Source organism: Methylibium petroleiphilum PM1, assembly GCF_000015725.1.
Classification (GTDB): Bacteria; Pseudomonadota; Gammaproteobacteria; order Burkholderiales; family Burkholderiaceae_C; genus Methylibium; species Methylibium petroleiphilum.
Window position 1 is genome coordinate 3470494 of record NC_008825.1, and the last position, 442324, is coordinate 3912817.

The following is a 442324-nucleotide window of genomic DNA, read 5'->3' on the forward strand; positions in this document are numbered from 1 at the left end:
TTGATTCGGAGGTCCGTTGCGACTTTGGAAGCCGCTGCAGACCGTGAAGAAAGTCTAGGAGCGGGTCGTCGAAATGACTCATTAGTCTTTTTGGCCGACCGGCTCAGAAAGACCAATGACCGGCGGCGCGCACCGCGCCTAACATCGTTCGCAAGCCGTCCGGCGACGAGCCGGTCTGTTGAAATCGATCCACCGCAACCCCCGACCACCGGTCGCACAACGACATGCCTTCCCAGGGTCCAGACCTGCTACGCCGGATGTTCGATGCCGCAGTCGCGGCGGCCGCGCCCTCGCGCTGCCTGGGCGCGCATCTGCCCCCACTGCCGCGCGGGCGCACGCTGGTGATCGGCGCCGGCAAGGCTGCCGCATCGATGGCCCGGGCGCTGGAGTCGCAATGGCCCGGCGAGCTGTCGGGCATGGTGGTCACGCGCTACGGCCACCGAGTTCCGACCGAGCGCATCGAGGTCGTCGAGGCGGCCCATCCGGTCCCGGACGCCGCGGGCCGCGCGGCCGCCGGCCGCATGCTGGCGATGGTGCAGGGTCTGCGCGAGGACGACCTGGTGATCTGCCTGATCTCCGGCGGCGGCTCGTCGCTGCTGGCGCTGCCGGCCGAGGGCCTGACGCTGGAGGACAAGCAGGCGGTGAACCGCGCGTTGCTGAAGTCGGGCGCCAACATCACCGAGATGAACTGCGTGCGCAAGCACCTGTCGGCCATCAAGGGCGGCCGCCTGGCCGCCGCCTGTGCGCCGGCCCAGGTGCTGACGCTGACGATCTCGGACGTGCCGGGCGACGACCCGTCGGTGATCGCCTCGGGCCCGACCGTGGCCGATGCGACGACCTGCGCCGACGCGCTGGCGATCCTGACCAAATATGCGATCACCGAACCGAAAGCGGCGATCGACCACATCCGCCGCGGCCACGACGAGACGCCCAAGCCCGGCGATCCGCGCCTGGCGCGGGCCCGCCAGGTGATGGTGGCGACGCCGCAGATGTCGCTCGAGGCCGCGGCCGGCGTGGCGCGCGCAGCCGGCATCCAACCGGTGATCCTGGGCAATGCCCTCGAGGGCGAAGCCCGCGAGATGGCGCTGGTGCATGCCGGCATCGCTCGCCAGGTGGCCGAGCACGGCCAGCCGGGCAGGACACCCTGCGTGCTGCTGTCCGGCGGCGAGGGCACGGTGACCGTGCGCGGTCAGGGCCGTGGCGGGCGCAACGCCGAGTTCCTGCTGGCGCTGGCGGTCGCGCTCGACGGCCACCCGCGCATGCACGCGATCGCATGCGACACCGACGGCATCGACGGCACCGAGGACAACGCCGGGGCACTGCTCGGCCCCGACACGCTCGCGCGCGCCCGCGCGCTGGGCCTGCATGCGCCGGCCTTCCTGGCCAACAACGACGGCTACAGCTACTTCTCGGCGCTCGGCGACCTGGTGGTCACGGGCCCGACGATGACCAACGTGAACGACTTCCGCGCGATCCTGATCGAGTGACGCGACGACAGGCGCGCCTCCGCTTTCCTTCCATCCCACCCGCACAAGACGAGAGAGAGACAAGATGGCCTCCGACATCGAAATCGCCCAGAAAGCCACCCTCCGGCGCATCACCCAGGTGGCGAGCGACAAGCTCGGCATCGCCGACGAGCACCTGGAGCCCTACGGCCACTACAAGGCCAAGCTCTCGCTCGACTACGTGGATTCGCTGAAGGACCGCCCGAACGGCAAGCTGATCCTCGTCACCGCGATCAGCCCCACGCCGGCCGGCGAAGGCAAGACTACGACTACCGTGGGCCTGGGCGACGCGCTCAACCGCATCGGGAAGAAGACCCTGGTGTGCCTGCGCGAACCCTCGCTGGGCCCGGTGTTCGGCATGAAGGGCGGCGCGGCCGGCGGCGGCCATGCACAGGTGGTGCCGATGGAGGACATCAACCTGCACTTCACCGGCGACTTCAACGCGATCCAGCTGGCCAACAACCTGCTGGCCGCGATGATCGACAACCACATCCACCACGGCAACGAGCTCGACATCGACGTGCGGCGCATCACCTGGAAGCGCGTGCTCGACATGAACGACCGCGCGCTGCGCGACATCACCTGCTCGCTCGGCGGCCCCGGCAACGGCTACCCGCGCGAGGACGGCTTCGACATCGTGGTGGCCTCGGAGGTGATGGCGATCTTCTGCCTCGCCACGTCGATCCAGGACCTGAAGGAGCGCCTGGGCAACATCGTGGTCGGCTACACCCGCCAGCAGAAGCCGGTGACCGCGCGCGACCTCAAGGCCCATGGCGCGATGACCGTGCTGCTGAAGGACGCGCTCAAGCCCAACCTGGTGCAGACGCTGGAGAACAACCCGGCCATCCTGCACGGCGGGCCGTTCGCCAACATCGCGCACGGCTGCAACTCCGTGATCGCCACCCAGACCAGCCTGAAGCTGGCCGACTACGTGGTCACCGAGGCCGGCTTCGGCGCCGACCTGGGGGCCGAGAAGTTCATCGACATCAAGTGCCGCAAGTCCGGCCTGCGCCCCGACGCGGTGGTGCTGGTGGCCACCATCCGCGCGCTCAAGTTCCATGGCGGCGTCGACGTGAAGGAGCTCAACACCGAGAACCTCGACGCGCTGGAGAAGGGCATCGCCAACATCGAGCGCCACGTCGCCAACATCCGCGAGCACTACGGCCTGCCCTGCGTGGTGTCGATCAACAACTTCACCTTCGACACGCCGGCCGAGCTGAAGCTGCTGCAGGACCGCATGGCGAAGCACGAGGTGCCGGTGATCGTGGCGCGCCACTGGGCCGAGGGCGGCAAGGGCGCCGAGGACGTGGCGCGCGCGGTGGTCGAGATCGTCGAGAAGGGCCAGAGCGGCGCCGCGGGCTTCAAGTTCGTCTACGACGAGTCCCTGCCGCTGATGGACAAGATCACCGCGATCGCCACCAAGATCTACGGCGCGGCCAAGGTCAACGCCAGCGCCAAGGTGGCCGGCGAGATCAAGAAGCTGCAGGACGCCGGCTACGGCCACTACCCGGTGTGCGTGGCCAAGACCCAGTACTCGTTCTCGACCAACCCCAGTGCGCGCGGCGCACCGTCGGGCCACACGATCGACATCCGCGAGGTGCGCCTCGCCGCCGGCGCGGAGTTCATCGTGATGATCTGCGGCGACGTGATGACGATGCCCGGCCTGCCCAAGGTGCCGTCGGCCGAGAAGATCGACCTCGGCGACGACGGCAAGGTCGTCGGCCTGTTCTGAGCGGCCCCTCACCGTCCGGAGCCCTTGCCATGCTGGCCCCCCTGCGCGCCGACGCCGCGCCCGCACTGCGTGTGCGCCGCCCGCGCCAGGGCGCCGACCTCGCCGCCTGGCTGGCCCACGCCGATGCGCTGCACGCGCAGACCATCGACATGGGGCTGGAGCGCGTCGTCAAGGTGCGCGACGCTCTGGGCCTGAAGCCCGGCTTCCCGCTGATCACCGTGGCCGGCACCAACGGCAAGGGCTCGACCTGCGCGCTGCTCGCGTCGGTGCTGGGCGCCGCGGGCTACCGCGTCGGCGTCTACAGCTCGCCGCACCTGCTGCGCTACAACGAGCGCGTGCGCATCGATGGCGCACCGGTCGGCGACGCGGCGCTGTGCGCGGCCTATGCGCGGGTCGAGGGCGCGCGCGGCCACACGCCGCTCACGCCCTTCGAGTTCGGCACGCTGGCGGCGATGTGCGTGTTCGCCGAGGCCGACCTCGACGCCGCGGTGCTGGAGGTGGGGCTGGGCGGCCGGCTCGACGCGGTGAACGCCTTCGACGCCGACTGCGCCATCGTCACCAGCATCGGCATCGACCACGTCGAATACCTCGGCCCGACGCGCGAGAGCATCGCGGTCGAGAAGTCCGGCGTGTTCCGCGCCGGCCGGCCGGCGATCTGCGCCGACCCCGAGCCGCCGGCCACGATCGCGCAGGAGGCCCGGCGCCTCGGCGCTCGCCTGCTGCAGAGCGGGCGCGACTATCGGGTGCGCCGCGACCCCGGTGACACCTGGACCCTGAGCCGCCGCAGCGGCGAACTCGGCGGCCTGCCGCTGCCGGCGCTGGCCGGCGACGTGCAACTGCACAACGCCGGCGCCTGCCTGATGGCACTGGAGACACTGGCCCGCACCCTGCCGGTGGACGCCGCGCAGATCCACCGCGGCCTGCGGCAGGTGCAGCTGATCGGTCGCTTCCAGCGCTGGCGGCGCCACCCCGGTGCCCCCGAGGTGCTGCTCGACGTGGCGCACAACCCGCATGCCGCGCAGCGGCTGGCGCTGACGCTGACCCAGCACCCGGTGCCGGGCCGCACGCTCGCGGTGTTCGCGATGCTGCGCGACAAGGACATCGCCGGCACCGCGCAGGCGCTGCGCGACGGCGTCGACGCCTGGTTCGTCGCCGGCATCGCCGAACGGCGCGGCGCCTCGGCCGCCGACATGGCCGCGGCGCTGGACGCCGCTCAGGTGCAGCGCACGGTGCACCTGAGCGCGTCGCCGCTCGACGCCTACCGGGACGCGCTGGCCTCGGCCGGCCCGGACGACCGCGTGCTGGTGTGCGGCTCGTTCTCGACCGTGGCCGCGGTGCTGCGCGAGCTCGAGGCGGAGGCGACGGCGGGCAGTTGATGCGGCGTGGCGCGGCAGGCGTGCCCGCCGCGCAGCATCGAGGACAGGAGCCTCGCCGATCGATCTACAAGCCGTAGCGCTTTCGCCAGCCCGCGGGCACGAGGGCATCGACGACCAGCGCGACGAGCATCGACGCCCCGAGCAGCGGATAGATCAGTCCGAGCAGCAGCGCGACCGCGATCGCGCCGACGGCCGCCCGGTCGCCCGCCTTGCGCGGCGGCGCCGCCAGCCGGCCGTGCGGGCGGCGCTTCCACCACATCACCACGGCCGAGACCGCCAGCACCACGATGGCCAGGCAGGCGGCCAGCATCACGAGCTGGTTGATCCAGCCGAACTGGCGCCCGGTGTGGAGGCTGATGCCCCACTCGGTCGCGCGGCCGACGATGCCGTAGTCGGCGTAGCGGATGTCGGCGAGCACGGCGCCCGAGTAGCGGTCGAGATGGACCACGCGCACCTCCCGGATGTCACCCGGGAAGTGCATCGCGGTATAGGCACCGCGCGGACCGTCGGGCAGGCGCACCGGCGTGCCGGCCGGCACGCCCATCCGCGCCAGGATCTGCAGCGCGTGGTCCAGCCCCAGGCCGTCGGCCTGCAGGGCCTCCGTCGCCGGCGTCGCTGGCGCGACGTGAGCTCCGCCGCCGTGCTCGCCGTGATGCGGCTCGCCGGCAGGGCGAGGCGGCTCCGACGAACGCGGCGGCGGCACCTGACCCACGGCCCAGGGCACCGCCTGCAGGCCGGCCAGCGGGGGCACCGCGGACGGCGGTGCCGGCCCCCACACGTGCTTCGGCACGCCCAGGCCCCGTTCGGCGCTCAGGCGACCGAATTGCTGCCCCCAGAACGCCGACCACGGCATGCCCGTCACGGCCAGGAACACGATCGCCACGGCGGCGACGATCCCGGTCACCGCGTGCACGTCGCGCCACCAGAGGCGCTGCGCCGGGCGCTCGCGCACGGTGCAGACACCGCCCGAGCGCCCGCGCGGCCACCACAGGAACACGCCGGATACGACGAGCACCAGCGCCCAGCCGGCCACGATCTCGATCCAGTGGTTGGCCACCGGGCCGGCGATCGCCAGCGAGTGGAGGCGCTTGACGACCTCCATCAGCCGGTCGTCGTCGCGCAGCCTGCCCAGTTCCCGGCCGTCGGCCGGGTCGAGGTAGACCGCGACGATGCCCTCGGCCGTGCGGATGCCCACCTCGGCGCTGCGGCCTGGCCGGGCCGGCGCGACGAAGCGCACCGCCACGCCGGGTTCGGCCGCGAGGGCCCTGTCGACCAGTGCGGACGCTGCCAGCCCCGGCGCGGGCCCGGCTTCGACGACGCGCAGCCGTGCATAGAGCAGCGACTCGATCGGGTCCTTGAACAGGTACAGCGCGCCGGTCGTCGCCAGCAACGCCAGGAAGGGCAGGCAGACCAGCCCGGCGTAGAAGTGCCAGCGCCAGACGCGCCGGTACAGCGCGGACTCGGAGGTGGCGGCAGCAGCCTCCGCGGGGATCGCGTCGCTCATCGCGGCCTCAGAACTTGAAGCGCGCACCGACGTACACCGAGCGGGGCTCGCCGGGCGTGAGGATGGCCGCGTTGGATTCCGCCCTGTCCTGCACGCTGAACAGCGAGACGTAGTTCCGGTCGGCGAGGTTGCGAGCCTCGGCGTAGAGCTCCCAGTGATCGCGGGTCAGGCCGGCGCGCAGGCCCCACAGGGTGTAGCGGTCGACCGTGTAGGTGTTGGCGAAGTCCGCGTACCGGCGCCCCACGAGATCGAAGGTGGGCCCGGCGAAGAAGCCGCTCGCATGGCGGTAGAGCAGTTCGCCGCGCACCGCATAGGTCGGCGCGGCTGGCAGCCGGTTGTTGCCGTAGTCGGCATCGCCCTTGAAGCGGAAGTGGTTGACCGTCAGGTTGAGCAGCGGCTCGACGCGGTGGGCACCGGCGTCGTCGATCGCCAGGCTGGCGCCCAGCAGGGCCTCGACGCCGGCGTGGACCGTGCCGTCGACGTTGGTCGACAGACTGACGCCGGGCACCGGGGCGCGCGACAGGATCTCGTCGCGCAGCCGTGCGTAGTAGACGGCGACGTCCCAGTGCCATTGGCTGCGGCCCGCGTCGTGCGTGCCGCGCGTGCCGACCTCCAGCACGGTGCCCTTCATCGCCTCCAGCGTCGACTGGTCGCCGCGCACGTCGTCCTCCAGTTCGTAGAGCGTGGGCGCCTCGTACAGGCGGCTCAGGTTGGCGAACAACTGGACGGTGGGTGCCAGCTGGTGGATCAGGCCCACCCGCGGGTTGATGCTGTGGTAGCCGTCTTCCGGGTTGCGCAGGGCACCACTGGACACCGTGGTATTGCGGATCTCGCGGCGGGACGACACGGCCTGCGCGCCGTAGACCGCGGTCCAGTCCGCCGCGAACTGCCAGCGGTCCATCACGAACAGCTCCAGGCTGTCGGCCCGGTTGTCCACCTGCGTCGACAGCGTCGCGGCGCCGCCGGGCTCGTATCCGTAGTTCCCGCCCTTCACGGTGGTGAGGCCCGCGTTCAGGCCGACCAGCAGGTCGTGTTCGCCGATGCGACGCTGGTAGCGCAGCGTGCCGCCGAGGTTGCGCTGCTCGGTGTCGATCAACAGGCTGAAGAACGGCGGCGCGTAGACGATCGGGTGGTAGAGCTGCTGCTCCTCGTACGACAGGCCGGCCGTGAGGCTGCTGTTCGCGTCGATGTCCCACGTCGTCTTGTTGGCGAGGCGCCAGGTCTTCACGTTGTACTGGTAGTCGCCGGCCAGCGCGGCGGCCTGGGCCTGGCGCGGGTTCGCTCGCCATTCGTCGCGCGTCAGCGCGCCCGGCAACTGCTGGTCGTTGTCGATCGCGGTGGCGTAGAAGCGCGTCCGCACGGCATCGCCGAGCTGCCAGCCGGCATTGGCGTAGAGGCCGCTGCGCTCCTGGCGGTGGTGATCACGATAACCGTCGCTGCGCTTGCCCTCGGCGGTGACCAGAGCATCGAAGGCGCCGGCCACCGTGCCCAGCGTGATGCGGGCCTGCCGCTGGCCGTGGCTGCCGCCGTTGAGCAGCAGCTCGTTCGGTGCTCCGTCGCGCGCCGTGGGCGTGATGAAGTCGATCGCACCGCCGAGCGTGCTGGCGCCATAGGTGAGCGCGTTCGCGCCGCGCGCCACGATGGCGTAGCGCGCCGACAGCGGGTCGACGTCGCGGTTGTGGTTGTTGCCGTCGGCGGCGGTCACCGGCAGGCCGTCCTGCAGCAGCTTGATGCCGTTGCCGTCGTAGTTGGTGGCGTCGAGGTTGGAGCCGCGGCTGGACAGGAAGGACGAGTCGCCGGTGCTGCCGCTGGCAGCCCATAGGCCGGGCACGTAGCGCAGCATGTCGGCCAGGCTGGTGACGTTGCGCTGGCGCAGGGCTTCGCCGTCGACCAGCGTCACGGCGCCAGGTGTGACGGCCTGCTCTGCCGTCAGTGCCTTCCTGACCTGATCGGTCTCTCGCTCGGCAGTGATGACGATGGGCGGCAGTTGCGCCTCTTGCGGGCTCTGGGCCTGCGCGATCGCGCACGGGCCGAGGACGAGAGCAGACAGGACTGCGGGTGATCTTGAAAGCATGGTGCGAAGTTCCGGAAGCTGAGTCAGCGCTGCCGCCGGTCGGGCCGGCGTCGGGCGCGCGTCGTTCGGCACGCCGTCGCCGCGCCCTGGGCGGGCCGCAGCGCGAACCGATGCGCACGGAAGCACCGTGTCGATCGGGATGGCGTGGGAGCGTGCGAGGCGGCGTCGGGAACCGCCCGACGCGCCGGTGTCTCAGGCGTGCGCCGGAGGGCCGTGAGAAGGCGGCGTCGGCGCCTGAGCGCGCGTGCGCGGCGCAGGCCGCTCGCGCGCCGGTGCGGGCTCGAGACCGGCCGCGCGCAGCAGCACCGTGTTCGCGACGGGCACCGTCGGTGGCGTGGTCCCGGCCGCGCAAAGCTGCGCGCAAGCGAGGTGATCGGGATGCAGGCCGTCCAGCCCGAGTCCCTCGCGGATCTCGGCGGGCAGCTCGGCCGCGATCGCGAGCGCGCCAGAAGGATCGCCGCACCACCCGAGCAGCTGGGTGCTGGGCGAAGACATGACCGCCGCGTGCGCCACCGGCAGGCAGAGCTGCGCGAACCAGGCCAGCACGGCCAGGACGAGAGCAGAGCGCAGACGGACGATGGACGGACGCATAGGCCGCGGCATTGTAGTGTTCGCCTCCAGCGCTGCGATGTCGCCGCGACGCCGCGGACCCGAGCCCGCGAACGGGCGATGCAGCCCGGCACGTGCGCCATCTCGGTGCTGCGGCGGCGTCCTACGCGGTCGCGGCAACGCGTCCGATGGCTCGGGAGGCCACCCGAGGATGAAATCGTCGCCATGTCCTCCCCACCGTCCGCCATGCCGCTCTCCGCCCTCCTCAAACCGTTTCGGCTGTCCTCGCGGCGCGCCGCCGAGCGGGCCTTCCGGGTCGACTGCGAGCTGACCTACGAGGTCGATGCCCCGACCGACTTCGTGTTCCTGGTGCACGCGCTGAAGGACGCCGAGCAGCACATCGCCGGCGAATCGATCGACTTCCACAGCGACTCCGCCTTCCACGTCTTCGCCGACCCCACGCAGGGGCACCGCTTCACGCGCGTGCACGTCGAGGCCGGCCGCTTCACGCTGCTGTACCGGGCCCTGGTGAAGAAGCGGCCGTTCACGCGCGATCTGCGCGCCCCCGAGCAGCCGATCCACGAGTTGCCCGACCACGTGCTCCACAACCTGGCGCCCACGCGCTACTGCGAGTCGGACCTGCTGGGCCGCGCCGCCTACAAGCTGTTCGGTCACCTGCCACCCGGCCATGCGCGGGTCCAGGCGATCGCCGACTGGATCTTCGAGCACATCGAGTACGCGATCGGCTCGACCGGACCCACCACCACGGCGCGCGAGGTGTTCGTGCAGCGCGCCGGCGTGTGCCGCGATTTCGCCCACCTGGGCGTCACCTTCTGTCGCGCGCTCAACATCCCGGCGCGGCTGGCGGTCGGCTATGCGCGTTTCGACGAGCCGCCCCCCGACTTTCACGCGGTGTTCGAGGCCTGGCTGGGCGGCCGCTGGGTGCTGTTCGACCCGACGCGGATGTCGCCGGTGGACGATCTGGTCCGCATCGCCAGCGGCCGCGACGCCAAGGACGTGGCCTTCGCCACGCTGTTCGGCCCGGCCCGCATGCTGAGCATGAACCCGCAGATCGAGGCGGTGGGCCCGCAGCAGCTGGCGCTCGCCGACGCCGGCGGCTGACCGTTTCCTCTGGCAGCATCGGCGCATGCCGCCGAACACTGCCAGCCTGTCGCTCAAGGGTCTGTGGATCTACACCGCCGCCGTGCTGGCGCTGCTGCTCTGGTCGGGCATCGGGCCGTACGAGCGCGGCACCTGGCTGATGGAGGTGGCACCGGTGCTGATCGCCCTGCCGCTGTTGCTGGCCACGCACCGGCGCTTCCCACTCACGCCGCTGCTCTACGGCCTGATCGCGCTGCACATGGCGGTGCTGATCCTTGGCGGCCACTACACCTACGCACGCGTGCCGCTCGGCCACTGGATGCAGCAGTGGTTCGGCTTCGAGCGCAACCACTACGACCGCATCGGACACCTGATGCAGGGCTTCGTGCCGGCCATCGTGGCGCGCGAAGTGCTGCTGCGGCTCACGCCCCTGGCGCGGCCCGAGATGCGCGGCGGCTGGCTGTTCACGCTGGTCACCGCCGTCTGCCTGGCGATCAGCGCGCTCTACGAGCTGATCGAGTGGGGCGCGGCCGAGGCGCTGGGCGGCGGCGCCGATGAGTTTCTCGGCACCCAGGGCGACCCCTTCGACACCCAGAAGGACATGTTCTGCGCGTGGCTCGGCGCGATGGCCGCTCAGTGGCTGCTGGCGCGCCGGCACGACCGGCAATTGCGGGCGCTGACCGTCCCGAACGGTCCCTGAGCGCCCCGCCACCGGCCCGCCGCCCCCTCACTTCGGGAGGCTTTCCCGGCCCGCAGGCGGCGGCCAGCCACTAGGATGAATCCATTCCTCTGGACGCCAATCCACCAGGAATGATCATCGTCAATTGCCCGGTGTGGCGCGAGCCGCACCGGGCTTCTTTTTGAACCGATGAGCTCAGGGCGGCGTCGGGCGCGCACTGCCCTGCGTCGCCACGCGGCGGCGGCATTCGGCCACCGCGGCCTTGCCGGACAGGCGATCGCAACTCGCCATCGACTCACCACGCAGATCGGCGGCGGGCGGCGGCGGCGCCACCGGTGCGGAGGACGGGGCCCCCGGCGGCGGGGCCGGCTTGCCGAGCGGCACGCTGATCTGCGGATCGCCCGGGTGGGTCGGCGGCAGGGTCTGCAAGGGGCTCGCCGACGCAGCGGCAGGCGGCGATGCGGGCAAGGTCTTCGCCGGCGGCCGCTGCACCGATTGCGCGGCCGGCGGCCCGGGCGGCGCCGGCGTGTCCATCTGCGCGACGGCCAGCGTGCAGGCCAGCGTTCCCAGCCAGCCGGCCGCGAGCCGGCGCCACGATCTCGATGTGCTCATCACACTCTCCTCGATGAGGCTCGCCGCCGTTTCAACGGCGCAGCGTCGCCACGAGCGTGATGCTCGGCACGCTGGCCAGCGCCTTCGACAACGGGCAGTTCTCCTTCGCGCTCTGCGCCAGTTGCTGGAACATCGCCTCGTCGATCCCGGGCACGGCGGCGTCGAGCTGCAGCGCGATGCGGTCGATGACGAAGCCCTCGCCCTGCTTGGCCAGGCGCACGGCGGCACGCGTGTCGACCGCGGTCGTCGCGAAGCCGGCCTTGTCGCAGGCGAACGAGAACGCCATCGTGAAGCAGGCCGCGTGCGCCGCGCCGAGCAGTTCCTCCGGGTTGCTGCCGCGGCGGTCGTCCTCGAAACGGCTGCCGAAGCCGTAGGGGTAGGCCTGCAGCGCACCGGTCTCGGTGCTGACCTGGCCCTGGCCTTCCTTGCCCCGGCCTTCCCAATGGACGCTGGCGTTCTTCTCGATCATGGCAACGGCTCCTGCTGAGTGATGGGCAGCGATCGCAGGGACGGCCATGCGTCCGGGCCTCGCTGATGCCAGTATGGGCAGCGGCACACCGCCGCGCGATGGGACGGCGCCGCGACGCACTGCGGGCCGCGTCCTACAGCGGTGCGCTGCGGCGCGGTCGCCGGTCGGGCAGGAAGCGCCACGCCAGCAGCGCCAGCGCCAGCGCGGCCGGCAGCCACCGCAGGTCGGTCGGCACGGGCTCGGGCTGGGCGAAGGCGGGGTCGCGCATCGCCTGGCCCAGCACGTCGGGCGCGGCCAGGCGCCGGTAGCCGAAGCCCATCAGCTTGGCGAGCGACTGCAGGTGCGGCTCGCGCAGTTCCGACAGGTGCTCGTGGCTCTGCGCCGCCTGCGCGCCGCTGCGCTGCACCACGTCGGTCGCGGCCCAGTAGCCGGCCGGGTTGCCGTCGCGGTCGGTGCGCGGGATGCGCGCCGGCAGGTCGCCGCCCACGCCGATCAGCCAGCCGCCCACCTCGCCGGGCGTGATGTCCTGGATCGGCGGCAGCTCGGCGCCGTCGCGCAGCGGCGGCGACTCCTGGCCGTCGGTGAAGAACACCACGCGCGTGTTCGGATCGATCGCCCGCGCGGTGCGGATGGTCCAGCTCATGCCCTTGCCGATGTTGCTGGCATTGGCCCAGCGCATGCGGCCGTCGATGCGGTCCAGCGAGGCGAGCAGCTCCTCGTAGTGGCTGCACACCTCCACCGGCAGCAGCAGCGGCATCACGCGGTAGTCGGCGAACACGGCCCAGCCGATCTTCGAGCCGCAGGGCATCTCGCGCAGCGCGTCGCGCATCGCCGAGCGGGCATAGGCCAGGCGGCTCAGGGGGGCGCCGTCGCGCTCCACGTCCTCCACGTTCATGCTCTGAGTGATGTCGAAGGCAACCAGGTAGTGGAAGGTCGCCCGCTGCAGCATGAAGGGCGGCAACGCCACCGCGGCCACCAGCAGCAGCAACGCGAGCGTGAGCACGAGGTCCGCACGCCGGCCCTGGCGGACCAGCCAGCGGCCGACCCGCACGACGCGGTTCAAGGCAGGTCCCCCGGGTCCATGCCGCGGAGTTGCACCCGGCGGCGCTCGACCGGCACGTTCGGGTCCTCGGCGTAGGCCTCCTGCTCCTCCGGCGCGAGGCGCAGCGCGCGCTCGAGGTTGTAGCGCGCGTCCCAGTCGCCGGGGTCGGCGCGCAACAGGTCGCGGTAGCGCTGCTTGGCCAGTTCGATCAACGGCGCGGTCTCGGCCGACGGCGCGGCGGCGTCACCGCCCGGCGACGCCGCCAGCGCCTGGCGCAAATACATGTTGCCGAGGTTGAACTGCGCCTGGCGGCCGAGGGCATCGAGCGCACCGGGCTGGATCAGGCCGCTGTAGCTCTTGAAGGCCGCGTCGTGGGCGCCCGCCTGGGCCAGCGCGATCGCGCGCGCCAGCCTCACCTCGCGCGGAGCGTCGCGCGGCGCCGGTGCGTCCTTCTTCTCTGCGTCCTTCTCGGCGGGCGGCCGTGCGGCCGCGGCCACGGCCTCGTTGAGTGCCACCACCTGCCGCCAGTGCAGCCCCTGCCAGAGCAGCACGCCAGCGCAGACCGCCGCCGCCGCCGCGAACACGCCATGCACCGACAGCCTTCTCATGACGCACTCCGTCCGTCGCGCCACGCCGGCGCCCAACTCGGCAACTGCAGCGCCCGGCAGACCAGCAGGCCCAGGCAGCACAGCAGCGCCACGCCGTAGCAGGCCGAACTGAAGTCGCGCCGCGGCACCCGCTCCACCACCGACAGCGGAAAGTTCTGCAGGCGGTCGATCTCGGCCATCGCCGCCGCCATCGCGCTGGCGTCGTCGGTCTGGAACAGCCGATAGGGCGTGGGCAGCGTGCGGAAGAAGCTGTGCAACGCCAGCTCTTCCACCGAGTCGAGGCTGCCGACCGCGTCGGTCGTCAGGTCGGGCGAGTTGGGATTGCTGCGGATGTAGATCCAGTACAGACCGATCTTCTGCCGCACCAGCCCGGCCTCGATGCGCTGGCGCGTGGTCTCGTCGAGCTGCGCGCCACCGTCGGACACCACCAGGATCACGCGGCTGCCGGCATACGGCCGGCCTTCGAACTCGCCGATCGCCGCCAGCAGCGCGCTGCCCATGTGGGTGTCGGGCAGGCCGCGGCCCACGCCGGTGGCGGCCAGGCCGGCCTGGATCACGTCGCCCTGCTGCGTGAACGGCACGATGCGCATCGGGCTGGTGCTGAAGGCCATGAACGCGAAGCGGTCGTCGGGCCGCTTCGCGACGAACTCGCTCAACAGCTCGCGCACCACCTGGCTCTTGGTCGGCATGCTGGCGTTGAACTGCCCTCCGGCCTTCACATCCTTGGGCACCACGTTGGCGTCCATGCTGCTGCTGCGGTCCATCAGGATCAGGATCTCGGCGCCGCGCCCGGTGCGCAGCACCTGCGCACCCGACTGCCCCGGCCCGGCCAGGCCGATCACCACCGCGGCCATCGCCGCGACCGCGAAGGCGCGCCACAGGAAGCCGGCGATGCGCCCGATGCGGTCGACCGGCAGCCAGGCGATGGCCGAGTAGACCAGCGTGTCGCTGCGGCGGCGCAGCAGCGGCAGCGCCGCCAGCGGAAGCAGCAGCAGGAGTAGCGGCTGGACGAAGTCGAGGCCCATGGCTCAGCGGTGCTGCCGGCGCTCGGCGTCGCGCAGCGCGCGGCCCAGCGTGTGCAGCGGGTAGTCGGCTACCGCACCACCGGCGAAGAAGCGTTCGCTGGAATGGCGGTAGAAGCCTTCGAGCTGCGCCTGCAGCGGCCGCAGGTGCGGCCGTTCGTCGAGCCAGCGCGACAGCGAGGCGCCGTGCACCACGCGGCCGGCGCTGGCGTTGACGGCGCGGTGCAGGCTGAGCCAGGCCTCGGGGCTGGCCGCGTCCGCACGACGCAGTTCGCGCCAGGCGCGGGCGAACGGCAGGCGCCGCGACTCGCGCCAGTTGCGCCCGCCCCACCACGCCAGCCAGGCCAGCAGCACGCCCCCCAGCGCGAGCAGCGCCCCTTTGAAGCGACGCTCGATCGCCGCTGTCGGTGCAGCCTCGACGGGCCGGTCCGGGCGCAAGGTCTGCAGCGCACCCTGGCCCGCCACCTCGGGTGGCGTCAACGGCCCCACGCTGATCGGCCACGTGGGCAGCGTCAGCGATGCGCCGCCGCGCGTGGGGATCGACAGGGCCGGCAGACTCAGCGTGGTCAGCGCGCGGGGTGCGTTGACCACCTGGTAATCGAGCGCCAGCCAGCGGCGGCCCTGGTCGTCGGTCTCGGCGCGCGCCGCGCGGCGCTCCAGCCACAGACCCACGCGGTCGGCCGCCGGCGGCGTGGCCACGTCGACCGCGCGACCGGCGTGCTCCAGCAGCACGCGCTGCGTCAACACGTCGCCGATCGCATGGCCGAAGGCGCGTGGCTGCTCGACCGTGGCCGGGGTCACCGCAGCCGCCGGCGCCGGCGCGCTGGCCGCCTCACCGGGTTCGCTGGCTCCGGCTCCGCCGCCCGCAGCGGCTCGCCACGGCAAAGCCATGCTGCCCAGGGCCAGCACAAGCACCGCCACCTGCCGCCGCCACGGCCGAGCCGCACGCCCGACCCGAATGCTCGGGCCGCGCTTCATGCCACCGTCTCCAGGAAGTAGCGCGTCATCGCCTCGGCATCGAAGCCGCCATGCAGGTGGAAGGGCGCCATGCCGTGCGCGTCGAACAGCGCATGCAGCGCGTCGCGCCGCGCGGCCACCGCGTCGCGCCACTGCGCGCGCAGCGGCTCGCGCATCCACAGGCTGCGCCGCACGCCGGTCTCCGCGTCGCTGACAGCGACCAGCGCACGCGCCGGCGGCGGCTCGGTCTCGGCCGGGTCCCAGACGATCATCGGCACCACGCAGGCCGGCGCCAGCAGGTCGAGCACCGCGTCGAGCCCGCCGAGATCCCAGTGGAAGTCGGACACCAGGAACACCAGCCCCTGGCGGCCCGACAGGCGCGTCGCCACGCGCTGCAGCGCCGCCGCGCCGTTGTGGCGCACGGTGTCGTGCTGCCAGGCGTTCTCGGAGCGGCAGCGGCGCAGCGCCTCGGCCATCGCGATGCCGGCGCCTCGGCTGTGGCGCGGCGGCATGAACAGGTCTTCGCGCTCCTCGTGGTCGAACGCCAGCAGGCCCACCGCGTCGCCGACGCGGAAGGCGCTGGGGCCGAGCGCCTCGACGAAGTCGGCGGCCACCTGCAGCTTGCTGCGCAGCGCGCCGAAGTGCATCGACGCCGACACATCGACCACCACGTGCACCGGCACCGCCACGCGCTGGCGCTGGATGCGCACCAGCCACTCCTGGCCCACGTCACGCAGGCTGGCGCGCAGGTCGATGCGGCGCGGGTCGGGGTGGTCGAACAGCCGCCGGTGCGCGGCGAAACCCTGCCCCGAGCCGAGGCTGGAGCCTCGATGCGCACCGGGGCGCTGACCGCCGTAGCGCAGTGGCAGGCGGTAGTGGAATTCGTCGTGCGTCGGGCTCATCGGCGGCGGCGGTCGGCGCTCTCGGTTCAGGGGGCAGCCACGCGGTCCATGATCTTCTCGACCAGCGCCGGCGCCAGCTCGGCGCGCCGCAGCTCGTAGATCGGCGTGAAGAACACCCGGTGGCCCAGCACCGACGGCAGCACCGCGTGCACGTCGTCGGGCAGCAGGTGGTCGCGGCCCGCCAGCCACGCCACCACGCGCGCGGCGCGCATCAGCGCGCTCATGCCGCGCGGGCTGGCGCCGGCGAGGATCAGGCGCTTCATGTCCACGCCCTCGAGGTGCACGCCGAAGCGCAGCGGGTCCTCGCTGGCCTCCCACAGGTCGAGCACGTAGCGCTCGATGGTCTCGCTGCTGCGCACGCTGGACTGGATCAGCGCGCCGATCTCGTTGAGCCGGTCGGCCGGCAGCAGCGCCGCGGGGACCTGCTCGATCAGCCGGTCGGCGTCGTGGAACGCGGTGTCGAACACCAGCGCGCGGCGGATGCCGCGGTCGGTGGGCTTGCTCATGTTGAGCTCGAACATGAAGCGGTCGCGCGCCGCCGATGCGAGTTCGAAGGTCTCTTCCTTCTCCACCTTGTTGCGGTCGGCGAACACCGTCATGTGCGGAAAGCGGTACTCGCGGTTGAAGGCCGACACGGTGCGCTCGGCCATCGCGCGCAGCAGCAGCGACTGCACCTGCGGGCGGGCGCGGTTGATCTCGTTGAAGAAGAAGGTGGTGAGGCCCTCGCCGTGGCGCAGCAGCGGGCCCGGATCGATGCGCGGCTTGCCCTCGGCGTCGACATAGGTGTGATAGATCAGGTCGCCGGGCATCAGGTCGACGGTGCCCTCGACGCGCTCGAAGTCGCCACCGATGGCGCGCGAGAACGCCCGCAGCACCGTGGTCTTGCCGACGCCGACGTCACCCTCGAGCAGCACGTGGCCGCGTGCGAAGGTGGCCACGTTGATCAGCCGGATCGTCTGCGGCTGGCCGATCACCGCGCGGGCGACCTCGGCCTCGACCCGCTGCGCGATCGATCGCCAGTCCTGAAGCTGTTCTGCTGAACTCATTTGCCCGCGCCGGTTGCCAACACAATGCCGCAGGGTGTCTCGGCGGCGGCCGGCGGTCTTGCCTGAGAGTGCACCCTAGGGTTCCCACTGAAGGATCAGCCGCCGATGGGCCACGACCGTGCGTTCTCCACCCTCCACCTGCCGCCGGGCCAGCGCGTCGCGCGCTGGACGGAGGCCGCCTCGGACCGCTTCGTCGAATCCCGCTTCAAGGTGCAGGACCCGGACCGCTTCGTCGCCTCGATGCTGCACCGCGACCTCGCCGAACTGTCGGTGACCCGCATCACCTCGGTCGGCCACGGCTTCAAGCACATCACCCGCTCGCAGCGCCAGGTGGCCCGCGCGCACGAGGACTTCTTCCTGGTCAGCGTGCAGCTCGAGGGTTCGTGCTGGATCGCGCAGGGCGGCCGCGAGACGCGGCTGGCGCCAGGGCAGTTCGCGATCTACGACACCCGGCGCCCCTACGAACTGCTGCTCGAAGAGGACTACCAGCAGGCCGTGCTGCGCATCCCCTGCGCCACGCTGATGGCGCGTGCGCCCGATTGCGATGCGCAGACGGCACAGGCCATCTCGGCGGCCAGCAGCTCCGCACGACGGCTGATCCACCAGGTCCGCGAAGCCTGTCGTGGCACGCGCCTGTCGCGTCCGGCGCTGGCCGAGGCCTTGCTGGGCGCCGTCGGCGGCGGCCTGCGCGGCGACGCCGACAGCCGTGCAGCGACGCCGCATTCGCGCCGCACGCTGCTGGCGCGCATCAAGGCCCATGTGGTCGCCCACCTGGGTGATCCGCAGCTGTCGGTGCCGGGCATCGCCGCGACGCTGGGGCTGTCGACCAGCTACCTGCACCAGCTGTTCCGCTCCGAGGGCAGCACGCTGGAACGCTGGATCTGGGCTCAGCGCCTGGCCGCCTGCGAACGCGCCCTGATCGACCCGCGCGCGGCGCGGCACACGCTGACGCAGATCGCCTACAGCCATGGCTTCAGCGATGCGGCGCATTTCAGCCGCAGCTTCCAGCAGCGCTACGGCGCCTCGCCGCGCGAGTACCGCAAGTCGGCCGCCACGGTGCCCGCGGCCGGACCACGCGACTGACGCGCGCGCGCCGGCTCAGGCGATGCGCAGGCCGAGCGTGCGCTCGAGCCAGGCCTCGAGCACCGGTGACTCGATCCGGTCGTCAACGCAGGCGATGTACTGGTCGGGGCGCACCAGCACCATCGCGCGCCCGGTGACGCCGAGCGCGTCGAACAGCGCATCGGCACCCTGACCGGACGCGACGGCGTGCACATGGAACCAGCCGGGGCAGGCCCTTTCCAGCTGGGCGGCCCAGGTGGAAGCGGAAGCGCGCGCCTCCAGGCCCTCTCGCTCGCGCTGCAGCAGCAACACGTGAAAGCCCGGCGCCGCCAGCCAGGCGTAGACCGATGCCGACGGGTCCGCCAGTGGCGCGGCGATCTCGGCATACGGCAGGCGATCGCCGGCGCGCACCGTCATCGCCGCAGCCGCCGGCGTGACGCCCGGGCCTTGCGACAGGCGGCTGTCTCGGTAATGAAGCCGGTCTGCGAGATCACCCGGAACAGGCGCTTGCGCACCGCCGGCCGGGCCATCACGCGCGCCGCGATGCGCGGGAAGACGTGCAGCCTGAAGGCCCGCACCAGCGGGTTGGGACTGATGATGAACTGGAAGGCGCTGTCGGTCGTCTTCAGGAGCTGCTGCGCGACCGGCCAGCGCTCGGCGTGGTAGCTGTCGAGCAGGTCGTCGCGCGCACAGCCCTGCACCACCAATGCCAGCTTCCAGGCCAGGTTGCACACGTCCTGCAGGCCGGTGTTCATGCCCTGCGCGCCGACCGGGCTGTGCACGTGCGCGGCATCGCCGGCGACGAAGCAGTGCCCGGCCCGCAGGCGCTCCACGCAACGGTGGTGCACGCGGTAGGACGAGAACCAGGCGGTCTCGCCGAAGCGCACCTCGATGTCCATCTGCGCGCGCACCGCCGCCTCGATGTCCTCGAAGCGCAGCACGGGCGCGTCGCCGCCGGCGTCGCGCGGCAGCGTGCCGATGACGCGGTAGCGCTGCTCGCCGGGCATCGGGAAGAACACCACGAAGGTCTCGCTCGACAGGCAGACCGTGAGCTCGCCGTGCGGCAGCGCCCAGTCGACGCGGGTGTCGGCCACGTAGAAGGCGTTCTCGTAGGTGCCGCCGGAGAACGGCAGGCCGAGCTGCTCGCGCACCGGGCTGCGGGCGCCGTCGCAGCCGACCAGCCAGTCGCAGTGCAGCGTCTCGCTGCGGCCGTCGGCGTGGCGCAGCGTGGCGACGGCACCGGTCGCGTCTTCGTTGCGCAGGTCGGCGAGCGAGGTCTGCCACTCCACGTCGCGGCCGGCGGCGCGCAGGGTCTGGTAGAGCAGCGCCTCGTTGCGGCTCTGCTCGAGGATCAGCAGGTAGGGAAACGGCGTCACCGCCTGGCCGATGTCGCCGAGCGGGATGCGCTGCACGCGCCGGCGCCCGACATAGATATTGCCCGCGAAGGTGGCCCGGCCCTGCGTCACGGCCTCGGCGGCGATGCCCATCGCGTCGAACAGCTCCAGCGTGCGGGCCTGCACGCCGAGGGCGCGCGATTCGCGGGTCGGGCCGGCCTTGCCGTCGACGATGCGGAACTCGACCCCGTGACGGGCCAGCTGGCAGGCGAGCATCAGGCCCGTGGGGCCTGCCCCGACGATGAGCACCGGCGTGTGGGACATGGCGCAGCCCTCCGTGCGCGCATCTTGCAACGAGGCAGCCCGGGCCGTCCAGCCCGCGCGCGCCGCCGCCGCGGACGGCCGCTCAAGCGGCCTGCTGCAGCGCCAGGCCGGCGTGCTCGCGCAGCGGGTGGAACACCACCTTGGGATGGCGGTCCTGCGTGAGGCGCAGGTCGTAGGGCGAGGTCATCAGGTAGGCCAGCGTGTCGGCCGCGTCGAGTGCGAGCTTGCTGGCGGCCTCGTCGGTGAACTTGCGCATCGCCGCGTCGTCGTCGCAGGTCACCCAGCGCGCGCCGTGGAAGCGGCTGCCGGTGAGGCGCACATCCACGCTGTACTCGGCCTTCAGGCGGTGCTGCACCACCTCGAACTGCAGCTGGCCGACCGCGCCCAGCAGCATCGAGCCGCCGACCGTGGGCCGGAACACCTGGATCGCGCCCTCCTCGCCGAGCTGCAGCAGGCCCTGCTGCAGCTGCTTGCTCTTCATCGGGTTGGCCAGCTCGACGGTCTGGAACAGCTCGGGCGCGAAGAACGGCAGGCCGGTGTAGGTGCCGAAACTCGCCGGCGCCTCGCTGTCGGTGATGGTGTCGCCGAGCTGCACGCCACCGTGGGTGGTGAAGCCGATGATGTCGCCCGCGTAGGCCTCCTCGACCGCCTCGCGCCGCTGCGACAGGAACGTGACCACCGAGGTGGGCCTCAGCTCCTTGGCGGTGCGCTGCACGCGCAGCTTCATGCCCGAGGTGTAGCGCCCGGAGTTGACGCGCACGAAGGCGATGCGGTCGCGGTGCGACGGGTCCATGTTGGCCTGCACCTTGAATACCACGCCGGAGAACCCGGCCGACTGCGGCGGCACCTCGTGCTCGCTGCCGTCGGCCCGCGTCACGTGGCGCGAGGCCGGCGGCGGCGCCAGGTCGACCAGCGCGTCCAGCACCTCCTGCACGCCGAAGTTGTTGACGCCGGAACCGAAGAACACCGGCGTCTGCTTCGCTGCCACGAAGGCCGCCTCGTCGAAGGCCGGTGCGGCGGCGGTCAGCAGTTCGATGTTCTGCTCGGCCAGCGCGTAGTCGTGCCCGAAGCGGGCGCGCAGCGTGTCGGCCTGCGACAGCGGCACCACCTCGTCGCCCTCGTCGCTGCGCTTGTCGGCCCCGGCCTTGAAGAGACGCATCTGCTGCTTGCGCAGGTCGACGATGCCGCCGAAGGCCTTGCCCTGGCCGACCGGCCAGGTCATCGGCACGCAGGGCATGCCGAGCTCCTGCTCGATCTCGTCGAGCAGTTCCAGCGGCTCCTTGCCTTCGCGGTCCATCTTGTTGACGAAAGTGAGGATGGGCGTGTCGCGCTGGCGGCAGACCTCGATCAGCCGCCGCGTCTGCGGCTCCACGCCGTTGGCCGCGTCGATCACCATCAGCGCAGCGTCCACCGCGGTCAGCACGCGGTAGGTGTCTTCGGAGAAGTCCTTGTGGCCCGGGGTGTCGAGCAGGTTGATCACGCAGTCGCGGTAGAGCATCTGCATCACCGAGCTGGCGACCGAGATGCCGCGCTGCTTCTCGATCTCCATCCAGTCGGAGGTGGCATGGCGGCTGGCCTTGCGCGCCTTCACCGAGCCGGCGATGTGGATCGCGCCCGAGAAGAGCAGCAGCTTCTCGGTCAGCGTGGTCTTGCCGGCATCGGGGTGGGAGATGATCGCGAAGGTGCGCCTGCGCTGGACTTCATCGGCGATCTGAACGTTCGACATCACTTTCCCAATCTCGGCAGGTGCGCGGCCACGACCGCAGGGTCCCGGCGGCGCTGCGCGCGGCGGGCCGTGGCCTCTTCTCTTTCCAGCACCGGGGTCCGCCCGGCGCGAGGCGCGATTTTAGGTGGAGGGCCTTGTCGCGCCCTGGGAGGGCTTGCGCCGGGGTCGGCTCAGGACGGGTCGGGGATCGCCGCCGCGAGGCGCGGCGCGGCCCAGTCGATGAACTGGCGCACCCGCGGCGACAGCAGGCGCGCGTGCGGGTAGACGAGCTGGATCGGCAGGTCGGGCGGCTCGAAGGCCGGCAGCAGGCGCAGCAGCCGCCCGTCGGCCAGCTCGTCGGCGACCTGATAGTGCAGCAACCGGGCGATGCCGAGGCCCTGCGTGCAGGCCAGGCTGGCGGCCTGCACCTGGTTGGCCACCAGCCGGGCCGAGACGGTCTGCGTGAGCGGCGCGCCCCGGTCCTGGAAGTGCCAGTGGCGCCCGTGCGGCGCGAAGGCGATGCAGGCCAGCCCGCGCAGCGCCGACGGGTGCGCGACCGGCCCGGCCTCGCGCAGGTAGGCGGGGCTGGCGCAGACCACCAGTCGCGTGCGGCCCAACGGCACCGCGACCATCGAGGAGTCGGGCAGGCGGCCGATGCGCAGCGCGAGGTCCAGGCCCTCGTCCAGCAGGTCGGCCACGCGGTCGGCCAGCGTCAGCTCGATGCGCATCGCGGGATGGGCGGCGAGGAAGGCGTTCACCAGCGGGGCGACGTGGCGCCGCCCGAACTCGACCGGCGCGGTCAGCCGCAGCAGGCCGCCGGGGCTGTGGCGGCGCGCGTCGAAGCCGTGCTCGACCGCGTCGAACTCGGCCAGGATGCGGCGGCTCCAGGCCAGGAACTCCGCGCCCTCGTCGGTCAGCGCCAGGCGCCGCGTGTTGCGGTTCAGCAGGCGCACGCCGAGGTGCCGCTCCAGCGCCGCCAGCGCGCGCACGACCGCCGCGGGCGACTGGCCCGCGCCCTCGGCGGCGGCGCTCAGGCTGCCGGCCTCGACGATGCGCACGAAGGTCGCCATGGCTTTCAGCCGGTCCATCGCCCGCCTTTCGTCTGTGCGCCGGGCGCAATGGTGTTGTCAGCGCGACGGCATTGGCGCGGCACGGCCGGCTGCCGACACTGCCGCTCATCGCCCGCCCCTCGCCGTCCGCCCCGATGAGCCTCGCCGCCGCCGTCTCCCCGCCCCGCGCCGCACCGGCCGAAGCGTCGCACGCGCCGGTCCGCCTCGTCGCCTACGACCACGTCGGCATCCGCGTCAGCGACCGCCGACGCGCGCTGGCCTTCTACGAGGCGCTGGGCTTCGTCGAGCGCGCCCGCTTCCCGGGACACGAGGCCAACGAGATGGAGAGCGCCGACGGCGTGCGCATCAACCTGATCTTCAACGCGGCGCGCCGGCCGGGCGCACGCAACGCGCTGCTCGACGAGCCGGTCAAGCTGCCCGGCATCACCCACCCGGCCTTCGTGGTCGACGACCTGGCCGCGCTGCAGGACTGGCTGCAGCGGCAGGGCATCGCGATCACCGAAGGGCCGCGGCGGCTCGGCCCCCGCCGGATCGCGCTGTTCATCCGCGACCCGGACGGCAACGTCCTCGAATTCGACCAACTGATCCCCCAAGGAGACACGGCATGAAGCTCTACGACCTGGAACTGTCCGGCAACTGCTACAAGGTGCGGCTGTTCGCGGCGCTGGCGGGCATCGACCTGGAGATCGTGCCGGTCGACTTCCTCGGCGGCGCGCACAAGCGGCCGCCGCTGACCGACCTCAACCCCTGGGGCGAGCTGCCGATTCTGGTCGATGGCGAGCGGGTGCTGCGCGACTCGCAGGCGATCCTGGTGCACCTGGCGGGCAGCTACGGCGGCGCCGCCTGGTGGCCGGCCGAGGCGCCGCTGCAGGCCGAGATCGTGCAGTGGCTGTCGACCGCGGCCAACGAGATCCAGAACGGCCCCGCGTCGGCGCGGCTGGTCGACCGCTTCGGCTACACGCTCGACAAGGCCGACACGCTGGCCCGGGCGGCCCGCATCCTGCCGCTGCTCGACGCCCACCTGGCCGACCACGACTGGCTGGCGATCGGCCGACCGACCATCGCCGACTGCGCGATGTACCCGTACGTCGCGCTGGCGCCGGAGGGCGGGATCGACCTCGCGCCGTACCGGCACATCGCGCGCTGGATCGAGCGCGTCCGCGCCCTGCCGGGCTACCGGGCGATGCCGGGCACCTGAGCACGGCGGCCGGCCCGAGACCCTGCCGCGAACCGGGGATGGCGGGCAGACCGGCTAGAATCCGCTCACTTTCGAGGAGCGTTGCAACTCCCGCCCGGGAGCCAGGCTCGAAAGTCATCCCCCGATGCAACGGCGCTCACCCGCAGGCCCCCGCCGCCGGTGAGCACACCCTCCCCTGCGGCGTCCTGCGGTTTCCTGAATCACGGAGACCCGTCCATGAGCGCCGTCCTCAAGCCCACCCCCACCCACGATCACCACGTTGCCGACCTGTCGCTCGCCGACTGGGGTCGCAAGGAAATCAAGATCGCCGAGACCGAGATGCCCGGCCTGATGGCGATCCGCCAGGAATTCGCCGCAAGCCAGCCGCTGAAGGGTGCGCGCATCACCGGCTCGCTGCACATGACGATCCAGACCGCCGTGCTGGTGGAGACGCTGCAGGCGCTGGGCGCCCAGGTGCGCTGGGCCTCGTGCAACATCTTCTCCACGCAGGACCACGCCGCCGCCGCGCTGGTGGCGGCCGGCACGCCGGTGTTCGCCTACAAGGGCGAGACGCTCACGGACTACTGGGACTACACCCACCGCATCTTCGACTTCGGCGCCAAGGGAACGGACGGCGAAGGCCCGAACATGATCCTCGACGACGGCGGCGACGCGACGCTGCTGATGCACCTGGGCCAGAAGGCCGAGAAGGACCCGTCGGTGATTTCCAAGCCCACCAGCGAAGAGGAGACCTGCCTGTTCGCCGCGATCAAGGCCAAGCTGGCGCAGGACCCGACCTGGTACACGCGCAAGAGCGCCCAGATCATCGGCGTGACCGAGGAAACCACCACCGGCGTGCACCGCCTGAACGAGATGAGCGCGAAGGGCACGCTGCTGTTCCGCGCAATCAACGTCAACGACTCGGTGACCAAGAGCAAGTTCGACAACCTGTACGGCTGCCGCGAGTCGCTGGTCGACAGCATCAAGCGCGCGACCGACGTGATGATCGCCGGCAAGGTCGCCTGCGTGGCCGGCTACGGCGACGTGGGCAAGGGCTCGGCGCAGGCGCTGCGCGCGCTGAGCGCCCAGGTGTGGGTGACCGAGATCGACCCGATCAACGCGCTGCAGGCCGCGATGGAAGGCTACAAGGTCGTGACGATGGAGTACGCCGCCGACAAGGCCGACATCTTCGTCAGCGCCACCGGCAACAAGAACGTGATCCGCTACGAGCACATGGCGGCGATGAAGGACGAGGCCATCGTCTGCAACATCGGCCACTTCGACAACGAGATCGACGTCGCGTCGCTCGAGAAGCTGAAGTGGGACGAGATCAAGCCGCAGGTCGACCACGTCGTCTTCCCGGACGGCAAGAAGATCACGCTGCTGGCCAAGGGCCGTCTGGTCAACCTGGGCTGCGCCACCGGCCACCCGAGCTTCGTGATGAGCTCGTCGTTCGCCAACCAGACCATCGCGCAGATCGAGCTCTTCACGAAGAGCGCCGACTACCAGGTCGGCAAGGTCTATGTGCTGCCCAAGCACCTGGACGAGAAGGTGGCGCGCCTGCACCTGAAGAAGGTCGGCGCGATGCTGACCGAGCTCACCGACGAGCAGGCTGCGTACATCGGTGTCAGCAAGTCCGGTCCGTACAAGGCCGACACCTATCGGTATTGACACCCACCCCCGTTGCGGCTGCGCCGCTCCCCCTCGAAGGGGGCGACGCTGGCGGGCCGGCGGAGCCGGACCCGCGGCGTCCACTCGGTTCTATCTCATGCCAAGAGTTGATCAGTTGATTGTCCAGCGTGGGCTTGCGCCGACGCGTTCGGCGGCGCAGCGGTTGATCGACCGTGGCGCGGTCGAGCGGCGCGCGGCGGTCGACTGGGTGCGGCTGCGCAAATCCGGCGAGGACCTGCCGGAGGCCACCGAGCTGCGCATCACCGACGACGCCGAACTGCGCTGGGTGTCGCGCGCCGGGCTCAAGCTCGACGGCGCGCTGGCGCAGTGCGGCCTGGCGGTGACCGGCGTGACCGCGCTCGACGTCGGCCAGAGCACCGGCGGCTTCACCGAGGTGCTGCTGGCGCACGGCGCGGCGCACGTGGTGGGCGTCGATGTCGGTCGCGGCCAGCTGCATCCCTCGCTGCGCGGGCATGCGCAGGTCACCGTCCTCGAAGGCATCAACGCCCGCGGCCTGACGCGCGAGGCGCTGGGCGCGGCCATGCCGGCCGGCGGCTTCGGCCTGGTCGTCGCCGACCTGAGCTTCATCCCGCTGACCACCGTGCTGCCGGCACTGGTGCCGCTGCTCGCGGCCGACGGCCACCTGCTCGCGCTGGTCAAGCCGCAGTTCGAGCTGCAGCCCAAGGACATCGGCAAGGGCGGTCTGGTGAAGAGCGCCGCCTCCTACGCCGAGGTGCAGCGCAAGTTGCGGGCCACCTGCGGCGAACTGGGCCTGGACGTGACGGCGTGGCTGGACAGCGTGGTTGCCGGCGGCGACGGGAACCGCGAATTTTTCATCTGTGCCGTGCCCGCGGGCCGGCCGCTGGAGTCAGACACATGAGCGACACACCCTCCCTGAGGCTGCCGGTGCCGGTGAGCTTCGAGTTCTTCCCGCCCAACACCGAGGCCGGCAGCGAGAAGCTGAAGACCGTGGTGCGCGAGCTGGGCAGCGCGGCCCCCGAGTTCTTCAGCGTGACCTACGGTGCCGGCGGCTCGACGCGGGATCGCACGCTGTCGACGGTGCGCGACATTGCCGCGCTGGGCTTCGAGGCGGCGCCGCACCTGTCGTGCGTCGGCTCGACGCGCGTCGGCATCGCCGAGATCCTGGGCACCTACCGCGCGCAAAACATCCGCCGCCTGGTCGCGCTGCGCGGCGACCTGCCGAGCGGCACCGCGACGGCCGGCGAGTTCCGCTACGCGAACGAGCTGATCGCCTTCGTGCGCGAGACCCAGGGAACCGACCTGCGCATCGAGGTGGCCGCCTACCCCGAGTACCACCCTCAGCAGCGCTATGCGCGGCGCGACCTGCAGCACTTCGCCAACAAGATGAAGGCCGGCGCCGACGCGGCGATCACGCAGTTCTTCTACAACCCCGACGCCTACTTCCATTTCCTCGACGAGGTGCGCGCGCTGGGTGTCGACGCGCCGATCGTGCCGGGCATCATGCCGTTCCACAACTACGCGCGCATCGCGCAGTTCGCGATGCGCGACGGCATCGAGATCCCGCGCTGGGTGGCCCTGAAGATGGAGGGCTACATGGACGACGCCGCGTCGATCCGCGCCTTCGGCATCGAGGTGGTGTCGCGGCTGTGCGAGCGGCTGATCGCCGGCGGCGCACCGGCCATCCACTTCTACACGCTCAACCAGTCGGCGCTGACGCTGGAGGTCTGCCGCCGGCTCGCGTCGGCGCGCGCTTGATACGCGCGCGACGCGCTCAGACCACGCGCACCGCCGCCGGGTCGAAGTCGGGCTTCGGCGGCTTGAGCTTCATGCCGGCCAGCGCCTGCGCGACCAGCGTCGCGATCATCAGGTTGCGGTTGCTCTTGCTGTCGGCCGGCACCACGTGCCAGGGCGCGCAGGCGGTCGAGGTGGCCGCCAGCGCGGTCTCGTAGGCGGCCAGGTAGGCCTTCCACTTCTCGCGCGTCTCGAGGTCGCCGACCTGGAATTTCCAGCGCTTGGCGGGGTCGTCCAGACGCGCCTGCAGCCGTTCGCGCTGCTCGTCCTTCGAGATGTGCAGGAAGCACTTGACGATGGTCGTGCCGCTGTCGTGCAGCAGGCGCTCGAAGGCATTGATGTGGGCCAGCCGACGCTGGCGCTCGGCGGCGTCGATCCAGCCTTCGACGAAGGGCACCAGCACGTCTTCGTAATGGCTGCGATTGAACACCACCACCTCGCCGGCCCGCGGTGCCACCGCATGCACGCGCCACAGGAAGTCGTGCGCGCGCTCCACCTCGGTGGGCGCCTTGAAGGCCGCCACGCGCACGCCGAGCGGGCTGCACTGGCGGAACACAGAGCGCGCGGTGCCGTCCTTGCCCGAAGTGTCCATGCCCTGCAGCACCAGCAGCAGCTTGGGTGGCCGGCCGGCACTGCCGTTGGCGTAGAGCAGGTCCTGCAGGCGGTCGATCTCGATCGCCAGTTCGGCGAGCCGCGCATCGTCGGCCTCGCGGCTGCTGCTGGCGGCCGGCCGCGCGCCGGGGTCGATGTCCTTGAGCCGCAGCTTGCGGCCGACGCGGTAGGTCTTCAGGTAGGCGGTCGAGCGGGCCATCGCGACTCCTGGGAAGGCGGTGCGGCGACTGTAGCGCCGCGTGCACACCGCGACGCGCGAGGTTGATCTGCCTCAGAAAGCCGCGGCGGCTCCAACGCTGCGCGACCGCGCGCTTGAGCCAACGCAAGCCGCGGCGTCCCGCCACGCACTGCAATGCACGGGCGGGAAGCTCCCCGTGCATTCCGGAGTGAAGCTCATCATGAAGAAGAAGATCCTCGCCGCCCTCGCCCTCGCCGCCCTCGGTGGCGCCGCGACCGCCGCGCCGACCGGCGGCGACTGGCTGGTGCGCGTGCGCGCGCTGCACCTCGACCCGGCCAACAAGGACAGCACTGGCGTCGGCCTGGCCATCGACAGCAAGACCTTCCCCGAACTCGACATCAGCTACTTCTTCACGCCGAACTGGGCCGCCGAACTGGTGCTGACCTATCCGCAGAAGCAGGACGTGAGTGCCTCCGGCACGCGCATCGGCAGCCTCAAGCACCTGCCCCCGACGCTGTCACTGCAGTACCACTTCCTGCCCGGCGCGGCGGTCCAGCCCTACCTCGGCGCGGGCATCAACTACACGCGCTTCTCGTCGGTCGACCTACCGGCGCCGTTCAGCATCGAGAAGAACAGCGTGGGCCTGGCGGTGGGTGCCGGCGTGGACGTGCCGCTCGGCGACCGGCTGGTGCTGAACGTGGACGTGAAGAAGGTGCAGATCCGCACCGACGTGTCGGCCGCAGGGGTGAAGGCGGGGACCTTCAAGGTCGACCCGGTGCTGTTCGGCGTGGGGCTCGGCTGGCGGTTCTGAGCACCCCCAGGGCTGGTCTGCACCCAGCCCGCCCCCCCGCGGGGGCCAGGGAAACTTGGGGCGGCCCGGCGTTTCCTTGAGAGGCGGCGCGCGATCAGTCCTCGCGCGACCAGGCGACACCGTCCTCGGTGAGCATGGCGTCGAGCGGGATGTCGTGCGGCTCACCCTCGAGCCAGTCGATGTAGCCGTGCCGGTAGCCGATGCCGACGGTGAATGGCCGCGGCTCCAGTGCCGCCAGCGTGCGGTCGTAGAAGCCGCCGCCGTAGCCGAGCCGCAGGCCCTTCGGGCCGAAGCCGACGCAGGGCACCAGCAACAACGTCGGCATCACGAGGTCGGTGCCCTTGGGCTTCGGGATGTCGTAGGCATCCTCCTCCATCGGGCAGCCGGGGTACCACTGGTGGAAGCGCAGTTGCTTGGTCTGGCGGTTCATCACCGGCAGGCCGATCCGGCGCGGCGGACCCTCGCCGGTGCCGTGTCCGGCGCCCTCGGTCCAGCGGTGCAGCGACGGCAGGGGATCGAACTCGCCCTTGATGGCCCAGTAGGCGCCGATCGTGACGTCCTCCCGCTGCGTGAGCCACACCCGCAGCACGCCCTGCAACTGTTCGGCGCGCTCCAGGCGATCGGTCAGGCTCTGCCGCTCGGCCTGCAGCATGCGACGCAGTTGCGCCTTGTCCGGCCGGCTCATCGGGTCGTAGGGCAGGGTCATGGGCGGGTCCGTGGCGGGCTGGCGCGGCGTGTCATCGAGGCAGCCCGGATTTTGCCCCGCAGGATGGCCTGCGCCTCAAGGTCGCTGCCTACACTGTGGCAATGACCCCACCCCGCGACGAATTTGCGGCGCACTGCGTCGAGTTGCTGTCCTCCGTGGGACCGGCGCATGCGAAGCGCATGTTCGGCGGCCACGGCCTCTACCTCGACGGGCTGATGATCGGCCTGATCGCCGCCGATCAGCTCTACCTCAAGACCGACGCGCAGACGCTGCCGCAGTGGCGAGACGCCGGCGGGCGAGCCTTCGTCTACGAAAGTTCACGCGACGGCGTGGTGCGGACCGCCACCATGAGTTACTGGACGCCGCCCGACGAGGCGACCGAGTCACCCGATGCGCTGCGGCCCTGGGCCCGGCTGGCGCTGGAGGCGGCGTTGCGCGCCCAGGCGGCGAGGGTCCGCAAGCCCGCTGCCGCACCACGCCGCCGCAAGCCGGCCAGGTAGGCGGGCGCGTTCGCCAGAGGCCTCAGGCCGCCGGCTCTTCCAGCACCTCGAAACTGGCCACTGACCAACCCTCGGCCAGCACCTCGGTGCCGGCCGGCAGTCGCAGGCTCTGGCCGGCCGCGAGCCACCAGTCTTCCGGGATCTGCCCGCCGAGGCGGCCCTCGGCGGTCACCCAGAGCCGGCCTTCGCGCAGCCGCAGCCAGCGGGTGTTGCGGGCCGCCTGCAGGCGCAGCGTCTGGCCTCGGACCAGCCGCCAGACGGGGTCGACCCGGCCCATCGATTCTTGCGATTGCTGCATGCTCATGTCGCGCTCCATCGGACCCTGCATTGGTGGTTCCATGCGTCATATCATCGTGAAGAACCAGCCCACGATCCAATGAGATCGCGGCCCCTCATTGATAACATACACGCATGAATACCTCACGCCAGCGCCCGCTCGCCGTCGGTCCGATCCGCGCCTTCGAGGCGGTGGCGCGCCACCTCAGCTTCCGTGCCGCGGCCGAGGAGTTGCACCTCACGCAGCCGGCCATCAGCCGCCAGATCCAGTCGCTGGAGGACGAGGTCGGCAGCTCGCTGTTCACACGCGGCACGCGCAGCGTCGCCCTCACCGGCGACGGTGTCGCGCTGCTCGCCGCGGTGACGCCGGCGCTGGAGCGGCTCGATGCCGGCGTGCGCCAGATCCGCAGCGCGCGCGGCCGGCGCGGCGTGAACCTCAACACCTTTCCGTCGTTCGCCTCGCTGTGGCTGCTGCCGCGCATCGAGGCCTACCAGCGCGACCACCCCGACCTCGACATCCGCATCGACGCCAACGACCGGCTGGCCGACCTGGACGACCCCGAGGTCGAGATCGTGATCCGCTACTGCAGCGCGCAGCGTGCCCCGGCCGGCGCCGTGCGGCTGTTCGGCGAGACGCTGACGCCGGTAGCGAGCCCGCGCCTGCTGGAGCAGGCCGCGAGCAGCGCCGCGCCGCCGCTGCGCACACCGGCCGATTTGGCGCTGCACACGCTGCTGGAGGAAGACAGCCTGCAGGCGAGCACCCAGTTCGTCAGCTGGCGGCACTGGCTGGCGGTGCAGGCCCTGCCCGCGCTGGAGCCGCGACGCTGGATCTACCTGAACTTCACCTACCAGCAGGTGCAGGCTGCGCTGGCCGGCCAGGGCATCGCGCTGGCCCGGCTGGCGCTGGTCGACGAATCGCTGGCGCGCGGCGAGCTGGTGGAACCCTTCGGGCCGGCCTTCCGCACCCGCAGCCCCTACAGCTACTGGCTGATCATCGCCGGCAGCAAGCGCGACCGTGCGGAGGTCCAACGCTTCGCGAGCTGGGTGCAGGCGCAGGGCGCGTCGACGCGCCAGGCCATCGGCGAGACCGAGTTCGATTGACCCTGCGCTCGGCAGCATGTCAGATGCACGCGCCCGGTGACTGCGTAAAATTCGAGCGGAACCGAAGCCCATCGTGACGGCTCCCTCCGTGGCATGACCCTGCAGACCCCGACACCCCTCCGCTGCCACATCCTGCTCCGCGCGGTCGCACTTGCCGCGATCACCGGGGCCCTGGCCTTGCCCTCCGCGCCGGTCGCCGCGCAGACCACCAACGACACGGTTCTCGAAGCCCGCGAGGCGCTGCGCAAGCGCGACAAGCCGCGCCTGGCGGCCACGCGTGCGGCGGCACTGGCCGCGAACCACCCGCTCGCGATGTGGCCCGACTACTGGGAGCTCGGCAACCGCCTCGCCGATGCACAGCAGGACGAACTGAATGCCTTCTATGCGCGCTGGCCGGGCACCTATGTCGAGGACCGGCTGCGCAACGACTGGCTGCTCGAGCTGGGCCGCCGTCGCGACTGGGGCAACTTCCGCGCGGAATACCCGCGCTTCAAGCTCGACGACGATCGCGAGGTGCGCTGCTACGCGCTGCTGACGCGGCACCTCGATGGCCAGGACGTGACGGACGACGCCCGCGCCGCCTGGTTCGCGCAACGCGATGCCGACGACGGCTGCGCGCTGCTGGCCAGCACGCTGTTCGATGCCAAGCGGATCGGCCGCGACGACGTCTGGCGCAAGACGCGGCTGGCGGTCGAGGCCAACCGCCCCCGCATGGCCCGCCAGGCCGCCGCGCTGCTGGGCGACGACATGGCCAATGCGGTCAGCGAACTGAACGACAACCCGCAGCGCTACCTGACGCGCAAGGCCGCGACGCAGGGCCGCGGTGCCAGCGAGCTGACCGCGCTGGCGCTGATCCGCAGCGCCGCGAACGACCCCGACGTGGCGGCCACCGCGATGAACGATCGCTGGGCCGCGCGGCTGCCGGCCGACCTGTCCGCGTGGGTGTGGGCCAGCATCGGCAAGCAGGCGGCACTCAAGCTCAGCAACAGCGCCTCCGACCACTTCCAGCGTGCCGAGCTGACACGCACCGGCAACGTCGACGTGGCGCTGCCCGACGACACGCTGGCCTGGAAGCTGCGCGCCGCGCTGCGCGCCAACAACGGCGCGGGCCGCTGGCAGCAGGTGATGCAGGCGGTCACCGCGATGAGCAGCAGCGAGCAGCGCGAACCCGCGTGGATCTACTGGAAGGCACGCGCGCTGCAGGCGCTGGCCGGCAGCAGCCAGGACGGCGTCGCGCTGGGTGCGCAGGCGCGCGAGCTGCTCGCGTCGATCGCGAGTCCGCTGCACTTCTACGGCAAGCTGGCCATGGAAGACCTCGGGCAACCGCTGGTCCTGCCCGCCGCACCGGCACCGCTCACGCCCGAGGAGCGCAACGCCGCGGCCCAGCACCCCGGCCTGAAGCGCGCGCTGCTGCTGATCGAGCTCGACCTGCGCAGCGAAGGCGTGCGCGAATGGAACTTCTCGCTGTTCGGCATGGGCGAGCGCGAGCTGCTGGCCGCTGCCCAGCTGGCCTGCGAGCGCCAGGTGTGGGACCGCTGCATCAACACCAGCGAGCGCACCCGCGAGCAGGTCGACATGGCACAGCGCTTCCCCACGCCCTACCGCAGCGACGTGGTGGCGCGCGCGCGCGAGGCGGGGCTGGACCCGGCCTACGTCTACGGCCTGATCCGCCAGGAGTCGCGCTTCATCACCAGCGCGCGTTCGTCGGTCGGCGCCTCGGGGCTGATGCAGCTGATGCCGGCCACCGCCAGGTGGACCGCCCGCAAGCTGGGCATCGACTACACGCACGACCGCATCACCGAGCACGGCACCAACCTGCGGCTCGGCACCGGCTACCTGAAGATGGTGCTCGACAGCTTCGACGGCTCGCAGGCCATGGCCGCGGCCGGCTACAACGCCGGCCCGAACCGGCCGCGCAAGTGGCGCGAGGGGCCGTCGCTGGACGCGGCGGCCTGGGCCGAGAACATTCCCTTCACCGAGACGCGCGACTACGTGAAGAAGGTGCTCTCCAACGCCACCGACTACGCCGCGCTGCTGAGCGGCCAGCCGCAGTCGCTGCGCGCGCGGCTGGGCGGCGCGATCGGCCCGCACGCCGGCGCGGCCGATCCGGCCGAGCGCGAGCTGCCCTGACGAAGCCTGCCCCATGAAGAACCTGCTGATCCTCGGTGGCACCGGCTTTGTCGGCAGTGCCTTGTGCGAGAAGCTCGTCGCGCACTTCGGTGCAGCGGGCGCCCGCCTCACGGTACCGACCCGTCGCGCCGAGCGCGCCAAGCGGCTGGCGATGCTGCCGACCGTCGAGCTGGTCGAGACCGACCTCCACGACGACGGGCGGCTGACGCGGCTGCTGTTCGGCCGCGACGCGGTGATCAATCTGGTGGCGATCCTGCACGGCAGCGCCGAGGAGTTCGAGCGGGTGCACGTCGCGCTGCCACAGCGGCTGGCGCGGGCCTGCAAGGTGGCCGGCGTCCCGCGCGTGGTGCACGTGAGCGCTCTCGGCGCCGCGGCCGACGCGCCCTCGAACTACCTGCGCTCCAAGGCCGCCGGCGAGGCGGCGCTGCGCGCAGCCGGGCTCGACCTCACGGTGCTGCGGCCGTCGGTCATCTTCGGGTCGGGCGACCGCTTCCTGAACCTGTTCGCGCAGCTGCAGGCGGTGTTCCCGCTGATGCCGCTGGCGGGCGCCGACGCGAAGTTCCAGCCGGTGTGGGTCGAGGACGTGGCTGCAGCGATCGTGCGCAGCCTGGTGTCGCCGGCGCCCGAGGTCGTGGAATGCGTCGGCCCGCACGTCTACACACTGGCCGAGCTGGTGCGGCTCGCCGGCCGCTGGTCGGGCCATGCGCGGCCCGTGCTGCCGCTGCCCGACACGCTGGGCCGCGCCCAGGCCGCGCTGCTTGCGCTGCTGCCCGGCACGCCCTTGATGTCGGCCGACAACCTGGCGTCGATGCGCGTGCCCAACGTGGCCAGCGGCAGCCTGCCCGGACTGCAGGCGCTCGGCATCACGCCGGCGGCACTGGAAGCGGTCGGGCCGAGCTACCTGAGTCCCGGGCGCGGCCCGGCGCGGCTCGACGGGTTTCGCGCGCTGGCACGACGGCACTGAAGCGCCCGCCCGGCGAGGCCCGCCGGCGTGCATCAATCCGATGCAGCGAATGCAATCCGGGATGCGGGGCGTCCCGCTAGCATCGAGGCCACAGGAGGCCCCATGCAGCTCGTGATCGGCAACAAGAACTACTCGTCGTGGTCGCTGCGGCCCTGGGTGCTGATGCGCCAGGCCGGCATCCCCTTCGAGGAGGTGATGATCCGCTTCGACAGCCTGGCGGCCGATTCGAAGTTCCAGCAGGCGCTGGCCCGGCACACGCCGGCCGGCAAGGTGCCCGTGCTGATCGAAGACGACGGTTTCGTGGTCTGGGACACGCTGGCGATCGCCGAGTACCTGGCCGAGAAGTTCCCGCAGGCGAGCCTGTGGCCTGCCGATCCGAAGGCGCGTGCCCGCGCCCGCAGCGTCTGCGCCGAAATGCATGCCGGCTTCGGCGCGCTGCGCAGCCACTGCCCGCTCAACATCGAGGCCCGCTTGCCCGATGTGGGCGCCCGCCTGCTGCAGGAGCAGCCCGGGCTGCGGGCGGACCTCCGGCGCATTGTCGAGCTATGGTCGGAGTTGCTGGGCGCGCACGGCGGCCCGTTGCTGTTCGGCCGCTTCACCATCGCCGACGCCTACTTCGCGCCGGTGTGCAGCCGCTTGAGGACCTATGGGCTGCCGGTGCCGCCCATCGCCGCGGCCTATATCGACGCGGTGTTCGCGCTGCCCGGCATGCAGGCCTGGGTGGCCGAGGCCCTGGCCGAGCAGGAGTTCCTGGACTTCGAGGAGCCGTACCGCCAGTCCCGGACGGACGCCGCGGACGCTCCATGAGAAACGGGCCCGAAGGCCCGTTGTCGTTGCGCTGCCTGACGCGCGCTCAGCGGTGACGGCCGCGACGGTGCGCCACGAAACCGAGCACACCCACGGCGGCCAGCATCAACGCGAGATTGCTCGGCTCGGAAGCCGGGGCGGTGGCACTCAATGCGACTTCGCTTTCGGTCGGCTGGGCCGCGATCGCCGGTTTGGCTTTCTGGTCGGCGAAACTCGGTGCGAGAGCACCTGCGAGTACCACGGCAGCCAGTAGCGGTTTGATGAACATGACATTTCCCTGTTTAAGATGCTTTTGCGGCGGTGACGCTTTTGGCGTCGAAAGGACCGCATCTCGCTATCACCGTTTGTATGCGCGCCCCCCTTTGAGCGGTACCCCGTGACTCAAGGTTCACCCCCCGAACAAGGGGTTCATTTCGTCGCCACAGCGCCACAAGACGCGCAAGTTTTTGTTGTCGGCGGCGCCGTCCGCGACGAATTGCTGGGAATCGCCGGTCGAGATCGGGACTGGGTGGTCGTCGGCAGCACGCCGCAGCAGATGCTCGACGCCGGCTTCCTGCCGGTCGGACGCGACTTCCCGGTCTTCCTGCACCCGCAGACGCACGAGGAGTACGCACTCGCACGCTCCGAACGCAAGACGGGTCCGGGCTATCACGGCTTCAGCTTCCACGCTGCGCCGGACGTGACGCTGGAGCAGGACCTGGCACGGCGCGACCTGACCATCAACGCCATCGCCCGCGCGGCCGACGGCACGCTGATCGACCCCTACGGCGGCCAGCGCGATCTGGCAGCCCGCGTGCTGCGCCACGTGTCGCCGGCCTTCGCCGAGGACCCGGTGCGCATCCTGCGGGTCGCACGCTTCGCGGCGCGCTTCGATGGCTTTTCCGTCGCACCCGAGACGTTGGCCCTGATGCGCGACATGGTCGACGGCGGCGAGGTCGACCACCTCGTCCCCGAACGCGTGTGGCAGGAACTCGCGCGCGGCCTGATGGAGCCGCGCCCGTCGCGCATGTTCGAGCTGCTGCGCGAATGCGGCGCACTGCAGCGGCTGCTGCCCGAGGTCGCGCGGCTGTGGGGCGTGCCGCAGCGCGCCGAACACCACCCCGAGGTCGACACCGGCGTGCACCTGATGATGGTGCTGGACATGAGTGCGCGGCTCGACGCGCCGTTGACGGTGCGCTACGCCTGCCTCGGCCACGACCTCGGCAAGGGCAGCACCCCGGCCGAGCTGCTGCCGCGGCACATCGGCCACGAGCAGCGCAGCGTGGCGCTGCTGCGGGGGCTGAACGAGCGACTGCGCGTGCCGATCGACTGCCGCGAACTCGCCGACGTGGTGGCGCGCGAACACGGCAACGTGCACCGCAGCGGCGAGTTCGGCGCCGCCGCGCTGGTGCGCCTGCTCGAGCGCTGCGACGCCTTCCGCAAGCCGGCGCGCTTCCACGAGGTGCTGCAGGCCTGCGAGTGCGACGCGCGCGGGCGGCTCGGCTTCGAGGACACGGCCTATGCGCCGTCGCCGCGGCTGGCGGCCGCGCTCGTTGCGGCGCGCGCCGTCGACACGGCGCAGGTCGCGGCCGCCGCGGCAGCGCGCGGCGAAAGCGGGCCGGCCGTCGGCACGGCCATTCAGCAGCGACGCATCGAGGCCGTCGGCACTGCGTTGGGCATCACGACCGGGCCCGTCGATTGAAGGGACTTGTCGTTCCGCTGCGACTGCAGTCCCCTGCGCCGATCGCCGAGAATGCCGGCACCTCGCGCAGCCGCCTCATCGCTCTCGGATTTCCCACCTCATGATCACCGGCACCGTGCTCCTGTTCGGCCTGCTGTTCGGCATGCAGCATGCGCTGGAGGCCGACCACCTGGCCGCGGTGGCCACGCTGGTCACGCGCGAGCAGGACACCCGCCGCGCCGTCCGCCAGGGCGTGTTCTGGGGACTGGGCCACACCCTCACGCTGCTGCTGTTCGGCGGCGTGGTGATGGTGATCGGCGTGGTGTTGTCCGAGCGCTGGGTGCACGGCCTCGAGGGCGCTGTCGGCGTGATGCTGGTGTTGCTCGGCCTGGACCTGCTGCGCCGGCTGTGGCGCGAGCGGGTGCACTTCCATGCCCACGTCCATGCGCCGGCGGAAACGGTGGAGTCCGCCTCGCTCGACGGCGCCGCCGCCCCTGCCGGCGCCGTGCCGCACTTCCACGCGCACTCGCACCGCGGCGACACCGGGCCCCACGACCGCCACCAGCACCGCCATGAACATCGCCCGCTGCCGCTGCGTGCGCTGCTGGTCGGCATGGTGCACGGGCTGGCCGGCTCGGCCGCGCTGGTGCTGCTGACGCTGCAACAGGTGCGCGACCCCTGGATCGGCCTGCTCTACGTGCTGCTGTTCGGCCTGGGCTCGGTGGCCGGCATGGCCGCGCTGTCCTGCGCCGTGGCGCTGCCGATGCGCCTGACCGCCATGCACTTGGGCCGCTGCCACCGCGCGCTCAGCGCCGTGGTTGCACTGTTCAGCGTCGGGCTGGGCGTGCACGTGGTGGCCAGCCAATGGCTGGCCTGAGCCGGATCACGCCACCGAGCTGCGCATCGCCTCGCGCACCAGGCCGTCGAGCTTGCCGGTGATCTGCGTCAGTTCGGCCGACACCACCGCGAACTCCCGTCCCGAATCGCCGGCCCGCGCAGCGATCACCTGCGCGTTGAACGACACGATGCGCGCCTGCTTCGCGATCGTCTCGATCTCGCCCATCACGCCCATCAGCTGCTTCTTCACCGTCGAGGCCTGGCGCTTCGCGAGGTCCTCGTAGACCTGGGTCACGCGGTTCAGCACCGCCAGCAGCGGCGTGGCGCTCTCGACCAGTTGCTCCAGCAGGCCGGCCACCGCGCGGGTGCGCAGCGGGATGGCTTCCAGCACCCGCTCGGCCAGCGCGATGAAGGCGCGGATCACGCGGTCGGCGCCGATCGCGCCGAAGTAGGCGTCACGCAGTTCGTCGCAGTACAGGCCCGGCAGCGTGTCGTCGCCGTCCACCAGCGCGGCGTGGGCCGCTCGGAACACCGCCAGCGCTTCGGCAGACATCGCCAGCGCGCCATCGCGGCCCTGCGTCGCCAGCACCGCATACAGCACCACGCGCTGCGAGGTGAAGCGCCGGCGCCCGGACAGGTTGATCAGCGTGCCGTAGACCTCGCCTGACAGCCTCAGCGTCGCCGGGGCACCGGTCTGGGGCCGGGTGGGTGCACGCTCTGCGTGCGTCGTTGTCGAACTCTGTGGCATCTTGCTCGGCGCGTGGCAGCCGCGTGGAAGCGTTGCCCCGAAATAGCAGGGTCCGTACCAGCGAGCGCACGCCCCGGGCCCTGCAGGCCGAGGGCGTGCTGTCCCGCACGGTGGCTGCCTCAGGCCGGCTTGCGCGGCGACGTGACGCGGTAGCCGCGCCCCGCGTAGTCGAAGTCGCCCAGTTCGAGCCGGGCGATGCCCTCGGCCTGCGGCGATGCATAGAAGGCACGGATCTCGCGGATCAGCCCCGAGGCGCGGTCGAACTCCACGCACTCGGCACCGCGCAGCACCTTGTCCTGGTTCGTCTTGAAGTGCGTCCACTCGATCGCCGCCTCGGCCGTCTCGGCGTCGATCACCAGCGCGTCGATCGTCCAGTACGAACCCAGCGTCTCCACCGCCGTGCGCCAGCGGTGGGCGATCTGCGCGGCGCCCCGGAAGGCGCCGCCGTACATGCCGGCCGGGAAGTAGTGCACGGCCTCCGGCACGAAGCAGGCAATCATCTTCGCCTCGTCCGCCTCGTTGCAGCCGTCGTAGTAGGTGCGGATCACCTTCTCCATCGCCGCACGGCTGAGGGTCGGTGCGGTCATGTCAGTCTCCTCCGCGCAGGTTCTGCACCTGGAACAGGCTTGGGGGGTTGAGCTTGGGATCGACCTGGCCCTTGAACTGGCCGGTGGTGCAGTGCTTGGCCTGCACGTCGACCATCGAGAACGAGTCGTCGATCGCGATGCCGGTGCCCTTGTTGACCGGCAGGTGGTGGTCGGGGTGCGACTTGCCGATCGTGAAGGTCTTCCACAGCTCGCCCTTGCGGTCGTAGATCAGCGTGCGGTTGATGTTGTAGACCTGCGCATCGACGTGGAAGACGCGCTTGCTGATCGGGTGCGCCGGGTTCACCGGTGCGGCCTCCAGCACATAGACCTTGCGCAGCTGCCAGGTGATCTTCGGGAAGCAGCCACCCTGGCCGCCGAAGTCCACGAACTTGTAGCCGCTCGGGTCCTTGAACTCGTCGGTCAGCTGCAGCTCGTTATGGTTGTAGTAGGGCATCAGGATGTTCTTCGTGCCCTTGAACGTCCACTTCATGTCCGAGATGCGGCCGTTGTAGCCCTCGAAGTCCTCGATCATCAGGTCCGCGCCGAGGAAGGCGTCCGTCGTCTGCCCGGTGGCGAGCCGGCGCACGCGGCGCTGGAAGCCCAGGTAGAGGTAGGCGTCGTCGAACTTCAGGTCGTTCTCGTAGCGCTGGATCAGGAGCTGCGTGTTCTTCAGGTCCTGCGGCTCGAGCACCGTGAGGTAGATGCCGCGGAACAGATCGGAGGGGTTGGGCGTCACCTCGGGCACCGGCGCGTGCTGCACGCGGTGCTTGAAGTTCAGGAAGTGGAAGTTGAACTTCAGCGTGCGCTCGACCTGGCCGCTCGTCATGTTGCGGTACTTCCAGTAGAACGGGTAGATCGCCGCGTTGTCACCCCAGTTGACGCCGTACTTGTAGTTCCAGGCGATCTTCTCGCCCGCGCGCGGGTCATCGACCTTGGGCTCCTCCGGGAAGGGCCGCCCGGCCACGAAGCCGGTGATCTCGCCGCTCTGGGCGCCCAGCTTGGTCGTGTTCAGGTTCTTCTTCGTCGCCTCGACGTAGAACTTGTCCATCGTGAACTGCGTGGTCGGGCCGACCTTGATCTCGTCCCAGCCGTTCTTGACGATCTCGTAGAGGCCGGGGTCCAGCGCGTCCTTGAACTGCTCGACGTTGGCCTTGTTGATGACGAGGCCGGGCGCCATCCCGGAGAAGCTCGGGAAGCCGTTCTTGTAAGGGTTGAACGAGGCCTCGACGTCGGCCTCGGTGGCAGCGCCGGCGGGGACGCTGGCGAAGGCCAGGCCTGCGGTGAGCAAGGCCAGGCCGACTTGTTGAATCTTCGTTGTCATGATTGTTGTCTCCTGCTTCAGAACTGATACCTTGCGGTGAGGAAGATCTCGTTCTCCTTCCATGCCGAGCCGATGGGGCCGGCGCGGAAGCGCCCGAGGGGCTCGAGGCCGCCGAGGCCGCGCGAGTAGGCGCTCAGGGTGTTGACGATCGCCCAGAACTGACCCGCTGCGATCATTCAATACTGACCCACCCCTGTAGGCTACCCGAGGGTGCCTTGGTCTGTGGATATCTCTGCGGTTCTGGGGTCTTGGGTCGGTCCTTTCCTGCGTTGCGTCGTTGATCGGGTTCGTGCCGCAGCGGTGGTCGTGCTGCTGTGCCTGAAGCGCCAGGAGTCGTTGCCGCTCTCGACGATGTGGCAGTGGTGCGTGAGCCGGTCCAGCAGCGCAGTGGTCATCTTCGCGTCGCCGAAGACGCTGGCCCACTCGCCGAAGCTCAGGTTGGTCGTGATCACCACGCTGGTGTGCTCGTAGAGCTTGCTCAGCAGGTGGAACAGCAAGGCGCCGCCGGCCTGGCTGAACGGCAGGTAGCCCAGCTCGTCCAGGATGAGCAGGTCCACGTAGGTCAGCCGGTGCGCGATCTGCCCGGCCCGGCCTGCGGCCTTCTCCGCCTCCAGCGCGTTGACCAGTTCCACCGTCGAGTGGAAGCGCACCCGCTTGCCGTGCCGCTGGACCGCCTCGATGCCGAGCGCGGTGGCCAGGTGCGTCTTGCCCGTGCCCGGCCCGCCGATGAACACCACGTTGTGGGCGGCCTCAGTGAACGCCGTCGTGTGCAGCTTGCGCACCAGCGCTTCATCGACCGCACTGCTGGCGAAGTCGAAGCCCGCCAGGTCCCGGTGCGCCGGGAACCGGGCCGCCGTCATCTGGTACGCGATCGAGCGCACGTTGCGCTCGGCGCCCTCGGCATCGAGCAACTGCTCGACGAACTGCTCGGGCTCCAGCGCCGCATGCCGGCAGCGCGCCACCAGCTCCGGCCAGTTCGCCGCCATGCCGTGTAGCTTGAGCGCCTTCAGGCGCGTGACGATCTCGGCGCTCATGGCTGCTGGGCCTCCCGCAGGCTGTCGTAGCGCTGCACGTCGGCGCGGGGCTCTTCCTTGAGCGTCGGGGCGGGCTGCGTCAGCTCGCGCAGCGCCGGCGCCCCATCCTTCAGCCGCGCCAGCACGTTGAGCACATGCTCGGCACTCGGCCTGCCGGCTTCCAGCGCGATCTCCGCTGCGACGAGCACGGCCTCCAGCCCGTGCACCGGCACGGCCGCCAGCACCTGCGCCATGACCCGGTCGCCGCCGGCATGGCGCAGCAGGTGACGCTGCAGCGTCTGCAGCACCTCGGGCATGGCCTTGAAGGGCGCGCCGTTGCGCAGCGCCCCCGGCTTGGTCTGCACCAGCGCGATGTAGTGCTGCCAGTCGTAGAAGGTCAGCTCCCGCTCGAAGCTCCTCGTGTGCCGGGCCACCTCGACGCCCTCGGCCACCAGCACCACGGCCTCGGGGTAGGCGCGCAGGCTGAGCACTTCGTTGACCCAGCGGGTCGGCACGCTGTAGCGGTTGCGCTGGAAGTGCACCAGCGCCGTCGCCGACACCCGAACGGGCTGCTCGACGTAGCCGTCGAAGGGCTTCGGGCATGGCATGAGGCGGGTGCGCTCGTCCTGCAGCACGTCGGCCACGCTCAGCTCGGACCACTCGGGGTGTGCCGTCTCCTCCCAGCCCTGGCGGCAGCGCTCGGCCAGCCAGGCGTTCAGGCTGGCCAGGTCGCTCCAGCGCCGCTCGCCGGCCTCGCGCCACACCTGGCGCCGGCGGTCCTGCACGTTCTTCTCGACCACGCCCTTCTCCCAGCCCGAGGCCGGGTTGCAGAACTCGGGCTCGAACAGGTAGTGCGAGCACATGGCCTGGAAGCGGGCGTTGACGGAGCGCGCCTTGCCCACACCGACCTTGTCCACGGCGGTCTTCATGTTGTCGTAGATGCCCCGGCGCGGCACGCCACCCAGCGCCTCGAAGGCCCGGGCGTGCGCGTCGAACAGCATCTCGTGGCTCTGGGCAGGGTAGGCCGTCAACCAGAAGGCCCTCGAGGCCGCCAGCTTGGTGTGCGCCACCTCGAGCCGGCGGCGCAGTCCGCCCACGAAGACGTACTCGCAGCTCCAGTCGAACTGGAAGGCGTCGCCCAGCTCGAAGCTCATCGGCACGAAGGCCGCACGCCGCGGGGCGCTGGCCTGCCGCTCGCGCCAGCGGCGCACCCACACGACCACGCGCGGGTAGCTGCCCGCGTAGCCCAGCGCCCGGATCTGCTCGAACAGGGCCTTGGCCGTGCGCCGCTCGCGCACCGGGCGGTGCGCATCGGCACGCAGTGCCGCCTCCAAGTGCTCGGCCCAGGCGTCAAGCACGCTCGCCGTGCTGCGCTCGGGGTACTTCGGCTCGGTCACGCCTTCCTCGCGCAACCACTGCCGCACGGTGTTCCTCGACAAGCCCGTGCGCCTCGCCACCTCGCGGATGGACAGGCCATCTCGCAGGTGCATCCGTCTGATCTTGGCCAACATCGCCACGCTGATCACTCCTGGCTCTCCCCGCTCGTTCATCGAGCAGGGCAGTGTGTTTGCGTGGGTCAGTTTTGAACGATCGCAATGCCCTCAGGTGGGTCAGTTTTCAGTGATCGTCAACAGGCGGTAGCTCATGGCGCTCAGAAGCCCACGCCGTAGAGGCCCGCGAGCTCCGGCGTGCGGAAGCGGAGCACCGACTTGTGGGCCAGGCCGTTGTCGGCCAGGCTCGCGTCCGCGTCCGGCTCGAACGGCTGCCCGGCGCGCAACCATCGCACCCGCGCCCAGTCGATCTGCGCGAACTGCGGATGCTGGCCGAACAGCGCGGGCAGCACCTGCCCGACCAGCGCGCCGAACGGCATCTGCGGCGGCACCGGCACGCACAGCGGCGTGGCGTACATCAGGTGCTGGTCCCAGCCGATGGCCAGCAGCTGCTGGCCGTGGAACTTGTCCACGCTGTCTTTCATGTCCCCGTGGTAGTCGGGGCGGATGGCCTTGACGCTCATCGTCGTGTCTCCTCAGGCGGACCGGCGTTCGGCGGCCTGGCTGCGGGCCAGGGCGTCCGCGGTGGCGGTGGGCGCCGCCATGTTGGCGGGGCGCTGGGTCCAGCGCTCCCAGTTCACCGCGTCGATGTGGGTCGCGAAGTCACCGCCGTCCACCCCCGGCGCGATGCCCATGTACTTCAGGGCCTCGACCAGCGGGTTGAAGTCCGGCGCCGTCGGGTCGACGCCCGGGTTGAAGTAGTTGCCCTGGTAGATCTGGTGCACCGGCAGGTGCGCGTGGACGTACTTCTCGGGCTCGTTGCGGAAGATGTCCCGGCAGCCGTCGGAGCAGCACTGGAACTTCTCGCCGAGGTAGGTTTCCTCGCGGTAGGCGATCTGCGTCGGGTCGTCGGGCTCGGTGAACAGCAGCGGCCACTGGCACACCTGGCACAGCTGCGGCAGCGTGGCGTTGACGAAGGGCTTGCCCTGCGCCTCCATCTCGCGCCAGTGCTCGTAGCGCGGCCGGTAGTAGCGGTCGAAGGTGTCCGGGTACTTGGCCGACAGCCAGTCCATCTCCTCGTCGCTCGGCAGCCAGACCGGGAAGCCGGCGGCATGGCGGAACTGGTAGAAGGTGCACCAGAGCTGGTGACCCACGTGGCCCTTCTCCTGGACCGTGACCTCCCAGTGCTTGGGCATGCGGATACCGTAGCGCGCCAGGTCGGCGAACAGCGCGCCACCGTTCTGCTCGAAGTAGATCTCCCAGGCCTCGCTCCAGCTCATCACGCGCTTGGGCAGCATGTAGTCCATCATCGTGGCGAGCAGCGTGAGCAGCCGGTAGCCGCGCCAGAACCACTTGTCGATCCAGCCCTGCACGATGGGCACGTTGGCCGGGTCCTGCTCGAGCAGGAACTTGATGACCTCGATGCCCAGCGTCATGTGGCGCGCCTCGTCGCTCTGCGCCGAGAAGCCGAACGACACCGTGGACATGTCGCCGTTGTAGGCCGCGCCGGACGCCCAGGGCATGAACACCAGGTTGGTCAGCACGTACTCGAAGGCGAACGAGATCGCGGTGATGAACTCGAACGGGCCCGCGGTGATCGCGTCCTCGAAGAAGGACTTCGGGATCGACAGGTACCACGTCCGGTCGAACATCAACGGGAACTCGCTCAGCCCGGTGAAGTACTTGTTGTACTGGCTGATCGCGTGGATCTGCGTCTGCGCATGGCGCAGCTCGTCGATGGCCTGCATCTGCGCCGCGATGCGCGGCCCCACGCCCGGGAACTCGCGGCCGAGGATGCAGAAGCCACGGTGCGACGCGTACTCCAGCGGGCTCACCCCGGTCAGGAAGATCTTCAGCGCCTGCAGGTAGCGCGCGTCGCTGACGTTGAACTGGCCGCTGTTCTGCTGGAACGCGTCGATGATCGCGTAGAGCTTCTTCTCCTTCTCGCCCTGGTACTTCCAGTAGGCGTCCATCGTCAGGCGGAACGGGTCTTCCCACTTGTCCCAGTCGTGGATCTTGATGCCCTCGAAGGCGACGGTGCGGAAGATCTCGTCCTTGGGCTGGTAGCTCGGCGCCCAGTCGAGGCCGCGCGTGAGCAGCGCGTAGTTTTCCTTCAGGGACAGCTTCCGGGCTTGCGGGGTGTCGTTCATGGGGTTCTCCGTGGCGCCCTCAGGCGGCCTTCCATTGCAGGATGAATTCGTCGTCGGTCTCGTCGATGCCGCCGGACAGCGAGATCAGGTTGAGCTGCAGTTCGCGCAGGTCGAAGTCGCGCCCGATGCGCTCCTCGATCGACGCGCGCCGGATCACCAGCGAGCCGGGCGCGTCGATCTTCACCATCGCCGGGTAGTCCTGGACCACCGCGTGCGGGTTGTCGGCCTGGATGGCCTCGACGATCGGCAGGGTGTCGTTGTTGGCCTGCAGCGCGATGAACACGGGCTGCAGCGAAGCGGGGGCGTTCATGGCACGCGCCTCAGGCCGCCAGGCCCAGACGGGCCAGCCGCGCACCCAGGGCCGCATCGGCCGCCGCCAGCGCGCCCGCGCCCTGCTCGCCCAGCGTGGCCTCGGCCAGCGGCGAGAGCGCCGCCTTCAACGCACTGCGCCAGTGGTTCACCCAGCCCTGCATCAGCGCCCGGTTGGCCTCGCTCTCCGCCGCCGCGGTCTTGACGGTCGCGTCGACCCACTTCACCGTCTCGTCCTGCCAGCGGTTGATGTGGTCGAGCACGGTGGACAGCGCCGGGCCGTGGCGCTGCGCCATGTGCGCGTCGAAGTGCTGGAAGAACAGCGGGTACAGCAGGCCGTCGGCCACCAGTGTCTGCGCCACCAGCACCTCGAACCAGTCGCGCGTGACGAACAGGTTCTCCACCTCGCGGCGCAGGCCCTGCCAGGCCGGGTGCTCGACCCAGTGGCGGTGCGCCTGGTCGAGCGCGGCGCCGGTGTTGCCGTCCACCAGCAGGCCGATGCGCGAGAGGTGCTGGGCCAGGCCCAGGCGGTCCATCGCGCCCATCACCGCGGCCTGCGTCACCGCGGTGCCCCAGCCGTAGGCGGCCACGTGGCTCAGGTTGGTGTTGGCGCCCCACTCGTAGTGGCGCAGCGGCACGAGGGCGAAGACGATGGCCTCGCGCGCCTCGGCCGGCAGCTGCGCCAGCAGGGCACGCCGGTCGGCGAACTCCATCTGCCGGTCCAGCGCCTCCTGCTGCTTGGCGCGCGCCATCGTGTAGCTGCCGTAGTAGTACTGGCGCGGGTCCTTCAGCGCGTACCAGTCGGCCATCTCGACGGCGGTGCGGCGCTTGTCGTAGAGGTCGCGCTCGGGGTCCCACAGCGGCTTGTAGTGGTGGTTCACCTCGGACTGGATGTCGTAGGTGGCCTCCTGGTAGCGCGTGGCCGGCTTGTCGCCGAAGCGCCGCGCCAGGTGCCCGAAGGTCTGGCGCACCGGCTTGACGGTCTGGGTGCGGATTTCGACGGTCATGGTCTGTTTGTCTCCTGGTGTTCTGGTGTCTTGTCGTTCCGGTGTCGGGGCCGTGGGCTATTCGTCGGGTCCGTGTCGGCCGTAGCGCCACTTGGCCTGCTCGGCGTCGATGCGCGCGCCTTCGGCCGCGCCGAGCGAACGCGCCCGCTGCGCGGTGCAGAAGGCGTCGAAGGCCGGGCGCGGCAGGATCAGCTCCACCCACAGGTCGGGGTCGCCGAGCGAGAAATCGAACTCGACGAAGCCGTCGCGACGCTCGTTGCGCAGGCGCACCCAGCAGGCCGGAGCGGCCCCTGGCGGATGAAACGGCACGACGGACATGCGTGATGAAACGGGAGTCGAGATGGCCTGCTTTCGCACGGCCTGTGCCATCGCGCCAGGGTCTAGGGAACACCCTGATCTTTGGTCGCCGCGAGCGCCGGAATCGGCCTCGCGAACGCGTTTGCGGCCGTGTCGCGAGCCACTCGGCTCAAACGCGTGTATCAATTCATGCAGGTCGCCGCTAGCATCCGCGGCCTGCACTGTTTGAATTTCTACAAGCGCCGCCCATGGCCTCGCACAAGACCCCGCCCCCCAAGAGCGCCGCCACGCCGGCGATCGACGACCTCGTGTCGCGCATCCACTTCGACGCGCGCGAAGGCCGCATCTGGCTCGACGAGCAGCGCATGCTGCTGATGCACGTGTCGGGTCAGGGCGTGCTGCGGCAGGAGCTGATCGAGAGCCTGGGCATCGATCGCGCGCGCGGCCTGATCACGCGCGTGGGCTACAACTCCGGCTCGCACGACGCCGACCTCGCGCGCAAGCTGCGCGGCTCCACCCACCCCACCGAGGCCATGCTGGTCGGCCCGCAGCTGCACATGCTGGAGGGCGTGGCGCGCGTCGAGCCGGTGCGGCTCGACATGAACGAGGAGCACGGCCGCTTCTACGGCGAGTTCAACTGGCACGGCTCGGCCGAGGCCGAAGAGCACATCCGCCTCTACGGCATCGGCACCGACGTGGCGTGCTGGCAGCAGGTGGGCTATGCCTCGGGCTTCGTCAGCCGCTTCATGGGCCGGCCGGTGATGTTCCGCGAGGTGCAGTGCTGCGCGCAGGGCGCACCGCACTGCGTGATCGTCGGCCGCCCGGTCGAGGACTGGGAGGACGCCGACGACGACCTGCGCTCGCTGCAGGCCGACAGCCTGAGCAGCGGCCTGAGCGCCGCCAACCGCGGCGCCGCGGCGGCGCCGGAGGCGCGCTCGCTGCTCGGCGGCGAGGACGTGGTGGGCGTGTCGGCCGGCTTCAACGCGGTGTGCCACATGATCCGCCGCGCCGCCGACACCCAGGCCACCGTGCTGTTCCAGGGCGAGAGCGGCGTGGGCAAGGAGGTGCTGGCGCGCAGCCTGCACCGCATCGGCCCGCGCGCGGCCGGGCCCTTCGTCGCCATCAACTGCGCGGCCATCCCCGAAGAGCTGGTGGAGGCCGAGCTGTTCGGGGTGGAGAAGGGCGCCTACACCGGCGCCGTGAGCAACCGGCCCGGCCGCTTCGAGCGCGCCGACGGCGGCACGCTGTTCCTCGACGAGATCGGCATCCTGGCCTGGCCCGCGCAGGGCAAGCTGCTGCGCGCGCTGCAGGAGCGCGAGGTCGAGCGCGTGGGCGGCACGCAGGCGCGCAAGGTCGACGTGCGCGTGGTGGCGGCCAGCAACCTGAACCTGCGCGAGGAGGTCAAGGCCGGCCGCTTCCGCGAGGACCTGTTCTTCCGCCTCAACGTGCTGCCGGTGCGGGTGCCGCCGCTGCGCGAGCGGCGCGAGGACATCCCGGTGTTCATGAACCACTTCCTGCACAAGTTCAACCAGCGCGACGGCCGGCGCGTGAGCGGCTTCACCAGCCGCGCGATCGACGCGATGCTGGCCTACGACTGGCCGGGCAACATCCGCGAGCTCGAGAACCTGGTGGAGCGCGGCGTGGTGCTGGCGCCCGACCAGGGCGCCATCGACACCGTGCACCTGTTCTTCGGCGGCGAGCAGGTCGACGGCGGCCTGCTCGCGCTCAAGCGCGACGGCTCGCTGCACGCCGGGCCCTCGCCGCTCGACGCCGCGGCCGAGGGCGAACCCGGCCCCCACGGCCCGCAGGAGCTGGGCCAGCGCGTGATGGCGCTGCTGAGCGGCAGCGGCGACGTGTCCAGCGCGCCGCTCGACCAGATCGAGGCCGCGCTGATCCGCAGCGCCATGGCGCGCACCCACGACAACCAGTCCGCCGCGGCGCGGCTGCTGGGCATCACGCGCGCGCAGCTCATCTACCGGCTGCGCGCGCTGGCACCGCCGCCGCAGGGCTGAGCCGCGGCCTCGGGGCCCGGCGGATACCTACAAGGTATCGCGACAGCCCAGTATCGGTATTGGACCGCCGGGCGGAGCGCTTCCTACACTTCCCCGCAACCGCTCGACAACAACAACAAGCTGCCGCGACCGCCCGAGACGTCGCACGAGCCCACCGCACACCGCCACCTCGAGGAGACCCCCCATGGCAATGACCGGAGTGCTGCGTCCCGGCCACGCGCAATTGCGCGTGCTCGACCTGGAAGTCAGCCGCAAGTTCTATCGTGACGTGATCGGCCTCGTGGAGACCGGCACCGACAAGCAGGGCCGCGTGTACTTCAAGTGCTGGGACGAGCGCGACCACCACAGCGTGGTGCTGCGCGAGGCCGACACCGCCGGCATCGACTTCGTGGGCTACAAGGTGCTGGACCGCGCCACGCTCGACCAGCTGGAGCGCGACGTGCGCGCCTACGGCCTGGAGACCGAGCGCGTGCCGGCCGGCGACCTGCTGGAGACCGGCGAGCGCGTGCGCTTCCAGCTGCCCACCGGCCACCTGTTCGAGCTGTATGCCGACAAGAAGCACGTGGGCAACGGCCTCGGCCAGGTGAACCCCGCGCCCTGGGGCCCCGACTCGGAGCGCGGCATGGCGCCCACCCGCCTGGACCACTGCCTGCTGTACGGCACCAACATCGCCGCCAACAAGAAGCTGTTCACCGAGGTGCTGGGCTTCTACCTGGTGGAGCGCATCCTCGGCCCCAAGGAAGCGGGCGAACCCGAGGTGGCGATCTTCCTGGCGTGCTCGCACAAGACGCACGACATCGCCTTCGTCGAGTACCCCGAGCCGGGCAAGCTGCACCACCTGAGCTTCCGCATGCCGACCTGGGAGCGCGTGCTGCGCGCCGGCGACATCATGGGCATGAACAACGTGCCCATCGACATCGGCCCCACCCGCCACGGCACCACGCGCGGCGAGACCATCTACGCCTGGGACCCTTCGGGCAACCGCTTCGAGACCTTCTGTGGCGGCTACGACCCCTACCCGGACGTTGAACCGATCACCTGGACCCACGACGGCTTCGGCCACGGCCTGGACTACCCGAACGGCAAGCTGCACGAGAGCTTCCTCACCATCGTGACCTGAGGCCGGGCATGCGGGGCCTTGTGCGGCCCCGCGGTGGCGACCGTGCCTCGCTCAGGCCTTGGCCGCCTCCGGCGTGGTGGCGGCTGATGCAGCGGCGGCACTGCCGCGGTTGAGCGACTTCTGCATCGGCCCGATGGCGCGCACCACCACGTCGCTGATCGGGTAGATGCAGCAGGCCAGCACGCGGTGGCAGGCCTCGTCGTCGGCGTTCACGTGGTTGCGGCTCATCACGCGCTTGCGGTACTGGCCCGACACCACCTCCACCTTGCACACACCGCAGCCGCCGCCGCGGCAGCCCACCGGGATGCCGCGCTTGCCGAGCCGCGCCAGGCCGACCAGCACGGTCTCGGCGCTGTTGCAGGCGTAGGCCTCGCCGGTGTCGGCAATCGTGACGCGGTGCGATGACGGACAGGGGTCGACGGGCACCTCGGGGCTCCTCTCAGGGTTATCACCGTGCGGCGGTCGGCGTGCGCCGATCCGCGGCGACGCGAAGATACTTGAGACCCCGAGGCAAAGCCAATACCGTTCACGCCCGGCGGCCATACCCGTCGGGCCGCCCTCCCCACCTTTCCCCTGCACCTCATGGACCTGCGACACCTCAAGTACTTCGTGGCGGTGGCTGAGGAGCTGAACATCGGCCGCGCCGCGGCGCGGCTGCACATCTCCCAGCCGCCGCTCACGCGACAGATCCGCGCGCTGGAAGAAGAGCTGGGCGTCGACCTGTTCGTGCGCACGCCCAAGGGCGTGGAGCTCACGCAGGCCGGCGAGATGTTCCGCACCGAGGCCAACAACATCCGCATGCTGGTGGAAGGCGCCATCGACCGCGTGCAGCGCGCCGGCGAAGGCAAGCTCGGCCGGCTGGACGTGGGCATCTTCGGCTCCGGCATCTACGGCGTGATCCCGGAGCTGCTGGAGGCCTTCCGCACCCGGCTGCCGGGCGTGAGCATCGTGCTGCACACGATGACCAAGAACGAGCAGATCGAGGGGCTGCGGCAGCGCCGCATCACCGTGGGCTTCAACCGCATGATGCCGCCGCTGCCCGACATCGGCCGCGAGCTGGTGACCACCGAGCGCCTGCTGGTGGCGGTGCACGAGAGCCACCCGCTGGCCGGGCTGGCGGCGGTGCCGTTCCGCGCGCTGGCCGACCACCCGCTGGTGCTGTTTCCGAACGTGGGGCGGCCGAGCTTCATCGACAAGGTGATCGAGCTGTGCAAGCAGCAGGGCTTCGAGCCCCAGATCGCGCAGGAGGTGGGCGACGCGGTGACCGGCATCGCGCTGGTGGCCAGCGGCTACGGCCTCTCGCTGATCCCCGAATCCATCACCTCGCTGCAGATGCCGCGCGTGGTGTACCGCCCGCTCGCCGACGCGCCGCAGGCCACCATCGACCTCAGCTGCCTGTACCGCGCCACCGACCCCTCGCCGCTGCTGCGGTCGTTTCTGGGCATCGTGCGGGAGTACCGCGACAAGTGGGAGCGGCGGGAGTGAGTGCAGGACCGCGGGAAGGCCGCGATCGGCAAGGCCGCCGGTGGGCCGACAGGCTGGCGCCCTTTCCCGCTTGAACGGCCCGCCCGCCCGCGGCCGCGCGGCCTGCTCGCGCTGCCTGCGCCCCCAGGCCACCTGCCTGTGCACGCTGGCGCGCCCGACCGGCCACCACACCGAGGTGCTGGTGCTGCAGCACCCGCAGGAACAGCGCCAGGCGAAGAACAGCGTGGCGCTGCTGCGCCTGTCTCTGGCGCACTGCGAGGTGGCGGTCGGCGAGCGCTTCGCGCCTGAAGCGCTGCAGTCCCTGCTGCACCGCCCCGGACGGGAGACGCGGCTGCTCTATCCGGACGTGCCCGCCGCGCCCGCGCCGCCAGCGCCGGCAACACCAGCGGGCGCGCCGCTGCGGCTGGTGGTCATCGACGCGACGTGGCGCAAGAGCCTGCGGATGCTGCTGGAGCACCCGGCCCTGGCGGCGCTGCCGCGGCTGCCGCTGGAGGCACCGGCGCCCACGCGGTACCGCACCATCCGCGCTGCGCGGCGGGCCGACCAGGTCTCGACGCTGGAAGCCACCGTGCAGGCGCTGGCGATGTTGGAAGGCCCGAGCTTCGACGCTGCGCCGCTGCTGGATGCGTTTGGCTGCTTCGTCGCTGGTGTGGCGGCGCGGCAGGGCCTCGTGTGACCTTGGGCCGAGCGGCGCCCAATACTCCAGCGGAGCGCCAGTGAAGGGCGGCTTGAGACTGAACTGAGTCACTCGATGTTGACATCCTGAGCGGCGGCGGCGTTCGTCACCGGCCGTTCGACGGGCCAGGGCCGGTATGCCCGCAATACCGACGAAAGGGGACAGCGGACAGCCTCGATACTCGGCATCTTCGTCACACGCGGGCAGCAGGGTTCTACTATTCAAATAGGCGACTTGTTCCTGTCAAGCGAGGCGAACTGTTCCGTGAACGCAGAAAACGGAACCTTGGTGCAATCCCACTGCCCCATGCCCTGATCTTGTGGCATGTGATTGAGCATGGTCTCGCTACTGACGATGGCAAGCTTGGGTTTTAATGGGTCTCGCAGATTCCAAAAATAAAAGGCGTGGCGCTCTGATTCCATAGCCATTTCCCACTCGTTGCGGGTGAGCATGGCAAATCCAGAAGTGCCTTGCGTCGAGGTCTTTACCTCGATGGTCAACTGATGCCGACCCGGGCCGGAGAGCGATACGGCTGCAGCATCTCGTAAAGCAGCCGGTGAAGTTGGCGCTTTGCGTTCGTGCCAACGGCTGCCTGACGACGGACAGTGTGATTACGTCCGGCGGAAACCAGGGACAGCAAGCGCTGCAAAGCCGCAGCTCAGCGCATCACGGCCAACGGACGGCGAGTGCCCAGAGCGGTCAGTGCAAGTCTCCCCGCTGCATACCATCCCGGTGATCAGCCCGTCCTAATTCGAAGCAGGGCGCACAGGACGTGCTGTTCGAGTGGGAGGCGCACGCTGCCTCGTAGCCCGCGAACGGGTCGCGTCGCAGCCGGCGCGCGGCCCTTTCTTTCAGGACGCGAAACACTGACTTGGCTTCTGCGGCGATTCCGCCGTGAGGACGATTCGGCCACAGTGACGGTCATGCGCAGCCCTTGCAGCGCATCAGCCCGAGGAGCCCGTCATGTCCCACGCATTTGCCGACATCGCCTTCACACCGTCCGTCAAGGCCGCGCAGCAGCGCGACGGCAGCCGGGCCGGCTATGCGCGTAGCTTCGAAGGCGACGCCCCGGCGTCCCATGATCGCCTGGGCGAGGCGGAGCTCGAGTTCATTGCCGCGCAGCGCAGCTTCTACCTGGCCACCGTGTCCGAGACCGGCTGGCCCTATGTGCAGCACCGAGGTGGCCCGAAAGGCTTCCTGAAGGCACTGGACGACCGAACGCTGGCGTTCGCCGACTACGCCGGCAACCGGCAGCTCATCAGCGTGGGCAACCTGGCCGTGAACGACCGTGTCTCGCTGATCCTGATGGACTACGCGCGGCGCGTGCGCCTGAAGCTGCTCGGTCGCTTGGCGGTGAAGGACCTGGCGCCCGACGATGCGCTGGCCAAGGCCCTGATCGACCCGGCCTATCAGGCGCGGCCGCAACGCGCCATGGTCGTCACCGTCGAGGGCTACGACTGGAACTGCCCGCAGCACATCCCGGTCCGCTTCGATGCGGAAGACGTGCAGCGCGCACTCGACGAACGGGACCAGCGCATCGCCGCGCTGGAAGCCCGGCTCGCGGCCTTGGCCGGCCCCGGCGGCGACACCGCGGCCAGCCCGCCGCAGCCGTCGTGAGCCGCGTCAGTGCAACGCCGGATCGCCGCGCAGCCGATCGACGGCCAGGTCGACGAAGGCGCGCACCTTCTGCGTCGCGCGCCGCCCCTCGTGGTGGACGACGTGCACCGGCAGCGGGTTCGGCTCGAACGCCTCGAGCACGACCTGCAGCGCGCCGCTGCGCAGATGCGCTGCGACCTGGTAGCTCAACAGCCGCGTGATGCCCAGACCCGCCAGGGTGGCCGCGATGGCGGAGTCGTTCGTGACCGTGCGCATGCGAGGCTGCACGCGCTGCATGAGGACCTTGCCCGCGTTGTTGAATCGCCATTCCGACACCGGGTTCACCCCGGCCGCGGACACGAGGGTGTGGTCGGCCAGGTCTTCCGGGCGCCGGGGCGTGCCCTGCGCCTGCAGGTAGGCCGGGGCCGCCACCAGCACGCGGCTGACGCGTCCCACGCGAACCGCCTGCAGGGATGAATCGGGAAGCTCGCCGATGCGCACCGCGACGTCGATCCCCTCCTCGACGACGTTGACGACCCGGTCGAGGAACAGGCACTGGGCCTCCACTTCCGGAAAGCGCTGCAGGTAGCTGACGAGGATGGGCGTCACGTAGAGCTGCCCGAACAGCACCGGCGCCGTGAGCGTGAGCGTGCCCCGCGGCGTGGCGTGGGTGCCGGTGGCGGTGATCTCGGCCTCGTCGATGTCGGCCAGGATGCGGCGGCAGTCCTCCGCGAAGCGCGCTCCGGCATCGGTCACGCGGACGACGCGCGTGGTCCGCGTCAGCAGCCGCAGGCCCAGCCGCTCCTCGAGCTCGGCCACGGCGCGCGTCACGACCGGCGGCGACAGGTTGAGCTTGCGCGCCGCACTGGCGAAGCCGCCGCTGTCGACGACAGCGACGAAGGTGGTCATGGCCTGCAGGCGATCCATGTCGTTGCGCGTTCGGAAAGTCCGCCGGAGGTGGCTCGGCGATTCTCCACGCAAGCGTTGCGCCGGACCGTCGGGAGTGCATTCGGCCCGGACGGCGCAGCCGTCCCCTCAGACGTGGCTCGCCACCTTCGGGTGCAGCTTCGCGTCGAAGTCGTCCAGGCTGGGAAAGCGCAGCGGGGCCAGCGTGTCCAGGCGGGTCAGGTGACGCCGGTAGTCGACCAGGATCTGCGCGCGCTCGGCCTCGCTGATGTAGGGCACGTGCCAGCCCACGAAGGGCGGCAGCACCGTGAGGCCGGTGTAGGCCAGCGTGCCGCGCAGCAGCGGCCGCAGCATGTCGTCGAGCGGGCCGTGGATCGCGTCGGGGCCGAACATGTGCGGTCGCCCGCCCAGCGTCAGGCTGACCATCGCGCGCTTGCCGACGAGGCCGCCGCGGTCGTAGAAGCGCGTGCCGCCGTAGGTGAGGCCGGAGATCAGCACGCGGTCGATCCAGCCCTTGAGCATGGCCGGCGGCGCGAACCAGAAGACCGGGAAGTTCAGGATCAGCAGGTCGCACCACAGCAGCTTGGCCACTTCGCCGCGGATGTCCTCGGCCAGCGTGCCGGCCTCGTAGCCGTGGCGCTGCTCGAGCGCATAGACCAGGTAGTCGGGGTTCTTGCGTGCGCCGAAGTCGGCCGCGCTCGCCACCGGGTCGAAGCCGTCGGCGTACAGGTCGGACACCCGCACCTCGTGGCCCAGCGCGCGGAGCTGCTCGGTGGCCGTCCAGCACAGCGCGCTGCTGAACGAGCGCGGCTCCGGGTGGGCGTGGACGATGAAGACGTTCATCGCGCGCGGCGCGCTCAGGCGCCCGGCGCCGCGGCCGCGGCCGCCGCGGCACGCGCGGCCACCTCCTGCGCCCGCATCACGCTGGCCGGCGTGCCGGCGATGCCCCAGAGCTGCGGCGGGATCGGCCAGCAGCCGCCGCGCACCAGGCTGCGGTCCACGCCGAGGATGCTGACCACCAGGTCGGTGAAGCCGGCGATCAGCGCCTGGCACTCGTCGAGCGGCCGGCCTTCGAGCACCAGGAAATGGAAGAACGGTGCCGACGGGGCGCCGTCGCTGACCAGCCGGCCGGCCACCACCGCATGCTGCGGCTGGTGCAGCGTGGCGGTGACGCGCACGCGGTCCAGCGGGCTCTTCAGCACCTCGGCATAGAGCCGTGCGGAGGCGAGCAACAGTTCGCCGATCTGGTCGTCGCTGTGGCGGCCGGCGGTGAGGCGGTATTCGAGGATGGGCATGGCGGAGCGGCGTTCGGCGTCAGGCCATGCCCTTGCGGCGGCCGGCGTCCATGAAGAGGGTGCTGCCGGCCAGCGCATCGGCCTCGGGCGCGAGCAGCAGCGCGATGGCCCAGGCCACCTGCTCGGGCGTGGTGAGTGCGCCGAGGGCCGATTCGGCGCGGTACTCGTCCAGCGCCGCCTCGAGGGTGATGCCGCCGCGCGCCGCGCGGTCGGCGGCGATGCGGCGCAGCCGGTCGGTGTCGGCCGGGCCGGGCTGCACCACATGCGCCGTCACGCCGCGCGCGCCGTAGGCCCACGAATACTGGCGCATCAGGTTGGTCAGCGCCGCGTTGCCCACGCCGGCGGTCGCGGCCCAGGGGTTGGGCTCGGAACCGTAGTGCCCGCCGATGGCCACCAGCCGCGAGCCGCGCACCAGCTTGCCGTCGACCGCACGCACCAGCCGGATCATGCCGCCGACCTTGATGTTCACCGCGTCCACCACCGCCGCGGTCGGCGCGACCAGCACGCCGCCCGCGGTGGCCACGCCGGGGCCGTGCACCACCATGCGCACCGGTGCGTCGAGCGCGGCCTGGATGGCGTCGATGGACGAGTCATTGGAGATGTCGGCCACGCAGGGCCGCACGCCGGGCGTGGTGTCCACCAGCGAGGCCAGCGCGTCGGCCTTGCGGGCCACGGCGAGCACGCTCAGGCCTTCGGCGGCGAGGCGCCGGCTGATCACGGCGCCCATCGCGCCGGTGGCGCCCACGACGACGGCGATGTCCTTGGGTTTCTGGCTCACGTTCCTGTCCTCCTCAAGCGGCCTTGCGGCTCACGTCCTTCAGCAGGCCGCGTTCCTTGGCCATGCTCATCGCGGTGTCCTCGATCATGTCTTCCTGGCCGCCGATCATCTTGCGGCGGCCCAGCTCGACCAGGATCTCGCGCGCCGGCACGCCGAAGCGCGCCGCCGCGCGCTTGGCGTGCAGCAGGAAGGTGGAGTACACGCCGGCGAAGCCCAGCGTCAGCGACTCGCGGTCCACGCGCACCAGGTGGTCCATCATCGGCACGATCACGTCCTCGGCCACGTCCATCAGCTTGAAGAGATCGACACCGGTCTCGATGCCCATGCGGTCGCAGACCGCGAGGAACACCTCCAGCGGCGTGTTGCCGGCGCCGGCACCCAGCCCGGCCACCGAGCCGTCGATGCGGCTCGCGCCCTCCTCGATGGCGGCGATGGAGTTGGCGATGCCCATGCCCAGGTTGTGGTGGCCGTGGAAGCCGATCTCGGTCTCGGGCTTCAGCACCGCGCGCAGTGCGGCCACGCGGGCGCGCACGTCGGCCGGCAGCATGTAGCCGGCGGAGTCGGTCACGTAGACGGTCTGCGCGCCGTAGTCCTCCATCAGCTTGCCCTGCTTCGCGAGCCCTTCCGGGTCGTTCAGGTGCGCCATCATCAGGAAGCCCACCGTGTCCATGCCGAGCTTGCGCGCGTAGGCGATGTGCTGCGGCGCGGTGTCGGCCTCGGTGCAGTGGGTGGCCACGGTGACGCTGCGCGCGCCGCAGTTGTAGGCCGACTGCAGCTCGCGCATCGTGCCCAGGCCGGGGATCAGCAGCACCGAGACCTTGGCCTGCTTCATCTTCGGCGCCACGGCGCTGAGGTAGGCCTCGTTGCTGGCCAGCGCGAAGCCGTGCTGCAGCGAGTTGCCGCCCAGTCCGGCGCCGTGCGTCACCTGGATCAGCGGCACGCCGGCGGCGTCGAGTGCCATCGCCACCTTGACCATCTGCTCCACCGGGATCTGCTCGCGCTTGGCATGCATGCCGTCGCGCAGGCACATGTCGTGCAGCAGGACCTTGCGGCCACGCAGGTCGGGTTCCATCGAACGTGTGGCGCTCATCAGGCAGCCTCCTTCACGGGGGTGAGTTGCAGCGTGCCGGCGAGGATCTCCTCGGCGAACATCTCCGCGGTGCGGCAGGCCGCAGCGGTCATGATGTCCAGGTTGCCGGCATAGGTGGGCAGGTAGTCACCGAGGCCGGCCACCTGCATGAAGACGCTGACGCGCCTGCCGTCGAACACCGGGCCGTTGACCAGCTTGTAGCCGGGCACGTACTGCTGCACCTCCTCGATCATCGACAGCACCGAGTCGATGATGCGGGCCTGCTGCGGCTCGTCGTCGGTCAGGCAGTTGATGGTGTTGCGCATGATCATCGGCGGCTCGGCCGGGTTGATGACCGCCAGCGCCTTGCCGCGCCGCGCGCCGCCCACGCGCACCAGCGCGTCGGAGGTGGTGTAGGTGAACTCGTCGAGGTTGGCGCGGGTGCCCGGGCCGATGGACTTGGAGGCGAGGCTGGCCACGATCTCGGCGTAGTCGACCGGCTGCACGCGCGAAACGGCATACACGATGGGGATGGTGGCCTGGCCGGCGCAGGAGATCATGTTGACGTTCATCTCCAGCTTGGCGGCATGCTCGCGCAGGTTGACCGGCGGCACGCACAGCGGGCCCACCGCCGCGGGCGTGAGGTCGACCATCAGCACGCCCAGCGCATTGAGCTTGCGCGAGTTCTCGGGGTGCACGTAGGCGCTGGTGGCGTCGAAGGCGATCTGGATGCCGTCGGCCTTCACATGCGGCAGCAGGCCGTCCACGCCCTCGGCGGTGGTCTTCAGGCCCAGGTCGCGGGCGCGCTGCAGGCCTTCGGAGGCGGCGTCGATGCCGACCATCCACACCGGCTCCAGCACCGCGCTGCGCTTCAACTTGTAGATCAGGTCGGTGCCGATGTTGCCGGAGCCGATCAGGGCACAGCGGATCTTCTTCGTCGCCATCACAGGTCCTTCGCGTTCGCGGCGGCGGCCTGACGCATGGCCGCGGTCTGGCCGGCGACCGAGAAGTGCTCGACGCCGAGTTCGTTGATCAGGATGCGCACCTGGTCGGGCCGCACGTCCAGCGTGCGCACCACCGCCTCGGTGATGGCCGCGACCGCGTTGCGCTTCTGCTCGACCGTGCGGCCTTCGAGCAGGTTCATCTGGATGATGGGCATGATGGAACTCCTTCGCCGTAGTTTCTTCAGATGAAGCGGACCGACACGCTGCCGAGGTCCTGGTAGCGCGCGACGACGTGGTCCCCCGCCGTCACGGCCACCGCCTCGGTGATGCCGCCGCTCATCACGAAGCTGCCGGCCGGCAGCGGTTCGTCGAGCTCGGCCAGCACGCGCACCAGCATCGCCACCGCCTCGGCGGGATGGCCCAGCACGGCGGCCGTGGCGCCCATGCCGATCGAGACGCCGTTCTTCTCGAACACCACGCCGAGCGTGCGCAGGTCGAGGTCGGCCACGTCGCGCGCCCGGGCGCCGGTGACGAAGCGCGCCGACGAACCGTTGTCGGCCACCACGCTCGGCAGGTCGAACTTGAAGCCGGCGAAGCGCGAGTCGATCACCTCGATGGCCGGCAGCACGAAGTCGGTCGCGGCCAGCACCTCGTCGCGCGTGCAGTCGGGCCCGTGCAGGTCCTTCTTGGTCACGAAGGCCACCTCGCACTCGACGCGCGGGTGCACCAGGTCGTCGGTGCGCACCTGGGCGTTGTCGGTGCGGGCCATGTTCGACATCAGGAAGCCGATCGACGGCACGTCCACGCCCATCTGCAGCATCTTGGCCTTGGAGGTGAGGCCGGCCTTCCAGCCGACCAGCCGGTGGCCCTGCCGGATGCGGCGGCGGCGCAGCTCGGACTGCACCGCGTAGCCGTCGGCCAGGCCCATCCGCGGGAAGTCGTCGGTCAGCTTGGGGATCGCGCGGGCGTTGTCCTGCGCCGCCTCCACGCGATCGGCCAGGCGCTCGATGTCCGAGCGGCTCAGCGTGAGGGTCACAGGGCACTCCTTCCATGGAAACGCGCGCGGCAGGTGCCCAGGCCACCGATGGTGCACACCAGCTCGTCGCCGTCGGTCACCGGCACCAGCGCCGACTGCGAGCCGGACAGGATCACCTCGCCCGCGCGAAACGGCAACCCCAGCGCGCCCAGCGTGTTGGCCAGCCAGGCCACCGCATGCACCGGCGAGCCCTGCACCGCGGCACCGACGCCGGTGGAGTGCAGTTCGCCGTTCTTCTCGAGCACCATGCCGGCCAGCGCGACGTCGAGCTGGCGCGGGTGGGCCTTGGCCTCACCGATGAGGTAGACGCCGCAGGAGGCGTTGTCGGCCACCGTGTCCTGGATCTTGATCTTCCAGTCGCGGATGCGCGAATCAACGATCTCGAAGCAGGGACTGACATAGGCGGTGGCGCGGATCACGTCGGCGGCGGTCACGCCCGGCCCGACCAGGTCGCGCTCCAGCACGAAGGCCAGTTCGGCCTCGGCCTTGGGCTGGATCAGCGCGCCGAGGTCCACGCCCTCGGCCTCGCTGCGCGCCATGCCCGAGGTGAGCTGGCCGAAGTCGGGTTCGTAGACGCCCAGGAAGTCCTGCACCGGCTTGCTGGTCACGCCGATCTTCTTGCCGACCACGCGCTCGCCGGCCGCCACGCGGCGCGCCACCATGCGCTGCTGGATGCGGTAGGCGTCCTCGACGCGGATCTGCGGTTCGCGCTCCAGCAGCGGCGCGACGACGCGGCGCGCGAGCAGCGCCTCGTACAGCTCGTCACCGTAGCGTTCGATGGTTTCGTTGTTCATCATGGTGCTGTCGCGGCCGCCTCAGAGCTTGATGCAGACGTTGCGCAGGTCGGTGTAGAACTCCAGCGAGTGCACGCCCCCTTCGCGGCCGATGCCCGACTGCTTCGAGCCGCCGAACGCCGTGCGCAGGTCGCGCAGGAACCAGCTGTTGACCCAGGTGATGCCCACCTCGATGGCGGCCGCCACGCGGTGGGCGCGGGCCAGGTCGCGCGTCCACAGCGTGGTCGACAGGCCGTAGCGGTTGGCGTTGGCCAGCACCACCACCTCGTCCTCGCTGTCGAACGGCCGGACGTGGCAGCAGGGGCCGAAGATCTCCTCGCGCACCACGCTGGCGGTCTCGGGCAGGCCGGTCCAGAGGGTCGGCTGGACCCAGGCGCCGTCGGCCAGTTCGGCCGGCATCGGCGGCACGCCGCCGCCAGTCACGACGGTGGCGCCCTCGGCGACCGCGCGCTCGTAGTACGACAGCACCTTGCGGCGGTGCTCCTGGCTGATCAGCGGCCCGTAGTTGGCGCCCGGATCGCTGGGGCGGCCGAACTTCACCGCCTCGCAGCGCAGCTTGAGCGCCTGCACGAAACGATCGAAAAGCGGTCGCTCGACGTAGACCCGCTCGGTGCCCAGGCAGACCTGGCCGGTGTTCATGAAGGCCGAGCGGAAGATGCCGTCGACCGCGGCGTCGAAGTCGGCATCGGCGAACACGATGCCGGCGTTCTTGCCGCCGAGCTCGAAGGACACGTCGCGGATGCCGACGGCGGCGGCCTTCATGATGGCGGTGCCGGTGCGCGTCTCGCCGGTGAAGGTGATGGCGTCCACGCCGTCGTGGCGGGTCAGGAACTCGCCCGCGGCGCCGGGGCCGAAGCCGTGCACGACGTTGTAGACGCCCGGCGGCACGCCGACCGTGTTCATCACCTCGCCGAGCAGCGTGGCGGACAGCGGCGTCTCTTCCGAGGGCTTGACCACCACCGTGTTGCCGCAGGCCAGCGCCGGGCCGACCTTCCAGGTCATCAGCAGGAAGGGCGCGTTCCACGGGCAGACCACCGCGATCACGCCCTTGGGCTTGCGGATCGCGTAGTTCAGGGAAGCACTGATTTATCCGTGCAGGCCACGATGGCGTGCGGCGAATTCAGCGGCGATGATGCTGCCATGAAGCAGACGAGTTTTGCCACTGCCGAGTACGCCGGCAAGAAGCGCCAGACGCGCCGGGAGCGCTTCCTGGCCGAGATGAACGTGGTGGTTCCGTGGGCGCGGCTTGAGGCGCTGATCGAGCCGCACTACCCGAAGAGCGGCAAGGTGGGCCGACCGCCGATTGGCGTGCCGCGGATGCTGCGCATGTACTTCCTGCAGCAGTGGTACACGCTGGCCGACGAGGCACTGGAAGACGCGCTGTACGACAGCCAGGCCATGCGCGAGTTCATCGGCATCGACCTTGGGCGGGAGAACGTACCCGACGCCACAACGCTGCTGAAGTTCCGCCGCCTGCTCGAGCAGCACGACTTGACGTCGGCCATCCTGGCCGAGGTCAACGCGCACCTCACCGAGCGTGGGCTGCTGATGCGCCAGGGCACGGTGGTGGACGCCACCATCATTGCCGCGCCAAGTTCGACGAAGAACGAGGACGGCAAGCGCGACCCCGAGATGCACCAGACCAAGAAGGGGAACCAGTGGCACTTCGGGATGAAGATGCACTCGGGCGTGGATGCCGAGTCGGGTCTGATCCACAGCGTGGTCTGCACCGCGGCCAACGAGGCTGACGTGGCGCACGCGCACGAACTGCTGCATGGCCAGGAGAGCCAAGTTCACGGCGACAGCGGCTACACCGGCATCCAGAGGCGAGACGAGATCACGACGGCGCAGGAAGAGGGCAGGCTGCGCCAGGACATGGATTGGCGTATCGCCATGAAGCGCGGCCAACTCAAGGCCATGCCCGAAGGGCCGGCCAAGGCGATGCACGAGTGGTTCGAACGGCGCAAGGCTCAGGTGCGGGCCATCGTCGAACACCCGTTCCACGTCATCAAGAACCTGTTCGGCTACCGCAAGGTCAGCTACCGCGGGATCTCCAAGAACGAAGCTCGCGCGAAGGCGCACGCTGCGCTGGCCAACTTGTACATCGCCCGGCGCCGATTGCTGGCCCAAGGCCTCAGTGCGTCTGCTGCATGAACGGGGGCCTGAGAGCGGCCTCGAAGTGCCGCAGAAGGGGCTCATCGGTGCCACTTCTGAGTTCACGAGTCGCCATCAACGCCCGCTGTCGGCCGAGTCGCGGTCACGAAGCGGGTTGATCAGCGCTTCCTCAGCGCGCCGCGGCCGTCGGGCGTTTCCATCTGGAAGGATTCGGCCGGCGCGTTCTTCACCACGTCGGCGAAGATCTTGAAGTTGGCCGCGCCGCGCGGCACGAAAGCGTGCGCGATCACATGGTGCGGCTGCCCGGTGTCGGCCTCCTCGGCCTCGACGAAGTCGTCGAAGCGGCGCGTGATCTCGTCGGCCACCGCGTGCAGCATGGCCACCCGCTTGTCGGTGCCGAGCCGCGCCCAGTCGCCGTGCAGCGCGCGCCGCGCCGCCATCACCGCGGCGTCCACCTCCGCCTCGCCGGCCTCGGCTACGCGTGCGATCACGCGGTCGTCCACCGGCGAGCGCTTGTGGAAGGTCTTGCCCTGGGAAGACGAGGTGAACTCGCCGTTGATGAAATGCTGCAGCGTCCGCACGGCGTTCCTCGATGACGTTGCAGCCAGTTTAGAAATCGCCGCGTCGAGGCGTCCAATACCTTTGCGCCGCGTGACTCATACCGCACCGGTATTGGGTACTCCACGCCCGGGCAGGCCCGGTGGCGTTCAAGCCGGGCTACATTCGGCCGAAGTTGACGGCAAGACCGTTCCGGTCTCGGTTCCCTGTTACCTGTTCTTGCCACGCCCATGCCCCGCCGCCGCCATTTCCTAGACGCCGCCAACGCCCCGGCCGCGGACGGCCGCGACATGCGGGCGCCCGCCGAGGCGGCCGATGCGCCGGGCAACCTGCTGCCCACGGCGTCGATCGTCGGGCAGGCGATGGGCGAGGCCCGCCGCGCCCTGGGCCTGGTGCTGGTGGGTGCGGCGGTCCTGCTTGCCATGCTGGTCGGCGAGCGCTGGCTGTCCAGCACCGCCGAGCAGGCCGCCGCGCGCCGCCACGCCGAAGCCCTGCGGGTGGCCGGGGCGATGCGCCTGGTGGACCTGGAGCGGACCACGGCGGCCCAGATGGCCGTGATCACCGGCCAGCCGCGCTGGGTGGAGCGCTTCGACAGCCAGCGACTCGAGTTCGAGCGCCTGCAGGCCGAGGCCCGCAGCCTGGCGCCGGCGCACGCCATCGAGCGCTTCGACAGCGAGACGCTCAGCGCGACGGCCGAACTGGAAGACATGCGCGAATCGGCCTTCGAGGCGGTGACCGTGGGCGCGGCCGACGTCGCGCGCAAGATCTTCGAGGGCAACCGCTACCGCGAGCAATCCGCGCTGCTGCAGCAGGCGATTGCCGACTTCAGCGAGGCCACCGTGGCCGCCGCCGGCGCCGAGATCAACGCGCTGCGCCGCCGCAATGCATTGTTCGGGGCCGGGCTGCTGGTGTGCGGCGGGCTGCTCGGGGCCTTTCTCTGGCGCCGCCTGGCCGGCTCGCGCACGCGCTTCCTGCATGCCGAGCAGCGCGTGAAGCACCTGGCCGCCAGCGACCTGCTCACCGGCCTGCCCAACCGCGCGGCACTGCACGACGAGATGGCCGCCGCCATGGCGCGCGCCGAACGGGCCGGCACCCACCTCGCGGTGCTGATGATCGACCTGGACCGCTTCAAGCCGATCAACGACCGCCACGGCCACCTGGTGGGCGACCGGGTGCTGAAGGAAGTGGCACGGCGCCTGTGCCACATCCTGCGCGGCGGCGAGACCTGCGCGCGCTACGGCGGCGACGAGTTCGTGGTGCTGGTCGACGACGACGTTCAGCCCTCGGCGGCGCACCACTTGGCCGAACGCGTGGTGCGCGCGATGAGCGAGCCGATGCAGATCGGGCCGCTCAGCGTGACCATCGGCGCGACCGTGGGCATCGCCCGCTTTCCGGACGATGGGCGCGACGCCGACGAACTGCTGCGCAAGGCCGACTCGGCGCTCTACCGCGCCAAGGCCGAGAGCCGCGGCGGGCTGAGCTTCTACAACGTGGGCCTCGACGAGCTGGTGGCCGAGCGCGCCGCGCTGGAACAGGCCATGCGGGACGGCCTCACCCGCGGCGAGTTCGTGGCGTACTTCCAGCCCATCGTCGAACTGAACAGCCAGCGCGTGCAGTCGGTGGAACTGCTGGCACGCTGGCAGCACCCGCAGCGCGGGCTGCTGCCGCCGGCGCAGTTCATCGCGCTGGCCGAAGACGCGGGTCTGATCGGCGCGCTGATGCTGTCGGTGCTACGCAATGCCTTCGCCGAGCTGCCGGCCCTGCCGGCGCACTGGCGCGTGTCGGTGAACGTGGCGCCGCAGCAGATCCAGGACGAGACGCTGGTGCCGCAGCTGCTGGCCCTGCTGGCCGAGCACGGCGTGCCTCCGGCCCGGCTGGACGTGGAACTGACCGAGACCGCGCTGGTGCGCGACACCTCCGCGGCACGGCGCGTGATGCGCGACCTGAAGCTGGCGGGCTTCACCGTCACGCTCGACGACTTCGGCACCGGCCACTCCAGCCTCGCCTACCTGGCGGAGCTGGACTTCGACAAGATCAAGATCGACCGCTCGTTCGTGCACACGCTGCGCGAGCGTCCGCAAAGCGCCAAGGTGGTGGACGCCATCATCGGCCTGTCGCGCAGCCTCGGCGTGCCGGCCGTCGCCGAAGGCATCGAGACCGAAGCCGACGCCACGCGCCTGCTGCGCATGGGCTGCGCCCTCGGCCAGGGCTACCTGTTCGGGCGACCGGTCCCGGCTGGCGAGCTGCCGGGGCTGGGTGAGGGGCCGCGGGCGACGGCGGCGTGAGGGGCCTTCACGAGGCCTTCGCCGCTTCGAGCCGGCCCACGGCGGCCCGGATGCCGCCCAGGATCGAATCGGCGACGTAGGCCGGAAAGCCCGGCGGCAGCTTCGCGGCCACTGCGTCCAGGGCGACGGGGGTCCTGTCGATGATGTCCTGGATCAACCCGTCCACGCCCTGCCCCGACGCGGACACGATCCCGCTCCGCCGCCCGACCGCCTCCCAATGCCGGCGCAGGATGTCGCGCATGCGCCAGTGCGCGTTGGTGCACCGCAGCGCCATCGCCAGCTTGACGCGATGCGGAGAAATCCGGTTGAGGCCGTTGCCCAGCACGGGATAGGCGGACACCACGTCGTAGAGCGGCGTCATCGAGAAGGCACCGCCCGCGTGCAGCGCGATGCTGAAGTTCTTGGCATGCCCGTCCGGCGCGCACATCAGCCAGAACATCAGCTGGGCCCGGAAGAAGTTCTCACGGTCCTGAACGCGACGACGCGAGGCGTTCAGCACCTCCAGAATGCCGTCGATGCCCGGGCCGCCGTCGGCCTCGTATTTGGCGTGTGCCGGCGTGCCGGTGGCCTGGCACATGTCTTCCTGCGGCAGGCGAATGATCCAGGCGCCATCGTCTGCCCACATCCGGTCGAAACGCTCGACGCCGAGGACGCGCTGGCCCTCGAACGCCAGCGGGTGGCAGCGCGCGACGGGCAGGCCGTAGGCCTCCAGCACCTGGGCGCACAGCCATTCGTTCTCCACCGAGTCGCGCAGGTCGAGCTTCATGTTCCCCACCAGGCCCAGCGGCAACTTCAGGATGTGGGTGGTGGGTGTCGGTCCCATCGGACGCCACCACCGACCCTCGTGCCACAGCAGCGCCGTCTTCTCCTGTGCACCGGCGATCGAGATGCGGAACTCGTCCGCGTCCGCGGTTCGTTGGTCGAAGCCGCTGGGCGTGAGCGCGGCGTTCAGCGCCCGCGCCACACCCGCCTCGTCGAGCGGCCGGGCCTGGACGGTCTTCACATCGCCGGGGTCCTGCCCGTCGGGCAGGATCTGCAGCGCACCGACGCAATCGCGGCCGATCTCGGTCAGCAGGTCGAAGGCGTCTGTGGTCGCTGTCTTGAACCGGCGTGCCAGACGTTCACGGATCGGTCGGCTGTCCGGCAGCAGGTTCTCGAAGTAGTCGCGGACGGCGTTGCCCTTGTGCGGCGGATTGCCCGGCCTGAAGGGCAATGACAGGGACAGCGGCCTCACCTGCGGCGAGCGCAACCAGCCCGCGTCGTAGCGCAACTCGTCTCCGGCGGGCGAGGTGCTCCAGGCCCCCACCCGCTCGCCGTTCATCCACAAAGCGAGCGTGCGCGTGTGCGATCGCCTTCCCATCGGCAGCTACCACTGCGCCTTTTCGGACCCGCCGGGTACGCCGCCCGCCTTGGGTGAAGCAGCTCCCGAAGACCGCTGTTGCCTCAGCACGAGCTCGACATCGAGGATGCTGAGCAGCTTCATCAGCCGGGCCGCGCTGACGGTGCCTGCATTGCGCTCGAGCGCAGACAGCGTCTGCTGCGTGACCCCGAGCCGTGCGGCAAGGTCTGCCTGCGTCAGGCCGGCCGCCTTGCGAAAGCTCTGCAGCAGGCCGGGAAGCTGGTCTGCCGTGCGCACCGGGAACTCGTCCATACAGCCGCTCGTTGGTAGCGTCGTTAAACGCACTATAGGCTGTAATCTTGATTTACTCAAGTTACGCTGTATTTAGAGAATACAGCTCGAAGGCTGATCTCGGCCAACGATGACGCCGCCCGGGGACCGCGCGCAGATCGCTTGGTGTTTGCTGGTAGGCCGTGTTGGACTTGAACCAACGACCAAAGGATTATGAGTCCTCTGCTCTAACCAACTGAGCTAACGGCCCCTTGCTCGGGACCATGGCGTTCCGCGAAGCGCTTGCTTCCAGGAAGGCGATCGACCCGGCACCAGCGCGGATTGTAGGCATCGCTACCATGGCTCTGGCCCTGCGATCGGGAGGCACGCCATGACGACACCCACGACGATGACACCAGCGCGCATTGAACGCGACAGCTTCGGCGACATCGCCGTGCCCGGCGACCGGCTGTGGGGGGCGCAGACGCAGCGCTCGCTGCACCACTTCGACATCTCCACCGAGCGCATGCCGCCGGAGCTGCTGCTGGCGCTGGCGCTGGTGAAGCGCTGCGCCGCCCAGGTGAACCGCGACCTGGGCGTGCTCGACGCGCGCAAGGCCGAGGCCATCATCGCCGCCGCCGACGAGGTGATCGCCGGACAGCATGCCGACGAGTTTCCGCTGTCGCTGTGGCAGACCGGTTCGGGCACGCAGAGCAACATGAACATGAACGAGGTGCTGGCCAACCGCGCCTCGCAGCTGCTGGGCGGGCCGGTGGGCGAGCAGCGGCTGGTGCATCCGAACGACGAGGTGAACCGCGGGCAGTCGTCGAACGACGTGTTTCCCACCGCGATGAACGTGGCCGCGGTCCGCGCGATCGAGGACGCGCTGCTGCCGGCGCTGGCCACGCTGCACGATACGCTGGCCGGCAAGGCACGCGCCTACGCCGAGCTGGTGAAGATCGGCCGCACCCACCTGCAGGACGCCACGCCGCTGAGCCTGGGGCAGGAGATGTCGGGCTGGGTGGCGCAGCTGGCGCACGGCATCGGCCACCTGCGCGCCGCGCTGCCGCACCTGCGCGAGCTGGCGCTGGGCGGCACCGCGGTGGGCACCGGGCTCAATGCGCACCCGGAGTTCGGCACGCGGGTGGCGCAGGCGCTGTCGCAGGCCGCGGGGACCGACTTCGTGTCGGCGCCGAACAAGTTCGAGGCGCTGGCGGCGCACGACGCGCTGGTGCATGCGCACGGCGCGCTGAAGACGCTGGCGGCGTCGCTGATGAAGATCGCCAACGACGTGCGCTGGCTGGCCTCGGGCCCGCGCTCGGGGCTGGGCGAGCTGCGCATTCCGGAGAACGAGCCGGGCAGTTCCATCATGCCCGGCAAGGTGAACCCCACGCAGTGCGAGGCTTTGACGATGGCGTGCTGCCAGGTGCTGGGCAACGACGTGGCGGTGAACGTCGCCGGCGCGTCGGGCAACTTCGAGCTCAACGTCTACAAGCCGGTGATCATCCACAACGTGCTGCAGAGCCTCCGGCTGCTGGCCGACGGCGCGCGCAGCTTCGATGCGCATTGCGCGCGGGGCATCGAGCCGGACCGTGGCCGCATCGCCGAACTGCTGCAACGCTCATTGATGCTGGTGACGGCGTTGAACCCGCACATCGGCTACGACAAGGCCGCGCAGATCGCGAAGAAGGCGCACGCCGAGGGGCTGACGCTGCGCGAGGCGGCCGTGGCCTCGGGGCACCTGACGGGCGAGCAGTTCGATGCGTGGGTGCGGCCGGAGCGGATGATCGGGCCGGGTTGAGCGCTACTTCTGGCTCAGCGCCTGCGTCACCAGCCGCGAGGTGATGTCGACGATCTGGATCATGCGGTCGTACGCCATGCGCGTGGGGCCGATGACGCCCAGCGTGCCGACGATCTTGCCGTCCACCTCGTACGGCGCCGACACCACCGACAGCTCCTCGAACGGCACGATCTGGCTCTCGCCGCCGATGTAGATGCGCACGCCCTCGGCGCGGCTGCTCACGTCGAGCAGGCGCATCAGCTGGGTCTTCTGCTCGAACAGGTCGAACAGCTTGCGCAGCGAGCCCATGTCGCTGGAGAAGTCCTGCATCGTCAGCAGGTTGCGCTCGCCCGAGACCACCACCTGCTCGTTCTCGCCGTCGGCGGCTTCGCTGCCGAACTGCACCGCGGCCTGCATCAGCAGGGCGATCTCGCCGCGCAGCGCGTCGATCTCGGTCTTGAGCCGCTCGCGCACCGCCTCGATGCTGAGGCCGCTGTAGTGGGCGTTGATGAAGTTACTGGCCTCCACCAGCTCGGCCGGGCTGTGGTCGCGCGCGGTGAAGATCACGCGGTTCTGCACGTCGCCGTCGGGCGAGACCAGGATCACCAGCACGCGCCGCTCGCCCAGGCGCATGAACTCGATGTGGTGGAACACGCCGGCCTTGCGCGGCGCGGTGACCACGCCGACGAACTGCGACAGGTTGGACAGCACCTGGGCCGCATGGGTGATCACGCGCTGCGGCTGGTCAGGCTGCAGCTGTTCTTGCGCAGCGGCCAGGCCCGGCTCGCTGCGCGCCATGTCGAGCGGCCGCGCGGTGAGCATGGTGTCGACGAACAGCCGGTAGCCGCGCGCCGTGGGGATGCGCCCGGCGCTGGTGTGCGGGCTGGCGATCAGGCCCAGCTCCTCCAGGTCGGCCATCACGTTGCGGATGGTGGCCGGGCTCAGCTCCAGCCCGGACGCCCGCGACAGCGTGCGCGACCCGACCGGCTGACCATCGGCGATATAGCGCTCGACCAGCGTCTTCAACAGGGTCTTGGCACGTTCGTCGAGCATGGTGGAAATCATTGTAGGGCGCGGTTTTGCGGGCATGTGGCGAGGTGCGCGCCGCGTCGAATGGCTGTGGTGTAATTTCTCTCACCATGGCGAGCCGTTTCCGTCACGCTGCCCTCGTCGGCAAATACCAGGCGCCGGGCAGTCGCCAGGTGCTTGCCAGCGTGGCCGAGTTCCTCACGAACCAGGGGCTCGAGGTCTCGCTCGACACCACCACCGCCATGGCCGTCGGCCTGCCCGACTACGGCGCGCTCGACGCCGCCCAGATCGGCAAGCACTGCGACCTGGCGGTCGTGGTCGGCGGCGACGGCACCATGCTCGGCACCGCGCGGCAACTGGCGCGCTACGGCGTGCCGCTGATCGGCATCAACCAGGGCCGGCTCGGCTTCATGACCGACATCCCGATGGCAGAGTTCCGCGAGACCATCGCACCCATGATCGCCGGCGACTACGAGGAAGAGCACCGCACCATGCTGGAAGGCTGCGTCAAGCGGCCCTCGGGCGACGAGTTCGACGTGATCTACGAGACCTTCGCCGTCAACGACGTGGTGGTGAGCCGCGGCGCCAGCGCCGGCATGGTGGAGCTGCGGGTCGATGTGCAGGACCAGTTCGTGGCCAATTTCCGCGCCGACGGGCTGATCATCTCGTCGCCCACCGGCTCGACCGCCTACGCGCTGTCGGCCGGCGGGCCGATCCTGCACCCGGGCATCTCGGGCTGGCTGATGGTGCCGATCGCGCCGCATGCGCTGTCCAATCGCCCCATCGTGCTGCCCGACGACAGCGAGGTGCGCATCGAGATCGTCGCCGGCCGCGATGCCAGCGTGAACTTCGACCACCAGAGCCTCGCCAGCCTGCTGCACGGCGACCGCATCTGCGTGCGCCGCAGCGAGCACCGCGTGCGCGTGCTGCACCCGCGCGGCTGGAACTTCTATGCCACGCTGCGCCGCAAGCTGCACTGGAACGAAGGTGTGCTGCCCGACGGCGCGCACTCCTGAGCCGTGGGCGGCACGCTGAGGAAGACCCCATGCTGAAGCGCATCGCCCTGCGCGACTTCGTCATCGTGCCCGCGCTCGAGCTCGACCTGCAGGCCGGGTTCACCGCGCTCACCGGCGAGACCGGTGCCGGCAAGTCCATCCTGGTCGATGCGCTGCAGCTCGCGCTCGGCCACCGCGGCGACGCCGGCGTGGTGCGCGAGGGCGCGACGCGCGCCGAGATCAGCGCCGAGTTCGACACGCCGGCCTCGCTGCGGCCCTGGCTGGCCGATGCCGGCTTCGCCGATGAAGAGGACGGTGGCGACGACCCCCTGCTGCTGCGCCGCACGCTCGACGCCCAGGGCAAGAGCCGTGCGTGGATCAACGGCAGCCCGGCCACCATCGGCCAGCTGCGCGAGGCGGGCGAGCACCTGGTCGACATCCACGGGCAGCACGCCTGGCAGAGCCTGACGCGGCCCGACGCGGTGCGCGGCCTGCTCGACGGCTATGCCGGCCTCGACACCGCGCCGCTGGCCGCCGCCTGGAGCGCGTGGCGCAGCGCAAGCGAACAGCTCGCCGACGCGCGCAGCCGCCAGGCCGACCTGGAACGCGAGCGCGAGCGGCTGCAATGGCAGATCGCCGAGCTCGACAAGCTGGCCCCCGGCGCCGACGAATGGCCGGAGCTCAACGCCGAGCACCACCGCCTGAGCCACGCGCAGGCCATCATCGACGCGGTGCAGGCGGCGCTGGCCGCGATCAGCGAGGACGACGACTCGGCCGACGCGCGCAGCGCCCAGGCGATCGGTGCGCTCGAAGGTGTGCTCGACCACGACCCGGCGCTGCGCGATCCCTTCGAGGTGCTGAAGAGCGCGCAGGCCCAGCTGCAGGACGCCGCCCACACGCTGCACGCCACGCTGCGCCACGGCGAGCTGGACCCGGAGCGCCTGCAGGCGCTCGACGAGCGGCTGGCGGCGTGGATGGGCCTCGCGCGGCGCTTCCGCCGGCCGGCCGAGGAATTGCCGGCACTGCGGGCCGCCTGGCGCGACGAGCTCACCCGGCTCGACGCCGCGACCGACCTCGACGCGCTGGAGGCCCGGGTGCAGACCACGCGCCAGGCCTACGACACCGCGGCGCAGGCCGTCAGCTCGCAACGCAAGGCCGCGGCACCGCGGCTCGCCGCGTCGGTGACGGCGGCGATGCAGCAGCTCGGCATGGCCGGCGGGCGCTTCGAGGTGGCGCTGGAGCCGTTGGCCGAGCCGCAGCGGCACGGCCGCGAGGCGGCAGAGTTTCGCGTGGCGGGGCACGCCGGCAGCACGCCGCGCGCGCTGGCCAAGGTGGCCTCGGGCGGCGAGCTGTCGCGCATCGCGCTGGCGATCGCGGTCACCACCAGCGAGCTCGGCGAGACCGGCACGCTGATCTTCGACGAGATCGACGCCGGCGTCGGCGGCAGCGTGGCCGACGCCGTGGGGCAGTTGATGCGCCGCCTGGGCCGCGACCGGCAGGTGCTGTGCGTGACCCACCTGCCGCAGGTGGCCGCCTGCGCCGACCACCACTGCGTGGTCAGCAAGGCCGCGCAGGGCGGCAGCACGCGCAGCCAGGTCGACCCGGTCACCGGCGAGGCGCGGGTGCAGGAGATCGCCCGCATGCTGGGCGGCGGCGCGGCCGGCGGCACCAGCCTGGCCCATGCGCAGGCGCTGCTGGCGGCCGCGACATCGGCCCCGCCGGCGCCTCCGGCCGCGGCCAGTGGTGGTGGACGCAAGCGGCAGCGGGCATGAGCCAGGACACCGTGGCGCCGGCCCTGCCCGACGCACCGCGCGAGGTGGTGCTGGTCACCGGCATCTCCGGCTCGGGCAAGTCGGTGGCGCTGCATGCGCTGGAGGACGCCGGCTTCTACTGCGTCGACAACCTGCCGCCCGAGCTGCTGCCGCAGTTCCTGCGCCTGGAGCAGGCCCGCACCGACGGCGCGATGCGCCGCATCGCGGTGGCGGTCGACGTGCGCAGCGCCCGTTCGCTGCCGGCGCTGCTGCCGAGCCTGTCGCAGCTGGGCAGCGAGGGCGTGAAGGTGCGCGCGATCTTCCTCGACGCCAGCACGCATGCGCTGGTGCGGCGCTTCTCCGAGACGCGGCGCCGCCACCCGCTGAGCACCGGCGCCCCCGGCGAGGCGCTCGACCAGCACCGTGCACTGACCGACGCGATCGAGCTCGAACGCGAGCTGCTCGCCGACCTGCGCGAGGCCTCCACCGTCCTCGACACCAGCCAGCTGCGCGCCGCCCAGCTGCGCGCCTGGGTGCGGCAGCTGGTGCAGGCACCGGCCGGCGCACTGACGCTGGTGTTCGAGTCCTTCGCCTTCAAGCACGGTGTGCCGCTCGATGCCGACCTGGTGTACGACGTGCGCGTGCTGCCCAATCCGCACTACATCGACGAGCTGCGCCCGCTGACCGGTCGCGACGCGCCGGTCGCCGACTACCTGCAGCAGCAGCCCGAGGTGGGCGAGATGCTGGGGCAGATCGAAGCCTTCCTGGTGCGCTGGCTGCCGGCGTTCGAGCAGGACCAGCGCGCCTACCTCACCGTCGCGATCGGCTGCACCGGCGGCCAGCACCGCTCGGTCTACTTCGTCGAGCAGCTCGCCCGGCGCTTCCGCGACCGCGGTGCGACGCTGGTGCGCCACCGCGAGCTCGACGCGCTCTGAGAAGCCGGTCGCCGATGACGGATACGCCCTCCTTCGAACTGCCGCTGTTCCCGCTGCAGTCGGTGCTGTTCCCCGATGGCCTGCTGGGCCTGAAGGTGTTCGAGGCGCGCTACCTCGACCTGGTGGGCGAGTGCCTGCGCGAACGCAAGCCCTTCGGCGTGGTGGCGCTGAAGAAGGGCAGCGAGGTGCGCGGCAACGGCGCGCCCGGCGACGTGGCGCTGGAGTCGATCGGCTGCCTGGCCGAGCTGATCGACGTGGACAGCCCGCAGTCCGGCATCCTGCAGGTGCGCTGCCGCGGAACCCGGCGCTTCGAGACGGCCGGCACCTCGCAGCAGGCCAACCACCTGTGGGTCGCCCAGGCCCGGCTGCTGCCCGACGACGAGACCGTGCTGCCGACCGAGGAACTGGTCGGTTCGGCCCAGGGCCTCGCGAACGCGATCGCCACCCTCAAGCAGCAGGGCAACGCCCCCTTCCTCGAGCCTTACCGCTTCGAGGACGCCGGCTGGATCGCCAACCGCTGGTGCGAGATCCTGCCGATCTCGGTGGCCGCCAAGCAGAAACTGATGGAACTGCCCGACCCGCTGGTGCGGCTGAAGCTGGTCGACGAGTTCCTGCGCAGCAAGGGCGTGGTCGGCTAGGGCGCCATGCCGACCGAGCCCGAGTCGCCGGCACGCGAGGCGGCACTGGCCATGGCGCCGGCGCAGTTCCGCGCGCTCGGCCACGCGCTGGTCGATCGCATCGCCGACATGATGGCCGCGCTGCCGCAGCGCCCGGTGAGCCACGGCGAGACCCCGGCCGAGGTGCGCGCGCTGGTCGGCGACGGCCCGCTGCCCCGCGCGGGCACCGACCCGGCCGCGCTGCTCGACGGCGCGGCGACGCTGCTGTTCGAGCACTCGCTGCGCAGCGGCCACCCGCGCTTTCACGGCTACATCTCGGCGTCGCCGGCACCGATCGGCGTGCTGGCCGAGCTGCTGGCGGCGGCGCTGAACGCCAACGTCGCGCTCTGGCACGCCGCGCCGCTGGCGAGCGAGATCGAGGCCCAGACCGTGCGCTGGCTGGCCGAGCTGGTGGGCTACCCGGCCGGTTGCGGCGGCCTGCTGACGAGCGGCGGCACGCTGGCCAACCTGGTGGCGCTGCTGGCCGCGCGGCGCGCGGTGCGCCCGGCGGTGCGCGAACAGGGACTGCGGGCGGTGGCGCCGCTGGCGGTCTACGCGTCGACACAGACGCACGCCTGGCTGCACAAGGCGGTCGACATCGCCGGCCTCGGGCTGCAGGCGGTGCGCCGGATCCCGACCGATGCCGAGCAACGCCTCGACGTGGGCGCGCTGGCCGCGAGCATCGAGGCCGATCTCGCCGCCGGCGTGCAGCCGCTGATGGCGGTGGGCACGGCCGGCACGGTGAGCACCGGCGCGATCGATCCGCTGCCGGCCATGGCCGCGCTGTGCCGCCGGCACGGCCTGTGGTTCCACGTCGACGGGGCCTATGGCGCGCCGGCGGCCTGCCTGGGCGACGCCGCACCGGCCGACCTGCCGGGCCTGCGCGAGGCCGACTCGCTGGCGCTCGACCCGCACAAGTGGCTCTACGCGCCGATCGAGGCCGGCTGCGTGCTGGTGCGCGACCCGCGCCACCTGCTCGACGCCTTCAGCCAGCGCCCGCCCTACTACGGCGCACCGCGCGACGACGAGGGCGTGAACTTCCACGAGCTCGGACCGCAGAACACGCGCGGCTTCCGCGCGCTGAAGGTCTGGCTCGCGCTGCGGATGGCCGGCCGCGAAGGCTACCGGCAGATGATCGGCGACGACATCGCGCTGGCCCGGCGGCTGCGCGAGCGCGTGCAGGCCACGCCACGGCTCGAGGCGGGCCCGGGCGGCCTGAGCATCGCGACGCTGCGCTACCGGCCCGACCCCCGTGAAGCCCACGACGAGGCCGCGCTCGACGCGCTGAACCGCCGCCTGCTGGAGCGCCTGCAGCACGATGGCCGCGCCTGGCTCGGCCCGGCCGTGGTGGACGGCCGCTTCTGGTTGCGGGCCTGCATCGTCAACTTCGGCACCGGGGCGGCCGAGGTGGATGCGCTCCCCGCGCTGGTGCTGGAGCTCGGCGACGCGCTGAGCGCTGGCGCCTGAGCTCGCGCGGGCACGGCTGCCCGGCACGGAGCTTGCGCCACCTCGCGCCCATGGACATGACCGAACGCAACGACGACGAAGACGAAGACGGCATCACCCGCCACTCCGTCTTCGAGGACGCGATGGCGCTGCTGCTCGGCACGGCGGCCATGGCGCTGGGGATCGCGATGTTCCAGCAGGCCGGGCTGCTGGCCGGCGGCACCGCGGGCCTGGCCTTCCTGCTGCACTACGCGACCGGCGGGTCCTTCGGCGCGCTGTTCTTCGCGATCAACCTGCCGTTCTACTGGCTCGCCTGGCGCCATCTCGGCCATGCCTTCACGCTGAAGACCTTCGTCGCCGTGGCGCTGCTGTCGGTCCAGAGCGAGTGGCTGCCGCGCTGGATCGGCTTTGCGCCGCTGCAGCCGCTGTATGCCGCGCTGATGGGCGGCACGCTGATCGGCATGGGCATGCTCGCGCTGTTCCGCCACCAGGCGAGCGTGGGCGGCATCGGCATCGTCGCGGTGGTGCTGCAGCAGCAGCGGGGCTGGCGCGCCGGCCAGCTGCAGATGGCACTCGACTGCAGCATCGTCGCGCTGGCCTTCGCGGTCGTCGCGCCCCGGCAGGTGCTGCTGTCGGTGGCCGGTGCGGTGGCGCTGAATCTGGTGCTGGCCATCAACCACCGTCCGGGGCGCTACGTGGCCCGCTGAGCCGGGCCGCGCCCCTCAAGCGCTGCGGGTCCCGGCCGATAACCCGGCACGCTCACCGCAGCCTCAAGACCATGCCGTCAGAACTCCTCTCCGCTCCCGGACGCCGTGCGCTGGCACGGATCCGGCACTGCGTCCACCTGCACGAGCAGGAGCTGCTGGGACTGGACGACTTCTTCTCGCAGGCGCTGCCGGTGCTGGCCGAGGGCCTGGGCTGCGACCGCGTCAGCGTATGGACCTACTCGCAGCGCGGACCGCAGCAGGCACTGCACTGCGAGCGGCTGCACCACGCGGGCCACGACGCCACGCCGCTGCCGCCGCTGGTCGAGCAGCAGCACCCCGACTACTTCCGCGAGCTCGACCGCTGGGGCATCCTGAGCGCGAACGACGCCCAGAGCCATCCGGCACTGCGCTCGATGCGCGAGGCCTACCTGCTGCCGCACGACATCCACTCGCTGCTCGACGTGCCGTTTGCCGTCAACGGCCGGCGCACCGGCCTGCTGTGCGGCGAACAGACCGGCGCGCCGGTCGAGTGGTCGGCGACGCAGATCTCGCTGATGCGCCAGGCTGGCGTGATCGGCAGCCTGCTGATGCACCGCCTGCAAGGGCGCGCCCGGCGACCCGACGCGCTGCGGTTCGCGGGCTGAGCGGCGCGACGCGGCGCTACTCGAGCTTGGCGCGGTCCTCGCCCACCGCCATCGTCTGCGGCAGCTTCTTCCAGCTGCCGGCCCGGATCTCGTCGTGCGTCAGGCGGCGGACCTCGACCTCGCCGAGGCCGCGGATGCCGAGCTTGCGGGCCGCCGCGAAGCTGAGGTCGATCACGCGGCCGTCGATGAAGGGACCGCGGTCGTTCACGCGCACCACCACCTGCCGGCCGTTGACGCGGTTGCGCACCACCGCGTAGCTGGGCAGCGGCATCGTCTTGTGCGCCGCCGTCATGCCGTGCATGTCGTAGACCTCGCCGTTGGCGGTGCGGCGTCCGTGGAAGGGCTCGCCGTACCAGGAGGCCACGCCGATCTCGAACCACGGCACATCGGTGTCATCGGGCTCGTAGGACTCGCCGCGGATCACATATGGATGGTTCGGTGCCCCCTGGCGGATGCGCTCCACGCGCGGCACGGCATCGACGAGCGGCGCGGGGGCCCGCTTGGCGACGCGCGGCGTGCGGGTTTGCGGCGGCTCCGGCAGCGGCGCTGGGCTGGCTTCGGGTTCGACCGACGGCGCGGGCGGCGGTGTGCCGCCGGGCAGGCGGACCGTGCCGCAGCCGACGACCAGCATGGCCGCCGCGAGGATGAGGATCAGGCGCAGGCCATGCCCCAGGGGCGATGGCGGCGCAATGCGAATGCAGTTCACCATGTCCGCTGATGTCGGCGGGTGGCGATTGCACTTGCGTGTCAAAAGGCCGGCATCGCGCCAGCGAAGACCCGCCAGAGCCCTTTTGCGTCGAGTCCGTCACGATCCGACGAGGCCCGATCGGCGCCCGTCCGACCGGCCGCCTGACATCGTGTTTCAGCGCCGGGGCCGGAGGGTTGTAACCTTTGGGTTCTGCCACCCCGCTCAGACCACAACAACACGGATGTCCGGTTCATGAAACCTGTTGCATTTGATCCCTATGGAAGAAGGCGCTCGCGCTGGCGCCTGCCCCGCTGGCTGGTGCTGCTGCTGGTCGGCATCGCGATCGGCGCGGGAGGCGTCGTGCTGATCCAGGAGCGCTACCTGCCGCCCCGGCTGTCGGCCAGCGCGTCGACCGCGCTGCGCGCCTCGTACGAGAAGGCCGAGGCCGAGCGCCTGCGCCTGGAGGGCGCGCTCGCCGACACCACGAAGCAGCTCGAGGCGGCCCTCGCCGACAAGAAGGGGCTGGCCGACGAGCTGGGTGCCAGCCGCGACACCGCCGAGCGCCTGCGCAAGGACGTGGCCGCGGTGGTGGCCTCGCTGCCGCCCGACCCGCGCGGCGGCACGGTGGAGGTGCGTGCCGGGCGATTCACCGTCGACGGCTCGGCACTGGCCTACGACGTGATCCTGACCCGCGACCGCGCCACGGCCGGCAAGCCGCTCGCCGGCGTGATGCAGTTCATCGTCGCCGGCGAGACCGCGCGCGGCACCGAGACCACGGTCAGCCTGAAGCCGGTCGCGATCTCGGTGGGCAGCCACGAGAGCCTGCGCGGCAGCGTACCGATGCCCGAGGGCTTCAAGCCGCGCCAGACCACGATCCATGTGCTGGACCGGCCCGAGGGCAAGCTGCTCGGGATGCGCGTGATGTACGTGAAGTAGCCGCCGCCCGCGGCGGCGGCCCCCGGTTCAGCCGCGTGCGGCTTCGGGCAGCTCGAGCTTGACTTCGAGGACCTCGAGGTTGTCCTGCTTCTGCAGGTGGACCTTGATGTCCTCGGGCTTGATCGACACGTACTTCGAGATCACCGCCACCAGTTCGCGCTGCAGGGCCTCGAGGTAGTCGGGCCGGCTGCCGCCGCGCCCGCTGCGTTCGTGGGCCAGGATGATCTGCAGCCGCTCCTTGGCGACGCTGGCGGTCTTCTTCTTTTCTCCGAGCAGGAAGGAAAGCAGGGACATGGGTTCACCTCCCTCCGAACACGCGCTTGAAGAAACCCGGCCGATCGGCCTCGACGAAGCGCATCGGCGGGTTCTCGCCGCGGAAGCGGCGCACCACGTCCTTGTACGCTTCCGACACCGGTGTGCCGCGCATGTAGATCGCGGGCACGCCCTGGTTGGACGCGTCGAGCACCGTCTCGGACTCGGGGATCACGCCGATCAGGTCGATGCGCAGGATCTCCTGGATGTCCTCCAGCGAGAGCATCTGCCCGCCCACCACGCGGTTGGGGTTGTAGCGCGTGATCAGCAGGTGCTCCTTGATCGGCTCCTTGCCCTCGATCGCCCGCTTGGTCTTCGACGACAGCATGCCGAGGATGCGGTCGGAGTCGCGCACCGACGAGACCTCGGGGTTGGTGACGATCAGCGCCTCGTCGGCGAAGTGCATCGCCATCAGCGCACCGGTCTCGATGCCGGCCGGCGAGTCGCAGACGATGTACTCGAAACCCATGTCCGCCAGGTCCTTCAGCACGCGCTCCACGCCGTCCTTGGTCAGCGCTTCCTTGTCGCGGGTCTGCGACGCGGCGAGCACGAACAGGTTGTCGCTCTGCTTGTCCTTGATCAGCGCCTGGTTCAGGTTGGCTTCGTTGTGGATGACGTTGATGAGGTCGTACACCACGCGGCGCTCGCAGCCCATGATCAGGTCGAGGTTGCGCAGGCCGACGTCGAAGTCGATCACGGCCGTCTTGTGGCCCTGCAGCGCCAGGCCAGATGCGAAGCTGGCGCTGGTGGTCGTCTTGCCCACGCCTCCCTTGCCGGAGGTCACGACGATGATTCTGGCCATCGGTAGCAGATCCTTTCAGTAGATGGAACGCTCGTCAGGCCTTCAGGGCCTCGAGCAGGAGCTTGTCGCCTTGCAGCCTCACCTGGGCCGGCTTGCCCAGCACCTCGGCAGGCAAGGGGGTTTCGGTGGTGCGGTAGGTGCCCGCGATGGAGACCAGCTGCGGCTCCATGCAGGTGGCGAAGATGCGGGCGTCGGCGTTGCCGCGGGCGCCGGCGATCGCCCGGCCGCGCAGCGGCCCGTAGACATGGATGTGGCCATCGGCGATGACCTCGGCGCCGACGTTCACCGCCGCCAGCACCACCAGGTCGCAACCCTTGGCGTAGACCTGCTGGCCCGAACGCAGCGGCCGGTCGATGACCATCGTGCCGGGGCCGGCCACCGGCACCTCGCGGATGACCTCGGTCAGCATGACCGGCGGCGCGGCAGGCACCGGCGCCGGCGCGCGGGCCGGCGGCGACGGGTTCGCGCCGGCCGGCGCCTCCACCAGCCCCGCGGCCAGCGCATCGGCCATCTGAGCGTCGTTGCCGCCGCGCACGGCGAGCGGCAGCATCTGGCGCTGGCGCAGCAGCTCGATCAGCGCCGGGAAATCGATCGCGGCCTCGGCCTCACGCACCTGCGACAGGTCGATCACCACCGGATCGCGCTCGAACAGGCCCGGTGTGTCGGCGATCCGCTCGTCCAGCTCGCGAGCCAGTGCCGACAGATCGGTGGTCTTCAGGATCACCGCGACCAGCATCAGCGCGGCACTCTTCAACTCGAAGCTGGCAGAGCTGCCGGTTCTCTGGTCGACGGTCATGGGGCGGGCGAGAGGGAAGAAACGCGACAAAGATCACAGTGTATCGGGCGGCCGGCGCATTGCGGCACTGCAACGGAACGGCTTCAGCCCCCTCACCGCTTCAGCACCGGCGCCAGCGCCACGCCGGTGTGCGTGCCCGCGGCCACCACCTGCTCGGGCGTGCCCGCCGCCACCACACGGCCACCGCCGGCACCGCCCTCGGGACCGAGGTCGAGCACCCAGTCGGCTTCGGCGATGACGTCGAGATCGTGCTCGATCACCACCACGCTGTGGCCGCCGTCGACCAGCCGATGCAGCACGCGGATCAGCTTCTCGACGTCGGCCATGTGCAGGCCCACCGTCGGTTCGTCCAGCACGTAGAGCGTGTGGGGCGGCTTCTGGCCGCGCCGCGTCACGTCGTCACGCACCTTGCTGAGCTCGGTGACGAGCTTGATGCGCTGCGCCTCGCCGCCGCTCAGCGTGGGCGAGGGCTGACCCAGTGTCAGGTAGCCCAGGCCCACGTCCTTCAGCAATTGCAGCGGGTGGGCGATGGCGGGCATGGAGGCGAAGAAGTCGACCGCCTCGTCCACCTCCATCTGCAGCACGTCGCCGATGCTCTTGCCGCGCCAGGTGACGGCCAGCGTCTCGGGGTTGAAGCGCGCGCCGTGGCACAGGTCGCAGGGCACCTTCACGTCCGGCAGGAAGGCCATCTCGATGGTGCGCAGGCCCTGGCCCTCGCAGCCCGGACAGCGGCCCTCGCCGGTGTTGAACGAGAAGCGGCCGGCGGCATAGCCGCGCGCCTTGGCCTCCAGCGTCTCGGCGAACAGCTTGCGGATCGTGTCCCAGAAGCCGATGTAGGTGGCCGGGCAGGAACGCGGCGTCTTGCCGATCGGCGTCTGGTCGACCTCGAGCACGCGATCGATGGGCTCGAAGCCTTCGAGCTGGCTGCAACCCACCCAGGCCGGCCGCTTGCCGGCGGCCAACGCATCGCGACCGGCCTTCGTGGCCTTCATCGCCACCGCCGCGTGCACGTTGACCAGCAGCACGTCGCGCGCGACGGTGCTCTTGCCCGAGCCGGAAACGCCCGTCACCGCAACCAACCGCCCGACCGGCACGCCGACGTCGAGCCCGGCCAAGTTGTGCAGCGTGGCGCCGCGCAGCGTGAGCCAGGGCACGCCCGGCGGCACCGCGCGCCGCGCCTGCAGCGGGTGGCGCATCGGGTGCTCGAGCAGGCGGCCGGTCAGCGAGTCGGGGGCGCGCAGCAGGTCGGCGGCGGTGCCCTGCGCCACCAGACGGCCGCCGCGCTTGCCGGCGCCGGGGCCGATGTCGATGATGTGGTCGGCGCGGCGGATGGTGTCTTCGTCGTGCTCCACCACCACCAGCGTGTTGCCCTGCGAACCCAGCGTGTGCAGCGCATCGAGCAGCACGCGGTTGTCGCGCGGGTGCAGACCGATGGTCGGCTCATCGAGCACGTAGCACACGCCCTGCAGATTGCTGCCCAGCTGCGCCGCGAGGCGGATGCGCTGCGCCTCGCCGCCGCTCAGCGTGGGCGCGGCGCGATCGAGCGTCAGATAGCCCAGGCCCACCTGGTCGAGGAAGCCCAGCCGCGAGCGGATCTCGGCGATCACGTCGCGTGCGATCGTGGCCTCGCGGCCATCGAGCTTCTGGGTCTCGATCCAGCGGCGCGCGTCGTTCACCGCGCGCGCCGCCACCGCGGCGATCGACTGCTCGCCCTCCGCCCCGCGGCCGAAACGCACGGCCAGCGAGACCGGGTTCAAGCGCGCGCCATGGCAGGTGCCGCAGGGCGCGTCGGCCACGTCCTCGATCTCGGGTTCGGCGAAGGTCATCTCGCGCCCGCCGGTGTCGTCGTCGCGCACCGAATCGTCGAGGGCCTTGCGCTGCTCGCGCGTCAGCGTGAGGCCGGTGCCCACGCAATCGGGGCACCAACCGTGCTTGCTGTTGTACGAGAACATGCGCGGGTCCAGCTCGGGGTAGCTGGTGCCGCAGGCGGGGCAGGCGCGCTTGGTCGAGAACACCTTGACGCGGCCGATGCGGTGCGTCGGCGCGCCGGCGGCCATCGCCGCCTTCAGGCCGTCGAGCGGGCCCAGCAGGTGCACCACGCCCTTGCCGAGCTCCAGCGTCTTCGCGAGCAGCGCGCGCAGTTCGGCCTCGTTGTCGGGCGTGACGACGATGTCGCCGACCGGCAGCTCCAGCGTGTGCTCCTTGAAACGGTCGATGCGTGGCCACGGCGAGGTCTTCAGGAATTCGCCGTCGACCCGCAGGTGCGTGTGGCCGCGCTGCGCGGCCCACTTCGCGAGGTCGGTGTAGACGCCCTTGCGGTTCACCACCAGCGGCGCGAGCAGGCCGATGTGCTGGCCCTTGTAGTCGCGCAGCAGCTGCGCGGCGATCGACTCCGGCGTCTGCGGTCGCACCGCCACGCTGGCGTCGGCCGTGCATTTGGGACAGTACTGCGTGCCGAGCTTGACGTAGAGCAGGCGCAGGAAGTGATAGACCTCGGTGGTGGTGGCGACGGTGCTCTTGCGGCCACCGCGGCTCAGGCGCTGCTCGATCGCGACGGTGGGCGGGATGCCGTACACCGCGTCGACCTCGGGCCGGCCGGCCGGCTGCACGATGCTGCGCGCGTAGGCGTTGAGGCTCTCGAGATAGCGGCGCTGGCCCTCGTTGAACAGGATGTCGAAGGCCAGCGTGCTCTTGCCCGAACCGGAGACACCGGTGACCACGCTGAACTTCCCGCGCGGGATGTCGACCGACAGGCCCTGGAGGTTGTGCTCGCGGGCATTGACGATCTGGATCGCGTGGGCGGCAGCGCCGGCCTCGCGCTCGCGCCGGGCGCGCCGCGCCTCGGTCAGCAGCGACTGCAGCGGCAGCCCCTCCTCGACCGCGAGGCCGCCCTGCCCGAGGCTCTGCTCGTACTCGCGCAGCGCCGCGCCGGTGTGCGACGTGGGGTGCCGCTTCACGTCGTCGGGGGTGCCGGAGCAGACCAGCTCGCCGCCGGCCTCGCCGCCCTCGGGACCCAGGTCGACCAGCCAGTCGGCCGCGCGGATCACGTCGAGGTTGTGTTCGATCACCAGCAGCGAATGGCCGGCCTCCAGCAGCTTGCGGAAGGCACGCATCAGCTTGGCGATGTCGTCGAAGTGCAGGCCGGTGGTTGGCTCGTCGAACAGGAACAGCGTGCCCTTCTTCGCCACCGCCTGGCGCGAGCTGCTGCCGTTCTTTGCGGCCTCGGCCAGGAAGCCGGCGAGCTTCAGGCGCTGCGCCTCGCCGCCGCTCAGCGTGGGCACCGGCTGGCCGAGCTTCACGTAGTCCAGGCCCACGTCGGCCAGAGGCTGCAGCGCGCGCAACACCTCGCGATCGTCGGCGAAGTAGCGCACCGCGTCGGCGATGGTCAGCTCCAGCACCTCGCTCACGTCGAAGGACTTGCCGCCGCGCTGGACCTTCACCTCCAGCAGTTCGGCGCGGAAGCGCTTGCCGTCGCAGTCGGGGCAGCGCAGGTAGACGTCGCTGAGGAACTGCATCTCCACGTGCTCGAAGCCCGAACCGCCGCAGGTCGGGCAGCGGCCGTCGCCGGCATTGAAGCTGAACATGCCCGCGCCGTAGCCGCGCTGCAGCGCCATCGGTGCCTCGGCGAAGATGTTGCGCAGCGTGTCGAAGGCCCCGACGTAGCTAGCCGGGTTGGAGCGCGCGGTCTTGCCGATCGGGCTCTGGTCGACGAACACCGCGTCGCTCAGCCAGTCGGCGCCGAGCAGGCGGTCGTGCGCGCCCGGCGTCTCGGTGGCCTTGCCGAAGTGGCGCGCCAGCGCGGGGAACAGCAGGTCCTGGATCAGCGTGCTCTTGCCTGAGCCGGACACGCCGGTCACCACCACCAGGCGTTGCAGCGGGAACTCGACCGTGATGCCGCGCAGGTTGTGCTCGCGCGCGCCCTCCACGATGAGCCTCGGCGTGCCGTCGGTCACCAGCCGCTTGAGACCCAGGCCGATGCTGCGGCGCGCGCCGAGGTAGGCGCCGGTCATCGTGTCGGCGCGCTTGAGGTCGTCGGGCGTGCCGTCGAACACGACGCGCCCGCCCTGGGTGCCGGGGCCCGGGCCCATGTCGAGCACGCGGTCGGCGGCCAGCATCACGGCCGGGTCGTGCTCCACGACCACCAGCGTGTTGCCGGCATCGCGCAGGCGGTGCATGGCCTGCACGATGCGGTTCATGTCGCGCGGGTGCAGGCCGATCGACGGCTCGTCCAGCACGAACAGCGTGTTGACCAGCGACGTGCCGAGCGCGGTGGTGAGGTTGATGCGCTGCACCTCGCCGCCGCTCAGCGTGCGGCTCTGGCGGTCGAGCGTGAGGTAGCCGATGCCCACGTCGCACAGGTACTTGAGCCGGGTTCGCACCTCGTCGAGCAGCAGCTCCAGTGCGTCGTCGAGCATCGTGCTCGGCAAGGTGAGCTCGTCGAAAAAGCGCCGCAGCCGATCGATCGGCAGCAGCATCAGGTCGTGCAGGCTCAGGCCCGGCAGCGCTTCCAGCTGTTCGCGCGACCAGGCCGCGCCGACCGGCAGGAAGCGCTGGGCCGCCTTCAGGGCCGCATCGGCCCCCTCCTTCGTGCCGATGCGCCACTGCAGCGACTCCAGCTTCAGGCGCGCGCCGCCGCAGGCCGGGCACGGCGTGTAGCTGCGGTACTTGGACAGGAGCACACGGATGTGCATCTTGTAGGCCTTGCTCTCCAGGTACTCGAAGAAGCGCTTGATGCCGTACCACTGCTTGTTCCAGTTCCCCTTCCAGTTGGGCGTGCCGTCGAGCACCCAGTCGCGCTGCGCGTCGCTGAGCTGGCTCCAGGCGGTGTCGCGCGGGATGCCGGCCTCGCCGGCGTACTTCAGCAGGTCGGCCTGGATCTCCTTCCAGGCCGGCGTCTGGATGGTCTTGACGACACCGGTGCGCAGCGTCTTGCGGTGGTCCGGCATCACCAGCCCCCAGTCGACGCCGATCACGCGGCCGAAGCCGCGGCAGGTCTCGCAAGCGCCGAAGGCCGAGTTGAACGAGAACATCGACGGCTGCGGATGGCTGTAGCGCAGCTCGCTGTCGGGGCTGTGCAGGCCGGAGGAGAAGCGCCAGAGCTGTTCTTCGCCCTCTCCCGCCACGGCATAGACGTTGACGCGCCCGCCGCCGCGCTTGAGCGACACCTCGAGCGCCTCGACGACGCGCGATTTCTCGGTGCCGTCGAGCCGCAAGCGGTCGGCCACCACGTCGAGCAGCTTGCGCGGCCCGGTGGGCGTGGCGATCTCGCGCTCGGCCTGCACGCGCGTGTAGCCGCTGGCGGCGAGCCATTGCTCGACGTCGGCCGCGGTCGCGCTGGCCGGCAGCTCGACCGGGAAAGTCACCACGAGGCGCTGGCCGGGCGCGGCGCGCTGCTGCAGTTCGCGGTAGATCGACTCCGGATCGTCCTCGCGCACCGGCTTCGCGGTCTGCCGGTCGAACAGCTGCGCGGCGCGCGCGAACAGCAGCTTCAGGTGGTCGTTCAGCTCGGTCATGGTGCCGACCGTGGAGCGCGAGGTGCGCACCGGGTTGGTCTGGTCGATCGCGATGGCCGGTGGCACGCCCTCGACATGGTCGACCGCCGGGCGGTCCATGCGGTCGAGGAACTGGCGCGCATAGGCGCTGAAGGTCTCGACGTAGCGGCGCTGGCCCTCGGCGTACAGCGTGTCGAACACCAGGCTGGACTTGCCCGAGCCGCTGGGCCCGGTGACGACCGTCAGTTCTCCCGTGTGGAGGTCCAGGTCGAGGTTCTTCAGGTTGTGCTGGCGTGCACCGCGAATGCGGATCACGCCGGGAGGGCGCTGACCGTTGGGCATGGGGGTTCCGGGGGGTGAGCGGAAGATTCTAGGGATCGGGCCCGTCACGTCGGGGCGTGCTGCGGCTAGCCGCAGCGCGCCCTGGGGGCATCCCGCGCAGGCCGCCCGCGGCTCGCCGGCCGAAGCGGCCTCAATGGCGCAGCGGCAGGAAGCGGTGGCCGGCAGCCAGGTCGAGCACGGTGCTGAACCGGCCGTCGCAGCGCTGTCGCAGCGCCGGCCAGAGCTTCAGCAGCAGCTGGGCCGTGGCCAGCGCATCGGCGGAGGCCTGATGGCGAGCCAGACAGGTGATGCCGTGGTGCGCCAGCCAGTCGTCAAGGCTGCGCTGCCGTGGCTCGCGATGCAGCACGGCAGCCAGGTGCTCGAGATCGAGCCAGGGGTTGTCCGGGGCGCGCCCGAGCGCGTCGCGGCCGGCCCGCTCGATCAGCGTGCGGTCGAAGGCGCTGTGAAAACCCACCAGCGGCGACCTGCCGATGTAGGACTCCCACGCCTGCAGCGCCTCGGCCGGATCGAGGCCCGCACGCTGGGCGCCGATGCCGATGCCGTGCACGAGGATGTTGGCCTTGTCCGGACTCGCGGACGGCGCCCCGGACGGGCGCAACAGCAACTCGAAACGGTCACCCAGCACGATGCGCGGACGTCGCCCGCCGCGCTCGCCCTGCACCGGCGCGAAATGCACGCCGACCGCGGCGATCGCCAGCAGGGGGTCGCGCCGCGGATCGAGTCCGCCGGACTCGACGTCGGCCACGATCCAGCGCGCGTCGTCGAGCGCCCCCGCGGCGGGCGCCGTGCCGCGCCCCCACCGCGAGCGCCAGCGTTGCAGCAGCGTCGTCATCCGCCGCCCCGTTCAGCGCAGGTAATCGAGCTCGATGCGCTGCTGCAGGCGGCGCGCGACACGGAACGCCTCCTTCAGGATGCGATGGTCGAGTTCGTTGAGGGCGTCGAGCCGGATCGCGTTCGGATGCTGCCGCGCGTCGCCTGGCGCCAGGCCTTCGAGCTGCACGCGCAGCCGCAGCATCTGCAGGAACTCGAAGGCGCCGATCCAGGCCTCGCCGTGCTGCGGCGGCGCGCCGCGCGCCCGGGCGATCGCCTCGAGCCGACGGCGCGTGTTGACCTCGGGCACGCCGAGCGCCAGGCAGTGCAAGCGCGCGGCGTTGACGAAGATCGCCGTGCCGTGGAGCTTCAGGTCGATCGCCCGGACGCCCTCGATCGTCTGGCTGTCGATGCCGCCCAGCCAGTCGAGCGGTGCGCGCGTGCGCAGCAGGTCCTCGGCCAGCTGCCGGCAGAAGCGGGGCACCTCGCGAGCGCGTCGCGTGACGAAGTCGCGCAGCGGGCCGGCCAGCGCAACGGCCCCGGCCAGCGGGCGGAAGTCGAAGTAGATGCTGGCCGCCAGCAGGTCCCTGGGAGCGCCGTGCTCGATCCAGCGCGCAAAGCGCTCCTGCCACTCCGCCGGCGTCAGGCAGCATTCGGGATTGCTCGCCATGACCTGGCCCTTGCACAGCGGATAGCCGCAGGCATCGAGCGCCTCGTTGACATCCCGCGCGAAGGCCAGCCAGGCCGGACGGTCGGCCGCGGGCTCGCGGCTTTCGAAGATCAGGCCGTTGTCCTGGTCGGTGGCGATGGTCTGCTCCGACCGACCCTCGGAGCCGAAGGCGAGCCAGCAGGCGCGCGCGAGGTCCAGGCCGTGGCGTGTAGCGGTCAGCTCGATCAGCCGCCGCGTGAGCAGGTCGTTGAGGTGGCTGATCAGCTCGGTCAGTTGACGAGCCTGCACGCCCTGCGCCAGCAGCGCGGCGGCGAGCCGGCGCAGGTCGGCCGCCACGGCCGGCATCGCGTCGACAGTGTCCACGCTGCCGATCGAGCTGCTGAGCTGCCTCACCGAAAGACGCTGCATCACGAACAGGTCGCGTTCCGACACCACGCCGACGAGCCGGCCCGACGACGTGATCGGCACGTGGCGCAGCCCGTGGCGCGACATCAGCAACGCGGCGTCCTGCGCGGTGTGGTCGACCGTCAGCGCGTGCACCGGCTGCGTCATCACCGCGGCGATCGGTGTCGACAGCGGCAACTGCGGCAGCGTGATGCGGTCCAGGATGTCGTAGCGCGTCAGGATGCCGGCCGGCGCGCCCAGGTCGTCCGTGACCAGCATCGAGCCGATGCGGTGCTGCTGCATGGCCTGCAGCGCCAGCGCGAGCGGCGTGTCGGGACGGCAGGTCCGCGGGGCCGGCGTGGCCAGTTCGCCGAGCCGGCGCTCGAGCGACTGGGTCGCGAACGCCTGCGACGCGTAGGCCGACTGCAAGGCCTGGCGCGAGGCGTCGATGAAGTTGAGCATGCGCCGGTTCAGCAGGTCGGCGAACGGCGGGCTCGCCGCGACGAGCTCGTCGACGGCCTCCAGAGGCAGCAGCAGGCAGAAGGTGTCGCGCGTGGCGGTGTAGACGGCGCTCACCGCGCGTCGCGCCATCAGGGCGGCAACCGGAAACATGTCGCCGGTCTCGTACTGGAAGCCGCCCTCGTCGACCTGATCGGCCCCCCGCACGGCACTCACCGCACCGTCGCGGATGAAGTAGAGATGCCGGACCGGCCCGTCCTCGGGCCGCAGTACGCACTCGTCGGGCGCGAAGTAGGCTTCGCTCGCCGCGGCGACGAAGCGCTCGACATCCACCGTCGCCATGTGCGAGAAGGGCAGGTAACGTCGCAGCAGCTGGCACAGGTGGCCCAGCAGCGGCCCGCAGGGCCGGGGTGCGGCAGCAGGGAGCGCCTCATCGCTCATCGCGGTCTCCTCGTCGGGCATCGGCGACCGTGACACCACGGCGACCGGCGCCGTCATCTTGCCTGCCTGCCGGCTTGCGCGCGAAACAAAAAAAAGCGCGCTGCATAAGCAGCGCGCCGTCGCATCGGAATGCGGTGGGTGGGGAGAGGTCAGTAGCCGGTGGACGACGCCGCCGACGCAGCCGGCGGCACCTCGATCCCGTGCTTCTCTCCGCTCATGTCGATGTCGCCACCGCTCTTCGACAGCACGTACAGCACGACGGCGGCGAAGGCGATGAATCCGAGTGCGATCTTCCACATGGTCCTGGGCTCCTCAGTCCTTGGCGTAGATGTCGACGTCCTTGGTCTCGCGGACGAAGATCAGACCCACGACGAAGGTGATGCCGGCGATGATGATCGGGTACCAGAGGCCGTTGTACATGTTGCCGGTCTGGGCCACGATCGCGAAGGCGGTGGTGGGCAGCAGGCCGCCGAACCAGCCGTTGCCGATATGGTACGGCAGGCTCATCGAGGTGTAGCGGATGCGGGTCGGGAACATCTCGACCAGCATCGCGGCGATCGGCCCGTACACCATGGTGACGTAGATCACCAGGATCACCAGGATGCCGACGATCAGCGGCTTGTTCATCTTCGCCGGATCGGCCTTGGCGGGGTAGCCGGCGGCCTTCAGGGTCTCGGCGACCGACTTCTTGAACTCGGCGTCCTTCGCCTTCGCCTCGTCGGGCGGGAGGCCCTTGGAGCTGTAGCTCTGGATGACCGTCTCGCCGATGGTGATGGTGGCGGGCGTGCCGGCGGCATGCGCCACGTTGTCGTAGCTCACCGAGCCGGCGGCCAGGACCTGCTTGGCGATGTCGCACGAGCTGGTGAACTTGACGGTGCCGGTCGGGTTGAACTGGAACGAGCACTCGGCCGGGTCGGCGTGCACCAGCACCTTGTTCTTCGCCTGCGCGGCGGCGAGGTCGGGGTTGGCCGCCTCGGTGAGCGCCTTGAACAGCGGGAAGAAGGTCAGCGCGGCGATCAGGCAGCCGGCCAGGATGATGGGCTTGCGGCCGATCTTGTCCGACAGCGAGCCGAAGACGATGAAGAACGGCGTGCCGATCAGCAGCGAGATCGCGATCATGATGTTCGCGGTGGCACCGTCGACCTTCAGCGACTGCGTCAGGAAGAACAGCGCGTAGAACTGACCGGTGTACCAGACCACGGCCTGGCCGGCGGTCAGGCCGATCAGCGCCAGGATCACGATCTTCAGGTTCTTCCACTGGCCGAACGACTCGGTCAGCGGCGCCTTGGAGGTCTTGCCCTCCTCCTTCATCTTCTTGAAGGCGGGCGATTCGTTCATGCTCAGGCGGATCCACACGCTGATCGCGAGCAGGAAGATCGAGACCAGGAAAGGCACGCGCCAGCCCCAGTCGGCGAACGCCGCTTCGCCGACCAGCGTGCGGGTCCCCAGGATGACCATCAGCGACAGGAACAGGCCCAGCGTCGCGGTGGTCTGGATCCACGAGGTGTAGGCGCCGCGCTTGCCGTGCGGAGCGTGCTCGGCCACGTAGGTGGCGGCACCGCCGTACTCACCGCCGAGCGCCAGGCCCTGCAGCAGGCGCAGGCCGATCAGGATGACCGGCGCGGCCACGCCGATCGCGGCGTAGTTGGGCAGGATGCCGACGATGAAGGTCGACAGACCCATGATCAGGATCGTGACCAGGAAGGTGTACTTGCGGCCGATCATGTCGCCCAGACGGCCGAAGAAGATCGCGCCGAACGGTCGCACGATGAAGCCGGCGGCGAACGCCAGCAGCGCGAAGATGAAGGCCGAGCCGGCATCCAGCCCCGCGAAGAACTGCTTGGCGATGATGGCCGCCAGCGATCCGTACAGGTAGAAGTCGTACCACTCGAACACGGTCCCGAGCGAGGACGCGAAGATGACCTTCTTCTCCTCCGCGGTCATCGGGCGCGCCGCAGCGGCGCCGGAGGTGGGTAGAACAGCAGCCATGGCTTGTCTCCTGCTTCAATCTTGAAGTTCGCCGCGGGATGCGGCGTTGGGAGAAGGATCGCTGCCTGCTCTGACCTGTCTCTGACGCGAAACCAACTGCAACTGACAACCCCCGGGAGAACCCGCGGATCAGTTTTTGCGATGTGAGAACCAGACCGGAATCGGTCTGGGTAGTTTCACCGGGGTCGCTGAACCCCGGCCTCTACGGCGACCGCCGCACGCCAGCGTTGGTCGAAACCCTCGGCGCCGCGCAGGCAATCGGCCACCATGTCCAGGGCATCGAAACCCCAGAACAGGCGCGGCGCCGCCGCGTCGGCCCGGTGCACCTCGAGCGTCGGCACGCCGAAGATGCCGCGCGCGATGGCGGCGTCGGTGTTGGCGCGCAGTTCCTGCTTCACGGCGTCGGAGCGCGGGTCGCGCGCCGGCTGCAGCCGCGCCTCGAGGCCCGCGAGCCGCCGGGGCTCGTCGACCTCCGCGCCACCGGTCCACACATGGCGCAGCACCGTCTCACACTGATGGCGGTTCGCCAGCCCACCCCGACCGCAGGCGACCAGCAGGCGCAGCAAGGGCAACGGGTTGAACGGATGGACCGCCGGCAGCTGCAAGTCGATCCCGTGGCGGTGCGCCAGCCAAACGACCTGCCGGTAGGTCCAGTCGCGCTTCGAGCCGATCTCGGCCGGGCCGAGCTGGCCCCACTGTTTCAGCAGGCCGGCGAACAACACCGGTCGGTAGTCGACCACGTAGCTGCAGCCTTCGAGCGCCTGCGGCAGGCGCTCGAAGGCCAGATGGGCGTAGGGCGAGATCGGGTCGAACCAGAAGGTGATCGGCGTCATCCTGCGGACTCCTCCGGCTTGCGCCGCACGTCGAGCTGCAGCCAGACGGCGCGCTTGCCGGCATCGTCGAGGCGCGACCAGGCGGCGATCTCGTCGATCGTCCGGTAGCAGCCCTCGCACCAGCCACTGGCCGCGTCGATGCGGCAGATGTCGATGCACGGCGAGGCGACCGGCGTCACGTCGTCGTCCCTCGTCGTCGGGCGGCCGTGCGTCGGGCTCATGACTGCACCACGTCGGCCACCGGCGCGGCCGTCAGCTGTTCCAGCGCCTGCGGGCTCAGCGCGAACACGCCGTTCGGATGGCCGGCCGCCGCCCACACCTCGGCAAAGCGGAACAGCTCGCGGTCGATCAGCGTGACGCAGGGCGAGGCATGGCCGATCGGCGACACGCCGCCGATCGAGTAGCCGGTGCGCGCCTTCACGAAGTCGGCGTCGGCGCGGCCGACCGCACCGACCAGGGCAGCCACCTTCTTCTCGTCGACACGCCGGTCACCCGACGTGACGACCAGCACCGCCACGTCGTCGGCTCGACGCCGGAAGATCACGCTCTTGGCGATCTGGCCGAGCGCGATGCCCAGCGCGTCGGCCGCCTCCTGCGAGGTGCGGGCGGCCACGTCCAGCCAGCGCGGCGCGTGCGCATGGCCGCGCTCGGCCAGCAGTTGCGTGACGCGGCGGAAGCCCTCGGGCCGCTGGGCCAGCGATGCGTCGTCGCTCATGCCGGCACACCGCGCTTTGCCAGCACCGCGTTCGCCACGCACGAGACCGGCTTGCGACCCAGCACGCCGGAAACGAAGGCCGCCGTGTCCACCAGAGCGTCGAGATCGATGCCGGTCTCGATGCCCAGCCCGTGCAACAGGAACACCACGTCCTCGGTCGCGACATTGCCGGTCGCCCCCTTGGCGTAGGGGCAGCCGCCGAGACCGGCGACGCTGGCGTCGAAGCAGTGCACGCCGAGTTCGAGACAGGCGTAGATGTTCGCCAGCGCCTGGCCGTAGGTGTCGTGGAAATGGCCGCTCACCTCGGCGAGCGGGTAGTGCTTCAGCGCGCGTTCCATTGCGGCCTGCACCCGACGCGGCGTGCCGACGCCGATGGTGTCGGCCACACCGACGTGCTGCACGCCGATGCCCTGCATCAGACGCACCACCTGCTCGACGCGGTCGGGCGACACCTCGCCTTCGTAGGGGCAGGCCAGCGCGCAGGAGATCGCGCCTCGCACCTTGATGCCGGCCTCGCGCGCCGCGGCGACCACCGGCGCGAAGCGCTCGATCGATTCGGCGATGCTGCAGTTGATGTTCTTCTGGCTGAAGGCCTCGCTCGCGGCACCGAACACGACGACCTCGTCGGGCCATCCGTCGCGTGCCGGCTGCAGCGCTGCCTCGAGTCCCTTCAGGTTCGGCACCAGGACGCTGTAGCGCACGCCGGCCCGGCGGCGCAGACCCGCCATGACCTGCGCGTTGTCGGCCATCTGCGGCACCCATTTCGGGCTGACGAAACTCGTGACCTCGATCTCGCGCAATCCGGCGGACTGCAGCCGATGCACCAATTCGATCTTGTGCTCTGCAGCGACCGGCTGCTTCTCGTTCTGCAGACCGTCCCGTGGACCGACGTCGACCAGCGTCACCCGGCTCGGCAACATGTGTGGTTCCTCACAAACATTTGGCGGTGCATTTCGGTGCGCCGAAGCGCCCCCCGTGAACGGGCGGACGGCTCTCCCCATTGTGCGGGATGGGCGTGACGACACCGGTAACGCACCATGCGCTCAACTTCCGGGGCTCGCTGCGATGTCCACCACCTTCACCCGCCTTCAGCTCGCCACCCGCATCCATTTCACGCTGCTGCGCACGCTGGGCGAAGGCATCGACGTGGCCCGCATGCTGCGGCAGCGCCACTACGCCGAAGAGGTGGCGAGCGTGTGCCGCAGCCTCAGCGACTACGCGCTGCATGAACTGGCCGATCGCTTCGAGGACGCCACCGCCGCCGAGGACATCAAGATCCACATGGAAGTTGCCGCGCGAGAAGCGCGCGCCGCGCTGGCGCAGATCCCGCGCCGTGCACCGGTCGCGCAGCAGGAACTCGCGTGGTCGCAGGACACCAGCGGATTCGGTCTGAGCCGCCCCCTCCAAGCCCTGGACACCGCGTTGCCCGCGCCGGCGCGCATCAGCCGCTTCTCGCCGTCGAACTGGCTGGGCATCGGCCGCGATCGGCAGGACAGCGCCGCTCCCTGACGACGCGCCGACCGGCTCACGCGGCAGCGGCCGCCGCCGGCTCGAAGTCCAGCAGCGCCTCGCCTTCGGCGACCTGTTCGCCGGCGGCGAAGCGCAGGCCCTTGACGACGCCGTCGCAGGGTGCATTCAAGGTGTGCTCCATCTTCATCGCCTCCATCACGGCCAGGGCCTGGCCGCGCCGTACACGTTCGCCGGCACCCACCAGAAAGCCCACCACCTTGCCGGGCATCGGCGCCGTCAGGCGCCCGCCTTCGCCGGCACCGTCGCCGGCATGGGCGAGCACGTCCACCTCGCGAACCCAGGCCGAGCCGTCGGGCGTGAACACGGCCAGGTGCTCGCCGACCGCATAGGCCGACAGCATCAGCCGGCGTGCGCCGAGCCGGACATCGTGGCGTTCCGCGCCGAGCGCCTGCACCTCGAAGGCCTGTACCACCGTGTCGACCTGCAACTGCATCGCGCCGTCGCGCGTGCGTTGCAGCGACGCGCGCAGCGACATGCCGGCGTGTTCGATCTCGAAGCGCCGCAAGGCGCTGCCATGCAGGCGCCAGCCATCGCGGCGCGACCACGGGTCGGCGTCCTCACCGGCCCGCTCGTGCGCGAGCGCGTGCGCGACCACGCCCGCGGCGACCCATTCCGGCGCCAGCGGCGGTGCATCGAACAGGCCTGCGCGTTCCCGCTCGATCAGTCCGGTGTCGAGGTCGGCCGTGGCGAACGACGGGCTGTTGACCACGCGACGCAGGAAGGCCACGTTGTTCTGCGGCCCGACCAGATGGGTGTGCGCCAGCGCCCGGTCCATGCGCACGAGCGCCTGCTCGCGGTCCCGGCCCCAGACGATGAGCTTCGCGACCATCGAGTCGTAGTAGGGCGTGATCGCATCGCCTTCGCCCACGCCGGCGTCGATCCGCACCGCCGCCGACTCGGCGCCGTTGGCACGCTCGAAGGCCACATGCGCCGGCCAGCGAAGCACGTGCAGGCGGCCGGTGGACGGCAGGAAGTCGGCATCGGGGTTCTCGGCGCAGAGGCGCGCCTCGATCGCATGGCCATGGATCCGCAGTTCGTGCTGCTGCAGTGGCAGGGGCTCGCCGGCCGCGACGCGCAACTGCCACTCGACGAGGTCGAGCCCGGTGATCGCCTCGGTCACCGGATGCTCGACCTGCAGCCGCGTGTTCATCTCCATGAAGTAGAAGCGGCCGTCGGGCTCGGCGATGAACTCCACCGTGCCGGCACCGACGTAGCCGACCGCCTTCGCGGCCGCGACCGCCGCCTCCCCCATCGCGCGGCGACGATCCTCGCTCATGCCGGGCGCCGGCGCCTCCTCGAGCAGCTTCTGGTGGCGGCGCTGCACCGAGCAGTCACGCTCGAACAGGTAGACGCAGTGACCATGGGTATCGCCGAACACCTGGATCTCGATGTGCCGCGGCTTCTGCAGGTAGCGCTCGACCAGCACGGCGTCGTCGCCAAAGCTGCCGAGGGCCTCGCGCCGGCAGGACGCGAGAGCCGCATCGAACGCCGATTCTTCGCTCACCACGCGCATGCCCTTGCCGCCGCCGCCGGCACTGGCCTTGATCAGCACCGGGTAGCCGATGCGCGCGGCCTCGCTCCGCAGCAGCGCCGGGTCCTGGTCGGCGCCGTGGTAGCCGGGCACCAGCGGCACGCCGGCCGCTTCCATCAGGCGCTTGGACTCGGCCTTCAGGCCCATGGCCCGGATGGCCGACGGCGTGGGGCCGATGAACACGATGCCGGCTGCGGCGCAGGCCTCGGCGAAGCCGTCGTTCTCGCTGAGGAAGCCGTAGCCCGGATGCACCGCCTGCGCGCCGGTCGCGATCGCGGCCTCGAGGATGCGGTCGGTGCGCAGGTAGCTGTCGCGCGGCGCGGCGGCGCCGATGCGGACCGCCTCGTCGCAGGCCTTGACATGCCGCGCGTTCGCGTCGGCATCGGAGTACACCGCGACCGTCGCGATGCCCAGCCGCCGCGCGGTCGTGGCCACGCGGCAGGCGATCTCGCCGCGGTTGGCGATCAGGATCTTCTTGAACATCTTGCCCCCGCGGCTCCATCGCCCGCGCGCGCTTCGCGCGCCAGGCCATCTGACTTCGTCGCTGCGCCGCTTCGCGGCTGGTCGCCGCGGTTGACGACCAGGATCTTCTTGAACATCAACGGGACTCCGTTGCCGTGGCCGACGCCGCACCCAGCAGCATCTTCAACCGGGCCCACAAGCGCGCCAGGAACTTCGAGAGCAGCCACACGAGGATCAGCATGCCGACGAAGGCCGCGGCCACGCCGGCGATCGCCAGCACCGGGTGCTCGAACGCCAGCCACAACATCGACGGCACCGCCAGATCACCGAGCAGCGACATGCCGATGTTGGAGAACGGCTCGGGCGAGGTGTTGACCGCGGCGCGCGTGGTCGCCTTGGCAACGTGGCTGGTCGCGGCCAGCGTGCCACCCAGCAGGGCCGCCAGCGCCGCGGCGGTGGCGTGGTCGGCGCCGAACACCGAGGCGGCCAGCGCCGCGCCGGCCGGGATGCGGACCGCGGTGTGAACCAGGTCCCACAGCGAATCGAGACCGGGGATCTTGTCGGCGAAGAACTCGACGAACAGCATGAAGCCGCTGCCCGCCAGCATCGCCGGGTGCTGCAGCAGTTGCAGGCCGGGCGGCAGCTGCACCCAGCCGGCATAGCCCACCAGCCCGGTGATGGCGAGCACCGCGTAGAGCCGCAGGCCGCTGGCCCAGCCCAGCGCGGCGGCCAGCGCGATCAGATGGGTGGTGTCGAGCGCGTTCACCGCCGGCAGTTCCATCGTCGCTCCTTCACGCCTGCCAGCGCGGACGGCGCTTGCCGAGAAAGGCCTGCACGCCCTCGCGGCCGTCGTCCGAGGCGCGCGCATCGGCAATGAACTCCACGGTGCGCGCGATCAGGGCCGCATCGAGCGGCGCCCCGGTGATCTCGTGCAGCAGGCGCTTGCCGGTGGCCAGCGCCTGCGGGCTGGCGGCGAGCAGCGCGTCGACGAGAGCCTGCACCGCCGCGTCCAGCGCCTCGGCCGGCGCGACCTCGTGCAGCAGGCCCGTGCGCTGCGCGGTGGTGGCATCGAAGCGCTCCGCCGTGAGCATGTAGCGCTGCGCGGCACGCGGGCCCATCGCGCGGACCACGTAGGGGCCGATCGTCGCCGGCACCAGCCCGAGCTTCACCTCGCTGAGGCAGAACTGTGCGGTGTCCACTGCCACCGCGAGATCGCAGGCCGCCACCAGGCCCACGCCGCCGGCATAGGCATCGCCCTGCACGCGCGCGATCGTCGGCTTGCGGCAGCCGGCGATGCTGCGCAGCATCTGGGCCAGGCCGGCCGCGTCGTCGAGGTTCTGCGCGCGCGTGTAGTCCGCCATGCGGCGCATCCAGTGCAGGTCGGCGCCGGCGCAGAAGGCCGGGCCCTCGGCGGCCAGCACGACGACGCGCACGGTGTCGTCGGCATCGAGCGCGCGGAAGGCCTGCGTCAGCGCGGTGATGATCTCGTCGTTGAAGGCGTTGCGCACGTCGGGGCGGCACAGCGTCACCCGCGCCACCGCGGCCGACGGTCGGCTCAGGCGGACGGTCGTGTCGGCGCTCATGCGGCGGGACCCTGGCTGTGCGGCATCGCGGCGCCCTCCATCACATGCGGAACACGCCGAACTTCGCGTCGGGGATCGGCGCGTTCAGGCTGGCGCTCAAGCCCAGCGCGAGCACGCGGCGCGTGTCGGCGGGATCGATGACGCCATCGTCCCACAGCCGAGCGCTGGCGTAATAGGGATGCCCCTGGGTCTCGTACTGCGCGAGCAGCGGCGCCTTGAAGGCCGCCTCGTCCTCGGCCGACCAGTGCCCGCCCTTGGCCTCGATGCCGTCGCGCTTCACGGTGGCCAGCACGCTGGCGGCCTGCTCGCCGCCCATCACCGAGATGCGTGCGTTGGGCCACATCCACAGGAAGCGCGGCGAGTAGGCGCGGCCGCACATGCCGTAGTTGCCCGCGCCGAAGCTGCCGCCGATGATCACGGTGAACTTGGGCACGTTGGCGCAGGCCACTGCGGTGACCATCTTGGCACCCGCGCGCGCAATGCCTTCGTTCTCGACCTTGCGGCCGACCATGAAGCCGGTGATGTTCTGCAGGAACACCAGCGGGATCTTGCGCTGGCAGCACAGCTCGATGAAATGCGCGCCCTTGTTGGCGCTCTCCGAGAACAGGATGCCGTTGTTCGCCACGATGCCGACCGGCAGGCCCTCGATGTGCGCGAAGCCGGTCACCAGCGTGGCGCCATAGCGCGCCTTGAACTCGTCGAACTCGCTGCCGTCGACGATGCGGGCGATGACCTCGCGCACGTCGAAGGGCTTGCGCGTGTCGGTCGGGATCACGCCCAGCAGTTCGGCCGCGTCGTAGCCCGGCGCCACCGGTTCGCGCCGCAGCGGCGGCTGCGGCTTGCGGTGGTTGAGGTGGCCGACGATCTGGCGCGCCAGCGCCAGCGCATGGGTGTCGTTGCGCGCCAGGTGGTCGGCCACGCCCGACAGGCGCGTGTGCACGTCGCCGCCGCCCAGGTCTTCGGCCGTCACCACCTCGCCGGTCGCGGCCTTCACCAGCGGCGGGCCGCCGAGGAAGATGGTGCCCTGGTCCTGCACGATGATGGTCTCGTCGCTCATCGCCGGCACGTAGGCGCCGCCGGCGGTACAGGAGCCCATCACCACCGCGATCTGCGGAATGCCGTCGGCGCTCAGGTTCGCCTGGTTGTAGAAGATGCGGCCGAAGTGGTCGCGGTCGGGGAACACCTCATCCTGGTTCGGCAGGTTGGCGCCGCCGCTGTCGACCAGGTAGAGGCAGGGCAGGCGGTTCTGCTGCGCGATCTCCTGCGCGCGCAGGTGCTTCTTGACCGTCAGCGGGTAATAGGTGCCGCCCTTGACGGTGGCGTCGTTGCACACGATCACGCACTCGACGCCGGCCACCCGGCCGATGCCGGCAATCACGCCGGCGCACGGCGCCGCATCGCTGCCGTCCGCGTCGCGGTAGACGCCCATCGCAGCCAGTGGGGCGATCTCGAGGAAGGGCGTGTCAGGGTCCAGCAGCAGCTCGACCCGCTCGCGCGGCAACAGCTTGCCGCGTGCCACGTGCCGTGCGCGCGCGGTCTCGCCGCCGCCCAGCGCGATCTGCGCGAGCTTCGCGTGCAGGTCGTCGACGCCGCGGCGCATCGCCTCGGCATTGGCCTTGAACTCGTCGCTGCGCGGATCGAGGCGGGACACCAGGGTCGACATCGCGGGGCTCCTTCGGCCGGGGGACTCAGGCGGTTTCGGCGAACAGCTCGCGGCCGATCAGCATGCGCCGGATCTCCGAGGTGCCGGCACCGATCTCGTAGAGCTTGGCGTCGCGCCACAGCCGCCCGGCCGGGTACTCGTTGATGTAGCCGTTGCCGCCCAGCACCTGGATCGCCTCGCCGGCCATCCAGGTGGCCTTCTCGGCGGCGTAGAGGATGGCGCCGGCCGCGTCCTTGCGCAGCGAGCGGCTGTGGTCGGCGCGGTCGCAGGCCTGGCCGACGGCGTAGACGTACGCGCGGCAGGCCGAGAAGGTGGTGTACATGTCGGCCAGCTTGCCCTGCATCAGCTGGAACTCGCCGATGCTCTGGCCGAACTGCTTGCGGTCGTGCACATAGGGCAGCACCAGGTCCATGCAGGCGGCCATGATGCCCAGCGGCCCGGCCGACAGCACCGCGCGCTCGTAGTCCAGGCCGCTCATCAGCACCTTGACGCCGCCGCCCTCCTGGCCCAGCACGTTGTCGACCGGCACCTCGCAGTCCTCGAAGAACACGGGGTAGGTGTTGGACCCGCGCATGCCCAGCTTGTCGAGCTTGCTGCCGAAGCTCAGGCCCTTGAAACCCTTCTCGACGATGAGCGCCGTGACGCCCTTCGCGCCCGCCTCGGGCTCGGTCTTGGCGTAGACCACCATCGTGTCGGCGTCACCGCCGTTGGTGATCCACATCTTGGCGCCGTTCAGCACGTAACGATCGCCGCGGCGCTCGGCGCGCAGCTTCATGCTGACCACGTCGGAGCCGGCGTTGGGCTCGCTCATCGCCAGCGCGCCGACGTGCTCGCCGGACACCAGCTTCGGCAGGTAGCGGCCCTTCTGCGCTTCGCTGCCGTTGCGGTGCAGCTGGTTGATGCAGAGGTTGGAATGTGCGCCGTAGGACAGCCCCACGGCCGCCGAGGCGCGCGAGATCTCCTCCATCGCCACCATGTGCGCCAGGTAGCCGAGGCCGGTACCGCCGTAGGCCTCGCCCACCGTCATGCCGTGCACGCCCAGGTCGCCGAGCTTGCGCCAGAGATCGGGGGGGAACTGGTTGTCGCGGTCGATGTCGGCCGCGCGCGGCGCGATCTCCTGCTGGGCAAAGTCGCGCACGCTGTCGCGCAGCATGACCAGCGTGTCGCCGAGGTCGATATCGAGGCCGGTGAAGCTGGACATGTCGGTCTCCCGTGGGCTGCAGGTGGTCGGTGCGGCGGCTTGGCGCCGGTCATTCATGAGTTTCACTCAAAATTAGCGAACACCGAATGACTCGACCGCTTTTATGTCGGATCAGCGAGCAGTCTAGAGAGTCGTCTGAGGCGAATCAAGCATTAATTGAGCTTTACTCAAGATTGCCAATCCCCGACAATCCGGCGTGCCCTCGCTGCCGTCCCCGCTGCCGCCGCCACGATGAACCGTCCGTCCGCCCTTGCCGCCCCGCGCCGCCGCGCGCCGGCCAGCGCCAAGTCCGAGCAACGCGTGCGCGACATCCTGCGCGTGGGCCGCGAGGTGTTCTCGGAGCGCGGCTACGAGCACGCCACCACGACCGAGATCGCGCAGCGCCTGGGCATCTCCGAGGCCACCGTGTTCACCTACTTCCGCGGCAAGCGCGAGCTGTGCACCCGCGTGGTCGGCGACTGGTACGACGAGATCATCGCCGCCATCGAGGCCGGCCTGCCGCGCGAGCGCGACACGCGCGCGCAGCTCGAGTTCTTCGTGCAGACCCACCTGCGGCTGTTCCTGACGCAGGGCACCGGGCTGTGCGCGCTGGTGCTGTCGGAAGGCCGCTCGAAGGGACAGGAGGCGCTGGGCGATGCCTTCGCGCCGCTGCAGCGCCGCTACACCGCGCCGCTGATGGACCTGCTGGCGCGCGGCCAGGCCAGCGGAGAGATCCGCCGCGACGTGCCGCTGCGCCTGCTGCGCACCCTGGTGCTGGGGCCGATGGAGCACCTGCTGTGGGAGGCCGTGCTGCAGCAGCGGCCGGTCGACGTGGACGAGACCGCGCGTGGCCTGCTCGCGGTGCTCTACCCGGCCCTGCAGGCGCCGCAGGCCGAGCTGGCCGCGTTGCGCCGCCTGCGTGGCGATGTCGAGCACGCGCTGCGGGTGGCCGACGGCGCGCCGCGCTGAGGCCGCGACTCAGAACGGCCCGGTGGCGAGCCAGCGCTCCAGCTGCGCCCGCCGGTCGTTGCCCCAGAACAGCTCGCCGTCGACGAGGAAGGACGGCGCGCCGAACACGCCCGCCGCGATCGCGGCGTCGTTCTCGGCCTTCAGCCGCGCCTTCCAGGCCGGGTCGCCCCAGGCGGCCTCGGCCGCCTCGGCGTCGAGCCCGGCCTCGGCACACAGCGCCTTCAGCGGCGCCGGCGCATCGAGCGCCACGCCGCGCGTGAAGTAGGCGCGCAGCCCGGCATGGGCCCAGGCCGCCGCCCGCTCGGGCTCGCGGTCGGCGAGCCACCAGAACACGCGCGCGGCGTTCTGGGTCGGGATCGGGAAGCGTTCGGGCGCCCGGTAGGGCACGCCCTCGAAGCGCGCCGAGCGCTGGAAATCGGCCAGCGCGTACTCGCGCTTGACCGGGTAGGACACCGGGCTCTTCAGCTCGGCCGCCTGGAAGGTGGCCCCCAGCAGGATGGCGTGCCAGCGCACCGTGCGGCCGTGGCGCGCGGCCACCGCCTCGACCCACTCGCTGGCGATGTAGGAATAGGGCGAGGAGAAGTCGAAATAGAACTCGACCGGGTTCCTCGCGTTCATTGCCGCACCGCCGCGGTGTCGCCGACGCTCGCTCTCACGCTCACTTGTACAGCACCTCCGGCAACCACAGGCCGATGGCCGGGAACTGGTACAGCAGGATGATCGCGATGATCTGGATGCCCATGAAGGGCAGCATGCCGGCGAAGATCTGGTTCAAGGTCACGTGCTTCGGCGCCACGCCCTTCAGGTAGAACGCCGACATCGCCACCGGCGGGCTCAGGAAGGCGGTCTGCAGGTTCAGCGCCACCAGCAGGCCGAAGAACAGCGGGTCGACCCCGAAGTTGTCGAGCAGCGGAATGAAGATGGGCATGAAGATCACGATGATCTCGGTCCACTCCAGCGGCCAGCCGAGGATGAAGATGATGACCTGGCTCAGGATCAGGAACTGGGTCTTGGTGAGGTTCATGCCCAGCACCCAGTTCTCGACCAGCTCCTGGCCGCCCAGCAGCGCGAAGGCCGCCGAGAAGATGGCCGAACCGACGAACAGCCAGCACACCATCGCGCTGGTCTTGGCGGTGAGGAAGACGCTCTCCTTCACCACCGTGAGGTTGAGCTGGCGGTAGGCCCCGGCGAGCAGGAAACCGCCGAGCGCACCGACCGCCGCCGCCTCGGTGGGCGTCGCCAGGCCGAAGACGATCGAGCCCAGCACCGCGGTGATCAGCACCAGCAGCGGGAAGAAGCTCGACAGCAGCATCTTGAAGACTTCGAGCCGGTTGAAGCTCAGCAGTGCGTAGTAGGCCAGCATCGCGACGGCCCCCACCGCCAGGCCGATCCAGTAGCCCTGCGGCGCCGGCCGGGTGGTGGCGGCCGCTTCGCCCGCGGCCGCCGCGGAGGCGGGCGGCGTGGCCACGGCGGCGGCCGGCTCGGACAGCGCCGCTGCCGGCTCCGCGACGGCCGCACTGGCCGACTCGCCCGCGCTCGCGGGCGGCTCCGACAGGCCGCCGTTGTCGGCCGGCGGCTCCTGCAGCCCCCCCGACGTCGGCGGCTCCTGCAGGCCGCCTCCCTCGTCGCTCGGCGGGGCCTGCAGGCCTCCGGTGCCTTCCGATTCGGCGGCGCTGCCGAACCCCATGGGCTGCAGCTCGGAGAAATCGTCGACCGGCGCCACGCGGGTCACGGTCTGGTAGCTCCACAGCGACACGGCGGCGAACAGGATCAGCGGCAGCAGCGTGATGAACAGCTGCTTGAGCAGGAAGCCCGTGCTGACGGCCTGGTTGCGCTTGCCCTTCAGCGCGCCCAGCAGCCAGGGCAGCGCTCGGCCCTCGCCGCGTGCACCGGCGCTCTGCAGCGGCTGCGGCAGCGGCACGAAGCGCTGCGCGGCTGTCAGCGGCGGCATCAGCGCCGGCTTGAGCTTGGCGAGGATGATCACGTAGAGGATGTACAGGCCCGCGAGCATGATCCCGGGGAAGAAGGCGCCCGCATACAACTGCACCACCGACACGCCGGCGGTCGCGCCGTAGACGATCAGCAGTACCGACGGCGGGATCAGGATGCCCAGGCAGCCGCCGGCGGTGATGGCCCCGGCGGAGATCCGCACGTCGTAGCCGCCGCGCAGCATCTGCGGCAGCGCCAGCAGGCCCATCAGCGTGACCACCGCACCGACGATGCCGGTCGCGGTGGCGAACACCGCGCAGGTCACCAGCGTGGCGACCGCCAGCGAGCCCGGCACACGCGCCAGGGACAGGTGCAGGCTGCGGAACAGCTTCTCGATCAGGTTGGCGCGCTCGACCAGGTAGCCCATGAACACGAACAGCGGGATCGAGATGAGCACGTCGTTGCTCATCACCGAGAAGGCGCGCTGCACCATCAGGTCGAGCGTCTGCTTCATCGCGCCGCCGGCCGTCTGCCCGCCGGAGTGGTAGGCGAAGAAGGCGAACAGCATGCCCATGCCCATCAGCGTGAAGGCGGTCGGGAAGCCCAGCATGATGGCCACGACCACCAGCGACAGCATCAGCAGGCCATAGTGACCATTGGTCATGGTGTCGACGCTCAGCACCATCGCCACCGCGGCGGCGACGATGATCGCCATCAGCGTGAAGCCGAACCACAGTTCCTTGCGCAGCTTCATGCCTTGCCGCCTTCCTTGACGACGAACTTGTCGAGTGCCTCGATGTCGGCGTCCTTCACGTGCACCATCTCCTTGAGCTTGTCGACGTCGACTTCCTCGACGTCCTCCTCGCGCGACGGCCAGTCGCCTTCACGCAGGCAGATCACGCAGCGCACGATCTCCACCAGGCCCTGCAGCAGCAGCACGCCGCCGGCGAAGGGGATCACGAACTTGAACGGGTAGACCGGCAGCGGATCGGCGTTGAAGGTCTGCTCGCGGATGGAGAGCGAATCGTTGAAGTAGAACCAGCCGGCCCAGGTGAGCGCCACGATGCCCGGCAGGAAGAACACGATGTAGAGGATCAGGTCGATCGTGGCCTGCGTGCGCGGCCGGAAGAAGCCGTAGAGCACGTCGCCGCGCACGTGGCCCGCCTTGCTCAGCGTGTAGGCGCCGGCGCACATGAAGAGAGTGCCATACAGCATGATCTGGGCATCGAGCACCCAGGCATGCGGCTTGTTGAGCACATAGCGGGAGAACACCTCCCAGCTGATCAACAGGGTCAATCCGACCACTGACCAGGCGAACAGCTTGCCGATCCAGGTGGAGAAACGATCGATCGCCAGCAGCAGGTTCTGCATCAGGCTTCCTAGAAAAAACGTCCGGACAAACGAGCGGGGGCGCCGCTCTGCGGCGCCCCCGGATGTCGCTCAGATCACTGGGGCGCTCAGGCCTTCTTGGCGCCGAAATAATGGTTGTAGGCCATCTTGAAGTCAACCGTGTAATCGTTCCACCATTGACCGGCGCGCGCGGCGAAGGCTTTCTGCGAATCGATCACCTTCTGGAACAGCGGGTTCTCGCCGCCCTTCTTGGCGATGATCTTGTCCCAGGCAGCGAGCTGCGCGCGCAGGATCGCGTCGGGCGTCTTGTAGAACTTCACGCCGGCCTTCTTCAGCTCGCCGTAGTCGAGCGAATTGCGGTGCGCGGCCTTCCAGCTCATGTCGGCGCTGGCGGCCTGCACGCCGTAGTCGACGATCGCCTTCAGCTCGGCCGGCAGCGCGTCGAGCTTGCCCTTGTTGAACAGGATCTCGAACTGCTCGCCGCTCTGGTGGAAGCTCTGCAGCATGCAGTTCTTCACCACGTCGGGGAAGCCGAGCAGGCGGTCGGAGCTGGCGTTGTTGAACTCGGCACCGTCGATCAGGCCGCGGTCCAGCGCCGGCACGATCTCGCCACCCGGCAGCGGGTTCACCGCGGCGCCCATGTCGGTGTACATGTCCACCGCCAGGCCGACGGTGCGGAACTTGGTGCCCTTGATGTCCTCGAGCTTGCCGATCGGCTTCTTGAACCAGCCGAAGGGCTGCGTCGGCATCGGGCCATACAGGTAGGACACGACGTCCATGTTCAGGCTCTTGTAGATCTCGGCCAGCAGTTCCTTGCCGCCGCCGTAGTTGTGCCAGGCCAGCAGCATGTTGGGGTCCATGCCGAAGGACGGGCCCGAACCCCACAGCGCCAGCGCCGAGTTCTTGCCGTAGTGGTAGGCCACGACGCCGTGACCGCCGTCGAGCGTGCCCTTGTTGACAGCTTCCAGCAGCTGGAAGGCCGGCACCACCGAACCCGCCGGCAGCACCTCGATCTTCAGCCGGCCACCGGCCATGTTGTTGACCTTGGTGGCGAAGTCCTGCGCGTACTCGTGGAAGATGTCCTTCGAGGGCCAGGTGCTCTGGAAGCGCAGCGCGGTGGTCTGCGCGACCGACACCATCGGGGCGGCCATCGCGGTGGCGCCGACGGCACCGGCGGAAGCCTTCTTGAGGAAGCGACGACGTTGCGGGGCGGTCTTCTGGGTCATGGACATCTCCTGATTGGGGCACTAACGACGGGTTCGCGACAGCCAACCCGGGTCTGTTTGAAAGCTCACCGATGGTAAGGAGCGCCCTCGCGGGCCGCCGCTGTCGTTAACCCCATACGTAGTTCCCGCAACGCGACCGGACCCGGACGCGCACTGGAAACGGCCCGCCTTCAGCCCGCGCCGCGGGCGCTCGCGAGACGCGCCGCGAGCAGCAGGAAGAGCCCGCCGCCGAGCGCCTGCAGCGCCCGCCGCAGCGCCGGCGCCACCCGGCCCCGCACCCGGTCGGTCAGCAGGGCGACGAGCAGCAGCCAGCTCACGCCGCTCAGGTTGAACAACAGGCCGAGCAGCAGGAAGGCCGGCAGCGGCAGGCCGGCATGCACGTCGACGAACTGCGGCACGAAGGCCAGGAAGAACAGCCCGACCTTGGGGTTCAGCAGGTTGGTCAGCAACCCGGCGGTGAACGATTGGCGCAGCGTCGGGAGCGGCGCCACCGTCTGGTCCGACGCCTCGGCCGCGGCATCGGCCCCGCGCCACGCCGCGCGCAGCATCTGCAAGCCCAGCCAGGCCAGATAGAGGGCGCCGGCCCACTTGAGCGCGTCGAAGGCCCAGCGCGACGCGGCCAGCACCGCGGCCACGCCCAGCGCGGCCGCGACCGCGTGGCCCATGCAGCCCAGGCCGACGCCGAAGGCGCCCGCCACGCCATGGCGCCAGCCGCCGCGCGCGCTGCGGCTCATGACGTACAGCGTATCGGCACCGGGCGTGAGGTTGAGCACCAGGCTGGTCAGCATGAACAGCCCGAGGTCGTGGATGCCGAGGCTGCTCAAGGCAGCTCGACCGCCAGTGCCGTGGCCTCGCCGCCGCCGATGCACAGCGCCGCCACGCCACGCCGCAGCCCGCGCCGCTGCAGCGCGCCCAGCAGCGTCACGACGATGCGGGCCCCCGACGCGCCGATCGGGTGGCCCAGCGCGCAGGCCCCGCCGTGCACGTTGACACGCTCGTGCGGCAGCTCGAAATCGGTCATCGCCGCCATCGTCACCGCGGCGAAGGCCTCGTTGATCTCCCACAGGTCGACGTCGCGCACCGACCAGCCGGTCTTCTGCAGCACCTTGCGGATCGCGCCGGCCGGCGCGGTGGAGAACCAGGCCGGCGCCTGCGCATGCACCGCGTGCGCGCGCAGCACGGCGATCGGCGCGAGGCCGCGCGCGCGGGCGGTGGAGGCACGCATCAGCACCAGCGCCGCGGCGCCGTCGGAGATGCTCGACGAGGTGGCGGCGGTGATCGTGCCGTCCTTGCCGAAGGCCGGCTTCAGCGCCGTGATCTTGTCGAGCTTGGCCTTGAAGGGCTGCTCGTCGCGGTCGACGGTCACGTCGCCCGCCCTGCCGGCCAGCGTGACCGGCGCGATCTCCCAGTCGAAGCTGCCGTCGTTGTGGGCCGCGATCGCGCGCTGCGTCGACGCCACCGCGAACGCGTCCATCGCCTCGCGCCGGAAGCTGTAATAGCTGACGCACTGTTCGGCGAATACGCCCATCGACTTGCCGCGCTCGTAGGCGTCCTCCAGGCCGTCGAGCGCCATGTGGTCGTACAGCACCGCCGCGCCGTACTTCAGCCCCTTGCGCACGAAGCTCAGGTGCGGTGCGTTCGTCATGCTCTCCATGCCGCCGGCCACCACCACCTCGGCCGAGCCGGCCGCCAGCATGTCATGGCCGAACATCAGCGCGCGCATGCCGGAGCCGCACATCTTCGACAGCGTCACCGCGCCGGCCGAGTCCGGAAGGCCGGCCTTGCGCGCCGCCTGGCGGGCCGGCGCCTGGCCCTGGCCCGCCATCAGGCAATTGCCCATCAGCACCTCGTCGACGGCGTCGCCCGGCACGCCGGCGCGTTCGACCGCGGCGCGGATCGCGACGGCGCCCAGTTCCCAGGCCGCCAGCGCCGCCAGGTCGCCGAGCAACCCGCCGATCGGCGTTCGCGCAGCCGACACGATCACGACCGGATCATCGGTGGACATGGCAAGACTCCTTCACAGGATCAGATGGGGTTGTGGCCGAGCTGCGTGGTCGCCGACGCCGGATGCAGCGACACCGCCTCGGCGTCGAGGCTGCCGAAGCCCAGCCCCAGCGGCCGGCGGAAGCGCTTGTGCGGGTCGTAGGGGAAGACGTCGTGCACGTAGCCGCCGGCGATGCGGTCCTTGCGGCCCTGCCAGAACGCCGGATCCAGCAGCTCGGCATGGTGCTGCATGAACACCTCGCGCACCGTCGGGTTGCCGAGCAGGAAAGGGCCGAAGGTCTCGGGGAACACGTCCTTGGGACCGACCGAATACCAGATGTCGCCCGACATCTCCTCCTCTTCGGTACGCGGCTCGGGCACCTTGCGGAAGTTGCAGTCGGTCAGGTACTCGATCTCGTCGTAGTCGTAGAACACCACCTTGCCGTGGCGCGTGACGCCGAAGTTCTTCCACAGCATGTCGCCGGGGAAGATGTTGGCCGCCACCAGGTCCTTGATGGCGTTGCCGTACTCGATGACGGCATGCTTCATCTGCTCGGGCGTGGCCTCCTGCAGGTAGATGTTGAGCGGGATCATGCGCCGCTCGATGTACAGGTGCTTGAGCACCAGGCTGTCGCCCTCCTCCTCCAGCAGGCTGGGGCAGAAGTGACGGATCTCCTCGATCAGCTCGGGCTCGAAGCGCTGGCGCGGGAAGGCCACGTTGCTGTACTCCAGCGAGTCGGCCATGCGGCCCACCCGGTCGTGCGTCTTCACCAGCTGGTACTTGCTCTGGATCAGCTCGCGCGTGGTGTCCTTCTGCGGCGGGTAGAAATCCTTGATGACCTTGAACACGAACGGGAAGCTCGGCAGGTCGAACACCAGCATCACCATGCCCTTGATGCCGGGCGCGATGCGGAAGCTGTCCGAAGAGTGGCGCAGGTGATAGAGGAAGTCGCGGTAGAACTGGTTCTTGCCCTGTTTCTGCAGGCCCAGCGCGTTGTACAGCTCCCAGCGCGGCTTGCGCGGCATCAGCGAACGAAGGAACTGCACGTAGGCCGACGGGATCTCCATGTCGACCAGGAAGTAGGCGCGCGCGAAGCTGAACAGCAGCAGCAGCTCGTCCTCGCCGAACAGCGCGGTGTCGATGGTCAGCAGTTCGCGCGAGTTGTGCAACACGGGCAGCGCGAAGCCGGTCTCGCGAAAGCCGTTGATGACCTTGCCGACGATGTAGGCGCCCTTGTTGCGGAAGAACAGCGAGGCCAGCACCTGGATCTGGAAGTTGGCGCTGAGCTTGACGTCGCCGAACTGGTTGCGAAACGCCTGCAGCACGTAGTCGATGTCGCGCCCCAGGTCCTCGAACTCGCGCTGGAGCTGGTAGTTGTCGACGATGCGCAGCAGCGTCTCGCGCAACCCCTCGGCCGAGCCCGGCCGGCTCGGGTAGTAGGCGCGGTAGGTCGGCAGCGAGTCCGGCTCCTCGTTCTCGATGTACTCGGTGCTGACCGCCGGGCGCACGAAGATGAAGTCGTTGCGAAAGTAGCTGCGGTGCAGGATCTTGGTGGTGACCGAGTTGAAGAAGGTCTCGGCCAGCTCGGGCTGGTGGTGGTTGATCAGCAGGCCGATGTAATACAGCTTCACCTGCTGCCAGGTCTCCTCGGACAGCGAGCTGGCGCGGAATTCGTTCTCCAGCCGCTCCGCGGCCTCGTCGACGCGCAGGTCGTAGAACTCGATGCGCTCGCGCTGCGCGCGTTGCTGGCCGTGCCAGTCGGCCGCCTCGAAGCGCTGCTTGGCCTCGGCGCTGGTCTGGCGGAAAAGCTTGTAGTGGCGGTTGAAGCCGTCGAGCAGCGCCTGGGCGATGTCGAAGGCGCGCGGGTCGTTCAGGGTGGTGACGAAGCTGCCCGCCATCAGGCGACCCCCCGGGCGTCGTAGCGCGCCTTCACCGTGGCGAGCGCCCGCTGGTAGGCGGGGATCACCGCGTCGGCGCTGTCGACCGTCATCGTCAGGTCCTCGAGCAGACCGTTGTGCAGACCGTAGAACCAGCCGTGGATGACGACCTGCTGGCTGCGCTGCCAGGCGTCCTGCACGACGGTGGTGCTGCACAGGTTGAGCGCCTGCTCGACGACGTTGAGCTCGCACAGCGCGTTGACGCGGTCGATCTCGCGCACGCCGTCGAGCCAGGTCTGGTGCTTGTTGCGCACGTCCTGCACGTGGCGCAGCCAGTTGTCGGCCACGCCGACACGGCGGTCGGCCAGCGCCGCGGCCACGCCGCCGCAGCCGGAGTGGCCGACGACGATCAGGTGCTGCACCTTCAGCATGTCGATCGCGAACTGCACGACGGACAGGCAGTTGAGGTCGGAATGCACCACCACGTTGGCGACGTTGCGGTGCACGAACAGCTCGCCGGGCAGCAAGCCGACCAGGTCGTTGGCCGGCACGCGGCTGTCGGCGCAGCCAATCCACAGGTACTGCGGCGACTGCTGCTTGAGCAGCCGCGAGAAGAAGCCGGGTTCGCGCACCTCGGTCTGCTTGGCCCACTCGCGGTTGTTGTCGAACAGCTCTTTCAGGTCGGTGGTCATGCTTCGGCTCCTCTTTGCCACAATTTTACGCAGGCGCCCCCTGACGCGTCGGCGACCGACCGGTCCCGGCGTTTGCGTTAACGTGCCACCGGACTTCACGGCGGCGAGCCCGACCTGCGATGAACGCTCTCGAACACCAATTGGGCTACCCGTTCGGCGATGCCCTGCCCGCGCTGGGCGACGCCCTCGACGTCGCCCCGGGCGTGAAGTGGGTGCGGATGCGGCTGCCGTTCGCGCTGGACCACATCAACCTCTGGCTGCTGCGCGACCGGCTCGAGAGTCCGGACGGCCCGGTGGAAGGCTGGGCCATCGTCGACTGCGGCATCGGCGACGACACCACCCGCGCCGCATGGGAGCAGGTGTTCGCCGACCACCTGGACGGCCTGCCGGTGCTGCGCGTGATCGTGACCCACATGCACCCGGACCACATCGGTCTGGCCGACTGGCTGACCACGCGCTGGAGCGTGATCGGGCGCGACTGCCCGCTGTGGATCAGTGCGACCGACTGGAACGCGGCTCGGATCGCCTGCCGCAGCACCACCGGCGTCGGCGGCGACGAAGCGGCAGCCCACTTCGCGCGCCATGGCGTGACCGACGCCGACGCGCTGCAGAAGATCCGCCGGCGCTCGAACTACTACGCCTCGATGGTGCCGTCGGTGCCGCAGCGCTACCACCGCCTGCTCGACGGCGAGACGCTGCGCGTCGGGGACCATGGCTGGCGTTGCCACGTCGGCTACGGCCATGCGCCGGAGCACATCGCGCTGCATTGCGAGGCGCTCGGCGTGCTGATCTCGGGTGACATGGTGCTGCCGCGCATCAGCACCAACGTCAGCGTGCTCGACTTCGAACCCGAGGCCGACCCGCTGCGGCTCTACCTCGAGTCGATCGAGCGGATGCGCGCGCTGCCGCCCGACACGCTGGTGCTGCCGGCCCATGGCCGCCCCTTCACCGGCCTTCACACCCGCGTCGACCAGTTGCGCGACCACCATGCCGAACGCTTCGCCGACGTGCTGGCCGCCTGCGCCGCCGCCCCGAAGACGGCGACCGAGCTGCTGCCGGTGCTGTTCAAGCGCCCGCTCGACCTGCACCAGACCACCTTCGCGCTGGGCGAGGCGATCGCCCACCTGCACGCGCTGTGGTTCGACGGGCGGCTGGTGCGTCAGGTGGACCGTGCGAGTGGCGTCTACCGCTTCGCCGTCGCCGGCTGACGAGAACGGCCCGACCCGCACCACCCGTCAGGTGCCGCCGCCGCGGTAGGCGCGGAACACGTCGCGCAGCGCGGGCACCGCCGGGGAAGCCGGCTGCGACAGCGAGCGCTCGATCTCGTTGAGATGGCGGCGCATCTCCGTCGCCGCGGCGCCCGCCCCGTCTCGCTCCAGGCCCGCCAGCAGGCGCCGGTGGCTGTGCGCCACGCACATCGGCTCGCCCGGCGCCTTGTACAGCGCCATCAGCAGCGAGGTGGTCGGCAACAGCTCCTCCAGCAACCGCAGGAAGATCGGGTTGCCGCTCAGGCGCGCGAGCTCGAGGTGGAAGCGGCCTGACAGGCGGATCGCCTCCTGCTTGTTCTGCGAACGCGTCGCACGCTCCTCGGCCGCCACCAGCGCGCGCAGCTCGGCCAGTTGCGCCGCACTCAGCTTGCCGGCGAGGCGACGCACCACCTCGCACTCGACGACGCGGCGGGCGTCGAACACGTGCTCGCCGTCACGCCGCGTCGGCTCGGGCACACGGGCGCCACGGTTGGGCTGCAGCACGATGATGCTGTCCTGCGCCAGCCGGTGCAGCGCCTGGCGCACCACCGTGCGCGAGACCGCGAAGGCCTGCGCCAGCTCCTCCTCGCGCAGCCGCGTGCCGGGCGGCAGGCGCTGGTCGATCACGGCGGCATAGACCGCCTCGTAGACGCGATCGGTCGGCAGCGCCGGCGAGGCGTCCGGCGGGTCGGGGGGGACGCCGGCGACGCGGCGCTGGCTCATGCGCCGGTGCGCCGGCCGCCGCGGCGGCGCAGCGCGGCCGCACCGAGTAGCGCCAGGCCCACCACCAGCAGCGAGATGCCGGTGGTCACGGTGCCCAGGGCGTAGATCGACGGCGTGGTGACGGTGGTGGTCAGGCCCTGCAGCTCCAGCGGCAGGGTGTTGAGGTCGCCGATCGCCTGCGAGGAGCGCGCGATTTCGTCCCAGCTCAGCGTGAAGCCGAACATGCCGATGCCCACCACCGACGGCCCGATCAGCGGCAGCACCACGTGGCGGAAGGTCTGCCACGGCGTCGCGCCCTGGTCGCGCGCCGCCTCCTCGTAGGCCGGGTTGAAGCGGTTGAACACCGCGAACATGATCAGCAGGCCGAACGGCAGCGTCCAGGTCAGGTGGGCGCCGAGGCCGGAGGTGTAGAGACCCAGCGAGGTGGTGTAGCTCTCGAGCGTGGCGGTGGCGCCGACGGCCTCCAGCAGCCACTTGATGCCGCCGTCGAGCAGCCGGAACTGCAGGCCGATGCCGAGCGAGACGATGATCGACGGCATGATCAGGCTGGCCACGGTCACGTAGAACAGCGCGTCGGCACCGGCCAGGCGCTTGCGGAAGGCCAGCCCGGCGCTCAGCGCCAGCAGCACCGTCAGCACCATCACCACCGCGCCGAGCGCGAGCGAGCGGCGCAGCGCGGCGCCGATGTCGACCACGCCCAGGCCCTTCCACAGCTCGTTGTACCAGTGCAGCGACAACCCGCGCATCGGCAGCGTCAGCCCGCCCTCGGGGCCCTGGAAGCTCAGCACGAAGATCGTGATCACCGGGCCGTAGAGGAACAGCACGAACAGGCCGAACACGAGGGCCAGCGGCCAGAAGCCTCTCGAGCGGCGGTCACGGTTCATCTCAAAGTTCCTTGCGCAGATTCACCAGCCGCGTCAGCGCGACGATGATCATCAGCACCACCGCCAGCAGCACCACCGCGTTGGCGGCGGCCAGCGGAAACTGCAGGTAGGAGGTCTGGACCTGGATCACCTTGCCGACCGAGGCGATCTGCTGGCCGCCCATCACGCCGACGGTCACGAAGTCGCCCATCACGATGGTGATGACGAAGATCGAGCCGATCAGGATGCCGGTGCGCGACAGCGGCACGATCACGTTCCACAGCGTCTGCCAGCCGCTCGCGCCGCAGTCGTCGGCCGCCTCGAGCAGCGAGCGGTCGATGCGCATCATCGAGTTGAAGATCGGCACCAGCATGAACATCGTGTACAGGTGCACGAAGGCCAGCACCACCGAGAACTCCGAGAACAGCAGCCAGTCGACCGGCTTGTCGACCACCCCCAGCCCCATCAACCCCTGGTTGACCAGGCCGTTGCGGCCGAGCAGCGGCACCCACGAGATCATTCGGATGACGTTGCTGGTCCAGAACGGGATGGTGCAGATGACGAACAGCAGCGTCTGCATGCCCGGCGAACGCACGTGGAAGGCCAAGAAATAGGCGATCGTGAAGCCGATCAGCAGCGCGGCGGCCCAGGTCAGCAGCGAAAACCGCAGCGTCGACCAGTAGGTCTTCAGCGTCACGCAGGGCTCGGCCAGGTTGCTGCAGCCCTCGAAGATCGACACGTAGTTCTGGCCGGTGAAGCCGGGGATCAGCTCGTAGTCGCTGGTCGGCCAGAAGCTCACCGCCCCGATCAGCAGCAGCGGCGCGACGAAGAAGAACAGGAACACCGCGCCGAACGGCAGCGCCTGCAGCCAGGCGGGCGGGCCGGCCGTCAACGCCGTGCTCTTCACGCCCCGTCCCCTCGGCGAGCGCAGCGACGCCGGCCTTCGAGCGGCCGCCGCGGATCCGGCTCCGCCGGTCCGCCAGCGGCGCCCCAAAGGCACTGAAAGGGCCTCTTCGTGGCCCCTGGGGGAGCGGCGTCAGCCGCAACGGGGGGGAGCGTCATCACGCCGCGACAAACTCGTTCCACTTCTGGACCATGTAGGTGTTCTCGTCCATCAGCGCGTTCCAGCACGCGATGCCCCCCATGCGCTGCTCGTAGGAGCCGCCGTCGCGCTTGCTGCCGGCCTTGGCCAGCAGATCGCCGTTGGGCGACTTGATGTCCTTCTCGGCCGCCTTGCCTTCCATCCAGTAGGCCCACTCGTAGGCTTCCATCTTGGCCTTGGCGGTCTCCAGCACGGCGCTGTAGTAGCCCTGGCGGTTCAGGTAGGCGCCGGCCCAGCCATCGAGGAACCAGTTGATGAACTCGTAGGTGGCGTCGAGCTTCTTGCCGCTCGAAGTGGCCGGTACGCCGAAGCCGGCCGCCCAGGCGCGGTAGCCCTCCTTCAGCGGCTGGAACACGCAGTCGATGCCCTTGGTGCGCACCGCGGTGACGGCCGGCGACCACATCGACTGGATCACCACCTCGCCGGAGGCCATCAGGTTGACGCTCTCGTTGAAGTCCTTCCACAGCGAGCGGAACTGGCCGGCCTTCTTCGCCTCGATCAGGGTCTTGATCGTGAGGTCGATTTCCTTCCGGGTCATGTTGCCCTTGTCGGGGTACTTGTAGAGCCCCTTGGCCTCCACGACCATCGCCGCGTCCATGATGCCGATCGACGGGATGTTGAGGATCGCGGCCTTGCCCTTGAACTCCGGGTTCAGCAACTCGGCCCAGCTGTCGATCGGGCGCTTGATCAGGTCGGGCCGGATGCCCAGCGTGTCGGCGTTGTAGACCGTGGGGATCAGGCTCATGAACTGGGTCGGCGCCTTGGCGAACACCTTGCTCTTCTCACCCTCCAGGTAGATCACCTTCTTCGGCGCCGTTCCCTGGTCGCCGACCGCCTTGCCGCCCACCACGCCGGTGGTGAACAGCGTGGTGATCTTGTCGGCGTTCTTGATGCGCTTGGTGTCGATGCCCTTGAGGTTGCCGGTCGGCACGATCTTCTTCAGCGAGAAGTACTCGGTGTCGATCAGGTCGAAGCTGTTCGGCGACGTCACCGCGCGCTTGGTCACCTCGTCGGTGTTGACGGCGATGTACTGGATGGCGATGCCGGTGTCGGCCTTGAACTTCTCGGCGATGGCCTTGTCCTGGTTCACCGCGGTGCCCAGGTAGCGCAGCGTGATCTTCTCCTGCGCGTGGATGGCGGGGAAGATGCCGGTGGCGAGGATGCCGGCGGTGCCCTGGAGCAGTTGGCGGCGACGGATTTCGGACATGGTGGTGTTCTCCTGGGAGGGAAAGAGGGCCGGCTCAGGCGGCCAGCGGATGCATGTCGGCGGCGTCCCAGTGGGCGCAGGCGCTGTCACCGGGCTGCCAGGGCTGGGCCTCGAAGGCAGCCTCGGGCAGCACGACGTTGAACTCGTCGACCGCCGCGCTGTGCAGCGTCAGCAGTACGTAGGTGCCCTGGTACTCGGTGGCGCGCACGGTGGCCGGCAGCACGGTGTCGCCGGCCGGCAGCGGGTCGCGGCTCAGGCGCGTCTTGTCGGCGCGCACCGCCACCAGGCCGCGCGACGAGGGAATGACGTTGTGCCCGCCCATGAAGCGCGCCACGAACTCGCTGCGCGGCGCGTTGAACACGCTGTGCGGCGAGCCGTCCTGCTCGATGCGGCCCTGGCTCATCACCACCACCTGGTCGGCCAGCGCCATCGCCTCCTCCTGCGAGTGCGTGACGTGGATGAAGGTCATGCCCAGCGAGGTCTGCCAGCCCTTGAGCTCGGCGCGCATCTTGATGCGCAGGAAGGGATCGAGCGCCGACAGCGGCTCGTCGAGCAGCAGCACCTTGGGTTCGGTGATCAGCGCGCGCGCCAGCGCCACGCGCTGCTGCTGGCCGCCCGACAGCTCGGCCGGCTTGCGGTGCGCCAGGTGGCCGAGCGACACGCGCTCCAGCAGGTCAGCCGCCTTCTTCTGCCGCGCGGCCTTGTCGACGCCGCGCATCTTCAGGCTGAAGGCCACGTTGTCGAGCGCGCTCAGGTGCGGGAACAGCGCGTAGCTCTGGAACATCATCGCGGTGCCGCGCTCGGACGCCGGCAGGTTGGTGATGTTGCGGCCGCCGAGCACGATGTCGCCCTCGCTCGCCAGCTCGTGCCCGGCGATCATGCGCAGCGTGGAGGTCTTGCCGCAGCCCGAGGGCCCGAGCAGACAGCAGTAGCTGCCGGCGGCGATCTTGAGGTCGATCCCGGCGACGGCGACCGCGTCGCCGTAGCGCTTGACCAGGTGAACGAGTTCCAGGTCGGTGCGTGGGTTCATGGTGCAGCCGGTACGCAAAGCATGTGCCAGGCGACGCGGCCGGCCCGCCGCTGCGGCCCTGCCGGCCGCGACGCCCGGGTGCGGTCCTTGCACGCGCCTCGCAAGGTGCGGCGGGCGCCCTCTCGACCGACCTCAGGCGCGCACCATCGCTGGTCCCCCCGCGCGTTTTGTATGCAAAACGCACTGATCCTGTTCACGAGATGAATCCCATGAAGCTGCTGCTCATCAACCCCAACAGCTCCGCCGGCATGACCGCAGGCATCGCCGACGCGGCGCGCGCGGTCGCCGCCGCCGGCACCGAAGTGATCGCCACCCAGCCCGGCTTCGGGCCGGCGTCGATCGAGGGCCACTACGACGAGGTGTTCGCCGCCGCCGGCGTGGCCGAACAGGTGCGGCAGGCCGCGCCGCTGGCGCCCGACGCGGTGTTGATCGCCTGCTTCGGCGACCCCGGCCTCGACGCGGCCCGCGAGGCGACCGACGCACCGGTGCTGGGCACCGCCGAGGCGGCCTTCCACGTCGCCTCGATGCTGGCCACCGGCTTCTCGGTCGTCACGACGATGACGCGCACCTGCGTGATCGCCGAGCACCTGGTGCTGAAGTACGGCTTCGAGCGACGCTGCCGCGGCATCCACGGCACCGACATCCCGGTGCTCGCGCTCGAGGAAGCCGGTGACACGCTGCTGGCGCAGATCGAGGCGAGCGCGCGCACCGCGCTGGCGCAGGACCACAGCGGCGCCATCGTGCTGGGCTGCGCCGGCATGGCCGGTCTGTGCGGCACGCTGCAGCAGCGCCTGGGCGTGCCGGTGATCGACGGCGTGGCCGCGGCCGTCAAGCTGGCCGAGGCGCTGGTCGGCCTGGGGCTGCGCACCAGCAAGCACGGCGACTACGCGACGCCGCTGCCCAAGCTCTACCGGGGCTGGGCCGGCCCGCTGGGCTGGTAGCCCGACGCCCGCCCGCGCGTCAGTCGAACGCCGGCACCATCTCGTGGCGCAGCGCGCCGCGGGCCGTGTCGAGATCGGGGATGACCGAGCGCACCACGTCCCAGAAGCGCGGGCTGTGGTTCATCTCTCGCAGGTGGGCGAGTTCGTGCGCCACCACGTAGTCGATGGTGGGCAGCGCGAAATGGATGAGGCGCCAGTTCAGGCGCACCGAACCGTCGGCGCTGGCGCTGCCCCAGCGCGTCTGGGCGGAGCTCAGCGCCAGCCGGCGCACCTGCACGTTCAGGCGCGGCGCGAAGTGGGTGCAGCGTTCCTCGAACAGGCGTTTCGCCTGGCGCTGAAGCCAGGCCTGCACCACGTCGCGGATCTGCTCGGGCGCGGCGCTGTGCGGCAGGCCGATGTGCAGCGTGAGCCGCGGCACGCCGGGCAGCGCCGCCGCGTCGCTGTTGAGCACAGCGCCGGTGGCGCGCGGGTCGAGCACGAGGATCAGCGTCTCGCCGAGGAAGGGCAGGCTGGCGCCGTCGCGCCACTCGATGCGCGAGGCGGCGTGCTTCTGCGCGCGCTCGTGCTGCTCGACCAGCTTGGCCTGGATCCAGGCCGCCTTCTCGCGCAACGCGGCGTCGATCTCGCTGCGGCCGACCCAGCGCGGCGCGCGCACGCTCAGCCCCTCGGCCGAGACCACCATGCCGATCGAGCGGCGCCGCGCGCGCTGGAATTCATAGGCAATGACGGCGCGACCGAGGTCGATCTCGCGCGACGCGCGCGGGTGGCGGAACAAGGCTGGGCTCAGCGCGGCGCCCTGCGGCCGGGACGGCGCCGGCGGCGCGGCCGGCACGCTGAGGCGGGGCGCCGGCTCCGGCACCGCCAACGCGGCGGCCTGCGGTGCGGCGGCCGCGGATACCGCTGGCTCGTCCGGCGCGAACAGCGGCAGGTCGAGCTGGCGAAAGGGGGCGTTGGGGTCGGCCACGGCGGCCCGGCGCGTCATGGGGGGCGAGTATAGAAGCCGGTCATGACGCCGTGGCGCCGGTCGGGACTCAGTGCGCCGCGGCGACGGCCGGGTAGGCCTCGGGGTCGATGCGGCGCATCTCGGCCTCGATCCAGGCCTCCACCTCGCGCATCAGCTCGTCGGGCTGGCGGCCGGTGGAGGGGATGGGGTGGCCGATCACGACGTCGATCACGCCGGGCCGCAGCACGAAGCTCTTGCGCGGCCAGCACTTCGCCGAGCTCACCGCGATCGGCACCACCGGCGTGCGGGTGGTCACCGCGAGCCGCGTGCCGCCGCTCTTGTAGACGCCCTGGTCGCCGCGCGGCGTGCGCGTGCCTTCGGGGAACATGATGACCCAGTTGCCCTTGGCCATGTACTCGCGACCCTGCTCGGCCACGCGGTTCCAGGCCTCGGTGCGCTTGCTGCGGTCGATGTGGATCATGTCGAGCCGCCCGATCGCCCAGCCGAAGAAGGGGATGTAGAGCAGCTCGCGCTTGAACACGTAGCACAGCGGGTGCGACATCAGCGTGGGAAAGGCAAAGGTCTCCCAGGTGCTCTGGTGCTTGGGCAGCAGGATCACCGGCGAGAGCCGGTCGGCCGGCAGCCGCTCCATGCCCTGTACGCGGTAGCGCACGCCGCAGATCACCCGCGCACCCCAGATCGACAGCCGCAGCCAGCTGATGCAGACCCAGTACACCGGATCGCCGCGCACGAAGATCGACAGCAGCAGCGCCACGATGGCGATCGGCACCACCGTGACGGCCATCCACGCGATGAAGACTGCCGAGCGCAGCACCGCCAGCAGGCGGCTCATGCCCCCAGCGCTCCGGCGTTGCTGTCGGGCACCTCGACGGTGCCGCGCGCGATGGCCCGCTCGTGGCGCTCGCGCTGCACGATGAACTCCGCCGCGGTTGCCAGGTCGGCATGCACCACGGTGCCGGGCACCTGGCGCACGAGGTCGGCGATCTGCGCGTCGGTGAGGCCCGCGCACTTGCCGGTGCGCACCAAGTGGGTCTCGCAGCCGACCGCCTGGGCCGCCTGCAGGTCGCGCAGGCTGTCGCCGATGGCGGGCACCTTGGTCAGATCGGCGCCGTAGCGGTCGGCGATCTGAGTGAACAGGCCGGGCAGCGGCTTGCGGCAGGCGCAGGCCTCGTCGGGCGCGTGCGGGCAGAAGAACACCGCGTCGACGCGGCCGCCCACCTGCGCCAGCCCGAGGTTCATCTTGGCGTGCATCGCGTTGAGCGCCGACATGTCGAACAGCCCGCGGCCCAGGCCTGACTGGTTGGTGGCGATCACCACGTGCCAGCCGGCATGGTTGAGCCGCGCGATGCCTTCCAGTGCGCCCGGCAGGGCGTGCCACTCCTCGGCCGACTTGACGTACTCGTCGCTGTCGGCGTTGACGGTGCCGTCGCGATCGAGGATGACGAGCTTGGGAGGCTGCATGTCAGCTCGCCAGCTTCGAGAGATCGGCCACGCGGTTCATCGCGGCATGCAGAGTGGCCAGCAGGCCGAGCCGGTTGGCGCGCAGCGCCGGGTCGTCCGCGTTGACCATCACGCCGTCGAAGAAGGCATCGACCGGCGCCTTCAGTGCGGCGAGCGACTGCAGCGAGGCCGCGTGGTCGCCGCGCGCGAAGGCGGCATCGGCCGCAGGTTTCACCGCCGCCAGCGCCTGTGCCAGCGCGGCCTCGGCCGGCTCCTTCAGCAACGCCGCGTCGACCTTCGGCTCGACCGCGCCGTCCACCTTCTTCAGGATGTTGCCGACCCGCTTGTTCGCCGCGGCGAGCGCGGGCGCCTCGGGCAGGGCCGCGAAGGCCCGCACCGCCGCCAGGCGCTGCGCCACCTCGCCCAGCCGCTGCGGGCGCAGCGAGAGCACGGCGTCGACCTCCTGCGCGCGGTAGCCCTGCTCGCGCAGGCTGCCGGCGAGGCGGTCGAAGATGAACTCGGCCAGCGCCGACGACGGGTCGGCGATCAGCGCGCCGAACGCTGGCAAGGCCGTCTTCAGCAGCGCATCGACCTCGAGCGGCAAGGCCTTCTCGGTCAGCATCCGGATCACGCCCAGCGCATGCCGCCGCAGCGCGAACGGGTCCTTGTCGCCGGTCGGCAGCTGGCCGATGCCGAACAGGCCGACCAGCGTCTCCAGCTTGTCGGCCAGCGCGACCACGGTGCCGACCTCGTTGCGCGGCAGTTCGTCGCCGGCGAAGCGCGGGCGGTAGTGGTCCTCGATCGCGAACGCGATGTCGTCACCCAGGCCGTCGTGCTGCGCGTAGTAGCGGCCCATGGTGCCCTGCAGTTCGGGGAACTCGCCCACCATGTCGGTCAGCAGGTCGGCCTTGGCGAGCCGTGCGGCCTGGTCGGCCTTGGCCGCCAGTGCCTCGCCGCCGAGCTGGCTGCCGATCGCCCGCGCGATGGCCCGCACGCGCTCGACGCGTTCGCCCTGAGTACCGAGCTTGCCGTGGTAGACGACCCTGTCCAGACCGGACACGCGATCCTCGAGCGTCTTCCTGCGGTCCTGATCGAAGAAGAACTTCGCGTCCGCCAGCCGCGGCCTCACCACCCGCTCGTTGCCACCGACCACCGCGCTGGGGTCCTCCGGGCTGATGTTGCTGACGATCAGGAACTTGTGCGTGAGCCGGCCCGTCGCGTCGAGCAGCGGAAAGTACTTCTGGTTGGCCTTCATCGTGAGGATCAGGCACTCCTGCGGCACCGCCAGGAAGCTCTCCTCGAACTGCCCGAGCAGCACGTTGGGCCGCTCCACCAGCGCGGTCACCTCGTCCAGCAGCGCCGGGTCGTCGATCGGCACCAGGCCTTCCTTCGAGGCCGCGGCCTGCAGCTGGCGCGCGATCTCGCCGTGGCGCGCCGCGAAGCTGGCGATCACCGCGCCCTGGTCCTGCAACTGCTGCGCGTAGTGGTCGGCGTGCTGCAGCACCACCGGGTCCATCTGCGCCTCGAAGCGGTGGCCGTGCGTCTCACGGCGCGACTCGAGCCCGAGCGCGGCCACCGACACCAGGTCGGCGCCGTGCAGCGCCACCAGGCCGTGGGCCGGGCGCACGAACTGCACGCTGGCCCAGCCCGGCAGCTCGCCGGTCTCGAGCTGGTAGCTCATCAGCTTGGGGATCGGCAGCTTCGCCAGCGCTTCGAGCAGCGCCTTCTGCAGTCCGGCGGCCAGCATCGCGCCGGGCACCAGGCTGTCGAAGAACAGCGCCTCGGCCTTGCCGTCGGGGCGACACTCGAGCCGCGGCAGCGCCGAGGCGTCGGCGCCCAGCGCGGCGAGCTTCTTCAGCAGCGCCGGCGTGGGCTGGCCGTCGGCCGTCAGGCCCACGCTCACCGGCATCAGCTTCTGCGACACCGCCTTGTCGGGCGCGGCCGGCAGCACCGCACTGATGTGTGCCGCCAGCCGCCGCGGCGAGGCGAAGGGAGTGGTGGCCGAGTGCTCGGTGGCCAGGCCCTGGGCCTTCAGGCTCTCGGCCAGCGTCTGGGCGAAGGATTCGCCGAGCTTCTTCAGCGCCTTCGGCGGCAGTTCCTCGACAAACAGCTCGACGAGCAGGTTCTTGGTGTCGCTCATGCCCGGGCCGCCTCTTCCGCGTTCGCGACCTTGGCGGGCTTGCGGGCGGCTTCGCCCGCCTTCTCGATCTCGGCCACCCACTCGCGCGGCGCCATCGGGTAGCCCAGCCGGGCGCGGCTGTCGACGTAGCTCTGCGCGACCGCGCGCGCCAGGTTGCGGATGCGGCCGATGTAGGCGGCCCGCTCGGTCACGCTGATCGCACCGCGCGCGTCGAGCAGGTTGAAGGTGTGCGCGGCCTTCAGCACCTGCTCGTAGGCAGGCAGCGCGAGCTGCTGCGTCATCAGCTGCTGCGCGTTGCCCTCGTGGGCGCCGAACGCCGTGAGCAGGAAGTCGACGTTGCTGTGCTCGAAGTTGTAGGCGCTCTGCTCCTGCTCGTTCTGCAGGTAGACGTCGCCGTAGCTGAGCCCTTCGGTCCACTGCAGCTTGTAGACGTTGTCCACGCCCTGCAGGTACATCGCCAGGCGCTCCAGGCCGTAGGTGATCTCGCCGGTGATCGGCCGGCAGTCGATGCCGCCGACCTGCTGGAAGTAGGTGAACTGCGTGACTTCCATGCCGTTGAGCCAGACCTCCCAGCCCAGGCCCCAGGCGCCGAGCGTGGGGTTCTCCCAGTCGTCCTCGACGAACCGGATGTCGTTGGCCTTGAGGTCGAAGCCCAGCGCCTCGAGCGAGCCGAGGTAGAGCTCCAGGATGTTGCTCGGCGCCGGCTTGAGCACCACCTGGTACTGGTAGTAGTGCTGCAGGCGGTTGGGGTTCTCGCCGTAGCGGCCGTCCTTGGGCCGCCGGCTCGGCTGCACATAGGCGGCCTTCCAGGGCTCGGGGCCGAGCGCGCGCAGGAAGGTGGCGGTGTGGCTGGTGCCGGCGCCGACCTCCATGTCATAGGGCTGCAGCAGGGCGCAGCCCTGGTCGGCCCAGTACTGCTGCAGGCGCAGGATGATTTGCTGGAAGCTCAGCATCGTGTGATGTCGTGGAGAGGGCGGGCCGCGGCAACGGAGCGCCGCGGCGGAGCCAGGATTCTAGGTGGCCGCTTCGCGCACCGAGGACGGCCGGCGCGCGGCGCGGCGCTACCGGTTGCACGGCCGGTCCGCAGTCCGTGCGATCAACGCCGCGCCCGCTCCGCCAGCCGCATCTTCAGCCCGACCGGGAACATCGTGAAGGCCATGCGCTCGCCCGGCGCCCCGCCGCCTTCCGGGCCGACTTCGAGCAGTTCGAAGTTGCGCGCCAGCATGCCCAGCACCATCTTCATCTCCAGCAGCGCGAGGTAGCGGCCGGGGCACAGGCGGGGGCCGGCGCCGAACGGCATCGAGGCCTTCTGCACGGCCCGGTCTGCGCCGTCTTGCCAGCGGCCCGGCCGGAAGTCCGCCACGTCCTCGGCCAGCCGGGCATCGAGCGCCGCGCGCCGCATCAGACAGAACACCACGGCGCCGGGTGGCAGGCGGAAGCCGGCCAGTGCCGTCTCGCGGTTGGCCTCCATGAACAGCAAGGGCGCCACCGGCTTCAGGCGCATCGCCTCGCCGACGCTGGCCTCGATCGAGGCCAGGCCCCGGGCCGCGTCGAAGCTCGGCGGCAACCGTGCATCGCCGAGTGCAGCGTCCACCTCGGCGACGAGTGCCTGCCAATCGTCCGGATGTTCGTGCAGCAGCCAGATCGCCCAGCCCAGCGTGTTGGCCGTGGTGTCTTCACCGGCCAGCAGCACGGTCAGCACGTTGCCGGCCACCTCTTCCTCGGTCAAGGCGCTGCCGTCGGCGTCGCGCGCGGCCAGCATCGCCTCCAGCAGGTCGGTCGGCCGCTCGCGGCGGGTCGGCTCGTCCTGCAGGCGCTGCCTTGCGGCCTGCACGAAGCCACGCACCGCCTCGTGCACGCGCCGCAGGTGGCGGTCGTACTCGCGGTCGATCGGCAGCCTCAGGTAATGCCAGTAGGGGAAGGGCAGGTTGACGCGGCGAAACAGCATCGGGAACAACTTGTCCAGGTGCTCCTGCAGCGGATGCGGAGCGTCGATCGTGTTCAGGTCGACGCCGAAGGCCAGGCCGGTCGTGACGTCCACCGTGTAGCGCATCAGCGAGGCCTGCAGGTCGATGGCCTCGCCTCGCCGCGCCGCCTCGCGCCACGAGGCCATCAGCCGCTCGGTCACCCGCTGCAGCGATGGGTAGAAGCGCTTCAGGTGACCGGGGTCGAAGGCGCTCATCACGAGCCGGCGCTGGCGCCGCCAGTCGTCGCCCTCGGCGGAGAACACGCCGTGACCGCCGGCCTCGCGGATCACCGCCTCGATCGGCCGCATGCGCCGCCAGGTGTCGGGCCGGTCGCGCAGCAGAGCGGCGATCGTCTCCGCATCGGAGATCACCAGCACCTCGCGCCGGCCGAGGCGCAGGCGGTAGGTCGGGCCGTGGCGGTCGGCCCAGTCCTCGAACTGCCGGTGCAGTCGCGGCAGGTCGAACTGCAGCAGGTTGCCGATCAGCGGCCAGCCCCGCGGCCCCGGCAGCGCAGCCACCGACCTCAGCGGTGCCGCGTCGGCAGCGCGGGCCCTCGCAACGGCGGCGTCATCGGCTTCGTTCGGCTCGCGCATCGTCTCCTCGCGGTCATCGGACCGGAGGAGTGTGCGCGAATCCGACTTGAGCGCCGCGCCTCAGAAGGGCACCATGGCCTGCAGACGCAGCGTGGCGCGGGGCGCCGCCCCACCGGTGCCGAACAGCAGGCCGGCCTCCACTTGCGGGTCCTCGTCGTCGTCGCCGAGCTGGGCGAACACCGCCGGGCCGAGGATGTGCGATTGCTGCGATCGCGGCGCCCAGTGGTCCCAGCGCCCCAGGTGCCCGAAGCCCTGGGCGCCCCAGTCCAGCGCCGAGTCGCTGTGTACGCGCACCTGCCACTGGTAGCCGAACTCGGTGGGCGTGTGCCCGTCGTCGGCATGCAGGCGGCGCTCGAACAGCAGGTTCAGGTTGCACTGCACCGCGCCCCAGCTCGCCTGCAGCAGCGGCCCGTAGCGCAGTTCATAGCCCTCGGAGGATTCGCGTTCTCGCTCGACCTCGATCAGCAGGCCGATCTCGTAGGGCTGCTCGCCGGTGTCGGTGAACTGGAAGCGGTTCTCCCATTCGAGCGAATGCACGCGGGTCGATTCGCCGAGTTCCCGCCCGAAGTTGACGGTGGCCTCGCTCGACCACCATGGCGTGAAGCCGTACTCGACACCGAGCTTGCCGCCCCAGAAACTGCGCCCGTTGCGATCCTGGGCAATGCCGGCCTTGCTGTCGATCTCGCGTTCGCCGTGTTCGACGACCGGGCTGAAGATGTAGTCGGCCGGGTCGGCATGGGCGGCCGAGCTCACGAACGCAGAGATCAGCAACGCAGAAAACTTCAAGCGCAAGGTCATGGGAATTTCTCCTGACTTTGCACTGTAGTCGCGCTCCGGGGCGCCATGCACCGCCGCAGTGCGCCGTTCAGCTGCGGTTCAGACCCGATTCAGATTCGGGCCGGATCGCCCCCGCGAGTGCGGCGGCCACGCCACACCGCCGGAGCCACGATCGCCAGCGCCAGGACCAACGGCGGCCACAGCCCGTAGCGCCCGGCCCACCACGCGAACGGCGTGAGCCCGCTGCGCCCCTGCACCGTGCCCTCGAGCACGCCGCGGGTGTGCGGCGCCAGCCAGCGGGTGACCTTGCCGCGGTGGTCGATGATGACGGTCGCGCCGGTGTTGGTGGCGCGGATCATCGGCCGCTGCAGTTCGAGCGCGCGCAGACGCGAGATCTGCAGGTGCTGGTCGATCGCGACCGACTCGCCGAACCAGGCGATGTTGCTGACGTTGGCCAGCACCGTGGGCGCGTCGCCGCCGGGGCCGAAGCGGGCCGCGAGCTCCTCGCCGAACAGGTCTTCGTAGCAGATGTTGGGCGCCACCCGCTCTCCCTGGACCACGAACGAAGGTGCTACCAGCGGCCCGCGGTTGAAGTCACCGAGCGGCATGTTCATCAGGTCGACGAACCAGCGGAAGCCAGGCGGGATGAACTCGCCGAACGGCACGAGGTGGTGCTTGTCGTAGCGGTAGGCGCCGCCGGGCCCGGCGGCCGCCTCGCGCGACAGGCCGGCGACCGAGTTGGTGTAGCCGGCCTGCGGGTCGCCGAGCGGCAGGCCGACCAGCGCAGCACGTTCGCCGTCGGCGAAGGCGGCGCGCAGCCCGTCCCACAGCCCCTCCGGCAGTTGCGAGGGCAGCAGCGGGATGGCGGTTTCCGGCGCGACGACGAGGTCGGCGCGCGCCTCGACCATCGTTCGCAGCGTCCACACCAGGTCCTCGGGCTGGCGCTCCGGCGCGAACTTCTCGTCCTGCGCCACGTTGCCCTGAAGCAGCGCGACCGACAGCGTGCCGGTGGGCTCGGTGTGCTGCTGCGGCAGCGCCGTCGGCAGCCACCACAGGGCCAGGGCTGCGCCGGCGAGCGCCCAACGGCTCGGCACCGCGACGGCGAGCGCCGCTGCGGCCAGCGCGGCGAGACCCGCCGACACCGCGCCGATGCCGTAGACGCCGAGCCAGGGCGCCAGTCCGGCCAGCGTGCTGTCGCTGTGCGCATAGCCGGCCGCAACCCAGGGAAAGCCGGTGAAGACGACCCCGCGCGCCAATTCGGCCAGCAGCCACAGTGCGGCGAACAGCAGCGCACCACCCCACGGACTGACGGGCCGCCAACGATGCCACGCGGCCATCGCCGCGGCGAGGTAGAGCGACAAAAGGGCGCACAACAGGGCGATCGCCACCACCGCCAGCCAGGCCGGCAGACCGCCGTAGCGGTGCAGGCTGATGAACAACCACCAGGTGCCGCCGGCCAGCCAGGCGATCGAGAAGCTGCCGCCCAGCACCGCCGAGCGCGCTGGCGTGCGGGCCAGGCCGACGCGCCACGCCAGCCAGGTCACGGCCGCCAGCTGCAGCCAGCCGGCATCACGCGGCGCGAACGCGAAGGCGTGCAGGCCACCCGCCACGGCCATCAGCAGCAGTTCGGCCCCCAGCGGCCACGGCGCCCCGGGCCGACCTGTGGCGGGCGGGGCGGGCAGCGGGGTCAAGCCTCGGGCGGCGACGCTGGCGGCGGGCCGTCCGCGCGGGTCACCTTGAACCAGCGAACGGCACCCCCGCGCGCCAGCATCACGGCGAAGCGCAGCCCGCCGACGTCGACCGTCTCGCCGCGGCGCATGACGCGGCCGAGCTCGTGCGCCACCAGGCCCCCGATGGTGTCGAAGTCGTCCTCCGGCAGCGTGGTGTCGAACACGGCGTTGACCTCGGCGATGCCGGCGTCTCCGGCAACGCGCTGACTGCCGTCGGCCAGCGTGAACACGCCGGAAGCGTGGTCCTTGTCGTCGAACTCGTCCTCGATCTCGCCGACGATCTCCTCGAGCACGTCCTCGATGGTGATCAGTCCGGCCGTCTTGCCGAACTCGTCGATCACGATGGCCAGGTGGTTGCGGTTGGAGCGGAAGTCGCGCAGCAGCTCGTTCAGGCCCTTGGTCTCGGGCACGAACACCGCCGGGCGCAGCAGTGCGCGCAGGTTCAGCTCGGGCGCCCGGTGCAGCTTGAGCAGGTCCTTGGCCATCAGGATGCCGATGACGTTGTCGCGCTCGCCGTCGTACACCGGGAAGCGCGAGTGGCCGGTGTCGATCACCACCTCCAGCAGCTCGTCGTAGGGGGCACCGATGTCCAGCAGGTCCATCCGCGGCGCCGCCACCATCACGTCGCCGGCGGTCATGTCGGCCATGCGCAGCACGCCCTCGAGCATGATGCGCGACTCCGGCTCGATCAGCTCGCGCAACTCGGCGTCGGCCAGCGTCTCGATCAGTTCGTCCTTGGAATCCGGGCCGGGCGAGAGGAACTCGACGACGCGTTCGAACAGGCTGCGTCGGTCGCCCGCCTTGTCGGCGTGGGGCGCTGCCTTGTCGCCTGCGCGGGCAGGTCGACCTGGTTGAGGCTCGGACACGGGCGGTGCCAAGAGTGGAGGAACGTCAAGAATACCCCAGCGCCATGACGGGCCCGCGCTGCAGATACCATCTCGCCCCGGTCAGGCCTGCAGCTTGCTTGACAGCCCCGGGACCTTGATCGACAGTCGCCCACCCTCATGTGTGCGAGTCTCTTCACACGGCCGAGCGTCCACCATGTCACTGATACCTGCCACGATCCTCACGGGCTTTCTCGGCTCCGGCAAGACGACCCTGCTCAAGCGCGTGCTCTCAGAGGCCCACGGCCAGAAGATCGCCGTGATCGAGAACGAGTTCGGCGAGGAGAACATCGACAACGACATCCTCGTGACCGACAGCAAGGAGCAGATCGTCCAGATGAGCAACGGCTGCATCTGCTGCACGATCCGCGAGGACCTGCGCGCGACGCTGACCGACCTGGCTGCGAAGAAGCGCAAGGGCGAGCTTGACTTCGACCGCATCGTGATCGAGACCACCGGCCTGGCCGACCCCGGCCCGGTCGCACAGACTTTCTTCATGGACGACGAGATCGCCGAGAGCTACCTGCTCGACTCGATCCTGACGCTGGTCGATGCCAAGCACGCCGGCCAGCAACTCGACGACCGGCAGGAGGCGCGCCGCCAGGTGGGGTTCGCCGACCAGATCTTCCTGTCCAAGACCGACCTGGTCGCCAAGGACGCGACCGACGCGCTGATCCACCGCCTCAAGCACATGAACCCCCGTGCGCCGCTGCAGGCGGTGCACTTCGGCGAGGTGCCGCTGAAGGACGTGTTCGACCTGCGCGGCTTCAACCTGAACGCCAAGCTCGACATCGACCCCGATTTCCTGAAGGCCGACGACCACGAGCACCACCATCACGACCATGAGCACGGCGAGCACTGCGACCACCCGTCGCACGCGCACGGCCACCATCACGCCCACGACGACGACGTGAAGAGCTTCGTGTTCCGCTCCAACCGCCCGTTCAATCCGGCCAAGCTGGAGGAATTCCTCGGCACCATGGTCAACGTCTACGGTCCGCGGATGCTGCGCTACAAGGGCGTGCTGCGGGTGCAGGGCTTCGACAAGAAGGTCATCTTCCAGGGCGTCCACCAGCTGATGGGCAGCGACGTCGGCCCGCTGTGGGCGGCCGGGGAGACCCGCGGCAGCAAGATGGTGTTCATCGGCATCGACCTGCCGAAGGACGTCTTCCTCCAGGGGCTGGAGCAATGTCTGGCCTGAAGCGGCCCCTGGCGCCCGGCGCCGCACGTGGCATCGACACCACGTCGCTACAATGCGCGGCGCTTGACCCGGGCACGGCATCCACAGAGCATGCCCGGGTGAGGAAGACGTGAAGCCGCCGTGAGGAGATCCCCGCTGTGAGCAAGACCCCGGCCAAGGCCGCCCCCCGCCCCACCGCCAAGAAGGCGGCAGCGTCGCCGCCCGCCAAGAAGGGCGCTGCGACGAAGACGCCCGCGAAGGCGGCGGCGAAGCGACCGCCGGCCAAGCCCGCCGCCAAGCAAGCTCCGAAGAAGGCCGCCGCTCCGGCGGCCGCCGCCAAGACACCGAAGCGGGCCCCCGCCCCGCCCCCTCCTGCCGTGAAGGCGCCCGCCAAGCCGGCAGCGCCCCTCCTTGACAAGAAAGCGACGCCCCCGTCCGTGAGCCAGTCGATCCCTCCCAAAGCGCCTCCTCCGCCGGCACCGGTGAAGCCGGCCACCCGGCTGCGCGCCTCCAAGTCCGTCGCCGCCCCGGCCGACATCCACCCGCCGTCGATTCCGCTGCCGCCGCCGAGCCGGCCGCCGGCCAGCAATGTCATCGACCTGCCGCGTCCGCCGCGCAAGATCGATCCGAAGCTCGCCAACGTCTGGAAGACCAAGGCCGGCCGCGACCTGACCGAGGACGAGTTGTTGTCGATGCCCGACAGCGAGTACATGAACGACAAGCAGTTGGAGTTCTTCCGGACCCGGCTGATGCAGCAGCGCAACGACCTGCTCGACAACGCCGGCGAAACCACCGAGCACCTGCGCGAGGACACGTCGATCGTGCCCGATCCGGCCGACCGGGCGACGATCGAGGAAGAGCACGCGCTGGAGCTGCGCACGCGCGACCGCGAACGCAAGCTGCTGAAGAAGATCTCGCAGTCGATCGCCCGCATCGAGGCCGGCGACTACGGCTTCTGCGACGAGACCGGCGAGCCGATCGGCCTGGGCCGCCTGCTCGCCCGACCGACCGCGACGCTCTCGCTCGAGGCGCAGCAGCGCCGCGAGATGAAGCAGAAGATGTTCGGCGACTGAGCGAGCCGTCCCGTCCTCGTCCTTCTACTTCTTTGAACCCGAGCTCGCTGCCGCGATGGCCGACGTCGACCCCGATCCCAAGGCCGGAGGCACCAGCTTCTTCCGCAAGGTGGTGAAGTTCGTCGCCAATCCGGCGACGGACTGGACCGAGCTCAACACACCCGGCGGGACCGAGGAGCCGCTGCAGAGCGGCTACGCCAAGAGCGAGCTCAAGGCGATGATCGAGCGCAAGCGGCGCAACGACTTCGTGCGCAAGCGCGAGTTCGACATGCTGCGCAAGATCCGCCGCGAAGGTCTGCCGGCCGACGGTCTGGCCGGCCTGCAGATCTCCGACCTGGACGATTCCGACCAATCGCGCTCCAACAGTGTGGCCCGTCCGGACGACGCGGCGGTCAAGGCCAAGATCGACGAGATCGAGCAGCAGATGGAAGGCGAGGTGATCGCCCGACGCGCCAACCCGACGAAGCCCCCGGGGTTCTACACCGCCTCGACGGTGCAGGGCGCGCTCGACGAGCGGGCCGCGCCCATGAACGAGCCGTTCAACATCGACGGCGCGGGCGCCCCGTCGCCGTCCGACGCGGCCCCCGCCAGCGTGTCGTCGATCCCGGTGCTCGACGCTGCCGTCACGACGCCGCCGCAAGAAGGCCCTCTCGCCTGGGACGCGGCCCCTGCTCCCACCGCCGCGCCGGCCTCGCCGCCGGCGCCGATCACGACACCGACAGCCCCCGGCGTCCCCATCGCGGCCGCGGCACCGCCAGCGGTGCACCTGGGGCGCCCGGGCATGTCCGATTTCGGCAACCCGTTCGCCGTCGAGGTCAACGAGATCGCCCACGACCCCGAGCTCGACGAGGCGGTGATTTCCTTCGCCAATGCCGAATTCGAGGGCTGCGAACGCTCGATCCGCGGCCTCATCTCGGACGACGGCGAACGCGCGAACCATGCCGAGACCTGGCTCGTGCTGTTCGATCTGTACCGTGCCACCGGCCAGCAACCTCCGTTCGAGAGCCTGGCGCTCGACTACGTGCAGCGCTTCGGGTGGTCGGCGCCGCAATGGTTCTCGATTCCCCAACTGGTGGCTGCCGAGAATGCGGCCGCGGCCAGCACTGCGCAGGCGGTGCGCAGCCAAGGCAGCATCGGCTGGGCCGCGCCGGAACAGCTCGATGGTGAAGGCGTCGCGCTGCTGCGCTCCAGGACGCTGCAGCTTCCGATGCCGTGGGTGATGGACTGGAGCCCGCTGCGCAGGATCGACGCGCAGGCCTGCGGCGAGCTGAGCCAGTTGATGCACCACTGGGGCACGCAGAAGCTGCAGATGCGCTGGATCGGCGCCGAGCAGTTACTCTCGGTTCTCGCCGAGGCCGCGCCCACCGGCGTGCGCGATGCCGACCCCGCCTACTGGCTGCTGCGCCTGGCGACGCTGAGGCTGTGCAACCGGCCCGACCAGTTCGACGAGATCGCGATCGACTACTGCGTGACCTACGAGGTGTCGCCGCCGTCGTGGGAGGCGTCGCTGTGCGTCGTCAAGATGGCCGATGCTGGCGGCATGACCCTCGCATCGCGCTCGATGGTGACCAGCGACGCGACGAGCGGCTTCGCGGAGTCGCAGGTGCTCGAGGAGGCCGGCGGCGTCCGCACCGCAGCGGTCGAATTGTCGGGCCAGTTGGTCGGCGACATCGGCAGCGTGCTGCAGCGGCTCGAATCCCAGCTCGGCAACTCCACGGTCGTGAGCGTCAACTGCGCGCGACTGATCCGCATGGACTTCGTCGCGGCCGGCGACCTGCTCAACTGGGTGCTGCACCGCCGCAACGAGAACCGTCTCGTCCATTTCGAGGACGCCCATCGCCTGCTGGGCCTGTTCTTCAACGCGATGGGCATCAACGAGCACGCACGCGTGAAGGTGCGCAACCTCTGAGCGTCACGCCCGCCGGACGGCACGAATGCAGCCGGCGCCGCGGATCGCTCCCCGCCAGATCCCGGGCTTGAAGCCCCCGCCTCTGCCTTCAACTGCTTCTCCATGGATTCGTACCACGGCACCACCATCCTCAGCGTACGCCGCGGCCGAGAGGTCGCCCTGGGTGGCGATGGTCAGGTGACGCTCGGCAGCATCGTCGTCAAGGCCTCGGCGCGCAAGGTGCGCCGGCTCTACAAGGAGCAGGTGCTGGCCGGCTTCGCCGGGGCGACGGCCGACGCCTTCACGCTGTTCGAGCGCTTCGAGGGCAAGCTCGAGAAGCACCAGGGCAACCTGGTGCGCGCCGCGATCGACCTGACCCGCGACTGGCGCACCGACCGCGTGCTGCGCCGCCTCGAGGCCATGCTGGCGGTGGCCGACCGCGACACCTCGCTGATCATCACCGGCAACGGCGACGTGCTGGAGCCCGAGCACGGCATCGTCGCGATCGGTTCGGGCGGCGCCTACGCGCAGGCGGCCGCGCGCGCGCTGCTGGCCCACACGACGCTCGGTCCGGCCGAGATGGTCAAGAAGTCGCTCGAGATCGCCGGCGACCTGTGCATCTACACCAACCAGCACCACACCATCGAGGTGCTGACCGACCCGGAGCCCGTCAGCCAGTGAGCGCGATGACCCCGCAGGAGATCGTGTCCGAGCTGGACCGCCACATCGTCGGCCAGCAGGACGCCAAGCGCGCCGTCGCGATCGCGCTGCGCAACCGCTGGCGCCGCCAGCAGGTGGACGACAGGCTGCGCCCGGAGATCACGCCGAAGAACATCCTGATGATCGGGCCCACTGGCGTCGGCAAGACCGAGATCGCGCGCCGCCTCGCGAAGCTGGCCGACGCGCCCTTCATCAAGGTGGAGGCCACCAAGTTCACCGAGGTCGGCTATGTCGGCAAGGACGTCGATTCGATCATCCGCGACCTGGTCGACCTGGCCGTCAAGCAGACGCGCGAGGCCGCGATCCGGGCCCATCGCGTCCGCGCCGAGGATGCCGCCGAGGAACGCATCCTCGACGTGCTGCTGCCGCCGCCCGCCCATGCCGGCGCCGGCTTCGGGCTGAGCACCAGCTCGCCGGCCCCCGCCCCGGCCGACAGCACGGCGCGCCAGACCTTCCGCAAGCGCCTGCGCGAGGGCACGCTCGACGACAAGGAGATCGAGCTCGAACTCGCCGAACCGCGCGCTGCCGTCGAACTGCTGGGCCCGCCCGGCATGGAAGACATGGCCGAGCAACTCAAGGGCATGTTCGCCAGCCTGGGCCAGACGCGGCGCAAGACCCGCAAGCTCAAGATCGCCGAGGCGTTGAAGCTGCTGGTCGACGAGGAGGCGGCCAAGCTGGTCAACGAGGACGAGATCAAGACGCAGGCGCTGGCCAGCGCCGAGCAGAACGGCATCGTCTTCATCGACGAGATCGACAAGGTCACGTCGCGCGGCGACGGCGCCAGCGGCGCCGAGGTCTCGCGCCAGGGCGTGCAGCGCGACCTGCTGCCGCTGGTGGAGGGCACGACGGTCAGCACCAAGCACGGCACTGTCAAGACCGATCACATCCTGTTCATCGCCTCGGGCGCCTTCCACCTGGCGCGCCCGAGCGACCTGATCCCGGAGCTGCAGGGCCGCTTCCCGATCCGGGTGGAGCTGGGCTCGCTGCGGGTCGAGGACTTCGAGGCGATCCTGACCCAGACCCACGCCAGCCTGGTACGCCAGTACCAGGCACTGCTGGACACCGAGGGCGTCCGGCTCGACTTCCGGCCCGAGGGTGTGCGCCGGCTGGCGCAGATTGCGTTCGACGTCAACGAGCGCACCGAGAACATCGGCGCGCGCCGGCTGTCGACGGTGATGGAGCGCCTGCTCGACGAGGTGAGCTTCGATGCGCCGAACCTGGGCGGCCAGACGATCGCGATCGACGCCGCCTACGTGGATCGCAAGCTCGGGGCGCTGGCGGTCGACGAGGATCTGTCCCGCTTCATTCTCTGACCCGGGGGCGGCTCAGCCGCGCTGCGCGGCGATGGTCAGCAGGCCGTCGAAGATCAGGGTGTCGATCAGTTCGTGATCGATGGTCAGCGCCGGCACCACCTTCCAGCCCGCGCCGCCGGTGACGATGCACAACGGTGGCTCGCCACAGCGCTGCTGAAGATGGCGGTGCATGCGCTCGATGGCGCCGGCAATGGCGAAATTGCCGCCGCTGGTCAGCGCGTCGCTGGTGTTGGTCGGGAACTCGCGCACCTCGCCGGTGGGCACCCGCAGGCCGGCGGTGCCGGCCTCCAGCGCGCGCAGCATGATGCCGTGGCCGGGCAGGATCAGCCCGCCGAGGAAACGGCCGTCCGCATCGAGCGCGTCGACCGTGACCGCCGTGCCGGCCATCACCACCAGCACCGGCCGGCGCGCGCCGGCGGCGAGCACGCGCGCCCGCGCGCCGATCAGCGCCACCCAGCGGTCGCTGCCCAGGCGCATCGGATGGTCGTAGCCGTTGGTCACGCCGGCCTCGGCCGCGCCCGGCACCACCCAGCGCGGTGCCACGTCCCACAACTCCAGCTGCTCCTCGACGCGGTGACGCACCGAGTCGCTGGCGACGCAGCAGCCGAGCACATGGCGCGGCGGCGGCGCCAGGCCGGCCCATTCGGCCTCGCCGAGCTGGTCGATGGTCTCGAGGAAGCGCGCACCGTGGGCCACGGGCTCACTGCCGGGCACGGCCGAGGGATACAGCGCCCACTTCAGGCGCGTGTTGCCGATATCGATTGCAAGCAGGGTCATGGCCGAGGCGGCTTCGTCTTCAGTGGGTGCTGGAACCGGGCTTCGTGTCTTCGTCGACGACGGTATTGCCCAGGCCCAGCAGTTCGCGGGCTCGGCGCAGTCGGCTCATGGCCTCGACCGGCCGTCGCGCCGTGACCAGCGCGCGCTCGATCTGCCACACCAACCCGATCAGCTCGTAGCGGTCGCGCGCACGGCCGACGCGCAGCACCGTGAGCGAACTGCTGACCGGGCCATCCACCAGCAAGGTGCCGATCAGCAGGCTGCGCACTTCGGCCAGCATGGGTTCCTCGTCGACGGGCGCCGGCTTGGGCTCGTCGCGCAGCACCCCACCCTCGCCGGCACGGCGCGCGAGCGGCGAAGGTCCCGGTGTCAGCCGCGGGGTGGCGCTCCGCCGCTCGGTGCCGGCCGGCCGCGGCGGTGGCGGCTGGTACAGCGGCGCAGCGAACTTGACCCGGGCGGGACGCACCGGCAAAGCCTCGGCGCTGCCGGCCGGCAGCACCAGCGGGACCGGCACGCTGTCCTCGAAACTCGGCTCGGGGCGGGCCTCGGCACGGCCGCCCTGGGTGTCGGTCGAGGGGGCCGGCTCCGGCATCTCGGGCCGCTCCGGCACCTCGACCCCCAGCACCACGTCGTGAAAGACCGCCTCGTCCAGGTCGGTCCGGTCGACCGCAGGCGGCTCGGCGGCTCGCGCCACCTCGGCCTCACCCGACGCGGTGCCCGGTTCGCTCACAGGCGCGACGGCGACCTCGGTCTCCGCCACCGGCTCCTGCAGGTCGACCAGCCCGGCGGCCACCAGTTCGTCGAAAAAGGTCGGGGCCACCCCGGCCTTCAACGCCAGCGCGAGCACCTCGTCCTGCAGGCGCTTGCCGTCGACCAGCAGCAGCACGGTGCGGTGGCGCTGGCTGAACGTGCGCGTGCGCTGGCGCAGTTCTTCGTGACCCAGAGCGGTCTTGACGGGGGGCGGTGGCGTCGAACTCATCGAGAACCAGGTTGGTTGCGAATTGTGGCCCGGTTCTTCCGGAGTTCGCGCTCCACGGGCGTGCGAACCGCCGCAGCCGCCGGGTTTGTAGGCGCCGTCCGACAAGACGTCGCTGCGCCGGCCGATGGCAGGCTCCCGGCCGCACCGCCACCATGCGTCCGCTGGAGGGAGTCGGCAGCCGCCGCGGCCAGCCTGGAGCCTCGCCTTGAACACACGCACAAACGGTTCCTCACGCGATCGCAGCGCCGCCTCAAACCGCCCCTCCGGCATGCCGGCCTGGCTGCACCGTCTCACCGCCGCCGGCGGCGCGCTCGCCATCGGCCTGCTATCGGCATTCGTGATCGGCGTGGGCGGCGCGAGCCCCACCGAGGCGTCCACCGCGGCGCCCCCGGCGCTGCGCGCACCGGACGACAGGCTCAAGCGTTGCGGCCAGCACTCGGACAAGGCGGAGCGGCACTGGTGTCTGGCGCGGTCGACCGCGGAAGCCCCTCGGACCGCGCACCCCGGTCTGTAGGCCCCGTCCTACAGAGACCTGCTCTGTCGGCCGATTGCCGCGATGGCGCCACGGGCCGACGATGCAGCCACGGTCCGGCGTTCCGGGCGATGACGGAGCGTCGGATGGCGAACGATGACGAATGGGTGGCCGACGTGCGGCGCTGGTGTCGGCGGGGTCGGATCGACGGCCCGGACGTGGGCGCGCTGTCTCACGGCGAAGAGTGCGACGGTGCGATGCTCGGCTGCGAGGCCGCGTTGCCGCCGCTGCAGGCGCGGCACTGGCCCGACGCGGCTTTCGACTCCCAAGGCGACGCTTCCGTTGTTTGACGAGGCAAGGCGCGCGCACCGTGCGCTGGTCGCGCTGTGTCTGCAACGCGCCAATGCGGCGAGCATCGCCGCACACACGCACCGCACGCTGAACGCGGCCGCGTCACGCCGACGCGCACACCGCAATGCCCATTCCCGGCCGATTTATTTGCATTCAGCCTCGGGCAACCCCTAGTGTCTGCGCCATTCTGAGTCAGGCGGGTCCGCCCGAACCGGGTCGGTCAGGGTCTGTCCTAGGTACTCGGTGCCTCACGTCAGGACTACAAAAGAGTCGGGGAGCGCTACGGAGCAAACCCAAAGCTGTACCCACTCATTCCAACTACGGAGACGACGATGAAAGTTTCTAAGCATTCGGGTTGGCGCCTGATGCGCCCCCTCGGATTGGCGCTGCTCGCGATCCCGGCAGTCGTGCAAGCGAATGCGGACGTCGAGAAGAACATTGCCAATTCCAAGAACTGGGCGATGCAGGCTGGTGACATGTTCAACCAGCGCTACAGCAAGCTCGACCAGATCAACAAGGGCAACGTCGGCAAGATGCAGGTCGCGTGGACCTTCTCCACCGGCGTGCTGCGCGGCCACGAGGGCTCGCCGCTGGTCATCGACGGCACGATGTACCTGCACTCGCCGTTCCCCAACAAGGTCTTCGCGATCGACCTGAACACCCAGAAGATCCTCTGGAAGTACGAGCCGAAGCAGGATCCGGCGGTCATCCCGCAGATGTGCTGCGACACGGTGAACCGTGGCCTGGCGTACGCCGAAGGCAAGGTCATCCTGCAGCAGGCCGACTCCAACCTCGTGGCCCTGGACGCCAAGTCGGGCAAGGTGGTGTGGAGCGTGAAGAACGGCGATCCGAAGCTCGGCGCCGTGAACACCAACGCCCCGCACGTCTTCAAGGACAAGGTCATCACCGGCATCTCCGGTGGTGAGTGGGGTGTGCGCGGCTTCATCGCTGCCTACAACCTGAAGGACGGCAAGCCGGCGTGGAAGGGCTACAGCGTGGGCCCCGACGCCGAGATGCTGATCGACCCGGCCAAGACCACCACCTGGATCGACGGCAAGGTCGCTCCGGTGGGCGCCGACTCGTCGCTGAAGACCTGGAAGGGCGATCAGTGGAAGATCGGTGGCGGCACCACCTGGGGCTGGTACAGCTACGACAAGGCGCTGAACGCCATGTACTACGGCACCGGCAACCCGTCGACCTGGAACCCGAGCCAGCGCCCGGGCGACAACAAGTGGTCGATGTCAATCTGGTCGCGTGACGTCGACACGGGCAAGGTCAACTGGGTCTACCAGATGACGCCGTTCGACGAGTGGGACTTCGACGGCATCAACGAGATGATCCTCGCGGACATCAACGTGAAGGGCAAGCCGACCAAGGCGCTGGTGCACTTCGACCGCAACGGCTTCGCGTACACGATGGACCGCACCAACGGTGCGCTGCTCGTGGCCGAGAAGTACGACCCGAAGGTGAACTGGGCGACCCACGTCGACATGAAGACCGGCCGTCCCCAGGTCGTGAAGCAGTACTCGACGGCGCAAAACGGCCCCGATGTCAACACCAAGGGCATCTGCCCGGCGGCGCTGGGCTCGAAGGACCAGCAGCCGGCCTCGTTCGACCCGAACACCAAGCTCTTCTACGTGCCGACCAACCACGTCTGCATGGACTACGAGCCGTTCAAGGTCGAGTACACCGCGGGCCAGCCGTACGTGGGCGCGACGCTGTCGATGTTCCCGGCTCCGGGCAGCCATGGTGGCATGGGCAACTACATCACCTGGGATGCCGGTACCGGCAAGATCGTGCAGAGCAAGGCCGAGAAGTTCTCGGTGTGGAGCGGTTCGCTCAACACCGCGGGCGGCCTGAGCTGCTACGGCACGCTGGAGGGCTACTTCAAGTGCGTCGATGCCAAGGACATCAGCAAGGAACTGTTCAAGTTCAAGACTCCGTCCGGCATCATCGGCAACGTGTTCACCTATGAGCACAAGGGCAAGCAGTACATGGGCGTGTTCTCGGGCATCGGCGGCTGGGCCGGCATCGGCATGGCAGCGGGCCTCGAGAAGGACCAGGACGGCCTGGGTGCTGTGGGCGGCTACAAGGAGCTGAACCAGTACACGGAACTCGGCGGCTCGCTGACGGTCTTTGCACTGCCGAACTGATCTGCAAGCGTTAACTTCGTGACGGGGCACGAGCCCCTCGCGAATGGTGTGTTGCGGGGATGGTGAACGGTCAACGCTCGCCATCCCCTTGTCGTTCAATGAGAGTCTTTTACTTTCCTGAGTTGATCATGATGTTCCGACTGAATAGCCTGCTTGTCTCCCTCGTCGCCGTTGCCCTGGGCAGCGTGGCCCCGCTGGCGTCCGCGCAGGACAAGCCGCTCTACAAGGTTGTCGATGGCTACAAGGTCGATGCCAACACGATGAAGGGTTTCCGCACCTGGCGTGCGGCGGCCTGCGACCGCTGCCATGGCGCCAACCAGGAGGGCATGGTCGGCCCGTCGCTGATCAACAGCCTGAAGACGCTGAGCAAGGAAGATTTCGTCAAGACGGTCCGTGACGGCCGCCTCGACAAGGGCATGCAGAGCTTCGGCAGCAGCCCGCAGGTGATGGACAACATGGACCATCTGTATGCCTACCTGAAGGGTCGCTCCGACGGCGCGATCACCCGCTCCAAGGTCGAAGAGATCCAATGACGCGCGCTGCACGACGCGAAGCTGTCGCCGCCGGCGTGCTGGCTCTGGCCGCGCTGACCGGCGCGGCCTTGCCGGCCGCCGCACAGGAGCCGCCGCCGCGCAAGGCCTTCCGCGTCTGCCAGGACCCGAACAACCTGCCCTTCTCCAGCCTCGACGGACAAGGCTACGAGAACAAGATCGCCGAGCTGTTCGCCAAGGAACTCGGACTGCCGGTCGAGTACTACTCGTTCCCGCAGAGGCTGGCCTTCGTGCGCAACACGCTGCGCTACAAGTTGCCGGGCGAGGATTTCCGCTGCGACATCATCATGGGCGTGCCGGCCGGCTACGACCAGGTGTCGGCCACCAAGCCCTACTACCGGTCGACCTACGCGCTGGTCTACGCGTCGGGCAAGGGCCTGGACGGCGTGAAGTCGATCGACGACTTTCTCGCACTCGATCGCGCGCAACTCCAGAAGCTGCGCATCGGCCTCTACGACCGCTCGCCGGCATCGGAGTGGCTGAACAAGCACCAGCTCGTCGAGCAGGGCGTGCCCTACCAGATCATGAACGCGGACCCGAAGCAGTACCCGGGCGAGATCATCGAGAAGGACCTCGCGAGCGGCAAGATCGACGCCGCTATCGTGTGGGGGCCGATCGGCGGCTACTTCGCGAAGAAGGTGCAGCAGCCGCAGCTGGTGGTCGTGCCGATGCGCTCGGAGCCGGGCGTCAAGTTCGATTTCCCGATGGCGATGGGCGTGCGCTATGGCGAACGCGAGTGGAAGCAGCAGATCGAGACGCTGATCGAGAAGCTGCGGCCCGAGATCACGGCCATCCTGCGCGACTTCAACGTGCCGTTGCTGGACAACGAACCGGCGGCGACCACGCGGCAGTGAGCCGCCAGTCCCGCCGCCGAGTGCAGTTGCAGGCTCCATGCGTCGGCTTCCCCTCCTCTTCGCAGCCGCCTGGCTGCTGGGTCTGCCGCCTGGCGCGCGGGCCGACATCGACCGCGCCGCGCTGATCCGGCTGGCGCCGAGCGTGCTGAAGATCGAGGCGGTCAGCGCCGCGGGCGGCCTGCAGCTCGGTTCCGGCGTGATCGTCGGCCCCGGCAGGGTGGTGACCAACTGCCATGTGACGCGCCACGCGGTGCGCGTGAACGTGGTGAAGGGCGGTGTGCGCTGGACGGCCAACCTGCAGGCCGCCGACATGCTCCGCGACCTGTGTCTGCTGCAGGTCCCGAGGCTGGAGGGCGATGCCGTCCCGATCGCGCGCGCGGCCTCGCTACACCCCGGGCAGCAGGTGCTGGCGATGGGCTACACCGGCGGGGTGGGCATCCAGCTCAGCGAAGGCGACGTGGTGGCCCTGCACCACTGGTCCGGCAGCCAGATCGTGCAGAGCAGCAACTGGTTCAGCTCGGGCGCCAGCGGTGGCGGGCTGTTCAATGCCGACGGCAAGCTGGTCGGCATCCTGACCTTCCGGTTGCGCGGCGGCGCTCGCCACTACTTCGCCGCACCCGCCGACTGGGTGCTCGCGCAGCTCAACGACGAACTGCCCTACAACGCGGTCGCCCCGCTGGCCGGCAAGAGCTTCTGGGAGCAGCCGGACACCGAGCAACCCTACTTCCTGCAGGCCGCCGCGCTGGAGCAGGGCCAGCAATGGGCGGCACTCGCCCAACTGGCCGACCGCTGGCAACAGGAGGCCGGCGACGATCCGGAAGCACCCTACCTGCTGGGCGTCGCCTTCGAGGGCCTGCACCAGCCAGAGCCCTCCATCCGCGCCTTCCAGCGCAGCGTGGAGATCGATCCGACCTACAACCGCAGCTGGGCCCGACTCGCCCAGGTCTACAAGCGGCAGGGCCAGCTGCGCGAATCACGCAATGCCGTCGCGCGCCTTGCGGCGCTCGACCCGAAACAGGCCCGCGAACTCGCGGCCGAACTGGAGAAACCATGATCCTGGCGCAAGCCCCCATCGAGCGCAGCGCGATCACCACACTGCTGCTGTCCGCGGTCGTCTGCACGACGACACTTCCCGCTCTGGCTGCCGATCCGAGCGAATTCTCGCGCGCGGAGAAGCTGGTGTTCGTCGATCACCAACTGGCGAACGTCAAGGCCCCCGCCTCGCTGCGCTACACCTTCGTGAAGTCGGGCTCGCTGGAGCCGGGCTTCGAGGACGAGGTGCGCATCGACGTGAAGCGCAAGGGCAAGGTGTGCTGCACGGTCGATGGCAACTTCCTCAGCGGCGAGCGCAAGATGAAGTTGCCGGAGATCGAAGAGGCTCAGGCCAATCCGGTCATCCTCTACTTTCTCGAGCGCGACATCCGCGAGATGGAGCGCCTGACCAAGGGCAAGTCGGGCTACTTCCGCAAGCGCATCCGCATGACGATGGTCGACGAGGCGAAGGTGCGCGACACCAAGATCAGCTACGAAGGCCGAGAGGTCGATGCGCAAGAGGTGAGTCTCAACCCCTACGAGACCGATCCGCTACGCGCCCGCTTCGAAAAATATGCGCAGAAGCGCTACACGTTCGTGCTCGCCAGCGGTGTACCCGGCGGCGTGTACCAGGTGCGGACAGCGCTTCCCGGCGCGCTGCCGGGCGACGCTCCGGTGCTTGAAGAAGTCATGACCCTCGCCGGCCCGGCGGCCGGCGACAAACAACCCAGCAAGAAGTGATGCCCATGAAACGCCTGACCTCCTTGCGTCGTCCGACGCACCTCCTCCCGCTCGCTGCCGTCGGAGCCGTGCTGGCGATCGGTGCGGGCACCGCTGCCGCGCACGATTACCCCACGGCTGACCGGGTCGCTTACGTGCAGGAGTGCATGAAGCTGCACCCCGGGCATCACTACGAGATGCTCAATAAGTGCTCCTGCGTGCTGGACAAACTGGCGAGCCAGATCTCCTTCGACGACTTCACCACCATGAGCACTGCCACCAACGCCAACAGCATGGGTGGCGAGCGCGGCAACAGCATCCGCGACGTGGAGGTGATGCAGGTCGAAATCAAGCGCTTCCGCGAACTGCAGGCGGCCGCGCGCAAGAGCTGCTTCTTCGACGTCGGCATCAAGGAGTAGCCGGCCTGTCCCGCGTCGCCGCCCGGTGTCCGGTGCATGCGCATGCGTCGCCGTGGCTGCGCCGCGCGCTGATCGGCGCCGTCGCATGCCTGTTGGCGGCCGGCATCGGCCATGCTGCGCCGGCCGCTGAGGCCAGGCCCTCGACGGTCGAGCAGCTCGCCCCGGGCGTCTACCTGCATCGCGGCGCCCTGGAGGACTGGGGCCCCACCAACCAGGGCGATGTCTCGAACAGCGGCTTCGTGGTCGGCAGCCGTTGCGTGGCCGTCATCGATACCGGCGGCAGCGCGCCGGTCGGCCGGCGCCTGCTGGCGGCGGTGCGTGGCGTGACGTCGCTGCCGGTGTGCTACGTGATCAACACGCACGCCCACCCGGACCACGTGCTCGGCAACAGCGTGTTCGCCGAGGCCGGGCGAACGGCCGGCCAGCCGGCGCCGGAGTTCGTCGGCCACCATCGCCTGCCCTCCGCGCTGGCGGTGCGCGGCCCGTTCTACCTGAACGCGCTGAAGCGTGACTTCGGTCCCGACTTCGCCGACGGTGCCCGCATCGTGCCCCCGACCCGGCGGGTCGACGACACGCTCGAACTCGACCTGGGCGGGCGTCGCCTCAGCCTGCGCGCTTGGCCGACCGCCCACACCGATGCCGACCTCAGCGTGCTGGACGAGACCAGCGGCACGCTCTTTCTCGGCGACCTGCTGTTCGTTGACCACACGCCGGTGGTCGACGGACGGCTCAAGGGATGGCTGGCCGCGCTGTCGCAGTTGCGCGGCTGGCAGGGCATCACCACCGTCGTGCCGGGACACGGCGCGCCGAGCCGGGCCTGGCCGGCGGCGCTCGATGCCGAGCAGGCCTACCTGACCCGGCTGCAGTCCGATGTGCGCGCGGCACTCAAGGCCGGGCTGACGCTGCCGCAGGCGGTGGCGCGCATCGCTCCCGATCGACCCGACTGGCGACTGCTGGACGTTTTCCACGCCCGCAACGTGACCGCGGCCTACGCCGAACTGGAGTGGGAAGACTGAAGCTTGCGACCGCGGGAGTCCTCAGGGCGACGAGCCCTCGCGGACCAGCAAGGGCCGCAGGCCCCACAGGCCGAGCAGCGGCCCGAGACCGAGCCACGGCAGCAACAGCGACAGATCGTGGTGCTGTGCCAGCGCCACGAAGCCCTGGATGCTCAGGATGGAGATCGAGAAGCCGATGCAGTTGACCAGCGTCAGCACGCTGCCGACCGCCTCGCGCGGGGCATGCGTGGCCGTTAGCGCCGAGAATTGCGGCGAGTCGCCGGCCACGCTGATGCCCCACACCAGCAGCCACGCCGCGAACACCGCGGCGGGCGCTGCCATCGCGAGCGGCGTGAGCACGCAGCACAGGCCGCTCAGCGCCAGCTGCCCCGCCGCCACGCGCGCACTGCCGTGGCGCTGCGCCAGCCAGCCCCCCGCGACGCACCCGACCGCCCCCGCGGCGATGACGCCGAACGCACCCACCGAGATGGCTGCCCCCTGGAGCCGCGTGGCCAGCAGCGCCGGCAGCAACACCCACAAGGTGTAGAGCTCCCACATGTGGCCGAAGTAGCCGAACACGGGTGCACGCAGGCGGCGGTCGGTCAGCACGCGGCCGAAGGCACGCCACTGCAGGCGCGTGGCACGGGGCAGATGGGTGCTCTCCGGCACCCACTGCCACACCATCCAGCCCCCCAGCACCGCAAGCCCGGACACCACCAGCATCACCTGCTGCCAGGGCCAGTGCGCGCCCAAGGCCCGCAGCGCATGCGGCGTCGCGGTGCCCAGAACCAGCGCGCCGATCAGCCAGCCCAGCGCACGGCCCAGCCCCTGCGGATACCAGCCAGCGGCGATCTTCATGCCGACCGGGTAGATGCCGGCCAGCGCAAAGCCGGTCAAGGCCCGCAGCAGCCACAGCGTCGGCAGGTCCAGCGCGCCTGCCGGCCAGAGCACGGGCGCGGCGTTGAACAGTGCACCGGAGATCGCGCACAGCAGGAACACGAGGCGCGGCGAATGGCGGTCGGCGACCGACCCCAGCGCGAACACCAGCGTGCCGGCGATGAAGCCCAGTTGCACCGCCGAAGTCAACGAGCCGACAGCGGTAGGCGGCAGACCGAGCGCGTGCTGAAGATCGGGCATCACCGCATTGACGGCGAACCATAGCGAAGTGCTCGCGAACTGGGCGGCGACGATGATCGGCAGAATGCGGCGGGGAGCGGTCGGCATGGCGCGACCTTATTACACAGCCGGACATACGTCGACCGCGCCGACAGGCGGCAGCAGGTGCGCCGGCCGCCACAGACACCGCCTCACGCAGGCCGCAGAATGCCGTCATGACGACGCCCTCTCTTCCAGACGATGGCCCCCGGCGCTACACCGACGCGCAGGCCGCCCTCGACGCCGCGCGCAGCCTGTACGACGCCAGTCTGGTGCGACTGCGCGACCACCTGCAGCGCTTCCTGGCCGGCGAGGACTTCCCTCAGCGCGTGCGCGCCTGCTACCCCCGCGTGGCCGTCCACATCGACACCGTGGCGCGGGCCGACACGCCGCTGGCCTACGGCTTCGTCGCCGGCCCGGGCCGCTACGAGACCACGCTGACGCGGCCCGATCTGTTCGGGGACTACTACCTCGAGCAGTTCCGCCTGCTGCTGCGCAACCACGGTGTCGCGCTGGAGATCGGCAGCAGCACGCAGCCGATCCCGGTGCACTTCTCGTTCGCCGAGCACGACCACGTGGAAGGCACGCTGACGCCCGAGCGGCGCACGCTGATGCGCGACCTGTTCGATCTGCCCGATCTCGGCGCCATGGACGACGGCATCGCCAACGGCACGCACGAACCGACGCCAGACGCCTCCGGCGCGGCGACCCACCCACTGGCGCTGTTCACCGCAGCGCGCGTCGACTACTCGCTGCATCGGCTGCGCCACTACACCGGCACCACGCCAGAGCACTTCCAGAACTTCGTGCTGTTCACGAACTACCAGTTCTACATCGACGAGTTCATCAAGCTCGGTCACGAGCTGATGCACCTGCCGCGCGGCCAGGCCTCACTGTTCGAGGGCGGCAGCGGCGGTGGCCAGGACGACGGCTATGTGGCCTTCGTCGAGCCCGGCAACGTGGTGATGCGGCGCACCGGCTGCACGCTGGAGCCGGGCGACTTCCTCGGCGCGCCGCCGCCGCGGCTGCCGCAGATGCCTGCCTACCACCTGGTGCGCCACGATCGTGCCGGCATCACCATGGTGAACATCGGCGTCGGCCCCAGCAACGCCAAGACCATCACCGACCACATCGCCGTGCTGCGCCCGCATGCCTGGATCATGCTGGGCCATTGCGCCGGCCTGCGCACCACGCAGCAGCTCGGCGACTACGTGCTCGCGCACGGCTACGTGCGCGAGGACCATGTGCTCGACGAGGAGCTGCCGCTGTGGGTGCCGATCCCGCCGCTGGCGGAGATCCAGGTGGCGCTGGAAGCCGCGGTCGCCGATGTGACCCAGCTCGAGCGCAGCGAACTCAAGCGCGTGATGCGGACCGGCACCGTCGCCAGCACCGACAACCGCAACTGGGAGCTGCTGCCCTTCCACCACAGCCACAGCACGCCGGAACGCCGCTTCAGCCAGAGCCGCGCGATCGCGCTCGACATGGAGAGCGCCACCATCGCCGCCAACGGCTTTCGTTTCCGCGTGCCCTACGGCACGCTGCTGTGCGTGAGCGACAAGCCGCTGCACGGCGAGATCAAGCTGCCCGGCATGGCCAATCACTTCTACCGCGAGCGCGTGAACCAGCACCTGCGCATCGGGCTGCGGGCGATCGAACTGCTGCGGCGCAACGGCATCGACCAGCTGCACAGCCGCAAGCTGAGGAGCTTTGCGGAGGTGGCGTTCCAGTAGGAAGCGAGCGTCGGTTATCCGGCCCTGCCCGGCTTGTGCCCCGGCAGCCAATCTTCTACGCTCCGGTTCAGCCCCTGTCACTCCCGAGCCGGACAAGGAGAGCACCATGGCCCTGCCCTCGAGCGCGCCGGACATCGGCGCCATTCGAACGCTGGCCCTGCTCGGCACCAGCGCCACGGGCAAGACCACGCTGATCGAAGCCCTGTTGCACCGGGCCGGGGCGATCGGCGTGCCCGGCAGCGTGGAGCGCGGCAGCACCGTCAGCGATCACGACCCGCTGGAACGCCAGTTCCAGCATTCGCTGAACACCTCGCTCGTGCATCTTCAGCATGGGGATACGCGCGTCCACCTCATCGACACCCCCGGCCATCCGGACTTCAGCGGCCCGGCGCTGGCGGCGCTGGAGGCGGTGGAGACTGCGGCGATCGTGATCGACGCTACCAACGGCGTGGACGCCGGCACGCAGCGCCTGATGGAAACGGCCGCGAGCCGCGGCCTGTGCCGGCTCATCATCGTCAACAAGATCGATGCGCAGGACATCGATCTGGCGGCGCTGGTCGAGCAGTTGCGCAGCGTCTTCGGCAAGGAATGCCTGCCCTTGAACCTGCCGGCGCGCGGCGGCAGCGAGGTGGTCGACTGCTTCTTCCGCCCCGAGGCCGCCGCCGGCCACGAGGCCGACTTCTCCTCGGTCGCCGCGGCGCACCGTGCGCTGGTCGAGCAGGTGGTGGAGATCGACGCCGTGCTGGTCGAGCGCTACCTGGAGCACGGCGACGTCGACCCGCGCGAACTGCACGCACCGCTCGAACAGGCGCTGCGCGAGGGGCACCTGATCCCGATCTGCTTCGTGTCGGCCCGCCACGGCACCGGCGTGGGCGAGCTGCTCGACATCCTGACCGCGCTGATGCCGAACCCGGCCGAAGGCAACCCACCGCGCTTTCTGCGCGGCGAGGGCGCGCAGGCGATGCCCATCACCGCGCAGCCCGATCCGGCACTGCACGTGCTGGCGCACGTGTTCAAGCTGACCGTCGACCCTTATGTCGGCAAGCTCGGCATCTTCCGCATTCACCAGGGTACCGTCACCAGCGACAGCCAGCTCTACGTGGGTGATGGCCGCAAGCCTTTCAAGGTCGGGCACCTTTTCCTGCTGCAGGGCAAGAACCTGATCGAGGTGGAACGGGCCGGGCCGGGGGAACTGTGCGCGGTGGCCAAGGTCGATGACATCCACTTCGACGCGGTGCTGCACGACGCCGCCGAGGACGACCACATCCACCTGGCGCCACTCGACTTTCCGGTGCCGGTGCACGGCCTCTCCATCGAACCGCAGCGCCATGGCGACGAACAGCGGGTGTGGGACACACTGCAGAAGCTGGTGGCCGAGGACCCTTGCCTGCGCATCGAGCAGGTCGCGGCCACACACGAGACGGTGGTCTGGGGTCTAGGCGAGCTGCACCTGCGGGCGCTGCTGATGCGCCTGCGCGATCTGCACCGGCTCGAGGTGACGACCCGGCCGCCGCGGATCGCCTACCGCGAGACCGTCACCGCGCCGGCTGCCGGTCAGCACCGGCACAAGAAGCAGACCGGCGGTGCCGGGCAGTTCGGCGAAGTGCACCTGCGCATCGAGCCGCTGCCGCGCGGGGCCGGCTTCGAGTTCATCGACGCCGTCAAGGGCGGAACGATCCCGTCGAACTTCATGCCGGCGGTCGAGAAGGGCGTGCGCCAGGCGATGGCCGAAGGCGTGATCGCCGGCTACCCGGTGCTCGACGTGCGCGTGGTGGTGCACGACGGCAAGCACCACAGCGTCGACAGCAAGGAGATCGCGTTCGTGACGGCGGCGCGCAAGGCCTTCGTCGCCGCGGCACGCGCGGCCCAGCCGATCGTGCTGGAACCGGTGGTCGACGTGGAGATCACGGCCCCCGAGGCGCACATGGGCGATCTGACCGGCGATTTGGCTTCACGACGCGGGCAGGTGATCGGCAGCAACGCGGCCCGACCAGGGCAGATGGTGGTGCAGGCGCTGCTGCCCTTGTCGGAACTGGCGAACTACCAGTCGCGGCTGCATGCCCTGACCGGCGGGCAAGGGCGCTACACCCTCCGCTTCAGCCACTACCAGGCGGCACCGGCGGGGGTGCAGCAGGCGCTCGCGGCGGCCCATGTTGGGCAGGACATGTGAGGCTGCTGCACTGCGCGGCCTAGCCGCAGGCCCCTCGCCTTCAAGGCGTGCAGCCGTGCCGGCCGCGCGACGCCCTCCGACCGTTCGTCGACCGCAGGCGGCACTTCGTCCGGTTCCCGCCCGGCCTCCTGCGGATTGCGTGACATGCTTCATGGGCACGATCGGCAACGTCACCCATACTGCTTGCAAGCGGATCCGCGATCTGTCATGGGGCAGCGGCTCTCCGATCAACAAATTCGAGTTGGCCTGCGCGATCCAGGCCTTCAGGCCAGCGAACCGGAACGGGACAGTCACATGCGACGATTCATTTTCAAGCGGCAGTCGGGCTTCACGCTCATCGAGGTGATGATCGTCGTTGCGATCATCGGCATCCTGGCGGCCATCGCGTACCCGAGCTATCGCGACTACATCATCCGCGGGCAATTGGTCGATGGCACCAACGGCCTCGCCTCGATGCGCGCCGAGATGGAGCGCCATTTTCAGGACAATCGCAGCTACGCGACAGTCGGCGCATTCGTCACACCCTGTGCCCGCGCTGTCGCGACGCGGACCTTCGGCAACTTCGTGGTGACTTGCTCTGCAGGTCCGACGGACACCACCTACACGCTGCTGGCGACTGGCAACGGCCCTGTGGCGAACTTCGGCTTCACCGTCACCCAAGCCGATGTCCGTGCCACGACGACAACCGTCGCCGGCTGGATGACAGGCGGCGCCTGCTGGCTAGTCAGGAGAGGGCAGTGCTGATGTCGACCCCATGGTCGCGACCCCGCTGCGGCCTCCGCGGCTTCACTATCATCGAGCTGATGGTCACGATCACGCTGCTGGCCATTCTGCTGGGCTTGGCGGTGCCTTCGTTCGCACTGTGGATCAACAACAGCCGCGTTCGCACCACCGCCCAGGTGCTGCAGGACGGGCTGCGGCTCGCGCAGGCCGAAGCCGTGCGGCGCAATCGCACCGTGAGCTTCTTCCTGACAACCGCCGCCAACCCCGACGCCGACTCCACCGCGAATGCCAACGGCGGGAACTGGGGCGTCCGCGTTCTGCCTCTCACGGGCACGACCCGCGAGTTCGTCCGCGGCGGCGCGCTGGCTGGCGTGAACAACGGCGTCACGATCACCAGCGCGAGCACGCTCGTGTGCTTCAACGCAGCGGGTCAGCAGGTTGCGAATGGCACTGAAGGCTGTGCTATCGACGCGGGCAACCCGAATGCCATCTATGACGTGGCGCACGCTGGCAGCGACCGTCCGCTGCGTGTGATCGCGTCGCTGGGCGGTCGCGTGCGCATGTGCGATCCGGCCAAGACTCTGTCCGCCGCCAACCCCGATGGGTGTCCTCCGTTATGAACCAAGCCTTGTCGCTCCCTTCTGCGTCAAAGAACCGTCGGCAACGCGGCAGCACGTTGCTTGAAGTGCTGGTGGCGGTGCTGATCTTCTCGTTCGGCATCCTCGGTCTGGTGGCGATGCAGGTCCGCGCGACCCAGTATTCGGTCGACGCGGAGGACCGCAACCGCGCAGCGTTGTTCGCTGACGATCTCGCGGCGCAGATGCGACTTGCACGGACTGTTTCGCTAGGTGCCGACGCGATTACTGCCTGGACCAAGCGAGTGCAAGGCATCGATTTGCAGACTGATGTGCCGAATGGTCTGGGGCTCCCGAACGCCACAGTGCTCATAGTCCCGAACGCCGCCACCAACCGGGCACAGATCACGATCTCTTGGCGCCACCCGAGGCAACCGATAGGCGATGTCAACCGCCTTACGACCGAAGTTGTGCTGACCGTCGAGGAAGTGACATGACGTCCCGTTGCACCCTCTCGAAACGCGGCGCGTCAGTTCGCGGCTTCTCGCTGGTCGAACTGCTGGTTGCGGTCGCCATCGGCCTCGTCGTCACGCTCGCGGTGTTCGGCGTGCTGGCAGCCAGCGAGGGCCGCAAGCGCACCTCGGTCTCAATCAATGATGCCAACCAGTCCGGCGCCTATGCCGCCTACACGATCGACCGCATGATCCGCAGCGCAGGCTCCGGCTTCTCCGAGGGCTGGGGCCGTGTCGGCGGATGCCGACTGAACGCAACGTTGGGCGCGGCAGGAACGTGGCCACGAGCGGCCGCCCTCCCTGCGCCCTTCACCGCCATCCCGCTCACGCTTCGGCTGGCGCCGGTGGTGATTTTTCAGGGGGCCTCGACCGCTGGCTCCGATGTCTTGATGGTGATGAACGGGGCCGCCGGCTTCGCGGAATCCCCCGCGGCGGTGCGCCCGGGTTCGGTGAGCGCGCTCGAGTTCCGTGCACCCAATACGATCGGATTCTTCGCGAACGACCTGGTGATGCTGGCCGGTGGTGGCGAGTGCCAGTTGACGCAGGTGGATGATGACAAGCCGGCATGCGTCGCCGATCCGACCGCCGTGTTCCCACCGTTGAACTGTGGTCAGCAAGTGCCTCTGGGCGGCAGTTTCCACAACGCCTCGTCGACGACGTTTGCCACCTTGTCCACGGCGGACGCCTATGCAATCCCGCTGGGCAATACGACCACCAATCGACCGCAGTTCCAGTTGCTTGGCGTCGGCGACAACACCACGCTGTTCAGCTACGACATGCTGCTGCTCAACGGCAACGACGCGCCGCTGCCGCTGGCCGAAGGCGTGATGACGCTACGCGCGGTCTATGGGGTCGACACCGATGACGATGGTGTGATCAACGACTGGTTCGCTCCCACCGCCGGAAGCATCTGGGATAGCGCGGCGCTGATGAACGGCTCGCCCGCCTCGGCGACCAACCTGCGGCGGATCGTTGCGGTGCGCATCGGCCTCGTGATGCGCTCTTCGCTCATCGAGCGGGAGGACGTGGCACCGGCCACGCTGGGCCTGTTCACCGACCTTACCAGCGGTGGCGCCCCGCTGACGCAGAACGTCGCGATCGCGACCGCCGATCGACGCATGCGCCACCGCGCCATCGAGGTGACCGTTCCTGTCCGCAACCTGCTGCTCCGGCCTTGATCATGAAGCTACGACGCTCGTCCACGTTCGCGACGCCCGCCATGTGCCGGCAGCGCGGCGCCGTTCTGATCATCAGCCTGATCGTGCTGGTGGTGATGCTGATCTCGGCGGCCGCGCTGATGCGCTCCTTCGACATCACGCTGACCACCGCCGGCAACCTTGCCTTCAAGCGCGATGTGGCCCAGCAAAGCGAACGTGCAGCAGAGGTCATCCTCACTCAGTTCCGCACCGGCGGCGCATTGGTCGGCATTGCCGCGCGTGGCGCCAATGCGCCGGCCTGGAACTACAGCGCCACGGTATTGCCCAGCAATGCGCAGGGCATTCCTCTCGTCCTCGTGGACGACGCTGCGTTTGCGGCAACCGGCTGGACTCATGGCGACATCACGGTCCCGGCGCAACAGATCCGCTTGCGCTTCGCGGTCGACCGGTTGTGCACCATCAACGGCAGCACAGAAGAGCCGGAGAACTGTGTCTACTCGGGCGAAGGGTTGCCGGAGGGCGGAAGCCTGTCCGAAGAAAAGCGCCCACCTCCACCGGGCATGGTGGTGTATCGCCTGACGATCCGCGCCACCGGGCCACGCGACACGCAATCATTCTTCCAGAGCACGTTTTCCTGCTGCGGCGTCTGAGCCGTCGGTACTTCAGGTATTCACGCGAGGTCTCCCCCATGAAGCCCTACCCAACCCCAGACCGCCATTCCACGCAGATGCGATGGAATTGCGGCGATCACGCCGGCCTCGGGATGGCTGGGCTTGCAAGAGCTCTGGTCTTGAGTTCAGTCTGGATGACTTCGTCCTTGAGCGCGAATGCCGCCACGGCTCTGGCAGATGTCCCGGTGTTTGCAGGAACCACGGTCCCAGGCAACGTGGCCTTGGCACTTTCAGTGGAATGGCCGACTGCGGTTCGTTCTGCTCACACGACCGCGTACGTGACGACCGATACGTATCTCGGCTATTTCGACCCGAACAAGTGCTACAAGTACCAGTACTACGCGACCGAGACCGCCACGCAGCTGCGGCACTTCTATCCGGTCGGCGACAACACCGCGCACAACTGCACCGGCACCGACGAATGGAGCGGCAATTACCTGAACTGGTCCTCGACACCGACGATCGACCCGTTTCGCTGGGCAATGACCGGCGGCTACCGGATCATCGACACAACCACAACGACGATCCTCCAAAAGTCGCGTGACACCAATCAGGGCCTGGCACCGGACAAAAGCCTCACGGTGGCGGCCACCGTGGCGCAGGCTTCGCCGCTGGCCTTCACCAACCTCCATACGCGCATTCAAGGCCAGGGCATCAACATGCTGTTCGCCTCGTCGTCGGCGGCGCTTGGCGGTGTCGTGGTCGACTACAACCCGGCTGTCCCACCCGTGGCAGGCGTCGTCTACCGCGCTGTGATGCGGGTGAAAGTCTGCGACTCCTCGGCGACAGCCGGCACACGCGAAGCCAATTGCGTGCAGTACGGCAGCAACTGGAAACCAGAAGGACTGGTTCAGAAATATTCCAACCGTATCCGCTTCAGCGCCTTCGGCTACCTGAACCATAGCGACTTCCTGCGCGACGGCGCGGTGCTGCGCGCTCAGCAGAAGTTCGTCGGCCCGACACAGCCGGTCCCGGGCCAGCCGGCCGTCACGAACGCAGCGGCTGAATGGGACGCGACGACCGGCATCTTTGCGATCAACCCCGATGCGGCCGACGCGACACAGACCAACGCGAGCTTCACGCCGAGCGTGTCGATCACGAACAGCGGGGTGATGAACTACCTGAACAAGTTCGGTCAGCTCAACACCAACAACTACAAGAGCTACGACCCCGTCAGCGAACTGTTCTACACCGCGCTGCGCTACTACAAGAACCAGGGCAACGTTCCGGAGTACACGGCGATGGGTACCGCCAATGCTGCCACGCGGACGGCCTACCTCGACGACTTTCCGGTCATCACCAACTGGAACGACCCCATCCTCTATTCGTGCCAGCGCAACTTCATTCTCGGCATCGGCGACATCTACACCCACCGCGACAAGGATCTCCCCGGCTCCACAGGTACAACGGAAGAGCCGAATCCCAAACCAGCGGCGGTCACGGGCGATACCACGGTGAATGCCGAGACCATGACCAACCGAGCGTTCGCGCTGCAAGGTCTGGGCGCACCGAACGTCAACAACTACAGCGGCCGCAACAACTCGGCCGGCATCGTCGGCCTGGCCTACTACGCCAACACCACCGACATCCGACCCACGGTGGCAGGCAATGCCGCCACCGAGGGCAAGCAGACGGTCCAGACCTACTGGGTCGACGTGCTCGAGCAACCTTTCGTCGCGAACAACCAGTTTTACCTCGCGGCAAAGTACGGTGGCTTCACCGTGCCGAACGACTACGACCCGGCCACCCGCACCGCGGCGCTGCCGCAGGAGTGGTGGTCCACGACCGGCCAGACCGTCGGTACTCAGGCACGGCCCGACAACTACTACACCGCCGGCCGTCCCGACACCATGGTCGCGGGCCTGACGGCAGCCTTCGAGAAGATCGTCGCAGACCTGGACGCCTACACCACCTCGTTCTCCACCGTAGACCCGGTCCTGACCCTCACCGGCAATGCGAGCTACAGCGCCTCGTACGACGCGGAAAACAACAGCTGGACGGGCGAATTGCTGGCGAACTCGCTGTCGTTCAGCTCGGGCGTCCCCATCCCCACACGGCAATGGGGCGCCACCGAGAAGTTGAAGACGCAGCTCACCGGCACGGGCTGGAGCACCAACCGAAATGTGGTGACCTGGGATCCTGCGGGCGCAACCGGCGTGGCATTTCGCTCTACCAGCACCGGCGCCGGAAGAGTCAATGCTGCCCAGCTTGCACTGCTCGACACGAGCTATGTTGCCGGGGACGACAGCGTCAACTATCTGAATTACCTTCGAGGTGATCGGACGAACGAACTGGCCTCGACGACCCCCGGTTACCGAACGCGCACGGAGTTGCTCGGCGACATCGTCGGGTCGCGTGTGTTGCCGGTCGGTCCGCCTTCGCTATCGCTGTCGGACGTCACCAACCCTGGCTATCGAGCATTCAGAGCGGCCCGTGCGAACCGCCCGACCGTCGTTTATGTCGGCGCGAACGACGGCATGCTCCACGCTTTCAATGGCGCACTTTCGGGCACCGATGCCGGGCGTGAGATCTTCGCCTACATCCCGAATGCAGCATTCAATGGCCCGGACGGAACGCCGAATGTGAGCGGTCTGGCCTCGCTAGGCCGCACTCCGTTCAATCATCGCTTCTTCGTGAACGCCACGCCGGTGGTCAAGGACGTGGACTTCAACCGGACCGGGACAGGCAGCACGCCGGCCTCGACGGCGTCCGATTGGCGGTCGATCCTGGTCGGCGGCCTTGGAAAGGGCGGGCGCAGCTTCTACGCGATCGATGTGACCGATCCGGGCGGAATCAACTCCGAAGCAGACGCTGCGGCCCGCGTGCTTTGGGAGTTCACCGATTCACGCATGGGCTATTCGTTCGGCGAACCGATGATCGTGAAGACGCGCAAGTACGGCTGGACGGTGATCTTCACGTCGGGCTACAACACACCCGACGGTCAAGGCTACCTGTTCTTCGTGAATCCTAAGACGGGTGCGCTGCTCGAAGCGGTTTCTACTGGCGTGGGGACGATTGCCAACGATGCGGGCCTGGCGCACGCGAACGCTTACGTGCTCGACTTCACCGATGGCTACGCTGACGCGATCTACGCTGGCGATCTGCTCGGCAATCTCTGGCGGCTGAACGTCACTGGCACGACCGGAAGCTACCCTGCCCCGCTGCGACTTGCCACACTCAGCCACCCCACCGAAGGGGCTCAACCAGTGACTTCGCGGCCTCTGATCGAAGTGCACCCGACGACGCGCCAACGCGTGGTGATGATCGGCACCGGTCGCCTGTTGGACTCGACCGACATCGGGTCCGCCCAGATGCAAAGCTTCTACGCCATCACAGATGGCAATGCGGTCGCCTTCAACACCACGCTTCCGAGCGGCGTCTCGTTCCCGATCGGTCGTGACAAGCTGGTCGAGAACACTAATCTCCTGGCGGGCTACACCGCCACGGCGGCCGCCCCCATGGGATGGTTCATCGATCTCGGCAAGAACGCGAGCAACACGGTGGCATGGCGGCTGACCAATGACCCTATCAGCTTCTTCGGCACCGTCGCCTTCACACCCAGTTTGCCTGGTGGCGACAGCTGCAACCCCTCGGGCATCAGCCGTATCTACGGAGCGGATTTCTCCAGAGGTATCTCTCGATTGCTGGAGAACTCCACGGTTGTCTCGTATATCCAGACGACCAGCCTTATCACCGACTTCAAGTTCGTGAAGGTCGACGGCAAGATGACGGCGATCCGCGGCGACGAGAAGGGTGAGTTGGGCAAGAACGATCTCAATTTCGGTCTCCCTGTCGGATTGAGGCGCTTGAACTGGCGCGAACTCCCGCTGTCGAACTGATCAGGCGCAGTCCCCCGCCCAGCCTCCGGCGCCGTCTGCGGTCCGGAGGCTTTCTTGTTTTCAGGGTCCTGCCAGTGCCGCCGAAACGCACCCGCCCCCTACAGACAGGGATTCAGCGGCCGATAACCACGCATCGCCCGGAACCCTCCCCATGCTCACCCACGCCTTGCCCGACCTGCCCGCCTGGACCCGTTGGTTCAGTGACGCGCCGATCCCGGTGCTGGCGGCCACGGCGGAGGAGCTGGAGTTGCTGGAGCGGGTGGAAGCCACCCGCGGTGACGTCGACGCGCACCAGCTCGCCGAGCCGGTGCGGCAGGACCCCTTGATGTCGCTGAAGCTGCTCGCGGCCGTGGCCCAGTTGCGCCGCCGGCGGGACGGCGGCGACAACAGCGGGCCCGAGACGGTCACGGCGGCGCTGGTGATGATGGGGATCGGCCCGTTCTTCAACACATTCAACGGCATGGCGCAGATCGAGGTGCACCTGGCCAGCCAGCCGGAGGCCCTGGCCGGCCTGCAGCGCGTGATGCGGCGTGCGCACCGCGCGGCCAACTTCTCGCTGGGCTTTGCGGTCCACCGCATGGACGACGATGCAGAGGTCCTCCACTTGGCGGCGCTGCTGCATGACTTCGCGGAGATGCTGCTGTGGTGCCACGCGCCGGCTCTGGCGCTCGAGATTGCCCGCCGCCAGCGCGCCGACCCGACGCTGCGCTCAGACCATGCACAACGTCAGCTGCTGAATATCGACCTGCTCGCGCTGCAACAGGCCCTGATGCACACCTGGGCGCTGCCCGAACTGCTGGTACGCATCGCCGACGACAACAGCCAGGCGGCCCAACCCCAGGTGCAGAACGTGGTGCTGGCCATCCGGCTGGCCCGCCACACCGAGGATCCCGTGCGCGGCTGGGACAACCCCGCGGTGCCGGACGATCTGGCCGCGATCGCCCGCCTGCTCAATCTGTCGCTGCCCGCGACCGAAGCCCTGGTGCGCGCGATCGACGGATGAGCGCGCCGCGCCGCAGCGTCTGTCACGCGGCGGCGCTCGCCGGCCACCGCGGCAGGCCCTAGACTGGCTCGCATGAGCGGTCCCGACCTCAACTTCTGGCAGCAGCGCTTCGACACCGGGCAGTTGCCCTGGGATCGTGGAGCACCGAGTCCGCAGCTTGCCGCCTGGCTGGGCGACGGCAGCCTGGCACCGGGGCGCATTGCGGTGCCCGGCTGCGGCAGCGGACATGAGGTGGTGGCGCTCGCACGCGGCGGCTTTTCGGTCACCGCCATCGACTACGCGCCCGGCGCCGTGCGCCTCACTCAGGGCCGGCTCGCCGCGGCGGGCCTGGCCGCGGAGGTCGTGCAGGCCGATGTGCTGACCTGGCAACCCACAGCGCCGCTGGACGCGGTCTACGAACAGACCTGCCTGTGCGCCTTGCATCCCGACCACTGGGTGGCCTACGCCGCCCGACTGCACGCATGGCTGCGTCCGGGCGGCACGCTGGCCCTGCTGGCGATGCAGGCGCTGCGGGAAGGCGCCGGCCAGGGCCTGATCGAGGGCCCGCCGTATCACGTGGACGTGAACGCGCTGCGGGCGCTGCTGCCGGGCGATCGCTGGGACTGGCCCCGCCCGCCCTACGCTCGCGTTCCGCACCCGTCCAGCACCTGGGCAGAATTGGCCATCGTGCTGACCCGGCGCTGACCGAGCGAGGGCCTGCCGCAGGCCCGGAAACCCGCTTTCGCTCGCTGCGGGTTGCCCCGCGCCGACAAAAGGGCCCAGAGCCTGAGACAATAGCGGTATGGCCTCACGCAAAGACACCACGACCCGCATCCAGCAGGACGGGCTTCGCTACACCAGCAAGGCCCCGGGCTCGCCGTTCTCTCCGCGCCCCGGCGCGTTCTCGGGCGCGACGAACACCATGTCCTGCTTCTTCTGCGGCGCCCACCAGCCCCCCAACCGACGCACCATGCAAAAGGTGCTCGGACGCAGCCAGCCGGTCTGCGAGCCCCTGTGCGAGAAGAATCCGCGCAGCAAGAAGCTCGCCGCCGCCGCAGCTGCGGCGGCCGCCGCAGAAACCAGCGAAACCAGCAGCGCGGACTGATCGTCCGCGGGTGCGCGACGCGAGCCTCGCGTCCACGTCCCGACCGCCGAGTGCACGATGGACAGTCTCGACCTGCAGGTGTTGACCGAGGCGCGCCGCTGGTTCGCCGAAGGCCGACGCGTCTGGCTGGTCACGGTGCTGGAAACCTGGGGCTCGGCGCCCCGGCCGCCGGGCGCGCTCCTGGCCCTGCGCGACGACGGCCAGGTGGTCGGCTCGGTATCCGGCGGCTGCGTCGAGGACGACCTGATCGACCGCGTGCGGCATGGCGAGCGCGTCGCCACCCCGGCGCTCGTGAATTACGGCGTGAGCAAGGAGGAAGCGGCCCGCTTCGGCCTGCCTTGCGGCGGCAATCTGCGCCTGTTGCAGGAGCCGCTGAGTTCGGTCGCCTGGATCGACGAGCTCCTGGCACGCACCGCGCGCCACGAACTGGTGGCGCGCCGCCTCGACCTGTCCAGCGGCAGCGTGACCCTGGAGACCGCTTCGCGCGGCGAGGCCTTCAGCTTCGACGGCCACACGCTTCGTGCACTGTTCGGTCCCCGCTGGCGCCTGGTGATGATCGGCGCCGGGCAGCTGACGCGCGTCTTGGCGCAGATGGCGCTGGCTCTGGATTTCGAGGTCATCTGCTGCGACCCGCGCGAGGAATACCACCTGGGCTGGGACGTGCCGGGCTGCCGTTTCAGCACGGCGATGCCGGACGATCTGGTCGTCGAATTGGCACTCGACCCGCACAGCGCGGTGGTGGCGCTGACGCACGATCCCAAGCTCGACGACCTGGCGCTGCTCGAGGCGCTGAAGTCGCCCGCCTTCTACGTGGGTGCGCTGGGGTCGCGCGACAACACAGCGCGGCGCAAGGAGCGCCTTGCGCTGTTCGACCTGTCGCCTGGCGAGATCGACCGGTTGCACGGCCCTGTCGGTCTGCACCTGGGCGCCAGGACGCCGGCCGAGATCGCGGTGTCGATCCTGGCCGAGTTGATCGCCGTGCGCCACGGAGTCGACCTGGCGCAGAAGAAGACCGGTTCGGCAGTCCCGCCGCTGCGTGCCGCAGAGTTGCAGCAGGCCTGATCCGGGCTTGGAGCGCCACCCCAGGCGCCCAACGACAATCCGGTCGCTCGTGTACCGCTGGCGCTGCCCGCATGAACGCTGCTGACGCCCCCCCTTTGCTGAGCCTGCGCGAACTGGGTTTGCGCTACCCCAATGGCATCGTGGCCCTCGACCGCTTGAGCTTCGATCTGCGCGCCGGCGAGACTGTCAGCGTGCTCGGACCTTCGGGCTGCGGCAAGAGCACGGCGCTGCGGCTGATCGCCGGCCTGGAGCGGCCGGGGTCGGGCACCGTGACCTGGGCCGGCGGCAGCGCGCCGGAGCTCGGCTTCGTGTTCCAGGAGCCGACCTTGATGCCATGGGCGACTGTGGCCGACAACGTGTGGCTGCCGTTGCGCCTGCAAGGCCGAACACGGGCCGCGGCGGCCACCACGATCGACGCGGCGCTGGACCGGGTCGGCCTCACGGCGGCGGCGAAGGCCTACCCTCACGAGTTGTCGGGCGGCATGAAGATGCGCGCGTCGATCGCCCGAGCCCTGGCGCTGCGGCCGCAGTTGCTGCTGATGGACGAGCCCTTCGGCGCCCTTGACGAGTTGACGCGCCAGAGGCTGAACGACGATCTGCTGGCGATCCAGGCCGAGCAAGGCTTCGCGATGGTGTTCGTGACGCACAGCGTCTACGAATCGGTCTACCTGGCCGACCGCGTGCTGTTGATGGGCCCCGCTCCCGGCCGCCTCCGCGAAGAAATCCGCATCGAGCAGCGCGGACTGCGCGGCGAGGCCTTCCGGACTGCCGCGCACTACGGCGAACAATGTGTCGCGGTCTCGCGGGCGCTGCGCCGCGCGGTCGAAGGCGTTGCGGTGGGACCCGACTGAGCTTGCGACGATGCCGGTCGCTCGCCCCCGCACCGATACCTCCCCGCAGCCCGCGGCATGGCGGGCGCGTGCCTTGCGCGCGATCGTGCCGGCGGCGCTGATCGTGGCGCTGCTGGTGACCTGGGAACTCGTCGTCCACATTCAGAAGGTGCCTCACTACATCCTGCCGGCGCCGTCGCTGATCTTCAGGACGCTGATCGAACGCTGGGATACGCTCGGGCCGTCACTCTGGTTCACCGTCAAGCTGACGCTGCTGGCGCTGGGCGCAGCCGTGCTGGGCGGCGTGTTGCTGGCGGTGGCGTTCGCGCTGTCGCGCTGGGTGGAAGTGGCGCTGTTCCCGATCGCCGTCGTGCTGCAGGTGACACCGATCATCGCCATCGCACCGTTGATCCTGATCTACGTCGAAAGCACCACGCTGGCATTGCTGCTGTGCGCGTGGATCGTCGCCTTCTTCCCGATCCTGGCGAACACCACTATCGGCCTGAAGAGTGCCGACGCACGCTTGCGAGATCTGTTCACGCTGTACGGCGCGACACGCTGGCAACGACTGCGTTTCCTGCTCGTGCCCAGCGCACTGCCTTATTTCATGGCGGGCCTGAAAGTCGCCGGTGGCCTGAGCCTCATCGGCGCAGTGGTCGCTGAGTTCACCGCCGGCACAGCCGGGCGAGACACCGGACTCGCCTCGCGCATTCTCGAGGCCAGCTTCCGCACTGAGACGCCCTTGATGTTCGCCGCGCTGCTGCTGGTGTCGCTGCTCGGTGTGGCGATTTTCCTCGTGTTCTCGGGCCTGTCGAAATGGCTGCTCGGTCGCTGGCACGAGAGCGAGATGCCGAAACACGACGCAGCTCGATGAGCCGCAAGTCGACGAGTCCACCGAGTGCGGCACAAAGCAAAACGCCCACCGAGCGGTGGGCGTTTTGAAAAGGCTGGCGCCTGTTGATCTTGGTTGCGGGGGCTGGATTTGAACCAACGACCTTTGGGTTATGAGCCCAACGAGCTACCAGACTGCTCCACCCCGCGACTGAGACCAAGAGTATAGCACGCGCGTGTTGCGTCGCGCCAGTTCACAGGCCCGCCGACTGCAGGCTCTGCTGGAAGCGTTGGGCATTCTGGAAGCCGATGACACGCGTTTCGAGCTCACGGCCACCGGCATCGAAGAACACGATACCCGGCGGGCCGAAGAGCTGGAAGCGCTTGAGCAGCGCCCGGTCCGACTCGCTGTTGCGCGTCACGTCGGCCTGCAGCAGCAAGGCCTTGCCGAGCCGCGCCTGCACGGCCGGATCGGTGAAGGTGAAGCGCTCCATCTCCTTGCAGCTCACGCACCAGTCGGCGTAGAAGTCGAGCATCACCGGTCGACCGGCGCCACGGACCGCGGCGTCGAGTTCCTCGACCGTGCTGACACGCCGGAAGCTCACGCCGTCGTGCGTCGCGGCTATCGCGTTGCCAGGCAGCGCCGCAGCCGCAGCTGGGGAGATGCCGACGACGAAAGGCTGCAGGGGCTTGAGTGCGTCCTGCGCCCCGGCCGCAGCGCCGACGATCTGCGTGGCGCCTGCGACGGCCAGCGCGAGACCGAGCCCCTTGACCAGCCGCAGGTCAGCGCCGGCGATCTCCGGCAGGCGGTCGAAGGCATGCAGGAACACCGCGGCACCGATCAGCAGCACGCCCCAGCCGGCGACGGCGAGCGGCGCGGGCACGACCGGGCTGAGCATCCACCAGGCAACGGCCAGCAGCAACAGGCCGAAGAAGCGCTTGACGCTCTCCATCCACGCCCCCGCGCGCGGCAGCAAGGCCCCGGCCGACGCACCGAGCAGCAGCAGCGGCACGCTCATGCCGGCGGCCAGCGAGAACAGCGCGCTGCCGCCCAGCAGCACGTCGCGCGTCTGGCTGATGTACAGCAAGGCGCCGGCCAGCGGTGCAGCAACACAGGGGCTGACGATCAACGCGGACACGCCGCCCATTGCGAACACGCCCGCCAGCCGCCCACCCTGCAGCCGCCCCGAAGACGCGGCAAGGCGGTCGCGCAGCACCGCTGGCAATTGCAATTCGTAGGCGCCGAACATCGACAGGGCCAGCAGCGTCAGCAACAGCGAGAACGCGCCCAGCACCCAGGCGTTCTGCAAGGCCGCCGCCAGGCCCTCGCCTGCCAGACCCGCGGCCACGCCGAGCGCGGTGTAGACCAAGGCCATGCCGAGCGAATACGCGCCGGCGAGCAGCAGTCCGCGCGAGCGCGCCACAGCCTGACCGCCCTGCCCGACGATCAGCGACGACAGAATCGGCAGCATCGGGAGCACGCAGGGTGTGAACGACAGCAGCAACCCCGCGACGAAGAACGCGAAGACCACAAGCCAGAAGCGGCCGCTGCGCAACGCATGGTCGATGGCCGCGTCTCCACTGCGGCTCGCCCCCGCCATGGAGGCCGATGCGCGCGATGCGGCGAGGGCGCCATCGAGCCCGCGACCGTCCGCCGGCACGCGAACACTGCCGTCTCCACCGAAACCCGCCAGCCGCACATCGGCCACGCTCTGCATCGGTGGATAGCACAACCCCTGATCGGCGCAACCCTGGCTGGTGACGACGAGTTGGAAGGACGCCGGTGCGGCATCGACCGGCAAACGGATCGCCACGCGTCCGCGGTAGGTCTCGACATCCTTCTCGAAGGTCTCGTCGAACTTCACCGTCCCGGAAGGAATTTCCGGCGCGCCGAGCACCACCCCGCCCCCCTGTGCTTCAAATTTGAAGGGCTCGCGGTACAGGTAATAGCCGTCCGCCACGACGAAGCCGATCTCGATCGACTTGCCGTCGAGGACCCGCGCGTCGAAGCGAAAGGCCTGCTCGGGCGGCAGGAAATCCTCAGCCGCTGCAGCAAACAAGGGGAGCAGCGCAGTCAGCCACAGCAGCAGCGTGCGCAGGAATCGGATGGGCGTCACGGGGGGCATGCGGTCAGGTCGAACGAGGGTCGGAAGGGTCGGCAGCCAATCCCTGCAGAGTAGCCTGTCATGGTCATCGAAGCGCTATCGGAAGTTCGGACCCTGCGTCATTCCTGACGGTTCCGTCCCCATCGCCTCGCGCCGGCGGGCACGGAAAGCAAGAAGGCCAGCACGATGGCTGGCCTTGCAGAACCTCGTTGCGGGCGCTCCGGGCGGATTCACCGGCCCGGAGCCCCAACCATCAACCCGCCTTACTCGGTCGCCTCGGCCGGCGCTTGGGCCGCAGGCTCGGGGCGATCGACGAGTTCGACGAAGGCCATGGGCGCGTTGTCGCCGACGCGGAAACCCATCTTCAGGATGCGGGTGTAGCCGCCCGGGCGCGCCTTGTAGCGCGGACCGAGGTCATTGAACAGCTTGGCGACGACATCGCGATCGCGGGTTCGATCGAAGGCCAGGCGGCGGTTGGCCAGCGTCGGCTCCTTGGCCAGCGTGATCAGCGGCTCAACGACGCGGCGCAGCTCCTTGGCCTTGGGGACGGTGGTCTTGATGGCTTCGCTCTGGATCAGCGAGTTGGCCATGTTGCGCAGCATCGCGAGGCGGTGCTCGGAGGTGCGATTGAGCTTGCGGAGTCCGTGACGGTGGCGCATGGTGAAGTCCTTTCGACTTGCTTTCTGACTTGCTAATGACCGCCAGCCGGATCAGGTACTGGCGGGTGCGTGATCGAACGCGACACGCGCGCTCGTCATCCGATGCCGAGCTTTCAGGGCCGGCTGATGGGGGCTGGCGTTAGCGCTTGTCCAGGCCTTGCGGCGGCCAGTTCTCAAGGCGCCCGCCCAGGGTCAGCCCCCGCGAGGCCAGCACTTCCTTGATCTCGTTGAGTGACTTGCGGCCGAGATTCGGCGTCTTCAGCAGCTCGGTCTCGGTGCGCTGGATGAGGTCGCCGATGTAATAGATGTTCTCGGCCTTCAGGCAGTTGGCCGAGCGCACGGTGAGCTCGAGCTCGTCGACCGGACGCAGCAGGATCGGATCGAACTGCGTGCTGCGCTGTGCGGGCTGGGCGTCGAAGATGTCGTTGATCTGGCCCTCGAGCTGCGCGAACACGGCCAGCTGTTCGACCAGGATCTTGGCCGAGGCGCGGATCGCCTCTTCCGGCGTGATCGCACCGTTGGTCTCGATCTCCATGACCAGCTTGTCCAGGTCCGTGCGCTGCTCGACACGCGCGCTTTCGACCGTGTAGCTCACGCGGCGAACCGGGGAGAACGACGCATCGAGGACGATACGACCGATCGACTTGGTCGGCTCGTCACCGAAGCGGCGCATCGTGCCCGGCACATAGCCGCGGCCCTTCTCGACCTTGATCTGCATGTCGAGCTTGCCGCCCTGCGACAGGTGCGTGATCACGTGGTCGGGATTGATGATCTCCACGTCGTGCGGGGTCTGGATGTCGCCGGCCTTGACGGGACCCTCACCCTCCTTGCGCAGCACCAGCGTGACTTCATCGCGGTTGTGCAGGCGGAACACCACACCCTTGAGGTTCAGCATGACGTGGACCACGTCTTCCTGAACACCGTCGATCGCCGAGTACTCGTGCAGCACGCCCGCGATCGTGACTTCGGTCGGCGCGTAGCCCACCATCGACGACAGCAGCACGCGGCGCAGGGCATTGCCCAGCGTGTGACCATAGCCGCGCTCGAAGGGCTCGAGCGTGACCTTGGCGCGGTGGGCGCCCTTGGCGGCGCTCAGCGGCTCGACGTTGATGGCTTTGGGCTTCAGCAGATTGGTTTGCATCAGGTCTTCCTGTCATTACCCTCGGCTCGTTACACCGATAAGGCTGATGGAGCACCGGAGACGACGCGCCTGGCGGCGACGTAGAACCCGGACCGGGAAAGCGCTTGCGCGCCGGGCGGCGCGGGCCATAGGCCGGACACCGCCGCAGCGCGCTGTAAATTCAACGCGAATACAGTTCGACGATCAGGGATTCGTTGATGTCCGAACCGAACTCGTCGCGGTCGGGCGACTTCTTGAATACGCCCTCGAGCTTGGTCGCATCGACCTGCACCCACGCGGGCAAGCCCATCGACTCGGCAAGCTTGAGCGACTCGGTCACCCGCAATTGCTTCTTGGCCTTTTCGCGCACGGCGACGACGTCACCGGTCTTCACCAGGTAGGACGCGATGTTGACGACCTCACCGTTCACGGTGATGCCCTTGTGCGAAACGAGCTGGCGGGCCTCGGCACGGGTCGAACCGAAACCCATGCGATAGACCACGTTGTCCAGGCGCGATTCGAGCAGCAGCAGCAGGTTCGCACCGGTGTTGCCCTTGCGGCGCTCGGCCTCGGCAAAGTAGCGGCGAAACTGGCGCTCGAGTACGCCGTACATGCGCTTGACCTTCTGCTTCTCGCGCAGCTGGAGACCGAAGTCGGAGGTGCGCGAGCCAGAGGTGCGGCCGTGCTGGCCCGGCTTGGTTTCAAACTTGGACTTGTCCCCGATGGCGCGACGCGCGCTCTTCAGGAACAGATCGGTGCCTTCACGGCGGGCCAGTTTGGCCTTGGGACCCAGATAACGTGCCACGTTGCTTCCTTGGTTCTCTGACGTGGGGAGCGGCCGGGGCCGCGCCTCACGCAAGTCTGGCCGGGGGTTCGAGCGCTCTAGGGTCGCTCTTCTTGGACAGCCAGACGGTGGGCTTAGCGAAGCCTTGCGGCTTCAACGAAAACCGCCGGCGTGCACTGAAGTGCCCACCGGCGAATCGGGTAACTGCGTATTGTAGCCCGGTCGCCCGGGCCTAACACGCGGCTCAGATGCGACGACGCTTCTGCGGGCGGCAACCGTTGTGCGGGACCGGCGTCACGTCGGAAATCGACACGATGCGGATACCCAGCGCGGCCAGCGCGCGCACCGACGACTCACGGCCCGGACCGGGGCCCTTGATCTCGACTTCGAGGTTCTTGATGCCCTGGTCCTGCGCGGCACGACCGGCCACTTCCGCAGCCACCTGGGCGGCGAACGGCGTCGACTTGCGCGAACCCTTGAAGCCCTGGCCACCGCTCGATGCCCAGGCCAGCGCGTTGCCCTGGCGGTCGGTGATCGTGATGATGGTGTTGTTGAACGACGCGTGAACGTGCGCAACGCCGTCCGACACATTCTTGCGGACCTTCTTGCGCACGCGCTGTGCGGCGGTATTAGGTGCTTTGGCCATGCTTGACTCTCTTCAATCTGAGCGGTTCGTCGGACGGGGCGTCGCGGCGGATGTGCTTACTTCTTCAGCGCGGCGGCCGACTTGCGCGGGCCCTTGCGGGTGCGGGCGTTCGTGCGGGTGCGCTGACCGCGCATCGGCAGGCCGCGGCGGTGACGGAAGCCGCGATAGCAGCCCAGGTCCATCAGGCGCTTGATGTTGATCGTGGTCTCGCGACGCAGATCGCCTTCGATCGTCATGCGACCGACTTCCTCGCGAATCTTCTCGAGGTCGCCGTCGGTCAGATCCTTGATCTTCTTGTCGCGGGCGATGCCGCAGCTGTCGCAGATCTTCTGCGCGGTCGTGCGACCGATGCCGTAGATCGCGGTCAAGCCGATCTCGGCGTGCTTCTGCGGGGGAATGTTGATACCAGCAATACGTGCCATGTTCGTCCTCTAACTAGTCGCGTCGCCGAGCGATCAGCCCTGGCGCTGCTTGTGGCGCGGGTCGGTGCAAATCACGCGCACCACACCCTTGCGACGGATGACCTTGCAATTGCGGCACATCTTCTTGACGGATGCAGCTACCTTCATGACCTTCTCCTTGACCTCTTGCGCTCTTCCGGGTGTTGCTCTGTTCTCACTTCGCCCGGAAGACGATGCGAGCACGACTCAAATCGTAGGGTGTCAGCTCCACGGTCACCTTGTCGCCGGGCAGGATGCGGATGTAGTGCATGCGCATCTTGCCGGAGATGTGACCGAGCACGACGTGCCCATTCTCCAGCTTCACACGGAAGGTCGCGTTGGGCAAGTTCTCGAGGATCTCGCCCTGCATCTGGATGACGTCATCTTTCGACATGTGTTCTCGTCAACCGTTCCTGTTCAGCTGGCCTTGAAATTGGCCTTCTTCAGCAGCGATTCGTACTGCTGGGACATCACATAAGACTGCACCTGGGCCCAGAAGTCCATCGTCACGACGACAATGATCAGCAGGGACGTACCGCCGAAGTAGAACGGCACGTTGTACTTGAGCACGAGGAACTCAGGCAGCAGACACACGGCAGTGATGTACACCGCGCCGCCGAGCGTCAGGCGACCGAGGATGCGATCGATGTGCTTCGCGGTCTGCTCCCCCGGCCGGATACCCGGGATGAACGCACCACTCTTCTTCAGGTTGTCAGCCGTCTCGCGGCTGTTGAAGACGAGCGCCGTGTAGAAGAAGCAGAAGAACACGATCGCCGCGGCGTAGAGCATCACGTAGATCGGCTGCCCCGGCGACAGCAGCGCCGCCAGATCCTTCAGCCAGCGCAGGCCGTCGCCCGTGGCGAACCAGCCCACCACAGTGGCCGGCAGCAGGATGATCGACGACGCGAAGATCGGCGGGATCACGCCCGACATGTTGATCTTCAACGGCAGGTGCGACGACTGCCCGCCGTAGACACGGTTACCCACCTGACGCTTCGCGTAGTTCACCAGGATCTTGCGCTGGCCTCGCTCGACGAACACGACAAGGTAGGTCACCGCGATCACGATCGAGATGATGAACAGCGCCGCGACGATACTCATCGCGCCGGTGCGGACCAGTTCGAACAGTCCGCCGATCGCGCTCGGCAGGCCGGCCGCGATACCCGCGAAGATGATGATCGAGATGCCGTTGCCCAGACCGCGCTCGGTGATCTGCTCGCCGAGCCACATCAGGAACATCGTGCCGGCGACCAGGCTCACCACCGCCGTCAGGCGGAAACCCATGCCCGGCGAGATGACCAGCCCCGCAGAGCTTTCGAGAGCGATTGCGATACCGAGCGACTGGAAGATCGCCAGACCCAGCGTGCCGTAGCGCGTGTACTGCGTGATCTTGCGACGGCCGGCCTCGCCTTCTTTCTTCAGCGCCTCCAGGGTCGGCACCACGTAGGTCATCAGCTGCATGATGATCGACGCCGAGATGTACGGCATGATCCCCAGCGCGAACACCGTGAAGCGCGACAGTGCCCCGCCCGAGAACATGTTGAACAGGCTCAGGATGCCGCCTTGCTGGTCCTTGAAGAGCTGCTGCAACTGGTTCGGGTCGATTCCCGGCACCGGAATGTGAGCGCCGATGCGATAGACGACGAGCGCAAGCAGCAAGAAGACAAGCCGGCGACGCAGGTCGCCGAACTTGCCGCTCTTGGCCAGTTGATTCGCGTTGGTTGCCACGCAGGGATCCTAGAGTCGTGCGGACACGCAGCCTCAGGCCACCGAGCCGCCAGCGGCCTCGATCGCGGCCTTGGCGCCGGCGGTAGCGCCGATGCCCTTGAGCACGACCTTCTTGCTCAGTTCACCCGACTTGATGACCTTGACCACCTTCGCGCGCTCGCCGACCAGACCGGCCTGCTTGAGCGTGGGGACGTCGACTTCGTCAGCCGCCAGCACCTGCAGGTCGGCCAGCGTGACCTCGGCGTTGTACTTCAGCGTCAGTGACTTGAAGCCCCGCTTGGGGAGGCGACGCTGCAGCGGCATCTGACCGCCTTCGAAGCCCACCTTGTGGTAGCCACCGGCACGCGATTTCTGACCCTTGTGGCCGCGACCCGCGGTCTTGCCCAGGCCGGAGCCGATACCACGGCCGACACGGCGCTTGGCATGCTTGGCGCCCGAGGCGGGCTTGATCGTGTTGAGTTCCATCGTCTTCTCCAGGTCCGTCCGCGCCTTACAGCACTTGAACCAGGTAGCTCACCTTGTTGATCATCCCGCGCACCGCGGGCGTGTCTTCGAGCACGCGCTCGCTGCCGATCTGGCGCAGGCCGAGACCGCGAACCGTAGCGCGGTGCGACTCCTTGGTGCCGATCGGGCTGCGCACCAACTTCACCTTGACCGTCTTCTTGTCCGTCATGTCGTTCCCCTGGCGGCTCAGTTGAAGATCTCTTCGACCGACTTGCCGCGCTTCGAGGCGACTTCCGACGGTGTCGTCGAGCGGCGCAGCGCATTGAAGGTCGCGCGCACCATGTTGTACGGGTTGGACGACCCGAGGCTCTTGGCCACGATGTCGGTCACGCCCATCACTTCGAACACCGCGCGCATCGGACCGCCGGCGATGATGCCGGTTCCCGGCGCTGCCGGCGCCAGCAACACCTTGGCTGCGCCGTGCTCGCCGGTCACGTTGTGGTGCACGGTGCCGTTCTTGAGGCTGACCTTGACCATGTCGCGGCGCGCCGCATCCATTGCCTTGGTCACAGCGACCGGAACTTCCTTGGCCTTGCCCTTGCCCATGCCGACACGGCCATCGCCGTCGCCGACCACGGTCAATGCCGCGAAGCTCATGGTGCGACCGCCCTTGACCACCTTGGTCACGCGGTTCACCTGGATCATCTTTTCCTTCAGACCGTCGTCACGACCGTCGTCAGCGATCCGGGGTTGAAACTTTGCCATGTCAGATTCCTTCGATGTGCAGTGCAGTCAAGGTGCGCAAACGCACTCAGAACTGCAGGCCGGCTTCGCGCGCCGCTTCGGCCAGGGCCTTCACGCGACCGTGATACGCGAAGCCGCCGCGGTCGAACGCGACCGACTCGATGCCCGCCGCCTTGGCGCGCTCGGCAATGCGCTTCCCGATCAGGGCTGCGGCTTCGGTGTTGCCACCCTTGCCTGCGGCGCCCAGCCGAGCACGCACTTCCTTCTCGGCGGTCGAGGCGCTGGCCAGAACCTTCGAGCCGTCGTCGGAGATGACGCTGGCGTAGATGTGCAGGTTGGAACGGAACACCGTCAGGCGCGCCACCTTCTGCAAGGCGATGCGCACACGGGTCTGCTTGGAGCGACGCAGGCGCTGATCTTTGCGGTTCAACATCGAGCTGCTCCTTACTTCTTCTTGGTCTCTTTGAGCGAGACCTTCTCTTCGGCATATCGGATGCCCTTGCCCTTGTAGGGCTCGGGCGGGCGGATGGCCCGCACTTCGGCAGCGATCTGACCGACCACCTGGCGATCGGACCCCTTGATCACGATCTCGGTCTGCGTCGGGCACTCGACCTTGATCCCGGCCGGCATGTCCTTCACGACCGGGTGCGAAAAACCCACCTGCAGGTTCAGCTTGGCACCTTGCGCCTGGGCTCGGAAGCCCACGCCCACCAGCGTCAGCTTGCGTTCGAAGCCCTTGCTGACGCCATTGACCATGTTGGCCACCAGCGCGCGCATCGTGCCGCTCATCGCATTCGCAGCCGCCGATTCATCGGCCGGCGCAAAGCTCAGCTTGCCGTCTTCATTCTTGACCGAGACCAGCCGGTTCACCGGACGCACCAGCGTACCGAGCGAGCCCTTGACACTGATCTGATCAGCATTGATCGCCACGTCCACACCCTTGGGGACGGCGATCGGCATCTTTCCAACGCGAGACATTCTTCAGCTCCTTCGCGTCAGGCGACGTAACACAGGACCTCGCCGCCGATACCGGCAGCGCGGGCCTTGCGGTCCGTCATGACGCCCTTGGGCGTCGTCACGATCGCCACGCCCAGGCCGTTCATGACTTGGGGAATCTCGTGACGGCCCTTGTAGACGCGCAGGCCCGGACGGCTCACGCGCTCGATGCGCTCGATCACAGGGCGTCCGGCGTAGTACTTCAGGCCGATCTCGAGTTGCGGCTTCTCGGCCTCACCCTTGACGGCGTAGGCATCGATGTAACCCTCGTCCTTCAGGACCTGGGCGATCGCCACCTTCAGCTTCGACGACGGCATCACCACGACAGCCTTCTCCACCATCTGCGCGTTGCGGATGCGGGTCAGCATGTCGGCGATGGGATCACTCATGCTCATGGGTTTTCTCCTGTACGTTCGCGTGCCGGCTTACCAGCTGGCCTTGACGACGCCGGGGATGTCCCCCTTGAACGCCAGTTCACGGATCTTGTTGCGCGCCAGACCGAAGGTGCGGAAGGTGCCGCGGGGGCGGCCGGTCAGTTCGCAGCGGTTACGCAGGCGCGACGGGTAGGCGTTGCGCGGCAACTTCTGCAGCGCCAGACGCGCGGTGTAGCGCTCTTCGTCGGACTTGCCCGCGTCGTTGATGATGGCCTTCAGCTCCGCGTACTTCTTCGCGAACTTGGCGACCAGCTGCTCACGCTTGAGCTCACGCTGCTTGATCGAAAGTTTTGCCACAGGCCACCTCAGTTCTTGAACGGGAACTTGAATGCGGCGAGCAGCGCCTTGCATTCGTCGTCGGTCTTCGCGGTCGTCGTGAAGCTGATGTTCATCCCACGCAGCGCGTCGATCTTGTCGTACTCGATCTCGGGGAAGATGATCTGCTCTTTGACACCGATGTTGTAGTTGCCACGACCATCGAACGAGCGGCCCGAGATGCCGCGGAAGTCGCGCACGCGGGGCAGCGAGATCGTCACGAAGCGATCCAGGAACTCGTACATGCGCACGCCACGCAGCGTGACCATGCAGCCGATGGGCACGCCATCACGGATCTTGAAGCCGGCGATCGCCTTCTTCGACTTCGTGACCACGGGCTTCTGGCCGGCGATCTTGGTCAGGTCGCCGACGGCGTGCTCCATGACCTTCTTGTCCGACACGGCCTCGCTCACACCCATGTTGAGCGTGATCTTGGTCAGGCGCGGCACCTGCATCACCGACTTGTAGCCAAACTTGGCCACCAGATCGGCGACGATCTTGTCGCGGTAATGCTGCTGAAGACGAGCTGTCTGTTGTTGAGCCATTGCTTACCTCGGCCTCAAGCCTTGATCTCGTCGCCGCTGGACTTGAAGACGCGCACCTTCTTGCCGTCAGCCAGGAGCTTGATGCCCACGCGATCGGCCTTGCCGCTCGCAGGGTTGTAGATCGCCACGTTGGACTGGTGGATCGGCATGGTCTTGTCGACGATGCCGCCGGTCGAACCCTTCAACGGGTTCGGCTTCACGTGCTTCTTCACGATGTTGACGCCATCAACCAGCAGGTGATCGGCGTCGACGCGCGACGCTACGGCGCCACGCTTGCCTTTGTCGCGACCGGTCAGCACGATGACTTGGTCGCCCTTGCGAATCTTGTTCATGGTGTGTTCCTCGCAGTCGCTCAGAGGACCTCGGGGGCCAGCGACACGATCTTCATGAAGCGCTCGGTCCGCAGTTCGCGGGTCACCGGGCCGAAGATGCGGGTGCCGATCGGCTCGAGCTTGGCGTTCAGCAGCACGGCGGCATTGCCGTCGAACTTGACCAGCGAGCCGTCCTGGCGACGCACACCCTTGGCGGTGCGCACGACCACGGCGCTGTAGACCTCGCCCTTCTTGACTCGACCACGCGGCGCAGCCTCCTTGATGGAGACCTTGATGACGTCGCCGATGCCGGCATAGCGGCGCTTGGAACCGCCGAGCACCTTGATGCACATGACGCTTTTCGCGCCCGTGTTGTCCGCGACATCGAGCCGCGATTGCATTTGAATCATTGTCCGTCCCCAACTTGTCTCGCGCCCGACCCACCATGGGTCGCTTGTGAGCAGTCTTGGGCCCGTCATCGGGCGCCTGCGTTGCCGCAAGACCCCCTCTGCTTAGGGCGAGACCGAGGCCATCTTGGGCGATTCGGGCCAGAGCGACCCGGCGGGGCTCTCGGCCCCGCAATCCCAAGCCGACGTTCGGCGAAGCTAAGAATTATCTGTGACCACAGGCATCGTGTCAAGCGTTGTCAATCGCCAACCCGTGTGCGCAACGGCCGAGCTCACAGCGCCCCAGCCTGCGCTAGGAGCGTCTCCGCATTGCTCACCTCGAACTTGCCTGGCGCCTCGATGTTCAGCGTCTTGACGGTACCGTCGACGACCAGCATGGAGTAGCGTTGAGACCGCAGTCCCATTCCGCGGGCGTTGAGGTCCAGCGTAAGGCCTGTTGCCTGCGTGAACGCCGCGCTACCGTCCGCCATCATGCGGACCTTGCCACCGGTCCCCTGCTCCCGGCCCCAGGCGCCCATGACGAACGCGTCGTTTACCGACAGGCACCAGATCTCGTCGACACCGGCCGCCTTGAATGCATCGGCGTGTTTCACGAAGCCCGGCACGTGCTGGGCCGAACAGGTGGGCGTGAAGGCCCCCGGCAAGGCGAAGACGGCGATGGTCTTCCCTGCGGTCAACTTGCCGATTTCGAAAGTGTTCGGACCGAGCGAGCAGCCTTCGCCCTCGACCTCGATGAACTCCTGCAGAGCGCCCTCGGGCAGCTTGTCACCGACTTTCAGCATCGCACATCTCCTGATGAAGGAAGGGAAGGGGGTCCGAAAGGAAAAACGACCGGTGCGCCAGCATGCCAGCGTACCGGTCGCATTCGTCGCAGGCCGATCAAAGCCCTGGACAGCGAGTCAGGCTCAGACCACGCGGGCCTTCTCGACCAGTCGGGTCACGACCCAGGCCTTGGTCTTGGAGATCGGCCGGCCTTCGGCGATCTCGACCAGATCGCCGAGCTTGTATTCGTTGTTCTCGTCATGCGCGTGGTACTTGCGCGAACGCGCCACGATCTTGCCGTAGAGCTCGTGCTTGACGCGACGCTCGACCAGCACGGTGATCGTCTTGGAACGCTGGTCACTGACCACGCGGCCGACGAGGGTGCGCGTGTTCTTGACGGTCTCTTGAGTCGTCATTGCGCGGCTCCCTTCTTCTTCTCGGCCAGGATGGTCTTGGCACGAGCGATGTCACGACGGGTCAGACGCAGGCTGGCGGTGTTGCCCAGTTGCTGCGTGCCCTTTTGCATGCGCAGGCCGAAGTGGGCCTTGAGCAGGTCCTTGACCTCCTGCTCGAGGGCCGCGACGTCCTTGGCGCGAAGTTCAGATGCTTTCATGTCGATTACTCCGAAGCGTCAGGCGCCGATCTGGCGCGAGACGAAGGTGCAGCGCAACGGCAGCTTGGCCGCGGCCAGCGTGAACGCCTCACGCGCGAGCTCTTCGGGAACGCCGTTGATCTCGTAGAGCACCTTGCCGGGCTGGATCTCGGCGACGTAGTACTCCGGATTACCCTTGCCGTTGCCCATGCGGACTTCCGCCGGCTTCTGCGAGATGGGCTTGTCGGGGAAGATGCGGATCCAGATGCGGCCGCCGCGCTTCACGTGGCGGGAGATCGCGCGACGCGCCGCCTCGATCTGGCGTGCCGTCAGGCGGCCGCGCTCGGTGGCCTTCAGTCCGAAGTCGCCGAACGACACGTTCGCACCGCGGGTGGCGATGCCCGTGTTGCGGCCCTTCTGTTCCTTACGGAACTTGCGACGAGAGGGTTGCAGCATTTTTATTCTCCTTTGGCGTCGCCAGGGGCGACGGCCTTGCGCACGCGCTTCACGGCGGCCTTCGGGCCGTCTGCGGCAGCAGGCGCGGCACCGTCGGCCGGCTTGTCCGTCGGGGCGGCAGCGCCAGCGTCGGCACGCGGACCACGCGGGCCCGGGCGAGCACCGTCGCGCGACGGCGGACGGCGGTCACCGGCCGGGCGGTCGCTGCGCGGGCCGCGGCGATTGCGACGGTCGTCTTCGCGCTCGTCGGTCTTGATGACGGGCGCTTCGCCATTGGCGAGACGATCGCCGCGGTAGACCCAGACCTTCACGCCGATGATGCCGTAGGTGGTCTTGGCTTCCGAGAAGCCGTAGTCGATGTCGGCGCGCAGCGTGTGCAGCGGCACGCGACCTTCGCGGTACCACTCGGTGCGAGCGATCTCGATGCCGTTCAGACGACCGGCGCTCATGATCTTGATGCCCTGGGCACCCAGGCGCATCGCGTTCTGCATCGCACGTTTCATCGCGCGGCGGAACATGATGCGCTTCTCGAGCTGCTGGGTGATCGAGTCGGCGATCAGCTGGGCATCGATCTCGGGCTTGCGCACCTCTTCGATGTTCACGGCCACCGGCACGCCCAGGCGGCGCGTCAGCTCGGCCTTCAGGTTCTCGATGTCCTCACCCTTCTTGCCGATCACCACGCCCGGACGCGCCGAGTAGATGGTGATGCGTGCGTTCTTGGCGGGCCGCTCGATCAGGATGCGCGAGACCGCCGCGCTCTTGAGCTTGGCCTTGAGGTATTCGCGAACCTTCAGGTCTTCGGCCAGCATCGTCGCGAAGTTGCGATTCGACGCGTACCAGCGCGAGGACCAGTTGCGGGTGACGGGCAGGCGGAAGCCGACCGGATGAATCTTCTGTCCCATGGTCTTCTCTGCCTTTAGTTGCCGACGGTGACGAAGATGTGGCAGGTCGGCTTGCTGATGCGGTTGCCGCGGCCCTTGGCGCGCGCGGAGAACCGCTTCAGGGTCGCACCCTGCTCGACGTGGATCGTCTTGACCTTCAGCTCGTCGATGTCGGCACCGTCGTTGTGCTCGGCATTGGCGATCGCCGATTCCAGCGCCTTCTTGATGATGACGGCGGCCTTCTTCTGCGTGAATTCCAGGATGTTGAGCGCCTGGTCCACCTTCTTGCCGCGGACCAGGTCAGCCACCGGCCGACCCTTGTCGACCGACAGACGCACGCCGCGAACGATTGCTCGGGTTTCCATCATCATCCCCTTACTTCTTCGCCTTCTTGTCCGCCGGATGACCCTTGAACGTGCGGGTCAGGGCGAACTCGCCGAGCTTGTGGCCGACCATCTGATCGGTCACGTACACGGGGACGTGCTGCTTGCCGTTGTGCACGGCGATCGTCAGCCCGATGAAATCGGGCAGGATCGTCGAGCGGCGCGACCAGGTCTTGATCGGCTTCTTGTCCTTGATCGCCACGGCCTTCTCGACCTTGGCCACCAGGTGGTGGTCCACGAACGGACCCTTCTTCAGTGAGCGTGCCATCGAGCGTGCCCCTTACTTCTTGCGACGCGAGACGATGAACGTCTGCGTGCGCTTGTTGCTGCGAGTGCGGTAGCCCTTGGTCATCGTGTTCCAAGGCGACACCGGCACCTGGCCCTCGCCGGTGCGGCCTTCGCCGCCGCCGTGCGGGTGGTCCACCGGGTTCATGGCCACGCCACGAACGGTCGGGCGAACGCCCTTCCAGCGGATCGCACCGGCCTTGCCGTACTGGCGCAGGTTGTGCTCTTCGTTGCTCACCTCGCCGATCGTGGCACGGCACTCGATGTGGATGCGACGCACCTCACCCGAGCGCAGGCGAACCTGGGCGTAGGTGCTTTCGCGTGCCAGCAGCGTCACCGAAGTGCCAGCCGAGCGCGCGATCTGCGCGCCCTTGCCGGCCAGCAGTTCGACGCAGTGCATCGTCGAGCCCACCGGGATGTTGCGGATCGGCAGCGTGTTGCCGGCCTTGATCGGCGCTTCCGAGCCGCTCAGGATGGTGGCACCGACTTCCAGACCGCGCGGAGCGATGATGTAACGGCGCTCTCCATCGGCGTAGCACACCAGCGCGATGTGGGCGGTTCGGTTCGGGTCGTACTCGATACGCTCGACCTTCGCCGGGATGCCGTCCTTGTTGCGCTTGAAATCGACCACGCGGTAGTGGTGCTTGTGACCACCGCCCTTGTGCCGGATGGTGATGTGGCCGTTGTTGTTCCGGCCTGCATTCTGGATCTGCGGCTCGAGCAGCGACGCTTCGGGCTTGCCCTTGTGCAGGTGCGAATGCACCACCTTCACCACGGCACGGCGGCCAGGGGACGTGGGCTTGACTTTGACGACGGCCATTACGCGGCCTCCCCGGAGAAGTTGAGCTCCTGACCCGCCTTCAGGCAGACATAGGCCTTGCGAACGTTGTCGCGGCGACCCACACCCTTGCCGAAGCGCTTGGTCTTGCCCTTGGTGTTCACGACCGACACCTTGTCGACCTCGACCTTGAACAGCAGTTCCACCGCCGCCTTGATCTCGGGCTTGGTCGCGTCCTGCAGCACCTTGAACAGCACCTGGTTGTGCGACTCGGCGACCGCCGTGGCCTTCTCGGACACGATCGGCGCGACCAGCACCTTCATCAGGCGACCTTCATCGAACTTGAGAGCGCTCATGCCAGCATCTCCTTGAGCTTCTCGATCGCGCCCTTCGTCACCAGGACCTTCTTGTAGAAGACCAGCGACAGCGGATCGGCATAACGCGGCTCGATCACCAGCACGTTGGCGAGGTTGCGCGACGCGAGGAACAGGTTCTCATCCACCTCGTCCGCGATCACCAGCACCGACTCCAGGCCCATGGCCTTGAACTTCGCGGCCAGCGCCTTGGTCTTGGGCGTCTCGACCTTGATCGAATCCACCACGGCCAAGCGACCTTCACGAGCGAGCTGCGAGAAGATGGCAGCCATGCCGGCGCGGTACATCTTCTTGTTGACCTTGTGGCTGAAGTTCTCTTCCGGGCTGTTCGGGAAGATCCGACCGCCTCCGCGCCACAGCGGCGACGAGGTCATGCCGGCGCGAGCCCGGCCGGTGCCCTTCTGGCGCCACGGCTTCTTGGTCGAGTGCTTGACCGTCTGGCGATCCTTCTGGGCGCGCGTACCTTGGCGGGCATTCGCCTGGTAGGCCACCACCACCTGGTGCACCAGCGCTTCGTTGTAGTCGCGACCGAACACGGTGTCCGGCGCGTCGACCTTCGAGGCGGCCTGGCCTTGTTCGTTCAGGAGCTCGAGTTCCATCAGTTCGCTCCCTTCTTGGCCTTGACCTTGACGGCCGGGCGCACGGTCACGAAACCGTTCTTCGCACCAGGAACCGCGCCGCGCACCAGCAGCAGCTGGCGGGCCTCGTCGACACGCACGATGTCAAGGTTCTGGGTGGTCTTGGTCACGTCGCCGCGGTGGCCGGACATCTTCTTGCCCGGGAACACGCGACCCGGATCCTGGGCCATCGAGATCGAGCCCGGCACGTTGTGCGAACGGCTGTTGCCGTGCGACGCGCGCTGCGAGCCGAAGTTGTGCCGCTTGATGGTGCCGGTGAAGCCCTTGCCGATCGACGTACCCTGCACGTCGACCTTCTGGCCGGCGGCGAACAGGCCGACCGGCAGCGTGCCGCCCGGCTTGTACTCGGCCGCCACTTCGGCGCTGACCGCGAATTCACGCAGGATTTCGCCAGCCTCGACACCCGCCTTGGCGAGATGCCCGGCCTCTGGCTTCGTGACGCGCGACGCCTTGCGGGCGCCAAATGTCACCTGGATGGCGCTGTAGCCGTCGGTTTCGACGGTCTTGACCTGGGTGACGCGATTGTTGGACACGTCAAGCACCGTCACGGGCACGGCGTCGCCGTCGTCCGTGAAGATGCGCATCATGCCCACCTTGCGGCCCAGCAAGCCGAGGCGATCGCCCGGATTGGCTGTAGTCATGGTTCTTCTCCAATGTCCGACATCGATTGGTCGGACTGACTTCACTGAGGCGACCGAACGCATTGCGCCGGGTCACCACGATGTTTTGCCCGCGACACCGGAGTGCCGAGGGCAGAAAAGCCTGCGATTGTAGCAGCAGCGGCCGAAGCCGCAACCACCCGGGTCCGCAGCGAACCCGATCGGAACTTACTGCAGCTTGATCTCGACGTCCACGCCGGCCGGCAGGTCAAGCTTCATCAGCGCGTCGACGGTCTTGTCGGTGGGATCGACGATGTCCATCAGGCGCTGGTGGGTGCGGATCTCGAACTGGTCGCGCGAGCTCTTGTTGACGTGCGGCGAACGCAGGATGTCGAAACGCTGCATGCGTGTCGGCAGGGGCACCGGGCCCTTGACGATGGCGCCGGTGCGCTTGGCGGTGTCGACGATCTCGAGGGCCGATTGATCGATCAGCTTGTAATCGAATGCCTTCAGGCGGATGCGGATCTTTTGCTTTTGCATGACGGTTCCTTCAAAGAGCGGTGCGGCGGGCAGCGCCCGCAGCGGGGTGGTGAAAGGCGGGGCGGGACGTACCCACCCGCCGTCATGCATTACTCGATGATTTTGGCGACGACGCCTGCGCCGACGGTGCGGCCGCCCTCACGGATGGCGAAGCGCAGGCCTTCTTCCATCGCGATCGGGTTGATCAGCTTGACCGTGATGCTCACGTTGTCGCCCGGCATCACCATCTCCTTGTCCTTGGGCAACTCCACCGCGCCCGTCACGTCCGTCGTGCGGAAGTAGAACTGGGGACGGTAGTTGTTGAAGAACGGCGTGTGTCGGCCGCCCTCTTCCTTGCTCAGGACGTAGATCTCGGCGGTGAAGTGGGTGTGCGGCTTGACCGAGCCGGGCTTGCACAGCACCTGGCCGCGCTGCACGTCTTCGCGCTTGGTGCCGCGCAGCAGGATGCCGACGTTGTCGCCCGCCTGACCCTGGTCGAGCAGCTTGCGGAACATCTCGACGCCGGTGCAGGTGGTCTTCTGCGTGGCGCTGATGCCGACGATCTCGATTTCCTCGCCGACCTTGATGATGCCGCGTTCGACACGGCCGGTGACGACGGTGCCGCGCCCGGAGATGGAGAACACGTCTTCCACCGGCATCAGGAAGGCGCCGTCCACCGCACGCTCGGGCGTGGGGATGTAGCTGTCGAGGGCTTCGGCCAGCTTCATGATGGCTTGTTCGCCGAGTTCGCCCTTGTCGCCTTCGAGGGCGAGCTTGGCCGAGCCGTGGACGATGGGGGTGGCGTCACCGGGGAACTCGTACTTGTCGAGCAGTTCGCGCACTTCCATCTCCACCAGCTCGAGGAGCTCGGCGTCGTCGACCATGTCGCACTTGTTCAGGAAGACGATGATGTAGGGCACGCCGACCTGACGGGCCAGCAGGATGTGCTCGCGGGTCTGGGGCATCGGGCCGTCGGCGGCCGAGCACACGAGGATGGCGCCGTCCATCTGCGCCGCACCCGTGATCATGTTCTTCACGTAGTCGGCGTGTCCGGGGCAGTCAACGTGCGCGTAGTGCCGGTTGGCGGTCTCGTACTCAACGTGCGCCGTGTTGATCGTGATGCCGCGCGCCTTCTCTTCGGGCGCCGCGTCGATCTGGTCGTACGCCTTGGCCTCACCACCGAACTTCGACGACAGAATCGTCGTGATCGCCGCCGTCAGCGTCGTCTTCCCGTGGTCCACGTGCCCAATCGTCCCAACGTTCACGTGCGGCTTGGTCCGCTCGAATTTGCTCTTGGCCATTTCAGAATCTCCAGATAAAGAACAGTGCCAGTGTTCGGTTTAAGGTCTCCGGCGGGGAGCGGATTCACCTGCCACTGGCAGCAGGCGGCACCTCACCGAAGACCGGCTTGTTTTCTCAGCGCTTTTACTTCGCGCGCGACGTGATGATCGCGTCGGCCACGTTCTTGGGCGCTTCGCTGTAGTGCTTGAACTCCATCGTGTACGTGGCGCGGCCCTGCGACATCGAGCGCAGCGTGGTCGAGTAGCCAAACATCTCCGACAGCGGCACCTCGGCCTTGATGGCCTTGCCACCGCCCGGCATGTCGTCCATGCCCTGCACCATGCCGCGACGGGACGACAGGTCGCCCATGACGTTGCCGGCGTAGTCTTCCGGTGTCTCAACTTCCACGGCCATCATCGGCTCGAGGATGACCGGCGAGGCCTTGCGACAGCCGTCCTTGAAGCCCAGCGACGCGGCCATCTTGAAGGCGTTCTCGTTCGAGTCGACCTCGTGGTACGAACCGAAGGTCAGCGTGACCTTCACGTCCACCACCGGGAAGCCCGCGAGCACGCCGTTCGGCAGCGAATCTTCGACGCCCTTCTTGACCGCCGGGATGAACTCGCGCGGCACCACGCCACCCTTGATGGCGTCGACGAACTCGAAACCCTTGCCTGGCTCCTGCGGCTCGATCTTCAGCACGACGTGGCCGTACTGGCCCTTGCCGCCCGACTGGCGAACGAACTTGCCTTCGATGTCCGACACCGGCTTGCGGATGGTTTCGCGGTAGGCAACCTGCGGCTTGCCGACGTTGGCCTCTACGCCGAACTCGCGCTTCATGCGATCGACGATGATTTCCAGGTGCAGCTCGCCCATGCCGGAGATGATGGTCTGGCCGGACTCTTCATCGGTGCGCACGCGGAACGACGGGTCTTCCTGAGCCAGACGACCCAGGGCGATGCCCATCTTCTCCTGGTCGGCCTTGGTCTTGGGCTCGACGGCCTGCGAGATCACCGGCTCGGGGAAGATCATCTTCTCGAGCGTGATGATCGCGTCCGGATCGCACAGCGTCTCGCCCGTGGTCACTTCCTTCAGGCCCACGCAGGCCGCGATGTCGCCGGCCAGGATCTCCTTGATCTCTTCGCGCTGGTTGGCATGCATCTGCAGGATCCGCCCGATGCGCTCCTTCTTGCCTCGGATCGGGTTGAAAACCGAATCACCGGACTTCAGCACACCCGAATAGACGCGCACGAAGGTGAGTTGGCCGACGTAGGGGTCGGTCATCAGCTTGAAAGCCAGCGCGGCGAACTTCTCGTCATCGGCCGCACGACGAACCACTTCCTTGTCGTCGTCGTCATGGCCGGGAACCGGGGGAATGTCGATCGGCGACGGCATGAAGTCGATCACGCCGTCGAGCATGCGCTGCACGCCCTTGTTCTTGAAGGCGGTGCCACAGAACATCGGCTGGATCTCGGCGGCGATCGTGCGCGTGCGGATGCCGAACTTGATCTCCGCCTCGGTCAGTTCGCCCGATTCGAGATACTTGTTCATCAGCTCTTCGCTGGCCTCGGCCGCAGCCTCGACCATGTTCTCGCGCCACTTCTGCGACTCGGCCTGCAGGTCAGCGGGGATGTCCTCGTAGTTGAACTTCATGCCCTGGGAGGCTTCATCCCAGATGATCGCCTTCATCTTGATGAGGTCGATCACACCGGTGAAGTTCTCCTCGGCACCGATCGGCAGCACGATGGGCACCGGGTTCGCCTTCAGGCGAACCTTCATCTGGTCATAGACCTTGTAGAAGTTCGCACCGGTGCGGTCCATCTTGTTGACGAACGCCAGGCGCGGCACCTTGTACTTGTTGGCCTGGCGCCAGACCGTCTCCGACTGCGGCTGCACGCCGCCCACGGCACAGTAAACCATGCAGGCGCCATCGAGCACGCGCATCGAGCGCTCCACCTCGATGGTGAAGTCGACGTGCCCCGGGGTGTCGATGATGTTGATGCGGTGCTCGGGAAAGGCCAGCTCCATGCCCTTCCAGAAACAGGTGGTGGCAGCCGACGTGATCGTGATGCCGCGCTCCTGCTCCTGCTCCATCCAGTCCATGGTCGCCGCGCCATCGTGCACTTCACCGATCTTGTGGTTCACGCCGGTGTAGAACAGGATGCGCTCGGTGGTGGTGGTCTTGCCGGCATCGATGTGCGCAGAGATACCGATGTTGCGGTAGCGCTCGATGGGGGTCTTGCGGGCCATGGTGTGACTCCAAATACAGGGGCCGCTCGCGGGTTCGTACAAACCCGAAGAGCGGCCGGGGACCAAAAGAGACTTAGAAGCGGAAGTGCGAGAACGCCTTATTGGCTTCGGCCATGCGGTGAACTTCATCGCGCTTCTTCATTGCGCCGCCGCGGCCTTCCGAGGCCTCGAGCAGTTCATTCGCGAGACGCTGGGCCATCGACTTCTCGCTGCGCTTGCGAGCCGACTCCTTGAGCCAGCGCATCGCCAGCGCCATGCGACGAACGGGGCGAACTTCCACGGGAACTTGGTAGTTCGCACCGCCGACACGGCGAGACTTCACTTCGACCATCGGCTTCACGTTGTTCAGCGCGGTGATGAAGACCTCGAGCGGATCACGGTTGGCCTTCTTCTCGACGGTCTCGAGGGCGCCGTAGATGATGCGCTCGGCCACGGCCTTCTTGCCGGATTCCATGATCACGTTCATGAACTTCGAGAGATCGACGTTGCCGAACTTCGGGTCCGGCAGGATCTCACGCTTGGGTACTTCGCGACGACGGGGCATTTCTCTTCCTTCTGTGCTTCAGTCGGCGCCGTTCGGGCGCCTCGGGCAGCCACACACCGGGGCCACCCACTTACTCGACCCGCCTGCGGCGGGCCATCCGACACCGGCCTCGCGGCCGACGATCCTCTGGCGCAGTCTTACGCCTTCTTCGGGCGCTTCGCGCCGTACTTGGAGCGCGACTGCTTGCGGTCCTTCACACCCTGCAGATCGAGCGAACCGCGCACGATGTGGTAGCGCACGCCCGGCAAGTCCTTGACCCGGCCGCCGCGCACGAGCACCACGCTGTGCTCCTGCAGGTTGTGGCCTTCGCCGCCGATGTAGGAGATGACCTCGAACCCGTTGGTCAGGCGCACCTTGGCGACCTTCCGGAGCGCCGAGTTCGGCTTCTTCGGCGTGGTGGTGTAGACGCGCGTGCAGACGCCCCGACGCTGCGGGCCGCCCTGCATCGCAGGCGACTTCGACTTCGTGACCTCGGTCTGGCGACCGTGGCGCACGAGCTGGTTGATGGTTGGCATGGGTAACTTGTTCCCGTTTGAAGTTACTGGTTCAGGTCTTCCGGTGTCATGCGCGACGCCTCCAGACGGAACCAACCCGGGATGCGCGCCTGGGCCCTCGAGCGAGGACGATTCAGGAAGCGCGGCGCAGGTCGCCCAGCAAAGAGCGCAGCAGAATCTGCCGAAAAGCCTGACAGTATATTCGTGTCGAACATTGCCCGCAAGCAAGAGGGCCTGCCTCCGTCGGTCGCCTCTCCCCCTTCTCCATGACAGCAGCCCCTCCGCCCAACGCGGTCATCGACACCAATGCGATCTTGGACTGGCTCGTTTTCCAGGACCCGGGCGCTGCCTTCGGGCGGGCAATCGAGTGCGGCACGCTCCGCTGGATCGCCACACCCGCGATGCTGCTCGAGCACCGGCGGCTGTTCGCAAGCCCCAGCCTGAGCGCGTGGTCGCCTGATGTCGCCCGCCTTGAGGCCGCCTGGGCGCGTTGGGCCCAGGTAGACACTGACACCGTCCCGGGCTGTTCGCTGCGCTGCACGGACCCCGACGACCAGATGTTCATCGATCTCGCATTGGCGCGCCACGTCACTTGGCTGTTGACCCGGGATCGGGCGCTGCTCAAGCTGGCACGGCGCGCCGCGCCAACTGGTTTGCGTGTACTCACACCCACTCATTGGCAGGCCAGCATGACCGTCAGCGCCGAGGCTGCCGCTGAAGCTAACCGCCCCACCGCGACGAGCCGCTCATGAAAAAGGGCGGCCGAAGCCGCCCTTGCAGTCGCTGCGCAACCCCAACTACTGCGCCGGGGGCGGCGCCGGCTCCTCGCCCACCACAGCCTCGGCGGTCGTCGCTGGCGTCAGCAGGGCCTGCTCCTCAGCCTCCTGCAGAGCGATCGAGCGGCGTTCGGCGTCGTCCATTTCCTCCTTGGCCTTGCGGGCCCGGTGGAAAGCCAGGCCGGTCCCGGCCGGGATCAGACGACCGACGATGACGTTCTCCTTCAGACCACGGAGTTCGTCGCGCTTGCCCATGATCGCCGCTTCGGTCAGCACGCGCGTGGTCTCCTGGAACGACGCCGCCGAGATGAACGAGTCGGTCGACAGCGAGGCCTTGGTGATACCCAGCAGCACGTCGGCATGCGTCGCGATCATCTTGCCTTCGGCGCGCATCTTGTCGTTGGTGTCCAGCATCGAGGCGCGCTCGACCTGCTCACCCAGGATGTAGTGCGTGTCGCCCGGGTTGACGATCTGCACACGGCGCAGCATCTGGCGAACGATCACCTCGATGTGCTTGTCGTTGATCTTCACACCCTGCAGGCGGTAGACGTCCTGCACCTCGTCGACGATGTAGCGCGCCAGTTCCTCGATCCCCAGCAGTCGCAGGATGTCCTGCGGATCGGCCGGGCCGTCGACGATGGACTCGCCCTTGTTGACCACCTGGCCTTCGTGCACCAGGATGTTCTTCTCCTTCGGCACCAGCTCTTCGTAGACCTTGCCGTCCGGGTCGGTGATCTGCAGGCGCACCTTGCCCTTGGTCTCCTTGCCGAACGACACGGTCCCGGTCATCTCGGCCAGGGTGCCCTTGTCCTTGGGCGTGCGGGCCTCGAACAGCTCGGCCACCCGCGGCAGACCGCCGGTGATGTCGCGCGTCTTCTGGCCTTCGACCGGGATGCGGGCCAGCACTTCGCCCGGGGCGAGGTCCTGACCGTCGCGGATCTGCACCAGCGAGCCGATCGGGAAACCGATCGTCACCGAGTGGTCGGTACCGGGGATCTTCACCTCGTTCCCGGCTGCGTCGAGCAGCTTCACCTGCGGGCGAACCACCTTGGCTGCGCCACGGCGCTTCGGGTCGATGACCACCAGCGTCGACAAGCCCGTCACCTCGTCCACCTGCTTGGCGACGGTGACACCCTCTTCCACGTTCTCGAACTTCGCCTTGCCGGCGAACTCGGTGATGATCGGCCGGGTCAGCGGATCCCAGTTGGCCAGCACGGTGCCGGCCTTGACCTGCTGGTCGGCCTTGATGTTGAGCGTCGCGCCGTACGGTACCTTGTGGCGTTCGCGCTCTCGGCCGTGCTGATCGGAGATGATGATCTCGCCGGAACGCGAGATCACCACCAATTCGCCCTTGCCGTTGGTCACGTAGCGCATCGTCGCATTGAAGCCGATGTGACCATCGGACTTCGCCTCGACGCTGGAGGCCACCGCGGCACGCGACGCCGCGCCACCGATGTGGAAGGTGCGCATCGTCAGCTGCGTGCCGGGCTCGCCGATCGACTGCGCGGCGATCACGCCCACCGCCTCGCCGGCGTTCACCAGCCCGCCGCGACCGAGGTCGCGGCCGTAGCACTTGGCGCACAGGCCGAAGCGCGTATGGCAGGTCAACGGCGTGCGGACCTTCACCTCGTCGACGGCAGCCGCCTCGACGATGTCGAGCGTGTCCTCGTCGAGCATCAGTCCGGCCGGCACGACCACCTGCTGGGTCTCTGGATGCAGCACCTCGATGGCCGTCACGCGGCCGAGAATGCGGTCGCGCAGCGACTCGATGACCTCGCCGCCCTCGACCAGCGCGCGCATCGCGATGCCGGCGTCAGTGCCGCAATCGTCCTCGGTCACCACCAGATCCTGTGTGACGTCGACCAGGCGGCGCGTCAGGTAGCCGGAGTTCGCGGTCTTCAGCGCCGTGTCCGCCAAGCCCTTGCGGGCGCCGTGGGTGGAGATGAAGTACTGCAGCACGTTCAGGCCTTCACGGAAGTTCGCCGTGATGGGCGTCTCGATGATCGAGCCGTCCGGCTTGGCCATCAGGCCGCGCATGCCGGCCAACTGGCGGATCTGCGCGGCGGAACCGCGCGCACCGGAGTCGGCCATCATGTAGATGGAGTTGAACGACTCCTGGTCCACCAGCTTGCCGTGACGGTCCTCGACCTTCTGCTTGGACAGCTGGGCCATCATGACCTTGCCGACCTCGTCGCCGGTCTTGCCCCAGATGTCGACGACCTTGTTGTAGCGCTCCCCGGCCGTCACGAGACCCGAGACGTACTGCTGTTCGATCTCCTTGACTTCCTTCTCGGCGCGCTCGATCAGGTCGTGCTTCTGCTTGGGCACCAGCATGTCGTCGATCGAGATCGAAATACCGGCGCGCGTGGCCAGACGGAAGCCGCTCTGCAGCAGCTTGTCGGCCAGCACCACCGTCTCCTTCAGACCGCACTTGCGGAAGGAGGTGTTGATCAGCCGCGAGATCTCCTTCTTCTTCAGCGCCTTGTTGATGTTGGCGAACGGCAGGCCCTTGGGCAGGATCTCCGACAGCAGAGCACGGCCGACCGTAGTGTCGACCAGCTTGGACTCCGGCACGAACTCGCCGCTCTCCTTGTCCTTGGTCCACTCGGTCAGGCGCACGGCGATCTTCGCGGTGATCTCGACCTGGCCGTTGTCGAGCGCGCGCTGCACCTCGACCACGTCGGAGAAGATCAGGCCCTCGCCCTTGGCGTTGATGCGGTCGCGGGTCGCGTAGTACAGACCCAGCACGACGTCCTGCGACGGCACGATCGACGGTTCGCCGTTGGCCGGGAACAGCACGTTGTTGGAGGCCAGCATCAGCGTGCGGGCTTCCATCTGCGCCTCGATCGACAGCGGCACGTGGACGGCCATCTGGTCACCGTCGAAGTCGGCGTTGAACGCCGCGCAGACCAGCGGGTGCAGCTGGATCGCCTTGCCCTCGATCAGCACCGGCTCGAACGCCTGGATGCCCAGGCGGTGCAGCGTCGGCGCGCGGTTCAGCATGACCGGGTGTTCCTTGATGACTTCTTCAAGGATGTCCCAGACCACCGGCGTGCCCGATTCCACTTCCTTCTTCGCCGCCTTGATGGTGGTGGCGATGCCCATGGCTTCCAGGCGCGAGAAGATGAAGGGCTTGAACAGCTCGAGCGCCATCAGCTTGGGCAGGCCGCACTGGTGCAGCTTGAGCGTCGGGCCGACCACGATGACCGAACGGCCCGAGTAGTCGACGCGCTTGCCCAGCAGGTTCTGGCGGAAGCGACCGCTCTTGCCCTTGATCATGTCGGCCAGCGACTTCAGGGCGCGCTTGTTCGCGCCCGTCATCGCCTTGCCGCGGCGGCCGTTGTCGAGCAGCGAGTCCACCGCCTCCTGCAGCATGCGCTTCTCGTTGCGCACGATGATCTCCGGCGCCTTCAGTTCGAGCAGGCGGGCCAGGCGGTTGTTGCGGTTGATGACGCGGCGGTACAGATCGTTCAGGTCGGACGTGGCGAAGCGCCCGCCGTCCAGCGGCACCAGCGGACGCAGGTCCGGCGGCAGCACCGGCAGCACGTTCATCACCATCCACTGCGGCTTGATGCCCGACTTCTTGAAGGCCTCCATCACCTTCAGGCGACGCGAGTTCTTCTTGACCTTGAGCTCGGAGCCAGTCATGTCGCCGCGCAGGCGCTCGATCTCGACGTCGAGGTCGATCTCGGCCAGCAACTTCTGGATGCCCTCGGCGCCCATCAGCGCGACGAATTCGTCGCCGTGCTGCTGTTTCTTCGCGTCGTAGTCGTCCTCGGTCATGATCGAGAACTTCTTCAGCTCGGTCATGCCCGGGTCGACGACCACGTAGGCCTCGAAGTACAGCACGCGTTCGATGTCACGCAGCGTCATGTCGAGCACCAGGCCCAGGCGCGACGGCAGCGACTTCAGAAACCAGATGTGCGCGCAGGGCGCGGCCAGATCGATGTGGCCCATGCGGTCACGGCGCACCTTGGTCTGGGTGACCTCGACGCCGCATTTCTCGCAGATCACGCCGCGGTGCTTCAGGCGCTTGTACTTGCCGCACAGGCACTCGTAGTCCTTGATCGGGCCGAAGATCTTGGCGCAGAACAAGCCGTCGCGTTCCGGCTTGAAGGTACGGTAGTTGATGGTCTCGGGCTTCTTCACCTCGCCGAACGACCAGCTCCGGATCTTCTCCGGGGACGCCAGGCCGATCTTGATGGCATCGAAATGCTCATCCGGGGTGAACTGCTTGAAAAGGTCGAGTAGTCCCTTCATGCATCTTCTCCTTTAGTTGCGCTCGAGCTCGATGTCGATGCCGAGCGAACGAATTTCCTTCACCAGCACGTTGAACGACTCCGGCATGCCGGCCTCGATCGCGTGCTCGCCCTTGACGATGCTTTCGTACACCTTGGTGCGCCCGTTCACGTCGTCCGACTTCACGGTCAGCATTTCCTGCAGCACATAGCTCGCGCCATAGGCTTCCAGCGCCCAGACTTCCATTTCGCCGAAACGCTGGCCGCCGAACTGCGCCTTGCCGCCCAGCGGCTGCTGCGTGACGAGCGAATAGGGGCCGGTGGAGCGCGCATGCATCTTGTCGTCGACCAGGTGGTGCAGCTTCAGCACGTGCATGTAGCCCACGGTGACCGGACGCTCGAAGGCGTCGCCGGTGCGGCCGTCGTGCAGCGTCGCCTGGGTGCGGGTGGCGTTCAGCCCCTTGGCCGCGGCGATCTCGTCCGGATAGGCGAGGTGCATCATCGCGCGGATCTCCTCCTCGGTGGCGCCGTCGAACACCGGCGTCGCGAACGGCACGCCCTGCGCAAGATTGGTCGCCATTTCGGTGATCTCGGCATCGCTGAGGCCGTTCAGGCCCTCCGACTTGCCGCCCGACTTGTTGTACAGCTCGTCGAGGAACTTGCGCACGTCGGCGATCTTTGCCTCCTGCTGGAGCAGGTCGCCGATGCGCTGGCCGATGCCCTTGGCGGCCCAGCCCAGGTGCACTTCCAGCACCTGTCCGACGTTCATCCGCGACGGCACGCCCAGTGGGTTGAGCACGATGTCGCACGGCGTGCCGTCGGCCATGTAGGGCATGTCCTCGACCGGAACGATCTTGGAGACCACGCCCTTGTTGCCATGGCGGCCAGCCATCTTGTCGCCCGGCTGCAGGCGGCGCTTGACGGCCAGGTAGACCTTGACCATCTTCAGAACGCCGGCCGGCAGTTCGTCGCCCTGCGTCAACTTCTTGCGCTTCTCCTCGAAGGCGAGGTCGAAGCTGTGGCGCGTCTGCTCGAGCGAGTTCTTGATCGACTCGAGCTGGTTGGCGATGTCGTCGTCCGCCGGGCGGATGTCGAACCAATGGTACTTGTCGACGCTCGCCAGGTAGGCCTTGTCGATCGGCGTGCCCTTGGCGAGCTTGTTCGGACCGCCATTGGCCGTCTTGCCGGCCAGCAGCTTCTCGATCCGGTCGAAGGCGTCGGCCTCGACGATGCGCAGCTGGTCGTTCAGGTCCAGGCGGAAGCGCTTGAGCTCGTCGTCGATGATCTGCTGGGCGCGCTTGTCGCGCTGGATGCCTTCGCGGGTGAACACCTGCACATCAATCACGGTGCCGTTGGTGCCCTGGTCCACGCGCAGCGAGGTGTCCTTCACGTCGGACGCCTTCTCGCCGAAGATCGCGCGCAGCAGCTTCTCTTCCGGCGTCAGCGTGGTCTCGCCCTTCGGCGTGACCTTGCCGACCAGCACGTCGCCCGGGTTCACCTCAGCACCGATGTAGACGATGCCCGACTCGTCGAGCCGGCCGAGTTGCTGCTCGGACAGGTTCGGGATGTCGCGGGTGATTTCCTCCGAGCCCAGCTTGGTGTCACGCGCCATCACCACCAGTTCCTCGATGTGGATCGAGGTATAGCGGTCGTCGGCGACCACGCGCTCCGAGATCAGGATCGAGTCCTCGAAGTTGTAGCCGTTCCAGGGCATGAACGCGACCAGCATGTTCTGGCCGAGCGCCAGTTCACCGATGTCGGTCGACGCGCCGTCGGCGATCACGTCGCCGGCACCCACCTGGTCACCGCGCTGGACGATCGGGCGCTGGTGGATGTTGGTGTTCTGGTTCGAGCGCTGGTACTTGATCAGGTTGTAGATGTCGACGCCGACCTCGCCCGCCACCGTTTCCGCGTCGTTGACGCGGATCACGATGCGGTTGGTGTCGATGTAGTCGACCACGCCGCCCCGCTTGGCCGTGACAACCGTGCCCGAGTCGACCGCCGAGACGCGCTCGACGCCGGTGCCGACAAAGGCCTTCTCGGGGCGCAGCACCGGCACGGCCTGGCGCTGCATGTTCGCGCCCATCAGCGCGCGGTTCGCATCGTCGTGCTCGAGGAAAGGCACCAGCGAGGCCGCCACCGACACGATCTGCGTCGGCGCCACGTCCATGTACTGGATGCGCTCGGGTGAGGTCAGCACCGACTCGCCGCTCTCGCGGGCCGACACCAGCTCGTCGATCAGCTTGCCGTCCTTGTCGAGACCGGCATTGGCCTGCGCGATGACGTACTTGCCTTCCTCGATGGCCGACAGGTAGTCGATCTGGTCGGTGACCTTGCTGTCGATCACGCGGCGGTACGGCGTCTCGAGGAACCCGTACTCGTTGAGCTGGGCGTACAGCGCCAGCGAGTTGATCAGGCCGATGTTCGGACCTTCCGGGGTCTCGATCGGGCAGACGCGGCCGTAATGGGTCGGGTGCACGTCGCGCACCTCGAAACCGGCGCGCTCGCGGGTCAGGCCACCCGGGCCCAGGGCCGAGACGCGACGCTTGTGCGTGATCTCGGACAGCGGGTTGGTCTGGTCCATGAACTGCGACAGCTGGCTCGCCCCGAAGAACTCCTTCAGCGCCGCGGAGATCGGCTTGGAGTTGATCAGGTCGTGCGGCATCAGCGCCTCGGTCTCGGCCTGGCCGAGACGTTCCTTCACGGCCTTCTCGATGCGCGCCAGACCCGAGCGGTACTGGTTCTCGGCCAGCTCACCGACACAGCGCACGCGGCGGTTGCCGAGGTGATCGATGTCGTCCACCTCGCCGCGGCCGTTGCGCAGCTCGACCAGGATCTTGACCACGTCGAGGATGTCGTCGTTGGCCAGCACCATGCGGCCTTCGGCGGTGTCACGCCCAACGCGGGCGTTGAACTTCATCCGCCCGACGCGCGACAGGTCGTAGGTGTCCTCGCTGTAGAACAGGCGGTTGAACAAGGCCTGCACCGCGTCCTCGGTCGGCGGCTCGCCGGGGCGCATCATGCGGTAGATCGCCACGCGAGCGGCCAGCTCGTCGGCGGTCTCGTCGGAGGCCAGCGTCTGCGAGATGTACGCGCCCATGTCGAGCTCGTTCGTGTACAGGCACTGGATGTCCTTGATGCCGGCCGTGCGCAGCTTCTTCAGCAGCGAATCGGTCAGTTCGTCGTTGGCCTTCGCGATGATCTCGCCGGTGTCGGCATCGACCATGTTCTTCGCCAGCACGCGGCCGACGAGGAAGTCTTCCGGCACGCTGATGAAGCTGGTGCCCGACGCTTCCAGCGCACGCGTGTGGCGCGCCGTGATGCGCTTGTCCTTCTCGACGATCACGGCACCCGCCTTGTCGGTCAGGTCGAAGCGGGCGATCTCGCCGCGCAGCCGGTCGGCCACGAACTCCATCTGCGCGCCCGAGTCCATCAGGCGGAAGTTGTCGAACACGAAGAAGTTCGCGAGGATCTGCTCCGGGTTCAGACCGATGGCCTTCAGCAGGATCGTCACCGGCATCTTGCGACGGCGGTCGACGCGGAAGTACAGGATGTCCTTCGGGTCGAACTCGAAGTCCAGCCACGAGCCGCGGTAAGGAATGATGCGGGCGCTGAACAGCAGCTTGCCCGAGCTGTGGGTCTTGCCCTTGTCGTGCTCGAAGAACACGCCCGGCGAGCGATGCAGCTGCGAAACGATCACGCGCTCGGTGCCGTTGACGATGAAGGAGCCGTAGTCGGTCATCAGGGGCACTTCACCCATGTAGACCTCCTGCTCCTTGATCTCCTTGACCACCTTCGACTGCGAGGTCGAGGTTTCGCGGTCATAGATGATCATCTGCAGCTTGGCGCGCACCGCGGCGGCGTAGGTCAGGCCGCGCTGCTGGCATTCCCGCGTGTCGAACGCGGGCTTGGCCATGTTGAACTCGATGTACTTCATCTCCACGAACCCGTTGTGCGAGACGATCGGGAAGGCGGAGAGGAAGGCGGCCTGCAAGCCCTCCGGTTTGCGCTTTTGGGGCGGCACGTCCTTCTGCAGGAAGGCGACGTAGGAATCCTTCTGCATCGTCAGCAGATAGGGCACGCCCAAGACGTTCTCGCGCTTTCCGAAACTCTTCCGGATGCGCTTGCGCTCGGTGTAGCTGTAGGGGGTTGCTTGCGCCATTGATCACTCCGTGTCGAACGAGCACCGCCCGGCCTAGGCGACACTCTTTCGGCGACTGGCGACGCAGACCTTGCGTCTGCTGCTTGGTGGCTGGCCACTACCAGCCGCTGGCGGACAACCAGGGCATTGCACCCCAGCCCGACCAAACCGGTTCCCTGCAGTCGTTTCAGAGAACACTTGGAAACCCCCAAGGGAGACTTCCAGGTGCTCACGGCCCTCGGAGAAACCCTCGATTATGACCTCGAGGATCTTTCTGACACCCCCCAAGGGCTAATGAGAGGGATCGCTCCAGGAAGCGCAAAAGGCTGGGGCCGATCCGGCACCCAGCCCCGTGCGCCGCGTCTGATTACTTCAGCTCGGCCTTCGCGCCGGCTTCCACCAGCTTCTTCACAGCCGCTTCGGCGTCGGCCTTGGCCACCGCTTCCTTCACGTTCTTCGGAGCGCCATCGACCAGGTCCTTGGCTTCCTTCAGGCCCAGGCCCGTCAGTTCGCGCACGGCCTTGATGACCGACACCTTGTTCGCGCCGGCCTCGAGCAGAACGACGTTGAACTCGGTCTTCTCTTCCACCGCAGCAGCAGCGCCACCACCACCGCCGGCAGCCGGGGCGGCCATCGCGGCGGCGGACACGCCGAACTTCTCTTCGATGGCCTTGACCAGCTCGTTGAGCTCCATCACCGACATGCTGTCGAGGGCGGTCAGGAATGCGTCTTTATCGAATGCCATTTTGGTTCCTAGATATGCGTTGAAATTGAATGAAGATCAGGCGGCGGCAGCCTCGGCGGGCGCGGCTTCCGCCGACCCCCCTCGCTGCTCGGCCAGCGCGGCCAGTACGCGCGCGATGCGCGAGACCGGCGACTGCATCAGTCCCAGCAGCTGCGACAGCAGCACTTCCTTGCTCGGGATCGATGCCAGCGCCTTCACGCCCTCGGCGTCCAGGGCCTTGCCGGCATAGGCGCCGGCCTTGATCACCAGCTTGTCGTTGCCCTTTGCGAAGTCCGCGATGACTTTGGCTGCTGCCACAGCGTCTTCGGAGAAGCCGTAGATCAGCGGGCCAGCCATGCTCCCGGCGGCCACTTCGAACGAGGTGCCAGCGACGGCACGGCGAGCGAGCGTGTTCTTCAGCACGTGAAGATAGACGCCCTTCTCGCGCGCCTGCTTGCGCAGCGCGTTCAAGTGTTCCACCGTGAGTCCGCGGTACTCGGCCAGCGCCAGCGTCTGTGCCTTGGCCACCTGGGCCGACACCTGCGCCACGACGGCTTCTTTCTCGTTGCGATTCAGACTCAAGGTCCACTCCTTTGCTTATGCGCCCCGGACCTTGCGGTCCGCGGCACCCACTTCAGCGACCTTCTGTCCAGGAACCCCGCCGATCACGAATCGCTTCGTCCTCGACGGCCATGCCCGTTCAGCGGGATCGCCATCTGCGCTGGCTTCGTCGCCGACCCTTCGGCCGACACCTCATTTAGGCGGCTCGCGCCGCACCAACGGTCTTTGACGGCCCGCGCCGGATTGCCCCGAGAGGCTCACCGGCACGACCCACCAATTCAGCCGGATCTCGCGCCAGACACTCGCGAGACCCTTGTCCGATGTATCAGCCCTGCGCGGCGGCGTTGATCGACGCCACGTCCACGCGCACGCCGACACCCATGGTCGACGACACCGCGACCTTGCGCAGGTAGATGCCCTTGCTGGTCGCCGGCTTGGCCTTGTTGAGCGCCTCGATCAGCGCCTGCAGGTTGCCCTTGAGCTTGTCGCCGTCGAACGAGCGGCGGCCCAGCGTCGTGTGGATGATCCCGGCCTTGTCGACGCGGAACTGCACCTGGCCGGCCTTGGCGTTCTTCACTGCGGTGGCCACGTCGGGCGTCACGGTACCGACCTTCGGGTTCGGCATCAGGCCGCGCGGGCCCAGGATCTGGCCCAGCGTACCGACGATCCGCATCGTGTCCGGCGACGCGATCACGACATCGAAGTTCAGGTTGCCGGCCTTGACCTGTTCGGCCAGGTCTTCCATGCCGACCACGTCGGCGCCGGCGGCCTTGGCTTCCTCGGCCTTGGCGCCCTGGGCGAACACCGCCACGCGCTTGGTCTTGCCGGTCCCGTTGGGCAGCACGACGGCGCCGCGGACCACCTGGTCTGACTTCTTCGCATCGATGCCGAGTTGCACGGACACGTCGATCGATTCGTCGAACTTCGCGGTCGCGCAGTCACGCACGATCTTGAAGGCATCGTCGATCGCGTACAGCTTCAGGCTGTCGACCTTGCCCTCGAGGGCCTTCTGGCGTTTGGTGAGCTTGGCCATGTCAGACACCCTCCGTGGTGACGCCCATCGAGCGGGCGGTGCCCGCGATGGTGCGGACCGCAGCGTCCAGGTCGGCCGCCGTCAGGTCCTTGGTCTTGGTCTTGGCGATCTCCTCGAGCTGGGCCCGGGTGATCTTGCCGACCTTGTCGGTGTGCGGCTTGGACGAGCCCTTGTCGAGCTTGATCGCCTTCTTGATCAGCACCGTGGCGGGCGGCGATTTCAGCACGAAGGTGAAGCTCTTGTCCGCGAACGCGGTGATCACCACCGGCAGCACGAGGCCGGGTTCCATCGACTGGGTCTGGGCGTTGAACGCCTTGCAGAACTCCATGATGTTGAGGCCGCGCTGACCCAGCGCGGGACCGATCGGGGGCGACGGATTCGCCTTGCCGGCCGGGATTTGCAGCTTGATGAAGCCGACAATCTTCTTGGCCATGTGTTTCTCCTAGAACCTCCCTCGCGGCCTGCGCTGGAGGTCGAGTGCAAACGCCAGGGACTGGTTACCCGGGCTCCTCACACCGATGTCACGTCACCGGCAGCAACGGATGGCGTCTGGCGCCTGCCTTGCGGCGCGCCGCCCCGCCATCGGGGCTGAATGCATCAGACCTTCTCGACCTCGTGGAAATCCAGTTCCACCGGCGTCGAGCGGCCGAAGATCGTCACCGAGACGCGCACCTTCGACTTGTCGTAGTTGACTTCTTCGATGGCACCGTTGAAGTCGGTGAACGGGCCTTCCTTGACGCGCACCAGTTCGCCCACTTCCCACTCGACCTTGGGGCGCGGCTTCTCGATGCCTTCCTGCATCTGGTGCACGATCTTCATCACCTCGGCCTCGGAAATCGGCGCCGGGCGGTTCTTCGCGCCGCCGACGAAGCCGGTGACTTTGGAGGTGTGCTTCACCAGATGCCAGGACTCATCGTCCATCAGCATCTCGACCAGCACGTAGCCGGGGAAGAAGCGGCGCTCGGTCACGGCCTTCTTGCCGTTCTTCATCTCGACCACTTCCTCGGTCGGGACGAGGATGCGGCCGAACTTGGCCTGCATGCCGGCACGGTCGATGCGTTCGCGCAGGTTGCGTTCGACGGCCTTCTCCATGCCGGAGTAGGCATGCACCACGTACCAGCGCAGCGGGCTGGCGGGTACGGCGTCGGTGGTGGCTGGGGTCTGGACTTCGCTCATGTTCAACCTCGCGCCTTTCAGCGCCTCCAACCCAGGATCAAGTCGTACAGCGCCCACTCCAGGGTCTTGTCGGTCAGCCACAGGAACAGCGCCATCACGAACACGAAGGCGAACACATAGCCCGTCATCTGGATCGCTTCCTTGCGGCTTGGCCACACGACCTTGCGCAGTTCACGGACCGAGTCTCGGCCGAAGCCGGCCAGCGCCTTGCCCGGCTCGGCCGTGAAGAACACGGCCACGCCGGCGACCATCAGTCCCAGCAGCGCGGCCACGCGCAGCCACAGGTCCTGCTTGCCGAGCAGGTAGAACGCGGCGACCGCGGCGACGACCAGCAAGCCCGCGGCGGCGAGCTTGGCCTTGTCAGCGCCGGTGGAAACGGTTTCGACGGTTGGGTTGTTCATCTTGCTTCGGTTCGATCACGAGGGCCGCCCTACAGCAGCAAGGCCCGCGGGGTCCGTGGACTCCCTGCGGGCCGCTGCGCGCCGGCATGTGCGTTCGATTCGATCAGTGCCTGTCGGACTCCGGGCGATGCGTGGCAGGGGCAGAGGGAATCGAACCCCCAACCTTCGGTTTTGGAGACCGACGCTCTGCCAATTGAGCTATACCCCTACGCAACCCTTGAAATGATTACTCGATGATTTTTGCGACGACGCCTGCGCCGACGGTGCGGCCGCCCTCACGGATGGCGAAGCGCAGGCCTTCTTCCATCGCGATCGGGTTGATCAGCTTGACCGTGATGCTCACGTTGTCGCCCGGCATCACCATCTCCTTGTCCTTGGGCAACTCCACCGCGCCCGTCACGTCCGTCGTGCGGAAGTAGAACTGGGGACGGTAGTTGTTGAAGAACGGCGTGTGTCGGCCGCCCTCTTCCTTGCTCAGGACGTAGATCTCGGCGGTGAAGTGGGTGTGCGGCTTGACCGAGCCGGGCTTGCACAGCACCTGGCCGCGCTGCACGTCTTCGCGCTTGGTGCCGCGCAGCAGGATGCCGACGTTGTCGCCCGCCTGACCCTGGTCGAGCAGCTTGCGGAACATCTCGACGCCGGTGCAGGTGGTCTTCTGCGTGGCGCTGATGCCGACGATCTCGATTTCCTCGCCGACCTTGATGATGCCGCGTTCGACACGGCCGGTGACGACGGTGCCGCGCCCGGAGATGGAGAACACGTCTTCCACCGGCATCAGGAAGGCGCCGTCCACCGCACGCTCGGGCGTGGGGATGTAGCTGTCGAGGGCTTCGGCCAGCTTCATGATGGCTTGTTCGCCGAGTTCGCCCTTGTCGCCTTCGAGGGCGAGCTTGGCCGAGCCGTGGACGATGGGGGTGGCGTCACCGGGGAACTCGTACTTGTCGAGCAGTTCGCGCACTTCCATCTCCACCAGCTCGAGGAGCTCGGCGTCGTCGACCATGTCGCACTTGTTCAGGAAGACGATGATGTAGGGCACGCCGACCTGACGGGCCAGCAGGATGTGCTCGCGGGTCTGGGGCATCGGGCCGTCGGCGGCCGAGCACACGAGGATGGCGCCGTCCATCTGCGCCGCACCCGTGATCATGTTCTTCACGTAGTCGGCGTGTCCGGGGCAGTCAACGTGCGCGTAGTGCCGGTTGGCGGTCTCGTACTCAACGTGCGCCGTGTTGATCGTGATGCCGCGCGCCTTCTCTTCGGGCGCCGCGTCGATCTGGTCGTACGCCTTGGCCTCACCACCGAACTTCGACGACAGAATCGTCGTGATCGCCGCCGTCAGCGTCGTCTTCCCGTGGTCCACGTGCCCAATCGTCCCAACGTTCACGTGCGGCTTGGTCCGCTCGAATTTGCTCTTGGCCATCTCGATCTCCTGAAGGTCGCGGGTGACAGTTGCTTGAGAGTGCGTGCGAAGGTGGTGCCCATGGCGCGGATCGAACGCGCGACCTCTCCCTTACCAAGGGAGTGCTCTACCACTGAGCCACATGGGCATCGATACTGGTCTGCGCCCGGCTCGACAGAACCAAGGCACACATCACTACCGACCGCCGAACCTTCCCATCGCCAGAAGGCCCGCAAACCCGTGGAACTGTGGAGCGGGAGACGGGAATCGAACCCGCGTCATTAGCTTGGAAGGCTAGGGTTCTACCATTGAACTACTCCCGCCCTGGGAGTCACTGCCCGGACCGGCACAGCCAGCACATCACACGGTTTTGCGGCCCCGAAAGACCACGGCACTCTCAAACGAAAAACGATTCGCCCTGGTGGAGGAGGCTGGATTCGAACCAGCGTAGGCGTAAGCCAACAGATTTACAGTCTGCCCCCTTTAGCCACTCGGGCACCCCTCCGGGACGAGCCCGCGACTATATCACGGCGCCTTCGGCGGACAAGCATCATCCCCCGGCCCCGCGCCGGATTCAGGCGCCCAGCGACCAGTCGAGCGGCCGGCCGGCGCGCGCCAGGAAGTCGGCCGAGGCCGAGAAATGCCCACAGCCGATAAAGGGCAGCGGCGGCCGGCGCGCCGACAGCGGCGACGGGTGGTTGGCCTGCCAGATGCGGTGCGGCCCGCCACCGGCGGCCACGACGGCCGCCTTGGCCTGGGCGTGCGCGCCCCACAGCAGGAAAGCCACCGGCTGAGGCTGCCGCGCGACTGCCGCGATCAGCGAGTCAGTGAGCACTTCCCATCCGAATTTCGCATGACTGCCGGGCAGGCCATCCTCGACGCTCAGGCTGGTGTTGAGCAGCAGGACGCCGCGCCGCGCCCAGGCGAGCAGGCTGCCCGAGGCCGGCATCGGTTGACCGAGGTCGCGCTGCAGTTCCGCGAAGATATTGCGCAGGCTGGGCGGAGGGCGCACCCCGGTGGGCACCGAGAACGCCAGCCCCTCGGCCTGGCCGGGGCCGTGGTACGGGTCCTGGCCCAGGATGACGGCACGCACCGAGTCCAGCGGCGTCAGTTGCAGCGCCCGCAGCGGCTGCGGCGGGTAGACGGTTGCGCCGGCCGCGCGGCGCGCGGCGAGCCGCTCCATTAGTCTCTGCCCGGCGACCGAGCCGCGGAAGGCGCCGACCACCGGCCGCCAGCCGGCGTCGAGGGCCTCGTCGTCCAGCGCGCTATCGGCGGCGGTCACGCGCCTCAGCCGAACAGCGCGGCCAGCGCCAAGCCGGGATCGGGCGCGCGCATGAAGGCTTCGCCGACCAGGAAGGCGTGCACCTGGGCCTCGCGCATGCGCCGCACGTCGGCCGGAGCGAGGATGCCGCTCTCGGTCACCAGCAGGCGGTCCGGCGGCACGCGCGGCAACAGGCCCAGCGTGGTGTCGAGCGTGACCTCGAAGGTCCGCAGGTTGCGGTTGTTGATGCCGACCAGCGGAGTCTTCAGCCGCAGCGCGCGGTCGAGTTCGGCGCCGTCGTGCACCTCGACCAGCACCGCCAGGCCGATCGCCTGCGCCACCGCTTCCAGGTCGGCCATCTGGGCGTCGGCCAGGCAGGCGGCGATCAGCAGGATGCAGTCGGCACCCATCTCGCGCGCCTCGAACACCTGGTAGTCGTCGACCATGAAGTCCTTGCGCAGCACCGGCAGCGGGCAGGCGGCGCGGGCGGCCAACAGGTAGTCGACCGAGCCCTGGAAGAAGCGCTCGTCGGTCAGCACCGACAGGCAGGCCGCGCCGTGGCGGGCGTAGCTCTCGGCGATCGCCGCCGGCACGAAGTGCTCGCGCAGCACGCCCTTGCTCGGGCTGGCCTTCTTGACCTCGGCGATCACCGCCGGCCGGCCGGCCGCGACGCACCCGCGCAGCGCGCCGGTGAAGTCGCGCAGGTCGGCGCGCCGTTCGGCCGACTCTGCGTCGGCGCGCAGCGAGGCAAGGGAGCGCCGCTTGCGCGCGGCCACGATCTCGTCCCGCTTGACCGCGACGATCTTCTGCAGGATGTCTTCGCCGCTCACGCCGCCCCCTTGAGCCGGCGCGTCGTCGCGACGAACCGCTCGAGCGTCTTCGCCGCCGCACCCGAGGCCACCGCCTCGCGCGCCTGGCGCACACCCTCGCCGATCGATGGCGCGACGTCGGCGGCGTACAGCGCCGCGCCGGCGTTGAGCAGCACGATGTCGCGCACCGGCCCTGCCTCGTCGGCGAGCGCGCGGCGGATGCAGCCGACCGACTCGTCCTTGCTCGCCACCTTCAACCCCCGGGTGTCGTAGACCGGCAGGCCGAAGTCGCTCGGATGCACCGTGTACTCGCGCACCTCGCCGTCCTTCAGCTCGCCGATCAGCGTCTCGCCGGACAGCGAGATCTCGTCCATGCCGTTCATGCCGTAGACCACCAGCACGTGGCGCGAGCCCAGGCGCTGCAGCACGCGCACCTGGATGCCGACCAAGTCGGGGTGGAACACGCCCATCAGCTGGTTCGGCGCGCCCGCCGGGTTGGTGAGCGGCCCGAGGATGTTGAAGATCGTGCGCACACCGAGTTCCTTGCGCACCGGGCCGGCGTGCTTCATCGCCGGGTGGTGGTTGGGCGCGAACATGAACCCGATGCCCGACTCGGCCAGGCACTCGGCCACCTGCGCCGGCGCGAGGTCGATGCTGGCGCCCAGCGCCTCGAGCACGTCGGCGCTGCCCGAGGTGGAGGACACGCTGCGCCCACCGTGCTTGGCCACGCGCGCGCCGGCTGCCGCCGCGACGAACATCGCGGTGGTCGAGATGTTGAAGGTGTGGGCGGCGTCGCCGCCGGTGCCGCACAGGTCGACCAGGTGCTCGGTGTCGGCCACCGGCACCGGCGTCGCGAACTCGCGCATCACGGTGGCCGCAGCGGCGATCTCGCCGATGCTCTCCTTCTTGACGCGCAGGCCCACCGCCAGCGCGGCGATCATCACCGGCGACATCTCGCCGCTCATGATGCGTCGCATCAGGTGCAGCATCTCGTCGTGGAAGATCTCGCGGTGCTCGATCGTGCGCTGAAGGGCGGCGGTGTCCGTGATCATCTAGCGAGCTCCTTCGAGGAAGTTCTTCAGCATCGCGTGGCCATGCTCGGTCAGGATGGACTCGGGGTGGAACTGCACTCCCTCGATCGGCAGCGAGCGGTGGCGCACGCCCATGATCTCGCCGTCCGGCGTGGTCGCGCTCACCGCCAGCTCGGCCGGTAGCGTCGCGCGCTCGATCGCCAGCGAGTGGTAGCGGATCACGTTGAAGCGCTCGGGCAGGTTCGCGAACACACCGTGCCGGTCGGTCGTGATCTCGCTCGCCTTGCCGTGCATCTGCACCTGGGCGCGCACGATGCGTCCGCCCAGCGCCGCGCCGATCGCCTGGTGACCCAGGCACACGCCCAGGATCGGCAGCCTGCCGGCGAAGTGGCGGATCGATTCGACACAGATGCCGGCCTCGGCCGGCGAGCAGGGGCCGGGCGAGAGCACCAGGCGATCGGGCCGCAGCGCCTCGATCTCGGTCAGCGTGATCTCGTCGTTTCGGAACACCTTCACCTCCTCGCCGAGCTCGGCGAAGTACTGCACCAGGTTGAAGGTGAAGCTGTCGTAGTTGTCGATCATCAGGAGCATGTCAGAAGCCCTCCTCGACCAGCTCCGCCGCGCGCAGTACGGCGCGCGCCTTGTGCTCGGTTTCCTTCCACTCCAGCTCGGGCACCGAGTCGGCCACGATGCCGGCCGCCGCCTGCACGTAGAGCACGTTGTCCTTGACGATGCCGGTGCGGATCGCGATCGCGACGTCCATGTCGCCAGCGAAGCTCAGGTAGCCGCAGGCGCCGCCGTAGATGCCGCGCTGCACCGGTTCGAGCTCGTCGATGATCTCCATCGCGCGGATCTTCGGCGCGCCGCTCAACGTGCCGGCCGGGAAGGTCGCGCGCAGCACGTCCATGTTGGTCGTGCCCGGCTTCAGCAGGCCCTCGACGTTGCTGACGATGTGCATCACGTGCGAGTAGCGCTCGACCGCGAAGGCTTCGGTCACCTTGACCGAGCCGGTCTGCGCGATGCGGCCGATGTCGTTGCGCGCCAGGTCGATCAGCATCAGGTGCTCGGCGCGCTCCTTCGGGTCAGCCAGCAGCTCGGCCTCGACCGCGAGGTCGCGCTCGGGCGTCGCGCCACGCGGTCGGGTGCCAGCTAGCGGGCGGATCGTGACCTTCTGGCCCTCGGGCACCTGCTCGTGGCGCACCAGGATCTCGGGCGAGGCGCCGACGATCTGGAAGTCGCCCATGTCATAGAAGTACATGTACGGCGACGGGTTCATCGAGCGCAGCGCACGGTACAGCGACAGCGGACTCTCGGTGTAGCGCTTGCGCAGGCGCTGGCCGAACACGATCTGCATGCAGTCGCCGGCTGCGATGTACTCCTTGCAGCGCAGCACCGCGGCCTCGTAGTCGGCGCGCGCGAACTCGCGCTCCACCGCGTGCGAGGGGCCGCGCTTCACGGCCGGCGCGGTCACGCTGTAGCGCAGTCGGTCATTCAGCTCGGCCAGCCGCTTCTTGCCGCGGAAGTAGGCCTCGGGCTGCGACGGATCGGCGTAGACGATCAGGTAGAGCCGCCCCGACAGGTTGTCGATGACCGCCAGCTCCTCGGTCTGCAGCAGCTGGATGTCGGGTGTGCCGATGCCGCCCTCGCGCCGCGCGCTGGCCAGCTTGGGCTCCATGAAGCGCACCGCCTCGTAGCCGAAGTAGCCGGCGAGGCCGCCGCAGAAGCGCGGCAGGCCGGGCCGCAGCGCCACCTTGAAGCGGCTCTGGTAGGCCTCGATGAAGTCCAGCGGGTTGCCGTGGTGCGTCTCGGTCACCTGGCCGTCGGTCACCACCTCGCAGTGCTCGCCGGTGGCGCGCAGCAACGTGCGCGCCGGCAGGCCGATGAAGGAGTAGCGCCCGAAGCGCTCGCCCCCGACCACCGACTCGAGCAGGAAGCTCAGCGGCCGGCCTCCGGCCAGCTTCAGGTACAGCGACAGCGGGGTTTCCAGGTCGGCGAGCGCCTCGCCGATCAACGGAATGCGGTTGTAGCCCTGCTCGGCCAGGCTCTTGAATTCGAGTTCGGTGATCACGTCAGGGCCCTCCGTGGCCCAGGCCCACCCGGGAGCGGGCGGCCGCGCAAACAAGACATCGGGTGGCTGCGAAGACCGGCGTGAAGCCGGCCAGACGCAGCGTCGCGGGTCAGCCGGCCCGGCGACGCCAGGGCCAGGCTCCCCGGTCGTGAGACCCCGTGATGTGCTTGCGCGACATGAACATGAGGCCAGTCTAGCAGGCGCCGCGGGCCGAAGTCCGGTCGCCGTGGGGCCACGCCCCCCTCTCCCTCGCGCAGCCCCCGTTTGCGGGGAGGTGCCTGTTCACGGGGTGGTCGGGCCTGCGCTCGGCCGCTTAGTCTCCGCTGCACAGAAGCCTCTCTCGTCACTGTCATCACACAGCGACGACGAACGAGGCAAGGAGGACATCGTTGGACAAGCTATCGAGAGTGCGTCTGCTCATGACGAGTTGCGCGGCCGGCGCCCTGACCGCCTGTGGTGGGGGAGGCGGAGACGCCATGCCGTCGTCGGCCATCGGCAGCGCAGCGGGCGGATCGGCCCGCGCCGTCGCTGCCGCAGAGCCCGGTGAAGTGGTCTGGACCCAATGCGCCATCGAAGAGCAGGTCTGCAGCTTCACCGGCACCAAGGAAGTCCGCTACGGCTACAACGGCATCTACGCGACCGCCACCTTCACCAACCGCGTCATCTGCGGCAACAACGCCTTCGGCGATCCGGCGCCCGGCCGTGACAAGGTGTGCGAGATCGTACTGGACACCGCCGCACCGGCGCCAGCTCCGGCTCCCGCGCCGGGGCCCGCACCCGAGGCCTGGACGTTCTGCGCGAACGAGCGGGGTGTCTGCACCTTCACCGGAACGCAGCTGGTGCGCTTCGGCACTACCGGAGCGTATGTGACGGCCTTGCACACCGGCTCCGTTGCCTGCGACAACCGCGTTTTCGGCGATCCCGCCTACGGCGTCGAGAAGCACTGCGATGTCGCTCCGGCGCCGGAGGGCCCGCCGCCCCCGGCGCCCGCGCCGAGCCCCTGGACGCAATGCGCGTTCGAGGACCAGACCTGCAGCTTTGTCGGCACAAAGCAGGTTCGCTACGGCTACAGCGGCGTCTACGCGACCGGCACGTTCACGAATGGCGTAAGGTGCGGCAACGGCGCCTTCGGTGATCCGGCTCCAGGACGCGACAAGGTGTGCGAGATCTCGAACGATGAGGTGCCCCCGCCGCCCCCCCCGGCTCCCGACCCCAACGGCGTGACCTGGGCCTTCTGCGGCACCGAACGGTCCACCTGCACCCTGACCGGCACGCAACTCGTGCGATTCGGCGCCAACGGCGTCTTCGTGACCGGGACGTTCACCGGCATGGTCGCCTGCGACAACAGCATCTTCGGGGATCCCGCCTACGGCGTGGAGAAGCACTGCGAGATCGGGACGCCCAACTCCATCCCCGAGCCCTCGCCGGGGTCGGTGGTGCCGGGCATCTGGGTCGCAATGGGCTCCTCCACTGCGGAAGGGACCGGCACCAGCGTGCCCGTCACGGCATGGACGGCGCGGCTGCAAGCCGATGTGTACGCCAAGGGCGTGACCCTGAACAATCTGGCACTCAGCGGAGCCACCACGTACACCGGCTTGCCCACATCGTCACCTGCCGTTCCCGATCGTCCCGCACCCAACGGTGCCTACAACATCGAGGCCGCACTGGCATTCAGTCCGAAACTTGTGATCGTCGCCTATCCCACCAACGACACATCGAACGACTACACCGTGTCCGAAACGGTCAACAACCTGCTCGCCATTCGCGCCGCGGCGCTCGCTCAGGGCGTGCCCGTGATCGTGCAAGGCACTCAGCCGCGCGATCTCACGGAAGAGCAGCTCGCGCTGTTGCCGCAGATCGATGAGCAACTGGCAGGCGCCATCGGTCCCTGCTTCGTCGAGGTGCGCTCAGCCTTGCAGGGCCCGACCGGTCAGATCCGCTCCATCTATTCCGCTGGTGACGGCACGCATCTGAACGATGCCGGGCACGAACTCATCTTCAATCGCATCAAGTCCGTGCTCACCAGCGGGCAGTGCGTCCCCGCCTTCTAGCCCTGCCTTTCGGCTGACGATAGCCCTGCGCTAGCACCCCAAAACGGTGCTAGCGCAGCGGATGATCCCGGGAGTGCTTCATCGCGGCGCAACACTAGCCTGCGGCGCCGCAACATGGAGCAATTGCAACCCTGTTCCACAGGGTCTTCTCGAGCATGAGTAACACGCGACAACCCGGCACATTTGAGATTCGAGCTTGAACCGTTCCGGTCCGTGTCGTCATGAGCGCAGAAACCGCCCCGTTGCTTCCTCCGATCGAAAAGCCCTACCTGGTGCTCCTCGAGCCCGCGTCGGGACGGGCCGCGGCCTACGACGCCCAGAACCGCCTGTTGACCGACCGCGCCAGCGAGCGGCTGGTGGCCTTCGCGCTGGAGCGCCATGTCCACAGCGAGTACTGGGATGACCTGAAGGACCTGGGCATGCCGCGCCAGCGGCCGAGTTGGGCGCCGGGTGACAACCTCAGCGGCTGCACCCTCTACTGGCTGCGCAACGGCTGGTCCAAGTTCCGCGACCTGCTCGACACGCCGGACGCCTGAGGCCCGGCACAGCAACCCACTCGCTGCCTCAGGCGGCGAGCCGCGCGCGCATCGCGTCGATCACCGCCTTGTAGTCCGGCTGGCCGAAGATCGCGCTGCCGGCGACGAAGGTGTCGGCCCCGGCATCGGCGGCCGCGCGGATGTTGTCGGTCTTGATGCCGCCGTCCACCTCGAGGCGGATGTCGCGTCCGCTGGCGTCGATCAGCTGCCTCACGCGCGCCAGCTTCTTCAGGGTCGACGGGATGAAGCTCTGCCCGCCGAAGCCGGGGTTCACGCTCATCAGCAGAACCAGGTCGACCTTGTCGATCACCCACTCCAGCACGTCGAGCGAGGCGGCCGGGTTGAACACCAGGCCGGCCTGGCAGCCGGCGTCCTTGATCAACTGCAGCGTGCGGTCCACGTGGGTGCTGGCGTCGGGGTGGAAGCTCACCAGGTCGGCACCGGCCTTGGCGAAGGCCTGCGCCAGCGCATCGACCGGCTGCACCATCAGGTGCACGTCGATCGGCACGCGCACGCCGGCGGCGGTGACCGCGTGCTTGCGCAGGGCCTCGCAGACCATCGGCCCGAAGGTGAGGTTGGGTACGTAATGGTTGTCCATCACGTCGAAGTGGATCCAGTCGGCGCCGGCGGCGATGACATCCTTCACCTCCTCGCCCAGGCGGGCGAAGTCGGCCGACAGCAGGCTCGGGGCGATACGGAAGTGGCGTTGCGGGGACATGGCGGCGATCGGTCACGGAGGGTCGGCGTGCGCCGATTCTAGGGAGCGCGGTCGCCGGCCGCGTGGATCGGCATCAGCCCGCATAGCCATGCGGCGCGCCGCTGGCTACGCTGCGCGACGCGTCCTCGCCCTCTCACCATGCAACGACCCGCCCCCCGCTCCGCACGCGGCCCCCACCCGGCCGAGGTGAACGCCGTGCTCGCGCACTGCCAGGCCGGCCGCTGGCCGGAGGCAGAGACCGCAGCGGCGCGGCTGTTGAAGAGCCACCCGCAGGATGCGGCCCTGCACAACCTGCACGGCACGGCCTGCTCGGAACAGCACAAGCTCGACGCCGCGGCGGCCAGCTTCCGCCGGGCGGCGGCGCTGGCGCCGCAGTCGGCCGAACTGCTGTTCAACCTGGCCGCCACCTGCGGCCGCCTGGGCCGGCTCGACGAGGCCGTGGCCGCCTACCGGCGGTCCGTCGCGCTGAAGCCCGACTTCGCGGTGGCGCACTACAACCTCGGCACCGCGCTCAAGGATTTGCAGCAGCTCGACGAGGCCGTCACCAGCCTGCGGCGCGCGGTGGCGCTGCAGCCGGGCTACGCCGCCGCGCACGCGAACCTCGGCGCCGTGCGCCAGGCCCAGGGCCATCTCGACGACGCCATCGCGTGCTACCGCGCCGCGCTGGCGATCACGCCCACCGCCCGGGCGCACCTGAGCCTCGCCTCGGCGCTGCGTGCGCACGGCCTGCTCGACGCCGCGGCCGCCAGCCTGCGTGACGCGCTCGCGCTCGACCCGGCCTACGCCGACGCCCACAACAATCTCGGCGAGACGCTGTGGGACCAGGGCCGTGTCGACGATGCGCTGGCCAGCTACCGCGCCGCACACCGCCTCGATCCCGCGCACCCCGAGGCCAACCACAACCTCGGCGTCCTGCTCCAGGCCGCCGGGCAATGGGGCGATGCCATCGCCTGCTTCGAGCGTTCGCAGCTGCGCGACTGGCAGGAGCGGCGCCTCTACTGCCTGTACAAGACCGAGCGCTACGCCGAGTTCCGCGCCGCGCTGGCGCCGATGCTGTCCGCCAGCCCGCACCGCTCGCCCTTTCTCGCCACGCTGTCGGCGCACCACGCCGCGAACTTCGCCGAACCCGACCCCTACGGTTTCTGCCGCACGCCGCTCGATTTCGTGCAGCATGCCCGCATCGACGCGTTGGCCGCGCCGGGCAGCGCCCTCGTCACCGAGTTGCTGCGCGACATCGAACACGCCGAGATCGCCGAACGCAAGCAGGGCCGGCTGCACCACGGCATCCAGTCGGCCGGCAACCTGTTCAAGCGCCCCGAGGACTCGTTCCGCCGCCTCGCGGCGCTGATCGGGCAGGCGGTCGTCGCCTACCGCGCGAAGTGGGCCGGCGCCGATTGCGAGTACGCGCGCGCCTTCCCCGCCGACCCGGTGTTCAGCAGCTCGTGGTACGTGAAGATGCGGCAGGGCGGCCACCTCACCTCGCACATCCACGAGACCGGCTGGCTGAGCGGCGTGGTGTACCTGGCACTGCCGCCGCGCGCCGAGGGCAGCGACGACGGCTGCATCGAGTTCAGCACCGACGGCGACGGTTATCCGCGCCGGCACGAGCACTTCCCGCGCCGGGTGCTGGCGCCTCAGGTCGGCGACCTGGTGCTGTTCCCGTCGTCGCTGTTCCACCGCACGCTGCCGTTCCGCGCCGACGCCGACCGCGTGTGCATCGCCTTCGATATCGCGCCCGGTCCCTAGAATCCGGGGCATGGCACGTCCCGAGTTCACCATCAGCGTCGTCGCGCGCTACCTGCCCGAGCAATCGGCCCCCGAGCAACAGGCGTACGCGTTCTCGTACTCGGTGACCATCGTCAACAGCGGCGATGTGCCCGCCCAGCTGATCGGCCGCCACTGGCTGATCACCGACGCCAGCGGCGCCCGGCAGGAGGTACGCGGCCTGGGCGTCATCGGCCAGCAGCCGCTCCTGCAGCCCGGTGAGCAGTTCGAATACCAGAGCTGGGCCCGCATTGCCGCGCCTCGCGGCCAGATGCAGGGCAGCTACTTCTGCATGAGCGCCGACGCACAGGCCTTCGAGGCCGCGATCCCGCCGTTCGAGCTGTCGCAGCACTCGGCGCTGCATTGAACCGGCCGCGCTTGGACACGCCCCGCTTGCGGCGCAAGCCCACCGGCCGACGCGGCTGGGACCTCACCGCGCTGCTCAACGCGGCCGACCCGCGCGCCGGCATGCCCGAGCGCCACCTGTGGCTGGTGCGCCTGGTCGAATGGCTGCGCCACCCGGGGCGCCTCCGCGAGGAACTGGGCGGCGATGCCGCCGAGCCCACCGTCGAGACCACACTGCTGCCACTGCGGCGCCTGCGGCACCTGCTCAACGTGCTCGACCGCAACCCCGGGCCGCGCGCCGACGTGGTCGGGATGCTGCGCGCCTTCCGCAGCGAGATCGACCTGGCCACCCTGCTGGCCGACTTCGGGTTCGCGCAGCGGGTCGCCGTGTTCAGCGAGTTCGGCGATCGGATGCGCTCGCGCTTCCTGCCCGCCACGCCGGCCACCACGGACCTCGCGCAGCTGTTCGGCCTGCTGTTCAGCGATCCGCGCGACACCGAATGGCTGGCCGCAATCGACGACGCCACGCTGACGCGGCTGACCACGCTTTTCGCCGAGGCCCGGCCGGCGGCCGAGCCGCCGCTCGGCTGGCGGGCGCCGTTCTTCGACGCGCTGCTGATCCTGGCCTCGCAGGTCGGTGCTGCCGGTGCCACCGGCGCGGTACGCCAGCGCATGAGCCCCGAGCTGCTGGTCGACAAGCCCTTCCGCCAGCTGCTGCGGGCCGCCGAGCGTCTGTGCGAGGCGGCCGAGGGCGGCGACGAGGCCGCGCTGCTGCGCGAGGCACAGTACCTGCGCGCGCTCCTCGACGCGTGCCGGCGGGCTGCCGACAGCGTGAGCCAGCACCTCGAGGAACACGGCGTGTCGGTCGACCTGGTGTTCCAGGTCGACCAGCTGCGCGCCCGCACCGTGCGCGTCGACGCGCTGCTGGCCTGCGCGCTGGCGCCGGCCGGCTCGCGCGAGCGCGAGATGGTGCACCTGGTGGCCGGGCTGGCGCGCGTCGCATCCGAACGGCGCAGCATCCGCGCGCTGTTCGCGCGGCAGTACTCGATGCTGGCGCGCAAGGTCGCCGAGCGCAGCGCCGAGACCGGCGAGCACTACATCACCCGCACCCGCGGCGAGTGGTGGGCGATGCTGCGCAAGGCGCTCGGCGGCGGGGCGGTGCTGGCCGGCACCACCTTCATGAAGTTCCTGGTGCTCGCGCTCGGGCTGTCGGCCTTCTGGGCCGGCTTCGGCGCCGGGCTCAACTATGCGGCGAGCTTCGTCCTCATCTACCTGCTGCACTGGACGGTCGCCACCAAGCAGCCGGCCATGACCGCGCCGGCCATGGCCGCCAAGCTCGACGACGTGGGCAACGACGCGGCCGTGGAAGACTTCGTCGACGAGGTCGCGCACCTGATCCGTTCGCAGGCCGCCGGCATCGTCGGCAACCTGGCCATGGTGGCACCGGTGGTGCTGGGCGTGCAGTGGCTCGCCACCCAGGCCTTCGGTGCGCCGCTGGTCGGCGTGCAGGACGCCGGGCACGTGCTGCACAGCCTCACCGCGCTGGGCCCGACACCGTTCTACGCGGCCTTCACTGGCGTGCTGTTGTTCGCCTCCAGCCTGTTCGGCGGCTGGGCCGAGAACTGGTTCGTGCTGCACCAACTCGACAGCGCGATCCGCTGGAACCCGCGCATCCTCGCGCGGCTGGGTGCGCCGCGCGCAGAGCGCTGGTCGCGCTGGTGGCGCGCCAACATCTCGGGCCTGGTCGCCAACATCTCGCTCGGCCTGATGCTCGGCATCGTGCCGGTGCTGGCGGCCTTCTTCGCGCTGCCGCTGGATGTGCGCCACGTGACGCTGTCGACCGGGCAGATCGCCGCGGCGCTCGGGGCCCTCGGCATGCAGGCGCTGCGCGAACCGGCGTTCTGGTGGTGCGTGGCCGCGATCCCGCTCACCGGCGCACTCAACCTCGGCGTGAGTTTCTTCCTCGCCTTCAAGGTGGCGATGCGCTCGCGTGGCATCCGCGTCGCCGATCGCTCGCGCATCTACGCGGCGCTGCGGCGCCGCCTGCGCACCCGTTTCATCAGCTTCCTGCTGCCGCCGCGCGCCGCAGCCCCGGCCGGCGAGGCCCGCGGGCCGACGTGAGTACGCGAGCGCCTCAGGCCGGCGGCGGCAGCGTGGGCGGATCGTCCGGCGGCGGCGCGCGGCGCTCGCCGCCTCGGCGGCCCGAGAACATCGTCCACCAGACGATGAAGACCAGGCAGGCCAGTGCGGCCAGTGCCTCCAGCAGAAGGAGTCCCATGTTCGTGAAGAAGATCCTGGCGCCGCGGTGGCTGTTGGCCGGGATGGTAGGCGCACTGGCCGCCTGCAGCACGGCGCCGCCGGCCGGCCCCACGCCGCCATCGCCCACCTCGCCCGCTGCGCCGCCCACGGCCGCGCCGGCCCCGGCGGCCGCAGCCCTGCCGCCGCCGCTGCTGCGCGAGAACGCCCGCTGGCAGCCGGTGCCCTGGAGCGACCTGCCCGGCTGGGAGGTCGACGCCACGGGGCGTGTCTGGCCGGCGCTGCTGGCCGGCTGTTCGAAGCCGGCCCCCGGCTGGGCCGCCGCCTGCGCCAGCGCCAAGGCGCTCGATGCGCCCGACGACGCCCGCGTCCGCGCCTGGCTGCAGCGCACGCTGACGCCCTACCGCGTCACCGCGCTCGACGGTCGCGGCGAGGGCCTCGCCACCGGCTACTTCGAGCCGCTGGTCGCCGCCTCGCGCCAGCGCAGCAAGAGCTACAGCGTGCCGCTCTACGCGGCGCCGCCGAACCTGGCACTGCGCAAGCCCTGGTACACGCGCGCCGAGATCGAGACGCTGCCGGCAGCGCGCGCCGCACTGAAGGGGCGCGAGATCGCCTGGATCGCCGACCCACTGGACGCGCTGCTGCTGCAGGTGCAGGGCTCGGGCCGGCTCGCAATCACCGAGCCCGACGGCCGCCGGCAGACCGTGCGCCTCGCCTACGGCGGCCACAACGACCAACCCTACCAGTCGGTCGGCCGCTGGCTGGTCGAGCGTGGTGCGTTCACGCTGGAGCAAGCCTCGTGGCCGGCCATCAAGGCCTGGGCGCGCGCCAACCCCGGTCGCGTGTCGGAGATGCTGGCCGCGAACCCGCGCTACGTGTTCTTCCGCGAGGAGCCGCTGCCCGATCCGTCGATCGGCGCGGTCGGCGCGCAGGGCGTGCCGCTGACGCCGGGCCGCTCGATCGCGGTCGATCCGCGCGCCATTCCCTACGGTACGCCCGTGTGGCTCGACACCACCGAGCCGCAGCCCTGGAGCGCCACGCCCCCCCCGCCGCGGCCACTGCAGCGACTGGTGATGGCGCAGGACACCGGCAGCGCCATCACCGGCGCCGTGCGCGCCGACTACTACTGGGGCTGGGCCGAGGGCGCCGAGGACCGCGCCGGCCGCATGAAGCAACCGCTGCGGATGTGGGTGCTGTGGCCCGTCACGCGCTGAGGCCATCGCCGTCGACCGGCGCGCGCCGCTTGCGCGTCAGCACGTCGGCCAGGCGGGCGCCGTCGCCGGTGCGTCGCACCTCGCACCAGTGCGACAGCCCGTCGGGCGACTCCTGCACGCCGCGCAGCAGCACCGTCAGCGATTCGCCGACGTTCACGTTGCCGTAGAACGCCAGTTCGCGCTCCGCCAGCCGCGGCAGCGCCGTCGAGCCGAACCACGCCCCCTCGGCGCGGTCGACGATCGCCTGGAAGCTCGCGAAGTAAAGCAGGTCGGCGCCATTGAAGTCGTTGTGCGGGCAGGGCTGGAACCGGAACTCGCGCAACGGCGCGCCGCGCTCCGATTCCGGCCCGAAGTCCGGCTGCCATTGCCCGCTGCGCAGGGCCCGTCCCCGCTCGGCCAGTTGCAGGGCGCAGGTGGTCAGCGCGGCCCGCTCGATATCGGCCTCGGGCGCGGCGGTGGTCGCCGGCACCGCGGCGCGGACCACGCTGCGGTTGTCGCCGGCGCGCTCGCGCCGCACGAAGGTGGACAGCATCTCGACCTGCGCATGCGTGCCGTCGCGCCCCCGCAGCTCGTGCAGGCCGAAGTGCTGCGAGCGCCCCACCGGCAGGCAGCGCGAGACGACGCGCAGGCGGTCGTTCTCCGCCACCCGGTCCAGCCGTGCGTGGCGGATGCGCACGGCGGTGAACGCCGCATAGGCCTTGCGGCCCCCGGCGTCGCGGAAATCGGGCCGGGCCCGGCCCTGCCGGCGGGCCAGCGCGAGCCAGTGCTGGTGGCCGCATTCCTTCAGCAGCCAGTTCTCCGACAGGCCCGTCGGGCACAGCTGGGGCATGCCGGCGACGAAGCGCCCGGACTGCAGCGCGGCTGCCGTCACGACAGCCAGGGCTCGGCCAGCTCGCGCGCAGCCGGCGTTCCGGCGACCGGCGCGCGCGCCTCGATCTGCTCGGCCAAGTAGAGCGCGTCGCGCGCCACCCCCGAGAAGCGGCCCGAGCCCCAGGTGTGCAGCCAGGGCAGGCCGATGAAGTAGAGCCCCGGCAGCGCGGTCACGCCGCGCACGTGGCCGGGCTGCCCGCGGCCGTTGAACACAGGCGCGTCGAGCCAGCTGAAATCGGGCGAGAAGCCGATGCACCAGATCACCGCGCCGATGCCGGACTCGCGCAGCGACAGCCGCGTGCGCTCGGCCGCCGGCTCCCACACCGGCCGGTAGACCGACGGCGGCGGCACGTCGAGGCCGGCCTTCTCGATGTGCTTGTCGATCGCGGCGTTGATGCCGTTGTAGATGCGGTCGGCGTGGTCGAGGTTGGCGCGGAGGTCGGGGTTGAAGTGCAGCGTGTCGCCCTCCAGGCCATTCAGCAGCCCATAGAGCTCCATGCCCTCGTTCGCGAACTTGCGCAGGTCGATGTCGCGCCCGCCGTCGCGGCCGGTGACGTAGTGGTTGGTGTTGTCGCGCACGCCCTCGCGCAGCGGGTGCTCGTGCACCGGCATGTCGTAGTAGCCCATGTCGGCCAGCCAGTCGACCACGTCCTTGCCGCGGTAGAAGCGCGCGCAGCGCGGCGCGTCGCCGGTCGCCATCACCACCTGGCGGCCGGCCAGGTGCAGGTCCTCGGCGATCTGCGCGCCCGACTGGCCGTTGCCCACCACCAGCACCTTGCCGGGCGGCAGCGCCTGCGCATTGCGGTACTGCTCCGAGTGGATCTGCAGCAGATCGCGCGGCAGCCGCTCGGCCAGCCGCGGGATGATGGGCTGGTGGTATCCGCCCGATGCCACCACCAGCTGGTCGGCGCTGTAGTGGCCCTGCGAGGTGGCGATCTCGAAGCCGCCGCCGGCGCGCGGCGCGGCGCGCTGCACCGTCAGGCCGCTGCGCACCGGCGCGGCCACGTGCTTCACGAAGCCATCGAGGTACTCGATGATCTCGTCCTTCTTCATGAAGCCGTGCGGGTCGCTGCCGGCGTACTCCCAGCCCGGCAGCTTGCACTGCCAGTTGGGCGTGACGAGGCAGAAGCTGTCCCAGCGCTGCGTGCGCCAGGCGTGCAGCGGCGAGCGCTTCTCGAGCACGATGTGGTCGATGCCGCGCTGCTGCAGGTAGTAGCTCAGCGACAGGCCGGCCTGGCCGCCGCCGACGATGGCGACGCTGTGGTGTTCTGCGTTGGGGTTCATGGCGAGGGTCCTTCTTGCTCGGGTCAGGCTTCGTCGAAGCGCAGCACTTCCACCTCGGCCTGCGCGTCGAAGCGCCCGGCGGTGGCCTCGATCTGCGCCAGCTGGTCCATCGCCATCGAGCAGGCGTAGCCGAACTTGGCACGCACGCGCTCGGAGGCGATGTGCAGCGCCTCGCGGCTGCGGTCCAGGAACTCCGGCAGCGGGTAGCTGCTGCCGGGGACGAGGTAGTCCTTGATCACCAGCGACGGCGAGTAGCAGCGCGTCTCGCTGCGATCGGGCCAGCGCAGGTGGAAATGCATCGCGGGCATGGGGCGAATCTCCAGGCAACGTGAGGTCAGGAAACGACAGGGGCGGCGTCCATCGCGGCCGGTTCGGTGGGCACCGCCGCGGCGAGCGGCACGCCATGACCGACCAGCGCCCGCATCGCGCGGTACAGCGCGACGTGGCGCGCGGCGCTGGCCGTCCAGCTGTAGCGCCGGCAGACCTCGGGCACGGCCCGGGCCAGCGCCTGCGCGCGCTCCGGTTCGCAGGCCCGCGCCATCGCGTCGGCGATCGACAGCGGGTTCAGCGGGTCGGCCCAGCAGGCCTCGCCGTGCCGTTCGTCGGCCGGCAGGTACTCGGTGAACGGCGCCTGGCGCGACACCACGACCGGCGTGCCGCAGGCCAGTGCCTCCAGCACCACCAGGCCGAAGCCCTCGCGCAGCGAGGCCATCACCAGCACGTCGGCGGCACGGAACAGCGCCGGCATCTCGTCGTCGGCGACGGTGCCGGTGATCACCACGTCGGCCCCCGGCCCGACGCGCAGGCCGCTGGCGGCCAGCGCCTCGGTGAACTCGCGCGCATAGCGGTCGTGGTCGAGCAGGCTGGCACCGCCGGCGATCACCAGCTGCGCCTGCGGCTGCCGCGCCCGCAGGGCCGCAAAGGCCTGCAGCACACGCACCGTGTTCTTGCGCTCCTCGATGCCCCCCACCGCCAGGTAGACCGGCGCGTCGTGGGCCGCGCCGACGCGCAGGCCGAAGCGGCGCCGCACGCGCGCATCGGCCGCGCCGGCTTGGCGGCCGTAGCGCTGCAGGTCGACGCCGTTGTGAACCAGCGCCGCGGCCACGCCGTGCTCGCGCCGCAGCGTGTCGCACCAGGTCTGGCTGACGCACAGCACCTGGCGCGCGCGCAGGAAGGCGCGTTCCTGCCAGGCCATCACGCGCGCGTCGTCGAAGCGGTCGAGGTGGTGCACGGTGCGCACGAAGCCGTCGATCAGGCCGCGCTCCTGCAGCGTCGCAAGCGCGTTGCCGCCGATGCCATCCTGGGCGTGCAGCACGTCCCAGCCAACCCCGCGCTCCAGCCGCGGCGCGAGATGGTCGATGCAGGCGTCGCGGCGCGACGCGACCATGCTCGCCAGATCGGCGGGCGCCGGCGCCACCGGCACCAGCTCGACCGCGCAACGCGGCGTGCGGAACAGCGCCTGCCCGGGCAGCGCCGGCGCCATCACCGTCACCTCGTGGCCGGCCTCGTGCAATGCATCGGCCAGTTCCAGCGTGTGGATGACGCCACCGCGCGGATGGACCGAATGGGTCAGCAGGCCGATGCGCAGGCGACGGCTAGACATGGGCCGGCTCCCGCGGCACGACGGCTCGCGCGCCGATGAAGGGTTGCGCCACCAGGTCCCACAGCAGCGCGCTCGTCTCGCCGTCGCGCAGATGCAGCTGCGGGGTCGCCGTGACCTCGCCGACCGCGGCACAGGCGATGCCCTGCGACTCGAAATGCCGCGCCACCGCGGCTGCCTGCGCCGGCCGCACGCTGAACACGTAGCCGTAGCTCGGAAAGGACTGCAGCCAGCGCAGCAGCGGCACGCCGGGCGGGCGCGGGATCGCCTGCACGTCGATCACGCCGCCGACCTGCGAGCACTCCAGCAGCATCAGCGCCGTGCCCACGGCGCCGGCCATGCTGATGTCCTTGGCCGCATCGCACAGGCCGCTCTCGGCCAGCGCCGGCAGCAGCTCGAGGTCGGCGCGCAGGCGCTCGGCCGGCGCGCGGGTCGACGCGTCCCAGTAGGGGTTGGGCTCCTGGTAGGCGCCGCGCAGGTCGATCGCCATCACCAGCGTGTCGCCGGGGCGGGCGTTGAAGCTCGTCAGCAGCGTCTTCGCTCGGCCGAGGATCGCCACCGCGAGCTGGCCGCCGACCGCCTGGTTGTTGCTGTGGCCGCCGACGATCGGCACGCCGTAGCGCTGCGAGGCGGCCGCCAGGCCCTCGAGCACCTGCTGGCCCGGCGCCATGCCGCGGCTCCACAGCGCGTCGACCACGGCGATCGGCCGCCCGCCCATCGCGCAGATGTCGCTCACGTTGACCATCACGCCGCAATAGCCGGCGAACCAGGGCATGCGCTGCACGAAGTCGTCGACGAAACCCTCGATCGCGAACAGCAGGTAGCCGCCGTCGCCGTCGGGGATCGCCGCACAGTCGTCGCCGACGCCCACCGCCTGGCCCAGCGCGGCGGTGCCGCCCGGCAGCGCGGCCGACAGCGCCGACACCACGTCGCTGATGTCGCGCTTGTGTGCGAAGCCGCGCCCGCGCAGCAACGCCGAGGCGAGCCCGTCGAGCCCCCCCTGTCCCAGCATTGCATCCTCCATGCGGCCCCCGTCAGGCGCGGGCCCGGCTCTGCGCCACGTAGCCGGTCAGCGGATCGTGGCAGGGCGGGTAGTGCGCCAGATCGGCCTGCATCAGGCCGTGCGGTCGGCCGTGCAGCGTCTCGTCCTTCAGCCACTGCCAGTGCAGCCGCTCGAACAGCGGGCGGTTCTGTGCCTGCACGTGCGCCAGGAAGAGGCGCGCGCCGCGCGCGCGTGCGCTGCTCACCGCCAGCCGGATCAGCGTCGCACCGAGCCGGCCGTGGCTGCGGAAGGCCGGGTGCACCGCGAGGCGCGAGCCCCACCACACGCCCTCGTCGCCCTCGTTCTGGCCAGGATGGATGCGCACCGTGCCGACCACCTGGTCGCTCATGCCGCCCACGCAGGACAGCGCCACCAGCGGCTGCGCATGTGCATCGATCGCGTCGATGTCGTCGCCGCCGCCGAACAGGCCCTGCTCGATGCAGAACACCAGGCGGCGCAGGCGCCGCGCCTCGTTGATCTCCCAGGCACCATCGGCCCACTTGACGCGGAACTCGCAGGGGGTGAAGGCGGTGGGCAGGTCGCACATCGGCTCGGGGGCCGTGGGAGCGGTGCGCATCATGATTCGTAGACCGACAACGAGGAGCACGCCCCGCACTTGCCGCAACCCGCCTTGATGTCGGCCGAGCGCAGCCCGCCGGCGCTCACCATCGCACCCAGCGGCTCCAGCACAGCCTTCATGAACTCGGGGCTCGGCGACGGATGGTCCTCGAGCGGCGTGCCGCTGATCGGCACGAAGGGCACGACGAAGGGGTAGACACCCAGCGCCACCAGCTTCTCGGCGATCGAGAGGATGGCCTCGCGCGTGTCGCCCAGGCCGGCGAGGATGTAGGTCGACACCTGACCGCGGCCGAACACGCCGACCGCCGCCTCGAAGCTCTCCAGGTAGCGCTCGACCGGCACGGTGGCCTTGCCCGGCATGACGCGTTCGCGCAGTTCGGGCGTCACCACCTCGAGGTGCATGCCCAGTGTGTCGATGCCGGCGGCCTTCATGCGCACGAACCACTGGTCGGTATCCGGCGGTTCGCACTGCGCCTGGATCGGGAGGTCGACCGCCGCACGGATGGCGAATGCGCTGTCGCACAGCACCTGCGCGCCGCGGTCGGGCGTGGGCGGCGTGCCGGTGGTCATGACCATGTGCTTCACGCCGTCGAGCAGCACCGCGGCGCGCGCCACCTCGGCGAGCTGCTCCGGCGTCTTGTGCGCCACCGTGCGGCCGGCCGCGAGGCTCTGGCCGATCGCGCAGAACTTGCAGGTCTTGCGGCGGCTCTCGTAGCGGATGCAGGTCTGCAGCACCGTGGTCGCCAGCACGTCCGAGCCGTGCAGCGTGGCGATGTGCGAGTACGGCACGCCGTCGAAGGTCTGCAGCGCATAGAAGCGCGGCGCCTTCGGGAAGGCGACGCGCGCGATCGGGATGCTGCCGCGCGTCAGACGGCTCGTGCCGTCGGCGTCGGGCGCCTCGGCGACGAAGGGCGAGGCCCAGGCGCCGTGGGTGTGCACCGGCACCATGATCGTGTGGCCGTCGACCGTCACCGCCTTGTGGTCCGACGGCCCCGCGCCGCCGCGCCGGCTGGCGACGCCGGCGTTCGGCGAACCCGGGTCAGCCAGCCGCAACCCGAAGGACTGCAGCTCGGTCATCAGCCGGCGGCTCTCCGGCGACAGGGGCGTGGCGGGGCTGAGGGGCGGCGTGCTCATGGGAGGAACTCCGGAAGGTCGCGGGAACGGCAGGGGCAAGGGCGGCCGCGGTCATCGACGTCGAGGTCGTGGCCGGGCGGTCGTCGATCAGGAGGCTCAGCAGCTCGGGGCGCGCGTAGTGGCCCACCGAGTCCATCATGCGTTTGCGCTTGGCGATCAGCGCCATGTCGAGGTCGGCATAGACGATGCCCTCGCCCTCGGTCAGCGGCGTGCACAGGTCCTTGCCCTCGGGCGAGACGATGGCGGTGTGGCAGCCGCCGCGCAGCGCCTTCTGCAGGCCGGCGTCGGGCGTGATCGCGGCGATCTGCGCGTCGGTCAGCCAGCCGGTGGCGTTGACGACGAAGCAGCCCGACTCCAGCGCGTGGTGGCGAATCGTCACCGCCATCTGGTCGGCGAAGATCTGCCCGACCATCGAGCCGGGAAACTGCGCGCAGTGGATCTCCTCGTGCTGCGTCATCAGCGCGTAGCGCGCCAGCGGGTTGTAGTGCTCCCAGCAGGCCAGCGCGCCGACGCGGCCGACCGCGCTGTCCACCACCTTCAGCCCGGCGCCGTCGCCCTGGCCCCAGACCATGCGCTCGTGATAGGTCGGGGTGATCTTGCGGCGCTTCAGGATCAGCGCACCGTCGGCGTCGAACACCAGCTGGGTGTTGTAGAGGCTGCCGTGGTCTCGCTCGTTGACGCCGAGCACGACGACGATGCCGCGCGCGCGGGCCCGCTCGCCGACCGCCTGCGTGACCGGCCCGGGCACCACCACCGCGTGCTCCATCAGCCGCAGGTGCGGCGCGCCCTGCAGCACCGGCGGCAGCACGAACGAGAAGTAGGGGTAGTAGGGCACGAAGGTTTCGGGGAACACCACGATCCCCGCGCCGCGCCCGGCCGCCTCGTCGATCGCCGCGAGCACGCGCTCGAGCGTGCCCTCGGGCCGCTCGAGATCGGGCGCGATCTGGACCGCGGCAGCGCGGACGGTGCGAGGGGGACTCATCTCAGGATCTCCATGACGGTTCGACGAGAAGCCGGGCGCAGGCCGAGGCACGGCCCACCGAGTGGACGCCGCGGGTCCGGCTCCGCCGGCCCGCCAGCGTCGCCCCCTTCGAGGGGGAGCGGCGCAGCCGCAACGGGGTGTTCAAAGTGTCCAGGTGTCGAGGATGAAGGCGTCGGCCTTGCGGTGCAGCAGGATGATGTCCAGCACGTCCAGCGGACTGATCGGGCGGATGCCCTCGATCAGCGCGCCCTCGCCGTGGCCGTAGAGCGCCTGCAGCGCGAAGCGGCAGGCGTAGACCTTCCCGCCCTCGGCGATGAACTTGGCGATCTGGTTGTTGAAGTTCTGGTGACCGGGGAAGGCCTCGTCGCCGAGCGTCGGGAAGCCGCGCTTGACACCCAGCGTCACGCCGGGGCCGTAGAGCAGCACCGAGGTCTCGAAGCCCTTGCGCTGCAGCCGCGTGGCCTGCAGCAGGTTGACGAAGCCGATCGAGCCTTCGAAGGCGACGGTGTGGAAGGTGACCAGGGCCTTCTCGCCCGGGGCGGCCTTCACGTCCTCGAAGACCTTCTCTTCGTAGTCGACGAGGAACTCGCCTTTCTCGTTGGCGGGGCGGGTGACTTTGGGCATGGCGGACTCCGTTGGCGGTTGGCGGTTGACAGGGGTCGAAGGAGGAAAGAAAGGCGCTGAGCGCAGCCGGCTCTTTGCACGCGGTGTGCCACGGCGGCCCCGCCGTGCAGCCCGGCGATGCGATCAATGGGCGATCAAGAAGCCGCGGCGCGGTCGCCGTCGACCGCTTCTTTTTTCGAAGGCTCGCCGGGGCGTGGAAAGACCCCTTTTCCACAGGGGAATGCACGCACCGGCGTGAGGCGCCGCGATGCGATCAATGCCTCCGATCAACGGCCCACGGCGCACCGCACCTGGGCACCGTCGCTCGCCGCGGGCCACCCGGTGATGGCATGAACGATGCAATCAATGCGCCATCCCGACCCCCTGCCCTCGCCCTTCATCCCCATGGCCGCCGCCAAACCCATGCAGCACTGGCTGCGCCGACTCGAGGGCAGCGACCGGCCCGCCTACCTGCTGATCGCCGACCTGATCGCCGAGGACCTGCGCACCGGCCGGCTCGGCGCGCAGGAGCGCCTGCCCACGCTGCGCCAGTTGGCCGACAGCCTGCGGCTCAACTACACCACGGTGGCGCGCGCCTATGGCGAGGCGCGCAAGCGCGGGCTGATCGACTCGCGTCCCGGCATGGGCACCTACGTGCGCGGGCGCAGCCCGGCCGTGCCGCTGCGCGGCGGCAGCGGCGCGGAGATGACGATGAACCTGCCGCCGGAGCCCGAGGACCCGGCGCTGGTCGAGCGCCTGCGCGACAGCGCCCGCGAGCTGATGGCCCGCAGCGACCTGTACACGCTGATGCGCTATCAGGATTTCGGCGGCTCGCCCGAGGACAAGGACGCCGCGGTGCAGTGGCTGCGCCACCGTTTGCCGGACTGCAGCGCCGAGCGCGTGCTGGTCTGCCCCGGCATCCACAGCGCGCTGGCCGCACTGGTGTCGCAGCTGGCGCGGCCGGGCGAGCTGGTGTGCGTGGAGTCGCTCACCTACCCGGGCATCAAGGCGATCGCCACCCAGCTCGGCGTGCAGCTGCACGCGCTGGCGCTCGACGACGAAGGCCCGAGTGCGGCCGACTTCGAACAGGCCTGCAAGACCCTCAAGCCCAAGGCGCTGTACTGCAACCCGACGCTGCTGAACCCGACCACGCTCACCACCTCGAAGCGGCGGCGCGAGGCGCTGGCCGACATCGCGCTGCGCTACAGCGTGCCGATCGTCGAGGACGACGCCTACTCGATGCTGCCGCGCGAGGTGCCGCCGCCGCTGGCGCTGCTGGCGCCGGAGCTCACCTACTACGTCACCGGTTTCAGCAAGTGTCTCGGCGCGGGCCTGCGCACCGCCTACGTCAGTGCGCCCAGCGAACGCCAGGCCCAGCGGCTGGCCGGCGCGCTGCGCGCCACCACGGTGATGGCGTCGCCGGTGACCAATGCGCTGGCCACCCGCTGGGTCGTCGACGGCAGCGCGCAGGCGATGCTGCAGGCGATCCGCAACGAGTCGATCGCCAGGCAGGCGATGGCGGCCCGCCACCTGGCGCGCCACGCGGTGCAGGCGCAGCCGGAGGGCTTCCACCTCTGGCTGCCGCTGTCCTCTTCGTGGAGCACGGTGGAGTTCGCGTCCTACCTGCGCACCCAGGGCGTCGGCGTGGTGGCCAGCGCCGCCTTCTCGACCGACGGCGATCCGCCGGACGCGGTGCGCATCTGCCTCGGCGGCCCGCTGACGCGCGAGGACTGCGACGCCGCGCTGCGGCTGATCGCCGACACGCTGGACCACCCGCTGCATCCGCACGCCACCGTGATGTAGGCCGGTCCGGCGCCCGGGGCTCGGCGGCACAATGCGCCCATGCCCGAGCTCCTCCGCGACTGGTTCGCCGTCGTCCGCAGCGCGGCCCGCTACTGGCTGGACAGCCAGGCCTTCGTGTACGCCGCGGCGCTGGCCTTCTTCACGGTGTTCTCGATCGCGCCGGTGGTCATCGTCGCGGTCGCGGTCATCGGCCTGGTGCTCGGCGAGCAGGCCGCGCAGGGCCAGCTGATGGCGCAGCTCGAGGCCGTGATCGGCGCGCAGGCCGCCGGCTTCGTGCAGTCGGCGGTGGCCGGCGCGCGCTTCGAGCGCAACGGCCTGTGGCCCACGCTGCTGGGCTTCGGGCTGATCCTGCTGGGCGCGACCACGGTGTTCGCGCAGCTGCAGAAGTCGCTCAACGCGATCTGGTCGGTCGCGCCCAGCCCCTCGCGCAACACGCTGCTGCTGCTCGTCAAGACCCGCGTGCTGTCGCTCACCGTGGTGCTGGCGATCGGCTTCGTGCTGCTGGTCTCGCTGCTGCTCAGCGTGGCGGTGCGTGCGGTGATGGTGTTCGCCGAGGCCTGGCTGCCGGTGCCGGCCTGGACGCTGGGCCTGCTGGACATCGGCCTGTCGCTGGGGGTGGTGACGCTGCTGTTCGCCGCGATGTTCCGCATCCTGCCCGACGTGGTGCTGGCCTGGCGCGACGTGTGGATGGGCGCGGCCGTCACCGCGGGTCTGTTCACGATCGGGCGCTCGCTGATCGCGCTCTACCTCACCCACACCGCCACCGGCTCGGCCTACGGCGCGGCCGGCTCGCTGGTGCTGCTGCTGGTGTGGGTCAACTACTCGTCGCTGATCCTGCTGTTCGGTGCCGCGTTCACGCGCGCCCACCTGGAGGCGCGTGGCCGCCCGATCGTGCCGCGCGCCACCGCCATGGCCGTGCAGCGCGAACTGGTACCGCGCCCGCCGTCCGCGCAGGCGTAAGCTGTGGCGCCAGCGCAAGGCCGAGCAGGAGGCGCCATGACCCCGACCCCGAATCCACATGCCCGCATCGCACGGCGGGCGCTGTTGCAGGCGGCGGCCTGCGCCGCGCTGACCCTGCCGGCCGCCGCCCGCGCGCAGGCGCTGCCTGCCGCACCGAAGGTCGACCTGGAAACGGCGCGCACCGCCGCGGCCGCCGGCCAGGCCCTGCTGATCGACATCCGCGAACCGGACGAGCACGCCGCGACCGGCGTCGCGCCGGGCGCACTGCGCCTGCCACTGAGCCAGATCAAGGAGCGGCAGTCCGAGATCCCGCGCGATCCGGCCCGGCCGGTGCTGCTGATCTGCCGCACGCAGAACCGCTCCAGCAAGCTGGCCGCGATGCTGCAGGCGCAGGGCTACACCAACGTGAGCTATGTGGACGGCGGCATGAAGGAGTGGACCGGGCGCCACTTCCCGACCGAGGCGCCGCCACCACGCTGAACGCGCGGTGCGCGCGAGCGACGCCGCCGCGTCAGAGCCCCAGTTCGCTCAAGCCGGCGTGATCGTCGGGGCGCCGTCCGAGCGGCCACTTGAAGAGACGCTGGCCCTCGACGATCGGCAGGTCGTTGATGCTCGCGTAGCGGCGTGCCATCAGGCCTTGCGGCGTGAACTCCCAGTTCTCGTTGCCATAGCTGCGGAACCACTGGCCCGAGTCGTCGCGCCATTCGTAGGCGAAACGCACCGCGATACGCGGGCCGTCGCAGGCCCACAGCTCCTTGATCAGCCGGTAGTCCAGCTCGCGCGCCCACTTGCGCTGCAGGAAGGCGCGCACCTGCTCGCGGCCGAACGGGAATTCGCTTCGGTTGCGCCAGCGCGTGTCCTCGGTATAGACGCGCACCACCACGTCGGGATCGCGGGTGTTCCAGGCGTCCTCGGCCAGGCGCACCTTCCGGCTTGCGCTCTCCACGGTGAAGGGCGGAACGGGCGGTCGGGTCTCGGTGGTCATGACGCAGATCCTGCCGTCAGTATGTTTTGTAGGGAAGGAACTTCCCGCTCATCGTGATGCTGACCCGGTCGCCGGCAGGGTGGGGCTCGCGCTGCAGGTCCATCTTGAAATCGATCGCGCTCATGATGCCGTCGCCGAACTCCTCGTGGATCAGTTCCTTGAAGGTCGTGCCGTACACGCTGACCAGTTCGTAGAAGCGGTAGATCAGCGGGTCGGTGGGCACGGTGGTGGGCAGCGAGCCCTTGTAGGGCACCACCATCAGCCACTTCTGTTCGGCATCGCTGAGGCTGAAGATCTCGCCGACGATGCCGGCCTGCTCCTTCGTCAGCGTCATCTGGCCGAGGCAGGCCGCCGTCGTCCATTCCTTGCTGAGGCCGACCTTGGCGGCGATATCGGACCACTTCAGGCCCTTGGCCACCTTGGTGGCGACGATCTTTTCGGTGACTTCGAGACGGCTCATGGCGTGCTCCGGTGGGGTGGGACAAAGGGAGGGGTGATCGAGGGCGTGCGTGGACGAGCGGATGACATCGCTCACACCACTCGCTGCAGCGGCACCCGGTTCGGCGAGGCCACGCCGGTGACCAGCGCGGCGGGTTCGGTGTCGGCCTCCGGCCAGGCATCGACGCCCGGATGCACTTCGGGTGGAAACGCCGGCGCGCGACCGTGCGCCAGGTCCTTCGAGCGCGCGACGAGGAAGTCGACCAGGTGGTTGCGGATGCGGTAGTACTGCGGGTCGTGGTGCAGCGTGGCGCGCTGGCGGTCGCGCGGCATGGTGTTGCGCACGATCTCGGCCACCCGCGCCTGCGGGCCGTTGCTCATCAGCAGGATCTTGTCGGCCAGCAGGATGGCCTCGTCGACGTCGTGCGTGATCATGAAGACGGTCTGGTGCGTCTCGGCGCAGATCTTCAGCAGTTCGTCCTGGATGCTGCCGCGCGTCAGCGCGTCGAGCGCACCGAAGGGTTCGTCGAGCAGCAGCATCTTGGGTTCGATCGCGAAGGCGCGCGCGATGCCCACGCGCTGCTTCATGCCGCCCGACAGGGCCGACGGTTTCTTGTCGATGGCATGCCCCAGGCCGACCATCGTCACGTACTTCTCGACCTGCGCCTCGACCTGCGACGCGGCCCAGTCGGGCCACTTGCTGCGCACCGCGAAGGCGATGTTGCGGCGCACGCTGAGCCAGGGCATCAGCGCATGGCCCTGGAAGACCACGCCACGCTCGAGGCTCGGGCCGGCGACCTCGCGGCCGTCCATGAACACGTGGCCGGCGCTCGCCTGCTCCAGGCCCGCGAGCACGTTGAGGATGGTGGTCTTGCCGCAACCGCTGTGGCCGACGATGCAGACGAACTCGCCCTTCGCAACGCCGAAGTTGACGCCGTCGAACACCGGCTCGGAGGAGCCGGGGTAGGTCTTGGCCAGGCCCTCGATCTTGAGGAAGGGGGTGGGTGAGTTCATGGGCATGGGCCGGTCTTGCGCATCTGGCTTGCTTGCACCGAGCACGCAAGGGTGAGGCTGAGGCCGCGGTCGCTTCGCTGGGGTACCAGAGGCGCGCCCGCGGCCTCAGCCTCACCCTTGCCAGACGCACCGTGCGTTGCAGTGGTCGAATCCCTCCGCTGCATCCCGGCCCGAGGGCGGTGGGCTGTGCGGGCGCCCTCGCGGAGCGAGCAGCGCAGCGGACCTTCGCCGGCAGGCGAAGGCGGCACAGTGAAGCTCGCGCAGGCCACCGCCCTCGGGCCGCACGCCGAAGCGGCCCGCGAACAACGAAGGAGGTCAATCCACATACGTCACCGCCTTCTGCGCCCGCGCGAACAGCAGGTCCAGCAGCATGCCGACCACACCGATCACCAGGATCGCGAAGATCACGTTGGTGAGCGACAGGTTGTTCCACTCGTTCCACACGAAGTAGCCGATGCCGGTGCCGCCGACCAGCATCTCGGCGGCCACGATCACCAGCCAGGCGATGCCCATGCTGATGCGCATGCCCGTCAGGATGGTGGGCGCCGCCGCCGGGAGGATCACCTCGAAGGCCTTGCGCAGCGGGCTCACCTCCAGCGTCCTGGCCACGTTGAGCCATTCGCGCCGCACGCCGGCCACGCCGAAGGCGGTGTTGATCAACATCGGCCAGACCGAGCAGATGAAGATCACGAAGATGCCGCTGATCGACGAGTCCTTGATCGTGTAGAGCGCCAGCGGCATCCAGGCCAGCGGCGAGATCGGCTTGAGCACCTGGATGAACGGATCGAGCGCACGGTAGACCAGCGGGCTCATGCCGATCAGGAAGCCCAGCGGGATCGCGACCAGGGCCGCCAGCGCGAAGCCCAGCCCCACCCGCCCCAGCGAATAGGCAAGCTGCAGGCCGATCCCCTTGTCGTTCGGGCCGTTGTCGTAGAACGGGCGCGACAGGTGCTCGACCATCTTGCTGCCCAGCTGGGCCGGTGTCGGGAAGCCGGAGCGGCCGGCGGTCGAGCCGGCCTCGGCACCCGGCTCCTTGCCGAGCAGGCGGGCGTACTCGATCTGTTCCGGCGTCATCGTCGCGGCCGGCGCCGCCGCGCTGCCCGCCGCCGGCCGCGTGGCGAGCTGCCACACGCCCAGCAGCAGCGCGAGGATCAGCGCAGACAGCAGGCCGGCGCGCAGGTCGAGCGAACGGGTTCCGTCCATGGCCGTCCGATCCGCTCAGGTGCGCTTGATCGCGAAGCTGCCGAGGTAGGGCTCGGGCTGCTCGGGGTCGAACACCTTGCCCATGATCGTGAACTTCGGGTACGCGCCGTCGGGCACCTTCTGGTCGAGCTGCTTCATCGTCTTCCTGGCGTCGGTCAGCAGGAACACCTTCTCGGCGATCTGCCGGTAGTTCACGTCGCCCTTCACGTAGCCCCAGCGCTTCATCTGCGTGAGCATCCACACGGCCATGCTCTGCCAGGGGATGGGGTCGAAGTCGGCGCGGTCGGGCACGTTCCTCACGTTGCCCAGGCCGTCGGCGAACCGGCCGGTCAGCACCTGCGCCACCACCGTCTCGGGCTGGTTCAGGTAGGCCTGCGGCGAGATCACCTTGGCGATCAGCTCGCGGTTCTCGGGCTTGCGTGCCATCGCCGCGGCGGTGAGCACCGCGCGGTAGAGCGCCGCGAAGGTGTTGGGGTTCTGCTGGATGAACTCGGTGCTGGTGCCGAAGGCGCAGCACGGGTGGCCGTTCCACAGGTCCTTGGTCAGCAGGTGCAGGAAGCCCACCTCCTCGAACACCGCTCGCTGGTTGAAGGGATCCGGGCCGAGGTAGCCGTCGATGTTGCCGGCGCGCAGGTTGGCCACCATCTCCGGCGGCGGCACCACGCGGATCTGGATGTCGCGGTCCGGGTCCAGCCCGGCCTCGGCCACGTAGTAGCGCAGCAGGAAGTTGTGCATCGAGTACTCGAACGGCACCGCGAACTTGAAGCCCTTCCAGTCCTTCGGGTCGCGCTTGTCCTTGTGCTTGACGTGCAGCGTGATCGCCTGGCCGTTGGTGTTCTGGATCGTCGCCACGTTCATCGGCGTGGCGTTGGAGCCCACGCCCATGCTGATGGCCAGCGGCATCGGGCTCAGGAAGTGCGTGGCGTCGTACTCCTTGTTGAGCATCTTGTCGCGGATCAGCGCCCAGCCGGCCGTCTTGACCACCTGCACATTGAGGCCCTGCTTCGAGTAGAAGCCCAGCGGGTGGGCCATGATCAGCGGCGTGGCGCAGGTGATCGGGATGAAGCCGATCTTCAGGTCCTTCTTCTCGGGCGCCGCGGCGGCCTGCGCCAGGGCCTGCAGCGGGGCGATCGGCAGCACGCTGGCAATGGCCGCCATCGCCGTGCCCTTGCCCACCGCACGCAGGAAACGGCGCCGCACCGCATCCTGCGGGAACAGCGCCTTCACCAGCGTGGCCTCGACGAAGGCATTCGAGTCGGCCTCGAAGTCGGCCGTCTCGCTGCGGCGGCGCAGCTCGGTGCTGGCGTCCTCGGCCGCGTGCTCGGCGGCGGAGCCGTGGCGGCCGCAGCTGCACCGCATCAGCAGCGGCCGGTCGGCATCGTACGGGTCGATATCGCGCGCATCACTCATCGGGCACCCCTTGCGTTGTGGCTCGGGATCGATGCTAGGGAAGGCGTGTGCCGCGCGCGATCGTGCGCAGCGGCGATGTTTTGTAGGGGAGGCCCTACACGGCGGCCTACTGCAGGCGCAGCTCCAGGTAGGCCTGCTCGCGGAACACGGTCAGCGTCGTGCCGCTGACCGAGCGCCAGGCCAGCAGCGCCCGCGCCAGGTCACCGCTGTGGCCGATGGGACGGCCGTTCATGCCGACGATGATGTCGCCCACCTGCAGGCCGATGCGCTCGGCCAGCGAGTCCAGGCCGACCTCGCCGACGCGCGCCCCGGACGCATAGGCCCGGCGCGCGTCCAGCGCGACGAAAGGCGCCACGTCGTCGAACTCGGCGCCCAGCCGAGGCCGGGCAACGTGGCCCTGGTCGCGCAGCTCGCCGACGATCTGCATCACGATCTCGATCGGGATCGACAGGCTCACGCCGCCGGAGCCCTCGGCGCCGACGACGGTGCGGGTGTTCATGCCGACGATCGCGCCGCTGCCGTCGAGCAGCGGTCCGCCCGAGTTGCCCGGGTTGAGGGCGAGGTCGCTCTGGATGAACAGCAGCTCCTGGTCCTCCGCGAAATGACGGTCGGTCCCGCCGACGATGCCGGCCACCACCGACCGGTTCAGTCCGTAGGGCTCACCCACCGCCAGCACCCAGTCGCCTGGCCGCAGCGCCGCCGAACGGCCCTGTGGCGGCGGCTCCGGGAGCACGAGCGGCACGCGCAGCAGCGCGATGTCGGCCATCTCGTCCTCGCCCACCAGCGTGGCGGCGACGATGCGCCGGTCCGGCAGCCGGACCGCAATGCGCTGGCTGCCGGCCACCGCATGCGAGGCCGTGACGATCAGGCCCTCGGCGCCGGAGATCACGAAGCCGGCGCCGATGCGGTCGGCCACGCGTCCTGCACCGACGCGACGCCGGGCCTCGGGCTTCTGCAGTTCGGCGGCCGAATACTCCAGGCCGACACCGAACACGCCCACCGCCGCCGAGAGCCCCTGCCGCAGGGCCGGCGCAAAGCTTGCCGGCGGCATGCGCGGCGGGTCCGCATCGGGCGCCTTCGGGTGGGCACACGACGTCAGCAGCGCGGACGCACCGGCCGCGGCGAGCGCCGCCGCTCCCACTGTGCGGCACCAGCGGGCCTTCGCGCCGCTCACCCGGCCCGAGGCCACGGATCGCGGCGGTTCATGAATAGGCCGCACGCCCGGCATGGTGTTCGTGTTCGTGTTCGTGCTCGCAATCATCGCAGCGGCTGGCCTGTGGCCGCTCGATCAGGCGCGCCGGCTCGATCGGTGCGCCGCATTCGACGCAATGACCATAGCGCCCGGTCTCGAACCGCGCGAGCGCCGCGCGCACCTCGCCGAGCACGACCGCGTCGGGCCGCGGCGCGGCGGATTCGGCGATGGCTGCACCATCGCACAGGCGGGTGGTGATCGTCTCGGCCATGTCCACCAGACGGCGCTCCAGGTCGATCAAGCGGTGCCGCAACAGGCTGCGGGTCGGTTCCTGGAGCCCGGCGGGGCAGACACCGCGAGGCGCGCCGGAGCTCACCGTCCGAAGAGTCGTCAGCGTCGGGCGCATGGAGTACCTCCGATTCCTTGCTCGCGCTCCGTGCGCGGCGTCCGGAACACTCTAGCCAGCCCCCCGCGCCGTGGCTTGCGCTGCATCAAGCACGCCGCCCGAAGGACCACGCGCCCGCAGCCTCTGCACTTGATCCTGGACAAGTCCGGGCGCCGTCGCGGCTCCTAGACTGGAACGACTGGCGGGCTTCCGATCGAGGCACCTTCTCATGTTCAAGCACCTTCTGGTTCCCGTCGACGGCAGCGCGCTGTCGGAACGCGCGATGCAGGCGAGCATCGACTTCGCCCGCCAGCTCGGCGCGTCGATCACCGCGTTCATCGCCGAGCCGCCCACACCCCCCGCGGGTTCGACCCACAGCGCGGCCCGCTATCTGCGCGACCTGGAGACCCACGCCCAGGTCGCGGCCGAGCATGCACGCGGCGTGCTGTCGGCGTTCGAGCGGCGCGCCAGCGACGCCGGCATTCCGTTCGACGGCTGCTTCGCGCAGGCCCACGAGATCGACGCCGCCATTGCGGACGCCGCACGCCAGCGCGGCTGCGATCTGATCGTGATGGTGACGCACGGTCGCGGACTGTTCGGCGAGTGGCTGTTCGGCTCGCAGACCCGGGGCGTGATGGTGCGCAGCAAGCTGCCGCTGCTGATGCTGCATTGAAATCTCGAGGACCCTCCGCATGAACACCCGACCCTGCGCGGACCTCCGCGACGACCTGCTGGCCCGCGAGGCCCGACTGCGCGATGAGCTGCGCGCCCACCGCGCCCGGCTGCTCGAGCCCGCGGCGGCCACCGGCAACACCTTCGTCGCCGGCAGCGAAGGCGCGGCGGCCGACGCCGAAGACGAGCTCGACATCACGCTGATCAGCCACTGGCAGCGCGAGCTCGACGAGGTGAGCGCCGCGCTGCAGCGGCTGAACACCGGCAGCTACGGTCACTGCGAGCGCTGCGGCGAGCCGATCGGTCTGCCGCGGCTTCGTGCGCTGCCCGAGGCCCGCCACTGCCTGGACTGCCAGGAGCAGGCCGACCGGGCGGTCCATCGCACCTGACGGCTCACCACCACGCGACGCTCCAGGCGAGCGCCAGGCTGACGGTCAGCGCCAGCCCGACGCGCAGTGCGTAGGCACGACCTCCTGCCACCATCGCCACACCGCAGCGCGTCATCGTGTTGGCGCTGACGGCGAGCAGAACGCCGTGCAGCAGGGCCTCGGTCGGCAGTTCGCCCGCCGCGTGCAGCGCGGCCAGCGATGCGATCGGCGCATGCGCATCGACCAGCGCGGCGAGCACCACGCTCAGCTCCAGTCCGACATCGCCGTAGTGGCGTTGCGCATTGCCCACCAGCAGCGCGACCAGGCCGAGCGTCAGTGCCACCGCGAGGGCTTCCCGCGGTCGCAGCGCGCTGCGCGGCGGACCCGCCGGCGGTTCGTGCACCGCCCCGGCCGTGCGCAGCGACAGCAGCCCGACCGCCAGCGCACCCGCCGCACCGGCCAGCGCCGGCAGCAGCAGCGCCGCCGCGGCCGGTGGCGACAGCAGGACGCTGATCAGCAACGCCTGCAACCAGGTGGCCACACCCGACAACACCGCCCCACCCGCCAGCAGCGCCGCCTGCTCGGGCCGCTCGCGCGCCCGGCCGCCGAGCGAGGCCACCGTGGCAGTGCTCGACACGAAGCCCGACACCAGCCCGGCTGCCAGCACGCCGCCCCGCGGTCCCAGCGCACGCAGCGCCACCTGGCCTGCCGCCTGCATCGCCAGGATCAGCAGCACCAGGGCGGCGAGCGGGCGGGGATCGATCCCTCCCAGGGCATCGAGCGATCGCGCCGGGATCAGGGGCAGCACGATGAGCGCCAGCGCCGTCAGCAGCAGCCCATCGTGCAACTCCTGCTCGCTGAGCAGCTCGGTTGCGAAGCGGTGCAGGCGTTCACGTGCTGCCAGCAGCACCGCCAGCCCCGCACCGCAGGCCGCCCCGAGGGCCGGCGAGAGGACCGACTGCACGCCGATCAGGTAGGTGGTGAACAGCGCCAGCTCGGTCGTCAGGCCAGGATCGCGCGAACGGCTCTTCGCGTGCGACAGCGCGGCCAGCCCGGCCACCAGCAGGGCGCCGACGATCACCAGCCCGGGCACCGGCACCCACTGCGCCAGGCCGCCGGTGGCGGCCGCGACGGCAAAGCTGCGCAGGCCCGCGGCTTCGCGGTCCCGACCGCGGCCCTTGCGGCGCTCGCGCTCGACGCCGATCAGCAGGCCGGCACCGAGGGCCACCGCGAGGCCGAGGGCACCGTCCGGCAGCGTGACCCCGCTCACAGGTCCAGCGCCGCGCCGTGTTCCGGCACCGACACGCGCCAGCCCAGTTCGTCCTGGATGCGCAGCCGCAGCGTGTCGGCCGCCACCGGCTCGCCGTGGACGACGAAGCAGCGCTCGGGCGGTGTCTCGAAGCCGCGCAACCACTCCATCAGCCCGTCGGCATCGGCATGGCCGGAGAAGCCTTCGAGGTGGCTCACGGTGGCCTTCACCGCGACGTACTCGCCGTGGATCTTGACCTCGCGCGCACCGCCCACCAGCGCCGCGCCGCGCGTGCCGCCGACCTGGAAGCCGGGGAACACGATGTGGTTGCGCGGGTTGGGCGCCAGCGCCTTCAGGTGGTGCAGCACGCGCCCGCCGGTGGCCATGCCGCTGGCCGAGATGATGACCTTGGGCCAGCGCTGGCGCGTCAGGCGCTCGGACGCCTCGGGCCCGGCGACCAGCGTCACATCGTCGGTCAGCGTGGCCGCCTCGCGCGGCGTGATGCGCAGCAGCTTGCGGTGGCGCTGGTACAGCGCGGTCGCGGTGCTCGCCATCGGGCTGTCTAGAAAGAGCGGCAGGTCGGCCGGGATCTCGCCGGCCGCCTTGAGCCGCTGCAGCACCAGCAGCAGGGCCTGCGCGCGACCGACGGCGAACGACGGCAGCAGCACGCTGCCGCCGCGGCGCACCGTGGCACGCACGATCTCGCCCAGATGCGCCTGCACGTCGTCGCGCGGATGGCAGCGGTTGCCATAGGTCGACTCGATCAGCAGCACATCGGCCTGCGCCACGCGGCCCGGCGCGGGCATCAGCAGGTCGTCGCCGCGACCGAGATCGCCCGAGAACACCAGCGTGCGGCCGTTCGCGCGCACGCTCACCGACATCGCCCCCAGCAGGTGGCCGGCGGGGGTGAACTCGATGCGGGCGTCGCCGACGCGCACACCGCGCCCGGCCGGGGCCACGCCGATGCGGGCGATGGCGCGCTTGGCGTCGGCCACGCCGTACAGCGGCAGGGCCGGCGCATGCCGCGACCAGCCGCCGCGGTTGGCGCGGCGTGCGTCCTCCTCCTGCAGGTGGGCGCTGTCGAGCAGCAGCACCTCGGCGAGGTCGCGCGTGGCGGCGGAGGCATACACCGGGCCCTTGAATCCCTGCCTCACCAGCACCGGCAGCCAGCCGCAGTGGTCGAGGTGGGCGTGGCTCAGCACGACCGCGTCGATCTGCGCCGGCGGCACCGCCAGCGGCGCCCAGTTGCGCTCGCGCAGCGTCTTGTAGCCCTGGAACAGGCCGCAGTCGAGCAGCACGCGCGCGCCGCCCATCTCGACCAGGTGCTTCGAGCCGGTGACGGTGTCGGCGGCGCCGAGGAAGGTGAGCTTCATGCGCGTCGGTGGCCCGCGGGCCAGTGCATCGGACACGCCGCACTCTGGCACAGCCGGCGCGCAACGGCGCCGCGACTCGCCGGCGGCTGACCTGGATCAAGCTCACGTTCCGCCACCGGCCGCCCGGCCGCGCGCCGTCAGACCTGCATCAGCTCCTGCCGCACCGCGTACAACGCCAGCTCCACGTCGTTGCGCACCCCGGTCTTCTCGAGGATGCGGGCGCGGTAGGTGCTCACCGTGTTGGACGACAGCACCAGCTGCTCGGCGATCTCGCCGACGCTCTTGCCGGCCGCGAGCAGGCCGAACACCTGGTACTCGCGGTGCGACAGGCGCTCGTGCAGCGGGGCCTCGTCGTCGCCGACGCCGCCCTTCCTGCTGCCGATGCCGGCCCCCACCGCGCCCGCCAGCTGCTCGGCGACGCTGGGGGTGATGAAGAGCTTGCCCTGCGCCACCCTGCGGATGGCGTCGATCATCTGCTCGCTGTCGGCGCTCTTGTTCAGGTAGCCGGCCGCGCCGAGCTTGAGGCTGCGCACCGCGTACTGCCGGTCGGGATAGGTGCTGAGCATCAGCACCGGCAACCTCGGGAACTCGGCCTTCAGCGACTTCAGCACGTCGAGTCCGTCGCGCTGCGGCATCGCGATGTCGAGCAGCACCACGTCGGGCGGCGTGCCGGCGGCGGCGCCGGCGCGCACCAGGGTCATCGCGTCGGGGCCGTTGCCGGCTTCGCCGGCCAGCGCGATGTCCCCGGCGTCGGCCAGGATCTGCTTGATGCCCTGGCGCACGATCACGTGGTCGTCGCAGATGACGACGCGGATCATGGCCGCTCCTCCGGCGCGAGCGGCATCACCAACCGCACCAGCGTGCCCTGGCCGGGCGCGCTGTCGATCGTGAGGCGCCCGCCGAAGTGTGCCGCGCGCTCGCGCATGCCCATCACGCCGTAGCTGCGCGGGTCGTTCAGCGCCTCGGCGGTGGTGCCGACGCCATCGTCGCGCACATCGAGGTAGAGCACCGGCTCGGGCGGCGCATCGACCACGATGCGGATGCCGACGCGACGCGCCTTCGCATGCCGCGCGATGTTCGACAGCAGCTCCTGGAAGATGCGGAACACCGCGATCGCCGACCCGCCCTCGGGCGGCGCGACGCCGGCGGCCACGTGCACCTGGATGTCGGCCTCCAGCTCGGCGCTCTCCAGCCACTCCTGGGCCTGCCACTCCAGCGCGGCCCACAGGCCCTGGTGATCGAGGATGCTGGGCCGCAGGTCGGTGATGATGCGGCCGACCTTGTCGACCGCGGTGTCGATCAGCGCGCCCATGCCCTCGCACTTGGCGGCCAGCGGCAGGCGGTCGGCGACGCGCTTCTCGAGCCAGTTGACGTCCATCTTCAGCGCCACCAGCAGCGAGCCGAGTTCGTCGTGGATCTCGCGGGCGATGCGGGTGCGCTCCTCTTCGCGCACCGTCTCCAGGTAGGCCGAGAGCCGGCGCCGCTGCGCGAGCGCGTCGCTGAGCGCGCGGGTGCGCTCGGCGACGCGCTGCTCCAGCCGGTCGTTGGTGCGTTCGAGCTCGCGCTTGGCGCGCACCAGCTGTTCCTCGGCCTGCTTGCGCGCGGTGATGTCGACGAAGGTGACCACCGCACCCACCACCGCGCCGGCCTCGACGATGGGGTAGGACGAGTACTCGGCCTGAAAGGAGCTGTCGTCGGCGCGCCACAGCACCTCGTGGTCGATGCGGCACGGCAGCCCGCGGCGGAAGGCGTTGAAGATCGGACAGTCCGCCTCGGCGTAATGCGCACCGTTGCCGTGCGAGTGGTGGATCAGCGCATGCATGTTGCGGCCGAGCACCTCTTCGGTGCGGTAGCCCAGGCCCTGGGCGGCGGCGCGGTTCATGAAAGTGCAGCAGCCGTCGATGTCGATGCCGAAGATGCCGTCCCCGGTCGATTCGAGCAGCAGCGTGAGACGGTCCTGCCACGGCGTGCCGTCGTGGCGCGGCACGGCCCGAGGCGCCGCCGAGGCGGGCGGCAGGGCGGCAGGGTCGGGCGAACAGACGTGCATGCTCGACTTGGCGCAAGCCGTGTGCCACCGATCGGTTCGCGCGGCAAGGGTTTGCCCGGGTGCCGGCCCGGTGTTGCAAGAGCTTGCCGACAGGCGCCACGTCGCGGGCTATCCTCGATCGTCGTGATGCTCCCGCCGCCAGGCCGTCCGTCGAGATGCCCGCTGTTCCCGCTGCCCGTGCCGAGAACGACGCCGATCGCGTGGCGCACCTGCGCCGCTTCGAGATCCTCGACAGCCTGCCCGAGGGGGCCTACGACGACATCGTGGCGCTGGCCTCGCAGCTCTGCGGCGCGCCGATCGCGCTGATCTCGCTGGTCGACGCCGAACGCCAGTGGTTCAAGGCCCGCGTCGGCCTCGAGGCCCAGGAGACCCCGCGCGACCTGGCCTTCTGCGACCACGCGCTGCTGCGGCCGGACGCGGTGTTCACGATCCCCGACGCCCATGCCGACCCGCGCTTCGCCGACAACCCGCTGGTCACCGGGCCGCCGCACATCCGCTTCTACGCCGGTGCACCGATCCTCGTGGAGGGCGGGCTGCCGATGGGCACGGTGTGCGTCATCGACACGCAGCCGCGCCTGCTGGCGCCGGCCCAGGCCGCGGCGCTGCAGGCCCTGGCACGCCAGACCGCGGCGCTGCTGGCGCTGCGTGCGCACACGCGCCTGGCGCAGCAGCAGGCGGCCGAACTGGCGAAGACCTCGGCCGAGGCGCAGCGCGAGCGGCAGCGCAGCGCGGAGTTGCTGGACCTGGTGCTGCGCGGCGGCAACCTCGGTCTCTGGGACATCCACGTGCCCTCCAGCGTCTGGACCGCGAACGCGCGCGAACTCGAGATGCTGGGGCATGCCGCCGACGGGGCCGGGCCGAGCACCACCGACTGGCGCACGCTGATCCATCCCGACGACTGGCCGCAGGTGCGGGCCGCGCTGCAGGCCCACCTGGGCGGCGCGGCGCCGGCCTTCCAGTGCGAGCACCGCATGCGGCATCGCGCGGGCCACTGGATCTGGGTGCAGAGCCATGCGGTGGTGGTCGACCGCAGCGCGGACGGGCAGCCGCTGCGCGTGGTCGGCACGCACCGCGACGTGACGCGCCGCAAGGAGGCCGAGGCCGAGATCGAGCTGGCGCATGCGCGGCTGCAGCAGCTGTCGACGACCGATGCGCTGACCGGGGTGGGCAACCGGCGCCATTTCGACGACTGCCTGGCCCGCGAGTGGGCGCGCAGCGCGCGGACACACCAGCCGCTGGCGCTGCTGATGATCGACATCGACCACTTCAAGCTCTACAACGACCGCTACGGCCACCCTGCCGGCGACGACTGCCTGCGCCGCGTGGCCGAGCTCATCACCGCCTGCGCGCGGCGCGGCGGCGAGATCGTGGCGCGCTACGGCGGCGAGGAGTTCGCGGTGCTGCTGCCGGGCACGCCGATCGATGGCGCGCGGGCCGTCGCGCAGCGCTGCCTGCAGGCGCTGCGCGACGGCGCGATCGAGCACCTGGCATCGCCGACCGACGGCGTGGTGTCGCTGAGCATCGGCGTGGCCGTGCGGGTGGCGGGCAAGTCGATCGAGCCCAAGGCCCTCACCGACGCGGCAGACGCCGCGCTCTACGAGGCCAAGCGCGGCGGCCGGGACCGGCTGGCCGTCGGTACCGCGGGCTGAGCGCGGCAGCGGCGCCGCGCGCGTCGGCGCAGCGGTCCGATGGGATCAGGGCAGCGTGACGCGCATCTGCACCACGTAGCGCCGGTCGCGCGCGATCTCGGCGCTGGACAGCACCCCGCGTTCGCTGCGTCGCTCGCTGCCGCCGTCGCTGGCGACGGTGACCCACTCACCGAGCGGCAGCTGCACCGTGGTCAGCAGGCCGGCGCGGTCGATGCTGCCCTCGGGCTGGGGCTGGCCGCGGAAGTCGTAGCGCGAGGGCATGCCGCCGGAGGCCAGCGCGCTGGCCTCGGTGCGCACTTCCACCGTGACCGGCGAGCCGCCGCCGGGCCAACGGGGCCGCACCGCGACGCTGCGCCCGGTGTCGACGTAGCTGCTGCCGGCGATCGCGCCGGGGCCGCTGGGCGTCCACACCACCTCCAGCCAGGTCAGCGGCACGGACGCGCCCACGTTCAGCATTCCCTGACCGCCGTTGAGCACGAGCAGCCGGTGCTGCGCATCGCCCGATCGGTCGCCGCTGCGCGACTCGAGCGTCACGCCGGCGCGGCCGGACACCTGGCCGTTCGGCCCCACCGTCACCGCACCGTCGCGCAGGCCGCCGCCGCTGGCCGTGAAGCTGGACTCGTCGCCCTGGCGCACCTCGACCAGCAGGTTGCGCTGCGGCAGCGCAGAGGCCGGCGGCGCCGCGGCCACGCCACCGGGCAGCACCAGCGCGGCCAGGCCGAGCGCGCAGAGGAAGGAAGGCAGGGCGCGAGACATTCGCGGAGCTTAGTACGTGGCGGGTGGAGTGCGTCTTCGCGCCGGCTGGCGGCGCCGTGGCGCCGGGACGGCCGGCGGGACCGCGTGGCGGGCGAGCAGCGCGGCCAGCGCCTCGGGATCGCTCTGCGCCAGAGCCTCGACGGCGGCCGACGCCGCCTCGCGCCGCTCGCGCCGCTGCCGGTCCTTGATGGTCTCCACCTCGACGGCCAGCGTCCGCAGGCATTGCAGTGCGGTCTGCGCCTGCGCCGCGCGCTCGGGCGTGGCGTCGGGCTGCTGGCCGAGCACCACCTCGCTGAGCCAGCCGAGCTGCTTGCCGTAGCTGGCCACGTCGAACACCGCGCGTTCGACGTCGGCGTCGCCGGCCGTCGGGCGGATCCCGCTGAAGATGTCCTGCGTGACCGCACCGCTCAGCGGAAAGTGAAGCTGCGGCGCCCAGTGGAGCCAGAACCAGGGAAACATCGGCAATCCTCCTCGCGGGTTGTCGTCATCCGCCGGGTGGCGCGAACTCGCACACCACCGCGTCGCCCAGGTGCAGCATGCCACCGGCCAGCACCCGCGCGGTGACACCGCCATGCCCGCGCACCGCGCTGTAGCCCCCCGGACCGAGCGCCTCCTCCATGCGCGAGCAGGGCTCGCAGGGGCCGGTGAGCTCGAGCAGCACGTCGGCGCCGATGCGCAGGCGCAGCGGCTGGTCGCGGAACAGCGTGCGCACGGCCAGCAGGTTCAGCCCCGACACCAGGAGGTTGCGGCGCAGCGCATCGGCGGTCACCTCCGGCCGTCCCGCCAGTGCGGCGATGACCGGCAGGTGCTCGGCCTGCAGCAGCGTGACCTGGCGCTTGCCGCCCAGGCCGCGCCCCGTGGCGCTGCGATCGCCGTGCAGGCCGAGGCCGGCGAGCGCCTGCGCGGACGCCACCGCCTGCACCGACGCGCGGCGCTGCGGGCGCAGCAGGATGGCGTCGAGCCGCCCCGGCTGCGCGTGGCGGCGCGTCAGCTCGCGCAGCGACGGGGCGGCTTCGCTCACCGACCGGCCAGCCACAGCAGCGCCAACCCGGCTGCCGCCGGCAGCGCCTGCACGTAGAGGATCTTGCGGCTGGCGGTGGCGGCGCCGTACAGCCCCGCGACCAGCACGCACAGCAGGAAGAAGACCTTCACGCCACTGCCGGCGGCGCCCAGGCTCAGGCCCCAGAACAGGCCGGCGGCCAGGAAGCCGTTGTAGAGCCCCTGGTTGGCGGCCAGCACCTTGGAGGCCGCCGCCGCTTCCGGCGTCTGGCCGAAGGCGCGCAGGCCGGCCGGCTTGTCCCACAGGAACATCTCCAGCACGAGGATGTAGACGTGCAGCAGCGCGACGAGCGCCACCACGGTGTCGGCGAGCAGGGCCATGAGCGCATCTCCTGTGAGGGAACCGGGGCGCCGGCCGGGGCCGCGCGCGGCCCGATGATGCCGCGCGGCGGACGCGCCGGCGACCGGCTCTCGAGGAAACGCCGGGCCGCCCCAGGTTTCCTCGCCCCCCGCGGGGGGCGGGCTGGGCGCAGCCCGGCCCTGGGGGTGCTCAGTGGCGCCCGGCGCGCTCCAGGTGCTGCAGCGGAAGCGCCGCGCCGGCCTTCACCTCGCCGAGCGAGAAGCTGGTGTGCAGGTCCTTGAAGTTGGGCAGGTTCAGCAGCGTCTCCAGCGCCAGCGCCGAGAAGGCGTCCAGGTCGGTCGTCATGACCTGCAGCTCGAAGGTGCCCGATCCGCTGATGTAGTGGCAGGCGATGACCTGCGGGATGCGGCGGATCGCCTCCTCCAGCGCACGCGTCGCCGCGGCCGTGTTGCGCTCGGCGTCGACGCGCACGAAGGCCAGCACGCCCAGGCCGATCTTGCGGCGGTCGATCTCGGCGCGGTACCCGCGGATGTAGCCCTGCGTCTCCAGCCACTTCACGCGCCGCCAGGTCGGCGCGGTGGACAGCCCGATGCGCGCGGCCAGCTCGGCGTTCGACAGCCGCGCGTCCTGCTGCAGCGCACCGAGGATCGCGACGTCGTAGCGGTCGAGCGCGGCGTGCGGCGCGTCGTCGCCGGCCGGGTCGGGTGCGGCCTCCGCAGCGGCCGGCCGCGCCAGCGACCGCGCGATTCGGGTTTGCCCTGAAGTCTGCTTTTTCGATGCCATTCGTTTTCTTCCTCGCAAATTTGAGCAACAACGTTGCTCCAAGCATGCCCCAGCGGGCACACAAAGAAAAGACTTCCCCGCACGCTTTGCCTACACTGCCCGCAGGCCCGCCGCAGGAGTTCCGCCGCCATGAATGCGCCCCTTCCCGAGTCCATCCGTCGCGCGCTCGAGACGGTCACGCTCGACGACAAGTACGCCCTCGAGACCGGGCAGGCCTTCATGAGCGGGGTGCAGGCGCTGGTGCGGCTGCCAATGCTGCAGCAGCAGCGCGATGCCACCGCCGGGCTGGACACCGCGGGTTTCATCAGCGGCTACCGCGGCTCGCCGCTGGGCGGCTACGACCAGGCGCTGTGGCAGGCGCAGAAGCACCTCGCGGCCCACCAGGTGGTGTTCCAGCCGGGCGTCAACGAGGAGCTGGCCGCCACCGCGGTGTGGGGCACCCAGCAGCTCGATCTTTACCCGCAGAGCCGCAAGCACGACGGCGTGTTCGGCATCTGGTACGGCAAGGGCCCGGGCGTGGACCGCTGCTCCGACGTGTTCAAGCACGCCAACATGGCGGGCACCGCGAAGCACGGCGGCGTGATCGCGATCGCCGGCGACGACCACATCGCCAAGAGCAGCACCGCGGCCCACCAGAGCGACCACATCTTCAAGGCCTGCGGGCTGCCGCTGTTCTTCCCGGCTAGCGTGCAGGAGATCCTCGACATGGGGCTGCACGCCTTCGCGATGAGCCGCTTCTCCGGCGTGTGGGCGGGCATGAAGACCATCCAGGAGGTGGTGGAGTCGTCCGCATCGATCTCGGTCGACCCCGACCGCGTGAAGATCGTGCTGCCGGAGGACTTCCCGATGCCCGCCGGCGGCCTGCACATCCGCTGGCCCGACGCGCCGCTGGAGCAGGAAGCGCGGCTGATGAACCACAAGTGGTACGCGGCACTGGCCTATGTGCGCGCGAACCGGCTCAACCACACGGTGATCGACTCGCCGCACGCGCGGCTCGGGCTGATCTCCAGCGGCAAGGCCTACAACGACACGCGCCAGGCGCTGCACGACCTGGGCCTGGACGACGCGGCCTGCCGCCGCCTCGGCATCCGGCTGCACAAGGTGGGCGTGGTGTGGCCGCTGGAGGCCACCATCACGCGCGAGTTCGCCACCGGCCTGCAGGAAATCCTGGTGATCGAGGAGAAGCGCCAGGTCATCGAGTATCAGCTGAAGGAAGAGCTCTACAACTGGCGACCCGACGTGCGGCCCAACGTGCTGGGCAAGTTCGACGAATCGGAGGGCGACCTGTCGGGCGGCGAATGGAGCCAGCCCAACCCGAGCGGCAACTGGCTGCTGCGCGCCCAGGCCGACCTGACGCCGGCGATCATCGCCCGCGCGATCGGCAAGCGGCTGCTCAAGCTCGGCGGCCTGGACACCGACACGCGCGCCCACGTCGAGGCGCGGCTGGCGCTGATCGACGCGAAGGAACGCGCGCTGGCCGCGAGCACGCAGGACACCGGCGACCGCGCGCCGTGGTTCTGCAGCGGCTGTCCGCACAACACCAGCACCCGCGTGCCCGAGGGCTCGCGCGCGGTGGCCGGCATCGGCTGCCACTACATGACGGTGTGGATGGACCGCAGCACCACCACCTTCTCGCAGATGGGTGGCGAGGGCGTGAGCTGGGTCGGCCAGGCGCCGTTCACCACCGACCGCCACGTGTTCGCCAACCTCGGCGACGGCACCTATTACCACTCGGGCCTGCTGGCGGTGCGCCAGAGCATCGCGGCGAAGGTGAACATCACCTACAAGATCCTGTTCAACGACGCGGTGGCGATGACTGGCGGCCAGCCGGTCGACGGCACGCTGCGTGTGCCCGAGATGACCCGCGAACTCGACGCCGAGGGCGCGAAGCGCATCGTCGTGGTGACCGACGAGCCGCGCAAGTACGACGGCGTGACCGGCCTCGCGCCCGGCGTGACGGTGAAGCACCGCGACGAGCTCGACGCGGTACAGCGCGAGCTGCGCGAAGTTCCCGGCTGCACCGTCCTCATCTACGACCAGACCTGCGCCACCGAGAAGCGGCGCCGCCGCAAGCGCGGCACGATGGCCACGCCGGCCGAGACGGTGGTGATCAACGAGCTGGTGTGCGAGGGCTGCGGCGACTGCTCGGTGCAGAGCAACTGCCTGTCGGTCGAGCCGGTCGAGACGCCGTTCGGCCGCAAGCGCCGCATCAACCAGAGCAGCTGCAACAAGGACTACTCCTGCCTGAAGGGCTTCTGCCCGAGCTTCGTGACGGTGACCGGCGGCACGCTGAAGAAGCCGCAGCGCGACGCCGCGCACGACCCGCACCGCGGACCGCCGTTGCCCGACCCGGTGCTGCCGCGGGCCGACAGCGCCTGGGGCATCGTGGTCGCCGGCGTCGGCGGCACCGGCGTCATCACCATCGGCCAGCTGCTCGGCATGGCCGCCCACCTCGAGGGCAAGGGCGTCGTCACGCAGGACGCCGCCGGCCTGGCGCAGAAGGGCGGCGCGACCTGGAGCCACATCCAGATCGCCAACCGGCCCGAGGCCCTCTACTGCACCAGGGTCGGCACCGCCGAGGCCGACCTGGTGATCGCCTGCGACCCCATCGTCGCAGCCAAGAAGGACACGCTCGCGGTGATGCGCGAGGGCCGCACCCACGTGGCGCTGAACACCCACGGTGCGCCGACCGCGGCCTTCGTCGGCAACCCCGACTGGCAGTTCCAGGGCGGGCGCTGCGAGGCGGTGATCGAGCAGGCCTGCGGCGGCGCCGCGCAGGTGGGCAGGTTCGACGCCGACCGGCTGGCGACCGCGCTGCTCGGCGACGCGATCTACACCAACCCGCTGATGCTGGGCTACGCCTGGCAGAAGGGCTGGGTGCCCCTGGGCGAGGCCGCGCTGCTGCGCGCCATCGAGCTCAACGGCGTGCAGGTCGAGCGCAACCGGGCCGCCTTCGCCTGGGGCCGGCGCGCGGCACACGACCTCGCCGCGGTGCAGGCCCTCACCGCGACGGCGCAGGTGATCGCCTTCGTGAAGAAGCCCGCGCTCGACGAGCTACTGGCCACGCGCGCCGACTTCCTCACCGGCTACCAGAACGCGGCCTACGCGCAGACCTACCGCGCCTTCGTCGACAAGGTGCGCGCCGCCGAGGCGCCGCTGCAGTCGACCCGGCTCGCCGAGACGGTGTCGCGCTACCTGTTCAAGCTGATGGCCTGCAAGGACGAGTACGAGGTGGCGCGCCTGCACGCCGACCCGGCCTTCCACGCGAAGATCGCCGCGCAGTTCGACGGCGAGGTGAAGCTGGGCTACCACCTCGCGCCGCCGGGGCTGGCGAAGAAGAACGCGCGCGGCGAGCCGCTGAAGCGGCGCTATGGCCCGTGGATGCTGGGGGCCTTCCGGCTGCTGGCGCGGCTCAAGGGCCTGCGCGGCACGGCGCTCGACCCCTTCGGCCGCACCGAGGAGCGCCGCACCGAGCGCGCGCTGGTCGGCGAGTACCGCGCCTGCATCGAGGAGCTGCTGGCGACGCTGGACGCGCCGCGGCTGGCGCTGGCGGTGGAGATCGCCGCGATCCCGGAGGACATCCGCGGCTACGGCCACGTGAAGGCCCGGCACCTGGCGGACGCGCGGGCGAAGTGGAGCGGCCTGATGGCGCAGTGGCGTACCGGGTCGCCACAGCGCGCGGCAGCGTGAGTGACCCCCGCCTTCCCGCGTCGGAGACACCCCCCGACCCGCGGCGCGACTTTCTCGCCATCGACGCAGCGCAACGGCACGACGCCGCCGCGCGCCGCCCGCTCCACCTGGGCGGCCGGGCCGTGGGCTCGGTCGCGGCCGGCGCACTGCCGGTGCTCCGAGCACATGCGCCGTGGCTGCAGGAGCGCGAAGACGGCGTGCTGAGCACCGCGCTGCGCGACGAGGCGCTCGACGCCGCCTTCGCCGTCACGCATGCGGCACTGCGCGAGCGCGGCCTGATCACCGACTGGCGCAACGAAACCTATGCCGTCGTGCCGGCCTGAGGCGCGCCGGTGCTGGCGCGGATCGAGCGCGCGGCCGCGCGCTTCTGGGGCACGCTGACCTTCGGCGCGCATGCCAACGGCTACGTCGCCGGGCCCGACGGCCGCCCGAGCCACCTGTGGATCGCACAGCGCTCGCCGCACAAGCCCACCGACCCCGGCAAGTTCGACAACCTGATCGGCGGTGGCGTGCCGCACGGCCAGACGCCGTTCGAGACGCTGGTGCGCGAAGGCTGGGAAGAGGCGGGCCTGGCCGCCGACCTCGTGCGCCGGGCCACGCGCGGCCGGGTCATCGACCTGCAGCGGGCGCTGCCCGACTGCGCCGGCCACGGCCTGCAGCGCGAGCAGCTGTTCGTCTACGACCTGGCGCTGCCGCCCGGCGTGCAGCCGTGCAACCAGGACGGCGAGGTCGCCTCGCTGCAATTGCTGCCGGTGGCCGAGGCGCTGGCACTGGCGGGCGGCGACACGATGACGGTCGATGCCGCGCTGGCGACGCTGGATTTCGCGCTGCGCTGGCGACTCCTCGGGGAGCGCGAGCATGCCGCGCTCACGGCGCGCACGGCCGGGCTGTTCGGCGCAATGCCGGACTGAGCGCACGTGGAGCGCTCGTCCATGGCGCCTCAGAACTCGAACAGCGTGAGCCCCAGCCCCAGGCTGGTCTGGCGGAAGTTGTAGTCGAGCAGGGTCTCGCCGTAGCCGCTGAACAGCTGCACGTACCAGCGCAACGCGCGCGGGCTGCCGGGCTCGACCGGGAAGGTCCAGTCGAACTGCACGGCGCCGCGCCGCAGGTCGCGGAAGTTGGTACGCCACAGCAGCGCGGCGGTCGCGCGGCCGGGGGTCCAGTTCAGCGTCACGTCGCCGCGACCGCGGTAGCTGGTGAGATCGGGGTTGTCGTCGTCATCGGCGTTCTCGCGCACGCGCCGGTTCAGGCGCAGCGCGATCGAGACGTCCTCGCGCTCGAAGCCGGCGCCCGCGTAGACGCGGTTCCAGCTGCGCGACAGCGGCTTGGTCTGGCCGTTGGACTGGTGGGCGAAGGCCAGCATGCCGTAGCGCCACTGCCAGCCCCACGGCAGCGCCCGCAGACCCTCGGGCACCGGCACCACGTACATCACCTCGGGTTCGTAGTCGCTGCTGCGGAAGGGGGCGGAATCGCCCTTGTTGTAGAGCTGCCAGAGCGACTGCTGCGTGTAGCCGACCCAGAGGTCGGCGTCGGGCAGCAGCACGCTCTGCGCGATCTTGGTCCGCAGCGAGAGCTGGAACTTGGCCTCCACGCGCTTGTAGTCGCCGAGTTCGGCCGTGCGGTCCGGGCTGGGGCTGGACGGACGGGTGTTCAGGCGCGTGGTCACGTGCACCGGCAGCAGGAAGTTGGGTCGGTAGCCGGTGAAGTTGAAGGTGCCGCGCTTGTCGGCGCGGTCGAGTTCCCAGTACTTGGACAGGAAGCTCGGTGCCGGAGTCGGCGGACCCTGCAGGCCGTTGCCGCCCACTTCCGGTGCCGGCCGGGCGACCACGTCGGGCGTGCGGCCGGCCGGCACCACCGGCACCGGCGGCGCCTCGCGGCCGGCCAGCCGGTCGTAGCAGGCCAGCCGCAGGCCGTCGTCGGTGAGCGCCGCGCAATCGGCCAGCGCGGGCGCCGCTGCCTCCTGCGCCGACACGACAGCCCAGGGCCAGGCCAGCAGCAGGACGGAGAGGGCGGTCGACTTCATGGGCAGTGGCCAGGCGGCTCGGGTCGGGGAGGCCGGCCGATTCTGCGGGACGGCAGCGATCCGGGCAGGGGCACGGGGGCTTGGCGCATCGAACTCTTGCATTTTTTTGAAGTGACGCGACAAGCCCTGTGAACTTGCGGGCCCCAAACAATCACTACAGTGCGTGCACTTCGACGCCCCGATTCCTGCATGAGCCTGCCGACCGTCAGCCCCCGCTACTCCGCCCCCGCGATCGCGCTGCACTGGCTGCTGGCGCTGGCCATCCTGGGCAGCATGGGCCTGGGCTGGTACATGAGCGACCTGCCGTTCTCGCCGCAGCGCCTGAAGTTCTACAACTGGCACAAGTGGGCCGGCATCACGATCCTGGCGCTGTCGCTGCTGCGCCTGCTGTGGCGCCTGACGCACCGCCCGCCGGCGCTGCCGGCACCGATCGCCACCGCGATGCCGTCATGGCAGCTGCGCGCCTACCACGCCACCCACCACCTGATGTACCTGCTGTTCTTCGCGGTGCCGCTGGTCGGCTGGGCCTACAGCTCGATGGCCGGCTTCCCGATCGTGTGGTTCGGCGTGCTGCCGCTGCCCGACTTCGTGCCGGTCGACAAGGAACTGGCCAAGCTGGTGAAGCCGGTCCACGCGATCCTGGCCTACACGCTGCTGGCGCTGGTGGTGCTGCACGTGGCGGCCGCCCTGAAGCACCAGTTCGTCGACCGCGACGGCCTGCTGGACCGCATGCGGCCGCGCCGCGCCTGATGCATCGATCGATTTCCGAGGACCTCCGCATGAGAAGACGCTTCACGCTCCCCCTGATGTTGCTGGCCGTCGCCGGCGTGGTGGCCGCCGCCCCGGCGCATGCGCAGGCCCCCACCGCGAAGTTGCTGCCGGCGCAGAGCGAGATCGGCTTCGTCAGCAAGCAGATGGGCGTGCCGGTGCAGGGCCAGTTCAAGAAGTTCGACGCCCAGGTCAGCTTCGACCCGAAGCAGCCCGCGAACGGCAAGATCGCCTTCGCGATCGACACCGGCAGCGCCACCATCGGCGACCGCGACACCGATGCCGAGATGAAGAAGGGCGACTGGTTCGACACGGCCAAGTTCCCGCAGGCCACCTTCCAGTCCACCGCGATCAAGGCGCTGGGCGGCGGCAAGTTCGAGGTGGCCGGCAAGCTCGCGATCAAGGGCAGCAGCCGCGACGTGCTGGTGCCGGTCACGCTCACCCAGGCCGGCGGCACCAGCACCGCCACCGGCGCCTTCGCCATCAAGCGCCTGGAGTTCAAGATCGGCGCCGGCGACTGGGGCGACACCTCGATGGTCGCCGACGAAGTGCAGGTGAAGTTCAAGCTCGCGCTGACCGGCGTGGGCGCGCTCTGACCGGCGCGGCCCCGGCGCCGGTTTCCTCCCTCCCGTTTCCCAACCCCACTCTCCAGGACCCCCGCATGAGCATGAAGAAGCCCTTCCTCGCCGCCGCCGCCGCCACCGCCGCCGCCCTCGCCTGCCTCGCCGGTGGCGCGCAGGCCCAGAGCGCGAGCTACGCGATCGACCCCGGCCACACCTTCGTGACCTTCGAGGTGCTGCACTTCGGCACCTCCACCGCACGCGGCCGCTTCGACAAGAAGGAAGGCACGGTGCAGTTCGACCGCGCCGGCAAGACCGGCAAGGTGGAGATCAGCATCGACACCGCGTCGATCAACACCGGCGTCGCGGCCTTCGACAACCACCTGCGCAACGCCGACTTCTTCAACGCGGCGATGTTCCCGACCGCCAAGTTCGTCTCCGACAAGTTCGTCTTCAGCGGCGACAAGGTCAGTGAAGTGAGCGGCACGCTGACGCTGCTGGACAAGAGCCAGCCGGTCACGCTGAAGGCGGCCAATTTCAACTGCTACGAGAACCCGCGCCTCAAGCGCGAGGTCTGCGGCGGTGACTTCGAGACCACCTTGCAGCGCAGCCAGTTCGGCATGAACTACGGCCTGCCCAACATTCCCGACAGCGTGCGCCTGACGGTGCAGATCGAGGCGGTGAAGCAGTAAGAGTCAGCACGGCCGTCGGGGGCCGTGCGCGGCCCCCACCCAGGCCCCCCGCCGCATGCGCGCCCTCCCCGCTGCCTCCCTGGCGCTCGCCCTGTCGAGCCTGGCCCTTGCCGCCACGCCGGCGGCGGCCGAACCGGCGCGCTACACCCTCGACCCGGCGCACAGCTGGGTGCAGTTCGAGCTGTCGCACTTCGGCACCTCGACGATCCGCGGGCGGCTGGGCCCGGCCGAGGGCAGCGTGAGCCTGGACCCCGGCGCCGGCCGCGGCGAGATCGGCGTGACGATCCCGATGGCCTCGGTGAGCACCGGCCTCGCGGCGTTCGACAAGCACCTGCGCGACGCCGAGCTGCTGTCGACCACCGAGCACCCGACCGCCTGGTTCGTCTCGCGCGACCTGCGCTTCGACGCCGGCCGGCTCGCCGAACTGCGCGGCGAGCTGACGCTGCGCGGCGTGAGCCGCGGCCTGACCCTCACCGCGACGCGCTACGCCTGCCACCGCCACCCGGTGCTGCAGCGCGAGGTCTGCGGCGGCGACTTCGAGGGCCGCATCCGGCGCAGCGACTTCGGCATCGACTACGGCCTGCCCTTCGTGCGGGACGAGGTGACGCTGCGGGTGCAGGTGGAAGGCGTGCGCAGCGACCCGGCGCCCTGAACCGGGCCGGCCCCGCTCGGGGGCGATCCCCCTCGACGGTGGGAGGGCCGAAGTCGCACACTCGCGAGAACATCGCGACCGCGCCGCGCACCCTGCGCCGCGCGCCTGCCCTGCTCCTGCGAGGACCTCCGCCATGACCACCCCTGCCCCCTCCTTTCGCGGCCCGCGTCGGCCGCTCGTTCCGTTCGCCACCGCACTGGCCCTGTGCGCCGGCGTGGCCGGCGCTCAGCAGCCTGCCCCCAAGGCGCCGTCCAAGCCGCCGGTCGCGCAGGCCTGGATCGACGTCGCCACCTTCAGCGGCCTGGGGGCCGGCCTCGGCGGCCTGGGCGGCGGCGGCAACAACCCGCTGTCGGCGCTGGGTGGCCTGTTCGGCGTGGGCGGAGGCGGCACCGTGCCCTTCCTGTCGACGCAGTCCGGCGGCAGCGGCGGCCGCTACATGGACGTCACGCTCGCGACGCGCGCCAATCCACAGCTCGCCGAAGGCACGCAGGCGCTGCCGGCCGGGCTGCAGCTCGGCCCGGCGATCAAGCTGCTGTCGCCGAAGGACGCGAAGCCGGTGCCTGGCGACGACGGCGACGAGCGCGTCGAGGAGCCGTCCGAGAAGCCCAAGGGCCGGCTGCTGCTGTACTGGGGCTGCGGCGACACCGTGCGCGCCGGCCAGCCGCGCGTGCTCGACGTCGCCAAGCTCAAGCCCGAGGACGTGGCCAAGTTCTTCATCTCGCGCCGGGCCACGCAGCGCGGCGCGCACAGCGCCACCGGCCGGCCGCACTGGCCCAACCCGAGCGAGGGCAAGCGCGTGCCCGACGGCGGCTCGCTGGTCGGCGAGCACGAGTTCAAGGGCCAGGGCGTGCCTGAAGGCTTCAAGTTCGCGATCCCGGCGGCCAACGACCTGATGCCGGCGCTGACGCTCACCACTGCCGACAAGGCCGGCGCCACCGCGCTGGAGTGGAACGCGCTGCCGACCGCGCGCGGCTATTTCGCCGGGGCCTTCGCCGGCAGGGGCGAGCAGGCCGACGGCGCCAGCGAGATGGTGATCTGGACCTCGAGCGAGCTGCCCGACACCGGCTTCGGCCTGTTCGACTACCAGACCAATCCGGCCGTCGAGCGCTGGGTCAAGGAGCGCGTGCTGCTCGCACCGACCACCACCCGCTGCACCGTGCCCAAGGGCGTGCTGCCGGCCGAGGGCTCGTTCCTGCGGCTGATCGCCTACGGCCCCGAGTTGAACCTCGCGCACCCGCCGCGCCCGGCCGACCCCAAGGCGGTGTGGGAGCCGCAGTGGGCGGTGAAGCTGCGCGTCAAGTCGATGACCACCGCGATGCCCGGCATGCCCTCGATGGGCGACGTGATGAAGGGCGAGGGCGGCACCGCGCCCGGCACGCCGCCGGCCGAGGAGAAGAAGCCCGGCGCACTCGATCTGCTGCGCGGCGTGCTCGGTCGCTGAGCGCCGCCGTCAGAATGGGGGCATGGATGCCCACGCCCCTGCTCCGGACCCGGCGCGCCTGCGCGCACTGATCGACTGGCTCGAACACGGCCTGCTCGAACGCGAGGCCGCCGTGCGGCTCGCGCTGCTGGCTGCGCTGGCCGGCGAGCACGTGCTGCTGGTCGGCCCGCCCGGCACGGCCAAGAGCGCGCTGGCGCGGCGGCTGCAGCACGCCTTCGAGGGCGCACGCTGGTTCGAGCGGCTGCTGACGCGCTTCTCGGTCCCGGAGGAACTGTTCGGACCGCTGTCGCTGAAGGCGCTGGAGGACGACCGCTACGAGCGCCTGACCGAGGGCTACCTGCCCACCGCCGGCATCGCCTTCCTCGACGAGGTGTTCAAGGCCAACTCGGCGATCCTCAACGCACTGCTGACCCTGCTGAACGAACGCGAGTTCGACAACGGCTGCGAGCGCGTGCAGACGCCGCTGGTGTGCGTGGTCGGCGCCACCAACGAGGTGCCGGCCGACGAATCGCTGCAGGCCTTCTACGACCGCTTCCTGCTGCGCGTTCCGGTGCAGCCGGTCAGCGACGCCGGCTTCGCCGCGCTGCTGGGGCTGGACGACAGTGCGCCGGGCGGCCTGCGGCCGATCACGCCCGCCGAGCGGGCCGCGATCACGGCCGCGCGTGACGCGGTGGCGCTCGACGGCGAGGTGCTGGACGCGCTGGCCGACGCGCGCCGCTTCGTGCGCGAGCAGGCCATCGCGGTGTCGGACCGCCGCTGGCGCCAGACCGTCGGGCTGCTGAAGACCGCCGCCGCGAGCAGCGGCCGCGGCGCGGTGTCACGCATCGACCTGTGGTTGCTGCCGTACTGCCTGGCCGAGCAGCCGGCGCAGCTGGCGGTGCTGAGCGACTGGGTGCATGCCACGCTGCTCGGCGCGCAGCCGCTCGAGGCCGCCTGGCTCACGCGGGCGATCGAGGCCTTCGAGCAACAGTTCGGCATCGAGTGCCAGCCGCGCCAGGACGACGGTGAAAGCGGCAAGATGGCGCTGGCGCACGCGATCGGTGGCCTGGAGCAGGGACCCGGCGTGGCCCGCATGGTGACGGCGTCGCTGGAAGCGCGGATGCTGCCGCGCTACGGGGCACGCCACATCGCGGCGCGCGTGTCGCAGCTCGACGAGGTGCTGGCGCGCGCGCACGACCACCTGCAACCGCTGCGCGCCCGCGCCGCCGCCGTGGGCCAGGCGCTGCAGCAGGCCCTGTGGCTGCCGCCGGCGCTGGCGGCGCAGATCGCCGCGGCCCATGCGGACTCGCTGCGGACCCTGGAGGCGCTGATCGCACGGCTGCAGGCGGTGCGGGCCGACTTCGCGACGCTGCCGATCGACGCCGAGGTCACCGACCCGGCACCGGCGCCGGTGCGCTGGAGCGAAGCGGCGGCCACGGCCTGAACGCCCGATGGACCCGCGCCTGGCCGCCGTCGACCGGCCCTACGATGGCCTCGCCGCGCTGCCGCGCGAGCTGTGGCTGCCGACGCTGATCAGCGCGGTCGGGACCAGCGAGGCGCGGCTGCGGCAGGGGCCGGCCTGGCTTGCGGCGCTCGAGGCCGGCGAGTTGCCCGACGCGGCGCTCGACTTCGACGATCCGCAGGCGCTGCGGCCGTTGCGTCAGGCGATCGGCGAGCTGGGCCTGCACGAACTGGCGCGCGAGGCCCCGGCCGCAGCGCAGCAGGTGCTGCGCACGGCGCTGTGGCATCTGGACCGGCTGATCGACCGCCCGACCGACGAGCCGCGCGAGACCGCGATCGCCGAGATGGTGGCGGCGTTCCGCGCCGAATGGACGCTGCTGCACGCCGACTGGGAGCACCTGCTCGCGCTGCTGCAGGACCTGGGTGAGCTTGCGGCCCTGCAGCGCGACGCGCTGCGCGGCCGGCTGGCGCGGCGCGAATGGCAGGCAGCCCAGCAGCTGGCGGCGCTGCTGACGCGCAACCCGGCGCTGGTGGCGCTGATCGCATCGCTCGGCCGAGGCCTGCCGCGCGAGGCGCCGCCGCAGCCGGCCCCGACGGCACCCGGCCGCGCGCGCGTCCTCGGCCAGCTGGTCGAGACGCGCCTGCCCGACGCGCCCGGCGAGATCCTCGGCGTGCGCCCGGGCCGCAACCTGGCCCGCATGCTGCCGTCCGAGGCGGCGCAGCTGCGCCACCCGCTGCTGCACAAGCTGTGGCGCGCGCGGCTGGCCGAGGCGCGGCTGATGGTGTGGGACGAAGAGGCCGTGCTGTTCGACCAGCGACCGGGCGGGGCCACACCCCTGCGCGCCGCGGCGCAGGCCGCGCCGCCCCCGCTGGCGCGCGGCCCGATGCTGGTCTGCATCGACACCTCGGGGTCGATGCGCGGCGCACCCGAGCAACTGGCCAAGGCGGTGGTGCTGCAGGCGGCGCGCACCGCGCACCGCGAACGGCGGGCCTGCCAGCTGATCGCCTTCGGCGGTGCCGGCGAGCTGCTGACCCACGAGCTGGCGCTGACGCCGGCCGGGCTGGACGCGCTGCTCGATTTCATCGGCCAGGCCTTCGATGGCGGCACCGACCTGGCGGCACCGCTCGCGCATGCGGTGGCCGCGGTCCACAGCGCGCGCTGGCAGCAGGCCGACCTGCTGCTGGTCAGCGACGGCGAGTTCGGCTGCACGCCGGCGACGCTGGCGCTGCTGGACGGCGCACGGCAGCGCCACGGTCTGCGCGTGCAAGGGGTGCTGGTCGGCGACCGCGAGACGATGGGCCTGCTGGAGGTCTGCGACGCGATCCACTGGGTGCGCGACTGGCGCCGCTACGCGCCCGACCCGCAGAGCGCGTATGCCGACGGTCACTCGCCGGTGCACAGCAAGAGCCTCACCGCGCTCTACTTCCCCAACGCGCTGAGCGAGCGCGCGCGGCGCCACCTGCAGGTCTGAGCGTGGCCGCGGCGTGCTGCGGTTCACACCGCGCCGGGCCGCAAGGTGTCGCTTTGTAAAAGGCGCTGCAGCCGCGCGGCTTCGGTCACGAGCGGGGTGCGCCGCGCCACCACACTGGACGTCCGCTGCCCGGCCGCTCGCGCGGTCGCGCCGTCTTCCACCGCATCCTGGGGCGACCATGTCCACTCCCCGCTCACCGAGAGCGCAGCGCCTCGCCCGCCTGACCGCGCTGTGTGCCGCCACGCTCCTGCTGGCGTCCTGCGGCGGCGGCGGGGGCGGGGGCGGCGGCAGCACCGACGACGGCGCCACCGGCGGCAGCGCCGCGCCGCCCGTGCCGCCGTCCTCCGGGGCGCCGGGCGGCACACCCACCACCACGCTCGACGCGACCCGTCTCGCACACCAGGCCAGCTTCGGGCCGACCGAGGCACTGGTGGCCGACATCCGCACCCGCGGCCCGAGCGCCTGGCTCGCCGCGCAGATGACCACCGCCAGCGCGCGCTACACCCGCGGTGGCAACGGCGACGTGCACCAGTGGACCGGCAGCGGCAACTACTGCGACGGCCGCAGCGCCACCTGCTGGCGCGACAACTTCTCGAGTCAGCCGCTGCTGTGGGACTTCTACCGCAACGCGGTCGGCGGCGCAGACCAGCTGCGCCAGCGGGTGGCCTTCGCGCTGCAGAAGATCGTGGTGGTGTCCAACCTGGAGGTCGAGGGGACCTACGGGATGCGCTACTACTACAACACCCTGCTCGACAACGCCTTCGGCAACTACCGGCAGGTGCTGAAGAAGGTGGCGCTGTCGCCACTGATGGGCGACTACCTGAACAACGCCAACAACGACAAGGCAGCACCGAACGAGAACTTCGCGCGCGAGCTGCTGCAGCTGTTCTCGATCGGCACCTGCGAACTCAACGCCAACGGCACGCTCAAGGGAGGCGCCTGCTCGCCGACCTACGGCAACGAGACGGTGCGCCACTACGCCTATGCACTGACCGGCTGGACCTACCCGGCCGGCGGCAGCACCGCCTGGGGCTGCTGGCCGCAGAGCACCCATTGCCGCTACTACGCCGGCGACATGGTGCCGGTGGCGCAGTACCACGACACGCTGGAACGCCCGCTGCTGTCGGGCATCACCGTGCCGGCCGGCAGCAGCGCCGACCAGGCGCTCGAGGCGGTGCTCGACAGCCTGATGCAGCATCCGAACATGGCGCCGTTCATCGGGCGCCAGCTGATCCAGCAGCTGGTCGCCAGCAACCCGTCGGCGGCCTACGTGGGCCGCGTCGCGGCGGCCTTCAATGCCGGTCGCCACCAGGGCTTCGGCAGCGGTCAGCGCGGCGACCTCGCCGCCACCGTGGCCGCGGTGCTGCTGGACGCCGAGGCGCGCAGCGAGATCCCGACCCGCAGCGCCGGCAAGTTGCGCGAGCCGGTGCTGCACTTCACCGGCGTGCTGCGCGCGCTGGGCGGCCGCACCGACGGCGACGCACTGGGCTGGTGGTGGGGCGAGACGATGCGCCAGCACGTGTTCCGCCCGCCCTCGGTGTTCAACTACTTTCCGCCCGACTACCCGCTGCCCGGCGTGGCCGGCCTGAAGGCGCCGGAGTTCGGCATCCACAACGCCAACACCTCGCTGGAGCGGCTGAACTACCTGACCTACCTGCTCTGGTGGGGCGGCTCGGCGGCCAGTGCCGACGTGCCCGGCGCGCTGGGCACGCGCGTCGACCTGCAGCCCTACACCGCCGACGCGGCCGACGCCGCGAAGCTGGTCGACCGCCTGTCGACGCTCGCGCTGGGGGCACGGCTGCCGAGCGCCACACGCACGCAGGTGATCGCGGCGGTCGAGGCCTACACCGCCCAGAACGACGCGCAGAACTGGGCCACCAACCGCGTGCGCCAGGCCGCCTACCTGGTGTTCGGCTCGCCGAACTACCAGGTGCAGCGCTGACGGCGCCCGGGCCTCGCTTCGGAGACTCTCGATGGCAAACCACCCCACGATCTCGATGGCGCGCCGCCGCTGGCTGCAGCGCTCGATGCTCGGCGTGGCCGGCGCGTTCGGCGCCGGTTCGCTGGTCAACCTGCTGACGGCCACGCGGCCGGCCTTCGCGGCCGACTACAAGGCCCTGGTCTGCGTGTTCCTGTACGGCGGCAACGACGGGCTGAACATGGTGGTGCCGAGCGATGCGACTCGCCACGGCCAGTACAGCGCGGTGCGTGCCGGCCTGGCGCTGCCGCGTGGCAGCCTGGTCGGCCTGAGCGGCAGCGACTACGGCCTGCACCCGGCGATGACGGCCCTGGCCCCGGCCTGGGCGGCCGGCCAGCTGGCGCCGGTGTTCAACGTCGGACCGCTGGTGCAGCCGCTGACCAAGGCGCAGTTCCGTGCGCTGCCCGACAGCTCGCCCTCGCTACCCGACAGCCTGTTCTCGCATTCCGACCAGCAGATCCTGTGGGAGACCGGCACCGGCGACGCACTGACGCGCACCGGCTGGGGCGGCCGCGCCGCCGACGCGCTGGCCACGGCCAACCCGGTGATCTCGGTCGGCGGCAACGGCCGCTTCGGGCTTTCGGCGCTGCAGGGCCCGCTGGTCCTGCCGGGCCCCGGCGCCACCTTCGGCGCCAACGGCCTGCAGCCGAGCGACCTGCAATGGGCGCCGAACGCGGCGCGCAAGGCCGCGCTCGACGCCCTCTACGCGCCCACCGCCGTGGATGCGCTGGACAGCGACCTGGCCGGCAGTTACGCGCGCCAGCAGCGCGACGCCTTCGCGGTGTCGGCGCGGCTCGGGAGCATCGTCGCGGCACAACCCGGCGGCGGTTCGACGGCGATCGACGCGGGCTTCGCGCCGGTGATCGCCAACGGACGCGTCACGGGCGGTCTGGCGCAGCAGCTCTACCAGGTGGCCAAGCTGATCGAGGCGAACGCCACGGTGCAGGGCAACCGGCAGATCTTCTTCGCACAGCTCGGCGGCTTCGACACCCACGGCAACCAGATCGTCGGCGGCGACCCGCTGAGCGGCGACCACGCCCGCCTGATGAAGGCGCTGGCCGACGCGCTGGCCGCCTTCAACGCGGCCATGAACAACCTCGGCATGGGCGCCCAGGTGACCACCTTCACGCAGAGCGACTTCGGCCGCACCTTCAAGCCGAACAACAGCCTCGGCACCGATCACGCCTGGGGCAACCATCACCTGGTGCTGGGCGGCGCGGTGCGCGGCCATGCCACCTACGGCAGCTACCCGACGCTGGCCCTGGGGGGCCCCGACGACGTGGGCCAGGACAGCTGGGAGCTGCAGGGCCGCTGGATCCCGACCACCTCGGTCGACCAGTACGCCGCCACGCTGCTGAAGTGGTTCGACGCCACCGACGGCCAGCTCGACACCGTGCTGCCGAACCTGGCCAACTTCGGCAGCGCGCGCAACCTGGGCTTCGTCTGAGCTAGCGGGACGGTCGGCGGGTGCCGGCCTGCTTGTCGAAGGCCGCCGGCGGCAGCGTGAGGTCCAGCCCCCAGGCGGTGCCGCAATCGGCCGGGTCGGCCGGCGGGCGGACGACATGCGGCTCGGCGCGAGGCAGGTGCCAGCGCAGCAACCATCGTTTCCACCACAGGGACAGGTCCATGCACGCAGTCTGCACGGATGCCGTTCCGGCGAGCGCCGGAATTGCGGGGCTTAAACGACCCATTGCCACCGGGTGAGGCGACGGCGTCGCCCTGCGGTGCGATCAGGCGTCGCGTTGCGGTCCGGCGCGGCCCGCCTCGACGACGAAGGCGGCCTGGGTGTGGACTCGCGCATCGGCCACCACCGGGAAGGCGGTGGCGCGCAGCTCGGCGTGCAGACGCTGCGGCGTGAGGTCGAGCAACACGTAGCCGCGCTCGTCGCTGCGCGCATGCAGCAGGTCGGGATTGCTGCTGCGCATCAGCGCGGTCGCGGTGTCGGACAGCCCGCGCGACGTGAGCGAGCTGGTGGCGAACTCGCTGGCGACGATCGGCGAGCGCGGGTCGCCGATGTCGGCGCGCAAGCGCGCGGCCACGTGGCGGTGCACGTCGCCGCCGAGGCAGACCACGTTGCCCTGCGGCTGCCCCGCGATCGCCCGCATCAGGCGCGCGCGCGCCTTCGGGTAGCCGTCCCAGCCGTCGCTGAAGAGGCTGCGGCCGAGCGGCGTGTCGATGCCGCTGGGCGCGATCTGCGTGCCCTGGGCCAGCAGCCGCCAGCCGCGCCGGCTGGCGGCGAGCTGCTCGCCAATCCAGTGCTCCTGCGCGGCGCCGAACACCGTGGCCGACTCGTCCTCGAGCGCCTCGCACTGCGTGAGGATGCGCCCCCCGGCGACGCCGGGCGCATTGCAGGGCTGCAGCGAGCGGTACTGGCGGTTGTCCAGCGTCCACAGGTCAGCCAGCCGGCCCCAGCGGTAGTGCGCGTGGATGCGCATCTGCGCGCCCACCGGCGCACTGTGCGGCGACACCGGCATGTGTTCGAAGTAGGCCTTGTAGGCGGCGGCGCGCAGCTGCAGGAACGCCGCCGCGCTGCGCGACGGGTCCCGTGAGGCGTCGGCGGCGTAGTCGTTCTCGACCTCGTGGTCGTCCCAGGTCAGCACCCAGGGGTGGGCCGCATGGGCCGCACGCAGGGCGGCGTCGAGCTTGTAGGTGACGTGGCGCTGGCGGAAGCCCTCCAGCGTGGTCGGCTGGGCCGCTTCGTGCGGTCGGATGCGCAGGCGCGCATTGCTGGATTCGTAGAGGTAGTCGCCGACGAACAGCACCAGGTCCAGGTCGCGCGCGGCGATCTCGCGGTGCAGCGTGAACTCGCCCTGCTCGTAGTGCTGGCAGGACGCCAGCGCGATGCGCAGGCGGCCGACCCCGGCCTCGGGCGCCGGCGCGGTGCGGGTGCGCCCGAGCGGGCTGGTCGCCTCGCCGGCATGGAAGCGGTAGAAGTAGCGCCGATCGCTCGGCAGCCCCGTCACCTCGGCGTGAACGCTGTGCGCGTGCTCGGGCCGGGCCCAGACCACGCCGGTGCGCCGTTCGATCGAGAAGCCCTCGTCCTCGGCCAGTTCCCAGCGCACCGCGATGGGCGCGTCGGGCAGGCCACCGAGCGGTTCGCGCGGCCTCGGGGCCAGCCGGGTCCACAGCACCACGCCGTCGGGCGCCGGCATGCCGCTGGCGACGCCGAGCGTGAAGGGGTCGTCGCCACCGCGGAGCGTCTCGGCCCGCTCGCCACTGCGGCCGACACCGGGCGCGAACAGCGTGCCGAGCGCCAGCGCGGCCGCGTGGCGGCCGAGGCGATGGAGGAAATCACGGCGCCACATGAGGCGGCCGATTGTGCCCAGCGTCCGTGAAGATCCGGTGGCGCCCCGCTGCGTTTCGTCACGACTTCCCTAGCTTGGCGGCTTGGCCGTGGCGGCCCGATCGCCTAACCTCGTCATTCGGGCCGCGGCCCGCTTCATGCTTGTCGCACTGCAACCCTCGGCCATTCCCATGACCCGCACTTCTCTGCAAGCCATCACCTGGGGCACGGTCAGCGCCGCCGTGGTCAGCGCGATGCTGCTCGCCGCGGCGGGCGACGACGCGTCCGAATGGCGCTTCGAGCCACCGAGCGCGGGGGTGCGCCCAGCGTCGCTCGGCCGCAACGGCGCCACCGAGCGCCTGCAGCCGGCGCCGGCGCCGAACCAGCGTTCGTCACCGGACGCCGCGTCGCGCTGAGTGCGCGGCGGCGTCCGCGCCGCAGTCAGCGATCCAGCGCCATGGCGGCGCCGCGCGCCAGCGCCGCGCCCACCTCGTCCAGCCGCGCGGCGCGCACCGGCAGGCCGCTGTCGTCGCCCAGCTTCCACTGGTGCCAGTAGAGCGCCACCTCGATGCCGATGTCGGGGCGCAGGCACAACAGCTCGCCTTGCGCGAGCCGTTCGCGCACCTGCAGCTCCGGCACCACGCCGATGCCCCAACCCAGGGCGGCGGCCCGCACATAGGCCTCGGAAGACGGCACGAAACGCTCCTCCAGCCTCGGCGCGCGCACTCCGAAGGCCTGGGCGACCCACTGCGTCTGCGTGTCGTCCTTGCGGTTGAACACCAGGAAAGGCACGCGCGCGAAGTTGCCGCGGTGCAGGCCGGCGGCCGCGTCGCCGCCCAGCTCACGCGCCACGAAGCCGGGGCTGGCCACCGCGATGTAGCGCATCACGCCGAGCGGCTCGACGCGGCAGCCACGCAGCGCCTGCGGCACGGTCGACACGCAGCCCAGCACTTGGCCCTGGCGCAGCCACTCGTGGGTGAAGTCCTGGTCGTCGACGATCAGTTCCAGCCCGAAGCCGTCTTTCAGGCCCTGCTGCACCAGGCCGTCCAGCGCGGGCAGCACCCAGGTGGCGAGGCTGTCGGCGTTGACGGCGATCGGCAGCCGGGCCTGCGACTGCATGCGCTCGCCGAGTTCGCGCGCGACGTCGGCACGCATGGCCTGCAACTGCCGCGCGAAACGCAGCAGCACCTTGCCCGGCTCGGTCAGCCGCAACGGCCGGGCCCGCACCACCAGCAGCTGGCCGACCTGGGACTCGAGCGCCCGCAGCCGCTGCGACACCGCCGACTGCGTGATCGACAGCCGCTGCGCGGCGCGCTCGAAGCTGCCATCGTCGGCCAGCGCCGCCAGGCAATCGAGCGCGGCGGGATCGAGGTTCTGCATGTCGCGGTCTCGGTCAATCGATCAGTATTTCTAATGTAATGCCAATAACTTGAATCACACTTCTCTGGGAGGCGGGCGCTGGCCACAATCCCGCCATGCTGTCTCCCAGCCTCCTGCCAGACCCCGCCGTGCCCGCCGCGCTGCTGCAGGGCGCGCTGATGATGGGCGGCCTGATCGTCGCGATCGGCGCCCAGAACGCCCTGGTGCTGCGCCAGGGCGTGATGCGCGCGCACGTGCTGCCGGTGGTGCTGCTCTGCACGCTGTCGGACTGGCTGCTGGTGGCGCTGGGCGTGTTCGGCCTCGGGGCGCTGATCGCCGCGCAGCCGCTGCTGCTGGAAGCCTTCCGCTACGGCGGTGCGGCCTTCCTGGTGGCCTACGGCTGGCGCGCCGCGCGCCAGGCCTGGCAGGGCTCGGCCGCCGGGCTGCAGCTCGCCGCCGGCGGCGGCTCGCTCGGCGGCGCGCTGAGCACCACGCTCGCGCTCACCTACCTGAATCCGCACGTCTATCTGGACACCGTGGTGCTGGTCGGCGGCGTCGGCGCCCAGCACGCCGGTGCGGCGCAGCTGGGCTTCGTGGCCGGCGCCTGGCTGGCGTCGGCGGCGTGGTTCGCGCTGCTCGGTTTCGGCGCGGTCGGCGCGGCGCGCTTCCTGCGCCAGCCGGCCGCATGGCGGGCGATCGACGCACTGGTCGCCGTGGTGATGTGGGCGGTCGCGGCGCAGTTGCTGCTGACGCCGCTGAAGCAGGCTTGACGAGAGGAGTCGCCATCATGAAGGTCATCGTCCTGGGCGCCGGCATCATCGGCGTCAGCACCGCCTGGTACCTGCTCGAGCAGGGGCACGAGGTCACGGTCGTCGACCGCCAGCCCGACGCCGCGCTGGAAACCAGCTTCGCCAACGGGGCGCAGATCTCGGTCAGCTTCTGCGAGCCCTGGGCCAACGCCGAGGCGCCGTTGAAGGTGCTGAAGTGGCTGGCGCGCGACGACTCGCCGCTGCTGTTCCGCCCCAAGCTCGATCCCTGGCAATGGCGCTGGGGCCTGAGCTTCCTGACGCAATGCACCGACGGCGCCTTCGAGCGCAACGTGCAGCAGCTCGTCGCGCTGGGCCGCTACAGCCACGAGTCGCTGAAGGCCCTGGTGGCGCAGACCGGCATCGAGTACCACCGGCTCGAGCGCGGCATCCTGCATTTCTTCAGCAGCCAGAAGGATCTCGAAGGCGGCGCGGCCGGTGCCGAGCTGATGCGCCGCCACGGCGTCGACCGCCGCGTGCTGTCGCGCGACGAGGTGCTGCGCGTCGAGCCGGCGCTGGCGAGCTACGGCCCGCGCATCGCCGGCGGCACCTACACGCGGAGCGACGAATCGGGCGACGCACGCGTGTTCACGCAGGAGCTGGCGAAGCGCTGCGCCGCGCGCGGTGCGGTCTTCCTGTACGGCCACGCGATCGATGGCCTGGACCGCGAAGGCGATCGGCTGGGCGCGGTGCGCATCCACGACCTCGCGTCACAGCAGCCGCGCACGCTGAAGGCCGATGCCTTCGTGGCGGCGCTCGGCTCCTACACGGCACCGCTGCTGCGGCCGCTCGGCGTGCACCTCAACATCTACCCGGCCAAGGGCTACTCGGCGACGCTGAAGCTGCGCCGGCCGGAGCGCGCGAGCGTGGTCAGCATGATCGACGACGCGCGCAAGATCGCCGTCTCGCGCCTGGGCGACGAGGTCCGCATCGCCGGCACCGCCGAGCTGGCCGGCTACGACACCGGCCTCGACAGCCCCACCGCGCGCGTGCGCTGCCAGGCGCTGGTGCGGCGCTACGAAGAGCTGTTTCCCGGCGTGGCCGATCTGTCCGCACCGAACTTCTGGGCCGGCCTGCGGCCGAGCACGCCCACCAACATTCCCTGCATCGGCCGCAGCCGCATCGCGAACCTGTGGGTCAACGCCGGCCACGGCACGCTCGGCTGGACGCATGGCGCGGGCTCCGGGCGGGCGCTGGCCGAACTGATCAGCGGCCAGCGGCCGGCACTCGAGTTCGGCTTCCTCGGCGAGCGCCGGAGCGGCCCCACCTGGGCTGGTGCACGCCGCGCCACGGCGGCAGCGCCCTCGCAAGCCTGACGCCCCGACGCACCACAGGCCCGCCTGCAGCGGCAGAATCGTGCGCGATGGTCAGCGTCACGTTCACGGCCCACCTGCAGCGCCACGTCGACTGTCCGCGGCACGTGCTGCAGGCCGCGACGCTGGCCGAAGCCCTTGAGCAGGTGTTCAAGACCAGCCCGCGGGCACGCGGTTACCTGCTCGATGACCAGGGCGCCCTGCGCGCTCACGTCGCGGTGTTCATCGACGGGCAGCGGGCCCGGGATCGGCAGCATCTGAGCGACGCGCTGCGCCCCGATGCCGACGTGCATGTGCTGCAGGCGCTGACCGGCGGCTGAACGATCAGCGCGCGGCCTGATGACAAGGAGAGCCTCATGCCGTCGAACCGACTCTGGGTCGCCACCCGCAAGGGTTTGCTGGGCTGGCACCGCGACGACGCCGGCGGGTGGCGGCCGAACGCCGCACCGGCCTTCCTCGGCGACCCGGTCAGTCAAGTCCTGCATGACGCACGCGACGGCGCGCTGTACGCCGCGCTGAACCTCGGTCATTTCGGCTGCAAGCTGCACCGCAGCGACGATGGTGGCAGCCACTGGCAGGAGCTGGCCGCACCGGCCTATCCGGCCAAGCCGGACGGCGACGACGATCCGGTGCCCTGGGATCTGAAGCTGATCTGGAGCCTCGCCGCCGGCGGGCCTGAACAGCCCGGCGTGCTGTGGGCCGGCACCATCCCAGGGGGCCTGTTCCGCTCCGAAGACCGAGGTGCGAGCTGGCGACTGGTCGAGTCGCTGTGGCAACGCCCCGAGCGCCGCGGCTGGTTCGGCGGCGGCTACGACCACCCGGGCATCCACAGCGTGCTGGTCGACCCGCGCGACAGCCGGCGACTGCTGCTCGGGATCTCCTGCGGCGGCGTCTGGCGCAGCGACGACGAGGGCGCGAACTGGGCGCTGTCGGCGCAGGGCATGCGCGCGGCCTTCATGCCGCCCGACCAGGCTCATGAACAGAACATCCAGGACCCGCACCGCGTGGTGCAGTGCCGCGCCGCACCGGACACGCTGTGGGCCCAGCACCACAACGGCATCTTCGTCAGCCGCGACGGCGCACGCAGCTGGCAGGAGATCCCCGAGGCCGGCCCCTCGGTGTTCGGCTTCGCGGTGGCCGTCCACCCGCAGCAGCCTGCGACCGCCTGGTTCGTGCCGGCCGTGAAGGACGAGTGCCGGGTGCCGGTCGACGGCCGGCTGGTGGTGACGCGCACGCGCGACGGCGGCGCCAGCTTCGAGACGCTGACGCGCGGGCTGCCGCCGCCGCCCGCCTACGACCTGGTCTATCGCCATGCGCTCGGGGTCGATGCCAGCGGCGAACGCCTCGCAATGGCGTCCACCAGCGGCAACCTCTGGCTCAGCGAGAACGGCGGCGACGACTGGCAATGCCTGTCCACTCACCTGCCGCCGGTGAGCGCACTCGCGTTCGATTGAACGCAGCGGCGGGACCTCCCCCCGAACCCCTACGTTATGGGGATGGGTGTGCAACGCCCCGACTCCTACAGTTTCTTCACCCGCTGTCACACGGAACAAGGATGCGCGCGCCGGCGCCACAGCGATCACCCTTCGCGGCGCGGCACGCTCCAACAGTCCCAACGATGTCCTTTCCCAAGGACTTGCCAGCCCACCCTCCCCGGTGGGCTGTTTTTTTTCAGGGCTCGAAACCCGGCGCCAGGGCGGCACGCAGGTGCTCGACCAGCGAGCGCACGGCCCGCGGCACCTGCGCGCTGAAGGGTCGCAGCGCATAGATCGCATCGCCGAAGAAGCCGACCGGCCGCCAGTCGGGCAGCACCTCGCGCAGCCGACCGGCCTTCACCGCCGCGGCCGCGCTGAAGTCGGGCAGCAGCGCGAGCCCCAGACCAGCCAGCACTGCGTCGCGCAGCACCTCGGAGTTGTTGGCCCGCAGCAGGCCCGTCACGGTGACGCGGGCCCGCTCCGGCTCGCTGCGGCGGCCCCGGGTCGCGGCCTGCTCGAAGGCCCACAGCGCCGGCCCGCTGCGCAGATAGGGCAGGCAATCGTGCCCCGCCAACTCGTCGGGATGGCGGGGCGTGCCGCGCCGCCGCAGGTAGGCCGGCGAGGCCAGCAGCAGCGTGCGCGACGCGCACAGCTTCCACGCCACGTGGCTGTCGGGCGGCGCACTGGTGTGGCGCACCGCGAGGTCGAAGCCCTCGTGCGCGAGGTTGACCAGCCGGTCCGACAGGTCGAGTTCGACGCGGATGCCGGGCCAGGCGCGCAGAAAGCTCTCGAGCTGTGGACCGACATGCTGGCGCCCCAGCGCGACCGGCGCCGTCATCCGCACCAGGCCCTGCGGCTGCGAGGCCAGGTCGCGCACGCCGAGCAGGCTCTGCTCGATCTGCGCAAAGCTGGCGGCGGTCTCGTCGACCAGCTGCTTGCCGGCCTCGGTGAGCCGCACGCTGCGCGTCGTACGCTGCAGCAGCGGCACGCCGACCGCACGCTCGAGTTCGGCGATGCGCTGGCTGACCGCTGCCTTCGACAGGCCGAGCCGCTGCGCAGCGAGCGTGAAACTGCCGCTCTGCGCGATCGTGCCGAGGGCATGCACGTGGGGCCACAGCGGCGCGTTGGGGGTCGTGCTCATGCGCTCATTGTTCATCCAAATGAACAATGTAGTCACGCAATGTGACTGGTCAGACCCGCCTTGCGCACCTAAGCTGCGGGGATCGAATCATCGCCAGGAGACACGACATGGGCGCCCCCGAAGCTTTCACCGCCACCGCCGAGATCGGCCATTTCATCGGCGGACGTGCCGTGCCCAGCACGAGCGGGCGCCGTCAGGCGGTCTACAACCCGGCCACCGGCGCCGTCGCGCGCCAGGTCGCGCTGGCCTCGGCCGACGAGGTGAACGCTGCGGTCGCCGCCGCCCAGGCCGCGTTCCCGGCCTGGGCCGACACGCCGCCGCTGCGGCGCGCTCGGGTGCTGAACAAGTTCCTGCAGCTGCTCAACGAGCAGCGCGACACGCTGGCCGCGATGATCACCGCCGAGCACGGCAAGGTGTTCACCGACGCGCAGGGCGAGGTCACGCGCGGCATCGAGATCGTCGAGTTCGCCTGCGGCGCGCCGCAGCTGCTGAAGACCGACTTCACCGACCAGGTCGGCACGGGCATCGACAATTGGGTGCTGCGCCAGCCGCTGGGCGTGGTGGCCGGCATCACGCCGTTCAACTTCCCGGTCATGGTGCCGATGTGGATGTTCCCGATGGCCATCGCCACCGGCAACAGCTTCGTGCTCAAGCCCAGCGAGCGCGACCCCAGCCCCAGCCTCTTCATCGCCGAGCTGCTGAAGCAGGCCGGCCTGCCCGACGGCGTGTTCAACGTCGTGCAGGGCGACAAGCTGGCGGTCGACACGCTGCTGACCCACCCCGACGTGAAGGCGGTGAGCTTCGTCGGCTCGACCCCGATCGCGCAGTACATCTACGAGACCGGCGCGAAGCACGGCAAGCGCGTGCAGGCGCTTGGCGGTGCGAAGAACCACATGGTGGTGATGCCCGACGCCGACCTGGAGCAGAGCGTCGACGCGCTGATCGGCGCGGCCTACGGCTCGGCCGGCGAGCGCTGCATGGCGATCTCGGTGGCGGTGCTGGTGGGCGACGTGGCCGACCAGATCGTGCCGAAGCTCGCCGAGCGCGCCAAGGCGCTGAAGGTCAAGAACGGCATGGAGCTCGACGCCGAGATGGGCCCGATCGTCACGCCGCAGGCGCTCGAGCGCATCGAAGGCTACATCGCGCACGGCGTCGACGAGGGCGCGAAGCTGGTGGTCGACGGCCGCGGCCTGAAGGTGCCCGGTCACGAGCAGGGCTTCTTCACCGGCGGCACGCTGTTCGATCACGTGACGCCCGAGATGAAGATCTACAAGGAAGAGATCTTCGGCCCGGTGCTGGCCTGCGTGCGCGTGCCCGACTTCGCCAGCGCAGTGGCCCTGGTCAATGCGCACGAGTTCGGCAACGGCGTCGCCTGCTTCACGCGCGACGGTCACGTGGCGCGCGAGTTCTCGCGCCGCATCCAGGTCGGCATGGTCGGCATCAACGTGCCGATCCCGGTGCCGATGGCCTGGCACGGCTTCGGCGGCTGGAAGAAGAGCCTGTTCGGCGACATGCACGCCTACGGCGAGGAGGGCGTGCGCTTCTACACGAAGCAGAAGTCGGTGATGCAGCGCTGGCCCGAGAGCACGCCCAAGGGCGCCGAGTTCGTGATGCCGACGTCGAAGTAGCAGGCGAGCGCCGTCAGGCGCCGGGCCAGCGCCAGTCGACGCGCATCGGCGCGCTGCCCACCTGCACGATCTTGCGCTGCGACTGGCCGCCCACCATGGCCTCCATCGTGTAGCGGCCCGGCGGCAGGCTGATCATCAGGATCGGGCCGGCGTCCCGGATGACCACCGGCTCGCCGCCACTGGTGTTCTGCAGTGTCACGCGCTCGGCCACCACGTACTGGCCGCCCTGGCCGCTGAACACATTGCGCAACGCGAAGTCCGGCGACAGGCGGTCGATCACCGCGCGGGCCTCTTCGCCCGCCCCCCCGTTCACGTAGCTGATGCCGCCGGCCCGCTCCACGCGCGGGACTGGCGGCGCGTCGCCGGCCGGCTGGGCGATGGCGCCGGTCCACAGCGCGGCCGTCATCGAGAGCGCGCCCGCCATCGTGCGCAAGAGGCTGTTCATCGTCGTCTCCTCGATCGATTTCGATCACAGGAGCCTAGGACGCCCCCCTCGGCCCGGCTGTCGGCACACGGCACCGAGCGCTGTCGGACGGCGCCGACAGCCAGCTCGATCCGCCTTCAGGTGCCGATCGCGCCGCCGTCGATGCGCCGGATCGCCACTGTGGCCGAGCGCGGCCGCCCGCCGCCGCCGGGCCAGGTGGAGCGCTTTCTTGCAGCGGCGGGATCGCCGGGGTCGTTGCCGCCCTCGCCGGGATGCTGGATGTTGACGAACAGCGTGCGCAGGTCCGGCGTGCCGACCATGCCGGTGATCTCGCAGCCGACCGGCCCGGTGAGAAAGCGCCGCACCTCGCCGCTGCGCGGATCGGCGGCCAGCAGCATGTTGTTGCCCAGTCGGGCGTAGTCGCCCTGACCCAGCGCCGTCGGCGACGCATCGGTCGCGATCCACAGCACGCCGCGCGCGTCGAACCACAGGCCGTCCGGGCTGCCGAACGGGTCGCCCTTCACGTTGCCGCGCGCCTCGGCGCGCTCGTTGGCCGGATCGCCGGCCAGGATGAAGTGGTCCCACAGGAAGCGCGTCGCGGCGTGGCCTCCCACCTCCGTCCAGCGGATCACCTCGCCCATGGTGTTGCGCGCGCGCGGATTCGCGGCGTCGACGGCCGGATAGCCGTCGGTGCCGCGGCGGCTGTTGTTGGTGAGCGAGCAGTACAGCGTCGCGGTGCGCGGGTCGCCGGCGATCCACTCGGGGCGGTCCATCTTGGTCGCGCCGACCTTGTCGCTCGCCTGGCGCGACTTCACCAGCAGTTCGCCCTGGTCGGCAAAGCCCGCCTGCGCATCGAGTCCGTTCTGGCCGTGAACCAACGCCAGCCATTCGCCCGTACCGTCCGAGTCGAAACGGGCCACGTACAGCGTGCCGTGGTCCAGCACTTCGCGGTTGTTCGCGTAACCGCCGGTGCGCACCGGGTCACGCGACACGAACTTGTAGAGGTACTCGAAGCGCGCATCCTCGCCCATGTAGACCACCGCACGCCCGTCGGCCGCCTGCGTGACGAAGGCGCCCTCGTGCGCCGCGCGGCCGAGCGCGGTGCGCTTGACCGGGGTGCTGCGCGGGTCGAGCGGGTCGATCTCCACCACCCAGCCGAAACGGTTGAACTCGTTCGGATGCAGCGTGGCGTTGAAGCGCGCGTCGTGCTCGTGCCAGCGCAGACCGTAGCCGCCCGGTGTCAGGCCCCAGCGCTTCGCATGAGCATCCGGCTGCGCCGGGCCGTGGAAGTAGCCGACGAAGTTCTCCTCGCAGGCCAGGTAGGTGCCCCAGGGCGTGACGCCGTGCGCGCAGTTGTTGAAGGTGCCGATGACCTCGCGGCCACCGGGATCGAACTCCGTCCGCATCAGCGCGTGGCCGGCGGCCGGCCCGCTGATCGTCATCGGCGTGCGGGCGCTGATGCGCCGCGCATAGGCCGACGGGCGCTGCACCGCCCAGCGCCCGTCCGCCGCACGAGCCAGCTCGACCACCGACACGCCGAGCGCCGCCTGCGACTTGCGCACCTTCTCGGCGCTCCAGGTCTGCATGCCGTCGGCATGCAGCAGGCCTTCGTCGGTGTACTCGTGGTTCACCACCAGCAGGCCACGATCGCCGCGGCCCGCCGGGAAGAAGTGCATGCCGTCGTGGTGCATGCCGGCCTGCAGCTGCTGGTCCTCGGCGCTGTGGCTGCCGTCGCCGCGGAAAGCCGGCTGACCGGCCGCGAGGCCCGGTGCGCCGATCGCGTCGCCCCAGGCGTAGATCACCTCGGCCACATAGCCCGGCGGCACCACCACGGCATCGGCACTCGACGCCGGCACTGCGCGAAAGCCCAGCAGTGCCCCGCCCGGAGCCCGCGCCGGCGCGCCGCAGCCGGCCAGCGGCGCGAGCAGCCCACCCACGCTGGCGGCGAGCCCGCCTCGCAGCAGCACGCGCCGCACCGGATCGCTGAGCTGCTGGAAGGCCGGGTTGGCAGAGGAGTTGGAGTCCTCCATCGTCGAAAAGTCCTTGGGCATGTCGTGTCTTGCTTCCGTCGTTCGCGCGCGCCGGCCGCCGGGGGCTTGCGCTAACCTGTCGGCCATGAAACCCCTGCTGCTCATCACCGGCGCCAGCCGCGGCATCGGCGCCGCGACCGCAACGCTCGCCGCCCGGCAAGGCTGGGCCGTCGCCCTGAACTATGCACGCGACGACGCGGCCGCGCGCGCGCTGGTCGAACACCTCCGCGGCGGGGGCGGGGAGGCCGAGGCCTACCGCGCCGACGTGTCCGACGACGCGCAGGTGCGCGCGATGTTCGCCGCGATCGACGCGCACTTCGGCGCCGGCCGGCTGCGCGGGCTGGTCAACAACGCCGGCGTCGTGGATGTTGCAGCGCGCGTCGATGCGATGCCGGTCGAGCGCGTGCAGCGCATGTTCGCGATCAACGTGTTCGGCAGCTTCTGGTGCGCCCGTGAGGCACTGTTGCGCATGAGCCGCGTGCATGGCGGCACGGGCGGCGCGATCGTCAACGTGTCCTCGGCGGCCACGCGCATCGGCTCGCCCGGGCAGTACGTGGACTACGCGTCCGCCAAGGGCGCGATCGACACCTTCACGCTCGGGCTGGCGCGCGAGGTGGCGACCGAGGGCGTGCGCGTGAACGCGGTGCGGCCCGGCATCATCGACACCGAGATCCACGCCTCCGGCGGCCAGCCGGACCGCGCCGCGCGGGCCGCGCCGCAGCTGCCGATGCAGCGCGCCGGCAGCGCCGACGAAGTGGCGCAGAGCATCGTGTGGCTGCTGTCCGACGCGGCCAGCTACGTCACCGGCGCGCTGCTCGACGTGTCGGGCGGGCGCTAGTGCGCCGGCTCAGCGCCGCTCGATGATCACCGGCACCAGCTGCAGCGCGTCGCGCACCCGCTGCGCCGCGCCTTGCGCCTCGTCGCGAGACGCATACGGCCCGGCCTGCAGACGGTAGAGCGGCGCCTCGCTGAACACCGCCATCAGCGGCGCCAGCCAGTCCAGTTCGCTCGACACGCGCTGCTGGAAGGACTCGGCGCCGCCGCGCTCGCGGAAGGCACCGAGCTGCACCCAGTAGCCGCGCGCACCGCTCGTCAGCTCCCGGCTTGGCGTGCCACTGGCGACAGGAAGCGCCGGCAGTTCCGCCCCCTCAGCCGCCGCGACCGTGTCCGATGCTGGCGGCCCGCCCGGCGCGGCGGGCAGTGGCATGGCCTCTGGCTGGGCCGCCGCCACGGCCGTCGGCGCCGCATCGCGCCGCCACGCGCCGGTGCGGATGTCTTCGTAGGTGATGCGCTCCACCTCGACCGGGCCCACGCCGCGCAGCAGGTCGAGCTTCAGCGCCGCGGTGTAGCTCAGGTCGATGACGCGCCCGGCCACGAAGGGCCCGCGGTCGTTGATGCGCACCACGACCTCGCGGCCGTTGGCCGGGTTGCGCACCCGCGCATAGCTCGGCAGCGGCATGGTCTTGTGCGCCGCAGTCATCGCGTGCATGTTGTAGATCTCGCCGCTGGCCGTCTTGCGGCCGTGGAACTTGCGGCCGTACCAGGAGGCCAGTCCCTTCTCCTTGATCGGCACGTCGCGGGTCTCGGGCGTGTAGTTGCGGCCCAGCACCTCATAGGGCTTGTTGGGTCCGCCCGAGCGGATGGGCTCGACGCGCGGTTCGGCGTCCGGCGTGCGGGCCAGGTCGGGTGGGATCTCGGCGGCCGGGCCGTCCCGGCCGCTCGCCGCGCCCGGCCGGGTCGGTGCCGAGCCGCAGGCCACCAGCAAGGCCGCGAGCATTGCGCCCAGCAACGCACGCAACTTCGCATGGATGCAGGGCGGGCAAGGCGCTCGGCGAGACGGCATGGGCGAACCATAACCGAGGCCGGGTCCGGGTCCGGGCCAGCGCGCTTGCCGCGCGCTGCGCGCCGTGCGTCAGCGCGCCGAGGCCGTGGCCTGCCCGCCCTCGGTCAGGCCGGCACCGAGCCGGATGCTGCCGTCGGGCAGCGGCACGATCAGCGGGGCCACGACGACGCGCACGACACCCTTCTCGGTCATGTCGAGCTCGCGCGCCGTGCCGGGCGACAGATCGACGATGCGGCCGTCGGCATAGGGACCGCGGTCGCGGATCTTCACGATCGCGCTGCGGCCGTTCTCGAGGTTCGTCACCTTGGCCACGGTGCCCAGCGGCAGGGTCTTGCTGGCCGCGTTGTTCGACGTCGGATCCATGCGGCCCCCGTCGGCCATCTTGCGGCCCGCGAAACTGTGGTGGTAGTACGACGCCTTGCCCTTGCGCACCTGTCCGCTGCGGTCAGAGGTGAGCGTGCGCTGGACGGCGATCGCCTCGGCGTCGGTCAGGGCCGAGGCCGGCATCGGCGCGGCGGCCAGCAGCGCGATCGCCGCGGCACAGCTCGCAAGCCAGGTCGGAGTGAAGGCGGGGTTCAGGTTCATGTCTCACCTCATCGAGGGCCACGCGAGGCGAGCGGCGGCGGAAGGCCACCGTGCCTCGGAGCGTGAGGTCAGTGTCGGCAACCGCGCCGCCGGGAGCGATCGGCCGACGGCGTGTCGGCGTGTAGGACGACGGCCTCAGTTGTTCAGAGCGCGCGGCTCAGCGTGATGCTGCCGAACGAGGGGCGCTCCTGCTGCCCACGGAACTGGCGGGTGCCGTAGTTGCGCGCGAACGCGAGCTTCCAGTCACCGCCGAGCACGGCGACACCGAGAGCCACGTCGGCCACCAGCGGCCGCTTGTGCACATGGTGGCTGTCGCGGAAGCTGTTGCCGTCGAGGGTGATGTCGTGCAGCACCAGGCGCGCGTCGGTGTTCACGAAGGCATGCCATGACCAGCCGCCCGACGACACGGCAGCGCGCAGCGGCGCGGTGTTCTCGCCGGCCGGCCGCAGCGGGCTGGAGCCGAAGTCGTCGGGCAGCCGGTAGCCGAAACGGATCTCGAAGCCGACGTTCGCGCCGGTCAGGAAGTTGCCGACCGTGCCGCCCCAGTGCGTGATCGCGTCCCAGCGCAGGCTGTCGCTCGCGGGCAGCAGCGCGTGGCTGCCCCAGCGCCGCGAGCGCTCGTGCAGCAGCATGACCACCGGCTCGTTTTTCAACTGGTGGTCCCAGCCGCGGAAGTGCTCCGAGCCGAACACGCGGTGGAACAGCTTCTGCGTGCGCTCGGCCTGCGAGGCCGGACCGACCACGCCGAGCACGATCTGCGAGGCCCAGAGCTCGTCGCCGAGCCGCGCGTTGTAGCCGGCACTCAGCAGCAGCGCGCCGGCATAGGGCCGGTCGTCGACGATCAGGTCGCTGCGCTCGGGATCGTTCGGGGTGTAGATGGCCTGGCCGAGACCGAAGACCAGGTTGCGCTGCTCGTAGTGCGCCGGGCTCAGCCACTCCAGCTCACGGTTCAGCCAGCGCGCCGGCCCCGACAGGCAGGCATCGCCGTCGTGCGGATCGAGGTTGGGCGTGACGGCCTTGATCTGCAGGCCGCTGCTGTAGCCCTGGTCCTGGCGCGCGATCACGTCGTTGTCGAGGCGCAGCACCAGCAGCGCGGGATTCAGCGCACCCGGCACCACCCGGCGGCAGGCTGCCTCGTCGGCTGCTTGCGCCGACGTCACCTGACCCAGAAGGACGAGCAGGGCCAAGCCGGCAAACAGCGTTTGCGCCGCGCCAACGGCGGTCGCGGCGACGTCGCGAAATTTCATGGGCGCGAAGGGTAACAGCGCCGCGCGCCGCGTGTTCGTCACAGCCGTCCGCAGGCCGCTGTTCTACGATGCACCATGGACCCCTACGACCACGACCTCGAACGCGGCCTGCGCAACCGCCGCGCCCTCCTCGGCGATGCCTGGGTGGACAAGTCGATCGCCAGCGCGAACGCCTTCACCGCTGACTTCCAGAACTTCATCACCCGCTATGCCTGGCACGAGGTGTGGGGACGGCCCGGGCTGGACGCGAAGACCCGCCGTGTCATCGTGCTGGCCATCACCTGCGCGCTGGGCCGCTGGGAGGAGTTCGAGCTGCACCTGCGCGCCGCGCTGGTGGGCGGCTCGGGCGCGAGCCTCGGTGCCGGCGACGACGCCCCCACCGCCCTGACACCCGACGAGGTGAAGGAGGTCCTGATGCAGGCCGCCATCTACGCCGGCGTGCCGGCCGCGAACACCGGCATGTCGATCGCGGTGAAGCTGCTGCGCGAGCTGGGCCACGCGCTGCCGCCACTGCCGGCCACCGAGGTGGCCCACACCGGCAGCGGCCGCTCCTTCCGCAGCGCCGGCACGCCCGCGCTGCACTACACCGTGCGCGAACCGCGTTCCAAGGCATCGCCCCGCAGCACCGTGGTACTGAGCCACGCGCTGGGCTGCGACGTGAGCCTGTGGGATGCGCTGGCCAATGCGCTGGCCGCCGAGCACCGCGTGATCTGCTACGACCACCGCGGCCACGGCGATTCCGAGGCGCCGGCCGGTCCGTACACGATGGCCGAACTGGCCGACGACGCCGAACGCCTGCTGGCCGAACTGGACACCGGCCCGGTGGTGTGGATCGGCCTGTCGCTGGGCGGCATGGTCGGCCAGGAGCTGGCGCTGCGCCATCCGCGGCGCGTCGAGGCGCTGGTGATCGCGAACTCGAGCGCCGGCTTCGACGAGGCCGGCCGCAACGCATGGCAGCAGCGCATCGACGCCGTCGCGCAGGGCGGCGTCGACGCAGTGGCCGACGCGGCGATGCAGCGCTGGTTCACGACGGACTTCCGCAGCGCGCAGCCGGCCACGGTCGCGCGCTGGCGCCGCCGGGTCGCCAGCACGTCGGCACGCGGCTATGTGGCAGCGTCGCAGGCCGTGATGCGGCACGACACGGCCGCGCGCCTGCCGCAGATCAGCGCGCCCACGCTGGTGATCGCCGGCGCGCTGGATCCGGGCACGCCGGTGGCCATGTCGCAAGCGATCGCTGACGCCGTGCCCAGGGCGCGGCTGGTGGTGCTCGACGACGCGGCCCACCTGAGCGTGCTGGAACAACCCGCGGCGTTCACCGCCGTGGTGCACGACTTCCTCGCCGCCCTGGCCTGACGGCGGGGAACCGACGGAGGCATTCGGCCACCAACCGTGTCGCCGGTCATGCGGTTCACGCCGCTGCTTACGTTTTGTAGCCCGAACCGCGGCTCGGATGGTGGGAGGATAGCGGTGTGAAACAGTCCTTGCGCGCGCTCGCCGTGGTGGCGCTCGCGGCCCTCGGGATCGCGGGTTGCAGCACCTCCAAAACAGAGATCGGCGGCCCCTCCGACATGGCCATCGCCGACCAGGCGCCGCCGCAAGAGGGCGGTGTGGGACGCTGCGAGAAGCGGCTCGGCACCGTGGCGATCACCGAATCAGAAGTCAACAGCCAGGCGCTGATGTCGGCCGGCCTGCCGCGTTCGATGGCGCCGCTGGTGCGCCACCTGCTGATCCGCAGCGGCTGCTTCAACGTGGTCGACCGCGGCGCGGCCTACTCGCTGCTCGAGGCCGAGCGCAGGCTGCGCGAGCAGCTCGGCACCGACGCCAACGCGACGGTCGCCCGGCACCTGCAGCCGCTGGACTACATCCTGCGCGCAGAGATCGTGTTCGCCGAACAGATCGGCCAGAGCAAGGGTGTGCTCGGCGGCGTGTTCGGTGACGTGATCGGCGGCATCGGCGGCCAGTACAACAAGAAGGAAGCGGTGGTGCTGCTGAGCGTGGTGGACGCGCGCACCAGCGAGATCACGAGCTCCGTGTTCGGCCGTGGCACCAGCGATTCGGCCGGCCTCGGCAGCCTGGTGCTCAGCAGCGGCGTGTTCGCGATCGATGGCGGCTGGGCCGACACGCCGCAGGCGAAGACGGTGGCCGCTGCGCTGGTCGACGCCTGGAACCGCACGCTGCCCAAGCTGCCGGCGGCCGACATCGCGCCGCCCCCGAAGGCCAAGCCCGTCGTGGCGCCGGTGGCACCGCCCGCGCCCGTGCCCTTGCCGCTCCCGCTCGAGCCGTCTGCCGCACCGCCGCCACCCGTGCCCGCCTCCGCGCCCGAGCGCGCGGCCAGCGCGCCGGCCTGAACCGGGCCGTCGGCGGATCAGCGCTGCCGCCAGCCCAGGCCGGCGCTCGTCTCGCCGCGCGGCCGGTACTCGCAGCCGACCCAGCCGCCGTAGCCCAGCGCGTCGATCACGTCGAAAAGGTAGGCTGCATTCAGTTCGCCGATGTCGGGTTCCTGGCGCTCCGGCACGCCGGCCACCTGCAGGTGGCCGACGCGGCCGGTGGGCAGGTACTGCCGCAGCTTCATTGCCACGTCGCCCTCCACCACCTGGCAGTGGTAGAGGTCCATCTGCACCTTCAGGTTGGGCGCGTTCACCAGCTGCACGATCTCGTGCGCGTGGTCCTGGCGATTCAGGAAGTAGCCCGGCATGTCACGCAGGTTGATCGGCTCGATCAGCAGATCGACGCCGGTTCCGGCGGCCTGCCTCGCGGCCCACGCCAGGTTCTCCACGAAGGTCGGCTGCAGCGCGGCGCGTTCGGTGCCGGCCGGCAGCCGGCCGGCCATCACGTGCAGGCGCGGGCATCGCACGACGCTCGCATAGGCCAGCGCCGTGTCGATGGCGTGCCGGAAGTCGGCTTGGCGTCCCGGCAGCGCCGCGAGGCCGCGCTCGCCGGCCGCGGCGTCGCCAGGCGGCGCATTCATCAGCACCAGCGGCAGGCCGCTGTCGGCCAGCCGGGCCGCGAACTCGGCGGCGGGGTGCTCGTACGGGAACTGGCATTCCACGGCCTCGAAGCCGTCGCGCGCGGCGGCGGCGGCACGGTCGAGGAAGGGCAGCTCGGTGTAGAGCAGCGTCAGGTTGGCGGCGAATCGAGGCATGCTCACATGCTGCCAGCTTCTGCCGGCCTCGGCATCAAGGTCGGTCCCGCGGGCCGGCCTGCAGGTCGTCGAGGATCGGGCAATCAGCGCGCTCGTCGCCATGGCAGTGCCGCGCCAGCGCCTCCAGCGTGCGCTGCATCGCCTGCATCTCGTCGATGCGCCGCTGCAGGTCGGCGGCATGGCGCTGCGCCACCTGCTTCACCTCGCGGCTGGCCCGGCCACGGTCCTGCCACAGCGACAGCAGCACGCGGATCTCCGCGATGCCGAAGCCCAGTTCGCGTGCGCGGCGGATGAAGCGCAGCGTGTGCACCTCGCGCATCGAATAGCGCCGGTAGCCGGCCTCGCTGCGCGCCACCGGCGGCAAAAGGCCGAGGCTCTCGTAGTGCCGCACCATCTTGGCCGACACGCCGCTGCGCTGGGCGGCGTCGCCGATGTTGAATGTCTGCCCCTCGGGTGCCTGCGACACCCGATCCCCCGAGGGGATGCCGGCCGGCTTGGGGCGGCCCGGCGCTCGGCCGACAGACGGCCCCTCGGGTGCCTGCGGCGCCCGATCCCCCGGGGGGATGCCGGCCGGCTTGGGGCGGCCCGGCGCTCGGCCGGCTCTCGATGTCGCAGTCATCGGTCCTCCTCCGGCTTCCAGCGCCTGAGCAGCAGCGCATTGCCCAGCACGCTGACGCTGCTGAGCGCCATCGCCGCCCCGGCGAACACCGGGCTCAGCAGGCCGAAGGCAGCGAGCGGGAGGCCGACCGCGTTGTAGACGAAGGCCCAGAACAGGTTCTGGCGGATCTTGCGTGTGGTGTGGCGAGAGATCGAGATCGCGTCGGCCACCAGCGCCGGATCGCCGCGCATCAGCGTGATGCCGGCCGCATGCATGGCGACGTCGGTGCCACCGCCGTCGGGGTTGACCATTGCGACGCCGACGTCGGCCGCGGCCAGCGCCGGCGCGTCGTTGACGCCGTCGCCGACCATCGCCACCGAGCCGCTCTCGCTGCGCAGGCCGGCGATCACCGCGGCCTTGTCGGCCGGCAGGACCTCGGCGCGCACCTCGTCGATGCCCAGGGCCCGGGCCACCGCCTGCGCAGCGCCGGGCTGATCGCCGGTGACGAGCACGGTACGCAGGCCGAGCCGCTGCAGATGCCGCACCGCGGCCTCGGCCGTGGGCTTGAGCGTGTCGCCGAAGGCCAGCAGGGCCAGCAAGGACGGCGCGGCGGCGTCGCCCAGGTCGGCGAGCCACGACACCGTGCGACCCTGGCGCTGGTGCTCGGCCGCCAGCGCTTCCAGCGGTCCGAGGTCGACGCCGAGTTCGCGCATCCAGCGCGTGCTGCCGAGGCCCAGCGAGCGGTCGCCGACCCTCGCCGCCACACCGCGGCCCGCGACCGCCCGAACGTCCTGCGCCGCCGCCAGCGCGAGCGAGCGGGCACGCGCCGCCGACAGCACCGCGCGCGCCAGTGGGTGCTCGCTGCCGGCCTGCACGGCCGCTGCCAGCGCCAGCGTGGCGTCGTGCGCGCTGGTCGTTGCCTTGAACTCGACCAGCGTGGGGCGGCCGACGGTGAGCGTGCCGGTCTTGTCGAAGGCCACCGCGCGCAGGCCTTGCGCGGCCTCCAGCGCCGCCGCGTCCTTGACGAGGATGCCGTGCTGCGCCGCCACCCCGGTGCCGGCCATCAGCGCCGCCGGCGTCGCGAGGCCCAGCGCACAGGGGCAGGCGATGACCAGCACCGCGACGGCGTTCAGCGTGGCCTGCGACCAGTCGCCGCCGGCCAGACCCCAGCCGAGCAGCGTGAGCGTGGCGATCCCCAGCACCACCGGCACGAACACCGCACTGACGCGGTCGACCCCCTGCTGGATCGGGGCCTTGGCGGCCTGTGCCGTCTCGACCAGCCTCACGATGCGCGCCAGCGTCGATTCGGCACCGAGCGCCGTCGCGCGCACGCGCAGCAGGCCTTCGCCGTTGAGCGCGCCGCCGATCACGCGCTCGCCGGCGGCGCGCGCCACCGGAAGGCTCTCGCCGGTGAGCAGCGATTCGTCGAGGTGGCTCGCGCCTTCCTCGACGAGGCCGTCGACCGGCAGCCGCTCGCCGGGCCGCACGACGACGAGGTCGCCGCGCACCAGCGCCGTCAGCGGCAGTTCGGTCTCGACGCCGTCGCGCAGCACGCGCGCGGTCTCGGGCCGCAGCGCCTGCAGCGCGCGGATCGCCGCGGTGGTCTGGCGCTTCGCGCGGGCCTCCAGCCACTTGCCCAGCAGCACCAGCGTGATGACGACCGCCGACGCCTCGAAGTAGAGATGCGGATCGCCGTGTGTCGCGTGGCCCCACAGCAGCTGCCACACGCTGAGGCCATAGGCCGCCGAGGTGCCCAGCGCCACCAGCAGGTCCATGTTGCCGCTGCCGGCGCGCAGCGCATGCCAGCCGTTTCGGTAGAAGCGCGCGCCGAGCCAGAACTGCACCGGCGTCGCCAGCGCCCACTGCCAGGCGGCGGGCAGCATCGCGTGGCCGCCCCACAGCAGCGCGAGCATCGGCAACGCCAGCGGCAGCGACAGCAGCGCCGCGACAGCCACCGGCCAGCCGCGCGCGGCCTCGCTGGGCGCCACCGTCGGCGGCGGGCCGTCCGCCGGCGCAGCATGGGCCTCGTAGCCGGCCGCGTGCACCGCGGCCTCCAGCACGCTGGGCAGCGTGCCGGGCGCGGCGCGCACCTGCGCGGTCTCGGTCGCCAGGTTCACGACGGCCTCGGTGACGCCGGGCACCTTCTTCAGCGCCTTCTCCACGCGCAGCACGCACGAGGCGCAGCTCATGCCTTCGATGCTGAGGGTCAGCGGGGGCGACGCAGCGGTGTTCATCATGGGTGCAGTCTCGACCTTCCCATCATGGCAAAGTCAAACCCGCCGCCATTGACCTCACGCAAGACAGGGTGCCGGCCGCCGCTTGACCTTCCCACCGGGGCAACGTCGAAGATCGGGGCCCTTCCATTGCCTGCCAGGAGATGCAGATGATCGAGTTCGAGATCAAGGACATGAGCTGCGGCCACTGCGTCGGCGCCATCACGAAGGCGATCACTGCGCTGGACCCCGACGCCAAGGTGCAGGCCGAACTGCCGACGCACCGCGTGCGCGTGGAGACCGGCGTGCCGCGCGCGCAGCTCGAGCACGCGCTGCGCGACGCGGGCTTTCCGCCGACGCCCGTGCTTTGATCGGTGCTGCCCGTGGCGCGCGGCATCGCGACGCGGCCGTGGATGCGCATCTGAATGCCTGACCGTGCGGACCGGCAGCAGACGCCCACGCCCGCTGAGCGGCGTCAGCGCGGCGGGCCCAGCACGCCGATCAGCGCCGTGGCGAAGGCCTCCGGGCTCTCGATGTGCGGGATGTGGCCCACGCCCGGCAGCACGGCGAGCGTCGCGCCCGGCATCCAGCGCTGCAGCGCGCGGCCCTGGGCCAGCGGCGTGATGCGGTCCTCCTCGCCCCATACCAGCGCCACCGGCGGGCCCTGCGCGGCCCATTGCGTGAGCCGCTCGGGCCGCAGGCTCTCGGCCGGTTCGCAGGCCGCCTGCGAGAAGGCCGCAGCCCAGTCGCCAAGCCGCTGGCTGAAGGCGGTGCGGGCGAACGGCAGTCGGTAGGCCGGCAACAGCGCGTCGGTCACTGCGTCCTGGCGGTGGACGAACTGCCGCAGCAGCGGAGCGGTGAGCCCCGGCCAGGTGGCGGTGGCGCCGACCAGCGTGGTGCGCAGCGACCGGCTGGCCAGCAGCACCCCGGGCTGGGCGCCGGCCTCGCACTGCGGCGGCTCGCCGTCGGGGCCGAGGCCGAGCGCCGGATCGACCAGCACCAGCCGGCGCAGCGACACCCCGCTCGAATCTGCGGCTGCCGCGACGGCAGCCTCCAGCGCCGGCCCGGCGCCGAAGGAGTGGCCCACCAGCGTGAGGTCGGGCCCGAGCGTGCGGGCGAGCGCGAGCAGGCGCCGCGACTGGGCCGCGCGCGAGTAGTCGACCGTGCGACCGTCGTCGGGCGTCGTCGAGAGGCCGAACGGCGGCAGGTCGACGGCCACCACGCGCCATCCGGCCGCCGCCAGTGCGTCGGGCAGGCCGAACCAGGTGCCGCTCCACGCGCCGGTGCCGTGGGTGAGCAGCAGCGCAGGGTCGGTGGGGCGGCCCCATTCCTGCACGTGGAGCCGCGCGTCGCCGACGTCCACCCAGCGGCCGGCGGCGCCTGCCAGTTGCTCGGCGCTCTGCGTCTCGCGCTGCGCCCGGGCGTGCTGGGTCCAGGCGATCCAGGCCGAGAGCGCGAGCGCCAGCACGGCCACCAGCAACAGCGCCGCAGCAACCAGGTGCCGGGCGATGCGCGCGGCGAGGCTCGGGCGGGCAGGACGGCGCCGCCTGTCCTTCGGAGGTGCGCGCATCCTCAGAAGTCGTAGACGTGTTCCACCACCACCTGCCCCGCCGAGGCCTGTGCGCGCCGGAGCTCGGCGGCCAGCCTTGCCACCGGCACCGCGAAGACGACGCGCTTTCGCCCGGGCTGCGTCAGCACCGGCTGTTCGAACAGCGTGCGCACGCTGGCCGCCGACCAGTTGGCGGGCACCAGCACGCTCACCACCACCTCGCCGTCGTTGCCGGCGATCTGCCGGAAGTCGATGCCCTGCTCCGCGAGCCAAGTGCTGTAGGCGGTGAAGGCTTCGTAGCGCGGCACGGTGGCCAGCACCGGCGTGCCCGCGTCGGCCGCGGCCAGCGGCTGGTAGTCGGGGTGCTGCGAATCGGCCTGCGGCGCCGCGCTCAGCAGCACGGCGGTGACGGGCTTCGGCGCGTCGTAGAGGCTCTGCGTGCCGAGCTTGATGAGCCGCGCATAGCCTTCCTTCACCAGCAGCTCCGAGGTGAGCGCGAAGCGGCGCTCCCAGCGCCGCACGAGGTTCGGTCCTCCAGTAGGCACTGCCGACCACAGCGACCGCAGTTCCTGCCAGAAATCGAACTGGTACCACGGCTCGACGCGGATGAAGTCGACGTAGGCCTGCGCGTAACGCGCCGCGAACTGCTCTTCCGGCACCGACTCGTCCGACCGCAGCGCCTCGGCAAGGCGGCCGATCGTGCGCTCGTACAAGCCCTTGAGGCCGTACTCCACCGTGGTGCTGACGCCGATCACCATCACCATCAGGTGGTAGCCGCCGTTGAACGGGTACTTCTCGATCTCGCGACTCACGCCCGCGTAGGACTGCCAGAACTGGCCGATGTGCGAGAACAGCGGGAAGCTGCTCGGGTGGCCGCTGCGCGACAGGTAGGCCGCGTACTCGGCCGGGCTGTGCACCAGGTACCACTCGGGGAAGGTGAGGAAGGTCTGGTCGGGCGTGCGCACGTGCTCGGGCGGCGTGGCCGGCGCCGTGGCCGCCCCGTCCTGCGCCAGCGCTGCGGCGCACAGCAGCCCGACCGCCGCCACGGCGGCGGCGAACCGGCGGCGCATCAAGACCGCACCCCGCGGGCCTGCACCACCACGGCGGGATCGCGCAGCGTCTGCGGGTCGAGGCGGCGCACGAAGCAGAACAGCGTGTTGTCGGTCGGGTCGTTGTCCTGCAGCACGCGGTGCCCGGTGTCGTCGAAGCCCTGCGCCTGGAGCCGGTCGACCCAGGTCTTGGCCGACTCGAAAAATCGCAGCTCGGCCCGGTTGGTCTCCCAGCTCTCGCCCAGGCCGGCGTTGAAGACGGTGTGCGCCAGCGACACCAGTGCACGCAGTTCGTCGCTGCGCACGTCGTGGTCGCGCACGATGAAGGCGCCGCCGGGCCGCAGCACGCGCCGCACCGACTGCAGGAAATACCCCAGCCGCTCGGCTGTCATGTGGTGCAGGCCCACGTAGCAGGTCACGAGATCGAGGCTCGCATCGGCGATGCCGGGCCCGAGCGGCGCGTAATCGGACAGCGGCACGTGCACGCCGAGCCGGCCGATCTGGCCGCGCTCCATGATGTCGACCGGCGAGAAGGTCTGCGGCTGCTCGTCGATGAAGTAGCGCGGGCCGCGCAGCTCCAGCGTGGCGGCCAGGCCGCGGTAGTAGCGGCCCTTGGAGCCGATCTCCGCATAGCCGTCGAACTTGCGGCGTCCGCCCAGCACCTGCAGCGTCTGCCGCGTCATCTCGGCCTTCTGCCTGAACAGCGAGGGCAGCGCGTAGCGCAGGTCGGCCGACGCCGGCTTGATGCTCTTGAGCTCGCGCTGGATGTGACGGTAGACGGTCTCCTCGTCGGCGTGCAGCCGACACGCTTCGCCGATGAGATGGTGGAAGCGATCTTCCGGCGCGACACGGAACACGTTCTGCAGAAAGCGGTAGAAGGCATCGGACAGCTCGACGTCGTCGAACACCTGGTGGAATTCGCTGGCCGGCGGTTGTGCCGAGGGCGGCGTGCCTCGGTCGAGCCAGGCGCGGTAGTACTTGTCCCAGAGCACGTTGGTGAAGCGGAAGTTCGGGTCGACCTCCCACTTCAGCGCGAACAGGTGCGCCGCCTTCGGATAGGCACGGTGGAACTGCTCCACCGTGCCGTGCGGCTGGTAGGGCAGGTAGTAGGTGCCCCCGACCGACAGCGCGGCGTCGATCAGTTCGCGGGTCCACACGCCGACCCGGCTGCGGGCGTTCTCGCGCGTGCGCTGCTTGTGATACAGCACGAAGGCGAAGGTCTCGGTCGGCGCCCAGCCGAGCGCGGTATCGGGATCAGGCATCGCGTGCCGGATCGAGATGTTCAGTGCGTTGACGCGGTGGCGGTTCAGCACCGCGGCCATCTTCGGCACGAACTCCAGCAGCCGCTCGACCGGAATGAAGTACTCTTGCAGCACATAGGTGCGCTCGGCGCGCGACGGCGGCTCGAGCTCGGCCACGTCGTAGCCGGCCTCGTAGTTGCGCCAGTGCACCTTCTTGCGCAGGTAGAGCAGCGGATCGACGATCTTCTCGCGCCGCTCCTTGCCGAACGGCGTTTCCGACACGGCCCACAGGAAGTACTGGTGCAGCGGGTAGGCGGAGCGCAGCGGCTGCAGGCGGTCGGGCGTGGTGGCGGGCTCGTCGGTCTCGGCCCAGGTCACGGCGCGCACGCTGCGGTAGTGCGGGCCGTAGAGGTCGGCGTTGTGGAACACCGCCTTCGGGTTGCAGCGCACGGTGTCCTTGAAGTAGGCGCCGTAGGTCGACAGCGGCATCACCTTGTCGATGCGCTTGACGCGCCGGTTGTCGGCCAGATCCAGCTCGACCTCGACCACCACGCCCAGCGCGCCGTAGCCGCCGATGGCGCCGAAGAACAGCTCCGGATGCGCCGTGCGGCTGGCCACCACGGCCCGACCATCGTGCAGCACGAGCTTGATGCTGCGCACCGACAGCACCAGCGGCCCCAGGCCCACGTAGCGGCCGTGGCAGTTGACGCCGAGCGCGCCGCCGACCGTGAAGTTGGCGTAGGTCTGCATGATCTTCACCGCCAGGCCGTGCGGATCGACGAAGCGCTGGATGTCGCACCAGCGCACGCCGGCCTGCACGAGGATGGTCTTGTTCTCGGGCGAGAACGCGACGATGCGGTTCATCGAGCGCATGTCGAAGTGCAGGCTGCCCGGGCTCGCAGTCTGGCCGCCCATGCTGAAGCGCCCGCCACCGACCGACACCGGGCCGGTGGTGCGCCGCAGCGCCTCCTGCACGTCCTCGACACTGCTTGGCGCGACGATGGCCATCACCCGCACCGGGTTGAGCTGGGTGACGTCGTTGACGATGTGGTGGTCGGTGTTCATGGCGCGCGCTCCATCCGCGGCGCGGCGCCGACGGTCACGTAGTCGGGCCGCAGGCCGGCGGGTGCGCCGTAGCGGGAGCGGTCCACGGACGCGCGCAGACCGCACTCGAGCAGCAGCCACAGCGCGCCCAGCACGGGCAGCGCGACGACCAGCAGCCACCACGCCGAGCGCCCGCGATCGTGCAGCCGTCGCCCCCAGACCGAGACCAGGAACACCGTGGTCAGCAGCGCCGGCAGCACGTCGACCGGCTCGCCGAGCAACTGCGTGGCCGAAACGCACAGGAACAACGCCAGCGGCAGCAGCAGCAGGTGCCGCCACCAAAAGGCCCACCGGCTCAATCGACCGGCCGTCGAGAATTCCCCCACCCATCCCATGCTCACCCTCCCGCAGGCGTGCGCCGCGGCTGCTGGAGCAGCTCGACCGGCGTCATGGGCGCAAGCCTACCCTGCCCCCAGGGGCTTTCACAATCTCGGGACCGGAACGGTGATCAGGTCGCAGCGCCCGCGGAGAACACCGACAGGTCCTGGGGCCCACCCCGCTCGATGGCGCGCCGGTAGGCGTCGCGGCCGCGCAGCCGCGCCAGGTAGGCGCGCAGCGCGGGGAAGTCCTTCAGCCGGCCGCGGCATTCGCTGAACTCGAGCGCCCAGCCGAGGTTGACGTCGGCCGCGGAGAAGCCCGATGCGAGAAGGTGATCGCGCTGCGCCAGCACGGTCTCGATGTAGCGGTGGTTCTTCGCGATCTCGACGTCGAAGAACCCCATCAACGCGGCGTTGCCGCCGCCGGTCCAGGCGTAGACCAGATCGACCAGCAGCCCCGGGAACAGCGTGCCCTCGGCGTAGGCCAGCCACTGCAGATAGGCACCGTACTCCGCCGAGGCGGGCGTCCGGCTCAGCCGACCGCCGCCGCAGACATGACAGAGGTACTCGATGATCGCTTCCGATTCGACGATGGACTGACCCGCATGCTCGATCGTCGGCGCCTTGCCGAGCGGATGGACCTGGTTGAGCGACTCGGGAGAGCGCTGCGTTTCGGGATGCCGCTGGTGCTTGACCAGCCGATAGTCGATGCCCAGTTCCTCGCACAGCCACACGATGCGCTGCGAGCGCGAGTTGTTCAGGTGATGCACGGTCAGCACAGCTCGCTCCTCGATCGGCTCGATCCGGCATCGTCACACGGAGGCTGAACGGAGGGTGTCGCGGCGGCGACGCGGCCGGCTGTGGCGGCGGTCGATGCGCTGGATGGCGCGCCCGGCTGGGATCGAACCAGCAACCCCTGCCTTCGGAGGGCAGTACTCTATCCATTGAGCTACGGACGCAACGCTTCCATTCTATCAGCGCCCCTGTTGCGGGCCGCACCCGGCGAGGCTCGCGACGGGGTGCCCTTGTATACTCCGCGGGTTTTGCGAGCTGCGTTTCACCGCGCCGCTCCGCCCCACAAGACTCCTCGAGGACCCCATGAGCGCAGCGCCCTCCCACGACGACGATCACGAGCCCAATCACGAAGGCCCGATCCGCACGCCCAAGCAGTTGGTGATCGCGGTGGTCTTCGCCTTCGTGGTGCCGATCGCCATCATCGTGCTGCTGGCCAGCTACGTGAGCTCGGCCCAGAAGCCGGCCGCCGGCAGCGATGGCCTGAAGGCCGAGGCCACCGCCGAGCGCATTGCCCCGGTCGGCAAGGTCGAGGTCAAGGACGCGTCGGACGTGAGCGCGCTCAAGGGCGGCGAGGACGTGTACAAGGCGCAGTGCGCCGCCTGCCACGCCGCTGGCGTGGCCGGGGCACCGAAGTTCGCCGATGCCGCTGCCTGGGGCCCGCGCATCACGACCGGCTACGAGGCCCTGCTGACCTCGGCGCTGAAGGGCAAGGGCGCGATGGGCGCGCAGGGCGGCGGTGACTTCAGCGACGTCGAGATCGGCCGTGCGGTGGTCTTCATGGCCAACGCCGGCGGGGCCAAGTTCGACGAGCCCAAGCCGCCGGCACCGGCGGCCAGCGCAGCGCCCTGAGCGGCAAGCGACTCCTCTGCGAGCCGGTCCATGCGACCGGCTTTTTCACGCCCACCGGCGGACGGCGCTACGGGCCGGCGCGCTGCGGGCTGAGCACATAGCCGAAGCTGCGCGGCAGTTCGGCGAACGGCCGTTCGGCGGGCGTCCAACGCCCCTCGGTCACCGCATCGGCCGCGGCATCCATGTCGAGCGAGCGCAACAGGCCGAAGCCCCGCTCGGTGTCGAGGAAGAGCCGGCCGTATTCGTCGAGCCAGGCGCTCCTCACCTGCCGGACTTCGGCCCCGGTGTGGGTCTGCACGCGGTAGTCGGCGTCGACGCGCTGCACCCCCAGCACCAGCGGGGCCGCCTCCAGCTCGACGTAGACGCGCTGCGGACCGTTCTGGAAGAACCAGGCGCCTTCGGCATCGGCCTCGTAGTTGCGGCCGATGAACTCGATCAGTTTGCGGTGCAGCAGGCGGCTGCCCTTGACCTGCGGGAACGGCCCCGCCGCCTGGACCCGGTCGTCGCGCATGTACCAGTCGCCCCGCGCGTCCAGCCCCAGCCAGCCGTGGCAGGCCGGCACCCGGGGCCACTTCTTCAGCGCGGCACGGACGATGTCATCCATCGCGGCATTGTGCGGCCCGGCTCAGACCACCCCGGCGCCGTGCCGGACCCAGTTCATCACCGCCTCGGGCAGACCCAGCACTTCGCCGGGAAAGCCACCGCGCGGGAAGCCGACGTGGCCGCCCTGCGCCGGCTGCCACAGCGTGACGTGGCGACCCACCTCGTGCGGCCGCGGCAGGCAGGCGGCCGGCACGAAGGGATCGTTGCGCGCGTTGAGCACCAACGCGGGGATGCGGATGCGCGCGAGCTGCGGCTTGGCCGAACCCCGGTCCCAGTAGTCATCGACATTGCGAAAGCCGTGCAACGGCGCGGTGAACACGTCGTCGAAGGCATGGAGGTCGCGCGCGGCCAGCAGACGCTCGCGGTCGAACAGGCCCGGATGCTGCGCCAGCTTGGCCAGCGCCTTCGGCTTCATCGTGCGCAGGAACATGCGGTTGTAGACCTGCCGGTTGAAGCCACGGATGATCGCGTGACCGCCGGCAGCGAGGTCGATCGGCGACGACACCGCGCACACAGCCGCCGCCGTGGCCGCGGCGCTGTCGCCGGCCTCCTCCGCCCAGCGCAGCAGCGCGTTGCCGCCGAGCGAGACGCCCACCGCCACCACGGGCCGCGCCTGCTGCGCGCGCAGCCGCGCGAGGATCCAGCCGATCTCCTCGAAGTCGCCCGAGTGATAGGCCCGCGGGGCCCGGTTGAGCTCGCCGGAACAGCCGCGAAAGTGCGGCAGCGCGAACGGCCAGCCGTTGGCCTGCGCCCAGCCCGCGAAGGCCTGCGCGTAGTGGCTGGCCGACGAGCCTTCGAGGCCGTGGAACAGCACCAGCAACGGTGCCCCGGCATGTTGCGCCTCGTCGACCCGGTGGTCGACATCGATGAAGTCGCCGTCGGGGGTGTCCCAGCGCTCGCGCCGCAGAAGCGGTGCCGGCCCGCGGACGCGGCGCGCGAACAGCGCCGGCCAGATGGTCTGCGCATTGCCGCCCGGCAACCACCAGGGCGCCGTCCAGTCGAACGGCGGCAGGACGCGGTGGTCGGCGGCTGCAGCCATGCGGGGTGCGCGGACCTCAGTGCACCGTGGATGGCGCTTCGGAGATCTCCTGCAGCTCGCGCGCCATGCCGGGGCTGGCGTGGTGCAGCACCATGCGCCAGCCCTGCGGCCCGAGGACGTAGACGTTGGTGACGATCGCATAGGCCTTCTGCACGCCGTCCTCGCCGAGCACCTGCACCCGTTCGAGCACATGGTGCAGCGCCGTCCCGTTGATGTGGAGCCGGCGCACCTTCTCGGGGTGGACGTCGATCGCGCCGTTGGCGAAGATCGCCTCGAACGAGGCGCGGATCGCCGGGGCACCGACGAGGCGGGGGCCGCCGGGGTGCACGCAGGCGGCCTCGTCGTCGTCCGACCAGACGGCCATCAGGTTCTCGAGATCGGCCTGTTGCAGCGCTTCGTAGAACTGCGCCTCGACGTCGTCGGGCGACGAGGGCGGCGCCTTCGGCTTGGCGGGCATGCGGCAGGTCCTCAGCGCATCACTTGAAGACGACGGTCTTGTGGCCGTCGAGCAGCACGCGGTGCTCGGTGTGCCACTTGACCGCACGCGCCAGCACGACGCACTCGACGTCCCGGCCGACGGCGGTGAAGTCCGTCGCGCCCAGCGAGTGGTCCACGCGCTGCACGTCCTGCTCGATGATCGGGCCCTCGTCGAGATCGGCGGTCACGTAGTGCGCGGTCGCACCGATCAGCTTGACGCCGCGCGCATGCGCCTGGTCGTAGGGGCGCGCGCCCTTGAAGCTGGGCAAGAAGCTGTGGTGGATGTTGATGGCCCGGCCATCGAGGAAACGGCAGAAGTCGGCCGACAGGATCTGCATGTAGCGCGCCAGCACCACCAGATCGATGCGGTGCTGCTCGACCAGCGCCTCGATCCGGGCCTCCTGCTCGCGCTTGACCGCCGCGCTGCTGCCGGTGGCCAGCGGCAGGTGATGGAAGGGCAGGCCGTAGCTGTCGCACAGCGCGGCGAAGTCGGGGTGGTTGGACACCACCGCCGGGATCTCCACCGGCAGCGAGCCGCTCTTCCAGCGGAACAGCAGGTCGTTCAGGCAATGGCCATGCTTGCTGACCAGCAGCAGCAGCCGCGGCTTGACGGCCAGCGCATGGAAGCGCGCCGTCATGCCGAACTCGCCGCGCACGTGCGCGAACAGCTTGTCGAGCGAGGCCTCGTCGGCCAGGTGCCCGGGCGCACTGAAATGCACACGCATGAAGAACAGCCCGGTGCTGTCGGCGCCCTGCACGTCGCCGTACTGCTGGGAGTCGAGGATGTTGCAGCCGGCCTGGTACAGCAGGCCCGACACGGCGTAGACGATGCCCTTGGCATCTCGGCACGACAGGGTGAGGACGAACTCTCGGGCGGTGGTTTCCATGATGCTTCGATTGTAAGGAGCGGGCCCGAACGGCGACGACGCTCGCTGCCTCGGTCTCTAGAATCCGCGCAAGCATGGTCACCGCCCCCGAGGACTGGTCTGAACGCAGCCGCGCCATCGCAGCCGCACTGGCGCGCGTCGCGATGGGCGATCGCGCGGCATTTGCCACGCTCTACCAGCAGACCAGCGCGCATCTGCTGGGCGTCGTGCTGCGTATCCAGAAGGACCGAGCCCAAGCCGAGGACGTGCTGCAGGAGGTGTACGTGAACATCTGGCGCGCGGCGCAGGGGTTCGACGCCGGCCGCAGCCAGCCGCTCACCTGGCTGACCAGCATCGCCCGCAACCGGGCCATCGACAGCCTGCGCCGCCGCCAGAGCGAACCGCACACGGTCAGCACCTCGATGGGCTCGGACAGCGAGGACGATGAACACGACATGCTTGAAGAACTGGCATCCCCCGATGCCGGCCCGCTCGAACTGCTCGGGCAGGCTGCCGACGCCCGCGCGCTGCGCGACTGCATCGGTGCGCTCAGCGGCGAGCAGCAGCAGAGCCTGGCACTGGCCTTCTACCAGGGCCTGTCGCATGCCGAGGTGGCCGATCAGCTCCGCCAGCCGCTGGGTACCGTGAAGAGCTGGGTGCGGCGTGCGCTGCAATCGCTGAAGACCTGCCTCGAGCGGGCCACCACCGGCTGAGGGCACCATGGACTACAGCCGCCCTCTCCTCGCGGACCGCCTCGCGGCCGAGTACGTGCTCGGCACCCTGCGCGGCCCGGCGCGTCGCCGTTTCGAGGCGCTCCTGCCCGCGCACCCGGCACTCGCCGCCGCCGTGGCCGGTTGGCAGGCGCGGCTGCTGCCGCTGTCGGCGGCGGTGACGCCCGTGCCCCCCTCGCCCGGTGTCTGGTCGCGGCTCGAGCGGCGGCTGTTCGCGGGGGTCGGCGCCGCGGTGCCGGTGCGCTGGTGGCAGCGGCTGGGGCTGTGGCAGGGGGTGTCGGCCTTCGCCACGGTGGCCGCGCTCGCGTTGGGTCTGGTGCTGTCGCGGCCCCAGCCGGTGCAGCCGCCGATCATCGTGGTGATTGCGCCGAATCCGGAGGCCGCCGGCGTGCTGCAGGCCGGCTTCGCCGCGGGCCTCACGCGCGACGGCCGCGCGCTGGTGCTGCAGCCGATCCACCCGGTGGCGCCGGGCAGCGGCCGCGCCTTCGAGCTGTGGGCCGTGCCGCCGCAGGGAGCGCCGCGCTCGCTGGGCCTGGTGTCGGGCGAGCAGGCCACCACGGTGCGGCGCGGGCTGCTGCTGCGCGACACGGCAGCGTTCGCGGTCAGCCTGGAGCCGAGCGGCGGCTCGCCGACCGGCGCACCGACCGGACCGATCCTGTCCGTCGGGAAGCTGCAGATCTGACTTGAAAATTCTGTCGGCGGTGGTGCATCTGCCGGCGCACCGTCTCCGTAGTGCAGGGGTGAGGGGCTCGCCCCCGAACACCCACCCACCTACGGAGACCCCTATGCGCCTGAACCTGATCACCGCCTGCGCTGCCCTCACTCTGGGCGCCTGCGCCATGCAACCGATGACGTCCCCGAAGATGATCGACAACGCGAGCCTGCCCGAGTCGGTGCGCGTGCCGGCCGGCGAGGCCCAGAAGCTGTGGACCACCACCACCGGCGGCAAGATCACCTACGAATGCCGCGAAAAGAAGGATGCAGCCGGACAGCATGAATGGGTGTTCGTCGGCCCGGTGGCCGGCCTGCAGGACGCCGACGGCAAGGCAGTCGGCAAGTACTACGGCCCGCCCGCCACCTGGGAGTCGAACGACGGCTCGAAGGTCACCGGCAAGCAGCTCGCGGTGGCCCCCAACCAGCCCGGCAGCATCCCGCTGCAGTTGGTGAAGGCCGACCCGGCAATGGGCAGTGGCGCGATGCAGGGCGTGACCTACATCCAGCGCCTGAAGACGGTCGGCGGCGTGGCGCCGGCCGCGGCTTGCGCGGCGGCGAACAAGGGTGAACAACAGGTCGTGAGCTACGCGGCCGACTACGTGTTCTACGGTCGCTGAGCGCCCAAGGCAGCGCCCCGACCGCTCAGCCGGGGCGGGCCGCGCTGCTCGCCAGCGCGTCCTGCAACGCGGCGTGAACGCGCTCCGGCGCGATGCCGGACAGGCACTTCAGGTGCCCGAAGCGGCACTCGTGTGCGTAGCAGGGCTGGCAATCGAGATGCTCCACGCCGCGCAGGGTCTGCAGCCACAGCACGCGCGCATGCCGGTTCAAGGGCGGCGTGTGCTGCGGGCTGGTGGCGCCGAACACGGCGGCCTGCGGCACGCCAAAGGCCGCTGCCATGTGCATCCACCCCGAGTCGTTGCTGACCACGCCGCGCGCCCCCGCGATCAGGGCCATGGCGTCCGCGAGCGAGCCGGCACCGGCCTGCACCCGGCAGTGCCCTCCGTGCACCAGGGCGGCGATCTCCTCGCAGACCGGCCGTTCCGTCTCGGCACCGACCAGCCATACCGGCTGGCCATGGAGCGCGTGCAGTTCCTCGGCCAGCGCCGCATAGGCCGCAGCCGGCCAGCGGCGGGTGGCGCCCTGCTCCGCCCCGGGAGCCAGCACCCAGTAGGCCTGCGGCGCGAGCCCGCAGCGCGCGAGCAGGTCGTCGATGCGCCCGTGCGCCAGATGCAGGCGGGGCCGTGCGCGCGGCGGCAGGCCTCCGGCGAGCGCGCCGTAGAAGGCGACCAGCGGCGGCTCGCCGACGGGGTTGGGCAGGCGCTCGTTCAGCAGCACCAGCCGGCCCTCGCCTTGGTACCCGACGCGGCGCGGGATGCGCGCCAGCCACGGCAGCAGCGCCGACTTGAGCGAGTTCGGCAGCACGTAGGCCACGTCGAAGCGCCCCTTGATCTGGCGAGCCTGCGCCCGCCGGGCCGACCAGTCGAGCCGCCCGTGCACGAACGGCAGCGTGATCACCTCGGCCACCTGCGGCATGGCCTGGAACAAGGGTGCGACCGACGGCAGCGCCGCCACCGTCAGGTGTTCGCCGCGCGCCGCCAGCACCGCCAGCATCGGCTCGGCCATCACGGCGTAGCCGATCCACTGCGGCGCGATGACCAGTGCGCGGGTCATCGCACCGCCGCCCGGCTCAATGGGCGTGCAGCTTCTCACCGGCCTTCAGCCGGTAGACGGTGCCGCAGTACGGGCATTTGCCTTCGGCGTGGGCCACGTCGATGAAGACACGCGGGTGCGCGCTCCACAGCGGCATCTTCGGGTTCGGGCAGAACACCACGCCCGGGCCCTGCAGGTCCTGGGCGGTGACTTCGACGACGGCTTGCGGTGGGCGGCTCATACAGGAGGGTCCGTCAGGGTGGAGAGGTTCAGACTGCGGCCAGCCATTCGGCGTACTTGGCGTTGCGGCCGTTGACGATGTCGAAGAAGGCCGACTGGATCTTCTCGGTGATCGGGCCACGCGAGCCGATGCCGATCTCGATGCGGTCGAGTTCGCGGATCGGCGTGACCTCGGCGGCGGTGCCGGTGAAGAAGGCCTCGTCGGCAATGTAGACCTCGTCGCGCGTGATGCGCTTCTCGACGATCTTCAGCCCCAGGTCGGCTGCGATCGAGAACACGGTGTTGCGCGTGATGCCGTTCAGCGCGCCGGCCGACAGGTCGGGCGTGTAGATCACGCCGTTCTTGATGACGAAGATGTTCTCGCCCGCGCCTTCACTGACGAAGCCCGAGGCGTCGAGCAGCAGCGCCTCGTCGTAGCCGTCGTCGGTGGCCTCCATGTTGGCGAGGATGGAGTTGCTGTAGTTGCTCACGGCCTTGGCCTGCGTCATCGTGATGTTGACGTGGTGACGCGTGTAGCTCGACGTCTTGACGCGGATGCCGCGCTTGAGCCCTTCCTCGCCGAGGTAGGCGCCCCAGGGCCAGGCGGCGATCATCAGGTGGATGGTGTTGCCCTTGGGACTGACGCCGAGCTTCTTGTCGCCGATCCAGGTCAGCGGCCGCAGATAGCAGCTCTCCAGCTTGTTGACGCGCACCACCTCGCGCTGCGCGTCCATCACCTGCTCCAGCGAGAACGGGATCTTCATGCGCAGGATCTTGGCGCTGTTGAAGAGCCGCTCGGTGTGCTCGCGCAGCCGGAAGATCGCCGTGCCCTTGATGGTGTTGTACGCGCGCACGCCCTCGAATGCACCGCAACCGTAGTGCAGGGTGTGGGTCAGCACGTGGATCTTGGCGTCGCGCCAGTCGACCAGTTGGCCGTCCATCCAGATCTTGCCGTCGCGGTCGGACATAGACATCGGAGTTCCTCGGTTCAGTGCGCAAGCAGAACCGCAAATTCTACGGGCGCGCGCGCCGCGCCCCGACCGGCCGGCCGCCCCCGCCCGCCGCCCCCTGAACCGGGGGGAACCCCCCTTCACGGGGTTGATGGTGCAAGGGTACGGCGGTACTTTTGTGCTGTGCAGCAATTTCTTGCCTCGCTCGATTCCGAGCCGAACTTCGGTCACCCATGAACGTGTTCCTCAAGCCCCTGCTCGCCACGCTGACCCTGGCCGCCATCGCCTACGGCAGCCAGGCCCAGACCCGCCCCGAGGCCGCGGAGCTTCCGGTGGCCCGGTCGACGCCGGCGATCGCCGCGCCCGTCGCCGCCCGTGCCGTGACGCCCGAAGCCGATGCGGGCAGCGTGGCCGAGCCCAACACGGTCGCACTGATCCTGGCCGCGCTCGGCGTCGTCGGTTTGGTCTCGCGCCGGCGCTTCGGCGGCTGAACGGCCCCGCTAGCGATCGGGCGCCGCCGCGTCCTCGCGTTCGAGCACCCACGACTGCAGGCGCCCGCGCTCGAGCTGCAGGCGTACGCTGGCGCCGCCAGCGTCACGCCAGCGAAAGGCCTCGTCGGCCGGGTCGCCGATCACCACCCCCAGACTGCCGGTCAGCGGCAGGATCTCCAGCATCGTCAGGCCCGGCCGCAGCCTGGCGTTGAGCATCACGGCGCTGCCGACCTGACCGATCGGCCCGCTGCCAGCCTGGCGCATCACGCGCATCGCGCGGCTGAACTGCAGCAGCAGCCAGAACACGATCGCCGTCGCCGCCAGGGCCAGCCCCGGCCAGCCATAGCCCCAGTAGCCCACCACCAGGCCCGCGGCGGCCAGGCCCCAGCCCATCCCGGGTCGGTTCAACATGCCGGCCCCTCGTGCGCGGGCGGTCCGCCATAGGCGCGCTCGACCCGCGCGATCCGCAATTCGTAGTGCGTGTACCAGCCCTGCCGGCCACGCTCGCGCGCCACGCTGTGCTCGGCGTGTGCCTTCCATGCAGCGATGTCGGCCAGGCTGCGCCAGTAGGACACGGTGATGCCGAAGCCCTCGACGTCGCGCGCGCTTTCCACCCCCAGGAATCCCGGCTGCGTGGCGGCGACCTCGACCATGCGGCCGGCCATCGCGTCGTAGCCGTCGTCGCTGTCCAGGACAGCCGGCGCGCGTCGGCTGCTGAAGACCACCGCGTAGTAGGGCGGCGCGGGCAGGTCCGCGAAGGTCGCATCGCTCATGACAGCTCCCGCAGCACGTCGATCGCCTGCTCGACGCGCTCGACGGCGTGGATCCGCAGGCCCTCGATCGGCTTCTTCGGTGCATTGGCCTTCGGCAGCACCGCGACACTGAACCCCAGCTTGGCCGCCTCCTTCAGGCGCTCCTGGCCGCGCGGCGCAGGTCGCACCTCGCCGGCCAGACCGACCTCGCCGAAGGCGATGAAGCCGCGCGGCAGCGGCCGCCCGCGCAGCGAGCTCTGGATCGCCAGCATCACCGCCAGGTCGGCCGCCGGCTCGCTGATGCGCACGCCGCCGACCGCGTTGACGAACACGTCCTGGTCCATGCAGGCGATGCCGGCATGACGGTGCAGCACCGCGAGCAGCATCGCCAGTCGGTCGCGCTCCAGGCCGACCGACAGGCGCCGCGGACTGGGCCCGCCGCTGTCGACCAGCGCCTGGATCTCCACCAGCAGCGGGCGGGTGCCTTCGAGCGTGACCATCACGCAGGAGCCCGGGACCGGTTCGCCGTGGGTCGAGAGGAAGATCGCGCTCGGGTTGGCCACGCCCTTGAGGCCGCGCTCGGTCATCGCGAACACACCGATCTCGTTGACCGCGCCGTAGCGGTTCTTGATGGCCCGCACGAGACGGAAGCTGCTGTGCGTGTCGCCCTCGAAGTACAGCACGGTATCGACGATGTGCTCCAGCACGCGCGGCCCGGCCAGCGCACCCTCCTTCGTCACGTGGCCGACCAGAACGATGCTGGTGCCGCTGGACTTGGCGGTGCGCGTGAGCTGGGCGGCGCACTCGCGCACCTGGGCCACCGAGCCCGGGGCCGACGTGAGCTGGTCCGAATAGACGGTCTGGATCGAGTCGATCACGCAGAAGGCCGGCTGCTCGGCGTCGATCGTGGCCTGGATCTTCTCGAGGTGGATCTCGGCCAGCACCCGCACGCGGCTGCCGTCCAGGCCGAGCCGGCGCGAGCGCAGCGCGAGCTGCGCGCCGCTCTCCTCGCCGCTGACGTACAGCACCCTCATCTGCGCCGACAGCGCGTCGACCGCCTGCAGCAGCAGCGTCGACTTGCCGATGCCCGGGTCGCCGCCGATCAGCACCACGCCGCCGGCGACGATGCCGCCGCCGAGCACGCGATCGAGTTCCTCGATGCCGGTGGGCGTGCGCGCGACGTCGGCCGCGTCGATCTCGCTGAGCGTGGCCACGGGCTGGCTGCGCGCCAGCGACTGGAAGCGATGCCGCGTGGCCGCGGCCGGCTCGGCGACAGTCTCCTCCAGCGTGTTCCAGGCCCCGCAGGCCGGACACTTGCCCAGCCACTTGGGGCTCGTGCCGCCGCATTCGCTGCAGGTGTAGTTCGTCTTGTCCTTGGCCATTCGCCGCATTGTGGCGCGGCCCGCCGGGCTACCCGAGCCGCCGGACTCAGTCGATCGCGCGGCGGCGCAGTGCCTTGATCTGCCCGTCGCGCGCCTTGCTCTCCAGCCGCCGCTGCTTCGAGCCGAAGGTCGGCTTCGTCGCGATCCGCTTGCGCGGCGGCGTCGCCACGCTGGCCACCAGTTCCAGCAGGCGCTGCAGCGCGTCCTCGCGGTTGCGCGCCTGGGTGCGCTGCTCCTGCGCCTTGATGACGATCACGCCGTCGCTGCTGAGCCGTTGGTCGTTGAGCGCCAGCAGGCGCGCCCTGTGTGCCGGGGGCAGCGACGAGGCGGGCACGTCGAAGCGCAGGTGGATCGCGCTCGACACCTTGTTGACGTTCTGGCCGCCGGCGCCCTGGGCGCGCACCGCGGTGCACTCGGCCTCGCGCGCCAGCAGCGCGGCCAGCGCCTCCCGGTTCACGCCGGGCCGCCCTTGATGTCGCGCAGCCGAGCGTCGAGCTCGCGGCGCAGCGCCTTGCGCTGCAGGGCCTCGCTGTGGCGGCGCGTCTCGTCGGGCGTGGCGGGCTGCAGCGGCGGCACCGCGGTGGGCTTGCCGGCATCGTCCACCGCCACCATCGTGAAGAAGCAGCTGTTGGCGTGGCGCACGACCTGCGTGCGGATGTTCTCGGCCACCACCTTGATGCCGATCTCCATCGACGAGCTGCCGGTCAGGTTGACCGACGCAAGGAAGGTGACCAGTTCGCCGACGTGGATCGCCTCGCGGAACACCACCTGGTCGACCGACACGGTGACCACGTAGCGGCCCGCGTAGCGGCTCGCGCAGGCATAGGCCACCTGATCGAGCAGCTTCAGGATCGTGCCGCCGTGGACATTGCCAGAGAAATTGGCCATGTCCGGCGTCATCAGCACGCTCATCATGAGCTGGTGCAGCGGCCGATCGCTCATCAGTGGGCCGCCCAGGTGTGAGGCAGGGCCGGCAGCGGCGGCGGTGCCGGCAGTTCGGGCAATGCAGCGCGTACCTGCTGGCAGTGCAGGAGGTGGCGGTCGCACAGGCGCTTGAACATCCAGCCCGACAGCGCAGCCGACGCCACCTGGCCGGCCACCGGCGCGAACTTGGCGGCCTGCTGCACGCCCAGACGGACCCCGAGCCCGCGCAGCGCACTGATCAGCACGCCCTGCGTCAGCGCTCGGCCGATCAGGTAGCTGCCGACCTCCATCGCCAGGTCGTCGACCCGGTTGCGCAACGGCGCCGGCAGGCGCGCCACCTGGTCGGGCCCGAGCCCGTGCGCCACGCTGATCTGCCCGAGCGTGGACGCCAGCAACTGGCCGTTGACGAACAGATCGGCGCCCGGCACCGGCAGCACCGACACGCCGGCGGCCTTCAGCGCCTGCCGCCGCACGAGGCGGCGGCAGTGCCGCTCCAGGGCGGGATCGGCGGACACCGCGCGGCCTCTGCGCTCAGGCCTTGGAAGCGCTCAGCTTGCCGACGATGAACAGCAGCACCACCGCGCCCAGCACCGAGGCGATCCAGCCTGCCGGCTCGCCGACCGCATACCAACCCAGCGACTGACCCACGAAGCCGGCGAGGAACGACCCAGCGATGCCGAGCACGCAGGTCAGGATCCAGCCCATCTTCTGCTCGCCCGGCATCACGAAACGCGCCAGCGCGCCGACGATCAGACCGACGATCAGGGTGGTAATGATGCCCATGGCGAAAGTCTCCCGGGAGAGGCAGTTGAAGGAACGGCCGATATTGGCACAACCGATGCCGAAGTGGATGACGGGCCCGCGCGCCCGGTCAGCGCCCGAAACGCAGCGCTGCGGCGCAGCCGGCCCCGGCCGCGACGGCGGACACGAAGCTCCCCCAGGCGATATCAGTCAGCGTGACCTGCCATGACCAGCCGCGCAGCGTGGCCAGGTTGGTGAGGTCGTAGGTCATGTAGGCGAAGAAGCCGAACAGCGCGCCCAGCATCAGCGCGCGCGTCACGGACTCCGCCGCGAGCGCCGGGACCACGGCGAACACGACCACACCGACGATGTACAGCAGATAGAAACATGCCGCGACACCGAAGCGCACCTGCTCCGCCATCAGGGGGCCGATCTGCCCGCGATAGAAGTCCTTGGCGACCGCCCCGAGCCACAGCGCGTCCAGCACGGCGAGCACCGCGAGTGCGGCGACATAGGCGACGAGGTAGCGTGGCATCGGCGGGCCCCTGATGAACGTGGGACCGATGTTGCCTGGGGCTCGGGGCCGCTGCTGTAGGACGGCGCCGCGGCTGCATGCCGGGTCAGCCGGCGGCGTCCAGCCGCACCGGCACGCGCGCGGCCAGCGCGCACATCGGTTCGTACCCCACCGTGCCGGCCGCGTGGGCGACCTCATCGATCGGCAGCACCGCGCCGGACGACGCCCGACCCCACAGCGTGACCTCGCTGCCGCGCGCGGCCTGGGGCAGCCCGCCCAGGTCGACGGTCACCATGTCCATCGACACCCGCCCGACCAGCCGCGTGCGCACGCCATCGACCAGCACCGGCGTGCCGCTCGGCGCGTGACGCGGGTAGCCGTCCGCATAGCCACAGGCCACCACGCCGATGCGCATCGGCGCCTCGGCGGTGAAGCGGCTGCCATAGCCCACCGTGTCGCCGGCCTGCAGATCCTGCGTGCCGATCAGTCGCGCGCGCAGCGTCATCGTCGGCTGCAGGTCCCAGTGGGCGATGTCGTGCGAGGGGAAATCGGGCGCGGAGCCATACAGCATGATGCCGGCGCGCACCCAGTCGGCACGCACCGCAGCGTCGGCGCCGTGGCGCAGCGTGGCCGCGCTGTTGCAGAGGCTGCGTTCGCCCGGCAGGTCGCGCGTGGCGTCGTCGAAGACCTGCATCGCCGCGGCGATGCCGCGGCCGCCGTCGGCGTCCGAGAAGTGACTCATCAGCGAGATCTCGTCGACCTGCGGCAGCGCATGGAGCCGCGTCCACGCCGCGCGGAACGCCGCGGGCCGGAAGCCCAGCCGGTTCATGCCGCTGTTCATCTTCAGGAACACCCGGTGCGGCTGGTGGGTCTTGTGCATCGCCAGCCAGTCGATCTGCGCCTCGCAGTGCACCGTGTGCCAGAGGTTCAGGCGCGAGCAAAGCTCCAGGTCGCGCGGTTCGAACACGCCCTCGAGCAGCAGGATCGGGCCGCGCCACCCCAGGTCGCGCAGTTGCTGCGCCTCGGCCAGATCGAGCAGCGCGAAGCCGTCGGCCGCACGGAGCGCCTCGAAGACACGCGCGATGCCGTGGCCGTAGGCATGGGCCTTGACCACCGCCCACACCCGCGCGTCGGGAACGGCCGCTCGGGCGCGGGCCAGGTTGTGCGTCAGGGCCTCGGCGTGGATCAGGGCTTCGATGGGGCGCGGCATGTCGCAAGTGTGCATGCGCCGAAGCGGCGGCAGGGCCGCACGCAGGCAAATTCAAGGTACATCAGCCGTCCTGATACCCCGGTGCGGCGCCCGGAGACTGCCAGGACCGCGTGCTATAACCCGCGCCGCAGGGAGACAGTTTGGCACCGGTCGATCCCGGATGCCGCAGCCGACGAGCGGATGAAAAAAGGTTTCTACACCATCATGTCGGCGCAGTTCTTCAGCTCGCTGGCCGACAACGCCCTGTTTGTCGCGGCCGTCGAGTTGTTGAGGACCTCCGGTCAGCCCGAGTGGCAGCGCGCCGCGCTGGTGCCGATGTTCGCCCTGTTCTACGTGGTGCTGGCGCCCTTCGTCGGCGCGTTCGCCGATGCGGTGCCCAAGGGCAAGGTGATGTTCATCTCGAACACCATCAAGGTCGTCGGCTGCCTGATGATGCTGTTCGGCTCGCACCCGCTGGTGGCGTTCGCGGTGGTCGGGCTGGGCGCCGCAGCCTATTCACCGGCCAAGTACGGCATCCTGACCGAGCTGCTGCCGCCCTCGCAGCTGGTCAAGGCCAACGGCTGGATCGAAGGCCTGACGATCGGCTCCATCATCCTCGGCGTGCTGCTCGGCGGACAGCTGGTGGGTCGCGCGGTCGCGCCCACGCTGCTGGCGATCGACCTGCCGCTGATCGACACCGGCATCGACACCGCGCCCGAGGCCGCCATCGCCGCGCTCACCTCGCTCTACGTCGTGGCCGCCGTGTTCAATCTCTACATCCCGCGCACGCAAGCGCCGCTGCAGCCGGTCGCGCACAGCGTCGTCGCGCTGGTGCGCGACTTCTCGGCCTGCAATGCGCGGCTGTGGAACGACAAGCTGGGCCAGATCTCGCTGGCGACCACCACCCTGTTCTGGGGCGTCTCGGGCAACCTGCGCTACATCGTGCTGGCCTGGGCCGCCGCGGCGCTGGGCTACGGCACCACGCAGGCTTCGTCGCTGGTCGGGGTGGTGGCGATCGGCACGGCGATCGGTGCCGTGCTGGCCTCGGTGCGCATGCGGCTCGACCAGGCCACGCTCGTGATCCCGCTGGGCATCGCGATGGGCGTGCTGGTGATCGGCATGAACTTCATCTCCAACGTGTGGGTGGCAGCGCCCTTCCTGGTGCTGCTGGGCGGCCTGGGCGGCTTCCTCGTGGTGCCGATGAACGCACTGCTGCAGCACCGCGGTCACAACCTGATGGGTGCGGGCCGCTCGATCGCGGTGCAGAACTTCAACGAGCAGGCCTGCATCCTCGGCCTCGGCGCCTTCTACACCGGCATGACGCGCTTCGGCCTGTCGGCCTTCGGCGCGATCACGATCTTCGGCGTGGTGGTCGCCGGCTCGATGTGGCTGATCCAGCGCTGGCACCGCAACAACTGCGTGCGCCACAAGGACGAGGTCGATCACCTGATCGCGCTGGCCCGCAGCGACCCGCAATGACGGGTGCTCCGCAGCACGCCGGCAGGCCGCCGGCCGTGCCGCTGCTGGCGGTGCTGGCGTTGATGCTCAACGCCTTCGTGTGGGGCGTGTCGTGGTGGCCGTTCCGGCAGCTCCATTCGTTCGGCCTGCACCCGCTGTGGGCGACCGCGTTGGTCTATGGCCTGGCGGTCGCGGTGATCGTGCTGCGCTGGCCGCAGGCCCCGGGCCAACTGCGGCGCACGCCGGTGCTGTGGGTGCTGGTACTGGCGGCGGGCACCACCAATGCCGCGTTCAACTGGGCGGTGACGATCGGCGACGTGGTCCGTGTGGTGCTGCTGTTCTATCTGATGCCGCTGTGGACCGCCCTGCTCGCACGCCTGCTGCTGCAGGAGCGGCTCACGCGCTGGGCGCTCTTCCGCGTGCTGCTGGCGCTGGCCGGTGCGGCGATCGTGCTGAAGCCCGCCGGCGCCGGCTGGCCGCTGCCGTCGAGTCTGGCGGACCTGCTGGGCATCGTCGGCGGCTTCAGCTTCGCGCTCAACAACGTGATGCTGCGGCGCGAGTCGCGGCGGCCGCCGGAGGGCCGGGCGCTGGCGATGTTCCTCGGCGGCGTGCTGGTCGCCGGCGCGCTGGCGCTGAGCCTGAGCACCGCCAGCAGCGTGGCCTGGCCGCCGGCACCGCAGCCGTTCTGGCTGCTGCCGCTGGCGATGCTGGCACTGGCCTTTCTGGCCGCCAACCTGGCGTTGCAGTACGGCGCGGCCCGGCTGCGGGCGAACGTGACCTCGGTGGTGATGCTCACCGAGATCGTGTTCGCCTCGGTCTCGGCGGTGCTGCTCGGCGACCAGGTGCCGAGCCCGCAGCTGCTCATCGGCGGTGCCCTCATCCTCGCCGCCGCGCTGCTGTCGGCGCTGGAGCCGGAGCCGGCGCACCCATAGCGCCGGCCAGCCGCGTGCGAGCCGTCACAAGACGGGGCCGCGGCGTTGCACTTTGTCATGCCTCGCCGCCAGCGCCGCGGGCATGCTCGACGCCATGCATGCCAAGCCCCGTCCCGCCGGCGCGCCGCCGCCCCGCTACCGCCTCCTCGCCCTGGGGCTGCTGTTGGCCCTGGGTGCCTGCGGTGGGGGCGGTGGCAGCGAGGATGTCGCCGCCGCGCCCGGCGGCGCCAGCAGCCCGGCCGCCCCGCTCGCCACCGGCGCGGAGATCAGCTGCGGCTTCGCCGACTTCCAGGCCGAGGCGCTGCGCCTCGTCAATGCGCGCCGCGCGGCCGGAGCCACCTGCGGCGCGCGCGGCAGCTTCGCCGCCGTCCCGGCGCTGGCCTGGGACGCGCAACTCGCCCAGGCCGCCTACCGCCACAGCCGCGACATGGCCGACCACGATCACTTCTCGCACACCGGGACGGACGGCAGCACGCTCGGCGCCCGCGTCGACGCAGCGGGCTACGCCTGGTCCGGCGTGGGCGAGAACATCGGGGCCGGCTACGGTTCGCTGCAGTCGGTAGTAGACGGCTGGATGGCCAGCGACGGCCACTGCGCCAACCTGATGAGCCCGGGCTACACGGAGCTCGGCCTCGCCTGCGCGCGCAACAACGCCAGCAGCTACGGCCTGTACTGGACGCTGGACCTGGCGCGCCCGCGGTGAGGCAGAGGCCCCCGGGCCTGCGGCCGCGCCAGCCTCAGGCCGCCGCGGCGATCACGCCGCCGCCGAGGCAGACCTCGCCGTCGTACAGCACCGCCGACTGGCCCGGCGTCACCGCCCACTGCGGCACACCGAAGTCGAGCCGGAAGCGACCGTCGGCACCCGGCGCCAGCACGCAGGACGCGTCGGCCTGGCGGTAACGGGTCTTGGCCGCCAGTGCGCCCGGCGCCGGCGGGGTGCCGGCGATCCAGCTGGCGTCGTCGGCCTCCAGCCGGAACGACTGCAGCCACGGATGGTCGTGGCCCTGCACCACGTACAGCGTATTGTGCGGACGGTCCTTGCGGGCCACGAACCAGGGTGCATGGTCGGCCCCGCCGCGCGCCGCGCCGCGCTCCTTCACGCCACCGATGCCGATGCCCTTGCGCTGGCCCAGCGTGTAGAAGGACAGCCCCACGTGCTCGCCGAGCGTGCGGCCGCGCTCGTCCTTGATCGGCCCCGGCGCGTGCGCGAGGTAGCGGTTCAGGAACTCGCGGAACGGGCGCTCGCCGATGAAACAGATGCCGGTCGAGTCCTTCTTCGCCGCCACCGGCAGCCTGATCTCCGCGGCGATGCGACGCACCTCGGTCTTCGGCAACTCGCCCACCGGGAACAGCGTGCGCGCCAGCTGCGCCTGGCTCAGGCGGTGCAGGAAATAGCTCTGGTCCTTGCTCGCGTCCAGCCCCTTGAGCAACTCGAAGCGGCCGCCCGCCTCGCGCACCCGGGCGCGGTCGAGCGCGCCGGCGCTCGACTCGTCAAGAGGCCCATCGGGCATGCCGGGGAGCGCCGGTGCGCGGCGAACCCGGGCGTAATGTCCGGTGGCGATCTTGCCGGCGCCCAGCCGCAGGGCATGGTCCAGGAAGGCCTTGAACTTGATCTCGGCGTTGCACAGGACGTCGGGGTTGGGTGTGCGGCCGGCCTCGTACTCGCGCAGGAACTCGGCGAACACGCGGTCCCGGTACTCGGCAGCGAAGTTGACGTGCTCGATCTCGATGCCGATCACGTCGGCCACGCTGGCGGCATCGAGGAAGTCCTGGCGCGACGAGCAGTATTCGTCGTCATCGTCGTCCTCCCAGTTCTTCATGAACAGGCCGACCACCTCATGACCCTGCTGCTTCAGCAGCCAGGCGCTGACCGCGGAGTCGACCCCGCCGCTCAGCCCGACCACCACCCGCTCCTTCTTCGCGCTCATCCTCAGGATTTTTCCACCGGATCGTAGAGGCCGGGGTCGACGAAGACCGTGCCGAGCGGATGGCGAATGCCGGCCAGGTGGTCATCGACATTGCGCTGCAGCGCCGGGCTGCGGTGGCGGTGGGCGTTGGCGCGGATCTCCTCGGGCGTCATCCACAGCGTGCGCAGGATGCCCTTGTCGAGCGCACGGCCGGGCACCGGCTCGCCGACGCTGCCGCAGTAGGAGAAGCGCAGGTAGGTCACGTCCTCGTTGCGGGCGCTGCGGATGAAGCGCGACATGTAGACGCCGAGCAGCGCGGTCGGCGTGAACACGCAGGCGGTCTCCTCGAGCACCTCGCGCACCACCGCCTCGAGCAAGGACTCCCCCGGATCGAGGTGACCGGCCGGCTGGTTGAGGCAGATGCCTTCGGGCGTCTGCTCTTCCACCAGCAGGAAACGACCCTGGTTTTCGATGACCGCAGCCACGGTCACGGCAGGTTTCCATCTTTGTTTCATGCACGATCGTAAGGGGGACGGTCTCCGGATTGTGTAAGCTCCGCCCCCAAACACAACAAGCCCTGAGGAGGCAGCACCATGCGCATCGGCGTGCCGCGCGAGACGGCTGCGGGAGAAACCCGCGTTGCCGCGACCCCCGAGACGGTCAAGAAGCTCAAGGCACAGGGCCACTCGCTGCATGTGCAGGCGGGCGCCGGCCTGAGCGCCAGCGTCACCGACGAGGCCTACGTGGCCGCCGGTGCCGAGATCACCGACGCGGCTGGCGCCTTCGGCTGCCCGCTGGTGCTGAAGGTGCGCGCACCCTCGGTGGCCGAGCGCGCGCTGATCCCGGCGTCGACGGCGCTGATCGGCATGCTCAACCCCTTCGACAAGGACGGGCTGCAGGGCCTGACCGACGCGAAGCTGACCGCCTTCGCCCTCGAGGCCGCTCCGCGCACCACGCGCGCACAGAGCATGGACGTGCTGAGCTCGCAGGCCAACCTGGCTGGCTACAAGGCGGTGATGATCGGCGCCGACCGCTACCAGCGCATCTTCCCGATGCTGATGACGGCCGCCGGCACCGTGAAAGCCGCGCGGGTGGTGATCCTGGGCGTGGGGGTGGCCGGGCTGCAGGCCATCGCCACCGCCAAGCGCCTGGGCGCCGTCATCGAGGCCTCCGACGTGCGCCCCTCGGTGAAGGAGCAGGTGGAGTCGCTGGGCGCCAAGTTCATCGACGTGCCCTACGAGACCGCCGAGGAGAAGGAAGCCGCCGAGGGCGTGGGCGGCTACGCCCGCCCGATGCCGCCGTCGTGGCTGGAACGCCAGAAGGTCGAGGTCGCCAAGCGCGTGGCCCAGGCCGACATCGTGATCACCACCGCGCTGATCCCGGGCCGCCCGGCGCCGGTGCTGGTGACCGAGGACATGGTCAAGGCCATGAAGCCCGGCTCGGTCATCGTCGACATGGCCGCCCCCCAGGGCGGCAACTGCCCGCTGACCGAGGCCGGCCGCACGGTGGTGAAGCACGGCGTCACGCTGGTCGGCGAGACCAACCTGCCTGCGCTGGTGGCCGCCGATGCGTCGGCGCTGTATGCGCGCAACGTGCTCGACTTCCTGAAGCTCGTGCTCGAGAAGGACGCCGCGGCGCTGAAGATCGACCTCGAGGACGACATCGTCAAGGCCTGCTTGATGTGCCGCGACGGGCAGTTGCTCAGAACATGAATCGCCTGATGCTCCGCGCGAAGCTCCATCGCGCCACGGTGACCGAGGCCGACCTGCATTACGAAGGCTCGTGCGGCATCGATGCCGCCCTGCTGGAGGCCGCCGACATGCGCGAGTTCGAGCAGATCGAGCTCTACAACGTCAACAACGGCGAGCGCTTCTCCACCTACGTCATCCCGGCACCGCCGGGCTCGGGCGTGATCTCGCTCAACGGCGCCGCGGCCCGCAAGGCCCATGTCGGCGACCTGCTGATCATCTGCACCTACGCCCCGATGAACGACGCCGAGGTCGCGACGCACAAGCCCAAGGTGGTGCTGCTCGGGCCGGGCAACCGCATCGAGTCGGTCCGCAAGTTCTGATCCCCAGGAGACAACAAGATGGACATCGTCAGTCCCACCATCCTCAACCTGATCATCTTCGTGCTGGCCATCTACGTCGGCTACCACGTGGTGTGGACCGTCACGCCGGCGCTGCACACGCCGCTGATGGCGGTGACCAATGCCATCTCGGCCATCGTGATCGTCGGCGCGATGCTCGCCGCCGCCCTGACCGAGACCGGCCTGGGCAAGACCATGGGCGTGCTGGCGGTGGCGCTGGCTGCGGTGAACATCTTCGGCGGCTTCCTCGTCACGCGCCGCATGCTGGAGATGTTCAAGAAGAAGGACAAGAAGCCCGCAGCGACGGCGCAGGGGAAGTAAGCCATGAGCCTCAATCTCGTCACCCTGCTCTATCTGGTCGCCAGCGTCTGCTTCATCCAGGCCTTGAAGGGCCTGAGCCACCCGACCACCTCGATCCGCGGCAACCTGTTCGGCATGGTCGGCATGGCGATCGCCACGCTCACCACCGCGGCACTGATCGTCAAGCTGGCCGGCTCGGCCCTCGGGCTGGGCTGGGTCCTGGTCGGCCTGGTGGTCGGCGGCGGCTATGGCGCGTGGCGCGCCAAGACGGTCGAGATGACCAAGATGCCCGAGCTGGTCGCCTTCTTCCACAGCATGATCGGCCTGGCGGCGGTGTTCATCGCGGTCGCCGCGGCGGTCGAGCCCTGGGCCTTCGGCATCGTCGAAAAGGGCGGCGCGGTGCCGGTGGGCAACCGCGTCGAGCTGGCGCTGGGCGCGGCCATCGGCGCCATCACCTTCAGCGGTTCGGTGATCGCCTTCGGCAAGCTCTCGGGCAGCTACAAGTTCCGCCTGTTCCAGGGCGCGCCGGTGGTGTTCAAGGGGCAGCATGCGCTGAACGCCGTGCTCGGCCTGGCGCTGCTGTTCTTCATCGTCGGCTACGCGATCAGCGAGTCCAAGCTGGACTTCGCGCTGCTGCTCGCGCTGGCCTTCGTGATCGGCGTGACCATCATCATCCCGATCGGCGGCGCCGACATGCCGGTGGTGGTGTCCATGCTCAACAGCTACTCGGGCTGGGCCGCTGCGGGCATCGGCTTCTCGCTGAACAACAGCATGCTGATCATCGCCGGCTCGCTGGTGGGCAGCTCGGGCGCGATCCTGAGCTACATCATGTGCAAGGCGATGAACCGCTCGTTCTTCAACGTGATCCTGGGCGGCTTCGGCGGCGACGCCACGGCGGCCACCGCCGGCAAGGCCGAGGCCCGGCCGGTCAAGAGCGGCAGCGCCGACGACGCGGCCTTCGTGCTGGGCAATGCCGAGACGGTGGTGATCGTGCCGGGCTACGGTCTGGCGGTGGCGCGTGCGCAGCATGCGGTCAAGGAGCTGGCCGAGAAACTCACGCACAAGGGCGTGACGGTCAAGTACGCGATCCATCCGGTGGCCGGGCGCATGCCGGGTCACATGAACGTGCTGCTGGCCGAGGCCGAGGTGCCCTACGACCAGGTGTTCGAGATGGAGGACATCAACGGCGAGTTCGGCCAGGCCGACGTGGCCATCATCCTGGGCGCCAACGACGTGGTGAACCCGGCGGCGATGACCAAGGGCAGCCCGATCTACGGCATGCCCATCCTCGAGGCCTACAAGGCCAAGACGATCATCGTCAACAAGCGCTCGATGGCCGCCGGCTACGCGGGCCTGGACAACGAGCTGTTCTACATGGACAAGACCATGATGGTCTTCGGTGATGCCAAGAAGGTCGTCGAGGACATGGTCAAGGCCATCGAGTGAGCCATCGCCCCGCGGCTCGGGGCCTCGCTTCGAAGGGATGATGCCGGCGGGCCCTAGACAGCCCGCTCCAGCACGGGCTATCGCATTCCCTGAGAGAGGCCCTGTCAGCGCGAAGTCAGAATGACTTTTCGCGTATGGAGCTGCCCATGGACCCCATCTGGCTCGAGCACTACCCGGCCGGCGTGCCGCACAACGTCGACGTTGCGCAGTACCCCTCGCTGGTCGCGCTGATCGACGACAGCTTCAAGAAGTTCGGCAGCCTGCCCGCCTACAAGTTCATGGGCAAGGCCTTCAGCTTCGCCCAGGTCGACGAGATGTCGCGCTCGCTCGCGGCCTACCTGCAGACGCTGGGCCTGGCCGCCGGCGACCGCGTCGCGGTGATGATGCCCAACGTGCCGCAGTACCCGGTCACGGTGGCCGCGATCCTGCGTGCCGGCTACGTGGTGGTCAACGTCAACCCGCTGTACACGCCCCGCGAGCTGGAGCACCAGCTCAAGGATTCGGGCGCGAAGGCCATCGTGATCGTCGAGAACTTCGCGCACGTGCTGCAGAAGGTGATGTCGACGGCGCCGACGAAGAAGGTGGTGGTCACGGCGCTCGGCGACCTGCTCGGCTTCCCGAAGTCGCTGATCGTCAACACCGTGGTGCGCAAGCTGAAGAAGATGGTGCCGGCGTTCGAGCTGCCGGGCGCGGTGCGCTTCAACGACGCGCTGGCCGCCGGCCGCGGCAAGTCGTACGCGGCGGCCAAGGTGGGACCGGACGACATCGCGGTGCTGCAGTACACCGGCGGCACCACCGGCGTGAGCAAGGGCGCGGTGCTGCTGCACCGCCACCTGGTCGCCAACATCCTGCAGTCGGAGGCCTGGTACCAGCCGGCCCTGAAGAAGATCCCCGCCGGCGAGCAGATCAACACCGTGTGCGCGCTGCCGATCTATCACATCTTCGGCTTCAACACGAACATGATGCTGGGCCTGCGCATGGGCGGCTGCAACATCCTGATCGCCAACCCGCGCGACCTGCCGACGATGTTCAAGCAGTTGCGCGGCGAGCGCATCCACAGCTTCCCGGCAGTCAACACGCTGTTCAACGCGATGGCGCATCACGCCGACTTCGGCAGCGTCGACTGGAGCCATCTGAAGATCTCGGTCGGCGGCGGCATGGCGGTGCAGAGCGCCACCGCCAAGCTCTGGCTCGAGAAGACCGGCTGCCCCATCGTGGAGGGTTACGGCCTGTCGGAGACCTCGCCCTCGGCCACCTGCAACCCGGTCGACAGCAGCGCCTACAGCGGCAACATCGGCCTGCCGATGCCCAACACCCTGCTGAAGCTGATCGACGACGACGGCCACGAGGTGTCGCCGGGCACGCCGGGCGAGATCGCGATCAAGGGCCCGCAGGTGATGGCCGGCTACTGGCAGCGTCCCGACGAGACCGCGAAAGTGATGACGGCCGACGGCTACTTCCGCTCCGGCGACATCGGCGTGGCCGACGAGCGCGGCTACTTCAGGATCGTCGACCGCAAGAAGGACATGATCCTGGTGAGCGGCTTCAACGTCTACCCGAACGAGGTCGAGGAAGTGGTGACGCAGATGCCGGGCGTGCTGGAGTGCGCCGCCATCGGCGTGGCGGACGCCAAGTGCGGCGAGGCGGTCAAGCTGGTGATCGTGCGCAGCGATCCTGCGGTCACCGAGGAACAGGTGCGCGCCTATTGCGAGGCCAACCTGACGGGCTACAAGCGGCCGAAGATCGTCGAATTTCGCACCGAGCTGCCCAAGACGCCGGTCGGCAAGATCCTGCGCCGCGAGCTGCGCGACAAGGCCTGAGCCGCGACGCCACGGCGTGCGCAGGGTCACGGGCTTCGGTCTATCGTCACCCACCGCGGCACGCTGGCCGAAGTCGGCCCGTACACTGCGCGCTGGATCGTACCGAGGCAGAGCAAGCTGTTGATGCACGATGGCCGATCGCTACACGAAGACTGAGACGGGCCGCGCCGAGATCCGCGCCCGCGTCCACGCACTGACACGCACCGCCCGCAATCTGCTGCTGATCATCGATCCCAGCCGGGACGGCGCGAACTGGGTGTCGATGGTGCAGGGCGCCAGCGCCGCAGACCTGCAGACGCTCGTCGATGCCGGCCTCGTGAGCCCGCTCGGTGGCCCAAGCGTCGCGCCGAGCCTGCCACCGGCCGAACCCGCACCGTCCGCCGCCACGGCCACCGCGACCGGCCCGGGCGCGCTGGAGGCGTCGTCGCTGTCCTACTCGGACCTCTACGACCTGCTGCCCAGCCTGGCGAAGCAGCACCTGGGCCTGATGAAGGGCTACCGCTTCGTGCTGGCGATCGAGAAGGCCGATGGTCTGGTCGGCCTGCAATCGGTGGCCCGCGACCTGCTGACCGAGATCGAGCGCGCCAAGGGGACCGCAGTGGCTCGCTCCGCGCGGCGCGCCTTGCTGCTGCCCTGATCGGCAGCACGCACTGACAGGACCCGCCATGGGGTTGCGCTTCGCACTCGTCGCGGCTCTCGAAGAGGAACTGCGCACCTTGCTCGCGGCGCTGCAATCGCCCGTGACCGAGCACCACGCCGGCCGGGCCTTCCACCGCGGCCGGCTCGATGGCCACGAGGTGGTGCTGGTGCGTTCGGGCATCGGCAAGGTGGCCGCGGCCACCACCGCGCTGCTGCTGGCCGACCGCTACGGCGTCGATGCGCTGGTGTTCACCGGCGTGGCCGGCGCGTTGCAGCCCGCAGCGTCGATCGGCGACGTGGTGGTCGCGCGCGAGCTGCTGCAGCACGACATGGACGCCTCGCCGCTGTTTCCGCGCCACGAAGTGCCGCTGACCGGCCGCTCGCGTTTCCCGACCGACGCGGACCTCAGCGACGCGCTGGCGCGCGCGGCGCGCGACGCACTGGAGGCCGAGCGCATCGGGCTCGACTCCAGCTTCGCCGCGCTCGGCATCGACCGCCCGCGTGTGCACGAGGGCCTGGTGGTCAGTGGTGACCGCTTCGTCGCGACCTCGCTCGAGCGCACCGCCCTGCGCACCGAGCTGCCCGACGCGCTGGCCGTGGAGATGGAGGGGGCGGCGGTGGCCCAGGTCTGCCTCGATTGCGACCTCCCCTTCGCAGTGCTGCGCACGCTGTCCGACTGCGCCGACGACAGCGCCCACGTGGACTTCGGCCGTTTCGTCGCCGAGGTGGCCGGCCCGCTGGGCGCGGCCATCGTGCGCACCTGGCTGCGCCGCGTCGAACCGGCGTGAACCGCGCCCTCGCCCGGCTGGGGCGCTCGCTGCGCGCCATTGCCGGCGTGCCGGTCGCGCTGCTGATCCTGTTCGAGGAATGGGGCTGGCGACCGCTGTCGCGCGCACTCGGCCGCCTGACGCGCTGGCCGCCGATCGCACGCCTGGAGGACCGCCTGCGGCGGGCGCCGCCGCCGCTCGCGCTGACCCTGTTCCTGGCGCCGACGCTGGGGCTGCTGCCCGTCAAGCTGCTCGCGCTGGGGCTCGTCCACGCCGGTCATGCGGCGCTGGGCCTGGCGCTGATCGCCGCGGCCAAGCTGCTCGGCACCGCCCTGCTGGGCCGCCTGTTCGTGCTGACCGAGCCGCAGCTGCGCCACTACCGCTGGCTGGCGCGTGCGCTCGACACCTGGTCGGCCTACAAACAGCGCGTCAAGGCGTGGTGGCGCGCGACGCCGATCGCGCAGGCTGTCGCGCGGGCCGGCACCGCCTGGCTCCGGCGCTGGCGTCACTGGCGGGCCGGCCGCCGCGCCTGAACCGGCGCGCTCGCCGTCAACCCACCAGCCAGCGCGCCAGCCACGGCAGCAGCAGTGCGCCGGCGATGCCGTGCAGCCCCATCGCCAGGCTGGCGTAGGCGCCGGCGCGTGGATGGATCGACCACGCGCGTGCCGTGCCGATGCCGTGCGCGGCGAGCCCGGCCGCGAAGCCGCGCGCCGCCCAGTCGCGCACGCTCAGCGCGTTGAGCAGCGGCGTGACGATCAGCGCGCCGACGATGCCGGTCGTCACCGCGAACACGGCCGCCAGCGTGGCCGAGCCGCCGATGCGCTCGGCGATGCCCATCGCGATCGGTGCCGTCACCGATTTCGGCAGCAACGAGGCCAGGATCAGCTTCGATCCGCCCAGCGCCCAGGCCGTGCCGAGCGCCACCGTGATCGAGGTCGCGGCCCCCAGCAACAGCGCGAGTAGCAAGGTTCCGGCGCGCGCCCGCAGCTCGGGCCACAGGCGCGCCAACGGCACCGCCAGCGCGACCGTCGCGGTGCCGAGCAGGAAATGCACGAACTGCGCGCCCTCGAAGTAGCGGCGGTAGGGCGTACCGGTCGCCGCGAGCACTGCGATGATCGCCAGCACCGACCACAGCACCGGATTGGCCAGCGGATGGCGCCCGCTGCGCGCCGACACGCGCTCGGCGATCACGTAGGCGCCGAGGGTCAGCGTCAGCCCGAACAGCGGCGTGGCGGCCAGGTAGACCCACACCTCGGCCAGCGGCTCCAGCGCGCCGCTCAGGCCGACCGGCAGCGTCAGCGCGCGGGACTCGCTCATGGCGCCGGCGCCTCGTCGTCGGTGTCGTCCGACCCCAGCCGGCGCGACAGGAACCACGCCGTGACGGCGATCGCCGCGGCGGTGCTGGCCACCAGCGCCACCACCCACGCCAGACCCTCGCGCACCAATGGCTCCCAGTACAGCATCACGCCGACGGCGGCCGGGATGAAGAAGATCGACAGATGGGCCAGCAGGCCGTCGGCCGCCTGCTCGAGCGGTGCCCAGGCCGGCTTGCCCACGCGCTGCCGCAGCAGCAGGCCGGCGAGCAGCAGCACCAGCCCGATCACCGGCCCCGGCACCGGCGCGTGCGTGAGCTGCGCGATCGCCTCGCCGAGCGACTGGAACAACAGCAGCGCGGCCAGGCCCTGGATCATGGTCGGTCGCGGCCGGGCACCGGGGCCGCCGGGCTCAGGCGACAGCGTCGGCAGGCAGCGCCGCGATCACCTGCGCCACCGCGGCCGTGAGCCGCTTGCCGTAGGGCAGGTGCAGGAACTCGTTCGGGCCGTGGGCGTTGCTCTTCGGACCCAGCACGCCGCAGACCATCATCTGGGCCTTCGGGAAGCCCTGCTGCAGCAGGCTCATCAGCGGGATCGTGCCGCCCTGGCCGACGTAGCCGCAGGGCGCACCGTAGTGCGCGCGCGAGGCCGCCTGCAGCGCCGTCTCCAGCCAGGGCTCGATCGGCGGGGCGTTCCAGCCGCTGGCCCCCCAGGCGCCGACCCGGCCGTCCGGCGCGAACACCACCTTGGCGTTGTAGGGCGCGTTGTCCTCCAGCAAGGCCTTGAGCCGCACTGCGGCGTCGTGGCCGTCGACCAGCGGCGGCAGGCGCAGGCTCAGCTTGAAGGCCGTGACCGGCCGCAGCACGTTGCCGGCGTCGGCGATGGCCGGCAGGCCGGCGGCGCCGGTCACGCTGAGCGTGGGACGCCACGTGCGGTTCAGCAGCGCCTCGGTGGCGTCGGTGGTCATCGGCAGCACCGAGCCGCCGTCGGCACCACAGGCCCACGGAAAGCGCTTCCAGACCTCGTCGCCCAGCACGCGCGCCGTCTCGGCGGCCTGTGCCATGCGCTCGGCCGGGATCTCGCAGTGCAGGCTCTGCGGCAGCAGGCGGCCGGTGGCAGCGTCCTCCAGCCGGTCGAGCAGCTGGCGCAGCACGCGCAGGCTCGACGGCACGATGCCGCTCGAATCGCCGGAGTGCACGCCTTCGCTCAGCACCTCGACACGCAGCGTTCCCGTGACGTTCCCGCGCAGCGAGGTGGTGAGCCAGAGCTGGTCGTAGTTGCCCGCGCCGGAGTCGAGGCAGACCACCAGGCTCACGTCGCCGAGCCGCGGCTTGAGCGCGTCGATATAGGCCGGCAGATCGCCCGAGCCCGACTCCTCGCAGGTCTCGATCAGCCCGACGCAGCGCGGCCGCGGCACGCCCTGCGCGTCGAGCGCCTGCAGTGCCGTGACGGCCGCGTAGACCGCATAGCCGTCGTCGGCGCCGCCGCGGCCGTAGAGCAGGCCGTCCTCGAGCTTCGGCGTCCATGGTCCCAGGTCGGCGCGCCAGCCGCTGAATTCGGGCTGCTTGTCGAGATGTCCGTAGAGCAGCACGGTGGGCGCGCCGGCCGCATTGCCGCCCGGCGTGGTGGCCGGCAGCTCGAAGAAGATCACCGGCGTGCGCGGCGTGCCGTCGGCTTCGCGCAGCGCAATGACTTCGAGCTTCAGCCCGGCGAGCCGCTGCCGCTCGACCCAGGCCGCGGCGCGGTGCACCACGCGGTCGATGTGGCCGTGCGCGGCCCAGCCCGCATCGAACATCGGGCTCTTGGCGGGGATGGCGATGTAGTCGATCAGCTCGGGCACGATCTGCGCGTCCCAGGCCTGGTCGACGTGGCCCTGCAAGACGCCGGCGTCGAGGCCGGGCAGGCGGTCGGGAGCGTTCATGGCGATGCGCGCTGGATGCGCGAGGTGGAGCGACGGGCCAGTATAGGCAGCCCCCTACCCAGGGCATCCTGCCCGCATGAAGAGCTGGCCGAAGACTTGCAAGCCGTCCTGCAATAGGCTTGCAGGCTTCGGGGGCATTTCACGGCCATCGCTTGATGACCGTTGGGTCAGTAACATCCCCCTCCTGCACAAAAGACACACGTGGAGTGGCGGACGATCTCCGAACGTGTGCGCCCCTCAGGGAGGACTTCGCACGGCTGTCGCGGAGGCCTCGATGCCTCACCACCTCTTTCTCCTAGGTGCTCTCATGCGTGACTCCGTTGCCTCCCCTGTTCCGTTCCGACATGCCGCCGCGCTGCTGATCGCCGTGTCGCTGGCCGCCGGCGTGCTGACGGCCTGCGGCGAGCGCGCCGAGGCGCAGGGCGGCCCGCCGCCGGCCCCGCCGGTCTCGGTGGCCCCGGCGGTGCAGAAGCCGATCGCCGACAGCGAGGAGTTCACCGGCCGCCTCGAGGCGCTGGAGACCGTCGACATCCGGCCGCGCATCGGCGGCACGATCGACCGAGTGCACTTCGTCGATGGCGCCACCGTCAAGAAGGGCGCGCTGCTGTTCACCATCGATCCCCGCCCCTACCAGGCCGAGGTGGCGCGTGCCGAATCGCAGCTCGCCGCCGCGCAGTCGCGCGCCGAGCTGGCCAAGGCCGAGCTGGCCCGCGCGCAGAAGCTGCTGGACGCCAAGGCCGTGTCGCGCCAGGAGTTCGACCAGCTCGGCTCCGGCGAACGCACCTCGCAGGCCGACATCCGCGCCGCCGAGGCGGCCCTGCGCGTGGCACGCCTCAACGTGGAGTACACCGCCGTGCGCGCGCCGATCGCCGGGCGCCTGTCGCGCGCCAACATCACCGCCGGCAACCTGGTCGACGACAAGACGGTGCTGACCACGCTGGTGGCCACGCACAAGGTCTACGCCTACTTCGACGGCAGCGAGCAGACCTTCCTGCGTCTGCGCAAGGCCAACGACGCCCAGCTGAACGTGAAGATGGGCCTGGCCAACGAGAGCGGCTTCCCGCACACCGGCAAGGTCGACTTCATCGACAACCGCCTCAACACCCAGACCGGCGCGATCCGCATCCGCGCGGTGTTCGACAACGCAGACGGCCAGTTCACGCCGGGCCTGTTCGCCCGGCTGCAGGTGGCGGGCAGCACCTCCTACGACGCGGTGCTGACGCCCGAGCGTGCGATCGGCACCGACCAGAGCAAGAAGTTCGTGTTCGTGGTCGGCGCCAACAACGTCGCCGAGTTCCGCGAAGTCAAGCTCGGCGCGCTGATCGACGGCATGCGCGTGGTCACCAGCGGCCTGAAGCCGGGCGAGCTGGTGGTGGTCAGCGGCCTGCAGCGGGTGCGCCCGGGCGCGCCGCTGGCGCCGGAGAAGCTCGATGTCGACGCCCGCGGCATGCCGGTCGAGAAGCCGGTCGCGCCGCCGCCGGGCGCCGGCGGCAAGAAGGACGAGAAGAAGGCCGCGCTGAGCGCGCCGGTCGCGGCTGCGCGCGCCGCCTGATCCGGGAGCGGCTTCCATGAACCTGTCCCGCTTCTTCATCGACCGGCCGATCTTCGCGGCCGTGCTGTCGGTCTTCATCACGCTGGTCGGCGCGATCGCGATCTTCAAGCTGCCGATCTCCGAATACCCCGAGGTCGCGCCGCCGCAGGTGGTGGTGCGCGCGCAGTTCCCCGGCGCCAACCCGCGCGTGATCGCCGAGACGGTGGCCACGCCGCTCGAAGAGCAGATCAACGGCATCGAGAACATGCTCTACATGGGCAGCCAGGCCTCGGCCGACGGTGCCCTGACGCTGACGATCAGCTTCAAGATCGGCACCAACCCCGAGGTGGCCGAGACCGCGGTGCAGAACCGCGTGAACCGCGCGCTGCCGCGCCTGCCCGAGGTGGTGCGCCAGATCGGCGTGACCACCGAGAAGAGCTCGCCGAACCTGACCATGGTGGTGCACATGGTCTCGCCGGACAACAAGTACGACGCGCTCTACCTGCGCAACTACGCCACGCTCAACGTGCGCGACCCGCTGCTGCGCATCCCGGGCATGGGCTCGGTGCAGACCTTCGGCTCGGGCGACTACGCGATGCGCATCTGGCTCGACCCGCAGAAGCTGTCGGCCCGCGGCCTGACCTCGGCCGACGTGGTGGGCGCGATCCGCGAGCAGAACGCGCAGGTCGCCGCCGGTGTGGTGGGCGCGCCGCCGTCACCGAACAACACCGAGTTCCAGCTCGCGATCAACACCCAGGGCCGGCTCAGCAGTGAGCAGGAGTTCGGCGACATCATCGTGCGCGCCGACACCGCCGACGGTTCGGTGATCCGCGTGCGCGACCTCGGTCGCGTCGAGCTCGGCCCCAACACCTACTCGCTCGGTTCGCTGCTGAACAACAAGGAAGCAGCCGCGATCGGCATCTTCCAGGCGCCCAACTCCAATGCGTTGCAGCTGTCGAACGACGTGCGCGCCACGATGGAGCGGCTGAAGGCCGACTTCCCGCCCGGCGTCGACTACGCCATCGTCTACGACCCCACGCGCTTCGTCGCCACCTCGATCGAGAAGGTGATCCACACGCTGGTCGAGGCGATCGCGCTGGTGGTGCTGGTGGTGATCGTGTTCCTGCAGACCTGGCGCGCGTCCATCATCCCGCTGCTGGCGGTGCCGGTGTCCATCGTCGGCACCTTCGCGGTGCTGCTTGCGCTGGGCTTCTCGATCAACACCCTCACGCTGTTCGGCCTGGTGCTGGCGATCGGCATCGTGGTCGACGACGCGATCGTGGTGGTGGAGAACGTGGAACGCAACATCGAGGCCGGCCTGAGCCCGCGCGATGCGAGCGTGAAGGCGATGCAGGAGGTGTCGGGCCCGATCATCGCCATCGGCCTGGTGCTGTGCGCGGTGTTCGTGCCGCTGGCCTTCGTGTCCGGCCTGTCCGGCCAGTTCTACAAGCAGTTCGCCGTGACGATCGCGATCTCCACGGTGATCTCGGCGTTCAACTCGTTGACCCTGTCGCCGGCGCTCAGCGCCATCCTGCTGAAGCCGCACCACGCGAAGAAGGACTGGTTGACGCGCGGCATGGACAAGGTGTTCGGCCGCTTCTTCGGCTGGTTCAACCGTTTCTTCACGCGCAATGCCGACCGCTACAGCCGCGGCGTCACCGGCACCGTCGTCAAGCGCAAGTCGATCGCGCTGGTGATCTACGCAGTGCTGCTGGGTGCCACCCTGCTGCTGTTCAAGCTGGTCCCGCCGGGCTTCGTGCCGCAGCAGGACAAGCAGTACCTGATCGGCATCGCGCAGTTGCCCGACGGCGCGAGCCTCGAACGCACCACCAAGGTCATCCGCCAGCTCAGCGAGATCGCGCTGTCGGTCCCGGGCGTGAAGAGTTCGGTGGCCTTCCCCGGCCTGTCGATCAACGGCTTCACCGCGGCGCCCAACTCGGGCATCGTGTTCCTGAGCCTCGACGAGTTCGAGAACCGCACGGCGCCGGAGCAGAGCGCCGACGCGATCGTCGGGCAGGTCAACCAGCGGCTGGGCGCGATCCAGGACGCCTTCATGTTCGTGCTGTCGCCGCCGCCGGTGAGCGGCCTGGGCAATGCCGGGGGCTTCAAGCTGCAGCTGCAGGATCGCGACTCGCTGGGCGAGGGGGCGCTCAACGGTGCGGTGCAGCAGTTGATGGGCCGCATCTACGGCAACCCCAACAGCACGATCACGCAGGCGTTCTCGAACTACCAGATCAACGTGCCGCAGCTGTTCGCCAACGTCGACCGCACCAAGGCCAAGCAGATGGGGGTCAACCTCAGCGACATCTACGAGACGATGCAGACCTATCTGGGTTCGCTCTACGTCAACGACTTCAACCGCTTCGGCAAGACCTACCAGGTGATCGTGCAGGCCGACTCCGGCCACCGCGCGAAGGCCGAGGACATCGGCGCGCTGAAGATCCGCAACGCCGCCGGCGAGATGGTGCCGCTGTCGGCCATGATGCGCATCGAACCCACCTTCGGGCCGGGTTCGGTGGGCCGCTACAACGGCTTCTACACCGCCGACTTCAACGGCGCGGCCAAGCCCGGCTTCAGCTCCGGCGAGGCGCAGGCCGAGATGGAGAAGATCCTGAAGGAGACGCTGCCGCGCGGCATCAGCTACGAGTGGACCGAGCTGGTCTACCAGGAGAAGACCGCCGGCAACACGATGATCTACATCTTCCCGCTGTGCGTGCTGCTGGTGTTCCTGGTGCTGGCGGCCACCTACGAGAGCACCACGCTGCCGCTGGCGATCATCCTGATCGTGCCGATGTGCATCCTGAGCGCGATCACTGGCGTGTGGCTCAGCGGCTTCCTGGGGCAGCCGGCCGACAACAACATCTTCACGCAGATCGCCTTCGTGGTGCTGGTGGGGCTGGCGTGCAAGAACGCCATCCTGATCGTCGAGTTCGCCCGCGAGCTGGAGGACCACGGCCGCAGCACCGTCAAGGCGGTGGTCGAGGCTTGCCGCCTGCGGCTGCGTCCGATCCTGATGACTTCGATCGCCTTCATCGCCGGCGTGATCCCGCTGGTGCTGTCCAGCGGCGCCGGCGCCGAGATGCGCCAGGCGATGGGCATCGCGGTGGCGAGCGGCATGCTCGGCGTCACCGTGTTCGGCCTGTTCCTGACGCCGGTGTTCTACGTGCTGCTGCGCAAGCTCGCCCCCAAGAAGCACCTGCCCACCGCCCATGCCGCGCCGCTGAAGCCGCGCGCCCCGACGGGAGACGACCATGCGTGACGCCCCTATCCCCCGGCTGCCCTTCCGTCTCGGCGTGCTGGCCGCGGCCGCCCTGATCGCCACCGGCTGCGCGGTCGGTCCGAACTACGAGCGGCCCGCCCGCACGGTGGATGCCGAATTCATCAATGCCGGCGCGTCGGCCAACAACACCCAGCCGGTGTCGGCCGACATCGCCAGCTTCTGGCGCGGCTTCGGCGACGAGGCGCTGAGCACGCTGGTCGAACGCGCGCTGGCCGCCAACGGCGACGTGCGCATCGCGCAGGCACGCCTTCAGGAGGCACGCGCCGATCTCGGGCTGGCCCAGGCCGCGCTGCTGCCCGACGTCGGCATCAGTGCCGGCGCGACGCGCGGCGTCACGCCGATCACGCAGGCGCCGGGCCTGTCGCGCAGCGACCGCACCGGCACGGTCTACGACGCCGGCTTCGTCGCGAACTGGGAGCTCGACTTCTTCGGCCGCAACCGCCGCGCCAGCGAGTCGGCCGCGGCGCTGGTCGCCGCCAGCGAGGCCGGCCTGCACGCGGCCCACACCGCGGTGGCCGCGGAGGTGGCGCGCAACTACCTGGAACTGCGCGGCCTGCAGCAGCGGCTGCAGGTCGCCGACACCTCGCTGGTCAACCAGCGCGAGTCGCTGCGCATCACCGAGGCCCGGCTCGACGCCGGCCGCGGCACCCAGCTCGACATCGCGCGGGCGCGCACGCTGGTCGAGAACACCGAGGCCACGCGGCCCGCGCTGCAGGCCTCGATCGACCGCACGATCTACCGCCTGGCCACGCTGAGCGCGCAGCCGCCGCGCGCGCTGGCGACCACGCTCGCGCCGCCGGCCGCGCTGCCCGGGTTGCCGGTGACCGACCTCTCGGCGCTGCCGCTGGGCACCACGGAGGCTTGGCTGGCGCGCCGTCCGGACCTGATCGCCGCCGAACGCCAGCTTGCCGCCGCCACCGCCAACATCGGCGTCGCCAAGGCCGATCTCTATCCGCGCATCTCGCTGTCGGGCCTGCTGGGCCTGAATGCGGCCACGCTCGGTGACCTGGGCCGCAGCGAATCGGCGATCTACTCGCTGGGCGCGGGCCTGAGCTGGAGCGTGCTCGACTTCGGCCGGGTGCGCTCGCGCATCGCCGCCAGCGAGGCACGCGCCCAGGCCAGCCTCGCGAGCTACGAGCAGACGGTGGCGACCGCGCTGGAGGAAACCGAAGGCGCGCTGACGCAGTTCACCCGCAACGCGCAGCGCGCCGAACGCCTGGACCGCGCCGCGCGCAGCGCCGAGGAGGCCGCCGAGCTGGCCCGGCTGCGCTACGACGCCGGCGTGACCGACTTCCTGGTGGTGCTGGATGCCGAGCGCGAGGTGCTCGCCAGCCGCGATCAGCTGGTGCAGGCCCAGGTGGGCACGGCCACCGCGCTGGTCAGCGTCTACCGCGCGCTGGGCGGCGGCTGGACCGCCCCGACCGATGCCGCCGCCGCGCCGGTGGCCGTCAGCAGCAACAGCCCCCGCTGAAAACACCACGGCCTCGCCGGGTTCGCACCCTGGCGAGGCCGTGAGTCCCGCCCATGGGCGGGAGCAGGCCGGTCATCCGACGCTTCAGGCCGCGCGCTTGCGCTCCTCCGGGTAGACCAGCGAGAGCAGCTGGCCCGGGATGGTGGCCACCTGCTCGGCGTTGAGCGAGTAGTCGAGCGTGAGCCGCATGTACTCGTAGCTCTTGAGCACGCGCGAGCGGATCAGCGACACGCCGCGCTGCGTCGGGTCGGTGCCCATGATCGAGCAGATGATCTCGAGCGCTTCCCAGGGATGGGTGTCGTCGTACTTGGCATGCAGCTTGAGCCACTTCATGGCCTTGGCGCGCACCTCGAGCGGGAAGCTCTGCTCATACACGTCAGACGAGCAGACCAGCGCCGACCAGTCGCCGGTCACGCCCTCGATCGAGTAGTTGGTGGCGGCCATCGCGGCGGCCAGGGTGTCGCGTTCACAGGTGTGCCAGCACCAGTGCGACAGCGCGTGCGTCTCGGTCGGCACCTCGCCGTACAGCAGCTCGTCGCGGCTCACGCCGCTGGCGACGGCCCATTCGACCCAATGGTCGGCATGGTTCTGCTCGACGCGGATGTTGCGGATCAGATAGCGGCGTGCCAGGTCGTGGCCGCGGGCCCGGCCGTACTGAAGCTTCAGCAGGTTCTGCGCCATGTACTGCGGGAACTGCTCGATCACCGGCCACACGCCGACCAGGAAGGTGCTGATCTGGTTGGCGTCGAGCTCGTTGTCGCGCATGCGATGGAAGAGCTCGTGCGAGGCCACACGTTCGCGCGTCTCGGCGCAGCTCTCGACCAGGTCTTGCGCCCACGCCGGATAGCTGCGGATGTCGGTCAGCTCCCCTTCCCGAATGAAGTCATCGCTCACGAATACGCTCCTCGTCTCTGGTTGCATTGAACGGCACGGGCATCTCAGTCGACGCGTGTCGACAGTCGCGACAATAAGCGAAAACTGTGACGCCGCGCGCATTGCGTCACACACGGATGCAACATCCGCGCCACACTCGCGACCCCTGTAAGGTCTTCGTATTCCCGGGGGATGCGCCTTGCGCCAGATCAGGCCCGCTCGAACTTGAACAGCGCCGTGCCGGCCATCAGGTTGGGCCAGCGCCGCACCGCGTGGCCGTTCTGCAGGCCGAAGCTGTCGAGCACGCGCAGGCCGTTCTTGCGAGCCAGCACCTCGAAGTCGGCGAAGGTGCCGACGCGGATGTTGGGCGTGTCGTACCACTGGTAGGGCAGCACCTTGGTCACCGGCATCCGGCCCCGCAGCACCGACACGCGATTGGGCCAGTGCGCGAAGTTCGGGAAGCTGACGATGCCGAGCCGGCCCACACGCACCGTCTCGATCAGCATCGCCTCGGTGTTGCGGAGGTTCTGCAGCGTGTCGAGCTGCAGCACCACGTCGAAGGCCTGGTCGGCGAAGATGGCCAGCCCCTCGTCGAGGTTGCGCTGGATCACGTTGACGCCGCGCTGCACGCAGTCGTGCACCTTGGCGTCGTCGAGCTCGACGCCGTAGCCGGTGCAGCCGCGGGTGTCGCGCAGCAGCGCCAGCAGCGCGCCGTTGCCGCAGCCGAGGTCGAGCACGCGCGAGCCCTGCGGCACGAGCTGCGCGATCAGCTCCAGGTCCTTCCGCTCGCTCATGGCCGCCCCTCGTCTGGCGGACACGCCAACCGATCCCCCGAGGGGATGCGGGCCGGCTTGGGAGCGGCCCGGCGCTCGGCCCGCGGGGGACTCTGCATCGTCTCGTTCATACCGCGAACCCCTTGATCCCACCTGCCGGTGCCACGGCTTCGTCGGCGATGCGGGCGAAGTAGGCGCGCAGCACGTTGTGATAGCGCGCGTCGGTCATCAGGAAGGCGTCGTGGCCATGCGGTGCGTCGATCTCGGCGTAGCTCACGTCGCGCCGGTTGTCGACCAGGGCCTTGACGATCTCGCGCGAGCGCTCGGGCGAGAAGCGCCAGTCGGTGGTGAAGCTGACCACCAGGAACTTCGCCGTGGCGCCGGCGAGCGCGCGGCTCAGGTCGCCGTCGAACTCGCGCGCCGGATCGAAGTAGTCGAGCGCGCGCGTGATCAGCAGGTAGGTGTTGGCGTCGAAGTAGTCGCTGAACTTGTCGCCCTGGTAGCGCAGGTAGCTCTCGATCTGGAACTCGATGTCCTGGGTGCTGTAGGCGAGCTCGGGGTTCAGTGTCTGGCGGCCGAACTTGCTCGCCATCACGTCGTCGCTGAGGTAGGTGATGTGGCCGACCATGCGCGCCACGCGCAGGCCGCGCTTGGGCACCACGCCGTGGGCGTAGAAGTGCCCTCCGTGGAAGTCGGGGTCGGTGACGATGGCGCGCCGGGCAACCTCGTTGAACGCGATGTTCTGGGCCGACAGGTTCGGCGCCGAGGCCACCACGATGGCATGCCGCACACGCTGCGGGTAGCGCACGGTCCAGCTCATCGCCTGCATGCCGCCCAGGCTGCCGCCGATCACCGCGGCCAGTTGCTCGATGCCCAGCGCGTCGAGCAGCCGGGCCTGGGCGTCGACCCAGTCCTCGACGGTGACGACCGGGAAGTCCGCGCCGTAGGGCCGGCCGGTCTTCGGGTCAGTGGAGGCCGGCCCGGTGGAGCCGAAGCAGGAGCCCGGGTTGTTGACGCCGATGACGAAGAACCGGTCGGTGTCCAGCGGCTTGCCTGGCCCGATCAGGTTGTCCCACCAGCCCTCGCTCTTGTCCTGGCCCTCGTACCGACCGGCCACGTGGTGCGAGGCGTTGAGCGCATGGCACACCAGCACGGCATTGCTGCGCGTGGCGTTGAGCGTGCCGTAGGTCTCGTAGACCAGCGTGCAGTCGTCGAGCACGGCACCGCTGCGCAGCGGCAGCGGCGCGTTCAGGCGCAGGGACTGTGGAGTGACGATGCCGACCGAAGCCATCCCGATATTCAACCCAAGAAAAAGACAACCCGGCGTCGCTGCGCTAGCGAGGCCGGGTGACGGTGGTGAACGGTCGAGGGCCCCTCTTTAGCTGCATTTGTTGAGCGCCCGCAATCCGGATCAAATCGGCGCTGTGGGCGGAAGTATAGCGAGCCCTCCGGTCGCGTCGAACAGCCCTAATCGCCACCCCACTGCGTGCTCGCCAGTGCCGCCGCCGCCGCGCGCGTCTCCACGCCGAGCTTCTCGAAGATGTGCTCGAGGTGCTTGTTCACGGTGCGGGGGCTCACGCCGAGGATGTCGCCGATGTCGCGGTTGGTCTTGCCCTTGGCCAGCCACGACAGCACTTCGGTCTCGCGCGGCGTCAGCGCCGCTGCGCTGAGCCGGGACGGCGAGGCGGCGCCGTCGCTGCCGTCGCCGCGCTGCACCTCCAGCAGCCACATCGTCTCGCCCATGCCGGCCGGCCCCAGGCTGCGCAGCGTCAGGCGCTGCGGCGCGAGCGGGCCGGGCATCTGGAACACGCGCTCGGTGCCGGCCTCGGCAGGCGCGATCACGTTGCCCGGACCGTCCGGGCCGCAGGCCGCGAGCCAGCGTTCGGCCTGCGGCGAGCGCCAGGCGATGCGGCCGTGCGCGTCGACCAGCAGCACGCCCAGCCCGGCCACGTCGACCGCCTCGCGCGCGAGCCGCGTGATGCGCGCATTGCGGGCGTGCGTGTGCAGCCGCGCCAGCACCTCGGGCGCACGGATCGGCTTGACCACGTAGTCGACCCCGCCGCACGCGAAGCCCTCGACCACGTGCGCGGTCTCCGACAGCCCGGTCATGAAGATCACCGGGATGTGCGTCAGCGCCGGGTCGGCCTTGAGGACGCGGCAGGTCTCGAAGCCCGACATCCCCGGCATCATCGCGTCGAGCAGGATCACGTCGGGCACCACCAAGCGCAGCCGCTGCAGGGCCGCCTCGCCGTCGCGCGCGATCAGCACCGTGTAGCCGGCGTCCTCCAGCGTGTCGCACAGCATGCCCAGGCTGCTGGGCGCGTCGTCGACCACCAGCACCACCGGGCGCGCGGTCTCGGGCTGCGGCGGTTCAGGCCGGCTGTCCATCGGCGGCCTCCGTCAGACAGGCCTGCAGACCCTCGAGATCGAAGGCCGCGAGGCAGGCGCGCAGCCGCGCACAGGCCGCGGCATGCCGCGCATCGCTGGCCTCGATCGCGTCGAGCTGACGCCGCAGGCCGTGCACGTGGCCGATCTGCGCCAGCCGCAAGAGCTCGGTGCGCGCCTCGGCCGGCAGGCGGCGCAGGTCGGCCGGGGCCTCCGGCGGCAGTGGCGGCAGGGTCGACGCGTGCGCGGCGATCCACTCGATGCCGAGGTGGCGCTGCAGCGTCGCGATCAGTTCCGACTCGATCACCGGCTTGCCGATGAAGGCCTGGCATTGCGCGGCCAGCAGGCGCTCGGGCTGGTTCTCGAACATGTTGGCCGAGACGATCAGGATCGGCAGCGTGTAGCCGGCGTCGCGCACCAGCCGCGCGGTCTGCCAGCCGTCGAGGTAGTCCATCGTGATGTCGAGCAGGATCGCATCGGGCACCGCCTCGCGCAGGCTGTCGAGGCACTCGCTGCCGCTGGCCGCCTCGCGCAGCACGAAGCCCAGCGGCGCCAGCATGCCGGCCAGCATCTGGCGCTGCACCGGCTGGTCGTCCACCACCAGCAGCGTGCGCCTCGGACCCACGTAGCCGCCCACCTGGCGCGGCGCTTCGGCCTGCGGGCCGGGGTCGCTCACCTCGCGCAGGTAGAGCCGCACGCTGAAGGTGCTGCCGCGCCCGGGTGCGCTGACGAGTCCGAGCTCGCCGCCCATCAGCGAGGTGAGCAGCGCCGTGATGGTGAGGCCCAGGCCGGTGCCGGGCTCGCCACGCCGGCGCCCCGCCGCGCCGCGCTCGAAGGGCATGAAGATGCGCTGCTGGTCCTGCGGCGCGATGCCGATACCGGTGTCCACCACGTCGAAGCGCACCACCTCGCGCCGGCAGTCGACGTGCAGCGTCACCGTGCCCTCGTCGGTGAAGCGCACCGCGTTGCTCAGCAGGTTGATCAGGATCTGCCGCAGCCGCTTGGCGTCGGCGTGCACCCACGCGGGCATACGGCCGCTGTGCGTGTAGACGAAGGCCAGGCGCTTGGCCTGCGCCTGCGGCTGCACCATGCGCACCAGCTCGTCCAGGAAGGCCGGCAGCGGCAGCGCCGCCGGCTCCAGTCGCAACCGGCCAGCCTCGATGCGGGCCAGGTCGAGCAGGCCGTCGATCAGCCCCATCAGGTGCTCGCCGCTGCGCCGGATGGTGTGCACCGCCTCACGCGGCGCGGCGCTCAGCACGCCGTCCTTCAGCAGGATCTGCGCATAGCCCAGGATGCTGTTCAGCGGCGTGCGCAGCTCGTGCGTCATGCCGGCCACGTAGCGCGTCTTCGCCTGGTTGGCCGACTCGGCCACCTCCTTGGCGGCCTGCAGCGCCGCGTCGGTGCGCTGGTGCGCGTCGATCTCGCGCGTCAGCAGCTGGTTCTGCCGGTTGGACTCCTCCTGCGCGAGGTGGCGGCTCTCGCTGCCCAGCACCATCCACCACGCGCCCACCGCCGCCACCAGCGCCAGCAGCGCGAACACCTTCAGGAACGGCCCCTGCAGCGCCACCCCCTGCGCGCCGCGCAGCGTGCTCTCCTGGTCGTACACCACGCCGAAGATCACCGCCAGCAGCGCCAGCAGCGACACCACCGTCACCAGGTAGTGCGCGACGCGCGAGTTCACGTGCGAGGCCAGCGAGGCCGGCAGCACCACGCCGAGCGCCGCACCCACCTGCTCGGCCGCGCGCGAGCCGCTCTTGCAGCGGTCGTGGCAGCGCGAGTCGAGCGTGCAGCACAGCGAGCAGATCGGCGCCTCGTAGGCCGGGCAGTGCGCCATGTCCTCGGACTCGAAGCGGTTGTCGCACACCGAGCAGGCCACCATCTGGCCCGGCGCCCACTCGCTGCGGCTCTCGCGCGCCACGTAGTAGCGACCGCGCGTCAGCCAGGCCAGCAGCGGCGAGACCCCCATCGCCGTCAGCAGTGCGATGAAGGGCGCGAAGGCTTCGGCCACCGGGCCCAGCACACCGGCGTAGGCCACGATCGCCAGGGTGGCCGCGAACAGCATCGCGCCCAGCCCGACCGGGTTGATGTCGTAGAGGTGGGCGCGCTTGAACTCGATGTGCTTCGGGCTCCAGCCCAGCGGCTTGTTGATCACCAGGTCGGCCACCAGCGCGCCGACCCAGGCGATCGCGACATTGCTGTAGAGGCCGAGCACGCGTTCCAGCGCCTCGAACACGCCCAGCGTCATCAGCAGCATCGCGATCAGCACGTTGAACACCAGCCAGACCACGCGGCCCGGGTGGCTGTGCGTCAGCCGGCCGAAGAAGTTGGACCACGCCAGCGAGCCGGCGTAGGCATTGGTCAGGTTGATCTTGACCTGCGACACGACGACGAACACCGTGGTGGCCAGCAGCACCCAGGAGGCGTTGTCGAACACGTAGGAGAAGCCGGCCAGGTACATCTGCGTCGGCTCGATGGCCTTGTCGGTCGGGATCTGGTGCTGCAACGCGATGAAGGCGAGGAAGGCGCCGCCCAGCATCTTGATCGCGCCCGGCACGATCCATCCCGGCCCGGCCACCAGCACCGCGGTCCACCAGCGCACCCGGTTCTTCTTCGTCTTCTCCGGCAGGAAGCGCAGGTAGTCGACCTGCTCGCCGATCTGCACCACCAGCGAGAACGCCACCGTGGCGGCCGCACCGAACATGAGCCAGCCGAAGCCGCTGCTGCCCGAGCTGCGGCCGGCCAGGCCGGTGAAGTCGGCGAAGGCCTCGGGGTTCTTCAGCAGGATCGCCACGTAGGGGCAGAAGAACAGCACGATCCACACCGGCTGCGTCCACAGCTGCAGCCGCGAGATCAGCGTGATGCCGTGCATCACCAGCGGCACGATGCCCAGCGACGACAGCAGGTAGCACAGCGCCAGCGGCCAGTCGAAGTACATCTGCAGCGCCAGCGCCAGGATGGCGGCCTCGAGCGCGAAGAAGATGAAGGTGAAGCTCGCGTAGATCAGCGAGGTGAGCGTGGAGCCGAGGTAGCCGAAGCCGGCGCCGCGCGTCAGCAGGTCCATGTCGACGCCGTACTTGGCGGCGTAGTAGCTGATCGGCAGGCCGGTGAAGAAGGTCACCACGCACACCACCAGGATGGCCCACAGCGCGTTCGAGAAGCCGTAGTTCAGCGCCACCGAGGCACCGATGGCCTCGAGCGCGAGGAAGGAGGTGGCGCCGAACGCGGCGTTGCCGACACGCCACTCCGACCACTTGCGGAAGCTGCGCGGCGTGAAGCGCAGCGCGTAGTCCTCCATGGACTCGTCGGCGACCCAGGCGTTGTAGTCACGCCGGATGCGAAAGATCTTCTGCGTAGCGATCGACACGGTGCACTTCCAGTTCTTCCCCGTGCTGGTGCAAGAACCGCGCCGACCCGCGCCGGAGCACCGTTTGCGGGCCCTGCGCCGCATTTGCGGGCTACGTCGATTGACGTATTCGGCCTGCGCACGCTTGTCCGCACCATCGCTTCCGTCGCGGCTGCTATCGCTTCATGCCGCCTCTTCCAACCACCGTCCGCAGGAGTCGCTAGCCATGTCCCAAGATCGTGATGACGCCCCGTTCTCCGTCGATCGCCGTCGCCTGCTGCAGGGCCTCGGCGCGCTGCCGCTGGCCGGCATGCCGGCCTGGGCGCTGGCCCAGCAGTTCCCGACCGCCAAGGTCAACACCACCAAGCTCGCCGTCACCGACACCGAGGTGACGGTGGGGCAGCTGCACTCCAAGACCGGCACGATGGCCATCTCGGAGACCGGCTCGGTGCAGGCCGAGCAGCTGGCCATCGACCAGATCAACGCGATGGGCGGCATCCTCGGCCGCAAGATCAAGGTGATCTCCGAGGACGGCGCCTCCGACTGGCCGAACTTCGCCGAGAAGAGCAAGAAGCTGCTCGTCAACGACCGCGTCGCCACCGTGTTCGGCTGCTGGACCAGCGCCTCGCGCAAGGCGGTGCTGCCGGTGTTCGAGAAAGAGAACGGCCTGCTGTACTACCCGACCTTCTACGAAGGCCTGGAGCAGAGCAAGAACGTCATCTACACCGGCCAGGAAGCCACCCAGCAGATCATCTGGGGCCTGGACTGGGGCGCGAAGGAGAAGAAGGCCAAGACCTTCTTCCTGGTCGGCTCCGACTACATCTGGCCGCGCACCTCGATGAAGATCGCGCGCAAGCACATCGAGAACTTCCAGAAGGGCACGGTCAAGGGCGAGGAGTACTACCCGCTGGGCCACACCAACTTCAACTCGCTGATCAACAAGGTCAAGGTCGCCAAGCCCGACTGCATCTTCGCGGCGGTGGTAGGCGGCTCCAACGTGGCCTTCTACAAGCAGCTCAAGGCCGCCGGCATCACCGGCGACAAGCAGTTCCTGCTGACGCTGTCGGTGACCGAAGACGAGATGACCGGCGTGGGCGGCGAGAACTTCGCCGGCTTCTACTCGTCGATGAAGTACTTCCAGTCGCTGACCAACGACAACAACAAGAAGTTCGTCGAGGCCTTCAAGGCCAAGTACGGCAAGGACGCCGTGATCGGCGACGTGACGCAGGCCGGGTACCTGGGCCCGTGGCTGTGGAAGGCGGCGGTCGAGAAGGCCGGCAGCTTCGACGTCGACAAGGTGGTCGCGGCCTCGCCCGGCATCGAACTGAAGACCGCGCCCGAGGGCTACGTGAAGCTCGACGCCAACCACCACCTGTGGAGCAAGGCGCGCATCGGCCAGGGCATGCCCGACGCGACCTTCAAGGTGGTGGCGGAGTCGCCCGAGCTGATCAAGCCGGACCCGTTCCCCAAGGGATATCAATAAGAGGCCGAGCCCTCCCCCCGCCCTCTCCCGCACGCGGGAGAGGGGCCCGAAGACGCAAACACCAGGACGCCGCGATGACCTTCACCGACATGATGAACATCGGCCTGATGCAGGGCTTCGCGGGCCTGAGCCTGTTCGCGGTGCTGCTGCTGATGGGGCTGGGGCTCGCGATCATCTTCGGCCAGATGGGCGTCATCAACATGGCGCACGGCGAGTTCATGACGATCGGCGCCTACACCATCTTCCTCGGCTCCACGCTGACCGAGAAGTTCGCGCCGACGCTGGTGCCCTACTACTTCCCGGTCGCCATCGTGCTGGCCTTCGTGTTCGCCTTCATCGTCGGCTGGGGCGTCGAGTGGGGCCTGATCCGCCACCTCTACAAGCGCCCGCTCGACACGCTGCTCGCCACCTGGGGCGTGAGCCTGGGGCTGCAGCAGGTCTTCCGCACCTTCATCGGCCCGAAGGAAGTGAGCCCGACGCTGCCCGACTGGCTGCTCGGCTCCTGGGCGCCGCACGAGGGGCTGGACATCCCGATCAACGGCCTGTTCGTGCTGGGACTGACCGCGCTGGTCACCACGCTGGTGCTGATCGCGCTCTACAAGAGCCGCTGGGGCCTGCGCGTGCGCGCAACGGTCAGCAACCGCACGATGGCCAACGCGATCGGCATCAACACGATGAAGACCGACCGCCTGACCTTCGCGATCGGCTGCGGCATCGCCGGTGTCGCCGGCGCGGCCTTCACCACCATCGGTTCCACCGGGCCCACCTCCGGCTCGCTCTACATCGTCGACGCCTTCCTGGTGGTCACCTTCGGCGGCGCGGCCAGCCTGTTCGGCACCGTGGTCTCGGCCTTCGGCATCGCGCAGACGCAGTCGATCTCCGAGTTCTTCATGACCGGCTCGATGGCCAAGGTGCTGACGCTGTCGCTGATCGTGCTGATCCTGATGTTCCGCCCGCAAGGCCTGTTCGCCGTCAAGGTCCGGCGCTGACACCGTTTTCCGACGCAGAGGACCCCTTCCCATGAAATCGCTGCTCGCGTGGTCTAAGAACTCGGGGCTCGGCAGCCTGCTGCTGCTGATCCTGCTGCTCGCGGTCGTGCTGCCGCTCACGCTGGACATCTTCCGACTCAACCTGGTCGGCAAGTACCTCACCTATGCCTTCGTCGCTGTCGGCCTGGTGATGGTGTGGGGCTACGGCGGCGTGCTGAGCCTGGGCCAGGGCGTGTTCTTCGGGCTCGGCGGCTACGCGATGGCGATGTTCCTGAAGCTCGAGGCCTCCGACCCGGAGACCACCAAGATCCAGACCACGCCGGGCATCCCCGACTTCATGGACTGGAACCAGATCACCGAGCTGCCGATGATGTGGCTGCCGTTCAAGAGCCTGCCGCTGAGCCTCATTCTGGTGATCGCGGTGCCCACGCTGCTGGCCTGGATCATCAGCTTCGCGATGTTCAAGCGCCGCGTCGGCGGCGTGTACTTCGCGATCATCACGCAGGCGGTCGCGCTGATCCTCACGGTGCTGATCATCGGCCAGCAGGGCTACACCGGCGGCGTCAACGGCATGACCGACCTGAAGACCGTGCTCGGCTGGGACACGCGCACCGACAGCGCCAAGTACATCCTCTACTACCTTTGCGTGGCGCTGCTGGTGGCCAGCATCCTGCTGTGCCGCTGGATCCAGACCAGCAAGCTCGGCACCCTGCTGCTGGCGATGCGCGACAAGGAAGACCGGGTGCGCTTCTCCGGCTACGACGTCTCCAACTTCAAGATCTTCACCTTCTGCCTGGCCGCGGCGCTGTCGGGCATCGGCGGCGCGCTGTTCTCTCTGCAGGTGGGCTTCATGTCGCCCAGCTTCGTCGGCATCGTGCCGTCGATCGAGATGGTGATCTTCGCGGCGGTCGGCGGGCGCATGAGCCTGGTCGGCGCCGTCTACGGCACGCTGCTGGTCAACGCCGGCAAGACCTTCTTCTCGGAGAGCTTCCCGGACCTGTGGCTGTTCCTGATGGCCGCGCTGTTCATCGGCGTGACGCTGGCCTTCCCGATGGGGCTGGCCGGACTGTGGGAGAGCCACGTGAAGCCGTGGTGGACGAAACGCCAGGCCGACCGCCGATCGACCCGGGAGCGCGTGGCCGCCGCGCACGCCGCCTACCCCGATGCGCCGCCCAAGCCTGCCCGCGCCACGCCGCCATCCGGCGATTCGAAGCTGCCCGGCGGCGTGAGCGGCCAGCGCGCCTGAACCGAGGACCCATGACATGAGCAACACCGACTTCGCGCTGGCGGTCGAGGACCTGACGGTCTCCTTCGATGGATTCAAGGCCATCGACAAGCTCACGCTCTACATCGACAAGAACGAGCTGCGCGTGATCATCGGCCCGAACGGCGCCGGCAAGACCACGCTGCTCGACCTGATCTGCGGCAAGACCAAGGCGAGCCACGGCAGCATCCGCTTCCAGAACACCGAGCTCACCAGGATGGCCGAGCACAAGCGCGTGCGCCTGGGCATCGGCCGCAAGTTCCAGACACCGTCGATCTACGAGAACCTGTCGGTGTTCAAGAACCTCGAGGTGTCCTTCCCCAAGGGCCGCTCGGTGGCCGGCGCGCTGTTCTTCAAGTGCGACGACACGGTGAAGGCGCGCGTGCAGGTGGTGGCCGAGGAGATCGGCCTCGCCGAGCTGCTGGAGACCGAGGCCGGCCTGCTGAGCCACGGCCAGAAGCAGTGGCTCGAGATCGGCATGCTGCTGATGCAGGAGCCCGAGCTGCTGATGCTCGACGAGCCGATCGCCGGCATGAGCGCACGCGAGCGCGAGCTCACCGCCGAGCTGCTGCAGCGCATCTGCAAGAACCGCGCGGTGATCGTGATCGAGCACGACATGGACTTCGTGAAGCAGATCGCCCACAAGGTGACCGTGATGCACCAGGGAAAGATCCTCGCCGAAGGCTCGATGGACAAGGTGCAGAACGACCCCAAGGTCATCGACGTCTACCTGGGCCACTGAGGACACCATCATGCTCAACGTCAAGAACCTGCACGTCGCCTACGGCCAGAGCGAGGCCCTGCACGGCATCGACTTCTCGGCCAAGAAGAACGAGACGGTCGCGATCATGGGCCGCAACGGCATGGGCAAGACCACGCTGTTCAAGTCGCTGATCGGCATCCTGCCGCTGAAGTCGGGAACGATAGCGATCGACGGCCAGGACGTCTCCAAGGACGAGAGCTACCGCCGCGTCTCCAAGGGCATCGCCTACGTGCCGCAGGGCCGCATGATCTTCCCGACGCTCAGCGTCGAGGAGAACATCCAGACCGGCCTGGAGAACGCCAAGCACAAGGAGATCCCGGAAGAGATCTACGCGCTGTTCCCGGTGCTGTTCGACATGCGCCGCCGCAAGGGCGGCAACCTGTCGGGCGGCCAGCAGCAGCAGCTCGCGATCGCCCGCGCGCTGGTCACCAACCCCAAGGTGCTGCTGCTCGACGAGCCAACCGAAGGCATCCAGCCGTCGATCATCAAGGACATCGCGAAGGCGCTCAACGAGATCCGCAAGATGCGCGAGATCACGATCGTGGTCTCCGAGCAGGTGCTGAGCTTCGCGATGGACGTGGCCGACCGGCTGTTCGTCATCGAGGGCGGCCGGCTCGTGCACGAGACCCCGCGCGCCAGCACCGACGTGGCCCACATCAAGCAGTACCTCTCCGTTTGACCCCCCCCAAGCGCCCCGCGACAACCCCGCCCAAGGAGCCCCTCATGACCGACACCCTGATCAAGGTCGACCTCACGAAGTCGCCCACCGAGAACGAGATGATCCACAACCGCTGGCACCCGGACATCCCGATGGCCTGCTGGGTCAAGCCGGGCGACGACTTCATCCTCGAGACCTTCGACTGGACCGGCGGCTTCATCAAGAACAACGACAGCGCCGACGACGTGCGCGACATCGACCTGACCACGGTGCACTACCTGTCGGGCCCGGTGGGCGTGAAGGGCGCCGAGCCCGGCGACCTGCTGGTGGTGGACCTGCTCGACATCGGCGCCAAGCCCGACAGCCTGTGGGGCTTCAACGGCTTCTTCAGCAAGAAGAACGGCGGCGGCTTCCTCACCGACCACTTCCCGCAGGCGCAGAAGTCGATCTGGGACTTCCACGGCATGTTCACCAGCTCGCGCCACGTGCCCGGCGTGCAGTTCGCCGGCCTGATCCACCCCGGGCTGATCGGCTGCCTGCCGGACAAGAAGATGCTCGACCTGTGGAACGAGCGCGAGACCGCCTTCATCGCGACCGACCCCGACCGCGTGCCCGCGCTGGCCTGCCCGCCGTTCGCCGCCACCGCCCACATGGGCAAGATGACCGGCGAGGCCAAGGCCAAGGCCGCCGCCGAGGGTGCGCGCACCGTGCCGCCGCGCGAGCACGGCGGCAACTGCGACATCAAGGACCTGTCACGCGGCTCCAAGATCTACTTCCCGGTGTACGTGGACGGCGCCGGCCTCAGCGTGGGCGACCTGCACTTCAGCCAGGGCGACGGCGAGATCACCTTCTGCGGCGCGATCGAGATGGCCGGCTGGGTGCACATGAAGGTGAGCCTGATCAAGGGCGGCATGGCCAAGTACGGCATCAAGAACCCGATCTTCAAGCCCAGCCCGATCACGCCGCACTACAACGACTACATCATCTTCGAGGGCATCTCGGTCGACGAGCACGGCCAGCAGCACTACCTCGACGTCCACGTGGCCTACCGCCAGGCTTGCCTGAACGCCATCGAGTACCTGAAGAAGTTCGGCTACTCCGGCGCGCAGGCGCACTCCATCCTCGGCACGGCGCCGGTGCAGGGGCACATCAGCGGCGTGGTCGACATCCCGAACGCCTGCGCCACGCTGTGGCTGCCGACGCAGATCTTCGACTTCGACATCAACCCCAGCGCCGCCGGGCCGGTGAAGTACCTCGACGGCTCGATCGACATGCCGCTGTCGCCCGACCTCTGAGTCCCCCGAGGCCGCCGCCATGCCCACCTACGACTACGCCTGCCCCGCGTGCGGCGGCTTCGACGCCTTCCGCACGCTGTCCGCCCGCAACGAGCCGGCCACCTGCCCCGACTGCCAGCGCGAGTCGCCGCGCGTCTTCGTCAGCGCGCCACGGCTGGCGCTGATGGCCGGCAGCACCCGCAGCGCGATCGAGGTCAACGAGCGCGCGCGACATGAGCCGAAGAGCTCGCGCGACTACCAGCGCCTGCGGCACCCGTCGGGCTGCGGCTGCTGCTCCTCCGGCGCGTCCACGCGGCGCGGCGCCACGGTGACCGCGGCCAACGGCGCCAAGGCCTTCCCGAGCAAGCGGCCGTGGATGATCAGCCACTGACGGACACACCCTGCGACAGGCAGCGCGACCGGTTCGCGCAGAATCGCGACTGGCCGGCGCCCCGCGGGACGCCGGCGCACCGTCCGCGAGGAGCGAGCCCATGCGCAAGACCCCCGTCATCGCCGTTGCCCTGATCGCCTGCGCGGCCGCCGTGGCCGCAGAGGAACCATCCAAGGTGAAACAGGCCGCGAGCGCGACCGGCGAAGCCGTGTCGAACGCCGCGGTCAAGACCGGCGAAGCCATCGAGCGTGGCGCGAAGAAGACCGGCGCCGCGATCGAGCGCGGCGCGCACAAGGCCGGCGAAGCCATCGAGACCGGCGCCGAGGCCACCGGCCGCGCGGTCCGCAAGGGTGTGCGCAAGACCGGCGAGGTGATCGAGAGCGGCGGGCAGAAGCTCAAGTCGGTTGGCAGCTCGGGCGCGTCCTCGTCATCGCCGTCCGACTGAGCGCCGCGACGGCTCAGCTGCAGGGCCGCGTCGCCGCGGACGCGGCCGACCGACGCCCGCCCAGCGTCAGCCAGGTCAGCAGCAGCGCGCACAGCGCCGCGGCCGCCATGCCGGCCACCATCGGCCGCGCGCTGCCGTCGGCAAAGCCGCTCATCAGCGCGATCACCACGGCACCGAGCACCAGCTGGAGCGTGCCCATCAGCGCCGACGCGGCACCGGCGATCTCGCCGTGGTCGTCGAGCGCCATCACCGAGGTGGTGGGCACCACCAGGCCGAGGAAGCCGTAGCCGACGAGCATGACGACGATCATCACGTCGAGCCTGTCGATGCCGGCCAGGTTGAACGCCAGCAGCGCACCCAGCGACAGCGCGAAGCCCAGCACCGCCACCCGCACGATGCTCGCGAGGCCGAAGCGTGCCGTCAGCCGGCCGGCGAACTGCGACACGCCGATGAACGAGGCCGCGTTCACGCTGAACGCCAGGCTGTACTCGCGCGGCGTCAGCCCGTAGTGGCCGATGAAGACGAACGACGAGTTGGCCAGGAAGATGAAGAAGCTGGCCATGCCGAAGGCCCCGATCGCGGTGAGCCCCAGGAAATGCCGGTCGCGCAGCAGCAGCGCGAAGGCGCGCAGCGTGCTCGCCACATCGCTCTGCGTGCGCTGCGCGGCAGGCCGCGTCTCCTCCAGCGTCAGCGCCACCAGCAGCAGGCCCACCACGCCGATGCCGGTGACCGCCCAGAAGATCGCGCGCCAGCCGGCGGCGTCGATCACGAAGCTGCCGATCAGTGGCGCGAGGATGGGCGACACGCTGAACACCAGCAGCAGCAGCGACATCAGCCGCGTGGCCTCCACGCCGGTGTGCAGGTCGCGCACGATGGCGCGCGGCACCACGATCGGCGCGCCGCCGCCCAGGCCCTGCAGGAAACGGAAGGCGATCAGCCAACCGATGTCGGGCGCGAGCGCGCAGCCCACGCTGCCGACGATGAACAGCCCGATGCCGACGTACAGCGGCGGCTTGCGGCCGAACATGTCGGAGGCCGGGCCGTAGACCAGCTGGCTGATCGCGAACGACACGAAGAATGCCATCAGGCTCATCTGCACCGCGTGCACGTCGGCCTGCAGCGCGCTGCCGATAGCCGGCAGCGCGGGCAGGTACATGTCGATCGCGAACGGACCGATCGAGGACAGCAGGCCCAGCACCAGGGCCCTGCGCAGGAAAGTCGAATTCATCGGGGAAGGAAGAGGGGACGCGGGCAGCCGCCAGCGCCGAAGCCGCCGATCATCCCCGAATCGCGTGCGCGGCGTGCGCGCACGGGCAACGAGCGCACACGTCCGGCGCGCCCGCTTGACCGCCGTCAAGGACAGCCCCCGCCCGCGGCCCTAGCCTTCGGCGTTCCGATCCGCCTGCGTTCGCGCCACCCGCCTCCGATGCCTGCTGCCTGTCCCGACCTCGCGCCCCCGTCCGCCGCCCCGAGCGCCATCCCCCACCGCAAGCTGATCCGCGCCTGGCTGGCGCCGCTGGCCTCGCGCAGCACGGCCTACGCGCTCGCGCTGACGCTCGTCGACCTGCTGCTGCTGGGCGCCGCACTGACCGCCACCGTGGCGTTCGAGACGCTGCCGATGAAGCTGCTGGCAGGCATGGCGGCCGGCTTCGTGATCGGCCGCCTGTTCATCCTCGGCCACGACGCCTGCCACCAGAGCCTCACGCCGCACCGTCGGCTGAACCGCTGGCTCGGCCGCCTGGTGTTCCTGCCCTCGCTCACGCCCTACAGCCTGTGGGAGGTGGGGCACAACGTGGTGCACCACGGCTACACCAACCTGAAGGGCTTCGACTTCGTCTGGGAGCCGCGCACGCTCGAGGCCTACCGCGCGCTGCCGCGCTGGCGGCGCAGGCTCGAGCGCGTGTACCGCAGCGGCTGGGCACCCTGGCTCTACTACCTGGTGGAGATCTGGTGGAACCGGCTGCTGTTCCCGAACCGGCGCACCATGCCGACGCGGCGCGCGGCATTCTTCTGGGACGGCGTGCTGGTGGTCGCGGGCGCGGCGGCATGGATCGCCGGCCTGGTGGCGGCCGCGGCGGCCACCGGCCAGTCGGCCACGTTCCTGGTGCTGACGGGCTTCGTGCTGCCCTTCGTGTTCTGGAACGGCATGATCGGCTTCGTGGTCTACGTGCACCACACGCACACCGGCGTGGCGTGGTACGAGGACAAGCGGCGCTGGGCGGACGCCCAGCCCTTCGTGTCCACCACGGTGCACCTGACCTTCCGCTCCTTCATGGGCAGCGCGCTGCACCACATCATGGAGCACACCGCGCACCACGTGGACATGAGCGTGCCGCTGTACCGGCTGAAGCGGGCGCAGCGGCTACTGGAAGAGCGGCTCGCGGGGCACATCGTCGTGCAGCCGTTCTCGTGGCGCTGGTACGCCGACACCGCGCGGCGCTGCAAGCTCTACGACTTCGAGGCGGGTTGCTGGACCGACTTTTCGGGTCGCCGGACCAGCACGCCGTTGGCTGCGGGGTGAAGCGTTTGCGTTGCGCGTCGTCGATGTGTGGGGTGGCAGAGGCCATCGAGTGGCCGACACAAATGTGAGCTGCGACGGCGAACACCCATGACGGTGGTGGATCAGGCCGGTGGGGCGCTCTGCGAAGCGAAGTAGAGGAGGAGCCGCCCGGCCTGCAGGGGCGGGCGGCGGGGGACATGAGCGCACCAGAGCGCCCCGCCGGCCTGATCTCGCGCCAGACGCGCACCCATCTCGTCTGTTCGAACGCAACCGCCTATCAAACCGGAAACTGCGTCGTCGACAGCACCTGCTTGAGCACCATGAACGAGCGGATCTGTCGCACGCCCGGCAGGTGCAGCAGCTGCTCGGCATGCAGGCGATTGAAGCTGTCGTTGTCGCGCGTGCGCACCAGCATGAAGTAGTCGAACTCGCCGGTCACCACGTGGCACTCCATGCAGCCCGACACCCGGGCGGCGGCCTTCTCGAAGTCGGCGAAGGAGTCGGGTGTGGAGCGGTCCAGCACCACGCCGATCATCACCAGCATGCCGGCGTCCAGCGCGGCCGGGTTCAGCAGCGCGACGATGCCCTTGATCAGCCCCGCCTGCTTGAGCCGCTCGACGCGGCGCAGGCAGGCCGGCGCGCTGAGGTTCACCTTGGCGGCCAGCGCCACGTTCGACACCGAGGCGTCGCGCTGCAGCGCCCGCAGGATGGCCTTGTCGGTGCGGTCCAGGCTCGCCGGGGGCGGTGGTGTCGTCGCACGAGAGGGCGCGACACATTGACGAACTTTTGTTGCGCACATTTTTTATTTCAAGCAATTCAAAGATTAATTCATGCCGGTCGGCCTATCTATGCTGCGCAATAACGGCCTTCTTTGCAACCCTGGTTTCAGACGATTTTCCTAAGATGACGACCATCGTCTTCGCCCTCGCAGGAACCCCGCCATGAACCTCCAGCGCTTCCCTCGCCATCCGCTCACCTTCGGGCCCACGCCCATCCAGCCGCTCAAGCGCCTGAGTGCGCACCTCGGCGGCCAGGTCGAGCTCTACGCCAAGCGCGAGGACTGCAACAGCGGCCTCGCCTTCGGCGGCAACAAGACCCGCAAGCTCGAGTACCTGATCCCCGAGGCGCTGGCGCAGGGCTGCGACACGCTGGTGTCGATCGGCGGCATCCAGTCCAACCAGACGCGCCAGGTCGCCGCGGTGGCGGCCCACCTCGGCATGAAGTGCGTGCTGGTGCAGGAGAACTGGGTCAACTACTCCGACGCGGTGTACGACCGCGTCGGCAACATCGAGATGTCGCGCATCCTCGGCGCCGACGTGCGGCTCGACGCCGCTGGCTTCGACATCGGCATCCGCCCGAGCTGGGAGCAGGCGATGGCCGACGTGCGGGCCGCCGGCGGCAAGCCCTTCCCCATTCCCGCCGGCTGCTCCGAGCACCGGCTCGGCGGCCTGGGCTTCGTCGGCTTCGCCGAGGAGGTGCGCGCGCAGGAGGCCGAGCTCGGCTTCAAGTTCGACTACATCGTGGTCTGCTCGGTGACCGGCAGCACGCAGGCCGGCATGGTGGTGGGCTTCGCGGCCGACGGCCGGGCCGAGCGCGTGATCGGCATCGACGCCTCGGCCAAGCCCGAGCAGACCCACGCGCAGATCCTGCGCATCGCGCAGAACACGGCCGAGCTGGTGGGCCTGGGCCGCGAGATCACCGCGCAGGACGTGGTGCTCGACACCCGCTACGGCGGCCCCGAGTACGGCCTGCCGAGCGAGGGCACGCTGGAGGCCATCCGCCTGTGCGCGCGCCAGGAAGGCATGCTCACCGACCCGGTGTACGAGGGCAAGTCGATGCACGGCATGATCGACAAGGTGAAGCGCGGCGAGTTCCCCGCCGGCTCCAGGGTGTTGTACGCCCACCTCGGCGGCGTGCCGGCGCTCAACGCCTACAGCTTCCTGTTCCGCAACGGCTGAGCCGGCGCCGACGACGAGGCGGGTGCCGCGCCCGCCCCGTCACCCTCCGCCTGCGGCGGAAAGATCGCCTTGCGGATCACCGCGTGCACGCCCCAGTTGCCGTCGGCGACCTGTGTCACGCCGAAGTCCACCGCCACCGACATCAGCGACAGCGCCTCGTCCTCGTCCAGCCCGTGGGCCTGCATCAGGTAGCGGCGCGCCTTGCGGAAGGCGTCGCGCATCGCCAGGTCCAGCGAGGACTTCTGGTAGACCTGGGTCTGTGCCTGCGCGCCCAGCTCGGCCAGGTGGTTGGCGAAGCTGAAGCCCTGCACCACCCAGGCGTCCTCGGCATCGAGGAAGGGGTGGTTCAGGTCGGCGAGGAAGCCGTCGGCGATCTGCGCGCGCTTGTGCAGCACGAGCTGGAAGCTGCCGGTCAGCGAGCACTCGATCGCGGTGCCGCAGACCTCGCCATCGCCCTGCGAGGCGTGCGGGTCGCCCACCGAGAACAGCGCGCCCTCCACCGACACCGGCAGGAACAGCCGCGCGCCCTTGCCGGCGCGCCAGTTGTCGAGGTTGCCGCCGAAGTAGCCCGGTGGCACCGAATCGATCAGCCCGCTCTCCTTCGGCGCCACCGCCAGCAGGCCGAAGTGCGGGCGGATCGGCACGCGCGCCTTCGCCAGCACGCCGTAGCGCTTGTCGACGCTGGCGGGGTCGACCGGCACGCCGGGGTAGTCGATGGTCTCGTGGCGCACGCCGTCGGGGTCGGTCTGCGGCGTCCAGCGGAAGCTGTAGACGGCCTTCGCATACGGCTCCGCCACGTCGGTCTGCAGCTCGTAGAGCGTGACCACCTCGCGCTTCTTCGGCTCGGTCAGCAGGTCGTGGTACTGGTAGCCCCACCAGGCCGCGGCATTGCTGCCGAACAGCTTGCCGCGATGCTGCGGGTGGCAGCTCGGGCGTGCACGGATGTCGAGGATGCGCACCTCCAGCACGTCGCCGGTCTCGGCGCCCCGCACGTGGACCGGCCCGGTGCAGATGTGCACGCCGAAGCCCTCGCCCGCGCCGCGGCCGAACACCGACGCGTCCATCGGCCCGGCGCCGCGCCGCGCCACCGCCTTGCGCGTGGCGGTCCAGTGGAACACGCTCTCGGCGCCGGGGTCGCCGTCGATCATGCGTTCGCGGTCGTCGCTGGCGTGCTGGGTCAGCGTCTCGATCGTCACCACGTCGCCCGAGCGCACGCTGATCACCGGCTTCAGCGTGCGGCTCAGGTAGCCCCAGTGCACCGTCCGGTCGGACACCGGGATGTAGTGGTATTCGGGCGCATGCCCGGCGCCGGGCAGCGCCTCCGGGAACCCCGCCTCCGCGGCGTGTGGCACCGCGCGCTTCGGCGCGAGCGCCAGCGCCAGCGCGTAGCGCTCGTGGTCCGTCAGCACCGCCTCGAACTGCCGGCGGCGCGCCTCGGGCGTGTCGGCCACCGCGGCCGCGCGCGCCGAGCTCGCGGTCGCCACGCCGGCCGCCGGCGCGCCACGCTGCGTGGGGCCCGCCGCCGCATCGGCCGGCGGCGCGGCGCGGTAGGCCTTGGGCGAGACACCGAAGCGCGCAGTGAACGCGCGGCTGAAGTTGGCCGCATCGCCGAAGCCCCAGCGGAAGCACAGCTCGGCGATCGTGAAGTGCGCCAGCGCGCGGTTGGCCAGGTCGAGCCGGCAGCGCTCCAGGCGGCGCGCCTTCAGGTACTCGCCGAAGCTGGCCGACGCGGCCTTGAACAGCTTCTGGATGTAGCGCGGCGACAGCCCCTCCAGCGCCGCGATCGCCTCCAGCGTCAGCTCGGCGTCGCCGAGCCGCGCCTCGACCGTGCGGCACACGCGCCGCAGATGGCCGAGCTGCACCGACGTGGAGTCGTCCGGTGACGCCGCGGCCTGCGCGTCTTCATCGTCCACGTGCGACAGGCAGGTGACCAGCAGCTCCATCAACGTCGCCTCGATCGGCAGCAGCTCGTGGCGGCCCAGCTGGTCCAGCTCGTCGGCGATCGAGCGCACCAGGTTCAGGCAGACCGCGCCCACGCCGGTCTTCGGCGAGATGGTGTTGAGGTCCTGCCCGCTGGTGCGCACCAGGCGCAGCACGAAGCTCGCCGATTCGAGCCGGATCACCACCGCCCGGAAATCGGTATTGAGCTCCACACGCCAGGGCCGCGCCGGGTCGAGCAGCACGATGCCGCCGGCCGCCAGCGCCACCGACTCCTGCCCCTCCACCACCAGGCCGCTGCCCTCCAGCAGCGCCAGCATCAGCACCGTGTGGCCGCCGCGCCGTGCGTTGCCGGGGTGCGGCAGCCACACCTGCGGCGACGAGCCGAGCCGCGCGAACACCGATTCCAGCGCCGAGCTGCGCGCCGACACGTAACCGGCCAGCGGCGGTGCGTCGTAGGCCGGCGCGGCCGGGGCCATCAGCACCTTGGCCATCACCTCGGCCCAGGCGGCCGGGCGCAGGTCTTCCGGGAAGGCGTCGGTGGAGAAGCGGCGGAGGTCGTCGAGCATGGTGGTGCATTCCCGGTCCGGGGTGCCGGGCTTCATGCATGGAGCGCGCCCGGCGGCGGCGCAGCGCACCCCCCTCCAAGCCGCCGACAAGTTTTTGGGCGCTGCACGACAAGCGCCGCCGGCCACCGGGCCAACACACTGCCCTCGTCGCTTCCATCCACACCTTCACGAGGGGTTCACACCATGTACGAGCACATCTGCGGTCCCGGCTGCAACCACGGCCCTGCCACGCCCGAGGCCGAGGCAGAAGTCCGCGAGGAGTTCAAGGTCGCGCGCCGCAGCTTCCTGCGCGACGCGCTGGCGGTCGGCGGCGCCACCGTGTCGGCGGCCTCTCTGAACGTGGCGATGACGCCCAGCGCCTTCGCGCAGAGCGCCGCGAAGCCGGGCTCGGGGCTCACCTCGCACTACTACATCCCGGCCTCGGCCGGCACCGTGCTGTGGGGCTACTTCAGCAAATCGGCCAAGCCGGTGGTGGAAGTGGAGTCGGGCGATTTCGTGACCATCGAGACCCTGACCCACCACGCCAACGACGACGCCGAGCGCATGATCAAGGGCGACCCCGGCGCCGAGAGCGTGTTCCACTGGGACGCCAAGAAGAAGGGCGTGAACCGCCGTGGCGCCGGCGCGATGGACGCCAAGGTGGGCGCCGGTGGCGGCGAAGGCGTGCACATCTGCACCGGGCCGGTGCGCATCAAGGGCGCGGAGCCGGGCGACATCCTGGAAGTGCGCATCGTCGACGTGGCCACGCGGCCCAGCGCCAACCCGGCCTACAAGGGCCGCGCCTTCGGCAGCAACGCCGCCGCGTGGTGGGGCTTCCACTACGGCGACACGATCACCGAGCCGAAGAAGCGCGAGGTGATCACCATCTACGAGGTCGACGCCACCGGCGAGCGCAACTGGGCGCGCGCGGTCTACAACTTCAAGTGGACGCCGCAGACCGACCCCTTCGGCGTGGTGCACCCGACGATCGACTACCCCGGCGTGCCGGTCGACCACCGCACCATCACCAAGAACGAGAATGTGCTGAAGAACATCCGCATCCCGGTGCGGCCGCACTTCGGGACCATGGGCGTGGCGCCGGTCGAGGCCGAGATGGTGAACTCCATCCCGCCCAACTACACCGGCGGCAACATCGACAACTGGCGCATCGGCAAGGGCGCCACCGTCTACTACCCGGTGGCCGTGCCCGGCGCCATGTTCTCGGTGGGCGACCCGCACGCGTCGCAGGGCGACTCCGAGCTCTGCGGCACCGCCATCGAGTGCTCGCTGACCGGCACCTTCCAGCTCATCCTGCACAAGAAGGCCAGCCTGCCCGGCACGCCGCTGGCCGAGCTGAAGTACCCGCTGCTCGAGACGCAGGACGAGTGGCTGCTGCACGGCTTCAGCTACGCCAACTACCTGGCCGAGCTGGGCCCCAATGCGCAGAACGACATCTACAGCAAGTCATCGGTCGACAAGGCGCTGCGCGACGCGTATCACAAGATGCGCCATTTCCTGATGACCACGCAGGGCCTGGGCGAGGACGAGGCGATCTCGCTGATGTCGATCGCGGTCGACTTCGGCATCACCCAGGTAGTGGACGGCAACTGGGGCGTGCACGCGGTGGTGAAGAAGAGCATCTTCCCCGCGCGCGGCGGCTGAGCGCCGGGCTAGCGCGGCAGCTGCGGTGGCGGCAGCAGGCGGTCGAGCTTGTCGTCCACCTCGCCCACGTAGGCCGACAGCGTGCGGGTGGACTCGGCGAGCTGCTCCTGCAGCTGGCGCTCCAGCTGTTCGATGCGCGCACCCAGCTCGCGTGTGGTGGCGGCGCCCTGCGCCTCCATCCGGCGCAGCTCGCCGTCGAGGAAGGCACGCAGCTCGGTGAAGCGCGAGGCCTCGGCGGTGTCGGCCAGCTCGCGGTGCGACTTGAGTTCCTTCGCGGTGCGGCGGGCCTCCATGATCACGCCGGCCTGCTGGAACACGATGTAGACCAGGAACAGCGCCACCAGCACGCCGCTGGCCACCAGCAGGATCAGGCCGAGCGGCGCGTTCACCTCGGCGAAGCCCAGGGTCAGCAGGGTCGGCGCCGTGATCGCGGGCCAGTTGAGCAGGGCGAACAGCCCCAGCGCGGCCACGGCCGCGGCAATCGCCAGTGCGCGAAGGTTCATCGATGCGGCTCCTCGGTGCATGTCGGGGGGCCGACCATACACCGAGGCCGCCCCGGCGCGGCTCAGGCCTCGACGATCACCTGGAAGCCGCCGAAGATCATGCGCTGGGCGTCGAAGGGGCATTGATCCATGCCGTCCTTCAGCCGCGGGTCGGCCATGGACTTCTCCATGCCGCTGTCGCGCGTCTTGCGGTCGGGCCAGGTGATCCACGAGAACACCACGGCCTCGTCGTCCTTGCGCTTCACCGCCATCGGAAACGACGTGAGCTTGCCTTCCGGCACGTCGTCGCCCCAGCACTCCACGACGCTCAGCGCGCCGTGATCCTTGAACACCACCGAGGCCTTCTGGGCGATCTGGGTGTAGGCCTCACGCTGGGCGGTGGGCACGGCCAGCACGAATCCATCGACATAGTTCATCGCGGTTCTCCTTGAGGGGTTGATGTCCTGACACGACGATCCGGCACCCGCGGAATCGACAGCGCCTGACCCACGCATGCATCGGGACGTCCCGGCGCAGCGCCGGTGCGAGGCTTCACCCTACGCCTGTCGAGATGTCCGACCCGTCGGGTGCGACATGCGCCTAGGATGTGCCGCGGCAGCCGCCAGGAGACCCCTTGGAAACGACCGAGAACCACAAGCCCCCCGCCACCATCGCCCGCCTCGCGGCCGGCACGCTGGACGCCGCCACGCTGGCGGACGACACGCTGACCCGCATCGACGCGCAGGAGGCCGCGCTGGGCGCCTTCGCTGCGCTGCTGCCGCTCGACGTGGCCCGGCGCGAGGCCGCCACGGCGCAGCGCGAGCGCCGCGGTCCGCTGCACGGCCTGCCGGTCGGCGTGAAGGACATCGTGGACACCGTCGCGCTGCCCACCGCCTACGGCTCGCCCGTCTACGCCGGTCACCGACCGCGCAGCGATGCCGCGCTGGTGGGCGCGATCCGCCGCGCCGGCGGCGTGGTGATCGGCAAGACCACCAGCACCGAGTTCGCCTACCTGCACCCCACCGCCACGCGCAACCCCAACGCACCGGGCCGCACGCCGGGCGGCTCGTCGGCCGGTTCGGCGGCCGCGGTGGCGGCCGGGCTGCTGGAGCTGGCGATCGGCACGCAGACCGGCGGCTCGGTGATCCGGCCTGCGTCGTACTGCGGCGTGGTGGGCTACAAGCCCAGCTTCGGCTGGCTGCCGACGGCCGGCGTGCGCTGCTTCTCGTGGTCGCTCGACACCGTGGGGCTGTTCACCCGCACGGTCGCCGATGCGGCGTTCTTCGCCCAGGCGCTGGCCGGGCGGCGCTTCGCGGCCACGCGGCCCGCACCGACCGCGGCCCCGCGCTTCGGCGTGGTGATCGACTACCCGTGGGGTCCGCTGTCCCCGGCCATGGCCACCGCGTTGCAGGAGGCCGCGACGCGGCTGCGCACGGCCGGCCACACGGTGAGAGAGGTGCGCCTGCCGGCCTGGGCCGCCGAGGCCTTCGAGGCCCAGGCCACCGTGCAGGGCTGGGAGGCGGTGCGCGCCCTGCACACCGAGCTGACGCAGCACGCCGATGCGCTGTCACCGCTGCTGCGCGACTACCTGCGCGAGGCGTCAAGGACGATCGGCGACGCCGACTACGACGCCGCGCAGCGCATCACCGCCGCCGCACGCGAGGCCCTGGCCGAAGACGGCCTCGCCGCACACGGCGTGGACGTGCTGCTCACGCCCGGCGCGCCCGACGAAGCACCGCTGCTCAGCGAGCACAGCACCGGCGCGGCCAGCTACAACCGGCTGTGGACGCTGCTGGGCACGCCCTGCGTCGGCGTGCCGGGCCTGCGCGGCCCGCACGGCGCGCCGCTGGGGCTGCAGGTGACCGGCGCGCGCGGCGCCGATGCGGAGTGCCTGCGCGCCGCGGCCGTGCTCGAAGCACTGCTGCTGCCGCGCTGAGGCGGCGCCCGGCTACTTCCTGCAGTCGCCACCCACCGACACCGAGCCGTCCTTGCACTCGGTGAGCAGGGGCTCGTCGCGCGGCCGGGCCGTGACCGTGGGCGCGGAGGCCGCGGCCACGCTGCCCTCCTCACCACGCGTGTAGACGATCTTCTTCGTGCCCAGCTCGCAGCTGCCCACCACCTTGGCGGAGGCGCCCACCGCGGCATCGGCATCGACCGTGGTGACCGTGTAGTGCGTGGCGCCCGAGGCGCGCACCTTCGCGTCGATGCGCTCGCGCAACTGCTCGCAGCTCTGCGCCGCACCGGCCACGCCGGTGACACCACAGAGCAGCACGGCTGCGCCTATGCACAGAGAAAAGGAGAGCTTGGGGATCCGCATCGCGCGCCCGCCTTGAAGAAGAAGAAAACCCGAACGAAGGGCAGTCTAGCGGCGGGCCCTGTGACGAAACGTGAGGAACGGCGTCGTCAGTGTTCGGCGGGCCGCGCCGCCACGGGACTCTCGCCCGGGGGTCTGGCGGCGGGGTCGAGCAACGCGCTTCGGGCGTAACCGGGGTGCGCGTTCTCCAGCTCGACGATCAGGTCGTCGACCTGCGCGAGGAACTCCTCGCGGCCGGTGTGCGGGCCCTGCAGGAACAGCGCCGACGAATGCTCGGCGAGCCGATGCTCGCCGGCCATGCGGGCCCAGCGCCGGACTTCACAGTACAGGAGCAAGGCCAGTCGGCCCAGGTCGCCGCTCCTGCGCGCGTGCCGGAGGTCTCCGAGAAGATCCTCCAGCCCGAGCTGCAGCCGCAGCGACGAGGCGCTCATGGCACGCTCTGGCCGTGAATCAACCGCGCTTGGTCTTGGCGGCCTTGATCACCGAGCCGGTCACGGCGGCGTAGTTGGCTTCGGCGGTCTCGGCAGCCTGGCGGCCGGCCTTCTGCAGACCGTCGAAGGCGTTGTTCATGGTCGCCAGCGACGACTTGAACAGCGCGATGCCGTTGACCGCACCTTCGGGCGCGTTCTTGCCGGCAGACTCGACCAGGGCGACGAACGAGCTCTGCGCCGCAGCGGCCTGCTCGGCAGCGAGCTTCTCCACGTCGGCCTTGATGCCGGCGACGATGCCGTACACCTGCTTGCCGTAGGCGGTGGCCTTTTCGGCAGCGGCCTGCAGCGGGGCAGCCTGCAGCGCCAGCAGCGCTTGCGGGTCCTTCGCCGACAGCGCGGCACGCCCGGTTTCGGCGGCTTCGTCGAGGCCGGCCTTCGCGACCTGCAGGTTGAGCGCGGTGAGCTGCTCGACGCCCTGGAAGGCCTTGGCGGTCAGGCCCATCATGGCTTCGAAGTTGGCCTTGTTGGTGGCAGCGAATTGTTCGGTGTTCAGCATGGGAAGCTCCAGTCGATCGGGGTGAGGGGTAGACAGATTTTGTTGCGATGCAGCATGACCTCATCTTACTGAAAGATTCGGCGAATGGGGCACGGATTTGTTGCGTTGCAGCAATCTAGAGGCAAGTTCCTAGAACCCCACCGCTCGGGCCCCGGCGCGGGCCCGGTCGCTCCGCGCAGTACCCTGCCCCGATGGACTCCCTGATCGCCGCCGCCGCACGCGCCCTGGCCGCCGGCGACGCCCTGGGCGCGCTCAAGCGCGTGGCGCTGCGCGATGACCCGCCGGCGCTGGCGCTGCGCGGCATCGCGATGGCGCAGCTGGGCGAGCATGCGCGCGCCCGCGAGCTGCTGAAGCGCGCCGCGCGCCGCTTCGGCAACGGCCACGAGGCCCTGGCCCACGCCCGCTGCGTGGTGGCCGAGGCCGAGGTGGCGCTCGCGGTGCGCGACCTGCGCGGCGCGCCCGGCACGCTGGCCGCCGCGGCGGCTGCGCTGGACGCACGCGGCGACCGCGCCAATGCGCTGCAGGCGCGGCTGATCGCGGTGCGCCGGCTGCTGCTGCTCGGCCGGCTGCAGGAGGCCGAGGCGGCGCTGAGCCCCCTCGACGACCCCCTGCGCGGCGATGACGAAGCCAGCGGGCCCCCGGCGCTGCGCGCCGTGGCCGCACTGGCCGCGGCCGAGCTGGCGTGGCGCTCGCTGCGCACCGCGCCGGCGCAGGCGGCCCTGGCCCGTGCCCACGCCGCAGCTCAGCGCTCCGGCGTGCCCGCACTGCAGGCCGAGGTGGCCGAGGCGCGCGCCGCGCTCGAGCGCCCTGCCGCGCGGCGCCTGCTGCCCACGGGCCAGGAACAGCCACTGCGCCTGGCCGAGGTGGAAGCGCTGCTCGCCTCCGGCGCGCTGGTGGTCGACGCCTGCCGCCGCGGCCTGCACGGCGGCGGCGGTACCTGGCTGCCGCTGGCGCGCCGGCCGCTGCTGTTCGCGCTGGCGCGCGCGCTGGCCGAGGCCTGGCCCGGCGACGCTGACCGCAACGCGCTGATCGCCCAGGCCTTCCGCACCCGCCGCCCCGACGAGACGCACCGCGCCCGGCTGCGCGTGGAGATCGGCCGCCTGCGGAAGCTGGCCGCGCCGCTGGCGCGCGTGGAAGCCACCGAGCGCGGCTTCCTGCTCGTGCCGCCAGGTCAGGACGGTGATGCCGCTGCCGCGGTGGTGGTGCTGGTGCCACCCCTCGACGGCGACCGCGCCTCTCTGCTGGCGCTGCTGGCCGACGGTGCCGCGTGGTCCACCTCGGCACTGGCGCTGGCGCTGGGCGCGAGCCAGCGCACGGTGCAGCGCGCGCTGGTGGAGCTGGAGGCCGCGGGCCGCGTGCGCGCCATCGGGCGGGCCCGCGCGCAGCGCTGGCTGGCGCCACCGCTGGCCGGATTCACGACGAACTTGTTACTCCCTGCCGCGCTGCCGCTCACGTAGATTGGGTTCCACCGCATCAGCCATGACGCGCAACGAAAGGAACCCGACCATGAGCAGCAGCAGCAACAGCAGCACCCTCCAATCCACCTCACCGGCGCGCACGGCACCCGCAGAGATCGTGCGCGAGTACGGCCCCTTCGACGGCGCCGAGCGCATCCACGGCGTGACGCACGACGGACAGCGCGTGTGGGCCGCCACCGGCGAGCGGCTGGTGGCCTTCGACCCCGCGAGCGGCGAGACCACGCGCACGCTGGCCTGCGCCGCCGACGCCGGCACCGCCTTCGACGGCAAGCACCTGTACCAGATCGCCGAGGCGCGCATCGACAAGATCGACCCGGCCACCGGCCAGGTGCTGGCATCGATACCCGCGCCCGGCGAGGGCCGCGACTCGGGGCTCACCTGGGCCGAGGGCAGCCTGTGGGTGGGGCAGTACTTGGACCGCAAGATCCACCAGATCGACCCCGCCACCGGCAAGATCCTGCGCACCATCGAATCCAACCGCCACGTGACCGGCGTGACCTGGGTGGACGGCGACCTGTGGCACGGCACCTGGGAAGGCGACGAGAGCGAACTGCGCCGCATCGACCCCGCGAGCGGCGGCGTGCTGGAGCGGCTGGAAATGCCCGCCGGCACCGGCGTGAGCGGGCTGGAGTCGGACGGGGCCGGGCTGCTGTATTGCGGCGGGGGGGCGAGTGGGAAGGTGCGGGCGGTGAGGAGGCCGAGGCGGGCGGGCACCTGAGCCGGCCGGCTTCCGCGCTCAACCCGCCCCACGGAAAAATTTTCAGCCGTGCGCTTTTTATGCCAACGGCCGCGTGAACGGGAGCTTTTTCTTCAGCGAGGAGGAGAGGGTTCCCGATCGTCGACGTTCAGGTCGCCTTGGGTTCGCTAGAGCGTCTTGGTGCAGCGTGCACCCATCACGATGCACGCTCCTCTTCCGCATACTTCGGCGCGACGGTGCGGCAGCGTTGATCGATCTGATGCGCAACGCGTTGCACATCTTGCGGTGACAAGGGCTGCGCGCGACGAGACTTCAGCAAGCCCGCCAGCTCCTTGCCGTTGTAGACCCGCACCTCGCCGCGACCGGTGCGTTCGACAAACCAGCCCGGGAGGGCCACGACCGGGAGCACGTGGACCTGGGTGCCGACTGAACTGCTCAGCCACTTGGCCAACCAGGCGGCCTGACGCACTGCCTGCTCCAGTGGGTCATTGGTCGTCCAGGTCGGGAACTTCAGCAGCTTACCGTCGAAGACGACGGTCGCATCGGCCTTGCCGCGCCCTTGCTTCAGCTTCGTGAATCCCTTGGTCTCCACGGCAAACACGCCTTCACTGGAAACCACCACGTGATCGATATTGAAGTTGTCGGCAGGAATGTCGTGGAAAGTGATGGCTCCTTGGCGCATCAGCTGGTCGAGTTCCTGGCCCACCGCGAGTTCGGCGTCGTAGCCTGCCTTGAGCTTGTCGAGCTGCTCGCCCTTCTTCCAGAGCCTGTAGACGACGACAAAGACAACTCCCAAGGCGAGCACGATGTAGATCGGAACCAGATGAAGCATCCCTTGCTGCCCGCGCTGATGGCTCTGGGCAAGGAACGTTGCTAGCAGAAGCAGCGGCATGACCATCAAGACAAACACATCGGTCAGCACGTCGGCGTTCATCTCTTCGAGCTTTTCTCGCAGCGTGTGCCCAGGTCCGCGGAGCATGTCGATGCCTATCGGGGATCTCCTGCGCGCCCTGGCCCGGCGTTTGCGCATGACCAGGAAGCCGAACGCCAGAGCCGGGCCGGCAAAGCATGCAGCCAGGACGCCGACGATGACGACGACTTGTTGAAGAATCAGTTCCATCAGCGTATCTCGCCGTTCACTTGGAGATCGCTGCCAACGCATCGACCTTCGCCGCAACAAGCTGACATGCCGCTATGAGATCAGTGACGATGCGCTCGTCGACGTTCAGGTCGCCTTCGTACTCACCCAGGTTGCGGATGTCGTGGCACTTGGAAAGCACCCGCCACACCTCGGGCCCGAGGCCGAGCGTGTGGGGCAACAACTGGAAGACGATGTAGCGATTGGTGGAGCGGTAGCCGTTCCAGCGCAGCGCCGCCAGGCAGAGCGCGTGGGCGGCGTTGTAGGCTAGGTCGAACCGGCTCTCGAGCGACAGCGAAGCATTGAGTGCGTCCTGCAGACGCGCATGCCCAGAACGCTTGAGCCCGGCGAACTCCCTCGCATCGGGCGGCTCCACCTTCAAGGGCTTGCCGGGCCCGCTGAGGTTGCTAAAGGCTGAGGTCACTTTCGCCTCCGATGATCCAGACCTTGGGCTGTTCGAGCACGCGAGTCATGAAGGACTCCTGTGCCTTCAGGCGCTTGGCGAACTCCTTGCGCGTGAGGATGGTCGGGTTCACGGTGCGGCCGAGCGCGGTGCTGGCCGCGTCGAGCACGCCGAAGACATCGCCATAGCTGAGCTCGTCGCTCAGCAACATGAGGTCGATGTCGCTGCTGGCGGTGTCGGTCTGCTTGGCCACCGAGCCATAGACGAACGCCGCGATGATCTTTGGCGCCAAGGGGGCGAGCGCCAGCTGCAGCGGCTCGGCCAGGCCGACCGTCTTTTGCGCGATGCCGCACAGCTCCATGAAGATGGGCGACTCCGGATTGGCCTGGTAGTGCTTCTGGTTGCCGACCGCCTTGACGGTGACCAGGCCGCTTTGCGACAACGCCGCCAGTTCGCGCTGCACGGCGCCCGACCCGCTCCCAGCCAGCCCAATCAGCTCTGTGGCGTAGAAGCTGCGCGAAGGCTGCCCGAATAACAGCCCCAGCACGCGTTGCTTCGTGCCGGAGAAGAGCGCGTCGGCAAGACCGGCGCGCGGAGGGGGTGCCTGACGTGTCATACCCATATTGGGCACGAATATACCCAATATGGGCATTTAATGGAAACCGACCAAGCGAGGGATGCGCACGCGAGCCGACCTGCGCCAAACATTGAACAGTGGCGCGGGTGGCCATCGGCGCGATGCGCTTCAATCGTTCGAGTGCCTCTTCGGTCAGTCTAGGCAGAGATCCCAAGCTACATTGGGATTGAGACCGTATCGAACTTCGAATGGGCAACGTCTGCACTCACCTTCAGAACATCTTTGAAAATTCGGCAAATCTCTTTGGCTTGCCACGAGCCAAGGTAAGGATCGACAAGTACGCGATCTATCAGCGTGCAAGGAACTTCCTTTGCTGTGATGAACTTACTATCGTCTTCGATAGCAGAGAAGTAGCTGATTCGGATCTCATTCTCGAACGCGAACCCGTTCCGCTTCATCAGTAGCGCGCGCTTGGCGTGCTGGCTGCTGGGCTTGGCATTCTTGAACGTGTCGATCTGCGCACGGAGCATCGGTGCAGACAAGTACCGAACAGGAGCGACATAAACCTTGTGCTTGCTGGGCCAGCATGCCTCTTGAAGCATGGTGAGCAGATCACCAAACGTCCAGCTCAGCCTTACAAGTCCCCCTGCAGAAGAATAAGTGCGCCACATGGCTTCAGAGGAATACTCGAAGGACACGCACTTCACAAACCCAACCAGATTTCCGAACGGCCGACCCGCGTCGAATAGCTCTTCAGCTATGTACTTCTCATACTTGTCTGTCCACTCAGTGGGCTTTGCGAACGTCCATTCACCGCGCGAAATCAAACCAAACGCTTCGGCGAGAGTTGCGTAACGGTACACACGCGTGCCGCACGATTGCATGAGCAGTGGGTCCACGTAAAGATCGTCGCCATGTTGAACCCATTTGATCTTGGCCGGCATTTCTTCGTGCAACAGGAATTGGTTTGTGCTTCGACCCATCAGACGTCCTCAAAACTGATCCACGTGATGCGCCCCGGTGCCTGACACCGGCTCGATCTTGATCCATCGAGCGCCACCGAGAGCCCTCGCCCTCAACTGCCCACACCCCCCCTCCACATCCTGCCCCGCTGACCTCCTCAGCTTGGTCAGCACGCCGCGCCGGTGCAGCGCGCCGGCCATCGCCACCGCGCGCTCCCAGGCCGGGCGCTGGAAGGCCAGCCCGTCCACGGTGTTGTAGGGGATGAGGTTCATCACCGCGTAGCGGCCGGCCAGCAGGCGCACGATGCCGTCCAGCTCGTCGTCGCCGTCGTTCACGCCGTCGATCAGCGTCCACTGGTACTGCACCGGGTAGCCGGTGGCGCGGGCATAGCGCTCGCCGTGGGCCACCAGGTCTTCGGGGGCTATGCGCGGCGCGCGCGGCAGCAGTTGCGCGCGCAGCTCGGGCTTGGTGGTGTGCAGAGACAGCGCCAGTGCGGGCTTCACCGCACCTTGCGGCAGGCGCTCGAACACGCGCTCGTCGCCCACGGTGGAGAACACCAAATTCTTGTGGCCTATGCCGCCGGCGGTGCCCAGCAGTTCGATGGCTTCGAGCACGTTGTCCAGGTTGTGCGCGGGCTCGCCCATGCCCATGAACACCACCTTCTTCACAGCGCGATGGCCGCGCGCCAGCGCCACCTGGGCCACGATCTCGGCGCTGCCCAGCTGGCGCAGCAGGCCGCCCTGGCCGGTCATGCAGAACACGCAGCCCACCGCGCAGCCCACCTGGGTGGACACGCACAGGCCGTCGCGCGGCAGCAGCACGCTCTCCACCGTCTGGCCGTCGGCCAGCGCCACCAGCAGGCGGGCCGAGCCGTCTTCCGCCGAGTGCTCGGAGCGCAGTCGCGCCAGGCCCTGCAACTCGGCCTCCAGCGCCGGCAGGGCCTCGCGCAGCGCGAGCGGCAGCACGTCTTCCCGCGCGCTGCGGCGCTGCTGCGGCAGCGCGCAGGCCCAGTGGCGCAGCACGCTCTGCTCGTGGCCGGGCCGGGCGCCCAGGGCGCGCAGGTGCTCGCGGAGTTGTTCGATGCGCATCGGGTGGGAAAGCAGCGGTGGCGTGCCGGCGATGAGGAAAAGAAGCTGAACCGCAGTGTAGGGAAGGCAAGGCCGCTCGCCGCAGGCGCGGGGTTGCCATCGCCGCACGGGCCGCGTGGTGTGCTGCGGCCTCTGCGCTTCCAGGCCCCTACGTCGTTCAACGTATTCACGGGCCGGTGGGCATTTTCAAGAATGGACTCGTTGTTGATCCGGTTCCTTGTTGTGGTTCTTCTTCATCCAGCGCGGGCACTCGGGGGCATTCCATGATCCATGGCGACATTTCCAGCAGCAAGGACACCGTGGGCGTGGCCGTCGTCAACTACAAGATGCCGCGCCTGCACACGAAGGCCGAGGTGCTGGCCAACGCGAAGCAGATCGCGAACATGGTGGTGGGCATGAAGGCCGGGCTGCCGGGGCTGGACCTGGTGATCTTCCCGGAGTACAGCACCCACGGGATCATGTACGACAGCGCCGAGATGTACGCCAACGCGGCCACGGTGCCGGGCGCCGAGACGGAGATCTTCGCCGCCGCCTGCCGCCAGGCCAAGGTGTGGGGCGTGTTCTCGCTCACCGGCGAGCAGCACGAGGAGCACCCGAACAAGGCGCCGTACAACACGCTGATCCTCATGAACGACCAGGGCGAGATCGTCCAGAAGTACCGCAAGATCATGCCGTGGGTGCCCATCGAGGGCTGGTACCCCGGCAACTGCACCTACGTGAGCGAAGGCCCGAAGGGCCTGAGGGTCAGCCTCATCATTTGCGACGACGGCAACTACCCCGAGATCTGGCGCGACTGCGCGATGAAGGGCGCCGAGCTGATCGTGCGCTGCCAGGGCTACATGTACCCGGCCAAGGAGCAGCAGGTGCTCATCAGCAAGGCGATGGCCTTCGCCAACAACACCTACGTGGCGGTGGCCAACGCGGCGGGCTTCGATGGCGTGTACTCGTACTTCGGGCACAGCGCGATCATCGGCTTCGACGGCCGCACGCTGGGCGAGTGCGGCGAGGAGGAAATGGGCATCCAGTACGCGGCACTCAGCAAGAGCCTGATCCGCGATTTCCGGCGCAACGGCCAGAGCGAGAACCACCTGTTCAAGCTGCTGCACCGCGGCTACACCGGCATGATCAATTCGCGCGAGGGCGACAAGGGCGTGGCCGCCTGCCCCTACGACTTCTATGCGCAGTGGATCGCCGACCCGGAGGCGATGCGCGAGAAGGTGGAGTCCTTCACCCGCAGCACGGTGGGCACCGACGAGGCCCCCATCGAGGGCCTGCCCCACCAGGGCAGCGTGGGCCACCGCTGAGGCGGGCGCGATCGACATGCTCGCGCCCACGCCCCGGGCGGCGCCCGCCGCGGCCGCCGCCATGCGGATGGACGCCTACCGCATCGCCGCCGAGCCCTACTACCGCAGCGTGGGCGACGAGCTGGCGCTGTTCGAGGCCGCGTGCGCGCAGCGCCTGCCGGTGATGCTGAAGGGCCCCACCGGCTGCGGCAAGACGCGGCTGGTGGAGCGCATGGCCTGGGCGCTGCAGCGCCCGCTGATCACCGTGGCCTGCAACGACGACACCAGCGTCGGCGACCTGGTGGGCCGCCACCTGCTCGACGCCGACGGCACGCACTGGCAGGACGGCCCGCTGACGCTGGCGGTGCGGCACGGCGCCATCTGCTACCTCGACGAGGTGGTGGAGGCGCGGGCCGACACGCTGGCGGTCATCCACCCGCTCACCGACACGCGGCGCCTGCTGCCCATCGACCGCCGCAACGAGCTGCTGAAGGCGCACCCCGACTTCCAGCTGGTGGTGTCCTACAACCCCGGCACGCCGGGCGCGCCGCGCGAGCTGAAGGCCGCGACGCGGCAGCGCTTCTGCGCACTGGACTGCAGCTACCCCGGCACCGAGGTGGAGGTGGAAATCGTCGCGCGCGAGTCGGGCATCCCCACCGACCTGGCCGCCAGCCTGGTGGCGCTGGGCGTGCGCACGCGCCGCCTGCAGGGCGAGGGGCTGGATGAAGGCGCGTCGACGCGCATGCTGGTGCGTGCCGCGCAGTTGATCGCCGGCGGCACCGCGCCGGCTGCGGCCTGCCGCATGGCGCTGGTGGCGCCGCTGTCCGACGACCCCGACCTCGGCGCCGCGCTGCGGGCGGCGGTGGACGCCAGCTTCTGACCGGCGCCCCGCGCATGGCCGCTCCGTTGCCGGCCCGCGCCGCCGCTTCGCCCACCGCGGGCGCACCGCCGTGGCTGGCGCTGGCCGACATGCGCGCCGAGCTCGGGCCCTACCTGCGCACGCTGTGGCGCGCCGCGCCGGCGCTGGCCGAGGCCGACGCGGCGCGGCCCTGGCTGTCGGCCCGCGGCGTGCACCTGCCGCCCACGGTGGCGCTGGCCGCGCACGAGGCCGACGACGGCGCGGCGCGCTACTGGTACCGCGCCGCGGCCACCCACGCCGCCGCGCACCGCGCCTACGGCAGCCAGCCGCTGGCGCGCGGCCACAGCGGACCGGTGGTGCGCGCGCTGGTCGGGCTGCTGGAAGACGCGCGCGTGGAGCACCTGGCCTGCCGCGAGCTGCCCGGGCTGCGCCGGCTGTGGCTGCGCTTTCACACCGCGAGCCCGGCGCTGGGCGACGGCTTCGAGGCGCTGATGCAGCGGCTGGCGCGCAGCCTGCTCGACGCCGGCTACGGCGACCCGCATCCCTGGGTGGCGAAGGGCCGGCGGCTGTTCTTCCTGGACGACCACGGCCAGGTGCTCGCGGTGCCGCACACCGCGGCGCTGCGCACGCTGGCCGCGCGGCTGGGCCACGACATCGGCCAGATGCGCGCCGGCTTCAACGACCGCGAGTACCTGGTGCAGCCGAGCTACCGCGACGACAACGCCTGGCTGTGGCTGCCCGAGCAGGCCGCGCCGGCGGCCGAGACCCCGGTGCCGCAACCTCAGGCGGCCGGCGCGAACGACACACCGCCACAGCCCGCGCAGGCGCCACCCGAGGCCGTCCGCTACCGCTACCCCGAGTGGGACCGGCTGATCGCGCGCCAGCGGCCCGCGTGGTGCACGGTGCTGGAGACGCGGCCGCTCGCGCTGCCGCGATCGGGGCGCGCGGCGGTGGCCGCCCGCACCGCACGGCGCAAGCCGCTGCGCGTGCCGGTGACGCCGGCGTTCGCGCGCGGCGCGCAGCTGGACGGCGACGAGTTCGACCTCGACGCGCTGGCGCAGGCCGCCACCGCCGGCCGCGCCGGCCTGGCGCCCGATGCGCGCGTGCACCGCCGCCGCGCGCGGCAGGCCGAGCCGCGCGCGAGCCTGTGGCTGATCGATGCGTCGGCCTCCAGCGCGGGGCCGGCGCGCGGACACGATGGCGCGACCAGCCTGCTGCAGGCGGCGCGCCAGGCGGCCTGGCTGGCGGCCCGCAGCGCGCAGGGGCCGCGCCACGCCTGCGCGATCCACGGCTTCTGCTCCGAGGGCCGCGAGGCGGTGCACTACCGGCGGCTGAAGGACTTCGGCGACGCGCTGGATGCGGACGCGGCGGCGCGCCTGGACGGGCTGGCCGCCGGCCTGTCGACCCGGCTGGGCGCGGCGCTGCGCCACGCCACGGCGCTGCTGGGCCGGCAACGCGCCGCGCGGCGCACGCTGGTGCTGGTGAGCGACGGCGAGCCGCACGACATCGACACGCACGACCCGCGCTACCTGGTGGAGGACGCGCGCCGCGCGGTGCAGGCCGCGGCGCGGCGCGGCATCACGGTGCGCTGCGTGGGGCTGGACCCGGCGGCGGCGCCGGCGCTGCGGCGCATCTTCGGTGCCGGCGGCTACTGCGTGCCGGCCCGGGCCGACGCGCTGCCGTCACTGCTGGCGCGCGCGGCGCTGTCGAGCCCCGGACGCTGAACGCCCCGCGGGGGCGACGGGGCTTGGTCCGGCGGGCTGCCGCGGCCGGCACGCTGCGGCATCATCGTGGCCCCCGCCCTTTCCGGCCCCCGACACAGGACCTCCCCATGAGCTTCACCACCGAACAACAGCCCGGCGTCTGCGAGCAGGCCCCGGCCGCGACGAAGGGCTTCACGCTGAACCACAGCATGCTGCGCGTGAAGGATCCGAAGGTTTCGCTGGACTTCTACACGCGCGTGCTCGGCATGCGCCTGCTGCGCAAGCTGGACTTTCCGGAGATGAGCTTCTCGCTCTACTTCCTGGCGCAGGCCGAGGAAGCCGCCATGGCGCCGCAGGACGTGGGCGAGCGCACCGCGTGGACCTTCGCGCAGCGCGGCATCCTGGAGCTCACGCACAACTGGGGCACCGAGAACGACACCGAGTTCAAGTACCACGACGGCAATGCCAAGCCGCAGGGCTTCGGCCACATCTGCATCTCGGTGCCCGACCTCGACGCCGCGGTGCGCTGGTTCGACGAGAACGGCGTGACCTACGTGAAGCGTCCCGAGCAGGGCAAGATGAAGGACGTGGCCTTCATCAAGGACGCCGACGGCTACTGGATCGAGATCGTCGAGCCGGCGCGGCTGGCGAAGCTGGGACGCCCGGCTTGAGCGACGACGCGGCGCCCGAGCACTGGGCCGCCGACGCCGGCGAGCGCGACGTGGCCCGGCTGGACATCCCGCCGCACGCGAGCCGCGAGCGCGGCTTCGAGATCTACTGCAGCCTGGCCGTGAAGGCGCAGGGCGGCGGCGAGGCTTGGCACGAGCTGCGGGTGCTGGTGGACGGCGCGCTGGCGTGGTCGCGTCGCGTGAGCACGCAGCCGGTCGGCCGCGATTCGCTCGACGTGCGGCTGCGCCGCCAGGTCCCGGCCGGACAGCCTCTGCGACTGACCGCGGTGGCGCAGACGCAGCGCGCCACGCGGCTGGGGCTGGTGATCACCGCCGACGAGGAATGACGGGCGCGTCAACGACGGACAACGGGGTGACGACGATGGGCAGCAGCTGGTTCGAAGGCTTCGAGAGCCGCACGTTCGACATCGACGGCGTGCCGCTGTTCGCCCGCTACGGCGGCCAGCCCGACGGGCCGCCGCTGCTGCTGCTGCACGGCTACCCGCAGACGCACGCGATCTGGCATCGCGTGGCGCAGCGGCTGGCTGATCGCTACCGGCTGGTGATGCCCGACCTGCGCGGCTACGGCCGTTCGGCCAAGCCGCCCGGCGCGCACGACCACGCCAACTACAGCAAGCGCGCGATGGCGGCCGACGTGCTGGGCGTGATGCGCGCGCTGGGCCACGAGCGCTTCTTCGTGGCCGGCCACGACCGCGGCGGGCGCGTGGCGCACCGGCTGGCGCTGGACCATCCGCAGGCGGTGCGCAAGCTGTGCGTGCTGGACATCGTGCCCACGCTGACGATGTACGAGCGCACCGACATGGCCTTCGCGCAGGCCTACTACCACTGGTTCTACCTGATCCAGCCGGCGCCGCTGCCCGAGAAGCAGATCGGCGCCGACCCGGGCTGGTACCTGCGGCACACGCTGGGCGGCTGGGGCAGCAAAGGGATTTCCTTCATCGAACCGGAGGCGCTGGCCGACTACGACCACGGCTTCTGCACGCCCGAGGGCGTGCACGGCGCCTGCGAGGACTACCGCGCCGCGGCCGGCATCGACCTCGAGCACGACCGCGCCAGCCGCAAGGCCGGGCAGCGCGTGGCCTGCGACCTGCACGTGCTGTGGGGCGCGCGCGGCGTGGTGGCGAAGCAGTTCCAGCCGATCGCCGACTGGCAGGCCGCCTGCAGCGGCGCGGTGAGCGGCTACGCGGTGCCGGCCGGGCACTTCATTCCCGAGGAGCTGCCGGCGCTGACAGCGACGGAGCTGCAGAACTTCTTCGGCGGCGGCTGAGGAGGTCGGGAGGCCCTGATGGCCCCTGACACCCGGCCCGGCTAGCATCCGCCGGTCGTCGCGATCCGAGGAACCGTCATGCCCGCCTGGCTGTTGCGTCTGAACGAACACTTCCCGATCCGCTACTTCGTCTGGCTGGCCTGTGCGGTCGGCGCGTTGCTGAGCGCGCTGGTGTGGGTGGTGACCGGCAGCGGCGGCCTGGTGCTGCTGGTGTTCTTGGCGCTCGTGGGCACCGGCGTGCACGACGTGCGGCAGTCGCGCCACTCGGTGCTGCGCAACTACCCGGTGATCGGCCACCTGCGCTTCTTCTTCGAGTTCATCCGGCCGGAGATGCGGCAGTACTTCATCGAGGGCGACAACGAGGCGGCGCCGTTCTCGCGCCAGCAGCGCTCGCTGGTCTACCAGCGCGCCAAGGGCGAGCCCGACAAGCGGCCGTTCGGCACGCAGCACGACGTGGGCGCCGAGGGCTACGAGTGGATCAACCACTCGATCGCGCCCACCACGCTCGCGAGCCATGACTTCCGCATCACGGTGGGCGGCGAGCGGGCGCAGCCGTACAGCGCGTCGATCTTCAACATCTCGGCGATGAGCTTCGGTGCGCTGAGCGCCAACGCCATCCTCGCGCTCAACGCCGGCGCCAAGCGCGGCGGCTTCGCGCACGACACCGGCGAGGGCTCGATCAGCCGCTACCACCGCGAGCACGGCGGCGACCTGATCTGGGAGATCGGCTCGGGCTACTTCGGCTGCCGCCACGACGACGGCTCGTTCAGCGAGGAGCGCTTCGCCGAGACGGCGCGCGACCCGCAGGTGAAGATGATCGAGCTCAAGCTGAGCCAGGGTGCCAAGCCCGGCCACGGCGGCGTGCTGCCGGGCCCGAAGGTGACGCCGGAGATCGCTGCGGCGCGCGGCGTGGCGGTGGGCGTGGATTGCGTGTCGCCGTCGCGCCATGCCGCCTTCGACTCGCCGGTGGGCATGCTGCAGTTCATCGAGAAGCTGCGCACGCTGTCGGGCGGCAAGCCGGTGGGCTTCAAGCTGTGCATCGGCCACCCGTGGGAGTGGTTCGCGATCGCCAAGGCGATGCGAGAGACGAATCTGCTGCCGGACTTCATCGTGGTCGACGGCGCCGAGGGCGGCACCGGCGCGGCGCCGCTGGAGTTCACCGACCACGTGGGCGCGCCGCTGCAGGAAGGGTTGATGCTGGTGCACAACACGCTGACCGGCATCGGGCTGCGCGATCGCATCCAGCTCGGCTGCGCCGGCAAGGTGGTGAGCGCCTTCGACATCGCGCGGCTGATGGCGCTGGGCGCCGACTGGTGCAACGCGGGGCGCGGCTTCATGTTCGCGCTGGGCTGCATCCAGGCGCAGGCCTGCCACACCGGCCACTGCCCGACCGGCGTGACCACGCAGGACCCGATGCGCCAGAAGGCGCTGGTGGTGCCGACCAAGGCCGACCGCGTGTTCATGTTCCACCAGGAGACGCTGCGCGCGCTGAAGGAGCTGGTGCAGGCCGCCGGGCTGCAGCACCCGCGCGAGATCACCGCCGCGCACATCGTGCGGCGCGTGGCCGACCACGAGGTGAAGCTGCTGGCGACGCTGCTGCCGTTCGTGAAGCCGGGCGCGCTGCTGGCCGCCGAGCGCGGCGAGATCGACTGGCCGCACCAGGTGTTCCGGCTCTACTGGCCGCGCGCGAGTGCGCATTCCTTCTTGCACCAGCCCGATCCGCTGGCGACAGCGGCCGCCTGAGCGACTAAGCTCCCGGCAGGCGGCCCCCCGAGCGCCCCAGAAAGCCCGTTCCCAGGAGACGACAAGCGTGCTGAAGGTCTATCTCGTCGAAGACGATCCGCTGGTGGCCCAGCACGTGCTGGACACGCTGAACGAAGCGCCGGGCATCCGCTGCGTCGGCCACGCCAACCGGCTTGGCATCGCCCGCATCGACCTGCCGCAGTGCCGCCCCGACGTGCTGCTGTCCGACCTGGGCCTGCCCGACGGCGACGGCACCGAGCTGATCGGCGAGCTGAGCCATGCGCCGGCGATCGACGGCGTGTGGCACCCGCACATCCTGGTGTTCTCGGTGTTCGGCGACGAGGCGCGCGTGATCCAGGCCATCGAGGCCGGTGCCGACGGATACTTCCTGAAGGGCTGCACCTCGGAGGAGCTGGTGCGCGCCGTCGAGCAGGCCGCGCGCGGCGAGTCGCCCATCTCTCCGGCGATCGCGCGCCACCTGCTCAAGCGCTTCCGCGAGGACGGCTTCAGCGAAACGAGTTTCCGCGACTCGGGCTTCTCGGAGTTCGGCGGTGGAGGAGGCGACACCGGCATGATGGACCTCGACGAGCCCTCGCGCCGCGACCACGAGGTCAGCGCCCGCGAGCACGAGGTGCTGCGGCTCGTGGCCCAGGGCTACGTCAGCGAAGAAATCGCCGAGCGCCTGCTGACCACGCCGAGCGCCGTGGCCACCGCGGTGCGCAACGTCTACCGCAAGCTGCAGTTGGGGCAGCGCGCCCGCGCCACCGTGCAGGCGCAGTCGCGTCCCGGCTGGGCGTGAAGCCGGCCCGCCCCGCGACGGGGCCGGCACCCGCGGCGCCGTGCGCTGGCGGGGCCTGCTGGCGGGGCGTGCTGGTGCTGCTTGCGATCGGCCTGTCGGGCGGCGACTGCCATGCCGCGCCGCTGGTCGCCGTGGACACGAGCGGCCTGCGCAGCCCCTGGATCGCCGGCGCGGCCGGCGCACTGGGCGTGCTGGCGCTGCTGCTGTCCGGCCGCGCGCGGCGCTCGGGCTATGGCTGGTTCGGTGCCGCGAGCCTCCTGTGGGCCGTGCGCGAGGCCACGCTGCCCGGCGGCCCGGGCCCCGACGCGAGACCCTGGACGGTGGTGCTGCACCAGGCGGGCTTCGCGTGGATCGCGGTGCTGGGCGCGCTGTACGCGATGAACGTGGTGGGCCGCGACACGCTGCGCACCCGCCTCGTGCTGGGCGGTTGGGCCGCCGTGGCGCTGGCCCTGGCGGCCGGCGCGGTGCTGCTGCCGGCGCCGACGCTCGGCATGCTGCTGCGGGCCGGCACGCTGGCGATGGCGATGGGCGTGCTGTGGGTGCTGGCGTCCGCGGCACGGCAGCAGCGCAGCGCGCCCGCGCTGCTGCTGACCGTGACCGCCCTGATCGGCCTGGCGATCGGCCTGCGCGACCTGTGGGTGTTCGGCCAGCCGGAGCCCGGCGATGCGGTGGCCTGGAGCCGCTACACGGTGCTGCTGCTGATCGCGGTGGCGGCCTGGCTGCTGGTGGACGAGTTCACGCGCTCGAGCGCCGAGCTGCGCGCGCTGAACCGCGACCTGCTGGACCGCGTGGCGCAGAAGGAGCGCGACCTGCAGATGGCGTTCGAGGGCACGCGGCTGCGCGATCAGCGGCAGGCGGTGCTGGCCGAGCGCGACCGCATCCTGCGCGAGATGCACGACGGCCTGGGCGGCCGGCTGGTGGCGGCGATGGCGCTGACCTCGCAGGTGGAGCGTCAGTCGCTGCCGCCGCCGGGCGGCGAGCCGCGCAGCGTGGACGAGCCGCTGCGCGACCTGAAGCTCACGCTCGACGACTGCCTGGTCGAGCTGCGGCTCGCGCTCGACTCGCTGGAGACCGACCAGCGTCCGCTGATCGAGGCGCTGGCCGAGCTGCGCTTCCGCGTCGAGCCTTCGCTGCGGGCGGCCGGCGTGCGGCTGGTCTGGCAGCTGGACGAAGCGGCGAGTGAGGTGGAGCTGCCGGCGGCGGAGACGCTGCATGTGCTGCGCATCGTGCGCGAGGCGCTGACCAACGTGATCAAGCACGCCCACGCCACCGTGGTGTGGCTGCGCCTCGAGGCGCGCGGCACGCAGCGGCTGGCGCTGACGGTGGTGGACAACGGCCTGCAGCAGCGCATGAGCGAGGCGCAGGTCGACATGCCGCTGTTCGTGCCGCCGTCCATCGTGCACGGGGGTCGTGGCCTGGCCAACATGCAGCGCCGCGCGGCGGCCTTGTCGGCCCGCCTCGACAGCGGCCCGCACCCGGAAGGCTGGGCGGTGACGCTGGAGTTGCCGCTGCCGGCGGCGGGCTGAGGGCGGCCGTCAGGCCACCGGCGGCGCCGTGTCGGCGAAGCTCGGTCGCTGGCTCAGCTTGTCGAGCAGCTTGGCCAGCGACGGGTGATCGTCGCGCCAGGGGATCTGCGGGAAGCGGAACGACAGCCAGCCGAGCGCGCAGCCGACGGCGATGTCGGCCAGCGTGAAGTGGTTGCCGCCGCACCAGGGGCGGTCGCCCAGGCCCTGGCTCATCGCCTGCAGGCTGGCGTCGACCTTGGCCATCTGGCGGTCGACCCAGGCGTCGCTGCGCTGCGCCTCGCTGCGGCCGGCCCAGGTGCGTTCGAGCCGCGCCAGGATGGCTGCGTCGAGCAGGCCGTCGGCCAGCGCTTCCCAGGTGCGCACCTCGATCCGCTCGCGACCGGACGGCGGGATCAGCTTGCCCACCGGCGACAGCATGTCGAGGTACTCGACGATGACGCGCGAGTCGAACACCGCCTCGCCACCCTCCATCACGAGACAGGGCACCTTGCCGAGCGGGTTGGATTCGGAGATGGAGGTCTCTGCGCCCCACACGTCGTCGAGCACGAACTTGTACTCGAGCTTTTTCTCGGCCATCACGACACGGACCTTGCGGACGTAGGGACTGGCGAGGGAACCGATGAGTTTCATGGGAGGTGGGGTGTGGGCTGCGAAACGATTCTAGCGAGCCGCCCCGGTCGGACCGCGGCCTTCCGAGGGGGTGTGGCGCGGACCCCCTCCTACAATTGCAGGCTCCCCGCCACGCCCCGTGGCGCGCCCGCACGACCGACCGCTCCCCATGGAACTGACCGCCCTCACCGCCCTCTCGCCGCTCGACGGCCGCTATGCCGCCAAGCTCGCCGCGCTGCGGCCGCTGCTCAGCGAGTTCGGGCTGATGCACCGCCGCGTGCAGGTGGAGGTGGAGTGGTTCATCGCGCTCAGCGACGCGGGCTTGCCGGAGCTGGCGCCGCTAGGCAGCGAAGCCCGCGCTCACCTTCGCAAGCTGGTCGCCGGCTTCGCCGAGGCCGACGCGCAGGCCATCAAGGACATCGAGAAGACCACCAACCACGACGTGAAAGCGGTCGAGTACTGGCTGAAGTCGAAATTCGCCGGCCACGCGGAGCTGCAGGCGGCCGGCGAGTTCGTGCACTTCGCCTGCACCAGCGAGGACATCAACAACACCAGCCATGCGCTGATGCTGGGCGCCGCGCGCGAGGGCGTGCTGCTGCCGGCGCTCGACGGCCTGGTGGCCACGCTGACGCGCATGGCGAACCAGTTCGCCGACCTGCCGATGCTGAGCCGCACCCACGGCCAGACCGCCAGCCCCACCACCGTGGGCAAGGAGATCGCCAACGTGGTGGCGCGCCTGGCCACCGCGCGCCAGCGCATCGCCGCGGTGCCGCTGCTGGCCAAGATGAACGGCGCGGTGGGCAACTACAACGCCCACCTGTCGGCCTACCCCGAGCTGGACTGGGAGACCTTCAGCCGCCGCGTGGTGGAGCAGCAGCTCGGCCTGGCGTTCAATCCGTACACGATCCAGATCGAGCCGCACGACTACATGGCCGAGCTGTTCGACGCGGTGACGCGCTGCAACACCATCCTGATCGACTGGTCGCGCGACGTCTGGGGCTACATCAGCCTGGGCTACTTCAAGCAGAAGCTCAAGGCCGGCGAGATCGGCTCGAGCACGATGCCTCACAAGGTGAACCCGATCGACTTCGAGAACGCCGAAGGCAACCTGGGCCTGGCCAACGCGCTGCTCGCGCACCTGAGCCAGAAGCTGCCGATCAGCCGCTGGCAGCGCGACCTGACCGACTCCACCGTGCTGCGCAACATGGGCGTGGCGCTGGGCTACGCGCTGCTGGGCTGGGACTCGCTGGCGCGCGGCCTGGGCAAGCTCGAGGTCAACGAGGCCGCGCTCGCGGCCGACCTCGACGCCGCCTGGGAGGTGCTGGCCGAGCCCATCCAGACCGTGATGCGCCGCCACGGCCTGCCCAACCCCTACGAGCGGCTCAAGGAGCTGACGCGCGGCAAGGCGATCACGCGCGAGTCGCTCGCCGCCTTCATCGAGACGCTGGAGCTGCCCGAGTCCGAGAAGCAGCGCCTGCGCACGCTGACCCCGGGCAACTACACCGGCAAGGCGGCCGAGCTGGCGCAGCGCATCGGCGGCTGAGGGCGCACACGACATGAGCTTTCGCGCCCGCCTGCTGGCCGCCGAGCGGCTGAACGATTCGCTGCTGTGCGTGGGGCTGGACCCCGAGCCGTCCAAGTTCCCGGCGCCGTGGACCGGCGACGCCACGCGCATCTTCGACTTCTGCGCCCGCATCGTCGACGCCACCAAGGACCTGGTGATCGCGTTCAAGCCGCAGATCGCCTACTTCGCGGCGCACCGGGCCGAAGACCAGCTGGAGCGGCTGATGGCCTACCTCCGCCGCGTCGCGCCCGACGTGCCGGTGATCCTGGACGCCAAGCGCGGCGACATCGGCAGCACCGCCGAGCAGTACGCACGCGAGGCCTTCGAGCGCTACCAGGCCGACGCGGTGACGCTGTCGCCTTTCATGGGCTTCGACTCGGTCGAGCCCTACCTGCGCTGGCCCGGCAAGGGCGCGATCCTGCTGTGCCGCACCTCCAACCCCGGCGGCAGCGACCTGCAGAACCAGCGGCTGGCCGACGTGGACGGCACACCGCGGCTCTATGAGCACCTGGCGCAGCTCGCGCAGGGCCCGTGGAACACCAACGGCCAGCTCGGCCTGGTGGTGGGCGCGACCTTCCCCGAGGAGCTGGCGCGCGTGCGCGCGCTGGCGCCGACGCTGCCGCTGCTGATCCCCGGCGTCGGCGCGCAAGGCGGCGACGCGGCGGCGACGGTGAAGGCGGCCTGGCGCGGCGACAAGGCGACGACGAGCGCGCCGATCATCGTGAACTCCTCGCGCGCGGTGCTGTACGCCGGCCGCGATGCCGAGTTCGCGAGCGCGGCACGCCAGGTGGCGCTGGCCACGCGGGCGGCGCTGAACGCGGCGCGCTGAGGAAGCAGCAGCCCCTCAGCCCCGCAACTGCAACCCCCGCCGCCGCACCCCGGTCAACGCGAACAGCGCGTTCGCCACCGCCGGCGCAATGGGCGGCGTGCCGGGCTCGCCGACACCGCCGGGCGGGTGCTCGCTGGCGACGAGGTGGGTCTCGATCCGCGGCGACTCGGCCAGCGTGAGCAGCGGCTGCTCGGGAAAGTTCTTCTGCTGCACCACGCCGGCCACGATGTCGATGCCGCCGTGCAGCGCGGCGCTGAGGCCGAACACGATGCCGCCCTCCATCTGCTGCCGCACGATGCCGGGGTTGACCACGGTGCCGCAGTCGATGGCGCAGACCACGCGGTGCACGCGCGGCACGCCGCCGGCCGCCAGCGACACCTCGGCCACCTGCGCGACGATGCTGCCGAAGCTCTCGTGCAGCGCCACGCCGCGCGCCCGCCCGGCCGGCGAGGGCCGACCCCAACCGGACTGCTGGGCCGCGAGCTGCAGCACCGCGGCGTGGCGTGGGCTGCCGGCCAGCAGCGCGAGCCGGTAGGCCACCGGGTCCTGCTGCGCCGCGTGCGCCAGCTCGTCGATGAAGCTCTCGAGGAAGAAGGCGTTGTGCGAATGGCCGACCGAGCGCCAGTAGCCGACCGGCACGCCGCTGCGCGTGGCGACGTGGGCGATGCGCTGGTGCGCGATGTCGTAGGGCTGGTCGAACAGGCCCTCGGCAGTGGTCTTGTCGGGCAGGTCGACCGGGCCGGCCAGCCACGGCAGGCCGCGCTCCATCCAGCGCGGCGTGATGGCGTCACCGGCGCTCGCGATGCGCAGCGACAGCGGCCGGCCATCGGCCCCCAGCACCGCCTTCAGCGCCGCAGCCGCGGCCGGGCGGTAGTAGTCGTGCGTGGTGTCCTCCTCGCGCGACCACAGCAGCTGCACCGGCCGGCCGCCGGTCTCCTGCGCCACCGCGACGGCCTGCGCCACGAAGTCGGCATCGAGCCGGCGGCCGAAGCCGCCACCCAGCAGCGTGACGTGCAGCGTCACCGCGCGCTCGTCGACACCGGCGGCGCGCGCCGCGTGCGCGCGGGCGATGCCGGGCACCTGGGTCGGCGCCCACACGGTGACATGGCCGTCGCGGACCTGCGCGGTGCAGTTGATCGGTTCGAGCGCGAAGTGCGCGAGGTAGGGCGCGCGGTAGAGCGCCTCGACGGTGCGTGCGCCGGGGCCGGCCCCGCGCTCGGCCGCCGCCACATCGCCGCGGCGGTGATAGGCGAGGCCGCCGTCCTGCGCCAATGCGTCGCGCGCCGCAGCTTCCAGCGATGCGGCGATGGCCTGCGAATCGACCGTGCCGGCCGGCGGCGACGCCCAGTCGATCGCCAGCGCCTCGACCGCCTGGCGGGCATGCCAGCTGCTGCGCGCGACCACCGCAACGCCGGCGGTCGCGCCGGCCCGGGCCGGCAGGCGCACCAGCCGCTGCACGCCGGGGCGGCGCAGCACCTCGTCCTCGTTGCCGATGCGTTGCGGTGCACCGCCGAGCACCGGGCACATGCGCACGGCGGCGTACAGCAGCCCCTCGGGCCGCACGTCGAGGCCGTAGACCGCGCTGCCGTCGCTCTTGGCGACGACATCGGTGCGCGGCGTGTCGCGACCGATCAGCGTCCAGGCGGCACGCGGCTTCAGCGCCACGTCACCGGCCGGCGTGCCGGCGGCCGCGCCGGCGAGCTCACCGAAATGCGCGTGCACGCCGGAGGCATGCGACACGACGCCGTCGCGCACCGCGATCTCTTCCTTGGGCAGGCGCCAGCGCAGCGAGGCGGCTCCCACCAGCTGGGCCCGCACGGTGGCCGCAGCCAGCCGCAGCGGCTCCCAGGCGTCGACGATGCTGGTCGACGCGCCCGTCATGTTGATGCCGAGCTCGCGCGCCAGCTTGGCGACGACCCACTCGCCGCCCTTCACGGCCGCCGTCCGGCGGCCCGGCTCGCTGTCGCGCGGGTGGAAGGGCAGCGACGCGACGAAGGTGGCCACGTTGCCGTAGACCGCGTCGGCGCCGGCCTGGACCAGCCGTACGCGGTCGAGGCCGATGTCGAGCTCCTCGGCCACCAGCATCGGCAGCGTGGTGTGCACGCCCTGGCCCATCTCGCTGCGGTTCATCGCCAGCGCGACGCCGCCGTCGGCGGCGACCTTGATCCAGCCGTTGAACGCCACCTCGCCAGCCTGCAGCGCCAGCAGCGCACGGTCGCCCAGCCGTGAGCGCGGCGGCAGCGCCGCCCAGCCCAGCAGCAGGCCGCCGCCGGCCGCCGCCGCGCCGAGCAGCAGTGTGCGGCGCTTCATGGCGCGCGCTTCGGCGGCGGGGGCGTGGCCGCACGCGGTGCCGCCAGAGCCGCCGCGGCCGTGTGGATGGCAGCACGCACGCGTGGGTAGGTGCCGCAGCGGCAGAGGTTGGTGAGGGCCGCGTCGATGTCGGCGTCGCTCGGCTTGGGCTGGCGTTCGAGCAGCGCCGCGGCGGCCATCAGCAGGCCGCTCTGGCAGTAGCCACATTGCGGTACCTGGTGCAGCACCCAGGCGCGCTGGAGCGCGTGCGGCCGGTCGGCGCCGCCCAGGCCCTCGATGGTCTGCACCGCCCTGCCGCCGACGGCGGACAGCGGCGTGACGCAGGACCGCGCAGGCACACCGTCGAGCCGCACGGTGCAGGCGCCGCAGGCACCGATGCCGCAGCCGTACTTGCTGCCGGTGAGCTGCAGCACGTCGCGCAGCACCCACAGCAGCGGCATCGCCGGGTCGACGGCCTCGTCGGGCAGCGGCACGAAGCGGCCGTTGATCAGCAGGTCCATGCGCGGCGTGCCGGTTCAGGCGTCGAGCGGCTGCCCGTCCTGGAACACCCGCAGTTCGCCGGGCGCGAAGGCCTGCCAGTCCTCGTCGGCCGTCAGCGGTTCGGTGACGATGACCGCGACGCGGTCGTTCGGCGTGGTGTGCTCGGCGAAGTTCACCGTCAGGTCCTGGTCCTGCAGCCGCGCGTGGCGGAACGGGTGCTGGCGCACCAGCCAGTGCAGCCGCGTGGCGCCGTGCGCCCACAGTGCGTCGCCGTTGCTGAGCAGGAAGTTGAAGCTGCCGTGGCGGGCCACCGGCGGCGCCAGCTCGCGCAGCGTCTCGGTCAGGTCGCGCACGCTGGGCACCGACGCGTGGTTCTTCGCCAGCTCCTGCAGCAGCCAGCAGAAGGCGCGCTCGCTGTCGGTGTCGCCGACCGGATGGAAGGCGGCGTGCAGCTTGGGGTGGAAGTCCTTCAGGTCGCCGTTGTGGGCGAACACCCAGTAGCGGCCCCACAGCTCGCGCACGAAGGGGTGGGTGTTCTGCAGCGCCACGCCGCCCTGCGTGGCCTTGCGGATGTGCGAGATGACGTGTCGGCTGCGGATCGGGTAGCGCCGCACCATCTCGGCCACCGGCGAATCGTTGGCGCTGTGGTGGTCGACGAAGCAGCGCACGCCGGGGCCCTCGAAGAAGGCGATGCCGAAGCCGTCCTTGTGCTCGACCGCGCGCGTCGCGAAGCCGGTGAAGCTGAACACGATGTCGGTCGGCGTGTTGCCGTTCATGCCGAGCAGCTGGCACATGGGATGCGTGGGGAAGAGGGAATGGAGACGCGGACGGACAGTATCGGCTTCTATCGTCGGCGCGGCCACGGCCGCGGTCGTGCGTGGGCCGCCGTGCAACAGATCGCTTCGGTGTGCAAGGCCTTGCACAACCGGCAACGGAACGGCCGCTGCATGACACACTCGTTCGCAGCGGCGCCCCCACGGCCGCGGAGCCCCCGATGACCGATGTTGCCGATCTGCCGACGAACCCCACCGACGCCGGCCTGCCGACGCCGCGCGTGCCGCGCAGCTACCGCTGCCGCTGCGGGCGGCCGGTGTTCTTCCGTAACAGCCTGTGCCACGGCTGCGGCGCGGCGCTGGGCTACGAAGCACTGCGCGGGCAGGTGCTGGCCCTCGACCCCGGCCCCGAGGAGAACACCTGGCACGTGGACGGCGACGCGCAGACGCTGTACCGGCGCTGCGGCAACTTCGACACCATCGCCGGCTGCAACTGGCTGGTGCCGGCCTCGGCCGACGGCCGCTTCCAGCCGCTGTGCCAGGCGTGCCGGCTCAACCGCACCATCCCCGACCTGACGCAACCCGACCACGCCGAGCTGTGGCGCCGCATCGAGCTGGCGCGGCGGCGGCTGGTGTCGCAGCTGATCTCGCTGGGCCTGCCGGTCGCGTCGCGCGTGATCGGCGACGACCAGGACGCCGAGCGCGGCCTGATGTTCGACGTGCTGGCGCCACTGCCCGGCGCGCCCGCGGTGATGACGGGGCATGCCAGCGGCCTGATCACGCTGAACCTCGACGAGGCCGACGACGCGGTGCGCGAACGCATCCGCGCCGCGATGCGCGAGCCCTACCGCACGCTGCTGGGGCACTTCCGCCACGAGGTGGGCCACTACTACTGGGACCGGCTGGTGGACGGCACGCCCTGGCTGGACGGCTACCGCGAGCTGTTCGGCGACGAGCGCGACGACTACGCCGCGGCGCTGCAGCGCCACTACGCCAGCGGGCCGGCGCCGGACTGGGCGCAGCGCCACGTGAGCAGCTATGCCAGCACGCACCCGTGGGAGGACTGGGCGGAGACCTGGGCGCACTACCTGCACATGGTCGACACGCACGACACCGCGCTCAGCTTCGGCCTCGACGCGCGCACGGTGGCGATCGAGATCGAGCCCTTCGGGGCCGACGTGCTGTGGCGCCCCGACGATCCCGGCGCCGCCCACTTCCTGGGCTTCGTCAACGAATGGGTGGCCCTGACCAGCGTGCTCAACGAGCTGTCGCGCAGCATGGGCCAGCACGACTTCTACCCCTTCGTGCTGCCGCGTCCGGTGGTGGCGAAGCTGCAGTTCGTGCACCTGGTGGTGCAGGCGGCGGCGGCCGAGCCGCAGAGCGCGGCGCCCGCGAAGGAACCGCTCGCTGCGACCGATGCCGAAGCCGCCGTGCCTCCGGAGGCGCCCTCCGTCAGTGCAGCACCAGCGGCTGCTGCATCAGCGCCGCGTAGCGACTGACGTAGGCGTCGATCTCCTCTTCGGACGGCGAGGTCTCGATCAGCGCGTCCACGCCCTCGCGGAAGCTCGCGGCCAGGGCGCCCTCGATGAAGATCTCCTTGCGCGCGAACTTGTCGACGATCTCGTAGCCGCCCCGCGTCAGCCCGGGCACGCCTTCGCGGACGTCCGGTTCCTCGGACGCCACCTCGAACTGCACCACGGCAAAACTGTCGGAGTTGTAGAGCATCTGCATGGACTTCCCCTTTGAGGGCCAGATGATGGGGCTGACGCAAATTTCAAGCCAGGAGCCGTCTCGCCCGCAGGATTCGACTCAGTTCACCCGCAGCAGTTCAAACGCGTCGCTGCTGCCGTCGGTGAGGCGGGCGCGCACCGGCAGGTACTGTCGGGCCGGGTCGAGCCAGAACTCGGCGCGGGTGTCCTGCGGGCCTTCGGGCTCGCGCAGGAAGCGCAGCGCACGCACGCTGCCGGCCGGCGTGTCGACCGACTGCAGGCCCTCGAAGCGCAGCGACCAGACGTGGGCGTCGCCACGCGCCCCGACCACCCGGATCAGGAAGTGCTCGCCGGCCGGCGGCGGCTTGCTCCAGGCGTTGGCGATGGCCGCGAGCTGCAGCATCACGCTCAGGCGGTCCTGCACGCCGGGCGTCACCGGCTGCTCCGGGCTCTGCCCCGAAAAGCTGATCACGCCGGCGCCGCGCTGGAAGCTGGCCGCCTGCTCGGCACGCCGCAGCCGCTTGTCGGTGTAGCGCTCCGGCGCCAGGCCGGCGGCGTCGAAGCCGCCGCGGCTGGTCTGCGTGATCAGCGTGCCGATGATCGGCACCCGGCCCTCGAGCCGCAGCACATAGCCGCTGCCCTGCGGTCGCCAGTCGATCTCGCCGCTGCCGGTGATGGCGCCGCGGCTGAGGCGGTAGTCGACCTTGGCCGCGGCCGGGATGCGGGTGCGGTAGGTCGGCGGTGCAGCGTCGCCACCGGTCGCCGCCGCGGCGGGTGCCGTGGCCGCAACGGCCAGCAGCAGGTCGTCGGGCCGCGCGGCGGGCACGGCTTCGCCCGCCACCTCAACCGCCGACGGCTCGGCATCGGCCACGGCGCGACGGCGCGACGGCGCGGCTGGCGCGACCTCGACAGGCCGGACGCTGGGCCCCGGCGGCGCGGCCCGCGCCGCCGCCAGCGCCTCGAGCACGGGCAGCGTCACGGTGGTTTCGGCGCTGGCGAGCAGCACGGGTGGCGCGAGCGACGCCCCGGCCGGCGAGGCAAGCGCCCAGACCGATCGGCCCGGGGCCGCTGCGGGCAAGGGCGCGTCGGGGCGCGCCCCCCCGAGGCCCTCGAGCGCCCAGGCGTGCAGCAGCAGCACCGCCGCAGCCAGGCCGGCGAGCCCCAGCGTGCCGTGCCGTCTCATCGGCGGCGCCTCGGGGACCGGGTCGCCGCGGGCGCCGGACCGGCGTCCGCCCCGCCGAACTCGCGCGACAGCGCGGCGGCGACCGAGCGCGCGGCCCGATCGATCACGCCGCCGGCCCGGCCATCGAAGGCGGCGCTCGGGCCCAGCGTGACCAGGCCGAGCACGAGGCGGCCCGTGGCATCGAACACCGGATGACACCAGGTGACGAGGCCCGGTTGCGGATCGCCGTCGGCCGTGCCGGCGCCGCGCGCGCGGACCGCTGCGGCCCAGGGGGCCCCACCGGACCCGGTGGCGAGCCGCGCGAGGGAACGCACCGGACTGGCGCCGCGTTCACGCGCCAGCACGGACGCGATCTGCTCGCGCGGCAACCAGGCGGCGAAGCAGCGGCCGGTCGCGGAACTCGACAAGGGCATCACGCTTCCCAAACGCAGGCCGATGGTGAGCGGCTGACACGAAGGGGTCTCGCAATGCACGATGATGGGACCGCGCTCGCTCCACACGGCCAGCGCCGTCGTGTGGCCGATCGCCTCGCACAGGCGAGCCGCCGCCGCGCGCGCGGCCGCCAGGCCGTCGAGCCGTGCCAGGCTGGCGAGTCCGAGGCGCCGCGCCGTCGGACCGAGGTCGTAGCGGCTGGTGGCAGGATCCTGGGCCACGAGCCCGACGCGCTGGAAACTCACGAGGTAGCGGTGGGCCTTGGCCGCGCTCATGGCACAGGCGGCGGCCAGATCGCGCAGCATCATCGCGTCGGGCGCGGAGGCCAGCGCGTCGAGCACGGCATAACCGACCTCGACCGACTGGATGCCGGCGCGCCCGGGCATCATGGCCGCATCGACCGTGGCGGGAGGAGAACGCGTGGACACGACGGCAAATTTACAATGACGGAATCGATTCACTGTATCGAAATTTTGCCAACGGGGCCGCGACCCCGCCGAGGAGACCGACACCGATGAAACTCGCCACCTACAAGGACGGCTCGCGCGACGGCCAGCTGGTCGTCGTCTCGCGCGACCTGTCCACGGCCCATCACGCGAACGGCATCGCCGGTCGCCTGCAGCAGGTGCTGGACGACTGGAACTTCCTGTCGCCGCAGCTGCAGGACCTGTACGAGACGCTGAACCAGGGCAAGGCCCGCCACGCCTTCGCGTTCGAGCCGGCGCAGTGCATGGCGCCGCTGCCGCGCGCCTGCCAGTGGGCCGACGGCTCGGCCTACCTCAACCACGTGGAGCTGGTGCGCAAGGCGCGCGGCGCCGAGGTGCCCGAGAGCTTCTACACCGACCCACTGATGTACCAGGGCGGCAGCGACGACCTGCTCGGCCCCTGCGACGACATCGTCGTGCCGAGCGAGAAGATGGGCATCGACTTCGAGAGCGAGGTCGCGGTGATCACCGGCGACCTGCCGATGGGCGTGTCGCCGGAAGCGGCGATCGACGGCATCCGCCTGCTGATGCTGGCCAACGACGTGAGCCTGCGCCACCTGATCCCCGCCGAGCTGGCCAAGGGCTTCGGCTTCCTGCAGAGCAAGCCGGCCACCGCCTTCAGCCCGGTCGCCGTCACGCCCGACGAACTGGGCACGGCCTGGCAGGGCGGCCGCGTGCACCTCACGCTGCAGACCCAGTGGAACGGCAGGAAGGTGGGCCTGTGCGAGGCCGGGCCCGAGATGACCTTCCACTTCGGCCAGCTGATCGCCCACCTGGCCACCACGCGCCGGGTGCGCGCCGGCAGCATCGTCGGCAGCGGCACGGTCAGCAACAAGGACTGGTCCAAGGGCTACAGCTGCATCGCCGAGAAGCGTGCGATCGAGACGATCGAGGGCGGCGCGCCGGTCACCGAATTCATGCGCTACGGCGACACGGTACGCATCGAGATGAAGGGCAGCGACGGCCAGAGCGTGTTCGGCGCGATCGAGCAGACGGTGGCAGCACCGGGCTGACCCGTGCACGGCGGCGCATGACCGAGTTCCCCCGCACCCTGAAGATCGCCACCGTCTGGCTGCTGCTGGGCCTGGCGGTGTTCCTCGGCTTTCGGGCGCTGGAGGCGCAGCAGCAGCGTTCGCGCTTCTCGCACGAGGGCGGCGTGATCGAGATCCGGCGCGGCAACGACGGCCACTACCACTGGCCCGCTCGGCTGAACGGCCGCGAGGTCGACTTCCTGGTCGACACCGGCGCGACACGCAGCGCGATCTCGGCGGCGCTGGCCGACGAGCTGAAGCTCGAGGCCATCGGACGCATCGATTCCAGCACCGCCGGCGGCGTGGTGCGCGGCCACGTGGCCCGGGCCGACCTGGTGCTGGACGGCGGCGTGCGCGTCGAGCGCCTGCCGCTGGTGGTGCTGCCGGCGCTCGGCGACAAGCCTCTGCTCGGGATGGACGTGCTGGGCCGGCTGCGCTGGCAGCAACAGGGTGGCGTGCTGCGCATCGAGGCCGGCTCCTGAGGTCGTTCGCGCCGAGGCGGGTTCTTGCCTAGCGCGAACCGCGCACAAGCGCGGCGCGGCGCCGCACAATGGCTGGTCCCACGACCACAACAACAGGAGACCGCCGATGACTGCCGCCCCCCCCGACTTCGCGAAACTGGTTCCCGGCTTCGACTTCCTGCAGGGCCTGGTCAAGAACGCCGGCTCGGTGCTGCCCAACATCGGCCAGTGGGTCGCGCCGACGCTCAACCCGGAGGAACTGGAGAAGCGCATCGAGGAACTGCGCACGGTGCAGTTCTGGCTGGAGCAGAACGCGCGCATGCTGGGCGCGACGATCCAGGCGCTGGAAGTGCAGCGCATGACGCTGTCGACGCTGAAGACCATGAACGTGCAGGTGGCCGACCTGCGCGAATCGCTGCGCATCAAGCTGCCCGACGAGGCGCCTGCCGGCGCGCCGCCCGCGCCCGCCGACGACCACTCCGACGACGCGCCGGCCGAGGCCGCGCCGGCGAAGAAGCGCGCCGCACCGCGCGCGAAATCCCGCGCCGCCGCCGCGCCGGTGACCGGCATCGTCGACCCGACGCAGTGGTGGGGCGCACTGACGAAGCAGTTCACCCAGCTGGCCGCCAGCACCATGAAGGACGTCGCCTCCGACTCCGCGAAGCAGCTCGCCGGCAACCTGGTGAAGCAGAGCTTCGACGCGGCCGAGCAGACCATCAAGGTCGGCATGGCGCCGGCCCGCAAGGCGGCCGAGATGGCCGGCGGCGTGGCCAACCGCGCGGCGCGCGCGGCGGCGGCCGGCAAGTCGGCTGCCAAGCCTGCTGCGGCCAGGAAGAAGGCCGCACCGGCACGCAAGGCAGCCGCGCGCCGACGCTGACGTTTCCCGTGCCGGACTCGATGCAAGCCTTTGCCCACGCCCACGCCACCCACCCCGACGCCCGACTGGCCCTGGGGCTGGTGTGCGCGCAGCTCGACGCCCAGCTCGCCGACCGCCCCGCGCCGACGCTGGGCTGGTGCTACCTGACCGACCACCACGCCAACGCCGCCGAGGCCCTGCTGGCCGACCTGCGCGAGCGCTTCCCGGGCACCGCCTGGGTCGGCAGCGTCGGCATCGGCATCTGCGCGAGCGGTGTCGAGTACTTCGACGAGCCCGGGCTCGCGGTGATGCTGGCGGCGATGCCGCACGAACAGTTCCGCGTGTTCTCCGGACGTCGGCCGCTGCAGGGCGATGCCGGCTTCGTGCCGCACACGGCGCTGGTGCACGCCGACCCGTCGACGCCCGAGCTGTCGGAGCTGGTCGGCGAGTTGAGCGAGCGGGTCGACAGCGGCTACCTGTTCGGCGGCCTCGGCTCGGCGCGCAACCGCGTACTGACGATCGCCGCGCCCGGCGGCGACGACGCCGATGAAGGTGGCGTGTTCACCGGCGGCCTGTCGGGCGTGGCGTTCACGGCCGACGTGGCGATCGTCTCGCGCATCACCCAGGGCTGCCAGCCGGTGGGCCCGGTGCGGGCGATCACGCGGATCGAGCGCAACGTGGTCTACGAGCTCGACGATCGACCCGCGCTCGACTGCCTGCTGGGCGATCTGGCCGTCGACGAGCAGGCGCCACGCGAGGCGCTGCCCCGCATGCGCAGCACGCTGGTCGGGCTGAGCGATACCGCGACCCCGCAGCCGGGCGAGTTCGTCACCGCGGCGCGCGGCCATGCCTTCGGCACCGAGACGCGCGTGCGCCACCTGATCGGCATCGACCCGCAGCGCCGCGGCATCGCGATCGCCGACACCGCGCTGGCCGGCCAGCAGCTGGCCTTCTGCCACCGTGACACCGACGCGGCCCGCCGCGACCTGGTGCGCATCGCCACCGAGATCCGCAGCGCGCTCGAGCCCGAGGAGCTGCCGGACGGCGGCGCGGCCGCCACCGGCGGGCGCCGGATCGCCGGCGCGCTCTACGTGAGCTGCACCGGCCGCGGCGGCCCGCACTTCGGGGCGCCGTCGGCCGAGCTGCAGCTGCTGCGCCATGCGCTCGGCGACGTGCCGCTGGTCGGCTTCTTCGCCGCAGGCGAGATCGGCCACCGCCATCTCTACGGCTACACCGGCGTGCTGACCGTGTTCACCGCGCCGGCGTGATGATGACCTGCCCGAAGCGCTGCCGGGCCTTGCGGCTGCGGTCTCGGCCCGGGGAACCGGCGTGCAGGGTCGCGGTCTGACAACCATGCGCGTCCCGTCGCTTCCGATCGTCGCGGGCCTGATGGCGCTGGCCCCGCACGCGCCGGCGTCGGCCCAGGCGACCTCCACCGCCACGCCGGCTTCGGCGGCCTCGGCCGCCGCACCCTCGGCGCCCGCAGCGCGCGAGATCGTGCAGCAGCGCCTGCCCGATGGCCGCGTGATCTTCACCGACCGGCCGCAGCCGGGGGCGAAGACCGAACGCCGCTGGACCACCACCCCGGAAGACCCGGCCGAGGCCGAGGCGCGCCGCGCCGCGGCGCAGCGCGAATCGGCCGCGGTCAGCGAACGCATCGGCCGCCAGATCGAACTGCAGCGCGAACGCGACCAGGAGGTCGAGCTCGCCCGCGCGAAGGCGGCGCAGGCCGAGGCCGAGCGCGAGGCGGCCCGCGCCCGCGCCGAGGCGGAAGCGCCACCGCCGGTGGTCGTGATCCCGCACCGCCCGGTGCGACCGCGCCCGCCTCCCACCGTGCGACCGCCGGAGCCTCGCCCGCCGGAGCGACCCGGCCCCAAGGTCCCGCCCCGCCCAGGCGCCACGCCACCGCCGGGCACGCTGGTGGATCACTGACGAGAACGGCCTGCGGCGTTCGTCGCGCGCCATTGCCCTCGTCCGCGTCAAAACCGCCAGAACCCGAGCGCATGGCCGGCGGGGTCGGCAGCGCTTAAGCTCGCACGTTGAGTGCGGCCGTCGCCATCCGTGGGGATCGGCGGCCACGCCAGGAGACCTCGATGAACGCACCGCTCGCCGCGACCGCGCTGCCTGCCGCCCCGTCCCGCGAAGAACGCAGCCGCCGCCAGGCCGAAGTGGTGGCCGCGCTCGCGCCGCTGCTGCCCGCCCATGCGCTGCTGTGGCAGCGCGAGGACACCGTCCCGTACGAGTGCGATGGCCTCACCGCCTACCGCGCCATGCCGCTGGTCGTGGCGCTGCCGGAGACCGAGGCCCAGGTCGCCGCGGTGCTGAAGGCCTGCCACCGCCTCGCGGTGCCGGTGGTGGCGCGCGGCGCCGGCACCGGCCTGTCGGGCGGCGCGATGCCGCACGAACTCGGCGTGACGCTGTCGCTCGCCAAATTCAACCGCATCCTGAAGGTCGACCCGGTCAGCCGCACCGCCGTCGTCCAGTCGGGCGTGCGCAACGCGGCCATCAGCGAGGCCGCCGCGCCGCACGGCCTGTACTACGCGCCCGACCCGAGCAGCAAGATCGCCTGCACGATCGGCGGCAACGTGGCCGAGAACTCCGGCGGCATGCACTGCCTGAAGTACGGCCTGACGATCCACAACGTGCTGCGGGTGCGCGGCTACACCGTCGAGGGCGAGCCGGTCGAGTTCGGCTCCGAGGCGCTCGACGCGCCCGGCCTGGACCTGCTGTCGGCGGTGATCGGCTCCGAGGGCATGCTGGCGGTGACGCTCGAGGTCACCGTGAAGCTGGTGCCCAAGCCGCTGCTGGCGCGCGCCATCCTGGCCAGCTTCGACGACGTGCGCAAGGCCGGCAACGCGGTGGCCGCGCTGATCGGCGCCGGCATCATCCCGGCCGGCCTGGAGATGATGGACAAGCCGATGACCGCCGCCGTCGAGGACTTCGTGCACGCCGGCTACGACCTCGACGCCCACGCCATCCTCATCTGCGAGAGCGACGGCACGCCCGAGGAGGTGGAGGAGGAGATCGCCCGCATGGTGGCGGTGATGGAAGGGGCCGGCGCGACACGCTTCGACATCAGCACCAGCGAGGCCGAGCGCCTGAAGTTCTGGAGCGGGCGCATGAACGCGTTCCCGGCCAGCGGGCGTATCAGCCCCGACTACATGTGCATGGACTCGACCATCCCGCGCAAGAAGCTGGCCGAGATCCTGACCCGCATCACCGAGATGGAGACAAAGTACGGCCTGCGCTGCTGCAACGTGTTCCATGCCGGCGACGGCAACCTGCACCCGCTGATCCTGTTCGACGCCAACGACCCCGACCAGCTGCACCGCGCCGAGCTGTTCGGCGCCGACATCCTGGAGACCAGCGTGATGCTCGGCGGCACCGTGACCGGCGAGCACGGCGTGGGCGTCGAGAAGCTCGCATCGATGTGCGTGCAGTTCACGCCGGCCGAGCGCGAGCAGATGCTCGGCCTCAAGCGCGCCTTCGACGCGGCCGGCCTGCTGAACCCCGGCAAGGTGATCCCCACGCTGCACCGCTGCGCCGAGTACGGAAAGATGCACGTGAAGAAGGGCCTGCTGCCCTTCCCCGACCTGCCGCGGTTCTGACGCCGGTCGGCCCTCCATCCGTTCGAGAACCCGTGCCACGACGATGACCTCTCCCGACGACGACCCCGCCTTGCGCGCCCTGGTCGAGCGCGTGCGCGCCGCGCAGGCCGACGGCACCCCGCTCGAGATCGCCGGCCACGGCTCCAAGGCCTTCTACGGCGGCCCGCGCCACGGCGAGGCGCTGCACACCACCGGGCTCACCGGCATCTCCAGCTACGAACCCACCGAGCTGGTGGTGAGCGCACGCGCCGGCACGCCGATCGCCGAGCTGGAGGCGGCGCTCGCCGAGCACGGCCAGTGCCTGCCGTTCGAACCGCCGCGCTTTCGCGTCGGCTCGGTCGCCAAGGGCACGGTGGGCGGGCTCGTCGCGGCCGGCCTGAGCGGGCCCAGCCGCGCCAGCGTGGGCGCGGTGCGCGACCACGTGCTCGGCGCCACGCTGCTGAACGGCCGCGCCGAGGTGCTGAGCTTTGGCGGCCAGGTGATGAAGAACGTGGCCGGCTACGACGTGTCGCGTCTGCTGTGCGGCTCGATGGGCGTGCTGGGCGTCGTGCTGGAGGTGTCGCTGAAGGTGCTGCCGGTGCAGCCGGCCACGGCCACGCTGCGCTTCGAACTCGACGAGGCTGCAGCACTGCAGCAGCTCAACGCCTGGGGCGGTCAGCCGCTGCCCGTGAGCGCCAGCGCGTGGTGGGCCGGCATGCTCCTGCTGCGGCTGCGCGGCGCACGCGCCGCGGTGAATGCCGCCGTCGACACCCTGCTCACGCGGCACCGCGGCGAGGGCGTGGAAGACAGCCTGGCCACGCCGTTCTGGGACGGCCTGCGCGATCACGAGGACGAGTTCTTCGTGAAGGCCCGCACCGCGGTCGAGTCGAACACCGGCGCGGCGCTGTGGCGCCTGTCGGTCCCGCAGACGGCCGCGCCGATCGCGCTGCCCGGCGAGCAGCTGATCGAATGGGGCGGCGCGCAGCGCTGGTGGTGCACCGCCGCCAGCGCGGCCACGGTGCGCGAGGCGGCCCAGCGCGCCGGCGGCCACGCCACGCTGTTCCGCGGCGGCGACAAGACGGCCGGCGTGTTCACGCCGCTGAGTGCGCCGCTGCAGCGCATCCAGCGCGAGCTCAAGCGCGAGTTCGACCCGGCCGGCGTGTTCAACCGCGGCCGCCTCTACCCCGATCTGTGAGCTGACCCCGCACGATGCAAACCACCCTTGCCCCCGAATACCAGGGCAGCGCCGACGGCGCCGATGCCGAAGCGATCCTGCGCAAGTGCGTGCACTGCGGCTTCTGCACCGCCACCTGCCCGACCTACCAGCTGCTGGGCGACGAACTCGACGGCCCGCGCGGCCGCATCTACCTGATCAAGCAGGTGCTCGAGGGCGCCGAGCCGACGCGCAAGACCCAGCTCCACCTGGATCGCTGCCTGACCTGCCGCAACTGCGAGTCCACCTGCCCGTCGGGCGTGCAGTACGGCGCGCTGGTGGACATCGGCCGCCGCGTGGTCGATGCCAAGGTCGAGCGCCCGGCTGGTGAACGTGCCGCTCGCACGGCGCTGAAGGAAGGCCTGACCTCGCCGCTGTTCGCCCCGGCGATGAAGCTCGGCCAGCTGTTCCGTCCGCTGGTCCCCACGGCGCTGAAGGCCAAGGTCCCGCCGAAGGCCCCGGCCAGCGCGCACCGCTGGCCGACGCGCAGCCACCCGCGCAAGGTGCTGATGCTGCTGGGCTGCGTGCAGCCGGCGATGGCGCCGAACATCAACAGCGCCACGGCGCGCGTGCTCGACGCCGCCGGCATCCAGACCCTGGTGGCCGACGACGCCGGCTGCTGCGGTGCCATACGCGACCACCTCGGCGACCACGAGGGTGGCCTGGCCGACATGCGCCGCAACATCGACGCCTGGTGGCCGCTGGTCGAGGGCCTGACCGGGCAGGGCGCCGTCGAGGCGATCGTGATGAACGCCTCGGGCTGCGGCGTGACCGTCAAGGACTACGCCCGCCACCTGAAGCACGACCCCGCCTATGCCGAGCGCGCCGCGAAGATCTCGGCGCTGACCCGGGATCTGAGCGAACTGCTGCCCGACCTGGTGCCCAAGCTCAAGCCGCGGCTGCGCGGCAAGGCGCCCAAGCTCGCCTTCCATCCGCCTTGCACGCTGCAGCACGGCCAGCAGCTGCGCGGCGGCATCGAGGGCGGTCTGCGCGAGCTCGGCTTCGACATCACGCTGACCCCGACCGACAGCCACCTGTGCTGCGGCTCCGCCGGCACCTACTCGGTGCTGCAGCCGGCGCTGGCCTACCAGCTGCGCGACCGCAAGCTCGCCGCGCTCGCGCCGGTGGGCGCACAGGCCATCGTGTCGGCCAACATCGGCTGCATCCAGCACCTGCAGAGCGGCACGCCGACGCCGGTGAAGCACTGGGTGGAGGTGCTCGACGAGGCGCTGGCCTGACGGCCCCGGGGCCCGTCGATGGGCTCCGCACCGCGCTTGTTCTCTTGCAGATTGCTGACTACGATACCGGCGACTGCAAGGGGGGAGCATGGGAGTTCGTGACGGGCGCGGCCGTTGGCGCGCACGCGGGGCGGGGCTGTTTGCGCTGATCGCGGGCTGCGAGGTGCTGGCGGGGCCCTTCACGCCCGTGGCAGGCCAGGAATACCGCGAAGTGGCCGACCCGCCGACCCAGGTGCAGGGCCAGGCGGTGGTGGGCGCGGCCCTGATCGGCGTGCAGACGCAGATCGGCGCGCAGTTCCTCTACGCCCGCGCCAAGGCGCCGTTCAGCGGGCAGGTGCGCGTCAGCCTCACCACCGCCGATGGCCGGCTGCGTGGCGACGGTGTCTTCCAGGGCGAGGCCCGCGAGGGCGAATGGATCGAGCTCGAACTCAAGCCGAGGGATGGCAAGCGCCTGCGCCCCAATCCGCTGGCGCCGGAGCGCGTCGCGGTGTCGGTGCGCTATGTCGAGAACGGCTCGTCGGTGGAGCATCCGATGGTCGCGGCCTGGGAGGTCCCGTCCGCATCGACGACGGCCGCGACGTTGCGGCTGTATGTCAACAGCCGGCGCGCCCCGGAGATGCTGGTCGCGGTGAAGGGCCGTCCGCCCGAGATGTGCCGGCGTGCGCCGGACAAGTCGACGGTGCGCTTCGACATGCTGTGCGAACTGCCGCTCGCCAGCGTCGTTGGCAGCAAGGGCAAGCTCACGCTGGTGCGCCGCGACGGCTTCGAAGAGCTGGAGCAGCCGGTCGTCGTCGGCTGGTGAAGGCCCGCGCACGGTGCGACACCTGCTCTCCCACCTGGCCGTGATGCTGCTGCTCGCAGCGCTGGCGGCGGCCATCGCGCTGCCGCTCAGCCTGCGCACCGCGACCGACACCGCGTTCACGCTGACCGCGAACACCGACGTCCTGTCGGTCGAGCCGCTGTGCGACCAGGAACTGGTCTGGGACCTCGGCAGGGCCGAGGCCGTGGCGCTCGGGGCCGGCGCGGCTGCGCCGGGGCGAGCCACCAGCGCCACCAGTGTGCACCTGCGCGGCGGCGCGCGCGCGGTGCTGGAGCGGCGCCCCGACGGCTTGTGGCGCATCGACCTGACCCGCGGCCCGCTGCACGCGCGCTGCATCGCCCAGACCGGCCAGCCCGCGGTGGTGGTGACGGTCGACGACCAGGTGCTGGAACTGCCGACCGATCCCGCGAAGGGACCGCGCGCGCTGAGCGTGAGGACGACGCGGCCCGCCGCGGCGGGCCCGCAGAAGGACGAGGACGACAAGCCGTCCGGTACCGTGCTGCTGCTGAGCGGCCGCGTGGTGCTGGGGGAACTGCTGCGCCACGGCGGCGGCTGGCAGCAGACCACCTCGCCGCTGCTGCGCGAGGGCAAGCTCGAGGCGCGCACCCGCGAGCCCTTCACCGACCGCAGCGTGCCGGTGATCGAGGAGGCCCTGGACGCCGGCAGCCGCGTCGACACGCATGCCTGCCTGATGCATGCCGAGGCGCCCGCGCAGCTCGCCTGCCTGGGCACCACGCCGGTGAGCGCCACCGGCATCGTCTACGACAACAAGGATCGCGCACTCGACGTGAAGCTGCACGTGACGACCGCGCGCATCGGCATCGCGCAGCACGGCGGCGAACAGCGCGCCGTCGCCGTCACCTGGTGGAACCGCTTCGTCTCGCTGCAGTTCGTGCAGATGTTCGCGGCCACCCTGCTGCTGCTCGGCACGCTGGCGCAGACGGTCACCACGCTGCCCGGGCTGTTTCGACCCGCCCCCTGACGACCCCTCCTCCTGCCCGATGACACCCCTCCCGATCGCCCGATGGCTCGGCCTGCTGCTGGCACCGGCCCTGATCTCCACCGCCGGCGCCGAGCCGGTCGACATCCGCCAGGGCGAGTCGAACGGCTCGGGCTACGGCTTTCGGCGCGGCGACAACTGCCTCGTCGTCACCGCCGGCCACGTGGTCGCGGAGACCGGCGCCGACATCACCGTCACCGACCGCCAGGGCGGCAAGGCCACCGGACAGCGCATCTACTACAACCCGTCGCGCACCGAGGACCTGGCGCTGATCGAACTGCCGGCGCGCTCCGTCGTGGCCTGCAACGACCGCTGGCCCGATGCGTCGGAAGTGGCGCCCGCCGCCGCTGCCGCGAACGCGCCCTTCGAGGTGGTGCGCCACTACCCCGGCGGCCGCGAGACCATCGTGCGGCTGCGCGCGGCCGGCGGCACCTCGCAATGGCACACACTGGCCTTCGAGGACAAGCTGCGCATCATCCAGTCCGACAGCGGCTCGATCGTGCGCTCGAACGGCCGCTTCGCCGGCATCGTGGTGAGCGTTCGCGAGGCCGACGACCGCGTGGACGTGCTGCGTTTCGACGTCATCGACCGCCTGGTCGGCGACCGCTTCCGCACCGTGGTGCGCGGCGTGCCGGTCGCGCTGGAAGGCGTGAAGCAGCGCGGCCGCGTCAACCCCAACTGGACCACCTACGTCGCATCGTGGCTGAGCGAGTCCGCCGGCCGGCCGGTGGTGCCGCAGCAGGATGCGAGCGCGCGCTGCCGCATCGGCGTCGACGTCATCGAGTGGGCGCGTTCCCGGGTCGACAACCCCGAGTACGACAAGCTCGAGAGCGCGCTGCGCGCCTGCACGCAGGGCGTGTCGATCGGCGGCGTGCCGCTCGGTCTGAAACTGCCGGGCACCGACCGCGCCAGCTGCCAGCGCCAGGTGCGCGAGCGGATGCGCGGCGTGCCGCGCGTGCTGCCGTCGCACAAGCTCACGCTCAACGTCACCATGACGCCGCGCCAGCGCGCGCCCGTCAGCAAGCTGCAGACGACCGAGCATGTCGAGGACGGCAGCAAGGGCGGCGCGCGCGCCGAGACCGAGCTCACGGTGCTGCAGCAGTCGTTCGCGCAGGTGGCCGGCGAGCTGTTCAGCGCCGGGGCCTGCGAGTAGCGCCCCGGGCGGCGCTCAGGCCGCGTGCGCCTCCGCCGCCAGCGGCTCGGGGCGCACCCGCAGCGCCCACATCACGCCGGCGATCAACAGCGCCACGCCGGCGATCGTGAGCGGACCGGGCCATTCCTGGCGCAGCGCGTAGGCATAGGCCAGCGCCGACAGCGTCTCGAACACGATGAGCTGGCCGACCAGCGAGGTCGGCAGCCGCTGGCTGGCCTCGTTCCAGCACAGCGTGCCCAGCCACGACGCGAACAGCCCGATCGCCAGCATCAGCCCGATGAAGCGCCCGGGCGTCGGTCCGAACGGCATGTCGAAGCCGCCGCCCTGCAGCGCGTTCCAGGCCCAGAACGCCGCGAAGCCCAGTGCCGCCGGCAGCAGGGTCGCCACGCCCTGCGCGGTGGCCCAGGTGCGCGGGCTGCGGTCGGCATGCGCGCGCAGCCAGTCGGCGTTGCGCAGCGGGTACCAGGTCCAGCACGCCACCGCACCGACGGCCAGCAGCGCGCCGACGGCGTAGCGGCCCAGGTCGGCCTGCGGGTCGGCGCGCAGCGCGGCGAGCTCGGCCTGGTTGACGCAGCCGATACCGGCCGCGATGAGCGCCAGCGAGGGCGCCAGCCGGCCCCAGGGCAGCCGGCCGTCGCGCGCGGCGTCGCGCAGGTTGGAGGTGATCGCGATCACCACGGGCAGCGTGCCGATGATCATCGTCGGCAGCGGCCCGCCGGCGCGCTGGATGGCCGCCGCGAGGCACAGGTAGTACAGCAGGTTGCCGACCAGCGACAGGCGCAGCGCCTCCCGCCAGTCGGCACGCGTGAACTGCGCGAGGCGCGCGCGGTCCAGCCACGCCAGCGGCAGCGCGATCAGCCCGAAGGCGAGATAGCGCGCGAACGACAGCAGGGCCGCCGGGTAGTCGGCCAGCAAGGTCGGGGCGATGAACACCAGGCCCCACATCAGGCCGGCGGACAGCGCGAACAGGGTTCCGATCCACATGATCCCGCGAGCGTAGCCGCCCGCCGCGCAGGCGGTCTTGTACCGGCTTGCGCCTTGACCCTGCTTGCGACGCATGAATGGGCCGGCGTATAAGCGGAACGTCGATCACCCCGCGGGGTGGGCCCCCGCGACCACAGAAGGAGGGTGCCATGCGCAGACGCATCTATTGGCTGCTGCCCGATCTGACGAGCGCCAGGCGGACCATGGACGACCTGCTGCTCGCCCGCATCGGCGACGCCCACATCCACTTCGTCGCGCGCGAGAACGCCGACCTGTCCGGGTTGCACGCCGCGAACCTGCTGCAGACCTCCGACCTGCTGCCCTCGGCGCAGGCCGGGCTGGTCATCGGCGGGCTCGGCGGCGCGGTGATCGGTGTGCTGGCCGCGATGTTCTTCCCGATCGTCGGCGGCGCCGAGTCGGGGCTGGCGGCGCTGAGCGCGGTGTTCGCGTCGTCCGACTGGAGCGGCGCCGAACTGCGGTCGGCGCTCGATTCGCCGCAGTGGGCGATGGCGGCGGTGCTCGCGGTACTGGGGGGCCTGCTGGGGGCCTGGTCGTCGAGCATGATCGGCATCGCCGCACCGAGCGGACGGCTGCGCCGCTTCGAGAGCGCGCTCGCGGACGGCCAGCTGCTGTTGATGGTCGACGTGCCGCGCTCGCGCGTGCAGGAGATCGAGTCGCTGCTGCAGTCCACCCACCCGGAAGCGCATTTCGAGGGCGTGGAGCCGGACGTGCCGGCCTTCCCCTGAGCCGGGTCGCGCGCCCGGCCGACTAGCGCCGTCGCACCTGCCGCTGGTAACGCGCCGGCGTGACGCCGTAGCGGCGCGCGAAGCTGCGCGTCAGGTGCGCCTGGTCGGTGAGCCCGGTGGCCGCGGCGACCTGCGCCGCCGGGTCGCCGGCCGCCAGCAGGCGCTTGGCCTCGAACAGCCGCAGCGCCATCAGCATCTGCTGCGGCGTGACGTGGTACTGCGCCTTGAAGCGGCGCAGGAAATGGAAGGGGCTGAGGCCGGCCACCGCCGCCAGTTCGTCGAGCGTGAGCCGGCGATCGAGATGGGCGCGCAGATAGTCCACCACCGGCGCGAAACGCAGCGCGCCTTCGGCCGGGCTCTCACGTGCCACGCGGGCGTGGCTGCGGAACTCGGCCAGCAGCGTGTGCAGCAGGATGTCGAACGCGAGCGGCTCGTCGGCCTGCCAGAGCCGCTGCAGCAGCGCACCGACGCGGCGCGCGCGTGGCGCGTCGTGGCCCACCGCGTCGCCGAAATGCCAGCCGCGCTCGCCGCTGATGCGCTCGACCACGTCGACATCGAGGTAGACCATGCGGTAGCGCCAGCCGCCGTCGGTCTCGGCGCGGCCGGTGTGCAGTTCGTCGGGGTTCATCAGCACCAGCGAGTCGGCCGGCGCCAGGTGGTCCGCGCCGCGGTAGCGGAAGCGCTCGACACCCGACTCGATGGCGCCCAGGCCGAAGGCCTCGTGGGTGTGCGGCTCGAAGGCGTGGCGCACGATGTGCGCGCGGTACAGCTCGACGCCCTCGCGGTGGCCCGGGCGGCGGAACTCGACGGCATCGAGCGGGTGGTCGAAATGCGGCGGCACGCCCTTCATCTGGGGATCATGGCATGCGGAGAAATGCCTGGCCCCGTCGCGCCACTGCTGTTACTGTGGGGGCCCGCTCCTGGAGAACCTTATCGCCCTCCAACGCCCCCCGACGCCCAAGCGGCGCTCCCTGCCGGCGGCTGCCCGCCCCGACCCACGTCGCGAGATGCTGCGCGATGGCCTGCGGCAGACAGTCGACCACCTGAAACAGCGGCGCGCCGACCTCATCGACGCCGGCGTCATCGCCGACTACGTGGCCCTGAACTGGCTCGAGTGGCATGGCGGCAGCCTGCGGCTCACCATCGTCGGCGGCAACGTCTGCAAGCAGATGGCGCCTGCAGCGCCCACTTCCTAGGACAGCGGCGGCGGCCGGCCCTCGGCCACCGCGCGGCCCATCGCCGCCCAGCCCTCCAGTCCGCCGGCCAGCGGTCGCACGCGCGGCAACCCCGCCGCCCGCAGCGCCTGCGCGGCGGTGGCCGCCGAGGCCTCGTTGGGGCAGTTGCAATACAGCACGATCTCGCGGTCGCGCGGCAACTGCGACGCATGCGTCGCGACCTCGCTCAACTCCACGCGCCATGCGCCGGGAATGTGGCGCAGATCGAGTCCAGCGGCGGCGCCGGAGCGCACGTCGAGGATCACGGGCTCTGCGCCCTCATCGATCAGCGCCTGCAGCTCGGCCTGCGTGATGCGGGACATCGCTGCGGCGTTGCGGAAGCGCCGCCGCCGCAGGTAGCGCCACAGCACGAAGCCGGCGACGGCCAGCAGCAGCAGCGCGGTCGCCGCGGCGCCAGCCCGGGCCAGCACGTCGAGCAGCGCCTGGATCTGCGTGCTGAACACCGCGCCCAGACCCAGGAACACCAGCGACCAGACGGCCCCGCCCAGCGCGTCGTAGGCGACGAAGCGCGCGGCGCTCATGCCCACCGCGCCGGCCATCGGCGCCGCGACGACCGAGACGCCAGGCACGAACTTGGCCGCCACCAACGAGCTGCCGCCCCAGCGCAGGATCAGCGCCTCGCTCTGGCGCACGCAGGAATCGGGCGACAGCGAGATGCGGCACAGCAGCCCGAGCACGCGATGCCCATGGTGCCGCCCGGCAACGAACCATGCCGCATCGCCCAGCACGTTGGCGACGACCGCAACCGCCAGCAGCGCCGGCAGCGACAGCGTGCCGCCGACCGCCAGGCCGCCGGCCACCACCAGCAACGGCGCAGCCGGCAGCGGCACGCCGATGCGCGCCGCCAGCGTGGTGGCGAACACGACGATCAGGCCGTGCTGGACGACGAGGGCGATGAGGGCCTGCACGCGCTGCGTTCCGCAAGAGTGGCGAAGCCGGCATTCGAGCACAGCGCGCGCCACCGTGCCGGCTATGCTGCGCGCCCATGCCCAGCACCCTGGCCACCGCCGTCCACAGCGAACTGCTGATCCGCAAGAGCCGCTTCATCGGCTGCGTCGAGCCGGTGGCCGACCGGCCCGCGGCACTGCTGCGCGTGGCCGCGCTGCGGACCCTGCACCCCGGGGCCGCGCACGTGTGCTGGGCACTGCTGGCCGGTGGCGCCTCGGCGGCGGTCGACGACGGCGAGCCCGGCGGCACCGCGGGCCGACCGATGCTGGAGGTGCTGCGCCACCAGGATCTCGATGGCGTGCTGGCCACCGTGGTGCGCTACTTCGGCGGCGTGAAGCTCGGCGCCGGCGGCCTGGTGCGCGCCTACACCGACGCGGTGGCCCAGGCCCTGCTCGGCGCCGACAAGCGGCCGCTGCAGCGACTGCAGACGCTGCGCTGCGTGCTGCCCTATGCGCTCGAAGGCTGGCTGCGCCGCGAGCTCGACGCCGCCGGCGCCGGCACGCTGCAGGTCAGCCACGGCATGCATGTGGAGCTGCAGTTCAGCCTGCCCGAGGGCGACGCCGCGGCGCTGCGGCGTCGGCTCGACGACGGCGGCCAGGGCCGGCTGGTCTGGGTGGCGCCGTCGGACTGAGCCCCGGCCCGGCCGACAGGCGCCGACCATGGACAATCGCCCCTCCCCGGCCAGGCCGCAAGAGCGGCCGGCCGACGCTGCAGCAGAGAGAGGATTGCCTTGTTCAAGAACCTGACGGTCTACCGCATCGGCCCCGAGTGGTCGGGCAGCGCGACGCAGATCGAGGAGCGCCTCGCCACCGCGCGCTTCACCGAATGCGGCGCCACGCAGGCCCTGTCGGCCGGCTGGGTGCCGCCGCGCGGGCAGGCGCACGGCGCGCTGGTCGAGAGCGTCGCAGGCCAGTGGCTGGCGACGCTGATGGTCGAGCAGAAGCTGCTGCCGGCCGCCGTGGTGAAGCGCCGCACCGACGAGCTGGCGCAACGCGCCGAGCACGACACCGGCCGCAAGCCGGGCCGCAAGCACCTGAAGGAGCTGAAGGAGCAGGCGGCCCTGGAGCTGCTGCCGATGGCATTCACGAAGCGCGCGACGTTCCGCGTCTGGCTCGACCCGCAGCGGCGCCTGCTGATCGTCGACGCCAGCAGCCCGGCGCGCGCCGGCGACGTGGTCACGCACCTGGTCAAGGTGCTCGACGGCCTGCCGGTCGCACCGCTGCAGACCGCGCTGTCGGCCGCGACCGCGATGGCCGCCTGGCTGGCCGACGGCGAGCCGCCACAGGCCTTCTCGGTGGACCGCGAGTGCGAGCTGAAGTCCGACGACGAGCAGAAGTCGGTGGTGCGCTATGCGCGCCACCGGCTCGACACCGACGAGGTGCGGCAGCACATCGGCGAGGGCAAGCGGCCGACGCGGCTGGCCCTGACCTGGCAGGGCCGCGTGTCCTTCGTGCTGACCGACGCGGGGCAGATCAAGAAGCTCGACTTTCTCGACGGCGTGTTCGACGCCCACCCCGGCCGCGCCGACGCCGATGCGGCCTTCGATGCCGATGTCGCCATCGCCACCGGCGAGCTGGTGCAGCTCATCCCCGACCTGGTCGACGCGCTGGGCGGCGAGGCCGATCCCGTCGCCGGCGCGTCACCGCTGCCGGAACTGAAGGCGGCCTGAGCGCGGCGCCGCGGGCGCCTCAGCGGCGGAACATCGCGTTGATCTCGCCGAACGGCACGGCCGCCTCGGCGTAGGTGAACGTGCCGTCGGCGCGGATCTCGTGCGCCGCGCGCAGGAAGGCCCCGTAGGCGGCGCGCGCCAGCGACGAGCCCACGCTGATGCGCTTGACGCCCAGGTGCTGGAGTTCGTCGAACGACAGCGCCGCTCCCGCGAGGCCCATCACCACGTTGACGGGCCGCGGCGCGACCGCCTTCACCACCGCGGCGATGTCCTCGGGCGTCTTCAGCCCGGGGGCGTACAGCACGTCGGCACCGGCCTCGGCGTAGGCCTCGAGCCGGCGGAGGGTGTCGGCGAGGTCGATGCGGCCGTGCAGCAGGTTCTCCGCGCGCGCGGTCAGCACGAACGGGAACGGCAGCGTCCGCGCCGTGCGCACCGCGGCCCGGACGCGGTCGACCGCCAAGTCGAAGGGATAGATCGGCGCATCGCGACGGCCGCTGGCGTCCTCGATCGAGCCGCCCACCAGGCCAGCCCGCGCGGCCATGCGCACGGTCTCGGCGCAGGAGGCCGGATCGTCGCCGAAGCCGTTCTCCAGGTCGGCCGACACCGGCAGCTCGGTGGCCTCGACGATCGCGCGGGCGTTGGCGAAGGTCTCGTCGCGCGTGACCGCGCCCTCCATGTCCGGCCGGCCGATCGAGAACGCATAGCCGGCGCTGGTGGTGGCCAGCGCCTCGAAGCCCATCGCGGCGAGCAGCTTCGCCGAGCCGGCATCCCACGGGTTGGGAATCACGAACGCGCCGTCGCGCTCGTGCAGTGCGCGCAGTCGCCCGGCGCGTTCGGCCTGGGCCGCGGCCCGGGCCGCGACGCTTTCGTTTCCGCTCATCGCGTGCTGCTCCTGTCGTTGCTGCGGCCGCGGCGGCGGCTTCAGCGCTGCGGGTCCGCCGGCGTCAGCACCGGCCGCACACCGAGCACCGCGCCCCTGGACAGCGGCTGCACCAGTGTGCCGTACAGGTGCAGCCAGCCGAAGCGGCCGCCCGGCTCCGGCGGCACGAAGCCTTCGAGCCGGCGTGCCACCTCCTCGGCCGGCACCTGCAGTTCGATGCGGCGTGCCGTCAGGTCGATCTCGATCGCGTCGCCGTCGCGCACCGCCGCCAGCGGGCCGCCCTCGGCCGCCTCCGGCATCACCTGGCCGATGGTGATGCCGCTGTTCAGGCCCGACAGTTCGCCATCGGTGACCACCGCCACCTCGCTGCCCAGCCCGGCGCCAACCAGCGCGGCCATGAAACTGGCCGCGAACACCGTGCCCGGCCCGCCCTTCGGGCCCAGCATGCGCAGCACGATCACCTGACCCGGGCGCACCGCGCCGGTCTTCAGGCCCTCGATCGCCAGCGCCTCGTCCTCGAACACCCGGGCCTCGCCGCGGAAGCGGCGGATCGCCGCCGGCACCGCCGCCAGCTTGACCAGCGCGCCGTCGGGCGCGAGCGAGCCGCGGATGATCATCAGCCCCGGCTCGCGCGCGAACGGATCGGCCAGCGGCCGAATGCAGGCGACGTCGGGCGCCGGGGTCTCGTCGATCAACGCGCCCAGGCGCCGGCCGTCGGCGGTGAGCACCTCGCGGTCGAGCTGCGGCGCCAGCTGCCGGAGCACGCCGCGCACGCCGCCCGCGGCCTCGAAGGTCTCGATGCGGTCCGGCCCGTTGGGCCGGATGCGCGTGAGCATCGGCACCTCGTCGGCGGCGCGCTCGAACTCCGCGATCACATCGACCGGGCACTCGGACTCGATCGCGATGGCGATCAGGTGGCGCATCACGTTGACCGAGCAGCCGGTCGCCACCGCGAAGCGCACCGCGTTGCGGAAGGCGCCGGGCGTGAGGATGTCTCGCGGCCGCAGGTCCTGCTGCACCATCTCGACGATGCGTGCTCCGGCCTGCGCCGCCAGCGCATGCAGCCGCGGGCCGTCGGCGCGCACCGGCGCGTTGCCGGGCAGCGCCATGCCCAGCGCCTCGGCCAGGCAGTGCATCGAGTTGGCAGTGGCAAGACCGGCACACACGCCGGGGCCATCGATCGCCACACGGCACATGCCCTGCAGCGTGTCGAGGTCCATCTGGCCGGCCTTGACGGTGCCGACCGCCTTGTAGACCTCCTCGATGTCGACGTGGTGCTCGCCGCACTGGCGGCCGAGCTGGTAGCCGCAGGCCAGCACCAGGCTGGGCACGTCCAGGCGGCCGGCGGCCATCAGGTGGGCCGGCGTGGTCTTGTCGCAGCTCGACAGCAGCAGCATGCCGTCGAGCTCGGCGCCCTCGACCTGCACCTCGATGTCGTTGACGATCAGGTCGCGCGTGGGCATCAGGTAGCGGCCCTGGCGGCCCGCGCTGGTGACGAAGTCGGACGGCGCCGCGGTGCGGATCTCCAGCGGCAGCCCGCCGGCGGCGCGGATCGCCTCGGCCACCCGCTTCGCGATGCCGTCGAGGTGCTGGAAGCACACCGACAGGCCGCTGGAGGTGTTGACGACGGCGATCTTGGGCTTGTCGAAATCGGCCTCGGCGATGCCCATCGCGCTCCACTGCGCATGACGCACCGCCCAGCGCGTGGAACCGGGCTCGAAATTGCTGCGGAAGGAACGGGCCATGGTGTTCGGGTGCAGGGAAGGAAGGGGTGAGGGAGGCCTGTGTCAGCCGTCGAGGCGGGCGCCCTGCCGGTTCAGCAGCTCGCGGATCACGCTGCCCGGAATGGCCCGCACCGGCGTGCGCTCGCGCAGCGCCACGGTGGCGGCCACGCCCAGCGCGTGGCCATAGGAGAAGCACTGCGCGGTGACGCGCGCCGAGGCCACGGCCTCGTGCTCGGCCGACAGACAGCGCCCGCCGAACAGCAGGCCCTCGCCGCGCTCGGGCACGAAGCAGCCCCAGGGCACCTCGTACCAGTCGTTCAGCAGCCACTGCACGCGCGGCTTGCTGCCGGCATGCAGCTCGATGGGCCAGGGCGAGCGCGCCACGCCGTCGGCGAACTTGCTGCCCTGCACCACGTCCTCGTTGCGCAGCGTCGCCAGGCCGCGTGCCTGGCGGGTCTGGCGCACGCCCACCTGCACCGCGGTGTCGTTGACCCAGCTCGCCTCGCAGCCGGCCAACCGGTCCTTGAAGAAGCGGGCGTACTCGCGCACCTGGCGGCGGCCCTCGACCTCGGCCTCGGTGAAGTCGTCGCCGTCGATGCAGTTCAGCTCGCGCCCGTCGGCGCCGCGCACGCGCGTGCAGTTGCACAGCAACTCGCCGGGACGCGTGGTCTCGAACAGCCAGATCTTCTGGCGCGGCAAGGCGTAGCCGGCGTCGGCCGCAGCAGCGATCAGCGCCGTGACCTCGGGCGGCATGATGGTGTCGCTGCCGTAGGCCTCCTTGAAACGCGCCACGTCCACGCCCTGCAGGCGGAAGATCATCGTCGGGTTCTGCACCACGCCATCGGCACCGCAGTAGGTCTCGAGGCCGGCCATCGCCACCAGGTCGGCATCGCCGCTGGCGTCGATCGTGAGGCCGGCGCGCACATCGAGCAGGCCGCCCTTGGTCCACACCGTTGCGCCGTCGATGCGGTCGCCGTCGCGGTGCACGCCGGTCGCCAGCGCGTGGTACGCGAGCCGCACGCCGGCCGAGCCCAGCAGCGCATCGGCCGATTCGCGCCACGCCAGCGGCTCGTGCACCCGGGTCCATGTCTTGCCGTAGAGCACCGGCTCGGCCAGTCCGCCGCGTTGCTCCATCGCGGCGATGAAGTCGTCGACGAAGCCGTGCACGATCTGCTTCGGCCGCCGCGGCGCCTCCTCGGCTTCGTAGAGTCCGCAGACGGTGCCCGACAGGCCCGCCACCGCGCCGCCGCCGCAGAAGCCGTAGCGCTCCACCAGCAAGGTCTTCAGCCCGGCGCGGGCCGCGACGGTTGCCGCGGCCACGCCGGTGGCGCCGCCGCCGACCACGAGCACGTCGACCTCGACACGCTGACCCGGTCTCGCATCCATCGCCATCACCTCATCTGCATCGCGACGCTCGGCAGCCAGGTCACGAGCTGGGGCCACATCAGCGTGCAGGCCAGCGTGATGACCTGCAGCGCGATGAACGGGATCATTCCCCAGTACATGTGCCGCATCGTGATCTCCGGCGGTGCCACGGCACGCAGGTAGAAGATGGCCGGCGCCATCGGCGGCGTCAGGTAGCTGGTCTGGATCATGATCAGGAACAGGATGCAGAACCACACCGGATCGAAGCCCGCCGCGGTGACCAGCGGCGTGAAGATCGGCAGGAAGATCAGCACGATCGAGATCCAGTCGAGGAAGAAGCCGGCGATGAACAGGATGAACAGCATCATCCCCAGCAGCGCCCACGGCGACAGGTCCAGGTGCGTGATCATCGAGCTGGCGAGATTGATGCCGCCGCCGCCGATGAAGACGCCGGTGAACAGCGTGCCGCCCAGCAGCACGAACATGATCATCGCGGTGACGCGCAGCGTCTTCAGCAGCGACTCGTACAGCCCCGGCCAGGTGAAGCGGCCGTAGAGCACGGTCAGTCCCACCGAGCAGAGCGCGCCGATCGCGGCCGCCTCGGTCGGCGACGCCAGGCCCAGCAGGATGGAGCCGAGAACCGCGACGATCATGCCCAGCGGTGGCACCAGATTGCGGGTGGTGATGGCGAGCTTCTGCATGAAGGTCGGATCGCCGGGCTCCGGCGGGATGCGCCGCCCCATCTCCGGCTTCACGATGCACAGCACGAAGATGTAGGCGAGGTAGAGCCCGGCCATCAGGAAGCCCGGCAGCACCATGCCGTACATCAGGTCGCCGACCGACAGGTTGGCCAGCGGGCCCATCACGACCACCACGACCGACGGCGGGATGATGGTGCCCAGCGAGCCGCCGGCGCAGATGGTGCCGCTGATCAGGCTCTTGTTGTAGCCGTAGCGCAGCATGATCGGGATCGTGAGCAGGCCCACCACCGACTCGGTCGCGCCGATCACGCCGCTGGAGGCCGCGAACACGATGCACATCAACACCGTGGCGATCGCCAGGCCGCCGGGCAGGCGGCGCGTCCAGATGTGGATGGCCTCGAACAGGCGGTCGGCGATGCCCGACTTCTCGAGCATCGCGCCCATGAAGACGAACAGCGGCACCGCGGCGAACACGAAGTTCGACGACAGGTCGTCGATCTTCTCGACGAACTGGTGGATGACGTTGGGACCGAAGATGGCCAGCCCGAAGGCGGCCGCGGTCAGCATCATCGCGAACGCCACCTGCACGCCGAGGAACATCAGCGTGAAGGCCAGCGGCAGCATGAAGAAGGGCAGGTAATCGCTCATGACGGCTGAGCCTCTTGATCGTTCTTCGGGGCCATCAGCGACTTCAGCAGTTCGCAGAACACCTGCAGAGCGAACATCGTGAACGACAGGACGAAGACCGCGCGGAACGGCCACACCGGCAGATTCAGCGCCGACTGCCCGGAGGTCTCGCCGCGCGTGTAGCCGGCCATGAAGTAGTTGAAGAGCGCCACGCTCAGCCACACCAGCAGCGGCAGCACGACGGCGTAGGCGACGGCGTCGATGCGGCGCCGGGTCGTCGGCCCGATGCGGGCGCTGAGCACGTCGATGCGGATGTGCTCACCCTGGCGCAGCGTGTAGGCCAGCCCGAGCAGGAAGTGCGAGCCGGTCAGCAGGTAGCCGACCTCGTAGGCCCAGATGGTGGGCGCGCCGAACGCGTAGCGCGCGACGACCTCCCAGGCGGTGGCGAGCACCAGCGGCACGAGCAGCATCGCCGCGGCGATGCCGACCGCCACGACCAGGCGCTCCAGCAAGACGATGAGGCGGTTCAATCGCGACTCCAGTGGATAACGGGGCGGGCCCGCCTCGCAGGCGGACCCTTCCGGCCAGACGACACCCGGATCAGGCGCGCTTGACCTTCACCTTGCGCCAGTCGTCGGCGTCCTTCCAGGCCGCGTCGAACTCGACCTGGCTCTTGTGCACGCGCGCGAACCACTTGTGCTTGTTCTCCTTGGCCGTGGCCTCGGCCCAGTCGAGGCCGATCTTGCGGGCCGTGTACTGGACCTCGTCGTCCAGGTGCACCAGCGTCACGCCCTGCTTCTTGTAGAACTCCATCGCCTTCGCGTCTTCGGCGCCGATGCGCAGGTAGGTTTCCATCGTCACCATCTTGGCGACCACCTCGATCAGCTTCTTGTCGTTGGGGCTCAGCTTGGCCCACACGTCCTTGTTGATCACCAGTTCGAACGGCGCGGTCGGCTGGTGCACGCCGGGGTAGCTGAGGTACTTGGCGACCTTGTAGAAGCCGGGCGACACGTTCTCCCACGGGGTGCCCCACTCGGTAGCGTCGATCGCGCCGCGCTCGAGCATCGGGAACACGTCACCGGCGGCGGTGGTCACCGGCGCGGCACCGAGGTCCTTGGACATCTCCAGCCAGGCACCGGCGGTGCGCAGCTTCAGGCCCTTCAGGTCGGCCAGGCTCTTGACGGGCTTGCGCGAGTGCAGGAAGACCTCGGCGGTACGGATGAACAGCGGCATCGAGATCACGCCGTCCGTGTCCTCGCGGAACTGACGCTGCAGGTCGGCGCCACCGGATTCATAGAGCCAGTGCAGCATGCGCTCGGTGTCGAAGGTGCCGGCGTAGCCACCGAACAGCACCGTCGTCGGGTCCTTGCCCCAGTCGTAGCCCATCCAGGTGTGGCCGCATTCGGCCAGGCCGTTCTTCACCGTCTCGGGCACCTTCAGCGCATTGCCGAGGCCACCGCCCGGGAAGGTCTGGATCTTGAAGCGCCCGCCCGAGAAGAACTCCATGCGCTCGGCGAAGGCCTTGGCGCCGATGTCCATGATGGGGCCACCGGCCCAGCCGGTGGCCATCTTCCAGCTGTAGCTCGGACCGGCGGTCTGGGCCAGCGCGCCGGCCGCGGCGAAGAGGCCGGCGCTGCCCAGGGTGGCGTTGACGAAATTGCGACGCTTCATGGTTTGTCTCCGTGGGGTTGGATCGATGGCTCTGGCGGCCTGGATCGGGTGCGGTGGCGAGGAGACGGCGCCTCTCGACGCCGCCGGCAGGGCGGTGCGGTCTGCTGCCGCAGGCCTCGCACCAGTTTTTGAATACCACTGATGTATTAGTTAAATCCTAGTAATCTCTTTGATGCATGTCAACGCGGGTTTTCCGCCGTGATGGCGGCCGCGAGCCGTGCCGGTTCGGCGCCCAGGACGTTGTGGCCGACGCCCGGCAGCGCCAGCCATTGCGCGCCGGCGATCGCCGCGGCCAGCGCCCTGCCATGCGCGAGCGGGCACTGATCGTCGGTCTCGCCGTGCACCACCCGCGTGGGGCACGCGATGCGCGCCGCTCCGACCGACAGGTCGAGGCCGCGCGCCGACTGCCACGACCACGCCACCGCCTCGGCGTCGGCCACCTGCGTCAGCCCCAGGCGCTCCGCGCGCTGTCGCGCCTCGCTGCGCAGGGCGTCGATGTCCGCAGCGTGAAACCAGGTGGCCTCCGGCGGGCCGGCGCGCATCGTGCCCGACACCAGCACCAGCCGCTCGACCGCGCCCAGCCCGTGCAGCGCCGCCATCCGCAGGATCACGCTGACGCCCATGCTCCACCCCGCCAGCACCACCGGCTGGCCGATCGCCTGCAGCAGCTCGTGCAGCAGGCCCGCGTAGTGGTCGAGGTGGTAGTAGCGCTCGATCGGCCCGTCGTCGGCCGTGCGCCAGCGCGGCGAGGCGGCACGGCCCGGCAGGTTGGGCAGCACGCAGCGGTGCGTGTCGGCGAGCCGCTGCGCGACCGGCAACCAGGCCTCGGCCGTGCCCTGGATGCCGTGCAGCAGCACCAGCGGCCGGCCCTGGCCGAACACCCGGCAGTCCAGGCGCCCGAGCAGCGACGGGAACGGTGAGGGCATGGTGTCTCCTATTGATATATTAGTAATGTCTTACTAGTATTGCACGACGCCTTTCCCGCGTCGCCGGGTCGCGTGCCCGTCCGACCCACGAGCCCAGCCGATGCACACCCCAGTCAGCGCCGACGAGACCCTCTACTTCTGCACGCCTTCGCGCGTGCTGCTGGCCGCCGGCGCACGCCATCGCGTGGCCGCGCTGTGCGCCGCGCAGCGTTGGCGCTGCGCGCTGATCGTCACCGACCGCCATTTCTCGGGCCGCACGACGGTGGTCGACGCGCTGGTGCGCTCGCTGGCGGCCGAGGGCCTGGAGTCGCTGGTGTTCGACGGCGGCGAGCCCGACCCGTCGACCGAGCTGTGCGACAGCGCGACCGAGGAGCTGCTGGCACGCCCGGGCGCCGCGCGCATCGACCACGTCATCGCGCTCGGCGGCGGCAGCAACATCGACCTCGCCAAGGCACTGTGCCTCACGCTGCCGTTCCGCCGACCGGTCGCGAGCTTCGTCGGCACGACACGCTTCCCCGGCAGCCCGCTGCCGATGCTGGCGATGCCCACCACCTCGGGCACCGGCTCGGAGATCACGCCGGGCGCCATCCTGCTGCAGCACAGCAGCGCCACCAAGGTCGCCGTGATGGGCAATGCGCTGCGCCCGGCGATCGCCGTGATCGACCCGGAGCTCACGCTGAGCTGCCCGCCGAAGGTCACCGCCGACGCCGGACTCGACGCGCTGACGCACGCGATCGAGTCCTACCTGACGATGGACGCCACGCGCTTCGACACCGGGGGCGACGCCGACCCGTCGTACAGCGGCCGCAACCGCCTGACGACGATGTTCGCGCGCGAGGCCATCACGCTGTGCTTCACGCATCTGCCTCGGGCCTATCACGTGCCCGACGACCTTCGGGCCCGCACCGGCATGGCCTACGCGAGCCTGTTCGCCGCGATGTCCTATGCGTCGGCCGGCCTGAACGCTGTGCACGGCCTCGCCTACGCGCTGGCCGGGCTCACGCACGCCTCGCACGGCAGCACCAATGCCGCCCTGCTGCCCTACGTGATGGATGCGCTGCGGCCCTCGCGCCGCGAGGAGCTGGCCGACATCGCCGCGATGGCCGGCGTGCCGCGCGCCGACAGCGATGCGATGGCGCGCCAGGCGTCCGTCCGGACGCGCGCGCTGGTGCAGGAGCTCGGCGTGCCGGCCGACCTGGCCGCGTTCGGCGTGCCGGAGCGTGCGCTCGACCAGCTGGTGCACGACGGACTCGCGGTGACGCGGCTGGCCAAGGCCTATCCCCAACAACCCCCCGAGGCCGACTACGCAGCCATCGTCCGGCGCGCTTATGCTGGTGAACTGTCGGGAATCGAGACGCCATGAAGAAGACTGCGGCCAGGAAGACCCCCAAGGCGACGACGACCCGCTCCCGCACGGCAGGGGCCGCCCACGGCGGCGGCGCCACCGCCACCAAGCCTCGCAGCCTGACCGCCGCCGCCTACGAGCTGATCGAGGAGATGATCGTGAAGCTGGAGCTGCTGCCCGGGGCCGCGATCTCCGAGGCCGAGCTGTCCGCGCGACTGCAGATCGGGCGCACCCCGGTGCGCGAGGCGCTGCAGCGGCTGGCGCGCGAGCACCTGGTGTCCATCCTGCCGCAGCGCGGCGTGCTGGTGTCCGAGATCGACATCAAGCGCCAGCTGCGGCTCCTGGAGACCCGCCGCGAGGTGGAGCGCCTCGTGGTGCGCTGCGCCGCACGGCGCGCCACCGAGCCCGAGCGCGCACGCTTCGAGGAGCTGGCCCGGGAGTTCGACGCGGCCGGGAAGCAGGACGACGAGACGCGCTTCATCCGCGCGGACAAGGAGTTCAACGACCTGTCGCTGCGCGCCGCGCGCAACGAGTTCGCGGCCGGCGCCATGGGCCTGATGCACGGCCTGTCGCGGCGCTTCTGGTACCTGCACTACCGCCAGGCGGCCGACACGCCGTTGATGGCCAAGCTGCACGGGGCGCTCGCGCGCGCGATCTCGCAGCGCGACGAGGCGGCAGCGGCCCGCGCCATGGAAGACCTGATCGACCACAACGAGGCCTTCACCAAGGCCACGGTCAGCACCGACTTCTAGGCCCTAGGGTTTGCGCTGAATTTCGCTCCCGGTCAAGCCGGGCTGCGCGCTGAGACTAGGGCGGCAGCCGCGGCCTCGCTATCGTGCCGTCTCGGGGATCGACCGATCCCGCCACGCCGACCCGCAGGAGACGCGACATGCTGAAGTCGAAGATCAAGGAAGAGTACGTGCAGATGGACCAGGTGGACTGGAAGCCGTTCCCTGCGGCGTTCTCCACCGGCGGCATCCGCTGGAAACTGCTGCATGTCTCGCCCGAGATGGGCTCGTGGACGGCGATCTTCGACTGCCCGGCGGGCTCGTCGTTCGCGGCGCACGTCCACGTCGGCCCCGGCGAGTACTTCCTGACCAAGGGCAAGATGGATGTGCGCGGCGGCAAGGCCGCCGGCGGCGACACCGCCATCGCGCCGGGCTACGGCTACGAGTCGGCCAACGCACGCCACGACAAGACCGAGTTCCCGGTGGCGAGCGAGTTCTACATGAGCTTCCTCGGACCTCTCACCTTCGTGAAGCCCGACGGCTCGCCGATCGCCGTGATCGGCTGGGAGGACGCGCAGGGCGCCTGGGCGGCGTGAGCCGAAGCTTGCGGGAAGGCGCGCCTCCGGCGCGCGGCACCCCCGGACTTGCACGGGGTGCCGGCCCGCACGTCACCTTGGCGACGCGCGCGCACCGCGCGCAGACCTAAGCTGCCACGCCCTGCGCCGGCCGGACATGCCGCGCGCCGGCACCCGGCACTCGAGAAGAACCCAACGGAGGAGTCACCGTGATCCCGAAGCTCGACGTTCTGCGAAAACGATCGCTCGCCGGCCTGGCCGCTGCAGCTGCCCTGCTGCTCTGCACCGGCACGGGCAGCGCCGAGGAGACCGGCAAGAACTGGCCCGACTACCACGGCGACTGGCGCGGCTGGCGCTACAGCCCGCTCGACCAGATCAACAAGAAGAACGTCAAGAAGCTGAAGGTGGCGTGGATCCACCAGCCCGGCGAGATCGCGCAGGGCCTGCAGGCCACGCCGATCGCGCTCGACGGCGTGCTGTACTACAGCGCGTCGAACAACCGCAGCTTCGCGCTCGACGCCGCCACCGGCCGGCAGCTCTGGGAGTACATCCCCGAGCTCGACGCGGTGCAGGAGAAGTCGGTGTTCGGTTTCTACAACCGCGGCGTGACGGTCGGCCGCGGCAAGGTCTTCATCGGCGCCTCGGACGGCCACCTGATCGCGCTCGACCAGAAGACCGGCAAGGAACTCTGGAAGGTGAAGCTCACCGACCCCAAGACCTGCCACGGCTGCAACTTCACCTCGCCGCCCATCCTGGCCGGCGACGTGCTGATCGCCGGCCCGACCGGCGGCGACCTGGCGCAGCGCTCCAGGCTCTATGCGCTGAAGGCCGACACCGGCGAGAAGGCCTGGACCATGGAGCTGCTGAAGGACGACCCGAAGAGCTGGCCCGGCGACACCATCAAGGTCGGCGGCGGCGGTGCCTGGCTGCCCGGCCAGTACGACGCGAAGAACGACACCTTCTTCATCGGCACCTCGAACCCGGCGCCGGACTTCAATGCCGAGCTGCGCTCGGGCGACAACCTCTACACCGCGACGGTGCTCGCGCTCGAACCGTCCACCGGCCGCATCAAGTGGCACCACCAGGAGGTGCCGAACGACGCCTGGGATTTCGACTCGGCCTACGAGTTCGTGATGTTCGAGAAGAACGGCCAGGAACTGATGATGCACCTCAACAAGGGGGGCTTCGTCTCGGTCTACGACCGCAAGACCGGCGCGGTGCAGGACGTCTGGCGGATCGCCGAGGAGATGAACTGGATCAAGGGCGTGGACCCGAAGACCGGCGCGCTGATCGGACGCAATCCGCCGAAGTCCGGCCAGAGCGAGGTGTTCTGCCCCAGCGCGCTGGGCGTGCGCAGCTGGAACGCGGGCGCCTACAGCCCGAAGACAAAGCTCTGGTACACGAACGCCTACGAGATCTGCAACCGCGTCGTGATGAAGCAGCAGCCGATCGACCAGCTGGCGTTCTCGCAGGGCTACTACGACGTGGCCGAGCTGGAGATCATCCCGCCGCCGGGCAAGAAGGCGTCCGCACGGCTGGTGGCCCATGACCCGGTGACCGGCAAGCAGGCCTGGCGGCTGGACTTCGAGGCCCCGGGGCTGGCGCATGTGCTGGCCACCGGCGGCGGCCTGATCTTCAACGGCGATCCGCGCGGTCTGCTGTCGGCCTACGACGACCGGACCGGCAAGACGCTGTGGTCCTTCAACGTCGGCTCGGGCATGCGCGGCGGCATCGTCAGCTACTCGGCCGGCGGCAAGCAGTACATCGTCGCGGCGACCGGCTTCGGCTCGCTGTTCCCGGGTTTCGCGTCCATCCCGTGGCCGGAGTTCAAGAACGTGCGCGGCGGCGCGGCGCTGATCGCCTTCACGCTGGAATAGCGCGGATGGACGGGACCTGTCGATGACGAGAATGCGACCCCCTGACACCGCCGGCCCGGCCTGGCGGATCGCCGCGGTTGCGCTGCTGCTCACCGGCCTGTCGACCGCGCAAGCCCAGGAAGCGGCGGCCGTTCCCAGCGCCGAGGAGCTGCGCAATCCGGAGTGGGTGCAGGCCGGCCGCGAGAAGTTCGGCCAGATCTGCGCCTACTGCCACGGCAAGGAAGGCGACTCCGGCAAGAACCGACCGTTCCGCGAGCGTGTCGACTGGGACCCGGTGCAGATCCACGACGTGATCACCAATGGCCGCAAGCGGGGCGCGAACGTGATGCCGGCCTGGAAGGGCTCGCTGTCCGACGAGGACATCTGGCGCATCACGGCCTTCATTCGCTCGCTCGGCGGCCAGCCGCGCGCCCAGCCCTAGCGGATCCGCACCGCCGCCCGGCCGGGGCGCCCCATGGGTTTCCCTCTCGTGCCGCGGCCGGAATCTCACTACGCTGCGCCGGAGCGCCGGCCGTTGCCGCGCCAGGAAACCCGACATGGAAGCGAGCGCCTCGCCGACCGTCCCCGCCTCGTTGCCCGAGCCGCCCTGGTGGTCGACCACGGACGTAGCCCTGGCCGACCGCACCGACGCCTGGGAGGCCGCGCTGAGCGACAACTTCCGCCGCTGGCAGGTGCCGGACCGCGTGGCACCGGAGTTCAACGCGCGTCTGCGGCACCGCGATGTGGCCGGGCTGCGCGTGGTCGAGTGCATCTGCGACCCCTGCGGCGGGCGCCGGCTGCCGCGCCATGTGAGCCAGGAAGGGGCGGCCTACATCGGCGTGCAGATCACCCGTTCGGGGCGCGAGTCGCTGCGTGCCGGTGACGAGCGCGTGGCCGTCGGGCCGGGCGATCTGGTCATCTGGACCAGCGACCAGCCGATGGAATTCACGGTGACCGAGCGGCTGCACAAGGTCTCGCTGATCCTGCCGTGGGACGACGTGAAGGAGCGGCTGCCACGCACCGGGCGCTTCCGCGGCACGGTGCTCGACAGCCGTTCGGGCATCGGCGCGGTGCTGTACTCGCACATCGAGTCGCTGGCCTCGCAGCTCGAGGATCTGGAGGCGGGCGAGCTGAGCGCGGTGCGGCGCGCCACCGTCGAGCTGCTGACGGCGGCGATGTCCTGCCGCCTCGAACCGGCGCCGCGCGGCCTGTCGCTGCAGCAGCTCAAGCGGGTGCAGGACTACATCCTCGACCATCTGCAGGACGAGACGCTGACGCCGGGCAGCATCGCGCAGGCGCACCACATCTCGCCGCGCTACCTGCACTTGCTGTTCGGCAAGACCGGGCAGAGCGTGTCGGCCTACATCCGCCAGCAGCGTCTCGAGCGCTGCGGCGAGGCGCTGAGCAACCCGTCCTACCGCGAACACAGCGTGGCCGAGATCGCCTACCAGTGGGGCTTCACCGACCCGGCGCACTTCAGCCGCGTCTTCAAGCAGCATTTCGGCCATCCGCCGGGGCATTGCCGCCGCTGACAAGCGCAGCGAGTCCGGGGTCCGTGCGCCCCCGTCCTACACGCCGACGAGCGCACTGCCGGCAGGCAGGGGCCGGCGCCCCCGGCACCATCTTTCCATCGGTCGGGCGTCCGGCATCCCGCGGGGCGCCGCCGACCGTTTGCATGGATGGAAGGATTCGCCAATGAACAACGACCAACTGAAGGGCCGCATCGAGCAGGCCAAGGGCAAGGTCAAGGAAGTCGCGGGCAAGGTCGTCGGCAGCGAGAAGCTCGAGACCGAGGGCCGCGTGGACCAGGTCACCGGCAAGACCCAGGCGACCTATGGCGATGCCAAGGAAAAGGCCAAGGACCTGATCGACAAGACCTGATCGCGCCGGCGCACGATGAATCTCGATTCACTGCATCCGCACGCGGCGCTGCACCCAGGCGCGACAGCGGCTCGTCGGCCCATCGCGCGCGTCTCGCTGACGCCGTTCCGCGCCGCCGGTGGGGTCGTGCGCCCGCCTCAGCGGTGCGCGGAACTCCCGTCGCCGCCGGCGTCGCACCCGCCACCGCCGGAGGTGATTCCACCCGCACCGCCGCGCCCGGACGTGCAGCCGCCGGAGATCACCGACCCGCCCCCCTCCGACGTGCCTCTGCCGGTGCGCGAGCCGCCCGGCATGCCTCCACCGATGGCCACCGCGGCCTGACCGGCGGCTCCCGCCACGCGCGTCCGCTCAGGCGCCAGTGCGTGCAGCGAACCAGTCGCTCACGCCCGCGCGCTGGCGGGCGTCGAGGTGAAGACCGAGCTTGGAACGCCGCCAGAGCGCGTCGTCGGCCGTCACGGCCCACTCGTCGCGCTGCAGATGGGCCAGCTCGGCTTCGTGCAGCCCGGGAGCGATCTCGAGCCCCAAGTCGTCCAGGCAGCGGGCCTCGCCCAGCCAGTCCGTCGCACGCGTGCCGTAGGCGCGAGCCAGCCGAAGGGCCAGCGGCGTCGGCAGCCAGGCGTGCCGACGCTCGATCGCCTTCACGAAACGCTCGAAGTCCTCGGCCGGCGTGCTCGGCGGCATGCCGGTCCAGGCCGACAGGTACCCGCCGGGCAGCACTGCCGACGCAGTCCACGCGGCGCGTTCGTCGCCGAGCAGGCGCCCGATGGCGCCCGCCGCTTCCTCGGCCAGCTTGCGGAAGGTGGTGATCTTGCCGCCCCAGACCGTGAGCAGAGGGGCACCGTCGGCGTGCGTCTCGAGCAGGTAGTCGCGCGTCACGGCGCTCGCCTCGTCGCCGTCGGCCTCGTCGAGCAGGGGCCGCACGCCGGCATAGGACCAGCGCACGTCGCCTGGCACGACCGGCCGCGCGAAGTAGCGGCTGACCTGCTCGCACAGGTAGGCGATCTCGGCCTCGCTGGCGATGGCGTCGCCGGGGTCACCGTGCAGTTCGACGTCGGTGGTGCCGATCAGCGTGAAGTCTCGCTCGTAGGGGATGGCGAAGACGATGCGGCGGTCCGGGTTCTGGAACAGGTAGGCGTGCGTGTGGTCGAACAGCCGCGGCACGACGATGTGGCTGCCCTTCACCAGCCGCAGCTGGCGCGTGGCGAGTGCTTCGCCGTGCGCCGACACCACCGTGTCGCGCAGGAAGCTCGCGGCCCAGGGACCGGCCGCGTTGACCAGCGCGCGGGCCTGCCACTCCACCGCCGCCTCGCCCGCGCGCTGCAGCGTGACGCACCAGCCGGCCGCATGGCGCTGCGCCCGGGTGCAGGCGCAGCGCGTCAGCACCGTGGCGCCGCGTTCGCGGGCGTCGATCGCGGCCAGCACCACCAGCCGCGCATCGTCGACCCAGCCGTCGCTGTAGACGAAGCCGCGCGTCAGCCGCGGCTGCAGCGGCACGCCAGCCGGGTGGCGGCGCAGGTCGACGCCGTGCGAGCCGGGCAGCCAGTCGCGACGCGCGAGGTGGTCGTAGAGAAACAGGCCGGCGCGGATCATCCACGCCGGCCGCATGGCCGCGTCGTGCGGCATCACGAAGGACAGCGGCCACATGATGTGCGGCGCGCTGCGCAGCAGCTGCTCGCGCTCCTGCAGCGCCTTGCGCACCAGCGCGAACTCGCCGTGCTCCAGGTAGCGCAGGCCGCCGTGGATCAGCTTGGTGGAGGCCGACGAGGTCTGCGCCGCCAGATCGTCGCGTTCGCACAGCACGACGCGCCAGCCGCGGCCCGCCAGGTCGCGCGCGATGCCCGTGCCATTGATGCCGCCACCGACGACGAGCACGTCGCAGTGCCGCGGCTCACGGGACGGGTCGGACCTGGGTTGTTCCACTGCTGCCATTCTGCGGGGCTTCGCTTAGGCTGGCGAGGTCGACCTCCCGGACGCCGCCGATGACCTACCTGCTCGCCCTCGACCAGGGCACCTCCAGCTCGCGCAGCATCGTGTTCGACCGCGGAGGCCGCATCCGCGCGATGGCGCAGCGCGAGTTCCGCCAGCTCTACCCGCAACCGGGCTGGGTGGAGCACGACCCGATGGAGATCTGGGAGACCCAGCTCGCCACGGCCCGCGAGGCGCTGGCCCAGGCGGGGTTGACGGCGTCCGACATCGCGGCCATCGGTATCACCAACCAGCGCGAGACCACGCTGCTGTGGGAACGTGCGAGCGGCCGGCCGATCGCCAACGCCATCGTCTGGCAGGACCGCCGCACCGAGCCCCTGTGCGCGCGCTGGCGCGAGCAGGGTCTGGCCGATGCGGTGCGCGACGTGACCGGCCTGGTCATCGACCCCTACTTCTCGGCCAGCAAGATCGCGTGGCTGCTCGACCACGTGCCGGGCGCCCGCACGCGAGCCGAGCGCGGCGAGCTGGCCTTCGGCACGGTGGACAGCTGGCTGCTGCGGCAGCTGACCGGCGGCCGTGTGCACGCCACCGACACCACCAACGCCTCGCGCACGATGCTGTTCGACATCGACCGCGGCGCCTGGAGCGAGCCGCTGCTGGCGGCGCTGGACATCCCGCGCGCGCTGCTGCCGGCAGTGCAGCAGTCTGCCTCGCATTTCGGCGACACCGAGCCCGCGCTGCTGGGCCATGCCGTGCCGGTGTGCGGCATCGCCGGCGACCAGCAGGCCGCGCTGTTCGGCCAAGCCGGCTTCCAGGCCGGGCTGGCGAAGAACACCTACGGCACCGGCTGCTTCCTGCTGATGCACACCGGCGCACAGCGGCAGGCCTCGACCCACGGCCTGATCACCACCGCGGCGGCGCAGGTGGACAGCACGGCACCGCGCCAGTACGCGCTGGAGGGCAGCGTGTTCATCGGCGGCGCGGTGGTGCAGTGGCTGCGTGATGGCTTGCACGCGATCCGCGGCAGCGGCGAGGTGCAGGCGCTGGCCGAGAGCGTGCCCGACGCCGGCGGCGTGGTGGTGGTGCCGGCCTTCACCGGCCTGGGCGCCCCCTACTGGCGGCCGGAGGCCAGCGGCGCGATCGTCGGCCTGACGCGCGGCAGCACGGTGGCCCACATCGCGCGCGCGGCGCTGGAGAGCATCGCGTTCCAGAGCGCGGCGCTGCTCGACGCGATGAGCCGCGACGCGGTGGCCGCCGGCGGGCAGCCGGTCAGCGAGCTGCGCGTCGACGGCGGTGCCTGCGTCAACGACCTGCTGATGCAGTTCCAGGCCGACCTGCTGGGCATTCCGGTCGTGCGGCCGCAGGTGATCGAGACCACGGCCCTCGGCGCGGCGTGCCTGGCCGGACTGGGCTGTGGCCTCTACGCCGGCACCGACGAGCTGGCGGCGCAGTGGCAGGCCGAGCGACGCTTCCTGCCGACGATGCCGCGCGAGCGCGCGGCGGAGCGGATGGCGCGCTGGGAACGCGCGGTGCGCCAGACGGTCGCTCCCTGACGCGGCCCGCGGCCGGCTTCGGGTTTTGCAGTAGATCGCGTCGCAGGGTCGTCGCGCAAGATGCCGACTCGCCCGCCCACACCCGCCTTGCCCGCGAGTCCACCACCGAGCCCCACCCACATGAGCAGCAGCAGCCACAGTACGCCCCGCGTCGTCAGCGAAGTCGCCCTCGACAACAGCTTCCAGGGCGACACCATCCAGACCTGCGTGGTCACCCGCGACATGCAGCGCACGCTGGCCGGCATGGTGAAGCTGGGCATCGGCCCGTGGCGCATCTACGAGTTCGGGCCGGAGACCTGCAGCGACATGACCTACCGCGGCCAGCCCGGCCGCTACCGCATGAAGCTCGCGCTGGCCTTCTCGGGCACGATGATGTGGGAGGTGATCGAGCCGATCACCGGGCCGAACATCTACGAGGACTTCCTGCGCGAACACGGTGAAGGCATCCACCACGTGGCGCAGGGCTGCAACGGTCTACCCTATGCCGAGCGCGTGGCCACCTACCTGGCGCGCGGCCTGGAACTGATCCAGTCGGGCACCTGGCAGGGCCGCGTGCCCTATGCCTACTTCGGCACCGAGGGTCTGATCACGACCACGATCGAGATCTTCGACATCCCGGCCGATTTCGCACTGCCCGAGCCGCTGGCCTGGTATCCGGCGCGCCCCTGAGTCACCGTGGGAGCGGGGTGACGGCTTCACGGACTTCGGCCGTGCGCACGCTGCTCCGGCTGCTGCACCTGCTCGGCGGCGTCGGCTTCGCCGGCGCGCTGGCGGCCCAGCTCGCGATCGCCTCGGTGGCGGCCGACACGTCGCCGCGCCTGCTGGCGGTGCGCGACATCGCTCTGTCGGTGTCGTCCACCGTCGTGTTGCCGGCACTCGGCCTGATGGTGCTGAGCGGCCTGCTGCTGCTCGCGCTGCGGCCGGCACTGATCGAGCAACGCTGGTTGATCGGCAAGTTGCTGATCGGCATCGCGGTCTGCGGCATCGCGCTCGTGCAGGTGCACGGTGCGGCACGTCAGGCCCGCACACTGGCCATGCAGGCACTGACCAGCCCCACCGACGCCACCACGACCGCCGCGCTGGCGACCGTGCTGCGCAGCGAGCGCCTCGGCGCGTGGTCGGTCCTGGCGCTCGCCGTCGTCGCCGTCTCGCTGGCAGTGTGGCGGCCTCGCCTCGGTCAGCGCGCAGAGCTCCCGACGACGCCCCCCTGAGGCCGGCCGTCGCCGCGGGCCCGGCCCGCAGCCCTCAGCGGATCGCGACCGGGTTGACGAGGCTCTGCACGCCGCCGGTCACGCGCACCGCGCTCAGCACGAACATGAACTCCCAGGCCCGGTCGCGGGCCAGTTCGGCGGTGTTCATGTTCTCGAGGATGTAGATGCCGTTCTTCGCCAGCAGGATCTGGTGCACCTCGAACACACCGGCATCCTTCTCGAACGGGATGGTCTCCAGCCCCCAGGTGTCGGCGCCGATCGCGAGCACCTGCTTGCTCGCAAGGTAGGCTGCGCCCTCGCGGCCCAGCCCCGGTTCGCCGGCGAGGTAGCGCTTGTCGTCCTGGCCCACCAGCGACAGCCAGCCGGTGTGGAACAGCACCACGTCGCCGGTGCGGATCTCGATGCCCTGGCGCTTGGCCTGCTCGTCGATCTCCTTGCGGTTGAACGCCGTGCCTTCGGGCACGACGTCGCGGCCGTAGTAGGCCGTCATGTCGAGCACGACACCGCGCGTCACGAACGGCGGGATCTTCTCGACGCCGAGCTTGCGCAGGCCGTCGACCTGCACGAACTCGCTGTTCTTGAAGCAGTTGTAGTAGACGTTGTCGATGCCGACATGGCCCAGCCCGTCGATCTGGCTGCCCACGCCCACCCAGCCGGCGTAGATGTCGTCGTTGTAGCTGGTCTTCGAGGGCCCGAGGGTCACGCCGCCGGCCTGGCCCGGAGACGTGACCGTGAGCGACCAGCCCCGCGGCGGATAGGCGGGCGATCTGGAGTTGGTCTCGGCGCCGAGCCGGTAGGTCTTGCCGGTCTTCACGAGCTTCGCGGCGTCGAGCGCGAGCTGCGGACTCAGCAGGTTGGCGGCGCCGATCTCATCGGTGGGACCGTACTTCGACTTGCACCACTCTTCGGCGTGGGCAAGGGCCTGGGTCGCCGAGGCGGCCAGGCCGAGGGCGATGGAAAGCGCAACCGCGCCGCGCCGCAGCGCCTTGTGCAGAACCATGGAGTCTCCTTGGTGGTGTCGCGGCGCTCGGCTGGCGCCGTCCGGGCTCGCGCGGACGATAGCCCGTCCGCCCCGGCCTTGCACGCGCCACCAAGGTTGTGCCGTGGTGCGACAGGCGGGCGCTGCGCGCTCAGGCACTGCCCGTCAGTGCGGGCAACTGCTTCGCCACCGCGTCCTTCTCACGCGTGCAGCTGCCACCGAGGGCGGCGCCCAGCAGACGACCGTCGGCAGCGCGGTAGTGGCCTCGCATGCCCGTGTCTTCCCGCTCGATGTGCCACTTGCCGCCGCCCGGCTGCAGCGGCGGAAAGAACACCGCCGGCCAGGCCGGCGTCTTGAGCACCACCGGCATGGCCGGGTAGACGACCGCCGTGCGCTCCCCGTTCAGCGTGCGTGCGAGGGCGCGCGCCGCATGCATGATGGGCATGATGAACGGCAGCAGCAGGCCGTCGACCTCGGCGCAGTCGCCCAGCGCGTAGATGTGATCGTCGCTGGTCTGCAGGTGGCGGTCGACGACGATGCCTCGGTTCACCGCCAGGCCGGCCTGCACGGCCAGTTCGGAGTTCGCCGCCAGGCCGATCGCCGACAGCACCGTGTCGGCCTCCAGCGTGCGGCCGCTCTCCATCGTGATCCGCAGGCCGCCAGGGATCGCGTCGATGCGCTCGACCGCCTCGGACAGATGCCAGCGCACCCCGGCCGCGGCGAGCCGTGCCTGGAACTCGAGCGCCATCGGGTCCGGCCAGAAGCGCGGCAGCGCACGCGGGGCGATGTCGATCACGTCGACGGCGTGGCCGGCCGCGGCGAGGTCGTTGGCGAACTCGCAGCCGACCAGGCCCGCACCGAGGATCACCACGCGCGGATGGCTTTCCAGGTGCCGGCGGAAGTGCTGGTAGTCGGCCAGATGGTTGACGCTCAGCACGCGGTCGGCGGCATCGCCGGCAAGCCGAAGCCGGATCGGCCGCCCTCCGACAGCCAGGACCAGGCGGTCGTAGGCGAGATCGCGGCCCGCCACCTCGATCGTGCGCGCCGCACGGTCGATGCGCTTGACCGGGTGGCCGGCCAGGATCTCGATGCCGTAGTCGCCGGCCAACTGGGCAGCGGCCGCCGTGGCCAGGGCCGCCGGGGCCTTCTTCAGCGCGAAGGCGTTCGACAGCATCGGCTTCGAATAGAACGCGCCGTCATCCTCGGTGACGAGCGTGACCGCCACCCCTCGATCGAGCTTGCGCAGTTCCTTGGCCACCGTGTACCCGGCCAGGCCACTTCCAATCACGACGATGGGGCTCATTGCAGGGGTCCGAGAAGAGTGGAGAAAGGAGCAAGAGAGGCGATCCGTGGCATCGCCGGAGCGCGGTCGGCGCCCGCCGGTCGTCAGGCCGCGCTCGCCGCCAGCTCGGCCACGCCCGCGGTCGCCGCCGCGGTCTCGCGCTGCGGCCGGTAGCCCAGACGGGCGGAGATCTGCTGGGCCACGCTGACGACGGTGGGGGCGAGCAGCTTCAGGTTGCGCGGCTTGAAGCGGTCGGACGGACCGGAGACGCCGATCGCCGCGCACACGTGGCCCCCGGCATTCCAGATCGGCGCCGCGATGCCGCACACGCCGTCCCGCCATTCGCCGCGGTTGACGGCATAGCCCAGCTGGCGCTGCTTCTCGAGCTCGTTGCGCAGCTCGTTCGGCGTGGTGAGGGTGTAGGGCGTGAACGGCTTGAGCTCGAGCGAGATCTGGTCGATCAGCGATGCCGAGGCGTACGAAAGCAGCGCCTTGCCGGTGGCCACGCAGTAGGCCGGCGCCCGACCGCCGACCCGCGAATAGGCCCGCACCGGATGCGGGCTGTCGACCTTGTCGAGGTAGATCACCTCGGTGCCCTCGAGCACCGACAGGTGCACCGTCTCCCCCGACAGCTGGCACAGGCGCTCCATGTACTCGACCGCCACCGTCTTCAGGTCCAGCCGCCCCACCACCGCGGCGCCCAGTTCCCACAGCTTGAGCGTCAGCTCGTACTTGCCGCTCTGCTCGAGGTTGCGGACGTAGCCGCAGGCCACCAGCGTCTGAAGCAGCCGGTGCGCATTGCTCTTGGTCAGTCCCAGGTGCTTCGCCAGCTCCGTCACGCCCGTCAGCTGCGGGTGCGTCGCCAACGCCTCGATCACCTGGAGGCCCTTCACGAAAGTGGTGTCCATGCGTGTTCAGTGTCGTTCTGAATATTGATACTTTGTGCCAAGAGCTTAGGTCTGTGCCTGCGCGCTGTCAAGAACCCGGCCCGGCGCCACGCACCGATCCGACAGAACGATCGGTCCATCGTTTGCCTCCCATCTCATTGGAGATGCTTGATTTTCCGGACCTCCACGGCGCGGCGTAAGCGTATATCCGGATGCCGATCGATGTTGACACTGCGTCAGGCACTGCTAGCATTGTTTCACCAATTCGAAACGCTGTTCCATTATTTAGAACATCTTTGTCGACATCGATCGGCGGCACGCCCGGGCCGATCGAGCTTTCTGCACTCTTCCGTGGAGATCCAAGTGAAAGAGACCCTGATCCGAAACCTCTGGTACGTCGCAGGAACCAGCGACGAGTTCGCGCCCGGCCAGCTGGTCGGCCAGACGATCGTCGGCCTGCCGCTGGTGTTGTGGCGCCCGGAAGCGGGCGGCGAGGTCGTCGCCTTCGACGGCCGCTGCTGCCACAAGCGCATGCCGCTCGCCGCGGGCAAGCTGCTCGCCGACGGCACGCTCGAATGCGCGTACCACGGCCTCTGCTTCGACAGCGCCGGCAAGTGCGTGAAGATCCCGTCGCAACCGGGCCGCGCGATCCCCAGCCGCGCGAAGCTGCGGCCCTATCCGATCGTCGAACAGGACGGCATGGTCTGGATCTGGATGGGCGACGACGCGAACCCGGCGCTGCGCCCGCCGCGCATCCCCGAGCTCGCCAGTCCCGAATGGGAAGCCATCCGCGTGCAGAACGCCGAGGTGCCGACGAACTACCTGCTGCTGATCGAGAACCTGCTCGACATCAGCCACTTCTACCCGCTGCACGACGGCAACATCGGCGACATCGCCAACAGCGAGATCCCGGTCGAGTTCTCCCACGAAGGCGTCCAGGGCAATCGGTCGGTGACCTCGGTGCGCAAGGCCGAGTCCTACCGCCACCCGCCCTACCTGGAAGATTTCTTCGGCTACGAACTGGTCGACCGCCACCACTCCCACAGCATGATCTCGCCCGCGGCGATCCGCGTGGATCTGCGCTGCGCGCCGCCCGGGCGGCTGGAGACCGAGGACGAACGAGGCTACATCCTCACGCACCTGATCACGCCGATCGACGAGCGCCACCACCGCTGGCGCGTCATCGCCGCCTGTCGCGCCGGCCACCGCTGGCCCGCCGATCCGAGCGTGTCGACCGTCGCGCGCGTGGCCGAGAAGTTCCCCGGCGTGATCGCCCAGGACCTGTGGGCCCTGACCGAGCAGCAGAAGATGCTCGACCTGGCCGACACGCACTACCTCGGCGAGATGCACCTGCGCGCGGACACCGGCATCCTCAAGGCCCGCGAGATCGTGCGCGACATGGTGGCTGCCGAAGCTCAACCGGCGTCGCAGGCGGTCGCTGCATGAACTCCCTGAAATGGCGCTGCGTGCTGTGCGGCTTCGTCTACGACGAGGCGGCCGGCCTGCCCGAGGAAGGCATCGCGCCCGGCACCGCCTGGGCCGACGTGCCCGACAGCTGGAGCTGCCCCGACTGCGGGGCCAGCAAGGACGAGTTCGAGATGGTTCCCGCAGAGTGATCAAGGCGCCGCGCACGCGGCGCCAGGCGGTCGGCCGGAGTCGGCCGATCAATGGCTGACATCGCTGTACCGGGCCGGCAGAGCCCGGGCAGGTCTGTCGGTGGTTTTCCCGAAAGGAGATCGAGGTGACAAACAAGCGACCTATCGCGTTCGACGCAACCCCCGACACCCTGCGCCGGAGCCTCGTGCTGTCCGCCGCGGCCGCGAGCGGGCTGGGCCTGCTGCCCGGCGCGATGCGCGACGCGCGAGCGCAGAGCTTCCCGCCGCTCGGCAACTTTCCGGCCGGCACCGAGGGCAACTCGGTATTCGTGGGCGTGTCGGTCCCGCTGACCGGGGCGTTCTCGGCCGAAGGCAAGGATCAGCAGCTCGGCTTCGAGCTGGCGTTCGAGCACCTGAACTCGGGCAAGCTGGCCGGCAAGATCCCCGAGCTCAAGGGCAAGGGTGTCCTGGGCAAGACCATCACCTTCGGCGTGGTCGATACGGAGGCCAAGGCCGAATCGGCGATCCAGGGACAGACCCGCTTCCTCCGCAACAACAAGGCGATCCTGATGACCGGCTGCTACAGCAGCGCGGTGACCGTCGCGCTCGGCAAGCTGGCGCAGCGCGAGAAGGTGCTCTACATGGCCGGTCCGGCCGGCTCGGACGACGTGACCGGCAAGGACTGCCAGCGCTACAGCTTCCGCTCGCAGCCCAGCACCACCATGGCCTCGCGCGCGCTGGCCCCGGTGCTGGCCGAGCGGCTGGGCAAGGGCAAGAAGGTGGCCTACCTGGTGCCCGACTACACCTTCGGCCACACGCAGTTCGAATCGATGGCGCGGCTGACCGAGCCGATGGGCTGGAAGACGGTGTCCAAGCAGGTCTGCCCGATCGGCACCGCCGACTTCAGCACCTACCTGCTCAACATCGCCAACAGCGGCGCCGACGTGTTCGTGAACTGCACGGTCGGCAACGATTGCTCGGTGTCCATCAAGCAGGCCAAGAACTTCGGTGTCATGAAGAATGCCGCCCTGGTGGTGCCGACGCTGCAGCCCTTCCTTGCGCAGCAGCTGGGCCCCGAGGTGACGCAGGACATCCTGGGCGTGATGGACTTCTGGTGGTCGCTGGCCGAGAGCAACGAGCTCGCGAAGCAGTTCGTCGACGACTTCCAGGCCAAGCACAACTACAAGCCCTACTGGCCGGCGCACATCGCCTACTCGCAGATGCTGATCTGGGCGGTGGCGGTGGAGCGCGCCAAGACCTTCTACCCGCCGGAGGTCATCAAGGCCCTCGAGGCGCGCGTGCCGATCAGGACCACGCTGGGCGACGTGATGTACCGTCCCGAGGACCACCAGCTGGTCCGTCCTGTCCCGGTGATGCGCGGCAAGAAGCCCTCCGAGATGAAGTCCAAGGACGACTACTACGAGGTGATCAAGATGATCCCCGGCGCCGACGCCGTGACGCCGCTCGACCAGGGCACCTGCAAGATGGGCGAACTCACCTGAGGTTCCGCGGCAGCGCGACCGCCGCCGAAGCGCGCCGGTCCGCCGCCGATCCGCCCGATCCATCCGACCCGCCCGCTGCCGCTCACGCGGCGGGCCCATGGAGGCTCCCATGCCACCTCTCCCTCTCGTCATATCGCAGGTGTTCCACGGCCTGGTGCTCGGCGGCACGCTGGCGCTCGTCGGCTGCGGCCTGACCATCATCCTCGGGACGCTCGGCCTCGTGAACTTCGCGCACGGCGCGTTCTTCGCGATCGGCGCCTACGCCGGCTGGCTGGCATTCGAATGGACCGGCTCCTACCTGGCCGCCGTGGTGATCGGCGCGGCCGTGACCTGCGCCTTCGGCTTCGTCATCGAGCGCGGACTGATCAGCCGCTTCTACCAGCGACCCCACGAGGACCAGATCCTGCTGACCTTCGGCCTGGGCATCGTCATCGTGGAGGCGCTGCGCGCCATCTTCGGCGGCGTCGGCCGCGCGATGCCGTCGCCCGACTGGGCCGCCGGCGCCGTGTCGATCGGACCGGTGATCTACCCGGAATACCGGCTGGTGGTGTTCGGCATCGCCGCGCTGTCGCTGCTGGTGTTCTACCTGCTGCTCTACCACTCCCGGCTCGGCCTGATCGTGCGCGCCGCGATCGAGGACACGCTGATGGTGCGCATCCTCGGCCTGCGTGCGGCGCAGATCAAGGCGGTGGTGTTCGCGATCGGCGTGCTGGCCGTCGGGCTGGCCGGCGTGGTGATGGCGCCGATCGTCTCGATCAACCCGGACGTCGGCGCGCGCTTCATGGTGCAGTCCTTCGTGGTGGTGGTGATCGGCGGCCTGGGGTCCTTCCCTGGCGCCATCATCGGCGGCTTCATCGCCGGCCAGATCCAGACGCTGACGGCGATCTTCGAGGCCGCCTACAGCGACGTGGCGCTGTTCCTGACCATGGTGGCGATCCTGGCGGTCCGCCCGCGCGGCCTGATGGGCGTGGAGGGACGGAAATGACGGCGCAACAACTGGCCGCCCGCGCGGGCGGCGTGCGGCGGCTGGCGGTCTCGCTGCCGACCGAGTGCTGGATCGTCCTCGCGCTCGCGCTGATGCCCTTCCTGCTGCTTGCCGGTGGCGGCTCGGTCGACACCGCGATCCGCATCCTGCTGTGGGGCATCTTCGGCCTGGGCTTCGACATCCTGTTCGGCTACGCCGGCATGCTGTCGTTCGGCCAGGCGGCGTTCTTCGGCACCGGCAGCTTCGTGACCGCCTACCTGCTGGTCAGCGGGCTGGTGACGAACTTCCTGCTGGCGATCGGCGCCGGCGTGGTGGCGTCGATGCTGTTCAGCGTGCTGGTCGGCATGGTGGCGCTCAAGCGCGTGGGCATCTATTTCTCGATGATCACCTTCGCGATCGGCGAGCTGTGCTTCTTCATCCAGCACTCGGTGCTGTCGCGCTGGACCGGCGGCGACAACGGCCTGCCCGGCGTGCCGCATCCGGTGTTCCAGTTCGGCGACCGCAGCTTCGAGCTCGCCTCGGGTTGGGGCATGTATGCGGTGATCGCGACGATCTTCGTCGCCACGTTCTGGTTCGCGCGACGCGTGGTGACCTCGCCGTTCGGCCGGGTGCTCAACGCCACGCGCATCAACCCCGAGCGCACGCTGGCGGTGGGGCACGACGTGCAGCGCTACAAGATGGCGGCCTTCGTCGTGGCGGCCGGTTATGCCGGCCTGGCGGGCACGCTGATGGGCATCTTCCAGAGCTACGTGGGCCCCGATGCGTTCGCGCTCGACACCTCGGGCCAGGTGGTCATGCAGACGGTGGTCGGCGGCGTGCGCACGCTGATCGGCCCGCTGGTCGGCGCGGCGGTGTGGATCTACCTGCGCGACATCCTGCAGCAGATCCCCGGCATCGGCGGCATGTGGAAGCTGATCCTCGGCGCGCTGTTCATCCTGGCCGTCACGACGATGCGACGCGGCATCGTCGGCGAGATCCAGCACGTCTTCTACAAGCGGCGGATGGCGGCGGCCGCGGCCGCGGCGGCCGCCACCGAGAAGCTCGCCGCGTTCGCGCCGGCGGCACCGCCGGCCGACTTCTTCGCCGCGGCGGCGGGCACGGCCACGGCGTCGCCGCGCGCAGCCGCCTCGGACGACGGCGTGCCGGCAATCGAGGCACGCCACATCCGCAAGCAGTTCGGCGGCCTGGTGGCGCTGGAGGACGTGTGCCTGTCGGTGCGCGAGGGCGAGATCATGGGCCTGATCGGCCCGAACGGCGCCGGCAAGAGCACGCTGTTCCGCATCCTCACCGGCGAGATGCCGGCCACCAGCGGCGAGGTGCATTTCCGCGGCAGGAACATCACCGGCGTGGGTGTGCGCGAGGCCTGCGCGATGGGCATCAGCAAGAGCTACCAGATCGTGCAGGTCTACCCCGAGCTCAGCCTGCGCGAGAACCTGCTGGTGCCGCTGCTGGCGCGCCAGCGCGGCGCGTTCCGCTTCGACGTGATGGCCTCGGTCAAGCGCGATGGCGAGCTGATGAAGGACGCCGACCGGCTGCTGGCGATGATGGGCCTGTCCGACCGACTGGGCGGGCCGGTGTCCGACCTGTCCTACGGCGAGAAGCGCCGGCTCGAGATCGGCATCGCGCTGGCCACCCAGCCCGACGTGCTGCTGCTGGACGAACCGCTGGCCGGCCTCAGTCCCGAAGAGCGCGTGCAGGTGGTGGGCGTGATCAAGGCGGCCAGCATCGGGCGCACCACGCTGGTGGTCGAGCACGACATGGACGCGCTGTTCGGCCTGGCCGACCGCATCGCCGTGCTGCACATGGGTCGCAACCTCGCCGTCGGGCCGCCGGCGGAGATCCGAGAGAACCCGATCGTCCACTCCGCCTACATGGGAGGTCGCGATGAAGACTGACCTGCTCTCGCTGCGCGACGTCAACTCCTGCTACGGCGAATCGCATGTGCTCCACGACATCAACCTGCGCGTCGCCGAGGGCGAGGTGGTTGCGCTGCTCGGCCGCAACGGCTCGGGCAAGACCACCACGCTGAAGACCGTGATGGGGCTGCTGGAGCCGAAGTCCGGCGTCATCGAATATGCCGGTCGTGCGCTGCGCGACGCCTCGCCGGAAGGCCGGGCGCGCGCCGGCATCCAGCTGGTGCCGGAAGACCGCCGCGTGTTCGCCGGCCTGACGGTGGAGGAGAACCTGGTCCTCGCCGCGATGGGCTGCGCCAAGCCGCTGACCATCGACGCGATGTACGAGGTGTTCCCGCGCCTGGGCGAGCGCAAGAAGTCGCACGGCCGGCATCTGTCGGGCGGCGAGCAGCAGATGCTGTCGATCGCGAGGGCGCTGATCCAGTCGCCGCGCCTGCTGATGCTCGACGAGCCGTTCGAGGGGCTGGCACCGATCATCGTGCGCGCGCTGATGGAAGTGGTGGGCCGGCTGGCGAAGGAAGGCCAGACGATCGTGATCGTCGAGCAGAACGTCAAGGCCTGCCTGACGCTGGCCGACCGCGTCTACCTGCTCAGCAACGGCCTGGTGGTCCATGAAGGCTCGGCCAAGGCGCTGATGGACGACAAGGAGACGCAGAAGCGCCACCTCTCGGTCTAGGGCCGGTCGCACCCGCCGGCGGCCCGGTGACCCGCGAACGATGTTTGATTCAGTAGGAGCGGATATGTCAGTTGATTCCTTTCGACCCCTCGCAGGCCTCAGGGTGCTCGAGTTCGGCCAGATCGTCACGGTGCCGTTCTGCGGGATGCTGCTCGCCGACCTGGGCGCCGACGTGGTGAAGGTCGAGAACACCGACGGCGGCGACGGCATGCGCCAGTGGCCGCCGCTGATGCGCGCCGCGCCCGACGCCGAGGCCTACAGCGGCAACTTCGCCTCGCTCAACCGCAACAAGCGCAGCATCGCGGCCAACCTCAAGGATCCGGCCGACGTGGCACGCGTGCGCGACCTCTGCGCGGCGGCCGACATCGTGCTGGAGAACTTCCGCCCGGGCGTGATGCAGCGCCTGGGTCTGGGCTACGAAGCGCTGCGCGAACGTCGCCCGCAGCTGGTGTACTGCTCGGTCACCGGCTACGGCCAGGACGGCCCCTATGCGAAGAAGGGCGCCTTCGACGTGACGGTCCAGGCCATCAGCGGGCTGATGAGCGTGACCGGCGAGAACGACAGCATCCCCGTGAAGTGCGGCGTGCCGGTGGCCGACTTCACCGCCGGACTCTATGCGGCCTATTCCATCCTCGCAGCCATCATGGAAGTGCGTCGCACCGGCGTCGGCACGCAGATCGACTGCTCGATGCTCGGCTGCATGCTGGGCATCTCGGCGCTGCAGATCAGCGAGTACTTCGGCACCGGCCGGGCGCCGCAGCGGCTCGGCTCGGCCCACCCGCGCAATGCGCCGTACCAGGCCTTCGAGGGCAGCGACAAGCCCTTCGTGATCGCCGCCGGCAACGACAAGCTGTGGGGCGAGGTGTGCGCGGCGGTGGGTCAACCGCAGCTCGAGGCCGACGCGCGCTTCGTGACGCAGACCCTGCGGGCGGCCAACCAGCGCGAGCTCGCCGCGCTGCTGCAGCCGCACTTCGCGCGCCGCAGCGCGGCCGACTGGCTGGCCGAGTTCGACCGGCGCGGTGTGCCCTGCGCACCGATCAACGACTTCGCCGACATCCTGGCCGACCCGCACGTCAAGGAGCGCGGCTGGGTCGCCGAGCTCGAGCTGCCCAACGGACTGAAGACGCCGACGATCGGCTTTCCGGTGCACATCGCAGGCTACGAGTTCTCGGTCGACGCCCGTCCGCCGCGTCTGGGCGAGCACACCGAGGCCGTCGCCCGGGAGTGGTTGCGATGAGCGAACTCGCGCTGCTGTCGCCGCCCACCGCCGAGGGCGTGCGCACGCTGCGCCTCAACCGTCCCGACAAGGCCAACGCCCTGTCGGCGGCCCTGGTCGACCATCTGCACGCCAGCCTCGACGCGATCGGCCCGGAGACCCTGGCGCTGGTGATCCGCGGCGAGGGCCGCAACTTCTGCGCGGGCTTCGATTTCACCGGCTACGAGCAGTTGTCCGAAGGCGACCTGCTGCTGCGCTTCGTGCGCATCAACGAACTGCTCGCGCGACTGCGCCAGGCGCGCTTCCTCACCATCGCCTGGGTGGCCGGCGCAGCCTTCGGCGCCGGCGCCGACATCGCCTGCTCGTGTGCCGTTCGCATCGGCACGCCGGCGGCGCGGTTCAGGTTCCCCGGCTTCCAGTTCGGCGTCGCGCTCGGCACGCGGCGTCTCGCGACCATCACCGGCGCCGAGCGCGCACGCGCCATCCTGCTGCACAACGAGGAGCTGGATGCCGCGGCGGCGCTGCATTGCGGGCTGCTCACCGAACTCGTGGAGGCCCAAGGGCCGGAAGCACGGGTCGATGCCCTGGTGGAATCGACCCGCAAGCTCGATGCGGCCAGCCTGCGCACGCTGTTCGCGCTGACCGATGCGGACACCGCCGACGCCGACCTCGCGGACCTGGTGCGCAGCGTCGGCCGCCGCGGCCTGCATGCGCGGGTGGCCGCCTACCGTCGCGCCTGAGATCGCGCGGCGGTCCTTGTCCCCACCGCGGCGCGGCGCCGGTCGCGGCTCCTAAACTGCCGCCATGCCCCTTCCGCACCTGCTGCTCGCCCTGGCCGTGGTCGCGGTCTGGGGCACCAACTTCGTCGTCATCAAGTGGGGCCTGGCCGAGCTGCCGCCGCTGCTGTTCACGACGCTGCGCTTCGCGCTGTCGGCGTTCCCGCTGCTGCTGTTCATCAAGCGACCGGCCGTACCCTGGCACAAGCTGGCCGGCTTCGGTGCGCTGCACGGCCTGGGCCTGTTCGGGCTGATGCTGTATGCGATGCGCGCCGACATCTCGCCGGGTCTGGCCTCGCTGGTGATCCAGACGCAGGTGTTCTTCACCATCGTGCTGGCGATGCTGCTCGACGGCGAGCGGCCGCGGCTGCTGCAGGGGCTGGCCCTCGGACTCGCGGTCACCGGCATGGCGCTGATCGCCGGCCACATCGACCAGCACAGCATCACCGCGCTGGGCCTGGTGCTGGTGCTCACGGCCGCCTTGTGCTGGGCCGGCGCCAACATGGTGGCCCGGTCGGTCGGCCGGGTCGACATGCTGGGCTTCATGGTCTGGATCAGCGTGTTCGCCGCGCCCGCGCTGGCGCTGCTGAGCCTGCTGATCGAGGGCCCGGCGCGCATCGCCACGAGCCTGTCGCAGGCCAGCGCCGGTGCCTGGGCCGCGGTGGCGTGGCAGGCGCTGGGCAACACGCTGTTCGGCTACGGCGCGTGGAACTGGCTTCTGGCGCGCCACCCGGCCGCGACCGTGGCGCCGGCTGCGCTGCTGGTGCCGGTGTTCGGCATGGCGGCCTCGTCGCTGCTGCTCGGCGAGAGCCTGCCCGGCTGGAAGCTGGGCGCGACCGCGCTGGTGCTGGGCGGCCTGGCGCTCAACACGCTGGCCAGCCGAGCCACGCGCCGGGCCGCCACGAGCGAGCGCTTCACCGAATCCGTCTCCTGAGAGGCCCGCATGATCGAACTCCACCATGCGCCCAGCACCGCGGCGATGGCACCGCACATCCTGCTGACCGAGATCGGCGTGCCCTTCGTGCTGCGGCCGGTCGACACCGCGGCGCAGGCGCACCGCTCGCCGGCCTACCTGGCGCTCAACCCGAACGGCCGCGTGCCGGTGCTGGTCGACGGCGACCTGGTGCTGTACGAGAGCGCCGCGATCTGCCTGCATCTGGTCGACCGCCATCCGCAGGCGGGTCTGGCGCCGCCGCCGGGCAGCGACGAGCGGGCGCACTTCTACAAGTGGCTGGTGTGGCTGACGAACACGCTGCAGGCGACGCTGATGGTGTTCTTCTACCCCGAGCGCTGGCTCACCGACGGCAACGACGCGGGCGCTGCCGAGCTCAAGAGCTGCGCCGAAGGCCGCACCGGTGCGCTGCTCGATCTGCTGGAGGCCGAACTGCAGCGCCACGGCGGGCCATGGCTGCTCGGCGCACGCTACAGCGCGGTCGACGCCTATGCGCTGATGCTGTGCCGCTGGACGCGCCACTTCGCGCATCCGGCCCGCGTGCGGCCGGCGCTGGGGACCTACCTCCAGCGCGTGCTCGACCGACCCGCGGTGCGGCAGGTGTTCGAACGCGAGGGACTGGCGCTGCCCTGGGTCTGAGCGGCGCAGGCGGCGGCTCAGTCGCCGGGCGTGGCGGCGCTCGCGAGCGCCTCGTCCCAGAACGAGGCCTCGATCTTGTGGCCGTCGAGATCGCGCACGAAGCAGCCGTAGTAGGGTGCGCCGTAGTGCGGGCGCGGGCCGGGCGGGCCGTCGCCACGGGCACCCGCCGCCACCGCCGCCGCGTAGAAGGCATCGACCTGAGCGCGGCTCGCCGCCAGGAAGCCGACGTGGCTGCCGTTGCCCACCGAGGCCGGCGCGCCGTCGATCGGTGTCTGCAGCCAGAACTCGGGGTAGACCTTGCCGTACGCCGCGGCGCCGGAGTGCTCCATCAGGCGCCGCACGCCGAGCGTGGCGAGCACCGCGTCGTAGAAGTCGCGCGCCGACTCGAAGCGGTTGCTGCCGATCGAGACATGGGAGATCGCACTCGGGTTGTCGTCGCTCATCGCTGCCTCCTTCGGTGCCCGACCGCCTGCATTCAGCCGCCCAGCACTGCGGCCATCGCCTCGGCGACCGTCTGCACGTTGCCGGTGTTGAGCCCGGCCACGCACATGCGGCCGGAGCGCACCAGGTAGACGGCATGCCGTTCGCGCAGCAGGTCGACCTGGGCCGCGCTCAGGCCGGTGTAGCTGAACATGCCGCGCTGGCTGAGGAAGTAGCCGAAGTCCCGACCCGGCAGGCGGGCGGTGAGGGCAGCGTGCAGCGCGCGGCGCATCGCCAGGATGCGGTCGCGCATCGCGGCGAGCTCGCCTTCCCACTGGGCCCGCAGCGCCGGCTCGCCGAGCACCAGCGCGGCCAGCTGGCCGCCGTGGATCGGCGGGCTGGAATAGTTGCGGCGTACCGTGGCGCGGAGCTGCCCGAGCACGTTGTCGGCCTGCGCGGCATCGGGGCAGACGACGCTCAATGCGCCGACCCGCTCCCCATACAGGCTCATGCTCTTGCTGAAGGAGTTGGCGACGAAGAAGCTCAGGCCGGCCGAAGCCAGCGCGCGCACCGCGTGGGCATCGGCCTCGATGCCGTCGCCGAAGCCCTGGTAGGCCAGGTCCAGATAAGGCAGCAGCTGCCGCTCGCGCAGCACCGGGATCAACGCCTCCCATTGCGCGGCGCTCAGGTCGACGCCGGTCGGGTTGTGGCAGCAGGCATGCAACAGCACGATGCTCCGGGGCGGCAGCCCGCGTAGCGCGGCGAGCATGGCGTCGAACTTCAGCCCCCCCGTCGCCGGGTCGTAGTAGGGGTAGGTGTTCACCGTCAGGCCTGCGCCCTCGAACATCGCGCGGTGGTTGTCCCAGGTCGGATCGCTGACCCAGACCGCGCTGCCGGGGAAGTAGCGCACGAGGAAGTCGGCGCCGACCTTGAGCCCGCCGCTGGAGCCGACCGACTGGATCGTCGCGATGCGCCGGCCGGTCACCGCCTCGTGGCCGGCGCCGAACAGCAGGGCCTGCACGGCGTTGCGCAGATTGGCAGCGCCCTCGATCGGCAGGTAGGACTTGGTGCCGCCGCGCGCCAGCAGTTCGGCCTCGGCGCGCTGCACCGAACCCAGCACCGGGATGCGGCCGGCATCGTCGAAGTAGATGCCGATGCTGAGGTTGACCTTGCCCGCGCGCGGATCCTTCTGGAAGTCTTCGTTGAGGCTCAGGATCGGGTCGCCGGGATAGGCTTCGACGTGCTGGAACATGGCGGCGGGGGGTGAAGACGGAGGAGGCCGGATTATCGAGGCAGCCCTAGCGGATCGGAACAAACCCTGAGGCCGCAGCATCCCCTCGCTTCACCGCGGAGCACCCGCGCAGCACAGCTCGCGCCGTGGCCGCGACGTCACACTGACGGAATCCGTCGCCCGACCGGCGGAATGGCCGCACCGGGGCCGCAGGTTCGTGCGTTTCTGGGCAAGGGCCGCGCCTTTCCGGCCCGCGCGGCGCCGACGGCCGATCGTGGCCCTGCACTTGCAATGGCAGCCGGCACAACACGCCGCCCGCCCGGGTCTCGTCATCGAAGGCCCGGGACGACGCGCCACGAGGAGACATGCTCATGATCGGAGTCGACAAGTCGCTGCTGCGCCACCTGTTGCTGGTCGACGGGCCGTGGGAGATCGGCGACTATCAACTGGACCTTCGCAAGCGCCGTTGCGACGTGTGGATCGGTCCGCAGGTGGAGCGCGGCTGGTTCGGCCGCCCGAAGAAGGGCGTGCCGGTGCGCATGCAGCAGCACATGTGGCAGCACCTGTCGCTCGGGCCGGTGCGCTTCTTCCTGCACGTGTCGATCCCGTCGACCTCGGAGGTCGACAAGCTGCCGTGGATGGGCGACCCGGGCATGCCCTTCACCACGGCGCTGGCGCAGCAGGTGTTCGCCTTCTTCAACGAGGGCGTGTCGCTGCAGGCGATCTGCAGTCTGATGAAGTTGTCGCTGAATGACGTCTGGCGCTATCGCTTCGCGCTCGACAACGGCCGTGCCCAGGTGCAGGCCGCGGCGAACCCTGCGCCACCGACGCGCACCGACACCGCGAACGCCGCGACGCCGCCGGCCGCGGTGGCTGCCACGCTGCCGAACGCCATGCCCGACGCCACCGGCGACGTGCCCGACGTCACCGACCCGATCTGGCTGCGGCTCGCCAACGGCGACCTGCAGCTCGACATCCGCGTGCTGAGCCTGAAGCTGATGCTCACGCGGGTGCGCTCGCAGCTCGACCTCATCTCCGACGACGAGGTCCGCCTGCTGAAGCTGCGCGACCTGCACCGCTATTTCGTGAAGAACGAGCGGGTGCTGTCGCACGAGCTGGCGCAACTGAAACTAGGATGAGGCCATGACCGCACGACCCTCATCGTCGCTGCGCCCCGCCACCGGCGCGCTGATGTCCGTCGAGGAAGCCGGCGTGCTGCTACGCAGCCACGGCCGCTACATGGTCGCCGGCGAGGAGGCACTGCTGCGCCGGCTGCCGCGTGGCCGCTGGATCGGCGGCAGCATCCCCTACTTCATGGGCCAGGACGGCGGGCGCACCACGCGTGACCAGGTGTTCGTCGCGGCGCTGCCCGGCGCTGCCCTCGAGTCGACGCTGCGCTGGTACGACGCGAAGAGCCTGCCAAACGTGTGCGTCGACGGCCCGGCCAATGGCTACTCGCTGATCATCATTCCGGCCTTCTCGGCCGTGCACTCGCAGTTCGCGCGCGAGGCGCCGCAGTACGAGGACATGTACCTGAAGCCGCTGCTCGGGTGGATCGCCGGCATCCACCTCGACGATCTCGGCAAGGCGACACCGGTCGTCGTGAACGGCGAGACCGGCGAGTTCGACGGCGAGCGTGCGCTGGTGATGCACCTGCCGCTGCCCGAGGATCAGCTGGCACGGCTGGACATCGTCAACCTGTTCGAGCAGGGCGACGGTGATCGCATCCGCTTCACCGAAGCCGGGTTCCACGCGCACGACTGCGTGGTCAACGGCAAGCCGGTCAACTTTGCCGATTACCTGCAGCGCAACGCGGTCGACACGCGCTGGCCCCTGGTGGCCGACTACTCCGGCGCGATGGTCAACGTGTCGTTCAAGGGCATCGACGAGGCCGACCACCGCGTCGACTTCTACGCTCCGGTGTTCGACGACATCGAGTACCGTTTCGCGCGTCCGATGGACAACTACGAACAGGCGCTGGTCGGTGCGCTGCCCGCCGACAGTGGACAGGTCGGCTGGAGCTGCAACTGCATCCTGAACTACCTGTATTCCGAACTCGAAGGCAAGCGCACCGGGCCCATCACCGGGCCGATGACCTTCGGCGAGGTGGCCTACCAGCTGCTGAACCAGACCATGGTCGTGCTGTCGATCGACCGCGGCTGAGCGCGCGCGACCTCAGGCGGCGAGCGCGGCCTCGATGTCGCGCGTCAGGCTCTCGGGCTTGTCGGTCGGCGCATAGCGCCCGAGGACGCGGCCGTCGCGCCCGACGAGGAACTTGGTGAAGTTCCACTTGATCGCCCGCGTCCCGAGCAGGCCCTTGACCTCGCCGGTGAGCCACCGGTAGAGCGGATGGGCACCGGCGCCGTTGACCTCGACCTTGGCCATCATCGGGAAGCTGACGCCGTAGTTCAGCTGGCAGAAGCTGGCAATCTCGTCGTTGCTGCCGGGATCCTGCCCGCCGAACTCGTTGCTCGGAAAGCCGAGGACCGCCAGCCCACGCTCGCCGTAGGCCTGCCACAGCGACTGGAGACCGGCGAACTGCGGCGTGAAGCCGCAGGCGCTGGCGGTGTTGACGATCAGCAGCACCTTGCCGCGGTAGTCGGCCAGCGAGACGGTCCGGCCGTCGATGGACCGGGCCTCGAAATCGTAGATCGTGGTGGTGATCATGCAGGACTCCCGGTAGGCCGCGCGGTGGTGATTGCGCCAATGCTAGGCCCGGCCGGTGCGCGCCGACATCCGGCACTTCGCTCGGCGTGGGATTGACGCGCCCGCCAGCGCAGCGGAGCATGCGATCCATGCGCGAACCGCTCCGCCTCCCATGCCCCAGCCCGTCGTGACCCCGAGGCACCGCGTGGCACTGGTGGGATTCAGTGCCTTCGAGCAGCAGGCGCTCGAGAGCTATTTCCGGCTGGCAGCGGGCCAGACGCCCGCCTTCGAGCCGGCCGCCTCGCTGGCCGACAGCGACTTCTGCGTGGTCGATGGCGATCGGCCGGCCGCCGTCGAGGAGGTGCGCGCCGCCGCCCGCATGGCCGCAGCCGTGTTCATCGGCCAGCAGGTGCCGGACGGCGCGGTGATGCACCTGCACCGCCCGATCGACGCACGACAGGTGGCGCGCGCGCTCGAGACCCTGATGCTGGCGCGCCAGGCGGTGGCCGACCCCTATGCGCCGAAGACCGCCGCCGCGCGTCCGGCCCGGCGGCCGCGCGCCGCGGACGAGACGCACTTCGACATCGATGTGCTGGTGGTCGACGACATCGACATCGCGCGCCGGCTCCTGCAGGTGCAGCTGCAGAAGCTGGGCTGCCGCGTCACGACGGCGGTGAGCGGCGCCGACGCGCTCGAGCGCCTCCAGACATCGCACTTTCGCATCGTCTTCAGCGACGTGGAGATGAAGGACATGGACGGCCTGGCGCTGTGCCAGCAGATCAAGCAGCGCCGCAAGGGCGCGCCGACGGTGGTGCTGGTCAGCGCCCAGTCGACGCCCAGCGACCGCGTGCGCGCGACGATCGCCGGCGCCGACGGCTTCCTCGGCAAGCCGATCGACGCGGCCGAGCTGGTGACGGTGCTGCGCACCTGCAGCAACCGGCGGCGGCGCGCCCGCTAGACCGTCGGGCTAGCGCCCGCGCAGCTGCCGCATCAGCGCCACGCCGGTGCCGCGGTTCACGAAGTGCGTGGTGGCCACGCGCTCCAGGTCCACCTCGCCGGCCCGGTACAGCCCGGCCCGGACCATCTTGTCGTGGAAGTCACGGATGCGCTCCGGCTTCATCGCGCCGATGCCCAGCGTCTGCGCATCGCCCGAGTCGACGATGCCCAGTTCCTTCATCAGCCCCACCGAGCGGGCAATGGTCTCGGCCCGCATGTCCGGGTTGTCGCGCAGGATCAGCGCGTCGCCCGGGCGGCGGTCGCCGTACAGGTAGGTGACCCAGCCGACGATCGACGCATCGACGAAGCGCCGCACCAGCTCGGGCTTGCGCGCCACCGTCTCGGCCGTGGTCTCGATCAGCGTCGAATAGGTCGAGAAGCCGTGGTCGGCCAGCAGGAAGGTGAGCGGCTTGAAGCCGCCCTGCTGCTCGATCGAGACCGGCTCCTCGACCGCATAGCCCTGCTGGATGCTCTTCGGGTTGGCGAGGAAGGGGCCGAGGTTGTAGGCATAGGGGCGCAGCTGCTCGTCGCGAAAGCCGTGTTCGCTCTTGAGCCAGGCCCACCAGGTGAATTGCGCGTCCTTCGCGATCCAGGCCACCGGCGCCTTCTTCAGGTCTTCGAAGCCGCGCACCCCTTGGCCGGGATGGGCGAACAACGCCTGCGGGTCCTTCTGGAACATCGCGGCCACCACGACGGTGGGCACGCCGTTCTTCACGTTGTCGAAGCTGTGCAGCAGGTTGCCGGTCATCAGGAAGTCGATCCGGCCGGCCGGCAGCAACGGCCGGTTGTTGACCTGCGGTCCGCCCGGGCGGATCTGCACGTCGAGACCATATTTCGCATAGGTGCCGTCGGCCAGCGCCTGGTAGAAGCCGCCGTGCGCGGCCTGCGCCTTCCAGTTGGTGGCGAACACCACCTTGTCGGCGGCCCGCACGGGCGTGGCCGCCGCGCACAGCGCCGCCAGCAACAGGGAGCGGCGTTTCATCGGGACGGACATGTGGCGGCGGCAAGGAGTCGCGGGGACCGCCATCGTGCCAGTACCGGGCACCTCGTGCCGGCGCGCGCAGCGTCCTGCCGCTGCGCGGTGAAGACGGGAGTGGGGAGGGATCAGCGGTTCAGGCGTCGCCGAGCCGGGCGACGCTGGCCGCCACGGCTTCGTGCAGCAGCGCGGCGTCGAGTCCGGCCAGCGGCCCGAGCGTCGCGCTGGCGCGGGCGAGCATGTCCTCGCCCTGGCCTTCGAGCGCCGCGTCGACGGCCGCCCCGAGAGCGAGCAGGCGCTGCACCGACAGCGGTTCGGTCAGCCACGGTGCCGCGAAATCGTCGCCCTCCGGCGCAACCAGGGTGCGCAACGCCATCGGGCGCAGCCGCACGCTGGCGGCCACGTCACCGGCCAGGCCCCAGGCCTGGCAGAGCGCGCCGCCCAGGGCAGCATGGTTCAGGCCATAGGTCACCGCCTCGGCCTCGAGCTGCACCAGCGGGTTCGGGGTGGTCGCCACCAGCGCCTCGTAGCCGGGTGCGTCATGGCCCACCAGGGCCGCCTGACCGCTTTCGGCGAACAGGCCCGCGGTGTGAGCGAGCCAGGGATCGATGTCGAGCGTGGGGGCCGCACGGCCCATCGCCAGCCCGCGGCGGCCGGCGCGCGCCCACAGCGCGGTCAGCAGCGGGCTGGGCGGGAAGGCGCCGCGCAGGCCGATCTCGAAGGTCAGCCCCGCGACTTCCCGGGTGCCGAGGTAGCGGACCGCCTCGGGCACCGACTCGACCCGCCGCAGCAGGCCGAACAGCGCCGAATTGACGGTGCGGACGACGGCCGAGGCGAGCGCCATGTCGGTCTCGATCAGTCCGCCGATGGACTGCAGGTTCGCATCCTCGTCGTGCATCAGCAGCGACAGCTGCACCAGGGTCTGCGGGCAGGCCGGCAGGTCGATGTCAAGGGCGCGCAGGGCGTTGTCGATGGCCATGGGCGCGATCCTAGGCGCAAGCACGAATCCAGTAAGCCTGCAGCAGCGCGCCTTTTGCAGTGCTTCTAGAGTGCTTGCAACTTGTTCCGTGAAGGATTTGCGCATGACCAGCCTGTTCGATCCGATCCGCCTCGGCGACATCGAACTCCGCAACCGCATCGCGATGGCGCCGCTGACGCGCAACCGCGCCGTCGCCGGGCGCGTGCCGTCGCCGCTGGCCGTCGAGTACTACCGCCAGCGCGCCGATGCCGGCCTGATCGTCACCGAGGCCACCCAGATCTCGCCGCTGGGCCAGGGGTATCTCGACACACCGGGGATCTACAGCCGCGAGCAGGTCGAGGGCTGGAAGGCTGTGACCCGTGCGGTGCACGAGCGCGGCGGCAAGATCGTGGTGCAGCTCTGGCACGTCGGACGGATCTCGCACGTCTCGCTGCTGCCCGAGGGCGAGGTGCCGGTCGCGCCATCGGCGATCACCGCGAAGAGCAAGACCTTCACCCGCAACGGTTTCGAGGACGTGTCGGCACCACGCGCGCTGGCGCTCGCCGAGTTGCCCGGCATCGTCGAGCAGTACCGCGTGGCGGCGCGCAATGCCATCGAGGCCGGCTTCGACGGCGTCGAGGTGCATGGCGCCAACGGCTACCTGCTCGAGCAGTTCCTGCGCGACAGCACCAACCACCGAACCGACGCCTACGGCGGCTCGATCGAGAACCGTGCGCGCCTGCTGCTCGAGGTGATGCGCGCCGTGACCGCCGAGATCGGCGCCGGCCGCACCGGGTTGCGCCTGTCGCCGGTGACGCCCGCCAACGACGCCGCACTCGACTCGGATCCGCAGGCCTTGTTCAACCACGTGGCCGAGCAGCTGGCGCCGCTGAAGCTGGCCTTCCTGCACGTGATCGAGGGCGCGACCGGCGGCCCGCGCGACGTTGCGCCGTTCGACTATGCGGCCTTGCGCGCCCGGGTGAAGGCGCCGTGGATCGTGAACAACGGCTACGACCGCGACATGGCGATCGAGGCGGTGGCGGATGGCCGGGCGGATGTCGTGGCCTTCGGCCGGCCCTTCATCAGCAACCCCGACCTCGTGCAGCGACTGCGCGTGGGCGCACCGTTCGCGGCGCTCGACCGCGACACGCTGTACGGCGGCGGCGCCAAGGGCTACACCGACTATCCGGCGCTCCAGGCCCCGTGAGGCGGCCCGCCGGGGCGGCGACGGGCCGCTGCTCCGGCGGCCGACGGCGATCGTCGCGCCGGGTCCCCTCGCGGAGGGGTCGACCGCGTTGGGGTATTCCACGTGTCGGGCGTGACTTACGATCCGTGCACCTTGTCCACGTCGCAGCTCGCCCGACGCCGCCATGCCTGAACTGGGTGCACTCATCCGACAGCTGCAATCGCAATTCGTGCGCAGTGCCGAGCCGCACCGCGTGTTCGATGCCTTGCTGCCCGAACTGCTGCGGCTCGGCGAGAGCGAGTACGGTTTCATCGCCGAGGTCTGGCGCCAGCCCGACGGCACGCCCTACCTGAAGATCTTCACGCTGAGCAACATCGCGTGGGACGCCGCCTCGCGCGAGCAGGTCGAGCGCCAGCGCGTCGACGGCATGGAGTTCCACAACCTGAAGACGCTGTTCGGCGCAGCCCTGGTGACCGGCGAGACCGTGATCGCCAACGACGCCCCGAACGATCCGCGCCGCGGCGGCGGCCTGCCGCAAGGCCACCAGGCGCTGAACACCTTCCTCGGCGTGCCGCTGCACTACGGCAGCGAGCTGGTCGGGATGATCGGCCTCGCGAACCGGCGGCCAGGCTACGACCACGCCCTGCTGGACGCGCTCGACCCGCTGTTCCAGAGCATGGCCGGCATCATCGCGTCGGTGCAGCTCGACCGCCAGCGGCGGGCCGCCGAGTCCGCATTGCGCGCCAGCGAAGAACGCTGGCGCCACAGCTTCGAGATGGCCGGCGCCGGCATCGCCCAGACCGGTGCCGACGGGCGGCTGCTCGAGGTCAATGCGCGCTTCTGCGAGATCGTGGGCCGCTCGCGCGACGAGCTGCTCGCGGGCAGTTTCCGCGAGCTGACGCATCCCGACGACCTTGCCGACGACGAGGATCTGCTGCGCCGCCTGGTGGCCGGGCAGGTGCTGCGAGAGAACCGCGAGAAGCGCTATCTGCGGCCCGACGGCACGACGCTGTGGGTGCAGCTCACCGTCACGGCGGTGTTCGACGCCCTGGGTCGCTTCCAGCACACCGTCACGGTGGCGCTCGACATCGACCAGCGCCGCCGTGCCGAAGCGGCGCTGCAAGAGCGCGAGGCACTGTTCACGAAGCTGGCCGATCGGGTGCCGGGCGTGCTGCTGCAGTTCAATGTCGACGCGCAAGGCGTCGCGCGCGTGCCCTACGCGAGCCGCGGCCTGCGCGAGCTGTTCGAACTCGACCCGGACGGCGCCGTGCGTGACGATGCGCGCCTGATGATTGAACGCGTGGCCAAGGGCCAACGCAAGCGGGTGTGGGAGACGCTGGAGCGCGCCGGCCAGCGGCTCGAACCCTGGGCGATCGAGTTCGAGGTCGATCTGCCGTCACGCGGACGGCGCGCGGTCGAGGCCCAGGGATCACCCGAGCGGCTGCCCGATGGCAGCACGACCTGGCACGGCTACATCCGCGACATCACCGACCGCAAGCAGGCCGACGCCGCGCTGATGAACGCCCAGGCGGCGGCGCGCGCGAACGAGGCCAAGACCGAGTTCCTGTCGCGCATGAGCCACGAGCTGCGCACGCCGCTCAATGCGGTGCTCGGCTTCACGCAGTTGCTGCTGGGCGATCCTTCGGCGCCGCTGCAGGACGGCCAGCGGGCGCGCCTCGGCCACATCGAGCGCGCCGGCCAGCATCTGCTGGCGATGATCGGCGACGTGCTCGACCTGTCGCGCATCGAGACCGGCAGCCTGCCACTGCAGCCTCAGCCGGTAGGATTGAGCGCGCTGGTCAGCGAGTCCTTCGCGCTGGTGCTGCCGACGGCGCACGCCAGCGGCGTGACGCTGATCCGGCGCGGCCCCGGCGACCTGCACGTGACCGCCGACCCGATGCGGCTGCGCCAGGTGCTGGTCAACCTGCTGAGCAACGCGGTCAAGTACAACCGGTCGGGCGGCCAGGTCGTGGTGGAGACCGAGGGCATCGACGAGCACACCGTGCGCATCGCCGTGACCGATACCGGCATGGGCATGACGCCGGCACAGCAACTGCACCTGTTCGAGCCCTTCAACCGGCTCGGCGCGGAGCGCAGCAGCATCGAAGGCACCGGGCTGGGTCTGGCGATCACGCTGCGGCTGGTGGAGTTGATGGACGGCCGCATCAGCGTGCACAGCCAGCCCGGCAGCGGTTCGACCTTCCATGTCGAGCTGCGCCGTGCGCCCGCTCCACCCGGCACCCCGGCGGCCACGGGCCAGACAGTGCCGGATCCGTCCATGCCTGCGGCCTCCGACAGCGCACCGCACAGCGTGCTGTACGCCGAGGACAACCGGCTCAACATCGAACTGGTGCAGCAGCTCCTGCTGTTGCGCAGCGGTTGCGAGTTGCGCGTCGCGTACACCGGCCGCGAGGCGATCGAGAGTGCGCGCCGCACGCCCCCCGACCTGCTGCTGATCGACATGCACCTGGGCGACATGACCGGACTCGAGGTCCTGGATGCCCTGCGCGACGACGCAGCGCTGGCCCAGGTGCCCCGCATCGCACTGTCGGCCGACGCGCAACCGCAGGTCGTGCGCGCCGCGCGTGAACGCGGCTTCGATGAGTACCTCACCAAACCGGTCGACGTGGCCGAACTGCTGCGCTGCCTCGATCGCCATCTGTCGATCCGGCGGGCTGCGCGCTGACCACGCCAGCCGGGGCAGCGATGTGCTGCAGCGTCTGCTTCGGGGGAATGAAAAAGAAAGGGGGCGGGACGTGGTGGTCAGGGGCTCGCTCTCATCCACCCCGACCCGCCCGCCCCCTCTTGGACGTCAACCGGTCCGCAACCTTTGACGTGCCGGCGCCGCGGGCACCACACCCCAGGGCAGCGTGAGCTGACCGGGCGCGTTGCGGGCAGGCAGCACCGGCCCCCGGCCGGATCGCTCGGCACTGATGCCCTTGTCACGTGATCCGCTGAAGGCAGCGGTCGCGGCAAGCTTGAAGCGCGGAGCGATCATGGTGGGGGCGTGATGATGTGTTGGCTGTGAATGATGTCGGCTCAGCGAGCGCTGCGCCACTCGCTGGGTGCGCAATCGCCGCCGGCCAGCACCGCATGCAGCGGCCGGGCGCCGCTGCCGGGACCGCCGGCGCGCAGCGCGCGTGTCAGACCTTGCAGCCAGGCCGGCGCATCGCCGTGGGCCTGACGCTCGCGCGCCGCCAGGCGCAGCAGCGAAGACACCGCGCCGAACGCAACGCCGCGCGCCGGGCTGGGGCGAAGCCTTGTTTTGATGCTCTGTGTCATGCCGGACTCCTCCTGCTGTATGGAGGGCGGCAACGCATCTAGCGTGCCAGCCGCGGTGAGGTACGACGGACGGCCGAGGCCGTGCAAACCGTCACGCGCCGTCGCCGGCCCGCCGAGCGCGACGCTTCAACACCGTTACACGGGCGACGCTTTTGGTCGATCGGTCGGCGCGTGTCGTCAACTGCCGGCGCCGGCGCGCCGCCCCGCTCAGGCCAGCGCCGCGCCCCGGTAGCCGCGCGGGATCGCGCCCAGCAGGCGCTGCGTGTAGGCCTCGCGCGGCGCGCTGAGCAGGGCCTCGACCGTGTTGCGTTCGACCACCTCGCCGTCCTTCATCACCAGCACCTCGTCGGCCATGAAGCGCACGACCGCCAGATCGTGGCTGATGAAGACATAGGCCAGGCCCAGCTCGTCCTGCAGGTCGCGCAGCAGGTTCAGCACCTGGGCCTGCACCGACACGTCGAGCGCCGAGACCGCCTCGTCGAGCACCAGCACCTCGGGGTCGACCGTCAGGCAGCGCGCGATCGCGATGCGCTGGCGCTGGCCGCCGGAGAACTCGTGCGGGTACTTGCCCCAGGCACCGGCGTCGAGGCCGACCTTGGCCAACAGCGCCCGCGCCCGGGCCTCGCGCGCCGCATCGTCGCGCTCGAGGCCGTGGATGGCCATCGGCTCGACCAGCGTCTGGCCGATCGTGAAGCGCGGGTTCAGCGAGGCATAGGGATTCTGGAACACCACCTGCAGGCGCCGGCGCATCGGCAGCCAGTCGGACTTGCCGAGCTGCAGCAACTCGTGCGTGCCGCCACCCTTCGCGCTGCGGAACACCGCCCGGCCGCCGGTCGGCCCGCCGCTCGCCTCGTGCAGGCGAAGCAGCGCCAGGCCCGCCGTGGTCTTGCCCGACCCCGATTCGCCGACGATGCCCAGCGTGTGGCCGCGCCGCAGCTCGAAGCTCACGTCCTTGACGGCGGGGAAGGCCTTGCGGCCGAACAGCCCCGAGCGCAGCCAGAAGCTCTTGCTCAGCGCCTCGACCTGCAGCACGACCGGTGCGTCCGGGTCCTTCGCCACCGCGGGGCGAGCGCCTCCGGCGGCCGGATCGGCCAGGTGGTCGTCGATCACCGCCAGGCGCACCGGCGGCGCTGCCAGGGTCGGCCGGCAGGCCAGCAGCGCCTGCGTGTAGGGGTCCTGCGGCGCGGTGAACAGGCGCTCGACCGACGCCTGCTCGCGCACCGTGCCCTGGCGCATCACGACCACGTGGTCGGCGATCTCGCCGACCACGCCGAGGTCGTGGCTGATGAACAGCATGCTCATGCGGTGCCGCTCCTTCAGCCCGGCCAGCAGCTCGAGGATCTGGCGCTGGATGGTGACGTCGAGCGCGGTCGTCGGCTCGTCGGCGATCAGCAGCCGGGGTTCGCAGGCGATCGCCATCGCGATCATCACGCGCTGCTGCTGGCCGCCCGACAGCTCGTGCGGATAGGCGTCGAGCCGGCGCTTCGGATCGGGCAGGCCGACCTCGTTCAGCAGCGCCTCGGCGCGCGTCCGCGCGGCACGCCGGCCGAGGCCGAGGTGCAGCACCAGCGGTTCGATCAGTTGCTGGCCGACGGTGAACACCGGGTTCAAGGAACTCATCGGGTCCTGGAACACGCAGGCGATCTCGCGACCGCGCAGCGCGCGCAGTTCGGCCGGTCCGGCGGTGAGCAGTTCACGATCACGGAATCGGATGGAGCCCTGGCGTTCGGCGTTCTCCGGCAGCAGGTTCAGCACCGCCATCGCGGTGACGCTCTTGCCCGAGCCCGATTCGCCGACCAGCGCGACGGTGCTGTTCTCGGCGATCTCGAAGCTCACGCCCTGCGCGCCGCGACCGACCGCCTCGATGCGGCTGGCCGCCGCGCCGCGGCCGAGACGGAAGCTCACGCGCAACTGGTCGATGCTCAGCAGCGCCGTCATTCCGCGCCCCTCAGCTTGGGGTCGAGCGCATCGCGCAGCGCGTCGGTGAGCAACGAGAAGGCCGTGACGAACACCGCCATGAAGCCGGTCGCCGCGGCCAGCTGCCACCAGTGGCCGAGCAGCAGTTCGCCCTGAGCCTCCGCCAGCATCGTGCCCCAGCTGACCTGGTCGACGCTGACGCCCAGGCCCAGGTAGCTGAGGATCACCTCGGCCTTGATGAAGCCCACCACGTGGATCGACAGCTGCACCAGCACCACGTGGCTCACGTTCGGCAGGATGTGGCGGAACATGCGCGAGGCGGTGGAGGCGCCGATCGCCTCGGCCGCGCGCACGTACTCGCGCACCGCGTGCTTCAGGAACTCGGCCCGCACCAGCCGGTAGATGCCGGTCCAGCCGGTCAGCCCGAGGATCAGCACCACCGACAGCACGCCGCGGCCGGTGACCGCCGCGAAGGCGAACACCAGCAGGATGCCGGGGATGGACGTGAAGACGTTGTAGACCCACTCCAGCAGGTCGCCGACCCGGCCGCCGAAGAAGCCACCGAGCGCACCGAGCACGGTGCCGATCAGCGTGGCCAGCAGCGCCGCGGAGACGCCCACCAGGATGGAGACCTCGGCGCCCTTGATGGCCTTGGCCAGCACATCGCGGCCCAGGCGGTCGGCGCCGAAGGGCAGCGTCTCGGCACGCGGCGTCGCGACGCTGCTGAACTGCTTGGCGCGCTCGGCCCATTCGGCGTAGCGCGGCGCCAGCGGATCGACGTCGGACAGGTCCAGCACCGGTCCGCTGGGCACCGCGATCACCGTCTCGGCCACCTTCGGCGCCGGCCCCAGGAAGCCGGGCGGCGCGTTGGGTACGCCGACCTCGGCCTGCCACGCCGTCGCGATCAGGCCCGCCCCGGCCAGCAGCACCATCAGCAGGAAGGCCGCGACCACCGCCAGCGAGACCATGCCGACGCGGTCGCCGCGCAGGCGCCGCCAGGCTGCGGCCCACACGCCCTCGGAGCGCGCCGGGCCGGTGGCCGCGGTCACCGCGTCGATCGGCAGCGCGCTCATTTCAGCACCACCCGCGGGTCGGCCAGCTTGTAGAGCACGTCGGTCGCCAGGTTGACCAGCATCGTGATGACCGCGATGTAGATCGTGACGGCCTGGATGACGGGATAGTCGCTGCGGTTCACCGCCAGCAGCACCTCGCGTCCGAGGCCCGGGATGGAGAAGAAGGTCTCGATCAGGAAGGAGCCGACGAAGATGCCCGGCAGCGCCACTGCCACGTTGGTCAGGATCGGGATCAACGCGTTGCGCAGCACATGCTTGAGCAGGATGCGTGTCTCGGTGAGGCCCTTGGCGCGTGCCGTACGCACATAGTCCTGCCCGATCTCGTCGAGGAAGAAGCTGCGGTAGAGCCGCGTCTGCGGCGAGATGCCGACCATCACCGCCAGCAGCACCGGCAGCGGGGCGTAGACCGCGAGGTTGGTCCACACGCTGTCGCTCCAGCCCTGCACCGGGAACCAGCCGAGCCGGAACGCGAACACGTACTGGCCGACGATCACGTAGACCAGGAAGCTGATCGACAGCGCGATGGTGGTGATGACCATGATCGCGCGGTCGGTCAGCGAGCCGCGCACGTAGGCGACGGCCAGCGCGAACGGAATCGCCAGCAGCACGTCGAGCAGCAGGATCGGCGTCATCACCGTCAGCGTGGCCGGCAGGCGGCTCGCGAACAGCGAGCTGACCGCCTCGTTGGTGGCCCAGCTCTTGCCCCAATCGAAGGTGACGATCTGCTGCACGAAGATCCACAGCTGCTGCCACACCGGCTTGTTCAGGCCGAGCTGCTCGCGGATCGCGTCGACCTGCTCGGCACTGGCGTTCAGGCCGCCGAGGATCTCGGCCGGGTCGCCCCCGAAGGTCTTGAACAGGAAGAACACCAGCAGCACGACCCCGACCAATGTCGGGATCATTTGCCACAGGCGTCGGATCAGGTAGGCCGCCATCGCCGAAGCACTCCAGGAAACGGATCGCAGCGGCCGCGCTGCGCGGGCCCGCCGACGGGTGTGTGCAGGCGCGAGTCTAGAGCCTGATCGCGTCGCTCCCCCGATGCCGGGACAAGCCCGAGTGCGCGATAGCATGCAGCCACGTCGACCGGAAGCCGCCCGCCCCGCCCATGAGCCTCTCCCGCCCCCTGCGCGCGCTGCTGCTCGCGGCGCTGGCCTGCTGCACGACAGCCGCCGCCCTCGCGGCCGAGACCAAGGTCCTGCGCTACGCCTTCCCGGTGGCCGAGACCGGCTTCGATCCGGTGCAGGTGAGCGACCTCTACTCGCGCATCATCACGGCCCACATCTTCGAGCCGCCGCTGGGCTACGACCACCTCGCACGGCCCTTCAAGCTGCGGCCCTCGACCGCCGCGGCGATGCCCGAGGTGTCGGACGATTTCCGCAGCTTCACCTTCCGCATCAGGCCGGGCATCTACTTCGCCGACGATCCGGCCTTCAAGGGCAAGCCGCGCGAGCTGACGGCACAGGACTACGTCTACGCGGTCAAGCGCGTCTTCGACCCCAAGCTCAAGAGTCCGGCCCAGCCCGGGCTCGAAGAAGAGAAGATCATCGGACTCGCCGAGTTGCGCGAGGCGGCACTGAAGGGCCAGCCGTTCGACTACGACCGCGAGGTCGAGGGCCTGAGGGCGCTGGACCGCTACACCTTCCGCGTGCAGCTGCGAGAGCCGCGGCCACGGCACCTCTACGGCTGGGCCTCCGACGTGGTGGGCGCGGTGGCGCGCGAGGTGGTCGAGGCCTACGGTGACAAGATCATGGAGCACCCGGTCGGCACCGGGCCGTTCCGGCTCACCGAATGGCGGCGCAGCTCGCGCATGGCGCTCGAGCGCAACCCGCGCTATCGCGAGGTGGTCTACGACGCCCAGCCGAACGCAGACGATGCCGAGGGCCAGGCGCTGCTGCAGCGCTTCAAGGGCCGGCGCCTGCCGATGGTCGACCGGGTCGAGATCGCCGTGATCGAGGAGTCGCAGCCGCGCTGGCTGGCCTTCCTGAACGGCGAGCAGGACGTGCTGGAGCGGCTGCCCAACGAGTTCGTCGACCAGGCCGTACCGGGCGGCACGCTGGCCCCCAACCTGGCCAAGCGCGGTCTGCAGATGTTCCGCGTGCCCGGTGCCGACGTGACGCTGACCGTCTTCAACATGGAGGACCCGCTGGTCGGCGGCTACACGCCGGAGAAGGTGGCGCTGCGCCGCGCGATGGCGCTCGGCACCGACATCGGCCGCGAGATCCAGCTGGTGCGGCGCGGCCAGGCGATCCCGGCGCAATCGATCATGCCGCCGCTGACCAGCGGCTACCGGAGCGACCTGCGCACCGAGATGAGCGCCTTCGACCTGCCGCGCGCGAAGGCGCTGCTCGATCTCTACGGCTACATCGACCGCAACGGCGACGGCTGGCGCGAGCAGCCCGACGGCCAGCCGCTGGTGCTTGAGATGAAGACGCAGTCGGACCAGGCCTCGCGTCAGCTCGACGAGCTGTGGAAGAAGAACATGGACGCGCTGGGGCTGCGCGCCGTGCTCAAGACAGCGCAGTGGCCCGAGAACCTGAAGTCGGCGCGGTCGGGGCGCTTCATGCTGTGGCGCGTGGGCTCCAGCGCGGGCTCACCTGATGGCCAGGGCTCGCTGGAGCGCGCCTACGGAGCGTCGGTCGGCAAGGGCAATCTCGCGCGCTTCGCGCTGCCGGCCTTCGACCGCGTCTACGAGCAGCTCAATGCGCTGCCCGACGGGCCCGAGCGCCAGGCCCTGTTCGACCAGGCGACCAAGCTGCTGGTGGCGTATGCGCCCTATCGCGTGCATGTGCACCGCATCCTCACCGACCTCGCCTATCCGTGGGTGGTCGGCTACCGGCGTGCGCCGTTCTGGCTCGACTGGTGGCAATACGTGGACATCGATCCGGCACGGCGCCCCGCCGCGCCTTGACGGCGGGCTGCGTGACTTGTTCACGCGCACCCGACTCAAGTCCTCGAAAGCGTCTTTCGAGCCCCCTGAACCACGGGGGGCCTCACCCGCGAAGGGGGGGCTGCCGCCACCGCCCCGGCCGGACAAACTCTTGCTCAACGACTCCACGGCAAGAGATGCACTCCATGAACAAGGCCCTTCAGACCCTGATCGTCACGGCAAGCCTGCTGGTGGCTGGCACGGCCAGCGCCGCCACCGAGGCCATCAACGCCGGCGTCGCCACGCAGACGACCCACGCCGATGCGACGCAGGCGCTGTCCGCTCGCTCCACGGTGCAGGAGTCGGCCGACGTGACCGCGCTGCCGGAGCCGAGCACCTACATGCAGCTGCTCGCCGCCTTCCTGGTGATGGGTTTCGTGGTCAGCCGCCGCACCCGCCGCAACTGAACGCCGCTCGTATCGCAGCAGGGCCCGCTTCGGCGGGCCTTGTCATTTGCACATCCCCGAGCGATGCAACGCTCAGAGCGGCAGTTCGCTGAAATAGCGCCCGCCATGGAAGATCAAGGGTGTCGCGCCGACGGTCACGCTGCAGCGCTCGACCTCGCCGACGAAGATGACGTGGTCGCCTTCCTCATACTGGCTGCGGTTGAAGCACTCGAACACCGCGGCTGCGCCGTCGATCAGCGGCGCACCGCTACCGCCTTCGCGCCAGGCCACCCCGGCAAAGCGGTCGGCGGTCTTGCTCGCGAAGCGCTCGGCCAGTTCACGCTGGTCGGCCGCCAGGATGTTGATCGCGTAGTGCGAGCCGCGTGCGAAGGCCGGCATGGTGCCGGCGCTTCGCCCCAGGCTCCACAGCACCAGCGGCGGCGCCAGCGACACCGAATTGAAGGAGTTGGCCGTCAGGCCCACGCGCTGCCCCTCGGCGGTGCGTGCCGTCACGATGGTCACGCCGGTCGCGAACATGCCCAGCGCGGCGCGGAAATGCGCCGCCGTGAAGCTCGGCGCCTGGGCGCGCGGCGTGCTCATGGCGCCGGGACGTCGCGGCGGCGGAACATGTTCCAGCCCTCCATCACCAGCACCACCTCGTCACGCTGGTTCAGCGCTTCCCAGCGAGTGCGCACCAGGCCGATGTGCGGCTTGCTCGTCATGGGGCGGGCGTCGGTCACCGTCATCCGCACGTGCAGCGTGTCGCCCACCAGCACCGGCTTCTGCCACTTCAGCTGCTCGAGTCCGGGCGAGCCGAGACTGGACGAATCGAGCAGGTATTCATCGCACATCATGCGCATCACCAGCGCGCAGGTGTGCCAGCCACTGGCCGCCAGGCCGCCGAACAGCGACTGCCGGCCGGCTTCCTCGTCGAGATGAAAGGGTTGCGGATCGAACTCGCTGGCGAAGCGCACGATCTCGTCGCGGCCGAGCGTGTGGGCGCCGAACTCGCGCACGCTGCCGACGCCGAAGTCTTCCCAGAAATAGCGCGGTTGAGAGGTCATGGTCCAGTTCGCACGGGGATCCGGTCAGGGTCGAGGAGGGGGTGTACCCCGAGAGTGTCTCAGAGCCTCACGGCGACCGCGCCGGCGCGCGCGGCGCAAGGCGACTCGCGAGTAGCGCCGCGACCCGCCAGTACAGCGCGGCAGGCGCACTCCTACAATTCCGGGATGGCGAAAACCTCCTTCCGTGAACAGATGCTGCGCGCGCGCGAGGACGCGATCGTGTCCTCGGTCAACCGCCTGCTGGCGGAAAAGGGCTTCGAGGCGATGACGGTGGACGAGGTGGCGGCCGACGTGGGGATCGCCAAGGCCAGCCTCTACAAGCACTTCACGTCCAAGGAAGAGCTGGCGGCGGCCGCGATGGTTCGCGTCTTGGAGCGGGCGCTCGCTTTCACGGAGATCCTGGCAACCGATGATCAACTGCGGCCGATCGCACGGCTCGAAGCCGTTGCGCGCTGGACCCTCGAGGTCCAGCTGGCGGGCGAGATGCCGTCGCTCCCGGCGCAGAACTCGACCTTGCGCAATGCGCTGATGGCGAACCGCGGCTACCTCGATCGGCTGTTCGAGGTCAGTGACCGGCTGGGCGCCTGGATCACCGCTGCGCAGGCCGATGGCGAGATCGACCGCCAACTACCGGCCGAGGTGGTGCTCTACACGCTGTTCGCGCGCGCCTGCGATCCGGTCCTCGGCCTGCTGAAGGCCGGCGGCCAGCACAGCGACGCGCAGATCATCGAGTGGCTGCTGCGCACCTGCTTCCGCGGCCTGGTCGGCGCGCGGGCCTGAACGGCCGCATTCAGCGGATCAGCAGCGCCGGGGTCCGGCAGGATGCCAGCACCTTGGTGGTGATCGAGCCCATCACCATGCCGGTCAGCGCGCCGTGGCCGTGGGAGCCGAGCATCAGCAGGTCGAACTTGCCGGCTTCGGCGGTCTTGCCGATGACCTCGGCCGCGTGGCCGGTCTTGCGCACGAACGTGGCGTTCACGCCCTGCTTGGCGAAGAACGCGCGGATCGGCTTGAACACCTTCTCCGCCTCGTCCTCGTAGTAGGACTGGATCGTGTCCCGGTCGAGCGCCGCTGCCGCGCGTGGCGGTACCGGCGCGCTGACGGTGAGCACGGTGATGTCGTGCCCGGCGACCAGCCATTCGGCATGCGCCGTCAGGTAGCCGAGCATGCGCTTCGTGTAGCTGCTGCCATCGACGGCGGCCAGGATCTTCATCGTTCGCTCCTCGTGCAGGATGGAGCTGTCAGTGTGCCGCAAGCCACGGCGCTCAGACGTTGATGCACAGCAAACCGTCGTGACCCGCAGCCTCGCCCTTGCGGGCATGGCCGCGCGCATTGCTGACCACACGGGTGCGGGCCCGCGGCATGCCGGGCGGGTGTTCCACGCTGTAGTCGTGGCGGCAGTGCAGGTGACCGTGCAGCCACAGGTCGGCGAACGGCAGCAGTTCGTCGTCGGCGTTGCAGAAGCTCGCCGACCCGGGCTGCTCGCCATAGCGCGGGTCAACGCTGCGCAGACTCGGCCCGTAATGGGTGATCACGACGGTGGCGTCGGCATCGGTCGGCTCCGCCAGCGCCTGCGCCAGCCAGGCGCGACAGGCCAGTGCCTCGTCGCGCACCGCGGCCGCGTCGAACAGCCGGCCGTCGCAGCGGGCCCGCATGACATGCATGAAGT

The 442324-nt window shown here is 70.2% G+C and carries 445 protein-coding genes, 7 tRNA genes, 2 pseudogenes and 1 riboswitch (1 of these 455 cut by a window edge); of the genes and pseudogenes, 190 read left to right on the forward strand and 264 right to left on the reverse strand.

The window, feature by feature from the left end:
- Nucleotides 1–224 precede the first annotated feature (224 nt).
- The 3 genes from MPE_RS16475 (at nt 225) to folC (ending at nt 4613) form a co-directional block, all read left to right on the forward strand.
- On the forward strand, nt 225–1487 hold the full coding sequence (locus MPE_RS16475; protein WP_011830839.1) for a glycerate kinase type-2 family protein: 1263 nt from the start codon (nt 225–227) through the stop codon (nt 1485–1487).
- 64 nt (nt 1488–1551) lie between these two features.
- Nucleotides 1552–3237: a formate--tetrahydrofolate ligase gene (locus MPE_RS16480; protein WP_011830840.1), complete on the forward strand. Its 1686-nt coding sequence runs from the start codon at nt 1552–1554 to the stop codon at nt 3235–3237.
- Between the two features lie 29 nt (nt 3238–3266).
- Entirely contained in the window at nt 3267–4613 is a 1347-nt protein-coding gene (folC, locus tag MPE_RS16485) for a bifunctional tetrahydrofolate synthase/dihydrofolate synthase (RefSeq protein ID WP_011830841.1), read from the forward strand.
- 64 nt (nt 4614–4677) lie between these two features.
- Here folC and MPE_RS16490 read toward each other — a convergent pair whose 3' ends face one another.
- The 3 genes from MPE_RS16490 to MPE_RS16500 form a co-directional block, all read right to left on the reverse strand.
- Nucleotides 4678–6117 carry a PepSY-associated TM helix domain-containing protein gene (locus MPE_RS16490; protein WP_011830842.1) on the reverse strand — a complete coding sequence of 480 codons (1440 nt, stop codon included), beginning with the start codon at nt 6115–6117 and terminating at the stop codon, nt 4678–4680.
- A gap of 7 nt (nt 6118–6124) precedes the next feature.
- A complete protein-coding gene (locus MPE_RS16495; RefSeq protein WP_148210974.1) occupies nt 6125–8191 on the reverse strand; it encodes a TonB-dependent receptor family protein in 2067 nt (688 codons plus the stop codon).
- Between the two features lie 192 nt (nt 8192–8383).
- Entirely contained in the window at nt 8384–8782 is a 399-nt protein-coding gene (locus MPE_RS16500) for a hypothetical protein (protein ID WP_011830844.1), read from the reverse strand.
- Between the two features lie 183 nt (nt 8783–8965).
- Between MPE_RS16500 and MPE_RS16505 the strand changes: the two genes are divergently transcribed.
- Nucleotides 8966–9862 carry a transglutaminase-like domain-containing protein gene (locus MPE_RS16505; protein ID WP_237706341.1) on the forward strand — a complete coding sequence of 299 codons (897 nt, stop codon included), beginning with the start codon at nt 8966–8968 and terminating at the stop codon, nt 9860–9862.
- Between the two features lie 25 nt (nt 9863–9887).
- On the forward strand, nt 9888–10541 hold the full coding sequence (locus tag MPE_RS16510) for a DUF2238 domain-containing protein (RefSeq protein ID WP_011830846.1): 654 nt from the start codon (nt 9888–9890) through the stop codon (nt 10539–10541).
- Between the two features lie 174 nt (nt 10542–10715).
- On the opposite strand, the gene MPE_RS22860 is transcribed toward MPE_RS16510, so the two are convergent.
- From MPE_RS22860 to MPE_RS16550, 8 genes are all read right to left on the reverse strand, one after another.
- Entirely contained in the window at nt 10716–11132 is a 417-nt protein-coding gene (locus MPE_RS22860) for a hypothetical protein (protein ID WP_011830847.1), read from the reverse strand.
- A 31-nt stretch (nt 11133–11163) separates the two neighbouring features.
- Nucleotides 11164–11601: an OsmC family protein gene (locus MPE_RS16520; protein WP_041929732.1), complete on the reverse strand. Its 438-nt coding sequence runs from the start codon at nt 11599–11601 to the stop codon at nt 11164–11166.
- A 133-nt stretch (nt 11602–11734) separates the two neighbouring features.
- Entirely contained in the window at nt 11735–12664 is a 930-nt protein-coding gene (locus MPE_RS16525; RefSeq protein ID WP_011830849.1) for a VWA domain-containing protein, read from the reverse strand.
- Nucleotides 12661–13251: a tetratricopeptide repeat protein gene (locus tag MPE_RS16530; protein ID WP_011830850.1), complete on the reverse strand. Its 591-nt coding sequence runs from the start codon at nt 13249–13251 to the stop codon at nt 12661–12663. The genes MPE_RS16525 and MPE_RS16530 overlap by 4 nt, the downstream gene beginning before the upstream one ends.
- Nucleotides 13248–14276 (reverse strand): vWA domain-containing protein, encoded by a 1029-nt coding sequence (locus MPE_RS16535; RefSeq protein WP_011830851.1) that lies wholly within the window; start codon nt 14274–14276, stop codon nt 13248–13250. Before MPE_RS16535 ends, MPE_RS16530 begins: the two co-directional genes overlap by 4 nt.
- A 3-nt stretch (nt 14277–14279) precedes the next feature.
- Nucleotides 14280–15251, reverse strand: coding sequence for a hypothetical protein (locus MPE_RS16540; RefSeq protein WP_011830852.1), 972 nt, complete (start codon nt 15249–15251; stop codon nt 14280–14282).
- Complete coding sequence (locus MPE_RS16545; RefSeq protein WP_011830853.1) at nt 15248–16132, reverse strand: DUF58 domain-containing protein; 885 nt, start codon at nt 16130–16132, stop codon at nt 15248–15250. The genes MPE_RS16540 and MPE_RS16545 overlap by 4 nt, the downstream gene beginning before the upstream one ends.
- A 26-nt stretch (nt 16133–16158) precedes the next feature.
- The gene (locus MPE_RS16550) at nt 16159–17178 is read right to left on the reverse strand and encodes an AAA family ATPase (RefSeq protein ID WP_011830854.1); all 1020 of its coding nucleotides are present in this window, start codon (nt 17176–17178) and stop codon (nt 16159–16161) included.
- 105 nt (nt 17179–17283) lie between these two features.
- Here MPE_RS16550 and MPE_RS16555 point away from each other — a divergent pair, with 105 nt between their 5' ends.
- Nucleotides 17284–18261 (forward strand): AraC-like ligand-binding domain-containing protein, encoded by a 978-nt coding sequence (locus MPE_RS16555; protein WP_011830855.1) that lies wholly within the window; start codon nt 17284–17286, stop codon nt 18259–18261.
- A gap of 15 nt (nt 18262–18276) precedes the next feature.
- Here MPE_RS16555 and MPE_RS22865 read toward each other — a convergent pair whose 3' ends face one another.
- From MPE_RS22865 to MPE_RS16570, 4 genes are all read right to left on the reverse strand, one after another.
- On the reverse strand, nt 18277–18657 hold the full coding sequence (locus tag MPE_RS22865) for an aromatic-ring hydroxylase C-terminal domain-containing protein (protein WP_011830856.1): 381 nt from the start codon (nt 18655–18657) through the stop codon (nt 18277–18279).
- The gene (locus tag MPE_RS16560; RefSeq protein WP_011830857.1) at nt 18654–19898 is read right to left on the reverse strand and encodes an FAD-dependent monooxygenase; all 1245 of its coding nucleotides are present in this window, start codon (nt 19896–19898) and stop codon (nt 18654–18656) included. The genes MPE_RS22865 and MPE_RS16560 overlap by 4 nt, the downstream gene beginning before the upstream one ends.
- An 82-nt stretch (nt 19899–19980) precedes the next feature.
- Nucleotides 19981–21624 (reverse strand): peptide chain release factor 3, encoded by a 1644-nt coding sequence (locus tag MPE_RS16565; RefSeq protein ID WP_011830858.1) that lies wholly within the window; start codon nt 21622–21624, stop codon nt 19981–19983.
- A 170-nt stretch (nt 21625–21794) separates the two neighbouring features.
- Nucleotides 21795–22691 carry a LysR family transcriptional regulator gene (locus MPE_RS16570; RefSeq protein ID WP_011830859.1) on the reverse strand — a complete coding sequence of 299 codons (897 nt, stop codon included), beginning with the start codon at nt 22689–22691 and terminating at the stop codon, nt 21795–21797.
- 116 nt (nt 22692–22807) lie between these two features.
- Here MPE_RS16570 and MPE_RS16575 point away from each other — a divergent pair, with 116 nt between their 5' ends.
- The 5 genes from MPE_RS16575 to metF all read left to right on the forward strand — a co-directional run bounded on the left by MPE_RS16575 (nt 22808) and on the right by metF (nt 27258).
- On the forward strand, nt 22808–23281 hold the full coding sequence (locus tag MPE_RS16575; protein WP_036233569.1) for a VOC family protein: 474 nt from the start codon (nt 22808–22810) through the stop codon (nt 23279–23281).
- The gene (locus tag MPE_RS16580) at nt 23278–23871 is read left to right on the forward strand and encodes a glutathione S-transferase family protein (protein ID WP_011830861.1); all 594 of its coding nucleotides are present in this window, start codon (nt 23278–23280) and stop codon (nt 23869–23871) included. The genes MPE_RS16575 and MPE_RS16580 overlap by 4 nt, the downstream gene beginning before the upstream one ends.
- 67 nt (nt 23872–23938) lie before the next feature.
- Nucleotides 23939–24016, forward strand: a riboswitch (S-adenosyl-L-homocysteine riboswitch).
- Nucleotides 24017–24087: 71 nt separating this feature from the next.
- A complete protein-coding gene (gene ahcY / locus MPE_RS16585; protein ID WP_011830862.1) occupies nt 24088–25521 on the forward strand; it encodes an adenosylhomocysteinase in 1434 nt (477 codons plus the stop codon).
- Nucleotides 25522–25618: 97 nt separating this feature from the next.
- Nucleotides 25619–26401 carry a TlyA family RNA methyltransferase gene (locus tag MPE_RS16590; protein ID WP_011830863.1) on the forward strand — a complete coding sequence of 261 codons (783 nt, stop codon included), beginning with the start codon at nt 25619–25621 and terminating at the stop codon, nt 26399–26401.
- Nucleotides 26398–27258 (forward strand): methylenetetrahydrofolate reductase [NAD(P)H], encoded by an 861-nt coding sequence (metF, locus tag MPE_RS16595; protein WP_011830864.1) that lies wholly within the window; start codon nt 26398–26400, stop codon nt 27256–27258. The genes MPE_RS16590 and metF overlap by 4 nt, the downstream gene beginning before the upstream one ends.
- 16 nt (nt 27259–27274) lie before the next feature.
- On the opposite strand, the gene MPE_RS16600 is transcribed toward metF, so the two are convergent.
- Entirely contained in the window at nt 27275–28105 is an 831-nt protein-coding gene (locus MPE_RS16600) for a polyphosphate kinase 2 family protein (RefSeq protein ID WP_011830865.1), read from the reverse strand.
- Between the two features lie 199 nt (nt 28106–28304).
- On the opposite strand from MPE_RS16600, the gene MPE_RS16605 reads away from it, so the two are divergent.
- Nucleotides 28305–28895: an OmpW/AlkL family protein gene (locus MPE_RS16605; protein WP_011830866.1), complete on the forward strand. Its 591-nt coding sequence runs from the start codon at nt 28305–28307 to the stop codon at nt 28893–28895.
- 94 nt (nt 28896–28989) lie between these two features.
- On the opposite strand, the gene MPE_RS16610 is transcribed toward MPE_RS16605, so the two are convergent.
- On the reverse strand, nt 28990–29601 hold the full coding sequence (locus tag MPE_RS16610) for a 5-formyltetrahydrofolate cyclo-ligase (RefSeq protein ID WP_011830867.1): 612 nt from the start codon (nt 29599–29601) through the stop codon (nt 28990–28992).
- Between the two features lie 101 nt (nt 29602–29702).
- Here MPE_RS16610 and MPE_RS16615 point away from each other — a divergent pair, with 101 nt between their 5' ends.
- A complete protein-coding gene (locus MPE_RS16615; RefSeq protein ID WP_011830868.1) occupies nt 29703–30101 on the forward strand; it encodes a TfoX/Sxy family protein in 399 nt (132 codons plus the stop codon).
- Between the two features lie 22 nt (nt 30102–30123).
- Here the strand turns inward: MPE_RS16615 and MPE_RS16620 are convergent, their stop codons facing one another.
- Nucleotides 30124–30405, reverse strand: a complete 282-nt coding sequence (locus MPE_RS16620) for a DUF2917 domain-containing protein (protein ID WP_158304627.1) — start codon at nt 30403–30405, stop codon at nt 30124–30126.
- 107 nt (nt 30406–30512) lie between these two features.
- Between MPE_RS16620 and MPE_RS16625 the strand changes: the two genes are divergently transcribed.
- The 4 genes from MPE_RS16625 (at nt 30513) to MPE_RS16640 (ending at nt 35379) form a co-directional block, all read left to right on the forward strand.
- Complete coding sequence (locus MPE_RS16625; protein ID WP_011830870.1) at nt 30513–31478, forward strand: LysR family transcriptional regulator; 966 nt, start codon at nt 30513–30515, stop codon at nt 31476–31478.
- A 93-nt stretch (nt 31479–31571) separates the two neighbouring features.
- Nucleotides 31572–33608 carry a lytic transglycosylase domain-containing protein gene (locus tag MPE_RS16630; protein ID WP_011830871.1) on the forward strand — a complete coding sequence of 679 codons (2037 nt, stop codon included), beginning with the start codon at nt 31572–31574 and terminating at the stop codon, nt 33606–33608.
- Nucleotides 33609–33621: 13 nt separating this feature from the next.
- Entirely contained in the window at nt 33622–34572 is a 951-nt protein-coding gene (locus MPE_RS16635; RefSeq protein WP_011830872.1) for a complex I NDUFA9 subunit family protein, read from the forward strand.
- Between the two features lie 102 nt (nt 34573–34674).
- Nucleotides 34675–35379, forward strand: coding sequence for a glutathione S-transferase family protein (locus tag MPE_RS16640; protein ID WP_011830873.1), 705 nt, complete (start codon nt 34675–34677; stop codon nt 35377–35379).
- 46 nt (nt 35380–35425) lie between these two features.
- Here MPE_RS16640 and MPE_RS16645 read toward each other — a convergent pair whose 3' ends face one another.
- Nucleotides 35426–35647: a PEP-CTERM domain protein gene (locus MPE_RS16645; protein ID WP_036236355.1), complete on the reverse strand. Its 222-nt coding sequence runs from the start codon at nt 35645–35647 to the stop codon at nt 35426–35428.
- 171 nt (nt 35648–35818) lie between these two features.
- On the opposite strand from MPE_RS16645, the pseudogene MPE_RS16650 reads away from it, so the two are divergent.
- Nucleotides 35819–37060: pseudogene (locus MPE_RS16650) on the forward strand (multifunctional CCA addition/repair protein); the annotation flags it as partial.
- Between the two features lie 100 nt (nt 37061–37160).
- On the forward strand, nt 37161–37916 hold the full coding sequence (locus MPE_RS16655; protein WP_011830875.1) for an urease accessory protein: 756 nt from the start codon (nt 37161–37163) through the stop codon (nt 37914–37916).
- 6 nt (nt 37917–37922) lie between these two features.
- Here MPE_RS16655 and MPE_RS16660 read toward each other — a convergent pair whose 3' ends face one another.
- From MPE_RS16660 to MPE_RS16705, 11 genes are all read right to left on the reverse strand, one after another.
- Nucleotides 37923–38624, reverse strand: coding sequence for a methyl-accepting chemotaxis protein (locus MPE_RS16660; RefSeq protein WP_011830876.1), 702 nt, complete (start codon nt 38622–38624; stop codon nt 37923–37925).
- A 119-nt stretch (nt 38625–38743) separates the two neighbouring features.
- Nucleotides 38744–39211 carry a nuclear transport factor 2 family protein gene (locus MPE_RS16665; protein ID WP_011830877.1) on the reverse strand — a complete coding sequence of 156 codons (468 nt, stop codon included), beginning with the start codon at nt 39209–39211 and terminating at the stop codon, nt 38744–38746.
- Between the two features lies 1 nt (nt 39212).
- Nucleotides 39213–40532, reverse strand: a complete 1320-nt coding sequence (locus MPE_RS16670; protein ID WP_011830878.1) for a DUF1329 domain-containing protein — start codon at nt 40530–40532, stop codon at nt 39213–39215.
- Nucleotides 40533–40549: 17 nt separating this feature from the next.
- On the reverse strand, nt 40550–40708 hold the full coding sequence (locus MPE_RS24335) for a hypothetical protein (protein WP_158304628.1): 159 nt from the start codon (nt 40706–40708) through the stop codon (nt 40550–40552).
- Between the two features lie 24 nt (nt 40709–40732).
- On the reverse strand, nt 40733–41566 hold the full coding sequence (istB, locus tag MPE_RS16675) for an IS21-like element helper ATPase IstB (RefSeq protein ID WP_011829064.1): 834 nt from the start codon (nt 41564–41566) through the stop codon (nt 40733–40735).
- On the reverse strand, nt 41563–43062 hold the full coding sequence (gene istA, locus MPE_RS16680; RefSeq protein ID WP_036236417.1) for an IS21 family transposase: 1500 nt from the start codon (nt 43060–43062) through the stop codon (nt 41563–41565). The genes istB and istA overlap by 4 nt, the downstream gene beginning before the upstream one ends.
- A gap of 134 nt (nt 43063–43196) precedes the next feature.
- Nucleotides 43197–43559 (reverse strand): phenol hydroxylase subunit P4, encoded by a 363-nt coding sequence (locus tag MPE_RS16685; protein ID WP_011830880.1) that lies wholly within the window; start codon nt 43557–43559, stop codon nt 43197–43199.
- A gap of 12 nt (nt 43560–43571) precedes the next feature.
- Nucleotides 43572–45185 (reverse strand): aromatic/alkene/methane monooxygenase hydroxylase/oxygenase subunit alpha, encoded by a 1614-nt coding sequence (locus tag MPE_RS16690; RefSeq protein ID WP_011830881.1) that lies wholly within the window; start codon nt 45183–45185, stop codon nt 43572–43574.
- 19 nt (nt 45186–45204) lie between these two features.
- Nucleotides 45205–45495, reverse strand: a complete 291-nt coding sequence (locus MPE_RS16695; RefSeq protein WP_011830882.1) for an MmoB/DmpM family protein — start codon at nt 45493–45495, stop codon at nt 45205–45207.
- 10 nt (nt 45496–45505) lie between these two features.
- Nucleotides 45506–46501, reverse strand: a complete 996-nt coding sequence (locus MPE_RS16700; protein WP_011830883.1) for an aromatic/alkene monooxygenase hydroxylase subunit beta — start codon at nt 46499–46501, stop codon at nt 45506–45508.
- Nucleotides 46502–46558: 57 nt separating this feature from the next.
- Nucleotides 46559–46819 carry a phenol hydroxylase subunit gene (locus tag MPE_RS16705; protein ID WP_036234607.1) on the reverse strand — a complete coding sequence of 87 codons (261 nt, stop codon included), beginning with the start codon at nt 46817–46819 and terminating at the stop codon, nt 46559–46561.
- A 227-nt stretch (nt 46820–47046) separates the two neighbouring features.
- On the opposite strand from MPE_RS16705, the gene MPE_RS16710 reads away from it, so the two are divergent.
- Together MPE_RS16710 and MPE_RS16715 are read left to right on the forward strand one after the other, a co-directional pair.
- Nucleotides 47047–48810, forward strand: coding sequence for a sigma-54-dependent Fis family transcriptional regulator (locus tag MPE_RS16710; RefSeq protein ID WP_011830885.1), 1764 nt, complete (start codon nt 47047–47049; stop codon nt 48808–48810).
- Between the two features lie 184 nt (nt 48811–48994).
- On the forward strand, nt 48995–49930 hold the full coding sequence (locus MPE_RS16715) for a catechol 2,3-dioxygenase (protein WP_011830886.1): 936 nt from the start codon (nt 48995–48997) through the stop codon (nt 49928–49930).
- Nucleotides 49931–49981: 51 nt separating this feature from the next.
- Here the strand turns inward: MPE_RS16715 and MPE_RS16720 are convergent, their stop codons facing one another.
- Nucleotides 49982–50356 carry a 2Fe-2S iron-sulfur cluster-binding protein gene (locus MPE_RS16720; protein ID WP_011830887.1) on the reverse strand — a complete coding sequence of 125 codons (375 nt, stop codon included), beginning with the start codon at nt 50354–50356 and terminating at the stop codon, nt 49982–49984.
- A gap of 156 nt (nt 50357–50512) precedes the next feature.
- On the opposite strand from MPE_RS16720, the gene MPE_RS16725 reads away from it, so the two are divergent.
- A complete protein-coding gene (locus MPE_RS16725; RefSeq protein ID WP_011830888.1) occupies nt 50513–51415 on the forward strand; it encodes a LysR family transcriptional regulator in 903 nt (300 codons plus the stop codon).
- Between the two features lie 70 nt (nt 51416–51485).
- Nucleotides 51486–52091 carry a tRNA-uridine aminocarboxypropyltransferase gene (locus MPE_RS16730; RefSeq protein WP_011830889.1) on the forward strand — a complete coding sequence of 202 codons (606 nt, stop codon included), beginning with the start codon at nt 51486–51488 and terminating at the stop codon, nt 52089–52091.
- 221 nt (nt 52092–52312) lie between these two features.
- Here the strand turns inward: MPE_RS16730 and MPE_RS16735 are convergent, their stop codons facing one another.
- Complete coding sequence (locus MPE_RS16735; protein WP_011830890.1) at nt 52313–52591, reverse strand: protein NO VEIN domain-containing protein; 279 nt, start codon at nt 52589–52591, stop codon at nt 52313–52315.
- Nucleotides 52592–53054: 463 nt separating this feature from the next.
- On the opposite strand from MPE_RS16735, the gene MPE_RS16740 reads away from it, so the two are divergent.
- Entirely contained in the window at nt 53055–53708 is a 654-nt protein-coding gene (locus tag MPE_RS16740) for a pyridoxamine 5'-phosphate oxidase family protein (protein ID WP_011830891.1), read from the forward strand.
- Nucleotides 53709–53714: 6 nt separating this feature from the next.
- Here the strand turns inward: MPE_RS16740 and MPE_RS16745 are convergent, their stop codons facing one another.
- From MPE_RS16745 to MPE_RS16790, 10 genes and pseudogenes are all read right to left on the reverse strand, one after another.
- Nucleotides 53715–54614, reverse strand: a complete 900-nt coding sequence (locus MPE_RS16745) for a LysR family transcriptional regulator (RefSeq protein WP_041929733.1) — start codon at nt 54612–54614, stop codon at nt 53715–53717.
- A gap of 108 nt (nt 54615–54722) precedes the next feature.
- Nucleotides 54723–55436 (reverse strand): NAD(P)H-dependent oxidoreductase, encoded by a 714-nt coding sequence (locus MPE_RS16750; RefSeq protein WP_011830893.1) that lies wholly within the window; start codon nt 55434–55436, stop codon nt 54723–54725.
- Between the two features lie 14 nt (nt 55437–55450).
- The gene (locus MPE_RS16755) at nt 55451–55888 is read right to left on the reverse strand and encodes a tautomerase family protein (protein ID WP_041929734.1); all 438 of its coding nucleotides are present in this window, start codon (nt 55886–55888) and stop codon (nt 55451–55453) included.
- A 19-nt stretch (nt 55889–55907) separates the two neighbouring features.
- On the reverse strand, nt 55908–56666 hold the full coding sequence (locus tag MPE_RS16760) for an SDR family oxidoreductase (RefSeq protein WP_011830895.1): 759 nt from the start codon (nt 56664–56666) through the stop codon (nt 55908–55910).
- Nucleotides 56667–56679: 13 nt separating this feature from the next.
- Nucleotides 56680–57756 carry a 4-hydroxy-2-oxovalerate aldolase gene (dmpG, locus tag MPE_RS16765; protein WP_011830896.1) on the reverse strand — a complete coding sequence of 359 codons (1077 nt, stop codon included), beginning with the start codon at nt 57754–57756 and terminating at the stop codon, nt 56680–56682.
- Nucleotides 57756–58679 carry an acetaldehyde dehydrogenase (acetylating) gene (locus MPE_RS16770; protein WP_011830897.1) on the reverse strand — a complete coding sequence of 308 codons (924 nt, stop codon included), beginning with the start codon at nt 58677–58679 and terminating at the stop codon, nt 57756–57758. The genes dmpG and MPE_RS16770 overlap by 1 nt, the downstream gene beginning before the upstream one ends.
- Nucleotides 58679–58924 carry a tautomerase family protein gene (locus tag MPE_RS16775; protein WP_259372586.1) on the reverse strand — a complete coding sequence of 82 codons (246 nt, stop codon included), beginning with the start codon at nt 58922–58924 and terminating at the stop codon, nt 58679–58681. Before MPE_RS16775 ends, MPE_RS16770 begins: the two co-directional genes overlap by 1 nt.
- Nucleotides 58921–59715 (reverse strand): 2-oxo-3-hexenedioate decarboxylase, encoded by a 795-nt coding sequence (dmpH, locus tag MPE_RS16780; RefSeq protein WP_011830899.1) that lies wholly within the window; start codon nt 59713–59715, stop codon nt 58921–58923. Before dmpH ends, MPE_RS16775 begins: the two co-directional genes overlap by 4 nt.
- Nucleotides 59712–60509, reverse strand: a complete 798-nt coding sequence (dmpE, locus tag MPE_RS16785; RefSeq protein ID WP_041930256.1) for a 2-oxopent-4-enoate hydratase — start codon at nt 60507–60509, stop codon at nt 59712–59714. The genes dmpH and dmpE overlap by 4 nt, the downstream gene beginning before the upstream one ends.
- A 21-nt stretch (nt 60510–60530) precedes the next feature.
- A pseudogene (locus MPE_RS16790) lies at nt 60531–61586 on the reverse strand (aldehyde dehydrogenase family protein); the annotation flags it as partial.
- Between the two features lie 63 nt (nt 61587–61649).
- Here MPE_RS16790 and MPE_RS16795 point away from each other — a divergent pair.
- Entirely contained in the window at nt 61650–62663 is a 1014-nt protein-coding gene (locus MPE_RS16795) for an IS5 family transposase (RefSeq protein WP_011830032.1), read from the forward strand.
- Between the two features lie 119 nt (nt 62664–62782).
- Here MPE_RS16795 and MPE_RS16800 read toward each other — a convergent pair whose 3' ends face one another.
- The gene (locus MPE_RS16800) at nt 62783–63205 is read right to left on the reverse strand and encodes an aldehyde dehydrogenase family protein (RefSeq protein WP_011830902.1); all 423 of its coding nucleotides are present in this window, start codon (nt 63203–63205) and stop codon (nt 62783–62785) included.
- Between the two features lie 207 nt (nt 63206–63412).
- Between MPE_RS16800 and MPE_RS22870 the strand changes: the two genes are divergently transcribed.
- Complete coding sequence (locus MPE_RS22870) at nt 63413–65467, forward strand: putative bifunctional diguanylate cyclase/phosphodiesterase (RefSeq protein ID WP_011830903.1); 2055 nt, start codon at nt 63413–63415, stop codon at nt 65465–65467.
- Nucleotides 65468–65474: 7 nt separating this feature from the next.
- Here MPE_RS22870 and MPE_RS16810 read toward each other — a convergent pair whose 3' ends face one another.
- The 3 genes from MPE_RS16810 to MPE_RS16820 all read right to left on the reverse strand — a co-directional run bounded on the left by MPE_RS16810 (nt 65475) and on the right by MPE_RS16820 (nt 67347).
- Nucleotides 65475–66827: a type II toxin-antitoxin system HipA family toxin gene (locus tag MPE_RS16810; RefSeq protein ID WP_011830904.1), complete on the reverse strand. Its 1353-nt coding sequence runs from the start codon at nt 66825–66827 to the stop codon at nt 65475–65477.
- A gap of 6 nt (nt 66828–66833) precedes the next feature.
- The gene (locus tag MPE_RS16815) at nt 66834–67118 is read right to left on the reverse strand and encodes a helix-turn-helix transcriptional regulator (protein ID WP_011830905.1); all 285 of its coding nucleotides are present in this window, start codon (nt 67116–67118) and stop codon (nt 66834–66836) included.
- Between the two features lie 152 nt (nt 67119–67270).
- Nucleotides 67271–67347: transfer RNA gene (locus tag MPE_RS16820), tRNA-Ile, on the reverse strand.
- Between the two features lie 138 nt (nt 67348–67485).
- Between MPE_RS16820 and fumC the strand changes: the two genes are divergently transcribed.
- Nucleotides 67486–68877 (forward strand): class II fumarate hydratase, encoded by a 1392-nt coding sequence (gene fumC, locus MPE_RS16825; RefSeq protein WP_041929735.1) that lies wholly within the window; start codon nt 67486–67488, stop codon nt 68875–68877.
- 3 nt (nt 68878–68880) lie between these two features.
- On the opposite strand, the gene hrcA is transcribed toward fumC, so the two are convergent.
- Complete coding sequence (hrcA, locus tag MPE_RS16830; protein ID WP_011830907.1) at nt 68881–69909, reverse strand: heat-inducible transcriptional repressor HrcA; 1029 nt, start codon at nt 69907–69909, stop codon at nt 68881–68883.
- Nucleotides 69910–69995: 86 nt separating this feature from the next.
- Here hrcA and MPE_RS16835 point away from each other — a divergent pair, with 86 nt between their 5' ends.
- From MPE_RS16835 to MPE_RS16865, 7 genes are all read left to right on the forward strand, one after another.
- Nucleotides 69996–70901, forward strand: a complete 906-nt coding sequence (locus tag MPE_RS16835) for an NAD kinase (RefSeq protein WP_011830908.1) — start codon at nt 69996–69998, stop codon at nt 70899–70901.
- Between the two features lie 29 nt (nt 70902–70930).
- Nucleotides 70931–72652, forward strand: coding sequence for a DNA repair protein RecN (gene recN, locus MPE_RS16840; RefSeq protein WP_011830909.1), 1722 nt, complete (start codon nt 70931–70933; stop codon nt 72650–72652).
- Nucleotides 72649–73566, forward strand: a complete 918-nt coding sequence (gene rapZ, locus MPE_RS16845; RefSeq protein WP_011830910.1) for an RNase adapter RapZ — start codon at nt 72649–72651, stop codon at nt 73564–73566. Before recN ends, rapZ begins: the two co-directional genes overlap by 4 nt.
- A gap of 14 nt (nt 73567–73580) precedes the next feature.
- Nucleotides 73581–74204, forward strand: a complete 624-nt coding sequence (locus tag MPE_RS16850; RefSeq protein WP_011830911.1) for an LON peptidase substrate-binding domain-containing protein — start codon at nt 73581–73583, stop codon at nt 74202–74204.
- Nucleotides 74205–74210: 6 nt separating this feature from the next.
- On the forward strand, nt 74211–75689 hold the full coding sequence (locus MPE_RS16855) for a pyridoxal phosphate-dependent decarboxylase family protein (RefSeq protein WP_011830912.1): 1479 nt from the start codon (nt 74211–74213) through the stop codon (nt 75687–75689).
- 50 nt (nt 75690–75739) lie between these two features.
- The gene (locus tag MPE_RS16860; RefSeq protein WP_011830913.1) at nt 75740–76375 is read left to right on the forward strand and encodes a YitT family protein; all 636 of its coding nucleotides are present in this window, start codon (nt 75740–75742) and stop codon (nt 76373–76375) included.
- A 71-nt stretch (nt 76376–76446) separates the two neighbouring features.
- On the forward strand, nt 76447–77019 hold the full coding sequence (locus tag MPE_RS16865; protein ID WP_011830914.1) for a GAF domain-containing protein: 573 nt from the start codon (nt 76447–76449) through the stop codon (nt 77017–77019).
- 16 nt (nt 77020–77035) lie between these two features.
- Here MPE_RS16865 and MPE_RS24920 read toward each other — a convergent pair whose 3' ends face one another.
- A complete protein-coding gene (locus MPE_RS24920) occupies nt 77036–77728 on the reverse strand; it encodes a septal ring lytic transglycosylase RlpA family protein (protein WP_011830915.1) in 693 nt (230 codons plus the stop codon).
- A gap of 231 nt (nt 77729–77959) precedes the next feature.
- Between MPE_RS24920 and MPE_RS16875 the strand changes: the two genes are divergently transcribed.
- On the forward strand, nt 77960–78643 hold the full coding sequence (locus MPE_RS16875) for a hypothetical protein (protein WP_011830916.1): 684 nt from the start codon (nt 77960–77962) through the stop codon (nt 78641–78643).
- 27 nt (nt 78644–78670) lie between these two features.
- On the opposite strand, the gene minE is transcribed toward MPE_RS16875, so the two are convergent.
- From minE to MPE_RS16930, 12 genes are all read right to left on the reverse strand, one after another.
- Nucleotides 78671–78937: a cell division topological specificity factor MinE gene (minE, locus tag MPE_RS16880; protein ID WP_011830917.1), complete on the reverse strand. Its 267-nt coding sequence runs from the start codon at nt 78935–78937 to the stop codon at nt 78671–78673.
- Between the two features lie 4 nt (nt 78938–78941).
- Complete coding sequence (minD, locus tag MPE_RS16885; RefSeq protein ID WP_011830918.1) at nt 78942–79757, reverse strand: septum site-determining protein MinD; 816 nt, start codon at nt 79755–79757, stop codon at nt 78942–78944.
- 34 nt (nt 79758–79791) lie between these two features.
- Complete coding sequence (gene minC / locus MPE_RS16890) at nt 79792–80553, reverse strand: septum site-determining protein MinC (protein ID WP_011830919.1); 762 nt, start codon at nt 80551–80553, stop codon at nt 79792–79794.
- Nucleotides 80554–80645: 92 nt separating this feature from the next.
- Nucleotides 80646–86387 carry an excinuclease ABC subunit UvrA gene (gene uvrA, locus MPE_RS16895; RefSeq protein ID WP_041929736.1) on the reverse strand — a complete coding sequence of 1914 codons (5742 nt, stop codon included), beginning with the start codon at nt 86385–86387 and terminating at the stop codon, nt 80646–80648.
- 130 nt (nt 86388–86517) lie between these two features.
- Nucleotides 86518–87219 (reverse strand): 3'-5' exonuclease, encoded by a 702-nt coding sequence (locus MPE_RS16900; protein ID WP_011830921.1) that lies wholly within the window; start codon nt 87217–87219, stop codon nt 86518–86520.
- Between the two features lie 12 nt (nt 87220–87231).
- Nucleotides 87232–89151 (reverse strand): DUF294 nucleotidyltransferase-like domain-containing protein, encoded by a 1920-nt coding sequence (locus tag MPE_RS16905; RefSeq protein ID WP_041930261.1) that lies wholly within the window; start codon nt 89149–89151, stop codon nt 87232–87234.
- Nucleotides 89152–89300: 149 nt separating this feature from the next.
- Nucleotides 89301–89450, reverse strand: coding sequence for a hypothetical protein (locus MPE_RS24440; protein ID WP_011830923.1), 150 nt, complete (start codon nt 89448–89450; stop codon nt 89301–89303).
- 13 nt (nt 89451–89463) lie between these two features.
- Nucleotides 89464–91140 (reverse strand): MFS transporter, encoded by a 1677-nt coding sequence (locus MPE_RS16910; RefSeq protein WP_011830924.1) that lies wholly within the window; start codon nt 91138–91140, stop codon nt 89464–89466.
- 176 nt (nt 91141–91316) lie between these two features.
- A complete protein-coding gene (locus MPE_RS16915; protein ID WP_011830925.1) occupies nt 91317–91973 on the reverse strand; it encodes a 2-hydroxychromene-2-carboxylate isomerase in 657 nt (218 codons plus the stop codon).
- Complete coding sequence (locus MPE_RS16920; protein WP_011830926.1) at nt 91970–92194, reverse strand: DUF1289 domain-containing protein; 225 nt, start codon at nt 92192–92194, stop codon at nt 91970–91972. The genes MPE_RS16915 and MPE_RS16920 overlap by 4 nt, the downstream gene beginning before the upstream one ends.
- A complete protein-coding gene (locus MPE_RS16925) occupies nt 92191–92688 on the reverse strand; it encodes a YbaK/EbsC family protein (RefSeq protein WP_011830927.1) in 498 nt (165 codons plus the stop codon). The genes MPE_RS16920 and MPE_RS16925 overlap by 4 nt, the downstream gene beginning before the upstream one ends.
- The gene (locus MPE_RS16930; protein WP_011830928.1) at nt 92685–93608 is read right to left on the reverse strand and encodes a hydroxymethylglutaryl-CoA lyase; all 924 of its coding nucleotides are present in this window, start codon (nt 93606–93608) and stop codon (nt 92685–92687) included. Before MPE_RS16930 ends, MPE_RS16925 begins: the two co-directional genes overlap by 4 nt.
- A gap of 145 nt (nt 93609–93753) precedes the next feature.
- Here MPE_RS16930 and MPE_RS16935 point away from each other — a divergent pair, with 145 nt between their 5' ends.
- Complete coding sequence (locus MPE_RS16935; protein WP_011830929.1) at nt 93754–94197, forward strand: hypothetical protein; 444 nt, start codon at nt 93754–93756, stop codon at nt 94195–94197.
- A gap of 16 nt (nt 94198–94213) precedes the next feature.
- Here MPE_RS16935 and MPE_RS16940 read toward each other — a convergent pair whose 3' ends face one another.
- Genes MPE_RS16940 through MPE_RS16960 form a run of 6 tightly spaced genes read right to left on the reverse strand, consistent with a single transcriptional unit; the run spans nt 94214 to nt 100658 of the window.
- Nucleotides 94214–96232: an acetyl-CoA carboxylase biotin carboxylase subunit gene (locus MPE_RS16940; RefSeq protein ID WP_011830930.1), complete on the reverse strand. Its 2019-nt coding sequence runs from the start codon at nt 96230–96232 to the stop codon at nt 94214–94216.
- On the reverse strand, nt 96214–96348 hold the full coding sequence (locus MPE_RS24875; RefSeq protein ID WP_259372573.1) for a hypothetical protein: 135 nt from the start codon (nt 96346–96348) through the stop codon (nt 96214–96216). The genes MPE_RS16940 and MPE_RS24875 overlap by 19 nt, the downstream gene beginning before the upstream one ends.
- Entirely contained in the window at nt 96348–96992 is a 645-nt protein-coding gene (locus MPE_RS16945) for a DUF4126 domain-containing protein (RefSeq protein WP_011830931.1), read from the reverse strand. Before MPE_RS16945 ends, MPE_RS24875 begins: the two co-directional genes overlap by 1 nt.
- A 10-nt stretch (nt 96993–97002) precedes the next feature.
- Entirely contained in the window at nt 97003–97794 is a 792-nt protein-coding gene (locus MPE_RS16950; RefSeq protein ID WP_011830932.1) for an enoyl-CoA hydratase/isomerase family protein, read from the reverse strand.
- Nucleotides 97795–97834: 40 nt separating this feature from the next.
- A complete protein-coding gene (locus MPE_RS16955) occupies nt 97835–99457 on the reverse strand; it encodes a carboxyl transferase domain-containing protein (protein WP_011830933.1) in 1623 nt (540 codons plus the stop codon).
- A gap of 25 nt (nt 99458–99482) precedes the next feature.
- Nucleotides 99483–100658, reverse strand: a complete 1176-nt coding sequence (locus tag MPE_RS16960) for an isovaleryl-CoA dehydrogenase (RefSeq protein WP_041930262.1) — start codon at nt 100656–100658, stop codon at nt 99483–99485.
- 231 nt (nt 100659–100889) lie between these two features.
- Here MPE_RS16960 and MPE_RS16965 point away from each other — a divergent pair, with 231 nt between their 5' ends.
- Entirely contained in the window at nt 100890–101606 is a 717-nt protein-coding gene (locus tag MPE_RS16965; protein ID WP_011830935.1) for a TetR/AcrR family transcriptional regulator, read from the forward strand.
- 9 nt (nt 101607–101615) lie between these two features.
- Here the strand turns inward: MPE_RS16965 and MPE_RS16970 are convergent, their stop codons facing one another.
- The 8 genes from MPE_RS16970 to can all read right to left on the reverse strand — a co-directional run bounded on the left by MPE_RS16970 (nt 101616) and on the right by can (nt 110664).
- Nucleotides 101616–102224: a 2-hydroxychromene-2-carboxylate isomerase gene (locus MPE_RS16970; RefSeq protein ID WP_011830936.1), complete on the reverse strand. Its 609-nt coding sequence runs from the start codon at nt 102222–102224 to the stop codon at nt 101616–101618.
- A 40-nt stretch (nt 102225–102264) separates the two neighbouring features.
- Entirely contained in the window at nt 102265–104289 is a 2025-nt protein-coding gene (locus tag MPE_RS16975; RefSeq protein ID WP_011830937.1) for a TRAP transporter large permease, read from the reverse strand.
- A complete protein-coding gene (locus MPE_RS16980; protein WP_011830938.1) occupies nt 104286–104906 on the reverse strand; it encodes a TRAP transporter small permease subunit in 621 nt (206 codons plus the stop codon). Before MPE_RS16980 ends, MPE_RS16975 begins: the two co-directional genes overlap by 4 nt.
- Nucleotides 104907–104992: 86 nt before the next feature.
- On the reverse strand, nt 104993–106111 hold the full coding sequence (locus MPE_RS16985) for a TRAP transporter substrate-binding protein (protein WP_011830939.1): 1119 nt from the start codon (nt 106109–106111) through the stop codon (nt 104993–104995).
- 170 nt (nt 106112–106281) lie between these two features.
- Complete coding sequence (locus tag MPE_RS16990; protein WP_011830940.1) at nt 106282–106935, reverse strand: LysE family translocator; 654 nt, start codon at nt 106933–106935, stop codon at nt 106282–106284.
- On the reverse strand, nt 106932–108116 hold the full coding sequence (locus MPE_RS16995; RefSeq protein ID WP_011830941.1) for an acetyl-CoA C-acyltransferase: 1185 nt from the start codon (nt 108114–108116) through the stop codon (nt 106932–106934). The genes MPE_RS16990 and MPE_RS16995 overlap by 4 nt, the downstream gene beginning before the upstream one ends.
- A 20-nt stretch (nt 108117–108136) precedes the next feature.
- Nucleotides 108137–109993, reverse strand: coding sequence for a bifunctional isocitrate dehydrogenase kinase/phosphatase (aceK, locus tag MPE_RS17000; protein WP_011830942.1), 1857 nt, complete (start codon nt 109991–109993; stop codon nt 108137–108139).
- Nucleotides 109993–110664, reverse strand: a complete 672-nt coding sequence (can, locus tag MPE_RS17005) for a carbonate dehydratase (protein ID WP_011830943.1) — start codon at nt 110662–110664, stop codon at nt 109993–109995. Before can ends, aceK begins: the two co-directional genes overlap by 1 nt.
- Before the next feature lie 119 nt (nt 110665–110783).
- On the opposite strand from can, the gene MPE_RS17010 reads away from it, so the two are divergent.
- The gene (locus MPE_RS17010; RefSeq protein WP_011830944.1) at nt 110784–111872 is read left to right on the forward strand and encodes an MBL fold metallo-hydrolase; all 1089 of its coding nucleotides are present in this window, start codon (nt 110784–110786) and stop codon (nt 111870–111872) included.
- A 27-nt stretch (nt 111873–111899) separates the two neighbouring features.
- Here MPE_RS17010 and MPE_RS17015 read toward each other — a convergent pair whose 3' ends face one another.
- From MPE_RS17015 to MPE_RS17035, 5 genes are all read right to left on the reverse strand, one after another.
- Nucleotides 111900–112634, reverse strand: a complete 735-nt coding sequence (locus MPE_RS17015) for a GntR family transcriptional regulator (protein WP_011830945.1) — start codon at nt 112632–112634, stop codon at nt 111900–111902.
- Entirely contained in the window at nt 112631–113518 is an 888-nt protein-coding gene (locus MPE_RS17020; RefSeq protein WP_011830946.1) for an ABC transporter permease, read from the reverse strand. Before MPE_RS17020 ends, MPE_RS17015 begins: the two co-directional genes overlap by 4 nt.
- Nucleotide 113519: 1 nt before the next feature.
- Nucleotides 113520–114404: an ABC transporter permease gene (locus tag MPE_RS17025; RefSeq protein ID WP_036235417.1), complete on the reverse strand. Its 885-nt coding sequence runs from the start codon at nt 114402–114404 to the stop codon at nt 113520–113522.
- A 154-nt stretch (nt 114405–114558) separates the two neighbouring features.
- On the reverse strand, nt 114559–115806 hold the full coding sequence (locus MPE_RS17030; protein WP_011830948.1) for an ABC transporter substrate-binding protein: 1248 nt from the start codon (nt 115804–115806) through the stop codon (nt 114559–114561).
- Between the two features lie 34 nt (nt 115807–115840).
- On the reverse strand, nt 115841–116836 hold the full coding sequence (locus MPE_RS17035) for an ABC transporter ATP-binding protein (RefSeq protein WP_011830949.1): 996 nt from the start codon (nt 116834–116836) through the stop codon (nt 115841–115843).
- Nucleotides 116837–117045: 209 nt separating this feature from the next.
- Between MPE_RS17035 and MPE_RS17040 the strand changes: the two genes are divergently transcribed.
- The gene (locus MPE_RS17040) at nt 117046–117777 is read left to right on the forward strand and encodes an aspartate/glutamate racemase family protein (RefSeq protein WP_011830950.1); all 732 of its coding nucleotides are present in this window, start codon (nt 117046–117048) and stop codon (nt 117775–117777) included.
- A gap of 19 nt (nt 117778–117796) precedes the next feature.
- Here the strand turns inward: MPE_RS17040 and MPE_RS17045 are convergent, their stop codons facing one another.
- The 9 genes from MPE_RS17045 to MPE_RS17085 all read right to left on the reverse strand — a co-directional run bounded on the left by MPE_RS17045 (nt 117797) and on the right by MPE_RS17085 (nt 128254).
- A complete protein-coding gene (locus MPE_RS17045; RefSeq protein ID WP_011830951.1) occupies nt 117797–118759 on the reverse strand; it encodes a M48 family metallopeptidase in 963 nt (320 codons plus the stop codon).
- Nucleotides 118760–118808: 49 nt separating this feature from the next.
- On the reverse strand, nt 118809–119573 hold the full coding sequence (locus MPE_RS17050) for a lysophospholipid acyltransferase family protein (RefSeq protein WP_011830952.1): 765 nt from the start codon (nt 119571–119573) through the stop codon (nt 118809–118811).
- Complete coding sequence (gmhB, locus tag MPE_RS17055) at nt 119570–120202, reverse strand: D-glycero-beta-D-manno-heptose 1,7-bisphosphate 7-phosphatase (protein WP_011830953.1); 633 nt, start codon at nt 120200–120202, stop codon at nt 119570–119572. The genes MPE_RS17050 and gmhB overlap by 4 nt, the downstream gene beginning before the upstream one ends.
- A gap of 1 nt (nt 120203) precedes the next feature.
- Nucleotides 120204–122321 carry a glycine--tRNA ligase subunit beta gene (gene glyS / locus MPE_RS17060; protein ID WP_011830954.1) on the reverse strand — a complete coding sequence of 706 codons (2118 nt, stop codon included), beginning with the start codon at nt 122319–122321 and terminating at the stop codon, nt 120204–120206.
- Nucleotides 122318–123274, reverse strand: a complete 957-nt coding sequence (gene glyQ, locus MPE_RS17065; RefSeq protein WP_011830955.1) for a glycine--tRNA ligase subunit alpha — start codon at nt 123272–123274, stop codon at nt 122318–122320. Before glyQ ends, glyS begins: the two co-directional genes overlap by 4 nt.
- A gap of 143 nt (nt 123275–123417) precedes the next feature.
- A complete protein-coding gene (locus tag MPE_RS17070; RefSeq protein WP_011830956.1) occupies nt 123418–124881 on the reverse strand; it encodes a cytochrome P450 in 1464 nt (487 codons plus the stop codon).
- A gap of 60 nt (nt 124882–124941) precedes the next feature.
- Nucleotides 124942–125679 carry a hypothetical protein gene (locus MPE_RS17075; protein ID WP_011830957.1) on the reverse strand — a complete coding sequence of 246 codons (738 nt, stop codon included), beginning with the start codon at nt 125677–125679 and terminating at the stop codon, nt 124942–124944.
- A gap of 89 nt (nt 125680–125768) precedes the next feature.
- A complete protein-coding gene (lnt, locus tag MPE_RS17080; RefSeq protein ID WP_011830958.1) occupies nt 125769–127349 on the reverse strand; it encodes an apolipoprotein N-acyltransferase in 1581 nt (526 codons plus the stop codon).
- Nucleotides 127346–128254 carry a CorC family transporter gene (locus tag MPE_RS17085; protein WP_036234932.1) on the reverse strand — a complete coding sequence of 303 codons (909 nt, stop codon included), beginning with the start codon at nt 128252–128254 and terminating at the stop codon, nt 127346–127348. The genes lnt and MPE_RS17085 overlap by 4 nt, the downstream gene beginning before the upstream one ends.
- 175 nt (nt 128255–128429) lie before the next feature.
- On the opposite strand from MPE_RS17085, the gene MPE_RS17090 reads away from it, so the two are divergent.
- The 5 genes from MPE_RS17090 (at nt 128430) to hslU (ending at nt 134446) form a co-directional block, all read left to right on the forward strand.
- Entirely contained in the window at nt 128430–129473 is a 1044-nt protein-coding gene (locus MPE_RS17090; protein WP_011830960.1) for a CobW family GTP-binding protein, read from the forward strand.
- 137 nt (nt 129474–129610) lie between these two features.
- A complete protein-coding gene (dksA, locus tag MPE_RS17095; protein ID WP_085984405.1) occupies nt 129611–130525 on the forward strand; it encodes an RNA polymerase-binding protein DksA in 915 nt (304 codons plus the stop codon).
- A 55-nt stretch (nt 130526–130580) separates the two neighbouring features.
- On the forward strand, nt 130581–132434 hold the full coding sequence (locus MPE_RS17100) for an STAS domain-containing protein (RefSeq protein WP_011830962.1): 1854 nt from the start codon (nt 130581–130583) through the stop codon (nt 132432–132434).
- A gap of 102 nt (nt 132435–132536) precedes the next feature.
- The gene (gene hslV, locus MPE_RS17105) at nt 132537–133094 is read left to right on the forward strand and encodes an ATP-dependent protease subunit HslV (RefSeq protein ID WP_011830963.1); all 558 of its coding nucleotides are present in this window, start codon (nt 132537–132539) and stop codon (nt 133092–133094) included.
- A complete protein-coding gene (hslU, locus tag MPE_RS17110) occupies nt 133091–134446 on the forward strand; it encodes an ATP-dependent protease ATPase subunit HslU (protein ID WP_041929738.1) in 1356 nt (451 codons plus the stop codon). The genes hslV and hslU overlap by 4 nt, the downstream gene beginning before the upstream one ends.
- Before the next feature lie 12 nt (nt 134447–134458).
- On the opposite strand, the gene MPE_RS17115 is transcribed toward hslU, so the two are convergent.
- A complete protein-coding gene (locus MPE_RS17115; RefSeq protein WP_011830965.1) occupies nt 134459–135223 on the reverse strand; it encodes a type III pantothenate kinase in 765 nt (254 codons plus the stop codon).
- Nucleotides 135224–135242: 19 nt separating this feature from the next.
- On the reverse strand, nt 135243–136202 hold the full coding sequence (locus MPE_RS17120; RefSeq protein WP_041929739.1) for a hypothetical protein: 960 nt from the start codon (nt 136200–136202) through the stop codon (nt 135243–135245).
- Between the two features lie 205 nt (nt 136203–136407).
- On the opposite strand from MPE_RS17120, the gene MPE_RS17125 reads away from it, so the two are divergent.
- From MPE_RS17125 to MPE_RS17165, 9 genes are all read left to right on the forward strand, one after another.
- The gene (locus MPE_RS17125; protein ID WP_148210976.1) at nt 136408–136716 is read left to right on the forward strand and encodes a hypothetical protein; all 309 of its coding nucleotides are present in this window, start codon (nt 136408–136410) and stop codon (nt 136714–136716) included.
- Nucleotides 136717–136820: 104 nt separating this feature from the next.
- Nucleotides 136821–137024 carry a hypothetical protein gene (locus MPE_RS17130; protein WP_041929741.1) on the forward strand — a complete coding sequence of 68 codons (204 nt, stop codon included), beginning with the start codon at nt 136821–136823 and terminating at the stop codon, nt 137022–137024.
- 333 nt (nt 137025–137357) lie between these two features.
- Nucleotides 137358–139178: a PQQ-dependent ethylene glycol dehydrogenase XoxF gene (xoxF, locus tag MPE_RS17135; protein ID WP_011830967.1), complete on the forward strand. Its 1821-nt coding sequence runs from the start codon at nt 137358–137360 to the stop codon at nt 139176–139178.
- Between the two features lie 128 nt (nt 139179–139306).
- Nucleotides 139307–139711 (forward strand): c-type cytochrome, encoded by a 405-nt coding sequence (locus MPE_RS17140; RefSeq protein WP_041930267.1) that lies wholly within the window; start codon nt 139307–139309, stop codon nt 139709–139711.
- Entirely contained in the window at nt 139708–140583 is an 876-nt protein-coding gene (locus MPE_RS17145; protein ID WP_011830969.1) for a substrate-binding domain-containing protein, read from the forward strand. The genes MPE_RS17140 and MPE_RS17145 overlap by 4 nt, the downstream gene beginning before the upstream one ends.
- A 37-nt stretch (nt 140584–140620) precedes the next feature.
- Nucleotides 140621–141637: a tetratricopeptide repeat-containing S1 family peptidase gene (locus tag MPE_RS17150; protein WP_011830970.1), complete on the forward strand. Its 1017-nt coding sequence runs from the start codon at nt 140621–140623 to the stop codon at nt 141635–141637.
- On the forward strand, nt 141634–142356 hold the full coding sequence (locus MPE_RS17155) for a hypothetical protein (protein WP_011830971.1): 723 nt from the start codon (nt 141634–141636) through the stop codon (nt 142354–142356). The genes MPE_RS17150 and MPE_RS17155 overlap by 4 nt, the downstream gene beginning before the upstream one ends.
- A gap of 5 nt (nt 142357–142361) precedes the next feature.
- Nucleotides 142362–142754 (forward strand): hypothetical protein, encoded by a 393-nt coding sequence (locus MPE_RS17160; RefSeq protein WP_011830972.1) that lies wholly within the window; start codon nt 142362–142364, stop codon nt 142752–142754.
- A gap of 32 nt (nt 142755–142786) precedes the next feature.
- Nucleotides 142787–143770: a quinoprotein relay system zinc metallohydrolase 2 gene (locus tag MPE_RS17165; protein WP_011830973.1), complete on the forward strand. Its 984-nt coding sequence runs from the start codon at nt 142787–142789 to the stop codon at nt 143768–143770.
- 21 nt (nt 143771–143791) lie between these two features.
- Here MPE_RS17165 and MPE_RS17170 read toward each other — a convergent pair whose 3' ends face one another.
- Nucleotides 143792–144973, reverse strand: coding sequence for an MFS transporter (locus tag MPE_RS17170; RefSeq protein WP_011830974.1), 1182 nt, complete (start codon nt 144971–144973; stop codon nt 143792–143794).
- A 107-nt stretch (nt 144974–145080) separates the two neighbouring features.
- On the opposite strand from MPE_RS17170, the gene MPE_RS17175 reads away from it, so the two are divergent.
- From MPE_RS17175 to MPE_RS17240, 14 genes are all read left to right on the forward strand, one after another.
- The gene (locus MPE_RS17175; RefSeq protein WP_011830975.1) at nt 145081–146634 is read left to right on the forward strand and encodes an AMP nucleosidase; all 1554 of its coding nucleotides are present in this window, start codon (nt 145081–145083) and stop codon (nt 146632–146634) included.
- Nucleotides 146635–146740: 106 nt separating this feature from the next.
- Complete coding sequence (fusA, locus tag MPE_RS17180; RefSeq protein ID WP_041929742.1) at nt 146741–148804, forward strand: elongation factor G; 2064 nt, start codon at nt 146741–146743, stop codon at nt 148802–148804.
- Nucleotides 148805–149011: 207 nt separating this feature from the next.
- Complete coding sequence (locus MPE_RS24925) at nt 149012–149548, forward strand: type IV pilin protein (protein ID WP_310733869.1); 537 nt, start codon at nt 149012–149014, stop codon at nt 149546–149548.
- Nucleotides 149548–150147, forward strand: coding sequence for a GspH/FimT family pseudopilin (locus tag MPE_RS17190; RefSeq protein WP_011830978.1), 600 nt, complete (start codon nt 149548–149550; stop codon nt 150145–150147). Before MPE_RS24925 ends, MPE_RS17190 begins: the two co-directional genes overlap by 1 nt.
- Nucleotides 150144–150599: a type IV pilus modification protein PilV gene (gene pilV, locus MPE_RS17195; RefSeq protein ID WP_011830979.1), complete on the forward strand. Its 456-nt coding sequence runs from the start codon at nt 150144–150146 to the stop codon at nt 150597–150599. The genes MPE_RS17190 and pilV overlap by 4 nt, the downstream gene beginning before the upstream one ends.
- Nucleotides 150596–151792 (forward strand): PilW family protein, encoded by a 1197-nt coding sequence (locus MPE_RS17200; protein WP_011830980.1) that lies wholly within the window; start codon nt 150596–150598, stop codon nt 151790–151792. Before pilV ends, MPE_RS17200 begins: the two co-directional genes overlap by 4 nt.
- Nucleotides 151793–151794: 2 nt before the next feature.
- On the forward strand, nt 151795–152421 hold the full coding sequence (locus tag MPE_RS17205; protein WP_011830981.1) for a pilus assembly PilX family protein: 627 nt from the start codon (nt 151795–151797) through the stop codon (nt 152419–152421).
- Nucleotides 152422–152588: 167 nt separating this feature from the next.
- The gene (locus MPE_RS17210; RefSeq protein ID WP_158304629.1) at nt 152589–156281 is read left to right on the forward strand and encodes a pilus assembly protein; all 3693 of its coding nucleotides are present in this window, start codon (nt 152589–152591) and stop codon (nt 156279–156281) included.
- 151 nt (nt 156282–156432) lie between these two features.
- Nucleotides 156433–157284: an HDOD domain-containing protein gene (locus MPE_RS17215; RefSeq protein ID WP_011830983.1), complete on the forward strand. Its 852-nt coding sequence runs from the start codon at nt 156433–156435 to the stop codon at nt 157282–157284.
- Between the two features lie 72 nt (nt 157285–157356).
- Nucleotides 157357–157968 carry a methyltransferase domain-containing protein gene (locus MPE_RS17220; protein ID WP_011830984.1) on the forward strand — a complete coding sequence of 204 codons (612 nt, stop codon included), beginning with the start codon at nt 157357–157359 and terminating at the stop codon, nt 157966–157968.
- 97 nt (nt 157969–158065) lie between these two features.
- Nucleotides 158066–158368 carry a hypothetical protein gene (locus MPE_RS17225; RefSeq protein WP_231497657.1) on the forward strand — a complete coding sequence of 101 codons (303 nt, stop codon included), beginning with the start codon at nt 158066–158068 and terminating at the stop codon, nt 158366–158368.
- A gap of 57 nt (nt 158369–158425) precedes the next feature.
- Nucleotides 158426–159430 (forward strand): XdhC family protein, encoded by a 1005-nt coding sequence (locus MPE_RS17230; protein ID WP_011830986.1) that lies wholly within the window; start codon nt 158426–158428, stop codon nt 159428–159430.
- Between the two features lie 71 nt (nt 159431–159501).
- Nucleotides 159502–160281, forward strand: coding sequence for an ABC transporter ATP-binding protein (locus MPE_RS17235; RefSeq protein WP_011830987.1), 780 nt, complete (start codon nt 159502–159504; stop codon nt 160279–160281).
- A 10-nt stretch (nt 160282–160291) separates the two neighbouring features.
- Nucleotides 160292–161134 carry an ABC transporter permease gene (locus MPE_RS17240; RefSeq protein ID WP_011830988.1) on the forward strand — a complete coding sequence of 281 codons (843 nt, stop codon included), beginning with the start codon at nt 160292–160294 and terminating at the stop codon, nt 161132–161134.
- Nucleotides 161135–161224: 90 nt separating this feature from the next.
- On the opposite strand, the gene MPE_RS17245 is transcribed toward MPE_RS17240, so the two are convergent.
- The 36 genes from MPE_RS17245 to rpsL all read right to left on the reverse strand — a co-directional run bounded on the left by MPE_RS17245 (nt 161225) and on the right by rpsL (nt 183623).
- Nucleotides 161225–161301, reverse strand: a tRNA-Met gene (locus tag MPE_RS17245).
- A 44-nt stretch (nt 161302–161345) separates the two neighbouring features.
- Nucleotides 161346–163217 carry a protein-disulfide reductase DsbD gene (dsbD, locus tag MPE_RS17250; RefSeq protein ID WP_011830989.1) on the reverse strand — a complete coding sequence of 624 codons (1872 nt, stop codon included), beginning with the start codon at nt 163215–163217 and terminating at the stop codon, nt 161346–161348.
- A gap of 242 nt (nt 163218–163459) precedes the next feature.
- Nucleotides 163460–163855: a 50S ribosomal protein L17 gene (gene rplQ, locus MPE_RS17255; RefSeq protein ID WP_011830990.1), complete on the reverse strand. Its 396-nt coding sequence runs from the start codon at nt 163853–163855 to the stop codon at nt 163460–163462.
- Nucleotides 163856–163994: 139 nt separating this feature from the next.
- Nucleotides 163995–164996: a DNA-directed RNA polymerase subunit alpha gene (locus tag MPE_RS17260; RefSeq protein WP_011830991.1), complete on the reverse strand. Its 1002-nt coding sequence runs from the start codon at nt 164994–164996 to the stop codon at nt 163995–163997.
- A 160-nt stretch (nt 164997–165156) separates the two neighbouring features.
- On the reverse strand, nt 165157–165780 hold the full coding sequence (gene rpsD / locus MPE_RS17265; protein WP_011830992.1) for a 30S ribosomal protein S4: 624 nt from the start codon (nt 165778–165780) through the stop codon (nt 165157–165159).
- A 223-nt stretch (nt 165781–166003) separates the two neighbouring features.
- A complete protein-coding gene (gene rpsK, locus MPE_RS17270) occupies nt 166004–166405 on the reverse strand; it encodes a 30S ribosomal protein S11 (protein ID WP_011830993.1) in 402 nt (133 codons plus the stop codon).
- A gap of 56 nt (nt 166406–166461) precedes the next feature.
- A complete protein-coding gene (gene rpsM, locus MPE_RS17275; protein ID WP_011830994.1) occupies nt 166462–166827 on the reverse strand; it encodes a 30S ribosomal protein S13 in 366 nt (121 codons plus the stop codon).
- Nucleotides 166828–166860: 33 nt separating this feature from the next.
- Nucleotides 166861–166974 (reverse strand): 50S ribosomal protein L36, encoded by a 114-nt coding sequence (gene rpmJ / locus MPE_RS17280; protein WP_011830995.1) that lies wholly within the window; start codon nt 166972–166974, stop codon nt 166861–166863.
- Between the two features lie 46 nt (nt 166975–167020).
- Entirely contained in the window at nt 167021–167239 is a 219-nt protein-coding gene (gene infA / locus MPE_RS17285) for a translation initiation factor IF-1 (RefSeq protein WP_011830996.1), read from the reverse strand.
- Nucleotides 167240–167262: 23 nt separating this feature from the next.
- Entirely contained in the window at nt 167263–168573 is a 1311-nt protein-coding gene (gene secY / locus MPE_RS17290; protein WP_011830997.1) for a preprotein translocase subunit SecY, read from the reverse strand.
- Nucleotides 168574–168606: 33 nt separating this feature from the next.
- Nucleotides 168607–169038, reverse strand: coding sequence for a 50S ribosomal protein L15 (gene rplO / locus MPE_RS17295; protein WP_011830998.1), 432 nt, complete (start codon nt 169036–169038; stop codon nt 168607–168609).
- Nucleotides 169039–169063: 25 nt separating this feature from the next.
- The gene (rpmD, locus tag MPE_RS17300) at nt 169064–169246 is read right to left on the reverse strand and encodes a 50S ribosomal protein L30 (RefSeq protein ID WP_011830999.1); all 183 of its coding nucleotides are present in this window, start codon (nt 169244–169246) and stop codon (nt 169064–169066) included.
- 17 nt (nt 169247–169263) lie between these two features.
- Nucleotides 169264–169782, reverse strand: a complete 519-nt coding sequence (gene rpsE / locus MPE_RS17305) for a 30S ribosomal protein S5 (protein ID WP_011831000.1) — start codon at nt 169780–169782, stop codon at nt 169264–169266.
- 46 nt (nt 169783–169828) lie between these two features.
- On the reverse strand, nt 169829–170194 hold the full coding sequence (rplR, locus tag MPE_RS17310) for a 50S ribosomal protein L18 (RefSeq protein WP_011831001.1): 366 nt from the start codon (nt 170192–170194) through the stop codon (nt 169829–169831).
- Between the two features lie 11 nt (nt 170195–170205).
- On the reverse strand, nt 170206–170739 hold the full coding sequence (gene rplF / locus MPE_RS17315; RefSeq protein WP_011831002.1) for a 50S ribosomal protein L6: 534 nt from the start codon (nt 170737–170739) through the stop codon (nt 170206–170208).
- Nucleotides 170740–170756: 17 nt separating this feature from the next.
- The gene (gene rpsH, locus MPE_RS17320) at nt 170757–171152 is read right to left on the reverse strand and encodes a 30S ribosomal protein S8 (protein WP_011831003.1); all 396 of its coding nucleotides are present in this window, start codon (nt 171150–171152) and stop codon (nt 170757–170759) included.
- 30 nt (nt 171153–171182) lie between these two features.
- Complete coding sequence (rpsN, locus tag MPE_RS17325) at nt 171183–171488, reverse strand: 30S ribosomal protein S14 (RefSeq protein ID WP_011831004.1); 306 nt, start codon at nt 171486–171488, stop codon at nt 171183–171185.
- Between the two features lie 8 nt (nt 171489–171496).
- Nucleotides 171497–172051, reverse strand: a complete 555-nt coding sequence (gene rplE / locus MPE_RS17330) for a 50S ribosomal protein L5 (RefSeq protein WP_011831005.1) — start codon at nt 172049–172051, stop codon at nt 171497–171499.
- A gap of 14 nt (nt 172052–172065) precedes the next feature.
- Entirely contained in the window at nt 172066–172383 is a 318-nt protein-coding gene (rplX, locus tag MPE_RS17335; RefSeq protein WP_036232806.1) for a 50S ribosomal protein L24, read from the reverse strand.
- A gap of 20 nt (nt 172384–172403) precedes the next feature.
- Nucleotides 172404–172772 (reverse strand): 50S ribosomal protein L14, encoded by a 369-nt coding sequence (gene rplN, locus MPE_RS17340; RefSeq protein ID WP_011831006.1) that lies wholly within the window; start codon nt 172770–172772, stop codon nt 172404–172406.
- Between the two features lie 269 nt (nt 172773–173041).
- Nucleotides 173042–173551, reverse strand: a complete 510-nt coding sequence (locus MPE_RS17345; protein ID WP_011831007.1) for a peroxiredoxin — start codon at nt 173549–173551, stop codon at nt 173042–173044.
- A gap of 123 nt (nt 173552–173674) precedes the next feature.
- On the reverse strand, nt 173675–173947 hold the full coding sequence (rpsQ, locus tag MPE_RS17350; protein ID WP_011831008.1) for a 30S ribosomal protein S17: 273 nt from the start codon (nt 173945–173947) through the stop codon (nt 173675–173677).
- Nucleotides 173944–174144 carry a 50S ribosomal protein L29 gene (gene rpmC, locus MPE_RS17355; protein WP_011831009.1) on the reverse strand — a complete coding sequence of 67 codons (201 nt, stop codon included), beginning with the start codon at nt 174142–174144 and terminating at the stop codon, nt 173944–173946. The genes rpsQ and rpmC overlap by 4 nt, the downstream gene beginning before the upstream one ends.
- A gap of 18 nt (nt 174145–174162) precedes the next feature.
- The gene (rplP, locus tag MPE_RS17360; protein ID WP_011831010.1) at nt 174163–174579 is read right to left on the reverse strand and encodes a 50S ribosomal protein L16; all 417 of its coding nucleotides are present in this window, start codon (nt 174577–174579) and stop codon (nt 174163–174165) included.
- A 2-nt stretch (nt 174580–174581) separates the two neighbouring features.
- The gene (gene rpsC / locus MPE_RS17365; protein WP_011831011.1) at nt 174582–175481 is read right to left on the reverse strand and encodes a 30S ribosomal protein S3; all 900 of its coding nucleotides are present in this window, start codon (nt 175479–175481) and stop codon (nt 174582–174584) included.
- Nucleotides 175482–175495: 14 nt separating this feature from the next.
- Nucleotides 175496–175828 (reverse strand): 50S ribosomal protein L22, encoded by a 333-nt coding sequence (gene rplV / locus MPE_RS17370; RefSeq protein ID WP_193373400.1) that lies wholly within the window; start codon nt 175826–175828, stop codon nt 175496–175498.
- Between the two features lie 7 nt (nt 175829–175835).
- A complete protein-coding gene (gene rpsS / locus MPE_RS17375; protein ID WP_011831013.1) occupies nt 175836–176111 on the reverse strand; it encodes a 30S ribosomal protein S19 in 276 nt (91 codons plus the stop codon).
- 12 nt (nt 176112–176123) lie between these two features.
- Complete coding sequence (gene rplB / locus MPE_RS17380) at nt 176124–176948, reverse strand: 50S ribosomal protein L2 (RefSeq protein ID WP_011831014.1); 825 nt, start codon at nt 176946–176948, stop codon at nt 176124–176126.
- On the reverse strand, nt 176948–177262 hold the full coding sequence (gene rplW / locus MPE_RS17385; RefSeq protein WP_011831015.1) for a 50S ribosomal protein L23: 315 nt from the start codon (nt 177260–177262) through the stop codon (nt 176948–176950). Before rplW ends, rplB begins: the two co-directional genes overlap by 1 nt.
- Nucleotides 177259–177879: a 50S ribosomal protein L4 gene (rplD, locus tag MPE_RS17390; protein ID WP_011831016.1), complete on the reverse strand. Its 621-nt coding sequence runs from the start codon at nt 177877–177879 to the stop codon at nt 177259–177261. The genes rplW and rplD overlap by 4 nt, the downstream gene beginning before the upstream one ends.
- Nucleotides 177879–178559, reverse strand: coding sequence for a 50S ribosomal protein L3 (rplC, locus tag MPE_RS17395; RefSeq protein ID WP_041929744.1), 681 nt, complete (start codon nt 178557–178559; stop codon nt 177879–177881). Before rplC ends, rplD begins: the two co-directional genes overlap by 1 nt.
- Before the next feature lie 186 nt (nt 178560–178745).
- Nucleotides 178746–179057 (reverse strand): 30S ribosomal protein S10, encoded by a 312-nt coding sequence (rpsJ, locus tag MPE_RS17400; protein ID WP_011831018.1) that lies wholly within the window; start codon nt 179055–179057, stop codon nt 178746–178748.
- A gap of 89 nt (nt 179058–179146) precedes the next feature.
- On the reverse strand, nt 179147–180337 hold the full coding sequence (gene tuf / locus MPE_RS17405; protein ID WP_011831019.1) for an elongation factor Tu: 1191 nt from the start codon (nt 180335–180337) through the stop codon (nt 179147–179149).
- A gap of 124 nt (nt 180338–180461) precedes the next feature.
- A complete protein-coding gene (gene fusA, locus MPE_RS17410; protein WP_011831020.1) occupies nt 180462–182564 on the reverse strand; it encodes an elongation factor G in 2103 nt (700 codons plus the stop codon).
- Nucleotides 182565–182637: 73 nt separating this feature from the next.
- Nucleotides 182638–183108, reverse strand: coding sequence for a 30S ribosomal protein S7 (rpsG, locus tag MPE_RS17415; RefSeq protein ID WP_011831021.1), 471 nt, complete (start codon nt 183106–183108; stop codon nt 182638–182640).
- Between the two features lie 137 nt (nt 183109–183245).
- Entirely contained in the window at nt 183246–183623 is a 378-nt protein-coding gene (gene rpsL / locus MPE_RS17420) for a 30S ribosomal protein S12 (protein WP_011831022.1), read from the reverse strand.
- 245 nt (nt 183624–183868) lie between these two features.
- Here rpsL and MPE_RS17425 point away from each other — a divergent pair, with 245 nt between their 5' ends.
- Entirely contained in the window at nt 183869–184354 is a 486-nt protein-coding gene (locus MPE_RS17425) for a PIN domain-containing protein (RefSeq protein WP_011831023.1), read from the forward strand.
- A 45-nt stretch (nt 184355–184399) separates the two neighbouring features.
- Here MPE_RS17425 and rpoC read toward each other — a convergent pair whose 3' ends face one another.
- The 18 genes from rpoC to trpE all read right to left on the reverse strand — a co-directional run bounded on the left by rpoC (nt 184400) and on the right by trpE (nt 203217).
- Entirely contained in the window at nt 184400–188638 is a 4239-nt protein-coding gene (gene rpoC / locus MPE_RS17430; protein WP_011831024.1) for a DNA-directed RNA polymerase subunit beta', read from the reverse strand.
- Nucleotides 188639–188650: 12 nt separating this feature from the next.
- Nucleotides 188651–192778 carry a DNA-directed RNA polymerase subunit beta gene (rpoB, locus tag MPE_RS17435; RefSeq protein WP_011831025.1) on the reverse strand — a complete coding sequence of 1376 codons (4128 nt, stop codon included), beginning with the start codon at nt 192776–192778 and terminating at the stop codon, nt 188651–188653.
- Nucleotides 192779–193124: 346 nt separating this feature from the next.
- Nucleotides 193125–193502, reverse strand: a complete 378-nt coding sequence (gene rplL, locus MPE_RS17440; protein WP_011831026.1) for a 50S ribosomal protein L7/L12 — start codon at nt 193500–193502, stop codon at nt 193125–193127.
- 36 nt (nt 193503–193538) lie between these two features.
- A complete protein-coding gene (rplJ, locus tag MPE_RS17445; protein WP_011831027.1) occupies nt 193539–194063 on the reverse strand; it encodes a 50S ribosomal protein L10 in 525 nt (174 codons plus the stop codon).
- A 304-nt stretch (nt 194064–194367) separates the two neighbouring features.
- Nucleotides 194368–195075, reverse strand: a complete 708-nt coding sequence (rplA, locus tag MPE_RS17450) for a 50S ribosomal protein L1 (RefSeq protein WP_011831028.1) — start codon at nt 195073–195075, stop codon at nt 194368–194370.
- A 1-nt stretch (nt 195076) separates the two neighbouring features.
- Nucleotides 195077–195508, reverse strand: coding sequence for a 50S ribosomal protein L11 (gene rplK, locus MPE_RS17455; RefSeq protein ID WP_011831029.1), 432 nt, complete (start codon nt 195506–195508; stop codon nt 195077–195079).
- 164 nt (nt 195509–195672) lie between these two features.
- Nucleotides 195673–196251 (reverse strand): transcription termination/antitermination protein NusG, encoded by a 579-nt coding sequence (nusG, locus tag MPE_RS17460; RefSeq protein WP_011831030.1) that lies wholly within the window; start codon nt 196249–196251, stop codon nt 195673–195675.
- Between the two features lie 17 nt (nt 196252–196268).
- Nucleotides 196269–196652, reverse strand: a complete 384-nt coding sequence (secE, locus tag MPE_RS17465; protein WP_011831031.1) for a preprotein translocase subunit SecE — start codon at nt 196650–196652, stop codon at nt 196269–196271.
- A gap of 132 nt (nt 196653–196784) precedes the next feature.
- Nucleotides 196785–196860, reverse strand: a tRNA-Trp gene (locus MPE_RS17470).
- 18 nt (nt 196861–196878) lie between these two features.
- Complete coding sequence (gene tuf, locus MPE_RS17475; protein WP_011831019.1) at nt 196879–198069, reverse strand: elongation factor Tu; 1191 nt, start codon at nt 198067–198069, stop codon at nt 196879–196881.
- A gap of 52 nt (nt 198070–198121) precedes the next feature.
- Nucleotides 198122–198196: transfer RNA gene (locus tag MPE_RS17480), tRNA-Thr, on the reverse strand.
- Nucleotides 198197–198297: 101 nt separating this feature from the next.
- A tRNA-Gly gene (locus tag MPE_RS17485) sits at nt 198298–198371 on the reverse strand.
- Nucleotides 198372–198467: 96 nt separating this feature from the next.
- Nucleotides 198468–198553, reverse strand: a tRNA-Tyr gene (locus tag MPE_RS17490).
- A 69-nt stretch (nt 198554–198622) separates the two neighbouring features.
- Nucleotides 198623–199330 (reverse strand): uracil-DNA glycosylase, encoded by a 708-nt coding sequence (locus tag MPE_RS17495; protein WP_011831032.1) that lies wholly within the window; start codon nt 199328–199330, stop codon nt 198623–198625.
- Between the two features lie 5 nt (nt 199331–199335).
- A complete protein-coding gene (gene trpC, locus MPE_RS17500) occupies nt 199336–200139 on the reverse strand; it encodes an indole-3-glycerol phosphate synthase TrpC (protein WP_011831033.1) in 804 nt (267 codons plus the stop codon).
- On the reverse strand, nt 200136–201170 hold the full coding sequence (gene trpD, locus MPE_RS17505; RefSeq protein ID WP_011831034.1) for an anthranilate phosphoribosyltransferase: 1035 nt from the start codon (nt 201168–201170) through the stop codon (nt 200136–200138). The genes trpC and trpD overlap by 4 nt, the downstream gene beginning before the upstream one ends.
- Nucleotides 201171–201740 carry an anthranilate synthase component II gene (locus MPE_RS17510; RefSeq protein ID WP_011831035.1) on the reverse strand — a complete coding sequence of 190 codons (570 nt, stop codon included), beginning with the start codon at nt 201738–201740 and terminating at the stop codon, nt 201171–201173.
- 1 nt (nt 201741) lies between these two features.
- Complete coding sequence (gene trpE, locus MPE_RS17515; RefSeq protein ID WP_011831036.1) at nt 201742–203217, reverse strand: anthranilate synthase component I; 1476 nt, start codon at nt 203215–203217, stop codon at nt 201742–201744.
- Nucleotides 203218–203693: 476 nt separating this feature from the next.
- Between trpE and MPE_RS22880 the strand changes: the two genes are divergently transcribed.
- Both MPE_RS22880 and MPE_RS17525 read left to right on the forward strand, forming a co-directional pair.
- Nucleotides 203694–205268 carry an SGNH/GDSL hydrolase family protein gene (locus MPE_RS22880; RefSeq protein ID WP_011831037.1) on the forward strand — a complete coding sequence of 525 codons (1575 nt, stop codon included), beginning with the start codon at nt 203694–203696 and terminating at the stop codon, nt 205266–205268.
- Between the two features lie 221 nt (nt 205269–205489).
- Nucleotides 205490–205804: a hypothetical protein gene (locus MPE_RS17525; RefSeq protein WP_011831038.1), complete on the forward strand. Its 315-nt coding sequence runs from the start codon at nt 205490–205492 to the stop codon at nt 205802–205804.
- Nucleotides 205805–205832: 28 nt separating this feature from the next.
- On the opposite strand, the gene rpe is transcribed toward MPE_RS17525, so the two are convergent.
- Nucleotides 205833–206522 carry a ribulose-phosphate 3-epimerase gene (gene rpe, locus MPE_RS17530; RefSeq protein ID WP_011831039.1) on the reverse strand — a complete coding sequence of 230 codons (690 nt, stop codon included), beginning with the start codon at nt 206520–206522 and terminating at the stop codon, nt 205833–205835.
- 138 nt (nt 206523–206660) lie between these two features.
- Between rpe and MPE_RS17535 the strand changes: the two genes are divergently transcribed.
- From MPE_RS17535 to tlpB, 3 genes are read left to right on the forward strand one after another with little or no spacing between them, the layout of a single operon-like run.
- A complete protein-coding gene (locus tag MPE_RS17535) occupies nt 206661–208268 on the forward strand; it encodes a tetratricopeptide repeat protein (RefSeq protein ID WP_011831040.1) in 1608 nt (535 codons plus the stop codon).
- Nucleotides 208269–208278: 10 nt separating this feature from the next.
- Nucleotides 208279–208653, forward strand: coding sequence for a Co2+/Mg2+ efflux facilitator ApaG/CorD (gene apaG, locus MPE_RS17540; protein WP_011831041.1), 375 nt, complete (start codon nt 208279–208281; stop codon nt 208651–208653).
- A gap of 11 nt (nt 208654–208664) precedes the next feature.
- Nucleotides 208665–210752 carry a transporter-like protein TlpB gene (gene tlpB, locus MPE_RS17545; RefSeq protein ID WP_310733870.1) on the forward strand — a complete coding sequence of 696 codons (2088 nt, stop codon included), beginning with the start codon at nt 208665–208667 and terminating at the stop codon, nt 210750–210752.
- A gap of 13 nt (nt 210753–210765) precedes the next feature.
- Here tlpB and MPE_RS24445 read toward each other — a convergent pair whose 3' ends face one another.
- Nucleotides 210766–210909 (reverse strand): hypothetical protein, encoded by a 144-nt coding sequence (locus MPE_RS24445; protein WP_193373403.1) that lies wholly within the window; start codon nt 210907–210909, stop codon nt 210766–210768.
- Here MPE_RS24445 and mltA point away from each other — a divergent pair.
- Nucleotides 210908–212101 carry a murein transglycosylase A gene (gene mltA, locus MPE_RS17550; protein WP_011831043.1) on the forward strand — a complete coding sequence of 398 codons (1194 nt, stop codon included), beginning with the start codon at nt 210908–210910 and terminating at the stop codon, nt 212099–212101. The two genes, MPE_RS24445 and mltA, sit on opposite strands and share 2 nt — an antisense overlap.
- Here the strand turns inward: mltA and MPE_RS17555 are convergent.
- From MPE_RS17555 to MPE_RS17595, 9 genes are all read right to left on the reverse strand, one after another.
- Nucleotides 212091–212972, reverse strand: a complete 882-nt coding sequence (locus MPE_RS17555) for a Pnap_2097 family protein (protein ID WP_237706343.1) — start codon at nt 212970–212972, stop codon at nt 212091–212093. The genes mltA and MPE_RS17555 overlap by 11 nt on opposite strands.
- The gene (locus MPE_RS17560) at nt 212969–214255 is read right to left on the reverse strand and encodes an MSMEG_0569 family flavin-dependent oxidoreductase (RefSeq protein WP_011831045.1); all 1287 of its coding nucleotides are present in this window, start codon (nt 214253–214255) and stop codon (nt 212969–212971) included. The genes MPE_RS17555 and MPE_RS17560 overlap by 4 nt, the downstream gene beginning before the upstream one ends.
- Before the next feature lie 23 nt (nt 214256–214278).
- Entirely contained in the window at nt 214279–214563 is a 285-nt protein-coding gene (locus MPE_RS17565; RefSeq protein ID WP_011831046.1) for an MSMEG_0570 family nitrogen starvation response protein, read from the reverse strand.
- Nucleotides 214564–214589: 26 nt separating this feature from the next.
- On the reverse strand, nt 214590–215858 hold the full coding sequence (locus tag MPE_RS17570; RefSeq protein WP_011831047.1) for an MSMEG_0565 family glycosyltransferase: 1269 nt from the start codon (nt 215856–215858) through the stop codon (nt 214590–214592).
- Complete coding sequence (locus tag MPE_RS17575) at nt 215851–216867, reverse strand: sll0787 family AIR synthase-like protein (protein ID WP_041929745.1); 1017 nt, start codon at nt 216865–216867, stop codon at nt 215851–215853. Before MPE_RS17575 ends, MPE_RS17570 begins: the two co-directional genes overlap by 8 nt.
- A 22-nt stretch (nt 216868–216889) precedes the next feature.
- Entirely contained in the window at nt 216890–217477 is a 588-nt protein-coding gene (locus MPE_RS17580; protein ID WP_011831049.1) for an MSMEG_0567/Sll0786 family nitrogen starvation N-acetyltransferase, read from the reverse strand.
- Nucleotides 217474–218553, reverse strand: coding sequence for an MSMEG_0568 family radical SAM protein (locus tag MPE_RS17585; protein ID WP_011831050.1), 1080 nt, complete (start codon nt 218551–218553; stop codon nt 217474–217476). Before MPE_RS17585 ends, MPE_RS17580 begins: the two co-directional genes overlap by 4 nt.
- Complete coding sequence (locus MPE_RS17590) at nt 218516–219592, reverse strand: Nit6803 family nitrilase (RefSeq protein WP_011831051.1); 1077 nt, start codon at nt 219590–219592, stop codon at nt 218516–218518. Before MPE_RS17590 ends, MPE_RS17585 begins: the two co-directional genes overlap by 38 nt.
- 141 nt (nt 219593–219733) lie before the next feature.
- Nucleotides 219734–220216 (reverse strand): MSMEG_0572/Sll0783 family nitrogen starvation response protein, encoded by a 483-nt coding sequence (locus tag MPE_RS17595; protein WP_011831052.1) that lies wholly within the window; start codon nt 220214–220216, stop codon nt 219734–219736.
- 384 nt (nt 220217–220600) lie between these two features.
- Between MPE_RS17595 and MPE_RS17600 the strand changes: the two genes are divergently transcribed.
- Genes MPE_RS17600 through MPE_RS17610 form a run of 3 tightly spaced genes read left to right on the forward strand, consistent with a single transcriptional unit; the run spans nt 220601 to nt 223438 of the window.
- Nucleotides 220601–221998: an aminotransferase-like domain-containing protein gene (locus MPE_RS17600; protein WP_231497665.1), complete on the forward strand. Its 1398-nt coding sequence runs from the start codon at nt 220601–220603 to the stop codon at nt 221996–221998.
- 39 nt (nt 221999–222037) lie between these two features.
- The gene (locus MPE_RS17605) at nt 222038–222958 is read left to right on the forward strand and encodes a YihY/virulence factor BrkB family protein (RefSeq protein ID WP_011831054.1); all 921 of its coding nucleotides are present in this window, start codon (nt 222038–222040) and stop codon (nt 222956–222958) included.
- Between the two features lie 36 nt (nt 222959–222994).
- Nucleotides 222995–223438, forward strand: a complete 444-nt coding sequence (locus tag MPE_RS17610; protein WP_011831055.1) for a rhodanese-like domain-containing protein — start codon at nt 222995–222997, stop codon at nt 223436–223438.
- A 31-nt stretch (nt 223439–223469) separates the two neighbouring features.
- Here the strand turns inward: MPE_RS17610 and MPE_RS17615 are convergent, their stop codons facing one another.
- From MPE_RS17615 to MPE_RS17645, 7 genes are all read right to left on the reverse strand, one after another.
- The gene (locus MPE_RS17615; protein ID WP_011831056.1) at nt 223470–223943 is read right to left on the reverse strand and encodes a nuclear transport factor 2 family protein; all 474 of its coding nucleotides are present in this window, start codon (nt 223941–223943) and stop codon (nt 223470–223472) included.
- Between the two features lie 16 nt (nt 223944–223959).
- Complete coding sequence (cynS, locus tag MPE_RS17620; RefSeq protein WP_011831057.1) at nt 223960–224403, reverse strand: cyanase; 444 nt, start codon at nt 224401–224403, stop codon at nt 223960–223962.
- Nucleotides 224404–224474: 71 nt separating this feature from the next.
- Nucleotides 224475–225401, reverse strand: coding sequence for an ABC transporter ATP-binding protein (locus tag MPE_RS17625; protein ID WP_011831058.1), 927 nt, complete (start codon nt 225399–225401; stop codon nt 224475–224477).
- 309 nt (nt 225402–225710) lie between these two features.
- Nucleotides 225711–226598 carry a nitrate ABC transporter permease gene (gene ntrB / locus MPE_RS17630; protein ID WP_011831059.1) on the reverse strand — a complete coding sequence of 296 codons (888 nt, stop codon included), beginning with the start codon at nt 226596–226598 and terminating at the stop codon, nt 225711–225713.
- 15 nt (nt 226599–226613) lie between these two features.
- Nucleotides 226614–228008 (reverse strand): CmpA/NrtA family ABC transporter substrate-binding protein, encoded by a 1395-nt coding sequence (locus tag MPE_RS17635; protein ID WP_011831060.1) that lies wholly within the window; start codon nt 228006–228008, stop codon nt 226614–226616.
- 106 nt (nt 228009–228114) lie between these two features.
- Nucleotides 228115–229197 carry a S1C family serine protease gene (locus MPE_RS17640; RefSeq protein ID WP_049820838.1) on the reverse strand — a complete coding sequence of 361 codons (1083 nt, stop codon included), beginning with the start codon at nt 229195–229197 and terminating at the stop codon, nt 228115–228117.
- Between the two features lie 13 nt (nt 229198–229210).
- Complete coding sequence (locus MPE_RS17645) at nt 229211–229606, reverse strand: TraR/DksA family transcriptional regulator (RefSeq protein ID WP_011831062.1); 396 nt, start codon at nt 229604–229606, stop codon at nt 229211–229213.
- Between the two features lie 208 nt (nt 229607–229814).
- Here MPE_RS17645 and MPE_RS17650 point away from each other — a divergent pair, with 208 nt between their 5' ends.
- On the forward strand, nt 229815–230258 hold the full coding sequence (locus MPE_RS17650; RefSeq protein ID WP_011831063.1) for a universal stress protein: 444 nt from the start codon (nt 229815–229817) through the stop codon (nt 230256–230258).
- A 19-nt stretch (nt 230259–230277) separates the two neighbouring features.
- On the forward strand, nt 230278–230646 hold the full coding sequence (locus tag MPE_RS22885; protein WP_011831064.1) for a TraR/DksA family transcriptional regulator: 369 nt from the start codon (nt 230278–230280) through the stop codon (nt 230644–230646).
- A 4-nt stretch (nt 230647–230650) separates the two neighbouring features.
- Here the strand turns inward: MPE_RS22885 and MPE_RS17660 are convergent, their stop codons facing one another.
- From MPE_RS17660 to MPE_RS17675, 4 genes are all read right to left on the reverse strand, one after another.
- Nucleotides 230651–231895, reverse strand: a complete 1245-nt coding sequence (locus MPE_RS17660; RefSeq protein ID WP_011831065.1) for an MgtC/SapB family protein — start codon at nt 231893–231895, stop codon at nt 230651–230653.
- Nucleotides 231892–233247, reverse strand: coding sequence for an MBL fold metallo-hydrolase RNA specificity domain-containing protein (locus tag MPE_RS17665; protein ID WP_041929746.1), 1356 nt, complete (start codon nt 233245–233247; stop codon nt 231892–231894). The genes MPE_RS17660 and MPE_RS17665 overlap by 4 nt, the downstream gene beginning before the upstream one ends.
- Nucleotides 233248–233384: 137 nt before the next feature.
- Nucleotides 233385–234065: a response regulator gene (locus MPE_RS17670; RefSeq protein ID WP_011831067.1), complete on the reverse strand. Its 681-nt coding sequence runs from the start codon at nt 234063–234065 to the stop codon at nt 233385–233387.
- Entirely contained in the window at nt 234062–235294 is a 1233-nt protein-coding gene (locus MPE_RS17675) for a sensor histidine kinase (protein ID WP_011831068.1), read from the reverse strand. Before MPE_RS17675 ends, MPE_RS17670 begins: the two co-directional genes overlap by 4 nt.
- Before the next feature lie 155 nt (nt 235295–235449).
- On the opposite strand from MPE_RS17675, the gene MPE_RS22890 reads away from it, so the two are divergent.
- Entirely contained in the window at nt 235450–236943 is a 1494-nt protein-coding gene (locus MPE_RS22890; RefSeq protein WP_011831069.1) for a sensor domain-containing diguanylate cyclase, read from the forward strand.
- A gap of 45 nt (nt 236944–236988) precedes the next feature.
- On the opposite strand, the gene MPE_RS17685 is transcribed toward MPE_RS22890, so the two are convergent.
- The 5 genes from MPE_RS17685 to MPE_RS17705 all read right to left on the reverse strand — a co-directional run bounded on the left by MPE_RS17685 (nt 236989) and on the right by MPE_RS17705 (nt 239842).
- Nucleotides 236989–237699, reverse strand: coding sequence for a hypothetical protein (locus MPE_RS17685; RefSeq protein ID WP_011831070.1), 711 nt, complete (start codon nt 237697–237699; stop codon nt 236989–236991).
- 9 nt (nt 237700–237708) lie between these two features.
- Nucleotides 237709–238158 carry a hypothetical protein gene (locus MPE_RS24450; RefSeq protein WP_011831071.1) on the reverse strand — a complete coding sequence of 150 codons (450 nt, stop codon included), beginning with the start codon at nt 238156–238158 and terminating at the stop codon, nt 237709–237711.
- 25 nt (nt 238159–238183) lie between these two features.
- Entirely contained in the window at nt 238184–238720 is a 537-nt protein-coding gene (locus MPE_RS17695; protein WP_011831072.1) for an MOSC domain-containing protein, read from the reverse strand.
- The gene (locus tag MPE_RS17700) at nt 238717–239079 is read right to left on the reverse strand and encodes a DUF1304 domain-containing protein (RefSeq protein ID WP_011831073.1); all 363 of its coding nucleotides are present in this window, start codon (nt 239077–239079) and stop codon (nt 238717–238719) included. Before MPE_RS17700 ends, MPE_RS17695 begins: the two co-directional genes overlap by 4 nt.
- Nucleotides 239080–239248: 169 nt before the next feature.
- A complete protein-coding gene (locus MPE_RS17705) occupies nt 239249–239842 on the reverse strand; it encodes an Lrp/AsnC family transcriptional regulator (protein ID WP_011831074.1) in 594 nt (197 codons plus the stop codon).
- Between the two features lie 129 nt (nt 239843–239971).
- Here MPE_RS17705 and MPE_RS17710 point away from each other — a divergent pair, with 129 nt between their 5' ends.
- Genes MPE_RS17710 through MPE_RS17715 form a run of 3 tightly spaced genes read left to right on the forward strand, consistent with a single transcriptional unit; the run spans nt 239972 to nt 244443 of the window.
- Nucleotides 239972–243532, forward strand: coding sequence for an indolepyruvate ferredoxin oxidoreductase family protein (locus MPE_RS17710; protein WP_011831075.1), 3561 nt, complete (start codon nt 239972–239974; stop codon nt 243530–243532).
- Nucleotides 243529–243855 carry a hypothetical protein gene (locus tag MPE_RS24710; protein WP_011831076.1) on the forward strand — a complete coding sequence of 109 codons (327 nt, stop codon included), beginning with the start codon at nt 243529–243531 and terminating at the stop codon, nt 243853–243855. The genes MPE_RS17710 and MPE_RS24710 overlap by 4 nt, the downstream gene beginning before the upstream one ends.
- A gap of 9 nt (nt 243856–243864) precedes the next feature.
- Nucleotides 243865–244443 carry an NUDIX hydrolase gene (locus tag MPE_RS17715; RefSeq protein WP_011831077.1) on the forward strand — a complete coding sequence of 193 codons (579 nt, stop codon included), beginning with the start codon at nt 243865–243867 and terminating at the stop codon, nt 244441–244443.
- A 29-nt stretch (nt 244444–244472) separates the two neighbouring features.
- Here MPE_RS17715 and MPE_RS17720 read toward each other — a convergent pair whose 3' ends face one another.
- Nucleotides 244473–245555, reverse strand: a complete 1083-nt coding sequence (locus MPE_RS17720; protein ID WP_011831078.1) for a phospholipase A — start codon at nt 245553–245555, stop codon at nt 244473–244475.
- A gap of 189 nt (nt 245556–245744) precedes the next feature.
- Here MPE_RS17720 and MPE_RS17725 point away from each other — a divergent pair, with 189 nt between their 5' ends.
- The 9 genes from MPE_RS17725 to MPE_RS17765 all read left to right on the forward strand — a co-directional run bounded on the left by MPE_RS17725 (nt 245745) and on the right by MPE_RS17765 (nt 256005).
- Nucleotides 245745–246305 carry a cytochrome b gene (locus MPE_RS17725; RefSeq protein WP_011831079.1) on the forward strand — a complete coding sequence of 187 codons (561 nt, stop codon included), beginning with the start codon at nt 245745–245747 and terminating at the stop codon, nt 246303–246305.
- A gap of 29 nt (nt 246306–246334) precedes the next feature.
- Nucleotides 246335–246919 carry a YceI family protein gene (locus tag MPE_RS17730; protein WP_011831080.1) on the forward strand — a complete coding sequence of 195 codons (585 nt, stop codon included), beginning with the start codon at nt 246335–246337 and terminating at the stop codon, nt 246917–246919.
- A gap of 71 nt (nt 246920–246990) precedes the next feature.
- A complete protein-coding gene (locus MPE_RS17735; RefSeq protein WP_041930283.1) occupies nt 246991–247575 on the forward strand; it encodes a YceI family protein in 585 nt (194 codons plus the stop codon).
- Nucleotides 247576–247630: 55 nt separating this feature from the next.
- On the forward strand, nt 247631–248227 hold the full coding sequence (locus MPE_RS17740) for a YceI family protein (protein WP_011831082.1): 597 nt from the start codon (nt 247631–247633) through the stop codon (nt 248225–248227).
- Between the two features lie 133 nt (nt 248228–248360).
- A complete protein-coding gene (locus tag MPE_RS17745) occupies nt 248361–249668 on the forward strand; it encodes a hypothetical protein (RefSeq protein WP_011831083.1) in 1308 nt (435 codons plus the stop codon).
- A gap of 22 nt (nt 249669–249690) precedes the next feature.
- Entirely contained in the window at nt 249691–251091 is a 1401-nt protein-coding gene (locus MPE_RS17750; protein WP_011831084.1) for an AAA family ATPase, read from the forward strand.
- Between the two features lie 7 nt (nt 251092–251098).
- Complete coding sequence (locus tag MPE_RS17755; RefSeq protein WP_011831085.1) at nt 251099–252580, forward strand: VWA domain-containing protein; 1482 nt, start codon at nt 251099–251101, stop codon at nt 252578–252580.
- 178 nt (nt 252581–252758) lie between these two features.
- Entirely contained in the window at nt 252759–254522 is a 1764-nt protein-coding gene (locus MPE_RS17760; RefSeq protein ID WP_011831086.1) for a DUF1800 domain-containing protein, read from the forward strand.
- Between the two features lie 31 nt (nt 254523–254553).
- Nucleotides 254554–256005 carry a DUF1501 domain-containing protein gene (locus MPE_RS17765; protein ID WP_011831087.1) on the forward strand — a complete coding sequence of 484 codons (1452 nt, stop codon included), beginning with the start codon at nt 254554–254556 and terminating at the stop codon, nt 256003–256005.
- 1 nt (nt 256006) lies between these two features.
- Here MPE_RS17765 and MPE_RS24060 read toward each other — a convergent pair whose 3' ends face one another.
- A complete protein-coding gene (locus MPE_RS24060) occupies nt 256007–256186 on the reverse strand; it encodes a hypothetical protein (RefSeq protein ID WP_148210980.1) in 180 nt (59 codons plus the stop codon).
- 102 nt (nt 256187–256288) lie between these two features.
- On the reverse strand, nt 256289–257863 hold the full coding sequence (locus MPE_RS17770; RefSeq protein ID WP_011831089.1) for an alkaline phosphatase D family protein: 1575 nt from the start codon (nt 257861–257863) through the stop codon (nt 256289–256291).
- A 169-nt stretch (nt 257864–258032) separates the two neighbouring features.
- Between MPE_RS17770 and MPE_RS17775 the strand changes: the two genes are divergently transcribed.
- The gene (locus MPE_RS17775) at nt 258033–258257 is read left to right on the forward strand and encodes a hypothetical protein (protein WP_041929747.1); all 225 of its coding nucleotides are present in this window, start codon (nt 258033–258035) and stop codon (nt 258255–258257) included.
- 25 nt (nt 258258–258282) lie between these two features.
- Here MPE_RS17775 and MPE_RS17780 read toward each other — a convergent pair whose 3' ends face one another.
- The gene (locus MPE_RS17780) at nt 258283–259221 is read right to left on the reverse strand and encodes a LysR family transcriptional regulator ArgP (RefSeq protein WP_011831091.1); all 939 of its coding nucleotides are present in this window, start codon (nt 259219–259221) and stop codon (nt 258283–258285) included.
- Between the two features lie 95 nt (nt 259222–259316).
- Here MPE_RS17780 and MPE_RS17785 point away from each other — a divergent pair, with 95 nt between their 5' ends.
- The 4 genes from MPE_RS17785 to MPE_RS17800 are packed head-to-tail and all read left to right on the forward strand — an operon-like array spanning nt 259317 to nt 262773.
- On the forward strand, nt 259317–259970 hold the full coding sequence (locus tag MPE_RS17785) for a LysE/ArgO family amino acid transporter (RefSeq protein ID WP_011831092.1): 654 nt from the start codon (nt 259317–259319) through the stop codon (nt 259968–259970).
- A gap of 17 nt (nt 259971–259987) precedes the next feature.
- Nucleotides 259988–261322 (forward strand): D-amino acid dehydrogenase, encoded by a 1335-nt coding sequence (locus tag MPE_RS17790; protein ID WP_011831093.1) that lies wholly within the window; start codon nt 259988–259990, stop codon nt 261320–261322.
- A 47-nt stretch (nt 261323–261369) separates the two neighbouring features.
- A complete protein-coding gene (locus tag MPE_RS17795) occupies nt 261370–261639 on the forward strand; it encodes a MoaD/ThiS family protein (RefSeq protein ID WP_011831094.1) in 270 nt (89 codons plus the stop codon).
- A 36-nt stretch (nt 261640–261675) separates the two neighbouring features.
- Nucleotides 261676–262773: a WD40/YVTN/BNR-like repeat-containing protein gene (locus MPE_RS17800; protein WP_011831095.1), complete on the forward strand. Its 1098-nt coding sequence runs from the start codon at nt 261676–261678 to the stop codon at nt 262771–262773.
- Nucleotides 262774–262990: 217 nt separating this feature from the next.
- Here MPE_RS17800 and MPE_RS17805 read toward each other — a convergent pair whose 3' ends face one another.
- Nucleotides 262991–263935, reverse strand: a complete 945-nt coding sequence (locus MPE_RS17805; protein ID WP_041929748.1) for a LysR family transcriptional regulator — start codon at nt 263933–263935, stop codon at nt 262991–262993.
- A gap of 107 nt (nt 263936–264042) precedes the next feature.
- Here MPE_RS17805 and MPE_RS17810 point away from each other — a divergent pair, with 107 nt between their 5' ends.
- Nucleotides 264043–265563 (forward strand): CoA-acylating methylmalonate-semialdehyde dehydrogenase, encoded by a 1521-nt coding sequence (locus MPE_RS17810; protein ID WP_011831097.1) that lies wholly within the window; start codon nt 264043–264045, stop codon nt 265561–265563.
- 13 nt (nt 265564–265576) lie between these two features.
- Here MPE_RS17810 and MPE_RS17815 read toward each other — a convergent pair whose 3' ends face one another.
- Together MPE_RS17815 and MPE_RS17820 are read right to left on the reverse strand one after the other, a co-directional pair.
- A complete protein-coding gene (locus MPE_RS17815; protein ID WP_011831098.1) occupies nt 265577–266008 on the reverse strand; it encodes a hypothetical protein in 432 nt (143 codons plus the stop codon).
- Nucleotides 266009–266124: 116 nt separating this feature from the next.
- Complete coding sequence (locus MPE_RS17820; protein ID WP_041929749.1) at nt 266125–268038, reverse strand: PhoX family protein; 1914 nt, start codon at nt 268036–268038, stop codon at nt 266125–266127.
- A 64-nt stretch (nt 268039–268102) separates the two neighbouring features.
- On the opposite strand from MPE_RS17820, the gene MPE_RS17825 reads away from it, so the two are divergent.
- A complete protein-coding gene (locus MPE_RS17825) occupies nt 268103–268855 on the forward strand; it encodes an SDR family oxidoreductase (RefSeq protein ID WP_011831100.1) in 753 nt (250 codons plus the stop codon).
- A 9-nt stretch (nt 268856–268864) separates the two neighbouring features.
- Here MPE_RS17825 and MPE_RS17830 read toward each other — a convergent pair whose 3' ends face one another.
- The 3 genes from MPE_RS17830 to MPE_RS17840 all read right to left on the reverse strand — a co-directional run bounded on the left by MPE_RS17830 (nt 268865) and on the right by MPE_RS17840 (nt 271692).
- Nucleotides 268865–269860, reverse strand: coding sequence for a septal ring lytic transglycosylase RlpA family protein (locus MPE_RS17830; protein WP_011831101.1), 996 nt, complete (start codon nt 269858–269860; stop codon nt 268865–268867).
- Nucleotides 269861–269929: 69 nt separating this feature from the next.
- Complete coding sequence (locus MPE_RS17835; protein ID WP_011831102.1) at nt 269930–270445, reverse strand: septal ring lytic transglycosylase RlpA family protein; 516 nt, start codon at nt 270443–270445, stop codon at nt 269930–269932.
- A 143-nt stretch (nt 270446–270588) separates the two neighbouring features.
- Nucleotides 270589–271692, reverse strand: coding sequence for a lipid A deacylase LpxR family protein (locus MPE_RS17840; RefSeq protein ID WP_011831103.1), 1104 nt, complete (start codon nt 271690–271692; stop codon nt 270589–270591).
- Between the two features lie 75 nt (nt 271693–271767).
- Between MPE_RS17840 and pcaCD the strand changes: the two genes are divergently transcribed.
- Together pcaCD and MPE_RS17850 are read left to right on the forward strand one after the other, a co-directional pair.
- Nucleotides 271768–273045, forward strand: a complete 1278-nt coding sequence (pcaCD, locus tag MPE_RS17845) for a bifunctional 4-carboxymuconolactone decarboxylase/3-oxoadipate enol-lactonase PcaCD (RefSeq protein WP_011831104.1) — start codon at nt 271768–271770, stop codon at nt 273043–273045.
- 116 nt (nt 273046–273161) lie between these two features.
- Entirely contained in the window at nt 273162–274040 is an 879-nt protein-coding gene (locus tag MPE_RS17850) for a CsgG/HfaB family protein (RefSeq protein WP_011831105.1), read from the forward strand.
- A 17-nt stretch (nt 274041–274057) separates the two neighbouring features.
- Here MPE_RS17850 and otnI read toward each other — a convergent pair whose 3' ends face one another.
- The 3 genes from otnI to MPE_RS17865 all read right to left on the reverse strand — a co-directional run bounded on the left by otnI (nt 274058) and on the right by MPE_RS17865 (nt 277669).
- Nucleotides 274058–274834, reverse strand: a complete 777-nt coding sequence (gene otnI, locus MPE_RS17855; protein ID WP_011831106.1) for a 2-oxo-tetronate isomerase — start codon at nt 274832–274834, stop codon at nt 274058–274060.
- Between the two features lie 34 nt (nt 274835–274868).
- Nucleotides 274869–275300, reverse strand: coding sequence for a Cu(I)-responsive transcriptional regulator (cueR, locus tag MPE_RS24715; protein ID WP_011831107.1), 432 nt, complete (start codon nt 275298–275300; stop codon nt 274869–274871).
- Between the two features lie 149 nt (nt 275301–275449).
- On the reverse strand, nt 275450–277669 hold the full coding sequence (locus MPE_RS17865; RefSeq protein WP_011831108.1) for a heavy metal translocating P-type ATPase: 2220 nt from the start codon (nt 277667–277669) through the stop codon (nt 275450–275452).
- A gap of 146 nt (nt 277670–277815) precedes the next feature.
- On the opposite strand from MPE_RS17865, the gene MPE_RS17870 reads away from it, so the two are divergent.
- Entirely contained in the window at nt 277816–278016 is a 201-nt protein-coding gene (locus MPE_RS17870) for a heavy-metal-associated domain-containing protein (protein ID WP_011831109.1), read from the forward strand.
- Nucleotides 278017–278120: 104 nt separating this feature from the next.
- Here the strand turns inward: MPE_RS17870 and MPE_RS17875 are convergent, their stop codons facing one another.
- The 6 genes from MPE_RS17875 to MPE_RS17895 form a co-directional block, all read right to left on the reverse strand.
- Nucleotides 278121–279215, reverse strand: a complete 1095-nt coding sequence (locus MPE_RS17875) for an alpha/beta fold hydrolase (protein ID WP_011831110.1) — start codon at nt 279213–279215, stop codon at nt 278121–278123.
- Nucleotides 279216–279217: 2 nt separating this feature from the next.
- Nucleotides 279218–280264 (reverse strand): hypothetical protein, encoded by a 1047-nt coding sequence (locus tag MPE_RS22900; RefSeq protein ID WP_011831111.1) that lies wholly within the window; start codon nt 280262–280264, stop codon nt 279218–279220.
- The gene (locus MPE_RS17880; RefSeq protein WP_011831112.1) at nt 280264–282549 is read right to left on the reverse strand and encodes an FAD-binding protein; all 2286 of its coding nucleotides are present in this window, start codon (nt 282547–282549) and stop codon (nt 280264–280266) included. The genes MPE_RS22900 and MPE_RS17880 overlap by 1 nt, the downstream gene beginning before the upstream one ends.
- The gene (locus MPE_RS17885; protein ID WP_158304630.1) at nt 282546–282914 is read right to left on the reverse strand and encodes a DUF805 domain-containing protein; all 369 of its coding nucleotides are present in this window, start codon (nt 282912–282914) and stop codon (nt 282546–282548) included. The genes MPE_RS17880 and MPE_RS17885 overlap by 4 nt, the downstream gene beginning before the upstream one ends.
- A 122-nt stretch (nt 282915–283036) precedes the next feature.
- Nucleotides 283037–283684 (reverse strand): glutathione S-transferase family protein, encoded by a 648-nt coding sequence (locus MPE_RS17890; protein WP_011831114.1) that lies wholly within the window; start codon nt 283682–283684, stop codon nt 283037–283039.
- A gap of 104 nt (nt 283685–283788) precedes the next feature.
- Nucleotides 283789–283864: transfer RNA gene (locus MPE_RS17895), tRNA-Arg, on the reverse strand.
- Between the two features lie 139 nt (nt 283865–284003).
- Between MPE_RS17895 and MPE_RS17900 the strand changes: the two genes are divergently transcribed.
- Entirely contained in the window at nt 284004–284549 is a 546-nt protein-coding gene (locus tag MPE_RS17900) for a c-type cytochrome (RefSeq protein ID WP_011831115.1), read from the forward strand.
- A gap of 67 nt (nt 284550–284616) precedes the next feature.
- Here the strand turns inward: MPE_RS17900 and MPE_RS17905 are convergent, their stop codons facing one another.
- Genes MPE_RS17905 through purU form a run of 4 tightly spaced genes read right to left on the reverse strand, consistent with a single transcriptional unit; the run spans nt 284617 to nt 287555 of the window.
- Entirely contained in the window at nt 284617–285153 is a 537-nt protein-coding gene (locus MPE_RS17905; RefSeq protein WP_011831116.1) for a DUF2946 family protein, read from the reverse strand.
- Nucleotides 285154–285174: 21 nt separating this feature from the next.
- Nucleotides 285175–286191 (reverse strand): YheT family hydrolase, encoded by a 1017-nt coding sequence (locus MPE_RS17910; protein ID WP_011831117.1) that lies wholly within the window; start codon nt 286189–286191, stop codon nt 285175–285177.
- A gap of 16 nt (nt 286192–286207) precedes the next feature.
- Nucleotides 286208–286648, reverse strand: a complete 441-nt coding sequence (locus MPE_RS17915) for a YybH family protein (RefSeq protein ID WP_011831118.1) — start codon at nt 286646–286648, stop codon at nt 286208–286210.
- Nucleotides 286649–286667: 19 nt separating this feature from the next.
- Nucleotides 286668–287555 carry a formyltetrahydrofolate deformylase gene (gene purU, locus MPE_RS17920; protein ID WP_011831119.1) on the reverse strand — a complete coding sequence of 296 codons (888 nt, stop codon included), beginning with the start codon at nt 287553–287555 and terminating at the stop codon, nt 286668–286670.
- 74 nt (nt 287556–287629) lie between these two features.
- Here purU and MPE_RS17925 point away from each other — a divergent pair, with 74 nt between their 5' ends.
- The 3 genes from MPE_RS17925 to MPE_RS17935 all read left to right on the forward strand — a co-directional run bounded on the left by MPE_RS17925 (nt 287630) and on the right by MPE_RS17935 (nt 289596).
- A complete protein-coding gene (locus MPE_RS17925) occupies nt 287630–288247 on the forward strand; it encodes a sigma-70 family RNA polymerase sigma factor (protein ID WP_011831120.1) in 618 nt (205 codons plus the stop codon).
- Nucleotides 288248–288254: 7 nt separating this feature from the next.
- Entirely contained in the window at nt 288255–288947 is a 693-nt protein-coding gene (locus MPE_RS17930) for an anti-sigma factor (protein ID WP_011831121.1), read from the forward strand.
- Nucleotides 288948–289050: 103 nt separating this feature from the next.
- Entirely contained in the window at nt 289051–289596 is a 546-nt protein-coding gene (locus MPE_RS17935) for a DUF3455 domain-containing protein (protein ID WP_011831122.1), read from the forward strand.
- A gap of 25 nt (nt 289597–289621) precedes the next feature.
- Here the strand turns inward: MPE_RS17935 and waaF are convergent, their stop codons facing one another.
- From waaF to MPE_RS17950, 3 genes are read right to left on the reverse strand one after another with little or no spacing between them, the layout of a single operon-like run.
- Entirely contained in the window at nt 289622–290650 is a 1029-nt protein-coding gene (gene waaF, locus MPE_RS17940) for a lipopolysaccharide heptosyltransferase II (protein ID WP_011831123.1), read from the reverse strand.
- A gap of 16 nt (nt 290651–290666) precedes the next feature.
- Entirely contained in the window at nt 290667–290870 is a 204-nt protein-coding gene (locus MPE_RS17945) for a zinc-finger domain-containing protein (protein WP_036236148.1), read from the reverse strand.
- Between the two features lie 28 nt (nt 290871–290898).
- Nucleotides 290899–291822, reverse strand: a complete 924-nt coding sequence (locus MPE_RS17950; RefSeq protein ID WP_011831125.1) for a branched-chain amino acid transaminase — start codon at nt 291820–291822, stop codon at nt 290899–290901.
- A 209-nt stretch (nt 291823–292031) separates the two neighbouring features.
- Here MPE_RS17950 and MPE_RS17955 point away from each other — a divergent pair, with 209 nt between their 5' ends.
- The gene (locus tag MPE_RS17955; protein ID WP_041929751.1) at nt 292032–292289 is read left to right on the forward strand and encodes a PEP-CTERM sorting domain-containing protein; all 258 of its coding nucleotides are present in this window, start codon (nt 292032–292034) and stop codon (nt 292287–292289) included.
- A gap of 9 nt (nt 292290–292298) precedes the next feature.
- Here MPE_RS17955 and MPE_RS17960 read toward each other — a convergent pair whose 3' ends face one another.
- The 9 genes from MPE_RS17960 to alr all read right to left on the reverse strand — a co-directional run bounded on the left by MPE_RS17960 (nt 292299) and on the right by alr (nt 297812).
- On the reverse strand, nt 292299–292700 hold the full coding sequence (locus MPE_RS17960; protein ID WP_011831127.1) for a hypothetical protein: 402 nt from the start codon (nt 292698–292700) through the stop codon (nt 292299–292301).
- The gene (locus MPE_RS17965) at nt 292694–293062 is read right to left on the reverse strand and encodes an antibiotic biosynthesis monooxygenase family protein (protein ID WP_011831128.1); all 369 of its coding nucleotides are present in this window, start codon (nt 293060–293062) and stop codon (nt 292694–292696) included. The genes MPE_RS17960 and MPE_RS17965 overlap by 7 nt, the downstream gene beginning before the upstream one ends.
- On the reverse strand, nt 293059–294423 hold the full coding sequence (gene radA, locus MPE_RS17970; RefSeq protein ID WP_036234903.1) for a DNA repair protein RadA: 1365 nt from the start codon (nt 294421–294423) through the stop codon (nt 293059–293061). The genes MPE_RS17965 and radA overlap by 4 nt, the downstream gene beginning before the upstream one ends.
- Before the next feature lie 46 nt (nt 294424–294469).
- Nucleotides 294470–294880 (reverse strand): alternative ribosome rescue aminoacyl-tRNA hydrolase ArfB, encoded by a 411-nt coding sequence (arfB, locus tag MPE_RS17975; protein ID WP_011831130.1) that lies wholly within the window; start codon nt 294878–294880, stop codon nt 294470–294472.
- Nucleotides 294877–295365: an acyl-CoA thioesterase gene (locus MPE_RS17980; RefSeq protein ID WP_011831131.1), complete on the reverse strand. Its 489-nt coding sequence runs from the start codon at nt 295363–295365 to the stop codon at nt 294877–294879. Before MPE_RS17980 ends, arfB begins: the two co-directional genes overlap by 4 nt.
- Nucleotides 295365–295862 (reverse strand): hypothetical protein, encoded by a 498-nt coding sequence (locus tag MPE_RS17985; protein WP_011831132.1) that lies wholly within the window; start codon nt 295860–295862, stop codon nt 295365–295367. The genes MPE_RS17980 and MPE_RS17985 overlap by 1 nt, the downstream gene beginning before the upstream one ends.
- Nucleotides 295863–295878: 16 nt before the next feature.
- Nucleotides 295879–296130: a GlsB/YeaQ/YmgE family stress response membrane protein gene (locus MPE_RS17990; RefSeq protein WP_011831133.1), complete on the reverse strand. Its 252-nt coding sequence runs from the start codon at nt 296128–296130 to the stop codon at nt 295879–295881.
- 88 nt (nt 296131–296218) lie between these two features.
- Nucleotides 296219–296623, reverse strand: a complete 405-nt coding sequence (locus MPE_RS17995; RefSeq protein ID WP_011831134.1) for a DUF2177 family protein — start codon at nt 296621–296623, stop codon at nt 296219–296221.
- Nucleotides 296624–296708: 85 nt separating this feature from the next.
- Nucleotides 296709–297812 carry an alanine racemase gene (alr, locus tag MPE_RS18000; protein WP_011831135.1) on the reverse strand — a complete coding sequence of 368 codons (1104 nt, stop codon included), beginning with the start codon at nt 297810–297812 and terminating at the stop codon, nt 296709–296711.
- Between the two features lie 180 nt (nt 297813–297992).
- On the opposite strand from alr, the gene lplT reads away from it, so the two are divergent.
- From lplT to MPE_RS18015, 3 genes are all read left to right on the forward strand, one after another.
- Complete coding sequence (lplT, locus tag MPE_RS18005; RefSeq protein ID WP_011831136.1) at nt 297993–299270, forward strand: lysophospholipid transporter LplT; 1278 nt, start codon at nt 297993–297995, stop codon at nt 299268–299270.
- A complete protein-coding gene (locus MPE_RS18010; protein WP_011831137.1) occupies nt 299267–300181 on the forward strand; it encodes a DMT family transporter in 915 nt (304 codons plus the stop codon). Before lplT ends, MPE_RS18010 begins: the two co-directional genes overlap by 4 nt.
- Nucleotides 300182–300275: 94 nt before the next feature.
- Nucleotides 300276–300884: a CAP domain-containing protein gene (locus tag MPE_RS18015; RefSeq protein WP_041930293.1), complete on the forward strand. Its 609-nt coding sequence runs from the start codon at nt 300276–300278 to the stop codon at nt 300882–300884.
- A 34-nt stretch (nt 300885–300918) separates the two neighbouring features.
- Here the strand turns inward: MPE_RS18015 and MPE_RS18020 are convergent, their stop codons facing one another.
- Both MPE_RS18020 and MPE_RS18025 read right to left on the reverse strand, forming a co-directional pair.
- Nucleotides 300919–302109, reverse strand: a complete 1191-nt coding sequence (locus MPE_RS18020; protein ID WP_011831139.1) for an MnmA/TRMU family protein — start codon at nt 302107–302109, stop codon at nt 300919–300921.
- A 2-nt stretch (nt 302110–302111) separates the two neighbouring features.
- Nucleotides 302112–302603 (reverse strand): NUDIX hydrolase, encoded by a 492-nt coding sequence (locus tag MPE_RS18025; RefSeq protein ID WP_036234772.1) that lies wholly within the window; start codon nt 302601–302603, stop codon nt 302112–302114.
- Nucleotides 302604–302681: 78 nt separating this feature from the next.
- On the opposite strand from MPE_RS18025, the gene MPE_RS18030 reads away from it, so the two are divergent.
- The 8 genes from MPE_RS18030 (at nt 302682) to MPE_RS18065 (ending at nt 309682) form a co-directional block, all read left to right on the forward strand.
- Entirely contained in the window at nt 302682–303800 is a 1119-nt protein-coding gene (locus MPE_RS18030; protein WP_011831141.1) for a Re/Si-specific NAD(P)(+) transhydrogenase subunit alpha, read from the forward strand.
- Nucleotides 303797–304159: an aspartate 1-decarboxylase gene (panD, locus tag MPE_RS18035; RefSeq protein WP_011831142.1), complete on the forward strand. Its 363-nt coding sequence runs from the start codon at nt 303797–303799 to the stop codon at nt 304157–304159. Before MPE_RS18030 ends, panD begins: the two co-directional genes overlap by 4 nt.
- A gap of 18 nt (nt 304160–304177) precedes the next feature.
- Nucleotides 304178–304498 carry an NAD(P) transhydrogenase subunit alpha part 2 gene (locus MPE_RS18040; RefSeq protein ID WP_011831143.1) on the forward strand — a complete coding sequence of 107 codons (321 nt, stop codon included), beginning with the start codon at nt 304178–304180 and terminating at the stop codon, nt 304496–304498.
- 3 nt (nt 304499–304501) lie between these two features.
- Complete coding sequence (locus MPE_RS18045) at nt 304502–305923, forward strand: NAD(P)(+) transhydrogenase (Re/Si-specific) subunit beta (protein WP_011831144.1); 1422 nt, start codon at nt 304502–304504, stop codon at nt 305921–305923.
- 146 nt (nt 305924–306069) lie between these two features.
- A complete protein-coding gene (locus tag MPE_RS18050; RefSeq protein ID WP_011831145.1) occupies nt 306070–307743 on the forward strand; it encodes a long-chain-fatty-acid--CoA ligase in 1674 nt (557 codons plus the stop codon).
- Between the two features lie 130 nt (nt 307744–307873).
- Nucleotides 307874–308380 (forward strand): hypothetical protein, encoded by a 507-nt coding sequence (locus MPE_RS18055; protein WP_011831146.1) that lies wholly within the window; start codon nt 307874–307876, stop codon nt 308378–308380.
- Nucleotides 308381–308408: 28 nt separating this feature from the next.
- Nucleotides 308409–309170: a 5'-methylthioadenosine/adenosylhomocysteine nucleosidase gene (locus MPE_RS18060; RefSeq protein WP_011831147.1), complete on the forward strand. Its 762-nt coding sequence runs from the start codon at nt 308409–308411 to the stop codon at nt 309168–309170.
- Nucleotides 309167–309682: a hypothetical protein gene (locus tag MPE_RS18065; protein ID WP_011831148.1), complete on the forward strand. Its 516-nt coding sequence runs from the start codon at nt 309167–309169 to the stop codon at nt 309680–309682. Before MPE_RS18060 ends, MPE_RS18065 begins: the two co-directional genes overlap by 4 nt.
- Nucleotides 309683–309698: 16 nt before the next feature.
- Here the strand turns inward: MPE_RS18065 and MPE_RS18070 are convergent, their stop codons facing one another.
- Genes MPE_RS18070 through MPE_RS18080 form a run of 3 tightly spaced genes read right to left on the reverse strand, consistent with a single transcriptional unit; the run spans nt 309699 to nt 312383 of the window.
- Nucleotides 309699–310466: an LrgB family protein gene (locus MPE_RS18070; protein ID WP_011831149.1), complete on the reverse strand. Its 768-nt coding sequence runs from the start codon at nt 310464–310466 to the stop codon at nt 309699–309701.
- The gene (locus MPE_RS18075; RefSeq protein ID WP_011831150.1) at nt 310463–310840 is read right to left on the reverse strand and encodes a CidA/LrgA family protein; all 378 of its coding nucleotides are present in this window, start codon (nt 310838–310840) and stop codon (nt 310463–310465) included. Before MPE_RS18075 ends, MPE_RS18070 begins: the two co-directional genes overlap by 4 nt.
- A 34-nt stretch (nt 310841–310874) precedes the next feature.
- Entirely contained in the window at nt 310875–312383 is a 1509-nt protein-coding gene (locus MPE_RS18080) for a M20 family metallopeptidase (protein WP_011831151.1), read from the reverse strand.
- A 307-nt stretch (nt 312384–312690) separates the two neighbouring features.
- On the opposite strand from MPE_RS18080, the gene MPE_RS18085 reads away from it, so the two are divergent.
- From MPE_RS18085 to MPE_RS18095, 3 genes are read left to right on the forward strand one after another with little or no spacing between them, the layout of a single operon-like run.
- Nucleotides 312691–313935 carry an efflux RND transporter periplasmic adaptor subunit gene (locus tag MPE_RS18085; protein ID WP_011831152.1) on the forward strand — a complete coding sequence of 415 codons (1245 nt, stop codon included), beginning with the start codon at nt 312691–312693 and terminating at the stop codon, nt 313933–313935.
- 16 nt (nt 313936–313951) lie between these two features.
- The gene (locus tag MPE_RS18090) at nt 313952–317173 is read left to right on the forward strand and encodes an efflux RND transporter permease subunit (RefSeq protein WP_011831153.1); all 3222 of its coding nucleotides are present in this window, start codon (nt 313952–313954) and stop codon (nt 317171–317173) included.
- Nucleotides 317166–318665, forward strand: coding sequence for an efflux transporter outer membrane subunit (locus tag MPE_RS18095; RefSeq protein ID WP_011831154.1), 1500 nt, complete (start codon nt 317166–317168; stop codon nt 318663–318665). Before MPE_RS18090 ends, MPE_RS18095 begins: the two co-directional genes overlap by 8 nt.
- A gap of 84 nt (nt 318666–318749) precedes the next feature.
- Here the strand turns inward: MPE_RS18095 and MPE_RS18100 are convergent, their stop codons facing one another.
- From MPE_RS18100 to MPE_RS18120, 5 genes are all read right to left on the reverse strand, one after another.
- Nucleotides 318750–319559, reverse strand: coding sequence for an iron-containing redox enzyme family protein (locus tag MPE_RS18100; RefSeq protein WP_036234030.1), 810 nt, complete (start codon nt 319557–319559; stop codon nt 318750–318752).
- Between the two features lie 188 nt (nt 319560–319747).
- A complete protein-coding gene (gene metW, locus MPE_RS18105; protein ID WP_011831156.1) occupies nt 319748–320332 on the reverse strand; it encodes a methionine biosynthesis protein MetW in 585 nt (194 codons plus the stop codon).
- A gap of 106 nt (nt 320333–320438) precedes the next feature.
- Entirely contained in the window at nt 320439–321602 is a 1164-nt protein-coding gene (gene metX, locus MPE_RS18110) for a homoserine O-succinyltransferase MetX (protein ID WP_011831157.1), read from the reverse strand.
- Nucleotides 321603–321778: 176 nt separating this feature from the next.
- Nucleotides 321779–322699 carry a response regulator transcription factor gene (locus MPE_RS18115; RefSeq protein WP_011831158.1) on the reverse strand — a complete coding sequence of 307 codons (921 nt, stop codon included), beginning with the start codon at nt 322697–322699 and terminating at the stop codon, nt 321779–321781.
- Nucleotides 322683–326144: a hybrid sensor histidine kinase/response regulator gene (locus MPE_RS18120; protein ID WP_011831159.1), complete on the reverse strand. Its 3462-nt coding sequence runs from the start codon at nt 326142–326144 to the stop codon at nt 322683–322685. The genes MPE_RS18115 and MPE_RS18120 overlap by 17 nt, the downstream gene beginning before the upstream one ends.
- Nucleotides 326145–326265: 121 nt before the next feature.
- Here MPE_RS18120 and urtA point away from each other — a divergent pair, with 121 nt between their 5' ends.
- The 8 genes from urtA (at nt 326266) to MPE_RS18160 (ending at nt 333306) form a co-directional block, all read left to right on the forward strand.
- Nucleotides 326266–327522 carry an urea ABC transporter substrate-binding protein gene (gene urtA / locus MPE_RS18125; RefSeq protein WP_011831160.1) on the forward strand — a complete coding sequence of 419 codons (1257 nt, stop codon included), beginning with the start codon at nt 326266–326268 and terminating at the stop codon, nt 327520–327522.
- A gap of 74 nt (nt 327523–327596) precedes the next feature.
- The gene (gene urtB / locus MPE_RS18130) at nt 327597–328511 is read left to right on the forward strand and encodes an urea ABC transporter permease subunit UrtB (RefSeq protein ID WP_011831161.1); all 915 of its coding nucleotides are present in this window, start codon (nt 327597–327599) and stop codon (nt 328509–328511) included.
- A 31-nt stretch (nt 328512–328542) separates the two neighbouring features.
- A complete protein-coding gene (gene urtC / locus MPE_RS18135) occupies nt 328543–329757 on the forward strand; it encodes an urea ABC transporter permease subunit UrtC (protein ID WP_011831162.1) in 1215 nt (404 codons plus the stop codon).
- A 16-nt stretch (nt 329758–329773) separates the two neighbouring features.
- Nucleotides 329774–330517, forward strand: coding sequence for an urea ABC transporter ATP-binding protein UrtD (gene urtD / locus MPE_RS18140; RefSeq protein ID WP_011831163.1), 744 nt, complete (start codon nt 329774–329776; stop codon nt 330515–330517).
- Nucleotides 330518–330527: 10 nt separating this feature from the next.
- Complete coding sequence (gene urtE / locus MPE_RS18145) at nt 330528–331217, forward strand: urea ABC transporter ATP-binding subunit UrtE (protein WP_011831164.1); 690 nt, start codon at nt 330528–330530, stop codon at nt 331215–331217.
- A 44-nt stretch (nt 331218–331261) separates the two neighbouring features.
- Entirely contained in the window at nt 331262–332491 is a 1230-nt protein-coding gene (gene fmdA / locus MPE_RS18150; protein WP_011831165.1) for a formamidase, read from the forward strand.
- A 19-nt stretch (nt 332492–332510) separates the two neighbouring features.
- Nucleotides 332511–332861 (forward strand): FmdB family zinc ribbon protein, encoded by a 351-nt coding sequence (locus MPE_RS18155; protein ID WP_011831166.1) that lies wholly within the window; start codon nt 332511–332513, stop codon nt 332859–332861.
- A 100-nt stretch (nt 332862–332961) separates the two neighbouring features.
- Nucleotides 332962–333306 carry a hypothetical protein gene (locus MPE_RS18160; protein WP_011831167.1) on the forward strand — a complete coding sequence of 115 codons (345 nt, stop codon included), beginning with the start codon at nt 332962–332964 and terminating at the stop codon, nt 333304–333306.
- A 13-nt stretch (nt 333307–333319) separates the two neighbouring features.
- On the opposite strand, the gene MPE_RS18165 is transcribed toward MPE_RS18160, so the two are convergent.
- The gene (locus MPE_RS18165; protein ID WP_011831168.1) at nt 333320–334534 is read right to left on the reverse strand and encodes a multidrug effflux MFS transporter; all 1215 of its coding nucleotides are present in this window, start codon (nt 334532–334534) and stop codon (nt 333320–333322) included.
- Between the two features lie 198 nt (nt 334535–334732).
- Here MPE_RS18165 and MPE_RS18170 point away from each other — a divergent pair, with 198 nt between their 5' ends.
- Nucleotides 334733–335827 (forward strand): fatty acid desaturase, encoded by a 1095-nt coding sequence (locus MPE_RS18170; RefSeq protein WP_011831169.1) that lies wholly within the window; start codon nt 334733–334735, stop codon nt 335825–335827.
- Nucleotides 335828–336083: 256 nt separating this feature from the next.
- On the opposite strand, the gene MPE_RS18175 is transcribed toward MPE_RS18170, so the two are convergent.
- Complete coding sequence (locus tag MPE_RS18175; protein ID WP_011831170.1) at nt 336084–336605, reverse strand: Lrp/AsnC family transcriptional regulator; 522 nt, start codon at nt 336603–336605, stop codon at nt 336084–336086.
- Between the two features lie 142 nt (nt 336606–336747).
- On the opposite strand from MPE_RS18175, the gene MPE_RS18180 reads away from it, so the two are divergent.
- Nucleotides 336748–337764, forward strand: coding sequence for a 1-aminocyclopropane-1-carboxylate deaminase (locus MPE_RS18180; RefSeq protein ID WP_011831171.1), 1017 nt, complete (start codon nt 336748–336750; stop codon nt 337762–337764).
- Here MPE_RS18180 and MPE_RS18185 read toward each other — a convergent pair.
- The gene (locus MPE_RS18185) at nt 337737–340271 is read right to left on the reverse strand and encodes an acetamidase/formamidase family protein (protein ID WP_011831172.1); all 2535 of its coding nucleotides are present in this window, start codon (nt 340269–340271) and stop codon (nt 337737–337739) included. The genes MPE_RS18180 and MPE_RS18185 overlap by 28 nt on opposite strands.
- Before the next feature lie 183 nt (nt 340272–340454).
- On the opposite strand from MPE_RS18185, the gene MPE_RS18190 reads away from it, so the two are divergent.
- Nucleotides 340455–341912 (forward strand): acetamidase/formamidase family protein, encoded by a 1458-nt coding sequence (locus MPE_RS18190; protein WP_011831173.1) that lies wholly within the window; start codon nt 340455–340457, stop codon nt 341910–341912.
- An 8-nt stretch (nt 341913–341920) separates the two neighbouring features.
- Here MPE_RS18190 and MPE_RS18195 read toward each other — a convergent pair whose 3' ends face one another.
- Both MPE_RS18195 and MPE_RS18200 read right to left on the reverse strand, forming a co-directional pair.
- Nucleotides 341921–342415 (reverse strand): hypothetical protein, encoded by a 495-nt coding sequence (locus tag MPE_RS18195; RefSeq protein WP_011831174.1) that lies wholly within the window; start codon nt 342413–342415, stop codon nt 341921–341923.
- 62 nt (nt 342416–342477) lie between these two features.
- The gene (locus MPE_RS18200) at nt 342478–342831 is read right to left on the reverse strand and encodes a DUF1428 domain-containing protein (protein WP_041929753.1); all 354 of its coding nucleotides are present in this window, start codon (nt 342829–342831) and stop codon (nt 342478–342480) included.
- Between the two features lie 197 nt (nt 342832–343028).
- Between MPE_RS18200 and MPE_RS18205 the strand changes: the two genes are divergently transcribed.
- Nucleotides 343029–344330: an amidase gene (locus tag MPE_RS18205; RefSeq protein WP_011831176.1), complete on the forward strand. Its 1302-nt coding sequence runs from the start codon at nt 343029–343031 to the stop codon at nt 344328–344330.
- A gap of 12 nt (nt 344331–344342) precedes the next feature.
- Here the strand turns inward: MPE_RS18205 and MPE_RS18210 are convergent, their stop codons facing one another.
- The 3 genes from MPE_RS18210 to MPE_RS18220 all read right to left on the reverse strand — a co-directional run bounded on the left by MPE_RS18210 (nt 344343) and on the right by MPE_RS18220 (nt 345695).
- Nucleotides 344343–344666, reverse strand: a complete 324-nt coding sequence (locus tag MPE_RS18210; RefSeq protein ID WP_237706344.1) for a DUF1161 domain-containing protein — start codon at nt 344664–344666, stop codon at nt 344343–344345.
- A 131-nt stretch (nt 344667–344797) separates the two neighbouring features.
- The gene (locus tag MPE_RS18215) at nt 344798–345139 is read right to left on the reverse strand and encodes a hypothetical protein (RefSeq protein WP_011831178.1); all 342 of its coding nucleotides are present in this window, start codon (nt 345137–345139) and stop codon (nt 344798–344800) included.
- Nucleotides 345140–345158: 19 nt separating this feature from the next.
- On the reverse strand, nt 345159–345695 hold the full coding sequence (locus MPE_RS18220) for a phasin family protein (protein ID WP_011831179.1): 537 nt from the start codon (nt 345693–345695) through the stop codon (nt 345159–345161).
- 191 nt (nt 345696–345886) lie between these two features.
- On the opposite strand from MPE_RS18220, the gene MPE_RS18225 reads away from it, so the two are divergent.
- Together MPE_RS18225 and MPE_RS18230 are read left to right on the forward strand one after the other, a co-directional pair.
- Entirely contained in the window at nt 345887–347152 is a 1266-nt protein-coding gene (locus MPE_RS18225) for a hypothetical protein (protein ID WP_011831180.1), read from the forward strand.
- 49 nt (nt 347153–347201) lie between these two features.
- Nucleotides 347202–347891, forward strand: coding sequence for a Vgb family protein (locus tag MPE_RS18230; RefSeq protein WP_049820842.1), 690 nt, complete (start codon nt 347202–347204; stop codon nt 347889–347891).
- A 175-nt stretch (nt 347892–348066) separates the two neighbouring features.
- On the opposite strand, the gene MPE_RS18235 is transcribed toward MPE_RS18230, so the two are convergent.
- From MPE_RS18235 to MPE_RS18255, 5 genes are all read right to left on the reverse strand, one after another.
- On the reverse strand, nt 348067–348990 hold the full coding sequence (locus tag MPE_RS18235) for a nuclease-related domain-containing protein (protein ID WP_041929754.1): 924 nt from the start codon (nt 348988–348990) through the stop codon (nt 348067–348069).
- A 16-nt stretch (nt 348991–349006) separates the two neighbouring features.
- Nucleotides 349007–349432, reverse strand: coding sequence for a hypothetical protein (locus MPE_RS18240; protein ID WP_011831183.1), 426 nt, complete (start codon nt 349430–349432; stop codon nt 349007–349009).
- On the reverse strand, nt 349416–350027 hold the full coding sequence (locus tag MPE_RS18245; protein WP_041929755.1) for a nucleotidyltransferase domain-containing protein: 612 nt from the start codon (nt 350025–350027) through the stop codon (nt 349416–349418). Before MPE_RS18245 ends, MPE_RS18240 begins: the two co-directional genes overlap by 17 nt.
- A gap of 176 nt (nt 350028–350203) precedes the next feature.
- Nucleotides 350204–350971 (reverse strand): DUF2971 domain-containing protein, encoded by a 768-nt coding sequence (locus MPE_RS18250; RefSeq protein WP_011831185.1) that lies wholly within the window; start codon nt 350969–350971, stop codon nt 350204–350206.
- Between the two features lie 9 nt (nt 350972–350980).
- Complete coding sequence (locus tag MPE_RS18255) at nt 350981–352039, reverse strand: RNA methyltransferase (protein WP_011831186.1); 1059 nt, start codon at nt 352037–352039, stop codon at nt 350981–350983.
- Between the two features lie 263 nt (nt 352040–352302).
- On the opposite strand from MPE_RS18255, the gene MPE_RS18260 reads away from it, so the two are divergent.
- The 9 genes from MPE_RS18260 to MPE_RS18300 all read left to right on the forward strand — a co-directional run bounded on the left by MPE_RS18260 (nt 352303) and on the right by MPE_RS18300 (nt 361908).
- The gene (locus MPE_RS18260; protein WP_011831187.1) at nt 352303–353343 is read left to right on the forward strand and encodes an aliphatic amidase; all 1041 of its coding nucleotides are present in this window, start codon (nt 352303–352305) and stop codon (nt 353341–353343) included.
- A gap of 16 nt (nt 353344–353359) precedes the next feature.
- Nucleotides 353360–354202: a CbbQ/NirQ/NorQ/GpvN family protein gene (locus MPE_RS18265; RefSeq protein WP_011831188.1), complete on the forward strand. Its 843-nt coding sequence runs from the start codon at nt 353360–353362 to the stop codon at nt 354200–354202.
- A gap of 14 nt (nt 354203–354216) precedes the next feature.
- The gene (locus MPE_RS18270; RefSeq protein ID WP_011831189.1) at nt 354217–355905 is read left to right on the forward strand and encodes a nitric oxide reductase activation protein NorD; all 1689 of its coding nucleotides are present in this window, start codon (nt 354217–354219) and stop codon (nt 355903–355905) included.
- Nucleotides 355906–356012: 107 nt separating this feature from the next.
- Entirely contained in the window at nt 356013–356555 is a 543-nt protein-coding gene (gene gloA, locus MPE_RS18275) for a lactoylglutathione lyase (RefSeq protein WP_011831190.1), read from the forward strand.
- The gene (locus MPE_RS18280) at nt 356552–356899 is read left to right on the forward strand and encodes a hypothetical protein (RefSeq protein ID WP_011831191.1); all 348 of its coding nucleotides are present in this window, start codon (nt 356552–356554) and stop codon (nt 356897–356899) included. Before gloA ends, MPE_RS18280 begins: the two co-directional genes overlap by 4 nt.
- 35 nt (nt 356900–356934) lie before the next feature.
- The gene (locus MPE_RS18285; protein ID WP_011831192.1) at nt 356935–357840 is read left to right on the forward strand and encodes an alpha/beta fold hydrolase; all 906 of its coding nucleotides are present in this window, start codon (nt 356935–356937) and stop codon (nt 357838–357840) included.
- Nucleotides 357841–357918: 78 nt separating this feature from the next.
- Nucleotides 357919–359583, forward strand: a complete 1665-nt coding sequence (locus MPE_RS18290) for an FMN-binding glutamate synthase family protein (protein WP_011831193.1) — start codon at nt 357919–357921, stop codon at nt 359581–359583.
- Between the two features lie 67 nt (nt 359584–359650).
- Entirely contained in the window at nt 359651–360382 is a 732-nt protein-coding gene (locus MPE_RS18295; RefSeq protein ID WP_011831194.1) for a response regulator, read from the forward strand.
- Nucleotides 360383–360450: 68 nt separating this feature from the next.
- Complete coding sequence (locus MPE_RS18300; protein WP_041929757.1) at nt 360451–361908, forward strand: sensor histidine kinase; 1458 nt, start codon at nt 360451–360453, stop codon at nt 361906–361908.
- Between the two features lie 9 nt (nt 361909–361917).
- On the opposite strand, the gene MPE_RS18305 is transcribed toward MPE_RS18300, so the two are convergent.
- A complete protein-coding gene (locus tag MPE_RS18305; RefSeq protein ID WP_011831196.1) occupies nt 361918–362538 on the reverse strand; it encodes a glutathione S-transferase C-terminal domain-containing protein in 621 nt (206 codons plus the stop codon).
- A gap of 148 nt (nt 362539–362686) precedes the next feature.
- Here MPE_RS18305 and purB point away from each other — a divergent pair, with 148 nt between their 5' ends.
- Entirely contained in the window at nt 362687–364060 is a 1374-nt protein-coding gene (gene purB, locus MPE_RS18310; RefSeq protein ID WP_011831197.1) for an adenylosuccinate lyase, read from the forward strand.
- 13 nt (nt 364061–364073) lie between these two features.
- Nucleotides 364074–364910 (forward strand): orotidine-5'-phosphate decarboxylase, encoded by an 837-nt coding sequence (gene pyrF, locus MPE_RS18315; protein ID WP_011831198.1) that lies wholly within the window; start codon nt 364074–364076, stop codon nt 364908–364910.
- Nucleotides 364911–364925: 15 nt separating this feature from the next.
- Here the strand turns inward: pyrF and MPE_RS18320 are convergent, their stop codons facing one another.
- The 3 genes from MPE_RS18320 to MPE_RS18330 are packed head-to-tail and all read right to left on the reverse strand — an operon-like array spanning nt 364926 to nt 368494.
- On the reverse strand, nt 364926–367220 hold the full coding sequence (locus tag MPE_RS18320) for a xanthine dehydrogenase family protein molybdopterin-binding subunit (protein ID WP_011831199.1): 2295 nt from the start codon (nt 367218–367220) through the stop codon (nt 364926–364928).
- The gene (locus MPE_RS18325) at nt 367217–367720 is read right to left on the reverse strand and encodes a (2Fe-2S)-binding protein (protein WP_011831200.1); all 504 of its coding nucleotides are present in this window, start codon (nt 367718–367720) and stop codon (nt 367217–367219) included. Before MPE_RS18325 ends, MPE_RS18320 begins: the two co-directional genes overlap by 4 nt.
- A gap of 15 nt (nt 367721–367735) precedes the next feature.
- Nucleotides 367736–368494 (reverse strand): class II glutamine amidotransferase, encoded by a 759-nt coding sequence (locus tag MPE_RS18330; RefSeq protein WP_011831201.1) that lies wholly within the window; start codon nt 368492–368494, stop codon nt 367736–367738.
- A gap of 200 nt (nt 368495–368694) precedes the next feature.
- Between MPE_RS18330 and MPE_RS18335 the strand changes: the two genes are divergently transcribed.
- A complete protein-coding gene (locus tag MPE_RS18335) occupies nt 368695–369972 on the forward strand; it encodes a zinc-binding metallopeptidase family protein (RefSeq protein WP_011831202.1) in 1278 nt (425 codons plus the stop codon).
- On the opposite strand, the gene MPE_RS18340 is transcribed toward MPE_RS18335, so the two are convergent.
- The 3 genes from MPE_RS18340 to MPE_RS18350 all read right to left on the reverse strand — a co-directional run bounded on the left by MPE_RS18340 (nt 369926) and on the right by MPE_RS18350 (nt 372186).
- A complete protein-coding gene (locus tag MPE_RS18340) occupies nt 369926–370204 on the reverse strand; it encodes a BTH_I0359 family protein (protein WP_011831203.1) in 279 nt (92 codons plus the stop codon). The two genes, MPE_RS18335 and MPE_RS18340, sit on opposite strands and share 47 nt — an antisense overlap.
- Before the next feature lie 78 nt (nt 370205–370282).
- Nucleotides 370283–371365: a DUF3108 domain-containing protein gene (locus MPE_RS18345; protein ID WP_041929758.1), complete on the reverse strand. Its 1083-nt coding sequence runs from the start codon at nt 371363–371365 to the stop codon at nt 370283–370285.
- Nucleotides 371362–372186, reverse strand: coding sequence for an IclR family transcriptional regulator (locus tag MPE_RS18350; RefSeq protein WP_011831205.1), 825 nt, complete (start codon nt 372184–372186; stop codon nt 371362–371364). The genes MPE_RS18345 and MPE_RS18350 overlap by 4 nt, the downstream gene beginning before the upstream one ends.
- A gap of 125 nt (nt 372187–372311) precedes the next feature.
- Between MPE_RS18350 and MPE_RS18355 the strand changes: the two genes are divergently transcribed.
- The 11 genes from MPE_RS18355 (at nt 372312) to MPE_RS18405 (ending at nt 383641) form a co-directional block, all read left to right on the forward strand.
- Entirely contained in the window at nt 372312–373295 is a 984-nt protein-coding gene (locus MPE_RS18355; protein WP_011831206.1) for a fumarylacetoacetate hydrolase family protein, read from the forward strand.
- 17 nt (nt 373296–373312) lie between these two features.
- The gene (locus tag MPE_RS18360; RefSeq protein ID WP_011831207.1) at nt 373313–373795 is read left to right on the forward strand and encodes a retropepsin-like aspartic protease family protein; all 483 of its coding nucleotides are present in this window, start codon (nt 373313–373315) and stop codon (nt 373793–373795) included.
- A 106-nt stretch (nt 373796–373901) separates the two neighbouring features.
- A complete protein-coding gene (locus MPE_RS18365) occupies nt 373902–374651 on the forward strand; it encodes a PhaM family polyhydroxyalkanoate granule multifunctional regulatory protein (RefSeq protein ID WP_011831208.1) in 750 nt (249 codons plus the stop codon).
- Nucleotides 374652–374671: 20 nt separating this feature from the next.
- The gene (locus MPE_RS18370; RefSeq protein WP_011831209.1) at nt 374672–375898 is read left to right on the forward strand and encodes an FIST signal transduction protein; all 1227 of its coding nucleotides are present in this window, start codon (nt 374672–374674) and stop codon (nt 375896–375898) included.
- Between the two features lie 85 nt (nt 375899–375983).
- Nucleotides 375984–376562: a DUF4124 domain-containing protein gene (locus MPE_RS18375; protein WP_011831210.1), complete on the forward strand. Its 579-nt coding sequence runs from the start codon at nt 375984–375986 to the stop codon at nt 376560–376562.
- Between the two features lie 161 nt (nt 376563–376723).
- Nucleotides 376724–378238, forward strand: coding sequence for an FAD-linked oxidase C-terminal domain-containing protein (locus tag MPE_RS18380; RefSeq protein ID WP_011831211.1), 1515 nt, complete (start codon nt 376724–376726; stop codon nt 378236–378238).
- A gap of 43 nt (nt 378239–378281) precedes the next feature.
- The gene (gene glcE, locus MPE_RS18385; RefSeq protein WP_011831212.1) at nt 378282–379412 is read left to right on the forward strand and encodes a glycolate oxidase subunit GlcE; all 1131 of its coding nucleotides are present in this window, start codon (nt 378282–378284) and stop codon (nt 379410–379412) included.
- A 14-nt stretch (nt 379413–379426) separates the two neighbouring features.
- Nucleotides 379427–380668 carry a glycolate oxidase subunit GlcF gene (gene glcF, locus MPE_RS18390; RefSeq protein ID WP_011831213.1) on the forward strand — a complete coding sequence of 414 codons (1242 nt, stop codon included), beginning with the start codon at nt 379427–379429 and terminating at the stop codon, nt 380666–380668.
- 88 nt (nt 380669–380756) lie between these two features.
- Nucleotides 380757–381470: a hypothetical protein gene (locus tag MPE_RS18395; RefSeq protein WP_011831214.1), complete on the forward strand. Its 714-nt coding sequence runs from the start codon at nt 380757–380759 to the stop codon at nt 381468–381470.
- Nucleotides 381471–381483: 13 nt separating this feature from the next.
- Nucleotides 381484–382470 (forward strand): hypothetical protein, encoded by a 987-nt coding sequence (locus MPE_RS18400; RefSeq protein WP_041929759.1) that lies wholly within the window; start codon nt 381484–381486, stop codon nt 382468–382470.
- Between the two features lie 19 nt (nt 382471–382489).
- A complete protein-coding gene (locus MPE_RS18405; protein ID WP_011831216.1) occupies nt 382490–383641 on the forward strand; it encodes a hypothetical protein in 1152 nt (383 codons plus the stop codon).
- A gap of 15 nt (nt 383642–383656) precedes the next feature.
- Here the strand turns inward: MPE_RS18405 and MPE_RS18410 are convergent, their stop codons facing one another.
- Nucleotides 383657–384625 carry a DMT family transporter gene (locus tag MPE_RS18410; protein ID WP_041930304.1) on the reverse strand — a complete coding sequence of 323 codons (969 nt, stop codon included), beginning with the start codon at nt 384623–384625 and terminating at the stop codon, nt 383657–383659.
- A gap of 149 nt (nt 384626–384774) precedes the next feature.
- Between MPE_RS18410 and MPE_RS18415 the strand changes: the two genes are divergently transcribed.
- Nucleotides 384775–385371: a hypothetical protein gene (locus MPE_RS18415; protein ID WP_011831218.1), complete on the forward strand. Its 597-nt coding sequence runs from the start codon at nt 384775–384777 to the stop codon at nt 385369–385371.
- Between the two features lie 22 nt (nt 385372–385393).
- Here MPE_RS18415 and MPE_RS18420 read toward each other — a convergent pair whose 3' ends face one another.
- On the reverse strand, nt 385394–386221 hold the full coding sequence (locus MPE_RS18420; RefSeq protein ID WP_011831219.1) for an AraC family transcriptional regulator: 828 nt from the start codon (nt 386219–386221) through the stop codon (nt 385394–385396).
- 157 nt (nt 386222–386378) lie between these two features.
- On the opposite strand from MPE_RS18420, the gene MPE_RS18425 reads away from it, so the two are divergent.
- On the forward strand, nt 386379–386567 hold the full coding sequence (locus tag MPE_RS18425; RefSeq protein ID WP_036232445.1) for a hypothetical protein: 189 nt from the start codon (nt 386379–386381) through the stop codon (nt 386565–386567).
- Here the strand turns inward: MPE_RS18425 and MPE_RS18430 are convergent.
- On the reverse strand, nt 386564–387514 hold the full coding sequence (locus MPE_RS18430; RefSeq protein WP_041929760.1) for a DedA family protein/thiosulfate sulfurtransferase GlpE: 951 nt from the start codon (nt 387512–387514) through the stop codon (nt 386564–386566). The genes MPE_RS18425 and MPE_RS18430 overlap by 4 nt on opposite strands.
- Nucleotides 387515–387591: 77 nt before the next feature.
- Here MPE_RS18430 and MPE_RS18435 point away from each other — a divergent pair, with 77 nt between their 5' ends.
- Together MPE_RS18435 and MPE_RS18440 are read left to right on the forward strand one after the other, a co-directional pair.
- Complete coding sequence (locus MPE_RS18435) at nt 387592–388185, forward strand: IMPACT family protein (RefSeq protein ID WP_011831221.1); 594 nt, start codon at nt 387592–387594, stop codon at nt 388183–388185.
- A 99-nt stretch (nt 388186–388284) separates the two neighbouring features.
- Complete coding sequence (locus tag MPE_RS18440) at nt 388285–389223, forward strand: recombination-associated protein RdgC (RefSeq protein WP_011831222.1); 939 nt, start codon at nt 388285–388287, stop codon at nt 389221–389223.
- Nucleotides 389224–389242: 19 nt separating this feature from the next.
- Here MPE_RS18440 and MPE_RS18445 read toward each other — a convergent pair whose 3' ends face one another.
- The 7 genes from MPE_RS18445 to MPE_RS18475 all read right to left on the reverse strand — a co-directional run bounded on the left by MPE_RS18445 (nt 389243) and on the right by MPE_RS18475 (nt 397117).
- Nucleotides 389243–390103 (reverse strand): isocitrate lyase/PEP mutase family protein, encoded by an 861-nt coding sequence (locus tag MPE_RS18445; protein ID WP_011831223.1) that lies wholly within the window; start codon nt 390101–390103, stop codon nt 389243–389245.
- 41 nt (nt 390104–390144) lie between these two features.
- Entirely contained in the window at nt 390145–391848 is a 1704-nt protein-coding gene (ilvD, locus tag MPE_RS18450) for a dihydroxy-acid dehydratase (RefSeq protein ID WP_011831224.1), read from the reverse strand.
- 42 nt (nt 391849–391890) lie between these two features.
- On the reverse strand, nt 391891–393213 hold the full coding sequence (locus MPE_RS18455) for an FAD-dependent oxidoreductase (protein ID WP_011831225.1): 1323 nt from the start codon (nt 393211–393213) through the stop codon (nt 391891–391893).
- Between the two features lie 5 nt (nt 393214–393218).
- A complete protein-coding gene (locus tag MPE_RS18460; RefSeq protein WP_011831226.1) occupies nt 393219–394541 on the reverse strand; it encodes a TRAP transporter large permease in 1323 nt (440 codons plus the stop codon).
- Nucleotides 394538–395050: a TRAP transporter small permease subunit gene (locus tag MPE_RS18465; protein ID WP_011831227.1), complete on the reverse strand. Its 513-nt coding sequence runs from the start codon at nt 395048–395050 to the stop codon at nt 394538–394540. The genes MPE_RS18460 and MPE_RS18465 overlap by 4 nt, the downstream gene beginning before the upstream one ends.
- 70 nt (nt 395051–395120) lie before the next feature.
- The gene (dctP, locus tag MPE_RS18470; protein WP_011831228.1) at nt 395121–396191 is read right to left on the reverse strand and encodes a TRAP transporter substrate-binding protein DctP; all 1071 of its coding nucleotides are present in this window, start codon (nt 396189–396191) and stop codon (nt 395121–395123) included.
- Nucleotides 396192–396370: 179 nt separating this feature from the next.
- The gene (locus tag MPE_RS18475; protein WP_011831229.1) at nt 396371–397117 is read right to left on the reverse strand and encodes an alpha/beta fold hydrolase; all 747 of its coding nucleotides are present in this window, start codon (nt 397115–397117) and stop codon (nt 396371–396373) included.
- 100 nt (nt 397118–397217) lie between these two features.
- Here MPE_RS18475 and MPE_RS18480 point away from each other — a divergent pair, with 100 nt between their 5' ends.
- The 7 genes from MPE_RS18480 (at nt 397218) to MPE_RS18510 (ending at nt 403502) form a co-directional block, all read left to right on the forward strand.
- Nucleotides 397218–398480, forward strand: a complete 1263-nt coding sequence (locus tag MPE_RS18480) for an iron-containing alcohol dehydrogenase (protein ID WP_011831230.1) — start codon at nt 397218–397220, stop codon at nt 398478–398480.
- Entirely contained in the window at nt 398477–399214 is a 738-nt protein-coding gene (locus MPE_RS18485; RefSeq protein ID WP_011831231.1) for a GntR family transcriptional regulator, read from the forward strand. Before MPE_RS18480 ends, MPE_RS18485 begins: the two co-directional genes overlap by 4 nt.
- Nucleotides 399215–399351: 137 nt before the next feature.
- Nucleotides 399352–399786, forward strand: a complete 435-nt coding sequence (locus MPE_RS18490) for a 2,4'-dihydroxyacetophenone dioxygenase family protein (protein ID WP_011831232.1) — start codon at nt 399352–399354, stop codon at nt 399784–399786.
- A 188-nt stretch (nt 399787–399974) separates the two neighbouring features.
- Nucleotides 399975–401642: a pyrroloquinoline quinone-dependent dehydrogenase gene (locus MPE_RS18495; protein WP_011831233.1), complete on the forward strand. Its 1668-nt coding sequence runs from the start codon at nt 399975–399977 to the stop codon at nt 401640–401642.
- Nucleotides 401643–401673: 31 nt separating this feature from the next.
- Nucleotides 401674–402063 (forward strand): c-type cytochrome, encoded by a 390-nt coding sequence (locus MPE_RS18500; protein ID WP_049820843.1) that lies wholly within the window; start codon nt 401674–401676, stop codon nt 402061–402063.
- Between the two features lie 115 nt (nt 402064–402178).
- Nucleotides 402179–403153, forward strand: coding sequence for a helix-turn-helix domain-containing protein (locus MPE_RS18505; RefSeq protein WP_011831235.1), 975 nt, complete (start codon nt 402179–402181; stop codon nt 403151–403153).
- 163 nt (nt 403154–403316) lie between these two features.
- Nucleotides 403317–403502, forward strand: coding sequence for a CsbD family protein (locus tag MPE_RS18510; protein ID WP_011831236.1), 186 nt, complete (start codon nt 403317–403319; stop codon nt 403500–403502).
- A gap of 348 nt (nt 403503–403850) precedes the next feature.
- On the opposite strand, the gene glpD is transcribed toward MPE_RS18510, so the two are convergent.
- Complete coding sequence (gene glpD / locus MPE_RS18515) at nt 403851–405431, reverse strand: glycerol-3-phosphate dehydrogenase (protein ID WP_011831237.1); 1581 nt, start codon at nt 405429–405431, stop codon at nt 403851–403853.
- Between the two features lie 50 nt (nt 405432–405481).
- On the opposite strand from glpD, the gene glpK reads away from it, so the two are divergent.
- The 3 genes from glpK to MPE_RS18530 all read left to right on the forward strand — a co-directional run bounded on the left by glpK (nt 405482) and on the right by MPE_RS18530 (nt 408192).
- Nucleotides 405482–406981 (forward strand): glycerol kinase GlpK, encoded by a 1500-nt coding sequence (gene glpK, locus MPE_RS18520; RefSeq protein ID WP_011831238.1) that lies wholly within the window; start codon nt 405482–405484, stop codon nt 406979–406981.
- A 120-nt stretch (nt 406982–407101) separates the two neighbouring features.
- Entirely contained in the window at nt 407102–407650 is a 549-nt protein-coding gene (locus MPE_RS18525; RefSeq protein WP_036234213.1) for a VOC family protein, read from the forward strand.
- Nucleotides 407651–407691: 41 nt separating this feature from the next.
- Nucleotides 407692–408192 (forward strand): hypothetical protein, encoded by a 501-nt coding sequence (locus MPE_RS18530; protein WP_036234216.1) that lies wholly within the window; start codon nt 407692–407694, stop codon nt 408190–408192.
- A 34-nt stretch (nt 408193–408226) separates the two neighbouring features.
- Here the strand turns inward: MPE_RS18530 and MPE_RS18535 are convergent, their stop codons facing one another.
- The 3 genes from MPE_RS18535 to MPE_RS18545 all read right to left on the reverse strand — a co-directional run bounded on the left by MPE_RS18535 (nt 408227) and on the right by MPE_RS18545 (nt 411361).
- Nucleotides 408227–409192: a cyclase family protein gene (locus MPE_RS18535; RefSeq protein WP_011831241.1), complete on the reverse strand. Its 966-nt coding sequence runs from the start codon at nt 409190–409192 to the stop codon at nt 408227–408229.
- A gap of 130 nt (nt 409193–409322) precedes the next feature.
- Nucleotides 409323–410474, reverse strand: coding sequence for an NAD(P)/FAD-dependent oxidoreductase (locus MPE_RS18540; protein WP_011831242.1), 1152 nt, complete (start codon nt 410472–410474; stop codon nt 409323–409325).
- A gap of 83 nt (nt 410475–410557) precedes the next feature.
- Nucleotides 410558–411361 carry an IclR family transcriptional regulator gene (locus MPE_RS18545; protein ID WP_011831243.1) on the reverse strand — a complete coding sequence of 268 codons (804 nt, stop codon included), beginning with the start codon at nt 411359–411361 and terminating at the stop codon, nt 410558–410560.
- A 342-nt stretch (nt 411362–411703) separates the two neighbouring features.
- On the opposite strand from MPE_RS18545, the gene MPE_RS18550 reads away from it, so the two are divergent.
- The 10 genes from MPE_RS18550 (at nt 411704) to MPE_RS18595 (ending at nt 421594) form a co-directional block, all read left to right on the forward strand.
- Nucleotides 411704–412786 (forward strand): Rieske 2Fe-2S domain-containing protein, encoded by a 1083-nt coding sequence (locus tag MPE_RS18550; protein WP_041929761.1) that lies wholly within the window; start codon nt 411704–411706, stop codon nt 412784–412786.
- On the forward strand, nt 412783–412956 hold the full coding sequence (locus tag MPE_RS18555; RefSeq protein ID WP_011831245.1) for a rubredoxin: 174 nt from the start codon (nt 412783–412785) through the stop codon (nt 412954–412956). Before MPE_RS18550 ends, MPE_RS18555 begins: the two co-directional genes overlap by 4 nt.
- Before the next feature lie 125 nt (nt 412957–413081).
- Complete coding sequence (locus MPE_RS18560) at nt 413082–414437, forward strand: substrate-binding protein (protein WP_011831246.1); 1356 nt, start codon at nt 413082–413084, stop codon at nt 414435–414437.
- Between the two features lie 109 nt (nt 414438–414546).
- Nucleotides 414547–415422: a branched-chain amino acid ABC transporter permease gene (locus tag MPE_RS18565; protein WP_011831247.1), complete on the forward strand. Its 876-nt coding sequence runs from the start codon at nt 414547–414549 to the stop codon at nt 415420–415422.
- The gene (locus MPE_RS18570) at nt 415419–417317 is read left to right on the forward strand and encodes a branched-chain amino acid ABC transporter ATP-binding protein/permease (protein ID WP_011831248.1); all 1899 of its coding nucleotides are present in this window, start codon (nt 415419–415421) and stop codon (nt 417315–417317) included. Before MPE_RS18565 ends, MPE_RS18570 begins: the two co-directional genes overlap by 4 nt.
- On the forward strand, nt 417307–418011 hold the full coding sequence (locus MPE_RS18575) for an ABC transporter ATP-binding protein (protein ID WP_011831249.1): 705 nt from the start codon (nt 417307–417309) through the stop codon (nt 418009–418011). Before MPE_RS18570 ends, MPE_RS18575 begins: the two co-directional genes overlap by 11 nt.
- 64 nt (nt 418012–418075) lie before the next feature.
- Nucleotides 418076–419248, forward strand: coding sequence for a CaiB/BaiF CoA transferase family protein (locus tag MPE_RS18580; RefSeq protein ID WP_011831250.1), 1173 nt, complete (start codon nt 418076–418078; stop codon nt 419246–419248).
- Entirely contained in the window at nt 419245–419967 is a 723-nt protein-coding gene (locus tag MPE_RS18585; RefSeq protein WP_011831251.1) for an enoyl-CoA hydratase/isomerase family protein, read from the forward strand. Before MPE_RS18580 ends, MPE_RS18585 begins: the two co-directional genes overlap by 4 nt.
- A 64-nt stretch (nt 419968–420031) precedes the next feature.
- Nucleotides 420032–420937 (forward strand): EamA family transporter, encoded by a 906-nt coding sequence (locus MPE_RS18590; RefSeq protein WP_011831252.1) that lies wholly within the window; start codon nt 420032–420034, stop codon nt 420935–420937.
- 9 nt (nt 420938–420946) lie between these two features.
- Nucleotides 420947–421594, forward strand: a complete 648-nt coding sequence (locus MPE_RS18595) for a glutathione S-transferase family protein (RefSeq protein ID WP_011831253.1) — start codon at nt 420947–420949, stop codon at nt 421592–421594.
- A 17-nt stretch (nt 421595–421611) separates the two neighbouring features.
- Here the strand turns inward: MPE_RS18595 and MPE_RS18600 are convergent, their stop codons facing one another.
- Both MPE_RS18600 and MPE_RS18605 read right to left on the reverse strand, forming a co-directional pair.
- Nucleotides 421612–422037 carry a VOC family protein gene (locus MPE_RS18600; RefSeq protein ID WP_011831254.1) on the reverse strand — a complete coding sequence of 142 codons (426 nt, stop codon included), beginning with the start codon at nt 422035–422037 and terminating at the stop codon, nt 421612–421614.
- A gap of 32 nt (nt 422038–422069) precedes the next feature.
- Entirely contained in the window at nt 422070–423266 is a 1197-nt protein-coding gene (locus MPE_RS18605; protein ID WP_011831255.1) for an amino acid aminotransferase, read from the reverse strand.
- A 344-nt stretch (nt 423267–423610) separates the two neighbouring features.
- Here MPE_RS18605 and MPE_RS18610 point away from each other — a divergent pair, with 344 nt between their 5' ends.
- Together MPE_RS18610 and MPE_RS18615 are read left to right on the forward strand one after the other, a co-directional pair.
- Nucleotides 423611–424384: a hypothetical protein gene (locus tag MPE_RS18610; protein ID WP_011831256.1), complete on the forward strand. Its 774-nt coding sequence runs from the start codon at nt 423611–423613 to the stop codon at nt 424382–424384.
- Nucleotides 424385–424388: 4 nt separating this feature from the next.
- Nucleotides 424389–425408, forward strand: coding sequence for a DUF6976 family protein (locus MPE_RS18615; RefSeq protein ID WP_011831257.1), 1020 nt, complete (start codon nt 424389–424391; stop codon nt 425406–425408).
- Between the two features lie 12 nt (nt 425409–425420).
- Here the strand turns inward: MPE_RS18615 and MPE_RS18620 are convergent, their stop codons facing one another.
- Nucleotides 425421–425912, reverse strand: coding sequence for a glutathione peroxidase (locus tag MPE_RS18620; RefSeq protein WP_011831258.1), 492 nt, complete (start codon nt 425910–425912; stop codon nt 425421–425423).
- Nucleotides 425913–426063: 151 nt separating this feature from the next.
- On the opposite strand from MPE_RS18620, the gene MPE_RS18625 reads away from it, so the two are divergent.
- A complete protein-coding gene (locus tag MPE_RS18625) occupies nt 426064–426849 on the forward strand; it encodes a response regulator (RefSeq protein ID WP_011831259.1) in 786 nt (261 codons plus the stop codon).
- 9 nt (nt 426850–426858) lie between these two features.
- Here MPE_RS18625 and MPE_RS18630 read toward each other — a convergent pair whose 3' ends face one another.
- Together MPE_RS18630 and MPE_RS18635 are read right to left on the reverse strand one after the other, a co-directional pair.
- Nucleotides 426859–427869, reverse strand: a complete 1011-nt coding sequence (locus MPE_RS18630; protein ID WP_237706347.1) for an ABC transporter substrate-binding protein — start codon at nt 427867–427869, stop codon at nt 426859–426861.
- Between the two features lie 130 nt (nt 427870–427999).
- On the reverse strand, nt 428000–428842 hold the full coding sequence (locus MPE_RS18635) for an HDOD domain-containing protein (RefSeq protein WP_011831261.1): 843 nt from the start codon (nt 428840–428842) through the stop codon (nt 428000–428002).
- 103 nt (nt 428843–428945) lie between these two features.
- Between MPE_RS18635 and MPE_RS18640 the strand changes: the two genes are divergently transcribed.
- Nucleotides 428946–430028 (forward strand): alkene reductase, encoded by a 1083-nt coding sequence (locus MPE_RS18640; protein WP_011831262.1) that lies wholly within the window; start codon nt 428946–428948, stop codon nt 430026–430028.
- A 163-nt stretch (nt 430029–430191) separates the two neighbouring features.
- Nucleotides 430192–432693: an ATP-binding protein gene (locus tag MPE_RS22905; protein WP_011831263.1), complete on the forward strand. Its 2502-nt coding sequence runs from the start codon at nt 430192–430194 to the stop codon at nt 432691–432693.
- 353 nt (nt 432694–433046) lie between these two features.
- On the opposite strand, the gene MPE_RS18650 is transcribed toward MPE_RS22905, so the two are convergent.
- The 4 genes from MPE_RS18650 to MPE_RS18665 form a co-directional block, all read right to left on the reverse strand.
- Nucleotides 433047–433289: a hypothetical protein gene (locus tag MPE_RS18650; protein ID WP_036230959.1), complete on the reverse strand. Its 243-nt coding sequence runs from the start codon at nt 433287–433289 to the stop codon at nt 433047–433049.
- A gap of 207 nt (nt 433290–433496) precedes the next feature.
- Entirely contained in the window at nt 433497–435227 is a 1731-nt protein-coding gene (locus tag MPE_RS18655) for an ABC transporter ATP-binding protein (RefSeq protein WP_011831265.1), read from the reverse strand.
- On the reverse strand, nt 435224–436279 hold the full coding sequence (locus MPE_RS18660) for an ABC transporter permease (protein WP_011831266.1): 1056 nt from the start codon (nt 436277–436279) through the stop codon (nt 435224–435226). The genes MPE_RS18655 and MPE_RS18660 overlap by 4 nt, the downstream gene beginning before the upstream one ends.
- Nucleotides 436276–437214 (reverse strand): ABC transporter permease, encoded by a 939-nt coding sequence (locus MPE_RS18665; RefSeq protein WP_011831267.1) that lies wholly within the window; start codon nt 437212–437214, stop codon nt 436276–436278. Before MPE_RS18665 ends, MPE_RS18660 begins: the two co-directional genes overlap by 4 nt.
- A gap of 170 nt (nt 437215–437384) precedes the next feature.
- Here MPE_RS18665 and MPE_RS18670 point away from each other — a divergent pair, with 170 nt between their 5' ends.
- Nucleotides 437385–439187 carry an ABC transporter substrate-binding protein gene (locus tag MPE_RS18670; protein ID WP_011831268.1) on the forward strand — a complete coding sequence of 601 codons (1803 nt, stop codon included), beginning with the start codon at nt 437385–437387 and terminating at the stop codon, nt 439185–439187.
- A 164-nt stretch (nt 439188–439351) separates the two neighbouring features.
- The gene (locus MPE_RS18675; protein ID WP_036230957.1) at nt 439352–439612 is read left to right on the forward strand and encodes a PEP-CTERM domain protein; all 261 of its coding nucleotides are present in this window, start codon (nt 439352–439354) and stop codon (nt 439610–439612) included.
- A gap of 72 nt (nt 439613–439684) precedes the next feature.
- Here MPE_RS18675 and MPE_RS18680 read toward each other — a convergent pair whose 3' ends face one another.
- Both MPE_RS18680 and MPE_RS18685 read right to left on the reverse strand, forming a co-directional pair.
- Nucleotides 439685–440191 (reverse strand): flavin reductase family protein, encoded by a 507-nt coding sequence (locus MPE_RS18680; protein ID WP_011831270.1) that lies wholly within the window; start codon nt 440189–440191, stop codon nt 439685–439687.
- Nucleotides 440188–440655, reverse strand: a complete 468-nt coding sequence (locus MPE_RS18685) for a MaoC family dehydratase (RefSeq protein ID WP_011831271.1) — start codon at nt 440653–440655, stop codon at nt 440188–440190. The genes MPE_RS18680 and MPE_RS18685 overlap by 4 nt, the downstream gene beginning before the upstream one ends.
- A 165-nt stretch (nt 440656–440820) precedes the next feature.
- Here MPE_RS18685 and MPE_RS18690 point away from each other — a divergent pair, with 165 nt between their 5' ends.
- Nucleotides 440821–441435, forward strand: a complete 615-nt coding sequence (locus MPE_RS18690; RefSeq protein WP_011831272.1) for a TetR/AcrR family transcriptional regulator — start codon at nt 440821–440823, stop codon at nt 441433–441435.
- A gap of 10 nt (nt 441436–441445) precedes the next feature.
- Here MPE_RS18690 and MPE_RS18695 read toward each other — a convergent pair whose 3' ends face one another.
- Both MPE_RS18695 and MPE_RS18700 read right to left on the reverse strand, forming a co-directional pair.
- Entirely contained in the window at nt 441446–441868 is a 423-nt protein-coding gene (locus tag MPE_RS18695) for a universal stress protein (protein WP_011831273.1), read from the reverse strand.
- Between the two features lie 52 nt (nt 441869–441920).
- A protein-coding gene (locus tag MPE_RS18700; protein WP_011831274.1) for a metallophosphoesterase crosses the window boundary here: on the reverse strand, nt 441921–442324 show its 3' portion. 376 nt of this gene lie beyond the right edge of the window; only the last 404 of its 780 coding nucleotides appear in the window; the start codon falls outside the window, past its right edge; the stop codon is at nt 441921–441923.

What these genes read in the sequence shown, in the direction of transcription:
- MPE_RS16475 (WP_011830839.1), top strand. Translation starts at nt 225, where the DNA reads ATGCCTTCCCAGGGTCCAGACCTGCTACGCCGGATGTTCGATGCCGCA.
- MPE_RS16480 (WP_011830840.1), top strand. Translation starts at nt 1,552, where the DNA reads ATGGCCTCCGACATCGAAATCGCCCAGAAAGCCACCCTCCGGCGCATC.
- folC (WP_011830841.1), top strand. Translation starts at nt 3,267, where the DNA reads ATGCTGGCCCCCCTGCGCGCCGACGCCGCGCCCGCACTGCGTGTGCGC.
- MPE_RS16490 (WP_011830842.1), bottom strand. Translation starts at nt 6,117, where the DNA reads ATGAGCGACGCGATCCCCGCGGAGGCTGCTGCCGCCACCTCCGAGTCC.
- MPE_RS16495 (WP_148210974.1), bottom strand. Translation starts at nt 8,191, where the DNA reads ATGCTTTCAAGATCACCCGCAGTCCTGTCTGCTCTCGTCCTCGGCCCG.
- MPE_RS16500 (WP_011830844.1), bottom strand. Translation starts at nt 8,782, where the DNA reads ATGCGTCCGTCCATCGTCCGTCTGCGCTCTGCTCTCGTCCTGGCCGTG.
- MPE_RS16505 (WP_237706341.1), top strand. Translation starts at nt 8,966, where the DNA reads ATGTCCTCCCCACCGTCCGCCATGCCGCTCTCCGCCCTCCTCAAACCG.
- MPE_RS16510 (WP_011830846.1), top strand. Translation starts at nt 9,888, where the DNA reads ATGCCGCCGAACACTGCCAGCCTGTCGCTCAAGGGTCTGTGGATCTAC.
- MPE_RS22860 (WP_011830847.1), bottom strand. Translation starts at nt 11,132, where the DNA reads ATGAGCACATCGAGATCGTGGCGCCGGCTCGCGGCCGGCTGGCTGGGA.
- MPE_RS16520 (WP_041929732.1), bottom strand. Translation starts at nt 11,601, where the DNA reads ATGATCGAGAAGAACGCCAGCGTCCATTGGGAAGGCCGGGGCAAGGAA.
- MPE_RS16530 (WP_011830850.1), bottom strand. Translation starts at nt 13,251, where the DNA reads ATGAGAAGGCTGTCGGTGCATGGCGTGTTCGCGGCGGCGGCGGCGGTC.
- MPE_RS16535 (WP_011830851.1), bottom strand. Translation starts at nt 14,276, where the DNA reads ATGGGCCTCGACTTCGTCCAGCCGCTACTCCTGCTGCTGCTTCCGCTG.
- MPE_RS16540 (WP_011830852.1), bottom strand. Translation starts at nt 15,251, where the DNA reads ATGAAGCGCGGCCCGAGCATTCGGGTCGGGCGTGCGGCTCGGCCGTGG.
- MPE_RS16545 (WP_011830853.1), bottom strand. Translation starts at nt 16,132, where the DNA reads ATGAGCCCGACGCACGACGAATTCCACTACCGCCTGCCACTGCGCTAC.
- MPE_RS16550 (WP_011830854.1), bottom strand. Translation starts at nt 17,178, where the DNA reads ATGAGTTCAGCAGAACAGCTTCAGGACTGGCGATCGATCGCGCAGCGG.
- MPE_RS16555 (WP_011830855.1), top strand. Translation starts at nt 17,284, where the DNA reads ATGGGCCACGACCGTGCGTTCTCCACCCTCCACCTGCCGCCGGGCCAG.
- MPE_RS22865 (WP_011830856.1), bottom strand. Translation starts at nt 18,657, where the DNA reads ATGACGGTGCGCGCCGGCGATCGCCTGCCGTATGCCGAGATCGCCGCG.
- MPE_RS16560 (WP_011830857.1), bottom strand. Translation starts at nt 19,898, where the DNA reads ATGTCCCACACGCCGGTGCTCATCGTCGGGGCAGGCCCCACGGGCCTG.
- MPE_RS16565 (WP_011830858.1), bottom strand. Translation starts at nt 21,624, where the DNA reads ATGTCGAACGTTCAGATCGCCGATGAAGTCCAGCGCAGGCGCACCTTC.
- MPE_RS16570 (WP_011830859.1), bottom strand. Translation starts at nt 22,691, where the DNA reads ATGGACCGGCTGAAAGCCATGGCGACCTTCGTGCGCATCGTCGAGGCC.
- MPE_RS16575 (WP_036233569.1), top strand. Translation starts at nt 22,808, where the DNA reads ATGAGCCTCGCCGCCGCCGTCTCCCCGCCCCGCGCCGCACCGGCCGAA.
- MPE_RS16580 (WP_011830861.1), top strand. Translation starts at nt 23,278, where the DNA reads ATGAAGCTCTACGACCTGGAACTGTCCGGCAACTGCTACAAGGTGCGG.
- ahcY (WP_011830862.1), top strand. Translation starts at nt 24,088, where the DNA reads ATGAGCGCCGTCCTCAAGCCCACCCCCACCCACGATCACCACGTTGCC.
- MPE_RS16590 (WP_011830863.1), top strand. Translation starts at nt 25,619, where the DNA reads ATGCCAAGAGTTGATCAGTTGATTGTCCAGCGTGGGCTTGCGCCGACG.
- metF (WP_011830864.1), top strand. Translation starts at nt 26,398, where the DNA reads ATGAGCGACACACCCTCCCTGAGGCTGCCGGTGCCGGTGAGCTTCGAG.
- MPE_RS16600 (WP_011830865.1), bottom strand. Translation starts at nt 28,105, where the DNA reads ATGGCCCGCTCGACCGCCTACCTGAAGACCTACCGCGTCGGCCGCAAG.
- MPE_RS16605 (WP_011830866.1), top strand. Translation starts at nt 28,305, where the DNA reads ATGAAGAAGAAGATCCTCGCCGCCCTCGCCCTCGCCGCCCTCGGTGGC.
- MPE_RS16610 (WP_011830867.1), bottom strand. Translation starts at nt 29,601, where the DNA reads ATGACCCTGCCCTACGACCCGATGAGCCGGCCGGACAAGGCGCAACTG.
- MPE_RS16615 (WP_011830868.1), top strand. Translation starts at nt 29,703, where the DNA reads ATGACCCCACCCCGCGACGAATTTGCGGCGCACTGCGTCGAGTTGCTG.
- MPE_RS16620 (WP_158304627.1), bottom strand. Translation starts at nt 30,405, where the DNA reads ATGAGCATGCAGCAATCGCAAGAATCGATGGGCCGGGTCGACCCCGTC.
- MPE_RS16625 (WP_011830870.1), top strand. Translation starts at nt 30,513, where the DNA reads ATGAATACCTCACGCCAGCGCCCGCTCGCCGTCGGTCCGATCCGCGCC.
- MPE_RS16630 (WP_011830871.1), top strand. Translation starts at nt 31,572, where the DNA reads ATGACCCTGCAGACCCCGACACCCCTCCGCTGCCACATCCTGCTCCGC.
- MPE_RS16635 (WP_011830872.1), top strand. Translation starts at nt 33,622, where the DNA reads ATGAAGAACCTGCTGATCCTCGGTGGCACCGGCTTTGTCGGCAGTGCC.
- MPE_RS16640 (WP_011830873.1), top strand. Translation starts at nt 34,675, where the DNA reads ATGCAGCTCGTGATCGGCAACAAGAACTACTCGTCGTGGTCGCTGCGG.
- MPE_RS16645 (WP_036236355.1), bottom strand. Translation starts at nt 35,647, where the DNA reads ATGTTCATCAAACCGCTACTGGCTGCCGTGGTACTCGCAGGTGCTCTC.
- MPE_RS16655 (WP_011830875.1), top strand. Translation starts at nt 37,161, where the DNA reads ATGATCACCGGCACCGTGCTCCTGTTCGGCCTGCTGTTCGGCATGCAG.
- MPE_RS16660 (WP_011830876.1), bottom strand. Translation starts at nt 38,624, where the DNA reads ATGCCACAGAGTTCGACAACGACGCACGCAGAGCGTGCACCCACCCGG.
- MPE_RS16665 (WP_011830877.1), bottom strand. Translation starts at nt 39,211, where the DNA reads ATGACCGCACCGACCCTCAGCCGTGCGGCGATGGAGAAGGTGATCCGC.
- MPE_RS16670 (WP_011830878.1), bottom strand. Translation starts at nt 40,532, where the DNA reads ATGACAACGAAGATTCAACAAGTCGGCCTGGCCTTGCTCACCGCAGGC.
- MPE_RS24335 (WP_158304628.1), bottom strand. Translation starts at nt 40,708, where the DNA reads ATGATCGCAGCGGGTCAGTTCTGGGCGATCGTCAACACCCTGAGCGCC.
- istB (WP_011829064.1), bottom strand. Translation starts at nt 41,566, where the DNA reads ATGAGCGCCGAGATCGTCACGCGCCTGAAGGCGCTCAAGCTACACGGC.
- MPE_RS16685 (WP_011830880.1), bottom strand. Translation starts at nt 43,559, where the DNA reads ATGAGCGTCAAGGCCATCCGCCCCGACTACCACGGGGACATGAAAGAC.
- MPE_RS16690 (WP_011830881.1), bottom strand. Translation starts at nt 45,185, where the DNA reads ATGAACGACACCCCGCAAGCCCGGAAGCTGTCCCTGAAGGAAAACTAC.
- MPE_RS16695 (WP_011830882.1), bottom strand. Translation starts at nt 45,495, where the DNA reads ATGAACGCCCCCGCTTCGCTGCAGCCCGTGTTCATCGCGCTGCAGGCC.
- MPE_RS16700 (WP_011830883.1), bottom strand. Translation starts at nt 46,501, where the DNA reads ATGACCGTCGAAATCCGCACCCAGACCGTCAAGCCGGTGCGCCAGACC.
- MPE_RS16705 (WP_036234607.1), bottom strand. Translation starts at nt 46,819, where the DNA reads ATGTCCGTCGTGCCGTTTCATCCGCCAGGGGCCGCTCCGGCCTGCTGG.
- MPE_RS16710 (WP_011830885.1), top strand. Translation starts at nt 47,047, where the DNA reads ATGGCCTCGCACAAGACCCCGCCCCCCAAGAGCGCCGCCACGCCGGCG.
- MPE_RS16715 (WP_011830886.1), top strand. Translation starts at nt 48,995, where the DNA reads ATGGCAATGACCGGAGTGCTGCGTCCCGGCCACGCGCAATTGCGCGTG.
- MPE_RS16725 (WP_011830888.1), top strand. Translation starts at nt 50,513, where the DNA reads ATGGACCTGCGACACCTCAAGTACTTCGTGGCGGTGGCTGAGGAGCTG.
- MPE_RS16740 (WP_011830891.1), top strand. Translation starts at nt 53,055, where the DNA reads ATGTCCCACGCATTTGCCGACATCGCCTTCACACCGTCCGTCAAGGCC.
- MPE_RS16745 (WP_041929733.1), bottom strand. Translation starts at nt 54,614, where the DNA reads ATGGATCGCCTGCAGGCCATGACCACCTTCGTCGCTGTCGTCGACAGC.
- MPE_RS16750 (WP_011830893.1), bottom strand. Translation starts at nt 55,436, where the DNA reads ATGAACGTCTTCATCGTCCACGCCCACCCGGAGCCGCGCTCGTTCAGC.
- MPE_RS16755 (WP_041929734.1), bottom strand. Translation starts at nt 55,888, where the DNA reads ATGCCCATCCTCGAATACCGCCTCACCGCCGGCCGCCACAGCGACGAC.
- dmpG (WP_011830896.1), bottom strand. Translation starts at nt 57,756, where the DNA reads ATGAGCGCCACACGTTCGATGGAACCCGACCTGCGTGGCCGCAAGGTC.
- MPE_RS16770 (WP_011830897.1), bottom strand. Translation starts at nt 58,679, where the DNA reads ATGGCGACGAAGAAGATCCGCTGTGCCCTGATCGGCTCCGGCAACATC.
- dmpE (WP_041930256.1), bottom strand. Translation starts at nt 60,509, where the DNA reads ATGAACAACGAAACCATCGAACGCTACGGTGACGAGCTGTACGAGGCG.
- MPE_RS16795 (WP_011830032.1), top strand. Translation starts at nt 61,650, where the DNA reads ATGAAGCAGACGAGTTTTGCCACTGCCGAGTACGCCGGCAAGAAGCGC.
- MPE_RS22870 (WP_011830903.1), top strand. Translation starts at nt 63,413, where the DNA reads ATGCCCCGCCGCCGCCATTTCCTAGACGCCGCCAACGCCCCGGCCGCG.
- MPE_RS16810 (WP_011830904.1), bottom strand. Translation starts at nt 66,827, where the DNA reads ATGGGAAGGCGATCGCACACGCGCACGCTCGCTTTGTGGATGAACGGC.
- MPE_RS16815 (WP_011830905.1), bottom strand. Translation starts at nt 67,118, where the DNA reads ATGGACGAGTTCCCGGTGCGCACGGCAGACCAGCTTCCCGGCCTGCTG.
- fumC (WP_041929735.1), top strand. Translation starts at nt 67,486, where the DNA reads ATGACACCAGCGCGCATTGAACGCGACAGCTTCGGCGACATCGCCGTG.
- hrcA (WP_011830907.1), bottom strand. Translation starts at nt 69,909, where the DNA reads ATGCTCGACGAACGTGCCAAGACCCTGTTGAAGACGCTGGTCGAGCGC.
- MPE_RS16835 (WP_011830908.1), top strand. Translation starts at nt 69,996, where the DNA reads ATGGCGAGCCGTTTCCGTCACGCTGCCCTCGTCGGCAAATACCAGGCG.
- recN (WP_011830909.1), top strand. Translation starts at nt 70,931, where the DNA reads ATGCTGAAGCGCATCGCCCTGCGCGACTTCGTCATCGTGCCCGCGCTC.
- rapZ (WP_011830910.1), top strand. Translation starts at nt 72,649, where the DNA reads ATGAGCCAGGACACCGTGGCGCCGGCCCTGCCCGACGCACCGCGCGAG.
- MPE_RS16850 (WP_011830911.1), top strand. Translation starts at nt 73,581, where the DNA reads ATGACGGATACGCCCTCCTTCGAACTGCCGCTGTTCCCGCTGCAGTCG.
- MPE_RS16855 (WP_011830912.1), top strand. Translation starts at nt 74,211, where the DNA reads ATGCCGACCGAGCCCGAGTCGCCGGCACGCGAGGCGGCACTGGCCATG.
- MPE_RS16860 (WP_011830913.1), top strand. Translation starts at nt 75,740, where the DNA reads ATGGACATGACCGAACGCAACGACGACGAAGACGAAGACGGCATCACC.
- MPE_RS16865 (WP_011830914.1), top strand. Translation starts at nt 76,447, where the DNA reads ATGCCGTCAGAACTCCTCTCCGCTCCCGGACGCCGTGCGCTGGCACGG.
- MPE_RS24920 (WP_011830915.1), bottom strand. Translation starts at nt 77,728, where the DNA reads ATGGTGAACTGCATTCGCATTGCGCCGCCATCGCCCCTGGGGCATGGC.
- MPE_RS16875 (WP_011830916.1), top strand. Translation starts at nt 77,960, where the DNA reads ATGAAACCTGTTGCATTTGATCCCTATGGAAGAAGGCGCTCGCGCTGG.
- minE (WP_011830917.1), bottom strand. Translation starts at nt 78,937, where the DNA reads ATGTCCCTGCTTTCCTTCCTGCTCGGAGAAAAGAAGAAGACCGCCAGC.
- minD (WP_011830918.1), bottom strand. Translation starts at nt 79,757, where the DNA reads ATGGCCAGAATCATCGTCGTGACCTCCGGCAAGGGAGGCGTGGGCAAG.
- minC (WP_011830919.1), bottom strand. Translation starts at nt 80,553, where the DNA reads ATGACCGTCGACCAGAGAACCGGCAGCTCTGCCAGCTTCGAGTTGAAG.
- uvrA (WP_041929736.1), bottom strand. Translation starts at nt 86,387, where the DNA reads ATGCCCAACGGTCAGCGCCCTCCCGGCGTGATCCGCATTCGCGGTGCA.
- MPE_RS16900 (WP_011830921.1), bottom strand. Translation starts at nt 87,219, where the DNA reads ATGACGACGCTGCTGCAACGCTGGCGCTCGCGGTGGGGGCGCGGCACG.
- MPE_RS16905 (WP_041930261.1), bottom strand. Translation starts at nt 89,151, where the DNA reads ATGAGCGATGAGGCGCTCCCTGCTGCCGCACCCCGGCCCTGCGGGCCG.
- MPE_RS24440 (WP_011830923.1), bottom strand. Translation starts at nt 89,450, where the DNA reads ATGTGGAAGATCGCACTCGGATTCATCGCCTTCGCCGCCGTCGTGCTG.
- MPE_RS16910 (WP_011830924.1), bottom strand. Translation starts at nt 91,140, where the DNA reads ATGGCTGCTGTTCTACCCACCTCCGGCGCCGCTGCGGCGCGCCCGATG.
- MPE_RS16915 (WP_011830925.1), bottom strand. Translation starts at nt 91,973, where the DNA reads ATGACGCCGATCACCTTCTGGTTCGACCCGATCTCGCCCTACGCCCAT.
- MPE_RS16920 (WP_011830926.1), bottom strand. Translation starts at nt 92,194, where the DNA reads ATGAGCCCGACGCACGGCCGCCCGACGACGAGGGACGACGACGTGACG.
- MPE_RS16925 (WP_011830927.1), bottom strand. Translation starts at nt 92,688, where the DNA reads ATGAGCGACGACGCATCGCTGGCCCAGCGGCCCGAGGGCTTCCGCCGC.
- MPE_RS16930 (WP_011830928.1), bottom strand. Translation starts at nt 93,608, where the DNA reads ATGTTGCCGAGCCGGGTGACGCTGGTCGACGTCGGTCCACGGGACGGT.
- MPE_RS16935 (WP_011830929.1), top strand. Translation starts at nt 93,754, where the DNA reads ATGTCCACCACCTTCACCCGCCTTCAGCTCGCCACCCGCATCCATTTC.
- MPE_RS16940 (WP_011830930.1), bottom strand. Translation starts at nt 96,232, where the DNA reads ATGTTCAAGAAGATCCTGATCGCCAACCGCGGCGAGATCGCCTGCCGC.
- MPE_RS24875 (WP_259372573.1), bottom strand. Translation starts at nt 96,348, where the DNA reads ATGTTCAAGAAGATCCTGGTCGTCAACCGCGGCGACCAGCCGCGAAGC.
- MPE_RS16945 (WP_011830931.1), bottom strand. Translation starts at nt 96,992, where the DNA reads ATGGAACTGCCGGCGGTGAACGCGCTCGACACCACCCATCTGATCGCG.
- MPE_RS16950 (WP_011830932.1), bottom strand. Translation starts at nt 97,794, where the DNA reads ATGAGCGCCGACACGACCGTCCGCCTGAGCCGACCGTCGGCCGCGGTG.
- MPE_RS16955 (WP_011830933.1), bottom strand. Translation starts at nt 99,457, where the DNA reads ATGTCGACCCTGGTGTCCCGCCTCGATCCGCGCAGCGACGAGTTCAAG.
- MPE_RS16960 (WP_041930262.1), bottom strand. Translation starts at nt 100,658, where the DNA reads ATGTCCAGCTTCACCGGCCTCGATATCGACCTCGGCGACACGCTGGTC.
- MPE_RS16965 (WP_011830935.1), top strand. Translation starts at nt 100,890, where the DNA reads ATGAACCGTCCGTCCGCCCTTGCCGCCCCGCGCCGCCGCGCGCCGGCC.
- MPE_RS16970 (WP_011830936.1), bottom strand. Translation starts at nt 102,224, where the DNA reads ATGAACGCGAGGAACCCGGTCGAGTTCTATTTCGACTTCTCCTCGCCC.
- MPE_RS16975 (WP_011830937.1), bottom strand. Translation starts at nt 104,289, where the DNA reads ATGAAGCTGCGCAAGGAACTGTGGTTCGGCTTCACGCTGATGGCGATC.
- MPE_RS16980 (WP_011830938.1), bottom strand. Translation starts at nt 104,906, where the DNA reads ATGCAGAACCTGCTGCTGGCGATCGATCGTTTCTCCACCTGGATCGGC.
- MPE_RS16985 (WP_011830939.1), bottom strand. Translation starts at nt 106,111, where the DNA reads ATGACCCAGAAGACCGCCCCGCAACGTCGTCGCTTCCTCAAGAAGGCT.
- MPE_RS16995 (WP_011830941.1), bottom strand. Translation starts at nt 108,116, where the DNA reads ATGTCCACCGATGATCCGGTCGTGATCGTGTCGGCTGCGCGAACGCCG.
- aceK (WP_011830942.1), bottom strand. Translation starts at nt 109,993, where the DNA reads ATGGCGGGCAGCTTCGTCACCACCCTGAACGACCCGCGCGCCTTCGAC.
- can (WP_011830943.1), bottom strand. Translation starts at nt 110,664, where the DNA reads ATGACCACCGACCTGAAAGAGCTGTTCGACAACAACCGCGAGTGGGCC.
- MPE_RS17010 (WP_011830944.1), top strand. Translation starts at nt 110,784, where the DNA reads ATGAACGCTCTCGAACACCAATTGGGCTACCCGTTCGGCGATGCCCTG.
- MPE_RS17015 (WP_011830945.1), bottom strand. Translation starts at nt 112,634, where the DNA reads ATGAGCCAGCGCCGCGTCGCCGGCGTCCCCCCCGACCCGCCGGACGCC.
- MPE_RS17020 (WP_011830946.1), bottom strand. Translation starts at nt 113,518, where the DNA reads ATGAACCGTGACCGCCGCTCGAGAGGCTTCTGGCCGCTGGCCCTCGTG.
- MPE_RS17030 (WP_011830948.1), bottom strand. Translation starts at nt 115,806, where the DNA reads ATGTCCGAAATCCGTCGCCGCCAACTGCTCCAGGGCACCGCCGGCATC.
- MPE_RS17035 (WP_011830949.1), bottom strand. Translation starts at nt 116,836, where the DNA reads ATGAACCCACGCACCGACCTGGAACTCGTTCACCTGGTCAAGCGCTAC.
- MPE_RS17040 (WP_011830950.1), top strand. Translation starts at nt 117,046, where the DNA reads ATGAAGCTGCTGCTCATCAACCCCAACAGCTCCGCCGGCATGACCGCA.
- MPE_RS17045 (WP_011830951.1), bottom strand. Translation starts at nt 118,759, where the DNA reads ATGACGCGCCGGGCCGCCGTGGCCGACCCCAACGCCCCCTTTCGCCAG.
- MPE_RS17050 (WP_011830952.1), bottom strand. Translation starts at nt 119,573, where the DNA reads ATGAGCCGCCTGCTGGCGGTGCTGCGCTCGGCAGTCTTCATCGCGTGG.
- gmhB (WP_011830953.1), bottom strand. Translation starts at nt 120,202, where the DNA reads ATGCAGCCTCCCAAGCTCGTCATCCTCGATCGCGACGGCACCGTCAAC.
- glyS (WP_011830954.1), bottom strand. Translation starts at nt 122,321, where the DNA reads ATGAGCGACACCAAGAACCTGCTCGTCGAGCTGTTTGTCGAGGAACTG.
- glyQ (WP_011830955.1), bottom strand. Translation starts at nt 123,274, where the DNA reads ATGCTGAGCTTCCAGCAAATCATCCTGCGCCTGCAGCAGTACTGGGCC.
- MPE_RS17070 (WP_011830956.1), bottom strand. Translation starts at nt 124,881, where the DNA reads ATGCGCGAGCCGAACGAAGCCGATGACGCCGCCGTTGCGAGGGCCCGC.
- MPE_RS17075 (WP_011830957.1), bottom strand. Translation starts at nt 125,679, where the DNA reads ATGACCTTGCGCTTGAAGTTTTCTGCGTTGCTGATCTCTGCGTTCGTG.
- MPE_RS17090 (WP_011830960.1), top strand. Translation starts at nt 128,430, where the DNA reads ATGTCACTGATACCTGCCACGATCCTCACGGGCTTTCTCGGCTCCGGC.
- MPE_RS17100 (WP_011830962.1), top strand. Translation starts at nt 130,581, where the DNA reads ATGGCCGACGTCGACCCCGATCCCAAGGCCGGAGGCACCAGCTTCTTC.
- hslV (WP_011830963.1), top strand. Translation starts at nt 132,537, where the DNA reads ATGGATTCGTACCACGGCACCACCATCCTCAGCGTACGCCGCGGCCGA.
- MPE_RS17115 (WP_011830965.1), bottom strand. Translation starts at nt 135,223, where the DNA reads ATGACCCTGCTTGCAATCGATATCGGCAACACGCGCCTGAAGTGGGCG.
- MPE_RS17120 (WP_041929739.1), bottom strand. Translation starts at nt 136,202, where the DNA reads ATGAGTTCGACGCCACCGCCCCCCGTCAAGACCGCTCTGGGTCACGAA.
- MPE_RS17130 (WP_041929741.1), top strand. Translation starts at nt 136,821, where the DNA reads ATGGCGAACGATGACGAATGGGTGGCCGACGTGCGGCGCTGGTGTCGG.
- xoxF (WP_011830967.1), top strand. Translation starts at nt 137,358, where the DNA reads ATGAAAGTTTCTAAGCATTCGGGTTGGCGCCTGATGCGCCCCCTCGGA.
- MPE_RS17140 (WP_041930267.1), top strand. Translation starts at nt 139,307, where the DNA reads ATGATGTTCCGACTGAATAGCCTGCTTGTCTCCCTCGTCGCCGTTGCC.
- MPE_RS17145 (WP_011830969.1), top strand. Translation starts at nt 139,708, where the DNA reads ATGACGCGCGCTGCACGACGCGAAGCTGTCGCCGCCGGCGTGCTGGCT.
- MPE_RS17150 (WP_011830970.1), top strand. Translation starts at nt 140,621, where the DNA reads ATGCGTCGGCTTCCCCTCCTCTTCGCAGCCGCCTGGCTGCTGGGTCTG.
- MPE_RS17155 (WP_011830971.1), top strand. Translation starts at nt 141,634, where the DNA reads ATGATCCTGGCGCAAGCCCCCATCGAGCGCAGCGCGATCACCACACTG.
- MPE_RS17160 (WP_011830972.1), top strand. Translation starts at nt 142,362, where the DNA reads ATGAAACGCCTGACCTCCTTGCGTCGTCCGACGCACCTCCTCCCGCTC.
- MPE_RS17170 (WP_011830974.1), bottom strand. Translation starts at nt 144,973, where the DNA reads ATGCCGACCGCTCCCCGCCGCATTCTGCCGATCATCGTCGCCGCCCAG.
- MPE_RS17175 (WP_011830975.1), top strand. Translation starts at nt 145,081, where the DNA reads ATGACGACGCCCTCTCTTCCAGACGATGGCCCCCGGCGCTACACCGAC.
- fusA (WP_041929742.1), top strand. Translation starts at nt 146,741, where the DNA reads ATGGCCCTGCCCTCGAGCGCGCCGGACATCGGCGCCATTCGAACGCTG.
- MPE_RS24925 (WP_310733869.1), top strand. Translation starts at nt 149,012, where the DNA reads ATGGGGCAGCGGCTCTCCGATCAACAAATTCGAGTTGGCCTGCGCGAT.
- MPE_RS17190 (WP_011830978.1), top strand. Translation starts at nt 149,548, where the DNA reads ATGTCGACCCCATGGTCGCGACCCCGCTGCGGCCTCCGCGGCTTCACT.
- pilV (WP_011830979.1), top strand. Translation starts at nt 150,144, where the DNA reads ATGAACCAAGCCTTGTCGCTCCCTTCTGCGTCAAAGAACCGTCGGCAA.
- MPE_RS17200 (WP_011830980.1), top strand. Translation starts at nt 150,596, where the DNA reads ATGACGTCCCGTTGCACCCTCTCGAAACGCGGCGCGTCAGTTCGCGGC.
- MPE_RS17205 (WP_011830981.1), top strand. Translation starts at nt 151,795, where the DNA reads ATGAAGCTACGACGCTCGTCCACGTTCGCGACGCCCGCCATGTGCCGG.
- MPE_RS17215 (WP_011830983.1), top strand. Translation starts at nt 156,433, where the DNA reads ATGCTCACCCACGCCTTGCCCGACCTGCCCGCCTGGACCCGTTGGTTC.
- MPE_RS17220 (WP_011830984.1), top strand. Translation starts at nt 157,357, where the DNA reads ATGAGCGGTCCCGACCTCAACTTCTGGCAGCAGCGCTTCGACACCGGG.
- MPE_RS17225 (WP_231497657.1), top strand. Translation starts at nt 158,066, where the DNA reads ATGGCCTCACGCAAAGACACCACGACCCGCATCCAGCAGGACGGGCTT.
- MPE_RS17230 (WP_011830986.1), top strand. Translation starts at nt 158,426, where the DNA reads ATGGACAGTCTCGACCTGCAGGTGTTGACCGAGGCGCGCCGCTGGTTC.
- MPE_RS17235 (WP_011830987.1), top strand. Translation starts at nt 159,502, where the DNA reads ATGAACGCTGCTGACGCCCCCCCTTTGCTGAGCCTGCGCGAACTGGGT.
- MPE_RS17240 (WP_011830988.1), top strand. Translation starts at nt 160,292, where the DNA reads ATGCCGGTCGCTCGCCCCCGCACCGATACCTCCCCGCAGCCCGCGGCA.
- dsbD (WP_011830989.1), bottom strand. Translation starts at nt 163,217, where the DNA reads ATGCCCCCCGTGACGCCCATCCGATTCCTGCGCACGCTGCTGCTGTGG.
- rplQ (WP_011830990.1), bottom strand. Translation starts at nt 163,855, where the DNA reads ATGCGCCACCGTCACGGACTCCGCAAGCTCAATCGCACCTCCGAGCAC.
- MPE_RS17260 (WP_011830991.1), bottom strand. Translation starts at nt 164,996, where the DNA reads ATGCAAACCAATCTGCTGAAGCCCAAAGCCATCAACGTCGAGCCGCTG.
- rpsK (WP_011830993.1), bottom strand. Translation starts at nt 166,405, where the DNA reads ATGGCCAAAGCACCTAATACCGCCGCACAGCGCGTGCGCAAGAAGGTC.
- rpsM (WP_011830994.1), bottom strand. Translation starts at nt 166,827, where the DNA reads ATGGCACGTATTGCTGGTATCAACATTCCCCCGCAGAAGCACGCCGAG.
- rpmJ (WP_011830995.1), bottom strand. Translation starts at nt 166,974, where the DNA reads ATGAAGGTAGCTGCATCCGTCAAGAAGATGTGCCGCAATTGCAAGGTC.
- infA (WP_011830996.1), bottom strand. Translation starts at nt 167,239, where the DNA reads ATGTCGAAAGATGACGTCATCCAGATGCAGGGCGAGATCCTCGAGAAC.
- rplO (WP_011830998.1), bottom strand. Translation starts at nt 169,038, where the DNA reads ATGGAACTCAACACGATCAAGCCCGCCTCGGGCGCCAAGCATGCCAAG.
- rpmD (WP_011830999.1), bottom strand. Translation starts at nt 169,246, where the DNA reads ATGACGGACAAGAAGACGGTCAAGGTGAAGTTGGTGCGCAGCCCGATC.
- rpsE (WP_011831000.1), bottom strand. Translation starts at nt 169,782, where the DNA reads ATGGCAAAGTTTCAACCCCGGATCGCTGACGACGGTCGTGACGACGGT.
- rplR (WP_011831001.1), bottom strand. Translation starts at nt 170,194, where the DNA reads ATGTTGAACCGCAAAGATCAGCGCCTGCGTCGCTCCAAGCAGACCCGT.
- rplF (WP_011831002.1), bottom strand. Translation starts at nt 170,739, where the DNA reads ATGTCTCGCGTTGGAAAGATGCCGATCGCCGTCCCCAAGGGTGTGGAC.
- rpsH (WP_011831003.1), bottom strand. Translation starts at nt 171,152, where the DNA reads ATGAGCATGAGTGATCCCATCGCCGACATGCTGACCCGCATCCGCAAC.
- rplE (WP_011831005.1), bottom strand. Translation starts at nt 172,051, where the DNA reads ATGGCTCAACAACAGACAGCTCGTCTTCAGCAGCATTACCGCGACAAG.
- rplX (WP_036232806.1), bottom strand. Translation starts at nt 172,383, where the DNA reads ATGAACAAGATTCGCAAGGGCGACCAAGTCATCGTGCTGACCGGTCGC.
- rplN (WP_011831006.1), bottom strand. Translation starts at nt 172,772, where the DNA reads ATGATTCAAATGCAATCGCGGCTCGATGTCGCGGACAACACGGGCGCG.
- MPE_RS17345 (WP_011831007.1), bottom strand. Translation starts at nt 173,551, where the DNA reads ATGCTGAAAGTCGGTGACAAGCTGCCCGAGGGCGCTCTGCAGGAGTTC.
- rpsQ (WP_011831008.1), bottom strand. Translation starts at nt 173,947, where the DNA reads ATGACGACTCAAGAGACCGTCAAGAACACGCGCACCCTCGTCGGCCGC.
- rpmC (WP_011831009.1), bottom strand. Translation starts at nt 174,144, where the DNA reads ATGAAAGCATCTGAACTTCGCGCCAAGGACGTCGCGGCCCTCGAGCAG.
- rplP (WP_011831010.1), bottom strand. Translation starts at nt 174,579, where the DNA reads ATGCTGCAACCCTCTCGTCGCAAGTTCCGTAAGGAACAGAAGGGCCGC.
- rpsC (WP_011831011.1), bottom strand. Translation starts at nt 175,481, where the DNA reads ATGGGACAGAAGATTCATCCGGTCGGCTTCCGCCTGCCCGTCACCCGC.
- rplV (WP_193373400.1), bottom strand. Translation starts at nt 175,828, where the DNA reads ATGATGGAAACCCGAGCAATCGTTCGCGGCGTGCGTCTGTCGGTCGAC.
- rpsS (WP_011831013.1), bottom strand. Translation starts at nt 176,111, where the DNA reads ATGGCACGCTCACTGAAGAAGGGTCCGTTCGTGGACCACCACCTGGTG.
- rplB (WP_011831014.1), bottom strand. Translation starts at nt 176,948, where the DNA reads ATGGCCGTCGTCAAAGTCAAGCCCACGTCCCCTGGCCGCCGTGCCGTG.
- rplW (WP_011831015.1), bottom strand. Translation starts at nt 177,262, where the DNA reads ATGAGCGCTCTCAAGTTCGATGAAGGTCGCCTGATGAAGGTGCTGGTC.
- rplD (WP_011831016.1), bottom strand. Translation starts at nt 177,879, where the DNA reads ATGGAACTCGAGCTCCTGAACGAACAAGGCCAGGCCGCCTCGAAGGTC.
- rplC (WP_041929744.1), bottom strand. Translation starts at nt 178,559, where the DNA reads ATGACTACAGCCAATCCGGGCGATCGCCTCGGCTTGCTGGGCCGCAAG.
- rpsJ (WP_011831018.1), bottom strand. Translation starts at nt 179,057, where the DNA reads ATGCAAAAGCAAAAGATCCGCATCCGCCTGAAGGCATTCGATTACAAG.
- tuf (WP_011831019.1), bottom strand. Translation starts at nt 180,337, where the DNA reads ATGGCCAAGAGCAAATTCGAGCGGACCAAGCCGCACGTGAACGTTGGG.
- fusA (WP_011831020.1), bottom strand. Translation starts at nt 182,564, where the DNA reads ATGGCCCGCAAGACCCCCATCGAGCGCTACCGCAACATCGGTATCTCT.
- rpsG (WP_011831021.1), bottom strand. Translation starts at nt 183,108, where the DNA reads ATGCCCCGTCGTCGCGAAGTACCCAAGCGTGAGATCCTGCCGGACCCG.
- rpsL (WP_011831022.1), bottom strand. Translation starts at nt 183,623, where the DNA reads ATGCCAACCATCAACCAGCTCGTGCGCCACGGTCGCCAGACCGAGGTC.
- MPE_RS17425 (WP_011831023.1), top strand. Translation starts at nt 183,869, where the DNA reads ATGACAGCAGCCCCTCCGCCCAACGCGGTCATCGACACCAATGCGATC.
- rpoC (WP_011831024.1), bottom strand. Translation starts at nt 188,638, where the DNA reads ATGAAGGGACTACTCGACCTTTTCAAGCAGTTCACCCCGGATGAGCAT.
- rpoB (WP_011831025.1), bottom strand. Translation starts at nt 192,778, where the DNA reads ATGGCGCAAGCAACCCCCTACAGCTACACCGAGCGCAAGCGCATCCGG.
- rplL (WP_011831026.1), bottom strand. Translation starts at nt 193,502, where the DNA reads ATGGCATTCGATAAAGACGCATTCCTGACCGCCCTCGACAGCATGTCG.
- rplA (WP_011831028.1), bottom strand. Translation starts at nt 195,075, where the DNA reads ATGGCCAAGCTCACCAAACGCCAGAAGGCCCTCGAGGGCAAGGTCGAC.
- rplK (WP_011831029.1), bottom strand. Translation starts at nt 195,508, where the DNA reads ATGGCCAAGAAGATTGTCGGCTTCATCAAGCTGCAAATCCCGGCCGGC.
- nusG (WP_011831030.1), bottom strand. Translation starts at nt 196,251, where the DNA reads ATGAGCGAAGTCCAGACCCCAGCCACCACCGACGCCGTACCCGCCAGC.
- secE (WP_011831031.1), bottom strand. Translation starts at nt 196,652, where the DNA reads ATGAACAACCCAACCGTCGAAACCGTTTCCACCGGCGCTGACAAGGCC.
- tuf (WP_011831019.1), bottom strand. Translation starts at nt 198,069, where the DNA reads ATGGCCAAGAGCAAATTCGAGCGGACCAAGCCGCACGTGAACGTTGGG.
- trpD (WP_011831034.1), bottom strand. Translation starts at nt 201,170, where the DNA reads ATGATCACGGACACCGCCGCCCTTCAGCGCACGATCGAGCACCGCGAG.
- MPE_RS17510 (WP_011831035.1), bottom strand. Translation starts at nt 201,740, where the DNA reads ATGCTCCTGATGATCGACAACTACGACAGCTTCACCTTCAACCTGGTG.
- MPE_RS22880 (WP_011831037.1), top strand. Translation starts at nt 203,694, where the DNA reads ATGCCGTCGTCGGCCATCGGCAGCGCAGCGGGCGGATCGGCCCGCGCC.
- MPE_RS17525 (WP_011831038.1), top strand. Translation starts at nt 205,490, where the DNA reads ATGAGCGCAGAAACCGCCCCGTTGCTTCCTCCGATCGAAAAGCCCTAC.
- rpe (WP_011831039.1), bottom strand. Translation starts at nt 206,522, where the DNA reads ATGTCCCCGCAACGCCACTTCCGTATCGCCCCGAGCCTGCTGTCGGCC.
- MPE_RS17535 (WP_011831040.1), top strand. Translation starts at nt 206,661, where the DNA reads ATGCAACGACCCGCCCCCCGCTCCGCACGCGGCCCCCACCCGGCCGAG.
- apaG (WP_011831041.1), top strand. Translation starts at nt 208,279, where the DNA reads ATGGCACGTCCCGAGTTCACCATCAGCGTCGTCGCGCGCTACCTGCCC.
- mltA (WP_011831043.1), top strand. Translation starts at nt 210,908, where the DNA reads ATGTTCGTGAAGAAGATCCTGGCGCCGCGGTGGCTGTTGGCCGGGATG.
- MPE_RS24445 (WP_193373403.1), bottom strand. Translation starts at nt 210,909, where the DNA reads ATGGGACTCCTTCTGCTGGAGGCACTGGCCGCACTGGCCTGCCTGGTC.
- MPE_RS17560 (WP_011831045.1), bottom strand. Translation starts at nt 214,255, where the DNA reads ATGAACCCCAACGCAGAACACCACAGCGTCGCCATCGTCGGCGGCGGC.
- MPE_RS17565 (WP_011831046.1), bottom strand. Translation starts at nt 214,563, where the DNA reads ATGCCCGCGATGCATTTCCACCTGCGCTGGCCCGATCGCAGCGAGACG.
- MPE_RS17570 (WP_011831047.1), bottom strand. Translation starts at nt 215,858, where the DNA reads ATGTCTAGCCGTCGCCTGCGCATCGGCCTGCTGACCCATTCGGTCCAT.
- MPE_RS17575 (WP_041929745.1), bottom strand. Translation starts at nt 216,867, where the DNA reads ATGCTGGGACAGGGGGGGCTCGACGGGCTCGCCTCGGCGTTGCTGCGC.
- MPE_RS17580 (WP_011831049.1), bottom strand. Translation starts at nt 217,477, where the DNA reads ATGATGCGCACCGCTCCCACGGCCCCCGAGCCGATGTGCGACCTGCCC.
- MPE_RS17585 (WP_011831050.1), bottom strand. Translation starts at nt 218,553, where the DNA reads ATGACCGAGCTGCAGTCCTTCGGGTTGCGGCTGGCTGACCCGGGTTCG.
- MPE_RS17590 (WP_011831051.1), bottom strand. Translation starts at nt 219,592, where the DNA reads ATGAGTCCCCCTCGCACCGTCCGCGCTGCCGCGGTCCAGATCGCGCCC.
- MPE_RS17595 (WP_011831052.1), bottom strand. Translation starts at nt 220,216, where the DNA reads ATGCCCAAAGTCACCCGCCCCGCCAACGAGAAAGGCGAGTTCCTCGTC.
- MPE_RS17600 (WP_231497665.1), top strand. Translation starts at nt 220,601, where the DNA reads ATGGCCGCCGCCAAACCCATGCAGCACTGGCTGCGCCGACTCGAGGGC.
- MPE_RS17605 (WP_011831054.1), top strand. Translation starts at nt 222,038, where the DNA reads ATGCCCGAGCTCCTCCGCGACTGGTTCGCCGTCGTCCGCAGCGCGGCC.
- MPE_RS17610 (WP_011831055.1), top strand. Translation starts at nt 222,995, where the DNA reads ATGACCCCGACCCCGAATCCACATGCCCGCATCGCACGGCGGGCGCTG.
- MPE_RS17615 (WP_011831056.1), bottom strand. Translation starts at nt 223,943, where the DNA reads ATGACCACCGAGACCCGACCGCCCGTTCCGCCCTTCACCGTGGAGAGC.
- cynS (WP_011831057.1), bottom strand. Translation starts at nt 224,403, where the DNA reads ATGAGCCGTCTCGAAGTCACCGAAAAGATCGTCGCCACCAAGGTGGCC.
- MPE_RS17625 (WP_011831058.1), bottom strand. Translation starts at nt 225,401, where the DNA reads ATGCCCATGAACTCACCCACCCCCTTCCTCAAGATCGAGGGCCTGGCC.
- ntrB (WP_011831059.1), bottom strand. Translation starts at nt 226,598, where the DNA reads ATGGACGGAACCCGTTCGCTCGACCTGCGCGCCGGCCTGCTGTCTGCG.
- MPE_RS17635 (WP_011831060.1), bottom strand. Translation starts at nt 228,008, where the DNA reads ATGAGTGATGCGCGCGATATCGACCCGTACGATGCCGACCGGCCGCTG.
- MPE_RS17645 (WP_011831062.1), bottom strand. Translation starts at nt 229,606, where the DNA reads ATGCGCCCGACGCTGACGACTCTTCGGACGGTGAGCTCCGGCGCGCCT.
- MPE_RS17650 (WP_011831063.1), top strand. Translation starts at nt 229,815, where the DNA reads ATGTTCAAGCACCTTCTGGTTCCCGTCGACGGCAGCGCGCTGTCGGAA.
- MPE_RS22885 (WP_011831064.1), top strand. Translation starts at nt 230,278, where the DNA reads ATGAACACCCGACCCTGCGCGGACCTCCGCGACGACCTGCTGGCCCGC.
- MPE_RS17665 (WP_041929746.1), bottom strand. Translation starts at nt 233,247, where the DNA reads ATGAAGCTCACCTTCCTCGGCGCCGCCGACACCGTCACCGGCTCGAAG.
- MPE_RS17670 (WP_011831067.1), bottom strand. Translation starts at nt 234,065, where the DNA reads ATGATCCGCGTCGTCATCTGCGACGACCACGTGATCGTGCGCCAGGGC.
- MPE_RS17675 (WP_011831068.1), bottom strand. Translation starts at nt 235,294, where the DNA reads ATGCACGTCTGTTCGCCCGACCCTGCCGCCCTGCCGCCCGCCTCGGCG.
- MPE_RS22890 (WP_011831069.1), top strand. Translation starts at nt 235,450, where the DNA reads ATGCCCGCTGTTCCCGCTGCCCGTGCCGAGAACGACGCCGATCGCGTG.
- MPE_RS17685 (WP_011831070.1), bottom strand. Translation starts at nt 237,699, where the DNA reads ATGTCTCGCGCCCTGCCTTCCTTCCTCTGCGCGCTCGGCCTGGCCGCG.
- MPE_RS24450 (WP_011831071.1), bottom strand. Translation starts at nt 238,158, where the DNA reads ATGTTTCCCTGGTTCTGGCTCCACTGGGCGCCGCAGCTTCACTTTCCG.
- MPE_RS17700 (WP_011831073.1), bottom strand. Translation starts at nt 239,079, where the DNA reads ATGGCCCTGCTCGCCGACACCGTGGTGGCGCTCGTCGCGCTGCTGCAC.
- MPE_RS17705 (WP_011831074.1), bottom strand. Translation starts at nt 239,842, where the DNA reads ATGGCATCGAAAAAGCAGACTTCAGGGCAAACCCGAATCGCGCGGTCG.
- MPE_RS17710 (WP_011831075.1), top strand. Translation starts at nt 239,972, where the DNA reads ATGAATGCGCCCCTTCCCGAGTCCATCCGTCGCGCGCTCGAGACGGTC.
- MPE_RS17720 (WP_011831078.1), bottom strand. Translation starts at nt 245,555, where the DNA reads ATGAAGTCGACCGCCCTCTCCGTCCTGCTGCTGGCCTGGCCCTGGGCT.
- MPE_RS17725 (WP_011831079.1), top strand. Translation starts at nt 245,745, where the DNA reads ATGAGCCTGCCGACCGTCAGCCCCCGCTACTCCGCCCCCGCGATCGCG.
- MPE_RS17730 (WP_011831080.1), top strand. Translation starts at nt 246,335, where the DNA reads ATGAGAAGACGCTTCACGCTCCCCCTGATGTTGCTGGCCGTCGCCGGC.
- MPE_RS17735 (WP_041930283.1), top strand. Translation starts at nt 246,991, where the DNA reads ATGAAGAAGCCCTTCCTCGCCGCCGCCGCCGCCACCGCCGCCGCCCTC.
- MPE_RS17740 (WP_011831082.1), top strand. Translation starts at nt 247,631, where the DNA reads ATGCGCGCCCTCCCCGCTGCCTCCCTGGCGCTCGCCCTGTCGAGCCTG.
- MPE_RS17745 (WP_011831083.1), top strand. Translation starts at nt 248,361, where the DNA reads ATGACCACCCCTGCCCCCTCCTTTCGCGGCCCGCGTCGGCCGCTCGTT.
- MPE_RS17750 (WP_011831084.1), top strand. Translation starts at nt 249,691, where the DNA reads ATGGATGCCCACGCCCCTGCTCCGGACCCGGCGCGCCTGCGCGCACTG.
- MPE_RS17755 (WP_011831085.1), top strand. Translation starts at nt 251,099, where the DNA reads ATGGACCCGCGCCTGGCCGCCGTCGACCGGCCCTACGATGGCCTCGCC.
- MPE_RS17760 (WP_011831086.1), top strand. Translation starts at nt 252,759, where the DNA reads ATGTCCACTCCCCGCTCACCGAGAGCGCAGCGCCTCGCCCGCCTGACC.
- MPE_RS17765 (WP_011831087.1), top strand. Translation starts at nt 254,554, where the DNA reads ATGGCAAACCACCCCACGATCTCGATGGCGCGCCGCCGCTGGCTGCAG.
- MPE_RS24060 (WP_148210980.1), bottom strand. Translation starts at nt 256,186, where the DNA reads ATGGACCTGTCCCTGTGGTGGAAACGATGGTTGCTGCGCTGGCACCTG.
- MPE_RS17770 (WP_011831089.1), bottom strand. Translation starts at nt 257,863, where the DNA reads ATGTGGCGCCGTGATTTCCTCCATCGCCTCGGCCGCCACGCGGCCGCG.
- MPE_RS17775 (WP_041929747.1), top strand. Translation starts at nt 258,033, where the DNA reads ATGACCCGCACTTCTCTGCAAGCCATCACCTGGGGCACGGTCAGCGCC.
- MPE_RS17780 (WP_011831091.1), bottom strand. Translation starts at nt 259,221, where the DNA reads ATGCAGAACCTCGATCCCGCCGCGCTCGATTGCCTGGCGGCGCTGGCC.
- MPE_RS17785 (WP_011831092.1), top strand. Translation starts at nt 259,317, where the DNA reads ATGCTGTCTCCCAGCCTCCTGCCAGACCCCGCCGTGCCCGCCGCGCTG.
- MPE_RS17790 (WP_011831093.1), top strand. Translation starts at nt 259,988, where the DNA reads ATGAAGGTCATCGTCCTGGGCGCCGGCATCATCGGCGTCAGCACCGCC.
- MPE_RS17795 (WP_011831094.1), top strand. Translation starts at nt 261,370, where the DNA reads ATGGTCAGCGTCACGTTCACGGCCCACCTGCAGCGCCACGTCGACTGT.
- MPE_RS17800 (WP_011831095.1), top strand. Translation starts at nt 261,676, where the DNA reads ATGCCGTCGAACCGACTCTGGGTCGCCACCCGCAAGGGTTTGCTGGGC.
- MPE_RS17805 (WP_041929748.1), bottom strand. Translation starts at nt 263,935, where the DNA reads ATGAGCACGACCCCCAACGCGCCGCTGTGGCCCCACGTGCATGCCCTC.
- MPE_RS17810 (WP_011831097.1), top strand. Translation starts at nt 264,043, where the DNA reads ATGGGCGCCCCCGAAGCTTTCACCGCCACCGCCGAGATCGGCCATTTC.
- MPE_RS17815 (WP_011831098.1), bottom strand. Translation starts at nt 266,008, where the DNA reads ATGAACAGCCTCTTGCGCACGATGGCGGGCGCGCTCTCGATGACGGCC.
- MPE_RS17820 (WP_041929749.1), bottom strand. Translation starts at nt 268,038, where the DNA reads ATGCCCAAGGACTTTTCGACGATGGAGGACTCCAACTCCTCTGCCAAC.
- MPE_RS17825 (WP_011831100.1), top strand. Translation starts at nt 268,103, where the DNA reads ATGAAACCCCTGCTGCTCATCACCGGCGCCAGCCGCGGCATCGGCGCC.
- MPE_RS17830 (WP_011831101.1), bottom strand. Translation starts at nt 269,860, where the DNA reads ATGCCGTCTCGCCGAGCGCCTTGCCCGCCCTGCATCCATGCGAAGTTG.
- MPE_RS17835 (WP_011831102.1), bottom strand. Translation starts at nt 270,445, where the DNA reads ATGAACCTGAACCCCGCCTTCACTCCGACCTGGCTTGCGAGCTGTGCC.
- MPE_RS17840 (WP_011831103.1), bottom strand. Translation starts at nt 271,692, where the DNA reads ATGAAATTTCGCGACGTCGCCGCGACCGCCGTTGGCGCGGCGCAAACG.
- pcaCD (WP_011831104.1), top strand. Translation starts at nt 271,768, where the DNA reads ATGGACCCCTACGACCACGACCTCGAACGCGGCCTGCGCAACCGCCGC.
- otnI (WP_011831106.1), bottom strand. Translation starts at nt 274,834, where the DNA reads ATGCCTCGATTCGCCGCCAACCTGACGCTGCTCTACACCGAGCTGCCC.
- MPE_RS17865 (WP_011831108.1), bottom strand. Translation starts at nt 277,669, where the DNA reads ATGATGAACACCGCTGCGTCGCCCCCGCTGACCCTCAGCATCGAAGGC.
- MPE_RS17870 (WP_011831109.1), top strand. Translation starts at nt 277,816, where the DNA reads ATGATCGAGTTCGAGATCAAGGACATGAGCTGCGGCCACTGCGTCGGC.
- MPE_RS17875 (WP_011831110.1), bottom strand. Translation starts at nt 279,215, where the DNA reads ATGCGCGCACCTCCGAAGGACAGGCGGCGCCGTCCTGCCCGCCCGAGC.
- MPE_RS22900 (WP_011831111.1), bottom strand. Translation starts at nt 280,264, where the DNA reads ATGCGCCGCCGGTTCGCCGCCGCCGTGGCGGCGGTCGGGCTGCTGTGC.
- MPE_RS17880 (WP_011831112.1), bottom strand. Translation starts at nt 282,549, where the DNA reads ATGAACACCGACCACCACATCGTCAACGACGTCACCCAGCTCAACCCG.
- MPE_RS17900 (WP_011831115.1), top strand. Translation starts at nt 284,004, where the DNA reads ATGAGCGCAGCGCCCTCCCACGACGACGATCACGAGCCCAATCACGAA.
- MPE_RS17905 (WP_011831116.1), bottom strand. Translation starts at nt 285,153, where the DNA reads ATGGATGACATCGTCCGTGCCGCGCTGAAGAAGTGGCCCCGGGTGCCG.
- MPE_RS17910 (WP_011831117.1), bottom strand. Translation starts at nt 286,191, where the DNA reads ATGGCTGCAGCCGCCGACCACCGCGTCCTGCCGCCGTTCGACTGGACG.
- MPE_RS17915 (WP_011831118.1), bottom strand. Translation starts at nt 286,648, where the DNA reads ATGCCCGCCAAGCCGAAGGCGCCGCCCTCGTCGCCCGACGACGTCGAG.
- purU (WP_011831119.1), bottom strand. Translation starts at nt 287,555, where the DNA reads ATGGAAACCACCGCCCGAGAGTTCGTCCTCACCCTGTCGTGCCGAGAT.
- MPE_RS17925 (WP_011831120.1), top strand. Translation starts at nt 287,630, where the DNA reads ATGGTCACCGCCCCCGAGGACTGGTCTGAACGCAGCCGCGCCATCGCA.
- MPE_RS17930 (WP_011831121.1), top strand. Translation starts at nt 288,255, where the DNA reads ATGGACTACAGCCGCCCTCTCCTCGCGGACCGCCTCGCGGCCGAGTAC.
- MPE_RS17935 (WP_011831122.1), top strand. Translation starts at nt 289,051, where the DNA reads ATGCGCCTGAACCTGATCACCGCCTGCGCTGCCCTCACTCTGGGCGCC.
- waaF (WP_011831123.1), bottom strand. Translation starts at nt 290,650, where the DNA reads ATGACCCGCGCACTGGTCATCGCGCCGCAGTGGATCGGCTACGCCGTG.
- MPE_RS17945 (WP_036236148.1), bottom strand. Translation starts at nt 290,870, where the DNA reads ATGAGCCGCCCACCGCAAGCCGTCGTCGAAGTCACCGCCCAGGACCTG.
- MPE_RS17950 (WP_011831125.1), bottom strand. Translation starts at nt 291,822, where the DNA reads ATGTCTATGTCCGACCGCGACGGCAAGATCTGGATGGACGGCCAACTG.
- MPE_RS17955 (WP_041929751.1), top strand. Translation starts at nt 292,032, where the DNA reads ATGAACGTGTTCCTCAAGCCCCTGCTCGCCACGCTGACCCTGGCCGCC.
- MPE_RS17960 (WP_011831127.1), bottom strand. Translation starts at nt 292,700, where the DNA reads ATGTTGAACCGACCCGGGATGGGCTGGGGCCTGGCCGCCGCGGGCCTG.
- MPE_RS17965 (WP_011831128.1), bottom strand. Translation starts at nt 293,062, where the DNA reads ATGAGCGATGCGACCTTCGCGGACCTGCCCGCGCCGCCCTACTACGCG.
- radA (WP_036234903.1), bottom strand. Translation starts at nt 294,423, where the DNA reads ATGGCCAAGGACAAGACGAACTACACCTGCAGCGAATGCGGCGGCACG.
- MPE_RS17980 (WP_011831131.1), bottom strand. Translation starts at nt 295,365, where the DNA reads ATGAGCGATCGGCCGCTGCACCAGCTCATGATGAGCGTGCTGATGACG.
- MPE_RS17990 (WP_011831133.1), bottom strand. Translation starts at nt 296,130, where the DNA reads ATGGGCATCATTACCACCCTGATCGTCGGTCTGATCGTCGGCGCGCTG.
- MPE_RS17995 (WP_011831134.1), bottom strand. Translation starts at nt 296,623, where the DNA reads ATGCCACGCTACCTCGTCGCCTATGTCGCCGCACTCGCGGTGCTCGCC.
- alr (WP_011831135.1), bottom strand. Translation starts at nt 297,812, where the DNA reads ATGCCGCGCCCCATCGAAGCCCTGATCCACGCCGAGGCCCTGACGCAC.
- lplT (WP_011831136.1), top strand. Translation starts at nt 297,993, where the DNA reads ATGAAAAAAGGTTTCTACACCATCATGTCGGCGCAGTTCTTCAGCTCG.
- MPE_RS18010 (WP_011831137.1), top strand. Translation starts at nt 299,267, where the DNA reads ATGACGGGTGCTCCGCAGCACGCCGGCAGGCCGCCGGCCGTGCCGCTG.
- MPE_RS18015 (WP_041930293.1), top strand. Translation starts at nt 300,276, where the DNA reads ATGCATGCCAAGCCCCGTCCCGCCGGCGCGCCGCCGCCCCGCTACCGC.
- MPE_RS18020 (WP_011831139.1), bottom strand. Translation starts at nt 302,109, where the DNA reads ATGAGCGCGAAGAAGGAGCGGGTGGTGGTCGGGCTGAGCGGCGGGGTC.
- MPE_RS18025 (WP_036234772.1), bottom strand. Translation starts at nt 302,603, where the DNA reads ATGAAACAAAGATGGAAACCTGCCGTGACCGTGGCTGCGGTCATCGAA.
- MPE_RS18030 (WP_011831141.1), top strand. Translation starts at nt 302,682, where the DNA reads ATGCGCATCGGCGTGCCGCGCGAGACGGCTGCGGGAGAAACCCGCGTT.
- panD (WP_011831142.1), top strand. Translation starts at nt 303,797, where the DNA reads ATGAATCGCCTGATGCTCCGCGCGAAGCTCCATCGCGCCACGGTGACC.
- MPE_RS18040 (WP_011831143.1), top strand. Translation starts at nt 304,178, where the DNA reads ATGGACATCGTCAGTCCCACCATCCTCAACCTGATCATCTTCGTGCTG.
- MPE_RS18045 (WP_011831144.1), top strand. Translation starts at nt 304,502, where the DNA reads ATGAGCCTCAATCTCGTCACCCTGCTCTATCTGGTCGCCAGCGTCTGC.
- MPE_RS18050 (WP_011831145.1), top strand. Translation starts at nt 306,070, where the DNA reads ATGGACCCCATCTGGCTCGAGCACTACCCGGCCGGCGTGCCGCACAAC.
- MPE_RS18055 (WP_011831146.1), top strand. Translation starts at nt 307,874, where the DNA reads ATGGCCGATCGCTACACGAAGACTGAGACGGGCCGCGCCGAGATCCGC.
- MPE_RS18060 (WP_011831147.1), top strand. Translation starts at nt 308,409, where the DNA reads ATGGGGTTGCGCTTCGCACTCGTCGCGGCTCTCGAAGAGGAACTGCGC.
- MPE_RS18070 (WP_011831149.1), bottom strand. Translation starts at nt 310,466, where the DNA reads ATGAGCGAGTCCCGCGCGCTGACGCTGCCGGTCGGCCTGAGCGGCGCG.
- MPE_RS18075 (WP_011831150.1), bottom strand. Translation starts at nt 310,840, where the DNA reads ATGATCCAGGGCCTGGCCGCGCTGCTGTTGTTCCAGTCGCTCGGCGAG.
- MPE_RS18080 (WP_011831151.1), bottom strand. Translation starts at nt 312,383, where the DNA reads ATGAACGCTCCCGACCGCCTGCCCGGCCTCGACGCCGGCGTCTTGCAG.
- MPE_RS18085 (WP_011831152.1), top strand. Translation starts at nt 312,691, where the DNA reads ATGCGTGACTCCGTTGCCTCCCCTGTTCCGTTCCGACATGCCGCCGCG.
- MPE_RS18090 (WP_011831153.1), top strand. Translation starts at nt 313,952, where the DNA reads ATGAACCTGTCCCGCTTCTTCATCGACCGGCCGATCTTCGCGGCCGTG.
- MPE_RS18095 (WP_011831154.1), top strand. Translation starts at nt 317,166, where the DNA reads ATGCGTGACGCCCCTATCCCCCGGCTGCCCTTCCGTCTCGGCGTGCTG.
- metW (WP_011831156.1), bottom strand. Translation starts at nt 320,332, where the DNA reads ATGAGCGAGCGGAAGGACCTGGAGCTGATCGCGCAGCTCGTGCCGCAG.
- metX (WP_011831157.1), bottom strand. Translation starts at nt 321,602, where the DNA reads ATGGCTTCGGTCGGCATCGTCACTCCACAGTCCCTGCGCCTGAACGCG.
- MPE_RS18115 (WP_011831158.1), bottom strand. Translation starts at nt 322,699, where the DNA reads ATGGACAGCCGGCCTGAACCGCCGCAGCCCGAGACCGCGCGCCCGGTG.
- MPE_RS18120 (WP_011831159.1), bottom strand. Translation starts at nt 326,144, where the DNA reads ATGCGGCGCAGGGCCCGCAAACGGTGCTCCGGCGCGGGTCGGCGCGGT.
- urtA (WP_011831160.1), top strand. Translation starts at nt 326,266, where the DNA reads ATGTCCCAAGATCGTGATGACGCCCCGTTCTCCGTCGATCGCCGTCGC.
- urtB (WP_011831161.1), top strand. Translation starts at nt 327,597, where the DNA reads ATGACCTTCACCGACATGATGAACATCGGCCTGATGCAGGGCTTCGCG.
- urtC (WP_011831162.1), top strand. Translation starts at nt 328,543, where the DNA reads ATGAAATCGCTGCTCGCGTGGTCTAAGAACTCGGGGCTCGGCAGCCTG.
- urtD (WP_011831163.1), top strand. Translation starts at nt 329,774, where the DNA reads ATGAGCAACACCGACTTCGCGCTGGCGGTCGAGGACCTGACGGTCTCC.
- urtE (WP_011831164.1), top strand. Translation starts at nt 330,528, where the DNA reads ATGCTCAACGTCAAGAACCTGCACGTCGCCTACGGCCAGAGCGAGGCC.
- fmdA (WP_011831165.1), top strand. Translation starts at nt 331,262, where the DNA reads ATGACCGACACCCTGATCAAGGTCGACCTCACGAAGTCGCCCACCGAG.
- MPE_RS18155 (WP_011831166.1), top strand. Translation starts at nt 332,511, where the DNA reads ATGCCCACCTACGACTACGCCTGCCCCGCGTGCGGCGGCTTCGACGCC.
- MPE_RS18160 (WP_011831167.1), top strand. Translation starts at nt 332,962, where the DNA reads ATGCGCAAGACCCCCGTCATCGCCGTTGCCCTGATCGCCTGCGCGGCC.
- MPE_RS18165 (WP_011831168.1), bottom strand. Translation starts at nt 334,534, where the DNA reads ATGAATTCGACTTTCCTGCGCAGGGCCCTGGTGCTGGGCCTGCTGTCC.
- MPE_RS18170 (WP_011831169.1), top strand. Translation starts at nt 334,733, where the DNA reads ATGCCTGCTGCCTGTCCCGACCTCGCGCCCCCGTCCGCCGCCCCGAGC.
- MPE_RS18175 (WP_011831170.1), bottom strand. Translation starts at nt 336,605, where the DNA reads ATGTGCGCAACAAAAGTTCGTCAATGTGTCGCGCCCTCTCGTGCGACG.
- MPE_RS18180 (WP_011831171.1), top strand. Translation starts at nt 336,748, where the DNA reads ATGAACCTCCAGCGCTTCCCTCGCCATCCGCTCACCTTCGGGCCCACG.
- MPE_RS18185 (WP_011831172.1), bottom strand. Translation starts at nt 340,271, where the DNA reads ATGCTCGACGACCTCCGCCGCTTCTCCACCGACGCCTTCCCGGAAGAC.
- MPE_RS18190 (WP_011831173.1), top strand. Translation starts at nt 340,455, where the DNA reads ATGTACGAGCACATCTGCGGTCCCGGCTGCAACCACGGCCCTGCCACG.
- MPE_RS18195 (WP_011831174.1), bottom strand. Translation starts at nt 342,415, where the DNA reads ATGAACCTTCGCGCACTGGCGATTGCCGCGGCCGTGGCCGCGCTGGGG.
- MPE_RS18200 (WP_041929753.1), bottom strand. Translation starts at nt 342,831, where the DNA reads ATGAACTATGTCGATGGATTCGTGCTGGCCGTGCCCACCGCCCAGCGT.
- MPE_RS18215 (WP_011831178.1), bottom strand. Translation starts at nt 345,139, where the DNA reads ATGAGCGCCTCGTCGCTGCGGCTGCAGCTCGGGCTGGAGGATCTTCTC.
- MPE_RS18220 (WP_011831179.1), bottom strand. Translation starts at nt 345,695, where the DNA reads ATGCTGAACACCGAACAATTCGCTGCCACCAACAAGGCCAACTTCGAA.
- MPE_RS18225 (WP_011831180.1), top strand. Translation starts at nt 345,887, where the DNA reads ATGGACTCCCTGATCGCCGCCGCCGCACGCGCCCTGGCCGCCGGCGAC.
- MPE_RS18230 (WP_049820842.1), top strand. Translation starts at nt 347,202, where the DNA reads ATGAGCAGCAGCAGCAACAGCAGCACCCTCCAATCCACCTCACCGGCG.
- MPE_RS18235 (WP_041929754.1), bottom strand. Translation starts at nt 348,990, where the DNA reads ATGGAACTGATTCTTCAACAAGTCGTCGTCATCGTCGGCGTCCTGGCT.
- MPE_RS18245 (WP_041929755.1), bottom strand. Translation starts at nt 350,027, where the DNA reads ATGACACGTCAGGCACCCCCTCCGCGCGCCGGTCTTGCCGACGCGCTC.
- MPE_RS18250 (WP_011831185.1), bottom strand. Translation starts at nt 350,971, where the DNA reads ATGGGTCGAAGCACAAACCAATTCCTGTTGCACGAAGAAATGCCGGCC.
- MPE_RS18255 (WP_011831186.1), bottom strand. Translation starts at nt 352,039, where the DNA reads ATGCGCATCGAACAACTCCGCGAGCACCTGCGCGCCCTGGGCGCCCGG.
- MPE_RS18260 (WP_011831187.1), top strand. Translation starts at nt 352,303, where the DNA reads ATGATCCATGGCGACATTTCCAGCAGCAAGGACACCGTGGGCGTGGCC.
- MPE_RS18265 (WP_011831188.1), top strand. Translation starts at nt 353,360, where the DNA reads ATGCTCGCGCCCACGCCCCGGGCGGCGCCCGCCGCGGCCGCCGCCATG.
- MPE_RS18270 (WP_011831189.1), top strand. Translation starts at nt 354,217, where the DNA reads ATGGCCGCTCCGTTGCCGGCCCGCGCCGCCGCTTCGCCCACCGCGGGC.
- gloA (WP_011831190.1), top strand. Translation starts at nt 356,013, where the DNA reads ATGAGCTTCACCACCGAACAACAGCCCGGCGTCTGCGAGCAGGCCCCG.
- MPE_RS18285 (WP_011831192.1), top strand. Translation starts at nt 356,935, where the DNA reads ATGGGCAGCAGCTGGTTCGAAGGCTTCGAGAGCCGCACGTTCGACATC.
- MPE_RS18290 (WP_011831193.1), top strand. Translation starts at nt 357,919, where the DNA reads ATGCCCGCCTGGCTGTTGCGTCTGAACGAACACTTCCCGATCCGCTAC.
- MPE_RS18305 (WP_011831196.1), bottom strand. Translation starts at nt 362,538, where the DNA reads ATGAAACTCATCGGTTCCCTCGCCAGTCCCTACGTCCGCAAGGTCCGT.
- purB (WP_011831197.1), top strand. Translation starts at nt 362,687, where the DNA reads ATGGAACTGACCGCCCTCACCGCCCTCTCGCCGCTCGACGGCCGCTAT.
- pyrF (WP_011831198.1), top strand. Translation starts at nt 364,074, where the DNA reads ATGAGCTTTCGCGCCCGCCTGCTGGCCGCCGAGCGGCTGAACGATTCG.
- MPE_RS18320 (WP_011831199.1), bottom strand. Translation starts at nt 367,220, where the DNA reads ATGAAGCGCCGCACACTGCTGCTCGGCGCGGCGGCGGCCGGCGGCGGC.
- MPE_RS18325 (WP_011831200.1), bottom strand. Translation starts at nt 367,720, where the DNA reads ATGGACCTGCTGATCAACGGCCGCTTCGTGCCGCTGCCCGACGAGGCC.
- MPE_RS18330 (WP_011831201.1), bottom strand. Translation starts at nt 368,494, where the DNA reads ATGTGCCAGCTGCTCGGCATGAACGGCAACACGCCGACCGACATCGTG.
- MPE_RS18335 (WP_011831202.1), top strand. Translation starts at nt 368,695, where the DNA reads ATGACCGATGTTGCCGATCTGCCGACGAACCCCACCGACGCCGGCCTG.
- MPE_RS18340 (WP_011831203.1), bottom strand. Translation starts at nt 370,204, where the DNA reads ATGCAGATGCTCTACAACTCCGACAGTTTTGCCGTGGTGCAGTTCGAG.
- MPE_RS18345 (WP_041929758.1), bottom strand. Translation starts at nt 371,365, where the DNA reads ATGAGACGGCACGGCACGCTGGGGCTCGCCGGCCTGGCTGCGGCGGTG.
- MPE_RS18350 (WP_011831205.1), bottom strand. Translation starts at nt 372,186, where the DNA reads ATGATGCCCGGGCGCGCCGGCATCCAGTCGGTCGAGGTCGGTTATGCC.
- MPE_RS18355 (WP_011831206.1), top strand. Translation starts at nt 372,312, where the DNA reads ATGAAACTCGCCACCTACAAGGACGGCTCGCGCGACGGCCAGCTGGTC.
- MPE_RS18360 (WP_011831207.1), top strand. Translation starts at nt 373,313, where the DNA reads ATGACCGAGTTCCCCCGCACCCTGAAGATCGCCACCGTCTGGCTGCTG.
- MPE_RS18365 (WP_011831208.1), top strand. Translation starts at nt 373,902, where the DNA reads ATGACTGCCGCCCCCCCCGACTTCGCGAAACTGGTTCCCGGCTTCGAC.
- MPE_RS18370 (WP_011831209.1), top strand. Translation starts at nt 374,672, where the DNA reads ATGCAAGCCTTTGCCCACGCCCACGCCACCCACCCCGACGCCCGACTG.
- MPE_RS18375 (WP_011831210.1), top strand. Translation starts at nt 375,984, where the DNA reads ATGCGCGTCCCGTCGCTTCCGATCGTCGCGGGCCTGATGGCGCTGGCC.
- MPE_RS18380 (WP_011831211.1), top strand. Translation starts at nt 376,724, where the DNA reads ATGAACGCACCGCTCGCCGCGACCGCGCTGCCTGCCGCCCCGTCCCGC.
- glcE (WP_011831212.1), top strand. Translation starts at nt 378,282, where the DNA reads ATGACCTCTCCCGACGACGACCCCGCCTTGCGCGCCCTGGTCGAGCGC.
- glcF (WP_011831213.1), top strand. Translation starts at nt 379,427, where the DNA reads ATGCAAACCACCCTTGCCCCCGAATACCAGGGCAGCGCCGACGGCGCC.
- MPE_RS18395 (WP_011831214.1), top strand. Translation starts at nt 380,757, where the DNA reads ATGGGAGTTCGTGACGGGCGCGGCCGTTGGCGCGCACGCGGGGCGGGG.
- MPE_RS18405 (WP_011831216.1), top strand. Translation starts at nt 382,490, where the DNA reads ATGACACCCCTCCCGATCGCCCGATGGCTCGGCCTGCTGCTGGCACCG.
- MPE_RS18410 (WP_041930304.1), bottom strand. Translation starts at nt 384,625, where the DNA reads ATGTGGATCGGAACCCTGTTCGCGCTGTCCGCCGGCCTGATGTGGGGC.
- MPE_RS18415 (WP_011831218.1), top strand. Translation starts at nt 384,775, where the DNA reads ATGCGCAGACGCATCTATTGGCTGCTGCCCGATCTGACGAGCGCCAGG.
- MPE_RS18420 (WP_011831219.1), bottom strand. Translation starts at nt 386,221, where the DNA reads ATGAAGGGCGTGCCGCCGCATTTCGACCACCCGCTCGATGCCGTCGAG.
- MPE_RS18425 (WP_036232445.1), top strand. Translation starts at nt 386,379, where the DNA reads ATGCTGCGCGATGGCCTGCGGCAGACAGTCGACCACCTGAAACAGCGG.
- MPE_RS18435 (WP_011831221.1), top strand. Translation starts at nt 387,592, where the DNA reads ATGCCCAGCACCCTGGCCACCGCCGTCCACAGCGAACTGCTGATCCGC.
- MPE_RS18445 (WP_011831223.1), bottom strand. Translation starts at nt 390,103, where the DNA reads ATGAGCGGAAACGAAAGCGTCGCGGCCCGGGCCGCGGCCCAGGCCGAA.
- ilvD (WP_011831224.1), bottom strand. Translation starts at nt 391,848, where the DNA reads ATGGCCCGTTCCTTCCGCAGCAATTTCGAGCCCGGTTCCACGCGCTGG.
- MPE_RS18455 (WP_011831225.1), bottom strand. Translation starts at nt 393,213, where the DNA reads ATGGATGCGAGACCGGGTCAGCGTGTCGAGGTCGACGTGCTCGTGGTC.
- MPE_RS18460 (WP_011831226.1), bottom strand. Translation starts at nt 394,541, where the DNA reads ATGAGCGATTACCTGCCCTTCTTCATGCTGCCGCTGGCCTTCACGCTG.
- dctP (WP_011831228.1), bottom strand. Translation starts at nt 396,191, where the DNA reads ATGAAGCGTCGCAATTTCGTCAACGCCACCCTGGGCAGCGCCGGCCTC.
- MPE_RS18475 (WP_011831229.1), bottom strand. Translation starts at nt 397,117, where the DNA reads ATGCCCTCACCGTTCCCGTCGCTGCTCGGGCGCCTGGACTGCCGGGTG.
- MPE_RS18480 (WP_011831230.1), top strand. Translation starts at nt 397,218, where the DNA reads ATGCACACCCCAGTCAGCGCCGACGAGACCCTCTACTTCTGCACGCCT.
- MPE_RS18485 (WP_011831231.1), top strand. Translation starts at nt 398,477, where the DNA reads ATGAAGAAGACTGCGGCCAGGAAGACCCCCAAGGCGACGACGACCCGC.
- MPE_RS18490 (WP_011831232.1), top strand. Translation starts at nt 399,352, where the DNA reads ATGCTGAAGTCGAAGATCAAGGAAGAGTACGTGCAGATGGACCAGGTG.
- MPE_RS18500 (WP_049820843.1), top strand. Translation starts at nt 401,674, where the DNA reads ATGCGACCCCCTGACACCGCCGGCCCGGCCTGGCGGATCGCCGCGGTT.
- MPE_RS18505 (WP_011831235.1), top strand. Translation starts at nt 402,179, where the DNA reads ATGGAAGCGAGCGCCTCGCCGACCGTCCCCGCCTCGTTGCCCGAGCCG.
- MPE_RS18510 (WP_011831236.1), top strand. Translation starts at nt 403,317, where the DNA reads ATGAACAACGACCAACTGAAGGGCCGCATCGAGCAGGCCAAGGGCAAG.
- glpD (WP_011831237.1), bottom strand. Translation starts at nt 405,431, where the DNA reads ATGGCAGCAGTGGAACAACCCAGGTCCGACCCGTCCCGTGAGCCGCGG.
- glpK (WP_011831238.1), top strand. Translation starts at nt 405,482, where the DNA reads ATGACCTACCTGCTCGCCCTCGACCAGGGCACCTCCAGCTCGCGCAGC.
- MPE_RS18525 (WP_036234213.1), top strand. Translation starts at nt 407,102, where the DNA reads ATGAGCAGCAGCAGCCACAGTACGCCCCGCGTCGTCAGCGAAGTCGCC.
- MPE_RS18535 (WP_011831241.1), bottom strand. Translation starts at nt 409,192, where the DNA reads ATGGTTCTGCACAAGGCGCTGCGGCGCGGCGCGGTTGCGCTTTCCATC.
- MPE_RS18540 (WP_011831242.1), bottom strand. Translation starts at nt 410,474, where the DNA reads ATGAGCCCCATCGTCGTGATTGGAAGTGGCCTGGCCGGGTACACGGTG.
- MPE_RS18545 (WP_011831243.1), bottom strand. Translation starts at nt 411,361, where the DNA reads ATGGACACCACTTTCGTGAAGGGCCTCCAGGTGATCGAGGCGTTGGCG.
- MPE_RS18555 (WP_011831245.1), top strand. Translation starts at nt 412,783, where the DNA reads ATGAACTCCCTGAAATGGCGCTGCGTGCTGTGCGGCTTCGTCTACGAC.
- MPE_RS18565 (WP_011831247.1), top strand. Translation starts at nt 414,547, where the DNA reads ATGCCACCTCTCCCTCTCGTCATATCGCAGGTGTTCCACGGCCTGGTG.
- MPE_RS18570 (WP_011831248.1), top strand. Translation starts at nt 415,419, where the DNA reads ATGACGGCGCAACAACTGGCCGCCCGCGCGGGCGGCGTGCGGCGGCTG.
- MPE_RS18575 (WP_011831249.1), top strand. Translation starts at nt 417,307, where the DNA reads ATGAAGACTGACCTGCTCTCGCTGCGCGACGTCAACTCCTGCTACGGC.
- MPE_RS18580 (WP_011831250.1), top strand. Translation starts at nt 418,076, where the DNA reads ATGTCAGTTGATTCCTTTCGACCCCTCGCAGGCCTCAGGGTGCTCGAG.
- MPE_RS18585 (WP_011831251.1), top strand. Translation starts at nt 419,245, where the DNA reads ATGAGCGAACTCGCGCTGCTGTCGCCGCCCACCGCCGAGGGCGTGCGC.
- MPE_RS18590 (WP_011831252.1), top strand. Translation starts at nt 420,032, where the DNA reads ATGCCCCTTCCGCACCTGCTGCTCGCCCTGGCCGTGGTCGCGGTCTGG.
- MPE_RS18595 (WP_011831253.1), top strand. Translation starts at nt 420,947, where the DNA reads ATGATCGAACTCCACCATGCGCCCAGCACCGCGGCGATGGCACCGCAC.
- MPE_RS18600 (WP_011831254.1), bottom strand. Translation starts at nt 422,037, where the DNA reads ATGAGCGACGACAACCCGAGTGCGATCTCCCATGTCTCGATCGGCAGC.
- MPE_RS18605 (WP_011831255.1), bottom strand. Translation starts at nt 423,266, where the DNA reads ATGTTCCAGCACGTCGAAGCCTATCCCGGCGACCCGATCCTGAGCCTC.
- MPE_RS18610 (WP_011831256.1), top strand. Translation starts at nt 423,611, where the DNA reads ATGCTCATGATCGGAGTCGACAAGTCGCTGCTGCGCCACCTGTTGCTG.
- MPE_RS18615 (WP_011831257.1), top strand. Translation starts at nt 424,389, where the DNA reads ATGACCGCACGACCCTCATCGTCGCTGCGCCCCGCCACCGGCGCGCTG.
- MPE_RS18620 (WP_011831258.1), bottom strand. Translation starts at nt 425,912, where the DNA reads ATGATCACCACCACGATCTACGATTTCGAGGCCCGGTCCATCGACGGC.
- MPE_RS18625 (WP_011831259.1), top strand. Translation starts at nt 426,064, where the DNA reads ATGCCCCAGCCCGTCGTGACCCCGAGGCACCGCGTGGCACTGGTGGGA.
- MPE_RS18630 (WP_237706347.1), bottom strand. Translation starts at nt 427,869, where the DNA reads ATGAAACGCCGCTCCCTGTTGCTGGCGGCGCTGTGCGCGGCGGCCACG.
- MPE_RS18635 (WP_011831261.1), bottom strand. Translation starts at nt 428,842, where the DNA reads ATGGCCATCGACAACGCCCTGCGCGCCCTTGACATCGACCTGCCGGCC.
- MPE_RS18640 (WP_011831262.1), top strand. Translation starts at nt 428,946, where the DNA reads ATGACCAGCCTGTTCGATCCGATCCGCCTCGGCGACATCGAACTCCGC.
- MPE_RS22905 (WP_011831263.1), top strand. Translation starts at nt 430,192, where the DNA reads ATGCCTGAACTGGGTGCACTCATCCGACAGCTGCAATCGCAATTCGTG.
- MPE_RS18650 (WP_036230959.1), bottom strand. Translation starts at nt 433,289, where the DNA reads ATGACACAGAGCATCAAAACAAGGCTTCGCCCCAGCCCGGCGCGCGGC.
- MPE_RS18655 (WP_011831265.1), bottom strand. Translation starts at nt 435,227, where the DNA reads ATGACGGCGCTGCTGAGCATCGACCAGTTGCGCGTGAGCTTCCGTCTC.
- MPE_RS18660 (WP_011831266.1), bottom strand. Translation starts at nt 436,279, where the DNA reads ATGAGCGCGCTGCCGATCGACGCGGTGACCGCGGCCACCGGCCCGGCG.
- MPE_RS18665 (WP_011831267.1), bottom strand. Translation starts at nt 437,214, where the DNA reads ATGGCGGCCTACCTGATCCGACGCCTGTGGCAAATGATCCCGACATTG.
- MPE_RS18670 (WP_011831268.1), top strand. Translation starts at nt 437,385, where the DNA reads ATGAGCCTCTCCCGCCCCCTGCGCGCGCTGCTGCTCGCGGCGCTGGCC.
- MPE_RS18675 (WP_036230957.1), top strand. Translation starts at nt 439,352, where the DNA reads ATGAACAAGGCCCTTCAGACCCTGATCGTCACGGCAAGCCTGCTGGTG.
- MPE_RS18680 (WP_011831270.1), bottom strand. Translation starts at nt 440,191, where the DNA reads ATGAGCACGCCGCGCGCCCAGGCGCCGAGCTTCACGGCGGCGCATTTC.
- MPE_RS18685 (WP_011831271.1), bottom strand. Translation starts at nt 440,655, where the DNA reads ATGACCTCTCAACCGCGCTATTTCTGGGAAGACTTCGGCGTCGGCAGC.
- MPE_RS18690 (WP_011831272.1), top strand. Translation starts at nt 440,821, where the DNA reads ATGGCGAAAACCTCCTTCCGTGAACAGATGCTGCGCGCGCGCGAGGAC.
- MPE_RS18695 (WP_011831273.1), bottom strand. Translation starts at nt 441,868, where the DNA reads ATGAAGATCCTGGCCGCCGTCGATGGCAGCAGCTACACGAAGCGCATG.